Here is a 461,373-nt window from a genome sequence, read left to right as displayed (position 1 = left end):
CCTATGCCATCGGCATCATCATCCGGTCCATGTTCGACGGTGATCGGCAGGCGCCCGCAGCCGTCCCCGCCCCGGTTCCGGCGGAGGCCGTGGTCCATCCGTAGGGTGCTGGGCATGGCACTGGTTGATCGCGTCCTGCTCGGCCCCGGCCCATCGAACCCGTATCCGGAGGCCACCGCCGCGCTGGCCGCCCCGCTGCTCGGTCACCTCGATCCCGAGTTCCTGCGGGTGCTCGACGAGACCTGCGCGCGGCTGCGGACGGTGTGGGCCACGGAGAACGCCCGTACGCTCCCGCTGTCCGGCACCGGCTCGATCGGCATGGAGGCCGCGTTCGCCAACTTCGTCCGGCCCGGTGACACCGTCGTCGTCGGCGTCAACGGGCTGTTCGGCGAGCGGATGGTCGACGTCGCGGGTCGGTATGGGGCCGAGGTCGTGCGGGTCGACCACGAGTGGGGGCAGCCCATCGACGTCGAGCGGATGCTCGCCGCGCACCCGGCGCCGAAGCTGGTCGGCGCGGTGCACGCCGAGACGTCCACCGGGGTGCGCAGCGACATCGCCGCGCTCGCCGAGGCCGTGCACGCCCGCGACGACCACGCGCTGGTCCTCGCCGACTGTGTCACCTCGCTCGCCGGGATCGTGGTCGAGATCGACGCCTGGGGCGTGGACATCGCCTACTCCGGCTCCCAGAAGTGTCTCGGTGTCGCGCCAGGTCTCGCGCCGTTCACCGTGTCCCCGCGCGCGTGGGAGCGGCGCACCGAACACCCGCCGACCTGGTATCTCGACCTGAACCTCATCGGCGCCTATGTCAACACCACAGCTGGTTCAGGCGGCCGGACCTACCACCACACCGCCCCAGTGGCCATGATCGCCTCGCTGCACGCCGCGCTCGGCCGGGTGCTCGACGAAGGGCTCGACGCGGTCTGGGAGCGGCACCGGGCGGTCGGGCAGCGACTCCAGGATGGCCTGGTCGACCTGGGCCTTGACCTGTTCGCCGCCGAGGGCCACCGGCTCCCGGAACTCACGACGGTCCGCGTGCCCGACGGCGTCGACTCGGCCAAGGTCCGGTCGATCCTCCTCAACGAGTACAACATCGAAATAGGCGCGGGTGCGGGCGCGTTCGCCACTAGCGTGTGGCGGATCGGGCTCATGGGGCACAACGCCCGGCTCGACCGCGTCGAACTCGTCCTGAGCGCCCTGGCGAGGGTGCTCGGCCGATAAGGAGAACCCTCATGCGCGCGACAGTGCTCCACGGTGCCAAGGACGTCCGGCTCACCGACGTCGCCGACCCGCGCCTGCGCCACCCGACCGACGCGGTGGTGCGCGTCGTGGCGGCCTGCGTGTGCGGGTCGGATTTGTGGCCGTACCGGGGGATCGCCCCGACCGAGCGGCCCCGGCGCATCGGGCACGAGTTCGTCGGGATCGTCGAGGAGGTCGGCGCCGAGGTTCGGACGGTCAAGGCAGGCGATTTCGTCATCGCCCCGTTCGCGGTCAGCGACGGCGACTGCGTGCACTGCCGCAATGGCGTCCACACCTCGTGCGTGCGCGGCGGCTACTGGGGCGGCACGTCGGCCGACGGCGAGGCCATCGACGGCGCCCAGGCCGAGTACGTCGTGGCCCCGTTCGCCGACGGAACCCTGGTCGCCACGGCCGAGGTGCCCGACGCCGCCATGATCCCGAGCCTGCTGTCGCTGTCGGACGTGATGGGCACCGGCCACCACGCCGCCCGCGCCGCCGGGGTCGGCCCGGGTAGCACAGTCGCGGTCGTCGGCGACGGCGCGGTCGGCCTGTGCGCGACGCTGGCGGCTTCCCGGCTCGGCGCCGAGCGGATCATCGTCATGTCCCGCCACGACGCCCGCCAGCGCGTCGCCCGGCGGTTCGGCGCCACCGACATCGTCACCGAACGCGGCGACGAAGGCGCCGCCCGGGTCAAGGATCTGCTTGGCGGCATCGGCGCGGACGCGGTGCTGGAGTGCGTCGGCACCAAGGAGTCCATGCAGCAGTCGCTCGACTCGACCCGCCCCGGCGGCCGGGTCGGCTATGTCGGCGTCCCCGCGGGCGGACCGGAACTCCCCGTGTCGCAGATATTCAGAAGCAACATCGGCGTCGCCGGGGGAGTGGCCCCGGTCCGCGCGTACATCGAGGAACTGCTCGCCGACGTGCTGTCCGGCAAGATCAACCCGGGGTTGGTCTTCGACGCCGAGTATCCGTTGGCCGAGGTCGCGGGCGCCTATGCCGCGATGGACGCCCGCGAGGTGATCAAGCCGCTGCTGCGGCCGTGACCTACCGGCCCAGGTAGCGCAGCAGGCGCACGGTCGTCGTGTCCTCTTCGGTTGTGGCGCCCGCTTCGGCGTAGGCGCCCCACTGACGCAGCGGCTCGACGATCTCCTGGGCGACGGCCAGCAGGAACGCCGACAGGTCCTCGGTCAGCGGGGAGGGCTGCCCGGTGGCGGTCGCGATGTCCCACGCGTGCACGGCCGCGTCGAGCGCGCAGGCGCCCGCGGCGATGGTGACCGGCAGCTCGCCCTGGGGCAGGGGGGTCGCGGCGGTGTCGGCGGTGTGGCGGGCCCACGCGTCGGCGGTGCGCACGATCGCGGCGCGGACCAGGGCTTCCGGGCTGCCGTCGATCGTCCCGGAGGGGGCGAACGGGTCGTAGTCGGGGCCGTCGCCCGCGCCGAGCGTGGCCGCGTAGGCGAGCTGGTCGCCAGCGGCGTGCTGCACGACCTGCGTGACCGTCCACTGCGAACACGGCGTCGGCGCGTCCCACTGGTCGTCCCGGACCGCCGCGACCACCGACTCGAGCGCCTGGTGGGAGGCCGCCAGCGCCGCGCGCCAGGTGAGCTGCTGGGTCGTGTTGTTCGCCATGTCGGTGCCCTTCTTCGTTCCTTCTGTTAGTTCAAAGCCTATGACCCTATTAGGCTGTTTTCGTTCCTAATGGGAGGACTTTCATGGCCGAGACCGCGGGACGGCTGCTCCGACTGCTGTCGCTGCTGCAGGACCAGCGGGCGCGTACCGGCCGTGAGCTGGCCGAACGCCTCGACGTCACCGACCGGACGCTGCGCAACGACATCCAGCGGCTGCGCGAACTCGGCTACCCCATCCACGCCGCCCGCGGCGCGGTCGGCGGCTACCGGCTCGGCAGCGGCGCCACCATGCCGCCACTGCTGCTCGACGACGACGAGGCGGTCGCCGTCGCGGTGGCCGTGGGACTGGCGGAGGACGGGTCGACCGGCATCGCCGACGTCGCCGACAGCGCCGCGCGGGCACTGGCCAAACTCGACCAGATCATGCCAAAACGCTTGCGCCGCAAGGTGACCGCGCTGCGCAAGGCCACCGCCATCGGACCGGCCGTCACCGGCTCCCGCGAACCGGACGCCCCCGTCGGGGCCGCCCTACTCGACACCATCGCGGGCGCCATCCGCGACACCACCACGCTGCGAACCCAGACCGAGTTGGAGCCCTACCGCCTGATCAACTGGCAGCGCCGCTGGTATCTCGTCGCCTACGACCTCGACACCCACCGCTGGCGTGCCATCCCGGTCGCCCGAATCGACGCCGCGGCGTTGGGGACCAGACGCTTCGCGCCCCGGCGTCCGCCAGACGACGACCTGGTCGGCTTCGTCCTGCGCGAGATCGCCTCGACCGGCTGGAAGGTGCACGTCCGGATCACCGTGCTCGCGCCCGCCGACGTCGTCATCGCGCGGATCAACCCGACCGTCGGCGTCGTGGAATCAGTCGACGCGGCCACCTGCGTGCTGATCACCGGCGCCGACACACTGGAGACGATCGCGATCTACGTCGGCATGCTCGGCATGGACTTCCGCGTCGACGGCCCGCCCGAACTGGTCGGCCACCTACGCGTTCTCGGTGAGCGCTATTTGGCGGCGCTGCCCTGAGCGACCGCGAGGTCGCTGAGCACGCGCAGTGCCTGCGCGGGCGTGCACGGCCGCATCCCGGTCGCAACACACCGCCGGACGACAGTCGCGTGGTCGTGCCAGAGTTTGATGCCCCGGCGAACCAGCACATGCACGGCCTTGCGCGACTCGGCGACATCGCGGACCAGTCGGCGGGTGAACGTGCGCCCGGCGCTGGGAGTCAGCACCAAGGCGTCGGCCAGGACCCCTGCGTCGCGGGCGCCCGCGACGATCTGGTCGGCGAACAGGCCCTCGGCCACGAACACCGCCGCCGCGCCGACGTCCAGCTGGTAGCCGCCGATCCTGCGGTCGGCGCCGATCTCGTAGTGCGGCGCGTGGACCGTGCCGGTCCGCGCGAGTTCGATGACCGCCGCGAGCGCGTCGGCGGCGTGCCACGAGGTCGGCAGGTCCCAGTCCACCCGACCGGTGGCGTCGCGGGGGAGTAGCGGGTCGTCGCCCTCGCGGTAGAAGTCGTCGAGGCGCAGGACCGGCAGGCCCGCCCGCGCCGCGAGTGTCGACTTGCCCGACCCGGAGGGACCGGCGAGGAGCACGACTCTGGCGCGTACGGCGGACGAGGTCACGGGAAGCGATTGTCGCACGGGTAGCGTCGGGCGCATGGAACAGGAGTTCGACCTGGATCTGTTCGGCGCGCCGCGCGCCGACGCCCCGCGGCGGAACGCGAACGCGCCGCTGGCCGTGCGGATGCGGCCCGCGACCCTGGACGAGGTCGTCGGCCAAGACCACCTGCTCGGTCCCGGCGCCCCGCTGCGCCGCCTGGTCGAGGGCGCCGCGCCCGCCTCGATCCTGCTCTACGGCCCGCCCGGCACCGGCAAGACGACGTTGGCCACGCTCGTGTCCAGCGCGATCGGCCGCCGGTTCGTCGCGTTGTCGGCGCTTTCCGCGGGCGTCAAGGAAGTGCGCGCGGTCATCGATGAGGCCCGCAAGCGGCTGACCCACTCCGGCGAGTCGACCGTGTTGTTCATCGACGAGGTCCACCGCTTCTCCCGCACCCAGCAGGACGCGCTGCTCGGCGCCGTCGAGGACCGCATCGTCCTGCTCGTCGCCGCGACCACGGAGAACCCGTTCTTCTCCGTGGTGTCGCCGCTGCTGTCGCGCTCGCTGGTGCTCCAACTCCAACCGCTCACCGACACCGACGTGCGCGCCGTGGTCGACCGCGCGCTCACCGACGAACGCGGCCTCGCGGGCGCGGTTACCCTGGAGCCCGCCGCCGCGGACCACATAGTCCGGCTCGCGAGCGGCGACGCCCGCCGCGCGCTCACCGCGCTCGAAGCCGCTGCCGACTCCGCGATGGCAACCAGCGACGGCGCGATCGACCTGGCCACCGTCGAGGCCACCGTCGACAAGGCCGCCGTGCGCTACGACCGCCAGGGCGACCAGCACTACGACGTCATCAGCGCGTTCATCAAGTCCATCCGCGGCTCCGATGTGGACGCCGCGCTGCACTACCTCGCCCGGATGTTCGAGGCGGGGGAGGACGCGCGGTTCATCGCCCGCAGGCTTGTCGTGCACGCCAGCGAGGACATCGGCATGGCCGACCCGACCGCGCTGCAGACCGCTGTCGCCGCCGCGCAGGCCGTGCAGCTGATCGGCATGCCTGAGGCCAGGCTCGCCCTCGCCCAGGCGACCATCCACCTGGCCACCGCGCCCAAGTCCAACGCGGTCATCACCGCTGTGGACAGTGCCCTCGCCGACGTCCGCGCGGGCGGCGCAGGCCTGGTACCCGCCCATCTGCGCGACGGTCACTACCAAGGCGCCAAGCAACTGGGCAACGCCACCGACTACCGCTACCCGCACAACGTCCCCGACGGCGTCCTCACCCAGCAGTACGCCCCGGACGCGCTGGTCGGCCGCGACTACTACGAACCGACCAACCGCGGCGCCGAACGTCAGCTCGCCGAACGCGTCCCCCGGCTGCGCAGAGTGATACGCGGCGCCGACTGACCGGAGTGCCTGTCCTGAGCCGGACACGCGGGCGCGGTAGCCTGACGCGGATCACCTGGACATCTTCGTGGGAGGGCTCGTGACAGCAGGAGAGATCATCGCCACGGTCGCGGCGGGCGCGGCGGTGGTGCTGGTGCTGCTGTTCGGCATCATGGCGTTCAAGATCGGGCGTATGGCCGACGAGGCGACCATCGCCATCCGCAAGGCGCACGAGAACAGCGACCCGTTGTTCAACGGTGCGAACACCACGCTCACCCACGTCAACACCCAGCTTGAGCGGGTCGACGGCATCACCGCCAACGCGCAGGCCGTCACCGGCAACGTCTCCGCGCTGACCTCGGTCTTCACCGCCACGCTCGGTGGCCCGCTGGTCAAGGCCGCGGCGTTCTCCTACGGGGTCAGCAAGGCGCTCAAGGCCCGGCGCAAGGCCAAGGGCGAGATCGAGGGCAAGCACTCGCGGCCCGCCCGCCGCACCCGCAAGGGAGTGCGCAAGTGAAGCGGATCTTCTGGCTCGGCGTCGGCGTCGCGACCGGCGTCGCCCTGTCCCGCAAGGCCACCCGCACCGCCCACGCCGTCACCCCCGCCGGGATCGCGGGCAACGTCAGCGACGCCATGCGTGAGCTGGCGGGCGCCATCGGGGCGTTCGGCGCCGACGTGCGCGCGGGCATGGTCGAGCGCGAGGAAGAACTCACCGACACCGTCGAGCGGCGCAGCGGCATCACCCCCGGTGCCCGCCCGCACGCGCGAGCGCGCAGGGCGAACGGCTGAGCCCGTTCGCCGTCCCCGCCCGCCGTCGTTCCATTTGATCCATTGAGGACAAGACCGTGCAGACCCACGAGATCTCCAAGCGTTTCACCGACTACTTCACCGCCAACGAGCACACCAAGGTCGCCAGCGCGTCGCTGATCCTGGAAGACCCGAACCTGCTGTTCGTCAACGCGGGCATGGTGCAGTTCAGGCCTTACTTCCTCGGCGACGCCCACGCCCCGTACCCGCGCGCCACCAGCGTGCAGAAGTGCGTGCGCACCGGCGACATCGATGAGGTCGGCAAGACCACCCGGCACAACACGTTCTTCCAGATGGCGGGCAACTTCTCCTTCGGCGACTACTTCAAGGCCGGGGCCATCGAGCACGCCTGGACGCTGCTGACCAACAGCGTCGCCGACGGCGGCTACGGCTTCGACCCCGACCGCCTGTGGGCCACCGTCTACAACGACGACGACGAGGCCCTGGAGCTGTGGCAGAAGATCGCCGGGCTGCCGCTGGACCGCATCCAGCGCCGCGACGGCGAGGACAACTACTGGGACATGGGGGTGCCCGGCCCCGGCGGTCCCTGCTCGGAGATCTACTACGACCGCGGTCCTGAGCACGGCGTCGAGGGCGGCCCGGTCGCCGACGAGGACCGCTACCTGGAGATCTGGAATCTCGTCTTCATGCAGGACGAGCGCGGCGAGCTGAGCCCGAAGAAGGGCCACCCGCCGGTCGGGTCGCTGCCGCGCAAGAACATCGACACCGGCATGGGCATCGAGCGCGTCGCCTACTTGCTCCAGGGCGTCGACAACGTCTACGAGACCGACCTGGTCCGCCCGGTGATCACCAAGGCCGAGGAGATGTCCGGCCGCCGCTACGGCGCGGGCAACCCGGTCGACGACGTGCGCTTCCGCGTCATCGCCGACCACGCCCGCTCCGGCATGATGATCATCGGTGACGGCGTCACCCCAGGCAATGAGGCCCGCGGCTACGTGCTGCGCCGCCTGCTGCGCCGCATCGTGCGCTCGGTGCGGCTGCTCGGCGTGCAGGAGCCGGTGCTCGGCGAGTTCGCGGCGGTCGTGCGCGACACGATGTCGCCGTCGTACCCGGAGCTGGCCAACGACTTCGCGCGCATCGAGTCGGTCATGAAGAAGGAAGAAGAGACCTTCCTGTCGACGCTGGCCAGCGGCTCGAAGATCTTCGACCTGGCCGCGGACAAGATCAAGTCCGACGGCCGCGCGATGGTGCCCGGCGACACGGCGTTCCAGCTGCATGACACCTACGGATTCCCGATCGACCTGACCCTGGAGATGGCCGCCGAGAAGGGCCTGTCGGTCGACGAGAACGGCTTCCGCGAGCTGATGGCCCAGCAGCGCGCCCGCGCCAAGGCCGACGCCGCTTCCCGCAAGACCGGCTACGGCGACCAGTCGGTCTACCGCGACCTGCTCGCACTCGGCGCCACCGAGTTCACCGGCTACGCCGAACTGGCCACCGAGGCCAAGGTCCTCGGCCTGGTCCGCGACGGCAAGCGCGTCCCCGCCGCCGTCGAGGGCGAGATCATCGAGGTCGTGCTCGACCGCACCCCGCTGTACGCCGAGTCCGGCGGCCAGGAGAGCGACGCGGGCACCATCTCCGCCGAGGGCGTCGAGCTGGAGGTGCTCGACGTGCAGAAGGTGGCCCGCAAGCTGTGGGTCCACCAGGTGCGCGTGCGCAGCGGCGAGATCACCGAGGGCAAGCACGTCGAGGCCACCGTCGACCCGGAGTGGCGCGTCGGCGCCCGCCAAGGCCACTCGGGCACCCACGTCGTGCACGCCGCACTGCGCCAGGTGCTCGGCCCGACCGCGCTGCAGAGCGGCTCGTACAACAAGCCCGGCTACCTGCGCCTCGACTTCGCCTGGTCGGGCGCGCTGTCGGAGGAGACCAAGAGCGAGATCGAAGAGGTGTCGAACCTCGCGGTCCGCAAGGACCTCCCGGTCCGCGTCGTCTACACCGACATGGGCGGCGCCCAGCAGCTCGGCGCGGTCGCCCTCTTCGGCGAGACCTACGACGAAGAGGTCCGAGTCATTGAGATCGGTGGCGCCTGGTCGCGCGAGCTGTGCGGTGGCACCCACGTGGAGCACTCGTCGCAGATCGGCCCCATCACCCTGCTCGGCGAGTCCTCGGTCGGCTCCGGCAGCAGGCGCCTGGAGGCCTACGTCGGCATGGACGCCATGCGCTACCTGGCCAAGGAACGCGCCCTGGTGCAGAACCTCGCCGCGATGCTCAAGGTGCCGAACGTCGAGGTCCCCGCTCGCGTCGAGGCCCTGATCGAACGTCTCCGCAGCGCCGAGAAGGAACTGGAGAAGGTGCGCGCGGGCCAGCTGCTGTCGTCGGCGGGCACCCTGGCCGACCAGGCCGAGGACGTCAATGGCACCGCCCTGGTCGCCCTCCGCGCCCCGGACGGCGTCGGCGGCAACGACCTGCGCACCCTGGCCGGCGAGGTGCGCAACCGCCTGGGCTCCCGCCCGGGCGTCGTCGCGCTGTTCTCGGCCGTCGAGGGCAAGGTCGCCTTCGTGGTGGCCACCACGGCCGCGGCCAGGGAGAACGGCCTCGCCGCGGGCAAGCTCGTCCCCGCCTTCGCGCCCGCCATCGACGCCCGAGGCGGCGGCAAGCCCGACCTGGCCCAGGGCGGCGGCGCCAACCCCGACGGCATCGCCGAGGCGGTGACCGCCCTCCACCGGGCCCTGGCAGGCGCATGACCGACACCGGCTCCCACCCGCCACCCCACGACGGCAGGCCACTGCCGCCGCGCCCAGGCCTGCGCCTCGGCGTCGCGGGTGCGGCCACCCGGCCCGTGCGGCGCTCAGGCAGTCGCCTCGGTGTCGCGGGTGCGGCCAGCCGGTCCGTGCGGCGCTCAGGCAGTCGCCTCGGTGTCGCGGGTGCGGCCAGCCGGTCCGTGCGGCGCTCAGGCAGTCGCCTCGGCGTTGCGCGTGCGGCTTCCCGGCAGGCGCAGGCCCAATTCTGGGAGCTGGGCGTTGGCAGCAGGCCCGGCGCGCGTTCGGTTGCCGCTGGGGTGGCGCGGGTTCGAACGTCGGGTGCTGTCGGGCTGTCTGCCGTGCGGTCGGTTTGTGTCGAGCGCTGGTGGGAAGTCCGGTGTTGTGCTCATACCCGCCCTGCTGATGTCAGCGCGGGCTCGCGTGTTGGGAGCGGGCGGGCCCGTGCGGTCTGCTGTTCGGCGGGCGGGTGGGTACGGCCAAGTGGCGGTTGTGTGGCCGACGGTGTGTGGCCGACTGTTCGGGATGTTCGTGGAGTCCGGTGGACTGGCCCCGGTTGTTGGGAGTGTGGACGGGTATGAGCACCAAGCCTGATCGGCCGGGTGTGGACGACCCGGGGCGCGGACGCAGGCTCGCCGTGGACGTCGGCTCGGTGCGGGTCGGGGTGGCGCTGAGCGATCCGGCTCCGGTGCTCGCCACGCCGCTCGTTACGCTATCTCGCGACGAACGGTCGGGCAGCGACCTTGACCGGCTCTCTGAGCTCGTCGCTGAGCACGAGGTGGTCGAAGTGGTAGTCGGATTGCCGAGGACGTTGGCCGCGCGCCACGGCACGGCGGCCGAAGGCGCGCTCGCCTACGCGACCGAGTTGGCCCGGCGGGTGGCGCCGGTGCCGGTGCGGCTGGCAGACGAGCGGCTGACCACGGTGTCCGCGTCGCGGATGCTCAGCCAGCAAGGGGTACGGGGCAAGCGCCAGCGAGCAGTGGTGGACCAGGCGGCGGCTGTGGAGATCTTGCAGACGTGGCTAGACGCCCGGTCGGCCGCACTCGCGCGATCCGCGGAGGACTCATGACCGACGATCTCGGCCTCTTCGAGGAACGAACCACCCGCGAGCGCCCGCGGTCGGCCGCGGCCGCGCGCAAGGCGAGGTCCCGGCGCAACCGCAAGCGCAACCGCCTCATCGTCTTCGGCCTCGTCGTGCTGCTCCTCATCGGCGGCGGCGTCTGGTACGGGCTGCGTCAGCTCTCCGGCCTGGGCGGCTACGACGACTTCACCGGCGCGGGCGAGCGCGACGTCGTCGTCGAGGTTCAGGGCGGCGACACCACGGGCACCATCGCCAACCGTCTCAAGGACGACGGCATCGTCGCGAGTCCCCGCGCCTTCCTCGCCGCGGCTGAGTCCGAGACGAAGGTGCGCGCGATCCAGCCAGGGTTCTACGTGATGCGCACGAAGGTCTCCGGCAAGGATGCCGTCGCCAAGATCGTCAGCCCCGCGTCGAAGGTGGGGAACCTCCAGATCAAGGCGGGAACCCAGCTCGACGACCTGAGCAACGGCACCGCGGTCACCCCAGGCATCTTCACCCTGCTGTCCAACGCCTCCTGCGCGACTCTCGACGGCCAGAAGAAGTGCGCGTCCGTCGACGACCTCCGAAAGACCGCCGAAACCGCCGACCTGGCCGCCCTCGGCGTACCCGACTGGGCCATCCCGGACGCCTCCCGCGCCGCCGAGCCCAAGCGTCGCCTCGAAGGCCTGATCGCCCCCGACGTCTACGACGTGCGGCCCGGCTCCACTCCGGAGGAGCTGTGGAAGAAGGTCATCACCGAGTCCTCCGCGCGCCTGCAGAGCTACGGCATGCCCAAGATCGCCGAGGCCACCGGCCTGACCCCGTACCAGGTCCTGGTGATCGGCTCCCTGATCCAGCGCGAAGCCATCGCCGCCGACTTCGCGAAGGTCTCCCGGGTCACCTACAACCGGCTCGCCAAGTCGATGAAGCTCGAGTACGACTCGACCATCAACTACGTCCTCGACCGCCCAGCCATCACAACCAAGCCCGATGACCGGGCCAAGGCGGGCCCGTACAACACCTACGCGAACACTGGTCTCACCCCCACTCCGATCGCCGCGGTCAGCAAGGAAGCCCTCGCCGCCGCCGCCAAGCCTGTGGATGGGCCGTGGCTGTTCTTCGTCCGCTGTCAGAAGGACGGCATTTCCTGCTTCGCCGTGACCAATGACGAGCACGAGGCCAACGTGAAGCAGGCCAGGGCGAACGGTGCCTACTGACCGACCGACCGTTCGCGCCCCCGCCAACCGCGCGCCCACCGCCCACGCGCTGATCAACCGCGCGCCCGCCGCCCACGCGGCCGCCGACCACCTATCGACCGGTCCTGCGCTTGCCGACAACGCGGCAGCCGAGCACCCGCCGACCTATCCCGCATCGGCCGACCATGCGCGTGACGTTTCCGCGTCGACTGAGGAAGCGCGGGCCGTTCCCGTGTCGGCTGGCCCGCCGGGTACCAACCCTGGGAGGGGCAGGCGTGCGGCCGTTCTTGGGTCGCCTGTCGCCCACTCCCTGTCCCCGGTCTTGCACGGCGCCGCCTATGCCGCGCTCGGGCTGGCTGACTGGACCTACGAGCGCGTCGAGTGCGACGAGCACCGGCTGCCCGGCCTGGTCGAGTCGCTGGGTCCGGAGTGGGTCGGCCTGTCGGTGACGATGCCCGGCAAGCTCGCCGCCCTCCAGACCGCCGCCACCGCCACCGAACGTGCCGTCGCCGTCGGTGCCGCCAATACCCTCGTCCGCAAGCCCGACGGTGGCTGGCACGCCGACTGCACCGACATCGACGGCGTCACCGGAGCCCTCCGGGCCGCAGGTGGCTACACCCCCGTCCCAGGAGCCACGGCCACCCTGCTCGGTGCGGGTGGCACCGCCCGTGCCGCGCTGGCAGGCCTAGCCGACTTGTCCGTCACCTCGGTGACGGTCGTCGTCCGCGACCCCGACCGGGCAGGCGAAGCGCTTGCCTGCGCCGAGCGTCTCGGCTTGGCGGCTGCCGTCCAGCAGTGGTCGACCGCGGACTTCCCGGCGCTGGCCGCGTCGTCGTCCGTGGTGGTCAACACCGCCCCGGCCTCGGCAGTCACGCCGCTGGCCGACGCCCTCGCCAAGGCGCCCTGCGTGCTCGACGTGATCTACCATCCCTGGCCGACCCCGGTCGCCGAGGCCGTCGCCGCGTCGGGCGGTCGTCTTGCCACTGGACTGGACATGCTGCTCCACCAGGCGTTCGCTCAGGTCGAGCAGTTCACCGGCCAGTCGGCTCCCCGGGAGGCCATGCGGGCCGCGCTGCGGTCGGCCACAGGTGACGTGCTCGCCCTCCCGATTTGACGCCGGTCGGCGGGCGGCGGCGCGTCGTAGTTACCAACTTCCTCCTACGAGGTTGGGGAACGTCACGAAGACCGTGGCCGCTCCGAGCAGGCCGGGGCCATAGGGAATCGTGGATTTCCGGTGGATCGATTTGACTCCGCAATAGAGCGTCAGGGTGATAGCTGACGCTAGGAGCAGGGCCGGTGCGATTGTCGTCAGGTTGATTGCGCCGAGGGTCGCTCCAATCGGGTAGGCGATTTTGACGTCACCCGCGCCTAATGACGTCGGGCGCCACAGGTGGATCGCGGCGTGGAAGGCGAGGAACGCGCCGCCGCCCACGACGGCGTGCCAGGCTAAGGAGACGTCCGGGGAGGCTCGGGCCGCGACGGCGAGGGTGAGTCCGAGCGCGGGGTAGGCGGAGAGGGTCAGGGCGTTCGGGAGTCTTCGGGACCGGAGGTCGGCCACGGTGAGAGTGACCGCGAACCAGGTGAAGACAAGGCCTGTGGGTAGCCACATGCCTGGGATGTCGCCGCTGGTCCAGCGGGCGGTGATCACCGCCCAGATGGCGCCCAAGGGGAGAGCGAGCCAGGCCGTTGGCGCGTGGATCGGGCGGCGGAGGTGGCGCAGCAGGGCAGCCGCGGCCATGCCTGCGGGGAGTGCGAGGGCGACGGCCAGCGTCGGGAGACGCCAGGTGGCGGGGGCTAAGACGAATGAGGCCAAGGCCGCTGCGATGTAGAGGATTTCCCAGCGGACTACCAGGGGGCGGATCGCTTGTAGGTGCATGCTTCAAACGTAGTGAACGAGCGTTCGATCGTCATTAGCTCGATAGCATGGGGATGGGCGTTTGTCAGAATTGAGAAAATGTGTATCAGCCGAGCGTGCGCGCGAATGTTTCTCGGAGATCCGGCTTGCCGAGGATGGCGAACACGACTGTGTCGAACGCGGGCACGGTGGCCAGCGCCCGTGCGAACGCCGAAGCCACGGTCGACGGATCGTTGCGGAACACCCCGCAGCCCCACGCCCCGAGGACGAGGGTCCGGTGGCCGTGCGCTGCGGCGATGGACAGCACACGCGTGGCTCGGGTCAGCAGGATCGACGGAACCTGGGCGCGCTCATCATCCGTGCGCAGGGCGCCGAAGTTCGGGGCGGCGGCGGTGAGGAACGCGACCTCGTACGGGTCGATCAAGGCGCCGGTGTCGTCGCGGAAGACCGGGACCGACGGCGAGTAGATCACTCGGTCGCTGTAGAGCAGGCTCGGGGTGGCGCGGTGGTGCGCGTAGAACTCGGGAACGGCGCGGAGGCAGGCGCCGAGGCCGGAGGAACGGGCGAGGCTTTCCTCTTGGGCCTGCGCGCCGGTGCGGTAGCCGCCGCCAGGGTTGCGGGCCGAGGCGAAGTTCAGGCACGCGACGTCGCCGCCCAAGCGCCGCGCCGCCGCGAGGGTCGATTCGCCCGTCACTGAGATCGCCGGGCTGGCGCGGCGCTCTGCCTGCGACGCGGTAGTGGCAGACGGGTGGCCGGGCGACGTGCCGGAGGCCAGCGCATCGGGTGCGGTTGGGACGGGGTCCGACGGTAGGTAAAGGCGGGTTCCGGCGACCGCGGCGGCGGTCGCCGTCGCGTATGGGCCCGATTCCGCGAGGCGGTCGGTCTCGGCGGCGATCGCGGCCAGTGACTGTCTACTCACGACGCCGGAACGTAGTCGGCAGGTGAGGCGCCGGTCGACCGGGTTTCGTCACAGCCGGGCGTGGCGGCCGGGGGGTGCCATGACAGGATCAGGACGTGCTGCGCTGGATCACCGCCGGAGAGTCCCACGGACCCGCGCTCGTCGCTGTGCTGGAAGGCATGGTCGCCGGCGTTGAGGTCACCACCACCGACCTGAGCGATCAACTCGCGAGGCGGAGGCTTGGTTTCGGGCGTAGCCCGCGGATGGGCTTCGAGACCGACAAGATCGAAATCCTCGGCGGCGTGCGCCACGGCGTCACCCAGGGTGGTCCGATCGCGGTGCACATCGACAACGCCGAGTGGCCCAAGTGGGAGCAGGTCATGGCCGCCGACCCGGTGGACCCGGACGTGCTGGCCGAACTCGCCCGCAACGAGCCGCTGACCCGCCCCCGGCCCGGCCACGCCGACCTGCCCGGCATGCAGAAGTACGGCTTCGACGAGGCCCGGCCCGTCCTGGAGCGCGCCAGCGCCCGCGAGACCGCCGGACGCACCGCGCTGGGCACCGTCGCGCGTGCGTTCCTGCGCCAGCTCCTCGGCGTCGAGATCATCAGTCACGTCGTGTCCATCGGGAAGGCGCAGGCGGGCCCGGACAGCCCCACGCCCGGCCCCGGCGACCTCGCCGCGATCGATGAGAGCCCGGTTCGGGCGTTCGACCAGGCCGCGACCGACGCGATGGTCGCCGAGGTGGAGGCCGTGAAGAAGGCCGGTGACACCGTCGGCGGCGTCATCGAGGTCATCGCCTATGGCCTGCCGCCGGGTCTGGGCTCCCACGTGCACTGGGACCGCAGGCTCGACTCCCGCCTCGCGGGCGCCCTGATGGGCGTGCAGGCGATGAAGGGCGTCGAGATCGGCGAGGGTTTCGCCAACTCCGCGCGCTGGGGCAGCCAGGCGCACGACGAGATCGACCGGGCCGAGGGCACCGTCGCGGGCGTTACTCGCCGGTCCAACCGCGCGGGTGGCCTGGAAGGCGGAATCACCAACGGTGAGCCGCTGCGGGCGAGGGTCGCGATGAAGCCCATCTCGACCGTCCCGCGCGCGCTCGCGACCGTGGACGTCGTCACCGGTGAGCCCGCCGTCGCCATCCACCAGCGCTCCGACGTGTGCGCGGTCCCCCGCGCAGGCGTCGTCCTGGAGTCCGTGGTCGCTCTGGTCTTGGCCGAGGCGGCGCTGGAGAAGTTCGGTGGCGACTCGCTCGCCGAGACGCGGCGCAACGTCGAGGGGTACCTCGACGCGCTGCGGAACCGCTGGTGAGCCCCGCCGCCGTCGTCGTCGGTCCGCCGGGGGCGGGCAAGACGACCATCGGCGAGGCGCTGGCCGACGCGCTCGGCGTGTCCTTCCGCGACACCGACGCAGACATCGTCGAGGCCGCGGGCAAGCCGATCAGCGACATCTTCACCGACGACGGCGAGCCCGCTTTCCGCGCCGCTGAGGAACAGGCCGTCGCGACCGCGCTGGACGAGCACGGCGGTGTTCTCTCTCTCGGAGGCGGCGCGGTCCTGTCCTCGAAGACGCGCGCGCTCTTGAAAGAACACACAATCGTCTTCCTCAACGTCGGTCTGGCCGAGGGCGTCCGCCGCACCGGGCTGTCCGTCGCGCGACCGCTGCTGGCCGGGGTGAACCCGAGGGCCAAGTTCAAGGAACTCCTCGACGCCCGCCTGCCGCTCTACCGCGAGGTCGCGCGCATCGAGGTCAACACCGACACCCAGACTCCCGACGAGATCGTCGCCCACCTGGTCGCGGCACTGAAAGGATCATGATGCAGCCAGTGCGCATCCGGGTCGCCACGGACAAGCCGTACGACGTGGTGATCGGCAAGGGACTGCTCGACGAGCTGGTCGAGGCGGTCCAGGGCTCGTCCAAGGTCGCGATCATCCACCAGCCGACGCTCGCCGCCACGGCCGAGGCCACCCGTGACGAGCTGGCCGCCGCCGGGATCGACGCGCACCGGGTCGAGATCCCCGACGCCGAGGACGGCAAGGCGCTCTCGGTCGCCGCGTTCTGCTGGGAGGTGCTCGGCCGGATCGGCCTGGACCGCCAGGGCACCGTGGTCGCGCTCGGCGGGGGAGCGGTGACCGACCTCGCGGGCTTCGTCGCCGCCACCTGGATGCGCGGCGTCAAGCTCGTCAACGTCCCGACGACGCTGCTCGGCATGGTCGACGCGGCGGTCGGCGGCAAGACCGGCATCAACACCGAGGCGGGCAAGAACCTCGTCGGCGTCTTCCACGAGCCCTCCGCCGTGCTGGTCGACCTGGCCACACTGACCACGCTCCCGCGCAACGAGCTGGTCGCGGGCATGGCCGAGGTGATCAAGGGCGGGTTCATCGCCGACCCGGTCATCCTCGACCTGATCGAGGCCGACCCCGAGGCCGCGCTCGACCCCGAAGGCGATGTCCTGCCCGAGCTGATCCGCCGCAAGATCCAGGTCAAGGCCGACGTCGTGGCCAGCGACCTGCGCGAATCCAGCCTGCGCGAGATCCTCAACTACGGCCACACCCTCGCCCACGCGATCGAGCGGCGCGAGCGCTACCGCTGGCGCCACGGCGCGGCCGTCAGCGTCGGCATGGTCTTCGTCGCCGAACTCGCCCGACTCGCCGGGAAGCTCGACGACGCGACCGCCGACCGCCACCGCTCGATCCTGACCAGCATCGGCCTGCCGGTCGGCTACGACGCCGACGCGCTGCCGCAGCTCATCGAGGGCATGCTGAGCGACAAGAAGACCAAGTCCGGCGTGCTGCGGTTCGTCGTCCTCGACGGTCTGGCCAAGCCCAGCCGCCTGGAGGGCCCGGACCCGGCGCTGCTGGCGGCGGCGTACTCGGCCATCGCGGTCGAGAGCGGACCGAGCGGGGTGCTGCTGTGAGGGTTCTGGTGCTCAACGGCCCCAACCTGGGCAGGCTCGGCACCCGCGAGCCGGAGATCTACGGCAGCACGACCCACGCCGACCTGGTCGGCATCTGTGTCGACACCGGCGCCGACCTCGGCCTCAACGTCGAGGTCCGCCAGACCGACCACGAAGGCGACATGGTCGGGTGGCTGCACGAGGCCGCCGACCAGCGGATCCCGGTCGTGCTCAACGCGGGCGCGTGGACGCACTACTCCATCGCCGTCCGCGACGCCTGCGCGCTGCTGACCGTCCCGCTGGTCGAGGTGCACATCTCGAACGTGCACAAGCGCGAGGCGTTCCGCCACCACAGCTACATCTCCGAACTCGCCGCAGGCGTCATCGTCGGCCTCGGGGTCGACGGCTACGCCCTCGCCCTGCGGTGGCTGGCGGACAACGCTAAGTCCTGATTTTCACCCATCCGGGCGACGTTTTCCCTACACTGGGCGACCACAGTCAGTCGTTCCCGGAAGGCCCGCATGTCCCGCCGTCGCGCCGCGCTGGTCTTGGTCGTCGCGGGTCTGGTGTCGGCTTGCACGGTCGCCGAGGGCCAGCCGCAACCGGCGCCGACCGCCAGTCCCGCGGCGCCCGTCCCTGAGTCGGTCACCCTGTCGACCGACCGGCCGCGGCAGAGCCCCGGCGACGTCGCGGCGGGCGGCAACGGCGCCCCGTACAACTACGCGCCGACTTTGCTGCTCGAAGGCGGCAAGTACCGGATGTGGTGGTGCAGCCAGGTCAGCGGCGTGGGCCCGGCGGGCGACGACATCCTGGTCGCCGAGGCGGACTCGCCCGGCGGCCCGTTCAGCGCGGCGGTCCCGGTCTTCTCCGGCGGCGGCACGGGTTTCGACGCCCAGCACGTGTGCGACCCGTCGGTGCTCAAGGTCGGCTCGACCTACTACATGTACTACACCGGCGCCGAGACCGATCATCCGTACGGCAGCGCGATCGGTCTGGCGACCAGTCCCGACGGCCGGACCTGGACCCGTGCCAACGGCGGCAAGCCGATCGTCACCATGTCGCGCAACCACATGCGGGACAACGACTACGGCGCCGGACAGCCTGCCGCCGTCTACGTGAACGGTTGGTTCTATCTGCTGTTCACCGACACCACCGGTGCCGCCGCGGGCTGGAACGGCGCGGGCCAGTTCGTATTGCGTGCCAAGGACCCGACCTTCGCGGTGAACGTCGAGATCCTTGCCCCAGGCGGGTTCCGCCGCGACACGAGCACCCACGCCCGCCTGCGCTCGGTGGTCGACGCGTTCAGCGTCGACGTGATGTGGATCGACGCCCTCGCGGCGTTCGCCATCGCCCACGAGGTCGACGGCGGCACCAGGATCACCTTCTGGGACAAGGACTTCCGCGTCCAGCCGTACCCGCCCGCGATGATACCGGGACCGTGGAAGGAGGGCCCGGGACTCGTCCGCGACAGCGAGGGCCACGCGCCGCGCTCGGTCGACGACCCGTGCGAGCGTGTCCCGATCGACCTGGTCCGGGCGACCCGGATGGAGGCCGCCCCGACCGGCTTGGCCCACTTCGGCGCCGACCTGGTCGGCAGCCGCGCGTGCCTCGATCCCGACCGCGCGGCGGGCGCGCTGATCGGGTTCGCCGTGCCGTCGCCGCAGCGAACGATCGATCTGGTCACCACAGACGGGCTGATCCGCGTCGAACGCCGTGGGGTCGCCGAGAAGCTCGCCGCCCGGGTCATCGACACCCGTGTGCCCGGCCTGGACGGCGCTCCGGTTCTCGCCGAAGTCGACGCGGCGGCGAAGATCGTGCGCTCCGAGTCCGGCATCGGGTTCCTGCTCGACGGCAAGCTCTATCCGTTCGCGGACCCGGCCGTCGCGGCGCTCAACTCGTCGCCGGTCGCCCAGGTCAACGCCCGCCAGTGGGCCGAGTACGAGCGGGGTCCCTGGCTGGGCCCGTGATCAGGCGGCTTCCTCGTGCTTGCGCTCCAGCCGCGGTCCGACCACGAGGCCAAGGCCCGCGGGTACCAGGACGAGTAGCGCGGTGAACGCGGCCCCGCCGGTCAGCGCCTGACCCAGCGCGCTGACCCCGGTCTGGTCGACGAATACCGACCGGCCGATGACCCCGAGCACCGCGGCGCCCCAGCCCGCGATGAGCGCCGCGATGACCCACGCCCGGCCGCGGTCGGCCACCCCGCGCCAGCCGTCGATGGCCGCCCACGTAGCGGCGATGCCCACGAGCACGCCCAGCACGATGGCCTCGACAACCGTGCGCCCGGTCGGCTGCTCCGCCTTTAGCGCCGCCACGAAGACCGCCGCCACCCCGTGGACGACAGCCAGCACCAACCCCCGCACGAGCCAAGTTCGCATTACCGGAGAGTAAGCCCTGATGGCCCCAACGCGTCGCCCCGCTCAGTCGTACGCTCAGTTCATGCCCGAGGCACATGTGAAACGGCGAGCGGCTCTCCGGACGGCGATGCGGGAGTTGGAACTGGACGCATTGCTTGTCGTCGACCTGCTGAACCTGCGCTATCTGACCGGGTTCACCGGCTCCAACGGCGCGCTGCTGGTGCACGCCGCCGACGATGACCGGACGGTGTTTTGCACCGACGGCCGCTATCTCGCCCAGGCCGCCCGCCAGGTGCCGGAGTTGGAGCACGTGATCGAGCGGGCCAGCGTTCTCGCCCTCGCCGAGCGCGCCGACAAGGACGCCGCCTACCGCCGCACGGGCTTCGAGAGCCAGCACGTGTCCGTGGACAGCCTCGACGTGCTCGCCGACGCCGCGCCGTCGGTCGAACTCGTCCGCGCGCCCAACCTCATCGAGCGGCTGCGGCTGGTCAAGGACGACACCGAGGTCGAGGCGCTGCGGATGGCCTGCGCCGCGGCCGACCGGGCGCTGGCCGATCTCATCGAGCACGGCGGCCTGGCCGCGGGCCGCACCGAGCGGGAGGTGGCCCGCGACCTGGAGAACCGGATGCTCGACCATGGCGCCACCAAGCCCGCGTTCGAGTCGATCGTCGCCGCGGGCGCCAACTCCGCGATCCCGCACCACCGGCCGACCGACGCCGTGCTGCACCATGGCGACTTCGTCAAACTCGATTTCGGCGCCCAGATCGACGGCTACCACTCCGACATGACCAGGACCCTTGTCCTGGGCGCCCCCGCCGACTGGCAGCGGGAGCTGTACGACCTCGTGGCCGCCGCCCAGGCCGCGGGCCGCGCCGCGCTCAAGCCGGGCGCCCATGTCCAGGACGTGGACGCCGCCGCCCGCGACCTCATCGAGCGCGCGGGCCACGGCGACGAGTTCCTGCACGGCCTCGGGCATGGCGTTGGCCTGCAGATCCACGAGGCACCCGCCTTGGGCAAGACCGGTGAAGGTACACTTTCGGCCGGCATGGCGGTCACGGTCGAGCCGGGGGTGTACCTGTCCGGCAAAGGCGGTGTCCGCATCGAGGACACGCTGGTCGTGCGGGATGAAGGTCCCGAACTCCTCACGCTGACCACCAAGCAGCTCATGGTCGTCTGACGGGCACCCAGCCCGCTGGCGATCACCCCATGCGCGCGCGAACACAGGAGATCTAGCTCGTGGCCTCGACCAACGACCTGAAGAACGGCCTGGTGCTCAACCTCGAGGGCCAGCTCTGGACCGTGACCGAGTTCCAGCACGTCAAGCCGGGCAAGGGCCCCGCGTTCGTGCGGACCAAGCTCAAGCACGTCCTGACCGGCAAGGTCGTCGACAAGACGTTCAACGCGGGCGTCAAGGTCGACACCGCCACGGTCGACCGCCGCGAGATGACCTACCTCTACAACGACGGCTCCGAGTACGTCTTCATGGACGGCGACACCTACGAGCAGATCCAGATCACGCCAACGGTCGTCGGCGACGCCGCCAAGTACATGCTGGAGAACAGCACCGCGATCGTCTCCTCGCACGAGGGCTCGCCGCTGTTCATCGAACTGCCGACGTCGGTCGAGCTCGTCATCGAGCACACCGACCCCGGCCTGCAGGGCGACCGCTCCACCGGCGGAACCAAGCCCGCCAAGCTGGAGACCGGCGCGGAGATCCAGGTCCCGCTGTTCGTGACCACCGGCGAGAAGGTCAAGGTCGACACCCGCGACGGGCGCTACCTCGGCCGAGTCAGCGGCTGATAATGGGCGCCCGCAGCAAGGCACGCAAACGCGCGGTCGACCTCCTCTTCGAGGCGGCCCTGCGTGGCGACGACCCGGTCACCCTGTTGGCCGACCGGGTCGGTTCGCCCGACGTGCCCCCGGTGAACGACTACACCGTCACCCTGGTCGAGGGAGTGCGGGCCCACCAGTCCCGCATCGACGAACTGCTCACCGAACACGCCGAGGGCTGGACCCTGCAGCGCATGCCCGCCGTGGACCTCGCGGTGCTCCGACTCGGCCTGTACGAGATCCTGTGGGCCAACGACGTGCCGGACGCGGTGGCGATCGACGAGGCCGTGCAGTTGGCCAAGTCGCTGTCGACCGACGACTCCCCGAGGTTCGTCAACGGCGTCCTCGGCCGGATCGCGGGCATCGCCGACAAGCTTCGCGCGACGCTCTAAAGCGCTCTGAAACGCAGAGAAACACCCGACCGCGTCCGCGAGTCGGGTGTTTCTGCGTGTGGGGGCCTGGTCAGTCTTCCTTCGACGGCCGGGCCTCAGGCGGAAGCACCCCCCAGTCGATCAGCTGCTCGGTGAGCTCACCGGGCGTCATGTCGTAGATGATCGCCAACGACCGCAGGTCCTCGGTGCGGATCGAGAGCACCTTGCCGTTGTAGTCGCCACGCTGGCTCTGGATGGTGGCCGCGTACCGGGCCAGCGGCCCGACTTTCTCCGCCGGCAGCTGCTGCAGCCGCTCCAGATTGATCACGATCTTGGTGGCGGGCTCCGCGCCGGACGGCACCCGGCCCTCGGGAAGGAGCTCCACCACCGGCACGCCGTAGAAGTCCGCGAGCTCGGCGAGCTTCTGCACGGTGACCGCTCGGTCGCCGCGCTCGTAAGAGCCGACCACGACGGCCTTCCATCGGCCACCGGACTTCTGCTCGACGCCGTGCAGCGACAGCCCCTGCTGCTGGCGGATGGCGCGGAGCTTGGCCCCTAGCGCCTTGGCGTAGTCGCCCATGCGGCGGTTCTCCGTTCGTTCGCCCCGTCGGCGCTATGGCACCGCCGTGGGTAGCTTCAAATCAACACGCTGAGTAATGGTTACCCAGAGTTGTCACCAGGTCAAGCTGATCCGACTAGGACAGTTGTGTCAGGTGCCCGACACCACCCGCACGGCTGCTCCGATCGGCCTGATACGGTCGCTGTGAGCCCAGGTCAACTGGGTTGATCGACATCCTTTAATACCCGTCCCGTGAGGCGGGGAAGGAGTCCACTGTGGCGTCGCGAGATCGCGGCGCGACAGACCCGGCCGGGCAGCGGGAGCTGCTTTCGGCTGGCGACGTCGCGCGCACCATCGCCCGAATGGCCCATCAGGTCATCGAGAAGACCGCGCTGGGCGGTTCCGGGGCGAGCCCCGTCGCCCTGCTCGGCATCCCCACCCGCGGCGGTCCGCTGGCCGCGCGCCTGGCCGCGAAGATCGAAGACTTCGCGGGCGTCCAAGTGCCCTTCGGCACACTCGACGTGACGCTCTACCGCGACGATCTCCGCCGCAAGCCGACCCGTCCACTGGGCGCGACCGCGCTGCCCACCGGCGGGATCGACGACGCGCTGGTCATCCTGGTCGATGACGTGCTGTTCTCCGGCCGCACCATCCGCGCCGCCCTCGACGCACTGCGCGACGCGGGTCGCCCACGCGCGGTTCAGCTGGCCGTCCTGGTCGACCGGGGACACCGTGAACTGCCCATCCGCGCCGACTACGTGGGCAAGAACGTGCCCACCGCGCGCTCCGAGGAGGTCAACGTCCTGCTCTCCGAGACCGACGGCCGCGACGCCGTCCTGCTGAGTCGACCGGAGGCAAGCGCGTGAAGCACCTGCTCAGCACCGACGGGATCGACCCGGCCACCGCGCTGGCCATCCTCGACACCGCCGACGGCTTGAAGAAGACCCTGCTGGGCCGCGAGGTCCGCAAACTGCCGACGCTGCGCGGCCGCACGGTCATCACGATGTTCTACGAGAACTCCACCCGCACCCGCGTGTCCTTCGAGATCGCGGGCAAGTGGATGAGCGCCGACGTCGTCAACGTCTCCTCGGCCGGGTCCTCCACCAGCAAGGGGGAGTCCCTGCGCGACACCGCGCTGACGCTGGCCGCCGCGGGCGCCGACTGCGTGATCGTGCGCCACCCGGCCTCCGGCGCTGCCCACCGGCTCGCGGGCTGGCTCGCCGAGGTCGGCACCTCGGTGGTCAACGCGGGCGACGGCACCCACGAGCACCCCACGCAGGCCCTGCTCGACGCCGCGACCCTGCGAGACCGGCTCGGGTCGGTCGATGGCAGGCGCATCGCCATCGTCGGGGACGTCCTGCACAGCCGGGTCGCCCGCTCCAACGTGCACCTGCTGACCGCCCTGGGCGCCGAGGTGGTGCTGGTCGCGCCGCCGACGCTGCTGCCGACTGGCGTGGCCGACTGGGTGCCCGGCCTGCGGGTCAGCCACGACCTCGACGCCGAGTTGCCCTCGCTCGACGCGGTCATGATGCTTCGGGTGCAGGCCGAGCGCATGCACGGCGGCTTCTTCCCGTCGGCGAAGGAATACTCGATCACCTACGGGCTCAGCGAGGCGCGGGCGCGGATGCTGCCCGAACACGCGGTCGTCCTGCACCCCGGCCCGATGCTGCGCGGGATGGAGATCGCCGCCGCGGTCGCCGACTCGCCGCGCGCGGCCATCACCGACCAGGTCGCCAACGGGGTGCACGTCCGAATGGCTGTGCTGTACCACCTGCTTGCCGGAGAGGAAGACGGTTCATGAGCGAGCTCGCGAGCGAATCATCGACACAGTGCCTTCGCGAGTGGAGCCGCCGACCTTGGGAGATAGCCGCATGAGTTTGGTCATCCGGGGCGTCAAGCCCTACGGCGAGGACCCGGTCGATCTACTGATCGAGGACGGGGTCATCACCGAGATCGGTGACGGGCTCACGGGTGACGAGGTCATCGACGCGGGCGGGCTCGTCGCGCTGCCCGGGTTCGTCGACCTGCACACCCACCTGCGCGAGCCCGGCCGCGAGGACACCGAGACCATCGAGACCGGCTCGCGTGCCGCGGCCCTCGGCGGCTACACGGCGGTGTTCGCCATGGCCAACACCGACCCGGTCGCCGACAACGCGGTCATCGTCGAGCACGTCTGGCGCCGCGGCCGCGAGGTCGGCCTGGTCGACGTGCACCCGATCGGCGCGGTCACCGTCGGCCTCAAGGGCGAGAAGCTCGCCGAACTGGGCACGATGGCCAAGTCCCAGGCAGGAGTCCGGATCTTCTCCGACGACGGCCTCTGCGTCGCCGACCCGCTGATCATGCGCCGCGCGCTGGAGTACACCAAGGCGCTGGGCGCGGTCATCGCCCAGCACGCCGAGGAGCCCCGCCTCACCGTCGGCGCGCAGGCACACGAGGGCGAGATCGCCGCCCGGCTCGGCCTGGCGGGCTGGCCCGCGGTCGCCGAGGAGTCGATCGTCGCCCGCGACTGCCTGTTGGCATTCCACGTCGGCGCCCGGCTGCACGTCTGCCACGTCTCCACGGCGGGCACCGCGGACGTCCTGCGCTGGGCCAAGGCCCGGGGCACCCAGGTCACCGCCGAGGTCACCCCGCACCACCTGCTCCTCGACGACGAGCGCCTGACCAGCTACGACCCCGTCAACAAGGTCAACCCGCCGCTGCGCACCGCGACCGACGCCGCCGCGCTGCGGGCCGCGCTGGCCGACGGCACGGTCGACGTCGTGGCCACTGACCACGCCCCGCACGCCCACCAGGACAAGGACTGCGAGTGGTCGGCGGCCCGCCCTGGCATGCTCGGCCTGCAGACCGCGCTGCCGATCGTGGTCGCGACCATGGTCGAGCCCGGCCTGCTCGACTGGCGCGGCGTGGCCCGCGTGATGAGTGAGCGCCCGGCCGAGATCGCGGGCCTGCCCGACCAGGGCCGGCCGATCGCGGTTGGCGAACCCGCGACGCTGACCCTGGTCGACCCGGCGGGCCGCTGGACCGTGCGCGGCGCCGACCTGGCCAGCCTCGCGGCCAACACCCCGTACGAGGGCATGGAACTGCCCGGCACGGTGGTCGCGACGCTGCTGCGCGGCGAGGTCACCGCTCGGGATGGGAAGGCCGCGCGATGAGCGAGCTTGCGAGCGAATCCTTGACACAGTGTTCCGGTGCCCGCCACCGAGCGTGCGAGGTGGCCGGATGAACCGACTTGAGCTTTCGTTGGTCGTTTTGGCGGTGTTCCTGCTGCTGGCGGGCCTGATGTGGTGGGGCTACCGCAACCGCGCGCGCCGCCAGGCCGCCGTGCTGCCGACGTTCCCCACGGTCCCGGACGGCCTGATCGACCGGATCAACCGCGGTGAGGCCGAGGAACTGCTGCCCCCGCTGACCGGCGTCTACGCGAGCACGGTCACCGACAAGAGCTGGCAGGACCGGGTCGCCGTGGGCGACATCGGCTTCCGCGCCGACGCCACCGTTCACCTGCTGCCCACCGGCGTGCTGTTCGACCGGCTCGGCGCGAGTCCACTGTGGATCCCGGCGGACGCCGTGGTCGACGCCCGCACCGAGGCCGGAATCGCGGGCAAGGTGATGGGCGGCGACGGCGTGCTGGTGGTGCGCTGGAAGATCGAGGACCACCAGTTCGACACCGGCTTCCGAGCCGACGACAAGAGCGAGTACCAGAACTGGGCGCGGGCGGTCCGCGCCCTGCCCGAGACCCCGGAGGTTCCGCACGGTGAGTAGGAGCACGCGGACGGCCGCCGCGCTGGTGCTGGAGGACGGCCGGGTCTACCGGGGCGAGGCCTTCGGCGCCACCGGGACCACCTTCGGCGAGGTCGTCTTCTGCACCGCCATGAGCGGCTACCAGGAGACCCTGACCGACCCGTCGTACCACCGCCAGATCGTGGTGGCCACCGCCCCGCAGATCGGCAACACCGGCTGGAACGACGAGGACGACGAGTCCGGCCGCATCTGGGTGTCCGGCTATGTCGTGCGCGACCCCGCGCGCGTCCCGTCGAACTGGCGGTCCACCCGCGGCCTTGACGACGCGCTGGTCGAGCAGAACGTGGTCGGCATCAGCGGTGTCGACACCCGGGCTCTGACCAGGCACATCCGCGAACAGGGCGCCATGCGCGCCGGGGTCTTCTCCGGCGCCGACCTGACCGATGTGGACACGATGGTCGGGAAGGTCCGGCAGAGCCAGCAGATGCTCGGCGCCGACCTCGCGGGTGACGTCACCACCGCCGAGGCCTATGTGGTCAAGGCCGACGGCGACCGCCGCTTCCGGGTGGCCGCGATCGACCTGGGCATCAAGTCCAACACCCCGCGCATGATGGCCGCGCGCGGCATCGAGACCCACGTGCTGCCCGCGACCGCCACGCTGGACGACATCCTCGCCGTCGAGGCCGACGGGGTGTTCCTGTCCAACGGCCCCGGCGACCCGGCCACCCAGGACCACGCGGTCGCGCTGACCAAGTCGGTGCTGGAGCGGCGGATCCCGCTGTTCGGCATCTGCTTCGGCAACCAGATCCTCGGCCGCGCGCTGGGCCGGGGCACCTACAAGCTGCGCTACGGCCACCGCGGCATCAACATCCCGGTGATCGACGTGGCCACCGGCCGGGTCGCGATCACCGCGCAGAACCACGGCTTCGCCCTCGAAGGCGAGCCGGGGGAGCGCTTCGACACCCCGTTCGGCGCCGCCCAGGTCAGCCACTACTGCCCCAACGACGGCTGCGTCGAGGGCGTGCGCGCTCTCGAGGTGCCCGCGTTCTCGGTCCAGTACCACCCGGAAGCGGCGGCAGGCCCACACGACGCCGCCGACCTGTTCGACCAGTTCGTGACTCTGATGGAGGGCGGATCGAATGCCTAAGCGCGAGGACATCAAGCACGTGCTGGTGATCGGGTCCGGCCCAATCGTCATCGGCCAGGCGTGCGAGTTCGACTACTCCGGCACCCAGGCCTGCCGGGTGCTGCGCGAGGAGGGCCTGCGGGTCAGCCTGGTCAACTCCAACCCGGCCACGATCATGACCGACCCGGAGTTCGCCGACGCCACCTACGTCGAGCCGATCACCGCCGAGTTCGTCGAGAAGGTCATCGCCGCCGAGCGCGACGCGGGCCACCCGGTCGACTCGATCCTGGCGACCCTCGGCGGCCAGACCGCGCTCAACACCGCGGTCGCGCTGCACGAGCGCGGCGTGCTGGAGAAGTACAACGTCGAACTGATCGGCGCCGACATCGACGCCATCCAGCGCGGCGAGGACCGGCAGAAGTTCAAGAACATCGTCGCCGACATCGGCGCCGAGACCCCGCGCAGCCGGGTGTGCCACTCGATGGCCGAGGTCCGCGAGACGGTCGCCGAGCTGGGTCTGCCGGTGGTCATCCGGCCGTCGTTCACCATGGGCGGCCTGGGTTCGGGCATGGCGCACACCCACGACGAGCTGGAGCGCTTGGCCGCCAGCGGGCTCACCGAGAGCCCGGTCACCGAGGTGCTCATCGAGGAGAGCGTGCTCGGGTGGAAGGAGTACGAGCTCGAGCTGATGCGCGACAAGAAGGACAACGTCGTCGTCATCTGCTCGATCGAGAACATCGACCCGATGGGCGTGCACACGGGTGACTCCGTGACCGTCGCCCCGGCGATGACCCTCACCGACCGCGAGTTCCAGCACATGCGCGACGTGGGCATCGACGTGCTGCGCGCGGTCGGCGTGGACACCGGCGGCTGCAACATCCAGTTCGCCATCCACCCCGGCAACGGCCGCATGGTCGTCATCGAGATGAACCCGCGGGTGTCGCGCTCCAGCGCCCTGGCCTCGAAGGCGACCGGCTTCCCGATCGCCAAGATCGCCGCGAAGCTGGCCATCGGCTACACCCTGGACGAGATCACCAACGACATCACCGGCGAGACCCCGGCGTCCTTCGAGCCGACGCTGGACTACGTGGTCGTCAAGGTGCCGCGCTTCGCCTTCGAGAAGTTCCCCGGCGCCGACCCGACGCTGACCACGACGATGAAGTCGGTCGGCGAGGCCATGTCGATCGGCCGCAATTTCGTCGAGGCGCTGGGCAAGGCACTGCGCTCGATGGAGACCAAGGACGCGGGCTTCTGGACCAAGGCCGACCCGACGACGATGACCCAGGAGTCCATGTTGGACTCGCTGCGGACCGCGCACGACGGCAGGCTCTACAACGTCGAGCGCGCGCTGCGCCTCGGCGCCTCGGTGGACGCGGTGCACCAGGCCAGCGGCATCGACCCGTGGTTCATCGACCAGATCGCCTCGCTGGTGGAGCTGCGCGACGAGGTCGTGCACGCCCCCGTGCTCGACGAGCCGCTGCTGCGCCGGATCAAGCGGGCGGGCTTCTCCGACCGCCAGGTCGCCGCACTGCGCCCGGAACTGGCGGGCGAGGACGGCGTGCGCTGGCTGCGGCACCGCCTGGGCGTGCGTCCGGTCTACAAGACCGTCGACACCTGCGCCGCCGAGTTCGCCGCGACGACGCCGTACCACTACTCGGCCTACGAACTCGACCCGAACGCCGAGAACGAGGTCACCGCGCAGCACGACAAGCCCAAGGTGCTGATCCTGGGCTCCGGCCCGAACCGGATCGGCCAGGGCATCGAGTTCGACTACTCCTGTGTGCACGCGGCGATGTCGCTGCGCGCGGCCGGGTACGAGACCGTCATGGTCAACTGCAACCCGGAGACGGTGTCCACCGACTACGACACCTCCGACCGCCTCTACTTCGAGCCGCTGACCTTCGAGGACGTGCTGGAGGTCGTGCACTCCGAGCAGTCCTCCGGCACGGTCGCGGGCGTGATCGTGCAGCTCGGCGGCCAGACGCCGCTGGGCCTGGCGCAGCGGCTGGCCGACGCGGGCGTGCCGATCGTGGGCACCCAACCCGGCGCGATCCACCTCGCCGAGGACCGCGGCGCGTTCGGCGAGGTGCTGACCACGGCCGGGCTGCCCGCGCCGAAGTACGGCACCGCCACGTCGTTCGCGGGCGCCAAGCGCATCGCCGACGAGATCGGCTACCCGGTGCTGGTCCGCCCGTCCTACGTGCTCGGCGGGCGCGGTATGGAGATCGTCTACGACGAGGAGACCCTCGCCGGCTACATCGAGCGGGCCACCGAGGTCAGCCCGGAGCACCCGGTGCTGGTCGACCGGTTCCTCGATGACGCCATCGAGATCGACGTCGACGCGCTGTGCGACGGCGACGAGGTCTACCTGGGTGGCGTGATGGAGCACATCGAGGAGGCCGGGATCCACTCCGGCGACTCGTCCTGCGCGCTGCCGCCGATCACCCTCGGCCGCACCGACCTGGAGGCCGTGCGGCGCTCCACCGAGGCCATCGCCAAGGGCGTGGGCGTGCGCGGGCTGCTCAACGTGCAGTACGCGCTCAAGGACGACGTGCTCTACGTCCTGGAGGCCAACCCGCGCGCGAGCCGGACCGTGCCGTTCGTGTCCAAGGCGACGGCGGTGCCGCTGGCCAAGGCCGCCGCGCGGATCATGCTCGGCTCGACCATCGCCGAACTGCGGGAAGAGGGCATGCTGCTCGCCGTCGGCGACGGCGCCGAGCTGCCCGCGGGCGCCCCGGTCGCGGTCAAGGAGGCGGTCATGCCGTTCCACCGCTTCCGCACCAAGGAAGGCCACGGCGTCGACTCGCTGCTCGGCCCGGAGATGAAGTCGACCGGCGAGGTCATGGGCATCGACGCGTCGTTCGGCAAGGCGTTCGCCAAGTCGCAGACCGCGTCCTACGGCTCGCTGCCGACGTCGGGCAAGGTGTTCGTCTCGGTGGCCAACCGCGACAAGCGCGCGATGGTGTTCCCGGTGAAGCGGCTGGCCGACCTGGGCTTCGAGATCCTCGCGACGTCGGGCACGGCCGAGGTGCTGCGGCGCAACGGGATCCCGTGCACGGTCGTGCGCAAGCACTTCGAGGGCGAGAACAACATCGTCGACCTGATCCGTGGCGGCGGGGTCGACATGGTGATCAACACCCCGTACGGCAACCACGGCCCGCGCGTCGACGGCTACGAGATCCGCACGGCCGCGGTGTCGCGCGACATCCCCTGCATCACCACGATCCAGGGCGCGGCGGCGGCGGTGCACGGCATCGAGGCCCTGATCCGCGACGACATCGGCGTGCAATCGCTCCAGGCGCTGCAGTCGGCGCTGCGGGCGGCCTCGGCGGTGCGGGCGTGACCGCGCCGTTCGGCGCCCGGCTGGTCGAGGCCACCGCCAAGCGTGGTCGGCTCTGTGTCGGCATCGACCCGCATCCCGGCCTGCTGGACGCGTGGGGCCTGCCGCGTGACGTGTCGGGGCTGGAGCGGTTCGCGCTGACCTGTGTGGAGGCGCTGGCGGGGGAGATCGCGCTCCTCAAGCCCCAGTCGGCGTTCTTCGAGGCCTACGGGTCGCGGGGCGTCGCGGTGCTGGAGCGGGTCATCGCCGAGTCCCGGGCGGCGGGCGCGCTGGTCCTGCTCGACATCAAGCGCGGCGACATCGGCTCCACGATGGCGGCCTACGGGTCGGCGTACGTTGGCGACGGGCCGCTGGCCTCGGACGCGATCACGGTGTCGCCGTACCTGGGCTTCGGCTCGCTGACCCCGGCGATCGATGAGGCCCGGCGCACCGGGGCCGGGGTGTTCGTGCTCGCGCTCACCTCCAACAAGGAGGGCGCCTCGGTCCAACGCGCGATCGGCGCGGATGGTCGGACGGTCGCCCAGACGATCGTGGACGAGGCCGCCGCGCTCAACGCGGGCGCGGATCCGCTCGGCTCGGTCGGTCTGGTCATCGGGGCGACGGTGGGGGAGGCGGGGCTGGACCTGTCGGCCCTCAACGGCCCCGTGCTGGCCCCTGGCGTCGGCGCTCAGGGCGCGGGCGCTGATGATCTTGAAAGGGTCTTCGGCGGCCTGCGGAACGTCCTCCCGACGACCTCCAGGGACATCCTGCGGCACGGCCCGGACGTCGACGCAGTCCGCACGGCGGCCTTGCGTTCCCGCGACGAGCTGGCGGCCATCACGTCGTGACTCGATCGTTCAACAATTGAACGTTAGAATTGTTGAACAAGAGGATTGTTGGACGATGGGGCCGGGGTGGCTGGACGCCCCCGGTCCCATCGGCGTGCCCGGAATCTGTTCTCGCAGGTGGCGGGCGGTGGTCTAACCAGGTGTATCGACCACAACTCAGGGAGTGGCGGAAATGACACTTTCGCCTCGCGTGGGCACTCGATCGCGGTGTGTGACGATCCCGAGTGGGCGAATCCGCGTAGAGTTGTCGCAGGTCACGGCCTTGCCGTCACCGATCGTTGATCAACTTCTGTCGCGCCGTCACCGTCCGCACAGGGTGCCCCCGCGTTGTCTTCGCAGGCCAGGGGTCGGTAACGTCGCGGCACCGATCCGGAGAACCAATCCCCACGGAGGAAAATCGTGGCCCTTCCCCAGCTGACCGAGGAGCAGCGGGCCGCAGCGCTGGAGAAGGCGGCTGCCGCCCGTCGCGCCCGAGCCGAGCTCAAGGAGCGCCTGAAGCGAGGCGGTACCACCCTCAAGGACGTGCTGGCCCAGTCTGACAACGACGAGGTGCTGGGCAAGATGAAGGTCACCGCCCTGCTCGAGGCCCTTCCGGGCGTCGGCAAGGTGCGTGCCCAGCAGATCATCGAGCGTCTTGAGATCGCCCCGAGCCGCCGGTTGCGCGGTCTGGGCGACCGGCAGCGCAAGGCTCTGCTCGCCGAGTTCAGCGGCGAGTGACTGAGAGCGTCAACGGCCGTGGGCCGGGATCGGGCGTCGCTGCCCGGTCCCGGCTCACTGTCGTCTCCGGCCCGTCGGGGGTCGGCAAGTCCAGCGTGGTCGGCGAACTGCGCAGGCTCCACCCCGATCTGTACTTCAGCGTCTCGGTGACGACCCGGCGTCCGCGCCCTGGCGAGATCGACGGCGCGCACTACCACTTCGTCGACCGTGCCGAGTTCGACCGCATGGCCGACGCGGGCGAGCTGCTGGAGCACGCCGAGTTCGCGGGCAACCACTACGGCACCCCACGCGCGCCGGTCGAGGCCGCGCTCGCCGCCGGTCGGCCCGCGGTCCTGGAGATCGAGCTGCAGGGCGCCCGCCTTGTGCGCAGGGCCATGCCCGAGGCGCAGCTGGTCATGCTGGTGCCCCCGTCCTGGGACGTGCTGGTGAGCAGGCTCACCGGGCGCGGCACTGAGGACGAGGCGGTGGTGGCCCGTAGGCTGGCCATCGCCGAGGACGAGCTGGCCGCCGCCAAGGAGTTCGACGCGGTCGTAGTGAACGCCGATGTGCGGCAGGCTGCGAACGAGTTGCTAACCTTGGTACTCACGCCATCATCTGAGTGACCTGGAGCTGTTGCAGAGTGATCACCCCCACCGAGCTGGGCGTACTGGGCGAGCCGACGACCCCCCTCGAAGGCATCACCAACCCGCCGATCGACGACCTGCTCGACAAGGTCAGCTCGAAGTACGCGCTGGTGATCTACGCCGCCAAGCGCGCCCGCCAGATCAACGACTACTACGCGCAGCTCGGTGAGGGCCTGCTCGAGTACGTCGGCCCGCTCGTGGAGCCGGGGCCGCGCGAGAAGCCGCTGTCCATCGCACTGCGCGAAATCCACTCCGGTCTGCTTGAGCACACCGAGGGCGAGTGACCTCCCGGCCTCGGGTCGTCCTCGGGGTGGGCGGCGGTATCGCCGCCTACAAGGCCTGTGAGGTCCTGCGCAGGCTGACCGAGTCCGGACACGACATGCGGGTCGTGCCCACCGAGGCCGCGCTGCGGTTCGTGGGCGCGGCGACGTTCGAGGCCCTGTCCGGCCAGAAGGTGCACGCGGGCGTCTTCTCCGACGTCCCGGAGGTGCCGCACGTGCGGCTCGGCCAGGAGGCCGACCTGGTGCTCGTCGTGCCGTCGACGGCCGACCTGCTCGCCAAGGCCGCCCACGGTCTGGCCGACGACCTGCTGACGAACACCCTGCTGACGGCGCGCTGCCCGGTGCTCATGGTTCCGGCCATGCACACCGAGATGTGGGAGCACGCCGCCACCCAGGCCAACGTGGCCACCCTGCGCGCGCGGGGCGTCGTGGTGAGCGAGCCCGCGGCGGGTCGGTTGACCGGTGCCGACACCGGCAAGGGCAGGCTGGCCGACCCCGCCGAGATCGTCGACCTCGCCCGGCTGCTGCTCAGCAGGCCCGACGCGCTGCCGCGTGACCTCGAAGGCCTGCACGTGGTGGTCTCGGCCGGTGGCACCCGCGAGCCGCTGGACCCGGTCCGCTTCCTGGGCAACCGCTCGTCGGGCAAGCAGGGCTACGCGCTGGCCCGCACGGCCGTGCAGCGCGGCGCCAGGGTGACTTTGGTCTCCGCGCACACCCTGAACCTGCCGGAGCCAGCGGGCGCCGAGCTGGTCAAAGTCGGGACGGCCGAGGAACTGCGCCAAGCGGTGCACAAGGCCGCCGCCGACGCCGACGTGGTGGTCATGGCCGCCGCCGTCGCCGACTTCCGGCCAGAGCACCGGGCCGAGTTCAAAATCAAGAAGACCGACGCCGATCCCGATCCGATCGTGCTGACCCGCAACGCCGACGTGCTCGCCGAACTGGTGGAGAACCGGCGCCGGGAGCCGGAGTCGACGCAGGTCATCGTAGGTTTCGCCGCCGAAACGGGCGATACTGGAGCCGACGTCCTCGATCACGCCCGCGCCAAACTCGCCCGCAAGGGCTGTGACCTGCTGGTGGTCAACAGGGTGGGAGAAGGCAAGGCGTTCGAAACCGAGGACAATGAAGGTTGGTTGCTCAGCGCGGACGGCACCGAACGCCCGATCGAGTTCGGCGCCAAAGCGCAACTGGCGTCCGAAGTGTGGGACGCCGTAGCGGTAACCATCCGACGGTCGCGGCGCGACTCCGCGCCTGGATAAAGTGAAGGCGATTATGTCTTCGGATGAGGTGGGGTACGTGAGCGAAAAAGGCAGCCGCCGACTGTTCACTTCTGAGTCGGTCACCGAAGGCCACCCGGACAAGATCTGTGACGCGATCAGCGACTCGGTTCTCGATGCCCTGCTGGCCAAGGACCCGCGGTCGCGGGTCGCGGTGGAGACCCTGGTCACGACCGGCCAGGTGCACGTCGCGGGCGAGGTGACCACCGAGGCGTATGCCGACATCCCGAGCATCGTCCGCGAGGTCATCCTCAAGATCGGCTATGACTCGTCGGCCAAGGGCTTCGACGGCAACTCCTGTGGCGTGAACGTCGCCATCGGGTCGCAGTCGCCCGACATCGCCCAGGGGGTCGACACCGCGCACGAGACCCGCGTGGAGAACGCCTCCGACGAGATCGACCGCCAGGGCGCGGGCGACCAGGGCCTGATGTTCGGCTACGCCTGCACCGACACCCCGGAGCTCATGCCGCTGCCGATCGCACTGGCGCACCGGCTGTCGAAGCGGCTGACCAAGGTCCGCAAGGACGGTGTCCTGCCGTACCTGCGTCCCGACGGCAAGACCCAGGTCACCATCGAGTACGACGGAGACCGCGCGGTCCGCCTCGACACCGTGGTGGTGTCGTCGCAGCACGCCGAGGGCGTCGACCTGGAGAAGCTGCTCGGCGTCGACGTGCGCGAGCAGGTCGTGCTGCCCGAGCTGGCCGACCTGGACCTCGACACCGAGAACGTGCGGCTGCTCGTGAACCCCACCGGCCGCTTCGTCATCGGCGGCCCGATGGGCGACGCGGGCCTCACCGGCCGCAAGATCATCGTGGATACGTACGGCGGCATGGCCCGCCACGGCGGCGGCGCCTTCTCCGGCAAGGACCCGTCAAAGGTCGACCGCTCGGCCGCGTACGCGATGCGTTGGGTCGCGAAGAACGCGGTGGCCGCCGGTCTGGCCACGCGCATCGAGGTACAGGTCGCCTACGCGATCGGCAAGGCCGCCCCGGTGGGTCTGTTCGTCGAGACCTTCGGCACCGAGAACGCCGACCCGCTGAAGATCCAGCAGGCCATCCGCGAGATCTTCGACCTCCGCCCGGCCGCGATCATCCGCGACCTGGACCTCCTGCGCCCGATCTACGCCCCGACCGCGGCGTACGGCCACTTCGGCCGTCCCGAGCTCGACCTGCCGTGGGAGCGCACGGACCGTGCCGACGACCTGAAGCAGGCTGTCGGCGCCTGATTTGCTCGGTTCCTAGTGCCCTGACGGCCTCGCCGTCAGGGCACTAGGCTTTTCCGGTGGAACGCCCAGGCCCTTTGCGATGGTTGTGGTACGCGGTCGGCGGGACTCTGCCAGACCGGTACCGGCACTGGGTGCTGTGGGATCTGACGAGCCCCTGGTGGGTGTTGCGCCATGTCTCGCACGCGACGGTGCTGTTGGCGCCGTGGTGGTTGCTGCTGTTGGTTCCGGGTCCGTTGTCGTTGCGGTTCTCGATGGTGGCGTTGGCGTTGATCACGGGCTTCTACTTCTCGATGTCGTTCATGGAGGACGCGGCCGAGCGTCGGTTGATCAAGCACGGGTACCCGACGGGCTTGAACCGCCGGATTCGTGAGGAATCGACACCGGAGAACCGCGCGGAGATCGTCGCGATGTACGCGGCCTTCCATTCCAAGCCCTGAAACACCTACGCCATTCGTGTCAATCGCGATCCCAGCGAAATCTGATCTTATGAAGACATGGAGCTGGCCACACGGCTGACCGCGCTTCTCGCCCAACTCGACCAGGTTCGACACACCATCGCTACGGCCGCCAATCACCTCGACACATACGCGACGACGCTGGCAGCGGCGACCTTCGGTACGACCGATGCCGAGATCGACCAAACGATGGCGACCCTCGCAGGTACTGCGAGCGAGCTGCAGCGTTCGCGCGATGCCGTTGCCGCCGCCAATGAACATCTGCGTCGTTACCTTGACGGCCTCGGTTTCGGCGTTCCGAGGCCGCCCGGTTCGCTGTCCCCGTCGGTGACTGGCGTGGAGAACCGTCACGGTGATCGCTACCCAGTCGCTGCCTTGCCCTACTCCGATGATCTTCCTCCGCGCGTTCGCCGAGGCGCGCGGAACTCGCCGATGACCGGTCAAGTGGAGATCGACGGACGCTTCATGGGCACGGTGGGCGCTACGGCCCGCGATACGTGGACCGAGCAAGTCGTCCGGCGCGTCCAAGTGCTGGGCTTGCCGATCGAGGCGTTCGCGGTCGTCAACCACGTGGAAATGAAGACCGTCGCGATGCTGGTCATGGGGAACGGTCGACACGCCCGGGTCGTCATCAACCACGCCCCTTGTGGCTCCGAACCGACGGCGACGGTTGTAGGATGCGAGCAATTCCTGCCAGCGTTCCTGCCGAAAGGAAACACGTTAACGGTGCATGGGACCGACGCTCACGGGAACCCGTTCGAGCGGACGTACGTAGGCAGGGCCTCATGGTGACTCCCGCTGTTCTCGAAGTTCCGTTCATGCACCTCGACACCGTCGATGAGAGCCGCGACCTCGTGGGGGCCATCAAGGCACTCAACGCGGGCGGGGTGGAGATCCCGTGGGTCTGGTACATCTCGATCGGACCGACTGATCCGCTGGCCCACGGCAGGTCGACACTCGCCGTCGGGATCCACAACGACATCGGCGCGTTGATGTGGTCCCGCGACTCCGTTCGGTATGTGCCCGCCTGTGGAACCAACGATGACTGGGTGACGTATAACCTCGCCGGGCTGCACGACTCGCTTCTCCCGCCGCAGGTGGAGGTTCCCGTGGAGATCGCGTACGCGGCGCTCAGGGAATTTCTGGACACGCGCGGCCAGCCGACGTGTGTCCAATGGCAGGAAGCCGCCCCGGTGGAGACGTTGTATCAGCGATAGGCGTTTCCGGGCTGGAAAACGTCAGCCATTCGTGTCGGTTTGCGGTTACCGCCGAAACTGATCTCATGGAACACATGAGCGAACAGGTTCCCGCCCGCAGACGTGCCCTAGCCGCCGAACTGGCCGCGCTTCGACTGCGAGCAAACGTGACCAACAGCGACGCGTCCCGCCGGACCGGGATCTCGGCGGCGAGCCTGAGCCGGATCGAGAACGCCAAGAGGCCGGTGCGGCTGGAACAGGTCACGGCGTTGTTGGCCATCTACGGAGTGATCGGCAAGGAACGCGACGACACTCTGGCCATGGTCGAGGAAGTCACGTCACCGGGCTGGCTTGAGGACTCCCAACGACTTTCCGAGATGGTGGCCGCCTTGGTGCAGTTCGAGTCCCAGGCGGTTTCCATGGTGCACTTCGCGCCGTCGAACGTCCCTGGCCTGCTTCAGTCGCCCGCGTACGCAGGCGCGATTATGGCCGATGGCCTCGGCGAGGACACGGAGAAGCTGCTGGCCAGCCGAATGGACCGGCAGAAGGTTCTGCGCAAACTCGCCGCCCCTTCGTATGTCGCGATCCTCGATGAGGCGGTGCTCAGACGGCCGATGGGCGGCCGGTTCGTGATGGCCGAGCAGATTCGCTGGCTGATCGACTGCGCGAAGTTGCCCAATGTGGACATTCGGGTGATCCCGTTCAAGTACGGCGGCTACAGCAGCCCTGGAGACTTCACCGTGCTGAGCTTCCGGGACGCTCCAACCCTCGTCTATGTCGAACACAGTGGCGCTTGGGGATTCCTGCACAGCCTGGATGCGACCCGCCGCCTGCAAGCAATTGCGGCTAAGCTACTGAAGACAGCTTTGGATTCCACCGATTCGGTGAAGTTCCTGACCATGATGGCGGCCGATCACGACAGGAGTTGAAACGGCGTGCGCGGAGAGTGGCGGAAGTCCAGCTTCAGCGGCGGGGACCAGCCGAGCTGTGTGGAGGTCGCGTTCAAGGCCGACATCCGGATCCGTGATTCCAAGAATCCGTCGGGTGGCGCGCTGTGTGTGCCGGCCCCAGCGTGGGATCCGAGGTTGCTGATCAGCTTGCTCTCAGCGGTTGATCGCTGAACTCGCTTCAAGCCTCCGCGCGGTCAGTCTCACCGTCTACGGGCCGGATGGCTTCGTTCGCGAGAACAAGGGAGGTGCGACCTGATCGTGGGTTCCCTAGTCGTGTACTACTCGCGGTCCCACAGCTCGGCGCCCATCCGAGTTCAGACTGAGGACGAGGTGGACGCGCTTGTCGACCAAGTCCGCGAAGAGTCTCCTGCCGCCGCGCCCGTCCTGATGCAGTGCTACATCTCCGACGACATTCACTCCCAGGAGTTGAGTGTCGGCGTGGTCGACACGCGCGGTGTCATCCGATATGCCGGGGAAGACGCGTCGGATGGGGTCTACAGCACAGGCGTGGGCTCATCCGACGGCGAACCGCTTGCCTACTTCTACATGGACACCTGGACCGGATTCCCAGCCAACTCTGAGGTGTCGCTCGATGTCGTCCGACCCGCGTTGAAGCAGTACCTCTTGACTGACGGTGCACGCCCGACCGGCGTCTCTTGGCAGTACGGGCCAGAAGCTGATCTCTGATCAGCCCTGGATTCGGGGCCAGGCGTGCTGTTCCTCCAACCCGAACGCCACCTCGATCAACGTCCGCTCGTCCCCATAAGCCGTCGACAGTTGCACCCCGATCGGCACACCCTCACGAGACATCCCCATCGGCAGCGAGATCCCCGGCGTCCCGGCGATGTTGTTCAGCGGTGTGTACGCGCAGTACGCCGTCAGTCGGGTCAGCAGTTCGTCGAACGGCACCGTCGGGCTCAAGTGTCCAAGCCGAGGCGTTACGTGGGCCAACACCGGTGAGAGCACGACCTCATGCCGCGCGAACAGCCCCGCACAAGCGTGATTGACGTTGCGCAGCCGGTAAAGCGCCCCAGCCGTCCCGCGCATGTGGCGGCGGTAGTACCCGCGCAGACCTTGGGTCAGGCCGTCCAACCTGCTTGCGTCGAATGAGCGGTCCAGGGCGTACCGGCTGAACTTGGCCGCCATAGTCGCCAGCAGTCCCCAGTACAGCGTGAAGTCCGCCGCGAACCGGGCGTCCACCGGCAGCGCGATCGGTTCGACGTGGTGTCCCTGCTTCTCCAGCAGCGTGGCCGTGTACTCGACTGCCGCGCGGGTCTGCGGGCAGACCTCCGCCCCGGTCGCCGTCTCCAGCACCAAGCCGATCCTCAGCCGCCTGCGGGAGGGGCCGAGGATCTGGCCGACCGGCGGCAGGGAAGGGTTGCGCCAGTGGTCTTCCGCCGCGGCGAAGAAGGCGGCCGTGTCGCGGACCGAGCGGGTCAGGACGCCCTCGGAGATGATGTTGATCGGCAGTCTTCTCGCTTGTTCGCCGTCGCGGTGCCTGCCCCGGCTGGGCTTCAAGCCGATCAGCCCGGCCGCCGCCGCGGGGATGCGGATGGAGCCGCCGCCGTCGTTGGCGTGGGCGATGGGGACCGCGCCCGACGCCACGAGCGCCGCTGAGCCTCCGGAGGACGCGCCAACCGAGTAGTCGGTGTGCCAAGGATTGCGGACCGGGTCCTCGGCCATGTACTCGGTGGAGGCGTTGAAGCCGAACTCGGGCATGCGGCTCTTGCCCAGCACGGTCATGCCGGTGCTCAGGTACTGCCGGGCGTAGCGGCCGTCAGTGGGCGACGGTTTCGCCTGGTACGCGGCAGTGCCGTGGTTACAGGGCATCCCAGCCACATCGGTGTTGTCCTTGACCAGGGTCGGGACGCCGAAGAGCGGGGCGTGCCGGTCGGCGGAGCGGCGGGGGCGGTCGAAGGACTCGAACGCGACGGCGTTCAGTGTCGGGTCGACCTGTCGGATGCGCGCGATCGCGGCGGCCTCGACCTCTTGCGTGCTGACTTCGCCACGACGGATCAGGTCGGCGATCCCGACGGCGTCGTGGTCGGCGAGGACGTCGTCGGTGAAGGCGTGCACGCGAGTCTGCTCCATGTTGGCAGGGTGCCTGTTCGCGCGGATGATGTCTAGAAGAACTTCCAGGAAACTTGCTACGGTCTGACTGTGGAACCCCGCAAGCACCGCGTGAACGCCCAGGTCCGCCGGGACGCGCTCCTCAAAGCCACCGTCGAGGTCGCCGCGGAGAACGGTATCGCGGGAGTGACACACCGGGCGGTGACCGAGAAGGCGGGGTTGCCGCTGGCCACCGTGAGCTACTTCTTCGACTCGATCACCGACCTGGCCATCGAGGCGCTGCGGGTCTTCACCGAGGCCGACGTCGCCCGGCAGCGCGCCCTGGCCGAAGCGCTGCGCGACCAGCACAGCGAGCCCGACGAGATCGCGGTCGCCTTCGCCGAGGCCGCCGCCGCGCGGATGCCCGAGTCGCTCGCCCTGTTCGAGGTGTTCCTGCACGCCGCCCGTGCGCCGGAACTAAGGGCGGCGGTGGCCGAGGCGATCACGGCGGGCAGGCAGGTGGCCGCCGAGGCCGCCCGCGCGGCGGGAGCCGAGGATCCCGACGCCGCCGCGTTGCTGGCCCTGGCACACGGCTACGCGTTCCACACCATCGCCGCGCCCGACACCGTCGACCCGGGCGCACTGAGGAGGGCCTTCCGTGCGCAGTTCCTCGGCGGCCTCCTGGAAAGCGGCCAGGTCGATCTCGCGGTGCGTCTGGCCACCCAGGACCGGTGACAGTCTGTGGTCTCTGGTAGACCACCGGGTATGCCCAGCCCCGACCCCGACGCGCTCTTCCAGGTCGCGGTCGCCAAGAAGCCCGCGACGAAGGGCAAACAGCAGCCCGCCGCGGAACTGCCCGTCGCCAAGGTCTACGTCGACGTGCCCCTCGCGCACCTCGACCGCACCTACGACTACCTCGTACCCGACAAACTCGACGCCGAGGCCGTCCCCGGCTGCCGGATCCGGGTGCGCTTCGCCGGGCAGCTCGTGGACGGGTACCTGATCGAACGGGTCGCCGAGTCCGACCACCCTGGCACCCTCCAGTTCCTCGACCGCGTGACGTCGCCCGAGCCGGTGCTGGCCCCCGACATCGCGCGCCTCTGTCGGGCCGTCGCCGATCGCTACGCCGGGACGATGATCGACGTGCTGCGGCTGGCCATCCCGCCGCGGCACGCGCGGGTCGAGGCCGAGGATGTCGCCGAGACCGCCCCGCGACCGTCCACACCGGACTCGACAGGCTGGTCGCGGTATCCGCGCGGGGCCGCGTTCCTCGACGCCGTCCGCGCCGGACGCCAGGCGAACGCGGTCTGGCAGGCGCTGCCGGGGGAGGACTGGCCGACCCGGCTCGCCGAGGTCGCCGCGACCGCCGCGTCGGCCGGGAAGGGCGCGGTCATCGTCGTGCCCGACCACCGCGACGTCACCCGGGTCCACGCCGCCTGCGCGAAGCTGGCCGAGGGCGTCGTGGCGCTGTCGGCCGACCTCGGGCCCGCCAAGCGCTACCGGGGCTGGCTGTCGATCCGCCGGGGCGTCAACAACATCGTCGTCGGCACCCGCGCCAGCGCGTACGCGCCTGTCGCCGACCCGGGAGTCGTGATCGTCTGGGACGACGGCGACGACCAGCACTCCGACCCGCGCTCGCCCTACCCGCACGTGCGCGACGTGCTCATCCAGCGCGGCACCCTCGACCACACGACGGTCCTGGTCGCCGGGTTCGCCCGCACCGCCGAGGCCCAACTGCTCGTCGACTCCGGCTGGGCGCCCGAGATCGTCGCCACCCGCGACACCGTCCGCGCGGCGGCGCCCAGGGTCACCGCCATCGGCGAACACGACTCGCAGCTGGCCCGCGACCCGGCCGCCCGCACCGCCCGCGTCCCCTCGGTCGCCTTCGACGCCGCCCGCGCCGCGCTGAGCGCTGGGCATCCGGTATTGGTTCAGGTCCCGAGACGCGGGTATGCCCCATCCCTGACCTGCCAGGACTGCCGCACACCTGCCCGTTGCCGACGCTGCGCCGGGCCGCTGCACCAGGGCTCGTCGGGTCCGCCGTCCTGCCGCTGGTGCGCCGCCGCCGACGCCAATTACCGCTGTCCTTCCTGTGGCTCGCGCCGCCTGCGCGCGGTCGTCATCGGCGCCAAGCGGACCGCCGAGGAACTCGGCCGCGCGTTCGCGGGCTTCCCCGTCCGCACTTCGGGCGGCTCGGAAGTCCTGGCGACGGTGTCCGCCGACCCCGCCATCGTCGTGGCCACGCCAGGCGCCGAGCCGGTCGCCGAATACGGCGCCGCGCTGCTGCTCGACGCCTGGGCCCTGCTCAACCGCGCCGACCTGCGCGCCACCGAGGAAGCCCTGCGCCGCTGGATGACCGCGGCCGCGCTCGTGCGCCCGGCCGGGGACGGCGGCCGGGTCGTGGTCATGGCCGAGTCGGCGACGGTGCCTGTGCAGGCCCTGGTCCGCTGGGATCCGGTCTGGCACGCCCAGCAGGAACTCGCCGCGCGCACCGAACTCGGCTTCCCGCCCGCGGTCCGGATGGCCTCGGTCGACGGCACCCCCAGCGCTGTCGACACATTCCTCGGCGAGTTCCCGCTCCCGCCGACCGGCGAGATCCTCGGCCCCGTCCCGCTCGGCGAGCCGGACAACGACGGCCAGGCGGTTCGCGAGCGAGCCCTGCTCCGGGTGACCAGGGCCGAGGGCCGCGCCCTCGCGGCGGCCCTCGCGAAAGCCCAAGCGGTGCGGACCGCGCGCAAGGAGCAGTCGCCGCTGCGCGTCCAGCTCGACCCGCTCGACCTGGTCTGATCACTCGGCGAACAGCTCCCCGGCGTACACGACGGCCCCGTCCTGGCCGAACAGCGTCACCTCGACGCCGCGCGGCACGGACTCCGGCTTCGGCGCCAGATCCTCGGGGATCTCCATCGCGAACCCGGTCTCCACGATCGGCACAATGACCGGCTCCGCCGCCCCCACCTTGACCGTCATCGCGGTGACATTCGGCTGGACGAACCCCACGACCCGCGCGCCCTGGCCGGGATCGGCCTTCACCAGCCGGGCGTGCCGCAGCGGCTGGGCCCACAGGTCCTGGCCTGCGACCACCTCGAACGTCGACCGTCCAGTCTTCGAGACGCACACCGCCACAAAGTCGTTCAGTTGGGCCGTGACCACCTGGGCCGAGCCCACCGCCGCGGTCGCGCCGGGCTGCCAGAACAGCGCGTCGGCAGGCCGGGGACTGCTCGCGTCCACGCACTGACCGAGCCGCGCGCCCCGTTCCGACGCCCGGTCACCCGGCGGCAGCGGACGGTCGACCACCGACACGGCCGAGTCGTCCGGCCGAGGCAGCTCCCGCACCTGTCGACGCGGCACACCCGGCAGCGACGGACTCGCCCGCCACGTCACGTTCGCGTCCGTGGGCAGCGCCGGGAGGATCCACAGGCCCTCCCGGACGTCGGCCAGCTTGATCCGGTTGTCCCACTCGACCGCCACCGCTGCCCACGTCGGGTCCGCGATCCCGCCAACCGAGCCCGAGCCGGTGACCACGGTGACCGCGGTCCCGGTGCCCTCGACGTAGTGCGGGGTCGCCGCCGGGTCGGACACGGTCACCGAGGTCACCGTGGTCTCGCAGAACACCGGCGTCGCGCCCGCGCGGATCCCGATCACCGCCTTCCCCGGCTCCCGCGCGGTGACCACGGCCTTCCAGGTTGACCGCGGCGGGTAGCGGTCGGTCTTGCCCGCGCTCACCAGCGCCGCCCAGCAGCGGTCGATGTCGGCCGCCGCGTTCGGGGCGATCTCCGGGTCGCGCGCGGCCGGGGCGTTGCTGTCGCCCGCGGTCATCGAACTGAGCCACCCGCCCGCGATCACCGCCGACACCGCCGCGGCGACCACCAACTGAGTGCGCAGCTTGCTGTGGCTCGCCGGGGTGTCGTCGAACGTCTTGGCCCGGACCCGGTCGCGGATCTCGGGCGGCATGGTCCGCGGCTTGGCCAGGTAGGGCTTCCAGTCCTCGGTCACGACGTCTCCTCCAGCATCGCGCGCAGCCGGGCCCGCGCCCGCGACAGCCGGGATCGCACGCTCACCTCGGCCACCCCCAGCAGCGCCGCCGCGTCGGCCGTCGGCACCTCGCCCAGCAGGCACAGTTCGACCGCCTCGCGTTCGGCCTTCGGCAGCCTGCGCACGGCGTCGGCGACCTCGCGGGTCCGCCGGTCGTCGTCGACCCGCCGGACCACGGTGTCGGCGTGATCGGCCACGGTCTCGTCGTGCGGCAGCCGCCGCACCGCGCGCAGGAAGCGGGTCGAGCGGCGGTTCTCCGATCGCGCGATGTTGCCCGCGACCGCGTAGAGCCAGGGCAGCGCGCTGTCGCGGACCAAGGTCACCTCGCCGCGCCGGGTCCACGCGGTCAGGAAGGTGGCCGACGCGATGTCCTGGGCCTGGCTCCATGACCCGGTCAGCCGGTAGGCGTGGTTCCACAGGGACTCGACGTGCCGCTCGAACAGCACCGCGAACGCGGACCGGTCGCCGTCGGCGGCCCGGTCCCATAACAGTGCGTCGGTGTCGGGAACGGTGTCCTCGCTCAGCGCCGCCCCCTGACCCGATCGCGCGATGGTGGTCACGATAGGAGGTGTCCGATCCCGGCCGGGGCGTTGCGTGGCGATCGGGTGAATAGACTGGTTCGACCGCCCCCCGTCCGAGAGGAGCCCCGTGACCGTCCAGCCGATCCGCCTGTTCGGCGATCCTGTGCTGCGCACCGCCGCGGTCGAGGTCGTCGACTTCGATCTGGAGCTGCGGAACCTGGTCAAGGACCTCTGGGACACCATGGAGTCGCAGGGCGGCGCCGGGCTCGCCGCGCCGCAGGTCGGCGTGGGTCTGCGGGTGTTCACCTATCACTGCGACGGTGCCATGGGCCACCTGGTCAACCCGGTGTGGACCTCCGTCGGCGAGGACGTCCAGGACGGCCCCGAGGGCTGCCTGTCGATCCCCGGCTACTCGTGGGACTGCCGTCGCCACCTCAATATCGTGGCCCGTGGCTGGAACATGCACGGCGAGCCGCTGGAGATCGAGGGCTCCGAGTTGCTCGCCCGCTGCATCCAGCACGAGACCGACCACCTCGACGGCGTGTTGTTCCTCGACCGCCTCGACGAGTTGACGCGGAAGCAGGCGATGAAGGAGATCCGGACCGCCGAGTGGTTCGACGGCGCGGTGCCCACGATCAAGCAGAGCCCGCACTCGTTCTTCGGGGCGCGCTGATGCGGCTGGTGTTCGCCGGGACGCCGGAGGCCGCGGTCCCGTCGCTGCGCGCGCTGCTCGACTCCGAGCACGAGGTCGTCGCCGTGGTGACCAGGCCCGACGCGCCCGCGGGCCGCGGCCGCAAGCTGATGCGCTCGCCGGTCGGCGAACTCGCCGACGAACACGGCATCGAGGTCCTGACCCCGGCCAAGGCGTCGGACAAGGCGTTCCAGGCGCGGCTGCGCGACCTCGAACCCGACGTGTGTCCCGTGGTGGCCTACGGCGCCCTGCTTCCGCAGTCGGCGCTCGACATCCCGCGGCTTGGCTGGGTCAACCTGCACTTCTCGGTCCTGCCCGCGTGGCGGGGCGCGGCCCCGGTGCAGGCGGCGGTCTATCACGGTGACGAGATCACCGGGGCCAGCACGTTCCGCATCGTCAAGGAACTCGACGCCGGGCCGGTGTTCGGCGTGCTGACCGAGCCCATCCGCCCCGACGACACCGCGGGCGCGCTGCTCGACCGGCTCGCCGAGGCGGGCGCGGGACTGCTAGTGTCCACTGTGGACGGCCTGGCCAACGGCGGCATCGCAGCGGTCGAGCAGCCCGCCGACGGCGTCAGCTACGCGCCGAAGATCTCCGTCGAGGACGCCAAGGTCGACTTCACGCTGCCGGGCCTCGCCGTCGACCGGCGGATCCGCGCGGTGACGCCCGAGCCGGGCGCGTGGGCCGAGTTCCGCGGCGAGCGGGTCAAGCTCGGCCCGATGACCAGGGCCGAAGGGGTCGAGGCCGCGCCGGGTGAGCTGGTCGTGGAGCGCAAACGCGTCCTCGTCGGCACCGCCACCTGGCCGCTCAAGCTCGGCGAAGTACAAGCCCAAGGAAAGAAGCGCATGCAGGCGACCGACTGGGCGCGCGGCATCCGAATCGAAGCAGGAGAGCGACTTACGTGACGCAGCCAGGCAAGCGAGCGCACCGGCCGTCTCGGCCGGGCAAGGCCAGGCCGCCGCGCCGCCCGGACACCCCGGAGCGGCCCCCGGTTGACGACCCGGCCCGCCGCGCCGCGCTTGACACGCTGCGCGCGGTGCGGGCCGACGACGCCTACGCCAACCTCGTGCTGCCCAAGCTGCTGCGCGACCGGCGCATCTCCGGGCGCGACGCCGCGCTGGCCACCGAGCTGACCTACGGCACGTGCCGCGCGCTGGGTCTGATCGACCAGATCCTGGTCGAGTGCGTCGACCGGCCCATGTCCAAAGTAGAGCCGCTACTGCTCGACGCGCTGCGCCTGGGCGCCTACCAGCTGCTGCGCACCCGGATCCCGCCGCACGCCGCCGTCGCGTCCACTGTGGACATCGCGCGGGCCGACCATGGCTCGCGGGTGACCGGGTTCGTCAACGCGGTGCTGCGCAAGGTCTCCGAGCTGGACGAGGAAGCCTGGCTCGACCGGCTCGCCCCGGACCCGGCGGAGGACCCGGTCGGCAACCTCGCCGCCCGGCACGCCCATCCGCGCTGGATCGCGCGCGCCTTCGCCGACGCGCTCGGCACCACGGGCGACGAACTCGGCGCCGCGCTCAAGGCCGACGACGAGCGGCCGCTCGTGCACCTGGTGGCCCGTCCGGGCGAGGTGAGTGCCGAGGAGCTGGCCGCGATCACCGGCGGCGACGAGGCGCCCTACTCGCCGTACGGTGTACGACTTGAGGCCGGGGCGGGCGACCCTGGCGATCTTGAGCCGGTCCGCGAGCGATTGGCGGGCGTGCAGGACGAGGGCAGCCAGCTGTGCGCGCTGGCGCTGACCCGCCCCGAGATCGACGGACCTGACCAGCGCTGGCTCGACCTGTGCGCGGGCCCCGGTGGCAAGGCCGCACTGCTCGGCGCGCTCGCCGCGATCAACGGCGGCACCGTGGACGCCGTCGAGCAGGCCCCACACCGGGCGCGGCTGGTCGAGCAGATCACCCAGGGGTTGCCGGTCAAGGTGCGGGTCGCCGACGGCCGCAGCTCCGCGCTGGAAGGTGGGTACGACCGCGTCCTGGTCGACGCGCCGTGCACCGGACTCGGAGCGCTGCGCCGCAGGCCCGAGGCGCGCTGGCGCAGGCAGCCCTCCGACGTCGGCGACCTGACCAAGCTCCAGCGTGAGCTGCTGACCTCGGCGGTCGGCCTGGTCCGGCCGGGCGGCGTGGTGGCCTACGTGGTCTGCTCGCCGCACCTGGCCGAGACGGTCGGCGTGGTCAACGACGTGATCCGCAAGACCGGCGTGACCGTGATCGACGCCCGCGAGTTCTTCCCCGACGTGCCCGACCTCGGCGACGGGCCGTTCGTGCAGCTGTGGCCGCACCGCCATGGCACCGACGCGATGTTCTGCGCGCTGCTGCGTCGATGAGGGTGCTCGGCCTGGTCGCCGCCGCGGGCGGCGGCGTCGACCAGCGCCTGCGGGTCGAGGTCGCCGAGCCCGCGGTGGCCCGCGGGTGGCGGCTGGCGGTCACGTTCACCCCGGACGCGGGCCGGTGGATGGACGCGGTGGGGGAGACGGCGCGGGTGCAGGCGCTCACGGACCTGCCGGTGCGCAGCGTGTCGCGGCTGCCGTCGGAGCCGAAGCCGTACCCGATCCCGGACGCGTTCCTGTTCGTGCCCGCCACGGCGAACTCGCTGGCCAAGCTCGCGCTGGGGATCACGGACAACCAGGCCCTCACCGCGCTGGGCGAGGCGCTGGGCACACCGGGTGTTCCCATGGTCATCCGGCCGCAGGCCAATGCCGCCCAACGGGCGCATCCCAGGTGGGCATCACATGTGGACACGTTGATCGGCGCCGGGGTACACATCGCCGACGGCGCGGCGACCGACCCGTGGGAGCCGCTGTTGGATGTGCTGGAGGCGCTTTGAGCAAGGTCGCGATCATCGCGATGGGTGGCACCATCGCCATGGCCCCGAGCAGCGCGGGCGGCGTCGTGCCCGCCCTCGGCGCCGACGACCTGATCGCCGCGGTCCCCGGCCTCGCCGAACTGGACGTCGAGCTGACCGCGCGGACACTGCGCTCGCTGCCCAGCCCGTCCATCGGCTTCGACGACCTGGTCGCGCTGTCACACGCGGTCCGCGCCGAGATCGAGGCGGGGGCGACGGGGATCGTGGTCACCCACGGCACCGACACGATCGAGGAGACCGCGCTGTTCCTCGATCTGACCGTCGACAGCCCAGCTCCCGTCGTGGTCACCGGCGCCATGCGCGCTCCCGCGTCGGCGGGCGCCGATGGTCCCGCGAACCTCTACGCCGCCATCCGCGTCGCGCTGTCACCGGCCGCGCGCGGGCTGGGCTGCCTGGTCGTGATGTCCGACGAGGTGCACGGCGCCCGGTTCGTCCGCAAGAGCCACACCAGCAGCACCGGCGCGTTCGTCTCGCCCGGTTTCGGCCCCCTCGGTCTGATCGTCGAGGGCGAACCCCGCCTGCGCGGCACCCCGCGCGTGACGCTGACCCTGCCCGCGGGCGACGGCATCGCGGGCCTGCGCGTCGGCCTGATCACCATCGCGCTCGGCGACGACGGCGAACTCCTGCGCCGCTCCGGCGACGCGTTCGACGGGATTGTCATCGCGGGGCTGGGCGCTGGTCACGTGCCCGCTGGCATGGTGCCGCTGGTGGCCGAGTTCGCGGAGCGGATGCCCGTGGTGCTGGCCTCGCGCACGGGATCGGGATCGGTGCTGCGGCAGACCTACGGATATCCGGGCTCCGAGCGCGACCTGCTCGACCGCGGCCTGATCCACGCGGGCTTCCTCGACCCGGCCAAGGCCCGGATCCTGCTGCAACTCCTGCTCGCCGACGGCGCTGACCGCGACCGCATCGCCGCGACGTTCGACCTGTACCGATGACCGCGCTGTGGATCGGCCTCGGCGTGCTTGTCGTACTCGTGGTGCTGCCGCTGCCTCCGTGGTCGGCGCGCGGTTGACATCCAAGGTCCTGACCAGCCGCGATCCGATTGGATCGAAGATGGGTACGACTCCTAGCGGGTCGTTGGTTCAAGGCTTTCGCGCCGGACGCTGGCGGGCGCAGCGGCGGCTGGTGACAAACGGCGTTCACCGAATACCGAACCCACGCCGTTACCTGTCGAAGAGGGACCTCGTGCCTTGACGATCTCCTGCCTTCGGCGGACAGGGCCCCGGGTCGCCGATTAATGTACAAGCGTGTTCATCATGGAAGACGCGCTGGCCGACGCCCAGCGTAAGGTTGCCCGGCTGCGCCGCGTCGCCGCCGAGGATCCCAGCCACCGACCGACCCTGGCCATGACCCTCGACGGACTCGGGCTGCTCCTGGGCGTGTCCCGCCGCCGCGACCTGGCCGCCGCGGCTACCCAGGAAGCGGTCGACCTGTACCGCGACCTGGCGCGCGCCGAGCCCGCCGCCTACCGCGCGCCGCTGGCGACGACCCTGGCCAACCTCGGCGGACACCTGTCCGAACTGGGCAAGCACAGCAGCGCGGTCACCGTGATCCGCGAGGCCGTCGAGCTGTCCCGCGACCATCCCGCCGAACTCGCCTCCGCGCTCACCAGCCTCGGTCTCACGCTCTCCGACATGGGTAGGTTGGACGACGCGATCGCCGCGACGCTGGAGGCGATCGCGCTCTACCGCCCGATCGTGATCGCCGACGCCAAGGCGCACGCGGGCCACCTCGCCGCCGCGCTGGCGGGCGTCATCCAGCAGCTGCACGACGCGGGCCGGGCGGAGGATGCGCGTCCGTACGGCCACGAGGCCGCCGGGCTGCGCCGCTGGCTCCAGGTGGCGGAACCGGACATGGTCGCCTTCATCGACGACCTGATCGCCAAACACGGCTACGTCATCACCGAGGACGGCCGGTACACCAAGATCACCACGCCCGCCCAACCGTCCACAATGGACGAGACGGCGCGGCAGCGGGTGCGCACGCTCAACGCCCGCGGGCTCGACCTGATCGCGGAGAACCGGCTCAACGAGGCCGTCAACGAGTTCGCCGACGCGATCCACCTGCTCCGCGCGCAGCGGCCGACCGACGCGTCCGCGCTCGGCATGTGTCTCCACAACCACGCGCTCGCGCTCGGCAAACTCGGGCGGACCGCCGAAGCGCTGTACTCCCTCGATGAGGCCATCCACCTGCGCCGAATGCTGGTCAAGGGCAAGCCCGACCTCCACCAGCCGCTGCTCGCGGAGTCGCTGAACGATCTCGGCAGGCGGCTCGGCGAACTGGGCAGGCACGCCGACGGGCTGATCGCCCTTGAGGAATCCGTGGCGCTGTTCCGCAAGACGGACAACGCCGACGGCCTGGCAATGAGCGTCAACAACCTGGCCATCAGACTGTGTGACCTGCGCCGCCACGAAGAAGCGCTCACCGCCACCGATGAAGCCCTTGACCTCTATCGAAGGCTGAGCGCCGACAACCCCGCCGCATACCTGCCCCTGCTCGCGATGACGATGGACAACCTGGAGCTGCGATACCGCCACCTCGGCCGCCACCGCGACGCGCGCGCCGCGGCTCGGGAAGCCAAGGCCATCCGGCGCGGGATCGGCTAGATCGGCTTGAATGGGGTCATGGACATTCTCAGCCCCGCGATCAGCGACTACCTGCTCGCGCACTCGACCCCCGCTGACGCCCTGCTGCGCGACCTCGCGGCGGAGACTCTTGAGGCCTACCCCGACGCCTCGGTCATGCAGATCTCGCACGACGAGGGCGAGTTCTTCACCATGCTCGTACGCATCCTCGGCGCCAAGAACGCCGTCGAGGTCGGCGTGTTCACCGGGTACTCGTCGATCTGCGTCGCGCGCGGGCTCCCCGAGGACGGCAAGCTCATCGCGTGTGACGTCAGCGAGGAGTGGACGTCGATCGCCCGCAAGTACTGGGAGCGCGCGGGGGTCGCCGACAAGATCGACCTGCGCATCGCCCCGGCGATCGAGACCCTGCGGGCGCTGCCGACCGACCCGGTGATCGACTTCGCCTTCATCGACGCCGACAAGGAGAGCTACCCGGCCTACTACGAGGAACTCGTCCCGCGCCTGCGCCCCGGCGGCGTCATCGCACTGGACAACGTCCTGCGCGGCGGCCGCGTGGTGGACGAGTCCGCGCAGTCCGACGCCGATGTCGCCATCCGCCAGGTCAACGACCTCGTCGTGGCCGACCCCCGCGTTCACTGCGTGATGCTCCCCTTGCGCGACGGCGTGACGCTGGCCCGCAAGCTCTGATCAGACCCGCCACGAGGCGTCCGGCGGGAACCCGGTCCAGCGCAGCTGGGCGGGCAGGTGGCTCATGTCGTTGAACACCAGCACCGCCGCCGGAAGCCCCGGCGCGTAACGGATCACGGTCAGCGCCGCGTGGCAGTGGTTGAGGCCCAGCCACCGCCACGCGGGCGCGTCCACCGCGGCCCGGACCAGCCAGGCGATGAGGAAGTTGTGGGTGACCACCAGTTCGTGCCGGTCCTCGCGACCCTCAGCCGGGCCGGTGAACTGGTCCACCGCCGCCCGCGCCAACTCGGCGCCGTCGGCGATATCGAACTGGTTCAGGAAACCGAGGTAGAGCCGCGCCTCGCCGTGCCGGGTCAGATGGAGGGTGCGCGTTGCCACACCCCGTACCTGACGCGTGTGAGTCGATCAGGTCGTCGCGGTCAGAGCAGGGGCACGTCGGGCGGGATCTGCATGGCGATCGTGATCAGGGAGTGGATGCGGGCGCCGATGGCGGCGAGCAGGCCCTGTGACTGTGGCCCGGCGTGTTCGGCGGCGGCCTGGAGCAGGCGCAGGTCGGCGTCGATGCGACCGAAGACGGTCGTCACGTCGGTGGTTCGGGTGTTGAGCGCGGTGGCGATCTCGTCGAGGGAGACGCCGTGGGCCTCCAGCTGGCGGATGAGGCCGATGGTGGCGACGTCCTCCGGCTGGTACAGCCGGTAGTTGCCGGTGGTGCGCACGGCCGGGGTGAGCAGGCCGAGCGAGGTGTAATAGTCGACGGTGCGGGTGCTGACTCCGGCACGCACGGCGAGTTCGCCGATGCGTAAGAGTTCCTGGTTCAACGGACTCACCTCCCGGACGGCCCGACGGGCCGGATCAACCATACAGCGCCACGTGCTAGTGTCGGATTTGTGAGTTTCGACGCCGATGGGGACAGTAGCCGGCCGGGGCGAGCCCGGCTGACCAGGACCGCACGTAGTGGCGGGTGCGCGGGGTGTTGATTCTCGCCGGTGTGCTCGTGACGGTGGTGCTCACCGCGGCCACCGGATACTTCGTGGCCCAGGAGTTCGCCTACATGGCGGTCGACCGCGGCAGACTGCGGCAACTCGCCGAGGCGGGCGACAAGCCCGCGGAACGCGCCTTGCGGGTGACGCAGCGGTTGTCCTTCATGCTGTCGGGGGCTCAATTCGGCATCACCGTCACCGCGTTGCTCGTCGGTTACGGCGCCGAGCCGCTGCTGGGATCTGGGTTGGCGGAGCTGCTGGGGTTGGCCGGGATGTCGGCGACGGCGTCGTTGTCGTTGTCGGTCACGGTGTCGCTGATCTTCGCCACGGTCGTGCAGATGGTGCTGGGCGAGCTGCTGCCGAAGAACTTGGCCATCGCCAAGCCGGTGGCCCTCGCACGGGCGCTGAGCGGGTCGACGCTGGTGTACCTGAGCGTGGCGGGGCCGCTGATTCGGATGTTCGACGCCGCGGCGAACCGGCTGCTGCGGGCGGTGGGCATCGAGCCGGTCGAGGAACTGCCGCAGGGCGCGACCACCGAGGACCTGTCGCGGATCTTCGACGAGGCGGGCGCGCAGGGCCACCTGGACCCGGAGCTGACCCGGCTGCTCGACCGCGGCCTCGACTTCCGCGTCCTTACCGCGGAGCAGGCGATGACCCCGCGCGTGGACGTGCACACGCTGCGCGCGCAGGACCCGGCCGCCAAGGTGGTCGACATGCTCCACACTGGACATTCCCGGTTCCCGGTCGTCGGCCGGGATCTGGACGACCTGGTCGGCGTCATCGGACTGGCCGAAGTGCTCACCATCGCGCCCGAGCTGCGCGCGCACACCTCGGTCGGCGGGTTGGCCTCGGCCGCGGTCGTGGTGCCGTCGACGCTGTCGCTGCCCGCGGTCTTGGAGCGGCTGCGCGCCGAGCACCGGCAGCTGGCGTGCGTGGTCGACGAGTTCGGCGGGTTCGCCGGGGTCGTGTCCCTGGAGGACCTCGCCGAGGAACTCGTCGGCGACATCCGCGACGAGGACGACCTGGCCGAGGACCGCATCGAGCCCATGGGCGCGGACACCTGGGAGGTGCCGGGGCGGGCCCGCATCGATGAGATCGCCGACGCCACCGGCGTGCCACTGCCGCCGCACGAGGACTACGACACCCTCTCCGGGCTGGTCATGCACCAGCTGGGTCGAGTGGCCGTCGTCGGCGACGAGGTCGACATCACCGTGCGCACGCCGAGGGCCGATGTGGAGCTGACCCCGCGCAGGCTGGTGACGATGCGGGTGACCGCGGTCTTCCGGCATGTGCCGCGCACGGTGCTGCTGCGGGTCAGCCCCATGCCCGCCGAGGGCCGCGACCAGAACGGGTGGACGCGATGAATATCGGGTGGGCACTGGCCGCCTCGCTGGCCTTGCTGGTGGGCAACGCTTTCTTCGTCGCCGCGGAGTTCGCGCTGATCTCGGCCAAACGGCACCGGCTGGAACAGGCGGCCGCGGAGGGCAGCCGCGCCGCGCGCGCCGCGGTGGCGGGCACCCGGGAGCTGTCGCTGATGCTCGCGGGCGCGCAGCTCGGGATCACCTTGTGCACGCTGGGATTGGGCGCGTTGGCGGAGCCCGCCTTGGCCGCGGTGCTTGACCCGCCGCTGTCCGTGCTCGGGCTGCCCAGCGGGCTCACCCACGGGATCTCGTTCGGGATCAGCCTCGCGCTGGTCGTGTTCCTGCACATGGTGGTCGGGGAGATGGCGCCGAAGTCCTGGGCGATCTCCCACCCGGAGCGCTCGGCGCTGCTGTTGGCGGTGCCGTTCCGCGGGTTCGCCCGCGGTGTCCGCTGGCTGCTGGCCGCGCTCAACGGCCTCACCAACGCCATGCTGCGACTGGTCAAGGTCGTCCCGCAGGACGAACTCGCCCAGGCCCACCGGCCGGACGACCTGCGGATGCTGATCCGCCAGTCGGCTGAACACGGGCTCATCCCGGAGGCCCAGCAGCGGCTGCTCACCCGCATGCTCACCCTGCGGCACACCACCCTGGCCGACGTCACCATCCCCATCGCCGCCACGGTGACCGTCACCGACGCCGCCACCGCCACCGAGATCGAGGACCGCAGCCGCGAGTCCGGCAGATCCCGGTTCCCGGTGACCGACCGCCATGGCAGGTACATCGGCCTGGTCCACATCCGCGACGTCATGCGGGCCACCGCGACCGGCGACGATCCGACCGCCCGCGCCTTGATGACCACCCCGGTCACCTTGCGGGCGGACCTGCCGGTGGTCGCCGCGGTCACCGCCATGCGAGAGCGGCGCGCCCAGCTCGCCCTGGTCACCGACGGCGGGTCCGGCACCACGGTGATGGGTATCGCGGCACTGGAGGACCTCCTCGAACAGCTCATCGGGGAGTTCGACGACGAGACCGACACCCCCAGCTGAATGCGGCGCCACCCCCGGCGCCGTGTCATCCCCTACTCCTTCCAGGAGGAAACACCGATGTTCAAACGGATGCTGAGCGCCTTCGGTGTCGGCGGCCCCACCGTCGACACCGTGCTGGACTCTCCGCATGCCACCCCCGGGCAGGTGATCACCGGGCAGGTCCGGATCCAGGGCGGCAGCGCCGACGCCGAGATCGGCCAGGTGGTGCTCGCCCTCGTTACCAACGTCCGCACCCAGCAGAGTCACAACGCGGGCGCGGAGTTCCACCGCGTCGTGGTCGACCAGAACGTCCGGGTGGCGGCCGGGCAGCCGCTCAACCTGCCGTTCCGCCTGCACCTGCCCTGGGAGACCCCGATCACCGCCGTCGGCAACACGGCATTGCCCGGGGTGGGTGTCGGCGTGCGCACCGACCTGGTCATCTCCGGCGCCCCGGACAAGGGCGACCTCGACCCGGTGCTGGTGCACCCGATGCCTTCCCAGGACCGCGTACTCGACGCCTTCGGGGAACTCGGCTTCCAGTTCCGCAAGGCCGACGTCGAAGCCGGACACCTGCACGGCGTGCGCCAGGAACTCGGCTTCTACCAGGAGATCGAGTTCTACCCGCCCGCCCAGTTCGCCAACGTCGTCACCGAGGTCGAACTGACCTTTGTCGCGGATCCCGACCACCTCCACGTCATCCTCGAAGCCGACAAGCGCGGAGGTGCGTTCCAGTCCGGCGGCGACGCCTTCGGTCACTTCCGCCTCTCGCACTCCGAGGCCAAGGACACCGACTGGGCCGAGACGGTCACCCAGTGGCTGAGCGCGGTCGCGCAACGCCGACCCGCCTTCGGCGGCCACAACCCAGCCTTTGGCGGCCAGCCCGGGTACGGGCAGCAGGGCCACCATGACCAGCACCGCGGCCGCAGGGGACCGGGTATGGGCGCCATGATCGGCGGCGCGGCGGCGGGCATGGTCGGCGGCATGATCATCGGAGACATGCTGGGCGACGCCTTCGACGGCGACGACTCCGGCGGCGAGGAATAGCCGTCAGATCCGGTTGAACGCCTGCCCTCTCGCGCCAAGCGGGAGGGCAGGCGTCGTCAGTGGACTGTGGTCCCTGCCACGGTCGGGTGAAACATGGTTGAGTGAGTTTGCATAGCAGTGCATAATCATCCGCATGACGGTTCGGATCGCGGTCGCGGGCGCGAGTGGGTACGCCGGGGGAGAGCTGCTGCGGCTACTGCTCGCCCATCCCGACGTGGAGATCGGCGCGCTCACCGCGGGTGGCAGCGCGGGCACCCGCCTCGGGCAGCACCAGCCACACCTGCTTCCCCTGGCCGACCGCGTGCTGGTGGAGACCACCGCGGCGACCCTCGCCGGGCACGACGTCGTCTTCCTCGCCCTCCCGCACGGCCACTCGGCCGCCATCGCCGCCCAGCTCGACCCGAAGACCCTGGTCATCGACTGCGGCGCCGACCACCGGCTGACCGACGCCGCCGCCTGGGACCGCTGGTACGGCGGCGAGTACGCGGGTCACTGGCCCTACGGCCTCCCCGAACTCCCCGGCGGCCGGGAAGCGCTCACCGGCGTCAAGAGAGTCGCGGTCCCCGGCTGCTACCCGACGGTCAGCTCCCTTGCCATGGCCCCCGCCATGGACTTGGTCGAGCCCGAGGTCGTCGTGGTCGCCGTGTCCGGCACCTCGGGCGCGGGCAAGAGCCTCAAGCCCAACCTGCTCGGCTCCGAGGTCATGGGTTCGCTGTCGGCCTACGGCGTCGGCGGCGCCCACCGGCACACCCCCGAGATCACCCAGAACCTCAGCGCCGTGGCGAACGCGCAGGTCAGCGTGTCTTTCACACCGGTGCTCGCGCCGCTGCCGCGCGGCATCCTCGCCACGTGCAGCGCCACGCTCAAAGACCCGAACGCCGATGTGCGCGGTGCTTACGAGAAGGCGTACGCCGATGAGCCGTTCGTCCACCTGCTGCCCGAGGGGCAGTGGCCGACCACCGCCGCGGTCCTGGGCTCCAACGCCGTCCAGCTCCAGGTGACCGTCGACGCCGACCTCAACCGGCTCGTCGTGGTCGCCGCCATCGACAACCTCACCAAAGGCACGGCGGGTGCCGCCGTGCAGTCCATGAACATCGCGCTCGGCCTGCCGGAGACCACCGGCCTGTCCACTGTGGGAGTCGCACCGTGACCATCGACCGCGCCCTTGGCGTCGCCACCGCGCAGGGTTTCCGCGCCGCCGGTGTCGTGGCGGGCATCAAGACCAACGGCAAGCCGGACCTGACGCTGGTGGTCAACGAAGGCCCGACGACCCACGCGGCGGGCGTGTTCACCCGCAACAAGGTCAAGGCCGCGCCGGTGCTGTGGTCGCAGCAGGTGCTCACCACCGGCAAGCTCAAGGCCGTCGTCCTCAACTCCGGCGGCGCGAACGCGTGCACCGGACCCGAGGGCTTCCAGGACTCGCACGCCACCGCCGAGAAGGTCGCCGACGTCCTGGGCATCGGCGCGATCGATGTCGCCGTGTGCTCCACCGGGCTCATCGGCGAGCGGCTGCCGATGGACGCGGTCAAGTCCGGTGTGGACGCCGCGGCCAAGGAACTGGCCCACGGCAAGGACGCGGGCCTGGCCGCCGCCACCGCCGTGATGACCACCGACACCGTGCCGAAGCAGACCGCGTTCGTCCACGCCGACGGCTGGGCCATCGGCGGCTTCGCCAAGGGCGCGGGCATGTGCGCGCCGAACATGGCCACGATGCTCTCGGTCATCACCACCGACGCCCTGATCGACCCGTCGGCCGTCGAGCCCGCGCTGCGCACCGCCGTCGAGTTCACCTTCAACCGGCTCGACGTCGACGGCGGCACCTCGACCAACGACACCGTCCTGCTGCTGGCCTCCGGCGCCTCCGACGTCGCGGTCACCGAAGCCGAGTTCACCGAGGCGCTCACCGCCGTCTGCGCCGACCTGGTCGCCCAGCTCCAGGCCGACGCCGAGGGCGTCACCAAGCATGTGACGATCACCGTTCAGGGCGCCGCCAGCGACAGCGAGGCACTGGCCACCGCGCGGATCGTCGCCCAGGACAACTTGTGCAAGACCGCGTTCTTCGCCTCCGACCCCAACTGGGGCCGGATCGCGATGGCCGTCGGCAACGCGCCGACCGACTTCGACCAGCAGAAGCTCGACATCACGATCAACGGCGCGCAGGTCTGCAAGGCGGGCGGGCGCGGCGTCGACCGGACCGAGGCGGACATGTCCGGCCGGGACATCGAGATCGTGATCGACCTGCACGCGGGGCCGGGCGTCGGCACAATCCTCACCACCGACTTGTCTCACGCCTACGTCGAAGAGAACAGCGCGTACTCGTCATGAAGGCTTGGGAGCACAACACAGCTGCTGAGAAGGCCAGTGTGCTGATCGAGGCGCTGCCGTGGCTGCGGCGTTTCCACGGCGCGCTCGTCGTCATCAAGTACGGCGGCAACGCCATGATCGACGACACGCTCAAGCGCGCTTTCGCCGAGGACATGGTGTTCCTGCGGCTGGCGGGACTGCGCCCGGTCGTCGTGCACGGCGGCGGCCCGCAGATCAGCGCCATGCTCAAGCGGCTGGGCATCGCGGGCCGGTTCGAGGCCGGCCTGCGGGTCACCGACGCCGAGACCATGGACGTCGTGCGGATGGTCCTCACCGGCCAGGTCAGCCGCGAACTCGTCGGCCTGATCAACCAGCACGGTCCGTACGCGGTCGGCATCTCCGGCGAGGACGCGCACCTGTTCACCGCCGAGCGGCGCACCGCCGTGGTCGACGGCGCGGAGGTCGACCTCGGCCAGGTCGGCGACGTCGTAGAGGTCAACCCGGACGCCGTGCTCGACATCGTCAACGCGGGCCGCATCCCGGTGGTGTCCACCGTGGCGCCCGACCGCGACGGCCTGCCGCACAACGTCAACGCCGACACCGCCGCCGCCGCGCTCGCCATCGCGCTCAAGGCGGAGAAGCTGGTCGTGCTGACCGACGTCGAGGGCCTCTACGCGAACTGGCCGGACAAGTCGTCGCTGCTGCACGAGGTCCGGGCCACCGAGCTGGAGAAGCTGCTGCCCGGCCTGGAGAGCGGCATGGTGCCGAAGATGGAGGCGTGCCTGCGCGCGGTCGTCGGCGGCGTGCCCAAGGCGCACGTCATCGACGGCAGGCTCGCGCACTCGGTTCTGCTCGAAGTGTTCACCAGCAGTGGCGTCGGCACGATGGTGCTGCCGGATGAGGGGGAGTCATGATCGAGTCTAATGTGGACGGACAGGCGCGGTGGAAGTCCGCGCTGATGAACAACTACGGCACGCCCGCGCTGTCCATCGTGCGCGGTGACGGCGCCTACCTGTGGGACGCCGACGGCACCCGCTACCTCGACCTGGTCGGCGGCATCGCCACCAGCGCCCTCGGCCACGCGCACCCGGCGATCATCGAGGCGGTCAGCAAGCAGATCGCCACGCTCGGCCACACCTCGAACCTCTACATCAACCCGGTGGCCGTCGAGTTGGCCGAGACGCTGCTCGACGTCGCCGGGATGACCGGCAACGCCAAGGTGCTGTTCACCAACTCCGGCGCCGAGGCCGTCGAGGCCGCGTTCAAGCTGACCCGGCTCACCGGCAAGACCAAGGTCGTCGCCTGCCACGGCGCCTTCCACGGCCGCACCATGGGCGCGCTGACGCTGACCGGGCAGCCCGCCAAGAGCACCCCGTTCCAGCCGCTGGTCCCCGATGTCACGCACATCCCGTTCGGAGACGTCGAGGCTTTGAGGGGGGCTGTGGACAACTCCACCGCCGCTGTCTTCATCGAGCCTATTCTCGGTGAGGGCGGCGTCATCCCGGCTCCGGACGGTTTCCTGCAGGCGGCGCGGGAGATCACCACGAAGGCGGGCGCGCTGCTCGTGCTCGACGAGGTGCAGACCGGCATCGGCAGACTCGGCGGGTGGTTCTCGTTCCAGCAGGCGGGCATCACGCCCGACGTGTTCACGCTGGCCAAGAACCTCGGCGGCGGCCTGCCGCTCGGGGCGTGCGTCGGTGTGGGCGCCGCGGCCGACCTGTTCGGTCCCGGCCACCACGGCACGACGTTCGGCGGCAACCCGGTGGCGTGCGCGGCGGGTCTCGCGGTCATCCGCACCCTGGCGGCCGACGGCCTGCTCGACCACGTCGCCGCGCTGGGCAAGGACATCACGGCGGGGATCGAAGCCATCGACCACCCGCTGGTCACCGGCGTGCGCGGACGCGGGCTGCTGCTCGGCATCGGCCTGGCCAAGCCGGTGTCGGCCGCGCTGGCGAACGCGGCGCAGGCGGCGGGGTTCCTGGTCAACAACGTCCAGCCCGACGCGGTGCGGCTCGCCCCTCCGCTCATCCTCACCGACGACCAGGCGGGCGAGTTCCTGTCGGCGCTGCCCTCGATCCTCGACACCGTGGACCAGGAGTGACCATGACCGTGCGCCACTTCGTCCGCGACGACGACCTGACCCCGGCCGAGCAGCGGGAAGTCCTCGCCCTGGCCAAGGTCCTCAAGGGCGCCCCGCTGTCCCAGCGCCCGCTGGAGGGCCAGTCGGTCGCCACGATCTTCGAGAAGAACTCCACCCGGACCAGGTTGTCGTTCGAGGTCGGCATCCAGCAGCTCGGCGGCCAGCCGATCGTCGTGGACGGCCGCACCATGCAGCTCGGCCGCGAGGAGACCATCGAGGACACCTCGCGGGTGCTGTCGCGGTACGTCGACATGGTCGTCTGGCGCACCTACGCGCAGAAGCGCATCGAGGCGATGGCGTCGGCGTCGGCCGTCCCGGTGATCAACGCGCTCACCGACGAGTTCCACCCGTGCCAGGTGCTCGCCGACCTGATGACCATCGAGGAACGCCACGGAAAGCTCGCGGGCGTCACCGCCACCTACCTCGGCGACGGCGCCAACAACATGGCCCACTCGCTGCTGCTCGGCGGCGCGACAGCGGGCATGCATGTGCGGGTCGTGGCGCCGGAGGGCTTCCAGCCCAACGCGGAGTTCGTGCAAGACGCCAAGCACCGGGCCACCGAGACCGGCGGCAGCGTCACCCTGCTCACCGACCCGCACGCCGCCGTCGACGGCTCCGACGTGCTCGTCACCGACACGTGGACGTCCATGGGTCAGGAGAACGACGGCAAGGACCGGGTCGCCCCGTTCCGCAAGCTCCAGGTCAACACCGAACTGCTGGAGCGCGCCGCCCCCGGCGCGATCGTGCTGCACTGTCTGCCCGCCCACCGCGGCTGGGAGATCACCGACGAGGTCATCGACGGCCCCGCCAGCGCGGTGTGGGACGAGGCGGAGAACCGGTTGCACTCGCAGAAAGCGCTCATGGCGTGGCTGGTGACCCAATGACCAACTCCGCCTCCACCAGGGCCGCCCGCCAGGCGCGCATCGTCGAGATGGTGTCCGACCGGGCGATCCGCAGCCAGACCGAATTGGCCACGCTGCTGGGCGCCGAAGGCATCGACGTCACCCAGGCCACGCTGTCGCGCGACCTCGACGAACTCGGCGCGGTCAAACTCCGCGGCGTAGACGGCGGCGCCCCCACCTACGTCATCCCCGAGGACGGCAGCCCCGTGCGAGGCGTGCAAGGCGGCACCGACCGCTTGGTCCGCCTGCTCAGCGAGCTGCTCGTCTCGGCCGACGGCTCAGCCAACCTCACCGTGCTGCGAACCCCGCCCGGTGCGGCGGGCTTCCTGGCCAGCGCCATCGACCGGGCCGCGCTCATCGACGTGGTCGGCACGATCGCGGGCGACGACACCCTCATGGTGATCGTCCGGGAACCGCTCACCGGGCTCCACATGGCGGAGAGATTCACCGCGATGGCCTCCCGCAACGGGTCGAATCCAGCGGGAACAGACTTGCCGAAACAAGGAGAAAGCAATGAGTGACAGGGTGGTGCTGGCCTACTCGGGTGGGCTGGACACGTCGGTGGCCATCGGCTGGATCGCCGAGGAGACCGGTGCCGAGGTCGTCGCCGTGGCGGTCGACGTCGGCCAGGGCGGCGAGGATCTCGACACGATCCGCAAGCGCGCCCTCGAATGCGGCGCGGTCGAGGCCGTCGTCATCGACGCCCGCGACGAGTTCGCCGAGCAGTACTGCCTGCCCACGCTGCAGGCCAACGCGCTCTACATGGACCGCTACCCGCTGGTGTCGGCGATCTCCCGCCCGGTGATCGTCAAGCACCTGGTCGACGCGGCCAAGTTCCACGGCGCCACCACCGTCTCCCACGGCTGCACCGGCAAGGGCAACGACCAGGTGCGCTTCGAGGTCGGCATCGGCGCGCTCGCTCCCGAGCTGAAGGTCGTCGCCCCGGTCCGCGACTTCGCCTGGACCCGCGAGAAGGCCATCGTCTGGGCCGAGGACCGCAACCTGCCCATCGACGTGTCGAAGAAGTCGCCGTACTCCGTCGACCAGAACGTCTGGGGCCGCGCGGTCGAGACCGGCTTCCTCGAGGACATCTGGAACTCCCCGATCGAGGACGTCTACTCCTACACGTCGAACCCGGCCGAGCCGCGCGACGCCGACGAGGTCGTCGTCACCTTCGACAAGGGCGTCCCGGTGGCCATCGACGGCGAGACCGTCACCGTGCTGCAGGCCATCCAGGAACTCAACCGCCGCGCGGGCGCCCAGGGCGTCGGCAGGCTCGACATGGTCGAGGACAGGCTCGTGGGCATCAAGAGCCGCGAGGTCTACGAGGCGCCCGGCGCCATCGCCCTGATGACCGCGCACGCCGAGCTGGAGAACGTCACCGTCGAGCGCGACCTGGCCCGCTTCAAGCGGACGGTGTCGCAGCGCTGGGCCGAACTGGTCTACGACGGCCTCTGGTTCTCCCCACTGAAGTACGCCCTGGACGCCTTCATCGCCGAGACCCAGGCACACGTGTCCGGCGACATCCGGCTCACCCTGCACGGCGGCCGCGCGGTCGTCACGGGACGGAAGTCGGAACAGTCGCTGTACGACTTCAACCTGGCGACATACGACGAGGGCGACACTTTCGACCAGTCCTTGGCCAAGGGCTTCGTCCAGCTCTGGGGCCTCCCCAGCAAGATCGCCGCCAAGCGGTCTGGAAACTGAGACATGGCGCTCCCTTCGGTCGCGCGGCTCGGCCGCTTTTAGGTGACGATCCGGGGGCCCGCGAACACGAGCGACTGCGTCGCCGTGCCCGCGAACCCCCGGATCGCCACCGCGACCGAGCGGCTCGGCCGCTTTTAGGTGGCGAGCGCTTTGGCCCGAACCATCCACATCGGCCGAACCATCCACAACCCAGGCGCACACACCCACGCAAACCCCCCACCGCCGATAGACTGGCCAGGGGACGTCCCCCCGGGAAGGGTGGGGGCTGCGTGCGGGGCGTTCGAGTCCAGAAAGGACGATCGTGACCGAGCAGGAACCCACCGCGTTGTGGGGTGGGCGCTTCACGTCCGGCCCAGCCGAAGCCATGGCCGCACTGAGCCTGTCGACGCATTTCGACTGGCGGCTGGCCCGCTACGACATCGCCGGATCCCGAGCCCACGCGCGGGTCCTGCACGGCGCGAACCTCCTCACCGACGACGAACTCGCCGGGATGATCGAGGCGCTGGACGTCCTGGAGGCCGATGTGGTCTCCGGGGCGTTCACCCCGGTCCCCGCCGACGAGGACGTCCACACCGCCCTCGAACGCGGTCTGATGGACCGCGCGGGCCGCGACCTCGGCGGCAAGCTCCGCGCAGGCCGCTCCCGCAACGACCAGATCGCCACCCTCTTCCGCATGTACCTGCGCGACGCCGCCCGGTTCGTCGCGGGTGGCACGCTCGATGTGGTCGAGGCCCTCCTTTTCCAGGCCAAGACCCACCCCACCGCGCCCATGCCGGGCCGCACGCACCTGCAGCACGCGCAGCCCGTGCTGCTCGCCCACCACCTGCTCGCCCACACCCAAGCCCTGCTCCGCGACGTCGACCGGCTGCGCGACTGGGACAAGCGCACCGCCATCTCGCCCTACGGCTCCGGCGCCCTCGCGGGCTCGTCGCTCGGCCTCGACCCGGCCGCCGTCGCCGCCGAACTCGGCTTCGACGCGCCCACCGAGAACTCCATCGACGGCACCGCCGCGCGCGACTTCGCCGCCGAGTTCGCCTTCATCGTGGCCATGCTCGGCGTGAACCTGTCCAGGGTCTCCGAGGAGATCATCATCTGGACCACCGCCGAGTTCGCCTACGCGACCCTGCACGACGCCTGGGCCACCGGCAGCTCGATCATGCCGCAGAAGAAGAACCCCGACGTCGCCGAACTGGCCAGGGGCAAGTCCGGCCGACTGATCGGCAACCTGTCCGGACTGCTGGCCACCCTCAAGGCACAGCCGCTGGCCTACAACCGCGACCTGCAGGAGGACAAGGAGCCAGTCTTCGACTCCGTCGACCAGCTCACCCTGCTGCTGCCCGCCCTCGCGGGCCTGATCTCCACGCTGACCTTCCACACCGACCGCCTCGCCGAGCTCGCGCCCGCGGGCTTCACCCTGGCCACCGACATCGCCGAGTGGCTGGTGCGCGAGGGCGTGCCGTTCCGCGTCGCCCACGAGGCGGCGGGGGAGTGCGTGCGCCGCGCCGAGGAGAGGGGAGTCGGACTGGCCGACCTCACCGACGCCGAGTTCACCGCCGTCAACCCAGCGCTCACCCCCAAGGTCCGAGAAGTGCTCACGGTCGAGGGATCCATCGCCTCCCGCGACGCGTACGGTGGGACCGCGCCGCAGCGGGTCGCGGAGCAGCGGGACCGGGTCGTGCGGCGGATCGAGGAGTACCGGAGTTGGGCGGAACACAGCACGTCCTCACGCGCGACGACCTAGCGGTCGACCCCGTCATCGCGGCCAAGCGGCTCTTGGGATGCGTGCTCGAATCCCGCACCGACGAGGGCACCGTCGCGATCCGGCTCGTCGAGGTCGAGGCCTACCGCGGCGGCGACGATCCCGCGTCGCACTGCTATCGCGGCCGGACGCCACGCAACGAGGTGATGTTCGGCCCGGCGGGGCACCTGTACGTGTATTTCGTCTACGGCATGCACTTCTGCGCCAATGTGGTCTCGCTGACCGACGGCGTGCCCGGCGCGGTCCTGCTCCGCGCCGGGGAAGTGGTGTCTGGAGTGGACATTGCCCGCGCCCGCAGACCGGGGTCGCGCAACGACCACGAACTGGCGAAGGGCCCGGCCCGGCTCACCACTGTCCTCGGCCTCGAACGCCCGCACAACGGCGCCGATCTCACCGACCCTGATTCGCCGGTCCGCCTGCTCGCGGGCGATCCCGTGCCCACCGAGGACATCGCCGTCGGCCCCCGCGTCGGCGTGGCGGTCGCGATGGACGTGCCGTGGCGCTTCTGGGTCGACGGCTCCCGCTCAGTCAGCGCCTATCGCCGAGGCGGGAAAATGGAACGGGGGCGCCGGAGCGCCCCCGTTCTTTGAGCAGATATCAGCCGAGCTTGGTGATCCGGTTCGCCGGGCCCGCGGACACCGGGGCGGCGGCCAGGTGCGCGACGAGCGCGTCGACGTCGAAGCCGGGCGCGGTGGTCCGACCCGTGCCGTCCTTCAGCTTGGTGAAGCCGTCACCGCCGTTGGCGAGGAAGTCGTTCGACGTGACCTTGTAGGTCGCCGCCGGGTCCAGCGGGACACCGTTGAGTGCCATCGCGGAGACCTTTTCACCCACGGGCTTGGTGCTGTCATAGGAGTAGGTGAAGCCCGCCGAGACCTGCAGGATGCGCTGCGTGGTCTGACCCGCGAAGCCCACGAACTGCTGCTCGAGCACCTCCTTGACCTGGGCGCCGGTGAACGACTGGGTGACGACCAGGTTGTTGAACGGCTGGACGGTGAAAGCCTCGCCGTAGGTGACGTCGCCCGCGGGCTCGCCGCCCGGCGAGAACGCGTACGACAGGTCCGCGCGGATGCCGCCCGGGTTCATGAACGCGATCTGCGCCTGCTGCGAGCTGGTGTAAGCCAGCTGCGCGTCGGCGATGACATCGCCGAGCGGGCTCTCACCGGCGGAGTTGTTCGTCCGCGAGATGTTCTCGGTGATCTTGCCGACGACCCTGTTGGCCAGCGGTGCGACCGCGGCGCGGTACTTGTCGACGATGGCCTTCGCGCCCGCGTGGACCAGCTCCGGGTTGCGGATGAAGTTGCCCGCCGCGTCCTTGGCCCAGGTGCCGTCGGCCAGCTTGACGCCGTTCTCCGCGATCACGTTGCGCGCGTTCACCTCGGTGAACTTGCGGGTCTTGCGGTCGACGGTGAAGCCGATGTCGGTGACCAGGGTGCCGTTGGAGCCCGCGCTGGTGACCACGGAGTTGGCGCCCGAGGAGTTCGGCAGCGCGCAGCTGTAGAAGCGGTGCGTGTGGCCGGAGACGACCACGCCGTACTCAGGCCGCAGGCCCGCGACGATGTTGGTGATCGGGCCCGCGAAGTTCGCGCAGCTCGACGGGTCCTGCGGGCTCGGCGGCGCGCTCTGCTGGCCGCCCTCGTGGATCAGCAGCACCAGCGACTTGATGCCCAGCAGGCTCAGCAGCTTGGCGTAGTTGTTGGCGGTGGTCACCTCGTCGAGGAACTCGACATTGGCGATGCCCGCCGGGTTGACGATGCTCGGGGTGCCCTTGAGCGTCATACCGACGAACGCCACCGGCACGCCGCCGACGAACTTGATGCTGACCGGGCTAAGGATCGGCAGCCGGGTCTTCTTGTCGACCACGTTCGCGGCGAGGTAGCGGTACTTCGCGCCGTCGAAGCCGTCGCCGTCCTGGCAGCCGTCGGTCGGGTGGCACCCGCCGCGCTGCAGGCGCTTGAGCTCGGTGACGCCCTCGTCGAACTCGTGGTTGCCCACCGACGAGATGTCCAGGCCAAGCTCGGAGAGCACCTCGACGGCGGGCTCGTCGTGGAACGCGGCGCTGATCAGCGGGGTGGCGCCGACCAAGTCACCGGCGCCGACGGTAAGGACCTTCTCGCCGTTGGACTCGCCCTGCTCGCGCAGCCTGCCGACGTGGGTGGCCAGGTACTCCGCGCCACCGGCCGGGGTGCCGTTGACGAGGCCGCCGCTGCCCGTGGGCGGCTCCAGCGCGCCGTGGAAGTCGTTGAAGCCGAGCAGCCTGCCCTTCGCCACGCCTGCCGGGCCGGGTTCGGTGTGGGCCACCTTCACCGGGGACATCGGGGTCCAGGACGCGTCGGCGGACGGGACGCTGCTGGGCGCGGCGAGTGGGATCGCCACCATGACCGCGGCCGCGAGGGCGGCGGGCATCGCGTAACGGAGAAGCGGTCTTGCACCTGGCACGGGGTCGCCTCCAGTCGAGAGTTCACAGACCAAGGCATCCTCTACCCGTATGGCCGCTTGTGCATAGGACTTGGTTGATCGGGCGATGGCAGGCGGGCGAACAGGCGATGACGGCAATCCGCTCGCGCCCAGGTAGGGGCCGTGCGAGAAGATGACTGCCGTGAGTGAGCACATTCTCGACGAGCTGTCCTGGCGCGGCCTGATCGCGCAGTCCACCGACCTCGACGCCCTGCGCCGGGATCTCGACGCGGGTCCGCTCACCCTCTATTGCGGATTCGACCCGACCGCGCCCAGCCTGCACGCCGGAAACCTCGTCCCGCTGCTGATGCTGCGGCGCTTCCAGAAGGCGGGCCACCAGCCGATCGTGCTGGCGGGCGGGGCGACGGGCATGATCGGCGACCCGCGCGACAGCGGTGAGCGCACCCTGAACACCACCGACGTGGTGGCCGAGTGGGCAGGCCGCATCCGCGGCCAGTTGGAGCGCTTCGTCGACTTCGACGACGCCAACGGGCCGGGCACGGGCGCGATCCTGGCGAACAACCTGGACTGGACCGGCGGGATGTCGGTGCTGGACTTCCTGCGCGACGTCGGCAAGCACTTCTCGATCAACGTGATGCTGGCGCGGGAGACGGTCAAGCGCAGGCTCGAGACCGACGGTATGTCCTACACGGAGTTCAGCTACCTGCTCCTGCAGTCGCACGACTACCTGCGCCTGCACCGGGCGCACGGCTGCAAGCTGCAGGTTGGCGGGTCCGACCAGTGGGGCAACATCATCGGCGGGGTCGACCTGGTCCGCCGGGTCGACGGGGCTTCCGTGCACGCGCTGACCGCGCCGCTGGTCACCGACGCCGAGGGGCGCAAATTCGGCAAGTCCACCGGCGGCGGCAACGTCTGGCTCGACCCGGAGATGACCTCGCCGTACGCCTGGTACCAGTACTTCGTGAACGTGGGCGACGCCGACGTCGTGCGCTACCTGCGGCTGTTCACCTTCCTCGACAAGGACGAGATCGAGGCGCTGGAGCGGGACACGACCGAGCGCCCGCACCTGCGGGCGGCGCAGAAGCGCCTGGCCGAGGAGTTCACGACGCTGGTGCACGGCGCGCACGAGACACGGCAGGTCGTGGCGGCCAGCCAGGCGCTGTTCGGACGCGGAGAACTGGGCGAACTGGACCTGTCCACGCTGGACGCGGCGATGTCCGAGGCGCCGACAGGGACAGCACGGCTGGCGGACGAGCCGACCATCGTCGACCTGCTGGTGGCGTCCGGGCTCGCGGAGAGCAGGGGAGCGGCGCGGCGCACGGTGGGTGAAGGTGGCGCGTACGTGAACAACGGCAAGGTCACCGACGAGGCGTGGACGCCGTCGAAGGAGGACCTGCTGCACGGGAAGTGGCTGGTCCTGCGCCGCGGCAAGCGCAACACCGCTGGGGTCGAAGTCCAGCCCTGAGCCCGTCCGAGTGGTGCCCCTGTGGCCGTCGATCCCCTGGTGGATCGGCGGCCACAGCTGTTTGCGCAGGTCAGAGCGCTGGATACTCGATCTTCACGAAAGTTCGTGTGATCGCGGTCACATTCACACCGGAGATCACGTGGGTTACGTTGTCTGTAGACCCGACACAGGGGCGGTGACCTGCGGTTTCCGTCCGGCGCGGGCGCCTGGGGGTGCGATTTGACCCCAGGTTTGCGCACGTGTAACTTTATCCAAGTCAGAGCGGAACGGGCCGGGAAAACCGGAACGGGGCCTGGCGAAACCAAAGTCTTAAAGCCTCTTGCTGAAGCTGCTGTGTGTGGCTGACGCGGATGTGCGTGTGTTGTTTGAGAACTCAACAGTGTGCCGATTTAAGCCAGTAGAGCTTAAATGATTGAACCCCTTTGTGGGTTCCTTTGAGATGAATTGATGCCAGTTTTGGTGTCTTTTTGTCAGGCAGAGAACACTCTGAAACATTATTGGAGAGTTTGATCCTGGCTCAGGACGAACGCTGGCGGCGTGCTTAACACATGCAAGTCGAGCGCTGAAGCCCTTCGGGGTGGATGAGCGGCGAACGGGTGAGTAACACGTGGGTAATCTGCCCTGCACTCTGGGATAAGCCCGGGAAACTGGGTCTAATACCGGATATGACCACTTCACGCATGTGTTGTGGTGGAAAGTTCCGGCGGTGCAGGATGAACCCGCGGCCTATCAGCTTGTTGGTGGGGTAGTGGCCTACCAAGGCGACGACGGGTAGCCGGCCTGAGAGGGCGACCGGCCACACTGGGACTGAGACACGGCCCAGACTCCTACGGGAGGCAGCAGTGGGGAATATTGCACAATGGGCGAAAGCCTGATGCAGCGACGCCGCGTGAGGGATGACGGCCTTCGGGTTGTAAACCTCTTTCAGCAGGGACGAAGCGCAAGTGACGGTACCTGCAGAAGAAGCACCGGCTAACTACGTGCCAGCAGCCGCGGTAATACGTAGGGTGCGAGCGTTGTCCGGAATTATTGGGCGTAAAGAGCTCGTAGGCGGTTTGTTGCGTCGGTCGTGAAAACCTGGGGCTTAACCCTGGGCCTGCGATCGATACGGGCAGACTTGAGTTCGGTAGGGGAGACTGGAATTCCTGGTGTAGCGGTGAAATGCGCAGATATCAGGAGGAACACCGGTGGCGAAGGCGGGTCTCTGGGCCGATACTGACGCTGAGGAGCGAAAGCGTGGGGAGCGAACAGGATTAGATACCCTGGTAGTCCACGCCGTAAACGGTGGGTGCTAGGTGTGGGGAACATTCCACGTTCTCCGTGCCGTAGCTAACGCATTAAGCACCCCGCCTGGGGAGTACGGCCGCAAGGCTAAAACTCAAAGGAATTGACGGGGGCCCGCACAAGCGGCGGAGCATGTGGATTAATTCGATGCAACGCGAAGAACCTTACCTAGGCTTGACATGGACTGGAAACCTGCAGAGATGTAGGCCCCCTTGTGGCTGGTTCACAGGTGGTGCATGGCTGTCGTCAGCTCGTGTCGTGAGATGTTGGGTTAAGTCCCGCAACGAGCGCAACCCTCGTTCTATGTTGCCAGCGCGTGATGGCGGGGACTCATAGGAGACTGCCGGGGTCAACTCGGAGGAAGGTGGGGATGACGTCAAGTCATCATGCCCCTTATGTCTAGGGCTTCACACATGCTACAATGGCCGGTACAGAGGGCTGCGAGACCGTGAGGTGGAGCGAATCCCTTAAAGCCGGTCTCAGTTCGGATCGGGGTCTGCAACTCGACCCCGTGAAGTCGGAGTCGCTAGTAATCGCAGATCAGCAACGCTGCGGTGAATACGTTCCCGGGCCTTGTACACACCGCCCGTCACGTCACGAAAGTCGGTAACACCCGAAGCCCATGGCCCAACCCGTAAGGGAGGGAGTGGTCGAAGGTGGGACTGGCGATTGGGACGAAGTCGTAACAAGGTAGCCGTACCGGAAGGTGCGGCTGGATCACCTCCTTTCTAAGGAGCATCTGACCCCGTCCAGCTTGCTGGGCGGTGGGAGGGCCAGGCCGCCGGCGAATGCCCGGTGGGTGGTTGCTCATGTGCTGTGGAACTACTGGACGAGCTGAGACTCGCGGCGCCGGTCATGCGGCAAGTACTGCCACCCGCAAGGGTGTGCGTGGAACGTCAGTGATTGGGGTTGTGGAGTGGATGTGTGTCGGCACACTGTTGGGTCCTGAGACAACACCCGTTGGGGTGTTGCACTCTTCAGGGCTGGCCGCGGGAGCAGACCGCCGATACCTCAGCGAGGGTCGGGCTGGTGTTTTCAGGGATGCGGTTGTGCCTCTGGTTGGTGTTTGAGAACTGCACAGTGGATGCGAGCATCTTTGTAGCAAGATATTAAGGGCATACGGTGGATGTCTAGGCATCAGGAGCCGATGAAGGACGTAGGAGGCTGCGATAAGCCTCGGGGAGCTGTCAACCGAGCTGAGATCCGAGGATGTCCGAATGGGGAAACCCGGCATCAGTCATGTGGTGTCACCCGCACCTGAATCTATAGGGTGTGTGGAGGGAACGCGGGGAAGTGAAACATCTCAGTACCCGCAGGAAGAGAAAACAACCGTGATTCCGTGAGTAGTGGCGAGCGAAAGCGGATGAGGCTAAACCGTGTACGTGTGATACCCGGCAGGGGTTGCGTATGCGGGGTCGTGGGACCTATCTGGTCAGTCTGCCGGCTGGTCGGGGAGTGAGAAAACACTGTGTTAGCGGAACATGTCTGGAAAGCGTGACCGTAGTGGGTGAGAGTCCCGTACGCGAAAACTCAGTGTCTCCCGATGGTGTTCCCAAGTAGCAGCGAGCTCGTGGAATTTGCTGTGAATCTGGCGGGACCACCCGCTAAGCCTAAATACTTCCTGGTGACCGATAGCGGACTAGTACCGTGAGGGAAAGATGAAAAGTACCCCGGGAGGGGAGTGAAAGAGTACCTGAAACCGTGTGCCTACAAGCCGTCAGAGCCTTTCGGGGTGATGGCGTGCCTTTTGAAGAATGAGCCTGCGAGTTAGTGCTGCGTGGCGAGGTTAACCCGTGTGGGGTAGCCGTAGCGAAAGCGAGTCTGAATAGGGCGCTTGAGTCGCGTGGTCTAGACCCGAAGCGGAGTGATCTACCCATGGCCAGGGTGAAGCGACGGTAAGACGTCGTGGAGGCCCGAACCCACCAGGGTTGAAAACCTGGGGGATGAGCTGTGGGTAGGGGTGAAAGGCCAATCAAACTCCGTGATAGCTGGTTCTCCCCGAAATGCATTTAGGTGCAGCGTCGCATGTTTCACGCCGGGGGTAGAGCACTGGATGGTCTAGGGGGCCTACAAGCTTACCGAAATCAACCAAACTCCGAATACCGGTGTGTGAGAGTGCGGCAGTGAGACTGCGGGCGATAAGGTTCGTAGTCGAGAGGGAAACAGCCCAGAACACCAGCTAAGGCCCCTAAGTGTGCGCTAAGTGGGAAAGGATGTGGGGTCGCCCAGACAACCAGGAGGTTGGCTTAGAAGCAGCCACCCTTGAAAGAGTGCGTAATAGCTCACTGGTCAAGTGGTCCTGCGCCGACAATGTAGCGGGGCTTAAGCGCACCGCCGAAGCTGTGTCATTCACACAATACATCCCCGCCCTTTTGGGTGGGCAGTGGTGTGGATGGGTAGGGGAGCGTCGTGCAGCCATCGAAGCGGCGGAGTGATCCAGTCGTGGAGGCTGCGCGAGTGAGAATGCAGGCATGAGTAGCGAAAGAAGAGTGAGAAACTCTTCCGCCGGATGACCAAGGGTTCCTGGGCCAGGCTAATCCGCCCAGGGTAAGTCGGGACCTAAGGCGAGGCCGACAGGCGTAGTCGATGGACAACGGGTTGATATTCCCGTACCCGTGTGGACGCGTCCCTGGTGAGCTCGGTGATACTAACCGCCCAAAGCATGAGTCCCTTCGGGGGCGGAGTGTGGAGCGCGGGACCTGATCCGGTAGTAGCCAAACGATGGGGTGACGCAGGAGGGTAGCTCCGCCACCAGTTGGTGTGTGGTGTAAGCGTGTAGGCCGGTTGATAGGCAAATCCGTCAACCACATAGGCTGAGACGTGATGCATAGCCGAATGAGGCGAAGTAGAGTGATCCCATGCTGCCGAGAAAAGCCTCTAGTGAGTTTCCACGCGGCCCGTACCCCAAACCGACACAGGTGGTCAGGTAGAGAATACCAAGGCGATCGGGTGAACTATGGTTAAGGAACTCGGCAAAATGCCCCCGTAACTTCGGGAGAAGGGGGGCCACAGGACTTGAAGCCCTTCGCGGGCTAGGGTCAGGTGGCCGCAGAGACCAGCGAGAAGCGACTGTTTACTAAAAACACAGGTCCGTGCGAAGTCGCAAGACGATGTATACGGACTGACGCCTGCCCGGTGCTGGAACGTTAAGAGGACCGGTTAGTCCGCAAGGGCGAAGCTGAGAATTTAAGCGCCAGTAAACGGCGGTGGTAACTATAACCATCCTAAGGTAGCGAAATTCCTTGTCGGGTAAGTTCCGACCTGCACGAATGGCGTAACGACTTCTCGACTGTCTCAACCATAGGCCCGGCGAAATTGCACTACGAGTAAAGATGCTCGTTACGCGCGGCAGGACGGAAAGACCCCGGGACCTTTACTATAGCTTGGTATTGGTGCTTGGTTCGGTTTGTGTAGGATAGGTGGGAGACTGTGAAGTCCGCACGCCAGTGTGGGTGGAGTCAATCTTGAAATACCACTCTGATCGTACTGAGTGTCTAACTTCGGACCGTGATCCGGTTCAGGGACAGTGCCTGGTGGGTAGTTTAACTGGGGCGGTTGCCTCCCAAAGGGTAACGGAGGCGCCCAAAGGTTCCCTCAGCCTGGTTGGCAATCAGGTGTCGAGTGCAAGTGCACAAGGGAGCTTGACTGTGAGACAGACATGTCGAGCAGGGACGAAAGTCGGGACTAGTGATCCGGCGCTGGCTGGTGGAAGCGGCGTCGCTCAACGGATAAAAGGTACCCCGGGGATAACAGGCTGATCTTGCCCAAGAGTCCATATCGACGGCATGGTTTGGCACCTCGATGTCGGCTCGTCGCATCCTGGGGCTGGAGTAGGTCCCAAGGGTTGGGCTGTTCGCCCATTAAAGCGGTACGCGAGCTGGGTTTAGAACGTCGTGAGACAGTTCGGTCCCTATCCGCCGCGCGCGCAGGAGACTTGAGGAAGGCTGTCCCTAGTACGAGAGGACCGGGACGGACGAACCTCTGGTGTGCCAGTTGTCCCGCCAGGGGCACGGCTGGTTGGCTACGTTCGGAAGGGATAACCGCTGAAGGCATCTAAGCGGGAAGCTCGTTCCAAGATGAGGTCTCCCACCCCCTTTGAGGGGTTAAGGCCCCCAGCAGACCACTGGGTTGATAGGCCGGAAATGGAAGCCCAGTAATGGGTGGAGTTGACCGGTACTAATAGGCCGAGGGCTTGCTACAAACATGCTACGCATCCACTGTGCGGTGTCTGAGACACCAACCACCCCCACACACCCCGATACTGTCGGGTTGAGCGTGGGGTCGCTGGTTACTGTTTCATAGTGTTACGGCGGTCATAGCGGCAGGGAAACGCCCGGTCCCATCCCGAACCCGGAAGCTAAGCCTGCCAGCGCCGATGGTACTGCACTCGTGAGGGTGTGGGAGAGTAGGACGCCGCCGGACAATCATTCCCAAAGGGGCTTGTGGAGGTGCACGTTGAAGCGTGCACTGTCCACAAGCCCTTTTGGCGTCATCGGTGTATGTCGCGGGTCAGCCCGCTTGCAGGAGGATTAGGGTGTCGGAGTTCGGGCGACGGGACGATTCCAGCGGTGGCGACCGCCGAGGCGGTGACCGTCGATCCGGAACGGGTCGCGGCGACCGCGGCGACAACCGCGATCAGGGCGGCCAGCGCCGCCAGTCCGGCGACTGGAAGCCCCGCCGCGACGACAACCGCGGCGCCACCGGCGCCGTGTGGAAGCGCGACGACTCCCGCTCCGGCGAAGGCCGCCCACACCGCGGCGCCTCGCAGGACCGCGGCGGCTACCGCCCGAACCCCACCGACCGCGACGCGCGCGGCCCGCGCCCCGACCGGGATTCCCGTGGCTACAAGGGATCCGGGGACCGCGACTCCCGCCCCAGCGGCTACCGGCCCAGCAGCTCAGAAGACCGCGGGTCCTCCCGCTCCAACGACCGCGACGACCGAGGTCCCCGCACCACCGGCGACCGTCCGACGGGTGACCGCGGCGGTTACCGGTCAGGTGGCAGCGACCGCTCAAGCGACACCCGTGGCGGCTACCGGTCGAACGACCGCGGCGGATTCCGTCCCGGCGACCGCGACTCCCGCCCGGAGCGCGGCGGCTATCGCTCCGGCGACTCGTCCGGTGACCGCTCAGGCGGATACCGTTCCAGCGACCGCGACGACCGTGGCGGCCCCCGCACCGGCGGCGGCTACCGTTCCGACGACCGCGGTGGCAGCCGCTCGACCGGCGACCGTAGCGGCTATCGCTCGGGTGATCGCGACGACCGTGGCGGCGCCCGTTCCAGCGGTGGCTTCCGCTCTGGCGATCGCGATGAGCGCGGCGGCCCCCGGTCGGGAGGCTTCCGCTCGGGTGATCGCGACGACCGTGGCGGCGCCCGTTCCAGCGGTGGCTTCCGTTCCGGCGATCGTGACGATCGTGGTGCCCGCTCGACCAGCGGTGACCGTGGTGGTTTCCGGTCCGGAGACCGCGACGACCGTGGTGCCCGCTCGACCGGCGGCGGTGGTTTCCGCTCTGGCGATCGTGACGATCGTGGTGCGCGCTCGACTGGTGGCTTCCGTTCTGGCGATAGGGACGATCGTGGTTCCCGTGCCGGTGGCGACCGTGGTGGGTTCCGTTCCGGCGACCGCGACGACCGTGGTGCCCGTTCCACTGGCGGTGATCGTGGCGGTTTCCGGTCCGGAGACCGTGATGACCGCGGTGGCGCGCGTTCCAGCGGTGGCTTCCGTTCCGGCGATCGTGACGACCGCGGCGGCGCTCGTTCGGGTGGGTTCCGCTCGGGTGATCGTGACGACCGCGGTTCCCGTACCGGAGGTGCCCGCTCTGGTGACGACCGTGGTGGCCGCTCGGGCGGTTACCGCTCTGATGACCGCGGCGGTGCCCGTTCGACTGGTGCTGACCGTGGTGGCTACCGGTCTGGTGATCGCGACGACCGCGGTTCCCGTCCCAGTGGCGGCTTCCGCTCCGATGACCGAGGATCCCGCACCGGTGGCGGCTTCCGGTCTGACGACCGTGGCGGCCGCTCTGGCGGCTATGACAAGGACGCCCGTGGGGGCTACCGGTCAGGTGACCGGGACACCCGCGGCGCCTCCCGCTCCGACGACCGCGGCACCCGCCCCACCGGTGGATATCGCGGCAGTGACCGGGACGACCGCGACAGCCGCGGCGGTGCCCGGCCCGACAGCGGGTTCCGTTCCGGCGCAAAGGATTCCGGCTACAAGCGTGACTCGGACGACCGGCGGCCGACGGGCAAGAGCGACCGAGCCCCGCGCTCGGGCGACCGGCCTGGCTACCGCCCCGCAGACCGTGACAGCCGTAGTTCGTACCGCCCGTCCGATCGATCTGACGATCGTGGTTCGTACCGTCCGTCAGACCGCACAGAGGAACGTGGTTCATACCGTCCGGCCGATCGGTCCGATGATCGTGGTTCGGACCGTCCGACAGCCGACCTCGACGCCCGTGAATCCGTTCAGTCGGAGGCTCCCGACGAGCGCGTGCTGTCGGCCGAGGTTTCCGCCGTGTCGGACGTGGAGTCGGCGGAGACGGTTGAGCGCGCTGACAGCGGCGAGCGTTCGGTAGAGCGCCCTGCCCGTGATCGGGATGACCGTCCGCGCAGGCGGGACGACAGCCGTGACTCCGCGCCCGGCGAGTACGGGCCCCAGGTTCCCGAGGGTGCTGACTACGCCGCACTCGACGCTGAGGCGCGGGCCGGGTTGCGGAGCCTGCCGAAGTCGCTGGCCGAGATGGTCGGCAAGCACCTGGTGGCCGCGGGCATGCTCATCGACGAGGACCCGCAGCGTGCTCTGGTGCACGCTCGGTTCGCGCGGGAGCGGGCCGCTCGGGTGGCGATCGTGCGGGAGGCCGCAGGTCTGACCGCCTACCACGCGGGTGAGTGGGCCGAGGCGCTCTCGGAGCTGCGCGCCGTGCGGCGGATGAGTGGCGGCAACCACCACATCGCCGTGATGGCGGACTGCGAGCGGGCGCTCGGCAGGCCGGAGCGGGCGCTGGAACTGGCCAAGGAAGCCGGTTCCGACCTGTCCCCGGACGTCGCCGTGGAACTGCGGATCGTCAGCGCGGGCGCGCGCCGGGACATGGGTCAGCTCGAGGCCGCTGTCGTCGGGCTGCAGGGCCCGGACCTGGACCCGAAGCGCCGCGACCCGTGGAGCGCGCGGCTGTTCTACGCCTACGCCGACAACCTTGAGGCCGCAGGCCGCACCGAGGACGCCATCCGCTGGTTCCTCAACGCCGCCCAAGCCGACGACGACGAAGACACCGACGCCGCCGAACGAGCCTTCGCCCTCGGCGCCGACGAGTCCGAGGTCGCCTCCGCCCTCCCCGGCGAAACCATCGAGATCGAAGACGACGTCGACCCCGATGCCGACGCTGACAACAGCGCCGACACGGATGACGCCGACGGCGGCAGCACCATCGCGGATGGCATCGGGCACCGCGACAACGACGGCGCCGACGACACCGCTCACAGCGACGTCGCGGGAAGCGATATCGACGGTGTTGACCTCAGCGACGACACCGCCGATGTCGGCCGCGCTGGTGGCGATGTCGCCAGTGACGTGGATGGCGACGTTGCTGCTGCTGGCAGCCTCGCCAGCGGCGACATCGCTGTTGATGACGATGCCGCCGATCACAGCCTCGCCGATGGCGATGCCGCCAACGACGTCGACGGTGACGTTGCTGCCGAAGACGTCGCGGGTGTCTCCGCCGGCGATGTCGTCGACCGTGATGGCGGAGACGTCGATGCGAACGAGCCTCACTCAGACGACGCGCTGTCCCAGGGTATGGATCACATCGGTGACCTCCCCCCGGCCGACGCGACCACCCCGGCTGGTACGAATCCCTCCGACCGAAGCTGAGTCCCGCCCACACCGGAGTGCGCTGACCGATGAGTGATCGGCTGCTCGACATCTACGACGCCCTCCTGCTCGACCTCGACGGCACCGTCTACCGCGGCGGCGTACCCGTCCCCGGGGCCGAGTACGCCGTGACCGCCGCGCGGGCCGACGGGGTCGCGGTGCGGTTCGTGACGAACAACGCGTCGCGGGCGCCGGGGGAGGTGTCGGCTCACCTCACCGAGATGGGGATCGCGGCCGATCCGGCTGAGGTCAGCACCAGTGGGCAGGCGGGGGCGGCGGTGCTCGCCGAGCGGCTCGACGCCGGTGCCGAGGTGTTGGTCATCGGGTCCGACGCGCTGGCCGACGAGGTGGTCAAGGTCGGTTTGACGGTCGTGCGACTGGCCGGGCCGAACGTGCGCGCCGTCCTCCAAGGACTTTCCCCGAGGACGGCGTGGGCCGATCTCGCGGAGGCGTGTGTGGCGATCCGGGGTGGTGCGCTGTGGGTGGCTTGCAACGTCGACCGGACGCTGCCGACCGACCGCGGTCTGCTGCCCGGCAACGGGTCGCTCGTGCACGCCCTGCGGGTCGCGACTGATCAGGAGCCGGTGGTGGCGGGGAAGCCCGCCACGCCGCTCATGGCCGAGTCCATTCGGTCGGCGGACGCGTCGCGGCCCCTGGTGGTCGGTGATCGGCTCGACACCGACATCGAAGGGGCCGTTTCGGCCAAGCTCGACTCACTGCTCGTGCTCACGGGCGTGGCGACCCCGGCCGACGTGCTCGCCGCGCGCCCGCACGAGAGGCCGACCTACGTCAGCGCCGATCTCTCCGCGGTGACCGACGCCGCCTCGGCGCTCGAATTCACCGCGAAGGCGGGCTGGACTGTCGGCACGGACGCGGGCGGCCTCGTCGCGGGCGGTGACGGCGACCCGCTCGACCTGCTTCGCACCCTGTGCGCCGCGCACTGGGCCGATGGGGAGGGCCCGGTCGACGTCCGCCCCTGTGACGACGGTGCCGCCGCCGCGTTGAGCGCGTTGGGACTCAGCGGGCAACCGATCGGATAGCGTGGAGGGGTGCAGGTGGAATTCGACGCGAACAGGCCGGTCCCTGGGCCGCCGCCCGGACAGCAGCCGGTCAGCGACGAGGCGATCGCCGACGCGGTGGCCGGACTCGACGGGCTCGACCGGCTCCCCGTTGCCGACCACGTAGACCGGTTCGACACCGTGCACATCGCCCTCACCGCGGCGCTCGCCAGTATCGACAAGGTCTGACCGGTGCCGCCCCGTCGGGCGCGGCTCGATGCGGAGCTGGTGCGCCGAGGTCTGGCCCGCTCCCGCGACCACGCCTCGCAGCTGATCGCCGAAGGCCGCGTCACCGTTCGCGGCACCGTCGCGAGCAAACCCGCCACCGCCGTCGAATCCGACGCCCCTGTCGTCCTCCGCGACGACGTCGACGATCCCAACTGGGCCTCCCGCGGCGCCCACAAACTCATCGGCGCGCTCGACGCGTTCGACATCGGCGTCGACGGCAAGCGCTGCCTGGACGCCGGAGCGTCCACCGGCGGATTCACCGACGTCCTGCTTCGCCGGGGTGCGCGTCAGGTGGTCGCCGCCGATGTCGGGCGCGGGCTGCTCGTCTGGCGGTTGCAGACCGACGACCGTGTGCTGGTGCGCGACAAGACCAACGTCCGCGCCCTCACCCAGGAAGACACCGACGGTCCGGTCGACCTCGTGGTCGCCGACCTGTCCTTCATCTCACTTGGCCTGGTCCTGCCCGCCCTGCTGAGCTGCACGAACCCCGACGCCGACCTGCTGCCGATGGTCAAACCGCAGTTCGAGGTCGGCAAGGACCGGCTCGGCACGGGCGGCGTGGTCCGCGACCCGCGGCTGCGCGCCGACGCGGTGTGCGGTGTGCTGCGCGCGGCGGGGGAGATGGGCCTGCGCGCGCACGGTGTCGTGGCGAGCCCACTGCCCGGGCCGTCCGGAAACGTCGAGTACTTCGCCTGGCTGCGCCGGGGTGACCCCCTGGCCGACGCCGAGGCGGCGGCACTGGTCGAAACGGCCGTCCAGGAAGGGCCCCAATGACAGACCGCGAGATCCTGCTGGTCGTGCACACCGGGCGCACCGAGAACCGGCGCACCGCGGAGAAAGTGGCGGGCTGGTTCCACTCGGCGGGGGTGCGCTTGCGTGTCCTCGACGACGAGGCACCCGACCTTGATCCGTCCTGCTACAGCGAGGTGGTCGACTTCGGCCCCGCCGCCGCGGTCGGCACGGAGCTGGTGTTCGTTCTCGGCGGCGACGGCACGCTGCTGCGCGCCGCCGAGATGGCCAGGCCCGCGGGGGTGCCGGTGCTCGGGGTCAACCTTGGCCGCGTCGGCTTCCTCGCCGAAGCCGAGTCCGACGCGCTCGAAGAGGCCGTCGCGCTGGTCGTGGAGCAGGGCTACCACGTTGAGGAGCGCATGACGGTCGATGTCGTGGCCACCCGCGACGGTGAGGTCCTCGCCGACACGTGGGCGCTCAACGAGGCCAGCGTGGAGAAGAGCAGCCGCGAACGCATCCTCGACGTCCGGATCGAGGTCGACGGCCGCCCGGTGTCCTCCTTCGGCTGTGACGGCGTGCTGTGCGCGACGCCGACCGGTTCGACCGCCTACGCCTACTCCGCGGGCGGGCCGATCGTGTGGCCGGATGTACAGGCCATGCTCGTGGTGCCCAGCAACGCCCACGCGATGTTCTCCCGGCCGATGGCGGTGTCGCCGCGCTCGGTGGTCGCCGTCGAGGTCGACCCGGCGGGCCACCCGGCGGTGCTGTGCTGCGACGGCCGCCGCACCTTCGACATCCCGCCCGGCTCGCGGATCGAGATCGCCGGTGGGAAGCTGCCGATCAAGCTCGTCCGGCTGCGCGACGAGCCATTCACCGACCGGTTGGTCGACAAGTTCGACCTGCCCGTGCAGGGATGGCGGTCCCGGTGACGACGGTTTGTCATGTCGAGCCGCTAGGGTGCGCGTTGTGCTAGCCGAGATGCGTATCCAGGACCTCGGCGTGATCGACGAGGCCACGCTGGAGCTCCACCCCGGATTCACCGTCGTCACCGGCGAGACCGGCGCGGGTAAGACCATGGTCGTCACCGGCCTGCACCTGCTGTCGGGCGGCCGAGCGGAGGCCTCTCGCATCCGCAGCGGCAAGTCGAAAGCGGTGGTCGAGGGCCGGTTCGAGGGTCTGGCGGGGTCGGCGGCCAAGGTCGCGGGCGACGCGGGTGCCGACCCGGAGGACGACGGCAGCCTGATCGCGCTGCGCACGGTCAACTCCGACGGGCGCTCCCGGGCGCATCTGGGCGGCCGCTCGGTGCCGGTCGGGGTGCTGTCCGACCTCGCCGAGCAGCTGATCGCCGTACACGGCCAGAACGACCAGCTGCGCCTGCTGCGGCCCGCCGAGCAGCGCGCGGTGATCGACCGGTTCGCGGGCGACGACGTCGCCCCGGTCCTGGCCGACTACCACCGCGTGCGCGCCGAGTGGATCTCCGTCACCGAGGAACTGGCCGACCGCACCCGCCGAGCCAAGGAAATGGCCCGCGAGGCCGACATCCTGCGCCAGGGCGTCGAGGAGATCGCGGCGGTCGACCCGAAGCCGGGCGAGGACGTCGAGCTGGTCGACCAGGCCCGCCGCCTCGCCGACGCCGACCAACTTCGAGAGGCCGCCTCAGGCGCGAGCTACGCGGTGTCGGGCTCGCCCGACGGCGACCCGGACCTACCGGGTGCGTTAGGGCTGATCGGCGAGGCCCAGCGCAGGCTCGCCGCCGCGGATGATCCGCGCTTGAAGGAGCTGGAGCCACGGCTGGCTGAGGCCGCTGTGCTGCTCACCGACGTCGGTTCCGAGCTAACGGCCTACCTGGATTCCCTGGACGCCGATCCGGCGGTGCTGGAGCAGGTGCTGGCGCGGCAGGCCGAGCTGAAGGTGGTCACCCGGAAGTACGCGGCGGACGTCGACGGCGTGCTGGCATGGGCGCGGGACGCTGTGGACAAGTTGGCGGGCCTGGACACCTCGGAAGAGGCACTGGGCGAGCTCGCGGCGCGCAAGATCGCGTTGGCGCAGCAGCTCGCGGGCATCGCCGTTGGGCTGACCGCCGCGCGTACCAAGGCCGCAGAGGAACTGGCCAAGGCTGTGACGGACGAGCTGAGCGGCCTGGCGATGGGCCAGGCCAGCATCCAGATCGCGGTTCGTCCCCGACCGGCCGACTCGGGTGACCCGGTCGCCCTGGAGGTCGCTGGAGAGCTGCTGCACGCGGGCTCGGACGGCGTGGACGACGTCGAGCTATTGCTGGTAGCGCATGACGGCGCACAGCCGTTGCCGGTGCACAAGGGTGCGTCGGGCGGTGAGCTGTCGCGAGTGATGTTGGCGATCGAGGTCGTGCTGGCGCACTCGGATCCGGTGCCGACGCTGGTGTTCGATGAGGTCGACGCTGGAGTGGGTGGCCGGGCGGCGGTGGAGATCGGCAGGCGGCTGGCCCGGTTGTCGCGTAGCCATCAGGTCATCGTGGTCACGCACCTGGCCCAGGTCGCGGCGTTTGCCGATCGGCATTTGATCGTGGACAAGAGCGCTTCCGGTGGAGTCACGCGCAGTGATGTCCGAATGCTGGACGACACAAACCGGGTGATCGAGTTGGCCCGAATGTTGGCAGGCATGGACTCGACGGAGACCGGACGGGCACACGCCGAGGAACTGCTCGCGGTCGCCGATGGCGAGAAGCACGATTGGAAGCTGTCGGGAAAGCCCCGCCCTGGGCGGTGACGCCCCGGGTCCGAACCCAACAAAGTCACCAACAGAGCCGCACCTTCACCCGATGGTGCGGACCCGACCGAGCAAACCGACCGACGTCACCCACGAGTCGGGAAAAGAGACAGTTCGCGGCGTGGCGAACGGACCGAGAGCTTCCGGTTTGTCACCATCGGCGCATGAAGCTTCCCGGTGTCCTAAGTCGATCACAGCACGCCCGACCTGGGGTGACGGGCGTCGCACGGGTCGATCGCCGGACCGGGGACCTCTTGCGCCGGGTGTCCCAAGGAGACGTCGTAATACTCGACCAACTCGATCTCGACCGGGCGACAGCCGACGCGCTAGTCCGTGCCGAAGTGGCAGGCGTCGTGAACGCTTCCCCGTCGATTTCAGGACGTTTCCCGAATCTGGGCCCGGAGGTGCTGGTCGGCGCCGGGATTCCGTTGATCGACGGCGTCGGCCAAGACGCGCTGCGAGCGATCAAAGAAGGCTCGAAAGTGCGGTTGCTCGACGGCACCGTGTACGTCGGGGATCGCGAGGTGGCGCAAGGGACGCCGCAGACCGTCGAGTCGGTGGCCGATCAGATGATCGAGGCCAAGGCCGGGATGTCGGCGCAACTGGAGGCGTTCTCCGCGAACACGATGGAGTTCCTGCGCCGCGAGCGCACGATGTTCCTCGACGGTATCGGGGTTCCGCAGCTCACCACGGTCATGAAGGGCAGGCAGGTGCTGGTGGTGGCGCCGGGCCACGAGCACGTCGCCGATCTCAAGGCGCTCAAGCGCTACATCGGGGAACACCGGCCCGTGCTCATCGGGGTCGAGTCCGGGGCCGACGCGCTGCGTGCGGCCGGGTACAAGCCCGATGTCATCGTGGGCGACCCGAACGGGATCGCCACCGAAACCCTGCGGGCGGGGGCCGAGGTTGTCGTGCCCGCGCACCCGGATGGCCATGCTCCGGGGCTCGGTCGGATTCAGGACCTTGGCATCGGCGCGGTGACCTTCCCCGCGTCCGGCAACGCCGAGGATCTTGCGTTGATCATCGCGGACACGCACAACGCCGATCTCGTGGTCACCGTCGGGTTCCAGGCCACGCTGCGGGAATTCCTCGACCGGGGGCGGTCGGGCTCCAACCCGTCGACCTTCCTGACCCGGCTCAAGGTCGGCGGCAAGCTGGTCGACGGCAAGGCGGTCGCCGCGCTGCACCGCAGTCGGGTGTCCGTGCTGGCGATCGTGCTGCTGGTCATGGCCGCGATGGTGGCCATCGCGGCGGCGGTCGCGGTGTCGGGGGTCGGCGCCGCGTACACCGACTGGATCACCGAAACCTGGAACTCGTTCGTCGTCTGGCTCAAGGGGCTGTTCTCGTGATCTCGCTGCGCTACCACATCATCTCCATCGCCGCGGTGTTCCTCGCGCTCGCTGTCGGTGTGGTGCTCGGCTCGACCACGCTGAGCCGGACGCTGCTGTCCGGCCTCAACAACGAGAACAACGACCTGGGCACCCAGGTCAGCGAGCTGGAGGACCAGCGCAACGCACTCAACGCGCGGCTCGGCGACGCCGATTCGTTCGCCGCGACGGTGGGGCCGCTGGCGGTCAAGGGCGCGCTGGCCCAGCGCACCGTCGTGCTGGTCACCACCGCCGACGCCCGCCCGACCGACCGCGACGCGCTCAAAGGGCTGATCGCCAACGCGGGGGCCACCGTCACCGGCGAACTCCAGCTGACCGAGGCCTTCGCCGACCAGGCACGTTCCGACCAGCTCAAGGACATCGTCACCCGGCTGCTGCCCGCGGGGGTCCAGCTGCCCACCGCGCCCGACCCCGGCACGCTGGCGGGCGGGCTGCTCGGGCCGCTGCTGCTCATCAGCAAGGCTGACAACAAACCGCAGGTCTCCGTGGAGGAATCGGCCGCCGTGCTGTCGGGCCTCACCGACGGCGGGTTCATCAAAGCCACCCCGGACCTCAAGCCCGCGCAGCTGGCGATCGTGCTCACCGGCGGTGCCGCGTCGGGTGACGGTGCGGGCGACCGCGCGGCCACCATCGCGAGGTTCGCCGCGCAGGTCGACCGGTCCGGCGCGGGCACCGTGCTCGCGGGCTCGGCGGGCTCGGCCAACGGCACCGGCTCGGTGGGCGTGGTTCGCGCCGACACGGCCGCCACGTCGATCCTGTCGACCGTCGACAACGCCGACACCCCTGCGGGCCAGATCGTCACGGTGCTGGCGCTGGTCGAGCAACTGGACGGCAAATCCGGCCGCTACGGCAGCGGTGGCAACGCCCAAGCCCCCGCCCCTGGCGCGCCCGCCGAGTAGCGACGCGCGGACACGATCGGGTCACGCGCGCTCCCCGCACCGTCGAGGCCACGACACCGTTGATCCACGTTCGGATGGTTGGCCGACACGTTCGAGTGGGGGACCGTCTGACCTGCTCATTTCCCTGCAGGCTGGACCGATGTCGCCCGTAAAGGATCGATTCGGTGCGCCAGGCACAAGGGAGTCAGACATGCGAAACATCAGGGCAGCACGGCTCGGGTTCTGTGCCGCCGTGGCGGCGGCGGGCATGGTGGTGAGCGCCACCCCGGCGCTGGCGACCAACCCGGCGGGGGTCGCGGCGCTGGGCTCGGCCCAGTTCACCAAGGGCGGTGTGGTCAGCAGCATCCCGACGCTGGCCCAGTGCGCCGTCGACGGCACCACCTCGGGGTCCTCCGGTGCGGTCGTCAAGTCCGGCGTGCGCTTCGGCGGCGGGACCACGAGTTGCACCACGACGGTCGTCGACCCGGACAACGACGTCACCACCACCAAGTCCGAGGCGCTCGGCCAGCAGTTCGAGCTGTCGGCGTTGATCTCGGCAGGCGGGCCGCGGATCCGCATCGGCAACTGGCGCGTCACCTGCAACGCCACCCAGAACGGCACCAGCGCGAGCTGGACGTACTCGGGCATGACCGGGCTGACCGGCCTGCCGAACCCGATGCCGCAGAACTTCGTCAAGGAGATCAAGCGCTCCAACGGCGTTCTCCTGGCCACGGCCAAGTTCAACGAGGTCACGCTGCCGAACCCGAACGACGGCAGCATCGCGCTGACCATGCTGCGCATCACCTTCGCCCCAGGCTCCAACATCACCGGCGAGGTAGTCGTGGGCTCAACAGCTTGCTCACCCACGCCGTGACATTGCGCGCCCTCCGGGCGCGCGGCTCGGCCGCCTAGATGGCGGCGTTCGGGGCCCCGCGGACACGACCTCCTTCGTCGGCGTGCCCGCGGAACACCGAACGCCGCCGCGGCCGAGCGCGGGTCCGACACGCCAGCTGAAAGGGGCCAGGCGCGTGCGGCCGAAGGCCGCACCGTGTTACCGTGAAGTCCCGTGGAACGGCGGCGGAATTCGCCTTGCCGAAAGTGAGATCGACCACGGGAGCATCGTTGCCGCAGCATGCCAGGACGACCAAACACGTCTTCGTCACCGGAGGCGTCGCCTCCTCGCTGGGCAAGGGGCTCACCGCGTCCAGCCTTGGCCAGCTACTCACCTCGCGTGGGCTGCGGGTCACCATGCAGAAGCTGGATCCGTACCTCAACGTCGATCCCGGCACGATGAACCCGTTCCAGCACGGTGAGGTCTTCGTCACCGAGGACGGCGCCGAGACCGACCTGGACATCGGCCACTACGAGCGATTCCTCGACCGCAGCCTGTCCGGCTCGGCCAACGTGACCACCGGGCAGGTCTACTCCGCGGTGATCGCCAAGGAGCGGCGCGGGGAGTACCTGGGCGACACCGTGCAGGTCATCCCGCACATCACCGACGAGATCAAGGCCCGGATCCGGGCCATGGCCGAGCCGGACGAGAGCGGCCGGGTGCCCGACGTGGTCATCACCGAGGTCGGTGGCACCGTCGGCGACATCGAGTCGCTGCCCTTCCTGGAGGCCGCGCGCCAGGTGCGCCACGACGTCGGCCGGGACAATGTCTTCTTCCTGCACGTCTCCCTGGTGCCCTACCTGGCCCCGTCCGGCGAGCTGAAGACCAAGCCGACCCAGCACTCCGTCGCCGCGTTGCGCAACATCGGCATCCAGCCCGACGCGATCGTCTGCCGCGCCGACCGGGAGATCCCCGACGGCCTCAAGCGCAAGATCGCGCTGATGTGCGACGTCGACACCGAGGCCGTCGTCGCCGCGCCCGACGCGCCGTCGATCTACGACATCCCGCGCGTGCTGCACGGCGAAGGCCTCGACGCCTACGTCGTGCGCCGCCTCGGCCTGCCGTTCCGCGACGTGGACTGGGCGGTGTGGGGCGATCTGCTCGACCGCGTGCACAAGCCCAAGGAAACCGTGCGCATCGCGCTCGTCGGCAAGTACGTCGACCTACCCGACGCATACCTCTCGGTCACCGAGGCGCTGCGCGCGGGCGGGTTCGCCCACCGGGCCAAGGTCGAGGTCACCTGGGTGCCGTCGGACGCCTGCGAGACCCCGGCAGGCGCGGCCGCCGCACTGTCTGGTGTGGACGGTGTGCTGATCCCGGGCGGGTTCGGTGTGCGCGGCATCGAGGGCAAGATCGGCGCGATCACCCACGCGCGCACCCACGGCGTGCCGACCCTGGGCCTGTGTCTCGGCCTGCAGTGCATGGTGATCGAGACCGCGCGCAACCTCGCCGGGATCAAGGACGCCAACTCCTCGGAGTTCGAGGAGTCCACCAAAGACGCGGTCATCAGCACGATGGCCGACCAGGAAGACGTCGTCGCGGGCGAGCGTGACATGGGCGGCACGATGCGGCTGGGTTCCTATCCGGCCAGCCTCGCCGCCGGGTCGGTCGTGGCGGGCGTCTACGGCAGCCGTGAGGTCACCGAACGGCACCGGCACCGCTACGAGGTCAACAACGCCTACCGCGACCGGCTGACCAAGGCGGGCGTCGTCTTCTCCGGCACCTCCCCGGACGGCCGCCTGGTCGAGTTCGTCGAACTGCCCGCCAAGGCCCACCCGTTCTTCGTCGGCACGCAGGCCCACCCGGAGCTCAAGAGCAGGCCCACTCGCCCGCATCCGCTGTTCGCCGGGTTCGTCAAGGCCGCGCTGACCTACCTGCAGGCCGAGCGGCTGCCGGTGGAACTCGACGACGAGCAGCCGGTGCCCGCCGGGGCGCAGGCGTGACCGACATCGATGAGGCCGCGCGCCACGAGTTCACCGTGGCGTCCACTCGCGACATCCACATCGGACGGATCCTCGGGCTCCGGCTCGACCAGGTCGTCATGCCGGGCGGCAACACCGCCGCGCGCGAGGTGGTCGAACACCTCGGCGCCGTGGCGATCGCGGCCATGGACGACGACGGGAACCTGGTGCTGATCCACCAGTACCGGCACCCGCTGGGCCGTCGGATCTGGGAGCTGCCCGCGGGGCTGATCGACAACGCCGACGAGGACCCGGTCGACGCGGCCAAGCGGGAGCTGGTCGAGGAGGTCGGCCTGGTCGCCGAGGACTGGTCGGTTCTGGTCGATGTCGCCGCCTCGCCCGGGTTCACCGACGAGGTGGTTCGGGTGTTCCTGGCTACCGGCTTGTCCAGTGTGGAGCGTGAGGTGCACGGCGACGAGGAGGCCGACCTGGTGATCAGGCGGTTCCCGCTGAGCGAGGCGGTCCGGTTGGTCCTGGCAGGCGAGATCGTCAACGGCGCAACGGTCGGCGGCGTGCTCGCCACCCACGCGGTGGACTCCGGCGTGGTGCCGCCGCGTCAGGTGCACGCGCCTTGGCAGGACCGGCCGACGAAGTTCGCCAAGCGACGCTAGCGCGTCAGCGGGCCCGAGTCGGTGGTCGCCACTAGGCTCGGGTCGTGCTGGTTGGCGTTCCGCGCGAGGTCAAGAACCACGAGTACCGGGTGGCGATCACCCCTGCCGGGGTCATCGAGCTGACCGACCGCGGCCACCGGGTGCTGATCGAGGCCGGGGCGGGCGCAGGCTCGTCGTTCCCCGACCACGACTACCAGGCCGCGGGCGCGGAGATCGTGCCCACCGCCGACGACGTGTGGGGCGCGGCCGAGCTGGTGCTCAAGGTCAAGGAGCCCATCGCCGAGGAGTACCCGCGGCTGCGGCGCGAACAGACGCTCTTCACCTATCTGCACCTCGCGGCCAGTGTCGAGTGCACCCGTGCCCTGGTCGACGCGGGCACGACGGCGATCGCCTACGAGACCGTGCAGGCCGTCGACGGTTCGCTGCCGCTGCTCGCGCCGATGAGCGAGGTGGCGGGCCGGATGGCGCCGCAGGTCGGCGCGCACTGCCTGGAACGCGCCCAGGGTGGGCGTGGGGTGCTGCTCGGCGGGGTGTCCGGGGTGGCGGCGGGCAAGGTCGCGGTCATCGGCGCGGGCGTGTCGGGGATGAACGCGGCGAGTATCGCGCTCGGTATGCAGGCCGAGGTCGTCGTTCTCGACACGAACGTCAACCGGCTGCGTCAGATCGACTTCACCTACCGGGGCCACCTGCAGACCATCGCCAGCAACGCATACGAGGTGGAGAAGGCGTGCCGCTGGGCTGACCTGGTCATCGGCGCCGTACTCGTCCCCGGGGCCAAAGCGCCCAAGTTGGTCACCAACGAACTGGTGTCGCGGATGCGGCCGGGTTCCGTCCTGGTCGACATCGCCATCGACCAGGGCGGCTGCTTCGCAGACTCGCGGCCAACGACCCACGCGGACCCGACGTTCAAGGTGCACGAGTCCGTCTTCTACTGCGTGGCGAACATGCCGGGCGCGGTGCCGAACACCTCGACCCGCGCGCTGGCCAACGTCACGCTGCCCTATGCCATCGCGCTCGCGGGCGGGGTGCGCGCGGCGGTCGCCGCCGATCCCGCGCTGGCCAAGGGCGTCAACGTGGCGGGCGGCGCGGTCGTGCACCCGGAGGTCGCCGAGGCGCACGGGTTCGCCCACGTGCCGCTGGCCGACGCGCTCGGGGGTGCGCGCTGAGCCCGATCGCCGCGGCGCTGCGCACGTACCTCGACCACCTCGCCGTCGAGCGGGGCACCTCGCCGAACACGCTCGACGGCTATACCCGCGACCTGCGGCGCTACCTCGACCACCTCGCTTCCAGTGGCATCGACGACCTCGACGCGGTGGGGGAGCGGCACGTCGCGGGCTTTCTGGCAGTGCTTCGCGAAGGCGACGCCGATCACCCACCCCTGGCCGCGTCGTCGGCCGCGCGGGCGCTGGTCGCGGTGCGCGGGCTGCACAAGTTCGCCGTGCGCGAGGGGCTGACCGAGCACGACGCCGCCCGCGAGGTGAAGCCGCCGACTCCGCCGCGCAGGCTGCCCAAGGCGCTGCCGGTGGACGACGTGCTGCGGCTGCTCGACACCCCGATCGGGGAGGGGCCTGGAGTGCTGCGCGACCGGGCGCTGCTGGAGGTCCTCTACTCGACGGGCGCGCGGATCTCCGAGGCCGTCGGGTTGGACCTGGATGACATCGACACCGTCGAGCGGACTGTGTTGTTGGACGGCAAGGGTGGCAAGCAGCGCCTCGTCCCGATCGGCAGGCCCGCCCTCAACGCTTTGGACGCCTATCTGGTGCGCGCGCGGCCCGGGTTGGCCGAGCGGGGTCGGGGGACGCCTGCAGTGTTCCTCAATGTGCGCGGAGGTCGGCTGTCGAGGCAGAGCGCGTGGAACGCGTTGAAGGTCGCCGCCGAGGTAGCGGGTATCCGGGTCCCGGTGTCGCCGCACACCCTGCGCCACTCGTTCGCCACACACCTCCTGGAGGGCGGCGCGGATGTGCGCGTGGTGCAGGAGCTGTTAGGACACGCGTCGGTCACCACGACGCAGATCTACACGCTTGTCACCGTGAACACTCTCCGCGAGGTCTACGCCACGGCCCATCCCCGGGCGCTTGGCTGAAAACTACAGTTGTAGTTAGTGAACTACGGATGTAGTATCCAAGGATGTCCAGCCGTCGTGAAGATCTGCTTGACGCCGCTATCAGCGTGGTCGGCGAGCAAGGGGTGCGGGCGCTGACACACCGGGCGGTCGACGCGGCGGCCCGGGTGCCCGCAGGGTCGACGTCCAACTACTTCCGCACCAAGGACGCGCTGCTCGACGGCGTGGTGGAGCGGGTCGCCGCGCGGGAGATGGCCAACTGGGGCGAAGTCGCCACGCGGGTCCCGCCGACGAGCCCCGCCGAGCTGGTCAAGGCGGTCGAGGGGTTCGTCCGCGACATGGCCGGAATCCATCGGGTCCTGGTGCTGGCCAGGCACGCGATCCTCATCGAGGCCGCCCAGCAGCCGCGGCTGCGTGAGCTGCTCGCCGCCACGGGACAGGGGGTCACCGAGTGGTTCACCGACTGGCTGCGCGCGGCCGGGTCGAGCGAGCCCGAGCGGGACGCCCCGATCGTGATGAACCACGTGACCGGCCTGGTGTTGCACCAGCTGGCCATCCCAGATCCGTCGTTCGGCGCGGTCGCGCAGGTCGCCGCGCTCATCGAGGCCCTTTTGGAGGAGAAATGAACCGGGACGAGGTCTTCGCCGCGATCGACCGGCAGCGGTTGCGCGTCTGCGAGTTGCTGTCGGACCTCGCGGTCGAGGAGTGGGAGCGGCCGTCGCTGTGTGACGGCTGGACGGTGCGGGACGTGGCGGCCCACCTGACGTTGCAGCAGTTGGGCCTGCGCGACCTTGGGAAGGCGACGGTCGCGATGGTCCGGGCGCGGGGCAATCTTGACCGGGGGATCTGGGCGATGGCGAAGTCGGCGTCGAGCAAGTCGACGGACCGGATGATCGCGGAGATCCGGGGGATGGTCGGCTCGCAGAAGATCAATATGGGTGTCACCTACAAGGAGACGCTGATCGACATCCTCGTGCACAGTCAGGACATCGCGGTGCCGCTGGGGCGGACGCTGGAAGTGGAGCCCGCGCCCGCGGCGGTCGCGGCGGACCGGATCTGGGAGATGAAGGGGCCGTTCTTCGTGAAGAAGAAGTTCAGCGGCTACCGGCTGACGGCGACCGACACCGACTGGTCAGTGGGTGAAGGTGTCGAGGTCAGCGGGCCAGTGGACGCGCTCCTCCTGGTCTTGGTGGGCCGCCTCGTGGCCCTTCCGCGCCTCTCGGGAGCGGGTGTGGGAGCGCTTACCGCGCGGTTGACGTTCTGAGATCGACTCCTGAGTACGACTCAGAAAGCGGGTTGGCTTAGTCTGTGCGCCCTGGAGGTGCCGGATGAGCGAACTGGACGAGCCTGAAATCGCGCAGGTGACCCTGCCAGGTGTGCTGCACGCGCTCAGTGACCCGACGCGGCTCGCCGTGGTCGCGCAGCTCGCGCGGGCGCAGGAGATGTCCTGCGGGAACCTCGAGGTCGCGGTGGCCAAGTCGACTCTGTCGCAGCATCTGCGCGTGCTGCGCGAGGCGGGGGTCACCCACACCCGCCCGGACGGCAACCAGCGGTGGCTCTCGATCCGCCGCGACGACCTCGACCAGGCATTTCCCGGTCTCCTGGACTCCGTTCTCGGCGCGCTGACGCCTTCCGACACCTGACCTGCCCACCGGCGAGCCGCGTAGGTGGGGACCGGGTGTCCCTTTACTCTGCGGTAGACAGGTTCGCAGGCGACAAGGAGCTAGATCGCCATGTCGACACTTCCGCAATCGGGGCGCGGCGCGGTCGAGCTGAGCATCGCGCCGCGCGCCGCGTCCGACGAGGACGAACAGCTTGACGACTCGGGTGGTGGCAACGGCGTGGGGGCGACAGGGAGACCGCGCCGCCACATCCCGGAGCCGCCGCTGCTCAGCGGGCACGGCCCGGCCAGGGTGCTCGCCGTCTGCAACCAGAAGGGCGGCGTCGGCAAGACGACGTCCACGATCAACCTCGGCGCCGCGCTCACCGAGTTCGGCCGCCGCGTGCTGCTGGTCGACTTCGACCCGCAGGGCGCGCTGTCCGTCGGCTTAGGCATCCCGGCCCACCAGCTCGAACAGACCATCTACAACGTGCTGATCGAGCGGTCGGTCGGCATTCACGACGTGGTGATCCGCACGTGCGTGGAGAACATGGACCTGCTGCCGAGCAACATCGACCTGTCCGCCGCCGAGGTGCAACTGGTCACCGAGGTCGGCCGCGAACACACCCTGCTGCGCACGATCCGACCGGTGATCGACGAGTACGACTACATCCTGGTCGACTGCCAGCCCTCGCTCGGCCTGCTCACCGTGAACGCGCTGACCGCCGCCGACGGCGTGCTGATCCCGCTGGAGTGCGAGTTCTTCAGCCTGCGCGGGGTGGCGCTGCTCATCGACACCATCGACAAGGTGCGCGACCGGCTCAACCCGAAGCTGGACATCACCGGCATCCTCGCCACCATGTTCGACCCGCGCACGCTGCACTCACGCGAAGTCATGTCGCGGGTGGTCGAGGCGTTCGGCGAGACGGTGTTCGACACGGTCATCAACCGCACTGTTCGTTTCCCCGAGACCACGGTCGCCGGTGAGCCCATCACCACCTGGGCCCCACGCTCGGCAGGGGCGAAGGCGTATCGTCAACTGGCCCGCGAGGTGCTGGCGCGGTGACCTACCCACGTGGCACACCGCGGCAGAAGCACAACTCGAAGATCACGGTTTACGTCTCGGATGAGGAATTGCTCGCTCTCGAACACGCCCGTCTCGCCCTGCGCGCGTCCCACGGCCTGGCCGTGGACCGCGGCCGAGTGGTGCGCGAAGCCGTCGCCGTGATCCTCGCCGACCTGCAGGACCACGGCGCGGACTCCGTCCTGGTGCGCAGGCTGCGCCAGGACGACGAGCAGTGACCGCGGTGGCCGACGTTCCCACCCATGAACCAGTAGCCAGCGGGAAGTTCACCGTCCGGCTATCGAATTTCGAGGGCCCGTTCGACCTGCTGCTGCAGCTGATCTCCCAGCACCAGATGGACGTCACCGAGGTGGCGCTGCACCGCGTCACAGACGATTTCATCGCCCACATCAAGTCCCTCGGCGACGACTGGGACCTCGACGAGACCACCGAGTTCCTGGTCGTCGCGGCCACGCTGCTGGACTTGAAGGCGGCCAGGCTGCTGCCCCAGGGTGATGTCGAGGACGAGGACGACCTGGCGCTGCTGGAGGCCAAGGACCTGCTGTTCGCCCGGCTCCTGCAGTATCGGGCGTACAAGCAGGTCGCGGCCCTGTTCGCGGAACTGGAACAAAACGCGCTGCGGCGGTACCCGCGGTCGGTGGCGTTGGAGGACCGGTTCCAGCAGTTGCTGCCCGAGGTGATGCTCGGGGTCGATCCGCAGCGGTTCGCCGAGATCGCGGCGGCGGTCTTCCGGCCGAAGCCGCCGCCGACGCTGTCGCTGGATCACCTGCACATGGGGAAGGTGTCGGTCCGTGAGACCGCGGCCCAGCTGCGGGTGAAGCTGGCGGCGATGGGGACGGCGAGCTTCGCCGAGCTGACGGCGGACTGTGAGCACACCATCGAGGTCGTCGCCTGCTTCCTGGCGCTGCTGGAGCTGTACCGGGAGGCCACGGTGCTGTTCGAACAGCACGACCCGCTGGGCGAACTGCGCGTGGAGTGGACCGGTGGGACGGTCGCGGAGGCCGAACTGGCCTCGGGCGTGGCGACGGACGCGGAAGATGAGGAGTACGGGTGATCCCCGTGGATGGGGCAGCGGAGCCTGCCGAGACAGTCGAGACACCCGAGACGCAAGAGACACCTGAGACTCTCGGGACCGCTGATGCCGCTGAGGTTGGCGGGGCCGATGGGACAGCTGATGTCGACGGGAGTGCCGACGCGCCGGACTCTGGGGATCTTGTCGCGACCGGCTCCTTCCCCGACCTCACCGAGGACGACGACCTCGACTCCGCCCTCGAAGCCCTTCTGCTCGTCGTAGACGCGCCCGTTGAGGACGAGGTGCTCGCGCTCGCGGTCGATCAGAGCGTCGCGCGGGTGCGGTTGGCCCTGCGTCGGATCTCCGGGCGGTACGCCGGGCAGGGCAGCGGGATAGACCTGCGGCGCGTGGGTGAGGGGTGGCGGTTCTACACTCGTGACAAGTACGCGCCTGTCGTGGAGAAGTTTCTGCTCGACGGGCAGCGCGCGAAGCTCACCAGGGCGGCGTTGGAGACTCTCGCCGTCATCGCTTATCGGCAGCCGGTCACCCGGTCGCGGGTGGCCGCGGTGCGTGGGGTGAACGTCGACGGCGTGATCCGCACCTTGGTCGTCCGGGGCCTGATCCAGGAGACGGGCACGGACGCCGAGACCGGTGGGATCCTGTACCGAACAACCGAGCTGTTCCTGGAGCGGTTGGGGCTGTCCTCCCTGGAGGACCTGCCCCCGATCGCTCCGCTATTGCCAGAAGTGGATGCGATTGACGATGTCGAATAGTCCCGGGCCGGAAGGCATCCGGCTGCAGAAGGTGCTCTCGAACGCGGGAGTCGCCTCGCGCCGGGCCGCTGAGGACCTGATCGATCAGGGCCGGGTGAGCGTCGACGGCGAGACCGTGCGCGAGCAGGGCATGCGGGTCGACCCGCTCAGCGTCGTCATCCATGTCGACGGCGTGCGCGTCGTCGTCCGCGATGACCGCGTGTACCTCGCGCTGAACAAGCCGCGGGGGGTGCACAGCACCATGGATGACGACCGTGGGCGCCCGTGTGTCGGCGACTATCTGCGCGACCGCGTCGACAAGCTGTTCCACGTCGGCAGGCTCGACGCCGACACCGAGGGGCTGCTGCTGCTCACCAACGACGGCGACCTGGCCCACCGGCTGATGCACCCGTCGTTCGAGGTGGCCAAGACCTACCTCGCCGAGGTGCCCGGACCGGTCGCCCGCGACGTGGGCAAACGCCTGCGCGAGGGTGTCATGCTCGACGACGGCCCGGCGCGCGTCGACTCGTTCCGGCTGGTCGACAACTTCGCGGGCAAAGCGCTGGTCGAGGTCGTGCTGCACGAGGGGCGCAAGCACATCGTGCGCCGCATCCTCGAAGAGGTCGGGCACCCGGTGCTCAAGCTGGTCCGCACCCGCATCGGCGATGTCCACCTGGGCAACCAGCGGCCGGGGTCGATCCGCGCGCTCAACCGGCCGGAGGTCGGCTCGCTCTACAGCTCGGTCGGGCTCTGAGCCCGGCACGATTCATTCTTTAGCGCGGGGACCCTCCTGACAGGCAGGATGGTCCCATGACTGGCTGGGTACGTCCGATCAAGCGCGGTTGGATCGTCCGCTCCGAGGTGCCCGGACCGGACGTCGACGAGTTCGCCGAGCCGCACCGCGTCACCGCCGCACTCGCCCAGCCGGGTGCGGCGCGTGGGACGTTGCTGGCCGTGCAGCACCCACACCGCACCCCGGCGGCGCTGGCCGACGGCCTGAGCCTGCTGCAAGCGTTGCCCGCGGCTCGTCGCGCGCTTCAAAACCTGGTCATCGGCGCGTACCGGTCGGTCGACGACGTGGTCGCGCCCTATCAGGTGGACGGTCCGGACGGGTCGGCCACCGGCCTGCTCTGCATGGTCGACCCCGCCGCGGTGGCTGGCGACGGCACGAGCCGGGTCGTGCATACCGAACAGGTCTACCCGGACGTGGTGGCCGAGCGCGCCGCCGTGCTGGCCGGACTTGGCTGCGCGACGAGCGCGGCGCTGCTGGTCCCGGTGTCCGACGGCGAACAGCTCACCGCCGCGGTCACCGACGCCATCGCCGCGGCAGGCGCACCCGCTGTGTCCACTGTGGATGCCGCAGGGCGCAGGCACCGGCTCTGGCTGCTGGGCCCCGGCCTCATCCGGGACGCGATCATGGCGGTGGCCGCCGCCCAGCCGCTGCTCGTGGCCGACGGCAACCACCGGGTCGCCGCGGCCGCCGCCGCCAAGCTCGACGGCATCCTCGCCCTGGTCACCGCCGGTCCGCTGCTGCGCATCGGGGCGTTCCACCGGGTGCTCGTCGGCACGGGACTCTCGGCCGAGGCGCTGGCCGACGCGTGGCGTGCGTGCGGTCTCGTGGTCCGCGATGCCCCTGACGCGCCCGCTCCCACGGTGCCGGGCACGGTCGTGGTCCGGTGCGGCGGCCGATCACTGGTCGTGGAGCTGCCGCCGACCGATCCCGTCGACGCGCTGCCGCGCATCGATCACGCCGTGGTCGAGGAGCTGATGGTGCACAAGGCACTCGGGATCGACCCGGAGGGTCCGCGGGTGCGGACGCTGCCGAACGGCCGCGAGCCGGGCGCCGACGCGGAGGCGGTGATCCTGATCGCGCCGGTCCCGCTCGCCGACGTGCTGACGATCCACGCCGCGGGCAGGCGGATGCCGCGCAAGAGCACCTACTTCACGCCCAAACCGCGCAGCGGGCTAGTTCTAGCCGACCTGAACTAGTGTTCTGCACCCGAAATCCGGTGCATAAGTCGGTGGTCCAGGTTTCCGCTGGGTGTGCGGACGGAAGGTTCTCGTACTGGTTGTCCGTGGGCTTTTCGGCCGTGCGGCCAGCGGGAAGCTGGGCCGCCGAATTATGTGGCGGATTTCGGGTGCAGGACACTAGCTCGCGGTCTTTCGGCGCAGCGCGTTGGCTACCGGTTCGACCACGCGAGCGGCGACCGGGCCGATGATCGCCATCAGCAGGACATAGGCCGTGGCCAGGGCGGCGAGTTGGCCGTCGACGGCGCCGGCGGTCACGGCGAGGCCTGCGATGACGATGGAGAACTCGCCGCGGGCGACGAGGGCGGCGCCGGTGCGGGCGCGGCCCATGCGGGAGATGCCCTGGCGGCGAGCGGCCCACCAGCCGGTGGCGACCTTGGTCAGCGTGGTCACCACGGCGAGGCCGACGGCGTAGGCGAGGACCGGCGGGATGGTGGACGGGTCGGTGTTGAGCCCGAAGACGACGAAGAACATCGCCGCGAACAGGTCGCGCAGGGGTTCCAGCAGCTTCGTGGCGTTCTCCGCGGTCGACCCGGAGATCGCGATGCCGAGCAGGAAGGCGCCCACCGCGGCCGAGACCTGCAGCTGCGAGGCCACCCCCGCCACGAGCAGAGCCGCGCCGAGCACCCGGAGGAGGAACACCTCGGGTTCGGGGCTGTCGACCAGCATCGACACGAACCGACCGAAGCGCAGCGCGATCACCAGTACCACGGTGATCACGACCAGCGAGATCCCCACGGCGGTGAGCCCGCCCAGCAGCGTCGCGCCCGCCAGGACGGCGGTGAGGATGGGCAGGTAGACGGCCATGGCCAGGTCCTCGAACACCAGGATCGACAGGACGACCGGTGTCTCCCGGTTGCCCAGCCGCCCGAGGTCGCCCAGGACCTTGGCGATGATGCCTGACGACGAGATGTAGGTGACTCCCGCCATCACCATGGCTCCGACCGGGCCCCAGCCCAGGATCAGCGCCACCGCGACTCCTGGTGCGGCGTTGAGCACGATGTCCAGCAGGCCCGCCAGCCAGGACCGACGCAGACCGGTCACCAGTTCGTCGGCCGAGTACTCCAGGCCGAGCAGAAGCAACAGCAGGACCACGCCGATCTCACCGGCGAGTTCGGCGAACTCCTCGATGCCTTCCAGTGGGATGAGTCCGCCCGCGCCGAAGGCCAGGCCGCCGACCAGGTACAGCGGGATGGGCGAGATGCCGATCTTCCAGGCGAGCCTGCCGAGCAGCCCGAGGCCGAAGAAGACCGCGCCCAGCTCGATCAGGGCGATAGCGGGGTTGTGCACGGGCCGCTCAGCCGGTTTCCAGCAGATCCGCCGCGGCGGCCAGGCCATCGGTGGTGCCGACGGTGACCAGCAGGTCGCCACCGACGAACCGGAAGTCCGGCGTGGGCGACGGGTGCACGGTGCCGCCGCGGACGACCGCCACCACGGACACGGCCGTGCGGGTGCGCAGCGCGGTGTCGCCGAGCGTGCGATCGTCGAACGGCGACCCGGGCACGATCGGGAGCTGCCGGGTGGTGATCCCGGTGACTTCCTTGTGCTGCTCTTCGAGCCGCACGACCAGATGCGGCGCGCCGAGCAGGCCCGCGAGCGTGCTCGACTCCTCGGGGGTCATCGGGATCGACGCGACACACGAGTCGGGATCGTCCTGCTTGGACACGATCAGGTCGGTGTGGCCGTCGCGGTGCGCGATCACCCCGATCCGCCGTCCGGAGCGCAGCTCGAAGTCCTGGCGCGTGCCGATGCCCGGCAGGGGAGTCACCTCGACGTTCACCCTTTCACCGTAGCAAGCGCGCGTCCGGTGGCCGGGTGAGCGCGCGAGTTCTAGCGTTGGTCGGAACGACGATCCGGGAGGCGGAGCATGCGCACCAAGTTCCTGCTCGACGAGTCCGACCTGCCGACGCAGTGGTACAACATCGTCCCCGACCTGCCTGAGCCGCCACCGCCGCCGCTGCACCCGGGGACCAAGCAGCCCGTAGGGCCCGCGGACTTGGCGCCGCTGTTCCCGCAGGCGCTGATCCTGCAGGAGGTGTCGCAGGAGAGTTATGTCGACATTCCCGACGAGGTGCTGGATGTCTACCGGCTGTGGCGGCCGTCGCCGCTGTTCCGCGCCCACCGCCTCGAACGCTCGCTCGGGACGCCCGCGCGGATCTACTACAAGTACGAGGGTGTCAGCCCGGTCGGCTCGCACAAGCCGAACACGGCGGTCCCGCAAGCGTTCTACAACGCGCGTGAGGGCGTGCGGAAACTGACGACGGAGACCGGCGCGGGCCAGTGGGGGAGCGCGCTGGCGTTCGCGTGCGCGGTGTTCGGCCTGGAGTGCGAGGTATGGCAGGTCCGCGCCTCGTACGACCAGAAGCCGTATCGGAAGATCATGATGGAGACGTTCGGGGCCACCGTGCACCCGAGCCCGTCGGACCTCACCGCGTCCGGCCGCGCGGTGTTGGCCGAGCACCCGGACTCCACCGGCAGCCTCGGCATCGCCATCAGCGAGGCCGTCGAGATGGCCGCGGGCGACGCCGACACCCGCTACGCGCTGGGCAGCGTGCTCAACCACGTGCTGATGCACCAGACGGTGATCGGGGAGGAGGCGCTCAAGCAGTTCGAACTCGCCGGGGACACCCCGGACGTGATCGTCGGCTGCACCGGCGGCGGCTCGAACTTCGGCGGCCTGGCGTTTCCCTTCCTGCGGGAGAAGCTCGCGGGCCGGATGTCGCCGACCATCCGCGCGGTCGAGCCGTCGGCATGCCCGTCGCTGACCAAGGGCGTCTACGCCTACGACTTCGGGGACACCGCGGGCCTGACGCCGCTGTTCAAGATGCACACGCTGGGGCACGGATTCATTCCCGACCCGATCCACGCGGGCGGGCTGCGGTATCACGGGATGTCGCCGCTGATGTCGCACATCTACGAGCTCGGGCTGATCGAGGCGGTCGCGATCCCACAGGTGGAGTGCTTCACGGCGGGGGTTCGGTTCGCCCGCACCGAGGGAATCATCCCGGCGCCGGAACCGACGCACGCGTTGGCGGAATGCGTCCGGGAAGCGGTGCGCTGCCGGGAATCGGGCGAGTCAAAGGTGATCCTCACGGCGCTTTGCGGGCACGCCCATCTGGACCTGCCCGCCTATGACGCGTACCTGCGCGGGGAGATGGTCGACCACGAATTGCCGCAGGACGAAGTGGACCGTGCGCTGGCGGAACTACCCGCACTGGCATGAGGGGCGCACTCCGCACCTGTAGATCCACAATGGACGCATTCGTTCGTGGTGGCCGCCTCCGTCTCGGTGAAGCGGATGTCGGTGCCCAAGTCGAAGCACGAACGAGCCCACTCGTCAGAGGTAGCTGAACAGCGGCGGGAAGAGCAGGACCACAATCCACGCCCATGCCGCATAGACCGGAAGATACGTGGTCTGCCACCGTTCGAGTGTCGCAAAGGGAGCCTGCCGCCGGACGAGCCCGAAGACCAGCCAAGCCGACCACGCCAGGTTCGCCAGCAGAATGACGTTCTCCCCGAGCGCCGCCGCCTTGTTAGGAGTGGTGCCGTACTCGGTGATACGCCCGGTGATCTCCACCAATACCAGCACATCGATGGCCAGCGCGCTGACCACGAGGGCGAGTTGGAGCCTGTCGAACAGTCCGGGCGGGGCCAGCGGGTCGCGCGCCGAGATCGAGTACAGGAGCAATCCCAGGACCACGACCAGCAAAAGGTCGAACAGGATCAACGCCTCCCGCTCGACGTCGATGCCGGAGGTGGTGACCACGACGGCGACGAGGAACGCCAGCAGTGCCGCGGTGAACAGTGGGGTGAACAGGCGCGTGAGTACCGGGGCGATGTTCTCGACGACACTCTGCTTGGCCTCGACGAGCCACCCGGCCACCACGACCGCCGCGGTGGCGCCGCAAGGGAGGAGCCACTGGGTGATGAAGGTTTCCGGGGAGATCCCGATGGCCTCGAAGGTGCCGAACATGAAGGCGATCAGGACGCCGCCGCCGAGGGCGATCAGAACTGAGTAGACGAACCATTCGCCGGTGAAGCGGATGAAGTCCATGCGTCTGCGTGGCGAGCGCACGTCGTCGGCGACGTAGGCGAGGCCGACTACGAACCACAGGGCGATGGGGAGGTGGATGCTGGTCAGGACCACCGATTGGGAGCCGTCGGTGAGCGGATAGGCGTTGGCCGCGACGGCGCCGAGTGTGAACAGTGCGAGCAGGACGCCGATCAGTGTCTTCGTGGCGTGGCGGCGCCAGGCCAGGAACGCCGCCAGCCAGGGCAGCGCGAACAGGCCGATGTTCGGCCCATAGAACGCGCCGTCCTGTTCGAAGTCCATGCCGAACAGTTCCGGCACCTTGATGGACGCCGCCGCGCCCGCCGCGCAGATCGTCATCGCGAGCAGGTCGCGGCGGGATCGGGTGTCGGCCGCCGGGCTGTCGGTCTCGCCGGTCAGCACCAGTTGCGTCCACAGCCGGTCCGAGTGTTCCCTGGCGAACTCGCGGGACAGCTCGTCCAGGCTGCCCATGCGTTTGACCGCGACCAGGAACGCCTCGTCGGGGTGGAGGCCCGCGGTCACGAGCTCGTCGACGGAACCCCTGAGGTGGTCCTCCAGTTCCTCGACGTCGGCGGGCCGCAGCTCCCGGCGGCGCTGCACGTACTGGCGCCACTGGGTGAACTGGACCTCCAGTTCGTCCTGACCGTCGGTCATGCGTGGCCCCCCAACGGGATCGCGATCGACGGCCTGGTGTCGCCGGGCCAGATCTCCTTGAGTGTGTCCACCACCGTGTCCCACTGGCGGCGCTGCTCGGCGAGCTCAGCCCGGCCACTGCTGGTGATGCGGTAGTACTTGCGCCGCCGTTCCCCGGCGACCGACTGCCAGTTGGACTCCACGTGGCCTAGGCGCTCAAGCCGGTGCAGCAGCGGATAGAGCAGTCCCTCGGTCCAGTCCAGCTTTCCGCCCGACAGCTCGTTGATCCGCCTGAGGATGGCGTACCCGTAGCTGTCCGCCTCGGCCAAGATGCCTAACACCATCGGGGTCGCCGAGGCGGCCACGAGATCCTTGGTGACTTTCACGCGACCTCCGCTCGGCGACACCCTAGATGTGTAATGCATAGTAGTGTTAGGTATCGACGGACCGCAAGGATCACAAGGCCAGTCGGGGCCAGGACGCGGTGTCGCGCAACAGTTGCCGGTCGTGCGTGGCGATCACCACCGCGGCCGGGGTGGATCCGAACGCGGCGGTGAGCTCGTCGACGAGGGCGGCCGACAGGTGGTTGGTCGGCTCGTCAAGTAGCAACACGTGCGGGCGGGCGGCCAGTACCAGCGCCAGGTCCAGCCGCCTGCGGGCGCCGATCGACAGTTCGGCAACCGGCCGGTGCGTGTCGTGTCGGTCCAGCAGGCCCAGTTCTCCCAGACCCGGTCCCTGAACACCTGACCGGGCCAGATGTTCGTCGTAGACCTCCACCGCCGAGCGCCTGGCAGGTAGGTCGGACTCCTGGCCCAACCGCCTGAGCCGCACCGGCCGGGCCCGGGTGACGGTGCCCGTGGTGGGCTCCAGATCGCCCGAAAGCACGGTCAGCAGGGTCGACTTGCCCGCGCCGTTCGAGCCGGTGACCACCAGCCGGTCGCCTGAGTCCAGTGCCAGGTCGACTGGGTGCGCGAGCCTGCCCGCAACGGTGACCTCGTCGGCGCGGAGCAGGGTCGTGCCGCGGTGTTCCGGCAGGTCGGGCATGGCGAACCGGACCGGCGGCGGCGGGATCGCCACCACGTGCTCGGCCAGGTCCTCCTGGCGTCGGCGCACGGCTCGGACCAGGCCTGGTGCGCGGGTGGCGCGGGTGTGCTTGCCGTGGCCCTTGCCGGGCCGCCAGCTGTCCTGGAGCCGGTTCTGTGCCGCGGACAGGTCGTCGGCCAGTCGCTTCCGCTCGACGAGTTGCTCGGTGTGCAGTGCCTCCCAGCGGGCCCGCTCGGCGTGGCGGGTCTCGACATAGGTCACGTAACCGCCGCCGTAGACCCGTGGCTTGCCGTCGCTGGACGGGTCGAGGTCGACCACCGTCGTGGCCACGTCGGCGAGCAGTGCCCGGTCGTGGCTGACCAGCACGACCACACCGGGGTGGGCACGCAGGCGCTCGGTGAGATGGTCGAGGCCGGTGGCGTCGAGGTGGTTGGTTGGCTCGTCAAGCAACAGCACGCTGTGCCCGGCACCCAGCAGACAGGCCAGCCGCACGCGGTGGCGCTGCCCGACCGACAGGGTCCCGAGCGGACGGGTGCGGTCGCCGATGGCGTTCAGCGCGGCCAGTGAGATCTCGACCCGCCGATCGGCGTCCCACGCGTCGAGTGTCTCGGCCTCCGCGAGCGCGGCGGCGTAGGCACCGTCCGCGCCGGGACGGCCGTCGGTGAGCGCTTCGGTGGCGCTCTCCAAGCGGGACAGGGCATCGCGCGCGGCGGCCAGCTCCAGGTCGATCAGGTCGCCGACGGTGCCGTCCAGGGGAAGCTGCTGGTCGGCGACGCCGACCGAGCCCAGTCGGCGCACTTCCCCGCTGTCGACGGGCAGGTCGCCCGCGAGCACCTGGAGCAGGGTGGTCTTGCCGCGGCCGTTCTCCCCGACCACGGCGACCCGGTCACCGGCGGCGGCGACAAGGTCGACCCCGGCGAGCACGGGCCTGCCGCCGAAGGACAGGTGGACGTCGGACATACGGACGTGCGCCGCGCGCGCAGGGGTGAGCGAAACGTGAGATGACATGGGGAATTGCCTCCGAGAAAAGTGATGCGTGAAAGGACGAAGACGGCACCGCGGTCCGCGGTACCGGGGGAGGCGTTGTCCCTCAGAGGTAGAACTGTTGGTGCATCACGTTCACCAGGCTAGGTCAAGCCAAGGATCCGCTCATCCGATTTATGGCGAGACGCGGGCGTCACGATCTGCGTCACTTCGTTCGCCGGGCGAAGATGGTCACATGACGGAGGCCACCATTGCGCACCGCGTGTTGGAGGAGCTTCGACGCTGCGATCGCGCGTTGGATGACGACGAGTTGGCGTTCCGACTCGGGGTCAGCCCACGACAGTCGATCAATCAGGTGTGTCGCGGCCTGGAGCGCGTCGGCAGGCTGTCTCGCTACGTCGGCCCGAGTGGCAAGATCGTGAACGACCTCAGGCGCCCCAACGCGACGACGACCGCGATCACCGATGCTCCGGCATTGGTGCGCGCGGAGGACGTCGAGAGTCCGTCGGGCGATAGCCGCGAGCAGCGCGATGCCGAGCGCGCCATGCTTGATCTCTTGAGTACGAGGCTGGGGATCGCCCTGAGACCTCGTAGGTTCGCGCTTGCCGACGGCGTCCGGATCGAGGTCGATGGAGCTGATCAGCAGCTCTCGATTCTGGTCGAGGCTTGGGCGCATCACGGCCCTCCCAAGTCGGCTCAGAAGAACAAGGTTCTCGCCGACGTACTCAAACTCCTGCACGTCGCCACCACCCTGCCGACTCGGCCGAGGCTCATGCTCTGTCTCTGCGATTCGGATGCGGCCCACCACTTCACGTCAGCGCGGTCATGGGCGGCGCACGCGCTACGCGGGTTCGACATCGAGGTCGAGGTGGTCGAGTTGCCCGCCGATCTCAAGGCCGCCGTCCTCGCCGCTCAACGGCGCCAATACCGGTGAGACGTCAGGCGACCTTGGCGCTGAAGAGGAAGGTCAGTTTGGGCAAGTGTTCGGCTACCGCGTCCGGTTCGGCGACGTCCCAGGTGATGGCGGCGGGGTCCGGGTTGACGGGCAGGTCGTGTCCGGTTTCGAGCAGGGCCTGTTCCAGGCCCGCTTCGCGGCCGGTGGCGTCCTGGTAGGCCTCGTGGGCGGCGTAGTCGAGGCTTTCCCAGTCCGGCCAGTCCTGGTCCGACCAGGTCTTCATCGGGCGGGAGGCCAAGGCGCGCACCGCGTCGGTCTCGGCGAGGGTGTCCGGGTCGGCGACGACGCGTGCGAAGGTGGCGCGGCCCAGGGTGAGCAGCCAGAGTTGGAAGTACCAGAAGCTGTCGTCGGAGCAGAAGCCGTCCTGAATGACTCGGGCGGCGGCCCACATCGGCCAGGTGTCGGCGCGGAGGCGGACTTCGGACAGCTTGATCTGGAAGGCGACGATCTGGTCGACCGGCAGGCGGGTCAGTTCCTCGGTCAGCCACTCGGCTTGTTCCTCGCGGTCGCATGGCTGTTCGGCGGCGCGGGTGATCAGCAGCCAGAAGGCCTCTTCGGTCATGCGATCATGGTGGCATCAGGGACCGACAGGACGGAACAGGCTGCGGGCGATGATCTCGCGCTGGATCTCCGAGGCGCCCTCGTAGATGCGGGGGGCGCGCACTTCCCGGTACAGGTGTTCCAGCAGGTGGCCGCGTTCCAGGGCGCGGGCGCCGTGGACCTGGATGGCCAGGTCGACGGCCACCTGGGCGGTCTCGGTGGCGAACAGCTTGGCCATCGCCGAGAGGTGGCCGGTGTGGCCGGGGTCGGCGTCGTAGGCCGCGGCGGCGTCGTGGACCAGCAGGCGGGCGGCGCGCAGGCGGGTGGCGACGTCGGCGAGTTGGTGGGAGACGCCCTGGAAGGTGGACAGGGAGCGGCCGAAGGCGTGGCGCTGGGCGGCGTGGGCGACAGCGGCGTCGAGGGCGGCCTGGGCCATGCCGACGGCGAAGGCGCCGACGCTGGGGCGGAACATGTCGAGGGTGCGCATGGCCACCGACCAGCCGCCGTCGACCTCGCCGAGTACCCGCTCGCGCGGCACGCGGACGTCGGTGAAACGGAGTCGCCCGATCGGGTGAGGGGCGATGAGGTCGATGTGTTGGCCGGTCAGGCCGGGGGTGTCGCGGTCGACGGCGAACGCGGTGATGCCCTTGGCGCCGACGCCCTCGGTCGTGCGCGCGAACACCGAGTAGACCTCGGCCTCCGGCGCGTGCGAGATGTAGGTCTTCTCGCCGTTGAGGACGTAGTCGTCGCCGTCGGCGGTCGCGCTGAGGGTCAGCGAAGCCGCGTCGGAGCCCGCGTCCGGTTCGGTCAGGGCGAAACCGACCGCCGCCGAGCCCGCCGCGATGCGCGGGATCCAGCGCTCGACGACCTCGGGCGACCCGGCCAGCAGGATCGGGTACGCGCCAAGGCCCTGCAGCGCGAACGCGGTCTCGGCCTCGGTGCAGTGCCTGGCCAGGCCCTCGCGGATGAGGCACAGGTCCATCGCCGACGTCGGGATGTAGCCTTCGGCGCCGCGCTGGAAGATGCGGCCGAGCAGCCCGTGTTCGGCCAGCGCCGACAGCAGGGGCCGGTTGATCCGGCCCGCGATGCCGCGCTCGGCGATCTCCTTCAGTGGGCCCGCAGCGGCCTTCTCGGTGTGGGCGCTCAGCTCGTTCACGGTACGACCGCCGTTCCGATCAACTCGATCATGGCCTCGGCGTCGAACAGCTCGACCACGCCGAGCAGCGCGACCGCCGGGTAGTGCCTGCCGAAATGCTTGCGCCACAACGGGCCCAGCTCGGGCAGTGCCGCCTTGTACCCGGCCACGTCGGTCACGTAGATCACCAGCGACACCAGGTGTCCCGGCTCGCCGCCCGCCGCCGCGAGTGCGGCGACCACGTTGCCCGCGGCCTGGTCGAACTGCTCGGCCATGGTGGTGCCGACGATCTGGCTGTCGGCGTCCTGCGCGGTCTGACCGCCCAGGTACACCGTGCGTCCGGGCGCGGCGACGACGGCGTGGGCGAAGCCGACCGGCTTGGCCAGGCCAGGCGCGGTGACGATCTCGTGCGCGGTCACCGGCCGGTCCACTTCGGACGGCGGCCCTCGGTCCACGCGGTGTAGAACTCGTTGTGGTCGGTGGACTTCATGAGCAGGGCCTGGGTGATGGCCTCCAGCTCGATTGCGCTGCCCAGGTCCATGTCCAGCTCCCTGGTCAGCAGCACCTTGGTCGTCGAGTACGCCAGCGCGGGACCGTCAGCCAGCCTGCGGGCCAGCGCGTCGGTGGTCGCGGCGAGGTCGGCGTCGGCGACGACCTGGGTGGCCAGGCCGATCCGGTCGGCCTTGGCGCTGTCGACCTTGTCGCCGAGGATCAGCAGCTCGGTGGCCCGGCCCAGGCCGATCAGGCGGGGCAGCAGGTAGGCCGAGCCCATGTCCGCGCCCGCGAGGCCGACCTTGGTGAAGAGGAACGCGAAGGACGCCGACTCGGCCAGCAGCCGGAAGTCGCTGGCCAGCGCGATGACCGACCCGGCGCCCGCCGCCACGCCGTTGACCGCGGCGATCACCGGAAGCGGGCACTCGCGCAGCGCCTTGACCACGGCGCCGGTCATCCGGGTGAAGTCGAGCAGCTCGGCGGGTGCCATCTTCTGGAGTTCGCCGATGATCTCCTCGACGTCGCCGCCGGAGCAGAAACCCCGGCCTTCGCCGCGCAGCACGAGCACGCGCGCGTCGCCGCGATGGGGGAGTTCGGCGAGCAGGTCGCGCAGGTCGGCGTAGACGTCGAAGGTGAGCGCGTTCAGCTTCTCCGGCCGGTTCAGCGTCACCATGGCGACTCCGTCGGCGACTGTGAACCCGAAGTGCTCCCACTTCTCGGTAAAGCCGGGCGATGCCCTGAACGGACTCATGAAACTCCTCCTCCATCAAGCACGAGCGTCTGGCCGTTGATTGCCCCGGCCTCGGGCGCGGCGAGGAAACCCACCGCGAAAGCCACTTCTGAAGGTTCGATCAGCCGACCCAGCGGCGACATCTTCGCCAGCGCCGCTTCACCGTCGCGGCCAGTGCGTTCCTCGATCCGACGCACGGTTTCCGCTGTCATGTCGGTTCGCACGAAACCGGGGCACACGGCGTTGGCGGTCACGCCCGTCCCCGCCACCTCCGCCGCCACAGCTTTGGTCAGGCCGACCGCCGCGTGCTTGGAGGCCGTGTAGGCCGAGGTGTACTTCGACCCGGCGAGCCCGGCGACGGACGCGACGGTGACGATCCGGCCGCTGTCGCGCTCGGCCATCCCCGGCAGCACGGCGCGCGTGCACAGGAAGACGCCCGCGGCATTGGTGTCCATTTGGGACCGCCAGTCGGCCAAGGTGGTCTTCGCGAGTGGGGCGCTGGAGGCGATGCCCGCGTTGTTGACCAGCACGTCCACCGCCATCCCGGCGAAGAACGCGGTCACCGCAGATTCGTCGGTGACATCAAGATCCGCGCGGCCGACCGCGACCACCTTGTCGCCCGCGTCCCGGAACCGGGCGGCGATGGCCGCGCCGATGCCGCGGGTGCCGCCGGTGACCACCACGAGCCTCATCGCGCCACATCCAACTGCCGCAGCGCACGCCGGTCGAGCTTGCCGTTGATGGTGCGCGGCAACGCGTCCACGAAGATCACGCGTTCCGGGGTCTTGTGTGGCGACAGGCGTTCGCGGACGTAGGCGCGCAGGTCCTCGCCATCCAACTCCGCTCGTGCGACCACATACGCGTACGGCCGGACCAGCCCGTCGGTCTCGTGCCCGGTGACCGCGCACTCCACCACGTCGGGATGCCCGATCAGGCAGTGCTCGATCTCGCTGGGCGCCACCCAGATCCCGCTCACCTTGAGCAGGTCGTCGGCGCGGCCCTGATAGTGGAAGACGTGGTCGGCGTCGCGGCTGAACAGGTCGCCGGTATGCACGGTGTCGCCGCCCGGGAAGGTGCGCGCCGACTTCTCCGGGTCGCCGTGGTAGCCGAGGGCGGCGGTCGCGCCGATGATCTCCAGCGTGCCGGTCTCACCATCGGGCACCTCGACCCCGTCCGGGTCCACCACCCGCGCCCGGTAGCCGGGGACCAGCGTGCCGACGCCCGTCGACGCCGCGCCCGGCCGGTTGGAGATGTAGATGTGGTATGCCTCCGATGAGCCGATCCCGTCGACCACCTCGACGCCGAACGCCTTGTCCCACTTGCGGTGCAGCTCCGGCGGCAACGCCTCACCCGCCGAGGTGCACAGCCGCAGACAGCTCAGGTCCTGGTCGGCGGCGGCCGGGTGGGCGACCATCGCGCTCATCATCGTGGGCACGTTCACCAGGATCGTCGGCCGGTGCTCGGCGATCAGCTCGAAGATCCGCTCGGGCGTGGTGCGCTCGGCGAACACGATCCCGGCCGCGCCGACGCCGAACGGGTACAGCGCGGCCAGGTCGCGGGCGTAGCCGAAGAACAGCTTGGGCACCGGCAGCACGATGTCGTCGGCCCGCAGGTCCAGGACACCGCGTGCGTACCAGTCGTGGCTCAGCACTGGGGCGCGATTGGTGTGCACGCACGCTTTCGGCGTGCCCGTGCTGCCGGTGGTGAACTTCCACAGCGCCACGTCGTCGCGCAGGCTGTGGTGGGCCTCCAGGTCGGTCGGCGCGGCCGGGACCAGGGCGTCGAAGTCGTGTTCGTTGTCGCGCAGGTCCAGCCCGCCCGCGCCGACGACCAGCACCTGCCTGCCCGCCGTGCCCGCCTCGCGGACCCGGTCCAGCGTCACCGGGTCGACCACGACGACGTCGGCGTGGGTGTAGTCCAGGAAGTACGCGTAGTCCTTGGCGGGCAGGAATGTGTAGACCTCGGCGGTCACGGCGCCGAGCTTCTGCGCGGCGTACCAGGTGGCGACGAACTCGACGCCGTCGTTGAGTGCGAGCAGCACCCGGTGTCCGGCGCGCAGGCCCAGGTCGCGCAGGACGTGGCCGACCTGGTTGGTCAGGCCCGCGAGTTCGGCGTAGGTGGTGGGGCCGCCCGCGCCGAGCAGGGCTGTGCGGTCGCCGCGGCCCTCGTCGACGTTGCGGTCGAGGAAGTACGTCGCCAGGTTCAGCCGCTCGGGGAGGGTCTCGTAGCGCAACACCGCGTGTCCTCTCAGTCCTGCTTCGCCAGATCCCGGATGACGTCGATCAGCAGCTCGGTCAGCGTGTCAAAAGTGGACAGTCCCTCGGCGGCGGTGGCCTCGGCGGGCGAGCCGCAGTACGCCTGGTCCATGCCCATCGTTGGGAAATCGGTCCGCCCGTCGCGCATGGCGGCGGGCATGTCGACGATCAGCGGCGGCAGATCGCGCATCGCCGCGGTGTCGACCAGGTCGGGGTGGTCGGCCAGCACCAGCGAGGTCTCGTACCGGCCCGCGTGGCACGAGCCGGACCGGAACTCGTCGGTCAGCCGGGCGGCGGTGTGCCGCCGCAGCAGGTTGAGGTAGCGGACGCTGGGACTGTCGAGCGTCGCCACCGCCCGGAGCAGGGTTGAGACGTGCTCCGGCTCGAAATGGTTGTTGACGATGACGACGCGCGGGAACCCTTGCTGGGCAAGGGAAAGACAGACATCGACCACGATCGCGTGCAGAGTGTCCTCGCTGACGCCGACCGCGCCGGGGAACGCCGCGCCGTAGCGGGTGACGCCGTAGGGCAGCGGCGGCAGGATCAGCACCCGCACCTCGGGGTCGTCGGCCAGTCGAGCGGCGGCGCGGTCGCACATGCCCGCGGAGATGATCGGGTCGGTCGACAGGGGAGCGTGCGGGCCATGCGGCTCGATCGCCCCGACCGGCAGGAGCAACACCGGGATCCGGTCGTCGGCGCGGACTTCGGCGACGGCGGGCGAGGTCAGGTCGGCGAACCGGGTCACGACAGCACCACCGCCTCCACCGCCGACGGCGCGGGGCTGAGCACGCACAGGTCGGCCCGGCCCGCGGCGACGATCGTGTTCACCTCGTCGGGTGTGGTGAGGTAGCCGCCGACCATGGTCGGCACGCTCGTCTGGTTGCGTACCTGGTCGGACAGCGCGGTCAGGTAGCCACGGCGGAACTCCGGCCGGGCCTCGGCGGTGGTCTGGCCCGCGCGGACGTGGATCAGGTCGGCACCGTGGCTGTGCACGGCCGAGGCGAGTTGGATGCCGTCGGCCAGGGTCAGCCCGCGCGGGGTCCAGTCGGTGACGGTCAGCCGCACCGACAGCAATCGCGGCCAGACCGCCCGCACGGCGTCGATCACCGACAGCGGATAGGCCCAGCCGGTCCACTCGTCGTCGCGGCGGTTGGTCAGCGGGGACAGGAACCCGGCGAGCAGGTGCCCGTCGGCGAGGTCGAGTTCGAGGACGTCGATCCCGGCCTTCGCGGCGTGCCCGGCGGCGTCGGTGAACGCCTGGCGCACCCGGTCGAGGTCGGCGGCGTCCATGGCCTTGGGGGTCTGGGCGAACGGCGCGTACGGGACGGCAGAGGCCGCGATGATCGGCCAGGACTCGGCGGCGGGCAGCGGGATGTCGAGGCCGTCGGCGGGCGCGCGGGTGGCGCCGCGGGCGCCCGCGTGGCCCAGGCGCAGCCCCAGCAGGGTGCCGTTGTCGTGGACCTTGTCCGCGATGGCGGCCCAGTCGCCGGGGGAGTCCATGACCGGGGTGGCGGCGTGTGCGCGGCCCTCAGGGGTGACCGCGACCGGCCCGGCGAGCACGAGCCCGGCGCCCGTGCGGGCGGCCCGGACCGGGTCGGTGTCCTCGACGGCCAGCCGGTTCGGCAGCCGGGTCCCGCCGACGCGTAGCGGCGCGAACAGCGGTGGCGGGGCGACCGCGCCGGGCACCTGGTCGGCGCCGTGGGCGAACCACGCGTCGAGCACCCGGATCAGGTCCGGGTCGCGCTGGGCCAGGTTGGTGTGCGACACCCGGCCACTGCGGGTGAGCAGGTTGAAGGCGAACTGGATCGGGGCGAACCCGGTGTAGGTGGCGGTCCGGCCGAAGTAGGCCGCGCTCTCGCCCGCCGCTTGCTGGAACCGCTCGACCATGGGCTGACGGTCCAGTTCGTACTCGGTGAGCGCCGCGCCGAGGTCGGTGTGCCGGGCCAGCGCGGTGGTCAGGCCGATGGCGTCCTCCATGGCGAGCTTGGTGCCCGAGCCGATGGAGAAGTGCGCGGTGTGCGCGGAGTCGCCGAGGAGGACGATGTTGCCGTGGTGCCAGCTCGCGCAGCGGACCAGCGGGAAGTCCAGCCACAGCGACCGGTTCGACATCAGCCGGTGGCCCGCGAGGTCGTCGGCGAACAGCTTCTCGCAGAACGCGATGCTCTCCGCCTCGGTCATCGTGTCCAGGCCAGCGCGCCGCCACACTGGTTCGGCGCACTCCACGATCCATGTGCTCGTGTGCTCGTCGAACGGGTACGCGTGCGCCTGGAACAGGCCGAACTCGGTCTCCTTGAAGGAGAAGGTGAACGAGTCGAGCACCAGGTCGGTGCCGAACCACACGTATTTGCAGCCCTGCGGCGCGACGTTCGCGCGGAATCGCTTGGCGTCGCGGTTGCGGACCCGGCTGTTGGCGCCGTCGGCGGCCACGATCAGGTCGGCGTCGGGGAAGTCGAGGTCTTCGATCTCGACGCCGAAGCGCAGGTCGGCGCCCAGTTCGTGGGCGCGGCGCTGGAGGATGGCGAGCAGGTGTTTGCGGGCGATCGCGGAGAACGAGTGGCCGCGGGACCGCAGCAGCTTGCCCTGGTAGCGGATGTCCACTGTGGACCACCGGGCGAACGAGTCGGTGATCTCCAGGTGGGTGGCCGCGTCGGCGTCGCGCAGGGCGCCAAGGGTCTCCTCGGAGAACACCACGCCCCAGCCGAACGTCGCGTCCGGTGCGTTGCGCTCAAGGACGGTCACGTCGTGGCCCGCCTTGCGCAGCAGGATCGCCAGGTAGAGCCCGGCCGGTCCGGCGCCGACGACGGTCACCCTCATGACAGGGCCTCGGCGAGGCGGTCGAGCTCATCCAGATCAGCGACGGCCGGGAACAGGATCAGCTCGTCGCAGCCCTCGTCGGCGTAGCCGCGGATGAAGTCCTTGATCTCACGCGCGCTGGTCAGCGCGCCCGCGGCGATCTTCTCGGCGAACGGGCCGGTGAACGCGTAGTAGTCGCGCAGATAGTCACGGCCGCGTTCGGGGTCGCCCAAGGCGATGTAGCCCTGGCCCCACAGCGCGGGTTCGCCCGGCCTGCCGAGGTCGCGCCACGCGGCGCGGGCCTTGGTGGCGGCCGAGCCGAAGGCGCGCGGCGGGCCGCCGCCGTGGGCGTAGCCGTCGCCGTAGCGGGCCATGCGGGCCAGGGCGGCGCCGCTGGTGCCGCCGACGAGCAGCTCGATTCCCTTGGCGCCGAACGGGATCGCCGGGCCGATCTCGGCCGACTCGAACTCGCCGCGCAGGTAGGCCAGCTGCCTGGACAGCGTCGCGCCCCGGGTCTTGTGCTCGACGCCCGCGGCGGCGTAGTCGTCGACCCGGGCGCCGACCGCCAGGCCCAGGGTGAACCGGCCATTGGACAGCGCGTCGACCGACACCGCCTGCTTGGCCAGCATCGCCGCGCCGCGCAGCGGGCCGATGGCGATCATCGTGGCCAGACCGATCCGCGTGGTGACCGCCGCGGCGGCCGACAGCGCGGCGAACGGGTCGATGCTGTCGTAGCGCACGCGGTCGAGGACCGCGAGCGTGGAGAACGGCCCGCCGTCGGCCCGGCGTGCCCACTCCACGAGCGTCGCGCCATCGCATCCGGGAACCGTGTTGGGCAGTCCGATACCGACCTTCACCATTACGTCCTCTGCCGTTGGCGACCTGTGCCGTTGGCGTCCCCTTCGGGGACGCGCGCTCGGCCGCCTCAAGGTGACGTATCGGGCACGTGAACACGCCAGACTTCGTCGGCGCGTTCACGTACCCGATACGTCACCGCGGCCGAGCGGTGGTGGTGACGTAGCTCTCTTCTGAGAAAACCCTACGGTTGACCAGGCTCAGGTGTCAACTATGCTCCACTCGTGTTCGAACCCGCCCCGCAGGACCTCGTCCTGACCATTCTGGGAGCCCATGTCGGCCCCCGCTCGGGGGCGACCGTGTGGTCCGGCGGGCTGGTCGCGCTGCTGGCCGAGTTCGGGTTCACCGAAGGCGCCGCCCGCGTCGCACTGACCCGGCTCGTCCGCCGTGACCTGCTGGAACGCGCCAAAGACGGCCGGATGGTGCACTACAAGCTGACCCCGCGCGCCGCGACCGTGCTGGCCGAGGGTGACCGCCGGATCTTCGGCCTTGGCCGCGACAACGGCTCGGCCGTCCAGTGGACCGTCCTGTGGCACACGATCCCCGAGGACCAGCGGGTCGCCCGCGCCCGACTGGTGCGCAGGCTGCGGTTCCTGGGTTTCGGGCCGGTGCAGGACGGCACGTGGCTGGCCCCGCGCGATCGGACCGCCGAGGTCGCCGCCCTGCTCGACCAACTCGGGGTCAGCACGCACGCCGGGGTGCTGCTCGGCGCGCCCGCGCAGGTGCCCGACTTCGCCGGGTTCGTCCCCCGGGTCTGGGACCTCGACGCGCTCGCCGCCCGCTACGAGTCGTTCCTCGCCGACTTCGCCGAGACCGACGCCGAGGACGCGCGGACGGCCTTCGCGCTGCGGGTGCGTCTCGTGCACACCTTTCGCCAGTTCGCCATGCTCGACCCGGAGCTGCCCGCCGACCTTGTCCCACCACCGCCGCACCGGGCGGCGGCCGTGTCGCTGTTCCACCGTGCCTACCCGGCGCTCGCGCCGCAGGCCCAACGCCATTTCGACGGAGTGATGTCTCGTGAGTAGCACTGACACCCAGGCGGCTTTGACTTACACGTCGTACCTGGCGCTGGATGAGGTCTTGGGCGCGCAACGGCCGCGTTCGGAGGAGCACGACGAACTGCTGTTCATCGTCATCCACCAGGTCTACGAACTGTGGTTCAAGCAGATCCTGCACGAGGTCGCCGAACTGCAGCGGGTCCTGGAGTCGGGACACACCCCGCACGCGGTGCGGGTGCTGCGCCGAACGCTGACGATCTTCAAGGTGATCGTCGCGCAGATCGACGTCCTGGAGACGATGACGCCGCGCCAGTTCACCAGCTTCCGTGCCCGCCTCGACGCCTCCAGTGGCTTTCAGTCCGCGCAGTTTCGCGAGCTGGAGGCCGTGCTGGGCCGCCGCGACGACCACGCGTTCGCGCACTACCCCGAGGGCGGCGAGCAGCGGGCGCGGATCGCCGCGGCGATGAGCCGCCCGTCGCTGTTCGATTCCTTCCTGGCCTACCTCGGCACCCACGGCTACAAGCTCCCGGCCGAGGTGATCGGGCGCGACGTGGCCAAGCCCGCCGAGCCGTCGCGCGCGGTGCAGGAGGTGCTGCTGGAGGTCTACGCCGACGACTCCGGGCCGTCGACCGTCGCCGAGCACCTGATCGACCTGGACGAGGGTCTGCAGGAATGGCGGTACCGGCACGTGAAGATGGTCGAGCGGACCATCGGCAGCAAGATGGGCACCGGCGGCTCGGCGGGCGCGGCCTACCTGCGGTCCACCCTGTTCGCCCCGGTGTTCCCGGACCTGTGGGCCGTGCGGAGCGAGCTGTGAGTCTCGCCGAGCACTACACCCGCTTCGACGTCGCGAACCGGCTGCTGCTCACCGGCCACTCGCACCAGGCGTGGCCGGATGTCGCGCTGGAGGGACAGATCGAGGCGTTCGTCGACGCCGCGTCCACTGTGGACGACAAGTGGGAGCGGGCATTCGCCAAGGCCGACCGAGTCCGCAACTGGTTCCGCACGCTGCTGCACGACCCGTCCGGTGACATCGCGCTGGGTGCCAACACCCACGAACTGGTCGTGCGGTTCCTCTCCGCGCTCGACATGGACCGGCGGCCGAAGCTGGTGACCACCGACGGCGAGTTCCACACGCTGCGCAGGCAACTCGCCCGGCTCGCCGAGGAACGCGTCGACGTGGTCTTGGTGCCCGCGCTGCCAGCCGAGACCCTGGCCGAGCGGCTGGCCTCCGAGGTGGACGACCGGACCGCCGCGGTGCTCGTGTCGTCGGTGCTGTTCGAGACGTCGCGGATCGTGCCCGGCCTGGATGGGCTCGCCGAGGTCTGCGCGGCGCGCGGCGTGGAACTGCTGGTGGACGCCTACCACGCGCTGGGCGTCGTGCCGACGACGCTGGACGGGCTGGCGGACGCGTGGGTCGTCGGCGGCGGCTACAAGTATCTGCAACTGGGGGAGGGCAACTGCTTCCTGCGGCTGCCCCCGCACGCGCAGGAACTCCGCCCGGTCATCACCGGCTGGTACGCCGAGTTCGACGCGCTCGCCGACGAGAAGGACCCCACCCGGGTGACCTACGGACCGGGCGGCACCCGGTTCGCCGGGTCGACCTACGACCCGACCAGCCACTACCGGGCCGTGCGGGTGATCGACTTCTTCCGCGCGCAAGGCCTGACCCCGGAGGTCCTGCGGGAGATCTCGCTGCGCCAGACCAGCCTGCTCGCGGCGGCCTTCGACGAACTGGACCTGGTCGACGCGACCCGCGACCGGTCGACCCCGCGTAGCTCGTTCGGGGGATTCCTCGCCGTCGAGACCCCGCACGCCGCGCAATGGCAGAAGGCGCTCGCCGCGCGCGGGGTGCTCACGGACAGTCGCGGACACCACCTCCGCTTCGGCCCCGCGCCCTACTTGCGGGACGACCAGCTGACCGCGGCGATGGCGGCGTTGGGCGAGGTCAGCCGGTGATCGAGTCGCCGTGAGAGGGTCGCGGGTGGACGCTGGAACGGCCGTGACCGTGCCAGCCGAAGGAGACCGCGAATGACCACCGCGCGCGACATCATGCATGCCGGTGCCGAATGCATCAACGAGGACGAGAGCCTGCTCGTGGCCGCCAGGATGATGCGTGACCTCGATGTGGGCTCGCTGCCGATCTGTGGCAACGACGACCGCCTCCACGGCATCATCACCGACCGCGACATCGTCCTGAAGTGCTGCGCCGAGGGCCGCAACCCGGCCGACATGAAGGCGTCCGACCTTGCCAACGGTGCACCGCACTGTGTGAGGGCCGACGCCGACGTCAGCCAGGTCCTGCGCACCATGCAGTCCCACCGCATCCGCCGGGTGCCCGTCCTTGACGACAAGCAGCTCGTCGGCATGATCAGTGAGGCCGACCTGGCCCGCCACCTCAACGAGGAGCAGATCGCGGGCTTCGTGGAGAGCGTCTACGCCTGACCGCACCGCGACTGGGCCGCCCGCGGTGGGCGGCCCAGCCGGACGGGTCAGAGCCCGAGCACCGCCATCGCCCGCTCGGCCATCTTGGCCTCGCCGAGCGCGTTCGGGTGCACCGGGACAAAGTTGGTGCCCCACAGCGCGGGCTCGACCCAGCGGGTGCCGATCGGCTTGCACGCGTCGTGTCCCTCCGAGGCCGCCGCCAGGTCGACGAAGGTCACCCCGGTCTGGCTCGCGGCCGTGGCGATCACCTGGTTGAGGTGCGCCTGCAGGTTGCGCAGGTAAGGCACGTCGCCCTTGGCGATGGGCATGGTCAAGAAGCAGCCGTCGCTGGCGGGCATGATCCACGGGTAGCCCAGGATCGCCACCCTGGCGTTGGGCGCCTTGGCTCGAAGGTCACGCAGAGCCTGCAGAACCGCCGGGTACACCGTCGAGTCGATCTGGTTGTCGAAGTGGTTGCCGTAGATCGTCTTGCACGGGCTGCCGAACCCCAGCGTCACCACTCCGGCCGACCCGCACGCGGCGATCGCGCTGATGAAGATGTTCGCGTCGTTGCCGCCGATGGTCAGGGTGACCAGGTCTGTCTCGGCGCTCAGCGCGGTGAACTGCGGCTGGGTGACCAGCGGGTACTGCGCGGCGGCGAAGTCCTTGGTCTGGGCGCCGCCGCAGGTCATGTCGGTGAACTGGGCGCCGGTGGCCTTGGCGATCAGGTTCGGGTAGTTACGGGTCGTTCGCGCGCACAGCGGGGTGATGGCGGGATCGAGTGGCAACACGCCCGACCCCGCGCTGTAGGAATCGCCGAGGGCGACATAGTTCAACGGTTCCGCCGCCTGTGACGGAGCCACCGTGACCAGCAGGGATGTCGCGGCCAGGACGACGGCCAGCGCGATGCGACGCTTCATAGAGCTCTCCGAGATCGCAGGGGGCTACTTCCGAGTAACTTTCGCTTAACCCGGAGAGTGGTGCCAGTCACACCGCTGTGTCAAGCCCTGGCTTCGGAAATCCGGTGGTGGACCCGGCGGTCATCGCACTCCTAGCCAACGCGACACCACCCGCACAGGCGCCCACAAGACCCCCGCGATGTCGAAGACGAACCGTCACCCCGACGCCGCGATGTCGAAGACGAGCCGGGACATGGCCTTGGCACCGGCTGAGCAGCGGTTATGGCGCGGTGCGCAGCCGCTGCCAGAGTTCGGGCGCGTCAGGCCGCAGGGCGAGGCGGTTGGCGTTGGCGGGGTGGGGTGTGGTCGGCACGGTGGCGAACTCGATCGCGTCGGCGGTGAGTCCGCGCAGGTCGTGGGCCAGCGCCGCCAGGGCGGGCAGGGAGCCGAGCCCGGTGTCGGTGATCATGGATCTCGTGGCGATGTCGGCGAGCCGGTAGGCCTGCGCCGGGTCGGAGAGCACGTCCTTGGGCGCGAGCGCGGTGGCCATGGCGCGCAGGAACTGGTGTTGCAGCTGGATTCGGCCGAGGTCGCCGCCGTCGCCAACGCCGTGTCTGGTGCGGACGAAGGCGAGGGCGGTGGCGCCGTCGAGGTGGTGGGTGCCCGGTGCCAGGTGCAGGCCGCTGTGGTCGTCGTCGATGGCGGTGGTGACGGTGACGTCGATGCCGCCGACGGCGTCGACCAGGGTGGCGAAGCCGGTGAAGTCCAGTTGGATGAAGTGGTCGACGCGGATCCCGGTGAGCGCCTCGACCGTGCGCACCGTGCAGGCCGCGCCGCCGGTGGCGAAGGCGCTGTTGAACATGGCCTCGCCGACGGCGTTCCCCCGGCCGCAGTCGGGCCGGGGCACCATCAGGTCGCGGGGGATGCTGACGACGGTGGCCTGCTTGCGGTCCGCCGACAGCCGAACCAGCATCGTGGTGTCGGAGCGGGCGCCGCTGTCGGCGGGGCCGTAGCGGCCGTTCTCGCCCTGCCTGGTGTCCGAGCCGATCAGCAGCACGGTCAGCGGCTTGCCCGCGGCCAGCGGTGGCAGCGGCGGCGGCCGGTCGGCGCCGAGCGTGGCGTCCAGGTCGATGGTGGTGAGGTTGCCCTGGAGCCGGACGTACGCGGCGGCCGCGACGCCGCCGACCGCGCAGACCACGGCGATGGCCAGCAGCAGAACCAGGCGGGAGCGCTTCATACCGCTGAGGGTGCCCGCGCGGTGTTGTGAAGCTGTCAGTCGAATGTGACAGACCTATGAGTGTCCATATCGGACTCAACGAGCGTACAGGTTGCTCACAGCCGACGAACAGGATCATCACAACCGCTCGACACAGTGAGTCTCGTAAGCGATCAAGGCCGGGACTTGCCGGCACTCAGGGAATGTGAGCAACCATGAACCTCGCCCGCACACTCGGCACCGGCGTGGCGCTGGCGGCGGCCGCGCTCGTCATCGCGACGCCCTTGGCGTCGGCCGACCAGCAGCCGAGCACCACTGTGAAAGCGCCCGCCCCGTCCGCCGCGCCTGCGGTCACGCCCGCCCCCAAGGCGCCCGAGGGGCAGATCAAGGTGCAACCGAAGGGCGCGCCGGAGACCGGTGGCGGCCCGGCGGAAGGCTCTGACCTGGCGGTTTGGATCGTCGGCGCGGCCGGGCTGGCGACGGTCGGCGCGGGTGGCGCGCTGGCGCTGCGGCGTCGTCGGGTGACGAGCTGAGCGTGCCGAAATTCGGCAGGCAGGGCGGTCGCCGCGTCGTGGCGGCCGCCCTGCTGTTCGCGTTGGTGGCGGGATGCGAGGCCACGGCGAGCGTGGATCCGGCTCCGCCGACCACCACGTCCACCTCGGCGCCCGCGGGACCGACCACGACCACGACGACGACCGGCCTGGGCCGATCGACGCCCAACCGCGTCGAGATCCCCCGCATCGGCGCGACGTCCACGCTCACGTCGCTTGGCCTCAACCCGGACCAGACCGTGGAGGTGCCGCCGCTGGAGCAGCGCATGCAAGCAGGCTGGTACAGCAAAGGCCCGACGCCGGGGGAGGTCGGGCCCGCGGTGGTGCTCGGGCATGTCGACGGCCAAGGCAAACCGGGGATCTTCTTCCGCCTGCGCGAACTGCGCCCCGGCGACGAGATCCTGATCAGCCGGGAGGACGGCGGAAAGCTGACCTTCGTGGTCGAACGCGTGCAGCAGGTCGCCAAGGCGGAGTTCCCGTCGGACGAGGTCTACGGGGACACGGCCCGGCCCGAGTTGCGGCTGATCACCTGCGGCGGGACCTTCGACCGCGCCGCGAAGAGCTACCGCGACAACACGATCATCTACGCGGCCCTGAAAGGCGAAGGCGGACCGTGAACGTGGTGCCCTCGCCAAGGGTGCTCGCCACGGTGACGGTCCCGTCGTGCAGTTCGACCAGGTCGCGCACCACCGCCAGGCCCAGTCCGCTGCCGCCGGTCTGCCTGCTGCGCGACTTCTCCGCCCGCCAGAACCGGTTGAACACGTGCGGCAGGTCGTCGGGCGCGATGCCCGGTCCGGCGTCGGCGACCTCGATGACGACGTGGTCGCCGCGCTGGACCGCGCGGATCGTGACCTGCCCGTCGGGCCCGCCGTAGCGCACGGCGTTTCCGACCAGATTGCCGAGAACCTGCCGCAGCCGCACCGGATCGGCGACGATCTCCGGCACGGCGCGGACCTCGGCGGTGATGTCCACATCGGACTGGGCGCGGTGCGTGGCGACGACTTGGTCGATCAGGTCGGCCACGTCGACCGGCCGCGGGTGCAGCCTCAGCTTGCCCGCGTCGGCCAGGGCGAGGTCCTGAAGGTCGTCGATGAGCCGCTGCAGGACGACGCTCTCCTCCAGCAGCGACGCCACGAACGTGGGATCGGTCTCGGCGACGCCGTCCTGGGCGGCCTCCAGCCAGCCCCGGATGTTGCCCAGCGGCGCCCGCAGTTCGTGCGAGACGTCGCTGACCATGTCCTTGCGCTGGCGCTCCAACGCCTCGCGGTGGGCGGACAGCTCGTTGAAGACCGCCGCCAGCTGACCGATCTCGTCCTTGGACCGGACCGTGACGCGGGTGGCGCTGTCGCCGTCGCGCATCCGCTGCGCGGCCTCGGTGAGCGCGCGGATCGGCCGGGTGAGCCGGGTCGCCATCAGCACGGTGACCCCCACGGCCAGCAGCAGCACGGCCGCCGCCGTCGCGGCGATCCGCAGCGCGCTCGCGGTGGACAGCCCGGTCGGCGCGGCGGTGTCCCCGGCGGGGTCGGTGATGAACAGCAGCGCGGCCGGGCTGGTGTAGGGCAGGACCATGGCGCGGCGGCTGTTGTTCACGCAGGTCGAGACGACGTCGTTGGCTGACGCGGGCGCCGGCGCGGCCGTCACCGTGACCTCGGGGGCCCGCGGCGCGGCTGACGGCGGCTGGGCTGGGCGGCTGGTGGTCGGGACCATCGGCAGTGCGCCCTCGATCAGCCAGGACAGGTCGAGCTTGAACATGACCGGGTCCGCGTTCGCCGCGGTGAGACACGCGTTGACCGCGTCGTAGAGCGCGTTGAGGGTGTTCTGCTCGGTGGCCGTCAGCTTCGCCAGGCTCGGCACTCCGCATGACCGGACGCCGTCGACCGCGTCGATCGGCGTCAGGATCGTGCGCCCGGTGGGCTGCTCGGTGAGGGAGATGGTGAAGCCCTGTTCGCGCAGGCAGGACGCCGCCCGCTCGGCTCGCGACCGCACGTCCGCGCGCTCCTGGGGGGTCAGCGCGAAGGGTCCGACCGCGCGCGGGTCGATCCGGTGCGACGGAGCGTTGGGCACCAGCGCCGGGTCGACCGCGAGCGGGTCGACCACCGCCGAGGCGGTCTGGGGCAGCGTGGCGTTGGCGGACTGAGCGATGGGCGCGCGCGTGTTGTCGGTCAGCACGATCACCCGGCCGGTGTCGCGGGCCAGGTCGGCCACCACCTGGCCGACGCCGTCCCACTTCGGGTGCGTGGCGGCGTAGCCGAGCAAGGTGTCGTAGATCTTCGCGTCGGTGGCCAGCGCCGACCCCTGCTCGGCGCGGATCGCCCCCGACGTGGACCGCACCGCCAGCCACGCCGTCGCGGCGATGGCGCACGCCGCGATCAGGACCGACCCGGCCAGCAGCCGCACCAGCAGGCGGCGGCGGAACTCAACCCGCGCGGCCACAGAGCCGATACCCCACCCCGTAGACGGTCGTCAGGTAGACCGGTTTGCGCGGATCGGGCTCCAGTTTCTTGCGCAGGTTCATCACCCGCACGTCGATGGTGCGCTCGGTGATGAAGCCGTCGACCCCGTGCGCCTGCTCCAGCAGCTGCCTGCGGGTGAACACCCGGTCGGGCTGCCCGGCCAGCACCAGCATGATCTGGAACTCCGACGGCGTGCACTCGACCCGGCGCCCGGCCACGGTCAGCTCGTGCCGGATCGGGTCGACCACCAGGTCGCCCACGACCAGCGGTCGCTCTTGGGCGGCCTCGGTGCGGCTGACCCGGCGCAGCAGGGTGCGCACCCTGGCCATCAGCTCACGCGGGCTGTAGGGCTTGGTCAGGTAGTCGTCGGCGCCGAGGTCGAGGCCGAGGAGCAGGTCGTCCTCGGTGGACCGCGCGGTCAGCATGAGCACCGGCACCTGGTTGCCCTCGGCGCGCAGCACCCGGCACACGTCCAGCCCGTCGACCTTGGGCATCATCACGTCGAGCAGCAGCAGGTCGGGCCGCAGGCCGCGGGCGTCCTCCAGCGCGGCCCGGCCGTCGTGCACCACCGCGACCTGGTGACCCTCACGTTCGAGGTAGCGGCGGATCAGCTCGGCCTGCTTGATGTCGTCGTCGGCCACCAACACGTGCGCGCACAAACCGTGGACACCTCCCTGCCGCCGAGTATGGACATCGCGGCAGGTCGAAGCCAGCCCGGCACAGGTCGGTGACCCGAGCAGAACAGGTTCTTCACAATTCGCGCTCCGCGTCGCGGTAGGCCTGCACGGCGGTCGGCAGGGTGGCGAAGACCCGCTCGTCGCCGACCTTGTCGAGGAACGCCGCCCGGTCCAGGTCGTCGCGGAGGTCCTGTTTGACCCGCGCCATGGCGAAGACGATGCCGCGCCGGTCGAGGTCGGCGCGCAGCTCCTCCAGGGTGTCGATGGCGGTCAGGTCGATCTCGACGTTGGCCTCGGCGTTGAGCAGGAACCACCGAGCAGGGGTTGGCGCCTCCTCGACGGCGGCGAGCGCGCGCTGCCGGAAGTCATCGGCGTTGGCGAAGAACAGCGGGGCGTCGTAGCGGTAGACGACCAGGCCGGGGACCTGCTGGGCGTCGTCGTAGTCGTCGATGTCGTGCATCCCGGCGACCCCGGGCACATAGCCGAGGATGCCGTCGTGCGGCCGGGCGACCCGGCGTAGCAGGTCCAAGATGGACAGTGCGATGGCGGCCAGCACCCCGTAGAGGACGCCGAGCAGCAGGACCGCCAGAACGGTGGCCAGCGCGATGACGATCTCGCTGTGCCGGAACCGCGCGATCCGCCGGAACTCAGTCACCTCGATCAACCGAAACGCCGCGTAGATGACCAGCGCACCCAGCGCCGCCGTGGGGAAGTTGCCCAGAATCGATCGTCCGAACAGCAGCGCCAGCGCCACCACGCCCAGCGCGACAAGCGAATGCGCCTGACTGCGACTGCGCAGTGCGTCACCGATCGAAGTGCGGCTGGCACTGCTGCTCACCGGGAACCCACGCAGCAACCCAGCCGCCAGATTCGACGCGCCAAGGGCAAGCAACTCGGAATTGGCGTCGATCCGATAGCCGTTGCGGGTGGCGAACGAGCGCGCGGTGAGAACATTGTCGGAGTACCCGACCACCGCGACACCGATGGCGGGCAACAAAAGCGCGATCAGGTCGGCGCCCGACACGGCGGGCAGACCAGGCACCCGAATCTCGGCCGGAATCTCGCCGACAACGAGAATGCCGTAGTCCCGCAGGGAGAACATCGCCGTCACCGCCGTCGCCAGCAGCACCCCGATCAGCGGCACCGGAATACGCGGCCACAGTTTGCCCGCCGTCACCAGGAAAGCCAGAACCCCGGCGGCGAGCAGAATGGTCGGCAGGTGCGCGTTCGACGCCTCACGCAGGAACGACCGGACTTCCCCCACGATCGACTCGCCCTCGACGCTCACCTTCGCGACCTTGCCGAGCTGCCCCACCATCATGATCACCGCGATACCCGCCATATAGCCGACGAGCACCGGCCGGGACAGCAGATCGGCGAGGAAACCCAGCCGGGCCAGCCATCCCACCACGCAGAGCACCCCCACGACCAACGCCAGGGCAGCGGCAAGGGCGGCATAGCGGACCGGGTCCCCACCAGCCAGGGGAGCGATGGCGACGGCGGTCATCAGCGCGGTGGAGGACTCAGGACCGACGGAGAGCTGCCGGGAACTGCCGAAAATCGCGTAGACCAGGAGGGAGCCCATGATCGCCCACAGCCCCGCCACCGGCTCCAGCCCCGCCACCTCGGCATAGGCCATGACCTGCGGGATCAAGTAGGCCGCCACCGTCACACCCGCGACCACATCGGACCGCAGCCAACCGCGCTCGTAGTGGCTGAGGGCGACCGCCCCGGGGACGAATCGCGACAGCGCAGGCATGGCCGTCCTCCTAGGAAGTCATGGGAGGTCCAGTGTGCCGACCGGCGTCCGCGTTCGCTCGGTTAGCGCGGTGTGGGCCGTTGCGAGGCAGAAGAGTGACCCGTCTTCAAGCTGTCCAAGCGAGGAAAGTCCGCTGCTGGGCATCACCTAGACGTCGCAGGCGTGGGTGTCGGACCATGCCCGTGACGGCGGGCGTCGGGTGTCATCCACCCGGCGCCTGCCCGTGGTCAGGACACCAAATCGGGGTAATGGGAGGACTGTTCCATGACACGCACTGGGCTGTGGCTCATCGGGGCCCGGGGGTCGGTCGCGACCACCGCGGTCAGCGGGCTGCTCGCGCTGCGGGCGGGCCTCGCGCCGCCGACCGGGTGTGTCACGCAGAGACCCGAGTTCGCCGAGGTTCCGTTACCGGCCTGGGAGGACCTCGTCGTCGGCGGGCACGACGTGGTGGCGACGCCGCTGGAGAAGTGCGCCGAGCCGCTGGCGCAGGCGGGCGTGCTGCCGCACCACCTGCTCAGTCACATCGTGCCTGGTCTGCGCGCGGTCGACACCGAGATCCGCGACGGCTACCACCCGGTGACCCACCAGGGCAGCCAGGCCGACGCGGCGCGGCGGATGGTCGACGACATCGCCGGGTTCCGCGACCGGCACGGGTTGGCGCGGGTCGTGGTGGTCAACGTGTCCTCGACCGAGCCGCCCGCGCCGTTCGTCCCCGAGCACGGCGACCTCGCCGCCCTGGAAGCGGCCATGGCCGACCCGGGCCGAGCGGTCCTGCCTGCCAGTTCGCTTTCCGCGTACGCCGCACTGCGGGCGGGCTGCTCCTTCGTCGACTTCACGCCGTCGACCGGTATCGCCCTGCCTGTGCTGGACCAGCTGGCCCGTGAGCTGGCTCTGCCGTACGCGGGCCGGGACGGCAAGACGGGGGAGACCCTGCTGCGCACGGTCCTGGCGCCCATGTTCACCGCCCGCGCCCTGCGCGTCCGCTCGTGGGCGGGCACCAACCTGCTCGGCGGCGGCGACGGCGCGACCCTGCAGGATCCCGACCGGGCGGGCAGCAAGCTGGAGTCCAAGGCCCGCGGCCTGGCCGCGCTGCTCGGCCACGACGTCGTCGCGCCGCTGCACATCGACAACGTGCCGGACCTGGGCGAGCAGAAAACGGCCTGGGACCACGTCTCGTTCGAGGGGTTCCTCGGCGCTCGGATGACCCTGCAGTTCACCTGGACCGGCCTGGACTCTTCGCTGGCGGCTCCGCTGGTGCTGGACCTGGCCCGGCTGGTCGCCGCCGCGCACGCCGACGGCCAGTCCGGTCCGCTGGGCTCGCTGGCGGTCTTCTTCAAGGACCCGTTGGGATCCGACGAACACCGCTTCGCCGAGCAGACCCGCGAGCTGTACCGGTGGGCGGGGGAGTTGCGCGCATGAACCCCTACCTCGAACTTGTCCGCGCGCCCGCCGCGCTGACCGTGCTGGGCGACACCGTCGCGGGAGCCGCCGTGAGCGGTCGACCGCTCACCGGCAGGCGACTGTTGCTGCCGCTGGCGTCGGTGGCGCTGTACTGGTCCGGGATGGCGCTCAACGACTGGTCCGACCGCGGACTCGACGCGACCGAACGCCCCGAGCGGCCCATCCCGTCCGGCCGGGTCAGCCCGGGCGCGGCGTTGGCAACGGCCACGGCGCTCACCGCCGCGGGTCTGGGCATCGCGGCGTGGGCGGGCGGCCGGGACTCGGCGCGCGTCGCGGTCTTGCTGGCGGGTGCGATCTGGTCCTACGACACCGTTCTCAAGTCCACCCCGGCCGGGCCCGCCGCGATGGCGGCCTGCCGTGGGCTCGATGTGCTGCTCGGCGCAGGCCGTGCCCGGGCCGCGTCGGCCCTGCCCGCGGCGACGGCCATGGCGGCCCACACCTTCGCCGTGACCGCCTTGTCGCGCGGTGAGGTTCACGGCGGATCGCCCGAGGTCGCGCGGGCCGCGGTCGGCGGCACGGTGCTGACCGCGCTCGCCGCGGTCGGCGGACCGGCGCGCTCCTGGCGCCACCGGGTCGCGGGCGCGGTGGCGGCCGCCGGGTACGCCGCCTCGGTCGGCCGGGCGCAGTACGCGGCCGCGGTCGACCCGAGCGCGGCCACCGTCCGCGGTGCGACGAAGGCAGGCATCCACGGAATGGTGCCGTTGCAGTCAGCGCTGGCCGCCCGCGCCGGATCGGCGGCCGGTGCCGCCGTGGTCGCGCTGGCGCTGCCGCTGGCGCGGCGGCTGAGCCGGAAGGTGAGTCCGACATGAGCTTCGACCTCGGCTATGGCACCAACGGGTTCGCCAACCACCGGCTCGACGACGCCCTCGCGGTGATCGCCGACCTCGGCTACACCGGGGTCGCGCTGACCCTCGACCACCACCACCTCGACCCGTTCGCCGACGACATCGCAGGCCAGGCCAACCGGATCGCCGCGCGGCTGGACCAGTTGGGGCTCCGGGTGGTCGTCGAGACGGGGGCGCGGTACCTGCTCGACGCGCGGCGCAAGCACCACCCGACGCTGGTCAGCGAGGCACAGGACGTCCGGGTCGACTTCCTGCTGCGGGCCGTGCGGGTGGCCTCGGCGCTCGGCGCGGACTGCGTGTCGTTCTGGTCGGGCATCCGACCGTCCACTGTGGATCCTGAGGTGGCGTGGGACCGGCTGCGCGCGGGCGTGGGCGCGGTGCTTGACGGCGCGGCAGGCTACGGCGTGCCGCTGGGCATCGAGCCGGAGCCCGGCATGCTGGTCGAGCGGCTCACCGACGCGCTGCGGCTGCGGGCCGAACTCGGCTCGCCGGACCTGCTGGGCATCACCCTCGACGTCGGCCACTGCGTCGCGGTCGAGCCGAAGGACGCCGCGGCGTGCATCCGCGAGGCGGCGGGGCTGCTGGTCAACATCCAGCTGGACGACATGCTGCCCGGGGTGCACGAGCACCTGGAGTTCGGTGACGGCGTGCTCGACCTGCCCGCGACATTGGCCGCGCTCACCGAGGTCGGCTATCGCGGGCTGGCCGCCGTCGAGCTGCCCCGCCACAGCCATGCCGCCCCGGACGTGGCGCGGCGTTCGATCGAGGCGCTGCGGGCCGCGTTGCCAAAGTCCACTATGGACCATCCGTGGCTGGTCTCGGCCGAGCGGTCGGTGCGGTCGGCGCCGGACTCGATCCGCGCGCTGTTCCCGGCGGTCGGCCGCGAGGTGGGACGAGAGGTCGACGACGCGGCCCGGACCCGGCTGCTGGTCGTCTACGCGGCGGCGGTCGAGGCCGACGCGCTCGGCCAGGAGCTGACCGCGCTCTACCGCTACGGCGACGACGCCGAGCGCCGAGGCGTGCTGCACGCGCTCGCCGAGGTCGGCGAGATCGCGCCGGAAGCGGGGGTGGAGATCGTCAAGGACGCCTTGCGCGCCAACGACACCAGCCTCGTATCCGCCGCGCTCGGACCGTTCGCCGCCGACCACCTCGACCAGCACTCATGGCGCCACGGCGTCCTCAAGTGCCTGTTCACCTCGATCCCGCTGGCCGCCGTCGCCGGGCTCGACCGGCGGGTGGACGGCGAGCTGCTGCGGATGGTCGGCGCCTTCGCCGACGAGCGCCGCGCGGCGGGCCGCACGGTACCCGACGACGCTGTCGACCTGCTGAGGAGCCAGAGCTGATGCGCATCTTCGATCCCCACATCCACATGACCTCCCGCACCACCGACGACTACGAGGCGATGTACGCCGCGGGGGTCCGCGCGCTCGTCGAGCCCGCGTTCTGGCTCGGCCAGCCCCGCACGTCGGTGGGCTCGTTCACCGACTACTTCGACGCGCTCATCGGCTGGGAGCGGTTCCGGGCGGCCCAGTTCGGCATCCGGCACCACTGCGCGATCGCGCTGAACCCCAAGGAGGCCAACGATCCGCGCTGTGTCGGCGTGCTCGACCTGCTCCCGCGCTACCTCGCCAAGGACGGTGTGGTCGCGGTCGGCGAGATCGGCTTCGACTCGATGACGCCGGAAGAGGACCACGCGTTCGCAAGGCAGTTGGAGATGGCCGTCGAGCACGGCCTGCCCGCGCTGGTGCACACCCCGCACCGGGACAAGACGGCGGGCACGCGGCGCACGCTCGACCTGGTCGCCGAGTCGGGCCTGCCCGCCGAGCGCGTCGTGGTGGACCACCTCAACGAGCTGACCGTGCGCGCGGTCGCCGAAGCCGGGTGCTGGATGGGTTTCTCGGTCTACCCGGACACCAAGATGGACGAGACGCGGATGGTCGCGATCCTCAAGGAGTACGGCACCGAGCGGGTGCTGGTGAACTCCGCGGCCGACTGGGGTCGCTCCGACCCGCTCAAGACACACAAAACCGGCTTGGCGATGCTCGCCGCGGGCTTCACCGAGTCCGATGTGGACACCGTGCTGTGGCGCAACCCAGTGGAATTCTACGGGCAGAGCGGGCGGTTGGTGCTCGACGACGCGCCCGATGCGGCCGAGACGTTCGCGGGCAACTCGGTGCTGCGCGGTGAGCGCGCGTGATCCCGGCCTACTGCACCAACGTCCACCCGGCCGAGGACCTCGCCGGGATCGTCGCCCAGCTCGACCGCTACGCCGTCGCCGTCCGCGAGGAACTGGCGGTCGACACGCTCGCGCTCGGCCTGTGGCTGTCGGCGCCCGTCGCCCGCGCGCTGGCGGCGGACGCCACCGCCCGGCACGGGCTGCGGGCCGAACTCGACGCTCGCGGGCTGACGGTCAGCACCCTCAACGCGTTCCCCTACGGCGGCTTCCACGACGACGTCGTCAAACACGCCGTCTATCTGCCGACCTGGGCCGACCGCGAGCGCGTGGCCTATACGGCCGACTGCGCGACCGTGCTCGCCGACCTGCTGCCGGACTCCGCGGCCTACGGCAGCATCTCGACGCTACCGCTGGCCTGGCGCGAACCGTGGACCGCCGAGGATGACGCGCGGGCGCGGCGAGCGTTCGACAAGATCACCCAGGTGGTGCGGTCGGCGTCGGACCGGCCGATCCGGCTCGCGGTCGAACCGGAGCCGGGCTGCGTGCTCGACACCGTGGCCGACGCCGTGGCCTGGCTGGCCGGGCACGTCGACCCGGACTACGTGGGGATCTGCCTGGACACCTGCCACCTCGCGGTGTCCTTCGCCGACCCGGCCGACACCGTGTCGGCGATCCACCGGGCCGGGCTGTCGGTGGTCAAGGTGCAGGCGTCGGCGGCCCTGGAGGTCGCCGAACCGGGCACCGCCGAGGCCAGGGCCGCGCTCGCCGCGTTCGCCGAACCCCGCTACCTGCACCAGGTTCGGGAGAACACCCCGGTCGGCGTCCTCCCCGCCGACGACCTGCCCGACGCGTTCGACACCCTGCCCGCCGCGCATCCGTGGCGGGTCCATTTCCATGTCCCCCTGCACGCCGCTCCGCCCGCGCCGCTCACCTCGACCACCGATGTCCTGCTTGCCGCCATGGCGGCGCTGCGGTCCACTGTGGCGGTGCTGCCGCACGTCGAGGTCGAGACCTACACCTGGTCGGTCCTGCCCGGATTCGATCAGGCGTCGCTGTCCTCGGGCATCGCCGCGGAGCTGCGCTGGGCGGCCATGAGCCTGGGAGCGGCCGTATGAAGCCCTTGGTGGTCATCGATGTCGTCGGGATGACGCCCCGGCTGCTGGCGCACATGCCGAACCTGGCCCGCATCGGCGCCCAGGGCTGGCAGGCCGAACTCGGCACCGTGCTGCCCGCCGTCACCTGCAGCGTGCAGTCGACCCTGCTCACCGGCCGCACCCCCGCCGAGCACGGGATCGTCGGCAACGGATGGTACTTCCGCGACCTCGGCGAGGTGCACCTGTGGCGCCAGCACAACGCGCTGGTGGCGGGGGAGAAGGTGTGGGAGACCGCCCGCCGCGCGCACCCCGGCTACACCGCGGCGAACGTCTGCTGGTGGTACGCGATGGGCGCCTCGACCGACATCACGGTCACCCCGCGCCCGATCTACCACGCCGACGGGCGCAAGTCGCCGGACTGCTACGTCCGCCCACCCGAGCTGCACGACCGGCTCACCGGGTCGCTCGGCGCGTTCCCGCTGTTCCAGTACTGGGGGCCGACGGCGTCGATCGGGTCGAGCCGGTGGATCGTCGGCGCGGCCCGGCAGATCCTCGCCGACCAGCGTCCTGACCTGCTGCTGGTCTACGTCCCGCACCTGGACTACGACCTGCAACGGTTCGGTCCGGACTCCGCCCAGGCCGTCGCCGCCGCGCGCGACGTCGACGCCGCGATCGCCCCGCTGCTCGGTGACGCTTCGTCCGCGGGCGCCACGGTGGTCGCCTTGTCTGAGTACGGGATCACCGAGGCGCGCAGGCCGGTCGACATCAACCGCGCGCTGCGTGCCGAAGGTCTGCTGGAGGTCTACACGCAGGCGGGCATGGAGTACCTCGACCCGTGGACCTCGCGCGCCTTCGCCGTCGCCGACCACCAACTCGCGCACGTCTACGTGGCCGACCCGGCCGACGTGCCGCGGGTGAAGGCGATCCTGGACAAGCTGCCCGGCGTGGACACCGTCTTCGACCGCGCGGCCCAGGCGAGCGTCGGACTCGACCATGAGCGGTCCGGCGAACTGGTCGCCGTCGCCGAGCCGGACGCCTGGTTCACCTACTACTACTGGACCGACAACGACCGCGCGCCGGACTTCGCCCGAGGCGTCGACATCCACCGCAAGCCCGGCTACGACCCGGCCGAGCTGTTCTTCGACCCGGCCGACCCGCTCGCCAAGGCCAAAGCGGGGCTGACGCTCGCGCGCAAGAAGCTCGGCCTCCGGTACACGATGAAGGTCGTGCCGCTGGACCCGTCCGTCGTGCGCGGCACCCACGGCAGGCTGCCCGACTCCGCCGACGAGGGCCCGGTCCTGCTGTGTTCCGACCCGGCCGTGCCCGCCGCCGTCGAACGCGACGGCCGCATCGCCGCCACCGACGTCCGTGACCTCCTGCTCGACCTGCAAGGACTCTCCGCGAAGGAGCTGGTTCGATGAGCCGCCCGATCACCCTGTTCTCCGGCCAGTGGGCCGACCTGCCCTTCGACGAGGTGTGCGCGCTCGCGGCGAAGTGGGGCTATGACGGGGTGGAGATCGCCTGCTCCGGTGACCACTTCGAGGTCGACCGCGCCGTCGCCGAGGACGGGTACGTCGAGGCCAAGCTCGCCCAGCTCGACCGGCACGGCCTGAAGGTCTTCGCCATCTCCAACCACCTCGTCGGCCAGGCGATCTGCGACGACCCGATCGACTTCCGCCACCAGGCCATCCTGCCCGCCCGCGTTTGGGGCGACGGCGAGCCGGAGGGCGTTCGGCAGCGGGCCGCCGCCGACATGGCCGACGCGGCGCGGGCGGCGGCCGAACTCGGCGTGGACACCGTCGTCGGGTTCACCGGGTCGAAGATCTGGAAGTACGTGGCGATGTTCCCACCGGTGCCCGAATCGGTGATCGAGGACGGCTACGCGGACTTCGCGCGTCGGTGGAACCCGATCCTCGACGTGTTCGACGAGGTCGGCGTGCGCTTCGCCCACGAGGTCCACCCGTCGGAGATCGCCTACGACTTCTGGACCACGAAACGCACCCTGGACGCGGTGGACAACCGCCCCGCCTTCGGCCTGAACTGGGACCCGTCGCACTTCGTCTGGCAGGACCTCGACCCGGTCGGCTTCATCCTCGATTTCGCCGACCGGATCTACCACGTCGACTGCAAGGACACCCGCAAGCGCTTCGACGGCCGCGGCGGACGCCTTGGCTCCCACCTGCCCTGGGGCCACCCCCGCCGCGGCTGGGACTTCGTCTCGACCGGCCACGGCGACGTGCCATGGGAGGACTGCTTCCGCGCGCTGAACGCCATCGGCTACGCCGGACCGATCTCGGTGGAGTGGGAGGACGCGGGCATGGACCGACTCCGCGGCGCGCAGGAGGCCGTCGCGTTCGTCCGGAACCTCGTGTTCGATCCGCCGACCACGTCTTTCGACGCCGCGTTCAGCACCCGACCCGAGGGCGGCGTCTGAGCACGGTCGGACTCAGCGGCGGAACAGGCCGCGTGCCCTTAGCAGCGGGACGACAGTCTCGACGAACTCCTCCAACCCGGACGGCAGCAGCGGCGCCATCACGTTGAAGCCGTCGGCGGCGCCCTGGGTGAACCAGAGTTCGATGTGGTCGGCGATCTGGTCAGGGTTCCGGCGACGACCTGGTGGCCGCGGCCGCCGCCGAGGCGCCAGGAGTTGGCGCAGGGTCAGGCGTTCACGTTCGGCGACGTCGAGGACCGCCGCCCTGTCCGGCTATGTCGCGCGCAGGCTGCGGGCGCACGGGCACGTGGTCCGCGAGTTCGCGTCCGCGACCTGCCACCGCGGCGCTGCTGGCCGCCGACACGGCCGACCCTGCCATCACCGGGGTGATCGACGCGATCGCGGGCGCGGACGCGGTGGTGGTCGCTTCACCCGTCTACAAGGCGGCCTATTCGGGGCTGTTGAAGGCTTTGCTCGACTTGCTCCCGCAGTTCGCGTTGGCGGGAAAGGCCGTGCTGCCGCTGGTCACCGGCGGCACCCCCGCCCACGTGCTCGCCATCGACTACGCGCTGCGCCCGGTGCTCACGTCACTGGGCGCGGACCACGTGGTGCAAGGCTGGTTGGTCCTGGACAAGCACATCGCGGTCGACGCGGACCGAGTCGCGCTCGACGCGGCGGGCGAAGGGCCGGTGCGCACCGCGGTCGACGGATTCTCGGAGGCGGTCCACGCCCGTCGCCCACTTGCGGTGGCGCTCTGATCAGACCAGCGCGCCGAGCGTGCGCAGGCGGGTGCCGAACCAGATCACGGTGAGACCGCGCACCAGCAGGCCAACACCCAGCCAGATCGCCAGGGTGAGCACGGTGAGGTTGGGCCAGGCCAGCGCGATGAGCCCGACCATCAGGGTCACCAGCCCCACCGCGAGCCACATCCCCCACGCGGGCAGCTCACGGCGCCACGCCAGCGCCATGCCCACCTGGATGGCACCGCCCGCCACGAACGAGATCCCGACGGTCAGCGCCAGGGCGAGCAGCGTGATCCCCGGCCAGAACAGGGCGACGAGCCCGAACACGATCCACATCGCGCCGAGCAGGTAGGACGGCCAGCGGGTCCGGTACCGGTCGGCACCGACGATGTCGTCGATCCCGGCGACCAGCATCCCGATCGCGACGAACACGGCCAACGTCGCCAGCGCGGCGGCCAGGTTGGCCAGGAGCAGGACACCGAGCACGGCGATGAGCACCCCGAGGAGGACCACCATCCACCACTTGCGGCTGATCGCACCAAGAGGCTGGCCCATGCCTGCTCCCTTCACTCTCCGCGAGTGAACGTAGCGCCGCGCAACCGGTGCCGCGACTTGAGCGCGTGGCCATCCGATGTGGACGGTCAGTGGGATCGGCACCCAGCCGAGCCGTCCGCACGGGGCGGGCGGCTCGGTGGCGAGGTTCGGCGAGCGTGGCCACTGAGCGCCGTCGGCACACCCCGTGGTGGGCGCCTTCGGTCGCGACCGAATTCGTCGAGTGTGCCGAGGGCGGCTCGGTGGCCGGAGCGGCCGTTGGGGTGTCGCGTGGGTGCGGGCCCGACGCAGGTCGGACCTCGTCTCCGGCCGGTGTCGGCCGGACTGGACTCCGCCGAGAACGATGTCCTCGGCGGTTCCCACGCTACTCCGCCGCCTTCATGATCGGTGCTGTTCAGGACACCGGGGCCTCGCAGACGAGGATCTCCCCGCCGTCGTCGGATGCCGCCCACATACGCGGTCAGTGCGGTTCATAGCGTGGGATATCCCGACCGGATGGGGTGAAAGTCGACCGCCACTCCAGCGGGCCTCCAGGGTTCCTGCGTTCTCAGGGGCGACTCTACGTACTTGTTTACGTATTTCTCGCGAGGCGCGACCGCCTTCTCGGGGCGCAGTCTCGAATCAACTTCGGGAGGTGTGCGATGAACGCCACGGAACTACAGGCGCTACGCCACTGCGCGCAGGGAGCGGTGCTCTTCCACAACGGGCTCTGGGGCGCGCCGATGGGCTATCTCTGGGCCGGGGACGACGGACTCGCCGCGGGCCACGTGCCGCAGTGGGAGTCCGAGGCACTGGCACTGCTGGAGCGGCGCGGACTGGTCGCGGTGCGACCCGGCCCAGGCACCCGCGACACGCCCGTCGAGCTCACCGAGCACGGGGTCCGGTGGCTGGACGGAAGCGTGGCGGCCTAGGGCATGTCCTGCGGATCATGGCGGGCGCTATCGGCGCCCGCTTGGCACCTGGCCGCACCGCAGGAACGGCCACGGACAACCAGTACGCGACCGTCCCCGCGGCACGCCCAAGTGCCAAGCGGATCACGGATCCCACCCACCATGATCCACAGGACACGCCCTAACCCTCAGCGCGGGAGGCGGGCGAGCCAGCCGATCGACCTGGCGAGCAGCTTGCCGTGCAGCGCCCTGGGCAGCCCCCAGCGCGCGTCCAGGGCCACGAGGCGCTGGGTGGCAAGGGTTTGCGGTTCGGTGAAGCGCAGCAGTCCCGCCGACCCGTGGCGCCTGCCGAGGCCGGAGTCCTTCCAGCCGCCCGCGGGCGCGGAATGGGAGCCGAACGTCGCCGCGTAGGCGTCGTTCACCCCGACCCCGCCCGCGTCGATCCGCGCGGCCAGCCGTGCCCCCGCCGCGGTGTCGGTGGTCCAGACACTCGCGGTGAGGCCGTAGGCGGTGTCGTTGGCCAGCGCGATCACCTCGTCCTCGGTGTCGAACGGGTACACCGCAACGACCGGCCCGAACACCTCCTCGCGATGCATCCGCGCGGTCGCAGGCACACCACTGAGGACGGTCGGCTCATAGAACAGCGGGCCAAGGTCCGGCCGGGCCCGACCGCCGATGTGGACGGTCGCGCCCCGCGCCACGGCGTCCTCGACGTAGCCCGACACCCGGTCCAGCGCCGCGCGGGTGGCCAGGGAGCCGATGTCGGCGGTGAAGTCGTAGCCCGCGCCGAGGGTGATCGTCTTCGAATGGCGGACGACCAGGTCCAGGAACCGGTCATACACCGAGGCGTGCACGTAGAGCCGTTCCGCGGTCATGCACAGCTGGCCCGCGTTGCCGAACGACGCCCGCGCGACCGCGGCCGCGGCCCGGTCCAGGTTCGCGTCGGCGAGCACGATCATCGGGTTCTTGCCGCCGAGTTCGAGTGAGCAGCCGGTCAGGTTGGCCGCGCAGCGCTGGGCGATGCGGCGGCCGGTGGCGGTCGAGCCGGTGAAGGCGACATAGTCCGCGCCGTCGACCAGCGCGTCGCCGATCTCGGCCGGGTCGCCGGTGACCACGGTGAGCACGTCGTCGGGCAGCCCGGCCCGCCGCGCCAGTCGGGCCAGCAGCAGCGCCGACAGCGCGGTCTGGTTGTCCGGCTTGAGCAGCACCGTGTTCCCGGCGAGCAGGGCGGGCACGGCGTCGGCGACAGCCAGCGCGACCGGGAAGTTCCACGGCGCGATCACCGCGACGACACCCTTGGGGCGGCGCAGTTCCACGGTCTTGGTCAGCACCGGGATCGCGCCGCGGTGGCGGACCGGCCGCAGCACCCGGCCCGCGGTGCGCACGTGGTAGCCGCCGCCGAGTATCGCCTCGGCGACGTCGAGCACGGCGTCCATCCGAGCCTTGCCGCCCTCGGCCTGCAGCACGTCGTACACGTGCTCCCGCTCGGCGTGCAGCAGCCGCAGGAACTCGCCGATGACCTGGCACCGGGCGGCGACCGGGGTCGCGGCCCACCCGGGCTGCGCGGCCCTGGCCATGAGATACCCGTCGGCGACGTCCTCGGCTGTCCACTGTGGAATCGCGGCCAGCGGCTCGCCGGTGAACGGCGCGGTGATCCAGACCGGGTCGCCCGCCCGGTCGGCGGTGTCGGCGAGGATGTCGTCGATGGTGGCGGTCATGCCTGGCCTCCGGTCGCGCGATGGTGGTAGGAGTCGCGCGCGGCCTGGTCGACGTCGAGGTAGCCGCGCTCGCCGCCCATCGCCTTGGCCAAGGCTATCTGTAGCCGCTCTGGCAGGGCATTGATCGTGCGCAGGGTGACTCCGAGGGTTCGTGGCACGCTGCGCACGGGCCGGTCGTGGGCGACCACCCGCACCACCGCCTCGGCCACCTGCTCCGGCTCGACCGACGCCATCCGCTTCATGACGCGGCCAAGGCGCAGCCCCTGGGAGAGTTCGGTGTTGACCACGCCGGGAAGCACGGTGGAGACCCGCACCCCGGTGGGCCGCAGCTCCGCGCGCAGCGCCTGGCTGAAGCCGACCACGCCGAACTTCGTCGCCGCGTAGCTCGCCACGCCCGGCAGGCCGACCACACCGGCCAGCGAGGCGATGTTGACGATGTGCCCCCGCCCTCGCGCGGCGAAACGGGTGCCCGCGAGCCGGGAGCCGGTGAGCACGCCGTGCAGGTTCACCGCGAGCATCTGCGCCTCGATCCGCTCCGGCTGACGCAGGAACTCGCCGGTCAGCATCACCCCGGCGTTGTTGACCAGCACGTCCAGCGGGCCGAGCGTGCTCTCGACGGTGTCGAGGAAGGTCGCGAACGCGGCCGAGTCACTGACGTCCAGCGGCAGCCCGACCGACTCGGTGGGCAGCTCGGCGGCGGCCTTCTCCGCGCCATCGGCGTCCAGGTCGCCGATCCCGACCTTGGCGCCGGTGGCGGCGAATGCCTTGGCCACACACAGGCCGATCCCGCGGGCGCCGCCAGTGACGGCGATGACCGCGGGCCGGGTCGAAGGTCGCATGAACGTTCCCTCTCGACGACGTCTTGAAAAAACATTCCGGACTGTATTTTAGTTGTGGCCTGCCGCCCGCGGAAGAGGGCAATTCCTCACCCGCGCGGTTCGGGGAACCGCTTGACTGGGAAGGCCTCAACCTTCGTCAGCGGCGCGGTGACCTTGTCCATCCCGATCACGTACACCTCCACCTGGTCCGCGGTGACCCGCAGCCGCAGATGGCACTTGTAGTCCTCGATCCGCAGCCCGGAGTAGGCCTCCAGGGTGTGGTACCCGAATCCGTCGGCCAGGTGCAGATACGACACGAACACCACCGTGCCGAGCACGACCATCCCGACCGCGGTGACCGCGTAGACCCAAGGCTCGTGTCCACCGAGTTCCCACCCGAACCCGAGCCAGGCCACCAGGAACGCCGGTCCGGCGTGCAGCGCGGCGTGCCCGATGGTCAGGCCGAACATGGCGAACTTCCTCGGCCACCCTGGCCGGTGCCCCTTGACCCCACTGGCGGCGTAGGCGCCGAACAGAACCGCGATGACCACCGCCACGATGGTGATCAGCACCGGCCCGCGCAGCAGTACGGCAAGGAAGATCAGGGCGTGCACCACGCCCGCCAGCAGCGGGAAGTCGACGCCGTTGCGGTAGGCGGCGGCGAGGAACCGGAACCGGGTCGTCTGCCTCCTGGAGTCGTCTTTGGACGGATACCTGTGCTTGAGCTTGTAGGTCGTGTTGTCGGAGCCCGCGTCCCACGGTCGCCACGCGGGCTTGAGCGTGTCCGGCAGGTGGTGGGTGCCGGACAGGAAGGCGCCGCCGCCGCCGCAGGTCACCAGGTCCGGGCCGATCCCTTCGCTGGGGGCGTAGTGCGCGTAGTGGTGGCTGTCGCCGGTGAGGATCAGACGCACCCGGTCGCGCCAGCCCGCGCCCAGGATCCGCTCCAGGAACCAGAGCATCGTGAACAGCGGAGTCTGCTCGTCGGCCTCGTACACCGCGCCGGTGTCGGCCTCCATCCAGCAGGGCGTCGCCGTGCACAGGATGATCCCCGCGCCGTCGAGGTGGGTCGCGGCTTCGGCGAAGTAGGACAGCTGCTCGGCGTCGATCGCCGCCTCCAACTGACTGTCCACTCCCCACAGCCACCACCGCGGCGAGAGTTGGACGGCGAAGTAGCTGCGCGACTGGAACGCACCCCAGCCGCCCATGTCATCGCGCACCGCGGGCAGGTCGACCATGCCCGACCGCTGTCTGGCCCGCTGGTTGAGCGCCCACGACTCGCAGAACACCCTGCGGAAGGCGACAAGCCCGTCGTACCAGTCGTGGTTGCCCGGTAGCGCGACCACCGGCGGGCGGCCATGGACTTTCCCGCGCGAGGCCTGCCCGAACACCTTGAGCAGGCGTTCGCGGTACTCGTCGACCGACGCCACCGGGTACACTTGGTCGCCGCCCATGACCAGGAGATGTGCCTGATGTGGACGGTCCTTGAGTTCGGTTTCCAGCCCGGCCACCGGGATCGGCGTCCCATCGTCCTCGACGCCCGCCAGGCCGCGCGCTGTCGCGAATGTCGCCTCGAACCCGTCACCGGTGTCGGCCACGTAGTCCACCCACACGGCCCTGTCGGTGGTGGGCAGGCGGTAGAACTCGCGCGGACAGCCCGACATGGTCTCCCGCTTGTCGGCGAACTTGGCGAACACCGACGCCTGCACGACCTCGAGCGCGGTCCGACGCAACTGCCCGATCGACAGCCACTTCACCGGGTCGCGGCCCTGGGCCGCCTTCGTGGGCGGCGAGACCTGACCGCCGTCACCGGGCACGAGCACCTGCGGGGTGAGTCCGTCCGACTGGAACATAGGCCACCTCGGAATCCGCGTGTACTGGCCGTCGTCAGCGGGCGCCTTGACGTTACGGCCGATCGGTTCACCCGGTCGAGCGGTGTTGGCCCGGTCAGGTGCCCTGCTGGATCGGGGCGTATCTGCTGCGGCTCGACCGCCTCGGGGACGTGCGGCTCGCGGTCCCGGCGAGCCGGTTGCGCAGGCGGCCGTCCAGGGTCATGCGGAGTTTGGGACATCTACCCGTCGTAGGTGGATGACACCGGGATGGTCAGGCGGACTCGCGTTCGACCAGCACCGTGGGCAGCACCACCGGGTCGCCGACCGGGTCGCCGCCGATCTGGGTGAGGAGGAGTTCGGCCATGATCCGGGCCTGGTCGACCACCGGCTGGTGGATGGTGGTGAGCGGCGGCTCGGTGTGCTTGGCCATCTCGATGTCGTCATAGCCGACCACCGCGACGTCCTCTGGCACCCGCCTGCCCGCCGCGCGAAGGGCGCGGAGGGCGCCGATGGCCATCAGGTCGCTGGCGACGAACACCGCGTCGGTGTCCGGCCAGCGGTCGAGCACCTCGGCCATGCCCCTCTCGCCGGACTCGCGGGTGAACGCGCCGCGGGCCACGCGGGTCGGGTCGAGGCCCGCGGCGCTCAGGGTGTCCTGGAAGGCGGCGAGGCGGTCGACGCCCGCGGTCATGTCCGGTGGACCGGCGACAGTGGCCACGCGCCGCCTGCCGATGGTGATCAGCCGTTCCGTGGCCAGCACGGCGCCGCCGAGGTTGTCGACGTCGACGTAGGTCAGGCCGGGCAGCAGCCGTTGCGGGCGACCGCCGACCACGGTCGGGATCCCCGCGCCGAGCAGGATCTCCGGCAGCGGGTCGTCGCCGTGCATGGACACCAGCAGCACGCCGTCGACGTGGCCGCCGCGCACGTAATCGGCCAGCCGGGCGTGCTCGGCGTCGTTCTGGGCGTTCATCAGGACCAGTTGCACGCCGGTGCCCATCAGCGTGTGGCTGGTCGCGATGATCATGTTGCCGAGGTACGGGTCGGCGAGCACGGTGGCGTCCGGTTCGCGCATGACCAGCGCGACCGAGTCGGTGCGGCGGGTCGCCAGGCTGCGGGCGGCCCGGTTGGGCACGTAGCCCAGCCGCGAGATGGCCGCGTCCACGGTGGTCTTGACCTCGGGGGAGACCTTGGGCGAGCCGTTGATCACCCGCGACACCGTCGCGCGCGAGACCCCCGCCGCGGCGGCCACCGTGTCCAGTGTCGGCTGACGCCGTGTTGAACTCATGCCATCCCGTTGATGCCGTTCGCCTTGATCACGTCCCGGTACCAGTATGCGCTGTCCTTCCACAACCGGCGCTGCGAAGCGTAGTCGACGTGGACGATGCCGAAGCGCTTCGCGTAGCCGTAGGCCCACTCGAAGTTGTCCAGCAGCGACCACACGAAGTACCCGCGCAGGTCGACCCCTTTTCGTAGGGACTCGTGCGCGACGGCGAGGTGTTGGTGGAGGTAGGCCACGCGGTCGGAGTCGCGGACCGCGTCGTCGGCCACGACATCGTCGAACGCGGCGCCGTTCTCGGTGATCATGATCGGGATCGGCGGGTAGTCGTCACGCAGCCGGGCCAGGATCTCGCCCAGTCCGCGCGCGTCGATGGGCCAGCCCATCGACGTGGTCGGGCCCGCCGGTGTGACTGTCCGGATGTCCGCGCAGCCTGGCCAGGGGCCGTCGACCTCGCCCTCGCCGAGGTCGACGACCGTCGGGCTGTAGTAGTTGACCCCCAACAGATCGATGGGCGTTGCGATGATTGACTCGTCGCCCGCGTGCACGAATCCCCAGTCGGTGAGCGCGGCGGTGTCCTGGAGCACATCGGCGGGATAGCCCGCGCCGAACAGCGGGTCGAGGAAGATCCGATTGGCCAGCCCGTCGATCCGCCGCGCCGCGTCCTCGGCGGCGGGCGACGCGGGGCTCACCGCGGCCAGGTTGAGCACGATCGACACCTCGGCACTCGCCGGGAGCGCGTCGCGCAGGGCCAGGGTGCCCAGGCCGTGGGCGAGCATCAGATGGTGCGCGGCCCGCAGCGCCGCGGCGGGCTCGGTCCGACCGGGCGCGTGCACCCCGGACGCGTAGCCGAGGAACGCCGAGCACCACGGCTCGTTCAGCGTCGTCCACCCCGGCACCCGGTCGCCCAGCCTGGCGGCCACGAGCCCCGCGTACTCGGCGAACCGCGCCGCGGTGTCGCGCTCGGCCCAGCCGCCCACGTCCTCGAGCTCCTGGGGCAGGTCCCAGTGGTAGAGCGTGAGCATGGGGGCGATGCCCTGGCCCAGCAGCTCGTCGACGATCCGCTCGTAGAAGTCGAGTCCAGCGGCGTTGGCCGGTCCGCGCCCGGTCGGCTGCACGCGGGGCCACGCCACGGAGAACCGGTAGGCCGACAGCCCGAGGTCCCGCATCAGCGCGATGTCGGCGCCATACCGGTGGTAGTGATCGGCGGCGACGTCCCCGGTGTCGCCGCCGTCGATCTTCCCGGGGGTGTGCGCGAATGTGTCCCAAATGGACCGACCGCGCGCGTCGACGCCTCCCTCGATCTGATACGCGGCGGTCGCCGCGCCCCAGACGAAACCCTCGGGGAAAACCAGCCGTGTCATCCCTTCACCGCCCCCTGCATGATTCCTCCAATGATCTGACGGCCGAGCACCAGGAACACGATCAAGATCGGGAAGGTGGCGATCACCGTCCCGGCGAGCACCAGCGCGTAGTCCACTTCGATCCCGCTGGCGGTGTTGGCGATGGCGACCTGCACCGTCGGGTTCTGCGTGTTGAGCAGGATCAACGGCCAGAATAGGTCGTTCCAGTACGTGATGAAGATCAGCAACCCGAGCACCGCGGCCCCAGGCCGGGCGATCGGCAACACCAGACTCCAATAGATCCGCAGCGTCGACGCGCCATCGATCCGCCCGGCCTCGATGAGCTCGTCGGGCATCGCGGAGGCGACGTACTGGCGCATGAAGAACACACCGAACGCGCTGACCAGCGCGGGGACGATCACCCCGCGCAGGTCGTTGGACCAGCCGAACCACTGCGTGACCATGATGTAGAGCGGGATGATCGCGAGCTGGGTGGGCACGAGCATGGTGGCCACGACCATGCCGAAGAGCGCGTTCTTTCCTTTGAACCTCAACTTGGCGAAGGCGAAACCGGCGAGCGTCGAGGTGAACACGACCGACACGGTGATCGTCCCGGCGACGAGGGTCGAGTTGACCAGCGCGATGCCGAAGTCGCCTTGGTCGAACGCGGTTGTGAGGTTGTCCCAGAGGTTGCCGCCGGGTACCAGCGGTGGCGGGTAGCGGCCGATGGCGGATTTGTCGCGCGAGGACACGACTATTGACCAGTATAGGGGGAAGGCGGAGATGAGGACGATGGCTGTCAACAGGCTGTAGGTTATCCACAGCCCCCGCTCGCCCCGCCTTTTCTGTCGGCCTCTCCCGATAGACTGGCGCAGGGACGTCCCCCCTGGGATGGGTGGGGGCTGCGCTCGGGGGGTTTTGGGTTGAGGTGTTTGAAAGAGCGCTTGTCGGGATTGCGCGGCCGAAGGGTGTGGTGGCCTGCTGGGTGTGTGGGTCATCGGCCTAGTCCGTCGATCTGATGCGGCGGGTCAGCAGGAAGTTGATCGCCGCGATGATCACGGTGATCAGGAACAGGGTCCACGCTATCGCGGCTCCGTAGCCGTAGCGGCCGTTGGTCCAGAACTGTTGGTACAGATAGAGCACGATCGTCTGGAACTGGCGTTGTGAGCCGCCGTTGTTGTTTCTGGTCGCGTCGAACAGGAACGGTTCCGCGAATAGTTGCAGGGCTCCGATGGTGGAGACGATGACGGTGAAGATGATCGTCGGGCGCAGGCTTGGCACGGTGATGTGCCAGAACTGCTGCCACTTGCTCGCCCCGTCGATCGCCGCCGATTCGTACAGGTCATAAGGAATGGTCTGCATGGCGGCCAGGTAGATGAGGGCGTTGTAGCCGGTCCAGTGCCAGGTGACCATCACCGCCACCGCGATCCACGACGACCAGGTGTCGGCCCGCCAGTCGACCGGGTTCTCCACGAACGGTTGCAGGAACCAGTTCACCAGGCCGAAATCGCGGGCGAAGACCTGGTTGAAGATCAGCGCGACCGCGGCCACCGAGGTGACGTACGGGACCAGCACGCCCATTCGCAGGACCAGGCGCCCCCGCAGCCGGTAGTTCAGCAGGTGCGCGATCCCCAGGGCGAGTATCAGCTGCGGGCCCGTCGACAGCAGCCCGATTCCCAGCGTGTTGACCAGCGCGTTGTGGAAGTTCTCGTCGCCGAACAGGGTTCGATAATTGTCGAGGCCGACCGACACGTCCGCGCTGCCCGGTCTGCGGGGGCTCCACGCGGTGGTGGAGATGATCGCGGTGTAGGCCAGCGGGAACAGGCCGAATACCGCGAACAGCAGGAAGAACGGCGAGATGTAGAGATACGGGGATGCCGACCGGTCCAGGCGGTGGAGCCGGGACCGCCACCGGTCCCGGCTCCGCTGCACCGTCATCCCGCCGCTGCCTTGATGTCGGACAGGGTCCGGGTCCAGGCCTCATTCGGGTCGGTGCCCTGCTCGACGCTGTTGAGGGCGGCGGCGAAGATGTTGCCGATGACGCCGCTCTCCGGGCCGACGACCTGGGCCGGGGCGTTGGCCAGCGAGTCGGGGAAGATCTTGCCCGCGGGCGCGTTGTTGAAGAACGGCGAGGCGAAACCCGCGACCTCGGGGGTCTTCCAGGTGCTCTGCTGGCTCGGGAAATTGCCGATGGTCTTGAACAGCTTCACGTTCTGTTCCGGGGCGGTCAGCCACTTCGCCAACTCGACGGCCGCCTTGGTGTTCTTGCCCTGGCTGGGCACCGTGACGTAGGAGCCGCCCCAGTTGCCGGAGCCGCCGGGGATCTTGGCGATGTCCCACTTGCCGCTGGTCTCCGCGGCGTTGCCCTGGATGTAGCCCATCATCCAGGCCGGGCAGGTGACCGTGGCGAACTGCCCGCGCTGGAAGCCGGTGTTCCACTCCGGGCTGAACTCGGGCAGCGCCGCGGACTGGCCGTTCTTGATGGCCTTGACCGACAGGTCCCAGGCGTCGCGGACGGCCTTGTTGTTGTCGACGATCAGCTTGCCCTCGGTGTCGTAGAAGGTTTCCCGTTCGCCGCCGAGGATGCCGGTGAACACGTGGCCGCCCGCGTCGAACCACTTCACGCCAGACGGTGCCTTCCGCAGGAAGCGGGTTCCGGTGTCGACGTAGGCTTCCCACGTCGGCCAGAGCGCGGCCACCGCCTCGCGGTCGGTGGGCAGGCCCGCGGCGGCGAACAGGTCGGTTCGGTAGCACACGGCCAGGCCGCCGATGTCGGTCGGCAGGCCGATGAGCGTGCCTTTGTCCACTGTGGATGCTCGCGCGACGACGGCGTCAGTCCATTGTGATGTGTTGACTTCCTCGTCGCGGAAGTTGACGAACTTGTCGGGTTGGCCGATGAACCCGGCCACCTGGCCGACCTCGATCAGTTCGAGGTCGGCCGCACCGTCGCCCGCGGTCAGCCGGGCCTGCAGGTTCTTGTGGTGGGTGCCGAAGTCGCCGCGGTTCTCCACGATCTTGACGCCGGGGTGGGTCCGCTCGTACTCGTCGTAGACCGACCGGTTGTCCGGCAGCGAGAAGTTGTCGCCGAAGACGTTGATCGTGAGCGTGACAACGCCCGCTTGACCGGTCTCGCCGCCGCCGCACGCGGTGAGCGCCAGCGCGCTCGCCGCGAGCGTCGCGACAACGGCCCTCATCGGCCGTCCCGCGTTGTGCATGATTGTGCTCCTTACTGCTGGGATCGGGTTGCAGGGCGCGTCATCCTCGGGAGACGGCGCTAGCGGCGGAAGGTGAACCAGTTGACGTTGAGGTACTCGGCGGGCTGGCCGCTGGTGAAGGTCAGGTACACGTCGTGTACGCCGGTGACGCCGCTGATGTTGGCCGGGATCGTGCGCCAGCTCTGCCAGCCGCCGGTGTTGGCGACGGCGAAGGTGCCGATCGGGGCGTTGCTTCGGTTGTCGAGCCGCACCTCGACCAAGCCACTGATCCCGCCGCCCGCACCGGAGGCCACCCGCGCGTCGAACTGGGTCGCCGGGGCGCCGGAGCCGAAGTCGACGCCGCGGTACAGGGCCCAGTCACCGTTGGCGATCGACCCGATGTGCTGCCCGCCGCCGCTGTCCTGGGCGGGCGCGGTGCTCAGGCCAGACTGCTGCTGGAAGTTCTCCGCCTGGATGGTCCCGTAGGCGTTGCCGCCGCCCGGCGGGGGAGACGTGGTCGTGGTCGTCGGTGGCCGGCCGGTCGTGGTCGTCGTGGTCGGCGGGGCGCCGCCGCTGGTGTAGACGGCGACGTAGTCGACGACCATCGGGTGACCGGGAACGGTGGCCGGGGTCGGGGTGGTCCCGCCCGCCAGCGCGTCGGGGAAGGCGCCGCCGATGGCGAGGTTCAGCAGGATGAAGTAGCCCGCGTGCGATGTCATGTTCTGCCAGGTGTCGGCGGGGAGCTGGTTCTGGCTCACGCTGTGGAACTGCTGGCCGTCGACGTACCAGCGGAACTGGTTGGGTGAGGCGCTCTGGTCCCACTCGAACCGGTAGGTGTGGAAGCCGGACTGGCAGGAGGAGCCGGGGCACGCGCGGCTCGCGGCGATGCCGTTGGTCTCGTTGCACGGGCCGCCCGGGTTCACTCCACAGTGGAGCACACCCCACACGGAGTCGATCCCGTTGACGTTCTCCATGATGTCGAACTCGCCGATGCCAGGCCAGTTCCAGTAGTTGCCGCGATACGGCGAGCCCAGCGCCCAGAACGCGGGCCAGTAGCCGACCGCGGCGGTCCCGGTGACGTTGGGCATCTGGATCCGGCCCTCGATGCGCAGGACGCCGCCCGCGGGTGGCTTGAAGTTGGCCCGGTGGGTCTCCAGTCGCGCCGAGGTCCAGTTCCCGGCACCGTCGCGGCGCGGGGTGATCCGCAGGTTGCCCGCGCCGTCGAGACTGACGTTGTCCGGGTTGTTGGTGTGCGCGGCGATCTCGCCAGTGCCCCAGTTGCCGGGACCGCCGGGATAGCCGTGGCCGAGGTCGAAGATCCAGTTGGCCGAGGACGGCAGGGAGCCCGCGGCGCCGGTGAAGTCGTCGCTCCATTGCAGCGTCCACCCGGCGGGCGGCGGTGGAACGGCGGCCTGGGCGGAGATGGTGAGCGGGACGGCGACCGCCAGCGCCGCGGCGGCGGCGCCGAGCGCGAGCCGGACCCGGCGGGCTGGTCGGGGCGGGGAGAGGGAGGTGACGGGCATGGGAGGTGACCTCCTTGTCACAGGCAGGGAACCCTTGTTGTGGTCTGCAACAAATCTTCGCGTGACCCATGGAAGCGCTCTCACGGCCGAAAGTCAACGGTTGAAAGCGATCTCATCCGCGCGGTGAAGGTTTGCTGCCGCGCGAGCGCGGATGGTCCACCGCGACCCGCGGACCAGGCTCTGTCCTGATCCGCTACGCGCCGTGGACTTGGCCGAGTGGTGGCCGCGGCTCAGCCGAGGATCGCGGCGACGTTGGCGCGGTCCGCGCCGAGTTCGGTGTAGAGCCGTGCCCAGGCCCGGTCCGTGTCGGTGGGCGGTGTGCCGTCGCAGTACCGGGTCTTCCCGTACTGGGTGTAGTACTTCAGCACCGCCAAGGTCTCGCCGGTCTCGCGGTGGGCCGGATCGGTGTAGCGGGGACCCGGGCCGGCTGGCTGGTGCTTGATGCAGGTCAGCGTCGTGGCCCGGCCTTCGTCGTCGAAGACCGGGCCGAGGTCCGGCGCCGAGGAGCAGCCCGCGAGGGCCAGCAGTGCCGCGGCGGCGGTGGCTAGTTTGCGCATGGCTATCCGATCCCGGTGATCGAGCGGGCGGCGAGGCCGACACCGACGACGAGGACGAGCAGGGCGGTGAGAACGGGAAGCAGGGCGGTGACCCGCGCGGCACGGTGGCGCAGACCGTCGAGGTGCTCCCAGCGTTCGAGGCGGTCGCGGAACCGCACGAGCAGGACGCCGACCAGGGTCAGGGTGGCGGCCATCCCCAGGCCGTAGCCCAGGACGAGGAGCACCCCGAACCAGGTGCGCCCCAGCGCGATCGCGCCGAGCAGGACCACCAGTGCCGACGGACTGGGCACGAGCCCGCCCGCGACCCCCATCCCGATCAGCCCCGCCCGCCCGATCCCGTGTCCATGTCCATGCCCGTGTCCGTGTCCATGTCCATGTCCATGTCCATGTCCGTGTCCATGTCCGTGTCCATGTCCGTGTCCATGTCCGTGTCCATGCCCGTGCCCGTGCCCGTGCCCATGTTCATGTTCATGGCCGTGCCCGTCCTCATGGCCGTGCCCGTGTTCGTGCCCATTTCCGTGGCCGTGCCCGTGGCCGATCCCGTCTCCAAGGATCGGGCTGCGCCCGGCTCCGGCTCCAGTTCCGGCGCCGACGCCGACCAGGACCGGTGTCTGCTCCGGTGCGCGGGCCCGGCGCTGTCGCAGCGCCGAGACCAGCAGTCCCAGGCCGATCCCCGCGACCAGCAGCCCGCTGATCACCCCCAGCCAGGTGAGCACACCCTCGCCCGCGATCGTGCTGGACACGCTGATCAGCAGACCGAGGATCAGCACCCCGGCGGTATGGGTGACCGTGACCGTGGCCCCGACGGTGATCGCGTCGCGGGTCGAGCCGCGTTTCCCGGCCAGATAGGCGGCGATGACGGTCTTGCCGTGGCCGGGCAGCGCGGCGTGGGAGGCGCCGAGGAGCAGGGAGAGCAGGATGGCGAGCACGCCGACGAGCGGGGTCAGCTCCCGGGTGCCCGCCGTGTCCGTGACGAACCCGGTGACCCTGGCGACCGTCCGGTCGAACCACCCGGGCTCGGACCGGTCCGCCGCCGCGCCCGCCTCGGACTGGCCGGGGCGCAGCCGGAGAGTGGTCGAGCGGGTGTCGAGCGGGTCGGCGAGCAGGTCCTCGGGGTAGGCGCGCAGCTCGTCGCTGATGGACCGCGCGGGCACCGGTGAGTCGATCAGGGCGACGCCCTCGCCGCGGGCGGTGAGTTCGTGCCAGCCGAGCCGGTCGCCGCGGAAGGTGTCGGTGAACGTCAGCGTGGTCTCGCGGTCGAGGTCGGCGACGGCCGTGAGCCCGCAGGTGAGCCGGGTGGTGGCCAGGCCCGCTTCGCCAGGTGGGAATTCGAGTGCCGCGGTGGGCTGGGCCCAGGTCAGGGCCGAGCCGCCGACGGTGACCGTGACGGCGTCGGCCAGTCGGGCGCACTGCGTACGGGCGTAGCCGGGGGCCCGGATGGCGGCCTCCTCCTGCACCGTGGGGATCTCGGCGAGGTCGACCACGGCGTGCAGTTCGACGCGGTCGGCGTACAGGGTCAGGCCGTTGTAGTGGTTGACGGTGAAGTTGCCCAGCGGGTGGGCGGTGGCCTGCGCGGGGGCGAGCACCAGCGCGGCGGCGGTGAGCGCGAGGATCGCGCCCGCCCGCCTCACCGCCCGCTCCGCAGGTCGGCCAGCGCGCGCTCGGCGGTGGGCGCGTGCAGGGGTGAGAAGCGCGGGTTGATCTTCAGTGCGTCCTCCAAAGCGGTCATGGCCTCCGGTCCACGCCCCAGTGCGGCGAGGATCATGCCGCGGTGGAACGCGAACGTCGCGTTGCGCCAGCCGGTCGCCGCGGCCTTGTCGGCGTAGGTGATGGCCTCGGCGTCGCGGCCGTTGAGGTGCAGTGCCCACGCCAGCGCGTCGGCGACGAGCACGTTCTGCCGCCTGCCCCACTCGGCCTGGGCCAGCCGCAGCGCGGTGGCCGCGTCGCCGCGGTCGGCGGCGACCTCGGCGTCGGCAAGGTCGTCGGCCGCCGCGCCCGCCAGGGTTCGCTGGCGGTCGAGGACGGTGAACTGGGCGTCCGCGTCGGCCGTGCGGCCCGCGGCGCGCAGCAGGACGGCGTACTCGTGCACGTACTGGGGGAGTGGGGTGCGGGCGACCAACTCGCCGTAGCGGGCGATCGCGTCGTCGGTCTGTCCGCGCGCGGCGGCGAGTTTGGCCTGGCCGTGGCGCGGCGCGGTGCCCGCCGGGTCGACGCGCAGGCCGTCGGCGTAGTGGCCCGCGGCGGCGTCTAGGTCGCCGTTGTCGAAGGCGAGTTCACCGAGCTGGTAGTGGCAGAACGAGGTGTCCGCGACGCTCCCGGCCGCGGTCAGCGCCCGGTCCAGCGCCTGCCGCGCCTCGTCGACCCGGCCGCGGATCTCCAGGTCGTACGCGGCTCGGGTGAACGACGGCACGCCGGGTTCGAGGTCGAGCATCCGCTGGACGGCGTCGGTGGCCGCGGTGGTGTCGCCGAGTTGGGTGTAGGCGTCGGCGAGCACGCCGTAGACCTCGGCGGTGTCCGGGGCGGCGGCCTTGGCCCGCTCGCCCCACTCGCGGGCTTCGGTGAACTGGTGGCGCGCGTTCGCCAGTGCCCCCATGCCGATCAGCGCCGGGCCGTTGCCGTCGGCCTGCTGGTCCAAAGAGGACCGCAGCGCGCCCTCCGCTTTGGCGTAGTACGAGGGATCCCCGGTCACCCGGGCTTGTTCGACGTAGGCGCCGCCGAGCAGCGCCCACGTGCGCGGGTCGCGCGGGACGCGGCGCAGCCGGTCCTGCGCGGCGGCGATGGTGCGGGTGAGTTCCGACTGGGCGGCCGGGGTGGACGCGGGCGCGGGGGCGGGCGTGTCCCGGGGAACCAGGGCGGCCACGCTGAGCGCCAGCAGACCCACCCCGGCGATGATCACAGCCACGGCGGTGGTCCGCCTGCGGCCGGGTGCGGAAGACATTCTCGGTGAACCTCCGACGACGGAAGGGCCACCCCGGCGGCGTTGGCACGCCGCCGGGGCGGTGGTGATCAGGCGCCCGCGAGCGCCGGTGTCCACTCAGGACGTCGCCGGTAGAGCGCGACGCCGGAGCCGATGAGCACCGCGGCCAGCAGGCCGCCGAGGATCGGCTTCAGTGGGGCTCCGTTGAACCAGCCCGGCGGCGGCGCGGCGGACGCGCCCCCGGAGGACTGGTTGACGGCGGTGTTGCCCGGCAGCGCGACGTACGGGAACGTCGAGCCGAAGGGCTTGTCGTTGGCGTCGACCTGGTCGCCCGCGGCCAGGGCCGGGACGATCCCGGACACCGCCGCGCCCTCGACGGCCTGCACGGCGATGTCGAGAACGTCGTCGGCGAGCCTGCGGCCGTTGGGGAAGCCTTGCAGGTCACCGGCGAGCACGCCGAGCCGGTTGGGGCTCGCCGCGGGCGGGACGGCCATGTTCAACCGCAGCTGCTCCGACGGGGCGAACCGGTTGGGGTCCACGTCGGCGTTGTTGAGCTGCGAGTTCAGATCGGCCTGGATGGGTCCGCCCGCCTTCGTGGTGATCCCGGTCAGGAAGATCTCGACCAGGTCGGTGCGCGGGGTGGGCGGTGCGGGTATCCCGTAGATCGCCTGGATCAGCTTGGGCAACTCCGGGTCGGTGACGCGGTTGACCAGGTCCGGAATATTCCTGTCCTGGTCCGGGGTCAGCGAGTTGAACTTGTTCTTGAGCCCGGCGGGCACCACGACCTCGTTGACCAGGGGGTTGCCCAGTCGCGAGACCTGCACGTACGGGCCGAAGGCATTCTCGCTGCCCGGCTTGAGCAGCATCGACCGCCGCTCGGTGTCACTCCACACGCCGATGACGGGGTTGCGGGTGGTGTCGCCCTTGAGCGCCAGTGCCGACCTCGGCACCTGCAGGGCGATGGTGTTGACGCTGTACCCGGCCAGCGTGTCCTGCCCGACCTCGGACAGGTTGGCGCCGTAGAGCAGGTCGAACACCCGCAGGTCCAGGAAGAACGAGTCGTCGGCCTGGCCCACATAGGACTTGCCGCCACCGGGTACATCGGTGATGGCCTGCCCGCGCAGTGCGCCATAGTCCGGCATGGACGTCGCGCCGGTGTTCGACGGGGCGACCTTGCCGTTGCGGATGAGGGTCTTGCTGTGGCCGTAGCGGTCGAGAACCTCCAGCTTGTACGTCTGCCGGAACAGCAGGTTCTCGTCATCGAGCGAGGTGACCTGACCGTTGTTGTAGAGGAAGGTCGCCTTCCCGCGGCGGTCGTCGGTGCGGAAGGTCCACCGGTAGGTGAGGTCGGCCTTCGCGTCGCCGTCGTTGTCGATGTTGATGTCGTGGCGGGTATCGGTGGCCCACGGGTAGAAGTTCGGACCGCCATTGGGTTCCTGGAAGGGATACCAGTTGGCGATCAGGGTTACCGTGTCCGGTTTGTCCGGGGAGACGAACGCGTACACATCGGTGTTGTCCGCGGGCGGATCACCCGCGATGAGTGGTGCTTCCCGGTGACTCGACGCCGCGGCCGGACCGGGAGCGAGCCCGATCAGGACGCCGGTGAGCACCGTGCTTCCTGCCGCGATCAACGCGACAGCCGCTCGTCGCCGTTGACGGGCGGGGTGCGGTGACGACATGCTCCATCCCTTCGCCGCCCGCGCGCGGACGGCTTTGGTCGAAGGATCAGCCGGCCTGTTCGACACAGGCCGACCATCACATTCGGAGCGGATCGCGATCGGGTTCGCCTTTTCTTTTATTGCAACAAGTTTGCAAGGTGAACGCGATTTCTATTCGCCAAGCACCGGGTTGCGGCGGGCCTCGTCATGTCACGATCGGGTAACGCGACCGATGTGCGCCCATCCGGGCCCGTCCCGTGGATCGAAGCACCGTTGTCAGCGGCGGGAACAGCGGTTCCCACCACTTCCGAACTCAGTGCCGGTTCGGTCCGTACCCGACAACAAATGGGAGATCTTGTTATGAAGCACATCATTCGCCGGGGCGTGGCCTCCGCTGGTGTCGTGGCCTTCGCTCTTCTCGGCGCGGCGTGCGGCAACGAGAGCCCGTCGAGCAGCGCGGGGACCACCACCACGACGACCGCCGCGGCGGCCCCGACCACCACGACCTCGGCCGTGGCCGACCCGGCCGCCGACCTCGTCGGCCCCGGCTGCGCCGACTACGCCAAGGCCGTCCCGACCGGCGGCGGCTCGGTCGCGGGCATGGCAGTTGACCCGGTGGCGGTGGCGGCGAGCAACAACCCGCTGCTCAAGACCCTGGTCGCGGCGGTGTCTGGCAAGCTGAACCCGAACGTGAACCTGGTCGACACCCTCAACGGCGGCCAGTTCACCGTGTTCGCCCCCGTGGACGACGCGTTCGCCAAGATCCCGGCGGCCACGATCGAGACCCTCAAGACCGACACGGCCCTGCTGACCAAGATCCTGACCTACCACGTGGTCCCCGGCCAGATCACCCCCGGCAAGATCGCCGGTGAGCAGACCACCGTGCAGACCGGCAAGGTCACCGTCTCCGGCTCGGGCGGCGCGCTGAAGGTCAATGACGCCAACGTCATCTGTGGTGGCGTCAAGACCGCCAACGCCACGGTCTACCTGATCGACAGCGTTCTCATGCCCAAGTAGTAGTCACCACTGACGGCCGGGTCCACATCAGACATCGTCTGATGTGGACCCGGCCGGCAGTGTGGATCACGAGCGCAGATCGATCTCGGCGACCAGTTGGGCGTGGTCGGATGTGGTGCGGTCGGGTCGGTCCTCGCTGAGCTGGTTGTCGACGAGGTGGTCGTTGAAGTGCCGCAGGTTGATCAGCTCACCGAGCCGGTCGGGGTTGCGGTCGTAGAACTCCTCGCTCACCATGATGTGGTCGAGGTTCTCGTAGCGGCTGTTGAAGATGTGCGAGTAGCTGACGTCGCGGCCGGTGCGCTTGGCCTGGAGTTCGTGGGCGGAGTAGAGCAGGCGGTCCCAGTAGGCCTCCCGCACTTCCCGTCCGCGCGGCCAGAAGCGCGACGGGGCGTCGCCGGTGACGATCTCGGTGGACACCGCGCGCGGGCCGTCGTTGAGGTCGCCGAGCACGACCGCGGGGCGGTTGTTGCCCACGATCTCGTCCAACACCAGGAACCGCAGCGCCGCGGCTTCGGCCGTGCGCCGGATCAGCGACCGCGCCTTGCCCAGCGCCTCCTCGCGCGGGTCGTGCTCGGGCGCCGTCGTGTCGCGGATGGGGCGCTTCGACTTCAGGTGCACGACGAACACTGTCAGGGTCAGCGTGGGGTTCACCGCGACGCGGGCGCGCAGCACTGGGCGGCTGAACGTACCCACCGGCAGGGCGATGCCGTCGACGGCGGCGTTGACGCCCGCGGGGAAGTCGGTGATCGACACGGCCGGTTCGGCCAGCGGGTAGGCGCTGATCAGGCCGACCTTGGGGCCGCTGGCCCCATCCGCCCCTGGCGCGACCACGGTCGGGTCCGTGAAGACACCCGAGCGGGAGCACACCTCGCGCAGCGCGGCCTCGGCGAAGATCTCCTGGAAGCCAACGATGTCGGCGTCCATCCGGCGTAACTGCTCGCCGATCCAGGTGGCCTTCTTGTCGAACTCGGCGTCCGAGTACGGCCGTTCGTCCGGGTAGTATGGAACCCCGGGAAGCGCGAGATTCAGCACGTTGAACGTGCCGACCTTGAGGATCATGGCGTGCCCCCGCTGTTGGGTGATGTGTCGACTGCTACATCGCCCGGGGGTGGCCCGCCGTGAACGGTCGCGGGTTACAAACCGCCCACGAAGAGCAGGTTTGGCGGTGCCGCCGATCCTGGGCTTTCACCCTATCGGGTGATCCCCCATACGCCGAACGGGTGGCTCCTTGTCGAGGAATTCTCGAATCGGACTCTTCACCCAGTTCCGCCGCTCAGGCCCCGACCACACCGTCGATCCCTTCGCGCAGGAAGTCGGCGTGGCCGTTGTGGCGGGCGTACTCGTGGATGACGTGCTGCATGACCAGCCGCAGCGACACGTCGGCGTCCCACCGGGGCTGGTGCCCGGTGACGTCGAGCGATTCGGCGGCGATCTCGATCCGGCGGGAGTGCTCGACCTCGGCCTCCCACGCCGCGAACGCCTCGGCCCTGGTCGACCCGGACGCGTCGTAGGCGACCTGGTAGTCGCCATGGTCGCTCCAGACCAGCGGGATGTCCTCGCCGTTGATCACCCGGCGGAACCAGGTGCGCTCCACCTCGGCCATGTGCCTGACCAGCCCGAGCAGCGACAGGGTCGACGGCGGCATCGACTGCCTGCGCAGGTCGTCGTCGCCCAGTCCATCGCACTTCATCACCAGGGTCGCCCGGTGGAAGTCGAGAAAGGCGCGCAGGGTCTCCCGCTCGCCTCCGGCCAGCGGCGGCGCGACACGTTCGGTTGTCATGGTGTCGATTCTCGCCTAGCCCCGGCGACCCGGCTCTCGTGACGCTGGCGTACGGCGGCCTGGATGGCGTCCGCGCCGGACCAGCGGTTGTCGGGGAGGCGGATGGCGAGGGTGTGCAGGCAGTTCGGGTCCACCGCCGGGCCCGTCGCGTTCGGCGGTGGTTGCCACTCGGACCTGTGCGTCAACGGGTCGTCCACAGTGGACTCGGTCAGGAACTACAGTCTGCGGATGCCCTCCAGTACCTTGCGCAGCATGTCGATGTCCGGGTCGACCACCGACGGAGCCGAGCGGAACATCAGGCAGTTCGCGTCGATCAAGTCGCTGATCAGGATCTTGGCCACGCCCAGCGGCAGTTTCGTCCGCGCGGAGATCTCCGCGACCGACTGGGCGAGCTCGCAGACCGCCACCACCGCGGCGTAGTCCGGGTCGAGCGTGGCCGGGTAGAGGCCGGTGGCCACGACCATGGTGATCAGGTCGAGGTCGTGGCCATCGGCGCGGGTTCGGCCGCGGGTGATGGTGTAGGGCCGGATCAGTGGTCCGGCGTCCTCGTCGTACCAGGCCTCGTCGTCGTTCATCGGTCCTGGGGGTCGGTCGCGGTGTTGGGGTCGGCGGCGCGGGCGCGCTGGGTGCCTTGCTGGAACGCGGTCAGCATAGAGTGCTTTCGTTCCGGCTGAGACGCGGTCGTTGGCGCGTCCTCAGCCGGGTAGGGCGCTCTCGGGGTGCGCGGCTCGCGGCGGGGCAGTGCGGTCGTCTCCTGGTCGATGAGCTTGCGCAGCGACGGCGGTCGCCCGTTGCCCATCGGGGCGGGATGCGCGGTGATCCTCGGCAGGCCCATCGTGTCCACAGTGGAATCACGAGTCAGCAGGCCCTCGGGCGCCATCACGATCGCCTGGACGCCGCCGTAGATCGACTCGCGGAGGGTGACCTTGACGCCGTGGCGGTTGGCGAGCTGCGCGACCACGAACAGGCCGATTCGGGACTCCCCGGCCAGCGCCATCACGCCGAAGTCCGGCGGGTTGTGCAGCCGCTCGTTGATCTCGGCGAGCTTGCCCTCCTCGATCCCCGAGCCCTGGTCCTCGATCTCCAGCACGAGGCCGCGGCCGACCACGGTCCCGCGCAGCTCGACCTGGGTCTCCGGTGGGGCGAATGTGGTGGCGTTGTCGACCAGCTCGGCCAGCAGGTGGATCATGTCGGCGACGGCGGCGCCCGCCAGTGCCACGTCGGGAAGCCTGCCGACGTTCACCCGCGAGTAGTCCTTGGTCTCGGCGACGGCGCTGCGCACGATTTCACCGAGCGGCACCGGGTTGCGCCACTGCCTGCCCGGCTTCTTGCCGCCCAAGATGATCAGGTTCTCGGCGTTGCGCCTGCTGCGGGTGGCCAGGTGGTCCAGCTCGAAGAGCAGCGCGAGCTGGTCGGGGTCCTCTTCTGACCGTTCTGCCTTGTCCAGCACCTGCAGCTGGCGGCGGACCATCACCTGGCTGCGGTGGGCGATGTTGAGGAACACCGTGCGAATGCCTTGCCGCGTCTCGACTTCCCGTACCGTCGCCGTGATCGCGGTGTGCTGGGCCTTGTCCAGCGCGCGCGCCACCTGGCCGATCTCGTCGTCACCGTGGTCCAGTGCGGGCAGTTCGGCCTCGACGTCGACGGCCTCGCCGCGGTTGATCCTGGCCACGACGTCGGGGAGCTTCGTCTCGGCCCGGTCGAGGGTCTCCACGCGCAGTCTGGTGAGCCTGCGGATGAGCTGCCGGGACAGCCGCAGCGCGATCACCGCGGCGCCGACGGCGACGAGCAGCAGGGCCAGACCCGCGGCGAGCGAGGTGGCGAGCATGCTCCCGCCCCGCTCCGTCCCGAGGTCGGCGGCATAGGACGAATGGGACTTGTAGAGCGCGATCAGCCCCGCGGACACCGAGCGGTTGGCCTTCTCCCACGCCTCGACGTCGAAGGTCACCGGGTGCTTGCCCGGTCCGCGCGCCATCACCGCGTCGTCGCCCGCGACCAGGGCCTTCCACTCCGGGGTCGCCTTCAACTCGGTGTACTGCTTGCGTTCGGTCTCGGTGAGCCGGGGGACGATCGTCTCGATCAGCTCGTGGTAGGTGCCCATCTGGTGCGCGAGTTCGTGGTAGTTCTTCTGGTCGATCCCCTTCGCCATGGCGAGTTCGACCAGCACGTGCGAGCGCGCCTGCGCCTCCACCGAGCGGAACAGCTCCGAGCTGATCATCTGCTCGAAGCCGACCGCGGCGTCGGTGGCCGACCGGGCGATGCCCTGCACGCCCGCGCCGACGTGTTCGACCAGTTCGCCGTAGAAGTCGTACGCCTGCTGCACATCGACCATCCCGTGATCGATGTGCCCGCGCTTGGTCGGCAGCTCGTTGGCCGCCACGGTCAGCGCGTGCAGCGGCGTGCGCAGCTCGTCCGGGGCGTCCTGGGCGAGCCGCTCGGTGGTGGCGGCGAGGTCCTTGAGCGCGGCGTCGGTCTCCAGGCGCTGTCCGGTCAGCGCCGCGGTGTCGGTCGACGTGCCGGTGAGCAGCAGGGTGGTCAGTCGCCGTTCCTCCTGGACCGCGACGATCATCCGGGAACTCGGGTCCAGCGCCGCGCGGACGTTGTCGGCGAACGACTTCGTACTCAGGCCCTGGAAGGCAAGGAACGCCGACAGCCCGACACCCATGATCATGATCGTGACCGACGGGACCAAGGCGATGATCAATAGGCGGGACTGGATGGTGCCGGATCCCCGCGACCGGTTCAGCTGCATTGACCTGCCCTAATACGTTCCGTGGTCGTCTTCGCGCCGACAACCATTCCACATTTCCGGTCATGGTGCCGCATAACTCCGTGTTGTGAACGCCCCTATTGCGGCACGGGCGGTCACGAGCCGCATTCTTTAGCAGATTCAGCCGGATGGACGCAACCGCCAGTCGCAGGCCGTTCACCGCAAGCAAGATTAGGCCAAATGGCCTATGGACTGCGCCGGGACGGGTGCAATACGGTGTCGCGAAACCAGACCAGCCTACGGGGCGCGACCCGCCACGCACGCTGTGTACGATCATCGGCGCTGGTCAGGAATGGTTTGCGGTCGTTTTCGGGTTTGTTGTCCAGTAACAGTGAAAATGGTGGAAAATTTATGCCGGTGTGGAATCGACGGCGATTCCTGGCTCTCGCCATCGCCGCTCCGACGATCACCGTGGCCGCCAAGCTCGCCACCGATGACGAGACGGCCGACGCGCTGCCGAGCAATCCCCAACTGGCCGATCTGCTGGACTTCGGCGATGTCGTCGTGCTGGCGAGCAAGCCCACCGCGGGGTCGATGGTCCTGGAGATCACCGAGGACGGCTTGGTGCGGTTCGAGCTGCCGCGGGCCGAGTCCGGCCAGGGCATCACGACCGCGGTGGCGATGATGCTGGCCGAGGAACTCGACGCCCGCGTCGCCGACGTGCGCGTCGAGCTGTCCGACGCGAACCCCGCGCTGCTCTGGAACCAGTTCACCGCCGGGTCGACCGGCGTGCGGACGCTGTGGGACCCGGTGCGCGCCATCGCGGCCGCCGCGCGGGCCCGGCTGGTCACCGCCGCCGCGCAGACCTGGTCGCTTCCCCCCGACACGCTGACCACCCGCGACTCGGCGGTGTGGGCACCCGACGGCCGCAGCGCGGGCTACGGATCGCTGTCGGAGCGCGCCGCCACGGTCGTTCCCGCGGTCCGGACCACGCCCAAGCCCGCCACCGACCACACGGTGATCGGCAAGCCGACAGGCCGGGTCGACGCGCGCGACATCGTCACCGGCAAGGCCAAGTTCGGCATGGACATCGCCGTGCCCGGCGCGCTGGCGACCGTGGTCGCCCGGCCGCCGACGATCAAAGGCACGGTCGTGTCCTACGACGACACCGCCGCGCGCGCCATCCCCGGCGTGGTCGCGGTGACCAAGATCCCGACCGGCGTCGCGGTCAGCGCCGAGACCATGGACATCGCGCTCGCCGGCCGCGACGCGCTGCAGGTCACCTGGAAGGACGGGCCTGCCGTCGGACTGTCCGATTCGGACATCCGGACCAAGCTGCGGGCCGCGGTGCCGCCGTTCGTGGTGCCGCCGCTGCTGACCCAGCGGGTCGACGCGGAGTTCGACTTCGCCTTCGTCAGCCACGCGCCGATGGAGGTGCTCAACGCCGTCGCCGACGTCCGCGCCGACCGGGCCGAGCTCTGGTTCGCCTGCCAGTCGCCGATCGTGGCCCAGCGTGAGATCGCCGCCGCGGTCGGGCTGCCGGTCGGCAAGGTCACCGTGCACGTGACCCGCGCGGGCGGCTCGTTCGGGCGCAGGCTGTTCTGGGACCCGGCGATCGAGGCCGCGCAGGTGTCGAAGAAGATCGGCAGGCCGGTGCGGCTGATGTGGACGCGCACCGACGACATGCGCCACGGCAGGCTGCGGCCCGCGTCGCACCACAAGATCAGGGCGACGTTCGCGCTGGGGCAGATGCTCTCCTTCGAGCATCGGATGGCCAGTGTCGAGACCGACTTCAAGCACGGGTTCGGCGAGGTGGTCAGCGCCAGCGGCGCCGCGGTGCTGGGCCCCGGCGACGGGCTGATGTTCTTCCACCTGTCGGCGAGCAACCCGTACAACTTCGGCGTGGTGACCCAACTGCTCAACGAGGTCCCGGTCCCGGTACACACCGGAAGTTGGCGCTCGGTGTACTCCGGTGGGCTGCGCACCGCCGAGGAGATCGTCGTCGACCAGCTCGCGGCCAAGTTCGGCAAGGACCCGGTGAGCTTCCGGATGTCGGTGCTCAAGGCGCGGCGGACCAGGGACGTGCTGGCGAAGGTCGCCAAAGAAGGGGAGTGGGGCCGGGCGCTGCCACCCGGCCACGCCCAGGGCGTCGCGGTGCACGAGGAATACCGGTCGGCCACCGCCTGCCTGGTCGAGATCGACGCCACCGACCCGGCCGCGCCGCGGGTGACCCGCGCGACGGTCGCGGTGGACGTGGGCCTGCCGATCAACCCGACCGGGCTCAAGGCGCAGCTGATGGGCGGGCTCACCGACGCGATCAGCACCATGCTGACCGCCGGGGTGCACATCGACAACGGGCGCGTCCGGGAGAAGAGCTTCGCCGACTTCCGATACGCCCGGCAGAAGGACACCCCGCCGCGGCTGGACGTGCATGTCATGCCCGCCACCGGAAAGCCGGGCGGCGCGGGCGAACTCGGCGTCCCCGCCGCGGCGGCCGCGGTCGCCAACGCCTACGCCAAGGCGACCGGCACCCGCCCGCGCAGCTTCCCGATCGCCTTCTGAGGAGTCCCACGTGCCCACCTACCGGTTCACCGTCAACGGCGAGAAGGTCAGCGTCGATGCCCCGGCTGACACGTCGCTGCTCTGGGTCCTGCGTGAGCGCCTTGGCGTTACCGGGCCGAAGTATGGCTGCGGTGTCGGCGCTTGTCGGGCGTGCACCAGCCATCTTGACGGTGCTGAGATCCAGCCGTGCGTTGTGCCGGTCTCGCAATGCCAAGGGCGCAAGGTAACGACGATTGAGGGTTTGGCTGACGGGGACACGCTGCATCCGGTGCAGCAGGCTTGGCTTGATGAGGACGTTGCTCAGTGCGGCTTCTGTCAGCCTGGTCAGATCATGGCCGCGGTTGCCTTGCTCGACCGCACGGATGAGCCGACTGACGCTGATATCGACGCCATTGAGAACGTGTGCCGTTGTGGCACTTACTGTCGCATTCGTTCGGCGATCAAACGGGCTGCGGCGTCGACCTGAGCGTGATCGCCCACCTGCACCCGATGCTGCTTGGGCGGCGGGTGCGGCTTTGTTGGGTTGGGGCGGAATTATTAGGCAGCAGGCTGGCTTGTTAGGCAGCGGGCCAGATTTGGCGGGCGGCGGTCAGTGCGGCGGCTTGGTAGGGCGGCAGGAGTGTGCCTTCGACGACTACTTCCAGGCCCCACTTCTCTTGTAGTGCCACCCAAAGTCGTGACGTTAGGCCTGAGAATGCCTTGAGCTCGTCGGTGCCCTCGGCTACCTGTAGGACGTATACCCAGGTGGCGCCGTCATGGGCGCCTTCTTTGGGGGTGCGCCAGGTGCGGCGTAGGCGGTTGCCGCCGTGGCGGGGGGCGTCGGTGGACAGGACGATGTCGGCTCGGGTCGGGTCGGGGGAGCCGGTGGGGGCGGTGGGGGTGAAGGAATACGTCAGGTGTGCTTCGGGGATGACCGGCACGCTGAGCAGGTCCGGGGTGTCGGGGTCGCCGAGGAAGGAGCGGATCAGGGACTGTTCCTCTGGCGTGATGCCGACGCCCTCGTAGGCCAGGTTGAGCAGGAGCGTGCCGTCGGCCAGGTCCCATTCACCGGCGGCGTAGTGTTCGCGGACGGTGCCAAGGGTGTCGTCGGAGAGTCGGCCCGCCAGGCGGGCGCAGACGGTGGTGACCGACGCGTAGGTCTGCACATCCATGGCGCTCACTTCTTCTTGTAGTCACCGAGCACTGTCGTGGTGACGTTGCCCTGGGCGTCTTGGACGACTCTGATGATCTTGCCGCCCTTGGGGCCCTCCCACGTCCAGCTGCCGTCGCCGCCCGCGTCGGGGTGACTGTATCGGGGCGGGTTGGCCTGGGGGATTCCTGGCGGGGCGGGGTTGGGCGCCGACGGGTTGGAGATCACACCGGGGTCGGCGCCGTTGGGTGGGTAGGCGGTGCGGATCTCGCCGTTGGCCAGGACCGTTGTCTTTACTTCGACGCCGTCCACGCGGCCTGTGTAGTCGTAGGCCCAGGCCGGTTGGCCGTCGGCGTCCTTGGTCAGGTACGGGCCCTTCGCGGGTGGGCCCTGCTGGGTGACCTGATAGGCGGCGTCCAGGATCTTTGGCTGGTCCCAGCTCTTGGGGAACTCGGTCTTCTTCGAGAAGCCGGTGCCCGCGAGGTGGCCGCCCTGCCTGCCCCCGTCGCCCGCGACGATGTGCTCGCGGGAGGCGTCGCTGTGGCGGATGTCGTTGGCGGTGGGGGGCTGGATCGGCTTGGGCGGCTGCGGATTGTTCGAGTTGGGTGTGGTGGACTGCTGGCCGTTCCCGCCGCCGCCCGGCTTGCCCGCCTGGGCGGCCTGGGCCGTGGCCGATTGGGCGCTGGTGATGCCGCCCGCGGCGTTGATGCTGCCGTGGGACTGGGCGGGTTTGCCATTGCCGCCGGGGGTGTTGCCGCTGCCGCCGGGAGGTTTCTTGGGTGCCATGAACGCTTTATCCGTTCAGGAGCTTCGTGAGGTTGGTCAGGCTGCTGATCAGACCCATGGTGTAGGTGAGGATGCGACCGGCCCACTTGACCACCGCGGCGACGATCTGCGCGGCGATCACCGGGATCGTCACCACGAAGATGGCCTCGACCGCCCACACGATCACCCTGGCCACCAGGTCGGCGATCAGGTCGCGGACGATCTCGCGGGTCAGCTCGACCAGCCCGCCCGCGCCCTCGGTGGCCGCCGCCAGCGCCGCCGAGATCGCGGCGAGGCCACCGATGGCGTCGACGTTGTTGACCATCAGGGCGCGGTAGGCGTCCGCGGCCTCGCCGTGCCATTCGGGCAGGTCGTCGGCAAGGTGGGTGCCGAGTTCGGCGGACATGGCGTGCAGCTCGGTGGCCATGTTGTTCCAGGTCGCGGCGTGGGACCTGACCACATCCGGTTTGCCGGTCAGCTCGTCGAGCATCTCCCGCAGCGGGTCGAAGTACTCCATGGCCCAGCCGAGGCCGTTGGCCAGCAGCGCGCTGATCGGGTCCATCACCGTGGCGGCGACCTCGACCCCGAGCGTCGCGCCCGCCAGCGCGTCGTCGACCCAGCCCTCGGTCTTGATCGCGTCGACCAGGCCCTCGATGCTGTCGGCGAGGCCGGAGCCGGTCCACGCCTCGCGGGAGGACTCGACCGGGGCGACGAGCGAGTCGCCGGTCATCGCGCCCCGCCAGCGTTGTCGATCATGGTCGCGTTCGCTTCCTCGATGGCCTCGTACTCGGTGGCGCTGTCGCGCAGCGCGGTCATGACCAGCGTGAGGTTCTCCTCGACGGAGGCGATCAGCTCGTCCTGCTTGGCGTGCTTGCCCTCCAGCACCCCGGAGATCCACCCGCACAGCAGCCCGTAGGCCTGGTCGTCCTGCGCGATGTGCGAGCTGGCCGCCTTCACCGCGGCGAACCGCGCCTGGATGGCGGCCACGTTGGTCGCGTGCGCGCGCAACTGCTCGACCTCGACGTCGTATCCGTCGCCCATGCTCAGCGCCGCTCGAACTTCGTGCGGATGTCGAAGTCCTCGTCGTCTTCGCCGTCACCGTCGGCTGCGGCCGCCGGAGCCGCGTCGCCCCGCAGCTGTCGCCCGACGCGCTCGGCGATCGCCTTGCCCGCGGGCGACTCGGCGCCGACGGTGTCCGCGATGATCTCTTGGGACCGGTCGGCCAGCTTGTTCCGCGCCGCGCCGAGTGTGGCCATGATCGTCTGGGCGACCACGGACGGGGCCACCCGGTGGATTCGGTCGGTCAGCTTCAGGTCCACCAGCGCGCCGGTCGAGTCGATCGTGATCTCGGCCAGCCCGGTCGGGTCGCTCTCGCTGATCCGCACGGCCTGCAGGCGCTCGCTCATCGCCTGGGTGTCGGCCGCGAGCCTGTCGATGCGGTCCTTCCAGGCGGTCAAGCGCTCGCGGGCGCCGTCCGGTTCGAGGATGTCGCCGTCCATGTACCCCCGATTCGAGTGACATTTCGCTAAACGTTGGATCGGAGCGTAGTCGGCGGCGCGGGGGCGTGGAGGCGGAATGGGATCAGTGCCTAGAGATCACAGTCCGACTCGCAGCGGCGCAGCAGGTTGCGTTCGAGGGTTCGTAGGGCGCGCAGGGCGGTGGCGACCTCGGCGTCGTCCAGGTCGGCCACGGTGGCGTGTTCCAGGTCGCGCCATACCTGCGTGACCCGGTCGCGCAGGGCGCAACTGGCCTCGGTCGGCGCGACGATGACCGCTCGCCGGTCCTCTGTGGACCGCTCGGTGGTGACGAACCCGGCCTGCTCCAGCCTGCGGATGCTGCGGGTCATGGTGGCCGCGTCGGTGTCGGTGGCCTTGAGCAGGTCGACCTGCCGCTGCGGCCCGGTCTCCCACAGGTGCATCATCAGCACCTCCTGGCCGCGGTAGAGCCCGGTCTCTCGCAGAATCTGCGCGGCGACCAGGTTGTGCAGGCGGCTGAGCCGGAACACCGCGTGGCTGACCGGCCCGCACTCCTGGATCATGCGCAGCCCGCCGGGCGGCAGGTCGCAGGGTTCCCACTCGTCGGTCGACATCTCCGCCTCCTTCGCCGTCACCGTACCTTCCGTGGACGGACTGTGGCGCTGGTCACAGGCGGCCGTGAAATACCTCCCGAGGATTACCTGTTCGAGCAAGTAATAGCTCGATCGACGTCCCGGAGGGCTTCCGATGACCACCGCGTTCGACCCCATCACCCTTGGCGGCACCACGCTGCGCAACCGAATCGGCATGGCACCGATGACCCGCAACCGCGCCTACGGCCCCGGTGGCAGCCCGACCGACGAGGTCGCCGAGTACTACGCCCAGCGCGCGGGCGCGGGCCTGATCATCACCGAGGGCACACAGCCCTCGGTGGTCGGACAGGGCTACCCGAACACCCCCGGCCTGCACTCCGCCGAGCAGGTCGCCGCCTGGCGCGCGGTCACCGACGCGGTGCACGCCAAGGGCGGGGTGATCTTCGCCCAGATCATGCACACCGGCCGGATCGGCCACCCGACGCTGCTGCCCGGCGAACTGACGCCGGTGGGTGTCTCCGCCGTGGCCGCCAACGGCCAGGTGTTCACCGGCGCGGGCATGCACGACTTCGTCACCCCGGCCGAGTTGGCCGACGCCGAGATCGCCGAGACCATCGCCGACTTCGCCGCCGCCGCCCGCAACGCCATCGAGGCGGGCTTCGACGGCGTGGAGCTGCACGGGGCCAACGGGTACCTGATCCACCAGTTCCTGGCCAACAACACCAACCAGCGCACCGACGCGTGGGGCGGGTCGACCGAGGGTCGGATCCGCTTCGCCGTCGAGGTGGCCCGCGCCGTCGCCGAGGCCATCGGCCCCGACCGCACCGCGCTGCGGCTCTCCCCGGGCAACCCCTACAACGACATCGTCGACGACGACTACGCCGACGTCTACCCGGCCTTGATCGAGGCGCTCAACCCGCTCGGCCTGGCCTACCTGCACCTGGTCGAGGCGCTGCCCCCGGTCCGGGACCTGACCCTGCGGCTGCGCAAGGACTGGGCGGGCCCGCTGCTGCTCAACCCCTTCACCGCCGGACGTCCGACCGGCCTGGAGGACCTGACCCTGGTCGAGGACGGCACCGCCGACGTCATCACCTTCGGCTCGCTGTATCTGGCCAACCCCGACCTGCCCGAGCGCCTGGCCGCGGGCGGCCCGTTCAACACCCCCGACCCCGACACCTTCTATGGTGGCGATCACCGCGGCTTCACCGACTATCCGACGCTGAACTGACGCGTTGTCACTCGAACCAGCGGCCCGCAGGCGAAAGCCTGCGGGCCGCCGTCGTGTCTCCGGTTCCGAAATGTCTGGACCAATTTGGGTGCACCTGGCTACGGTGGGGTCGAGCGTCTCGTCGTGGAGGGGATCAGGGTGAAGATCGTCCGAGTCACCGCTACCGAGGTCGTCGTCCGGGCCAACCCCGGTTCGATCGAGTCACTCGGGTTGGACAAGCCGCTGCACAAGATCCCGGTCCGTGGCGGCAAAAGCTGGACCGTGCAGTTCGACGAACTGCCCAAAGTGGTCATCGAGCTGGAGCTCTCCGACGGCACCGTCGGCCTCGGCGAGCTGTACCGGGGGCACGACTGGCTCACCGTGGAGGGGATCTCGGCGACCCTGCTCGGCCGGGACCTCCGCGCGCTGTGCCGCCAGGATCTGCCGTTCGCCAAGGTGCGCGAGCACGACGGGTTCGAGATCGCGATCTGGGACGCGTTCGCGAAGCTGCACGGGCTGCGCGTGGTGGACCTGCTCGGCGGACCGGTGCGCGACCGGGTCGCGGTGGGCGCGTGGACCGGGCACCGGCGCGACGACGAGGTCGGAGCGCTGGCCAAGCGCTACGCGGGGCTGGGGTTCACCTGCCTGAAGTTCAAGTGCGCGCTCGACGACGACATCGTCGCCTGGGCGTCCGCCGTGGCAGCCGAGGCGCCGGGGATGCGGGTGATCTTCGACCCGAACGAGCGGTTCGAGCGCCCGTATGAGACCCGCAGGCTGGCCGTCGCCCTGGCCGAGGTCGGCAACGTGCTGTGCCTGGAGGACCCGATCCCGCACTGGATGCGCGCCGAGTACGCCGACCTGCGCCGGACCAGCCCGGTGCCGATCGTGCGGCACGTCGCGCTGCCGTACCCGGTGCTGGGCAACCGGATCGAGGACGCGATCACCGCGGTGCGCGGCCACGAGGTCGACGGCTTCAACTTCAACGCCGGACTGGCCGACTTCCAGCGGCTCGACCACATCGCCGACGTCGCCGGGCTGCCGTGCTGGCACGGCTCGGAGATCGACCTGGGTGTCCTGGAGGCCGCCTACGTGCACTCGGCCGCCGCGGCTCGGTCCTGCGTGTGGCCAAGCGACATCTTCGGCCGCCACATCCGCTCCCACGACCTGCTCGCCCAGCCACTGGAGTTCGACGCTTCCCATGTCCTGCTGCCCGAGGGCCCCGGCCTGGGCGTCTCGCTTGACCACGCCGCGTTGGCCGAACACCGAACCGATCAAAGGACCTACACCGCACCATGACGATCCACGACAACCCGTTCCCGAACGACCCCGACCGCGGCGAACTCTGGGAAATGCTGGTGCGGCGCGACATCGACGCGTTCGTCGCGGGAGACTGGTCCCAGGTCGAGGATGATTTCGACGCCGACCGGTTCTTCGCCGTCGACGGCCGCGCGAGCGACAACCCGGACTCCTGGCGGATCACCCCGTTCGACGCCTACCGCGTCTCGTGGCTGGAACAGAGCCAGGAGACGAACGCGGAGGTCAAGGACGTCCGGGAAGCCCTCTTCGCGGCCACGACCCTGCGCGACATCGAGATCGTCGGCGACGACGCACTGCTGCACAAGAAGTTCGATGGCACCGCCACCCGACATGACGGGTCCACTGTGGTCTTGCGCTGGCAGACGGTCTACCAGTGCCACAAGCGCGACGGACGTTGGCGGATCACCGGTTTCATCGGCTACCTGCCCAACCCGATGGGCGCTTCAGCTGAGGCAGACCAGATCAACTAGGCCATCGACACCTTGTCTGATTCCCTTTGTCCTAAACCGCAACATAACAACGCCACCCAAGTCCCAACCGACCGCTTTCCACCAGCACCCCGTCCTGGCCATCTTTAACATTCGATCGGCGGTGTCAAGGGTCGGCTCGCCGATCGCGCAGCGACGCCGCAGGCGCCCTTGACGCCGTCGATCGAATGTTAAACGCTCGGGCTAGGGGAGCGACCCCGCCTGTCCCGCGACGAGTGCACTCGTTGGTGCGCAACGATTGAGTGCACTCGTTCGGGCTTCGAAGACCGGGCCGCTCCCTCGTCTATCAGCGTCTTGTCCGGGCCCAGCGATGTCAAGGGCGCCTGCGGCGTCGCTGCGCGATCAGCGAGCTGACCCTTGACATCGCTGGGCCCGGACAAGGGATTGCCAGGACGAGGGTGCTGGGGGAAGTGCAGGGACCTTCGGTCCCCAAGACGAAAGACAAAAGACGAGGGCAAGGGCAGGGACCTGCGGTCCCTCAAGCAAGGACGCGCTATCCGCGCCTGTGCGGCCAACGCTAGCCCAGACAGTCCATCAACCCGACCTTGATCCGGCCGACGAGCATCGCCGCAGGTCGGACCACGTGACTTGGCTGCCAGGCTGATCCGCGTAGCGCGTGCATAGGGAACGCGTAGGGGGCTCCGTGAGGCTGACCGGGTGCGGGGGAGACGTCATGAAGCGACCCACGCAGCCCTCTTCAGCCTCGTGGGAGACCTTATGACCGTTCGAACAAGACCTGTGCTCGTCGCGCTGATCGCGCTCGCGTCCGTTGCTGGGCCAGTGCCCGCCGCGGCCGCGCCGATCGCGCCCGCCAAGGTGGTGATCACCTCGGCGGTTGACGAGGCCGGGGCGATGCGGGCCGCGCGCGCGGGTGGCGCCGATGTCGAGGTGCTCTCGGCCAGGACCGAGACCGCGACCGTGTACGCCACCCAGCGTGGGACGCTGCGGCTGGAGCAGAACCTGCGCCCGGTTCGGGTGCGCAAGGCGGGTGCCTGGGTCGCGCCGGATGTGACGTTGCGGCGCGGGGCGGACGGCCGGGTGACGCCGGTCGCGGCGGCGGTCCCGATGGCGTTCTCTGGTGGCGGCACGGAACCGATGGCGATGATCGGCGAAGGGGGCAAGGCGATCTCCTGGGGGTGGACCGCCCAGCTTCCGCAGCCGGTGCTCGACGGGCCCTCGGCGACCTATGCCGAAGTCCTGCCCGGCGTAGACCTGCGGGTCACCGCAGAGGTCGACGGGTTCACCCACGTCCTCGTCGTGAAGAACCGTGAGGCCGCGGCGAACCCGGCACTGCGCCGGGTCTCGTTCCCGATGACCGCCCCGGGCCTGAGCGTAAAGCCGGGTGCCGCGGGCACCGTCGTCGCCACCGATGCCTCGGGTGTGGAGGTGCTGCGCGGCACCGCGGCCATGTGGGACACGCCCACCACCAAGCCGCTGCCGCGGATCGTGAGCCGCGAGCTGGGTGACCCCACCACCGTCCCCACGCAGTCGCGCAGTTCGACGGTCGGGCTGGAGGTCGCGGGCGGCGCGCTGACCCTGGTGCCAGACCCAGCCATGCTCACCCGCGCGGACCTCACCTTCCCGCTGTACCTCGACCCGGCCTGGCAGACCACCGGGATCGGCCGCAACAGCTGGATGGCGGTGTTCTCCGCGCAGGGCGGGCCGCTCTACAACCAGCCGATCGCGGCGAGCGACAACGCTTCCAAAGGTGAGGTGAAGATCGGCAAGACCCCGGCCGAGGGCTGGGTGGCCAGGGCGCTGTTCCAGTTCGACACCACCGGCATCCGCTACAAGCACGTCAACCGCGCCTACATGCGGATCAGGCAGCTCTGGTCCTCGTCGTGGTGCGGTGACACCGCGACCCGGCGCACCATGCTGCACGGCATCGGCGCCTACACCCCGTCGACGACCTGGAACAGCCAGCCCGCCTGGCACGGTGCCCAGGGATACTCCGACGACAAGCGGTTCGTGACCAGCAGCAGCTGCCCGGCCGGTGACGTGGAGTTCAACGCCACCGGGTTCATCCAGGAGGCCGCCAACGGCGGCTGGGTGCACGCGACGATGGGCCTCAAAGCGGCCAACGAGAGCGACACCAGCAGCTGGAAGCGTTATCAGCTCAGCACTCTGGCGATGATCGTCGAGTACAACTCCTACCCGAACATGCCTGACGACGTCTCGGTCGAGAACCAGTCGTGCGCGGGCGGCACGCGGTACTCCAACGTCCCGCGACCGCTGATCAAGGCCCGCCTGACCGACCCCGACGCCGGCGCGATCATGACCGGTGCGATGCACTTCGCCCCGGTCGGCACCGCGATCAACGGCACCGACCTGGTGTCGCAGGGCGGCATCACCAGCGGCAACTACGTCGTGGCCCGCACCAACCGCGATCTGGCCGACGGCACCTACTACATCCAGGGCCACGCCGCCGACGAGGTCGACGGTTCACAGTGGACCGCGCCGTGCGAGTTCGTGCAGGACACCACCAAACCGAGTGGGCCCGCCGCGGTCACCTCCGACATCTACCTGCCCGGCGACCTGCGTGACGGCGTCGGCCGGGTCGGCACCTTCACCTTCGCCCCGCCCGCGGGCTCCCCGGACATCGCTGGCTACAAGTGGGCGCTGACCCCGTACACCGACATCTCCTCCGCCGAGAAGGTCACCGCCGCGGCCGACCGCACCGCCGTGGTGCCGATCGTGCCGATGCGTGACGGCGCGAACGAGTTGCGCGTGTGGTCCTACGACCGCGCGGGCAACCCGAGCCAGAACCCGTTCATCTACAAGTTCAACGTCGGACCGGGCAGCGCGCCCGCCGGACGGTGGACCTTCGACGACCCGACCGCCCCGTGGTCCGATGCCACCGGACACGGCAACGCCATGGTCAAGCAGGGCGACGCCGCGGTGGCGGCGGGTCGGTCAGGGCAGTCCTTCGAGGGCACCGGCACCGCGGGCGGCCACGCCGCCACGGCGGGCCAGTTGGTCGGCCGGACCGCCGACAACCAGCCCGCCCCGGTGCGCACCGACCGCAGTTTCAGCGTCGCAGCCTGGGTCAAGCTCGACCGTGTCGGGGTGTTCCAGACCGCCGTCGGCCTCGACGGTGCCCGCACGAGCGCGTTCTTCCTCCAGTCCACACCGGACAAGTGGTCCTTCGCCCTGTCCACCAACGACTCCGACACGCCCACGCAGGCTCGGGTCAGCTCGGCGGCCGCCCCGGTGACCGGTCGATGGACGCACGTCGCAGGCGTGTACGACGCGACCGGGAAGAAGGCCAGCCTCTACGTCAACGGCCAGCTCCAAGGCACCGCGCCGGTGGCGACGATGTTCAACACGTCCGGCCCGGTCACCATCGGCCGGGGCAAGTGGACCGGCGTCCAGGTCGACTGGGTCGACGGCAAGGTCGACGACGCGCAGGTGTGGGACCGCATCCTCGGCGACACCGAGGTGAAGGCGCTGGCCATGCCGCAGGCGCCGGGGATCGCGGTGTCGGCCAACCCGGTCACGGCGGGCACGAACGTGCAGGCCACGTTCACCGCCGTCGGCGGCGACGCCAACGTCGTGCGCTATGAGTACCAGCTCGACGGCGGCTCGGTGCAGACCGCGACGCCCGCCGCGCCGGGTGGACCGGCGACCATCACCGTCGTCGCGCCCGCGGTCGGCTCGCACAAGATCGTCGGCTGGACCGTCGACGGCACCGGCAACAAGAGCCTGCTGAACCGGGCCGACTTCAAGGTCCGCGAGGCCCCGAAGCTATCCGGGCTGGTCACCGACGCCACCACGGGCACACCCAAGGCCGGGGTCACGGTGAACGTGTCGCCGGGTGACCTGAGCGCGGTCACCGGCCAGGACGGCCGCTACGAGATCACCACGCTGGCCGCGGGCCGGTACATGGTCAGCGCCACCATCGGCGGCAAGCGGTGCGGGCTGTTCGCGGGCACCGAGGTCGACGCCCAGCAGCCGGTCACCGTCGATCTCGCGCTGCGGCCGCAGGCCGACACCTTCGGCTACACGTGCACCGAGGAGGTCCGCCCGTTCGTCGAGGGCGACGTGGCCAACATCGTCGACCTCACCGGCGACGACCTGACCAAGCCGCTCACGCTGCCGTTCGCGTTCCCGTTCTACGGGCAGAGCCACACCACGGCGTACCTGAGCAGCAACGGCGTCATCGGCTTCGAGCCGATCACCGTGATGGACTCGGAGAACCACCCGGTTCCCTCCGCGGTGAAGCCGGACGCGGCGATCTACCCGTACTGGACCGACCTGCAGCACACGCCGTTCCCGAACTCCAGCGTGATCACCAAGCAGATCACCGAGAACGGCGTCCGGGGGCTGATCATCCACTACCACGGGATGCGGGTCTACGGGCAGCCCGTGCGGGTCGACTTCGCGGTGACGCTCTACGAGAACGGCAAGATCGCGATCAACTACACCAAGCTCGACCCGGCCTCGGAACTGGAGCGCGGCAACACCGCCACAGTCGGCATCGAGGGCCCCGGCGGGACCAGCGGCCTCATGTACTCCCACAACGAGGCCGTGCTGGTGGACAACCACGCGATCGTGTTCCACCCGCCCGTCTCCTGATCATCCACATCGGACTCCCCCGGGCCGGCGACACCGGCCGGGGGAGTCCCCTCTCGTTGTCGAGGAGGGTTCACCCATGTCCATCCGTTCCAAGAGACGATTCCTGACGGCGGTGCTGGGCGCCGTCGCGGTGTCCGCCACGCTGCTCACGCCCCCGGTCGCGGCGGCGGCGCCGTTCAAGCCGCCGCCGTTGCAGCGGCTCACCCCGGTTGATGTTCGCGACGTCGGCCAGGCGTCGCGAGCGGAGAAGTCCGAGCCCGTGACGCCGCCCGCCGCCGCGCTGCCCGCGCCGGGGGTCACCGAGGTCGACCCGACGGCCAAGGCCGCCCGCGGCGGCCCGGTGTCGGTGGCCGCGCGCGACAGCCGCCGGGTCCGGGTCGAGGTGCTCGACCAGGCGGCCGCGGCGAAGGCGGGTAGGCCAGGGGTGCTCATGCGCCTCGGCCGGGCCGACAAGCGCACGCAGAGCCGCGCCGCCGCCGAGGCCGACCCGGTGGCGGTGTCGCTGGACTACACCGCGTTCGCCGGGGCGTACGGCGGCGGCTGGGGACAGCGGCTGCGACTGCTGCGGCTGCCGGAATGCGCGTTGACCACACCGCAGAGCGCCCAGTGTCAGCCGGTGGAACTGGCTGCACGCAACGACTCCCACAACCGGACCCTGAGCGCGGAGGTCGATCTCAGCGCTAACGCTCTGCTGGCCGCGACCGCCGGTCCCAGTGGCTCCGCGGGCACCTACAAGGCCAGTGACCTGGCGCCGTCGGCGACCTGGCAGTCCGGCGGGTCCACTGGCGGGTTCACCTGGGCCTATCCGATGGCCACCCCGCCGACCCCGGGCGGCCTGGCACCGCCGGTTTCCCTGGCGTACTCGTCGTCCTCTGTGGACGGCAAGACGGTGAGCACCAACAGCCAGGCGTCGCCGGTGGGGGAGGGGTTCGCCTACTCACCCGGCTACATCGAGCGCCGCTACAAGGCGTGCGCCGACGACATGGGCGCGGGCGCCAACAACACCGCCGCGACCGGCGACCAGTGTTGGGAGACCGACAACGCGACCATGTCGCTCAACGGGTCCGGCGCCGAGCTGATCAAGGACGCGAACGGCCGCTGGCACGGCCGCACCGACGATGGCTCGCGGATCGAGCGGCTCACCGGGGCGGCCAACGGCGACAACGACGGCGAGCACTGGAAGGTCACCACGACCGACGGCACGCAGTACTTCTTCGGCCGCGACCAGCTCCCCGGCCACACCGCGGGCAAGCCGCTGACCAACTCGGCGTGGACGCTTCCCGTGGCGGGCAACGACTCCGGCGAGCCATGCAGGCAGACCACCTTCGCCGCGTCGTTCTGCGCGCAGGTGTGGCGGTGGAACCTCGACCACGTCATCGACCGCTCCGGCAACGTGATCGTCTACTACTACCAGAAGGACACCAACCGCTACGCCCGCAACCTCGACGGCACCAACGCCGTGGACTACGTGCGCGGCGGCGCGGTCGACCGGATCGAATACGGCCTGCGCGCGGGCTCGGAGTACACCGTCGCGGCGCCCGCCCGGGTCCGGTTCACCACCGCGGAGCGCTGCTTCGTCGCGGGCGGCTGCGACCCGGCGGTGCAGGCCAACCACAAGAACTGGCTCGACACGCCGATGGACCAGCTCTGCACCGGCTCCACCTGCCCCGGCCGGGTGTCGCCGACGTTCTTCACCAGCAAGAGGCTGGCGTCGGTCGCCACCCAGATCCGGTCCGGCACGGGCTACGTCGACGTGGACAGCTGGACCCTCGCGCACAGCTTCAAGGACCCGAAGGACACCACGAGTCAGGTCCTGTGGCTCGACTCGATCACCCGCACCGGCCACGTCGGCGGCACTGTGACAATGCCCCCAGTGCGCTTCGAGGGCGCCGCGATGAACAACCGCGCCGACGGCCTCGAAGGCACGCCGTCGATGAACCGGTTCCGGCTGACCAACATCCACACCGAGACCGGCGGCGAGATCGGCGTCGCCTACTCCGAGCGCGACTGCGTGCCCGGCACCAGGATGCCCGCAGGCGAGGACAACAACACGCTGCGCTGTATGCCGGTCCGCTGGCAGCCAGACGGCTTCGCCGCGCCGACGCTGGACTGGTTCCACACCTACGTGGTGACCTCGGTGTCGGAGTTCGACCGCACCGGCGGAGCGCCCCGCGTGATCACCAGCTACGAGTACCAGGGCACCCCCGCCTGGCACGGCGATGACGACGACGGCCTGGTCGCGGCCAAGAACAAGACCTGGGCCCAGTACCGCGGCTACGGCGCGGTCAAGACCACCAAGGGCGACGTCGGGCAGCAGCCGATGATCACGCTGACCCGGTACTTCCGGGGCATGCACGGCGACAAGCTCAAGGCAGGCGGCACCCGCAGTGTCCAGGTCGACGGCATCAACGACGACGACGCCTTCGCGGGCGCGGTCCGCGAGTCGATCGCCTTCGACGGCGCGAACGAGGTCAGCGGCACGGTCAACGACCCGTGGCAGTCATCCCCGACGGCGTCCCGCACGATCAACGGCACCACCGTGCACGCCAGGTTCACCGGCACGGCCAAGCAGGTCACCAGGACCAAGCTCGACGGCGGCCGCCCGGACCGGGTCACCACGGTCACCAACCGGCATGACACCTACGGCATGATCGACCAGGTCAACGACCTCGGTGTGGCCGCCTCCGGCGACGAGAAGTGCACGACCAGCACGTTCGCCCGCAATACCGATGACTGGCTGGTGAGCTCGGCGATCACCACCGAGGCATACGCGCTGTCCTGTGGGACCGCGCCGACCAGCCAGGACGCCGTGATCTCCCTGGTGCGCAACCACTACGACAACACCGGGCACGGCACCGCGCCGACAAAGGGGCGCCTGACCAAGGCCGAGAAGATCGCGACCTGGTCGGCCACCGGCGCGCACACGTTCGCACCGACCGCGAGCACCGAGTTCGACGACTACGGCCGGATCATCACGAGCACGGACGCGGCCGGTGTGGTGGTCGCCCGGAACACCTTCAACCACAACGCGGCAGGTCTGTTGTCGGCTACGACGACCAAGAACGCGCTTTCGCACATCACGTCGTCCACTGTGGACCCGGCGCGGGCCTCGGTGCTGTCCGAGACCGATGCCAACGGCCACCGCACCGATCTCGCGTACGATCCGCTCGGCAGGCTCTCCGGAGTCTGGCGGCCGGGTAGGGTCAAGGGCACCGACACGCCGAACCACGCGTTCGAGTACTCGATGACCGCCACCACTCCCACGGTGATCACCACCAAGTCGATCAACCAGGCAGGTGTGCAGGTCGCGTCCTACGAACTGCTCGACGCGCTCCTGCGGCCGAGGCAGACCCAGGGTCCCTCACCGTTGGGCGGGCGAATCCTGTCCGACACGTTCTACGACTCGGCGGGCCGGTCGATCCTCGGCTACGACAAGTACTACGCGACCGGCAACCCCGGCGGCACCCTGGTGACCGCGGTGAATCCGGCGCAGATCGAACGGCAGACCGCCACTCGGTACGACGGCGCGGGCCGGGTCGTGGCGAGCGTGTTCCAGCCGAAGAACACCGAGAAGTGGCGCACCAGCAGGACCTATGGTGGCGACCGGGTCTCGGTGACCCCGCCGCAGGGCGGGACGGCGACCACGACGATCACCGACGCCGACGGCAAGACCGTCGAACTGCGCCAACACCACAGCACCGGCTACGACAGCACGACCTACGTCCACGACCGGCGCGGTGACCTTCGCGCGGTGGTCGACCCGCTGGGCAACCGGTGGGAGTACGAACTGGACCTGCGCGGGCGGGTGGTCAAGACGAAGGACCCGGACCAGGGCACCTCGACGACCGAATACGACGACCTGGACCGGCGGATCGGCCACACCGACGCGCGCGGGACCAAGCTGGTCACCACCTACGACGACCTCAGCCGCAAGACGGGTCTGTACGAGGGTTCCAAGACGGGCGTCAAGCGCGCGTCGTGGACCTGGGACACCGCGCCGAACGGCAAGGGCCTGGCCGCCTCGGCCACCCGTCACGTCGGCACGGCCGCATACAGGACGACCATCGCCGGGTACACCCCGATCGGGAACTCGCTCGGTAGCACCGTCGACATCCCGTCGACAGAAGGGAATCTGGGCGGCCTGTACGAGTTCGGGGCGACCTATCACCTGGACGGCAGTGTGCAGAGCCAGTCTGTTCCCGAACTGGCGGGCGCATGGTCGGAGACGCTCAGTTACACCTATAACGTGCTTGGCGGCCCGGTCACGATGACGAGCGACTTGCCGGACACCCCGAGCTATGTCACCGACACGACGTACAACGAGTACGGCGATCTGTTGCAGGCCAAGCTGTCCTCGGGCAACGGAACCGTGTACCGGGCGTTCACCTACGAGACCGACACCGGCCGGACGGCGACGGCGACGACGCTGCGCGACCGGGTCAGCCCGAACACGGTGAACAGCACGTCCTACGGCTACGACAACGCGGGCAACCTGCTGCGCGTCGCCGACACGGCCACCGGCGACACCCAGTGCTTCGAGCAGGACTACCTGCGCCGGACGACGCACGCGTGGACGCCGGGCAACGGGAACTGCGCGACGACGAATCGGACGGTGGCCGCGCTCGGTGGCCCGGCTCCGTACTGGCACTCGTGGACGTTCGACGCGATCGGCAACCGCAAGACCGAGACCAGGCACGCCGCGGCGGGCGACACCGTCGCGACCCTGGACTACGCGGGCACCCGCCCGCACGCGGTCACCAAGATGACCACGACCGCGCCAGGTGCCCCGGCGAAGACCGACACGTACGACTACGACGCGATCGGCAACACCAAGACCCGCAACCTGCAGACCATCGAATGGGACGCGGAGGGCCGTGCGGCGAAGGTCAAGGAAGGAACGAAGGAGAGCACCTACCTCTACGACGCCGACGGCAACCGGTTGATCGCCAGGGACAGCACCGGCACCACTCTGTACCTGCCCAACGGTGTCGAGCTGAAGGTCGACAAGAACGGTGGCAACCTCGCCTGCACCAGGTACTACACGTTCGGCAAGCTGCCTGTCGCGATGCGGTCGGGTGGCACGCTGAGCTGGCTCATCACCGATCACCACGACACCGCGAGCACCGTGATCGCGGACGGCACGCAGACGATCAAGGCGCGGTACTCCCTGCCCTATGGCGGATCCCGGGGCGCCGCGCCGTCGAATTGGCCGGGCACGAAGGGCTTCGTCGGCGGGACGAACGACGACACCGGGTTGACGCACCTCGGCGCCAGGGAGTTCGACCAGGCGATCGGCAAGTTCCTCTCCGTGGACCCGGTGATCGACAACGGTGATCCGCAGCAACTCAATGGGTACGCGTACGGCAACAACAACCCTGGCACCTACACCGACCCGGACGGACTGTGGTCGTTCAAGGGGTTCATGAAGGGGGTATACAAGAACGCGGGGACGATATCGGCGATCGCCGGAGTGGCGGCGCTCGGATTTGGCTGGGTCCCGTTCGTGGGGCAGGCGCTCATCGTCACCTCGTTGGTGTTCGGTTTGATCGATACCTACAAGTCGTGCAGTGAGGGGCAGAAGCTGGACTGCGCGATGGGTTTCGCCGGGTTCGTCCCAGGTGTCCGAGGCGCCTACAAGGGCTACAAGGGGGCGAAAGCCGCGCGTGCCGCCATCAAGCAGGCCGACGACGATGTGGTGGACGCCGCGGCCAAGAACAAGGCAGCGCAGGCCAGACATGCAGACCCGTCGACGGGCAACAACGCGAGGAAGCAGGCGAACAAGGCGAGCACAGAGCTTGCCGACCGTCAGGCCAAGGCCGCGCAGGTCAAGGCCGAGCGTTACGACCAGCGCTGGGGACTCCAAGTCGAGGACACCACCCGTGGAGCGGCGGCCTGGGATGCCGGTGACAAGGTACTGACCGCTGAGAACGCCGGATTCGAATACTACAAGCACAACTTCATGAACCACGAAGCTGACCGGCACAACCTCTATCTCGGCCAGAAGGTGCCGCCCGGGTCGAAGAACTTCAAGTGGCTCTTCAACCCGCCGAAGCCCGCGACACCCGCCAAGCCCGCGCCGCAGCCGGGTGATCCGACCTTCATGGGGCCGGTGGCGAACCGGCCGTCCGGGATCACTCCGTCGATGGTGGAGCAGAAGATGAGCTACATGGAGAAGAAGTACGGGATGTGAGTTCCACCGGCAGCCGGGCCAGCACCTCGTGGACCGCCGCGAGGCCTGCCCGGCTGCCGGTCTCGCCGTGCGCGCGCAACGCGTGGGCGGCGTGGTGGGCGGCCTCTTCGAGGTCGCCCACGGCCAAGTCGACCTCGGCGAGCGCGGTGGAGGAATCGCCTTGCAGCAAGCGGTATCGGTACTTGTCCGCGATGCCTTTGGCCTCGGCGACCCGGTCACGCGCCCCGGCCGGGTCACCGCGACCCAGGTCGACGCGGGCCAGGTAGAGCTGCGCGTCGGCAACGCCGTAGGTGAAGTCGGCTTCGCGGGCCTTGGACAAGGCCGTTTCGAGGTCGGCCGCGGCCTGGTCGAGGTGGTTGAGCAACAGGTGCACGCTGCCGGAGAGGACCAGGGCGCGGACGTGGAACTCGGCGCTGCCGGTGTCGCGGGCGATGGCCGCCGCGGCGGCGGCGCAGGAGGCGGCCTGGTCGACGCGGCCCTCGTCGCGGTGCACGAGGCCGGTCTTCACCAGGGTGTCGACCTGGCCGTCGGCGTTGCCCACCTGGCCGTGCAGCCGCAGCGCCTCGGCCAGGAGGTCGAGCGGGTCGGCGGAGGTGCCGAGCGCGTGTTCGGCGTACCCCAGGTTGCTCAGCGTCGTGGCGCGCTGGGCGGGCGCGGTCTCGCCCGGCAGGAGCGCGACGGCGTGGGCCAGGTGTTCGCGGGCCGCCCTGAGTTCACCGCGCCACAGGTACACCAGGCCGAGGTTGTTGTGCAGGGTCCCGACGCCGTCGGACCACCCGGACGCCTGCGCCAGCTCCAGTGCCGCGTCGAACTCCGTGATCGCGCGGTCGGTGTCGTTGACCCCGAGGCAGGCGTGGCCGAGGCTGAGCCGAGCCGACGCCTGCGCCTGGGTATCGCCAGCCTTGGCGGCGGCGGTCAGCGCGTGCCCGGCCGCCTCGAACCAGTCGACCGGGTAGCGGCGCAGGTAGAAATAGCCGCGCAGGGTGTCGGCGAGCAGCCAGGCCACCGATGTGGGGCCGTGCTCGGCACAGTGGCGGATCACCGCGACCAGGTTGGCCCGCTCGGCTTCGAGCCAGTCCAACCCGGCGGGGGAGGGCGGCCCAGGGGGAGCGGGCAGCCGCAGCGCGCCGGGGTAGAGCCGCTGGGCCGCCGCCCGCGCGGTGGTCAGATACCACTCCCGGACCCGGTGTCCGGCCGCCGCCAGCGCCTGCCCGTTGTGATCAGTTTCGGCGCGGCGGTGGGCGAAGAGCCGAACCAGGTCGTGGAAGGTGTACCGGCCCGGCGCGGACCGCTCGATCAAGTGAACGTCGGCCAGCCGGTTCAGCAGCCTGCGCGCGTCGGTCGGCGCCACGCCGGCGAGCGCGGCGGCGAGGTCGGCGGAGAAATCGGTCACCGGCAGCGCGCCGAGCAGGCGGAACAGGCTCCGCAGGTCCTCCGGGAGTCCCTGGTACGACAAGGCGAACGTGGCCGACACCGATGAGGTGTCGTCGCCGTCGATCTCCAGCTCGCTGAGCCGGTCGCCCGCCCGCAGGTGCTCGGCGTAGTCCGCGACGCCGAGGTCGGGCTGGTCGGCCAGCGTGGCCGCGGCGATGCGCAGCGCCAGCGGCAGCCCGCCACACAGCTCGACCAGTTCGCCGACCGCCGCGGCCTCCGCCGCCGCACGGTCGGCCCCGATGATTGTCGCGACGAGTTCGGCGGCCTCGTCGCGCGGCAGCACGTCCAGGTCGAGTCTGCGCGCGCCGTCGCGGGCCACCAGCCCGGCCAGCCGGTCGCGGCTGGTCACCAGCGCGAGACAGGCGGGGCTGCCCGGCAGCAGCGGCCGGACCTGCTCGGCGTTCGCCGCGTTGTCCAGCACCACCAGCATCCTGCGGTCGGCGAGCAGGCTGCGGTAGAGCGCGGCGGCCTCCTCGGCGTCCATCGGAACCTGGTCGGGAGCGACGCCGAGCGCGCGCAGGAAGCGGGCCAGCACGTCGATCGGGCGCGACGGGGGCGTCAGCGCGTAGCCGTTGAGGTTGGCGTAGAGCTGCCCGTCGGCGAAGCGCTCGCGCTCCCGCAGCGCCCACCGCACCGCCAGCGTCGTCTTGCCCACGCCGCCCGCTCCGGTCAGCACGCACACCTGATCGGCGACAAGGGTGTCGAGGTGCTCGATCTGCGCGCGCCTGCCGGTGAACCCGCGCGCGGGCGCGGGAAGCTGCGCGGGCACCGGCGCGGCCGGGGCGGCGGGGGACAGCGCTGGGTCCTGGGTGCGGATGGCCTGTTCGAGATCGGTGAACGAGCGCCCAGGGTCCAGCCCGAGCTGCTCGGCAAGCCGCGCCCGCAGTTCGCGGGCCTCCCGCAGCGCGTCGGCCTGGCGCCCGCACCGCCACAACGCGAGCATCAGCTGCTCGACCAGCCGCTCGGTCACCGGGTTGGCCGCGACCAGTTCGGTCAGCTCGGGCACCACGTCGGCGTGCCTGCGCAGGGCGAGGTCGAGATCGATCGCTTTCTCGTGGGCGGCTATCCGCCGCTCCCACAGCGCCGCCCTGGCCGCCTCGACGTATGGCGCGTCCACCCCGTCGAGCACCGGCCCCCGCCACAAGGCCAGCGCCGCCCGCCAGGCCGCGCCCGCTTGGGCGGCGTCGCCGATGGTCTTCGCCTCGGCGACGGCGGCGTCGAACTGGGCCAGGTCCAACTCGTCGTCGGCGACCGAACAGAGGTACCCGCCCGCCACCGTGCTGATCCGCTCCCGGTCACCGGCGTCGGCCAGCGACCGCCGCAGGGTCGAGACCATCGCGTGCACCTGGGTGCGGGCCGTGCCCGGCGGCCGTCCGCCCCACATGGCCTCGATCAGCGCGCCGGTGGTGACCGGCCGGTTCGCGTGCAGGAGCAGGAACCCCAGTAGAGCCCGGTGGCGCGGCCGATCGATGATGACGGCGGCGCCGTCGCCCACCACCCGCAGAGCGCCGAGGACCCCGAACCACACTGCCCCCGACCCCTTCCCGACCCGCCGCTGTGCGCCGCCAGTGTGGCACCACGATTCTTCGAGCGTGCGGAATCCGCCCGCTATGTCGAGACTGGGTTCCGGTACCGACCGGTGGCGGCGCGTTCGATGGCGGCGAGGTGCTCCTGGGCGGCCCGAGCGGCGCAGGGCGGTGCGCAGCCGCGACACCACCTCACCTTCATGTACCTTAATTCCGGTATGCCACGTTACGGGACTTTGGGCGCGCGGACCCACGGATCGCGCGGAAGGCGGCGACGCACTTCTGGTGGGCGAGGGAGACGATGAGCGTGGTGTCCGAACCGGACGCGTCGCGGCATGATGGCGCGGGTTTGACGGTCACCGGCAGTGACCTGCCGAATGGCGTGACGGTGCTCCACGCCGCGGGTGAGGTGGACCTGGCCACCGCCGCCATCCTGGTCACCGGCATCGATGACGCGCTGGACAAGAAGCCGACGAAGCTGATCGTCGATCTCACTGGAGTCGGCTTCTTCGGCTCGGTCGGGATCGGCGCGCTGATCGAGGCGAACCGACGCGCCCACCGCCCCCTGCGGGTGGTGGTCACCCCCGCCATCCGCAGGATCATCGACATCGTCGGCCTCGATGACGTGATCGCACTCTACGACCGCCTCGAAGACGCGCGCGAGTCCTAAGTGTACTGGCCTTCGGCCACGGCAGGCACTGTCGGCGAGCCTGGGAGCTGGGCGGCAAGAACCTCGGCAAGTCGTAACCCCTGACCGCGTCCACCGCCTATCTGTCTACAGAGGACGGTACGCGCCGATGGCTCTCCCGACTCAGCTCGCGAGGATCCGCGCGATCTCGACGTAGCCCTTCGTCTGGGCGTGCCGCAGCGCGGTCACGCCGTCGCCGTCGGGGATGGACCGGTCGGCGCCCGCGGCCAGCAGGATCCGGACGATCTCCTGGTGGGCGGGGCCGCCGTCGCCGAGGACCACCGCTTCCAGCAGCGCCGTCCAGCCGAGTCGGTTGACGTGGTTGACGTCGATGCCCGTGCCGACCACCCGGCGCACGTAGTCGACGTGGCCGCGTTCGCTCGCCGGGATCACCGAGAGCCCGCCGAAGCGGTTCTCGACGGTGAGGTCGGGATGGGCGGGCAGCAGCGCTTCCAGCATCGCAACGCTGCCCGTCACCCCGGTCACGAGCCAGGGCGTGTCGTGCTGGTCGTCCGGGGCGTCCGGGTCGGCGCCCATGGCCACCAGGACCCGCGCGACGTCGACGTGGTCGTGGGTCGCGGCGAGGAGCAGGGCGGTCCGGCGGCGCTCGTCGCGGGTCTCGATGCCCGCTCCCGCGCGCACTGCCGCCGCCACCCCGTCGGCGTCGCCGTCGCGGGCGGCCCGCAGCAGCGCCGCGTCCGCGTCGGCCGGGAGGGTGTTCATCCGGGTCAGCACCCTCTCCAGGCGTTCGTGTCCCCGCTCCTGCGCCATCCGCAACGGCGTGAGCCCCTCGCCGCCGGACTGGTCGTCCAGTCGGACCCCGCCAGCGGCGAGCACCCGCAGCGTCGTCTCGTAGTCGGCGGTGTCAGCGCCGAGCCACACCGCCTCGTGGACCGCCTGGTAGCCGATCCGGTTGACGTGGTCGCGGTCGATGCCCGCCCGGAGCAACTCGCCGACCACCAGCGCGTGCCCGCGTTCGGCGGCGCGGATCAGGCCGGTGCCGTTCCAGCTGTCCTTGTCGTCCACCTTCGCCCCGTGCCGCAGGGTGAGTCGGAGCAGCTCCAGATAGCCCTCGCTGGTGGCGATCAAGTACGCCGACTGGCGGGTCTCGTCCTGCGCGTTCACGTCGGCGCCCTGGGCGATCAGGCGCTCGGCCTCGGGCACGTCGTCGCGCCAGGCCGCCTGCCGCAGCCGCTCATCGAGCTCTTGCTGTCCCGCTGGGGACGGCCCGCACCCGGCCATCCCCAGGCAGAGGGCCAGCACCAGCGCGAGCCCGCGCGTCCTCATCGCACCACGGGGTTGGTGATGACCTCGTACGGCGGCGTCGCGGTGGGCTCGTCGAACTTGCTGTCGACGTAGAGCACCTGGCCGCGCAGCGCCTTCGCGGTGGTCAGCACCCGGTTCGGGTCGGTGGCCTGCTGGCTCACCAGGGTCGCGGAGCGGCCGTCGGCGGACAGCCGCAGGGTCGCCAGCATCCGGGAGAAGTTCCGCACCACGGTCAGGGTCCCACCCTGCCGGACCAGCCCGTCGGCGTTGACCAGGTCGGCGCCGCCGGTCGCGACCTCGCTCACCGCGCCGGTGCGCGCGTCGAAGCGCCACAGCCGTCCCGTGTTGCCCTGGGCCACGACGAATGCTTTGTGGTCGGCACTGAGCACGATGCCGCCCAGGTTGAAGCCCGGCCGCCGCTCGATGACACCGGACGCGTCGGCCCACAGGTCCGCGCTCCAGCCCGCGCCGTCGTCGGCCACGCGGTAGATCCTCGGGTCGTTGGAGTTGGTGAAGTACGCCGCGCCGTCGCTGCCGATCGCGACGTCGTTGAGGAACACGTCCGCGCCCGGCGCGCGCACGGCGGCCAGGAGCGCGCCGTCGGCGGCGTACACCCACAGGTCCGGGCGGCCGGTGCCGATGCCGTTCGGGCCACCCGCGACGTACACCCGGCCCGCGGCGTCGACGGTGATCCCGCGCGCGGTGAAGCGGCCGTCGGTGCCGTCGCCCGTCAGCCACTCCGCGGTCAGCGCGGACCCCGATGCGCCGCGGTGGATCTCGCCGCCGGTCACCTCACTGACGTAGAACAGCCCGCGCCGCTCGTCGGCGCCGATGCCCTCGAACTTGGAGCCGCCCGCGTCGCCGGTCAGCTGGTAGCTGTCGGGTCGGGCGTCGGCGGCGGCGGGGACGGCGCCCGCCCCCGTCAGCAGGAGCAGGGTGGTGGCGATCAGGGCCGGACGCTTCATCGGAGGTCTCCTCGGCTTGGGATGTTCCTCCAGCCTGCTCCTCCGCGCGCGGAGGCACGTCGGGCATGCGGCCACTGCCGGATAGCCGATCGGATGATGCCGAAGGCCGCCGGAGTCCTTACGCTGGCCGGATCATGGCTGTTCAGACCGCCCGCGGCGTCCGCGGGATCCTCGCCCCCGCCGCCCGACTGGACCGCTGGCTGCAGGTGGTGCTGGTCGTGCTGGTGGCGACCTGCGCGGTGCGGTACGTCGACCGGCACGGCGTGGGTGCCACCGGCGTGTTCGTCCTGCTCGGCGCCGCGGTGCTGGCACTCACGTACGCGACCCGCACACTGCTGCCCGGCCGCTCCTGGTGGCCGACCGCCTGGGTGGCGGGGATGGTGCTGATCTGGGCCGCGCTGACCGTGGTCGCGCCGTCGTTCGCCTGGTCCGCGGTGCCCGTCGCGTTCGCGGTGCTGCGGGTGCTCCCGTTCGGGTGGGCGACCGCTACCACCGTCCTGATGACGCTGGTCGTGGCCGGTTCTTGGTGGCGAATCGTGGCGGCGCCGGACCCGACCCTGGTGGCCGGGCCGGTCGGGATCGCGTTGGTGACCGTGATCGCCTACCGCACGCTGGAGCGCGAGTCCCTGGCCAGGCAGCGTCTCCTGGACGACCTCACCGAGGCCCAGGCGGAACTCGCCGAGGAGCAGCACCGCTCCGGCGCGCTCGCCGAGCGCACCCGGCTGTCTCGGGAGATCCACGACTCCGTCGGCCAAGGGCTGTCCAGCATCAACCTGCTGCTCCAGGCCGCCGAACAGGCCTGGGACAGGCAGCCATCGACGGCCCGCGAGCATGTCCACACCGCGGCCGCGACCGCGCGGGACGGCCTCGACGAGGTCCGCCGCGTCGTGCGGGACCTGGCCCCGGCCGACCTGGCGGGCGACAGTTCCGGGACGGCGCTGCCCGCCGCCTTGCGTGCCGCCGCCCAGGCCGCTCCGGGCCTCGACGTCGAGGTGCGCGTCCACGGTGTGCCGGTGCCCCTGCGACCCGAGGTCGCCGCCGCGCTGGTGCGCACCACCCGCGGCGCGCTCGCCAATGTCCGCGAACACGCCGACGCGACCCGCGTGGCGGTCACCCTGACTTACCACGACGACGAGGTCCTCCTCGACATCCGCGACGACGGTCGCGGCTTCCCACCTGGGCAAACGCAGTCGGGACCACTGCGCGGCCGCGGCCTGCGCGGCATCCGCGACCGGGCCGAACAACTCGGCGGGCGTGCCGACGTGGAGAGCACGGTGGGCGAAGGGACCACGGTGTCGGTGCGGTTCCCCCTGGAGGCACCCCGATGACGATCCGGATCGTGCTCGTCGACGACCATCCCGTCGTCCGGGCGGGCCTGCGCGCGCTCATCGACGGCCAAGACGACCTGACAGTGGTGGGCGAGGCCGACGGCCTGACCGCGGCGGTCGCGATCGTGCGCGCGGCGCGGCCCGATGTGGTGCTGATGGACCTCAGCCTCGGGACGGCCTCGGCCGGGGGCGCCGAGATCACCGCGCGCCTGCGGGACCTGCCCGAGCCGCCGGAAGTGCTGGTGCTGACCACTTACGACACTGAGTCCGACATCCTCCGCGCCCTCGACGCGGGCGCCCGCGGCTACCTGCTCAAGGACGCCCCGCCCGCCGACCTGTTCGCGGGCATCCGAGCCACGGCCCGCGGGGAGACGGTGTTGGCGCCCGCCGTCGCGGCCACCCTGGTCCGCCGAGCCGCCCAGCCGGGCCCGACCATCACCGAGCGCGAGGTCGAGGTCCTCGAACTCCTCTCGCGAGGCTTGGGAAACAAGGAAATGGCGCGCGAACTGTTCGTGTCGGAGGCCACCGTGAAGTCCCACCTCTCCCACATCTACACCAAACTCGGCGTCGACACCCGAGCGGGCGCCGTCGCCGCCGCCATAGACCGCCGCATCATCCGCGCGAAGTGAGTTCCCTTGTGGCGGTGAAATGTGTCGTGCCTGCCGCGTAGCCGCGACCGCGTGAACATCGAAGGTTTGGTGAACGTCGTCGATGTCGAGGCGACCTGTTGGGACACAACACCCCCCGAAGGCCAGGTCAGCGAGATCATCGAGATCGGCCTCACCCTCGTGGACATCGACTCCCGCACCCGAGTCGGCAGGCACCGCGTTCTCGTGCGGCCCGAGCTCTCGACGGTGAGCCCGTTCTGTACTGAACTCACCGGGCTCACCCAGGCCGAAGTGGACACTGGGGTGAGCTTCGCCGAGGCGTGCGAGCAACTCGTCGCCAACCACAGAACTCGGGAACGAGCGTGGTTCAGCTGGGGCGACTACGATCGCAAGCAGTTCCTTCGCCAGTGCGACCAGTCCGGGGTGCCGTACCCGTTCCACCAGAACCACATCAACGCGAAAGCGGTGTTCGCCACCGCGCACGGGCTGCGGCGTCCGGTCGGCATGGATCGCGCGCTCAAGGTCGTCGGGCTTCCGCTGGAGGGCCGACACCATCGCGGCGAGGACGACGCGTGGAACATCGCCGCGCTGGTGCTTCACCTCGCCGACCGCGGTGCCGTTTAGGGATAGACTTCTTTCGGCACAATGACTTTCGATCGCGGCGGAGGCGGCATGTCCACGACAGGGCGCACGGCGGCACTGCGTAAGCTCGACGTTCTCATCGGCCGATGGGACATGGAGCCCGTTGTCGAGGGCCGCTCGATCGGGGTTGGCTGGACGACGTTCGAATGGGCCGACGACGGCGCGTTCGTGCGGCAGACCGCCGACGCCGAAACGCCTCCCGAAGATCCCGTGTGGCGCGCGAACTCGCCGCTGCCCACCCTGTCGATCATCGGACTGGACGACTCCGACGACGCCTTCACCGTGCTGTACGCCGACGCCCGTGACGTCTTCCGCGTGTACAAGATGACCCTCGCCGACAACGTCTGGCGGCAGTGGCGGGCCGCGCCGAGCTTCCACCAGCGGTTCACCGGCACGATCAGCGCGGACGGCACCACGATCACCGCCATGTGGGAGTTCTCCGAGGACGGTGAGTCCTGGCGGAAGGACTTCGACCTGCTCTTCCGCCGCACCGCCTGAGACGTGCGCCGCGGGACGCGGCAGCTTCAACTCGACGCCGGGTTTACCTTCGACTTCGCGAGGTGGGAGGACGCCGTCGCCGATCTCGTATCCGCTGACAATAAATGATTGACCAGCGCGGGAATCGCGGGCATGATGATTACCAACACCGATGAAGGAGACAGCAATGGCGGGCATCGTGCAGCGGGGAACCGGGCGTCGCAATGACGCAGCGGTCGCTGGCGCCTGCACATTCCGCCGGTGTCTCACGGTGTCCGAGCAGTGTTGTGCGCGACTTCTGCTGTTGGGCGCGCCGGGTTCCCCGCCATGACAATGACTTCGTCATGACAGGGAGCCGCCCATCGGGAAACCGATCAGGGCGGCTCTCTTTATTTCGCGTATTCGCAACGAATACGTTCCCGCGTGGCGCACGTGTTCTTTTGGCAACTCCAAAGCGGAACAGAAATTCTCAACGCGAGGGAACGGATTCCCTTGCGATGCCCTGTAGCTCAGTCGGACAGAGTGCCCCGCTACGAACGGGGAGGTCCCAGGTTCGAGTCCTGGTAGGGCAGCGCCGGATGGGTGGACCGGGAGCCACCCGGCGAAAGCCGGGTTCTGGCCTACGTCACGACGGTCGTGGGGCGGTCTGCAACACCGCTGTCACCGGGTTCGACTCCCGGGTAGGTCTCGGTGAAGGTGAGGCCGTGTGCCGGGGGTCCCGACACACGGCACCACCCAGCTAGAACTCCTCGTCGAACGCGACCGTGCCGCTCACCGCGACCTGGTATGCCGACACCCGGCGCTCGAAGAAGTTCGACAGCTCTTGCACGTCCTGCAGTTCCATGAACCCGAACGGATTCGCCGATCCGTAGATGGGCGCGAGCCCGAGCACCGACAAGCGGCGGTCGGCGACATGCTCCAAATAGGACCGCATGTCCGCGGGCGACATCCCGGCCACCCCCTGCCCGAGCAGATCCTCGGCGAACCTCGTCTCCGCGTCGACCGCCTCGCGCAGCATCTGTCGTACCTGCTCGTGCAACTCGTCGTCGAAGAGGTCGGGCTCCTGCTGGCGCACGGTGTCCACGACGTCGAACGCGAACGCCATGTGCATAGATTCGTCGCGGAACACCCAGTTCGTGCCCGATGCCAGGCCGTTGAGCAGGCCCCGCGAACGCAGGAAGTACACGTAAGCGAAGGCGCCGTAGAAGAACAGGCCCTCGATGCACGCGGCGAAGCAGATCAGGTTGAGCAGGAAGGCCCGCCGGTCGGCGCGGGTCTCCAGCCGGTCGAGGTGCCCGATCGAGTCGATCCAGCGGAAGCAGAACTCCGCTTTGTCCCGGATGGACGGGATGTTGTCGACCGCGGCGAACGCCTCGACCCGCTCGTTCTCGTCGGGCAGGTAGGTGTCGAGCAGCGTCAGATAGAACTGGACGTGCACGGCTTCCTCGAACAGCTGCCGCGACAGGTAGAGCCGCGCCTCGGGGGCGTTGACGTGCTGGTAGAGGTTGAGCACGAGGTTGTTGGCCACGATGGTGTCGCCGGTGGCGAAGAACGCCACGAGCCGGTTGACCAGGTGCCGTTCGGCGGCCGACAGCTTCGCCAGGTCGGCGAGGTCGGAGTGGAGGTCGACCTCCTCGACCGTCCAGGTGTTCTTGATCGCGTCCCGGAACCGCTCATAGAACTGCGGATAGCGCATCGGTCGCAGCGTGAGGTCCATGCCAGGGTCCAGCAGCGCGGTCCTGCGGGCGGTGGCGTCGAGCGTGGTCACTGGCAGGCCTCACAGGATTCTGGGTTCTCGAGTGAGCAGGCGAGGGCCTCGGCGGTGGGCACGGTGGCCTGCTGGATCCGCGTCGCCGGGCGGGAACGCAGGTAGTAGGTGGTCTTCAGCCCGGCCTTCCACGCGTACAGGTACATCGAGGAGAGCTTGCCGATGGTCGGCGCGGCGACGAACAGGTTGAGCGACTGGCTCTGGTCGACGTACGCGCCGCGCGCGGCGGCCAGGTCGATCAGCGCCTTCTGCGGCAGCTCCCACGCCGTGCGGAACAGCTCGCGGACGTCGGCGGGCAGCTCGGTGAGCCCTTGCGCCGAGCCGTCGTCGCGCTTGAGCCGGGACCGGATCTCCTCGGTCCACAGGCCGCGCGCCTTGAGCTCGCGGACCAGGTACGAGTTGATCTGCAGGAACTCACCCGACAGCGTCTCGCGCTTGAACGCGTTGGACACCTGCGGCTCGACGCACTCGAAGCAGCCCGCGATCGAGGCGATCGTCGCGGTCGGGGCGATGGCGATCAGCAGCGAGTTGCGCAGTCCGTGTTCGGCGATCCGCTCACGCACGGCCGCCCAGCGCTCCGTTTGGGTCGGCGTTACCGCCCACAGGTCTGGTTGCAGGTCGCCCCGCGCGGCCCGGGTCCGCGCGTACGCCGGGTGCGCGCCCGCCGAGGCCGCGAGCTCGGCCGAGGTCTCAAGCGCCGTCAGGTAGATCTCCTCGGCGATCCGGGTGGACAGCTCGCGGGCCCGATCAGAGTCGAACGCCAGGCGCAGCGTGAAGAACACGTCCTGCAGGCCCATGACGCCCAGCCCGACCGGGCGCCACTTCGGATTGCTGCGCGCCGCTTGCTCGGTCGGGTAGTAGTTGATGTCGATCACGCGGTCGAGGAATGTCACCGCGGTCCGCACCGTCGACCGCAGCCGCGCCCAGTCCATGTCGTCGCCATCGACGTGCGCGCCGAGGTTGACCGACCCGAGGTTGCACACGGCGGTCTCGGTGTCGCTGGTGACCTCCAGGATCTCCGTGCACAGATTCGACAGGTGCACCACGTTGCCGGGCTCGGCGGTCTGGTTGCAGGTGCGGTTGGCGGTGTCCTTGAACGTCATCCACCCGTTGCCGGTCTGCGCCAGGGTGCGGATCATCCGCCCGTACAGGTCGCGGGCCTTGACCGTGCGCACCGCGCGGCCCGCCTCCTCGGCGGCCCGGTAGGCGCGGTCGAACTCGTCGCCCCACAGGTCGGGCAGCTCCGGCACCTCGTCGGGGTCGAACAGCGACCAGTCGGCGTCGGCCTCGACCCGGCGCATGAACTCGTCCGGGATCCAGTTGGCCAGGTTGAGGTTGTGGGTGCGCCGGGCGTCCTCGCCGGTGTTGTCGCGCAGCTCCAGGAACTCCTCGATGTCGGGGTGCCAGGTCTCCAGGTAGACGCAGGCCGCGCCCTTGCGCCGCCCGCCCTGGTTGACCGCCGCGACCGACGCGTCCAGCGTGCGCAGCCACGGCACGATCCCGTTGGAATGCCCGTTGGTGCCGCGGATCAGCGCGCCCCGTGAGCGCACCCGCGACCACTGCACGCCGATGCCGCCCGCGAACTTCGACAGGTGCGCGATCTGGGCGTACCGCTCGTAGATCGACGACAACTCGTCCTTCGGCGAGTCGAGCAGGTAGCACGAGGACATCTGGGTGTGCCGGGTACCGGAGTTGAACAGCGTCGGCGAGCTGGGCAGGTAGGCCAGCGACGACATCAGCCGGTAGAAGGCGATGGCCTCGGCGGGCGTGTGCGACAGCCCGCACGCCACCCGCAACAGCCAGTACTGCGGCACCTCGATCACCGAGCGCGTCGACGGGTGCCGCAGCAGGTAGCGGTCGTAGACGGTGCGCAGCCCGAAGTACTCGAACCGCCGGTCGGCCGACTCGTCGATCGCGTCGTCGAGCTTGCGCGCGTGGGCGGCGACGAACGTGGCCGTCGCGTCCCCGATCAGGCCCTCGGAATGACCCAGTCGCACGCTCTGGCTGAACGACGCGACGCCCTGCCCGCGCACCTCCTTGTCGATGTAGGCCGACAGCAGGCCCGCGGCGAGCTTGGAGTACTCGGGTTCCTCGGCGACCAGTTCCGCCGCGGTCTGGATGGACAGCCGGTCCAACTCGGCGGTGGTCGCGCCGTCGTAGAGACCGCTGATCGTCCGCGTCGCGACCCGCAGCGGGTCGACGTCGGCAAGGTCGACGGCACACCGGCGCACCGCCCGGACGATCTTGGCCACATCCACGGGTTCCAGTGCGCCACTGCGCTTGCGCACCCGCATGGTGGTCCCCAGTGTGTCAATCCTCTGTGGACTGATTGGGGTCGACAGGTCAGAGACCGTCACAGCTCTCTCCTCGCGAGCTCGGTCGAACCGCCGGGCCACCTAGACACGCGAAGACCGAGCGGGCGCACGCGACCGCGTCGCCCTCGCGCCCTCCCTCGGGGCCCGGACGCCCGCACGCGGCGCGTGCGGGGCGGCTGGCAGGTCTTCGGACTCACGGGCGTGCCTGGTGGCGCCTACTGGCCGTCGCTTCCCGGACTAGTGATGTGTCCAGTGCTTCCTGACGGCTGTCGTTCCCGTTCACCGCTGCGGGGCAGTCCCGGACTCGCACCGGGTTCCCTCTTACGACGACCGCCCTGGATTGGACGGCCGAACCAGCTCTGATCGACACCATACATGGGGTGTGGAGCGTCGATTGGCAACTACATGTTGTGGGCGTGTCGGGTTGCTGGGGCGGCCGTGAGAAACCGCTCGGCCAGCGGGTGCGGGGTGTCGTCGCGCAGGATCTCGCCCGTCGGGCCCTGCGCGTGGATCCGCCCGCCGTCGAGCAGCGCGACCCGGTCGGCGATCGCGGCGACGACGCCGAGGTCGTGGGTGATGAACAGCAGCGCCAAGTCGAGGTCGCGCTGCAACTCGCTCAGCAGACCCAGGACGGACGCCTGCACCGAGACGTCGAGCGCGGAGGTGATCTCGTCGCACACCAGCACCGCGGGGTCCGCGGCCAGCGCACGGGCGATCGCCGCGCGCTGCTGTTCGCCACCGGAGAGCTGGGCCGGGTACCGGTCGGCCAGCTCTCGCGGCAGTCGGACGCTGTCGAGCAACGCGCCGACCCTGGATTCGCTGCCCGTGCCGAAGAACCGCAGCACGCGGGCGAGTTCGGCGCCCACGGTCCGGCGCGGATTGAGCGAGTCACCGGGGGACTGGACCACGATGGCGATACGTTTGCGCTGGTCGCGGGTGCGCCGGTGAGTCATGGTGACGCCGTCGATGGTCAGCGTGCCCGCGTCGGGGCGGTGCAGCCCCGCGACGCAGCGGCCGATGGTCGTCTTGCCGGACCCGGATGCCCCCACCAGGGCCAGGCACCGCCCGGCGGTGAGGTCGAGGTCGACGTCCTGGGCCGCGACCACCGACCCGTGGGACGCGGTCAGCCCCCGTACCCGCAGCACCGTCGGCGTCTCCGGCCGGGCCGCGACCCGGGCGCGCGGGTCGGGCGTCGCCGCGATCAGCTCGCGGGTGTACGGCTCGCGGGGACGGCCGATGACCTCGTCGGCCGGGCCCTGCTCGACGATCACGCCCGCCCGCATGACAACGACCCGATCGGCGACCTCGGCCGCCGCCGCGACGTCGTGGGTCACGTAGACCATCGCCGCCCCGGTCTGGGCGCGCAGCTGCCGCAGGTGGGTCAGGAACTCCCGCTGGGTGACCGCGTCGAGCCCGGTGGTCGGCTCGTCCAGGACGATCACCGCCGGGTCGAGCAGCAGCGCCTGCGCGATGACCACCCGCTGCCGCTGCCCGCCGGACAGCTGGTGGGGATACCGGCGCAGCAGCCGGGGATCGGCGGGCAGCCGCGCCCGGTCCAGTGCGGTCGCGATCGCGGTGTCGGCGTCCTGCCGCATGCCGTGGACGCGCAGGATCTCCGCGAGCTGCACGCCGACGCGGCGGGCCGGGTTGAGCGCCCGCAACGGATCCTGCGGCACGTAGCTGACCAAAGTGGACCGCAGCGAGCGGACGTCGGGCCTATCGAGCATCGACTCGCCCGCGATCACGACCTCGCCCGCGTCGATCGCCGTGCCCGCGTTGGCCCACCCGAGCAGCGCCAGCGCGGTGGTGGTCTTGCCGGAGCCGGACTCGCCGATGACGGCCAGCAGTTGTCCCGCCTCGACGGAAAACGAGACGGTGTCGACGATCGGCCTGCCCGAGTCGGTGACCACGCGCAGGCCCCGCACGTCCACGGCGGGAGTCGTGCCAGTCATGCCGGAATCTCCTTGCGGTCGCGGCGAAGCGCGGCGGCGATCTCGTCGCCGCCGAGGTTGACGGTGATGGTCAGCAGGGCGATCAGCAGGGCCGGGCCGAGCACGGCCCACGGCTGCAACGCCAGGCCCATGCGGTTCTCGGCGACCATCAGCGCCCAGTCGGCGGCGGGCGGCTGGAGCCCGAGGCCCAGGAAGTTGGCCCCGGCCACCATGGCGATCGTGCCGCTGACGCGCGATCCGACGTCGGACAGCATCGGCGCGGCGATGTTGGGCAGCACGTCGCGCGCGGCGACGCTCGCCTTGGACTCGCCGCGCGCGAGCGCCGCCTCCACATACCCACGCCCACCGACCTCCAGCGTCGCCGCGCGCACCACGCGGGCGATGCCGGGGATGTTGGCCAGCGCCGCGGCGAGTACCACCACCAGCCAGCCCCGGCCGGACGCGGCGGCCAGCACCGCCAGGACCAGGAACGGCGGGATCGCCAGCAGCACGTCCACCGGCCGCATCAGCACCGGGTCCGCGCGGGTGAGCCCGGCCGCCATCCCGATCACCACCCCGGTCAGGTACGCCAGCACCGTGGCCGCGACCGCCAGCAGGACCACGGTCCGGCCGCCGTGCAGCAGTCTGCTGAGCACATCGCTGCCCAGGTAGTCGGTGCCAAGCGGGTGGCCGCCGCCTGGCGGGGTGAACGGCAAGCCCACCGTCTCGGTCGCCGACCGCGGCGCCCACCACGGCCCGGTCAGTGCCAACGCCAGCAGCGTCACGGCCGCCGCCGCGGTCAACCGCCTCATCGCGTGGCCAGTTTCGGGACGAGGGCGACGACCGCGAGGTCGGCCAGCAGGTAGCCCACGACCGTGACCGTGGCGAACAGCAGCGTCACCGACTGCACGTAGGGCAGGTCGCGCTGGCCGATCGCGTGCACGAGGTCCTGCGAGATCCCCGGGTAGGCGAACACCGTCTCCACGACCACGATCCCGCCGATCAACCAGGTGATGCTGCCCGCCAGCAACGGCATCGCCGGGGCCAGAGCGTTGCGCAACGCGTGCCGGAGCACGATCCGCCGTTCCGGGATGCCGTGCAGCCGCGCCATCCTGACGTAGTCCGACGCCATCGCCTCGGCCAGCTGCGCCCGCACCATCCGGATCGTCTGCGGGGCCATCACCGCCACCAGCGTGATCACCGGCAGCACCAGGATGTCTGGTGTGGACAGTGGGCTGTCGCCGGGGCGGACCATCGAGGCCGCGGGCAGTATCGGCCACGTGTAGGCGAACAGCGAGATCAGCAGCGTGGCGGTGACGAACTCGGGCAGCGAGCCCACCGTCACCGACGTGGCGCTGACCACCCGGTCGCGTACCCGCCCAGCCTTCGCGCCCGCCCAAGCGCCGAGTCCGATCGCCAGCGGGACCACCACGGCCACGGCGACAGCGGCCAGCACCAGGGTATTCGGCAGCCGCGCGCCGACGATCTCGGTCACCGGCCGACCGGAGTACAGCGACCGACCGAGATCCCCTTGCAGCACACTGCCCATCCAGTCGACGTATCGGTCGACCAGCGGCCGGTCCAGGCCCAGTTGGGCGCGCAGGGCTGCCTTGTCGGCCGCGGAGCCGCCGCCCGAACCCGCGCCCTTGGCCAGGATGACGTCGACCGCGTCACCGGGCAGCAGCCGCATCGCCGCGAAGATCACCACCGAGGCCGCCCACACCACGCCGACGGCACCGAGCAGCCGCAACGCGACGTACCGGCGCATACCGTCCACAGTGGTCACATCCATACGTTCCGGTAGCCGCACCAGTCGTCGGTGGCCACGGTGGTCCCAGCGAAACCGCGCACGCGCGGGCTCACGCCGTCGAGCCACTTGGCGTAGGAGTGGATGATGTATCCGCCGTCGGACCACAGTTCCTGCTGCAGTTCGAGATAGCGCTGCCCGCGCTGCTCGGCGTCCAGGGTGCCGCGCGCCGTGGCGAACTTCCGGTCCCACTCGGGCCGCTTCCACGCGGTCTCGTTGGTGGGCGCGGTCGACACGATCGCCTGGCCGTAGAACCACTCCAGGGCGTAGCTGCCCCAGCTGGTCTGGGTGAACGGCTGCTTGAGCCACACGTCGGTCCAGTACGAGTCCGCCGCCGACTTCGACACGTCGATGGTGATCCCGGCCTTCTTCGCCTGCTCGGCGAACAGCAGCGCCGACTCGACGAAGCCGGGCGTGGCGTCGGAGGTGTGCAGGGTGACCGTCAGGTTCTCCTTGCCCGCTTCCCGCAGCAGCGCGCGGGCCTTCTCGGGGTCGTAGGCGCGCTGCGGGATCGAGTCGGCGTAGTTCGGCGCGCCCTTGCCGTACAGGTCGTTGCCGACCTCGCCGTATCCGAAGTAGACGGAGTCCACGATGGCCTTTCGGTCCACTGCCAGCCGCAGTGCCTCCCGGACGCGGGGATCGGTGAACGGCTCCCGATCGATGAGCATGTTGAACGCCTGGAACGTGCCCACCGGTGACTGGTGGATCGTCAGTGCCGGATTCCCCTGCTGTGTCTTCCCTTGCACATGGGACAGCTCGTGCACGATGTCGGCCGCGCCGGACAGGAACACGTTGAGCCGTGCGTCGGCGCTCGCGGCGAGGATGATCTCGACGCTGTCGACATACGGTTTGCCGTCCTCCCAATAGGAGTCGTTGCGCAGCAGCGTGGTCCGCTCGCCCGGCGCCCAGTCGCCGAACCGGAACGGCCCGGTGCCGACCGGCGGATGCTGCTTGTCGAACGTGTTCGTCCCGTTCTGGACCACGTAGACGTACCAGCCCGCCAACAGCGCGCCGAGATCGGCCATCGGCTGCGTCATCCGGAGCTCGACGGTGGTGTCGTCGACCTTCCGCGAGCCTGCGAGATCGATCATGGACAGGTCCGCGGCGGCGGGCAGCTTGTTGGCCGGGTCCAGGATCCGCTTGACGCTCCACAGCACGTCGTCGGCGGTCAGCGGCTTGCCGTCGTGCCAGCGCACGCCCTTGCGGAGTCGGACCGTCCAGACCGTCCCGTCGGCGTTGGGTTCGAGCGACTCGGCCAGTCGTGGCCGCAGCGTCAGGTCGTGGTTGTAGGCCACCAGCTTGTCGAACACGTTCTTCGCCACCGCGCCACCACCCCACGATCCTGCCAGGTGCGGGTCGAGTACGTCGTCGGTGGTGCTGGCCCCGGAAACCACCACCCGCAGATTCCCGCCCCGCCGGGGCGTCTCGCTCGCGTTGCCGGTGGCGTTGCCCGGCCCGCACGCGGGAGCGCCGAGGAGGACCGCGCCCGCGAACGCTCCTTTGAGGATGGTCCGGCGGGAGGGCAGGGTCGATCGATCGAACATGGGTGAACTCCTTGAGCGCACAGGAAAGAGCCATGCGCCCGCGTCGGCGCATGGAGGAACCGCGGATCGCTCAGACCCGCTGGGATGTCAGTGAACGGCGGTCAGCGCCGGGAAAGGTTCCTGTACGAAAGGAGAATGACTGGGTGAACGACAGTCCGCACGGCAACTGCCTCTCTCGGGGAGAACCGCCCCGGATGGTGAGGTAGCGATGGTCGAGTCTCCTGACTCGTCGGATCAACGCTTCTCCCCGGCCTTCCCACCCCTGGTGGGGCAGTGGCCAGTCGCGGGAGTCGCTCACCGATCACAGTGGCGGTACCGTGCCGGATTCACACCGGCTTCCTCGTCGCCATCGCCTGGTCGCGCCATCATGGCAGAACACCCGCGCCTTGACCAGACAGCTGGTTGTCGGTTCGATCACCGTCAGACTGTGGTGTCAGTTGAAGGGGTGGTCGATGAGCAAAGACACGGGCACGAAACCCGACACCTTGGAAGGTTTGGGGGAGCAGGACAGGTACTCGGCCTATCTGCGCGCCGCGCAAGGCGGAGACCGCTCGGCGCTGGATGTCCTGGTCGCCGAGTTGACCCCGCTCGTCTGGCACGTGGCGCGAGGCGGCGGACTTGACCGGAACGCCGCCGAGGACGTCGTTCAGACTGTCTGGCTCACGCTGTTGCGTCACCTCGACCGGCTCGCCGAGTCCAGGGCCTTGGTCGGCTGGCTGATCACCACGACGCGGCGGGAGGCCAGGCGGGCCCGAGCGTACGGGGCACCCCCGGCGTCGGCCGAGCTGGTGATCGACGACTCGCCGCTGAGTGGCCAGTCGGACCAGTACCTGTGGGTGGCCTTCCAGCGGTTGCCCCAGCGCTGCCAGGAGCTGCTGCGACTGACGGTGCTTGCCGGACGGGCGGAATATCGTGTGGTCGCCGACGCTTTGAACCTGCCCCTCGGCAGCATCGGTCCGACCCGAGGGCGCTGCCTCAACGCCCTGCGGGCTCTGTTCGACGAAGTCATTGCCGAAGTCCGGGTGGACGTGCCGTCCGACATCTCGACGCTGCGATTCCTGGATGAGGAGAAGGTTCCGCAGGTCGCTATCCCCACGGAGCCGGACGCCGACGACCTGACGATCCCGATCACCATCTACCTCGCCGACGAGGCGGGCCATGAGCGGGTCGAAGCCGAACTTGAGGTCCTCCTTCGGACGGCCGGACTCGAGATGGCCGATCGCGACGACCCCGTCCTCGGCTCGTGGTTTCGACGCATGCGAGCGCGCACCCGCGACGTCGCGCGCTCTCCAATAGCTGGCGAGGCCGCAGCGGTCGCCATGCACGCCGTCGAATCCCGCGGCGTGCTCGCCCACGACGCGAACGTGACCGCCACGCTCATGCAGAACCTCGGCCCGCTTCTCACCTCACTACAGTCCACAAAGGATGCCGTGATCAGGGTCGGGGCGCTCCTTGTCGTGAAGGTGGAGTGGGTGGTCGCCGTGCACCAGCTGACCTCGGTCCAGCAGCTTCGCCTCGACCACCAGCCGCACCTGCTGACCTCACCGAGAGACATCCTGCACGCGCTGCACCTGTCCTCAGACCCCGCGACACCCTCGTTGGCGAGTTCGAACGGCAAGTGGATTCCGTCCGGGGAACCAGGGGACCGCGATCCGTCGCTCACGCGTGGTGCGCAGATGATTACCGAAGGTCAGGGAGGACACCCCGAGCAAAGTCAGGCGTAGCGACCCAGACCGATCAGGAATCGAGAAGCGAAGCCTCAGCGCCGAACCTAGTGTTGCCGCCATAGACGACGTCGGCTACGACGGGCAGCGACCTAAGGAACAGCCATGACCTCCATCAAATCCATCACCCTCGAAGTACCCGACCCCGCGCTCGCCGAAGCCTTCTACAAAGAGGCATTCGGTCTTGACACCCAAGTGCGCCTACGGGCCTCGGAAGCGCCGACGACCGGCTTTCGCGGGTTCACGCTCTCGCTCACCGTGTCCCAGCCATCCATCGTCAAGGGACTCATCGGCGCAGCCCTCGACGCGGGTGCCACGTCGCTCAAACCGGTCGCGAAGTCGTTCTGGGGCTACGGCGGGGTCGTGCGGGCGCCGGACGGGTCGATCTGGAAGGTCGCGACGTCGGCGAAGAAGGACACGGGCCCGGACGCCCGGAAGATCGATGAGATGGTGCTCCTGCTGGGCGCCGAGGACGTGGCCGTGAGCAAGCGGTTTTACGTCGACCACGGACTCGCGGTGGCGAAGAGCTTCGGCCGCAAGTACGTCGAGTTCGCCAGTCCGTCGAGCCGGGTCAAGCTGGCGCTCTACGGGCGCCGCGCCCTCGCCAAGGACGCTGGCTGCCCGCCGGAGGGCACCGGGTCGCACCGGATCGTCATCGGCACCGACGCCGAGCCGTTCACCGATCCGGACGGGTTCGGCTGGGAGACGGCGCAGGCCTGACGCACTTGGGAATCAGTCGACGCGCGGCGCGGCGCGAGCGCGGGCGTCCCCTGACTCGCCCGCGCTCGCGCCACAATCCTTCGCAGGGTCAGCGCGACAGCACCACCACCGACCTCGCGGGCACCGTCACCGAGCCATCCGCGACAACCGCCCGACCGGCGTCCGTGCTCAGCGGATGCGTCGTCCAACCACTCGCGGGCACGGTTACCGTCTTCTCAGTCGGGAACGGATTCACCACGACAAGGAGCCCCTCGCGCCCCGGATCGACGTCCGTGCCCACGGTGTCGTCCAAGTGGGCCACGATCAGGCCCGCCGCGGCAGCGGGGAACGACAGTTTCGTCTGTACCGCGTCGGCGTCGGCCAGGGTGAACAGTGGTGACGACTGGCGGATCCGCAGCAGTTCGAGGGTGTCGTCGACCGCCCGGCGCATGTCAGCTGTCGCGGGGCTGACCGACGGCGTGGCCAGGACCGGTCCCATGTACGGCCACTTCGCCCGGTTGTCGGCCGCGGGCGGCAGGCCGCGGGCGAACCCGTTGGAGCGCAACGCCGGGTCGTACCGGTTGAACCAGTCTCCCGAGTCGTAGCTGTTGCGGTCCAAGGACTTCGAGCGCAGGAACTCGCTGCCCGCCAGCATGAACGGCTGGCCCTGGCCGAGGAGCACCGGGGCGTGGGCGATCTTCTGCATCCGCACCCGGTCGGCCATCGATGTCCCGACCGGCAGCTTCAACGCCAGTGCGTCGAACAGGGTCTCGTTGTCATGGGCGTCCGAGTAGGTGATCACCTCTCCCGGCGAAGCGGTGTAACCCGCAGGCGAGCCGTTGTAGGACACGTCGCGTCCGCGCACGACCGGGCCCGCCGTGGAGCGGAAGCTGAAGTCGGCCAGGTTGCCCGACATGCCCAGCTTCACCAGGTCGGAGTAGTTGACCAGGCGGGCGGCCGGGTCGCCGTTGGCGGGGGAGCCGTTGAGGTCACCGGCCAGACCGGAGGCCAAGCCCTGCACCCGGGGATCCTCGTCGAACGGGCCGCCGCCGCGCATGGCGTCGCGTTGGCGGTCGCTGAACGTGGCGATGCCGGTGCCCTCCAGGGTGGGCTGCGTGGCCTGGACGAACCGGGCGTTGCCCGCGACCTCGCCGAAGTCCCAGCCCTCGCCGTAGACCCGGATGGCACGACCGTCCACACCGTCGCGTTCGACGGTCAGCGCGTCGAGTGCGGCGCGCACGGCGAGGATGTTCGCCTTGGGGTGGTGGCCCATCAGGTCGAACCGGAAACCGTCCACTTTGTACGTTCGGGCCCAGTGTACGACCGAGTCGACCACGAGCTTGCCCATCATCGCGTTCTCCGGCGCGGTGTTGGCGCAGCAGGTGGAGTTCGCGACCGTGCCGTCGAGGGCGAGCCGCTGGTAGTAGCCGGGGACGACCTTGTCGAGCACCGAGTTCGCCGCGTCGCCCGATGCCGTGGTGTGGTTGTAGACCACGTCCACCACGACCCGGTTCCCGTTGTCGTGCAACGACTGCACCATCTCGCGGTACTGACGGGCGCGCGCCGGGCCGGACTGGGCGTCGTCGGTGGCGTAGGAGCCCTCCGGGACGTCGTAGTGCAGCGGATCGTAGCCCCAGTTGAACCCGTCGCGGGCCGCGGCGGCGCTGGTGCATTCCTGCTGTTGTGGCGAGTCGGCGGGCAACGACGCCAAGTCGCACGCTGGTCGCTGCTGGTCGGCACGCCGCTCCGGGATGCTCGCGATGTCGAACGTCGGCAGCAGGTGCACGGTGTCCATCCCGGCCTCAGCCAGCGACTTCAGGTGCTTCATCCCGACCGAATCGCGGTGCGTGAACGCGCGGTAGGTGCCGCGCTCACCCTCCGGAACCGTGTCGTCGGCGATGGAGAAATCGCGCACATGCAGCTCGGTGATGCCGTGCTCGGTGGCGTCGCCGCCGAGACCCCTGGCCACCTGCTGGTCCCAGCCCGCGGGCTTGGCGCCGTCACTGCCCAGGTCGGCGAACTGTGAGTGCGTCGAGTCGACCGACAGCGCCACCGAGTGCGGGTCGGTGACGACCACGGTCCGGAACCTGTTCTCCGGCGCCGACCACCCGGTCACCTCGAACTGGTAGTAGAAGTCCCGCCAAGCCCCGCTCCCCGTCCAAGATCCCGTGACATCGTCGCGGCGCAGGTCGACGACCTGCGACGGCTGGGCGTCACGCGCGGGGGAGGTGGTGCCGAACAGCCGCAGCTTGACCGACCGCGCGGTCGGCGCCCACAGCCGCGTGCTCACCTGGTCACCGGAGAAAGCGGGCCGGTAGCCGTGTTTCGCCGCCTCCGACCCGTACCGGTCGTCCAGGGCGCCCGCGATCTGGATGCCCGTGGCGTGCCGGACCGCGCCGCTCGCGTCGACGTGGACGGCGGCCTGTTGCGCGCGCAGCGCCTCATCGATCCGCCCGGCGTCGGCCGCGCGGACCTGGAATGTCGGCTTCCCCGCCAGGTGCGGGAACTTGGTCGCCAGATCGCCCGACAGGGCACCACTCGGCTGCAAGCGCAGGACCTTGCCGCCCTGGACCTGCCCGTCGACCACCGTGATCCGGCCGTCGGCGTCATAGCGAACGTGATAGCCGTCCGTGCCGACCACTGGGACGTCCCAGATCAGCCGGTCGCGGCTGACCCAGATCGCCTTCGCCTTGGCCAGGTCGATGTCGGCGGCCGGAGCGGTCGACGGCGGCAGCACGTAGTTCGCTGAGCCGTCCGGGCGCGCGGAGCCGGAGATGAACCACACCTCGTGCCCGGTGCCGCCGACATCGAGGAACTGGTCGCTGCCCGGGTCCTTGGTGTCGCCCTTGTGGATGATGTTGCTCAGCCCGGCCGCACCCGGTGCCAGCGGCACCGACCAGTGGATTCCGAACCCGTCACTCCCGTCCGCCGGTCGCGACTGCGTCCAGCCTGGGCTCGGTTCCAACGAACCCGTCCAGTGGTATAGCACCCAGTCGGTGTAGTCGCCGTCCGGCCGCGAATAGTGGATCACCGCCCGGTTCTCGGCGGCGGCCAGGCTCGCGTGCACGGCGGGCGAGCCTTCGCGGACCCATGCCGCCGCGCCCGTGAGCTTGCCGGTCATCACCGTGCTCGACCCGTTCACCACGGCGAAGTCCAGCGGTGTCGCGGTGGCCGGGATCTCCGCCACCGCGCCGAACGCGGCGCGCCCGGACAGCGGCACATCGGCCTGGCCCGGCACCCGCACCGCGAAGCCGCTGTAGTCGCCGGACGGACGCTGGAAGTGCACGGTCGCCTTGCCGGTGGCCGCCACCTCACTCGGGTACTGCGTGTCCTGCCCTTGCTTGAGCCACACCTGTGGGGTCGCGGCGGGCGCGGCGAACCGGTCGCCGCCGTCCTTCTCGTCGCCCTTGTGCGTGATGAACCCGACCTGCGTGGCCCCCGGCTTGAGCTTCACCCAGGCGAACCGGCCATAGCCGGTCTCACCGGCGAAGGGCAGCGGGGTGCTCCACTCGGTCGGCGTCTCGACATCACCCCACACGTGCAGACCCCAGCCCGCGTAGTCGCCAGCGGGCCGGTTGTAGTGCACGACCAGCCAATCCGGGCTCTGACCGGGCCCACCCGGCGGCGGGGGAGCCGCGACCAGCGTGACGGCGGCGCCGTCCGCGCCGAGCGCGCCCGCGCCGTCCTTGGCCACCACCCGGAACTCGACCTTCTTGCCGACCGCCGCGCCGCCGAGCTTGGACACGTCGGCGAACACCCGGTACGGCGCGGAGTCGTCGGTGCCGAGCACCGTCCACTCAGTCGTTCCCTCGACCCGCGCGGCGAACGTGGCCTGCGCGAACGGCGACGTGATGCCGTCGGCCCGCACCTCGACCCGGTCGTCCAGCACGGTGCCGACCGCGGGCGCGACCAGCGTCGGCGCCGGGGTCGCCACGGGCAGGCGTTCTGTCGAGGACAGGACCACTGCGGAGAACGCGGGCACACTCACCTTGATCTTGCCGTCAGTCCCGCTGGTCGGCGCTGTCCCGCGCGAGGGCAGTTGGGTGCGGAACTTGCGGCCGGGCGCGCCGACGGGCACATCCACCGTGCTCGGTGTCGGACCCGCATTGGCCACCACCACGTACTCGCGCTGATCCCGCCGGGTGATCCGGCTGAACGCCAGCGTGTCACCCTCAGCCAGTCGCAGCACCTGGTTGCCGTCCGCCCAGACCGGGTCCCGGTCGACGAACCTCGCCAGGTTGGCGAGCTGGCGGTACAGCGGATGGGAGGTGACGAAGTTGTCCTGCGCGCCGGTCCGGTCACTGCCGACGAACTTCTCCGCCATGTACTCGGGGGTCCGGCTGGCGAACATGTCCTGCCGGGCTACCTTGTCGCCGCCGCTGCCCGCGAAACCCTGCTCGTCGCCGTAGTAGACGACCGGGTTGCCGCGCCACAGGTACATCAGCGTGTTGCCCAGCTTGAGCCGCCGCAGCAGCTCGTCCTCGGTGATGCCGGGCCGTTCCTGGCGCAGCATCCAGGCCATTCGACCCATGTCGTGGTTGCCGAGGAAGGTCGGCAGCGACGCGGCGTTGGAGTCGGCGTCGGTGTACTGGTCGTCGGCGAGCAGCACCTCGGCCAGCCGCCCGGAGCCCTTGCCGGACAGGAAGTCCAGCGCGCCGCTCTGGAACGGGAAGTCCAAGGTCGCCTGCATGCGGCCGGTCGTGGTGTAGGAGGAAGTCAGTGCGGTGTCGGAGCTGAACACCTCACCGAAGACGAAGAAGTCCTTCTTGCCGCGCGCGTTCGCGTACGCCTTCACGTGCGGGGCGAGTGCCTGCCAGAACTCCATGTTCACGTGCTTGACCGTGTCCACGCGGTATCCGTCGATGCCGAGCGTGTCGATCCACGTGGTGAAGATCCGCTTCATGCCGTCGACGACCTTCGGGTTCTCGGTCATCAGGTCGTCGAGGCCGAAGAAGTCGCCGTACTCGTTGGACTCGCCGCTGAACGTCGAGTTTCCCCGGTTGTGGTAGAGCGCCGGGTCGTTGAGCCAGTCAGGCGTTTTGGCGTTCGCGTCGGCGGGGGAGCGGAACTTCGGGGTATAGGGGAACGACGACGCCGGGGCCAAGGCGGGGAAGTCCGGCTTTCCGGCGGTGGCCTTGATGTCGACCACGTTGCCTTGGGCGTCGAGGTACGGCTGCGCGCCGGTGCCGAGGTAGTCGTACTTGCCCTCGGTGTAGTCGATCACGTCGGCGGTGTGGTTCGCGACGATGTCGAAGAAGACCTTCATGCCCTTGGCGTGCGCGTCGGCGATGACCGCGCGCATGTCGTCGGTGGTGCCGAAGTGCGGGTCGAGCCTGGTGAAATCGGTCGTCCAGTAGCCGTGGTATCCGGCGGAGACGTCGTCGCCACTGCCTTGGACCCATTGGTTGGCGAACATCGGCGTCATCCAGATCGCCGTGATCCCCATGCCCTTGAGGTAGTCCAGTTTGGACCGCAGGCCCGGCAGGTCGCCGCCGTGGTAGAAACCCTTGTCCGCCGGATCGAACCCGGTCTTCAGCCGGTCGGTCTCGGCGGACCCACCGCGGTCGTTGCGGGGGTCGCCGTTGGCGAACCGGTCGGGCATCACGAAGTAGAACCGCTCACCGGACAAGTCGTCGCGCAGCGCGTCCTTGGCCAGCTTCTTGTCACCTGACCGGACGCCGGGGGCGATGTCTACGATCTCGCCGATGGCTAGCCGGGCGGCCGGTTCGGCCGCGGTGGCCGCTCCGGTGATGGTGGGCAGCAGGGGAACGGCCAGTGCCGTGCCGAGGATGACAGCGAGAACCGCGTTCGCGCGTCGACCCATCACATTCTCCTTGTGGTAGAGGAATCGCGTCGCTGAGCTACTTGACCCCGCCCGCGGTGAGACCCGCGACGATCCGGCGCTGGAACAGGAGCACGAGGATGACCAGTGGGATGGTCACGATGACGCCCGCGGCCATCTGGGTGCCGAAGGGTGCGTCGAATTGGGTGGTGCCGGTGAATTGGCTGGTGATGACGGGTGCGGTTTTGAGTTCTTTCTTGTTGACCACGGACAGGGCGATGATGAATTCGTTCCAGGCGGCGATGAAGGTGATGATCGCGGTGGTGAAGACGCCTGGGGCGGCGAGCGGGAGGATGACTTTGCGGAAGGCTTGGGCCGGGGAGCAGCCGTCGATCTGGGCGGCTTCTTCGAGTTCGATGGGCATTTGGCGGAAGAACGCGGTGAGGTTCCAGACGGCGAGCGGTAGGGCGAAGCTCATGCTGGGCACGATCATCGCTTGGTAGGTGTTGATCCAGCCGATGCCGCTGAACAGTTCCAGCAGTGGGATGAGCAGTGAGATGCCGGGGAACATGCTGGTGGTGATGATGACGGCGAGGACGAGGTTCTTGAATTTGAAGTCCAGGCGGGCCAAGGCATACGCGGTCAGGGTGCCGATCAGCAGTACGAGGACGGTGGTGACGCCGGCGACGAGGAAGCTGTTGCCCAGGGCGCGGAGGAAGCCGTTGTTCGCCGAGAACGCGGCCTCATAGGAGTCCAGCGACAGGGGAGCGGGCACCGCGGACGAGTCGAAGATGTCGTTGGTGCGCCGCAGGCTGGACACCAGCATCCAGTAGAACGGTGAGAGGCAGTACAGGACGATGGCGGCGATGCCGAGATACGGTGCCCACCACCAGCGGCCGCGGGCATTGGCCGGTGGGCGTTGCAGGGTGGCGGTCATCGGCTCTTCCTTCCGGTCCGGGCCCCGACGACGTCGGCGCCGAGCAGCCTGACGAACGCGAAAGCGACGGTGGCGACGTAGAGGAACAGGAACACCGCGTAAGCGGAGGCCGGGCCGTATTTGCCGAACTTCACCGCCTCCTCGAACGCGAGGACGGTGACGGTGTCGGTCGCGTTCTTCCCCGGCCCGATCAAGGTATAGGGCAGGTCGAACATGCGCAGGGTGTCGAGGATGCGGAACAGCACCGCGACGAGCAGCGTCGGCCGGACGAGCGGCAAGGTGATGGCCCAGAAGGTCTTCCATGGCGACGCGCCGTCGAGCTTGGCGGCCTCGTAGACCTCGTTGGAGATCACCTGCAGGCCGGCGAGCACTAGGAGACCGATGAATGGCGCGGTTTTCCAGGTGTCGGCGATGATGACGGCGAACCATGCCTGGATCCCGTCGGTCGTCCATAGGACCGCTTCGCCGGGCAGTAGGTCGTTGGCCACACCGTCAGCTTGGAAGATCCAGCGCCAGAGGATGCCTGCGATCGCGGTGGGCACGGCCCAGGGCACCAGGATGCTGGCGCGGACGAGGGCGCGGCCCTTGAAGGCCTTGTGCATGACCAGGGCCATCAGGACGCCGAGCACGACTTCCAGGGTGACCGCTACGACGGTGAAGGTTGTGGTGTTCCAGAGTGCGTTGAGGAAACGGTCGGCGGTGGGGCCGGTGAACATGTCGGTGAAGTTGTCGATGCCGACGAAGGTGTCGCCGGTTTGGCGGAGGCCGGTTTCGGGGTCTATGCCGTCGTTGCGCTGGTAAAAGGCCAGGCGTAGTGCGGAGATGATGGGGTAGGCGACTACTAGGCCTAGTACTAGCAGGGTGGGGGAGACCAGGAGTGCTGCCAGGCGGTTCACTCCGGCGTTTCGACGCGTCTTGGGGGGAGCGGGCGGGTTGGGGTGGGGTGGGGCGTCTAGGAGCGTGGCCATGGGGGATCTCCAGGCTGCGGCGGGCGAAGGGGCGACGGATCGAGTGGGCTCGTCCGTGCTTCGACTGCTGGGTCGCTCCCTCGTTTTTTAGCGTCTTATCCGGAAACAGCGCTGTCAAGGGCGCCTGCGGCGTCGCTGCGCGATCAGCGAGCTGACCCTTGACAGCGCTGTTTCCGGATAAGGGATTGCCGGGACGAGGGTGCAGGGGGAAATACAGGGATCAAGGGCAGGACCAAGGGCAGGACCAAGAGCAGGGATCGAGTGCGGGGACCTGCGGTCCTTAAAGGACTGGCGCGGGTGTCCTTGCAGGGCAATGGTTGCCGCCAGGGATCCGGGTGGGGCGGATCCCTGGCGGTGCCCGGTCAGTTCTTGGTGAGGCTTTCCAGCTTGGTCTGCAGGGTGGCCAGTGCTTCGGTGCTGGTTGCCTTGCCGCTCATCGCCGAGTAGGCCGCTTCCTGGATGGCGGAGGAGACTTCCTGGTACTTGACGACGGCCGGACGCTTCTTCGCCTTCTCGATCGACTTCTTCAGCTCGGTCAGGTATGGGAACTTCGCCACGAGGTCGGCCTCGTCGTAGAGCCCGGCCCACGTCGGCGCCTGGCTGGTCTTCTCCAGGTTCGCCCGCTGCTGCTTCTCGTCGACCATGTACTTGATGAACTCCACCGCGGTCTTCTTGTTCTTCGCGAACGAGCTGACGGCGAAGTTGTGCCCGCCGAGAGTCGAGGAGCCCGGCCCGTCCATGCCCGGCAGCGGTGCCACGGCGAACTTGCCCGCGACCTGCGAGGAGCCGTCGGTGGCGTTGGCCTTGGCGTACTGGTAGGGCCACTGGCGGTGGAAGATCAGCTCACCGGCCTGGAAGGCGCGGCGGCCTTCCTCTTCCTTGAAGGTGCGGGCCTTGTCGGCGATCTTGCCGCTCTTGACGCCGTTGACGAGGAAGTCCAGGCCTGCCTTGGCCTTGGCGGTGTTGACGTTGGGTTTGCCGTCGTCGCCGACGACGTCGCCGCCCGCGGAGTTCACTGCTTCGCTGAAGTTGACTGTGAGGCCTTCGTACTTCTCGAACTGACCGGCGTAGCAGGACAGGCCGGGGTTCGTGGCGATGACCTTGTCGCAGGCGGCGGTCATCTCGGCCCAGGTCTTGGGTGCTGCCACGCCTGCAGCGTCGAGGAGGTCCTTGCGGTAGTACAGCAGGCCGCCGTCGCTGGTGGTCGGGACCGCGTAGAGCTTCTTGAAGTACTTGCCCGTCTCGACGGTGGCGGGCAGCAGCTTGTCGAGCGGGAACTCGCTCTCGGGCAGCTGGGCCACCCACTGGTTGGCCGCGAACTCGGCGGTCCACACGACGTCGAGGTTGAGGACGGTGTACGCGTCGGACTTCGTCGTCGCGTTCTGCACCATCTGCTGCCGCTGCGCGTCGGCGTCCTCCGGCAGCTCGATGACGGTGACCTTCTCGTTCGGGTGCGCGGAGTTCCACCCGTCGACCTGGTTCTGCAGGTTCCCCGACGTGTCCTTGCCCGTCACCAGGGTGATCGCACCGGTTCCTTCCAGTGCGCCGGGCGCGGGGCTCGTCGCGCCACCACCGCCCGTCTCCGACGACCCACACGCGCTGACACCCAAGATCAGGGCTGCCGCCAGCGCGGCACCGCGCACGGCACGACCTTGTGTTACCACGACGCCTCCAGAATTGATTCAGAACGGCCGGACCGGCCCGGGCCTGCTCGTTGTTAAGCGGACTTTCCACGGAGGTTGCGGCTAAGGGAATGTCGAAACCGCATCCGTTACCGTTTCGAGACCAAAACCACAGCAAGGCCGTCATGAAGTTGCAGAAATTCTTGCAGAACCCTGGTGTTCGCCGGGCGGATGCGGCATCCTGGCCGCTCGGCCGCCCAAATGGACGCAAAGGATGTGGCATGGCCCAGGTCAGTTACGACAGCGCTTCCCGGGTATATCCGGGCACCTCGCCGGTTCGAGCGGTCGACCAGCTCGACTTGTCCATAGAGGACGGCGAGTTCCTGGTGCTGGTCGGACCGTCGGGTTCCGGCAAGTCGACCGCGCTGCGCATGTTGGCGGGCCTGGAGGACGTCAACGAGGGCGCCATCCACATCGGCGACCGCGAGGTCACCCACGTCCCGCCCAAGGCCCGCGACATCGCCATGGTCTTCCAGTCCTACGCGCTCTACCCGCACATGACCGTCGCGCAGAACATGGGCTTCGCACTCAAGCTCCAGGGCCTGTCGAAATCGGCCACCGCGGAGAAGGTCGCCGAGGCCGCCCGCCTGCTCGACCTGGAGAAGTACCTCGACCGCAAACCCAAAGCCCTCTCCGGCGGCCAGCGCCAGCGTGTCGCCATGGGCCGGGCCATCGTGCGCGACCCCGCCGTGTTCCTCATGGACGAACCACTGTCCAACCTCGACGCCAAGCTGCGCGTGGAGACCCGCGCCAACATCGCCGCCCTCCAGCGCAGGCTCGGCACCACCACGATCTACGTCACCCACGACCAAGTCGAGGCGATGACGATGGGCCACCGGGTCGCCGTGCTCAAGGACGGTCTCCTGCAGCAGTGCGACACCCCACGCAACCTCTACGATCGCCCCGCGAACGCCTTCGTCGCGGGCTTCATCGGCAGCCCCGCCATGAACCTGCTGACCGTCCCGGTATCCGGCGGCGTGTTCCGACTCGGCGACGTCGACATCCCGCTCCCGCGCGCTGTCACCGCTCCAAAGGTCACCGCGGGCATTCGGCCCGAATCGCTCGCCCTCGCCCCGCACAGCGCCCACGGCGTCAAACTCCTCGTCGAACTCGTCGAGGAACTCGGCGCCGACGCGCTCGTCCACGCCTCCATCTCGGCCGCCCCCAACAGCCCCCGGATCGTCATGCGCGTCGACGGCCGCACACCCCCGGCGCTCGGCGAGGTCGTCAACGCCACCCTCCGCCACCCCGAGGAGGTCCACCTCTTCGACGCCGAAACCGGCAGGCGCCTGGTCTGACGATGCCGAAAGGGACCCGCGACCGGGGGGTGGTCGCGGGTCCCTTTCGCGTGTGTCCTACTTGGCGGGAGCCGCCGCCGTCGAGCCGCGCACCACCAGCTCCGGCATGAACACGTACTCCGCGTGCGGTGCCGGTGTGCCGGTCACTTCCTCCAACAGCGCGTTGACCGCCGCCTGGCCCATCGCCTCCACCGGCTGACGCAGGGTGGTGAGCGGCGGGTCGGAGAAGACGATCAGCGGCGAGTCGTCGAAGCCGATCACCGAGATGTCGCGCGGCACCTGCAGCCCGCGGTGTCGGGCCGCCCGGATCGCCCCGAACGCCATCAGGTCGCTGCCGCAGATGATCGCGGTGCATCCCCGGTCTATCAAGGCGTTCGCCGCCGCTTGGCCGCCCTCGACGGTGAACAGCGAGTGCTGCACGAGCCCCTCGGCCTCCTCCGCTGACATGGGCAGCGCCTTGCGCATGTGCTCGACGAAACCCTGGATCTTGCGCACCACCGGCACGAACCGGCGCGGTCCCACCGCCAGACCGATCCGCTGGTGGCCCTGCTCCACGAGGTGCTGGACCGCCAGCCGCATGGCGGCGCGGTCGTCGGTGGAGACGAACGGCGCCGACACGTGCTCGGTGTAGCCGTTGATCATCACGAACGGGACGCCCCGCCCGCTGAGCTTGACGTAGCGGTCCATGTTCGCCGTGGAGTCGGCGTGTAAACCCGACACGAAGATGATCCCGTTGACCCCACGCTCAACCAACGTGTTCGTCAGTTCGTCCTCTGTGGACCCGCCAGGGCTCTGCGTGCACAGCACGGGCGTGTACCCGTCGCGGGTCAGCACCTGCTCGATGACCTGCGCGAACGCCGGGAAGATCGGATTGCTGAGCTCCGGGGTGATCAGGCCGATCAGGCCCGCGCTGCGCTCCTGCAGCCGCGCGGGCCGCTCGTACCCGAGCAGGTCCAGCGCGGCGAGGACGGTCTGCCGCGTCGTGGTGGACACGCCCGGTTTGCCGTTGAGCACCCGGCTGACCGTCGCCTCGCTCACCCCGGCCTGGACGGCGATGTCGCTGAGCCGGGCGGTCCCACCCGCGGCCGATGCCTGGGCCATATCAGTCCTCCCACCACACGGCGGTGTCCGGCGGCAGCAGCACGTCGCCGCTGTCCGACCCGAGCGGCCCGGAGGCCAACAGCACGGGTCCAGCCACCACGGCGCTCGCCGGGGTGGCACCAAAGTTGACTGCGCAGTGTAACCGGCGCCCGGTGGTCGGGTCGACACGGGCGAACCGCAGCACCGGGGCGTCGCCATCGTGCCACTCGAGCGTCGGTCGTTCGCCCAGCGCCGGGTGCTCGCGCCTCAGCCGCAGCGCGGCGCGGTAGAGCTCCAGCGTCGATTCCGCGACTCCGACCTGCGCCTGGACCGACAGTTCCGCCCAGTCGGCGGGCTGGGGAAGCCACGGCGTCGAACCGTCCGGGCCAAACCCGAGCGCGCTGCCCTCGGCCGTCCACGGGATGGGCACCCGGCACCCGTCGCGACCACGCTCAGTGCGCAGCGAGCGCTCCCACATCGGGTCGCGCAGGGCGTCCTCCGGCAGGTCCAGCACCTCCGGCAGGCCCAGTTCCTCGCCTTGGTAGACGTACACCGATCCGGGCAGCGCCAGCGTCAGCAGCGCCGCCGCCCGCGCCCGGCGCAGTCCGACCTCGCCGTCGCCGTATCGGGTGACGTGCCGCTGCACGTCGTGGTTGGACAGCACCCAGGTGGTGGGCGCGTCGACCGGCGCCATCGCCGCGAGCGAGTCGGTGATCACCTCGCGCAGCGCGGGCGCGGTCCATTCCGTGCTGAGGTAGTGGAAGTTGAACGCTTGGTGCAGCTCGTCGGGGCGCACGTAGCGCGCGGTGCGGCCCGCGCCGGGCGTCCACGCCTCGGCGACCCCGATGCGCGGGGGCTCGTAGGTGTCGAGCACCTTGCGCCACTCCCGGTAGATCTCGTGCACGCCGTCCTGGTCGAAGTACGGCAGCGGGCGGGTCTCGATGAGCTTGCGCTGGTCGAGCGCGCCGACGTCGGGCATGCCGTCCTGCTTGATCATTCCGTGGGCCACGTCGACCCGGAACCCGTCGACACCGAGGTCGAGCCAGAACCGCAGCACGCCAAGGAAGTCCTCGTGCACGTGCGGATTGTCCCAGTTCAGGTCCGGCTGCGCGGAATCGAACAGGTGCAGGTACCAGTCGCCGTCGGGCAGCCGGGTCCAGGCGCCGCCGCCGAAGAGCGACTCCCAGTCGTTGGGCGGCAGGTCGCCGGACGCGCCGCGGCCGGAGCGGAAGACGTAGCGGTCGCGCTCGGGGGATCCGGGGCCCGCGGCGAGCGCGGCCTGGAACCAGGCGTGCTCGGATGAGGTGTGGTTCGGCACCAGGTCCACGATCACCTTGATGCCCAGCCGGTGCGCGTCGGCGATCAGTCCGGCGGCGTCGTCCAGCGTGCCGAACAGCGGATCGACGTCGCGGTAGTCGGCGACGTCGTAGCCGCCGTCGGCCATCGGCGACGGGTAGAACGGCGTGATCCACACGGCGTCGACGCCGAGGTCGGCGAGGTAGGGCAGCCGGGCGCGGATGCCCGGCAGGTCACCGATCCCGTCGCCGTCGCCGTCGGCGAAGCTGCGGACGTAGACCTGGTAGATGACGGCGTCACGCCACCAGCGCCGATCGTCGCGCGGCTGCCTGTCTTCCCTGGTCATAGCAACTCTCCCCTGTTTGTGGCCGGTCATGTGTGTGCCCCGACGCTAGCAGCGCTTGCAGGATTGCCGAAAGAGTTTGCAAGACATCTGGCCGACATGTGCTCAGAAATCGGTCCAGATGGCTGTGAGCTGGGTGTTGACTTGCTGGTCACACAGAATTTACGCTGCAAGCCGTTGCGCAACGCTCAAACCTCCTTGATCTAGTTGACTGTCAGGAGAACCAGAGTGCGTCCCAAATCCTTACGAGCAGCCTTGCTGGCCGCCGCGGTCGTGGCCTCGTCGACCGCGGTGCTTACCGCGGTCGGCTCGTCCGCCGGGGTGGCCGTCGCCGACGCCGGGGTGGCCAACGGCGACGTGATCGCCAATCTGTGGGCGTGGAACTGGCGCTCGGTCGCCACCGAGTGCACGAACGTGCTGGATCCGGCGGGCTACGGCGCGGTGTGGGTGGCCCCGCCCGCCGAGTCGCTGAGGCGGCCCGACGGGGTCTGGTGGGACATCTACCAGCCCTACAGCTACAAGCTCAGCGGTCGGTTCGGCACCCAGGCCGAGTTCGCCGCCATGGTCAACGCGTGCCACGGCGCGGGTATCAAGGTCTACACCGACGCGGTGATCAACCACACCGGCGCCCAGACCGGGGTCGGCTACGACGGCACCACACTCACCGACAAGTACGACCCGGTGATGTTCGACCGGGGCGACTACAACGTCGACGTCTGTCCCCGGTCCATCAGCAACTGGGGCAATACGTGGGAGGTGCAGAACTGCGAACTGCTCGACCTGCCCGACCTGAAGACCGGCAGCTCGTCGGTCCGCTCGAAGATCGCGGGCTATCTGAACGCGCAGATCGCGCTGGGGGTGGACGGATTCCGCGTCGACGCCGCCAAGCACATCCCCAGCTCTGACATGTCGGCGATCGTCGACCAGCTCGCCAACACCCCCTCGGGCGCGCGTCCGTTCATCTTCCACGAGGTCTTCCCCGGCCCGACGCCCCAGCCGAGTGACTACTACAACACCGGGCGGGTCCTGGACTTCACCTACGCCGACAAGATGAAGGGCGCCTTCCAGGGCGACATCGCGAGCCTGTCATCGTTCGGCCCGAGCTGGGGCATCCTGCCCGCGGCCAACTCGGTCTCGTTCGTCACCAACCACGACACCGAACGCGAGCAGCGGCACCTGTCCTATAAGGATGGTCCGGCGGCGAAGCTGGCCAACGTCTTCCAACTCGCCTGGAAGCACTCCATTCCGACGGTCTACGCGGGTTTCGAGTTCAGCAACAAGGACCAGTCCCCGCCCAGTTCCAATGGCTTCGTCACCGACACCAACTGCTCCAGTGGCTGGCACTGCCTCAACCGCGACCCGGCGGTCGTCGGCATGGTCGGCTGGCACAACGCGGTGGGCACCGCGGACGTGGTCAACTGGCAGTCCCCGGCCTCCAACGTCATCGGCTTCGGGCGCGGGACCGCGGGCTTCGTCGCGATCAACAACAGCGGGGGCGCCCACACCTGGCAGTACACCACGGGCCTGCCGGACGGCTCCTACTGTGACGTGATCACCGCCTGCGCGTCCAGGGTGACCGTCACCGGTGGTCGGGCCACGGTCACCGTCCCGGCCAAGAGCGCCGTCGCGTTCCACCGGGGCGCGGTCGGCGACCCGACTACCACCACCAACCCCACCACCACCAATCCCACTACCACCACCAACCCCACCACCACTACTACCACCACCACACCCCCCGCTCCGGTCACCGGCGCGTACACGATCCAGGCCCACACCAATTGGGGCCAGAACGTCTACATCGTGGGCAGCGTGCCCGCGCTCGGCAATTGGAACCCGGCGAACGCGGTGCCGCTGACCACCGACTCGTCCACCTATCCGAGGTGGCGGGGTTCGAGTAGTTCGCTGCCCGCCAGCACGCGGATCGAGTACAAGTTCGTCATCCTGGAGCCGGGCAAACCCGTCATCTGGGAAACGGGCGCCAATCGCGTCGTGACCACGCCCGCCAGTGGCGAGACAGCGATCGACGGCGGCTGGTTCCGCCGCTGAACCTGATCGCCCGGACCTGTGTCCGGACACCGTTGAGCCCGCGGGGTGTCGGCTGCGCTGAGCAGCCGACACCCCGCGTTCCATTGGTTGCCTGCCTGAGTTGGTTGCGGGAATCGCACGAAACCGTCGGGTGTCAGCGCGATCAGCCCTGTCCGTAATGGACGGGTGGCCGCCATTCACAAGTATTGCCAGATGCCTGGTTCCTTATGAAACGGTTTAGAAGTAGCGCTTACCTCGCTTGGCCTGTGTCGCCGGTCATATTTATCGCTCAGAGTTAACTTACTCGTGAGTAGAAGTGGATCTTGTCCAACTGGATCACCATGTAGGTGGTACCGAATACGGAACGTCGATGGCAAAGTTACGCAGCGGTGTTAACGCCCGCACGTTGGTCGGTGACGAAACATAGGGGATGCGCTTTGAACCTCGCCGCCGAGACCCCCAGCTACTTCACCACCCGCCACCATGAAGAGCTCCGCGCCGAAGTCCGTGCGTTCGCCGAGGCCAGGGTCGCGCCGCTGGTATCCGAGATGGAGGCGTCGCGGGCGGTCCATTTCGACATGTCCAGGCTGATCGCTCGGCAAGGGTGGATCGGTGTCACCGTGACACCTCGGTATGGCGGGATGGGGCTCGGCCACCTGGCCAAGACGATCATCATCGAGGAGTTGTCGAGGGTCAGCGGCGCCATGGGTGCCATGGTGCAGGCCTCGCAGCTCGGTGTGGCGAAGATCGTGCATTTCGGTGATGAGCAACAGAAGCGGCGCTGGCTGCCCGCCATCAGCGACGGTCGGTGCCTGCCAACGATCGCGGTGACGGAGCCCGAGAGCGGCGGGTTCGTCGCGGGGATGGCCGCCACCGCCGAGCGGGTGGGCGACCACTATGTCCTCAACGGCCGCAAGGTGTTCGTCGGAAACAGTCACGTCGGGGATCTGCACGGCGTGGTGGTCCGGACCGGCTCCGGCTCGAAGGGACTGTCGGCATTCCTGGTGGAGTCCACCACGCCTGGGTTCTCCCTTGGCGAGCACCAGCCCGCGATGGGGTTGCACGGCTTCAGCTTCGGGGAGCTCATCTTCGAGAACTGCCGCGTTCCGGCCGAGAACCTGCTCGGCGTCGAAGGCGACGGGCTCGCCGTCGCGTACTCGTCGAGTGTGCTGTACGGGCGTCCCAACCTGACGGCGGTCTCGCTGGGCATCCACCGAGCGCTGGTGGAGCGGACGGTCCGGTTCGCCAAGGAGCATCAGCGCTACGGCAAATCGCTGTGTGAACTTCCTACTGTCAAACAGAAGTTGGGCCAGCTCCAGTCCCAGCTGATGACCGCCAGGCTCGCCGCGTATCACGCCGCGCATCTGCTTGACCAGGGCATCCCCTGCGACGCGGACCTGATCAACGCCAAGCTGCTGAACGTTGAGTCCTCTTTGGACGCGGCGCGCACCGCGATGGAGATCCATGCCGCCTACGGGCTCGACCCCGGCCGCCACATCGAGCGCTTCTTCCGCGACGCCAACCACATCTACGCCCCGGCGGGCACCTCGGACGTCCAGCGGCTGCGGCTGGCCGAGGTGGCGCTGGGGACCTATGAGGACCAGTGGTCGGCCCGGCTGTCCTGCCAGCTCAGGTCCAGCAGTGCCGCCCTGCGCACCGCTGCCCACCAGGAGCGCGCAGGGTAGCGACGGCTGCCTCAGCGCTGGTGTTCCCGCTGGTGGATGAGGTCGACCACCTTGGCGGCCATGGACTTGATGAGCTCCAGGCCTGGACGGCCCCACTGGCTCTCCTCGGTGGCGACCACGCAGATCGTGCCCAGCGCGGTGTCCGTCCGGTCGATCAGCGGGGCGCCCATGTACGCACGGACCCCGATGGAGTTGATGACCGGGTTGACCGCGAACCGCGGGTAGGCGCACACGTCGTCGAGCACCAAAGCCTTGCGCCGCACCACGACGTGCGGGCAGAAGCCGTGGTCGCGCGCCATCGTCCGGCTGGGCGTCGCGTTTGACGACGACTGGGCCGCCTTCATCGCGTCGGCCTTCGCGCTCGACGGGACGTGCAGACCGGCGAAGTACTGCTCCTGCTCGCCGATGAAGTTGACCATCGCGTACGGTGCGCCCGCGGCTTGGGCGAGTTCGGTGGCGAACTCGTCGAACTCCGGGTCCGGCGTGCCGCCGAGGCCGAGCTCCCCGAGTCGGACCAGCCGCCTGCCGACCTCGGGATCGTGTGGCGCGGTGAGCAGGCGCGAGTCGATCATCTCGTGGTTCATGGGTCTCCGGATCCTATGGTCGGGCCCCGGCGACAATGGACGTCGCGAGGACGGATTCGAGCAGGGCGATCAGAACCTCGCCCGCCGAGCGGTTGTCGCGGGCGTCGCAACGCACGAGCGGAACATGCGGCTTGAGCGCGAGCGCCTGCCGCACCTCTTCGTCGGCGTACCGGTAACCGCCGTCGAACTCGTTGAGCGCGACGATGAATTTGATGTCGCGCCGCTCGAAGAACTCGATGGCGCCGAAGCAGTCCTGCAGGCGCCGGGTGTCGGCGAGGACCACCGCGCCGAGCGCGCCACGGGACAGCTCGTCCCACATGAACCAGAAGCGATCCTGCCCCGGCGTGCCGAACAGGTAGAGCACCAGGTTCTTCTCGGTCAGCGAGATACGGCCGAAATCCATGGCGACGGTCGTGGTCGTCTTGTTCTCGACGCCGTAGAGGCTGTCGGTGTCGACGCTGGCCGCGGTCAGCGTTTCCTCTGTGGTCAGCGGCTTGATCTCGCTCACCGATCCGACGAACGTGGTCTTCCCAACCCCGAAACCGCCCGCGACAAGGATTTTCATCTGGATCGGGAACGTCTCATACAATCCGTCGGAGGCCATCGATCACCGCCCGCAACACCGCTGGGTCGTCGGAATAGGACTGGTTGGGCGGAAATCGGGCGATCACGACGCCCAGTTCGATCAGGTCGGCCAGCAGGACCTTAGCCACGGTGACCGGTCGCCGCAGGTGGGCGGCGACCTCGGCGACCGACGTCGGCGACTGGCACAGCCGCAGCGCCTGCGCGTGCTCGACCCCCAGCTTGTCGGGGGCGACCATCCCGCCGCCCGTCGCCCGGACCAGCGACATCAGGTCCAGGTGCGTGCTCGGCTGGGTCCGCCCGTCGGTCATCGCATAGGGACGCACGCCGAACAGGTCGGGATCCCCTTCGGGATCCTCGTCCATGCCGGTCATGGTCATCGACTTCCATTGCTCGGCGATGTCCCGACGCGGTGGCGGGCGGGGGTGACCAGGACGGCGGGAACCTGGGTGCAGAGCCGCTGCATCTCGTAGCTCAGGATCCCCGCGTCGACGTCCGGTGCGGCCAGCACCGCGAGCACGCTGCCCGTGCCCGCCGCGGTGACGAACAGGATGACCTCGTTGAGCTCGATGATCACCTGCCGGACGCCGTCGGTGCCGCCGCTGCTGAAGGTGGTGCCCACCTGGCCCGCCAGGGAGCGCATGCTGCTGGCCAGGGCCGCGAGGCGGTCCGCGCCGTCATTGTCCAGTCCGTACCAGTATTTCGGGATCCCGTCGACCGACAGCAACAGGGAGCTGCGGGTGCTGGGGACTGCCTCGACCAGGCGGCGAAGCAGCCAGTTCAGGTCGTCGGCCATGGGGTGGCTTCTCCTCGAGTAGGTCCTGTGTCGGGCTGGTCCGAAGTCGAGTCACGGTGCTGTTCGCTGATCCAGTGTTCGCGGCCCTGTTGAACGGTGGCCATCAGCTTGGTGTTGTGTCCAGGCACCGGCGCGGCGGGCATGGGCGGTTCCAACAGTTCCTCGCGCAGGTGGGTGCCCTGCCGCTGCGGCAGCGGCGGCGGCCTGCCGCCGGGCTGCTCGTAGGGGATCACCTCGTCCTGGTCCGTGTTCGCGCCTGCCCGCAGCTCGCTGTAGGACCGGCCGGGGGCGCGCACCGGAAGCTCCGGCAACTCGGTCTCCGCTATGGCGTGCGGCCGGGCGGGGGAGCGGTGCTCGGGCTCGCGTGGTTCCGTCCGGTGCCGTCGACCCGCGGGCGGGCGCTGCGCGAGGGGAGTCGGCGCTGGGGCCGGGCTCGCCATGAGGACGGGCATCGGCCGCGGCGGAGTCGTAGGTTCCGTGGGTGCCTCCGGGACCCGCTCGCGCGGCGACGGCGTCGGGCGGCGGTTCTCCTTCGGCTCGCTGAGCAGATGGGGCGGGACGACGACCGCCGCGGCGATGCCGCCGAAGATGTTCGACTGGAGTCGAACCTTGATACCGTGGCGCCGGGCGAGCTCACGCACCACCGCGAGGCCGATGCGGCCGTCGTGGAGCAGTTCGCTGACGTCGATGCGGGTGTTGCCCTCGAGTAGCTGGTTGATCCGCTCCAGGTCCTCGTAGCTCATGCCGAGGCCGCGGTCCTGCACCTCGATGGCCAGGCCCGCGGTGACCTTGTGGGCCCGCACCTCGACCTTGGGTCCGTCCGGCGAGGTGAAGCGGGTGGCGTTCTCCAGCAGCTCGGCGAGCAGGTGGATGACCTCGGCGACCGCGTGTCCGTGGATCTCGACGTCGTCGACCGGCACGATCGCGATCTGGCGGTAGTGCTCGGCCTCGGACACCGCGGCGAGCAGCACGGCGTAGACGCTGACCGGGCGGTTCGACCGGCGCTGCGGCGGTTCGCCGCCCAGCACCGCCAGGTTCTCGCCCTGCCTGCGGGCGAGGGTGAACAGGTGATCGATCTCGTAGAGCCCGTCGAGCAGGACCGGGTCCTCGTTCTCCTGCTCCAGCTGGTCGATGCGCTGGATGGAGCGGTTGATCAGCGACTGCAGGCGTCGGGCCAGCTTGACGAACACCTCGCGACGCTGCCCTGGGTCGTCACCCGGGCTGGTGGCGGACTCGTCGGTGACGGGCCACAGCGGCGCGGGCTGCGGCCGGTGGGCGACGGTCTCGAAGACCTGCTCACTCGGCGGCGCCACGAACACGGGCCGCTGCTGCTGATAGCCCTGATCGAGCGGCTGGTGGACGACCACCGGCAGGCGTCGGACCGCGGATAAGGCCGACAGCAGCGCGATGAGGACCGCGATCACGCAGCCCGCCACGACGCTGACGGAGACCACCAGCCCCAAGGACGGGTCCATGGCGAGCGCCAGGATCCCGGCCCCGCCCCCCAGCGCCACCGCCCCCATCAGCGACAATCCGGTTCGCAACAGCCGGGTCCGCAGGCGTCGGGTGGGAGTCAAGGGGTCGTGATCCGGCCGGGCGCCCCACAGTGAAGCGGGCGGCACGGACGATGGCGTGTGGGACATCGGGTCCTTCCTGCCAAAAGGCGGCCGATGGCGACGAGTAAGAGATCGAGTAAGATCAAGTATAGGTAGCGTAGCGAAACCGACCGCTGGCGGGCTGTGACGTCGGCGATGCTACCGTAGCGTCAGATGTTTCCTGGCTATACATGGAGAACATCGGCTGATGCGGAGATTGACAATTCTTGTACGGAATTGACAAGCGTCCCCCGGCGTCGCTGGCCGACATCGGTTACTTCAACAAAAGTAGCGACGGCCACTGACCACTGTGGACATTCAAGCGGGCGTTCACCAATTACGGATCTGTCACCGCCGCCGACCCCTGCCCGCACGAGAATTCGCCCAGTGTTGACCGCGAGATTTCCCGGACTGGCGTGCTCGTCGCCGCGCTCAAGCCCTGCGGCATCACGCCCACTCGGGTGTAGATGCGCTATCAGGAGGGGCACGGCGACGTGCGTGCCGGTCAGCGGCGGCGCCAGGCGAGGAGGTTGATGAACAAGCCGCTCAGGGTGGCCAGGCTCGCGAGAACGATCACGACCACATGGGCCTGGCGCGCGTCGTCGAGTGCGACGTCGGTGATGCGGCCGTCGGCGACCTCGTAGCGCACGGCCACGCGCTCACCGACCTTGTGGGCGGAGCCGGTCTCCGAGACCTTCGCGACCTCGGTGCCGTTCGGGCCGGGGAAGGACACGACCACCGAGATGCTGCGCCCGCTGGCGGTGCGCTCGGTCACCGTGCCGTCGACCGCTTGCCAGGTCGCGCGGTCGCTGACCGTCCGGATCATGAAAACCAGGAGGAGCACGGCGCCCAGCAGGAACAAGCCGACCAGCGTGCGGCCGATACTGGACCTCAGCTTCTCCACCGCGACACCCTGACCCTCCACCGCACCGGCACGACCGCCGCAGACTAGAGCATGGCAGCCTTCCCGCGACAGTCCACACCTGGCCAGCGCCCCTGGTGGCGGCGAGATCGTTCGAGTGCGCCATAGTCCAATAAGGACATGCGTTCGGCGGATAAGCTAGGCGCGGTCGGCAAAGTAGTGCAGAACCATCTCGACCAGTGCGGTGACGTCGGCCTCGACCATTGGCGCGCCGGTCATGCCCATCCGGTGCAGCAGGGTTCCGACGACGGTGTCGATCAAGAACAGGACCCGGTTCTCCGGCTCGCCGAGCGCGTCCTGCAGGGTGAACCGGTACTGGTCCTGCAACCGGGTGGACAGGACCTCGCGCAGGGCCGGGTCGCCGATAGCGTCGACGAACACGCCCGCGAACGCCGCGCCCACGCCAGGTTCGCCGATCTTCGCCGCGATCCAGCGGATGGCCGAGGACACGATCTCGGCTCGACTGGCGCCGTTCAGTGGCACCGGCCCCAACGCGTCGACGAGGCAGTCGGTGATCAGCGCGCCCTTCGACGGCCAGCGACGGTAGATCGTGGTCTTCGCGACGCCTGCCGCCGCCGCGATGCGATCCATCGTCGCGCCCGCGTAGCCCAGCTCGTGAACCGTGCTCAGCGTCGCGGCGAAGACCGTGGTGTCGATGCCGACGCGTGGGCGACCCGGCGGTCTGCCGGATGTGGTCGCTCGGGTCATGGCCACACGATAACCGTTTACGCTACGATCGGTATCGCTACTATTGGTATCGAAATTAGGGAGAAACATGTACCGGGAACGGCCGCCCCTGGGCATCCGGATGCTGCGTGCCATAGGCAAGGAACGGGATTGGCCGACGATGACGACCGAGGAACTGGTCGCATTCCGTGACGCGGAGAACCGCAAACGGTCGTCCCGTTTCGCCCGGGTGATCACGGGGCGGCCGGACCGCGGCGCGACTATTCGGTGGCAGGAGGTGAGACTGCCGGATCGCGGGCTCCAGGTCCGGGTGTACCGGCCGGCGACCGAGCAGGATGCCGACCTGCCGCTGGTGCTTCACGTGCACGGCGGCGGGTTCGTCGGCACGGCGGTGCAGAGCGATTGGGTGAACAGCCACCTCGCCGCCCGGCTGCCCGCGGTCGTCGTCTCGGTCGAGCACCGTCTTCTCGCACCGGGGACTCCGCTGTCCGCGGCCGTGGACGACGGCTGGGACGTGCTGCGGCACGTCGTGCGGCACGCCGCGGAGTGGGGTGTCGACCCGGCGCGGACCGCGGTCTTCGGCGAGAGCACCGGCGGTTTGATCGCCGCGCTGGCCGCGCTCAGGGCCAGAGAGTCCGGCCTGCTTCTGCGGGCGCAGGTGTTGGTCAACCCAGCCGTCGACCTGACCGAGACGATGTTCGACCACCCCTCGTTCATCCGGCACGCGAACAGCCCGACCCTGACCGTGGAGCAGCTGCGGCTGTTCCATCGCTTGGCCGTCCCGCCGGGAACAGATCCCCATGCGGTGTCGCCGCTGCGTGCCGACGACCTGAGCGGGCTGGCCCCGGCGCTGGTGGTGGTGCCGACCCTCGACCCGCTGGCCGATCACGGCCGCCGCTACGCCGAACGGCTACTCAAGTCCGGCACGCCCGCGCGGCTCACCGAACACGCGGGCGCGACGCACGCGTTCCTCAGCATGCCGGGCGTGGTGCCGCAGGCCAAGGCCGCGCGGGCGGAGATCACCGAGTTCCTCCGTGGCCGCTTCGATGGCTGACGGGCCAAGGTGAGGGCTATCGCCGCCGACGCCTGCCCTCAGGTCGATTCAGTGCGGCGGGCGGGCTTGTGTCCTGCCACGTGCTGTCCACGACCAGTACCGGGCACGGCGCGTGGAAGAGCGCTTCGGTGGTCACTCTTCCGAGTGAGGGTGTGCGGCCACGGCCGATGACGAGGAGGTCGGTGTCGTGGACTTTGGCGACGATCTCATGGTGTGGGCCGGGGACGTGCGTGGCAGCGGAGCTCAGGTCCGGTGCGATGCTTCGCGCGGTGTCCATGGCCCACTCGATGGTTCCGTGCGCGGGTGGGCCCGCGTGCAGGATCCGTAGGGTGGCGCCTGTTCCGCGGGCGATGCCGACGGCGCAGCGCAGGGGTGCGTCGTCGGCGGTGTCGCCGATGGCGACGGACACGGTGGTGTGGTGGCCGTGGATCGCGTCCGGATGTCCCTTGACGATCACGACAGGGCAAGCCGCCAGCGCGACCAGAGGACGAATCAGGTGGCCGAGCCCAAGGCCGGGGTGGTGTTTGCCGCGGGCGCCCACGACGATGGTCCGAGCGTCCGCACTCGCGGTGACCAGCGTCGAAAGCGGATCGAGCACATCGGTGAAGTGCGTGACGGGCAGCGTCGGGTAATTCAGCAAGGCTTGGGCGACCGTGTCGTCGACCGTCGATTGGTAGACGTGCAGCATGTCGCCCATCAGGTCCGCGTGCCGCGCCGCCCACCTGACGGCGTGATCGCCGAGATAGGAACCGTCGGTTCCGACCACCATCTTTGATGACCGTGGCGTGGACTCATGGACGCTGGACTCAGGCGCGCGGGCGACGAACAGCGTATCCGGCATGGACGTTCCTCAAGGTCGACAGCGAGGCCCCCGGGTTGCGCCAACCCACTCTGTCCTATTTCGACAGTGATCGCCATAGCGCGATGTGATCAAGTGGCGACATCGGACGTCATTGAGCGATGACCAGAACCGAAGCATCCCGAATCGGGTGATCTTTGTCCGCGATGGTGTGACACCGCTTTACGTCACCGCAGCCGCCGACCACATTTGGCCGCGCGCGAGCTGGAAGCGCCCCTCGCACCGTCACCCGGATCCGAGGCAGGTCGCCGTGTGTAGCCGCCGATATGCGGCGGACACGTGTGGGCATCGAATCGGAAGAATAGAGCTGATTGTGAGCACGGAGAGTGGCCGTACTCGTCGACGCTTCCCTCTGACGAGTGTCGGTCGGATCGTGATCGATGACGTGTTCCCCGTGGTGAGTCGTGGGAGCCATCCGGCGAAGGCCGTGGTAGGCGAACATGTGCCGCTGCGCGCGACGGTCTGGCGTGAGGGCCATGACGCGGTCGGGGCGACGGCGGCGTGGCGCGGCCCAGGTGACAGCGGATGGCGGCGGATCCGGATGGTTCCCGGCGCGGCCGGGTCCGACGAGTTCGTGGCCACGGTGGTGCCCGATCAGCTCGGGGCGTGGTCGTTCCGCGTCGAGGCATGGGGCGATCCCTGGTCGACCTGGCGGTCCGCGGTCGTCGCCAAACTGGCGGCGGGCCACGACGCGGAGTCGCTGGAGAACGATCTCGAGACGGGTGCGCGGCTGCTCGATCGGGTCGCGCGCAGGCCCGGCGAGACTCGGCGATCGCGGCTCACGGAAGCCGCCGCCGCGTTGCGGGACACCGGGCGTGCGCTGCCCGAGCGGACCGGCCCGGCGCTCGCCGACCCGGTCGCGGCCGTGCTGGACGCCCAGCCGCTTCGCGACCTGCTCACCACCGGAGTGGCGCACCACATCTGGGTCGACCGCCCTCGTGGGTCGTTCGGGTCCTGGTACGAGTTCTTCCCCCGTTCGACCGGCGGGCGGGATCAGGCAGGCCGTCCGGTGCACGGGACGTTGGCCACCGCGGAGCGTGCCCTGGATCGGGTGGCGGCGATGGGTTTCGACGTGGTGTACCTGCCCCCGATTCACCCGATCGGTGTAGTGAATCGCAAGGGCCCCGGCAACTCGCTCACCGCGGGTCCCGGCGATGTGGGGTCGCCGTGGGCGATCGGTTCGGCCGCGGGCGGCCATGACGCGATCCACCCTGACCTGGGCACAGAGGTGGACTTCAAGGCTTTTGTGGCGCGGGCCGAGGAGTTGGGCATGGAGGTGGCGCTGGACCTGGCGCTGCAGTGCGCACCGGATCACCCGTGGGTCATCGAGCACCCTGAGTGGTTCACGACCCTGCCGGACGGCACGGTCGCGTTCGCGGAGAACCCGCCGAAGAAATACCAGGACATCTACCCGGTCAACTTCGACACGGCCGCCCCCGAGGCGCTGTACCGGGAGATTCGCTCGGTTGTGGTGGCGTGGATCGAGCGTGGTGTCCGTGTGTTCCGGGTCGACAACCCGCACACCAAGCCCGCGGACTTCTGGCACTGGCTGATCTGGGACATCAAAAGCACCCACCCTGACGTGCTGTTCCTCGCGGAGGCGTTCACCCGCCCTGCGCGGCTGCACGGACTCGCCCGCCTCGGCTTCACCCAGTCCTACACCTACTTCACTTGGCGCACCCAGAAGCACGAGCTGATCGACTTCGGCAACGACCTGGTCGCCCACGCCGAGGAGACCCGGCCGAACCTGTTCGTCAACACGCCGGACATCCTGCACGAGTCGCTGCAGCGCGGCGGGCCGTCGATGTTCGCCATCCGGGCCGCGCTCGCCGCGACGCTGTCACCCACATGGGGCGTCTACTCCGGGTTCGAGCTGTTCGAGTGCGAACCCGCCGCGGATGGCAGCGAGGAGTACCGGGACTCGGAGAAGTACGAGTTGCGTCCCCGTGACTATGCGGCGGCACTCGCGGAGAACCGTTCGCTGGAACCCTGGCTGGGCACCCTCAACCGGGTCCGCCGCGCCCATCCCGCCTTGCAGCAGCTGCGGACGCTGCGATTCCACGACATCGACAACGACTCGCTGCTGGCCTACAGCAAGACCGACCCGGCCACCGGTGACGCGGTCGTCGTGATCGTCACCCTCGACCCCCACCGACCCCACGAGGGAACCCTGCGGTTGGGAATGGAGCATCTCGGGCTACCGCAGGACGCCCACTTCACCGCGGTCGACCTGGTCACCGGGCAGGAGTGGGGGTGGTCGGACACCAACTACGTCCGGCTCGACCCCGCGGTCGCGGTCGCGCACATCGTCTCGATCACCAGGAGCGGCAGCGGTGCCTGACATCCAGAACCCCGCGACGGCTGATCCCGAGTGGTTCAAGAGTGCCGTCTTCTACGAGGTCCTCGTGCGCGCGTTCAGCGACTCCAATGGCGACGGCACCGGCGACCTGCGCGGGCTGGCCGACAAGCTGGACTACCTGGCCTGGCTCGGCGTCGACTGCCTGTGGCTGCCGCCGTTCTACGCCTCCCCGCTGCGCGACGGCGGCTACGACATCAGCGACTTCCGCGCGGTGCTGCCCGAGTTCGGCACCATCGACGACCTCGTCCACCTGCTGAACGAAGCACACTCGCGCGGGATGAAGGTCATCACCGATCTCGTCCTCAACCACACTTCCGATGCCCACAAGTGGTTCCAGGAGTCGCGCCGCGACCCGGACGGTCCCTATGGCGACTATTACGTGTGGTCTGACACCGATGAGGCCTATGCCGACGCGCGGATCATCTTCGTCGACACCGAGACGTCGAACTGGACCTACGACCCGGTCCGCGGCCAGTTCTACTGGCATCGGTTCTTCTCCCACCAGCCCGACCTCAACTACGAGAACCCCGAGGTCGCCGAGGCGATGCTCGACGTGCTGCGGTTCTGGCTGGACATCGGCATCGACGGCTTCCGCCTCGACGCCGTGCCCTACCTGTTCGAGCAGGAGGGCACCAACTGCGAGAACCTCAAGGCCACCCATGACTACCTCAAGGCCTGCCGCAAGGTCGTGGATGACGAGTTCCCCGGTCGGGTGTTGCTGGCCGAGGCCAATCAGTGGCCCGCCGACGTCGTCGAGTACTTCGGCGACGAGACCGTCGGTGGCGATGAGTGCCACATGGCGTTTCATTTCCCGTTGATGCCGCGGATCTTCATGGCGGTGCGTCGGGAGTCGCGGTTCCCGATCTCGGAGATCCTGGCCCAGACACCGGCGATCCCGGCGGGTGCCCAGTGGGGCATCTTCCTGCGCAACCACGACGAGCTGACCTTGGAGATGGTCACCGACGAGGAGCGCGACTACATGTACGCCGAGTACGCCAAGGACCCGCGGATGAAGGCCAACATCGGCATCCGCAGACGCCTGGCTCCGCTGCTGGACAACGACAGCAACCAGATGGAGCTGTTCACCGCCCTGCTGCTGTCGCTGCCCGGCTCGCCGGTGCTGTACTACGGCGACGAGATCGGCATGGGCGACAACATCTGGCTCGGCGACCGCGACGCGGTCCGCACGCCGATGCAGTGGTCACCGGACCGCAACGCGGGCTTCTCCCGCTGCGACCCCGCCCGCCTCTACCTGCCCGCGATCGCCGACCCCGTCTACGGCTTCCAAGCCGTCAACGTCGAAGCGCAGATGAACAACACCAGCTCCCTGCTGCACTGGACCCGCCGAATGCTCCAGGTCCGGTCGAAGCACACCGCGTTCGGTCTGGGCGACTTCGTCGAATTGGGGGCGTCCAACCCCACTGTGCTGGCGTTCCTTCGCAGGCATCGCCGCGACGTGGTCATGTGCGTGCACAACCTGTCCCGGTTCCCGCAACCGGTGGAGCTGGACCTCTCGGAGTTCGCGGGCCACACCCCGGTCGAACTCACCGGTTGCGTGCAGTTCCCGTCCATCGGCGAACTGCCCTACCTGTTGACGTTGCCTGGCCATGGGTTCTACTGGTTCCAGCTGGCCGACATCGAGCGGGGAGACGGCCGGTGAGCCCGATGGATCTGGTCGACTCGATGGCCGACATCCTGCGGAAGTGGCTGCCACAGCAGCGGTGGTTCGCCGCCAAGGACATCCCGATCCGCCAGGTCAGCGCCGTCCAGGCGCGGGTCCTGGTCGACGGCGACCCACTGCTGGTGCACGCCATGCTGGCCGTCGACCTGGGCGCGCGAGTCCAGCACTATCAGGTGCTACTGGGATTTCGACCGACCTTGCCCGAGCACCTGGTCCACGCGACGATCGGCACCGTGCCACGTGGCTTGATCAGCTATGACGCGATGCAGGACCCGCAGCTCCTCGGTGTGTTGCTGGGTTTGATCGTCGGCTCCCGCGACGTCGACGGGCTGCGGTTCGCGACCGAGCCAGGCGAGATCCTCGATCCGGATCTGCGGTCGCGTCCGGTGCTGGCCGAGCAAAGCAACACCTCCGTGGTGTACGGGCAGCGCTACCTGCTCAAACTGTTCCGCCGGATCACCCCGGGCGACAATCCCGACGTCACCCTGCACCGAGCACTGCACGCCGTGGGCTCCGAGCACATCGCACGGCCGTTGGCAGCCGTGCGGGCCGCACACCTTGGCGTGGACACTGATCTCGCGTTCCTGCAACGATTCCTGCCGTCGGCGGCGGATGGCTGGCCCATGGCCACCGCGAGTGTCCGCGACTTCCTTTCCGCGGCGGATGGTGATGTCGCGCAGGTCGGCGGCGACTTCGCCGCGGAATCGTTCCGACTGGGCGAGACGGTGGCCGCCCTGCACTCAGACCTGCGGATGGCGCTCGGGGAATTCGTGGAGGGGCCCGAGTACGGCAGCACGCGCGCCGCCGACATGCACCGCCGACTCGACCACGCGCTGGCCGTCGCACCGCGACTCAGGCGTGCCGAACCGGATATCCGCTCGGTGTTCGACCGCGCCGCCTACGCGCCGCCGACCGCCATCGGCTTGCAGCGGATCCACGCCGACCTGCATCTGGGTCAGGCGCTGCGGACCCCGGACCGGTGGGTGATCATCGACTTCGAGGGTGAGCCCGGCTCGTCGCAGCGGGACAGGGTGACCCCGAGCTCGCCGCTGCGCGATGTCGCGGGCATGCTGCGCTCCTTCGACTACGCCGCCCACCACCTGCTGATCGGATCGAAGGCCCGAGACCGAGTCCGGGACAAGGCGCGGCTATGGGCCCAACGCAATCGTGACGCGTTCTGCGACGGCTACGCCACCGTGGCCGACGACCCGAGGACCGACGTCGAGCTGCTCGCCGCGTTCGAGTTGGACAAGGCCGTCTACGAGGTCGCCTACGAGCAGACCCACCGCCCCACCTGGGTGGACATCCCTCTCTCCGCTGTCGACCGACTCACCGCAGGAGCACCGACACCGTGACACCCACCGTGACACCGACACCCATTGTGCCGCCCAGCGTGACACCCACAGTGACTGTGACGCCCACTGTGCTGCCCAGCGTGACTGTGACGCCGAGCGTGCCGTCCCACACCGTCGACGCCGCCCCGGTGGCCACCGACCCCGATGACCTCGACCGACTGCTGGCGGGCGCACACCACAACCCGCACGGCGTTCTCGGCGCGCACCCGACGTCGGACGGCACGGTCGTGCGGGTGCTGCGCCCCGGGGCCGTCGAGGTCGTCGTCCTCGCCGACGGATCGCGCTACCGCCTGAACAACAGCTGTGGCCTGTTCGCGGGACTGATTCCGCACTCCCTGGACGACTACCGGCTCGACGTGACCTATCCCGACAGCACCCACGAGATCGCCGACCCATACCGCTGGTCGCCGACGGTGGGGGAGTTCGATCTGCACCTCATCGGCGAGGGAAGGCACGAACGGCTGTGGGAGGTCCTCGGCGCCCATCCCCGGTGCCTCGACGCCGCGGGCGGCCCGGTCGAGGGCACCTCGTTCGCGGTGTGGGCGCCGACCGCCCGCGGTGTGCGGGTCTGCGGGGACTTCGACCACTGGGACGGCCGCGCCACACCACTGCGGTCGCTGGGTTCCTCGGGGGTGTGGGAGCTGTTCGTGCCGGGCATCGCCCCGGGGACGCGCTACAAGTTCCGCGTCCTCGGCGCCGACGGCGTCTGGCATGAGAAAGCCGACCCGATGGCGTTCGCCACCGAGATGCCGCGGGCGACCGCGTCGGTGGTCCACCAGTCGGTGCACCAGTGGCACGACGATGCCTGGATGGCCCGGCGGGCGGTCACCGACTGGAGTCGGGAGCCGGTGAGCGTCTACGAGGTCCACTTGGGATCGTGGCGACAAGGGCTGACCTACCGGGAACTCGCCGAGCAACTCGCCGACTACGTCGAGCGGCATGGATTCACCCACGTGCAGCTGCTCCCGGTGGCGGGGCACCCGTTCGCGGGTTCCTGGGGCTACCAGGTCACCTCCTACTACGCGCCGACACCACGCTTCGGCTCGCCCGACGACTTCCGATACTTCGTCGACCACTTTCACAGCCGGGGGATCGGGGTGCTGGTCGACTGGGTACCCGCCCACTTCCCCCGCGACGAATGGGCCCTCGCGCGTTTCGACGGCAGCACCCTCTACGAACACGCCGATCCGCGACGCGGCGAACACCCCGACTGGGGGACGCTGATCTTCGACTTCGGTCGGGCGGAGGTTCGCAACTTCCTTGTCGCCAACGCTCTCTACTGGCTCGAAGAGTTCCATGTGGACGGTCTGCGGGTCGATGCCGTCGCCTCGATGCTGTACCTCGACTACTCCCGCGAGGACGGCCAGTGGTACCCGAACGAACACGGCGGCCGGGAGAACCTCGACGCCGTGCGGTTCCTGCAGGAACTCAACGCCACCGCCTACCGGAACCACCCCGGCATCATGATGATCGCCGAGGAATCCACCTCATGGCCCGGCGTCACCCAGCCGACCCACCTCGGCGGGCTCGGATTCGGCCTCAAATGGAACATGGGCTGGATGCACGACACCCTGCGCTACCTCGGCCACGACCCCATCCACCGCTCCCACCACCACGACGAGATGACGTTCTCCCTGCTCTACGCGTTCAGTGAGAACTTCATGCTCCCGCTGTCCCATGACGAAGTCGTCCACGGCAAAGGCTCCCTCTGGAGCCGCATACCCGGCGACGACTGGAACAAGGCGGCGGGCCTGCGCGCCCTGTACGCGTTCATGTGGGCCCACCCCGGCAAGCAACTCTTGTTCATGGGCGGCGAATTCGGGCAGACCAGCCAATGGTCGGCCGAGAACTCACTCGACTGGCCCCAACGGGAAACACCGCTGCACGCGGGCCTGGCGCGACTCGTCACCGACCTCAACACGACCTACCGCCACGCGCCCGCGCTCCACACCGCCGACAACACCCCCGACGGCTTCTCGTGGATCGCCGCGGACGACCACGCAGGCAACGTCCTTTCCTTCCTCCGCGCAGGAGCCGACGGCTCGACCATCGCCTGCGTCGCCAACTTCGCCGGCATCCCACACAACCGCTACCGGATCGGTCTGCCCACCGGCGGCCAATGGCGCGAGATCCTCAACACCGACCACACCCGCTACGGCGGATCCGACATGGGCGACTCCGGCAGGCTCCACGCTGAATCTCTGTCATGGCACGGCAGGCCGTACTCCGTGGAAATCACGCTGCCCCCTTCCGGCGTCCTCTGGTTGGCGCCGATAAGCTGAGGAGCACTCAAGTTTTGGCCCGGGCGCGGCGCAGCCGGGTGGCGAGGATCGTGCCGAGCACGAGTGCGGCGAGCGCGATCACGAGCGGCACGGGGCCGATGTCGTCGACCCAGCCCGCGATGACGCCCTGGACGCGGCCCGCGGCGTCGATCACCGGGTCGGCGGCGTCGCCGTCGCCGAGGTAGAGGCGCAGTTCGTAGAGGCCGTAGTAGCCGACATAGAGCCCGACCATGACGAGCAGCACGCCGCTGATCCGGTTGACGTGCGGCAGGATCCGTCGCACCCGGGTGGCAGCGGCGCTGCCCGCCAGGGCGGTCGCCACCGCGAGGACACCGACGAGCAAGGCCATGCCCGCGCCGTAGGCGAGGTAGGCCAGCACGCCATCGCCCACCGAGCCACCGCGAAAGGTCGTGCTGGTGACGGCGAGAAACGGGCCGATCGTGCAGGACAGCGACGCGATGGCGTAGGCCAGGCCGTAGCCGAACATGGTGCCCAGCCGCGCGGTAGGGGCGCCCCGACCGGGTTTGGGCAGCATGAGTGTGATCTCCCGGCCCGCGAGCAGGAACACGCCGAGCACGAGCAGCGCCAGGCCGATCAGGACGGTCACGAACGGCAGATACCGCTGCACCGAGGCGGCCAGCGGGGCGACCACCAAGCCGAACGTCCCGAACACCAAGAGAAACCCGCACGCCATCACCCCCGTGGCGGCCAACGCGCGGGCCAGCGCCCTCGACCGGCCGCTCGCGCCGTCCTCGCCCGTCACGACCAAGGCCAGGTAGGCGGGCAGCATCGCGAACCCGCAGGGGTTGACGGCCGCGACCAGGCCCGCGGCGAGGGCGAACCCGAGGGTGTCCGGGTCGATCACGGCGCGGTCAGCCCGCGAACCCGGTCACCGAGTTCGGCCGTGGTCAATTGACCCTTGACCAGCTCGACGGAACCGTCCGGGCGCACGAACGCGTAGGCGGGCTGCCGGGTCACGTCGAAATGCCGCCAGATCGCCGCGTCGACATCGGCCAGATGTTGGAACGAACCCAGCCCGTACTTGTCCACGAACCCACGCATCGCGGGCACCTCGTCCTGCGCCGCGACCCCCAGGAAGGTCATCGTGCCCTCATGGGCCTTCGCGGTGGCAGCCACCCCGGGGGCCTCCCGCTGACACTTCGGGCACCACGGCGCCCAGAACCACAACACCGCGGCCTTGCCCGCCAGGCTCTCCCCGGAGAAGGCGGCGCCATCCAGCGTCTTCGACGTGAACCGCAACCGCTCCGGCACCGCCACCGGCGCGTCGGAACCCGGCGTTCGCGTAGGCCCCGACACCGCGCTGACCGGCCCGGTCGGCGACGGCGGCTGGGACGACCCGGCGTCGGTTCGCGCGGCGCCGCAGCCAACGAGGGCGACCGTCAAGGGCATCACCAGAAGCGTCTTTCTCAAGGAACCCACAGGGCCATGATGCCGGACCCCGACCGGGCAGCACATCGCCTAGTCTTACGGATCGGTGACGGTCTCCACTGTCCGGAATTTCATCGTTCGACAGATCCGCGAAATTCCGAACTCGTCCGTGATCGTTCTCGTGCGGCGCGCTGTGGTCGGGGTCGGTACGGTACTCGGATTCAGTCAAATGCCCAGGTCCACCCGTATCGCGCGGATGGCCTCGTCGACCAGCGCGCGCACAGCGGGGTCGGCGGCACGCAGGTCCGGGCTCAGGCAGACCATCCACACCAGACGGTCCGACTCCGGTGCGCGCCGAACCGCGATCCGTGCGGCGCCGGTCCCGATCGGCACCCGCACGGTGGCCACGAGAGCGGCCGCCGCGCGGTCACGGGCGATCGCCGCTACACCGGCACCCGGTGGTGGGAGCGAACGCGTGACCACGCGGCCGCTGAGGTGGCGCAGCGTCAGCACGCCGGTTTGGGGCGACCACCGCGCGTGCTCCAGTTCCTCCCACCCGGTCCGCTCCCAGAGGGCCGACTCCGTGTCGCGGTGGTACAGCGCTCGGATGGTCGCGATCAGGCCCAACTCGGCGGTGCCTGCCAGAACCTGTTCCCCCAGAACGACCGGGGATCGCGGCGAGGGCGAGGCGGCGAACACCCGTCGCAGTGCCGTGAGTGGCCAGTGTCCTGGTACCGCGGCGTGAATGGCCATCGGTGCCTCCTGGAGTGTGTGACTCCAGTGAACTCACAAGAGGCGATCAGATGGTGATTCCTGGTCGTTCGGTAAGAAACCCGCAAGGACCTAGATCGGGCGAGCGCGCCTCGTCCAGCGCGGTCCACAGTGGTCAGTCGGGGCCGAGGGCGATGCTGTGCGCCGGTGGTGACTGCGCATCCGAGCGTGCGCAGGCACCACCGGCCCAGCAGGTGGCGGGCATGCCGCCGCCACCATGCCATACCGTTTGGTATTGTCGTGCCATGGGCGACGCTAAGGGCTTGATCAAGGGGAACGGGCTTCCTCCAGGACAACGCCGGGTCGAGGGATTCCCCCGTTTCGGCTCGCACCTGTCCCGGCCTGCCCCGGCCGTTCCGGTCGACCCGGTGATCGAAGTACGCGGAGCGGTGACCGAGGAATTCGACATTCCGCTCGCCTCGCTCTCGCTCCTGCCGCGGCAGGAGATCGCGGCCGACTTCCACTGCGTGGCAGGCTGGACGGCGACCGACCTGCGCTGGGAAGGCGTCTCGTTCGCGACGCTCTACCGCGCTCTCATCGAACCGGCGGTTCCACCCGGAACATTGATCACCCACATCAAGTGCGGCGGACTCGACGGCTGGGAAGCCGCGGTGACGATCGACGACATCCTGGCCGACGACGTCCTCATCGCGCAGAATCTCGACGGCCACCCGCTCGACAGTGACCACGGCGCTCCGGCCCGCCTGGTCAGCCCCAGTCAGTACGGTTACATGAGCGTCAAACACCTCTCCAGCGTCGAGCTCCTGATCACCGCCCCGGCGATCACCGAAGGGCCCTTGATCAGGAGTCATCCCAGGGGCAGGGTCTGGGAAGAGGAACGACACGGCCTCCTCCCCGGACGGGCGGTGCGACTCCTCTATCGGGCCCTGATCGGCCCCATCAGGTTCCTGAGCGCCCGCGGCGCTCGCGACCGCCACACCCTTGAGTAACGGTTCGGCTGCGTGTGGTGATCGTCGGTGTGTAGGGTTCTCGTCGGACTTGGGGAGGGCCGATGTCAGTTCTGCGGCAGCTGCCGATGCCGCCCGCGGTGTTCGTCGATCGCGAGCTGCCCTTGCATGCGATCTGTGAGCACTTCGACCGGGCGCGCGGGGCCGGGCGGCCTGCCTATGTGTCGGTGCACGGCGCCGCTGGGGTGGGCGTTCGGAGTCTTGTCCACAAGGCTTATTGGGATTCGCCGGACCGGTTCGCCGACGGCGCGATCCGGGTGCGGCTGGGTGATGCCGCCCTGCGTGTGCCCGACTTGCTGTGTGAGGCATTGGGGAGTGTGCTCGTCGACGTCGGGGTGCCCGCGGGGGAACTGCCGGTCTCGGCGGAGGATCGGTCTCGGCGGCTGCTGACCAAGACGTATCCGATGAGCGTGCTGCTGGTTCTGGAGGATGTCGCCAGTGCCGCCCAGGTGGAGCCGTTCCTGCTGAACTCGCCGCGCTCGGCGGTGGTGGCGATCTCGCGGTCCCCGATTCGCAGGCTGCGTCAGCTGGAGTTCGCCGTGGTGCCGGTGACGCCGCTCGACGAGGCGTACGGCCTGGATCTGTTCGACCGGATGCTGGGACCGCGGTGGTGCTCGGCCGAGGACGTGGGGCCAGAGTCAGTGGTTCGCGCGTGTGGTGGGTACCCGCTGGCGATCACCACGACCGTCGCCCAGATCGCCGCTACCCCGGACTGGGAGATCTCGGAGCTGCTGCGGCAGTTGTCCCGGCGCGGACTGAGCGCGTTGGACCCCGAATCCCAGGGATTCGTTCGCGACAGTTTCGACCGCGCCTACGACAGACTTTCGCCGCGGGCGCAGCGCGCCTACCGGATCGCTGTGGGACTGCATCCTGGGTCGGTGGTGCCGCTCGCCGCCGCGACGGCCCTGTTGGACGAACCTGCGCTGTTGGCGGAACTTGCGAGCGCGCACCTGGTCACCCAGGTCGCGGCCGACCGATTCGAGATCCACGACATCGCGCACTGGCACGCCAGGGAACTCTTGGAGAACACCGACGGGTTCGACCAGCAGCGGGCCGCCGCGGAGCGGGTCGTCCGGTGGTATCTGGCGGAGACCGCGCGGCATGACCGTGCGTTGTCCGACCGGCCCCGGATCGGGCCCGCGTACGGTGACCTCGGCGCTGTGCCCACCCGATCCGCGGCTCTGGACTGGCTGGAGGCGTGGCGGCCGAATCTGCGCTCGGCGGTCTTGCAAGCCGAGAGGTTCCACCTCGACGACCTCGCCTGGCAGCTGTGCGAGGCGTTGTGGGGCCTCTACCACCTGCACGGCCACTACGAGGACTGGATCACCACCCACCAGATCGGTGTGGGCGCGGCGGGCCGCGTCGGCGACTCGCGGGTGCGCATGCGGATGTCCTCTCAGCTGGGCGCCGCGCTGCTCGCCACCGGCGAACTCGACCATGCGCACCGTCAGTTCGCCGACTCGCTCGGGTTCGCCGAGGAGTGTGGCGACTCGCAGGGAAGGCAGAGTGCTCTGGAGTGGCTGGGAAAGGTCGCCGCCCGGAGCGGGGACAGTGCCGCCGCGCTGTGTCGGTTCGACGAGTCGTGGTGGGTGGCTGAAAACGAGGCAGCCGAGTCGCTGCGACCCCGGATGTTCGCCCTGCTCCACCTGCAGCGCGCCCGGGTCTGGCTGCGGATGGGTGACAAGCAAGCGGCGATCGCCGCGGCGGCCGCGGCCGACTACTTCGCCCAGTCCGGGGAGTCGGACAACCTCGCCAAGTCGCTCCTCGTCGTGGCTGAGGCCGACACCGACGACACCGACTCGGCGCGGCGGGCGAGTGTGTTGTTCCGAGCGGACGGTTCCCTGCGTGGCGAGGGTGCGGCGCTGGAACTGCTGGTGGCGTCAGGCGCAGCGGAGTATCGAGACCGGCTCAGGGAGATCTACACGATGCTAGGTGATCCGCGGGCCGAAAAGCTCTGACTCTTTGATCGTGAACACCGCCTCACCGGACCGATCGGCGCGCACGCGGAGTTGGGACGGTGGCGGCGTGTCGGCGGTCTGGTGGGCGAGCCACACGTACAGGGCCGAGACGGCCGCGAGTGGGTCCAGCCGTGCCCCTTCGGTGTGGGTCAGTTCGACGACGGGACCTTCGCTGACAGCGGCGACACAGTCCTTTCCGGACACAACGGCGACGATGCGCGCGAACGGGTGCTCGACGGTCGCCGCCCGCAGCCAGTCGCCGGCCGACGACGTGTCTCGGGTGAACACGATGTCCGCGTTACCTCTGATCACCGGCACCTGATGGCCGGCTTCGACCACGAGGTGCGCGTCGTCGAGGACAGGACGGGCCGACTCGCGGTTCTGCAGTGCGTCGGCTGGATGGCGTCGCAACCGGACCGCATCGGTGTCCGTCGGATCCCCGGAAACCCGGACGGCCGCGTACGGTGCCCATAGCGCTGAGGGCTCGGCGAGCAGGGGGACCACGACCGGGCCCGGCGGCTCCGGCAACCCCATCACGCCATAGCAGAGGGCCCGCAGACGGGCGGCGGCTTCGCCCGGATACGCCGAGACGAGATCGACGACCTCGCCGTAGCTGCCGGGTTCGTGGTCCGCGACAGCCCGGTCGACCTGGCCGCGCAGATCGCGGCCCCGAATGAGGGGCGAAGCCACCAGTCCCAGTTGCTCCACACAGGACCCCACCGCGACATCCTCGGTGGGGAACGCGGCGAGGAGTACCGGCTTGTCCAGCGCGGCGCCATAGCAGGTCACGGCTCCGTGGTCGCCGATCACGACGTCCGAGGCGATCAACGCGGCCGCCCAGCCCTCCGCGGGCGGGATGAGGATCAGTCCGGAACGCAGGCAGTCGGCGAGCCACAGCGCCACCTGACCGGGGCCGTGCTCGTGCCAGATGTGGGGGTGCAGCACAGCCGCCACGCGGTACCCGTCGACCGGAAGTTCGGCGATGAGCTGTCGGAGCAGATCAGGCCAGGTCCCGAACAGCGACCGTGACCACCATGTCGTGCTGACCACCACGAAGACATCGTCATCACCGACCCCGAGCGCGGCGCGGAACCCAGGCCGCCGAGGCCTGCTCGCGAGCATGCGGTCGAACCGGGGATCTCCGACCACCACCGCACGGTCGACGGCTTCCGGGACCGAGTCGGCCAGACGATCGGCCTGCTCGTCATGCGACAGAACGAGGACATCGGGCACGACGCGACCCGCTCGCACCAGGGAATCGGGCGAAAGGCCATACACGGCTTTCCGGCTTTCCGGCTTTCCGGCTTTCCGGCTTTCCGGCTTTCCGGCTTTCCGGCAGATTCTTACTGTATCCGACGCCGTGGGACATCACAATCAATGGTGCCGTGACGTCATGGATGTTTCCCCGGGTGTTGGCGGTGATCGCCAGATCCCAATTTCCTGTGACCGCGTCGGTCCAGGAAATTACCGATGCGCCGGAATTCTGGAGGTATTCCGCGACGCCGTTGGGCATGGCGGATTCGTCCGGGCAGGTGAAAACAAGCTGAATCCGCAGATCGGAATCGAACAACGACACAACGTCGGCGAGTCGATTGGCTGACGCGACCGTGTGCACGATGAAGAGCACCTTCCGCGCCGAGCGCAGTGTCGCCCACGTAGCGACGCGTTCAGGTCCCCAGGGCGAGTTCATCGCTGGGCACTCTAGTTCCCGCAGGGGGTGGTCACGGTCTGGCGCTGAGGGGATGGTCGATCCCCGCGGGCATCTTGGTGCGCTCGTCGAGCTTCGCCCGGCGGATCTGCTCGGCGGTCAGACCGATCGCGCCGCTGAGGTCAGTGCCGCGAAGGTCGGTGTTGACCAGGACCGCGTTCGTCAGCACGGTGTCGCGCAGCGTCGCGAGCCTCAGGTCGGCCTCGGTGAGGTCGGCTAAACTGCAGTCGGCCCCCGTGAGGTCGGTGCCCGCCAACACAGCTCGCCGCAGGGACGCCGAGCGCATCCGGGTGCGTGCTGCGACGGCATCGCTCAGGGTCGCCCCGTCGAGCCGGGCGGAGTCGAGGTCGGCGTCGGTGAGGTTCGACTCGGTGAGATCGGCCTGGTCAAGGCGGCTGTGGGGGAGAGCGATGCCAGTCAGGCTCGCGCCCGCGAGCCGTACGCCACGTAGATCAAGTGGTGTGTCCTCGACCTTGCGCGGTGGTGCTTCCCGCAGCGCCGAGACCGCCGCGCGGAGATCGCCGCGAGTGCGGACCGCGTCGGGTTCGGCCGCGCTGGTGTGCTGGCGGAGAAAGTCGGTCAGCGTCTCGCGGACGCGAGACCGGTCGCGGGGGGAGTCGAACATGATGCGGTCCAGCGCGCGGACGCCACCGGCCCGGACCGTGGCGTCGGCCGCCCCAAGATGATCCACCGCGGCGTTGAACCGGTCGGTGAACTGCTTGTCGCGGTCGAGGGCGAACTTGCGGGCGGTGTAGACGAGACCGCCCGCGACCACGAACGCACTGAGCACGGTGGTGAGCTGACCACGAATGGCGCTGATCGCGTCCAAGCGCTCCTTGGGGCCGAGCTGGTCGAGGTCGCCGCCCGCGAGCCAGGCCACCGCGGGTCCGAACAACAGCCATCCCAAGGCGACCGCGCCGAGGACCGCGGCGAGACCGATCAGCCAGCGCTTCGTCATGGGCCTATTCCACTACGTTGCGGACGCTACCTGTGACTCAGGGTGGCGCAACCGCCCGGGCAGGTGGAATCGAGCAGCCCGGCGTCGAGTCGGACGTGCTGCACGACTTCCTCCTGGCACTGGATGTGTCCACACCGGACATTCCCGACCGGGCGACCAGCACCTCGCGCACCGGTTGGCGTGTCGCCCAACGAGCCCACTGGATCCAACGACCCGTCCCTCGCCCAAATATGAACGTAGCCTAGCTTGAGTTTTAACCTTCGGGTGCTGGTCGGCGACCCCTGTTGATCATGGGTGTAGCCCTTGGTTGATCATTCCTCTTGCGACAGAAGGAAGATCAAGACAAGGGCTACGGTGATCAGTGTGCATCACGCCGATGGCGGGGTGGGCGTCGGGGAGCTGTGCGGGTTCCGGCGGGAGTTCCATGGGTGTTTGACCCGGCGGGCGGACGCGTTGTTCGAGCTGGCCGACGCGGTGTTGTGTGCCGATGGGCCGGTGCGTTCGGTCGCGGAGTTGTCGCTGGTCGCGGAGCATCGCCGAGGTCATGGCAGCGGTTACGCGGCGCTGGCGCAGGGCCGGGTGGACCTCGACCGGCTGCGTTGCGCGGTGGCCGCGGTGTCGGTGCCTCGGGCCGCGGGCGGGCGGTTGGTGCTGGCGGTGGATGTCACCTGTTGGCTGCGCCCGGAGGCCCACACCTCGCCGCAGCGGGTGCTGTGTCACACCTACGGGCGCGGCAAGGACACCCACATCATGGTGCCGGGCTGGCCCTACTCGGTGATCGTCGCCCTGGAGGCCGGGCGTGGCTCGTGGACCGCGCCGTTGGACGCGGTCCGGCTGGCGCCCGGTGATGACGCCGCGACCGTCACCGCCGGGCAGGTGCGTGGCGTGGTGGACCGGCTGATCGCGGCGGGGCAGTGGCGGCCGGGGGATCCGGAGATCCTGCTGGTGGCCGATGCGGGCTACGACGGTCCCCGTCTGGCCCACGTGCTGGCCGACCTGCCGATCACCGTGCTGGTGCGGATGCGTTCGGACCGGGTCCTGCGCCGTCCCGCGCCACCGCAGCCGCCTGGCACCCTGGGCAGGCCCCGCCGCCACGGCGGCGAGTTCGCCTTCGGTGACCCTGACAGTTGGGGCGAGCCCGAGGTCACCACACGGACCGAGACCCGCCTCTACGGCCCCGCGCACGTCCGGGCCTGGGACCGGCTGCATCCCCGGCTGACCCACCGCATCGCCTGGGCAGACCACACCGGGAACCTTCCGATCCTGGAGGGAACCGTGATCCGCCTCGAAGTCGCCCGCCTGCCCTCCGGGGCGATCCCCAAACCCGTGTGGCTCTGGCACTCGCGGACCGGACTCACCACCGGCGAGGTCGACCGACTCTGGCAGGCATTCCTGCGCCGGTTCGACATCGAGCACACCTTCCGCATGCTCAAACAGACCCTCGGCTGGACCACCCCGAAACTCCGGTCCCCGCAGGCGGCCGACCGATGGACCTGGCTACTGCTGGCCGCCTACACCCAACTACGCCTCGCACGCGGTCTCACGGCCGACCTGCGCCGCCCATGGGAGAAACCCGTCGCGGCACAAACACTGTCCCCAGCCAGAGTCCGGCGCGGGTTTCGGAACCTGCGCCCACATCTGGCCCGCCCTGCCGGTGTCCCGAAACCCTCACGACCCGGCCACGGCCGCCCCGCCGGAGTCCCCAACCACCAGCCCGCGGCCCGCCACGACGTGCACGTCATGACCAGCCCAAACAAACAGAAACCCGCCCACGGCAAGAAGGCAAAGTCCACCAACCCACGACCCCGCCGCACAGGTTAAAACTCAAGCTAGCCGCGATCTTCCGGCGTCGTACTTCTCGAAATGGCCGATGCCGAAGTGATCCGGCACACTCTTTTCATGGCTACGGAAACCACGGCACCGGAGCCCGCACAGGCCCAACCCGGCCTCAAGCGGGCCATTGGGCCCAAGCTGCTGTTCTTCTTCGTGATCGGTGACGTTCTCGGCACCGGCATCTACGCGCTCACCGGCAGCGTGGCGGGCCGGGTCGGTGGTGCGCTGTGGGTGCCGTTCCTGGTGGCCTTCATCGTGGCGTTCCTGACCGCGTTCAGCTATCTGGAGCTGGTCGGCAAGTACCCGAGGGCCGCCGGAGCCGCGCTGTACACCAACCGCGCGTTCAAGATCCCGTTCCTGACGTTCCTCGTCGCCTTCACCGTGATGTGCTCCGGCATCACGTCGGCCTCCGCGGCCGCCCGGGCCTTCGGCGCCACGTACCTGCCCGCGTCGTTCGATATCAAGGTGTCGGCCCCGGTCATCGCGATCGTCGCCGTGGTCTTCGTCCTCATGCTCGCCGCGATCAACTTCATCGGGGTGTCCGAGTCGGTCAAGGCCAACGTGGTGCTCACCTGCATCGAGCTGTCCGGCCTCCTGATCATCATCGGGGTCGGGGTGTGGGCAGTGCTGCAGGGCAATGGCGAGCCCGCCAGGCTGACCGAGTTCAAAACCGCGGACCAGAGCGCGTTGCTGGCCGTCACGGCGGCCACGTCGCTCGCGTTCTTCGCCATGGTGGGGTTCGAGGACTCGGTGAACATGGCCGAGGAGTGCAAGGAGCCCGCGCGCATCTTCCCCAAGGCGCTACTCGCAGGCCTCGGCGCCGCGGCGGTGATCTATATCCTGGTGGCGCTCACATCCTCGCTGCTGATCCCGGCCAACGATCTCGCCGCCGCCAAGTCCAACGCGCTGCTCAACGTGCTCGCGGTCGGTGCGCCCGGCTTCCCCCTGCGCTTGTTCGCGTTCATCGGCCTGTTCGCGGTGGTCAACTCAGCGCTGATCAACATGTTGATGGCCAGCAGGCTGCTCTACGGCATGGCGAACGAGCGGATCCTGCCCAGGGCGTTCGGCACCGTGCACCCGCTGCGCCGCACGCCGTGGGTGGCGATCCTGGTGACCACCGGCATCGCGGCCGTGCTCGTCGCCTCCGCCGGGGCCGACGGGGTGAGCAAGCTCGGCGGCACCACCGCGCTGCTGCTCCTGATCGTCTTCACCGTGGTCAACGCGGCCGTTCTGGTGCTGCGCCGGGAGTCGGTGGAGCACAAGCACTTCCGAGCGCCGACCTGGGCGCCGATCCTGGCCGCCGTGCTGTGCGGGTACCTCGCCGTCCCGGTGCTGTCCGGCCGACCGGCAGGCGACTACTACCTCGCGCTCGCGCTGATCGGCGTTGGGATCCTGCTGTGGGTGGTCAACTGGCTGTACCTGCGCAGCAGGGGTGAGCGAGTCGAGGTCGACGCCACAAAGCTGGGAAAGCGCTGACCTGGATTGGGTTCGGCTGGTGTCGGGCACCGACTTCCGGCCACCCTGCGGCTGATCCATCGGTGCCGTCGTCTCCGTCAACCAGCCGACGCCCTCATCGGACATGGAACCGCAGTCGGGCGACGACGGCGTCGGTGCGGCGTCTCAGTGCCCTGGCCAGTACCGCGCCGCGCTGGTTTTGCAGGATCCGTTGCCAGAGGTGGTCAGGTTCGACTTCGGCGATGAGGACGAAGACCTGTTTCTCGGTGGCCCGGCGCAGGTGCTCGACCAGCGGTTCGCCGAGTCGGCGGCGGTGGTCGTAGAGCTGGACGAGGGGGACGCCGGGGTTCCATTCGTCCCAGGCGTCGACGAAGGCTTTGGTGTCGTCGTCTGGGTGGGTGACGTGGACGGCTTCGACTCGGTCGCCGAGGGAGAGCGCGGCGGCGATGGCGTCGCGGGTGAGGCGCGAGATGCTCCCGACGGGGACGACGACCAGGGAGCGGTTGGGTCGGGGTGGTGTGGGGACTCGGCCGAGTTCGAGGCGGTCGCCGATGTGGGTGTAGGCGCGGTGCACTCGTTCCATGAGGAAAACGAGCACGGGCAGTGTGACGACGATCAGCCAGCCGCCTTCGGTGAACTTGGTGGCGGTGACGACGAGCGCGGCGCAGCCGGTGAGGAGTGCGCCGAAGCCGTTGAGCACGACCCGGCCGCGCCAGTTCGCCGACCGTTCGCGGAGCCAGTGTCGGACCATCCCGACCTGAGACAGGGTGAAGCCGACGAACACGCCGATCGCGAACAGCGGCACCAGCACGTTCATCTGGCCGTTGGCGACGATCAGCAGGATCGCCGAGGTGATGGTGAGGAATCCGATGCCGTAGCGGTGGACTTGGCGTTCGGCGCGCAGGGCGAACAGGTGCGGCAGGTTGTTGTGGTTGGCGAGCAGCTGGGCGAGGACGGGCAGGCCGCCGAAGGAGGTGTTCGCGGCCAGCGCGAGCAGGACAACGGTGGCGAACTGCACGAGGTAATAGCCGAATCCGTCGCCGAGTGACGCGGTGGTGACCTGGGACAGCACGGTCACGCCGTCGGCCGGGTGGATCTCGAACTTCTCGATGAGGACGGCGAGACCGATGAGCATGGTGGCAAGCAGTCCGCCGAGCGCGACTTCGGCGCTCTGTGCCCGCCGGACTCGGGGGGCGCGGAAGGAGGGGACAGCGTTGGCGATCGCCTCGACGCCGGTCAGGGCGGCGCAGCCGTTGGCGAACGCCTTGAGCAGCAGCAGGACGCCGACGGTCTCCAAAGCGGTGGCTTGGGCGGCGGCGGGAGCGACCGCGGGGGCGCCGCGCAGCAGGCCGACGACGATCACCACGACGATGGACCCGACGAAGATCGCCGTCGGCGCGATGAACGCCCGGGCGCTGTGGGCGATGCCGCGCAGATTCACCGCGGTCACCGCCACCAGAACGCCCAGGCACAGCCGTAGCGTGTGGGGGAGCAGTTCGGGGACCGCCGAGGTGAGCGCGGCGACACCCGCGGCGACCGACACGGCGACGTTGAGGACGTAGTCGACGACGAGGGACGCCGCCGCGACCAGCGACGCGCGTCGGCCCAGGTAGGCGCGGGCCACGCCGTAGGCGCCGCCACCGTCGGGGAACGCGGCGATGACCTGGCGGTAGGAGAGGGTGAGCACGGCGAGCAGCAGGGCGATGGTCATCGTGACCGGGAGCGTGAAGCCCAGGCCCGCGCCGCCCGCCACGGCGAGCACGAGGACGATCGCCTCAGGCCCATACGCGACGGAGGCCATGGCGTCGAGGGAGAGCGCGGCCAGCCCGCCGACCACGGTGAGCCGGTACCGCTCGTCGCGGCCGGTATCAGGGGGACGTTTGCGCAGGGTGAGAGTCACGGCTGTGAAGGGTGCTCCGATGCCGGTTCGCCGGACAGGGTCCTTGACGAATTCTTGACGGGCGACCTGTATCACGCGCTTGTTCACTGCCGAGCAGGTGCGGTCAGCGGACATGTCCGGTGGTCGAACGCCAATCCCGAGAAGCTGTCGCGCCGCAACGGCGGCGTGCCCCGAACATCGGCACCACGGTCGCGTCGGCATCCAGCTCGGCACCGGCTTTGGCGAGCGCAGTGGCGAGCATGGTGAGCGCGATGTTCGAGGCGGCGATCGTGGTGTATCGGCGGTGCCGGTGGATGTCGTCCCATTCCAAGTCCTGGCCGCGCGGGTGTGGAGTGGTTGAGAGGGTGACCACGCGGGGGCCCGCGGCCCGGCGCAGCGGCACCTCCAGCGCGCGGGTCAGCAGCGCGGGGGCGAGATAGTTGACCTGCAACTCGATCTCGTTGCCGTCCGCGGTGACCCCGTCAGTCGTCGCGTCACTGACCGCGGCGTTGACGAGCAGGGTGAGGACGGGATGCTCGTCGGCCACGCGCCGGGCAAGGTGGATGACCTCGTCGAGCCTGGTGAAGTCGGCGGCGACCGGCTGTATCCGTGCCGGGTCCGCGCCGCGGCTGATCAAGGCGTGCGCGGCGTCGCGGCTCTGTTGCGGGGTGCGCGAATGCAGCACGACGGTGTAGCCGTCGGACAGCAGTTCGTCGGCGATGTCGTGGCCGACGCCGCGACCAGCGCCGGTGACCAGGGCGGTCGGGAACTCGGGCATGTCTTGTCCAGTCTGGGCACAGTGATAGCCGGGCGCGGCAACGTCAGCGGCACCACTGGGCGGCGACTGTGCCCACGACGGCCATCGAACAGATCCCGGACGGGTACGGGCAAGGGCACTTACGCGATCTCCACGGCGATCGTCGGTGGCGCGTAAGGCCGCGCCCGGGGGGAGGACGACGATAGGCCGTTAGGAATCCGTCAATCTTTCCGCGCACGGCGTGGAGATCCCGCCAAGGACCCTTTATGGAAACACTGTGGCGCGCTGGGATGGTGGTATGCGTAGAGAATTGATTCCTGGGGGATTCGGATTCCCGTTGGGGATCGTCGCCGAGGTGGCCGCGACCATGCTCGTCGTCGCCGCGGGTGCGACCGCGCACCCGGGCCTGTCCACGGTGGCGATGGTCGTCGTCATCGATGTCATGGTCTTCGTGACCACTACTCGCGCCACGATGGGGGTCGCGGTGGTGTGTTGGTGCCTGCACGCCGGATTCGTCCTGGGCCGCCACGGCGAACTCGCCTTCACTGGCCAGTCCGGCCGAGACGCCCTTCTCATCGCCCTCAACACGTTCGGCGTGCTGCTGCTGGCCGCCACGTTGCGCGGGCAGCGGAGGGTTCCGTTGCACGAGCGTGAGAACGATCCGATGGCGCCCCGGATCCCGGTGCAGCTCGCGCGGACCGCCGTTCGGGGCTCGGCCGTGAGATAGCGGGGTGAAAGGAATTCGTTGGTTTCGGGCGGGAGATCTTGATTCCGCGGTTCACACCGGATTCCATGTCCAAGGGGATTCCTCCACGCGCCAGGGGGCGTAGTGAATCACCCGGGTGCTCCCACCTCCTGGTGAGCGCCGCGCGGCTCCAGCAGACCGCGGCTGCTGGAGCCGCGCGCTCTGTCCGGAAAGGACCCAACGATGCGTGACAGCTTCCACCACCAGCTCGACGTCCTCGTCCTGCAACTCGCCAGGATGTGCGACCTCGCGGCGACGGCCATGCGCGAGGCGACCACCGCGCTGCTCGACAACGACATCACCCGCGCCGAGTGGGTCATCGACAGCGACCACGCGCTCAACAGTGCTCGCACCAATGTCGAGCACGACGCCCAGACCCTGCTCGCTCTCCAGGCGCCGGTGGCCGGGGACTTGCGCACGATCGTCTCGGTCATGCACTCCGCTGAGAACGTCGAACGCATGGGCGACCTCGCCCACCACGTCGCCCTCGCCGTCCGGCGACGGCACCCTGGGCCGGTGCTGCACACGGTGCTGCGCCCCAGGTTCGCGCGGATGGGCACACTTGCCACCGACATGGCGAGCGAAGCGGGCCGGGTCGTACGCACCGCGCGGACCACGCACGGCCTGGCCGCCGCCGACGACGAGATGGACGACCTGCACCGCTCGTTGTTCGCCGTCGTCGAATACCGCGAGCCCACGGGCGGCGCGCTGGCCGCGGTCGACGCGATCCTGCTCAGCGGCTACTACGAGCGCTTCGCCGACCACGCGGTCTCCGTCGCCGACCGCAGCACCCTCGCCCGCGCCGGGCAACCCCGGCACACCGACCTGCCCCGTCCGCGTCCAGCCGACATCGTTGTCTGACCATGCCCTGGGTCAGTGTCGTCACCGCCCCTGACGTCACAGCGTCGCCACAGCGCCGCCCGCTCAGCCGCGCGGCGCGTACATGATCACCGCGACCCCGGCCAGACACAGGGCGGCGCCGAGGTAGTCCCAGAGGTCAGGTTTGAACTTGTCGACGATCACGCCCCAGGCCAGGGATCCCGCGACGAACACGCCGCCGTAGGCGGCCAGGATCCGCCCGAAGTGGGCGTCGGGCTGCAAGGTGGCCACGAATCCGTAGATCCCCAGCGAGAGCACACCCGCGCCGATCCACAGCAGGCCGCGCTGTTCGCGGACACCCTGCCAGACCAGCCACGCTCCGCCGATCTCGGCGAGCGCGGCGAGTCCGAACAGGACCAGCGATCGGATGACCGTCATGAACGTGACGGTAGCCCGGTCTCGCCCGGTGCCGCGCAGCCGCACCCTCCGTCCCCGCCGCGCTCCTGCGGGTATCGGCGCCGCCGGAGTTGCCGCCTGTGGAATCAGACTCCCCAGAACGGTCCGGTCAGCCCAACACCGCGCAAGTAGTCCGCGGCTGCCGCGGGCTCTCGACGCACGTAGCCGCGGTCCAACCGCCCGTCGTACCAGTGCGCCGCGAACCTCCAAAGCGTTTCGAGGTCCATCACGTAGCCCTCCTGGCTACCTGTGGCCGCCAGCCAGTCGGCGACACACGCGCGCGAGCAGAACAGCCGCTGATGACCGCAGGTGAACACCACGTCGTCCCACATGCGAGTGGTTGGCACCAGAAAGTGCGCGACCTGTTCCCCTGCGGGTGGCACGTCCCGACGAACGTTCCAGGCGTGCGGCCGGTGACACCCCGGACATCTGGTCGAGACCAGCACCTCCGGCTCATCGGGCAGCAGGTGCGGCATGGCGAAAGAGTCCCACGCGCACCCGCCCCACCACAGCGTTCGCGAACCCATGACGGCGAACCCGAGTGGCACCGCGGAGAACGGGTGCGCCATGACGATGTCCCCCGCTTCGCCAAGCACCAAATGCCTGGCATCCGCCAGCGCCCGCAGACCGCCGGGAACGTTCCCCTGACCGGTCTGAGCCTCGAGTTCGGCGACGTTCGGCGCCCGGCCGGTCGCGGCGAACGAGCGGTAAACCGCCAGCCGAAGCTCCTCCAGCTCTCCGGAGTCCATGCGATCCATCATCTCAGCCGGATATCCGCCGCGGCCACTCAACGAGCCGACCATAGGTATGTCGTGGTGAAAGGCGACACAACTCATGCATAAGGACTAACCTTAAGACCATGAACGCACCGACTGTTCCAGTCGCGACCGATGTCGATGGCGCGTTCCTCCGGCCGATCCTTGGCGGCAATCCATACGAGGAGACGGTCGAGCGGATCGTCCAGGCGATCAAACTCGGCCACTTCGCCGCCGGAGACCGGTTGCCCCCCGAACGCGACCTCGCGGCGCGCTTGCAGGTCAGTCGGGTCACGCTGAGATCGGCTATCCGGTCGTTGCAGCAGGCGGGACTCATCGAATCCCGCCGCGGTCGCACCGGTGGAAGTTTCGTGATCTGGCGCCCAGACCTGCAGTTGGGCAACGCCCTGGGGCTCGCCCGCGAGATGGGTGACGCACTGATCGACGCCCTGCGTTATCGGTCCGCGCTAGAGCCGGGAGCGGCCAGGCTCGCGGCCACGAACTCACTCGACGCCGCACAACGAGAAGAGCTCTGGGCGCGGGCGGCGGAAGCGCGGGAGGCGTCGCTGGCGGACTACCGGCTCGCCGATGTCCGGTTCCATTTGGCCATCGCGAACGCCGCGGGATCCACCTCGCTCGGCGCGGCGGTCGCCGATGTCCAACTCAGGCTGAGCGATCTGCTCGGCGCCATTCCGTTGCTGCCAGTGGCGGTCGAACATTCCAACGAGCAACACGACCGGATACTTCAGGCGATCCTCGCGGGGAACGGCAAACTGGCGCACGACATCATGGATGAGCACATCAGCGCCACGGCCACCCTGCTCCGCGGGTTCCTGGGCTGAGGTCGCCGCTAACCGATCGCCTCCAACACGTCGTCGACCACGTCATTGGGTGACGCCATCGGGTTCGCGGCCACTGACCTAAGCCACAGCGTCCCGCGGACCTCGCTGAGCGAGACGAACGACCGGCGGAGGCGATCACGAATCGCCCGACTGTCCGCACCACGGGGGCGCCATAGGACTACCCCAGTCTGATGACGGCTGTGCAGTTCGAGTCCAGGTTCCGCCGCGATCCGTTCAGTGAGTTCCTGAGCCATCGACATGCAGTGGTCGATCCGCTGCGCGACACCGCGTCGGCCCCACGTGAGCAGTGTCGCCACCAACGGGAGCGCCGAGGATCCGTGCGACCCCAACACGCCGACATTCGGCACGGACAGATATCCGCCGCCGAACGAAACGGCCTCGTGGGCGGCCGCACTGTCTCGGAACAGGATCATCGCGGATTCCTTCGGCTGGAACAGCCACTTGTGGGCGGAAACGGAGACCGAATCCGCGGTCTCGACACCGTCGAGAAGGTGCGAGTGACTGGCACTCAACCGCAGCGGACCTCCCCACGCCGCGTCCACGTGCAGCCAGCGGGCGCCCGCGACCCCCGCCAGCGGGTCCAGGGCACCCGCGGCGACCGTTCCGGCCGTGACCACGACGGCGGAACGTGAGATGTCGCCGAGAGCCGCGGTGTCCATCCGGTGCAGTTCGTCCGCGGGAACAGTCCGGAAGTCGAGCCCCAGGATCTTCGCCGCCTTGCGGATCGACAGGTGAGCCATTTCCGAACACACGACCTCGCGGACACCCCGGAGGTCACGCGCAACCCACAACGCGGTCAGATTCGCCACAGACGACCCGGGGACGAGATGCCCTCCGTCCATACCGAAGAACGGCGAGAGCCAGTCGACCACGAGCCGTTCGAGCGGGCGTGCCGCCGGCGATGTGTCGGGGTGCAGCAGATTCTGGTTCAGTCTTGCCCCCCACATCGCCGCCGCCCAGCTCACCCAGGGCGTCGGCGGGTCCATGTGCGCCAGGAACCCGGGATCGCCCAGCCGGGCGGCATCGCTCAGAATCGGTCCCGCCAGTGCGCCAAGAGCCGCTCGCTCGCCGATTCCGTCCTCCGGCAGCAGATCGGGGAAGGGGAGCGCCTTCAGGGAGCCGTCCGACGGGCGGCGACCGGCGCCTCGACTGGCCGCCAGGAGGTCCACCGCGAACCGGAGGCCGTCGACATCGACGTCGAAGCCCTGTCGAGCTGCCTCAGATTGGTGGTCGTTCAGCATCGCCGTCTCCGATCGTTGACATCTGGCGGGCCAATAATAGTCTAATGGTAAGTCCAAATCGAGGAACGGTCATGACAGAGGCATCGGCGACGCCGAGTCCGGGAGCAGATGCTGCGGTTGCGGGCGCCCGGCCAGGGCCTGGTGGACGCGGGGCAACGGATTGCGCGGCACACCTTCGACGCCGCGGCCGACAACGCCGACGACGTGCCGCTGGTTGGGTGCCCGCTCCGCGGACACGTTGCACACCGGTCCGCCGGTGGCGCCCGACTCGGCGAGGCGGGCCGGTGGCAGATCGAGGCCGTCGAGAGCCCGGCGTTCAGAGGCGGCGGGCACGTCCTCGAACTCGATGGTGGGACTGGTAGGCAGCACCAGGACATGCCCTAGCCTGCTGCGGCGAGGGCTGCATGGTCAGGCAGGGGTGCGCAGGGATGCGATGGCCGCGGTGATTCCCTTCTTGTCGTAGCTGCTCGTGGGCATGGTGGCGCTGTGCGCGTGGCGGATGACGCCCTGGCTGTCGATGAGGATGCTGCCGGACTGCTGCATCGAACCGAAGACCTTCCTGCCCAGGCCGATCATCTCGTGTGGACTGTCGTCGCGGCCGGTCAGAACGGGGTACGGGACCTGGCGTTTCGCCTTCCAGGCGGCCGCGTTCTCCCGATCCTCCGGGACCGCGATAAGGACACGGACATTGTCGGCCGCGAACTCGTCGCCACGGTTGATGAGGTCTCGGACGTGCCAGTTGCAGACAGGGCACGATGTCGATCGCATGAAGTAGATCAGTACCGCGTGTCGGCCCTGGTAGTCGGACAGGGTGATGGTCTGCCCTGCGGTGTCTTCCAGCACCAACCGGGGTGCGGGCGTTCCGGATTCGAGCATGGCGAAGCGTCCCTTCGGGATTGGTTGTTTGGATCGATTCGTTCGGGTTTAGTTGCTTGTGGGATCGGGGGAGACCGTCGAGGCCGAAGGCTCACCACGCAGGCTGAGGCGGAGCGCGGTCCTGGCTCGGTGCAGATTCGACTTCATCGCCGCGTTGCTCAGCCCGAGCGCGTCGGCGACCGTCCGTCCGGGGTGGCCCAGGACGTCGCGCATGATCAGGACGCGCCGCTGGATGTCGGGCAGCGCCCGGATCGCCTCCGCGACGCGTTGGGCGTCCAGACGTTTGAGGACTTCGTCCTCGGCCGACGCGACGGGGCCGCTGTCGGCCTCGTCGTACTGGTCGAACAGGCGCCGGGCGCGGCGCAGACACTCGTGCCGGACGATCCGGAACATCCAGGACGCGAGCGCCGCCGAGGCGCGCAAGGAACCGATCTTGCGATAGAGAACGATCAACGCCTCCTGCGCCGCGTCCTCGGCGTCCTGCGACGACGCGCACAGCTGCCTGGCGAAACGCCGCACATGCGGATGAGCGCCGTGCACCACAGCGGCTATCGACTCGGCGTCACCACCCTGTGCGGCCTCGATGAGCTGCTTACTGGCCCAACCCCGATCGACCACACCCACCTCCGCGGTCCGCAGCGAATCCATCGCACCTGTCCCTCGTAACGTAGCCATCCCCCATAAGAGGCCCCGATGCGGCAAAAGGATTCATTCCTCGTGGCGGTGGAGTGTCATGCGACGGGGGTGACCCTGGTGTCCCACTCGATGTGGTGACGGTATAGCCACGCGCGGGTGTCTTGGCGGTCGGTGACGTCTTGGGCGTTGGCGGTGCCTTGTGCGGCTCGGGCGCCGTCTTCGGCGCTGGTGGCGACGAGTTGTTCGACGCGGGGGCGGCGCAGGTGTTCGTAGGTGCGGAAGGCCTGGTCGTGATCGGTGATGTCGCGGAGGCATTGGGCGAGGGTGACGCTGTCCTCGATGGCCATGGAGGCGCCTTGGCCTGCGGCTGGGGAGGCGGCGTGGGCGGCGTCGCCGACGAGGATCATTGAGTCGCGGTGCCAGGTGGGGGTGGTGGGGACGTCGTAGGCGTTGCTGAGGTGGATCTCGTCGGTCGTGGCGGCCACGATGTCGCCGGCGGGGGAGTTGTCCGCGGCGAAGGCCTCGGTGAGGCGGGTTTTGATCTCGCTCTGGGGGACGGTCTCGGTGAGTTCGGGGGCGGGGACTCGGGCGAACCACCAGGTCTGGCCGTCGGGGGCGGTGGTGTAGCCGAAGAACGCCTGGCCGCCGAAGATCATCCGGTAGGAGTTGGCCGCGGTGGGGAGATCGGCGTCGTGGGCGTAGCCGTAGGCGATGTTGAGTCCGGCGTAGCGGGGTGCGGGGGCGGTGGGGTCGATGATCGACCGGGTGATCGAGTGGATGCCGTCGGCTCCGACGAGGAGGTCTCCGGCCGCGGTGCTGCCGTCGGCGAACGTCGCGATGGTCTTGTCGTCCTGCCGGAGGGCTTGGATGAGGCGTTTGTCGTGGATGACGGGGATGCCGCGGCGGGTGGCTTCGTCGTGGAGGATTCGGTAGAGGGTGGCGCGGGTGAGGGTGCGGGGGCCGTTGATGTCGCCGTCGCCGCCGAGTGGTTGGAGTCCGAGTCGGGTCCCCTGCCCGTTGAGGAATTCGACCTCGTTGGCGGCGAAGGAGTTGTCGATGACGGGCTGGTGTGCGTCGATGGCGCGCAGAGCGTCCAGTCCGTTGTTCATGATGGTGAGGAAGGCGCCGATGTCGTCGGCGCCGGTGGGGTAGGCCTCGTAGATCGCGGGGTTGTGGCCTGCCTTCTTGAGCGCCATGGCGGTGACCGCACCAGCGATCCCGCCGCCGATGATCAGCGCGTCTGTCATGTGAAACCCCCAGGTCCATTTCGGGTGTGTGCGTCGATCAATGACTAGAGCGCGAGCATCGCCGCGGCGACCTCGTCGGCGGACGCGGCGGGGATCGCGGTCGCGGCCTGTTCGAGCACGAGCAGCCGCGCACCGGGGATCTCGCGCGCGAGCGCCTCTCCGTTGCCGACCGGGAAGAACCGATTGTGACGACCGTGCACCACGAGCGTCGGTATCGCGAGCTCGGCCAGGCGCTCACGCCACCGTGGCGTGCAGTCGAGCCGGGCGAACACCATGCCAAGCTGGTTGGCCATCTGGACAGCGGGCGCCGTGCCCGGCGTGCGCTCGAAGACTCGCTCGGCGGTCGCGCGTGCCGCACCAGGGTCGTCGCCGAAGACCGCGGCCGCGGCGGCGGCGAACTCCGCCACGGCAGCGCGGTCGGACCAGTCGGGCTTCGGGAGCGCGAACCGTCGCGTCATCGTCGCCGCGTCATGGTCGGGCAGGTCGTTGTCGACCGGGCCAGGTGCGACGGGCCGCGTCCCGGCGAGGGTCAGCGCACAGAACGCGTCCGGGTGATCGAGCGCGGCGACCTGGGCGACCATCCCGCCGACGCCGATGCCCGCCAGGTGCGCGGGCCGGTCGTCGAGTCCGCGGGCGAGCGCGGCCGCGTCGGCGGCGAGATCCCGGAGCGTGTACGCGGGCGCCTCGGGGTCGACGGTTGTCGACGCGCCGGAGTCGCGCAGGTCGTAGCGAACGACGTGACGTCCGCCGCGCGCGAGCGACTCGCAGAGCGCGTCGGGCCACGAGAGCATGGTCGTGCCACCCGCGAGCAGCACCAGTGGCGCCGCCGCATCGCCGAAGTGCTCGACCCCGAGCGTGACGCCTTCGGGTGTGCGGAACGAGCGCATCGTCAACCTCCAGGGCAGCCGCGTGACCGTTTCCACGCTACCGCGCGTCGGCGAAGGCCCTCGGTGTCCTGGCCGCGCATGGCATCTGCCCAGAGACCGGCCGTACCGCTCTGGGGAAGCGGGCAGCGCTGGGGCACACCGGTTTAGCTTCGCTGGCAGCGGTCCCGTAGCTCGGCGATGACTGCCTTCTCGTGCGTGTTGAGATCACCGTCGACGGTGGCGACCCGTTCGGCGGCGTCGACAACGTCACTGAGATCCCCGGGCTCGGCATCGACGCGGAGCCATACCTCGTCCGGGTCGATGTTGACGACGTTGGCGAGATGCTCGTCGTCGACCTGATGCTGTTCCCTGGCAAGCCGGGTCAGCCGCTGGAACAGCAGGCGCTCGGCGTCGGCGATCTTGCCGTCCGCGTTGATGACGAGCCACGCGACCCACAGCATCAGCCGCAGGTGCCGCGTCCGTCGGATCAAGGTGTCGGCGAGTTCGATCACCTCCGCTTCGTCACGAAACACGGATTGGGCGTGGCGTCCCGCGGCCACCGTCGTGTAGCGGTTCACCAAGATGGTGATGGGGATCCCGATGCCGGGGATGCCGAACTTGATGATGTTGCGTTTCAGGAGGTGTTGCCCGACGAACGGAAGGCTTCTCGCGGCGGCGAGGACCGGACCGGAGTAGTACTTCTTGAGGACTTGCCGGACCAGGCCGGGTACGAACTTCATACTGCCGCGGGCGACCTCTCCGGCCTTGATGCCGAACGCCACCCGGACGAGTTTCATCATGTCTTCGGGATCGTCCACGTCCAGCGGAATCCGGTAGGTCACCGCGATGTCGTAGGCCAGGCGCATCTGCAGTTGGGTGATGTACGTCAGGTCGACCATGAACGTGACGACACCGGCCGGAACAGCGGCGGGGCTGGCCCCACCCAACGACCCGACGGTCGCGGCGATCGCCCCGGTGTAGAGGCTGGAGCTGATGCCGCCTTCGATCATGGCGTTCTTCGCCGCCAACTTGATCTGCTGCCCGACGATACCGTCCGCGGGCACGCCCTTGTACTTCTGCTGGAAGTACTCCCAGGTGGCTTTCTCGGTGTACGACCGCAGCGCCTGGGCGCAGAGTTTCGTGAACCAGCTGCCCGACTTGATCTCGTCCGCGCTCAGGCCTTTGACGAACTCCCGCAGTTTGGCGCGCTCCCGTTCGACAGCTTCGCGGTCGGTGTCGTCGTCGTCCGCGTTGACGGAGCCGGGCAGCAATTCGGTCACAGCGGAGTCCTCCCAGATGGTTCAGCGCCCAGCGAGGTCGCCGCATATGGGCAATCGACGGGAGGACCGACAAGGTTACCGATGCCGCGTGGCCCAAATCGCCCACTACGGATCTTCTTCACATAACGTCCGGGATGGCCGCCGTCGCGGCGGTGATCGCGGCGGCCTGGTGCGGCTGGAGTGCCTGGCCGGGCAGGAAGTCGAAGTTGGGTGCGAACGGGTCGGGCAGACGCTTGGCCCCGGCGAGGGTGGCGATGACGGCGTACGCGCACAGCGGGGCGTACACGGGGTCGTAGCCGCCCTCGTGGGTGAAGGAGATCCGGCCGTCGCAGAGGTCGGTGGCGGTGTCCAGCAGGAGGGCGGTCAGGCGGGTGTAGCCGGCGGCGGTCACCATCATCCGGGCCAGCGGGTCGGTCGCGCCCGCGTCGTAGCCCGCGGCCACGAGGATGAGCTCGGGGCGGAACCGGTGCAGCGCGGGGAGCACGGCCTCGATGAACGCGGCCTCGTAGCCGCCGTTGCCGGTGCCCGCGGGCAGCGGGATGTTGAGGTTGGTCGCGGTGGTGGTGTCGACGCCGCCGGTCGTGGGCGGGAAGACGCCGTCCTGGTGGATCGAGATGGTGAGGGTGTCGGCGTCGTCGCGGAAGGCCGCCTCGGTCCCGTTGCCGTGGTGCACGTCGAAATCGACCACCGCGATCCGCCGCACGCCCCGGGTCGCGCGGACCGCGGCGGCGGCGATGGCGGTGTTCGCGAGCAGGCAGAAGCCCATGCCGGAGTCCGGGAGCGCGTGGTGGCCCGGCGGACGGACCAGCGCGTAGGCGTTGCCGACCACACCGTCCACAACGGACTCGGCGGCCACGATCGCGCCACCGGCGGCGAGCCGGGCGATGTCGACCCCGCCGGGGCCGAACGGCGAGCCGCCGTCGCCCGCGTCACCGCCGGTGTCGTTGGTGGCGGACAGGCGGGCGAGATGACCCGGGGTGTGGACGCGCAGGATGTCCTCGTCCGATGCCGGGCGGGGCGCCAGGCGGGTCAGCGTGTCCAGCAGGCCCGAGACCGCCACCAGCTCGTGGGTGCGCCGCTTGGCCTCGGGATTCTCGAAGTGCCGCAACGGTTGCAGCCCGCCGCGGTGGTCCGCGGGCAGCAGGCCCGTCCAGGTGCCGGTGTCGTGCCAGCCGTACAGTTCGTGGTAGAGATATCCCGTCGCCATGGGGCGCAGTGTCCGGGTGCGACGGTGCGGATGTCTTGTCGCACGGTGCCGTCGCCTTGGCGGTGAGCGCACGGGGGTGGCGTTCGCTGGCGGTCAACTCCGGTACGCCGACGGGCAAGACCGCCGACCGCGCCGGGCCAATACTCATCGCCCATGACAACCCACCCGCTCGACCCGCTCAGCGCGGCCGAGATCAGCCGAGTCAAGGCGGTGCTCGCCGCGGCCGGGCGGGTCGGACCGGCCACCCGGTTCCCGTGTGTGCTGCCGGTGGAGCCGCCCCGCGACCGGGTCCGACGCTACCAGCCGGGCGACGCGGTGCCCCGCCGAGCGCGCGCGGTCCTGCTCGACACCGCGACCGGCGCAGCGACCGACACCGTCGTCGACCTGACGGCGGGCCGGGTCGAGTCCGCCACCGCCATCACGGCCGGGCAGCCGCCGATCCTGTTCGAGGAGTACGACCGCAGCGCCGCGCTGGTGAAGGCCGATCCCCGCTGGCAGGCCGCGATGCGCGGTCGCGGCGTCACCGACTTCGACCTGGTGTTCGTCGCCCCGCTGTCGCCGGGGAACTTCGGCGAGCACGACGGCAGGCGCGTGCTCAACGCGCTGACGTTCCTGCGCGACCACGAGGACGACAGCCCGTGGGCGCACCCCGTTGATGGTCTGCTCGCCGTGGTCGACCTGATCGCCAACGAGGTGCTGAGCGTTCGCGACGAGCCGGGCATCCCGACCCCCGCCGCGCCGGGTGACTACCGCTCGGGCGACGACCTCAAGCCGATCTCCATCACCCAGCCGGAAGGCGTGAGCTTCGAGGTCGACGGCTGGCTGGTGACCTGGGGCGACTGGTCGCTGCGGATCGGGTTCAACGCCCGCGAGGGCCTGACCCTGCACCGCATGGCCTTCCAGGGCGACTCCGTGCTGCATCGCGCGTCGGTGGCCGAGATGGTTGTGCCCTATGGCGAGCCGAGCCCGTGGCGGCACTGGATCAGCTACTTCGACGCGGGGGAGTACCTGCTCGGCAAGAACGCCAACAGCCTCAAGCTGGGCTGCGACTGCCTGGGCGTCATCCACTACTTCGACGCGGTCGTCGCCGACGACAACGGCGATCCCACCACGATCCCCAACGCGATCTGCATGCACGAGGAGGACCACGGCGTCCTCTGGAAGCACACCAACATCCTCACCGGCGCGGTCGACGTGCAGCGCAGCAGGCGGCTGGTGGTCTCGTTCTTCAGCACGATCGGCAACTACGACTACGGCTTCTACTGGTACTTCTACCAGGACGGCACCGTCGAGCTGGAGGCGAAGGCCACCGGCGTCGTGTTCTGCGGCGCGGGTACCGAGTCGCCGTACGCCTCGCAGATCGCGCCAGGGCTGACCGCCCCGGTGCACCAGCACTTGTTCTGCGCGCGCCTCGATCCCGAGGTCGTGACGCCGGAGGCCACGGTCACCGAGGTCGACTTGGTGCCGGTGCCGCCTGGCCCCGACAACCCGTGGGGCAACGCCTTCACCACCGCGAGCACCGTCCTGGCCACGGAGAGCCACGCCGCCCGGTTGGCTGACCCGGCGCAGGGCCGCACGTGGCTGATCGAGGGCACCGCGCTCAACCGGCTGGGCAAGCCCAGGGCGTACCAGCTCCATCCCAGCCCGGGGCCGACTCTGCTGGCCCAGCCCGGGTCGAGCGTCGCCGGGCGGGCCGCGTTCGCCACGCGCCACCTGTGGGTCACCCGCCACGCCGAGGACGAGCGCTATCCGGCGGGCGACTTCCCGAACCAGCACCCCGGCGGCGCGGGCCTTCCTGAGTGGACGGTCAAGGACCGCGACCTCCAAGGTCGGGAACTGGTCCTGTGGCACGTGTTCGGGCCGACGCACGTCCCCCGGCCGGAGGACTGGCCGGTGATGCCGGTCGACCGCAGCGGCTTCCACCTGCGCCCGGCGGGCTTCGCCGACACCAACCCGAGCCTCAAGTTCGGTATTTCTACGGACCGCCCGGCGGCCCCGCCGCGGGTTGGCTGTGCTGACCACCCCGAGCCCGGGGCGAACCCCGGATGTGCCGACAGGACGGTGGACGCGTGAGTGCTCTGTCCCTTGAGGATCTTTCAGTCGAGCGGTCCGGCCTGCCGGTGGTGCGGGACGTCTCGCTCACCGTCGACCCCGGGTCGGTGACCGTGCTGCTCGGCGCGAACGGCGCTGGCAAGACCACCTTGCTCGAAGGCGTCTCCGGGGCCATCCCGGTCGCCAAGGGCGTGGTCCGGCTCGACGGCAGGCCGGTCGAGCGGTTGCGGGCCTGGCGCCGGGCCCGGGCGGGCCTGGCGCACGTCGAGCAGAACCGGTGCGTGTTCCGGGACATGAGCGCCCGGGACAACCTGCGGGTCGCGTGCGGCCGGGGCCAGACTCCGGACCGGGTCCTGGACCTGTTCCCGGAACTGCGCAAGTCCATCGACGCCCCGGCCGGACTGCTCTCCGGCGGCGAGCAGCAGATGCTCGTCGTCGGCCGGGCCCTGCTGGGTGAGCCGTCGGTGCTGCTCATCGACGAGATGTCGCTGGGTCTGGCGCCGATCGTCGTCGAGCGGTTGGCGGCGGCGATCCGGGAGCTGGCCGACCAGGGCACGGGCGTGCTGCTGGTCGAGCAGTTCGCCGCGCTGGCCCTGGGCATCGCCGACCGGGCGTACGTGATGGCCCGCGGCCGGATCGTTTTCGACGGCGACGGCTCGGCGCTGCTCGCCGACGACTCGCTCCTGCGTTCCCTCTACCTCGGCGAGACGGCGGTGGCCTCGTGAATCCCCGGCACCCTCTGGTACTCGGCCTCGCCTTCGCGGTGCTCGCCACCGGTCTGATCGCGGGCCTCGGGTCCAACTACCTGATCTTCCTCGGCACCGGGGCGCTGGTGTCCACGGTGTTCATGCAGAGCTACGGCCTGATCACCGGCCGCGCCGGGGTCATCGCACTTTGTCAGCTCAGCTTCGCCGCCATCGGCGCCTGGGTGGTCGGCTGGGCCAACGTGGCCGGTGTCCCCGGCGGGTTCGTGGTGTGGATGCTGCTCGGCGGCCTGGCCGCGGTCGCCGCTGGCGTGGTCATCGGGCTGCCCGCGCTGCGGCTGCGCGGGGTGAACCTGGCGGTGGCGACGTTCGCCTTCGCCACCGCGCTGGACGTGGTGTTCGGCGGCCTGCCGTTCCCCGGGCAGGACGACTTCGAGTTCGTCCGCAGACCCTTCGGGCTCATCGACGACGCGGGCTACTTCGTGTTCACCGCCGCCGTGGTCACCGCGATCTTCGTCGGCCTGTGGTTCCTCGACCGCAGCAGGCTCGGCGGGGCGCTGGCCGAGATCCGGCACTCCGAGCGGGCCGCCGCCGCGCACGGCATCAGCGTCGCGCGCGGCAAGCTGACCGCGTTCGCGCTGAGCGCCTTCGTGGCGGGGGTCGGCGGCGGGCTCATGGCGGGCCAGCTCGGCGTGGTGTCGGCGGGCAACTTCGCGGCCTTCGCGTCGGTCTCGTTCTTCGCGATCGCCCTGTTCGTCGGGACCAACAACGTCGAGGGCGCGGTCGCGGGCGGGGTGATGGGCGCGATCTTCCCGGTGCTCATCGACGCCGTCGGCATCCCGCAGGACCTGGCCGCGCTGTTCTTCGCCTTCGGTGCCATCCAGGTGCTGCGCCTCGGCGGCAGCCAGACCGACCTGATGCGGGCCCAGCGCCGCCGCAAGAAGGCCGGCAAGGCGCTGCCGCCGCCCCCGGTCGAGCCACCGCCGCTGCCGCCCCGGCAGCGCCGGTCGGGCGGGTCGCGCCCGGCCCTGGAGGTCTCCGGTATCACCGTCCGCTTCGGCGCGCTCACCGCCGTCGACGGGGTGGACCTGGTCGTCCCGCGGGGCAGCGTGGTCGGGCTCGTCGGCCCGAACGGGGCGGGCAAGTCCACCCTCATCAACACCATCACCGGGTTCACCGGGCGCTACGAGGGCCAGGTGCTCCTCGACGGCGTCGCGGTGGACGGGCTCCCCGCCCACCGCAGGGCCCGCGCCGGACTGCGCCGCAGCTTCCAGCAGCTCCGCGTGCCCACCACGATCACCGTCGGCATGTTCCTGCAGGTCGCGGCCGGGAAGTCGCTCTCGCGCCGGGAGGTGGACGAGCAGCTCGCGCTGTTCGGCTGCCCCGCGGCCGACCTGCCGATGGAGGCCGTGGACGTGGCCACCCGCAGGCTGCTGGAGGTCGCCGGGCTGGCCGCGGGCCGCCCGCCCGTCCTCTTGCTCGACGAGCCCGCCGCCGGGCACTCCGGCGGGGAGACCCGCCTGCTCCAGCAGCGGCTCGCCGAGATCCCCGACCGCTTCGACACCGCCGTACTGCTGGTCGAACACGACATCGACCTCGTCAGGTCCGTCTGCGACACCGTCGTGGTCATGGACTTCGGCCGCGTCATCGCGGCCGGACCACCCGAGCGGGTACTCGCCGAGCCCGCCGTCGTCTCCGCCTATCTGGGCACCGCCCCCACCACGAAGGAAACCCTATGAGAGCGCATCTCTCCGTCGCGCTGACGGCCGTCCTCGCCACCTCCGTCCTCGCGGGCTGTTCGTCGACCGACGACGGCACGATCAAGGTCGGCGCTATCGCCGGGCTCACCGGCAACTTCATCACCGCCGAGGTCGTGAAGACCGCCCAGCAGGTGTTCGACGACGCCAACGCCAACGGCGGCGTCAACGGCAAGAAGATCGAGTACGTCATCAAGGACGACGCTGGCAACCCGCAGCGCACCGCCCAGGTGGCCCGCGAGCTCGACTCCGCCGGGGTCGTGGCCATGGCCGGGTCGGCCAGCTTCACCGACTGCGACGTCAACGACGCGTACTACCGGCAGACCAAGATCCACTCGATCATGGCCGTCGGGGCGTCGCCGAAGTGCTTCCAGAGCCCCAACATCGCCCCCGTCAACGTCGGCCCGTTCACCCTGATGACCGCCGTGCTGCTGTTCGCGTCGAAGGACCTGGGCGCCAAGTCCGTCTGCAACTTCACCGTCGTGCTGCCCGGCTCGGAGGACGCGATCAAGTCCGCCCTCGGCGACTGGGAGCGCATCAGCGACCAGAAGCTGGTCGTCAACGACATGACCGTGCAGCAGTCCGGCGACCTCACGCCGTACCTGCTCAAGGCCAAGCAGGCGGGCTGCGACGCGATCCTGTTCAATCCGGCCGAGCAGCTCGTCGTACCGTGGCTGCAGGCCGCCAAGACCCAGGGCATGACCGACGTCGACTTCCTCCTGCTCGCCCCGGCCTACACCGACAGCGTCGCCAAGGCCGTCGGCGGGCTCGGCCTGAAGATCCACGCGGGCAGCGAGTTCGAGCCGTTCACCGTCGAGTCCCCGGCCAACGCCGACTGGCGCTCCACCGTCGCGAAGGCCAAGCAGCCCGCGACCGCGTTCTCGCAGGGCGGCTACCTGGCCGCGACGTTCCTCGTGGCCGTCCTGCGCTCCATCAAGGGCGAGGTCACCCGCGACTCGGTCAACGCCGCCCTGCGCGACATGGCGCCGATCACCAACCCGATGCTGGGCACGCCGTTCGCCTTCGGCCCCGCCGACAAGCACGCCCCGAACCAGGCGTCGAAGATGGTGCGCCTGGAGAACTCGCGGTGGGTCTCGGTCGGCGACGGCTTCATCACGATCCCGGGTTCCTGATGCTCCAGCTCTCCGCCGCGATCGCGGGACTGGCCACCGGCGGGGCGTACGCCCTGATGGGTCTGTCGACGCTGCTCACCTACCGCCTGGTCGCGGTGGTGAACTTCGCCCAGGCCGCGGTCGGCGCCATCGGCGCCTTCACCATGGTCGTGCTGTACGAGGCCGGAATCCCGCTCGTGCTCGCCGTGCCGCTGGGCCTGGTGGCCGCGGCCGTGCTGCACATGGGTCTCGGCGTCGTCATGGTCCGCTGGTTCTCCGAGGCGGGCGAAGGGGTGAAGGCCGCGGTCACCATCGCGGTCTACATCGGACTCGTGGCGGTCGGGCTGCGCCTGTTCGGGGCGCAGCACCCGCACCGTTTCCCCAACCCGTTCGACGCCCCCGCGCTGACAGTGGGCGGGGTCGTCGTCACCTGGACCGCCGTGGTCACCATGGTCCTGGCCATCCTGTTCGCGGTCCTGCCCGCCGTCCTGCTGCGCCGCACCCGGATCGGCCTGCTGCTGCGGGCCGCCGCCGAGCGGCCGACCACCGCGGAGCTGGCCGGGGTGCGCGTGCCCCGGCTGGCCATGGTGGTGTGGGCGACGGCCGGGGCGGCCAGCGCGCTGGCCATCATGATCGTCGCCCCGACCCTGGCCAGCGACTTCGGCTCGCAGGTCCTGCTCATCACCCCGGCGCTGGCCGCCGCCCTCGTCGGCGGGTTCCACGGCTTCCTGTGGACCTTCGTCGGCGGCGTCGCCCTCGGTGTCCTCCAGGGCCTGGCCAGCACCATCGTCCAACTCCAGCAGTACCGCGGTGTCCTGCCGTTCCTGGTGATCCTGGTCGTCCTCGTGTGGACGCGGCGCCGGGACCGCTGGGACGAGCCCGCCTGACGGAAGGGAAAGACCCATGTGTCACGGTGACCAGTCGCACCCGCCCGCCCCGCCCGGGGCGGCGGGGGCCGTCGCCGACGAGGCGGAGCTGCGGCTCACCTCGGCCGACGGCACCCGCTTCCTGGCCTACCAGGCGGTGCCCGAGCGGCCGACCGGTCGCGGTGTCGTGCTCCTGCCCGACGTCCGCGGTCTGCACCGGTTCTACCGGGACCTGGCCCGGCGTTTCGCAGAGGCCGGTGTCACCGCCGTCGCGCTCGACTACTACGGGCGCACGGCCGACGTCGACGAGCGCGGCCCCGACTTCGACGGGTTCGCCCACGTCGTGCGGCTGCGGCCGGAGCAGACCGGGGCCGATGTCACCGCCGCGGTCGACCACCTGCTTTCGCTCGGCGTCGCGGCGCCGTTCACCGTCGGTTTCTGTGTCGGCGGGGCAATCTCGTGGGCGCAGTCGGCGCTGGAGTCGCGGCTCGCGGGCGCGGTCGGGTTCTACGGCAGGCCGTCGGAGTGCGCGGACCTCGTGCCGAGCATGCGGGCACCGGTCCTGGTGCTGGCCGCCGGCGCGGACATGCTGACCTCAGAGGACGAGGCCAGGGCCTTCAAGGCGACCCTCGCGCTCGCGGGCGTGCCGTACGAGTTCCACCTCTACGCGGACGCGCCGCACTCGTTCTTCGACGGCGCGCTGCCCGACCAGGCGGCCAACGCCGCCGACGCGTGGGACAGAGTCCTCGGCTTCCTCGACCGTGAGGGGGCGGCATGAGACCGACCGTGACCAAGGCGGCCGTGCTGCGCGCGTTCAACGCGCCGCTGGAGCTCACCGAGCTGCCCCTGCCCGAGGAGCTGCCTGCGGGCGCGGCGATCGTGCGAATCACCCGGACGACGCTGTGCGGCACCGACGCGCACCTGTGGCAGGGCGTCATGCCGTTCGTGGCGCTGCCGATCGTGCTCGGGCACGAGATGGCTGGCGAGGTGGTGGCCCTCGGGTCGCCGGACGAGCGCGACGCGGTGGGCAGGCCGGTGGTGATCGGCAGCCGGATCGTGTGGTCGGAGTCGGTCTGCGGGCACTGCCACGGCTGCGCCGTGCTGCGTGAGCCGGTGCTGTGCGTCGAGCGTGGCTACGGCTTCGCCCAGCGCGCCGACCAGTGGCCCTACGTGGTCGGCGGCCTGGCCGAGTACGTCTACGTGCCGCCTGGCGCGCACCGGTTGGTGCTCGCCGACGACATGCCCGACACGTGGGCGGCCTCGGCGGGCTGCGCGGTCAAGACCGTGGTGCGCGCCTTCGCCAACGCGGGCGGCGTCGAGCCCGGCTCGACCGTCGTCGTCCAGGGCGCGGGCCCGCTGGGCCTGGTCGGCACCGCGCTGGCCCGGGCGGCGGGCGCGGGTCAGGTGATCACCCTGGGCGCCCCGGCGAACCGGCTGGACCTGGCCAAGGCCTACGGCGCGGACACCGCGATCGACGTGACGGCCGTGCCGGACGCCGACGAGCGGGTGGCGATGGTCGAGGAGCTGACCGGAGCCCGCGGCGCCGACCTGGTGCTGGACTTCGCGGGCGCGCCCAGCGCCAACCGCGAGGGCGTGCTGATGTGCGGGCAGCGCGGGACGCACGTCGTGGTCGGCCTGGCCGGTCCGCACGCGTCCGCGGTGCCGATGGACGTGGTGATGAGCCGCGAGATCAGGGTCGTCGGCTCACTCAACGGCGACGTGGGCGACCTCGCCCGCGCGCTGCGCTTCCTGGCCGCCTTCAGCGGCCGGTTCGACTGGGACGCCATGTACGGCGACCCAGTGGGCCTGGCCGGTGCGGACCAGGCGATCAAGGACATGGCGTCGATGGCCGCGGTGAAGGCCGTCGTCGACCCCGGAATGGAGATGTGATGACCGACCCGACCCCGCTGGTGGCCGCCGCGTCCGGCTTCATGGCGGCCAAGCAGCTCTTCGCCGCCGCCGAGCTCGGCGTGTTCGCCGCGCTGCCCGGCACGTCGGCCGAGGTGGCCGCGCGCGCGGGCCTCCCAGAGCGCTCGACCCGCATCCTGGCCGACGCCATGGTCGGCATGGGCCTGGTGTCCTATTCGGACGGTGTCTACGCGAACACCGAGGTCACCTCGGCCTACCTCGCCGGTGGCGACGGCCTGGACCTGCGGCCGTGGCTGGCGTTCTGGGACACCATGTCCTACCCGCACTGGCAGCACTACACCGAGTCGATGCGCACGGCGAAGCCTGGCCCGTTCGTGCTGGACGAGTCGAACATGGCCGCCTTCATGGGCGGCGTGCAGACCTACAATTCGCTGCACGCGGTGCAACTCGCCGAGGTCTACGATTTCTCCCCGCACACCAACGTGCTTGACCTGGGCGGCCTGTCGACCGCGTTCCTCACCGAGGCGGCCCGGCAGGTGCCCGGGCTGCGCGGCTCGTTCGTCACCACGGCCGACTTCCTCGACATGGTCCGGGGCACGCTGCCCGCCGACGTCGCCGACCGGATCACCTTCGCCGAGGCCGACCCGCTGACCGACGCCGTGCCCGGCACCTACGACGCGGTGCTGCTGGAGCACGTGATCCACCGCTTCGACGCCGAGCAGAACCGGACCATCCTGCGGGCCGCGCGCGGCGCCGTCGAGCCGGGCGCGACGCTGCTGGTGCTGGACTTCCTGCTCGACGCCGCCGACGGACGCGGGCTCGACCCCGTGCTGGCGGGGGAGTACCTGGTCATCGACGGGACCGTGGTGTACCCGGAGGACGAGGTGCGCGGCTGGCTGGCCGAGACCGGCTGGCGGGTGTCCGAGGTCCGAGCCGTCCCGGGCAGCCCGCGCGTCGTGATCGCCGAGGCCGTCTGATGGCGCGGACGGTCCTGGTCACCGGGGGCGCGGGCGGCATCGGCGGCGCGATCGCCGCCGCCTTCGCCGCCCTGGGAGACCGGGTCGCGGTAGCCGACCTCGATGCGGAGGCGGCCGCGAGGCACGCCGCCGCGATCGGCGGGCTGGGCGTGGCGCTGGACGTGCGGGACGAGGCGTCGGTTCGGGCGGCCGTGGCCACGGTCGGCGCTGAGCTGGGGCCGGTGGACGTGTGCGTGCATACCGCCGGTGTCGTCGGTGGCGGCGGACCGATGGCCGACCTGCCCGTCGACGTGCTGGACACCGTGCTCGCCGTCAACGTCCGGGGCACCTTCCTGGTCACCCGGGTCGTCGCTGCGGCCATGGCCGGGCGCGGCGGGGCGATCGTCCACATCAGCTCGGCGGGCGCGTTCCAGCCGACCGTGGGCCTGGGTCACTACGAGGCCACCAAGGCCGCGGTCAACGCGCTGACCCGCTCCGCCGCGCTGGAGTACGCGGCCCAGGGCATCCGGGTCAACGCGGTGGCGCCGGGGCCGGTGGAGACGCCGCTGACCGCCGCCGCCATGGCGGACCCGGCGGCGAAGGCGTACTGGACCGACCGAATCCCGCTCGGCCGCATCGCGACCACCGACGACATCGTGCCGTCGGTCCTGCTGCTGGCCGATGCCGCGCACATCACCGGAACCGTGCTGCCCGTGGAGGGCGGCCAACTGCTGAAGGGCTGACCCGTGGCCAGACTCGTCGACCACACCCACGCCGCCGTCGTCGGCTACACCGACCGCCTCAACTACGCGCCCGGCGAGACGGTGGCCGTCTCGGCCAGCTCCGTCGACCCGGACGTGACCATGCGGCTGCTGCGCGTCGACCATGACGGGGCGAATCCGGTGCACACCCCGCTCACCGACCCGGTGGCGGTCTCGGTGCCGCACCAGAGCATCGACCACGGTTCCTACGGTCACGTCTCCCGGCCGCCCGACCTGGGCGCGGCGGTGACGTTCGCGGTGTGGGTGTGGCCCACGGCGCTCCCGGCCGACCGGGCGGGCCTGGTGAGCCAGGGTGACGCGGACGACGGCCCGCACGCCGAGCTGGCCCTGCTTGCCGACGGGCGTGTCGAGTTCGCCTGCCGTACCGACTCGGGGATCGTCCGGGCCACGGGGCCCGCGCTGCGGCTGCGGCGGTGGTACCGGGTCGTCGGGTCCCATGGCGCCGACGGCGTCCGGGTCACGGTGACCCCGCGCGACCGGCTGACCGACGAGGAGCCGGTCCACGAGACGGTGGCGCCCGGCGGCGGCGCGCTGGTCGCCGGGGCGGCCCCGCTCCTGCTGGCCGCACGGTTCGTCGACGGGGTCCGGACCGGTCACCTCGACGGCAAGCTGGCGAGCCCCATGGTCTTCGACCGGGTGTCCGACGGCGCCGACGTGCCGCGGGCGCACTGGGACCTCGCCCACGGCATCGCGGGCGACCGGATGCTGGAGGTGGTCGGCGGCCACCATGGGACGCTGCGCAACCACCCGCTGCGCGCGGTCACCGGACCCGACTGGGACGGGCAGGTGCTGGACTGGCGCTTCGCCGACACCGGCTACGGCGCCGTGCACTTCCACAGCGACGATCTGTCCGACTGCGGCTGGGACGCCCACCGCCTCGACCTGCCGTCCGACCTGCCCACCGGCTGCTATGCCGTCGAGCTGGCGTCGGCGGCGGGCACGGACCGGCTGCCGGTGTTCGTGCGACCGGTCTCCCGGCAGGCCGACCTGTGCCTGGTGGTGCCGACGCTGAGCTACCTAGCGTACGCGCTCGACCACCTGTTCCAGCCGTTCGCGCCGGAGGACCCGGCCGAGGTCGCCGCGCCGTTCGCCAGGGACAACACGCTGCACAGCCTGTACGACCGGCACACCGACGGCAGCGGCGTGGCCACCGCGTCGCTGCTGCGGCCGCTGCTGGGGATGCGCGACGACCACGTGTTCCGCTACACCCGGTCCCCGCACCAGTACAGCGAGGACCTGCACCTGGTGGGCTGGCTGCGCAGGCAGGGCATCGCGTTCGACGTGGTCACCGACCACGACCTGCACGCCGATCCGTCCATTCTGGACGGCTACCGGGCCGTGATCACCGGCAGCCACCCCGAATACTGGACGACGTCCATGATGGACAGTGCCTACGCGTACCTCGACGCGGGTGGCAACCTCGGCTACCTCGGCGGCAATGGCGCGTACTGGGTGACCGCGATCGCGCCGCAGGCCCCGCACATCGCCGAGCTGCGCCGCGGGTACAGCGGTGTGCGGACCTGGGAGTGCGAGCCCGGTGAACTGGTGCTCGCCAGCACCGGCGAACCCGGCGGCCTGTGGGCCGAGCGTGGCCGCTCGCCGCACCGGCTCTTCGGCATCGGCACCACCGCCGCGGGCATGGCGACCGGCGGGTCCTACGGCGAGATCCACTCCGACCACCCGGTCATGGCCGGTGTCACCGCGCCGCTGGGCGACCACGGCGCCGTGATGGGCGGGGCGGCCTCGTTCGAGACCGACGGCATCGACCCGCTGCTCGGCAGCCCGCCCGGGGTGGTGCTGCTGGCCAGGGCGATGCTCGGCGACAACTACATGTCCGGCGACACCGGTCCGGCCATCCCGCACCCGCTCGGCGACCCCGTCGACCGGCGGCGGGCCGACCTGACCTGGCTGGACACCCCCGGCGGCGGCGCCGTGTTCGCCACCGGATCCATCGGCTGGTGCGGCGCGCTGTCGCACGCGGGCGACGACAACGACGTGTCCCGCGTGACCGCCGCCGTGCTGCGGCGGTTCGGCGTGGGCGAGACCAAGGAGGACTGACATGCCCTTGCACCCGGAAGTACAGGCGGTGATCGACGCGACGGCGGTGGCGGGCGGGCTGGTCCCACAGACGCTGTCGGCCACGGAGATGCGGGCGTCGTTCGCCGCGAACTGGCAGCCGTCGCCGAACCTGCGCCCGGTGGGGTCGGTCGAGGACACCGCGACCGATGGCAGGGTGCCCGTGCGGGTCTACCGGCCGCAGGGCGATGGCCCGTTCCCGGTGCTGGTGTGGTTCCACGGCGGCGGCTGGGTCATCGGCTCGCTGGACGAGAACGAGGCCACCTGCCGCGTGCTCTGCGCGTCGGTCGGCGCGGTCGTGGTGTCGGTGGACTACCGGCTCGCGCCGGAGCACCGGTTCCCGGCCGCCGCCGAGGACGCCTACGCCGCTCTGGTGTGGGCGGCGGGACTGGACGGCGTCGACGGGTCGCGGGTCGCGGTGGCGGGGGAGAGCGCGGGCGGCAACCTGGCCGCCGTCGCGTCGCTGATCTCCCGCGATCGCGGTGGCCCGGCGATCGCGCTGCAGGTTCTGGCCGCACCGGTCACCGCCCCGCCGGGCGACCGGCCGTCCTATGTGGACTTCGCGACCGGCCATTTCCTCGACCGCGCCAGCATGGAGTGGTTCTTCGAGCAGTACCCGGCCGCGCCCGCGGACCTGGAGTCGCCCTACCTGTCGCCGCTGTTGGCGCCGGACCTGTCCGGGCTGCCGCCCGCGCTCGTCATGACCGCCGAGTTCGACGTCCTGCGCGACGAGGGCGAGCAGTACGCCCACCGGCTGCTCGACGCGGGCGTGCCGGTCGAACTGGTCCGCTACGACGGCCAGATCCACGGATTCTTCGCCCTGCTGGTCGACCAGCTCAGCATCAGCTCCACCGCACACGAGCGGGCCGCGGCCGCACTGCGCCGCGCGTTCGCCGGAAAGGCAACCGCATGACCATCCCGAAGCGCCGCATCGGCCGCACCGGCCCCGAGGTGTCCGTGCTCTCCCTCGGCTCGTGGCACATCTACGACCGCATGCCCTTCCACGACGCCGTCGACATGGTCCGGCACGCGGTGGACTCCGGCATCGACTTCTTCGATGTCGGCTACTACGGCGGCTTCTCGATCGACGGCAAGCCGGTCCCCGAGTCCTACACCGACGTGCTGTTCGGGCGCATCACCCAGGCGGCGGGCCTGAGTCGGGACGACTACCAGCTGTCGGCCAAGCTGTGGATCAACTACTTCCCCGGCCAGTCCATGGGTGATCAGCTCGACCGCCTGCTCTTCCGCGTCGGCGTCGACCACGCCGACTACGCCGTCCTGGGCGACCTGTTCGGCCTGGAGCCGGACATGCGCCTGCTCACCGCGCAGCTGGGCGAGCTGGTGGCGGCCGGGAAGCTCGGCGGCTGGGGCGTCAACAACTGGTCGGTCGACCACATCCGCGCCGCTCACCAGGCGGCCGAGGAGCAGGGCGTGCCGGGTCCGACGATGGCGCAGCTGAAGTACAGCGTCGTGCGCCGCTCCATCCCGGACGGCGAGCCCTTCCGCACGCTGATCGACGACATCGGCATCACCATCGAGGCCTCCGACGTGCTGGAGGGCGGCATCCTCGCGGGCAACCTCACCCCCGAGCGAATGATCGGCAAGGACCCTGGCGGCATCCGCGAGCGGATCGTCGCGGCGGCGGGCAGACTCGGTGAGCTGGCCGAGGGCTTCGCCGCGACGCCCGCCCAGGTCGCCATCGCGTTCTGCCTCGCCGACCCGGCCACGACGACCGTCCTGTTCGGCACGAGCCGCGTCGCGCAGCTCACCGAGAACCTGGCCGCGGTGGCCCTGGCCGAGAAGCACGGCGCCGAGATCCGCGACGCCGTCGCGGACCTGTGGCTCGACCAGGGGATCGTCGACCCGACCGGCCACTGACGGGCCCGGGGTGCCGGGGATGGGACGAGCGCGCACAGGGCCTTGACCGCCCGCGTACAAATGGTTGTCCGAGCCGCTTTCCGCCGACTAGCTTCAGCGGATTCCCCTTGGAGGCGCGCATGGACGACAAGCTGCTCGCCGAAGCGGTGCGTATCGGCGCCGCGCTCGGCACCGCGGGCACGGTCGAGTGGGACCAGGTCCTGCACCTGCTGCGCCGCGCCCTCCCCGGCGCCTGTGCCACCCAGCTGACCGGGTGGGACCCGGTCGACCGCCGGTTCCACGTCATCACCGAGGACGGCTACAGCCGGGCCGTCAGCACCGAGCTGGCCTACGAGCTGCCCCGCACCCGGTGGGGCACCCAGCTGTTCGAGTCGCCGACCCCGCTGCTCATGGACGACATGCCGCACAACTTCCGGGACTCGCCGCACTACCAGAACCGGCTGGCCCCCGCCGGGTTCGAGGACGGCCTTTCCGCCGCCCTGAGCTCCCCGGCGGGGACCGTCGTCGGCGTCCTGCACATGAACGCCCCCGTCCGCCACGCCTTCGACGAGACCACCCGCTCGTTCGTCGCCTCCGTCGGCGCCGCCATGGCCCGCCGCGTCGACCCGCTGCACTGCCCGCGTCTGGACGCCTGGTTCGGCCCGGAGTGGGCGGCGAGCTGGCTGGTCCCGTCGGTGTCCTATGTGCCCGGCAGGCAGCCATCGCCGGTGGCCGACGACCCGGCCCTGCTGGCCCTGGCCGACGCCTTCGCCCGCCTGCGCGCGGACACGCTGCCCTTCCTGTGGCAATCCGCGGACGGCTGGCACCGCAGCCGCTTCCTGCGCGTCACCAAGGGGCCGCACGTCGGTGTCGTCATCGCCACCACCCCGTTCGCCAACACCCTGGGGCTGACCGCGCGGGAACTGGACGTGGCCACGGGCCTGGTCGCGGGCCTGAGCAACCAGGCCATCGCCGAGATCCTGGTCGTCTCCCGCCGCACCGTGGAAACCTACGTCGAACGCCTGCTGACCAAACTGGACTGCCAGACCCGCGGCGAGACCGCGGGCGTGGCCGCCCGCGCGGGTCTCATCCGCCCCACCGATCCCACGGGCATCGGCGCGCTCGCGCGCCTCACCCGGGGAACGGACCCGGACTGGGGCTAGAGTCGCCAGCCGGTCAAGACCGTGACCCGGGGCTCGGTCAGGTCGTCCATCGCCGCCGCGACCCCCTCGCGGCCGGTCCCCGAGTCCTTCACGCCGCCGTACGGCATCTGGTCGGCCCGGTACGTCGGCACGTCGCCGATGACCACCCCGCCGACCTCCAGGTCCGCGCTGGCCGCCACGACGCGCATGTCGTGGGTGAAGACGCCCGCCTGCAGGCCGTAGCGGGACGCGTTGACCAGGGTCACCGCTTCGTCGAAGGTGTCGTACGGGGTGAGGACCAGGACGGGGCCGAAGGCCTCCTCGGTCACCAAGGCGCACGTCGGTGGGACGTCGGTGAGCAAGGTCGGGGCCACGGTGGTGCCGTCCCGGCCGCCGCCGGTCACGAGGGTCGCACCCGCGGCCACCGCGGCATCGATCCACCCGGTGATCCGGTCGGCGGCGGCGGTGTCGATGAGCGGGCCCACGTGGGTCGCGGCCGAGCGGGGATCGCCGACCGGCAGGGCCGCGAGGCGGTCGGCCAGCAGGGAGCGCAGCAGCGCGTACACCGAGCGGTGGGCGTACACCCGCTGCACCGACACGCACGACTGGCCCGCCTGGTAGGTCCCGAACCGCGCGATCCGGTCGGCGGCGTGGTCCAAGTCCGTCCAATCGGGACAGACGATCACCGCCGCGTTGCCGCCCAGCTCCAGCACGATGTGCTTGGCGGGGTTGGCATCGCGGATGGCGTGGCCGACGCTGTCGCTGCCGGTGAACGACACCAGCGGCAGCCGGACGTCGGCGGCCAGCGCGGGCGCCGACTCGTTCGGCACCGGCAGGATCGACCACAGGCCGCCGGGCAGATCCGTCTCGGCCAGCAGCGACCCCAGCAACAGCGCCGACAGTGGAGTGGCGGGCGCGGGCTTGATGATCACCGGGGCGCCCACCGCGATGGCGGGCGCGAGCTTGTGCGCGACCAGGTTGACCGGGAAGTTGAACGGCGTGATGCCCAGAACCGGGCCCCGGGGCACCCGCCGGATCAGGGCCACCCGGCCCGTGGAGGCCGCGTCGGTGTCGAGCCGCTGCATGGAGCCGGAGAAGCGCCTGGCCTCCTCCGCCCCCCAGCGGAAGGTCGCCGCGGCGCGGGCGACCTCCGCCATGGCCCAGGTGATCGGCTTGCCGGACTCGGCGGTGACCAGCGCCGCGACCTCCTCCGCCCGGGTGGTCAGGGAACGCGACACGTGGTCGAGGGCGTCCGCGCGGACGTGGGCGGGCACGTCGAGGTGCCGCGACTCCCATGCCGCGGCCACGGCGCCCTCCACCTGCGCGGCGCTCGCGTACGACGTCACCCCGGCGAGGCCGCCGTCCCACGGACCGCGGACCTCGACGGCGGTCGGCCCGTCGCACGGACGGCCTGCCACCCAGAACGGCGTCACCGGCCGCCGCCCAGGTTCACCCAGACGCCCTTGACCTCGGTGTACGCGTCGATCGCGTACGGCCCCATCTCCCGGCCGACGCCGCTCGCGCCGAAGCCGCCCCACGGGGCCGCCGGGTCCGGGACGCACGGCATGTTGACGAACACCGCGCCCGCGCGGATGCCGTCGGCCAGCCGGTGGGCGGTGCGCAGGTCGTCGCTCCACACCGCGGCGGCGAGGCCGTACGGGGAGGCGTTGACACGGGTGAGCAACTCGTCCTCGTCGTCGTAGTCCAGTACGGCGACGACCGGGCCGAACACCTCGTCCCGGGCGACTGCCATCTCTTCCGACACCCCGGCGAAGACCGTCGGCCGGTAGAAGCAGCCGGGGCCGGCCGGCGCGGATCCGCCGGTGACCAGGACGGCGCCCTCGGTGACGGCCCGCCGCACGTGCGCGTCCACTCGGGCCCGGTGCTCCTGACTGACCAGCGGGCCGAGGTCGACCTCCGGGTCGGTCCCCGCGCCGAGGCGCAGCGTGGCCACGGCGGCGGCCAGCTTCGTGGCGAACTCGTCGCGCCGGGCCCGGTCGACGTACACGCGGGCGTAGGCGGCGCAGACCTGGCCGGAGTTGAGCAGCCCGCCCGCCACGGTGCCCGCGACGGCGGCGTCGATGTCGGCGTCGGCGGCCACCACGACTGGCGTCTTCCCGCCGAGTTCCAGCGTCACCCGCTTCAGGCTCGCGACGGCGGCGATCCGCGCGCCCACCGACGTCGAGCCGGTGAACGACACCTTGTCCACGCCAGGGTGCGCGACCATCGCCGCGCCGGTCTCCGGGCCGCCGGTCAGCAGGTTCACCACACCGCGCGGGACCCCGGCCTCGGCGCACAGTTCCACCAGCCGCACGGTGGTCAGCGGCGTCTGCTCGGCGGGCTTGATCACCGCCGTGTTCCCGCACGCCAGCGCGGGCGCCAGCTTCCACGCCATGATCATCAGCGGGAAGTTCCACGGCGCGATGAGCGCGCAGACCCCGACCGGCACCCGGCGGTCGTACTGGAGGGTGTCCGGGAAAGACACCGTCCGGGCGGCGCCGTCGATCTTGTCGCACCAGCCCGCGAAGTAGCGGAAGTGCGCCGCCGCCCCCGGGACGCTCACCGCACGCGAGACCGACAGCGGCTGGCCCTGGTCGAGGGTCTCGGTGAGCGCGAGCTCCTCGGCGTTGGCGTCGATCAGGTCGGCGATCCGCCACAGGATCCGGGCCCGGTCGGCGGGCGGGGTGGCCGCCCAGCCCGCCAGGGCGGCGCGGGCCGCGGCGACGGCGGCGTCGACGTCGGCCGGGCCCGCGGTGGCGCAGGCGGCCAGCGGGGCGCCGGTGGCTGGGTCGGCGGTGGTGAGCGGACCGGCGGCCCCGGCTCCCCACTCGCCGTCGATGTAGAGGTTCGTGGTGCGCATGATGGACAGTGTGCGAACCGGTGTGGCCGCCGACTTGGCCACGCGTGCATGGCCGTTGACCGGGCGTGCTCAGCGCAGCATGATCCCGCGCCTGCGGTACTCGCTGGGCGACACGCCATACTCGGTTTTGAACGCCCGGCTCAGGTAGGACGCGTCGGGCAGGCCCCAGCGGGCGCCGATGACGCCGATGGACAGCCGGTGCTTGCCAGGGTCGGCCAGGTCCTGTCCACAGTGCTCCAGCCGTCGGTGTCTGATGTAGGCGGACACGGTGGTTCCGGCCTCGCTGAACAACTTGTGCAGGTACCGGGTCGAGATGTGGTGCGCGGCGGCGATGTCCGACGGTGCCAGCGTCGGGTCGTCCAAGTGGGACTCCACAAAGGACTTGATGGTGACCAGCAGCGCCGCCCTGGCGGACTCGGCAGGCACATCGGCGTACTCGACGCGGTCGGCCAGCGCGGTGCCGAGCAGGTCGACCACGTTGCGGGCCAGCCGGAAGCTGCCGCTGACCTCGGGATCGTCGAGGTTGCGGGCCAGGTTCACCAGCGTCGCGCTGACGATGCCGCTGACCCCGGCGGTCCCGGTGAAGCGGGTCGCGGTCAGGTTCGCCACGTGCCCGGCGGGCAGGCACAGCATGTCGCGCGGGAACATCAGGACCAGCGTCGAGGAGAAGTCGTCGAACGCCAGCGTGTAGGGGCGGGTGGTGTCGTAGATGGCGAAGTCGCCTTGCGCCAGCGCCGCCTGCCGCCCGTCCTGGGCGAGTTGGGCCGTGCCGTGCAACTGGAGGCTGAGCTTGTAGAACTCGGGGTCGGCCGCGGCGATGGTGCGCGACGTTCGGCGCACCGTGTGCGCGTCCGCGGTCGCCTCGAACACGCCGACGTTGCCCAGGCTCCGTCCGCGCAGCCGACCCCGGAACGGGCCGACCGCGGTCGTGGAGGCGCGCAGCGGCACGAAGGTGTGCGAGACAGCCGATTCCCACAGCGGGAACTGGTCGGCGGGCGCGACTCCCGTGGTGCTCAGCGCATAGCTCATCCGACCTCACTCGTGGTGACCCCGTGAACCCCGTGACCCGCAGACTCACTCGTCGGTGGCGTCCCCGTCAAGGGCGCGTGTCCGGATGGTGACCCCGGCGCACCCACGTGCGCCGCCGGACAACAGAGGTGCGCGCCGAGTCAATCGCACGCCGCGACCGTCCTGTTAGACCTTTGTCGCGGCACGAAACCGTGCCATCAACCGTCTCAGGCCGGGAGGTCCCCATGGGCGAGCTGGTGCTGGCCGCCAAGATCACCCACGTGCCGTCGATCTGGCTGTCGATCCACCCGGGCAAGCACCACGGCATCCGCAGGCCCGCCGAACTCGGCCTGGCCGAGGTGGGCCGCCGGGCCCGCGAGCGGGGCGCGGACACGTTCCTCGTGGCGGACTCGCACTGGATGAACAGCATGGGATTCCACGTCAACAGCAAGCCGCGCCACCACGGCAGCTACGCCTCGCACGAGCTGCCGCACTTCATCCACGACCTGGAATACGACTACCCGGGCGCCCCCGACCTGGCCACGCTCGTGGTCGAGGAGATCAAGGCGGGCGGCCAGAAGGCCATGACGCACGACGTGCGCGACCTCGGCCTGGAATACGCGACGCTGGTGCCGATGCATTTCATGAACCGCGCCGAGGAGCCGCTCGCGGTGGTGCCGGTGGGGTGCAACATCTATTCCACCATCGAGGAGAACCGCCGGGTCGGCGAGGCGCTGATGCGGGCGGTCGCGCGCAGTGACCGCAAGGTCGCGTTCCTGGCCAGCGGTTCGCTGTCGCACCAGTTCCCGCCGAACGAGGTGTCCTCGGAGTACCTGGACCGCATCAGCGACCCGTTCAACGAGCAGACCGACCGCCGCGTGCTCGAACAGTGGCGCGACGGCCGCATCGCCGAGTTCCTCGCGGGCCTGCCCGCCTACAACGCCCGGTGCACCGGTGAGGCGGCCATGGCCGACACCGCGATGCTGTTCGGGATGCTCGGCTGGGACGCCTACTCCGGCAAGGGCGAGCAGCTCTGCGACTACTTCCCGTCGAGCGGGACTGGCCAGGTCATCGTGGACTTCCCGGTGGTGGCGCCGTGAGCCACCCGCTCGGCCTGGCCCCGACGAAGATCGTCGCGGTCCACCTCAACCACCGCTCCCGCGCCGCCGAGCGCGGCCGGGTGCCCGACGCGCCGTCGTACTTCCTCAAGCCGCCGTCCTCGCTGTCGGCCACCGGGGTCGACCTGGTCCGCCCGGTCGGCACCGAGCTGTCCGCCTTCGAGGGCGAGATCGCCGTGGTCATCGGCGAACGGGCGTCGAAGGTGTCCCGAGAGGCCGCCTGGGACCACATAGCCTGGCTCGCGGCGGCCAACGACTTCGGCGTGCACGACCTGCGGGCCGCCGACCGCGGTTCCAACCTGCGCAGCAAGGGCGCCGACGGGTACACCCCGGTCGGCCCGGTGCTCATCGACCCGCGCACGGTCGACCCGCGCGACCTGCGGCTGCGCACCTGGGTCAACGGTGTCCTCGTGCAGGACGCGTCCACCGCCGACCTGCTGTTCGACTTCGCCCACCTGGTGTCGGACCTGTCCGCCACGATCACCCTCGAACCCGGCGACATCATCCTCACCGGCACCCCCTCCGGCGCGACCGTGGTCAACCCTGGGGACGTGGTCGAGGTCGCGATCGGCGACACCGAGCCGCTGCGCAACACCGTGGTCGAGGCGGGTGCCGCGCCGGTCCGCCCGCGGGTCACCGCACTCGACCGCGACCTCGCCTACGGGCGGCCGGTGCCGTCGATCAAGCCGGAGACCGAGGCCGCGCTGCGGCAGGTCGCTACCGCGACCCTGTCCAGTCAGCTCCGCAAGCTCGGACTCGACCACACGTTCCTCACCGGGCTGCGGCCATCGCGCCCGGACCTGCGGATGGTCGGCACCGCCCACACGCTGCGGTTCCTCCCGCTCCGGGAGGACCTGTTCGCCGAGCGCGGCGGCGGCATGAACGCCCAGAAGCGGGCCGTGGAGTCGATCGGGCCCGGCCAGGTGCTGGTGATCGACGCCCGCGAGGACCGCGGCGCGGGCACCCTCGGCGACATCCTCGCCATGCGGGCCCTGCGCCTTGGCGCGGCCGGGGTGGTCACCGACGGCTGCCTGCGCGACTCGCCCGCGTTCGCCGACCTCGACCTCCCGGCCTACAGCGGCGGCGCGCACGCCTCGGTCCTCGGGCGCAGGCACGTGCCGTGGGAGGTCGGCGTGGACGTCGCGTGCGCCGGGGTGCTGGTGCGGCCCGGTGACGTGCTGGTCGGCGACGCCGAGGGCGTGCTGCTCATCCCCGCCGCGCTCGCCGACACCGTGGCCGCCGACGCGCTGGCCCAGGAAGCCGAAGAGCGCTACATCCTCGCCCGGGTGGCCGCGGGCGAGTCCATCGACGGCCTCTACCCGCTGGGCCCCACCGCCCGCGCGGAGTACGAGGCCGCCCAAGCAGGAGCGAAGCCGTGAAGTTCCGATCCGATCCGGCCGCCGTGCGCGGCTCCATCGCCCCCCTGGTCACCCCGTTCACCGCCGACGGCGCCCTGGACACCGACAGCCTGCGCGCGCTGGTGCGCTGGCAGCGCGCGTCCGGCTCGCACGGCGTCTCGATCGGCGGGTCGACCGGTGAGCCCGGCGCGCAGAAGCTCGCCGAGCGGGTCGAGGCGCTGAAGGTCGTCGCCGAGGAGACCGCCGACGAGCTGCCGTTCCTCCCCGGCACCGGGACCGCGACCCTCGCCGAGACGCTGGAGCTGACCGGCGCCGCCGCCGACCTCGGCGCCGACATCGCGCTCGTGATCACCCCGTACTACAGCAGGCCCACTCAGGAGGGGCTGTTCCAGTGGTACTCCACGGTCGCGAAGGAGTTCCCCGACCTGCCGATCGTCGTCTACAACGTGCCATCGCGCACCGCCGTCGACATCGCGCCGGAGACCGTCCTGCGGCTGCGCCTGGCCCACGACAACATCGTCGGGATCAAAGAGACCACAAAGGACTTCGAGCACTTCTCGCACGTGCTGCACCTGTGCGGGCGCGACTTCCTGATGTGGTCGGGCATCGAGCTGCTGTGCCTGCCGCTGCTGGCCATCGGCGGCCGCGGGTTCGTCTCCGCGCTGGCCAACCTGGCGCCCGCCGCGGTGGCCCGCATGTACGAGCTCTACGAGTCCGGTGACCGCGAGGCCGCCATCGACCTGCACTACCGCCTGCACCCGCTGGTGGAGCTGCTGTTCGTGGAGACCAACCCGGCGCCCGCCAAGCACGTCCTCGCCGACCTCGGCGTCATCGCCAGCGGGTATGTCCGCCCGCCGCTGATCCCCCCGACCGAAGCGGGCCTGGCCCGCATCGCCGCGCTGCGCGCCAAGGCCGCCGACCTGCTCGTCCCCCCAGGAGTCCCCGCATGATCACCGACGAACTGCTCCACCACATCGACGGCAAGGACGTCCCCAGCGTCTCCGGTGCCACCTTCGGCGTGTCCGACCCGGTCACCGGCACCGAGTACGCCCGCTGCGCCGCGGGCCAGGCCGAGGACATCGCGCTCGCCGTCGCGGCCGCCCGCCGGGCGTTCACCGACGGCCCATGGACCGGGCTCTCCGCCCGGGAGCGGGCCACGGTGCTCGTGCGGATCGCCGACGCGATCGAGGACCGCGCCGACACTCTGGCCAGGATGGAGTCCCACGACACCGGCCTGCCCATCACCCAGGCCAAGGGCCAGGCGCACCGCGCGGCGGAGAACTTCCGCTACTTCGCCGACGTGATCGTCGCCCAGCACGAGGACGCGTTCCTCGTGGGCGGCAAGCAGGTCAACTACGTCGTGCGCCAGCCCGCCGGGGTCGCCGGGCTGATCACGCCGTGGAATACGCCGTTCATGCTGGAGACCTGGAAGCTGGCGCCCAGCCTCGCCGCCGGGTGCGCTGTCGTGCTCAAGCCCGCCGAGTGGTCGCCGCTGTCGGCGTCGCTGCTGCCCGAGGTGATGGCCGAGGCCGGGGTCCCGGCGGGCGTGTTCAACATGGTGCACGGCATCGGCGAGGAGGCCGGGGCCGCGCTCGTGGCGCACCCGGACGTGCCGAGGCTGTCGTTCACCGGCGAGTCGGGCACCGGGCAGATCATCATGCGCACCGCGGCCGCGCACCTCAAGGAGGTGTCGATGGAGCTCGGCGGCAAGTCCCCCTGCGTGGTCTTCGCCGACGCCGACCTCGACCGTGCCCTCGACGCCGCCGTGTTCGGCGTGTTCAGCCTCAACGGCGAACGCTGCACCGCGTCCTCGCGCGTGCTGGTCGAACGGCCGGTCTACGAGGAGTTCGTCGCCCGCCTCGCCGCCCGCGCCGACGCGGTCAAGGTCGGACCGCCGTCGGACCCGGCCACCGAGGTCGGCGCCCTCATCCACCCCGAGCACCACGCCAGGGTCATGGAGTACGTCGAGATCGGCCGCGCCGAGGCCCGCCTCGTCGCGGGCGGCACCCGCCCCGACGGCCTGCCCGGCGGGACCTTCCTGCGGCCCACGGTCTTCGCCGACGTCGCGCCCGACGCGCGGATCTTCCAGGAGGAGATCTTCGGCCCGGTCGTCTGCGTGACCCCGTTCGACACCGAAGCCGAGGCGGTGACGCTGGCCAACGCCACCAAGTACGGCCTGGCCGCGTACGTGTGGACCGCCGACCTCAGCCGGGGCCACCGGGTCGCGCGGGCGATCGACGCAGGCATGGTCTGGGTCAACTCGCACAACGTCCGCGACCTGCGCACCCCGTTCGGCGGCATCAAGGCCAGCGGCGTCGGCCGTGAGGGCGGCCCGCACAGCGTCGACTTCTACAGCGACCTGCGCGCCATCCACGTCGCCGTCGACGACCTGACACCCCCGCGTTTCGGCGCATGACCACCCTGCTGGGCACGGTCGCCATGGTGACCGGCGCCGGGACGGGCGTCGGGGCGGCCGTGGCACACCGCCTCGACGCCCTCGGCGCCCTCGTCGCCGCCCTCGACGTCGAGGGGACCGGCGCCGAGGTCACCGCGGGCGCGCTGCACCGGGCCATGGCCGTCAAGGCCGACCCGGCCGACCCCGCCCAGCTCGAAGCCGCCATCAAGTCCGTCCACGCCCACTACGGCCGCCTCGACGTCGTGGTCACCACCAGCTCCCGGCCGTGTCAGCCCGCCAACGCGGCCGAGCTGTCCGACCACGACTGGCACACCCCGCTCGCCGACATCCTCGACACCGCCTTCTACGCCCTGCGCGCCGTCCTCCACACCCCGGCGACCCGGGTCCTCGCGGTCATCCCGGTGTGCGCGCACAACCCGGCCCGCGCCGCGGCCTCGGCGGGCGCGCAGGCCCTGTCCTCGGGAACCGACCGCCTCACCGCGGTCGTCACCCGCTGCCCAGCCGACCTCGCCGCCACGGCGGCGGCCGTCGCCCGTCTCGCCGGAGCCACCCCATGACCCGCTTCACCGGCCGCGTCGCGCTGATCACCGGCGCGGGCACCGGCATCGGCGCCGCCACGGCCCGCCGCCTCGCCGAGGAGGGCGCGGCGGTCGTCCTCACCGGCCGCCGCCCCGGCCCTCTCACCGAAGTCGCGGCCGCCATCGGCGACCGCGCGCTGGCCGTGCCCGCCGACGCCGCCGACCCGGACGCCATGGCCGAGGTGGTCGCGGCGGCGGGGGAGCGGTTCGGCCGGGTCGACGTGGTCGTCGCCAACGCGGGCGGACACGGGCTCGGCGCGGTGGGGGAGACCTCGCTCGCCGACTGGGACCTCGCCCTCTCGGCCAACCTGACCACCGCGTTCGCGACCGTACGCGCCGCCGTCCCCGGTCTGGTCGACGGCGGCGGGTCGGTGGTGCTGGTGTCGTCGCTGGCCGGGCTGTTCGCCGGGCCGGCCGTGGCCGGGTACACCGCCACGAAGCACGCGCTGGTCGGGCTGGCCCGCTCGATCGCCCGCGACTACGGCAGGCACGGTGTGCGGGCCAACACCGTCTGCCCCGGCTGGGTCCGCACCGCCATGGCCGACGAACAGATGGACGGCCTGGCCGCCTGCGCCGGTCTCGACCGCGAGGCCGCCTACGCCCTGGTCACCCGCAACACCCCGCTGGGCCGCCCGGCGACGGCCGACGAGGTGGCCGCCGTCATCGCGTTCCTCGCCTCGGCCGACGCCGCCATCGTCTCCGGCGCCGTGGTCACCGCCGACGCGGGCGCCAGCGCCGTCGACCTGCCCACCATCGACCTGGTCTAGGAGGACCCTGATGTCCGAGTGGAAAGCCGTGGACGACTTCGCCGCCGGGATCGACGGCAACCGCCTGCCGTCGGTGTCGTTGGACGGCACGGTGTGGTCGGTGGACGGCCGCGTGATCGAGTTCGGCGCGGCCACGGCCGCCGAGGACGGTGTCGAGGACCGGTACGACGCCGTCGAGGGCGCGCCCGGTGTGTACTTCGTGGACCGGACGTTCGCGTCCACCCCGCACCGCGCCGAGGTCCTGGTGGTCGACACCACCACCGGGCGGACGCTGACGGTCGTCTCCACCATCGCCGACGAGGACACCCCTGGCACCCCGCGCGTCGCGCAGACCTTCCAGCCCGGGACCCTCGACGGCCACGAGGTCATCGGCGCCGCGCCCGCGCCCACCCGCGACCTCATCGGCTGGCGCGCGCTGTACCGCTACAGCCCGAACCACCTCTACGAGCACGTCTACCTCAGCTCGCAGCGCTACGCCTGGCAGTGCCTCGTCGGCGAGCAACGCGGCCACGGTGACGTCGACCTCGCCACCGCCTACACCCTCGGCGGTGGCCTCTACGTGTTCACCTTCCGCGAGTTCCGCATCCCCGTCGCCACCGTCTGGCTCTACGACCTCGACGCCATGCGCACCACCGGCGTCTTCTTCGGCCTCGGCGCCGACGGCACCGTCCGCAACGCCCCCGGCGGCGCCAACATCACCGCCCTCGGCCGCGTCGCCTACCCCGACACCCAACCAGTGTGAGGATCTCCATGCCGCTCTACGACACCGTCCGGTCCCATTACGCGGCTTCGGCGGCGGGCGACCTACCCGGCATGCTGGCCCCCCTGTCGGCGGCGAGCACCTGGACCGAGGCAGCGGGCTCCGCGTACGCGGGCGTCTACACCGGCCCAGACGCCGTCGTCGCGGGCGTGTTCGCCCGAATCGGCGCGGAGTGGACCGATTTCCGGGCCGGCGTGGACGACTTCGTCGACGGCGACACCACAGTCGTGGCGATCGGAAACTACACCGCCACCCACACCGCGACCGGCAAGCCCCTGGTGGTCCGCTTCACCCACATCTGGCGCGTCCGCGACGGCATCGTCCACTTTGAACAGGTGGCCGACACCGCACTCCTCCTCGCCGCCGCCCGGTAGCCCGCCCGCCGCGACCTGCACTCCGCCGCTAGGGGACTAACGGCCCTGCAGCGCCTTCACGTTGTTGCCGAAGGTCCAGTTCTTTGCGCCGTCCCAGTTGAGTGACCACGTCATCAGGCCCTTGAGTCCGCCGCCGAAGCTGTTCCATGCCTGGGCGACTGTGGCCGGTGACATGTATCCGCCGCCCGCGCCCGGCTGGGCGGGTAGGCCTGGGACCTGCTTGTCGTAGGGCACACGGATCGTGGTGCCCTGGATGACCAAGCCCTGGTTGAGGCACTCGGTCTGCTTGACGAAGCCCTGCACGGTGGCGGCCTGGTAGGAGTCGCCCGCGCAGCCGTACATGCTTCCGTTGTAGTACTGCATGTTCAGCCACCAAAGCCTGCCGTTGTCCGCGTATTTCTTGATGATCGGCAGGTACGCACCCCAGATCGAGCCGTAGGTGACGCTTCCGCCGGTGACGTACGCGGTCTCGGGGGCCATGGTCAGCCCGAAGTTCGACGGCATCTGCGCGAGCACACCGTCGATGATGCGGATCAGATTGGCCTGCGATGCCGAAGGTTGGCTGATATTGCCCGAGCCCGTGAGCCCGGTCTCGATGTCGATGTCGATCCCGTCGAAGTTGTACTTCTTCAGGATCGGCACGATCGTGGCGACGAACCGGTCGGCGACCGTCGACGAATTGAGGTCGATCCCCGCCGCCGCGCCGCCGATCGACATCAGGATCGTCTGGCCCGCCGCCTTGGCCTGACACATCGCCGCGGGCGTCGCGACCTTGACGGTGCTGTCCATCCCGTCCTCCCACAGCGCGGTCCCGTCGGAGCGAATCACCGGGAACGCGGCGTTGAGCACGTTGTAGCCGTGTTGCGAGATCACCGGGTTGGCGATGGGCGTCCACCCGAACGGAGGATGCACGCCGTTCGCCGCGCCATCCCAGTTCTCCCAGTAGCCGACAAGGACTTTCCCCGCGGGCTTCGACTTCACCGCGCAGCTGTCCCCGCCGGGCGGCTCGGTCGTGGGTTGGGTGGTTGTCGGTTGCGTGGTAGTGGGTTGAGTAGTCGTCGGCTGCGTGGTTGTGGTCGTCGTGGGCGGAGCCCCGTCACAAGCACGCACATCCGTCCACAACGACGGCGCGGCGACCGGGTTCCACCCGGTACCGCGCCACGCGGTATGGGCCACCTTGGCGCTGTACAGCCTGCCCGCATAGGTCACCTCGGCCCCGGCCGCGTACGTGGTGCCTTCGGCCCAGGCAGGGGCGTTACAGGCAGCCAGGACAACGGTAGGCGCGGCCGAGGCAAGTCCGTTGCTCTCGACCACCAACACAGTCCCCACCGCGACAGCGACACCGACAACCGCCGCGATGGCCGAAAACTGGGATTTCACAGACCTCGATCGCACAGGAGTGTTCCGCATGCGGCAATTATCTAAATTGGTCTAGTCCATGTCCATGCTCAAGCATTCACAGCCCCGGAGACAAGGGGCCGGGTGAGTTCTGGGAACGCACCCTCGCGCCGGCGTGGTTGTCGGACGAAGATCCTCGAAAGAAGTTCGGCAGGCGGCTTCGGATCGGGGCTGACGAGTTCGTAGAGCCTGAAGACGAGGTACGGTTGGCCGACCGCCCTGCGCTGAGATCAACAGGGCGTTTATTTGGCGGAATCAAGTGATCATAGCGACACGGGGTTCGCTGAAGATCGTTGAAGACTTCGATCGGCTTCCGCCAGTTCATGACCGCCAACCCGACTTCTGTTGGCAGCGGTTAGGTCGGATGTAGTAATTCCTAGGCCGTCATGACTCCGATCGGCCTATTGCCGAGATTGCACCGATACGTCAAGCTATACCAGACCATACCGTACGGTCTGGTCTGGTCTGGTAGTGCCTGATCGGTGCCTCCGCTTGGCCTCCTGCTGGAGTGGCCTCTGCGCGGCAACGGCGTTAGTCGATGGCGAAGTGCGCGGGGCGTGAGCCTCGCGTCGATCACTCTGGGGGCTTTGTGTTCTCTCGTCATATCCGTGTTCGTGCTGCCTGGCGGAGATCTGCCGTGCGAGCGACTATCGCCGCATTGGCGTTCACTCTGGTCGCGACGCCGACCGAGGCGTTCGCAATTCCGCCTTCGCCCGAGGCGCCGCCAAGGTCCACCGCCGTCGACGCGCGTGGCCTTCCGCCGCTGAAGGGCGAGCCCGCTCGCCAGGACCCAGTTGCGCCCGCTGATCCCAAGGCGGACTTCAGTTCGCTGGCCGGTCAGCGGCGCAGCCACTACGACCCACGCCGCTCGAAACTGGTCTCTCGGTCGATGTTCACCGAGGAGTACGAAAACCCGGATGGCACGCGCAGCGTCAAACAGTCGACCGAGCCGTTGAACGTCAAGGACGCCAGTGGAGTCTGGCGTCCAATCGATGTGTCACTTGAGACGGACACGAAGTCGAAGCGTGCCAACGCAAGGCTTCACCCGCTGAGCGTGGCGTTCGCTGAGAGCGCCGATGACTCGCGCCTGGTGTCGGTCGAGGTTGACGGCAAGCGTGCGTCGCTCGGTCTCGAGCGCGCCGCCACGGGCAAGAAGGCCAAGCTCAATGGCTCCAGGGCCATCTACACCGACGTCGAGCCCGAGACAGACCTCGAATACGAGGTCACAGCCGGGTCGGTGAAGGAGACGATCAAGCTCAAACGTCGACCCGCGCCGGGCAAGTCAACCTGGCGGTTCAGGCTGGGCACCGATGGCCTCACCCCTGTCGTCACCGCTCAGGGCACCGTCGAGCTGCGCGACGCCAACGGCGCCGTGAAGATCGTCATGCCAGCTGTCGAGGCGTGGGACTCGTCCGGATCCGCTGACCGGCCGCCCGCCGTGACCACCGGCTCCTACGGCTTGGAGAACACCGCTGACGGCTGGATCCTTACCGCGTCGGTGGACGAGCGCTGGTTGCGTGACCCGGCTCGGACCTACCCGGTGAGTGTCGATCCGACGTTCACGCTGTGGACGCCGGAGTGGTATTCATACAAGTCCGACGGCACGTACTACTACAACGACGGTGGGCTGCGGATCGGCAGCCCGATGCACAACGGCACCTTGTGGCGCGGCTTGTTCCGGATGGACCTGACGTCGCTGGCGGGCAAGAACGTGATCGGCGCCCGGTTCGACGTGAACAACATCCGCGACGCGACGACGGTCGACCGGACGTGGGGCGCCAATCTATGGATCGGCACCGCGTTCAACTTCAACGGTGTGGGCGCACACCTCGCGTCCACACTGGTCGGACAGACGGGGTCGTTCAGCGACACCCGCTTGACCAGCCACGTCCACGGGTTCCGGGGCCAGTCGCACGTCTGGTTCTCCATCAGCGGGTACGAAGATCCGAACATCTGGACGTACAAGCGTCTCGGGTTGACGGTGTACATCGACACGGGGAACGCGCCGCCCGCGGCGACGTTGGTGGGTCCGGCCGACCAGTCGGTGAGCACGAGCCTGACGCCGACGCTGGCGGTCAACCCGGTGACCGACGCCGATGGTGACGCCGTGTCCTACTGCTTTCGGGTCGCGACAGGCACGGACGCGAACTCTGGTGTCGTGGTGGACTCGGGTTGTCAGTCCAGTCCGACATGGACGGTTCCGATCGGGGTGTTGCAGGACGGTGTGCAGTACACCTGGCAGGTTCGTACCTCCAGTGGGATCACGCAGACACCGGGCCCGGTATGGCGGGTGAAGATCGATCAGCGGATCGGGGCGCGTGGCCCGGCCCCGGTCGATTCAGTGGGCCCCCTGGCGGTGAACCTGGCCAACGGCAACGTGACCACCTCGGTCGCCGGGCCGACGTTCACCACGGTGGGCGGCACGGCGGGTGTGTCGATGACGTACAACTCGCAGCAGCAGGACAACAAGGGTCTGCAGGCGTCGTACTTCGTGGACCTGTCGCAGAACGGGAACATCAACCCGTCGCAGCAGCCGGTGCTTATTCGCACCGAACCGCAGGTGAACGTCGACTGGGGCGTCGGATCGCCGTTCGCTCCCGCCATGGGCGTGGACTGGTTCGTGGCCCGATGGGAGGGCTACTTCCAGGCTCCGGTCGCCGGGACCTACCAGTTCGCCGGTGTGCACGACGACAGCCTGAAGATCTGGGTCAACAACAACAGCGTGTACGACCAGCCATGCTGCGCAGGCGTGAACTACTCGGTCGCCACCGGTGTCGCTCTGTCCGCCGGACAGCGGGTGCCGATCAAGGTCGAGTTGGCCGAGCGCACGAGCGCGGCGTACCACCGACGGCGCGGTGCCGTCGCAGATCGTGCCTGCGGACTGGCTGCACACGATGGACGCCCCCGCATTGCCCAAGGGGTGGACGCTCTCGGCTGACCTGGATGGCTCTGGCGGCACGTACACCGAGGCCAAGGTCACCGACCAGAACATCGTGCTGACCGATGGCACCGGCGCGAAGCACACCTACACCAAGCAGAGTGCAGGCGGCTACAAGGCGCCCGAGGGCGAGGACGGCATCCTCGCCCTCGACAGCGGCGGCCGCGTCACCCTCACCGAGGGTTCAGATGTGTACGTGTTCCGCGCCGACGGCAAACTCGACACACAGGCGAACATGCAGGACTCCCGTAAGCCGGCTGCCCTGAACAACGTCTACGACGGGTTTCCGTCGCGGCTCAAGGAGATCCGCGACCCGGTTTCCCAGCGGTCGCACACCTTGCACTACAACCGTCCTGGCGACGCCTGCTACGGCGGTGCGACCGCCCCGGCAGGCTTCGACGCGCTGCCTCCCGCGCAAATGCTCTGCCGGATCAGCTACTGGGACGGGACCGAGACCCGCCTGTGGTACGGCAGCGGCAGGTTGACCCGGGTGGAAAATCCGGGCTCGGACACCACGTCCTACAGCTACGCGCCCACGGGTCCGCTCGACGGGCTGCGTGACAGCGCCGCGGCCGACTGGGTCGCCATCGATGCCGCCAACCGCGCGGGACACGGCGAACTACATCGTTCACTACGTCGAACACACCGCGAGCAAGCCCCTGGCGAGCGCGGTCTACGCACCGCAAGCGACGCCGAGCGTGTCGCGGCCAGGGCATCGCTATCGGTACGACCCGGCGAATCGAACCAGCTATGTCGATGTGGACGGCCTCACCCCGGCGATCGGGTACGCCACGAAGGTGGTCTATGACGAGGCGTTCCGGTTGCTGTCGACGACAGACGCGACCGGTAAGGTCGCCTCGCAGACGTGGAGTGTCAAGGATCAACTGCTGACGTCCACCGACACCGCTGGGCGAGTGTCAACGACCACGTATGACAAGCAGGATCGACCGGTCGATCACTTCGGCCCGGCGCAGGCATCGTGCTTCTCGGGACAGCTCCCGACCGCTGCCTGCGCCGACACCGTCCCGAAGTCGCAGACCGCGTACGACGAGGGCATCAACGGCCTCGCCGTGTCCTATTGGGACAACCTCGATCTCGTCGGTGCCCCGAAGGCGTACACCACCGGCGTGGGGACCTCTGACGGGCGCCTTGTCGTGACGTGGACCGGTGTGCCGACTCCCGGCGTGCCTGCCGACAACATCTCGTTGCGGGCGACCGGTGAGATCGTGTTCCCGCAAGCGGGTACCTACACTTTGCGGGTCCTCGCCGACGACGGCACGCGAGTGTGGATCGACGACGCGCTCGTCATGGACGACATCTGGCAGGGCCAGGTCCCGACTTGGCAGACCGCGACGGTCGTCAGCGGCGCTGCCGGTGAGGCGAAGCGAATCCGCGTCGACCACAACGAGTACCTCTACGACTCGGTTCTCGAACTGCACTGGACCACCCCTGGCGGCGTCCAGGAGCAGGTCCCGGGCAGCCAGCTCCGTCCGAGGCACAACCTCGCGACCACGAGCCGCACCTATGAGTCGGCGGACGTGCCCGGGCAGGTCACCACGACCGCGTTCGGTCAGTCGGGCCTCGACGTGACGTTCGGCCTGCCGGTCAGCACCACGAGTGCGGGCCTGACCACGGGAGCGACGTACGAGACGCCGGGATCCGGCTACCTGCGCAAGACCGCGAAGACCATGCCGAGCGGCGCGCAGACCAGCTACGTCCACTACGGAGACACCGAGACGCGCGACAACCCGTGCACCACAGCGGCCGACGCGGTCAACCAGGGCGGCATGGCGAAGTCGACCACGCTTCCCACGCCTGCGACGGGTTCGGCACGGGTCGACGAGCAGATCTACGACGCCTCGGGCCGCGTCGTCGCGCGAGCGACATCCGGCGACTGGACGTGCACCCAGTACGACACGCGTGACCGTGTCACCCAACAGGTCGTGCCCGGCAACGCGAGTGCCGGTCCTCGAACCGTCACCACGAACTACGCGGTGGGCGGCGACCCGCTGACATCGTCGGTCACCGACTACAACGGCACCGAGACGACGAGGGTCGACCTGCTCGGCCGGGGCGTCGAATACACCGACGTGCATGGCGTCCGCACGGTGACCGCGTACGACCAGGCGGGCCGGGCCATCTCGACGACGGTGAACCCGCCGAACCCGGCCGATCCGGTCCAGGTGTCGTCGTACACCCACGACGACGCGGGCCGCATGCTGACGACGTCGCTGGGCGCGACCGTCCTGGCGACGTCGACGTACGACTCCGCCGGTGAACTCGCGACGGTGACGTACTCGAACGGCAGCTCGCTGTCCGCGATCGGCAAGAACTCCGCCGGTCAGGTCACGTCGCTGACCTGGCGGACGAGCGACGCCCAAGAGATCGTGTCCGCGGTGACGCGGACCCGGGCGGGAACGATCGTCGACGAGTCCCTCGCCGGGGTCGACGCGCGCCCCACCGGCCCGAACTACGTGTACGACTCGGCAGGCCGCCTGACCCAGGCTTGGGTCAACGGGCACCACTACACCTACGACTTCACCTCGTCCGCCCCGGCGGGATGCCCGACCGGCACCCAGTCGAACGCGGGCCTGAACACCAACCGCGTGCGGCTGCTGGACGAGACGTCATCGGGCACGGCCGAGACGGGCTACTGCTATGACGCGGCCGACCGCATCCTGGCCACGACGGGTGCGACGGTGGTGAGCGGACTGCGGTACGACTCGCACGGTTCGACCACGGAGTACACGGTCGGCGGGGCGACGACGTACCTGTCGTGGGACGGCGCGGACCGCAACATCGCCGCCCGAACCACGGGCCCCGACCCGGCTGATGTGTCCTACACCCGTGACGTGACGGACCGGATCGTGCGTCGCCAGGCTTCGCAGGGCGACACGCACACCGATGTCAAATACGGCTACACCGGCTCCGGCGACTCGGCCGACTATGTGCTGGACGGGACGAACCGCTACGTGTCCCGCACGTTCGGCCTGCCGGGCGGCGTCGTCTACACCTGGAAGCCGACCGCGCCTGACGCGACCTGGGACCACCCGTCGGTCCGCGGCGACTTGTGCCTGGCCACGACGCCAGGCGGGGTTCAGAGTGGCGCGTTGCGCACCTATGGTCCATATGGCGAGCCATTGTCGTCGACAGGTGCGGTGAGCCCGGACAACGTTCCGGACAACCAGCGCGGCGAAATGGACTACGGCTGGCTCGGCCAGCACCAGCGCCCGTACGAGCACGCTGGCGCACTGTCGATCGTGCAAATGGGTGCCCGCCCGTACAGCCCGCTACTCGGTCGCTTTCTTTCTGTCGATCCAGTCGAGGGAGGAAGTGCGAATGACTACGACTATGTGTCGGGCGACTCGATCAATAATTTGGACCTCGACGGTAAGGCGTGCCACACATGGCGGGGCCACCGTCGCTGCCACACACCGATCAAGATGGTTGGGAAGCGAGGGTTCGGTGGCTGGGTTAGGGACAATCGAGGTTTGATCGCCACTGTCGCGGCCACTGGGTGGTGCTTTGTTCCCGCAGTTGGCTGGGCAAGTTGTGGAGTTGCGCAGACTGCCGCGTATGGTGTTCGCAGTCAGCAGGCTATAGCTGAGCGTGGGTGGGCGGGTAGCCGCCGAGCTATCTTTGTCGATGGACTTTTCACCTTGTTGACATTCGGCATGGGATCCGTCATGAGGTACACCAGATTCACACGTGTTACGCCATGGGTCCAGCGCAAGCCGGTCACTCCCACCTGGTCGTCGATGACTCTGATACATAAGGGGGCCTACTCGCTCTGAACTGCTCCCCGGAAGTTGGACTGGTAATCCAGTTCCGTCTTCCGGGGAGCGGTTTGGTGTATCCAGGTAGTTCGTTGTCGGAGCGGCAGCGGGAGGCTGCTGTCGCGTTGTTCGAGGCCGGGTATGGCAGAGGCGCGGTCGCGACCCGGCTGGGTGTGTCCCCGGACGCGGTGGGACGCTTGCATGATCGTTGGAGGCTGCGAGGCGCGGGGGCGCTGGTGATGGTGCCGGGCAAGCGGTCGTTCACGTTCGAGTTCAAGCTCGATGTGGTGCGGCGGTTCGTCAGCGGTGAGGCGACCGCGATCGAGCTCGCGCGCGAGCATGACCTGTCCTCGCCCAAGCTGGTCGAGAACTGGGTGCGGCTGTATCGGCGTGAGGGCGCCGAAGCGTTGCGGCCCAAGCCGAAAGGGCGGCCGCCCGCCGGTGACACGCGATCGCCCGCGCCGGCGCCAAGCGAGCTGGAGCGGTTGCGGCGGGAGAACCTGCGGCTGTCCGCGGAGGTGGCCTACCTAAAAAAATTGCGGGCCTTGAGGGAGCAGGGGCGAGGGTGAAAACCCAGGTCATCGCCACTCTCAAGGCCGACTATCCGCTGCCGGTGCTGCTGGAGGTCGCCGGTGTGGCCCGGTCGACGTTCTTCTACCAGCAGGCCCGGCTGTCGCGCCCCGATCCGCACGCGGGTCTCAAGGCCGCGATCACCGAGGCGTTCGAGCAGGCTCGTGGCCGATACGGGCATCGGCGGATTCACCTCGTGCTGGCCCGCCAGGGCCGGCGGGTGGCCAAGAAGACCGTGCTCAAGCTGATGAACACCCTGGGCCTGGTCTGCAAGGTGCGGCGGCCGCGGCGGTATCGGTCCTGGCTCGGGCAGGCAGGCACGGTCGCCGAGAACGTGCTGAACCGCCAGTTCAGCGCCCAGGCCCCCGACACGAAGTGGGTCACCGACGTCACCGAGTTCCGCATCGCGGACCGCAAGATCTACCTGTCACCGGTGATCGACCTGTTCGACCGATCCGTCATCGCCTACACCCACGGCCCGTCCCCGTCGCTGGAACTGACGAACTCCTCGCTGCGCGAGGCCATCGCCACCCTGAACGCCGGGGCCACACCGCTGGTGCACTCCGACCAGGGCTTCCAGTACCAACACGCCTCCTGGCGCGCGCTGCTGGCCGACGCGGGTCTGCCGCAGTCGATGTCCCGGCGAGCCAACTGCCTGGACAACTCACTCGCCGAGAACTTCTTCGGCCACCTCAAGGAGGAAATGTTCAACCATGACACGTTCGGCACCGTCGAGGAGTTCACCACAGCCCTGGACGAGTACCTCGACTGGTACAACAACACCCGCATCTCCACCACGCTGAAGGGCCTGAGCCCGGTCGAATACCGAGCCCAGGCCCTCGCGCCCTAACCTTTACTTACGCAGTCCAACTTCCGGGGAGCGGTTCACTCGGCCTGAACGGTGGCATGTGGGTGAGATCGGTGTATTGCGTGCTCAGGCCCAGTAACTGTTAGGATGTTTCGTATGACGCTTGGCTGGGGTGGAGCGGGCGCGGTGTACGTTTTCCGCTCGCCATGGCGTTGGGTGGGCATGGCTGCTGGCCTCGGGTTCGTTTCGGTGGGCCTCTCGATGCTTGTTCAGTCGGATTCGATCGCGGTCATCGTCGGATCATTGTGCGTGGCGATTGGTGGCTTCGGATCGTATCGGTCTTTCCGCGTTGGCGTAGCCGTATTGCCAGGGGGGCTGATCGAGCGTCCGATCATGGGACAGGACATTCCTGTCCCATGGTCGGAAGTCGTTGGATATCGGATCGAGCCTGGGCCATCGATCCTGCCGTCCAGGGTGCCTGCGCTTGAACTTAGGGATGGATCGACAGTCGCGCTGTCTGCACTTGCGTACTACTCACCTCGAGGTGGGCGCCCGGGCCGCATCGCGAAGCTGGAGGTGCTTGTCGCGGAAGTACTCGGTCGTCATTGACAGTGGGACGCCCGCACCGTGCGCGCCCTCGCCCAGCGGCGTGCACACCGCGGTGCTCTACAACCGCGCCATCCTCGGCGAACGCACCAGTTGGGACAGCCGCTACGCGCGCAAGACCGAGAACGGGTTCGGGGGTCGCCACCTTCGACATCCGCCTGCCCTATCCGCTCGCAATCACCTCCGCGCACCTGGACCCCTCCGCCAACGAGTGGGCGCGCGGGGAGGCATCGCACATCGGCACCCGGGTCCGCCGACACGGCCCGATCGCCATCATTGGCGGAGACATCAACTACTCGCCCGCCTACAACATCATCGGGCCGGACTTCGACGCGATGGGCGACTGGAACCCCGACGCGCGCACCATCCTCCCCGTTGCGGAGATTGTCGGGATAGCGCCGCTCCCTGATCAGGGTCAGGGAGTGTCGAACCCCGAGCCGAGCAACGCGGGGGACTCCGGTCTGCCGTCGAGGACCCGGTTGGTGCGCACCGCGACCTGCCATCCCGTTGCCGTGCGCCGCAGCCGCCAGTGGTTGGCCGTCGCGCGACGTACGACGAATCGCTTGTCCTGCTTGACGATCATCAGCGAATGGCACACCGCGACGGCATCGTCGCCTGCGATGGTGACGACCGGCGGGCCGATGAAGTGCGCGCACCCGCTCGCGATCCAGCCCTGGTGGTTGGCCGACTCGACCATCGCCAGGATCTCGTCACGGCCGTGCATCACCAGCTCGTCGACGTCGTAGACCCCGTCGGCTCCCCAGAGGGCGGCCACCGCCGCTGCCGCCCCGGAGTCGACGAGCGGACCGTAGGAGGCGATCAGGCGGGAGATCGCCGCCTCGTCCTCGAGTAGCTGGATCCGGGCCTCGAGTGCGGCGAGACCACTCATGACACCACCTCGCACGCTCGGTGGCATTCGCCGGCGCACTGTGACATTGATTCGCTCGCGGGCTCGCTCATGAGATCACCTCGCACACTCGGTGACATACGCCGGCGCACTGTGACATTGATTCGCTCGCGGGCTCACTCATGCGCCCACCTTGTCGCCGATCACGGCCAGCGCCGCGAGCTGCTCGCGGTAGTGGTCCACGGATCCGGCCGCGAGTGCGGCACCCACGATCGTCGCGCCCGCGTTCCGCAGCGCGGCCAGGACCCTCTCGGTACTACCGGGGTCGCCGATGGGGTCGAGCGGGCGTCCGGCGCTGAGCACGACGTTGAACCCGTCTGGCAGCTCGACCTTGCCGAGCAGCTCGGCGAGCTGGTCACGACTGAGGCCGAACGGCACCCAGCCGTCGCCGTACGTCGCGGCGCGGCGCAGCGAGCGCAGGGTGCGGCCGCCGATCCACAGGGGCACCCGCTCCTGCGACGCGTGGGGCTCGACGACGAAGCCTGCGTAGTCGTAGTGGGTGCCGTGGAACTCGGGGACCCGACGGGAGAGTGAGGCCCTCAGGGCGCTGATCGCCTCGTCGGCACGAGCGCCGCGATCGGTGAACTCGGCGCCAAGCAGGTCGAATTCCTCCTGGAGGCTGCCCACGCCGAGCCCTAGGACCAGGCGACCGTTGCTCACCTGGTCGAGCGTGCCGTAGCGCTTCGCGATCTCGAGGGGATGGTGGTAGCCGAGCACCAGCACCTGCGTCGCGAGCCTGATCCGCCGCGTACGCGCGGCCAGGTAGCCGAGCGTCGCCAGCGGGTCCCAGTACGTCGCGCCGCGCTGCTCTGCGATCTCCTCGGGCACGGCGACGTGCTCGCTGCAGGTCAGGTGGTGGAAGCCGAGCCGGTCGGCCTCTTCGGCGATCCGGGCGAGGCCCTCGATGCCTGCCGTGGTCTCCCACGGGGAATGGGCGCCGGGCACCGCGGTGACGACGGGACTGGCGATTCCTATGCGCATGGATGGCCTCTCAGGACGAGCGTCAGCACTCCCGGATGGTCTACCGGCGGGCAGGCGCGCGGCGGGCGGCTGTTCCCGCTGGCCGGGAGGATCCGGACCCGTGCGCGGCAGATTTCTGAAATTCCGTCTAGTTCCTACTGGCGCCGGGATGTGGGGCTTGTTACAGTCGAGATTCCATAATTCATTTCAGTTTTGCGGTGGAGGCTCGCATGCCCGTGACAACGGTGGCGCCGGAGGCTCGTCCCGAACTTCCGCCGAGCATGGTGGAGCGGATGACGCTCATCCTGGACGAGTTCGCGGCCCGCACCACGCGCCTGACGCTGGAGGAGGTGGGCAGGCGCACGCACCTGCCGCGCTCCACGGCCCACCGGATCCTGGACCAACTCGTCAAGCTGCGCTGGCTCGATCACACCTCCTTCGGTTACTGCCTCGGCCGCAGGTCGCTGAGCCTCGGAGGACGTGGCGACGACGACGCCGAGGTGCGTCAGGCAGCCGCACCGCTGTTGCACCAGCTCAGTGTCCAAACGGGCCTCGTCGTCCACTTGGCCGTCCTGGACGAGGTGGAGATCGTCTACCTCGACAAGGTCGGCGGCCGGTTCGCCGCCGCCGTACCCTCGCGCGTCGGTGGTCGCGCGCCTGCCCACAGCACGGCGCTGGGCAAGGCGATGCTCGCCTGGCTGCAGCCCGAGGACGTCGAGGAGCGCTTCTCCTCCGAGCTGCGCCGCCAGACCCACGTCACCATTGGCGAGGTCGGCCTGCTCCACCAGGAGCTGAACCGGATTCGCGCGCGCCGTGGCGTCGCGTTCGAGCGCGGCGAGTGCTTCTCGCACATCTCCTGCGTCGCCGCCGCGATTCGCGGGCCCGAGGGCCCTCTCGCGGCTATCTCGCTCGTGGGCGACTCCCGGGCTCCGCTGGAGAAGGTGGCGCCCCTGGTCGCGGCCGCCGCGCACAGCGTCTCGCTCGAGCTCTTCCCGCAGGTGCGCGAGTCGCGCGGCGCCCGGCGGAAGGCCATGGCAGGCCAGCAGAACTACTCCGCGGCGACGATGGAGCGCCTCGCCGCCGCAGGCCAGAGCGGCAGCCACTGGGGCTGACCGCTGGTCAGCCCCAGTGGTCGCCCCATCCCCACAGGCTGGGCTCGGCCAGGACGGGGGAGGGCTTCGGCTCCACGCCGAAGCCACCGCGGTAGAAGATCATCGGCCGCTCCTCCGCAAGGAGCTCTACCTCGAGTACCCGGCCCAGCACCACGTCGTGGTCACCCGCCACGTGGACGTCGTACACCTCGGCGTGGACGCGGAGGAGCACGTCGCGCAGGGTGGGCGTCCCCCAGCACGAGACCGCCCAGTCCAGGCCGTCGTACTTCGCTCCGCGGCTGGAGCCGAACCGCGCACACAGGTCCTCCTGCCGCTCGGCCAGCACGTTCACCGTGAATCGGCCCGCGGCGCGGATCCGCGGCCACGCCCGGCCCCTGTGGTCGGCGCAGAAGAGGATCAGCGGCGGGTCCAGCGACACGGATGCGAAGGACTGGCAGGCGAAGCCCACCGGCCCGTCCTCGTCGAGCCCGGTCACCACGGTCACGCCCGCGGCGAACGCGCTCATCGCGCGGCGCAGCTCGTCGGGGGTCGGCGCGCGCGGCTCGGGATCCGCCTGGGTGACCAGATGTGAAGTGCTCATGCGTCGACGGTAGGTCCGCCGGGTCGGCTTACCACGGCAGGTCCCGGTCAACGGGAGACCCCGAACCCCAACGGGCCCGCCTTGTCTACGGTCCGAGGACCGACCAGGAAGAGGCGAAGATGTTGAAGGAGCTGGCCACCGAGCAGGGTGTCCTGAGGTACCACGACGTGGGTGCGGGCCCACCGCTGCTGCTCCTGCACGGATCGGGGCCGGGCGTCACGGGATGGCGCAACTACGAGGGCAACCTGCCGAGCCTGTCCCGGCACTTTCGCTGCCTGGTGCTGGAGTTCCCGGGCTTCGGTGTGAGCGACCCGACCGACCAGCACCCGATGCTGGCCGCACCCGCCTCGGTGATCCGCTTCCTCGACGGGCTCGGCCTCGACCGGGTCGACGTCGTCGGCAACTCGATGGGGGGCATCGTCGCGACACAGCTGGCGATCAGCCACCCGGACCTGGTGCGCAGCCTCGTGACCATCGGCGGCATGGGCAAGAACATCTTCAGCCCCTTCCCGGGCGAGGGCATCAACCTGCTCATAGAGTTCACCGAAGAGCCGACCCGCGAGCGACTCATCCAGTGGTTGCGCTCCATGGTCTGGAACCAGGACCTGGTCACCGAGCAGCTCGTCGAGGACCGCTGGGCGCAGGCCACCGAGCCCGAGACACTCGAGTTCTCGCGCCGCATGTACGGCCGCGCGGCAATGGAGGCGCGCGCCGCGGCCGCCGCGGCGAGCGACGCCCCGCCGTACTGGGCGATGCTGCACAAGATCAAGGCCCGAACCCTCATCACGTGGGGCCGGGACGATCGGGTCAGCCCGGTCGACATGGCGCTGCTGCCGATGCGGACGATTCCAGAGGCGGAGGTTCACGTGTTCCCCAACTGTGGGCACTGGGTGATGATCGAGCAGAAGGAAGCGTGGGAAGCCACGGTCCTGGCGTTCCTGACGCGAGGTGACCGATGACGACCGCGTGGGACGACGAGTTCGACCTCGTCATCGTGGGCAGCGGTGGCGGCGGAATGACGGCCGCGCTCACCGCGCAAGACCTCGGCCTGAGCTGTGTCGTACTCGAGAAGGCGAAGCGGTACGGCGGTTCCACCGGCATCTCCGGCGGGGGCATCTGGATCCCCAACAACCCGACGCTGCGCCGGGCCGGACACGACGACAGCCGTGAGTCGATCCGGAGGTACCTCGACGAGCTGATCGGGGAGCGCGCGGAAGCCGCGCGGCTCGACGCGTACGTCGACCACGGCCCCGACGCGATGGCCCTGCTTGAGAAGAGCAGGTGGGTGCGGTTCCTCTGGACCAAGGGATACGCCGACTACCACCCGGAGCTCGAGGGCGGCCGCCCGCTCGGTCGCTCGATCGAGGCCGTGCCGTTCGACACGCGCAAGCTCGGCGAGGACGAGGAGTTCCAGCGGCCCAACAGCATGAAGGGGCCGCTAGGTCTCTGGGTGACGGCACGGGACTACCGTGACCTGGCCATGGTCAAGCGCACCTGGCGTGGTCGCCGCGCCAGCCTGGTCGCCGCCTGGCGGGTGTTCTCCAACTTCTTCCTGCGCAGGCACATGTCCACCGGCGGCCGCGCCCTGGTGGCCCGGCTGCGGATGGCACTCAAGGACGCGGGCATCCCGCTCTGGCTGCGGACCCCGATGACCTCGCTGGTCGTCGAGGGCAGCCGCGTGGTCGGCGTCGAGGTGACTCGCGACGGTGCGGTCCGACGCATTCGGGCACGCAAGGGTGTACTGCTGGCCAGCGGCGGCTTTGAGCACAACCAGGAGATGCGCGACACCTGGCTGCCCGACGGCGGCCGCGCGAACCTCAGCCTCGGCGCCCGTGAGAACGTCGGCGACGGCATCGTCGCAGGCCTCGGCCTGGGTGCCGCGGTCGACCTCATGGACGACGCGTGGTGGATGCCGTCGGTGACCCACCCCAGCGGCGCCGCCATCCCGCTGGTCTCCGAGCGGTGCATCCCCGGCTCCGTCATCGTGTCCTCGAACGGCGAACGGTTCACCAACGAGTCGTCGCCATACACGAACTTCGTGCACGACCAGCTCGACGGCAAGCACGTCCCGGCCTGGTTCGTGATGGATGCCAAGGCGCGGCGGCGCTACCCGTTCGCGCAGATCCTGCCCGGCCAGCCCTTCCCGAAGTCGTTCTATGAGGCGGGCCTGGTGGTCCGCGCCGAGTCGATCGAGGAGCTCGCGACGAAGATCGGCCTGCCTGCCGACGCGCTGGCCACCACGGTGGCGACCTTCAACGAGTACGCCCGCACCGGCGATGACCTCGACTTCGGCCGGGGCAACAGCGCGTATGACCGCTACTACGGAGACCCGACGCTGAAGAACCCCAATCTCGACACCATCGACCGGGCGCCGTACTACGCGGTGAAGCTTGACGTCGGCGACCTCGGCACCAAGGGTGGCCTGGTCAGCGACGAGCACGCCCGCGTGCTCCGCGAGGACGGGTCGGTCATCGACGGCCTCTACGTCACCGGCAACGCGTCGTCGTCGGTGATGGGCAACGAGTACGCCGGGCCCGGCGCCACCATCGGCCCCTCGATCGTCTTCGGGTACGTCGCGGCACGCCACGCGGCCCAGGCGGATTGACATGTCTCTTCAGGTCCGGGTGGTTGAGGTGATCCGCGAGACGGCGGACGCGCACTCGCTGGTGCTCGAGCCGGTGGATGGCTCGCCGGTGTCCTACCGGCCCGGCCAGTTCATCACCATCCGGGTCCCGAGCGATCGCGACGGGGGAGCGGCCCGGTGTTACTCGCTGTGCAGCTCACCCGCCCTCGACGAGAAACCGAAGGTGACGGTCAAGCGGACGGCAGGCGGCTACGCCTCCAACTGGATCTGCGACCACGTCGTGGCAGGCACCGTGCTCGACGTGCTCAAGCCGTCCGGAACCTTCACGCCGAAAGACTTCGACGACGACCTGCTGCTCTTCGCGGGCGGTTCCGGCATCACGCCGGTGCTGTCCATCCTCAAGACCAGCCTGTACGTCGGCACGGGGGCCGTCACGCTCGTCTACGCCAACCGTGATCCGGGGTCGGTGATCTTCGGTGACGAGTTGGCTGCCCTGTCCGGCGCGTTCGGGGATCGCCTCGAGGTCCTCGACTGGCTGGAGTCGACCGACGGTCTCCCGACCGCGGACCGGGTCGCGGCTGTGCTGGCCGCACGCCCGGGTCGCCAGTCGTACATCTGCGGCCCCGGCCCATTCATGGACCTGGTCGCCGGGACACTCCGCTCCGGCGGGGTGCCCACCGACCACGTGCACGTGGAGCGATTCACGTCCCTGCACGAGAACCCCTTCGACGCCGTCAGCGTCGTGCTCGAAACCGGCACGCCGGAGAGCACGGTCGAGGTGACCCTCGACGGAGACACCCGCAGCGTCACCTGGCCGCAGGGCAACCGGTTGCTCGACGTACTCCTCGCCGCTGGGATCGAGGCGCCGTTCTCCTGCCGGGAGGGTGCCTGCAGTGCCTGCGCGTGCGTGCTGCTCGAAGGTGAGGTCGACCTGGAGCGCAATGAGGTGCTCGACGCGGCCGACCTGGCCGACGGCCTGATCCTGGCCTGCCAGGCGAGGCCCAGGACTGATCGGCTCCGGGTCACCTACGACGCTTGACGGGCGTCCCGCTCAACGGGAGATGCTCGGGCACTCCGGCGCGGAGGCTGAGAACGTCAGGACATGCTCGACAACCAGACCAGGAACACCGCGGCCGAACTGCTGTGGCAGGCCGAGACCGGCCGCGCGCCGCTGCGTCCGCTGCGTGAATCCTTCCCCGCGGCCGACGTGGTCGACGCCTACGAGATCCAGCTGATCAACATCCGTCGCCGCCTCGACCAGGGTGGCCGCGTGTATGGCCACAAGGTCGGCCTCTCCTCGCCGGTGATGCAGCAGATGATGGGCGTCGACGAACCCGACTACGGCCACCTGCTCGACTCGATGGTGCTGTCCGAGTCGACGCCGATCCGGTGCGCGGACTACTGCTCCCCGCGGATCGAGGTCGAGATCGCCTACGTGCTGGGGCAGACCCTGCCGGGCGAGGGCTGTACGGAGGCCGACGTGATCGCCGCTACGGAGTACGTCGCGCCCGCGCTCGAGCTGATCGACAGCAGGATCACCGACTGGCAGATCGGTCTGGTCGACACGATCGCCGACAACGCTTCCTCGGCAGGCGTGCTCCTTGGCGCCTGCCGGGGAAATCCAAGGGACCTGGATCTCGCCGACATCGAGGCGGTGCTGTTCGAGGACGGGACCGAGATCACCCGGGGCAACACCGCCGCCGTGCTCGGGAACCCGACCACCGCGGTGGCCTGGCTGGCGCGCACGGTCGCCACCTTCGGCGTACAGCTCGAGGCAGGCCACGTGATCCTGCCCGGCTCGTGCACCCGGGCGGTCGACGTACACCCCGGAGCTGTGTTCCGGGCCGACTTCGCCGGTCTCGGCACCGTGACCGCGACCTTCGAGTGAGGACTAGATGGTTTCGACAGGCTCAACCAACGGACGCAGGACGACTGCGGCAATCGTCGGCTCCGGCAACATCGGCACCGACCTGCTCTACAAGCTGCTCCGCTCAGACCTGATCGAGCCGCGCTGGATGATCGGGGTCGATCCGACGTCCGAAGGACTCAAGCGCGCCGCCAACCTCGGCGTCGAGGCGAGCGCCGACGGTGTCGACTGGCTGCTGGGGCAGGACGAGCTGCCCGACCTCGTCTTTGAGGCCACCTCGGCCTATGTGCACCGCGCCAACGCCCCGCGCTATGCCGGGCTCGGCATCAAGGCGATCGACCTGACCCCGGCCGCGGTCGGGCCTGCCGTCATCCCGGCGGTCAACCTCGGCGCCCACCTCGACGCCGGGAACGTCAGCCTGATCACGTGCGGTGGCCAGGCGACGATCCCGATCGTCCACGCCGTCTCCCGCGTCACCCCCGTGGCATACGCCGAGATCGTGGCCAGCGTCGCGTCGCCGTCGGCGGGCCCCGGGACCCGCCAGAACATCGACGAGTTCACGCTCACCACGTCCCGCGGGATCGAGACCATCGGCGGAGCCCAACGGGGCAAGGCGATCATCATCCTCAACCCGGCCGAGCCGCCGATGCTGATGCGGGACACGGTGTTCTGCGCGATCGGGGAGGACGCCGACCACGACGCGATCACAGCGTCGATCCACGCGATGGTCGCGTCGGTCGCGACGTACGTCCCCGGCTATCGGCTGCGCGCCGAACCCCAGTTCGACCTTGCCTCGGCGACCAGCGCGGGGATGGCCCGGGTGGCCGTCTTCCTCGAGGTCGAGGGCGCGGGTGACTTTCTGCCGCCGTACTCCGGCAACCTCGACATCATGACCGCCGCCGCGACCCGCGTTGGTGAAGGCTTCGCACAGGCGATGGGGAACTGACATGGGTCTCGACACGCTCGACCACCGGGTCCGCGTGACCGACTCTTCCCTTCGGGACGGGTCGCACGCCAAGCAGCACCAGTTCACCGAACAGCATGTCCGCGACATCGTGGGCGCCCTCGACGGCGCCGGGGTCCCGGTCATCGAGGTGACCCACGGCGACGGACTCGGCGGGTCGTCGTTCAACTACGGCTTCAGCCACACACCTGAGCAGACCCTGATCAGGGCCGCCGTCGAGACCGCGGTCAACGCGAAGATCGCCTTCCTGATGCTGCCCGGCCTCGGCACCAAGGACGACATCCGTGAAGCCGCGGGCAACGGCGCGGCCATCTGCCGCGTGGCGACGCACTGCACCGAGGCCGATGTCGCGGAGCAGCATTTCGGGCTGGCCCGGGATCTGGGTCTCGAGACCGTCGGCTTCCTGATGATGTCCCACTCCCAGCCCCCCGAGGTGCTGGCGAAGCAGGCCCGGATCATGGCCGATGCAGGCTGTCAGTGCGTGTATGTCGTCGACTCGGCAGGCGCGTTGATCCTCGAGCAGACGGGCGACCGCGTGGCGGCCCTGGTGTCCGAGCTCGGCGTTGACGCCCAGGTGGGTTTCCATGGCCACGAGAACCTTGGCCTCGGCGTCGCCAACTCGGTCGTCGCGGTCCGTGCGGGTGCACGGCAGATCGACGGCTCGACCCGGCGTTTCGGCGCGGGCGCGGGCAACACTCCGGTCGAGGCCTTCGTCGCCGTCGCCGAGAAGCTCGGTATCGAGACCGGCATCGACACGGCGGCGATCATCGACGCCGCCGAGGACGTCGTTCGCCCGGTGATGGACGGCGAGTGCCTGCTCGACCGGCTCTCGCTGACCATGGGCTACGCGGGCGTCTACTCCAGCTTCCTCAAGCACGCCGACCGCCTCGCCGGAAGGTACGACGTATCCGGCGCGCAGATCTTGGTCGAGGCGGGGAAGCGCAAGCTCATCGGAGGTCAGGAGGACCAGCTCATCGAGATCGCCGTCGCACTGTCCACTCTGGAGGCAAACTCATGAAGAACCCAGTCCTGCCCGCGGTCGAGGAGCGAGCCGAGGAACTCGCCGCCCTCGGTGCGGTCAACGAGAAGCTGGGCAAGCTCGACGACTCGGCCGCGAAGATCCTCCGCGACACGGGCGTGATCAAGATGCTCCAGCCCGCCCGCTACGGCGGTGCCGAGGCCCATCCGCGGGACTTCGCGGAGACCGTCATGCGCATCGCCTCGTTGGACGGAGCGACTGGCTGGGTGGCAGGCATCGTCGGAGTCCACCCGTGGGAGATGGCGATGTGCGACCAGCGCGTGCAGGAGGAGATCTGGGGTGCCGACAACGACACCTGGATCGCCTCGCCCTACGCGCCGATGGGCGTGCTGAGGCCGGTCGACGGCGGCTACGTCTTCAACGGGCACTGGCAGTTCTCGTCCGGCACCGACCACTGCGACTGGATCTTCCTCGGTGCCTTCCTTGGCGACGAGGACGGTCAGACGCTGATGCCGCCGCGGAGCTACCACGTGATCCTGCCGCGGTCGGACTACACGATCGTCGAAGACTCCTGGGACGTGGTCGGCCTACGGGGCACCGGGTCGAAGGACATCATCGTCGAGGACGCCTTCATTCCGGCACACCGTGCCGTCCCGTTCAGCTCGATGATGGACGGCTCGGCGCTGGCGGCTTCGGGGCTCAGCAATCCGACGTACGCCGTGCCATTCACCACGATCTTCCCGCTCGGCATCACCTCCGCGGTCATCGGCATCGCCGAGGGAGCGCTCGCCGCGCACCTGGCGTACCAGCGCACCCGCGTGCAGGTCACCGGCACGAAAGTGAAGGACGATCCCTACGTCCTGTTCGCGATCAGCGCGGCCGCCGAGGAGATCAAGGCTTCACGTATCTCGATGCTGGAGAACGTCACGCGCATCTACGACAAGGTCGCGGCGGGCGGGGAGATCTCGTTCAACGAGCGCGCCGCCTCACGGCGTACCCAGGTCGCGGCGGCCTGGCGCGCGGTCCGCGCGATGGACGAGGTCGTGGCCAGATCTGGCGGAAACGGCCTACGAATGGACAACCCGATCCAGCGGTTCTGGCGCGACGGCCACATGGGCATGGCCCACGCCATCCACGTTCCCGGTGCGGTCTTCCACGTCGCGGCCCTCACGGACCTCGACGTGACTCCGCCGCCCGGCCCGATGCTCTCGATGATTTAAGGGGAACAGCCCATGACGCAGATTCGTGGCCTCGGCTACCTCAAGGTGCAGTCCCAGGATGTCGCGCGGTGGCGCGAGTTGACGGTGGACGCGCTCGGCTTCCAGGAGACGACCGGCCCCGTGGAGGGCGGTCTCTACCTGCGCATGGACGAGCGGGAGTCCCGGCTGGTCGTGCTGCCCGGTCCCTCCGACCAGGTGCTGGCGGTGGGCTGGGAAGTGCGCGACCAGTTCGGGCTGGCCGAGATCGGCCGGGCAGTGGAAGCGGCAGGCTTCACGGTCAAGGAGCTCGGCCAGGTCGAGTGCCACGAGCGCGGGGTCGAGGCGGCGATCGCGTTCGACGACCCCGCGGGCACGCCCACCGAGGTCTTTTTCGGACCCCGGCTCGATCACAGCCCGCTGCTCACCGGGCTGGCGCAGAGGTTCGTCACCGGTGACCAGGGGATGGGCCACGTCGTCCTGCCGACCACGGCCATGGAGGAGACCGTCGCGTTCTACACCGAGGTGCTCGGGTTCCTGCCCCGCGGCGCGATCCGGCTAGGCGCGAAGGGCCCCGTCGCGGGCGAGACGCCGCGACGCGTCCGCTTCATGGGCGTGAACCAGCGCCACCACAGCCTGGCCGTCGTGCCCGCGCCGCACGGCGACCCGCCGGGTCTCGTGCACCTGATGGTGGAGGTCGACTCGCTCGACGCCGTCGGGCGGGCACTCGACAAGGTCAACCGCCAGGGCTTCTCGATCTCGTCCACCCTGGGTCGGCACACGAACGACCGCATGGTCTCGTTCTACGTGCGCGCGCCCGGCGGCTGGGACCTGGAGTACGGCGTCGAGGGCTTGCTCGTCGACGAGACGTACTACACCGCGGAGGAGATCACCGCGGACTCCTACTGGGGCCACGACTGGTCGGGTTCGGAGCCGCTGGCGGCGTTCTCGTGAGTTGCGGTGTCTCTTAAGGACAGTGTCTCTTAAGGACAGTGTCTCTTAAGGACAGTGTCTCTTAAGGACCGTGTCTCTTAAGGACCGTGTCATGGTGCGGGTCAGCCGAGGCGGATGCCCAGCATGGAGATGGATCCGCCGTCGAATCCGTCGATGGGGAAGGTGACGGGGTCGACGCCTGTGCATGCGGCCAGGACGTAGAGGAGCGGCAGGTAGTGCTCGGGGGTGGGGACGGCAAGCGCGGCGTCCCCGCCGCCCTGCTCATAGGCGATGACGTCGTCGAACCTGCCCGCGGTGATCAGCTCCCGCAGCCGGGTGTCGAAGCGGACGGCCCATTCGAACGGTTCGACAGGATGCCTGCCCCAGGCATAGGTGTGCAGGTTGTGCACGACATTGCCGGATCCGAGGATGAGAATCCCCTCCTCGCGCAGTGGGCGCAGGCGGCGGGCCAGATCGTAGTGCTGGGCCGGGGTAAGGGTTTCGTCGATGCCCAGCTGGACGACGGGGATGTCGGCGGCCGGGTACATGTGGATCAGTACCGACCAGGTGCCGTGGTCGAGTCCCCACCGGGTGTCGAGTTTGATGGGGGTAGGTGCCAGCAGCTCGCGGACCCGGGCCGCGAGTTCGGGTGAGCCGGGCGCCGGATAGTCGACGTCGAACAGGGCCGGAGGGAACCCTCCGAAGTCGTGGATGGTCGCGGGGCGCACTTCGGCCGTGACCCGGCCACCGGGTACGTACCAGTGCGCCGAGACCGACAGGATCGCCCGCGGCCGCGGGATGGAGTCGGCCAGCTCCCGCCACGCCGCGGTGTAGGTGTTGTCCCCGATGGCGTTCATCGGGTTGCCGTGGCCGATGAAGACCGCAGGCATCCGTACGGCCTGGTCTCCGGCGGAACTCGCCATCTTGTCCTCTTCCGTGCTACCGGTTCAGCGGGCCGGACGAAGGGGCCGCGGTCTGTGCCGAGCGGGCAGGCCGCGGCGGGGCCGCCGACGCCTCAGTGCCAGGTGCGGTCGACGCCGGTGGGGTTGTCTCCCTGGACGGGGCCGATGAAGTCCTCCATGATGCCGCGCAGTCGCTCGACGCGGGCGCGGTCGAGCATGAACTCGCGGAATCCGCGCGGGTCGGTATTCCCGTACTGGTCGATCGGCTTCCAGCCTGGTATTCGCACGTCCCGGCGGGCAGGCCACTGGGCCGATGCCTGCTGGGCCTGCTGCGAGAGCCGGTAGCTCATGTACAGCTTCGCCGCGGCGGGGTGCGGCGCGTCCTTGAGGATCGCTCCGGTCTGATACCACGCCTGGAAGAAGTCCTCCTTGGGCAGGAGGAACCTCATCGAGTCACCCGCGGGCGGGTTGAGGTAGTAGAACGAAGTGAACGTCGCCGCCCGCTCACCCGAGCCGATGACCGCCAGCGGCGTCGCGGTCCCGCGCACCCACATCGGGTTCTGCGCCAGAATCTTCTCCAGCCAGCCATAGCCGTGCTTGGCGATGATCTGCTCGAACTGGAACAGGACGGCGTCGTCGTCGTGCGGATACGTCAGCACGATGCGGTCCTTCAGGTCTGGGCGCAGGTAGTCCATCGCCTCCCGCGGGGCCTGCTCCTCGGGGATGACCTTGGTGTCGACCACGTTGGAGAACGCGAAGACGAAAAGTGCGTAGTAGGCGCCGTCGGGGTCCACGAAGTCCGGGTCGACCTGGTCGAGGCCGTCGGGCCGGAACGGCTGAAGCAGGCCGTGCTGCTTCCAGTACGGGAAGTCGTTGACGGTCTGCAGGTGCACCACGTCCACCCGGTTGTCCCCGCGGATGTGCTGCGCGTCGATCCGCGCGTTGTGGAACTTGCTCAGGTCGACGGTGACCTCGATGTCGATGTCGGGGAACATCTCGCTGAAGCCCGCCGTGTACATCTGGGCCTGCTCGGGAGCGTCTCCTCCGGCGTACACGACCAGCCCGCCCTCCGCACTGGCCTGCTCGTACAGTTCCTGCATTCGTGGGTCGGTGGTCATCGCTTCTCCGTCTGGCGGCGAGCTTCTCTCAGCGACGCGGAACAAGTCCCAGTATGCGACCGGCGCACCGAACTCGCCCTCGGATCGCAGCGGGACGAAGTAACCGGCTCGGAGTGCTCCGCCCGGCGGACGCGTAGTGCGGCCAAGGGCCTGCTGCCCCGCGATGGTCAGCGGGGCGGCAGCAGCCGGGTCATCGCCTCGTGGGCGCCGAGGACCAGGCGGGTTCGGTCCATGCCGTTGCGCTTCGCCGCGGTCGCGGCGTTGCCACCCGCGATCCAGACCGGGCCGTCGGCCAGGTGGGCCAGGCACTCCCGGGCGATGTCGTCGGGCTCGCCGACGTTGAGGCCCGGGAGGTCGAAGTTGAGACCGGCCCGGGCCATGGCGGGCGTGCGGGTCACCCCGAGCACCAGCTCGAGTACGTCGACGCCGTGGTCGCGCAGCTCCAGCCACAGGCCCTCGGCGAAGACTCGGCTGAACGCCTTGACCGCTCCGTAGACGCTCTGGCGGGCCGAGCCGAGGTAGCCTGCCAGCGACCCCACCAGCACGATGCCGCCACGGCCGCGCTGCTTCATCAACCTGCCGAAATGGTGGGTGAGGGCCAGTTGCGCGGTGATGTTCAGGTCGAGCACGCCATGGTGTCCGGTCAGCTCGCCGTCGAGGAAGTCATAGCCATAGCTGTTGGCGCCCGCGTTGAAGATCAGCAGGCCGACTTGAACATCCGTGGTGTCCCTCACGATGGCCTGCACCGCTGACGGGTCGAGCAGATCCAGGGCCAGCGTGCGCACCTCGACGCCGAGGCGGCGCGCCCCCTCGGCGGTGGCCTCGAGCGGGCCCGGCTTGCGCGCGACCAGAACGAGGTTGATCCCGGCGTCGGCGAGCTGGTGGGCGAGCGAGGCGCCCACACCCTCGGAGCCGCCTGCGATGACGGCCCAGGGACCGTACTTCTCGCGCATCAGTGAGGTGCTCCTTCGGGGTTGACCGGCAGTGGCTCGCCCGACTGCACGGAGAGGTCGCCGCGGACGGCGTGCTCGCGGATCGCGAGGTCCAGGGTGGAGCAGCCTGCGAACGCGCCGCCGTTGGGGCCGCTGGCCGGCCTGCCGGCGCGTCGTTCCAGGCAGGCGTCCATCGCGTCGGCGTGCCACTGGATGCTGGTCTGGTCCCAGCTGCTCTTGCGGACCTCCACGCGGGCGGCGCAGCCGTCGCACGAGACCGGCTCCATCCCGCCGTCGTCCAGCCGTACGTCGGGGCGCGGCGCGGGTCGCGTGGTCATGAGGATGCGCGGGCCGCGATGTTGGCCTCGACCTCGGCACGCCAGGCCTCGTTGGGCCGGGTGGTGTCGATCTCGAACTCGAAGCGCTCGGTCATCTCGGCCGTGACGTCCTCGACGTCGACGTAGAACTGCTCATACCAGCGACGCAGCTGGTAGACCGGGCCGTCCTCCTCGCACAGCAGGGGGTTGTCGATCCTCGCCTTGTTCTTCCAGATGGCCACGTCCTGCTCGAAGCCGATCCTGATGAAGTCGCCCATCTTGCGGGCCATCCCCTCGGGATCGTCGAGGTGCGCCGCCTTCTGCACGATGATCCCGTACTGCAGCACGAAGGAGTTCTCGGAGATCGGGTAGTGGCAGTTGATCAGGACGCTTTCGACGTCAGCGTCCTCGTAGTGGTAGGTCAGGTCGTCGATCATGAACGACGGGCCGTGGTAGGAAGCGACCGAGGTGTTGCCGACCATCTTGGCCACGCCGCTCTGGGTGGCCTGGGGGCGGGCGTCCTCGCGTCCGACACCCTTCTGGAGCTGGGTGGCGACGGGTCCCTCGAAGATGTTCTTGAAGTAGGTCGGAAACGAGTAGTGCACGTAGAAGAAGTGCGCCATGTCCACGATGTTGTCGACGATCTCGCGGCAGTGCGCGCCCTCGATCACGGTGGTGTACCAGACCCAGTCGGTCCAGTCGTCACGCGTCGCGCCCTCGATGATGGGGATGGTCACGTCGACGGGGGGCGGGTTGCCCTGCGGGTCGTTCCAGACGAAGAGCAGGTTGTCCTGTTCGAGCGTGGGCCACGACCCGGTACGGGCCCGGAGCGGGACGCGGCGCGCGTAGGGGATGGACTTGCACCTGCCGTCGCCACCCCAGCGCCAGTCGTGGAAGGGGCACGCGATCTCGTTGCCCTTGACGGTGCCCTGGGCGAGGTTGCCGCCCATGTGCCTGCAGAAGCCGTCGAGCACGTTGATCTTGCCGTCCGCGCCCGCGAAGACGACCAGCTCCTGGCCGAACGCCTTGACCTGGTGCGGCGTCCCGTTCCGGAAGTCCTTGGCCAGTCCCAGGCAGTGCCAGCCCCGCGCGAACCGAGTCGGTGCGGCGTCCGTCTCGATTCGGCGGACCTCGTCGACTCCGGTCATGTTCTTCTCCGATTCCTGGACAGCGGGATGGCCTTCCCGCGAGTCTGTGCGGCGGACCTGTCCCCGGGTGGGCGAAGTCCCACTCACCGGAAGCGGCCCGGGCCCGCCCGCGGGCCCGGGCGCATCCTGAGCCCATGAGCAACGACGTCCTGGCGGCGGTGAAGCCGCTCCTCCCCGGCATCTCCGAGCGTGCCCGCGGTACCGACGACAACAGCCGGGTGCCCGCGGAGACGATCAAGGAGCTCACGGCGGCCGGGGTGTTCCGGATGCTGCAGCCGAAGCGGTACGGCGGCGCCGAGACCGACCCGGTCGCGTTCTACGAGGTGGTCCGGGCGATCTCCGGTGCCTGCGGGTCGACCGGGTGGGTGGCCTCCGTTCTCGGCGTCCACCCGTGGCAGCTCGGGCTCTTCCCCGACGAGGCGCAGAGGGACGTGTGGGGCGCGGATCCCGACACGCTGGTGTGCTCGTCGTACGCGCCGGTGGGCAGGCTCACCGAGGTCGATGGCGGATTCCAGCTCTCCGGTCGCTGGAGCTTCTCCAGCGGCTGCGACCACGCCGAGTGGGCTCTGGTCGGCGCGCTCGTGATGGGCGAGAAGGGCAAGGCCATCGACTTCCTGACCGTGCTGGTCCCGCGTGCGGACTTCACCGTCGACGCTGTCTGGGACGTGGTCGGTCTCCGGGGCACCGGCAGCAACGACCTCGTCATCGACAAGGCCCTCGTGCCCGCACACCGGATCCTGCGCAACTACGAGCACTCGCAGCTGCGCGGCCCGGGCCAGAAGGTGAACTCCGGACCGCTGTACAAGCTGCCGTTCGGAGCGGTGTTCACCACCGCGATCACGGCGCCGATCGTCGGAGTCGTCGACGGCTGTCTGGCGTCGTACGTCGCGACCATGGGTGACCGGCTCCGGCTCAGTCTCGGTGGCGGCAGGTTCGCCGAGGACCCGTTCGCCCAGGTCGCCGTGGCCCGGGCGTCCTCCGAGACCGATGCCGCGATCCTTCAGCTCGACCGCAACATCAGCGCGCTGTACGCGAGCGCGAGCGGCGATGAGGAGATCCCCATGGAGCTGCGTCTGCGGACCCGCCGGGACCAGGTCCGCGCCACCGAGCGCGCGTTGCAGGCCATCGACATTCTCTTCAAGACCGCGGGCGGCAACTCGCTCAAGCGCGGCAACCCGATCGAGCGGGCCTGGCGCGACGCCCACGCGGGCAGCGTGCACGTCGCCAACGACGTCGAGCGGGCGCTGGCGATGTACGGCCGGGGTGTCTTCGGCATCCCGGTCGAGGACAACCTCGTCTAATCCGAAGTGGGTGGTGAGTGGGCACCACCCATTTTCGGACTAGAAGAGGCCCTTCACGAAGGCGAGGACGTCGTCGAACGAGACCGCCACGGCGTGCCGGTGGTCTGCCCCCTCGTACGACTTGTAGGTGACCTTGTCCGTGGGCAGCGTCGAGACCAGGTAGTCCGTGGCGGCAGGCGTCACCAGGTCGTCGTCGAGGCCTTGGACTATCAGCATCGGCACGTGCACAGGCAGGCCGGTGACCTCCTGGGTGAGCAGGTACGCCGTCAGCGGGCCCAAATCGGCGTCGGGACGGAAGATGTCCTCCGGCCGCAGGGTCTCGGCGACGAGCGTCGCCTGAGGCAGGCAGGCGGTGCGGATCACGTCGAGCAACACGTGCGCCTTCTCGGTCAGGAGGGCGTCGGGATCGACACTCGGGTCCGCGGCCGCGGCTCCGACCAAGAGCGGTGGGAGGAACCGAATGGCGCCTGCCGAGCCGGGCCGCGCCTCCTTGATCACCGGGGCCAGCAGGCTCAGCCCGGTCCCGCCGGGGGCGATCGGAACGGCGCCGACCAGACCGGGGGAGCCCTTCCGGGAGGCGGCGAAGAGGGTCGCCTGTCCGCCCTGGCTGTGGCCGACCGCGACCCACCGCTCGCCGATCCGCGGGTCCGCGGCCCTGGCCGCGACCACGAGGTCCTCGAGGCAGTTGGCCGCGCTGTCGCCGTGCATGTAAGGGTGGTCGTCGTCGGTGCCGAAGCCCTCATAGTCCGTCTTGAGGACGACGTAGCCTGCCGCCACCCAGCGGTCGAGGGTCCGGTCCATCAGTCCGACGTACTCGTCGGCGAGACCGTCCCGGGTGTTGCTGGACGGCGCGCACACGTTCGCCGTACCGACGGTCCCGTGCGCCCAGTTGACCACCGGCCAGCCGCCGTCGGGAGGCGTCGTCGCGGGCAGGGAGACCGTGCCGGTGACCACGATCGGTCCGCGCACGCCAACGGACGCGTAACGGACCAGAAGGTTGGTGGCCGCGCTCGGCAGGGCGGCGTCCGTGGTGAGGGGCTCGACATGGAGCAGGGTTCCGCGGGGATCGGTCATGTGGCCCATGGTCTCCGCGTCTCCCTCCGTCTCCCGGGCCGGAGTCCCACTCATCGGAACCCCATGTCCCGGATTGACGGGGTCTTGGCCAGTATCGTCAGGAGACCACGTCGCCAGAGGGGGAGTGCATGCCGAGGATCGCTGAAGCCAGACCGTCCGCGGAGCCGAGCTCTCCCGGGCAGAAGGCGCGCCACCAGCGGATCCTGCGCGCGGCCGCCCGCCAGGGTGCGGAGAACGGGCTCGAGCGTGTCCAGATGCTCGACGTCGCCAAGGAGGCGGGCGTCGCCATCGCGACGCTCTACCGCTACTTCCCGTCCAAGACGCACCTTTTCACCGCCGTCCTGGCCGACCAGGTCGCGCGCCTGGAGGAGGCCACCTTCGCGGCCAAACCAGGCCAGGACCCGGTCGAGGCCGTGGCCGAGCTGCTGATCCACGCCAGCCGTCAGCTGCTGCGCCGCCCGTTGCTCGCCAACGCGATGATGCAGTCCAACAACGCCGCCCACGCGGGCACCGTCGCCGACGCCGTACGCATCGACAGCACGTTTCGCGAGTTGATCCTGCGCACGCTCGGCCTGGACGAGCCGACCGACCACGACCTCCGCCTGGTGCGGCTGCTCGAGCAGGGCTGGTACGGCGTGCTGACCCAGAGCCTCAACATGCGCGTCGAGCCCGCCGATGCCGAGGCCGACATCCGGCTGGCCTGCACGCTGCTGCTGGTCGACCGCTCCAACGCCTGAGAGAACGACATGAACCGCTTCGACGGAACCAGGGTCCTGGTCACCGGTGGTGCCTCCGGCATCGGCCGGGCCACGGTGCTGCGACTGGCCGCTGAGGGCGCCGCGGTCCTCGCCGTCGACCTCGACGCCGACGGCCTTGCTTCGCTGACCGGTCACGGAGTGCGCACCCGGGTGGCCGACGTCAGCTCGGAGGCCGATGTCGTCGACACGGTCGCGGCGGCGGTGGGTCAGCTCGGCGGACTCGACGTCCTGGTCAACGTCGCGGGCATCCACCGCACCACCCCGATCGACACCCTCTCCGTGGCGGACCTGACCCGCCTGTTCGAGGTCAACACGGTGGGGCCCGCGCTCTTCTGCCGCGAGGCGCTGCGCCACCTGCCGGACGGCACCGGCGTGATCGTCAACGTCACGTCGTCGTCGGCGGCTCATGGCAACCCGTACATGACGGCGTACTCCGCGTCGAAGGGCGCCCTGCTCGCCTTCTCCCTGGCCCTCGCGGCCGAGGTCGTGCACCGCGGCATCCGGGTCGTCCCGGTCTCGCCCGGCACCGTCGCGACGCCGCTCATCGGCGGCATCCCGAGCGACCTCGACATGAGTTATTACGCCCGGATTCGTTCGTTGATGGGCGCCGCCGACCCGGAGCAGATCGCCGGAGTCATCGCCTTCGCCGCGTCGCCCGACGCCGCCTATGTCACCGGCGCGGAGATCCGCGTCGACGGAGGATCACATGTCTGAACGCACCATCGCCGTCACCGGCTCGGCCTCCGGGATTGGCGCGGCGTTGACGAGTCTCCTGCGCGAGCAGGGGATTCGCGTCGTCGGGGTCGACCTGCGCGACGCCGAAGTGGTCGCTGACCTGGCGACTCCGTCGGGGCGCGTCGCAGCGGCCGAGGCGGTGACCGCGGCCGCGGACGGCGTGCTCGACGGCGTCGTCACCTGTGCCGGGACGTCCGTGCCGGGTGAGCTGATGGTGAAGGTCAACTACTTCGGCACGACCGAGTTCGTGTCCGCCCTCCAGCCCGCGCTCGCGAAGTCGTCGGCACCCCGGGTTGCGGTGGTCGGCTCGATCTCGGCGACCCAGCGGGCGGACGACGCCGTGGTCGCCGCCTGCCTGGCGGGCGACGAGTCCGCCGCCCTGGCCGCCGCCGCGGTCGCGATCGCCGACGGACGGGCCCGGCAGCTCTACCCCTCGTCCAAGTCGGCGCTGGCGCGGTGGGCGCGGCGTACGTCGGTCGAGGACGGGTGGGCCAACGCCGGGATCCCGCTCAACGTGGTCGCCCCTGGCGTCGTCCTCACCCCGATGACCGCCGCGCTCATCGCCGACCCCGCGATGAAGCAGGTGATGGACGCCGCCGTGCCGATGCCGCTCAACGGCTATCTGCGGCCAGAGGACGTCGCCCGGGTGCTGGCCTTCCTGGTGTCCCCGGAGAACAGCCACATCACCGGCCAGGTCGTCTACGTCGACGGCGGCGCCGAGGCTGTTCTCCGCTGAATCGCGGGGTTCAGTTCGCGATGTTCTCGATGCCGGTGGTGTCCAGTTCGGCGACGCTGTACGCCGCGTAGTTCCGCCACGGCGAACGCCCCACGAAGTACGGCGACACACGGGCGTCGAACTCCTCGACGGTGAATGCGCCGTCCGCGGCCGAGAACTTCTGCTCGACCTTGGGGGAGTCCATCAGCGCCACCATGTCGCCGTACACAACGAAGACCTGGCAGTTGACGTCCGCGGCGGCGGGCGAGGCGAGGTAGGACACGAAGGTGCCGACGCGCTCGGGAGCCAGGATGTCGAGCTGGTCCTGGCGAGGGTCTTCGGCGAAGACGTGAGCGGTCATGCTGGTGCGCGCCCGCGGGCAGATCACGTTGGCGGTGACGCCGTACCTGCTCAAGCCCTGGCCCGCCGACAGCGTCAGCGCGGTGATGCCCGCCTTGGCCGCGGCGTAGTTGGGCTGCCCGGCCGAGCCGAAGAGGAATGCCTCGGAGGAGGTGTTGATCAGGCGACCGTAGACCGGGCCGCCCGCGGCTTTGCTCGCCGAGCGCCAGTGCACCGCGGCGGCACGGGACAGCGAGGCATGTCCCTTGAGGTGGACGCGGATCACGTCGTCCCAAGCCTGCTCGGTGAGGTTGAAGATCATCGTGTCGCGCAGGACGCCCGCGTTGTTCACGACGATGTCGAGGGAGCCGAAGGTATCGACGGCGGCCGCGACCATCTCGTCGGACAGGGACCAGTCCCCCACATCGCCCTTGACCGCGACGGCGCCGGGGCCGAGGGCACGGATCTCGGCGACCACGGTGTCGGCGGCGTCGCCGATGTCGTTGACCACCACGTTGGCGCCCGCGAGGGCGAGGGCGAGGGCCTCAGCGCGGCCGAGGCCGGAGCCCGCCCCCGTGACGATGGCGGTCTTTCCGGCGAGGTTCGTTGTACTCATGGCGCCGAAGGTAGAAGCGCGGGTGCCGGTGGAGCGTGCGTTACCCCGCTGAGTGGGACTTGGCCCGCGGTGGCGGTGTCGCCGATGCGAGCCTGCCGGAGTGAATCCCGAAGCTGTCATCGTCGACGCCGCGCGCACCCCAGTCGGGCGCCGCAACGGCGTGTTGTCCCACCTGCATCCCGCTGAGCTGCTCGGCCTGGCACAGAAGGGCCTGCTCGACCGGTCCGGGCTCGATCCCGCGATCGTCGGCCAGGTCGTCGGCGGTTGCGTGACCCAGGCGGGGGAGCAGTCCAACAACGTCACTCGCAACGCCTGGCTGCACGCGGGCCTGCCCTGGACCACGGCGTGTACGTCGATCGACTGCGCCTGCGGGTCCTCCCAGCAGGCGGTGCACCTGGTCGCCGGGTTGATCGCCACGGGCGCCATCGACGTCGGGATCGCCTGTGGCGTCGAGGCGATGAGTCGCGTGCCGCTCGGCTCGGCGCTGGCAGGCGGCGGCATGCCGATCCCCGACTCGTGGTCGGTGGACCTGCCGGACCAGTTCACCGCCGCCGAGCGGATCGCGGTGAAGCGAGGCATCACCCGCGAGATGGCCGACGACCTGGGCGCGCGCTCGCAGCAGAACGCCGCACGGGCCTGGGCCGATGGCCGCTTCGACTCCCAGATCATCGCGGTCGGTGACGTCACCCGGGACCAGGGCCTGCGGGAAACGACCGCCGCGGCCCTCGCGGGTCTCAGGCCCGTGATGCCCGACGGCATTCACACCGCGGGCAACTCGTCGCAGATCAGCGACGGTGCGGCCGCGGTGCTCCTGATGAGCCGAGAGCGTGCCGCGGCAGAGGGCCTCACCCCACGCGCCCGGATCGTGGCCAGCGGACTGGTGGGCTCGGACCCGTACTTCCACCTCGACGGTCCCGTCGACGCGACCACGCATGTGCTCGCCCAGGCAAGCATGAAGCTCGGCGACATCGACTTGGTCGAGATCAACGAGGCGTTCGCGTCGGTTGTGCTCAGCTGGGCGCGGGTGCACGACGCCGACATGGACAAGGTCAATGTGAACGGCGGCGCCATCGCCATGGGCCACGCGGTCGGCTCGACCGGCGCGCGGCTGATCACCCAGGCCCTGAACGAACTCGAGCGCACTGACTCCTCCACCGCACTCGTGACCATGTGTGCGGGCGGTGCGCACGCGACCGCCACGATCATCGAGCGGATCTGACATGACCCTCGGACTGGAACAGGAACACATCGACCTGCGCGACTCGGTGCGGGCATTCGCGACCCGCCACGTGAGCGAGACCGTCGTACGCGACGCCGTCAACGCCAAGACCGAGGAGCGCCCGCCGTTCTGGGCCGCCCTCGCCGACCAGGGCCTGCTCGGTCTGCACCTGCCCGAGGAAGACGGTGGCTCCGGAGCAGGCCTCCTCGAGCTGGCGGTCGTGGTCGAGGAGCTCGGCCGAGCCATGACACCGGGTCCCTTCCTGCCGACGGTGCTGGCCAGTGCCGTCCTGGCCGCGGCAGGCCACCGTGAGCACCTGTCGGGCCTGGCCGACGGTACGACGACAGCGGCCGTCGGGTTCGGCGTCGGGAGCCCGGTGCTCGGGGGCCAGGTGGCCGACCTGTTCGTGCTGCCGGTCGAGGGAGGCTGGGTACTGGCGGACCGGGAGTCCGTGGTGGTCACCCCGCTCGACAGCCATGACCTGACTCGCCGGCTGGCCTCGGTGGAGGTCGCCGGTCACGTGACCGCCCTGAACCTCGACACCCAGCTGCCCTTCGACCTCGCGGCCGTGCTGTTCGCCGCCGAAGCGACCGGGCTCGCGGATCGGAACACGAGCACGGCGGCCGACTACGCGAAGGTGCGTGAGCAGTTCGGCCGCCCCATCGGGCGGTTCCAGGGCGTCAAGCACCGTTGCGCCCGGATGCTGGCCCGCACCGAGCAGGCGGCAGCCTGCGCCTGGGACGCCGCGCGCGCGTGGGACCACCGCGCCCCAGAGGCGTCCCTGACCGCGGCGGTCGCCGCGGCCATCTCGATCGAGGCAGGCTTCAGCACCGCCAAGGACCTCATCAACACGCTGGGTGGCATCGGCTTCACGTGGGAGCACGACGCGAGCCTCTATCTCCGCCGCGCGCACATGCTGCGGCTCCTGCTGGGATCGACGACCGTCTGGCACCAGCGCGTCGCGCGGCTCAGCCTTGACGGCGTACGACGCACCCTCGCCGTGGACCTGCCACCGGAGGCGGACCGGATCCGCGCCGCCATCCGCACCGAGCTCGCCGCTGCCGCCGCCGCTCCCGCGCCCCAGGCGTGGCTCGCCGAGCACGGCTACACCGCACCGCACCTGCCGTCGCCCTGGGGCAAGGATGCCGACGCGGTGACCCAGCTGGTTATCGCCGAGGAACTGGACGCGGCAGGACTCGCCCCGGTCGACATGGTCATCGGGAACTGGGTCGTGCCCACGCTCATCGAGCACGGCGACCCAGAGCAGCGGGAGCGGCTCCTACCCGGCAGCCTCGACGGCACGATCGGCTGGTGCCAGCTCTTCAGCGAACCCGGGGCGGGCTCCGACCTGGCAGGCCTCGCCACCCGGGCCGAGAAGATCGAGGGTGGCTGGAAGGTCAACGGCCAGAAGGTCTGGACCTCGATGGCCCTCGACGCGCACTACGGCGTGCTGCTGGCGCGGACCGATGCCGAGGTCCCCAAGCACAAGGGCATCTCCTATTTCGTGCTCGACATGAGCACTCCCGGAATCGACGTCCGGCCGCTGCGCGAGCTGACCGGCGAGGCACTGTTCAACGAGGTCTTCCTCGACGACGTGTTCATCCCCGACGAGATGCTGGTCGCCGAACCTGGTGACGGCTGGAAGCTGGCGCGGACGACGCTCGCCAACGAGCGGGTGGCGCTCTCGCACGACTCCGCGATCGGCTCGGGCGAGCGGCTGTTGAGCCTCGTCGACCCGACCGACTCGGCGCAGCTCGCGCTGCTCGGGCAGATCCTCTGCGATGCCCAGTCCGCGGGGCTGCTCGGCCTGCGTCGGACGATTCGATCCCTGGCGGGCAGGCAGCCCGGCGCCGAGTCCAGCATCGCGAAGCTGGTCGGCGTGGAGAACATCCAGCAGGTCTGGGAGACCTGCATGCAATGGCAGGGCCCGTCGGCGCTGGTCGCCGACCCCAGGGAGAAGTCCGCCACCTGGTGGTTCCTCAACAGCCGCTGCCTGTCCATCGCGGGTGGCACCACGGATGTTCAGCTCAACATCATCGGCGAGCGGATCCTGGGGTTGCCCCGTGATTGATCCTGGCAGGTTCCTCGCCATGGAGCCCTCGCGGCGCGAGATCAGCTGGACGCGACGCGACGTGCTCCTCTACCAGCTGTCGCTCGGCGCCGGGCCCGAGGACCTGAGCTACGCCTACGAGCGCGGGCTGCAGGTGCTGCCGACGTTCGCGATGGTGGCCGGGCAGGGCGTCTCGGCAGGCGACGACGTCGCCCCGAGCCTGGACCTGTCCGCCCTCGGAATCGACCTCGCCACGATCCTGCACGCGGGCCAGTCGCTGACGGTGCACCGGCCGTTGCCCGCCAGGGGGGACGCGACTGTGGAATCGCGCATCGCCGACGTCTGGGACAAGGGCAAGGCGGCCGTGCTGGTCCTCGAGAGCGTGGCCGCGGACGCCGCGGGCCCGCTCTGGACCAGCCGGACGCAGATCTGGGCCCGCGGCGCGGGGGGCTTCGGCGGCGAGCCCGGACCGGAACCGGACGGGACTGTTCCGGGGCGTCAACCCGACCACGTGCTCGACGCTCCGACGACCGCAGGACAAGCGCTGCTCTACCGGCTCAACGGCGACCTCAACCCGCTGCACGCGGACCCGGCCTTCGCCAAGCGGGTCGGCTTCGACCGCCCGATCCTGCACGGCCTGGCGACCTACGGCGTCGTGGCGAAGGCCCTCGTCGATGGCGTGCTCGACGGCGACGCCACGCGCCTGACCAGCCTGTCCGTGCGGTTCGCCGGCACGTTGTTCCCCGGTGAGATGATCCGTACGTCGGTCTGGCGCGACGGTGACCTGCTCACCTTTGTCGCCACCTGTCCCGAGCGCGAGGACGCGCCCGTGCTCAGCCACGCCTGCGCGGAGGTCACCCCATGACGCTTGAACTCACCGCCACTCCGAGAAACAAGGGCGTCGACGCGGCCGTGGCCGCTGCCCGCCGCGTCATCGAGACGCTGCTGCACGCCGGAGACAACAGCGCGGCCGAGATGAGCGCGGTGGCCGACCAGCTCAACGCCGTCGCCGACCACCTCGAGGACCACGCCCCGAGCGTGCACGAGCGGATGGTCGACATGTGGGCGGGCGAGGGCGTGACGCGGCACGACCCGGTGACCGGCCCAGAGAACGCTATCGCTCCTCCGCTGCACCTGACCGGCCAGGACGACGGCTCGATCGAGGGCCGGGTAACCCTCGGCCTGGCCTACCAGGGCCCGCCAGGATGTGTGCACGGCGGCATCTCGGCGTTGATCCTCGACCACACGCTCGGCGTCGCGAACCACTGGGCCGGGGAGTCGGGGATGACCGGCACCCTGACCCTGCGCTACCACCGGCCCACGCCGCTCTTCGAGGAGCTGACCGTGAGCGCCCGCCAGGAGTCCGTCGACGGCCGGAAGATCCGCACGGTCGGCACCATCTCCGCGGGCGGCGAGGTCTGCGTCTCCGCCGACGGCCTCTTCGTCAACAAGCACCTACCCCGCCCCCATTGACCCGGGAGCGGGGCGACCTGCTCGGACTCAAACGGTGACGTCCCGCCGGACCACCTTGCCGGTGGCGTTGCGTGGGAGCGGGCGGTCGGTGAAGGTCCAGTGCGTCGGCACCTTGAAGTGGCCGAGTCGCTCGCCCGCGAAGGCACAGAGCTCCTCGGCGTTCAGTGCCGCGTCGGTGACGATGACCGCGGCGACCTCCTGGCCGAGGTCCTCGTGGGGCACGCCGAGCACGACGCACTCGGTGACCAGCGGGTGCTCGGCGAGCGCGGCCTCGACCTCGGCCGGGTAGACGTTCTCGCCACCGCGGATGATCAGGTCGGAGCGCCTGCTGGTGAGCCGGACCCGGCCCTCGCGGACGAGCCCGATGTCCCCCGTGTGCAGCCAGCGGTCCGCGCCGATCGCGTCGGCGGTCGCGGCGGGATCGTTCCAGTAGCCGAGCATCGTGTACGCGCTACGCACGCAGATCTCGCCCTCGACGCCGTCCGGGACGGGGCGCCCCATCACGTCGCGGATCTCCAGTTGGACGCCCACGATCGGGTATCCCAGCGTGCCGGGGTCCTCGTTGAGGTCGGCGGTGGTGGCCACGGAGATCGCCGTACAGGACTCGGTGAGGCCGTAGCTGTCGACCAGGGCGCCGGTCGCGAACGTCAGTGACTTGCGAAGCCGTTCCTGGAAGGCGGGGGAGGACGGGGCCGAGGCCAGCGAGAACGCGGTCAACGACGACAGGTCGTACGACGAGAGGTCGCCGTGGGCCAAGAGCCGGTTGGCCATCGTCGGGATCGCGCCCCAGTTGGTGACCCGCTCGTCCTGGATCAGGCGCAGCACACGGTCGACGTCGAACGCGCCATGGTGCAGGGCGATCTTGCTGCCGTTGGCCAGCCGCGGGACGGCCAGGTTGTGCAGGCTCGCGATGTGGAAGAGCGGGAGCGCGAGCAGGTAGGTGCGGTCGCGGGGGTCGGTCGGGTCACCGAAGGCGGCGGCGAGCGCGTCGTTCATCCGGTGGTACTCGGCGACGGACAGCAGGTTCCGGTGGGAGTGGGTGGCTCCCTTGGGGCGGCCCGACGTACCGGAGGTGTAGAGGATGACCGCCGGGTCGTCCTCCGCGACGTCGCAAGTCGGGAGCGGCTCGGCCGCGTGCCGCGCGGCGAGACGAGGGATGTCGCCCTCGATCGTGAGGACCCGCACGTCGCTGTCCTGGAGCTGGGCGGCGCGCTTGGCGTCGGCGACGACCAGGGTCGGGGTGGTGTGCTCGAGGCCGTAGGCCAGCTCGCGGGTGGACCACCAGGCGTTGTAGCCGACCGCGATCGCACCGATCGAGACCGTCGCCCAGAACGTGACGATCCACTCCGGCGAGTTGGCCGCCGCGATGGCGACCCGGTCGCCCGGCCCCACGCCGTACTCCTCACGCAGTGTGCGGGCAAGCGACGCCACCTGAGCCGCGTGCTCCCGGAAGGTCAACCTGGAGTCCGCGGTGACGATGTAGTCGCGGTCGCCGTGCCGCACGGACTCGGCCAGCAGCTCGTGCAGGGCGCGGCGGCGATGGGTGAACACCGGCAGGCTCGTTCCGAGGACCTCCTGCTTCGCCAGTTCGAACGGTCCGCCGGGACCGGTGAGCTTCTCCACCACGGCCCGTGCCATCGCGCGAGAGTCGGCATGCGTCGTCATTGGCTGATCCTCCTGGGTCGATTCTCGGCCCCACTCTCGCCTCAAGTGTGCGCCGGTAGTGGACGACTTCCGCTGACCGGGACCGAGCGAGCCCGCTACGCCTCTCCCCTCCGATCATGGGGCGACCACTAGCTGGAGGAGTGTCGGATGGGTGCGTTGCAGGGCAAGGTCGCGTTGGTGACGGGTGCCGGTCAAGGTGTCGGCGAGGGCATCGCGCTGGCGCTGGCCGCCGAGGATGTCGATGTGGCCGTGGTCGGCCGGACCCTGTCGAAGCTGGAGTCGACATGCGACCTCCTGCGCGCACGCGGGGTGAGGGCCGAACCTTTCCCCTGCGACGTCACCGACACTCCGGCGCTCCCGGCCATGGCCGACGCGGTGGTCGCGGAGTTCGGTCGTCTCGACATCCTGGTCAACAACGCTTACGCCGGGGCATACGGGCCGCTGCTGGACATGAGCGACGACGACTTCCGCAAGGGTTTCGACGCGGCGCCGTTCGCGGCGTTCGCCCTGATGAAGGCGTGCCATCCACACCTCAGGGGCGGCGGGTCGATCGTCAACCTGGTCACCTCCGCGATGGTGCGCTGGGACCCCACGACGTATGGCGCGTACGCGGCCGCCAAGAGTGCGCTGCGATCGCTGACCCGAACCGTCGCCGTCGAGTGGGCGCCGGACGGGATCCGCGCGAACTCGATAGCACCGCACGCGATGTCGCCCGGCCTCGAGGGCTGGGCGAAGGCCCGGCCGGAGGAGGCGGCGGCGTTCGTCGCGAGCATCCCCATGCGGCGGATCGGCGACCCGGAGGCCGACATCGGTCGGGCCGTGGTGGCGTTGGTCGGACCTGACCTCGGCTACCTGACCGGCGCGACGATTCCCCTGGACGGCGGCCAGGCGTTCTTCGGATGAGTGAATCCTGTCGCGGCGTGGTCACGCCAGGTGAGGAGCTTTTCCGGGGTCTCGGCGCGCTCTCGATCCACCTCGGCGAACCTCGGATTCCGCTGCGCGAAGGATCCCGGTGAGGACCTCCCAGTGAGTGGGACCCATCACTTTCCGCGCCCCGCGGCGTCCGTAGTTTCCGCGATGACAGGCGCGGCCCCGATGGCTTCTCCACCCCGCGCCCATGAACTTGGAGGAAACTATATGAAGCGAGTTGCATTAGGTGGTTCTCGCCTCGCGATCGCGGCCGTCGCCTGTGCGGCGCTGGCCTCCGCCTGCGCGTCGACGTCCGGCGACAACGCGGGCCAGCAGACCGCCGAGCGCGGCCGCTACGAGTTCGGGCTCGTCGGCGGCCAGTCCGACGCCGGTGCGCCGGTCCGCGGCGGAACGCTGACGTTCGCCGACTACGCCGAGGCACGCAGCCTCAACCCCACGCTGACCTACGCCACCGGGGCGTCGGGTGGTGACGCACTCGCCGCCGTCTACGACGTCCTGATGCGCTACGACTCCGAGTCCGGTAAACACGAGCCGTGGCTCGCCAAGTCGCTCGAGAGCGACGCCGCGTTCACGACGTGGACCCTGAAGCTCCGCGACGGCGTGACCTTCAGCGACGGTACGTCGCTCGATGCCGGAGCCGTGGTCGCTAGCATCAACTACTACATGAAGAACCGCGGCTCGGACACCGCGCTGCTCGCGCCGAACCTGAAGAAGATGGAGGCGACCGATGCCTCGACCGTCGTCTTCACGATGAACTCGGCCTGGGCGAAGTTCCCGTCGATGCTGGCCCAAGGTGCGGGCATGATCCTGGCTCCGGCGGCGTACGCCGGTGCGGAGTTCAAGCCGATCGGCGCAGGGCCGTTCACCCTGGACAAGTACGCGCCCGCCGAGCAGATGATCCTCAAGGCGAATAAGTCCTATTGGAAGGGCGAGCCCTACCTCGACGCGGTTCGGTTCATCTGGCCCCTGAGCGACGACGCCAAGCTCGCTGCCCTGAACGACAAGAGCGCCGACGTCGCCTACCTGCGCAACCCCGTGACCGTCGACAAAGCGGTCTCGGAGAAGCACCCGGGCGAGCTCCAGCTGACCAACTTCGGCAATGTCGTCCAGATCAACAACGCCGCCGGGCGCCCGGGCAGCGACCTGCGGGTTCGCAAGGCTATCGCGCTTGCGCTCGACCCTGCGGTCAACTTCCAGCGGGCCTACGAGGGCAAGGGCCTTCCCGGCTCCGATCTCTTCCCGGCGGAGTCCCGCTGGTCCTCCAAGGTCAAGCCTCTCGCGATCAACGCGGGTGAAGCCAAGAAGCTGGTCGAAGAGGCCAAGGCCAACGGTTTCGACGGCAAGATCAGTTACATGGACGGCACCGACCCCACCTCCCGGGCTGAGAGCGTGGCCACCAAGGCACTGCTCGAGGGCGTTGGCTTCACGGTCGACATCGAAGGCGTGGCCTCGATCGCCGACCAGATCAAGAAGATCTACGTCGACCGCGACTACGACCTGGCCCGAGGGGCCACCAGCGTCTCGGAGAGCGACCCGTACCAGCGTCTGCAGGGCAACTACGCGTCGACCTCGCGCGCCAATGCCATCGGCTACGCCAACCCGGACATGGACGCGGCGCTGGCCGCGCTGCAGGCGGCAGGCACCGACGAGGCCACGCAGGCCGCGCTGGACAAGATCGTCACCATCTGGAACGACACTGTCCCGTCGGTGATCGTCGGTGCCAACGCCACCTTCATCCCCTGGCAGGACAACGTCCACGGTCTGGTCTCCACCTCGGAGCAGATGATGCTCCTGGGTGAAGCGTGGAAGCGCCATTGACATCCTCCCCCGGCTGAAGCCGGGGGATTCCAACAGGCAACTACCGCACGAGGAGGAGGTCGCGTTGAGGTTCACGGTTCATAGGCTCACCCAATGGCGGGCCTCCCCGTGCAGTCACGGCATGCCCTGCCGCGGATCGAATGTTCAGGGCCGCGTTCACATCGGCGTTGCAGGCGAAACCGCAGGACCGGCACCGGTAGGCGGCTTGGCTCTCGCGCGCCTCCCGATCCACGATCCCGCACGTCGAGCAACGCTGACTCGTGAATCGCGGATCAACCTCTACTACCCGCCCCGCAGCCTTGTGCTCCAATCGGGTCACCAACTGCCCCCACCCGTTGGCGAGGATCCCGCGGTTGAGGCCTGCCTTCTGCCGCACGCCACGGCCGGGGGCGTCGATCGTGCCCTTCGCCGACCGGGTCATGTTGGTGATCTTGAGGTTCTCGACCGCGATCACGTCGAAGGTCCGGGCGAGGCGGGTGCTGGTCTTCTCCACCCAGTCCTTACGGCGGTCGGTTTCGCGGGCCTTGAGCTTCGCGATCGCTACCTTGACCTTGCCGCGCCGAGTGGAGCCGCGTTTTGCTCGGGCGAGCTTGCGTTGCAGCCGCAGCAACCGGGCCTTCTCTGGTCCGCGCAACGTGGCCACGGACAACAACTCCCCGGTGGACAGGGCCGCCGAGACCGTGACACCACGATCCACCCCCACCACCGAACCCGTGCCCGGTCCGGCGATGGGCTCGGGCACCACGGCGAACGCCACGTGCCAACGCCCCGCCCGGTCGCGGGTGATGCGGTACGACTTCACACCGCTGGCGATCACGCGAGACCAGCGGAACCGCACCCAACCAACCTTGGGCACTCGAACCTCGCCGACCTTGCGGGACACCCGGCGCACATCGCCCGGCTTGACCGCCACGATCCGGAAGCCTTCACTCCGCCCGCGCAGGCGCCAGGTGGGCCGCCGGTGGGTCCGACCGAAGAAGTTCGCCACCGCCTGGGCGAAATCCCTCAACGCCTGCTGCTGCACGATCACCGACCCGGCCGCCAGCCACGGGTTCGCCGCCCGCGCCTGCGTCAACTGGCGAGCCTGCTCGACGAATCCCGGCGCCGCCCTGCGACCCGGCCGCCAGTGGGCGTGCTGTTCCACCGCGAGGTTCCACACGAACCGAGCGTGCCCGCAGTGCTCCAGGAACACCCGCTCCTGTGCGGGCGTCGGCTGAAGGCGGAAACGGGACATGCCGATCAACCTAACGACCACCACCGACAAAACTGGGAGACACGGATGAGACCCGGCTGGCCACGACACGCGCGGGTCCGGGTGGGTCTCCCGCTCCCGATTCCTGCCCGGCGTGAACGCCGGAGCATGCACGGGAGATCCCGGTGACCAGACGGCTGGCCGTGCGGGCCTGCGAGATGGTGGTGGTGCTCCTCATCGTGAGCCTCGGGGTCTTCGCCCTGGTGGCACTGCTGCCGGGAGACCCGGCCGTGGCGATCCTCGGTGAGGGGCACCCCGCCTCGGCCTACGACGACCTGCGCACCGAGCTCGGGCTCAACGACCCGTTCTTCGTCCGGTACCTCGACTGGCTCGGGGGCGCCTTCAGCGGCGACCTCGGCCAGTCGATGGTGCCGCCCCAGTCCGACGTGATGGACCGCGTGGTCTCAGCGCTCCCCGTGAGTGCCGAGATCGCGGTCCTCGGGCTGCTGATCTCGTTGCTGGTGGCGGTGCCGCTGGCGATGTGGTCGGCGTACCACGAGGGCGGAAAGCTCGACCGGATGATCAGCGCGGGCACCTTCGCGGTGCTCTCCGTCCCTGGTTTCCTGGCCGGGCTCCTGCTGATCATGGTCTTCGTCAACACGCTGCACTGGTTCCCGCGATCGGAGTGGGTCCGGCTCGGCGACGGGGACATCCTCGGCAACCTGCACCACGCGTTCCTCCCCGCGCTCACCGTGGCACTCGTCGAGTTGGCGATGTTCACCAGGGTGCTGCGCGGCGACTTGATCGCCACGCTCCGTGAGGACTACATCCTCGCGGCGCGGGCGAAGGGCATGCCGCCGCTGCGGATCCTCTTCGCCGATGCCCTCCGGCCGTCATCCTTCTCGCTGGTGACCCTGATGGGCCTCAGCCTGGGACGGCTGATCGGCAGCACCGTGATCGTCGAGTACCTCTTCTCGCTGCCGGGCATGGGCTCGCTGGTCGTGAACGCGGCGAACCAGGGCGACTTTCCGATGGTCCAAGGCGCCGTGCTGGTGATCGCCGTGATCTACGTGCTGATCAACGCCGCCATCGACCTCTCCTACGGCTACCTCGACCCAAGGACGCGTAAGGCCCATGTCTGAGACCGTGCCGCTAGAGCGCCCGCGGTCCCCTAAGGCGCTCGCCCTGAGCGCCGTAGGGTGCCTTGGCTCCCTCGTGCTGATCCTGCTGTCGGCGTCCCCGGACTACTTCGTGACGCCGGTCCGGCTCGCCGTCGCGGGAGTCGGCATCGGCCTCTTCGTGGTTGGTGGGTCGGCGCTGGGCAAGCAGCTGTTCGGCAGGAACTTCGACTTCTCGTTCTGGTTCTCCGTGACCTGGCTGGTGCTGCTCGGCGTCGCCGTGGCGGCCGCGCCGTGGCTGCCGCTCGGCGAGCACGTCGACGTCGCCAACTCCCTGGACCAGCCCCTCAACGCCGCGCCAGACCCATTCTCCGCGAACCCGCTCGGGACGAACCTGTTCGGCCTGGACCTGCTCGCCCGCTCGGTGTACGGCGCCCGCTCGTCGTTGTTGATCGCCATGACGGCCGTGGTGATCGGCACCGTAATCGGCGGCGCCATCGGGATGGTCGCGGGCTATTTCCAGAAGTCGGTCGACCGAGTGATCGGCATCGTCACCAACTCGCTGCTCGCCGTGCCGCCGCTGATCCTGCTGATCGCGCTGGCCACGGTGCTGGAGCCGAAGATTCGCAACATCGCCTTCGCCCTGTCCCTGTTGACGATTCCGAGCATGGTGCGCCTCGCGCGGGCGACCACGATTGTCTATGCGCCGCGGGAGTTCGTGGTCGCGGCGCGTGCTCTGGGTGCCACCCGCGGTCGGATCCTGCTCCGCGAGCTGCTGCCGAACGTGCTGCCGCCGATCCTGTCGCTGGCGATCGTGATGATCTCGATCCTGATCGTCGCCGAGGCATCGCTGAGCTTCCTCGGACTCGGCATCGAACCGCCCGAGCCCACGTGGGGCAACATGATCGCGGAGGGCGAAGGCAACGTCTTCGAGGAGTACCCCCACATCGTGCTCGTGCCGGGCACGTTCCTGTTCCTCACCGTCTTCGCCTTCAACCTCGTGGGTGAAAAGGCCCGCCGTCGCTGGGACCCCAGGAGCGTGAAGCTTTGACCCCACCCCTGCTCGAGATCGAAGACCTGCGCACCCGCTTCCTGACCCCGCGAGGGCTCGTGCAGGCCGTCGACGGTGTCTCGCTGACCCTCGACGCAGGCGAGACCCTCGGCATCGTGGGCGAGTCCGGCTCGGGGAAGTCCGTCCTCGGCCGGACCGCCATGGGGCTGATCACGAACGGACCGTCGACTTCGGTCACCGGTGCGGTCCGCGTCGACGGGATCGACATCCATGGTCTTGACCCGGGGGGCCGCCGTGCGCTCTGGGGTACGAAGATCGCCATGGTGTTCCAGGACCCGATGACGTCGCTCAACCCGGTCAAGAAGGTCGGCACCCACCTCGCCGAGAGCCTCCGTTTCCACCTCGGGCTGTCCCGGGGCGCCGCCCGCGCCAAGGCCGTCGAGCTGCTCAAGCAGGTCGGCATTCCCGAGCCCGAGCGGCGCGCGGGCCAGTACCCCCACGAGCTGTCCGGTGGCATGCGTCAGCGGGTCGTGATCGCGATGGCCCTGGCCTGCGCCCCGAAGCTGCTGATCGCCGACGAGCCGACGACGGCCCTCGACGTGACCGTCCAGAAGCAGATCCTCGACCTGCTGCAGTCGTTGTCCGAGCGCCTCCGGATGGCGACCATCCTGATCAGTCACGACCTCGGCACGGTGTCGGGCCGGACGGACCGGGTCGCGGTGATGTACGCGGGGCGCGTGGTCGAGTCCGGCGACACCGGGCAGGTCTTCGCCCATCCACGACACCCGTACAGCGGCGCCCTCATCGAGTCGATCCCGCGGCTGGACGCGGCAACACACAGCCTGTTGCCTGCCATCGAGGGGCAGCCGCCCAACATGCTGCACCCGCCTGCCGGATGTCGATTCGCGCCACGCTGCCGCTTCGCCCAGGACCGGTGCAGGGCCGAGAGCCCCGAGCTGGTCGACGAGGTCGCCTGTCACTTCCCGTTGATCGCTCGTTACGCACAGGAGGTGTCGGCATGACGACTCCCGCCCTGGAGGCCACCGACCTCGTCGTCGAGTTCCCCGTCGGTCGCGGGCAGAAGGTGCACGCCGTCTCCGGCGTGAGCCTCACGGTCGCGCCGGGGGAGACCCTCGGCATCCTCGGTGAGTCGGGGTGCGGCAAGTCCACGATCGGCCGCGCCCTGATCCAGCTGCCCGCCCCTGACTCCGGCAGCGTCCGTCTTGGGGGCCGGGAGCTCACCGGTCTCAAGGCCAGGGAGTTGCGCAGGGCCCGCGCGAGGATGCAGATCATCATGCAGGACCCGATCTCGTCGCTGAACCCGCGACGCAAGGTCAAGGACCTCGTCTTCGAGAGCCACGCCATCTGGGGGTACGACGGTCCCGACAAGGACACCAAGATCGACGAGGTGCTGCGGGCCGTCGGCCTCGATCCCGAGACCGTCCGCGACCGCCGCCCGCACGAGCTGTCCGGTGGCCAGGCCCAGCGGGTCTGCATCGCGCGTGCGCTGATGATGGACCCGGACGTCCTGATCTGCGACGAACCGGTCGCCAGCCTCGACGTGTCGGTGCAGGCCCAGATCCTCAACCTGCTTGAGGCGACCAAGGAGCGCTACGACCTGAGCCTGGTCTTCATCGCCCACGACGTCGCCGTGGTCAAGAACATCAGCGACCGGGTCATGGTGATGTATCTCGGCAAATCGTGCGAGGTCATCCCCTCCGAGGACCTGCACCTGCGCGCCGTCCACCCCTACACGCGGCTGCTGCTGTCCTCGCTGCCCGAGGCCCACCACCAGAGCAGCCATGTCGGCGACGCCATGGTGGAGCGAGTGGCCACCGAGCTTCCGTCCCCGCTCGACCCTCCCTCCGGGTGCCGGTTCCGCACGCGATGCCCCCTGGCGACGGACCGCTGTGCGGCCGAGGAGCCCCTGCTCCGCGCCGTCGGGCGAGGTCACCAGGTGGCCTGCCACAATGTCGCTGTCTGAAGCGCTTCCGCTGACCGGGACTCCACCGGTGCTTCGGGCCCGCGCTGCCTAGCGTGAGGGCATGACCTTCTCCGCACCCGACGTACTGGCTCCCGCGAAACTCGGGCCCGTCATGCTGCGCAACCGCATCATCAAGGCGGCGACGTACGAAGGGCTCAGCCACAAGGCCCGGGTCACCCAGGACCTGATCGACTTCCACGTCGGGTACGCCGCGGGCGGCGTCGGCATGACCACGGTCGCCTACTGCGCGGTGGCGCGCGAGGGCCGGACCGACCGGCACCAGATCCTCTGGACCGACGAGGCGATGCCCGGCCTCCGCAGGTTGACCGAGGCGGTGCACGCCCAGGGAGCGGCGGTCTCGGCCCAGATCGGTCACGGCGGGCCCGTGGCCAGCCCGAAGGCCAACGGCCTCCCCGCGCTCTCCCCGACGCGGCATTTCCACGCCACGTCGCTGAGCTGGGCGCGGGAGGCGACCGTCGTCGACCTGGACCGGATCACGCGGGCACACGCGGACGCGGCCCTCCGCGCGATCGATGCGGGCTTCGACGCCGTCGAGGTGCACCTCGGCCACAACTATCTGGCGTCGTCGTTCCTGTCGCCGAAGATCAACCATCGTACGGATGCCTACGGCGGCAGCCTGGAGAACCGGGCGCGCTTCTCCCGCGAGATCATGCGCGCCGTGCGCGACGCCGTGGGCGACCGGATCGCGATCGTGGTCAAGATGAACATGGACGACGGAGTTCCCGGCGGCTTCTGGCTGGACGAGGCGATCCCGGTCGTCCAGTGGCTCGAGGCAGACGGGACGCTCGACGCGATCGAGATGACCGCGGGCTCCTCCCTGCTGAACCCGATGTACCTCTTCAAGGGCGATGCCCCACTGAAGGAGTTCGCCGACGTGATGCCCCAGCCGATCAAGCTGGGCATCAAGCTGGTCGGCAAGAAGAAGCTCAAGAGCTATCCCTACACCGACGCCTACCTGCTCGAGCACGCGCGGCAGATCCGGGCGGCGGTGAAGCTGCCGATGATCCTGCTCGGCGGCATCACCGACAAACCGGTGATGGACCTCGCGATGAGGGAGGGCTTCGAGTTCGTCGCCATGGCCCGCGCCCTGCTCCGGGAACCGGACCTCGTCAACCGGATCCAGAAGGACGCTGCCACGCCCTCCCTGTGCATCCACTGCAACAAGTGCATGCCCACGAACTTCACCGGCACCCGCTGTGTGCTGGTCGACCGCGGCACCACCCGCTCCGCGAGCTGGGGCAAGCCGGAGGGCTACGCCTCGTGATCGAGCCTGCGAGCGAACCCATTGATACAGCGCGTCCGCGAGCGGCGTCACCGAGCCTGCGAGGGGGCGTCGTGACCGACACCATCGCCGACCTACTCCTCGATCGGGTGGGGGACCACCGACCCGGCCTGCTCAGCCACGACGCCACCTTGACCTGGGACGAGGTGGTTCGTGAAGGCGCGGCCCGTGCCGAGCTGGCGCGTGCGATGCGGGTCGACGGCCCGTTCCACATCGGCGTCCTGCTGGACAACGTCCCGGAGTTCGTCCTCTGGCTCGGAGGGGCGGCCCTGGCCGGGGCGTCGATCGTCGGCATCAACTCCACGCGCACCGGTTCCTACCTCGAGCAGGAGGTGCGCGACACCGAGCTCCAGCTGCTGATCACGGACTCCGCGGGCCTGGCCCTGCTCGATGGTCTCGACATCGGAGTGCCCCCCGACCGAACCCTGTTGATCGATGACCCGTCGTACGCCGCCCTGGTGGCCAAGCACGCGTGCGAGCCGACCCGCGACCCGTCGATCGACGCGACCACCCAGCTGTTGTTGCTCTTCACGTCCGGCACCACGGGTGCCTCCAAGGCAGCCCGCTGCAGCCAGGGGCGCCTCGCCGCGCTGGGCCAGATGAACTCCGCGAAGTACGACGTGCGGCAGCACGACGTCTCTTACTGCTGCATGCCTCTGTTCCACGGCAACGCCTTGATGGGGCTGTGGGCGCCGTCGCTGGTCGCGGGTGCCTGTGTCGCGCTCACCCCGAAATTCTCGGCGTCCCGCTTCCTCGAGGACGTCCGGCGGTTCGGCGCGACCTACTTCACCTATGTGGGCAAGGCGATCGGCTACATCCTGCTTGCTCCCGAGTCGGCCGACGACGCGGGCTGCACGCTGACCCACGGCTTCGGCACCGAGGCATCGCCCGAGGACCAGGCGGAGTTCGCGCGGCGCTTCGGTGCGAAGCTCCACGAGGCCTACGGGTCGAGCGAGGGCGCCGGGATGATCGCGCTGGCCCCGGACGGACCGGTCGGTGCGCTGGGGCGGGCGGCCCACGACGGCGTCCGCGTCGTCGACCCCCAGACCCGCGAGGTCTGCCCGCCTGCCGTGCTCGACCGCCATGGGCGCGTGCTGAACGCCGAGAGCGCGATCGGCGAGCTCGTCGACCTCCACGGCGCCGCCAAGTTCGAGGGCTACTGGAAGAACCCTGAGGCGGATGCCGAGCGGGTGCGCCACGGCTGGTACTGGACCGGGGACCTCGGCTACCGCGACGCGGACGGCTATATCTATTTCGCAGGCCGCTCCGGTGACTGGATCCGGGTCGACGGCGAGAACACGTCGGCCCTGCTGACCGAACGCATCCTGCGTCGCCACCCGGCGATCGTGGCGGCGTGCGTGTTCGCCGTCGCGGACCCGCGCTCCGGCGACCAGGTGATGGCCGCGATCGAGATCCCGGTGGGGGGCTCCTTCGAGGCGCTGGACCTGCCGTCCTTCCTCGCGGAGCAGGCCGACCTGGGCACGAAGGGCGCTCCGCGCTTCGTGCGGGCCGCTCACGCGCTTCCCACCACGGGCTCCAACAAGCTCCAGAAGAAGGCCATCCAGGTCGAGGGCTGGCGGACCTCCGACCCGGTGTACCGCTGGGAAGGGCGCGGCGCACCGTCGTACGTCCTGATGAGCGAAGCCGACAAGACCGCGCTGCGCGAGGAGTTCGCGCGGGCAGGCAGGCTGCGCTTCCTGCCCTGACTTCCGCTCATCGGGATCGACTCGGCGCCGCGCCATCCCATCGGGTCATCCTCACGCACAGACCGATGACGAGGAGCCGACGTGGACTTGCGGGAGACGCCCGCCCAGCAACAGCTGCGCAAGGAACTACGGACCTACTTCGCCGGGCTGCTGCCCGCCGAGGAGCGTCGCCGTGTCGGTGAGGAAGGCGTCGGCGGCTCCCGGTTCCGCGAGGTCGTGAGGATGTTGGGCCGCGATGGCTGGCTGGGCATCGGCTGGCCCACGGAGTACGGCGGCCAGGGGCGCTCGGTCGAGGAGCAGTACGTCTTCTTCGACGAGGTCCAGCGCGCGGGGCTTCCGTTCCCGTTCGTGACCGTCAACACCGTCGGACCGACGCTGATGAAGTACGGCTCCGAGGAACAGAAGCAGGCCTACCTGCCGGGCATCCTGGCCGGTGAGATCGTCTTCGCGATCGGCTACACCGAGCCGTCGGCAGGCACCGACCTGGCGTCGCTGGCGACCCGGGCGGTACCCACCGCGGACGGCTTCCTGGTCAACGGCCAGAAGATCTTCACCAGCGGCGCCAACACCGCCGACTATGTCTGGCTGGCGGCTCGCACCGACCCCGACGCCCCGAAGCACAAGGGCATCTCGATCCTGATCGTGCCCACCAGCGACCCCGGCTTCTCCTGGAGCCCCATCCACACCGTCGGCGGCATGGTGGTGACGGCGACGTACTACACCGACATCGTCGTGCCACGAAGCGACGTCGTCGGCGGGGTCGACGACGGCTGGTCGCTGATCACCGCGCAGCTCAACCACGAGCGGATCGGCCTGGCCGCGCTTGGCGGCCGGATGATCCAGCTCTGGGAGAGCGTGCTGGCCTGGGCCCGGGAGACCGGGGTCATCGAGCGGCCCTGGGTCCGCGCCGAGCTCGCCAGGACCTACACGCGGCTGGAGGCGATGCGGCTGCTGAACTGGAAGATGACCGCGGCCGTCGCCGCCGGTGACCTCACCGGGGCGACCGCGGGTGCGGCCAAGACCTACGGCACCGAGACACACATCGAGGTGCAGCGCGCGCTGACCGGGATCCTCGGTGCGGCCGGACGGATTCGCCCGGAGTCGCCCGGCGCCGTGCTCGCGGGCCAGCTCGAGCAGCTGTCCCGTCAGGGCATCGTCAACACCTTCGGCGGCGGCGTCAACGACATCCTGCGCGACATGGTGGCCACCTCGGGTCTGGGCCTGCCCCGGGTGCAGCGGTGACGACCTACGAGGACCGGCTGGCCGCCTTCACTGGGCGCGTGCTCGTCGAGCGGCGCTTCGGTCCGGATCCGGTCAACGTCCCGATGATCCGGCACTGGTGCGAGGCGATGGGAGATACCAACCCGGTGCACCTCTCCGACGAGGCAGCGCGGTCCACCGGCCGATCGGGCATCGTCGCGCCCGCCTCGATGATGCAGGCCTGGACGATGCGCGGGTACGCGGCGTCGACGACCCCCGCGGACATCGGCGCCTTCGACGAGCTGGTGGCGCTGCTGGACGAGGGCGGCTACACCTCGGTCGTGGCGACCGACTCGGACTTCGACTTCCACCGCGAGGCGCGGCCCGGTGACGACCTGAGCGTCGAGGAAGTCGTCGAGTCGATCTCGGCCGAGAAGCGGACCGGCCTCGGGACCGGTCGCTTCGTGAGCACCCTGAAGACCTATCGCGATGCCGCGGGCGAGGTCGTGGCGACGCAGCGCTGGCGGACGCTGCGGTTCCGCCCGTCGGCGGCACCACGGGCGCCGCGTCCGCGTCCGGCGATCAACCAGGACAACGAGTTCTGGTTCGCCGCGGCGCGGGAAAAACGCCTCGTCGTGCAGCGGTGCACGGAGTGCAAGACCCTGCGTCACCCTCCCGGACCGTGCTGTCCCGAGTGCCAGTCGTTCGCGTGGGACACCGTCACGGCAGGCGGCCGCGGCACGCTCTACTCGTATGTCGTCGCGCACCATCCGCCGCATCCCGCCTTCGACTACCCGCTGCTGATCGCCGTGGTCGAGCTCGACGAGGGCACCCGCCTGATCACCAATCTGACCGGCGTCACCGCCGACGACCTGGCCATCGGGATGCCCCTCGAGGTCGAGTGGCTGGTGGCCGATGCCGACCTGACGTTGCCGCTGTTCCGGCCCGTCGCACCCCAGGAGCACTGATGGACTTCACCCACGACGACACACTGCTCGCGGTTCAGGGGCTGGCTCGCGAGATCTTCACCGACAAGGCCACCCCCGAACGGGTCCGGGAGGTCGAGGCATCGTCCTCCCGGCTCGACGAGGCGCTGTGGGGCGACCTGGCCCGCTCCGGGCTGGTCGGCATCGCCCTGCCGGACGCGCACGGGGGAGCAGGCCTCGGCCTGGATGGGCTGTGCGTCGTGCTCGAGGAGCAGGGACGCCGCGTCGCGCCGGTGCCGCTCTGGTCGGCCGGCGTCGCGGCGCTCGCCGTCGCGGAGTTCGGCACGCCGACCCAGCGTTCGTTGCTCGCCGCCGCGGCCGACGGGTCGCTCCGCCTCACGCTGGCGCTGGAGGAGTTCGACGGGGGCGAGCAGGCATCGCCCACCTGCCGAGCCGTCCTCGGCGAGTCCGGCTGGTCGCTGGCCGGGACCAAGGCAGTTGTGCCCTCGCCGTTCGGTGCGGCCTACGTGGTCGTCTCCGCGACCACGACCGACGGTCCGGCGCTCTTCCTGGTGCCTGCCGCGGGCACCGGGGTCAGCTGGGAACGGACCGAGACCACCAGCCACGACCTCGCCGGGAACCTACTGCTCGCGGACGCTCCGGCGGAGCTGCTCGGCGGCCCCGATGCGCTGGCCGCCGTGCTGCGCAACAGTGCCGTCGCGGTGGCTGCCCTGCAGGTCGGCGTGGCCGAGGGCGCGCTACGCCTCGCCGCGGCGTACACCTCGACGCGGGAGCAGTTCGGGCGTCCGCTGGCCACCTTCCAGTCCCTGCAGCACCAGCTCGCGGACTGTCTGATCGACATCGACGCGATGCGCGTGACGCTGTGGCAGGCGCTCTCGTCACTCGCCGGTCATGGCACGGCCACCGAGAAGGAGCGCGCGGTGCTGGTCGCTAAGTGGTGGTCGGCCCAGGCAGGCCTCGACGTCGTGCACCGGGTCCAGCACGTGCACGGCGGCATCGGCGTCGACGTCGACTACCCGGTGCACCGCTTCTTCCTCTGGGGCAAGCAGCTCGCCACCACCTTGGGCGCGGCGGCGACCGCGCTCGCCTGCCTCGGCGAGGAGCTGGCCAGATGAGGGTCGGAGACGTGCTGCCCGAGCTGTCGATCGCGGTCACCCGGACGATGATCGTCGCCACCGCCATCGCCAGCCGTGACTTCCAGGATGTGCACCACGACCCGGCGCTGGCGGCCGAGCGAGGCTCGCCGGACATCTTCATGAACATCCTGACGACCAACGGAATCGTCGGCCGCTACGTCACCTCGTGGGCAGGACCCGCCTCGGTGGTGAAGAAGCTCCGCATCCGGCTCGGCGTCCCCAACCACCCCGGGGACACGATGACGCTGCGCGGCTCGGTCACCGCGGTCGACGACGGACAGGTCTCCGTCGAGGTCGTCGGCGCCAACGAGCGTGGCCCGCACGTGACCGGCCTCGTGATCGTGCGGGTGCCGTGATGGCGAACCTCTCCGGCCGGACCGCGATCGTCGGCATCGGCGCGACCGAGTTCTCCAAGGCGTCCGGGCGCAGCGAGCTCCAGCTCGCCTGCGAAGCCGTGGTGGCGGCGATCGCCGACGCGGGTCTCCAGCCCGGCGACGTCGACGGGATGGTGACCTTCACCGCCGAGTCCAGTGCCGAGATCCACGTCGCCCGCAACACCGGCATCGGCGACCTCTCCTTCTTCTCGCGTGTCCCGCACGGTGGTGGCGCGGCCTGCGGCACGGTCGCGCATGCCGCGGCGGCGATCAACGCGGGCTTGGCGGAGGTCGTGGTCTGCTGGCGTGCCTTCAACGAGCGGTCGGGGGAGCGCTTCGGCCTGGGCCAGGCGAGCCGACCGATGGACACGAGTGCCGACCGCGCCGCGTACTCCTGGATGACGCCGTTCGGGCTCTCCACCCCGGCCCAGTGGGTTGGCATGTTCGCTCGCCGCTACATGCACGAGTACGGCGCGACCTCGGAGGACTTCGGCCGGATCGCCGTGCTCGCTCGCGCCCGCGCCGCCACGAACCCGAAGGCGTGGTTCCACGGCAGGCCGATCACCCTTGAGGAACACCAGGCCTCGCGCTGGATCGCCGAGCCCCTGCACCTGCTCGACTGCTGCCAGGAGTCCGACGGGGGACAGGCGCTGGTGGTGGTCTCGGCGGAGCGGGCGAAGGACCTGCCGCAGGTACCCGCGTACGTCGTCGGCGCGGCGCAGGGTTCGGGCCGGGACCAGCACATGATGACCTCGTACTACCGTCCCTCGATCAGCGGCATCCCCGAGATGGGCCTGGTGGGCGACCGGCTGTGGGCCCAGTCCGGGCTGCGGCCGACAGACGTTCGGGCGGCCGTGCTCTACGACCACTTCACGCCGTTCGTCCTTCCCCAGCTTGAAGAACTCGGCTTCTGTGGCCGCGGTGAGGCCGCGTCGTTCGTCGCCGACGGCCACCTCGAGCTGGACGGCTCGCTGCCGCTCAACACCCACGGAGGACAGCTCGGCGAGGCCTATTTGCATGGCATGAACGGCATTGCGGAAGGCGTCCGGCTGGTTCGGGGCACGTCGGTGAACCAACCCGGCGACGTCGACAACGTCGTGGTCACCGCCGGGACCGGCGTGCCGACGTCGGCTCTGATCCTGGGTGCCCGGTGAACGCGGGCGACTGGGCGGGCCGCGGCCTCGGTACCCGAGTGGTGTCGTACACCGACCGCGACCCGATCCTCTACGCACTGGCCCTCGGCGTCTCGCCGTCCCGCCTGGACCTTGTCTTCGAGGAGCGGCTGCGGGTGCTGCCCACGTTCGGGCTCACCCTGGCGCAGTGGGCGCCGGACGCGCTCGGCTCGTCGCGGGCCTTCGACACCAGCACGGCCGTACATGGCGCGCAGCGGCTGCGAGTGCTCGCACCGCTGCCGCGGGCGGGTGAGGTCACTATGGCCGCACGCGTCAGCGCGGTCTGGGACAAGGGCGCGGCCGCGGTCTTCGACGTCGAGGTGAGCAGCGACTTCTTCGTGGCGACCTGGTCGATCTTCGCGCCAGGGTGCGGAGGCTTCGGCGGCGAGCGCGGCCCCCGGGCGGCCGACCGCCCGGAGGGCGACCCCGACCAGGACCTAGGTGTCACGACGACGGCACAGCAGCCCGCGCTCTACCGGCTGCTCGGCGACCGCCATGCCATGCATGTCGACCCGGCGGCCGCGGCCGCGGCAGGCATGCCGCGGCCGTTCATGCACGGCCTCTGCACAATCGGGATGGCCGTGGTCGCCCTCGCCGACAGCCTGGGGGTGCATCCCGCGTCCCTGACCGAGCTTTCCGGCCGGTTCGCGGCCCCGGTCTTCCCCGGCGACACCCTGCGGGTCCAGGGATGGAACGACGGGCACCGGGTGGCCTTCGAGGCAACGGTGGACGGCCATCCCGCGGTCACAGCCGGTCATGTCGGCTTCGGTGGCTGAGCTCCTGCTCGTGGCGGGCATCGCGGGACTGGTGTTCCTGCTCGCGGCGGTGACGCAGGCGGTGAGCGGCTTCGGGTCCGCCATGGTGGCGGTCCCGTTGCTGGCCATCGCGGTCGGGCCCGCCACGGCCGTCGTGGCCGCCACCCTCGTCAGCCTGCCGCTCACCGCCGGTGCCTGGCGGCGCGAGCGTGCGCACGTCGACGGGCGCCTGGCTCGGGTGCTCACGCTCGCGGGCGTGCTCGGGATGCCACTGGGGCTCTTCGCCCTCACCCGGCTCGACGACCGGTCACTGACCGCCCTGGTCGGCGTAGGGCTGCTCGTCGTGGTCGCCCTGATGTGGCGCGACGTGACCCTGCCCGCGGGGCGAGGCTCGCTGTGGGCCTCGGGCGTCACCAGTGGCCTGCTGCTGACCTCCACCGGGATGAACGGGCCCCCGCTGGTCCTGTCGCTGCAGGGCGCCGGGCTGGCGCCGCGCCGGTTCCGGGCGACGCTCCAGGCGGTGTTCTGCGTTCAGGACCTCGTGGCGGTGGCAGCCTTCGCCCTGACCGATCATCTGGACGCCACCACCTGGGCGGCCGCCGCAGGGGGAGTTGCCGGTCTGCCCGTGGGCTGGGCGATCGGCAACCGAATCTTCGGCACGCTCTCGCCGGAGCGGTTCCGGGCAGTGGTCCTCGCGGGGCTCGTCGTGACCGCGGCGGTCGCCCTCGGCAACGCCTTCCTCAGGTCGTAGCGCCGTGCCCCGAGGCTGCGGTGCCGACTTCGGGAGCGCCTCGCCCAGGGATCAGAGCGCGAGCAGCGCCCGGTGTTGGTGTGGTTGTCCGAAGAGCTGCCCGAGGGCATGGGCGCGCTTGAAGAGCATCTGGGCGTCGTGCTCCCAGGTGATCGCGATGCCGCCATGCAGCTGGATGGTCTCGGCGGCGAGGTCGTGGAGTGCCTCACCGGCGTACGACGCCGCGACGTGCACCAGCTCCTCGGCGTCGGGCGCACCCGTTGCCACGGCGTACATCGCGGCCCACACCACCGAGCGAGTCGTCTCCACCTGCACCAGCATGTCCGCCATGCGGTGCTTGAGTGCCTGGAATGAACCGATCGGGCGGCCGAACTGGACGCGCGTCTTGGCGTAGTCGACCGTCATCTCCAGGGCCCTCCGGGCGCAGCCGAGTTGGAGAGCCGCGACGCCTGCCGTGCCTGCGAGGTGCGCCCGCCGCAGCGCCGCACCCGCGTCGCCGGTGAGTCGCACGCCGGGCGTGTCGTCGAACGTGGCCACGGCGAGCCGCAGGGTGGTGTCCATCGCGGGCGTCGAGGTCCACGCGACCGCCGACGGCGCCACCTCGAACAGGGCCTGCCCGGTCGCCGTCTCCGCCGCGACCAGCAAGACGTCGGACGCATCGCCGAGGAGGACGTGACAGACGGAGCCGGTGAGGCGGTCAGCCTGGGCCCGGACCGGTTCGTCCCCAGGGGCCGCCGTTGACGGCCCCTGCCAGGCCAGGGTCGCGACCGAGCCCGCGGCGATCCGAGGCAGGAGGCGTTCCCTCGCCGCTTCGTCCTCCGACGCCAGCAGGGCCTCCGCGGCGATGACCGATGCGAGCAGCGGTGAGGGCGCGAGGGATCGGCCCAGCTCGTCCATCACGATGCCGGTCTCGAACAGCGTGAACCCGGCACCGTCGTACTTCTCGGGGATCGCCAGTGCCGCGGCACCGATCTGCCCGCAGAGCGTCTGCCACAGGCCGACGTCGTACCCGGGCCCTGATTCGGTGGCGCTACGAACGGCCGCGCTGTCGGCGCGTCTGGCAAGGAGGGTGCGGATGGTGGCCGCCAACCCCCGCTGCTCTTCGGAGAGCCCGAACTCCATGTCAGGCCTCCCCGACGAGGGCGTCGAGGACCCGTCGGCGGTGGAAGGCAGGCGTGCCCCACGCCGTCTGGAGGGCCCGCACCTTCAGGATCCACAGGCTCAGGTCGAGCTCGCGGGTGTAGCCGATCGCACCGTGCACCTGCAGGGCAGCCCGGGATGCGAGGTACGCCGCGTCGCCGGTGGCGACCTTCGCGGCGGAGACGTCGCGGGATTTCGTCCGCGTCGAGGCCGGGTCCTCTGCGGCCAGGGCCGCGCCGTGGAGCAGGGCGCGGGCGAAGTCGAGGGCGATCCTCACGTCCGCCAGCCGGTGCTTGACGGCCTGGTACGACCCGATCTCGCGACCGAACTGCCTGCGCTGCCCGGCGAAGGCCACCGTGTCGGCGAGCAGCCGCTCGCCCGCGCCCAGCAGCTGGCCCGAGACGGCCAGCACAGCGGTGTCGAAGGCCCGCGCGAGCCGCTCGGCGCCGACCGTCTCGAACGGCGCGACGTCCGGGGTCACCTCGAACAGCCTGCGGGTGCCGTCGATCGAAGACCTGCGCCTGCCGAGTTTCCCCGCGAAGAGCCCTCCGTCCGCGGCGACATACACGTGGTCGGCGACGTCGGCGTCGAGTGCCTGAGCGGTGTGCGGACGCGAGGCGACCGTCCCCACCGCGCCCTCGGCCAGCGCGGCCATCGCCTGCCCGGACGTGAGCGCGACCGGGAGGAAGGCGGCGGACTCGACCCACGGACCCGGAACCCCGTGCCGCCCCAGGACCTCGGCCGCGACCACCAACTCCATGTCGCCCGCGCCAAGACCGCCTGCCTCCTCGGGCACGAGGAGCGCGAATACTCCCTGGTCGGCCAGCCGCCGCCAGAGCTTCAGCCCGGGGTCGGTGCCGTCGAGCGCCCAGGCCCGGGCGGTCGAGACCACGTCGGAAGCGGTGAGCAGGGCGTCCAGCGCGGAGGCGAAGTCCCGCTGCTCGGCGGTGAGCTCGAACCTCATCGGCCCGCCCCTTCGGTTCGCGTGGGAGGCCCAGGATGCGCTCGGCCACGATGTTGCGCTGGATCTCGTTCGTGCCCGCGTAGATCGGCCCCGCGAGCGAGAACAGGTAGCCGTCGGTCCACGGTGAGTCGAGCTCGGCCTCCGGGCCGAGCAGGTCCAGCGCCGTCTCGTGCAGCGTGACGTCGAGGTCCGACCAGAACACCTTGTTCACCGAGCCCGCGGCGCCGATGTCGCCGCCGTCGGCCAGCCGGGTCACCGTCCCCCAGGTGTAGAGGCGATAGGCCTGTGCCTTGATCCAGGCATCGGCGACCCGGTCGGCAGCGGAGGCCGCGACCTGGTCGGCAGGCATGGATCGGTACAGCGAGACGAGCCGGTCCGCGGCGGCGCAGAACCGCCCGGGGGAGCGCAGGGACAGGCCGCGCTCGTTGCCCGCCGTGCTCATCGCGACCCGCCAGCCGTCCCCGGGCGAGCCCAGCACGTCGGCGTCGGGCACGAAGACGTCGTCGAAGAAGATCTCGGCGAACCCGGGGTCTCCGTCGAGCTGGGCGATCGGCCGCACCGTCACCCCGGGGGCGTCGAGGGGGAACAGGAAGTAGGTCAGGCCACGGTGTCTCTCGGCTGTCGGGTCAGAGCGGAACAGGCCGAATCCCCAGTGGGCATGGGCCGCTCGGGAGGACCACGTCTTCTGTCCGTTGAGAACCCAGCCGCCGCGGGTGTCGTCCCGGACCGCGGTCGAGGTGAGCGCGGCGAGGTCGGAGCCTGCCTCCGGCTCCGACCAGGCTTGGGCCCAGATCCGCTCACCGGTGGCCATGTCCGGGAGGAAGCGGTCCCGCTGCTCCGGGGTGCCGTGCTCGAACAGGATCGGGGCCAGCAAGAAGATGCCGTTCTGCGAGACCCTGCCGGGCGCGGCGGCGCGGTAGTACTCCTCCTCGAAGAGCACCCACTCGACCAGCGACGCGTCGCGGCCGCCGTACTCCCGAGGCCAGGACACGACCGACCACCGAGCCAGGGCGAGCCTGGCCTCCCACTCCTGGTGCGCACGGAACCCCTCCGCGGTGTCCATCGACGGAAGGGGCGCGCTCGGCACGTTGGCCGCCAGCCAGTCGCGTGCCTCGGCCTGGAACGCCAGCTCCGAGGCGGAGAAGTCGAGGTTCATGCGCCTGCCTGCTTCTTGTTCTCGGCGGCCATGGCCCTGGCGTCGAGACCCCCGAGCGAGTCCGTGGAGACCTCGGCGTTGTGGGCGTGCGCGAAGTGGTGCAGGCCGAACACCGAGTCCATGCCCGCGCGCATCCCCATGAGGTCCTCGGCCTGGTTGACCGCCTTCTTGGTGAGCGCGAGGCCGAACCGCGGCATGGCGGCGATCCGCTCCGCCATCGCCAGCACCGTGCTCTCGAGCTCGTCGCGCGGGACCACCTGGTTGACCATGCCGAGTTCCCGCGCACGCCGCGCGGAGAATCGGTCTCCGGTGAAGAGGAACTCCTTGGCGGCGCGCGGGTTCATCACCCACGGGTGGGCGAAGTACTCGACACCCGGGATGCCCATCCGCACCACCGGGTCGGAGAAGAACGCGTCGTCGGAGGCGATGATGAAGTCGCAGGACCAGGCGAGCATGAGTCCGCCCGCGATGCAGGCGCCGTGCACCATCGCGATGACGGGCTTCGGCACCTCCCGCCACCGACGGCACATGCCCAGGTAGACCTCGGACTCACGCGCGAAGCGCTGGTCGCCCCCCTCCTTGTCGACGTGGTCCCACCAGATGACCGCCCTGCGGTCGAAGGACGTGTCCACGTCGCGCCCCGGCGTGCCGATGTCGTGGCCCGCGGAGAAGTGCTTGCCGGTGCCGGAGAGCACGATCACCTTGACGCTGTCGTCGTCGGTGGCCCGCCTGAGGGCGTCATCGAGGGCGTAGGTCATCGCGGAGTTCTGCGCGTTGCGGTACTCCGGGCGGTTGAGCCGGATTCGTGCCACCGCACCCCGCACCTCATAGGTGACCACCTCGTCGGCCTGGTCGGCGGGCGCGCTGCTCGGGGGGACGCCGTCGGTCATGTGTTGCTCCTCGTCGGTTCCTGGGCTTGTCGAAGGTCCTGCTTGAGCACCTTGCCGGAGCCGTTGCGGGGGAGGGCGTCAACGAAGGCGACCTGCTTGGGCACCTTGAAGTTGGCCAGTCGGGTCCGGGCGAACGCCAGTACGTCGGCCGCGGTCAGGTCCGTGTCACGGCGCACGACGTACGCCAAGCCGACCTCGCCGAGCCGCTCGTCGGCCACCCCGATCACAGCGGCCTCGGTGACCCCTTCGAGCCGACCGAGCACCTGCTCGACCTCGGCCGGGTAGACGTTGAAGCCACCGGAGATGTACATGTCCTTGAGCCGATCCGTGATCCTCAGGTGGCCGCCATCGTCGAGGGTGCCGACGTCACCGCTGTGGAGCCAGCCGCCGGGATCGATCGTCGCGGCGGTGGCCTCGTCGTCGTCGAGATAGCCGAGCATCACCATCGGACCGCGCATCCGCACCTCGCCGACCGATCCGGCGGGCAGCGCCTCGCCGGTGTGCGGGTCCGTGATCCGGAGCTGCAGCCCCTCGACGGCGGCGCCGCAGGTGCCTGCCACCAGATCGTCTGGGTCGCCGGGACGGCACATCGTGGCGACGACGCACTCGGTCATGCCGTACGCCGTGAGCACAGTGTCGAAGGACAGTTCGCTCTGCATCCGCTCGACCAGGGCCACCGGAACCGTCGTCGCGCCGGTGACCGCCAGGCGCAAGGAGGACAGGTCGGTGGCGGGCAACTCCGGGGCGCCGAACAGCGAGTGGAAGACGGTGGGGGCTCCGGGCAGGACCGTGATCCTCTCGGCGGAGACCAGCCGCAAGGTGGCGCCCACGTCGAACGTCGCTTGCGGATACATCGTCGCGCCGGTCAGCAGGCACACGACGATGCCTGCCTTGTAGCCGAAGGCGTGGAAGAAGGGATTGACCATCAGGTAACGGTCCGCGGCCGTCACGGCGCAGGTCCGCGCCCAGACGTCCGCGGCGGCGATCGTCTGGCTGTGTGCGCTCATCACCCCCTTGGAGCGACCGGTGGTGCCAGAGGTGAAGAGGATGTCGGCCACTTCGACGGTCGTCAGGGCGTCGGCGCGCTGCTCGACCTCGTCGAGCGGAATCCGGTCCGCGATCGCGGAGTGCCCCGCGAACGGGACGACGCCCGCAGGAGCCGGACCGTCGCCGATCCTGACCACCGCCCGGAGATCGGGGAGTCCCATCACCAGGTCACCCTCGGCGCCAAGCTCCGACGCGGCACCTTCGGACGCGGCGGCGCACACCTCGTCGTACTGCCCGCGACCGAGGAACCCGTCGGCCATGACGAGCAGGGTGGCCCGGGTCCGGACGGCGACGTCGACGACCTCGTGGCCGGTGTAGCGCGTGTTCAGTGGCACCAGCGTGGCGCCCGCGTACGACGTGGCGAGCGCGCTGACCACCCACTCCCAGCTGTTGGGCGCCCAGAGACAGACCCGGTCGCCGGGCTGCACGCCCAGGGCGACGAAGGCGCGGGCGGTCTCCCGCACCTCGGCGAGCAGGCCCGCATAGGTCAGCCGGGTGGCGCCGTCGACAACGGCTAGACGGTCGCCGTGGAGGTCGGCCGCGCGACGGAGCGTGGCGGGCAGCGTGCCGGGCGATGTCGACATCCAGCAGCACCTCTCGAGATCTTCCACCAACCAAACAGTTGCTTGGTAAGCTACTGTAGCGGCTACCGGCCCGGAGCGGAACCGGGAGACTCGAACGGACGGAGGAATCTCGGTGGACCTGAGCTTCTCGCCTGCCGACCAGGCGTTCCGCCGTGACGTCCGGGCATGGCTCGGAGACAACCTGAGTGGCGAGTTCGGCGCGCTCCGCGGCCTGGGTGGTCCCGGCCGCGAGGACGAGGCACACGACGAACGGCTCGCCTGGAACCGTCATCTGGCCAGGCATGGCTGGACCGCGCTGGGCTGGCCCCGGGAGCACGGCGGGCGCGGGCTGAGCCTGATGCGGCAGGTGATCTTCCACGAGGAGTACGCCCGCGCCGACGCCCCGGCACGCGTCAACCATCTCGGTGAGGAGCTGCTCGGTCCGACGTTGCTCGCTTTCGGCACCGAAGCCCAGAAGGCGCGGTTCCTGCCGAAGATCGTCGCGGCGGAGGAGCTGTGGTGCCAGGGGTACTCCGAGCCCGGCGCGGGCTCGGACCTGGCGGGCGTGACGACGCGGGCGCACCTGGAGGGTGACGAGTGGGTGGTCGACGGACAGAAGGTCTGGACGTCGATGGCGCAGGTCGCGCAGTGGTGCTTCGTCCTGGCCCGCACCGAGCCTGGGACGCGGCGGCACGGCGGCCTGTCCTTCCTCCTGGTGCCACTGGACCAGGAGGGCGTCGAGGTGCGGCCGATCCGGCAGATCACCGGAGGAGCCGAGTTCAACGAGGTCTTCTTCAGCGGAGCCCGCACCGACGCCGACCTCGTCGTCGGGGAGCCCGGGGACGGGTGGCGGGTCGCCACCGGACTCCTGGGCTTCGAGAGGGGGGTCTCCACCCTCGGGCAGCAGGTCGGCTTCGCCAGGGAGCTCGACGACCTCGTCGCGCTCGCGAAGCGCAACGGCGCGATCGAGGACCCGGTGCTGCGAGACCGGCTCGCCCAGGCGAAAGTCGGCCTGGAGGTGATACGCCTCAACGCACTGCGTGGCCTTTCCGGGCTGACGCGCGGAGCGGACTCCGCCGATGGTGGGGGAGCGGCCTCGATCGGCAAGCTCCTCTGGGCCGGGTGGCACCGCCGACTCGGCGAGCTCGCCATGCAGGTCGTGGGCCCGCGTTCGCTCACCGCGGAGGGCTCGCCGTACGACCTCGACCGATGGCAGCGGCTCTACCTCTTCAGCAGGGCGGACACCATCTACGGCGGATCCGACGAGATCCAGCGCAACATCCTCGCCGAGCGTGTGCTCGGCCTGCCCAGGGAGGCCCGACCATGACCCACGTCTCGACCAGCCCGATGCCGAGCAACCGGCCCGACAGTCCCGAATACGTCCCAGGCCACGATCTGCTGGCGGGCAAGGTGGTCGTGGTGACCGCGGCCGCCGGTGCGGGCATCGGGGCAGCGGTAGTGCGCCGCGCGCTCGAGGAAGGTGCCCGCGCCGTCGTGCTCGGGGACACCCATGCGCGACGACTCGACGAGGCGCGGGAGTCACTGGCCGCTGAGTTCGGCGACGAGCGGGTGCGCACTGTCGTCTGCGACGTAACCGACGAGGCGCAGGTCGGTGCGCTGCTCGATGCCGCGGAGGAGTACGGCGGGGTCGACATCATGATCAACAACGCTGGCCTGGGCGGGACGGCGAGCGTCCTCGACATGACCGACGAGCAGTGGTCGCGGGTCCTCGAGGTCACCCTGACCGGCACCTTCCGGTGTGTCCGTGCGGCAGGCAGGCGCATGGTCGCGGCAGGCAAGCATGGCGTCATCGTCAACAACGCGTCGGTGGTCGGCTGGAGGGCACAGGAGGGGCAGGCCCACTACGCGGCGGCCAAGGCAGGCGTCATGGCCCTGACCAGATGTGCCGCGATGGACCTGGCGCCCCACGGCATCCGCGTCAACGCTGTCTCGCCGTCCCTGGCGCTGCATCCCTTCCTCGCCAAGGTGACCAGCGACGATCTCCTCGACGAGCTCACCCGGCGCGAGGCGTTCGGGCGTGCCGCCGAGCCCTGGGAGGTGGCGAACGTGATGGTGTTCCTCGCGAGCGACTACGCGTCCTACCTGACGGGTGAGGTCGTCTCCGCCAGCAGCCAGCGAGCCTGAGGGGAAAGCCATGACGCAGACGACCCGCCCCGGACGGGACGCGGCCAAGGAGCCTGCCATGAGCCGGCGTGACGAGCTGTTGCGGATCGCCGCCGAGCTCTTCGCCGACAAGGGGTTCAGGAGCACCACGGTTCGCGACATCGCGGACGCGGCGGGCATCCTCAGCGGCAGCCTCTACCACCACTTCGACTCCAAGGAGTCGATGGTCGACGAGATCCTCTCGTCCTTCCAGGAGGAGCTGTTCGGAAAGTACGACGCTGTCCTGGCAGGCGATGCGGACGCCCGCGCGAAGATCGAAGCCGCCGTACGGGTGTCGTTCGAGGCGATCGACCAGCACCGGCACGAGGTCGCCATCTTCCAGAACGAGGCCGACTACCTGGGGGGATTCGACCGCTTCGGCTACCTCGACCAGCGGCAGGCGCAGTCCAACCGGGTGTGGATGACGCTGCTGGAGGAGGGCGTCGCGACCGGCGCGCTCCGCAGCGATCTGGACGTGGAGCTGGTGTACCGCTTCATTCGCGACACCGTCTGGATCGCGGTCCGGTGGTACCGCCCCGGCGGCAAGCTCAGCCACCACGAGATCGCCGACCAGTACCTGTCGATCCTGCTCGACGGCATCGCCGTCGACCGCTGATCGAGCCCGACAAACACCCACCGCCACGTCAGGAGCGCTCATGCCCGAGGCCTACATCATCGACGCCGTTCGCACACCCGTCGGGAAGCGCGGCGGATCACTCGCCGCTGTGCACGCAGCGGACCTCGGGGCACACAGCCTGCGCGCCCTGATGCGGCGCACCGGCGTCGACCCGGCTGCCGTCGACGACGTGATCATGGGGTGCTGCGACACGCTGGGCCCGCAGGCAGGCGATGTGGCGCGGACGGCCTGGCTCGTCGCCGGACTGCCCGACGAGGTCCCCGGCGTCACCATCGACCGGCAATGCGGCTCCTCTCAGCAGGCGGTGCACTTCGCCGCTCAGGCCGTCATGTCCGGAACCCAGGACCTGGTCGTCGCGGGTGGCCTGCAGAGCATGTCCTCGATCCCGATCTCGGCGGCGATGCTGGTCGCCGACCGCTACGGCTTCACCACGCCCTTCGCCGAGTCACCCGGCTGGAAGGAGAGGTACGGCGACCAGGAGGTCTCGCAGTTCCGCGCGGCCGAGATGATCGCCGACAAGTGGGAAATCGAGCGGGACCAGATGGAGGAGTTCGCGCTCACCTCGCACGAGCGGGCGCGGCGAGCGACCGCCGAGGGCCGCTTCACGGGCGAGATCGAGCCCCTCGGAGAGCTCGCCAGGGACGAGTGCCCCCGAGACACCTCCCTGGAGAAGATGGCCGCCCTGGACCCGCTGGAGCCGGACGGCCGGATCACCGCCGCCATGGCGTCACAGATCAGCGACGCCTCGGCGGCGCTGCTCCTTGCCTCCGAGCAGGCCGTGCGGGACCACGGGCTCACCCCACGGGCTCGCATCCACCACATGTCGGTGCGCGGCGACGACCCGATCTGGATGCTGACAGGGCCGATTCGCGCCACCCGCCACGCCCTGGACAAGGCTGGCATGAGCATCGACGACATCGACCTGTTCGAGTGCAACGAGGCGTTCGCGTCCGTGGTACTCGCCTGGATGAAGGAGACCGGAGCGCCGCACGAGCGGGTCAACGTCAACGGTGGCGCGATCGCCCTCGGTCACCCTCTCGGTGCCACCGGGGCGCGGCTGATGACCACTCTGCTCGCCGAGCTCGAGCGGACCGGAGGCCGCTTCGGCCTGCAGACGATGTGCGAGGGCGGCGGCCAGGCCAACGTGACCATCATCGAGCGGCTTTAGGGCATGTCCTGCGGATCATGGCGGGCGGTATCCGCGCCCGCTTGGCCCCTGGCCGCACCGCGGGAACGGCCACGGACAACCAGTACGCGAACGTCCCCGCGGCACGCCCAGGAACCAAGCGGATCACGAATCCCACCCACCATGATCCACAGGACACGCCCTAGCCGACGAAGCCGCCTGCGTCCCCGGACACGAGTACGCAGGCGGCTCGTGTCGTCAGTCGATCAGTCCGTGGGCCCGACGCAGGCACTCGGCCGCCTCGGCGACGATCCGGTCGATCAGCTCCGCACAGGTGGGGAGGTCGTGCAGCAGCCCGACGACCTGCCCGGCGGCGAGGACACCGGCACTGGTGTCGCCATCGACCAAGCCCGCCTTGAGCAACGTCGGCGTGTTGGCGGCCAGGGCGGTCTGCGCGAGCGTGCGCCCCTGGTTGCGTCGCATGGCCAGGCCGTCGCGGGCCAGCGTGCGCCAAGTCAGGCCGCTGGTTCGCTTGAACTCGAGCGTACGGCGCACGGTAGGTGCCAGGCGTCGCGCGGTGCTCGCGCTCTCGATCTGCTCGACGAAGGGCGTACGCAGCATGCGATGCGGCATCCCGTCCACCTTGTCGGTGACCACCGTGCCGTCCAGGCCGTGGGCGAGGTAGAACTCCTTGACGGACTCAGGGACGGCGCTGTCCTTGGTGAGCAGGAACCGGGTGCCCATCCCGATGCCCGCGGCGCCGAACGACAGGGCCGAGGCCAGCCCGCGGCCGTCGAAGTAGCCTCCGGCCGCGACCACGGGGATCTCGACGGCGTCGAGCACGGTCGGAAGCACGAGCGAGGTGGGTACCGAACCGGTGTGGCCGCCGCCCTCTCCACCCTGGACCATCACGGCGTCCGCACCCCAGGCCGCCACCTTCTCCGCGTGCCGGGCCGCGCCCACGGAGGGCATGACGACGATGCCGTTGTCCTTGAGCCGCGCGATGAGGTCCGGCTTCGGCGCGAGGGCGAACGAGGCGACTCGCACGCCGTGCCGGATCAGCAGACCGACCCGCTCGGGGGCGTCGACCGTGTCGGCGCGGAGGTTCACCCCGAAGGGCTGGTCGGTCCGGGACCTGACCTCGGCGATCGCACGGTCGAGCTCCTCCAGCGTCATCGTCGCGCTGCCGAGGATGCCCAGACCGCCCGCGTTCGCCGTCGCGCTCACCAGGCGGGGGCCGGACACCCAGCCCATGCCGGTCTGGACGATGGGGTGGCGGACGCCGACCAGCTCGGTGAACGGGGTGCGCAGCAGTGGTGTCGTGTTCATCGCGCGGCCTGCCCCACGGGCGGGACCTCGCGGTCGCGCAGGCTTCTCGGGTCGAGGACCTCCCGGATCAGGGCCCGCTCCTCGGCCGTGGGAGTGCGCGTCTGTGGCACGTCGACGTCCACGTGGACGGTGCAGCCGGTGCCTGCCAGCACGTCGTCGACCGTGACGCCGGGGTGGACCGAGAGCAGCCGGAGTGTGTCGTCCGGGCCGCGGACGTCCAGGACCGCCAGGTTGGTGACGATGCGGTGGATGTCGTTGAACCTGCCTGCCGCGGGACCGGCCTGCGCCGCCCGTCGCGGGCCGACGCCGGACACCACGTCGACTTGCTCGACGAAGACCCGTGCGGAGTGGTTGGGCACCCAGTAGGAGGTGCGGTTGTTGACGGTGTTGCCCGGGGCGCCGCGCACGCCGAGGAGCTGCCGGTCCGGCTTGGCGTGGTCGCCAATGGCCGAGATGTTCTGGTTGCCGTGCCGGTCGATCTGGGTGGCGCCCATCATCACGTGCCGCTTGCCCCAGGCGACGACGTCGAAGACGCTCCGGAAGGGGATCCAGCCCTCCACCGCGCCTGCCGGGGCGCCCAGCGGGGGCACCTCGGCGAGGAAGAGCGACTCGCCGTCGGACAGGACCAGGTCGGGGTTACTGGTGAGCCGGGCGAGCCGGGCTCCCAGGGTGGGCAGGAGCCCCATCGGCGAGCCGAAGATCTCGCCGTCGTCGGCGAACGCATCGGCGATCGCGGCGGCGCACACCTCGGCGCGGGTGACGTCGGGCATCGTCATGCTCCCTTCTGCTGCTGGCGCTCGGTGTGGAACTCGCCGACCGCGGCCTGGTAGGCGGCTTCGTCGCCCGAGAGGAACCGCTGCTCGAACGCTGACCAGGTCGCCTCGTCGCGAGCCGCGGCGGCGTACTCCTTCTGGAACGCCTCGTCGCGGTCGTAGTCAGGCGAGCAGGTCGTGAAGTGCGCGCCGTTCGGGGTCTCGACGACGCCATGGACCATCATCCGGTTGATCAGCAACCGCTGGACATCGGTGTCGGCGGTGAGGGTCGCGGTGTCCACCACCTGTTCGCAACTGAGGTACGCGCGCTCGGCGGCCATGCAGAACAGGTCGTCGAAGTAGGGGTCGGGCCCGAGGTACGTCGCGTTTCCGTGCACATCCGAGCGGTTGAGGTGGACCAGGGCCACGTCCAGGTCCAGTGCGGGCACGGCGACCAACTCGTCGAAGCCGCCGTCCGCCGCCGCGTACGGGCTGGTCACCAGGCGCAGATCCGGGTTGTTCACGAGGACGTCGGAGCCCAGCCCGGCACGCATCGGCAGGAAGGGGAGCCGCTGGGCGGCCGCCCGGAGCCCGGTCTGGAACATCCCCTCGTCCAGCTCGACGACCTCCGGGATCGTTGCGTCCTGGCGGGCCCGCTGGAAATTCGGCTCCAGGGGGATCGAGTCCAGTGAGACGAAGGCGTAGACAAGTCTCCGGATCCGGCAGGCCCGGGCCAGTAGCCCGACGTCGGCGCCGCCCCAGCTGACGATCGTGAGGTCCCTGAGGTCCGAACGCAGGATGCCCCGGACCAGGGCCATCGGCTTGCGCCGTGCGCCCCAGCCGCCGATACCGATCGTCATACCGTCGCGAAGCTCGGAGACGACCTGCTCGACGGTCATGGTTTTGTCCCTCGGGCCGCGGCTCATCGCCTGCCCGCCTTGGTGGTCCCGGCGAAGGCATCCCGGTGCTCGTCGGCCACCCCGGCCAGGTTGAGCTCCATGGTGAAGCCCTGCTCGAAGCGGTAGCTGCGGTGCACGTCCACCGGGTCGATGCCGTTGAGCGCCTCCTTGGCCATTCGGATCACCCGGGTGTCCTTGCTCGCGATCTCGGCGGCGACGGCAAGGGCCGCCTCGTCCAGCCGCTCGCGGGCGACGACCTCCAGGACCGATCCGTGGCCGAGGAGCTCCGTCGCGGTGATCGTGCGACCGGTGAAATACAGACCGCGCATCAGGTGCGGCGGCACCAGCCTGGCCAGGTGCGTGGCCGCGCCGAGCGCGCCGCGGTCCACCTCCGGGACCCCGAAGTAGGCGTCGTCACTGGCGACGACGCAGTCGGCGTTGCCCACCAGGCCGACGCCGCCACCGAGGCAGAAGCCGTGCACCGCGGCGATCACCGGCACCGCGCAGTCGTAGACCGCCTTGAATGCCGCGAAGCACCCCCGGTTCGCCCCGATGAGGGCATCGAAGCCCTCGCTTGCCTGCATCTCCTTGATGTCCACGCCCGCGTTGAAGCCGCGGCCCTCCGCGCGCAGGACCACGACGTGGGTGCGCGGGTCCCGGCCCGCGTCGTCGAGAGCGGTCGCGATGTCGTACCAGCCCTGGACCGGCAGCGCGTTCACCGGCGGGTAGTCCATGGTCACGACTCGGGTGCCGTCGTCACGCAGTTCTGAGGAGACAGACATCGGCGTACCTTCCGGTTACAAACCAAACGTTTGCTTGGTACCCTAACATGTGCTTGGTCGACAACGGAAGGAGCAGCGGTGGCCGTCGAGCTTGAGTTGAGGGGTCGAGTCGCCTTGGTGACCGGCGGCACCAAGGGGATCGGAGCCGCGATCGCGCGTGGGTTCGTGGCCGCGGGCGCGCACGTCGTCACCTGTGCGAGGTCGGAGCCTGCGATCCCGATGCCGGGCACCAGTCACGTGTGTTGTGACGTGCGCGACCCGGAGGATGCCGCGGCCATGGTGCGCGCGGTGGTCGACGAGCACGGGCGGCTGGACGCGGTGGTGAACAACGCCGGAGGTGCCCCCTATGCCCTGGCTGCCACCGCGTCGCGCCGCTTCCACGCGCGGGTGATGGACCTGAACTTCTTCGCCCCCCTCGTGGTCGCCCAGGCCGCCAACGAGGTGATGCAGCAGCAGGCGACCGGAGGGGCGATCGTCAACATCTCCTCGGTCAGCGCCCTGCGTCCGTCGCCGGGCACGGCGGTGTACGGCGCGGCCAAGGCAGGCCTCGACTCGCTCACGCGCAGCCTCGCGGTCGAGTGGGCGCCGCGGGTCCGCCTGAACGCCGTCAACGTCGGGTTGTGCCGGACCGAGCTGACCGGCGAGCACTACGGAGACGATGCCGGTGTCGCCGCCATCGAGCGCACCATCCCGATGGGCCGGATGGCTCGCCCGGAGGAGATCGCCAACGTGGCGCTCTTCCTGGCCTCCGACCTGGCCTCCTACGTCAGTGGCGCGACCGTCGCGTGCCACGGCGGCGGCGAGCCTCCCGTGTTCCTGTCCGCGGCGGCGTCGGTCGACGCCGCCACGTGAACCGCCCGAGACCACGACACAGAGCTGGAGAACAACGCATGGGAATCCTCGAGGGACGCGTCGCCATCGTCACCGGCGCGGGCCGGGGCATCGGCCGCGCGCACGCGCTCGAGTTGGCACGACAGGGGGCGAAGGTCGTGGTCAACGACCTGGGCGCGAGCGTGGGTGGCGAAGGCGCATCCGACGGTCCGGCGCACGAGGTTGTCACGCTGATCAAGGAGCTGGGCGGGGAGGCGGTCGCCAACGGCGCCGACGTGGCCGACTTCGAGGAGGCGGAGGCGATGGTGCGGCAGGCCGTCGAGACCTTCGGCGGCCTCGACATCCTGGTCAACAACGCGGGCTTCGTCCGGGACCGGATGCTGGTGAACACCTCCGAGGAGGAGTGGGACGCGGTGATCCGCGTGCACCTGAAGGGTCACTTCGCGCCCCTGCGTCACGCCGCGGCGTACTGGCGCAACGAGGCGAAGGGCGGCCGCCCGCGGGCGGCGCGGGTGATCAACACCTCGTCCGGGGCCGGGCTGCAGGGCTCGATCGGCCAGGCGACCTACTCGGCTGCCAAGGCAGGCATCGCAGGCCTCACCCTGGTCGCCGCTGCCGAGCTGGGCCGGTACGGCGTCACCGTCAACGCGATCGCCCCGGTCGCCCGGACCCGCATGACCGAGACGGCGTTCCCGGAGATGATGGCGCCTGCCTCGGCGGCCTTCGACTCGATGGACCCGGGCAACAACGCCCCCGTGGTGGCCTGGCTGGCCTCCGTCGACGCGGGAGACGTCACCGGCCGGGTCATCGAGATCGAGGGTGGCAGGCTCTGCGTCGAGCAGGGCTGGACCCACGGGTCACGACGGGACATCGGCCGCCGCTGGGACGCGGCCGAGGTCGGCGACGCGGTCCGCAAGCTCATCGCCGCCGCGCCCGTCCCCGAGCCGGTCTACGGCACCCGGTGACACTCGACCGCCGCCGTCCCACTTCCAAGGAGTCAGTCGTGCCTGAAGCAGTCATCGTCGCCACCGCCCGTTCTCCCATCGGCCGCGCCTACAAGGGGTCGCTCGCCGACCTTCGCCCCGACGACCTCGCCGTCCAGATGGTCAGCGCTGCCCTGGCCAAGATCCCCGAGCTGGACCCCCGGGACATCGAGGACCTGATGCTCGGTTGTGGTCAGCCCGCGGGGGAGTCCGGCTTCAATATGGCGCGGATCGTCGCCGTGCTCGCAGGCATGGACCACCTGCCCGGAGTCACGGTGAACCGGTACTGCTCATCGAGCCTGCAGACGACTCGGATGGCCCTGCACGCGATCCGCGCGGGTGAAGGTGACGTCTTCATCTCCGCGGGTGTCGAGACGGTGAGCCGCTTCGGCAAGGGCAACGCCGACAACCTTCCCGGGACCAGGAACGACCGGTTCGCCGGGTCTGCCGAACGGACCGCGGAGCTCGCGGCGGGCGGCCAGACCTGGCTCGACCCGCGCGCGCTCGGCGCGCTTCCCGACGCCTACGTCGCCATGGGGCAGACCGCCGAGAACGTCGCTCAGCTGACGGGAGTCAGTCGCCAGGAACAGGACGAGTTCGCCGTGCGAAGCCAGAACCTCGCGGAACAGGCGATCGAGAAGGGGTTCTGGGAGCAGGACATCACGCCCGCTCGGCTTCCCGACGGCACGATGGTCACCGCCGACGACGGTCCTCGATCCGGTGTGACGATGCAGAAGGTGGCAGGGCTCTCGCCAGTGTTCAGACCGGACGGGACTGTGACCGCAGCGAACTGCTGCTCCTTGAACGACGGCGCGGCGGCCTTGGTCGTCATGTCGGACACTAAGGCCGAAGAGCTGGGCCTGACGCCGCTCGCGCGGATCGTCTCCACGGGCGTGAGTGCCTTGTCGCCGGAGATCATGGGACTCGGGCCGGTCGAAGCCTCCCGCCGAGCACTTGCGCGAGCCGGGATGACCATCGACGACATCGACCTGGTCGAGATCAACGAGGCGTTCGCCGCGCAGGTCATCCCGTCCGCGCGCGAGCTCGGCGTGGACATGGAGAAGCTCAACGTGAACGGGGGAGCGATCGCGATCGGGCACCCGTTCGGCATGACGGGCGCCCGGATCACCACGTCGCTGATCAACTCCCTCCAGTGGCACGACAAGGAAGTCGGCCTCGAGACCATGTGCGTCGGGGGCGGTCAGGGCATGGCCATGGTGATCGAGCGGCTCCGTTGACGCCTGCGGAGGTACGCCGCGCGTTTGCGCGGGCCTAGCGCGGCGCCACGACCGACGGGAGCAACACGTCATTCATCAGCGGGAACGTCGCCGAGAGCGACCAAGATCCAGGGCAAGTACCAGGGCGACGGCGTCGGGCCGCGCGGCTCGCCGCTGATCGATACTTGCGCGACTCAGGCTGCTCGCAGGCTGTTACCGGGCGACGATGATCCAGAGGCCGAAGGCGACGACGGCGGTGCATAGGGTGAAGCTCACCAACGCGGTGACGATGCCCAGGACGCTGGAGCCGCGGCCGCGAACGGCGTCGGCGTGGTTGGACCAGCCGCGCACGCCCAAGGCGAAGAGGACCACGGTGCCGACTGCTGTGACGAGGGCCGCGATGAGGACCTCGGTCAGCAAAGCCCAGTTGATGTGCATCCTCAGCCCTTGGTCTCGGCGGGAATCGGTTCGACCGGGATGTCGTTGACGTTGTGCGCGCCGACGACGTCGCGGCGGGACCGCAGGTAGATGGCCGCGCCGAAGGCGAGGCCCGCGACAGCGACGGCAACCGTGCCAAGGGTGCCGGACTCGGCGACCATGCCGGCCAGCGCGCCCGCGAGACCGGCCGCGGGCAGCGTGATCAACCAGGCCAGCACCATGCGGCCCGCGGTCCGCCACTGCACCTTGGCCTGCGGTGTGCCCAGCCCGGCGCCGAGGATGCCGCCGGAGCAAACGTGCGTGGTCGACAGCGCGATGCCCAGGTGCGATGAGGTCAGGATGACCGCGGTGGCGCTGGTCTGGGCGGCGAAGCCCTGCGGCGCGCCGATGTCGGTGATGCCGCGGCCGAGGGTGCGGATGATGCGCCAGCCGCCCAGGTAGGTGCCCAGGGCGATGGCGACGCCCGCGCTGACGATGACCCAGACCGGTGGGCCCGCGTCCTTGGGCAGACTGCCCGCGCTGATCAGGGTGAGTGTGATGATGCCCATCGTCTTCTGGGCGTCGTTCGTGCCGTGGGCCAGCGATAGCAGCGATGCCGAGGCGATCTGGCCGATCCGGAATCCACGCGCGGTACGGCTGGCGGTGGCACGCCGGGTGATACGGAAGGCCAGATAGGTCGCGATCATGCCCGCGAGCCCCGCGATAAGCGGCGCCGCCACAGCCGGGACCAGCACCTTCTCCAGAAGCTTGGCGAAGCGCACCGCATCGCTGCCCGCGGCAACCCAGGTAGCCCCGATGAGCCCGCCGAACAGCGCGTGCGACGAACTCGACGGCAGGCCGACGTACCAGGTCAGCAGATTCCACACGATGGCCCCGACGAGTCCGCCGAACACCACCGCGGGCGTGATCGCCGCCTCGTCGACCAGACCGCCTGAGATCGTCCTCGCGACCTCTACCGAGAGGAACGCGCCCACCAGGTTCAACACCGCCGCCAACGCGACCGCCACCTTGGGTCGCAGCGCCCCGGTCGCGATCGACGTGGCCATCGCGTTGGCCGTATCGTGGAAACCGTTCGTGAAGTCGAAGATCAGCGCGGTCACCACCACGACGGCGACCAGCACGGACACATCCACCGAGCACTCCTCCCCGACGACACAAAGACGACGCAAACCTACGTTAACCACACGTTCACGCCCCGATCGGGGAGTCACTCCGAAGCAGTAGGGCCCAGGCCCAGGTGACAGTGGCCGGCCAGCTCGTTCCCGGCCGCGCCATCGCGCGCAACGACGATCATGGGCCGCTGTGGACCACAGGAGCGCACGGTGTTCACGGCGGTGTGACGTGGCCTGATGGCGGTCGGCGGCGGCCTGGCGGGACGAATATCGTGGACGGATGCGTTAGGCCTTCCACGGCGACATCGAGATACTCACCGAGTTGGTGGCGGGGATGGCGTGGGCGGTGGCCGACGCTGGAACGTATGGGAGATTTAGCTCGCCACGTGGCCGAGCAGGCCCGCCGCCGTCACCCCGGGCACGCCATGCCCGAGGAGACCCGAGACCGGTTCGCCACCATCGGCGAGCTCGCGGTGAACGCCGCCCGCGAGGTCGCCGACCTGATCGTCAACCTCGATCGCACCGGCTTCATGGCCCTGCACAACGCCGACGATCTCATCGATAATCTCGAGCAGAGCCTGCTGGCCTCGGTCAGCGACAACGACTGGAGTCACGGGGTCCGCGCCGGGATCGATGTGGCCCTGCTGGCCCGCTTCTATGAACGCTTCGCCGACCAAGCCGCGTCCATCGCCCGCCGCTTGGACTACGTCACCACGGGCCAACTCCCGAAGGCCCCACGCGGGTAGCGACCATGATCGACCTGCACACCCGCGAGGTCGTCGGGCACGCCATAGCCGAGCACATGCGCGCCTGCCTGGTCAGCGACGCGATCACCCTGGCCACCCAGCGCGGCCGCACCGGCCCGGACGCTCGCCGTCGTGGCGCGCGGTCATTGATGGGCCGGGTCGGTTCGTGTTGCGACAATGTCGTCGCCGAGTCGTTCTTCGCCCCCTCAAAGCCGAGATCGGCACCCAAGACTTCGACAGCCCAGACCACGCCCGACGAGCCGTTTTCGCTTACCTCGCCTACTACAGCCACGACCGTCTACATTCGACACTCGGCTACCGGGCCACACGAAACCCGCATCAGCTACAGTCCCCACGTCGCCCTCGCGGCATGAAACCCGGTGTCCGGTTCCCGGGGAACCTCAGGTGCCGCCGGGCTGGGGTGCTGTCATGGAATGCCCAATCGCCACGGAGTTGGAGAGAATCGTCGGCACGTCCGAAGTGGGTAGTGGCACGACCACGGGGGCGCGATGTGGTTGTGTCCTCTTGGCACACAACCACATCGCGCGGTCCGATCGCCTGGTCCATACCGGGGCCTGGCCTGATACTCCGCCAGGGGTCGTGGAGCTAGGACAGGCTCAGCTTCCAGCCGTTGAGCGTGCCGGCGTCGTAGCGGGCCTTGTCCTCTACCCGCAGCGTCCAGACGCCGTCGGCCGAGCTGGTCACCGCCACGGTATAGGTTTTCTTGATCTCCTTACCCGACCCGCCAGTCCGGTTGTGCAGGACGTAGGCCTTGCCGTCCGGTCCGATCAGTGAGACCACCAGGTCACCGACGAAGGTGTGGCTGATGTCGACATCGACCGAACTGGTGCCCGGGATGCCCGCGCACCCGGACAGGGTCAGTGGGCTGTTGACTGTCGAGAGGTCCGCGATGGGCCGCGCCGCGGTGCTCTGTGCGGTACAGCTGCCGCCACCGCTAATGGTCAACGCGTAGGTGGCGGTGCGGGTCATTCCCTGGCCCGCGGCCCGCACCAGCACGTTCGCCGTTCCCGCGGCGGCGGCAGTGGTCGACGCGGTCAAGGTCAGCACCGAACGGCCGCCCACGGTCATGGTCGGCGGGTCGAAGCTCGCCGTGACCCCAGCAGGCAGGGCGTCGGCCGACAGCGACAGGGTCTGCGCCGCGCCGGTGGTCGACACGGTCGTCGTCACTTTGGCTCCGGGCGCGAGTGTGCCGCTGACCGGGTTGAGCGAGACCGCGAAGTCGTTGTTACCGCAGTTGCTCGGCCTGCCCGGCTCGCCTGCCTTCGCGGGCACGGCGACCGCGTCCCACGCCCCCTTGACGGTGTCGAACTTGGCGCAGTCGCCCGGGTACAGGGTCTTCACCGCGGTCAGCCCGGCGACCCGGGCGTCGGTGTAGGTCCAGAATGTCTTCTTGAGCATCAGCGATTCCATCCACACCTTGCCCGCGTCGCGGATACCCATCCCGGTCACCGACGGCGGGCCGCCCGCGCAGATCGGGCTGGCGGGCTTGCCGGTGGGACTAGAGCCCTCAGCCATCAAGTAGAAGAAGTGGTTGGCTGGGCCCGCGCCGTCGTGGACCTCGATGTCGGCCATGTTCGGCAGGTAGCAGTCCGGTTCGTCGCGCGGACCGAGCGACGGCTGGTACATGATGCGCTCGGGGCCGCGGCCAAGCGGACTTGTCTCGTTGGCGACCTGGTAGTCCGGCGGGTCATTGGGGTTGTTGGTGAAGTGCTCGTTGAGCGCGCCCATGATGTCGCTGCTGGCCTCGTTGAGCTGGTAGGTCTCGGCGTAGCCGTCGAAGCCGCCCGGCGTGTGCTGAAAGACCCCGTGGCCGAACTCGTGGGCGACGATGTCCAGGTTCACCAACTGCCGCGCGCCGTCGCGGGTGCGGCCGAAGTTGGCGGTGTGGCCGTTCCAGTACGCGTTGACGGCGGTGAGCCCGACGAACATCGGCGCCCATTTGCCGTTGCCGTCCAACCCGTCGCGACCCAGCCACCCGCGCAGCATCTTGTTGTACTGCTGGGCGCTGTAGTAGCCGTCGGCGCACGCGGTTTCCAGGTCGGTCCCGCTGCGATTGCCGAACACGTCGTCGGTGCCGGACATCGGGCCGTTGCCCTGAATGCCGCAGAACAGGGTGTTGCCGCTGGGGTCGGTCAGTTCGTACTTGCCGCCGGTGTGTGTCGTGGCGATCGGCGCGTCGGGGTAGTAGTAGCCGTTGGCGACGCCGTCCATGACCTCGTCCCAGGTGGCGATCACCGCGCCGGTGAGCGCGTCCACGACTACGTGCAGGACGCTTGGGCCGCCGGTGGTGGATCGCCCGGTGAGGATGACTTCGTAGGCGAGTCGCTGTTCACCGTCGGGCGAGAACACCACGAGTTCGGCGGTCTCGCGGTCGACCTTGGCCAGCTTCGCGCGCGCGATCACGGTCGCCTGGGCTTTGGTCAGTGTGGGCGAGATACCAGTGGTGATCGGGGCGTCGCCGACGAGCGGGGTGTTGAGGACAACGCCCGCGCTGTCGGTCGCGACCACGAAGTCGCCGCCGAGGACGGGCAGGCCGCGATAGGTGCGTTCATAGGCGGCGTAGCGGGCGCCATGGACGCCTGTGTGCGAACCGACCTGGACGAACTTCTCGCCAGAGCGGTTCGCCGCGTTCGCGGCGACATAGGTGGCTGCGGGGTCGGCCGAGTGCGCGGAACTCTCCGGAGTTGGAATTCCGACAAGCATCAGCGACACCGCCGCGATGCCGAGCACAGCTATCGCGCGGTTCAATGGGGCTCCTCGAACGCAGGTGAATCGGCAGGGGATGGCGATTATTCTCGGCGGAAGTCGAGTCCCGCTAGGTCCCGGCGCACCATCGTGGACCGCCGTTCGGGTGCATAGTGTTCGTTCGCGCCAATGGGGCCAGGATCGCGGAGCGGATCTTGAATTCAGACTGGGCGCCGCCGTTTGTTCCGCCTGCCGCCAGCGCGCCTGCCAGGCACTTTCGGGTTGGCCGGGACGAAGTTCGCACCCCATCGGCAGGCGTCACGGCCCTATTTGGCAAAGGTGATCGCTTGGACGAAGACGTTTCGGGTCATAGCATCTGATGCATTATAGTTAGGCGATGATGAACCGAGTACGCTCAAGCAAGGGTTCTCTCTTCATGCTGACGGGGTATTCGACTACCCTGAATAGCTGTTTCTCGTAGGTAATGCTGGCGCCTTCCATGCATTCGCGCGAAGGTCGCGATCCCTGCCTTCACTGCGGTCGCCGACGCGGCGCCGAGGTGGAGGTCCTGCATTGAGGGAGACCATTGATGGGACAACTTCGCGTGCGGCGGCTGCGGCGATACGCCGGGCCCGCCTTGATCGCCTCGGCGCTCGCTCTGGGCGTCATCGCAACGCCCGCCTCCGCGGCCGAGGGCGTCGTGCTCGGTGCGAACCGGGCAGGTGCGATCAAGGACAGCTACATCGTTGTGGTGAAAGACAGCGTGGCGCCGAGATCTGCCTCGGCACAGACCGCGGACAAGCTGACGAAGAAGTACGGAGGGTCGGTCACGGCTGCCTGGCAGCACGCCGTGAACGGGTTCTCCGCGAAGATGACCGCGGGGCAGGCGCGCAAGCTGGCGGCTGACCCGAGCGTCGCCTTCGTCGAGCAGGATGGCGAGGTGAAGATCGCCGAGGACCAGGTCAACCCGCCGAACTGGGGCCTGGATCGTGTTGACCAGCGGAACTTGCCGTTGGACAGCAAGTACAGCTTCGGCACCCGCGCGTCGAATGTGACCGCGTACATCATCGACACCGGTGTCCGCACCACGCACAGCACGTTCGAGGGCCGTGCGACGTGGGGCACCAACACGGTCGACACGAACAACACCGACTGCCACGGGCACGGCACGCACGTCGGGGGCATCGTCGGCGGCAAGGAGTATGGCCTCGCCAAGGGTGTGAAGATCGTCGGTGTGAAGGTGCTGGGGTGCTCCGGCTCCGGCTCGAACACCGGGGTGATCAGCGGTGTCGACTGGGTCACGAAGAACGCGGTGAAGCCCGCTGTGGCGAACATGAGCCTCGGTGGGGGAGCGGCGACCGCGCTCGACACGGCGGTGCGCAACTCGATCGCCTCGGGTATCACCTACGCGCTGGCTTCGGCGAACGACAACAAGGACGCCTGCAACACCTCGCCCGCCAGGGTCGCCGAGGGCATCACGGTCAACGCGTCGGACAAGAACGACGCGCGCGCCAGTTTCTCGAACTTCGGCACGTGCACCGACATCTTCGCCCCAGGCGTGGGGATCCTGTCGGCGTGGAAGGACAACGACAACGCGACCCTCAGCGCGAGCGGCACGTCCATGGCGGCGCCGCATGTCGCGGGCGCGGTGGCGATCTGGCTGGCCGGGCACCCGACTGACACGCCGCCGCAGGTGGCGGCGGGCATGCTGGCCGCGGCCACGCCGGACAAGGTCACCAACCCGGGGGCCGGTTCGCCGAACAAGCTGCTGTACGTCGATCCGGGTGCGCAGCCCGATCCGGTCACGCTGCCCAGCCCTGGCAACCAGACCGGCAAGGTCGGCGAGCAGTCGGGCGTGAAGCTCGTCGCCGCGGGTGGCGTCGCGCCGTACACGTGGTCGGCCGCCGGTCTGCCGACGGGCATCGTGTTGGGCTCGAGCACCTCCGATGTCGTGGTCGCCGAAGGCACGCCGACCGCGGGCGGCACTTTCAACAGCTCGGTGACGGTCAAGGACAGCAAGGGCACCACGGCGACCGCGTCGTTCACCTGGACGATCGAGGGCGGTGGCGGCGGTGATCTGACGCTGCCGAACCCCGGCCCGCAGACCGGCAAGGTCGGTGAGGACAACGGGGTCAAGCTGGTGGTATCCGGCGGCACCGCGCCGTACACCTGGGCCGCGAGCGGCCTGCCCACCGGGATGACCCTGGCCCCGAGCGACTCCGATGTCGCGATCATCGGCGGTGTTCCGACCGCGGGTGGCGCGTTCACGGTGACGGTGGACGTCAAGGACGCCAAGGGCGCGACCGCCACGGTGACGTTCACGTGGACGATCGAGGGCGGTGGGGGCGGTGATCTGACGCTGCCGAACCCCGGCCCGCAGACCGGCGAAGTTGGTGAGCCTGCGGGGTTGAAGCTGGTTGTCGAGGGTGGCACCGCGCCCTACACGTGGTCCGCCACTGGTTTGCCGACCGGGATCGCGCTGGGTTCCAGCACGACCGATGTGGTCATCGCCGAGGGCACGCCGACCGCGGGTGGCGCGTTCACCGTGACGGTGGACGTCAAGGACAGCAAGGGCGCGTCCGGGACCACGACGTTCACCTGGACGATCGACGGTGGCGGCGGCGGCGAGCTGACGCTGCCGAACCCGGGTGACCAGACCGCCGAGGTGGGCGTCGAGACCGGCCTGAAGATGGTCGTCGACGGCGGCACCGCGCCGTACACCTGGGCGGCCGCGGGCCTGCCGACCGGCATCACCGTGCAGCCGGGCGACTCCGACGTCCTCGTGCTGTCCGGCACGCCCACGGTGGGCGGCGCGTACAAGGTGACCGTCAACGTCAAGGACAGCAAGGGCGCCACCGGATCCGCGTCGTTCACCTGGACGATCACCGGCGGCGGCACCGACCCGACGGTGACCAACCCGGGTCCGCGGACTGGCAAGGTCGGCAGTGATGTCAGCCTGCAAATGGTGGTCGACGGCGGCACGAAGCCCTACACGTGGTCGGCGACCGGCCTGCCCGGTGGTCTGTCGGTCAGCGCGGACGGTCTCATCACCGGAAAGCCGACCACCGCGGGCACCTTCAGTTCGACACTGAAGGTGACCGACTCGGCTGGCAAGTCCGGCACCGCGACCTTCGGCTGGACGATCACCGGCGGCGGTAGCTGCACGCCTGCGCAGAAGGTGGCCAACCCGGGCTTCGAGTCCGGCTCGACCGGGTGGACCGCGTCGGCGAACGTCGTCGGCCAGCACGCTTCGCAGGGACAACCGGCGCACGCGGGCACGTGGAGTGCCTGGGTGGGCGGCTGGGGCCGGGTCAGCTACGACTCGGTCTCGCAGAGCGTGACGGTTCCGGCCGGGTGCACGACCGCGCAGCTCTCGTTCTGGCTGCACATCGACACCCGTGAGTGGGAACCCGCCGTGTACGACCGGATGACGGTAACGGCGGGCTCGAAGACGTTGGCGACGTTCTCCAACCTCAACGCCGCTTCCGGATACAAGCAGTTCACCTACGACCTGGCGGACTTCGCCGGGCAGACCGTGACGATCAAGTTCCAGGGATTTGAGGACAGCAACTTGCAGACGTCGTTCGTCCTCGATGACGTCGCGTTGAACGTGGGCTGACGTTTCTCCAGGTGAGAACCGTGGTTTGCGGGATTTTGCCACCCACGGTTCTCACCTGTTCCCGCGAAGGACTCTGTGGTTAGCATCGCCCGGTGAAGCTTGAGGTAAGGCATCTTCGCGTCTTGGTGACGGTTGCCGATTACGGCAGTATCACCAAGGCCGCGGTCTTGCTTGGCATGTCCCAGCCCTCGCTCACCGCCCAGTTGCAGCGCATCGAGCGCTCGGTCGGCGAGTCGGTATTCAGCCGGAGCCGTACCGGCGTCGAGATCACCGCCTTCGGCCGGAGCCTGCTGGCCAAGGCGCGCTCCGTGCTCCACGAGATGGACGACCTCCTCGTCACAACGACACCCAAGCACCGTCGCGAGATCATCCTCGGTGACGCGGGCCTGCTGTTGTCGGCGGTCGTTCCCCGCTTGATCGCCGAACTCGCTGAGGTTGACCCGGAACTGGCCGCCCGACTGACCGTCCGCGCGCACATGGACCCGGCCGCGGGCGAGCTGATCACGATGATGCGAACCGGCAGGCTGGACGCCGCGATCATCAGCGACGTGATCGACTTCGAGACCGCGGACAACCACGACTTCAAGCGAGTGACGATAGTGCCGCTGGAGCCCGTGTTCATCGGGCTGTCGGAACGCCACCCGCTTGCCGCACGCACGGAAATCGACCTGGCCGACCTCGCCGACGAGGCATGGATAGTCAACCCGCAGGACAATCCCGGCTGGTTGATGTCGCTGCGCGCGGCCTGCGCCCGACTTGGGTTCGAGCCGCGAATCGCCTACGAGAGCAACCACATGGCGGGCGCTCGCGCCTTCGTCGGCAGCGGCCAGTGCGTCGCCATCTCCGACCCAATGTCCATGGAGGGAAACAATGTCGTCTTCCGGCCGCTCATCGGCGATCCGGTGCGCGGCCGCATCGATCTGTCCTGGGTGGACCGGTGCCCGGTGTCACCTGGGCTGCTGCGCAAGGTGGTCACGGAGGCGTATCAGAACATGGTCAGCCGCAACGCCACCTACCAACGCTGGTGGTCCGAGCGAGGCCTGATCCTCGCCTGACGGGCGCGGCTTCCAGCCTTGCGGCTATACATCATCGTGACGCTGCGGCACACTCGCACACCTGATGCGGCACCTCACACTCGGAGAAGCCGGTGACCAGTGACTCAGCGGCCGAGAACGCCCAACCGAGCGACTTCGGGGCCCGACTCAAACACTGCCGCAAACTCGCCGGCCTGTCCCAAACTCATCTGGCGGCCGAACTGGGTTACCACAACAGTGTGATCAGCCGCTGGGAGAACGGCACGCGACAGCCGCCGCTCAAGCTGATCCGGCGCCTGGACACGATACTCGACACCGGCGGGCAGCTGACCCAACTGATCGCCGACCAGACCAGCCGCGACGGCAGGCAAGGCGATCTACTCGGCTTCGGCCCAGACACCCCTCTGCCCGGAGGACCCGCTCGCGCCTACCCCCCAATGGCGTGGGACCCGGGCAGATGGCCGTCGCGGCTACCCCACTACGGCATGTCCTGCCCCCAGCACGGCCCCCACGGGTGCGTCGTCCCCTCAACCGAGGACGCGACCGCCCTGCACCAGGCGTTCACCGCGGACCCAGCCAGACACACCGACGCAGACATCGTCCACGTTCTGGCCGCGCGCCTGGCCGTCTACACCCGCCTCACCGAGGAACACGGCACCACGGGAATCGACACCGCCATCGAGAACGAGCTCCACCTGATCGGCATGTCACTGAACTCCCCAGCCGGGCCGAGCCGCCAAGCCTTGCTCCACCTGGCCGCCACCTACGCGGCCTTCGCCGGGCAACTACGCACGCTGCGCGGTCAGCACGGCGCCGCCATGGCCCTCTACGGCAAAGGCCTGCACTGGGCACTGCTCTGCGGCGACGTCAGCCTGCGCGCGGCCCTGATGTGCGACATGAGCACCCTGGCCCGCCTCGAGAACGACAGCCGCAGCGCACTGTCCTACGCCGAAGCCCTGCCCTCCATCGGCCCCAACCGCACCTGGACTCGCACCCTGGCCCACCTCTACTCGGCACGGGCCCACGGCCTCGTCGGGGACCTCCAGGAAACCAGCCGAGCGGTCACCGCCGCCCGCGACCACCTCGACCGCCACACCACCGACGACGAGCAAGAAGCGCGCTGGATCTCCGGAATCCACGGCCAAGTACTCATCGAATCCGGCATCGCCGCGGCCCTGCGCGACGTCGCGGCGGCCACCGCCGACCATCGCCTCGCCCACGCCGCGATCGCCGCCACCGAGCACTCGCTGGCCTTCGTACCCGTCCACGTCCGCCCCGCCACCGTGTTGCTCGCCCTGCGCTTGGCCGACAGCTACGCCTGCGCGGGCCAACCCGACGCCGCTGCCGCCATCGCCACCCCCATCCTCGCCGAGGCCAAGACCATGCCCATGGCCACCGTGAGCCACGAACTACGCGGACTCCGCACCCGCCTGGCAGCCCGCTGGCCGAACACCACCCCAGTCAAGGAATTCCTCGACCACTGCCACCATTGAGCAACGACCTTTCGAGCCACACCACTCGACCTCGCCTTGCGTGCCCTCAAGCCGCGGCTTTCCGTTTGCACCACGTTTATGACCGGTCGGAGGACCGGTCCATCGCGTTCCCTGTGAGGACGCGGCTGCCGCCATTGCCCCAGTGTGACCCGACCCGATCACCGACGCACGCGAGCGAAGGGGTCTTCGGCCCCTCGCTCCGACCGGTCCGCGGGCGGACAATGGGACCTGGGTCAGTCGAACGGAGTCATCCGCATGGGCACCTACCGGACGTCGGCGACACTCGTCCTTGGTGGAGGGACAGGGGCGTTCCGAGGAGCCGCTTCAGCGCCCGCATGCGGGAGCAGCATGATCGAGGTCAGGGAAGTGTGGCCTGGGGGGCTGGCTGGTGCGCCTGGCGGCGGCACGACGGGACGCGAATCCAGCGACGATGAGATGGGAACGCGTGGTTCGCCGCGGGCGTTGACGTCGGAGAAGGAAGGCCATGGCCGTTAACTCTGTGCGGCGGGTCCGGCTCGCCGGAGTCACCGCCGTTGTAGCGGTCCTGGCATTCGGACTGGTCACCATGGTCGGTCGGCACCCGGCGTCCTTGACGGCCGCGGTCGTGGTCTTGGTCGCGCTTACCGTGGCGGGCGTCGTCAGTGGCGATCCGGACGTGATTCGCGTGGTCGTGCTCATCGACGGAGTGTTCGTCGCGACCGTGGTGGACGTGTTCGGATTCTGGCCACTTCCCGCACTCGTCGCGGCCGTCGTCGCCTATCTCATCGGCAGGGCTGTACCCCACCTGCGATGGCGCCCTGACTGGCTGTCTCCCTGGCGCAAGGACCAGCCCACAGGCCGCCTGGGTCGATGGCTGGTGACCGCGGTCGTCCTTGGCGTAGTCGCAGGGGCGGTGACCTGGCTGACGGTCGCGTCGAGACCGATGCCGCCGCAGATCGTCCGGCTGGCCCCGGACGCCGCGGTGTTGACTTTCGCAGCCCTCGGTCTTGGCTACGCCGTCGTCAACGCGGCCGTCGAGGAGACCCTGTTCCGCGGGATGTTCCTGACCACGTTGACTGACCGCATCAGAGTGTTACCCGCTCTAGCCGTGCAGGCCACCTCGTTCGGCCTCCTGCACACCGTCATCCTCGCCCAGCTGACGTGGAGCCCACAAGTCGTACTCGCCGCCGCGGCGGCAACGGCCTGGGGTGCGACTCTCGGTGTGTTGCGCCTGGGCACCGGCGGCATCGCGGCCCCCGCTCTCGCCCACCTGACCGCCCTGATCACCCTGGTTGGCTTGACTCTCCTCAACCGCTGATCTATCCACACCATGGACCCTTGGCCGCGGGGACAGTTCCAGCACCAGTACCGGGTCTGCAACCACCGTAATGAGGCGGTAAGACTTGGATGCACTACGCCTGAGCCGGTGACGGTGCATCATGGATCCGACGAGTGCGCCACGTCTTCGGAAACGGAAGGCGAGGTGGTGGCGGTGGGTGAGGTCACTGAGCGAACTGGCCGCGAGACTGTCGCGCCCCGCGTGCTGGGTGGCGGGTTCGCCGTGCTGCGGATCCTTTTCGGCGCGATCTGGCTGAGCAACGGTGTGGCGAAGGCGTTCTTCAACCAGGACAATAATTTCGACTGGGGCTTCTTGTCGTTCCACCTCATCAACCAGCCTACGGCCAAGTCGATCCTGGAAGGCGCGTCTGACGACACGTTCCAGCCGCTGCGATGGATCTACCGGGACTTTGTCCTGGCCAACTGGGGTTTCTTCCAGTGGTTCCTGACCATCGCGGAGATCGCGGCGGGCTTGTTGTTGGTCTTCGGGATCGCGTCCCGGCTCGGCGCCGCGATCGGGTTGGCTCTCATCGGCCCTATCTGGGTCATGCTGCTCGACAGCAACCAGTACTTCTGGGCGTATCCGGTCGAGTTGCTCCCGCTGCTGGTGCTGGCCGTCGTGCCCAGTGGCCGCACGTTCGGGCTGGATCGCGAGCTCGCACCCCGTTTCGGCCTGCGGTGGCCGTTCTGACCGTAGGCGGAGTCGTCCATTCTCCTTGGAAGGACATCGAACCGTGGATCTGAACGCACACCTCGAGCCGGTGCTGGCCGCCGCCGCGCGGTCGGCTCGTGAGGTCGACGCCGACGCCCGATTCCCCGACGTAGCCGTAAAAGCGCTGCGTGAGTCCGGGTTGCTCGGCCTCACGCTGCCCTCCTCGGCAGGCGGTATGGGTGGCGGCCCGCACGAACTGGTGGGGACGGTGGGAGCTCTGGCCGGTGTCTGCGGGTCGACCGCGATGATCTACCTGATGCATGTCAGCGCGGCGATGCCCCTCGCCGCCGCGCCCCCGACAGGTCTGCCTCACCTGGTCTCGGACCTGGCGAGCGGCCGTGTTCTCGCGTCGCTGGCGCTGTCCGAGGCAGGCTCGCGCTCGCACTTCTGGGCTCCAGTGTCGCAGGCGGAACGCAATGGCGCCGGGATCCGGTTGCGGGCAAAGAAGAGTTGGGTGACATCGGCCGGTTACGCCGACGTGTACGTGGCCTCCACCCGCGCGGAGGGCGGCGAAGGCGTCGACCTGTACGCGATTCCCGCGGACACTCCCGGTGTCGAGGTGGCCGGGTCGTGGCACGGCTTGGGGTTGCGGGGCAACGCTTCCTCGCCGATGACCCTGGATGCGAAGGTTCCGGAGAGCCACCGGCTCGGGGCGCCCGGTGGTGGATTCGAGTTGATGCTGCAGGTGGTGATGCCGTGGTTCAACCTCGGCAACGCGGCGGTCTCGGTCGGGCTGTCGCGGGCCGCGGTGGACGCGGCCGTGCGGCACACGAGCGCGGCCAGGCTGGAGCATCTCGACGAGAGCCTCTCGGCGTTGCCGACCATCCGTGCGCAGCTGGCCCGGATGTCGATCGAGCTGGCCTGCACGCAGGCGTATCTGACCCAGGCCGCCAGTCGACTGGCGCAACCGGCCGAGGACACGATGCTGCACGTGCTGGGTGTCAAAGCCGCGGCCAACGACGCGGCGCTGCGCATCACCGACAGCGCGATGCGGGTGTGCGGTGGGGCGGCGTTCTCCGAGCACCTGCAGATCGACCGGTACTTCCGCGACGCTCGCGCGGGCCACGTCATGGCGCCGACAGCGGACGTGCTCTACGACTTCTACGGTAAAGCCATCACCGGGCAGCCAGTGTTCTAAGGAGACCCGACGTGGGCAAGCCACTGATCATCGGCGCGGTCGCCTACACGCCCAACGTGGTGACCATCTGGGATGGGATGCGCGACTACTTCGCCGGCGGGCCCGCCGAGATCGACTTCGTGTTGTTCTCCAACTACGGCAGGCAGGTCGACGCGCTGATCGACGGCACGATCGACATCGCCTGGAACACCAACCTAGCCTGGGTGCGCACCCAGGCTCAGACCGACGGCGCGTGCCGCGCACTAGCCATGCGCGACACCGACACGGTGTTCCAGACGGTGTTCGTCGCCCGTACCGGAAGCCTGCTGCGCGGTCTCGACGACCTGCGCGGCAGGCGGCTCGCGTTGGGATCCGAGGACTCCGCCCAGGCGGCGATCCTGCCCGTGCACTTCCTGGCCCGCGCCGGTGTGAACCAGGACTCGGTCGAGTTCGTTCGCATCAACAGCGACGTCGGCAAGCACGGTGACACCGGCCGCAGCGAACTCGACGCGCTGCGCGCCGTCCTCGACGAGCGGGCCGACGCCGCGGCGATCGGCATCAACACCTGGGACGCGATAGGCCGCGACGAGCTGATGCCGGGCGCGTTCGAGGCGTTCTGGGCCTCGCCCACCTACTCCCACTGCAACTTCACCGCCCTCGCCCAAATACCCGAGGACCGCACCGCGGCCTGGGTCGAGCAGTTGCTCGCCATGGACTGGGACAACCGGGACCACCGGCCCATCCTGGAGATGGAAGGTCTGCACCAGTGGGTGCTCCCGCAACTGGATGGCTACGAATCGCTTCTGGACGCGGTGCGGGAGCAGAAGATCCCGCTCCGATGGTGAACCCCAATCTGATCCTCGACCTCGTCGAGCGCACCCGCGCCGCTCCCCGAGGCGCAATGATCACCATCCCGCTCGAAGCTGATGACTCTTTGGACACCGTCACAGCGTGGTGCGCCCGTGCTGGCCACGAACTGATCGAGTTGAAGGAAACCTCCGCGACCATCCGATGTGGACCATTGACGGATGTCTTCGCCGAGATCGCGGCCGACCACGTGCCCGGCACCCGGCTGTGGCTCTACACCAACTTCGACTGCAACCTCGCCTGCGATTACTGCTGCGCGCGCTCGTCCCCGCGCGCAGCCCGCCGGGCGCTGGGCATCGACCGCGTACGCCGCCTCGCCGCCGAAGCCGCCGAAGCGGGCGTGACCGAACTCCTCCTCACCGGCGGCGAACCCTTCCTCCTGCCAGACATCGATGAACTCGCCAACTCCTGCACCCAATGGCTGCCCACCACACTGCTCACCAACGGCATGCTGTTTCGAGGTGCCCGCCTCGACCGGCTCCGGGCCATGGACCGCGCCCGGCTCGCCCTGCAGATCAGCCTCGACTCAGCCACCCCCGATCTGCACGACGCGCACCGCGGCCGCGGCACCTGGGAACGCGCCGTGACCGGAATCCGCACCGCGCACGCGGAAGGGTTCCGCGTGCGCGTCGCGGCCACCCTGCCGCCGGACCACACCCGCCGGCTGCAGCCATTCCACGACTTCCTCGACACCCTCGGCATCGACCGCGACGACCAGGTCATCCGCACCCTGGCCCACCGCGGTGTCGCCGAGAAAGGCCTCGAACTGACCGTCGAGACACTCATCCCGGAGGTAACAATCACCGCAGAAGGCGTGTACTGGCACCCAGTCGGCGCCGACCACACCGACCAACTCGTCACTCGCGACCTATTCCCACTCACAGACGCCATCACCGAGATCCGTAGGCGATTCGTCGAACACCGCACCCGCGCCAAAGCGGCCGCACAATGGTTCCCCTGCGCCTAAGGACTCGTAACACTATGAGTGGGTCTTGAGTCGGCGCCAGGCGATGATGCTGCAGCCGATGCTGAGGAAGGCTTCGTGGATGTCGTCGCGGACTTCCCAGCGAATGCGGAGTCGGCGGAACCAGTGCAGCAGGGCGAACGCGCCTTCGACGACCCAGCGGTACACGCCGTGGTCGACGCCGCGGCGGGCGATGACGGGCTCGATGCCCTTGGCGCGGACCAGTTTGCGGTACTTGTTGTCGTCGTATGCGCGGTCGACGTGGATCCGCTCTGGCCGTTGCCGGGGTCGTCCACGCCGACCACGCACCGGCGGGACGGCCTCGATCAGCGGCATCAACCGAGTGACGTCATCGCGGTTGCCGCCGGTCAGGATGGTCGCCAACGGGATGCCGGTCCCGTCGGTGATCACATGATGTTTGGATCCGGTCCGTGCTCGATCGACCGGGCTCGGACCGGTTTTCGGCCCCTTAACGCCCGAATGTGCGAACCGTCGACCGCCGCGCGCGACCAGTCGAGCAAACCGGCGGCGTGCAACTCAGCCAGCAGCACTTCGTGCAGCCGCTGCCACACCCGCGCCTCGTGCCAGTCCCGCAGCCGACGCCGGCACGTGTGGTCTGGCCGCGCAAGCGGAGATCATGGACAACGGCGCCGCCAACCACGACCCGGCGGTGTTCCCCGACCCGGACCGCGTGGATGTCACCCGGCGGGGCGCGGGGCACCTGAGCTTCGGGCACGGCGCCCGCTACCGCGTCGGGGCTCCGCTGGCGCGCGTCGAGTTGGCGGCGGTGTCTCTCAGCTGGTTCCACAATTCCCGGACATGAGGTTGGCTGTACCCGTGGAGGACCGGGTGATCTGGCGTGATGTCCTGACCGGGGGACTGGTCGAGCTTCCGGTGAGGTGGTGATCGCCGTGTCGATGTTCGCACGGATCTATCCGTGGCTGTGCCAGGCCATGGAGCGCGGCGGCATGGGCGAGCACCGCGCCAGGCTGCTCGACGGTCTGACCGGCACGCTCCTCGAGATCGGCGGGGGCAATGGGCTCGTCGCGGTGGGCATGTACGAAACTCGCACCCCGGAGCGCTCGTCATGACCGTCCCGACAGGACCACCGGTCTACCTCGACCACAACGCGACCACCCCGGTCGACCCGCGGGTCACCGCCGCGTGCCTGCCGTACCTGACCGAACACTTCGGCAACCCCTCCAGCGGCCACACCTACGGCCACCGCGCCCGCCGCGCCGTCGACACCGCCCGCGCGTCGGTCGCAGAGTTCCTGGGCTGCGCGCCCGGCGAGGTCGTGTTCAGCGGCAGCGGCTCGGAAAGCGACACCCTCGCCATCCGCGGCGCCGCGCTCGCCGCACGCGAGCGCGGCGACCACGTCATCACCCAGCTCACCGAACACCCCGCCGTCATCGCCGCCTGCGACGCGCTGCGCAGGCTGCACGGCTTCCGGGTGACCGAACTGCCCGTCAACGGACACGGGCTGGTCGACCCCGCCGCCCTGGCCGCCGCGCTCACCGACCGGACCGTGCTGGTGTCGATCATGCACGCCAACAATGAGACCGGCACCGTCCAACCCATCCGGGAGCTCGCCGCCCTCACCCACACCCGCGGCGCGCTGTTTCACACCGACGCGGCCCAGTCCGCGGCCAAACTCGACCTTTCGGTGCGCGACCTCGGCGTCGACCTGCTCACCATCGCCGGACACAAGATGTACGCCCCCAAGGGCGTCGGCGCCCTCTACGTCCGACAAGGACTCGACCTCGAACCAACCATTTACGGCGGCGGGCAGGAGAGCGGTCGGCGCGGCGGCACCGAGAACGTCGCACTCATCGTCGCCCTTGGCGCGGCCGCCCGACTGGCCATGGACGATCACAGCGCCCCACAACGACTCCAGCACCTACGAGACCTGCTGCACACACTGCTGGACGAGAACCTGCCGGGGCGGGTGCACCTCAACGGACATCCCACCCACCGGCTGCCCAATACCCTCAACCTCAGCATCGACGGCACCCTCGGCGCAGCGCTCCTGGCCGCCGTGCCCGGCATCGCCGCCTCCACCGGATCGGCCTGCCACGAAGGCGAAACCCGCCCATCGGCGGTCCTGACGGCGATGGGGCACCCCCCAGGTCGAGCTCTCGCCGCCCTCCGGTTGACGTTGGGCCGATCGACCACGGCCGAGGACATCCAGCACGCGGCAACCCAGCTCACCGCCGCCGCGAGCTGACCTAGCGTGCCAGGAGTCCACCGAAGATCCGCCGACCCAGCGTTTCGGCGTCGGCGCTGTCGAGGATTTCGCCGTGAAGGTTGGGGTGGGCTCGTGACCATGTCTCCGCGCTCGCCCGATCGGTGAACATGTTGAGGACGTCGCAGCAGGTCTGCGCGGACGCGCCGCCGCCGGGGCGGGCGCCGACGAAGACCACCGCGCTCGTCGGGTCCCACCGGGACCGCCCGGCGGCGATGGTGACGGTGATCGGCTGGCCGTTGGTCGGGTCGGTGCTGGTGATCACCGCGTCCACACCGAGCATGGCGGGCATCCCCAGCGCGTCGATGGCGCACATCGCGTACGCCTCGGTTCCGCCCGTGAGCCGGACTCGGTGCGGGGTGGGGGCCGTGGAGAACGGGTAGGCGACCTGGACACGTCCGGCCGCGTCGAGCCGGATGACGTCGGCGTCGTGCAGCCGGGCGAGCACCTGGTCACCGGTCTGGGCGAAGGAGGCCACCACCTGGTCCACCGTGGCGGGCGGGGCTCCGGTCGCGGCGAAGGACCGCAGGATCGCCTCGTGCGCCGCGCGTTCGGCGGGTGCGGCCCGAGCCCGCCAGTCCCGCAACGCCGCCGACGCGCGCTTGGGTCCGAGGACCTCGCTGAGCCGGGCTACCGAGGGTGCTCCGTCGAGGTGACCGTCCGCGTGGCGGTAGAGCCTGCACGACATGCTGGGCGCGACCCCGGGCTCGGCGAATGGGTCGACACCGTCCACCAGGAGGGTGGGGGAGCCGGTCATCCCCACAGCCGCCGCGGTCTCCGCGTCTCGCACCACCCGCAGGACTACCTCCACGACGACACCCGCCATGGCTACGTCGAGCCGCTCACGCAGCACCCGCACGCTCGGGCAGTCCGGCACGTGCAGAATCTCCACCCTCATACCGCGTCCTCTCCATCCTCACGCAGGCTACGCCCCAGCGGACACCGTCGGTCGGCGCGCGGGAGATCACACGTCGCCGCCAAGTCGGCGAGCGAGTCGCGCATCCGCCGCAGGTCGGTGATCCGCCGATCCAGTTCGTCCATTCGCGACCCATCCTCAACCCCGTACCCACCTACAGGGTCAAGTCCGCACCCTCGGGCACGCCGCCATGGCAGGCGAATACTGGGCAAAGACGCCCTGGGAGGTAAACGATGACCGTCCAACGCGAAGATGACACCACCTCGGCGCCGAAGTGCTGGTGCTGCGGCAAGGACCACCCCGAGGCACGTTTGGTCCGCCTCGGCGCCCATCCCGAGGTCGCCGTCTGTCTCGACTGCGCGCGCTGGCTGCACCGCAGAGCCCGCCACCGCGAAGACGAACACCGCTCCGGCCTCGGGCCACGGCTCCGCGCGGGGATCGACGCGGTCCGGGCAGGCGTGATCCGCCGCGGCTGGCACGAGCGCGGAGTCCTCGGCGCCCTGCTGCGCCGCATCGACCGACACCTGCCCTAAGGCGGCTACCGCATCCTTGGCCACGATTCCCGCGTGAGCGCGGCCCGGTGAATCGCCCGATCTATCGTGCGAGACGCCTGCCCGTCCTGGTGGCGTGAACGGGAGCGCAAGGCGATCGGGCTGATCACGCGCCTGGTTTCGTGCCGACGCCGATATTGAGCGGTGCTGTCAGCACGGCGGGCCCGTTGCCGTCCGAGCGTTCGCGGACCATGCCGTCGAGCACCCGGGTGATGTCGTCGCGTTGTCGGTCGGTGAGGTCGGCGACGAGCGTGCCGGGGATCGGGTTGCCGCTGAGGGTCCAGTCCCACAGCTGCTGCCCGGTCCGCACCGCGACGCGCTCTTGGTGGCTGGTGTCGACCGTGACCGCGGTGAGGCCCGCGTCGATCAGCCGCCGCCGCAGGACGTCGGGGTCGGCGACCTGGAACTCGAGCAGCGGTTCGTCCTCCGACGGGCCCTCGAACTCCGGGACCACCGCCTGCACCGCGCTGACGAAGAAGTGCAGCGCCTCGAATTCCGCGGGGTCGCCGTAGGCGATGAGGAGCACGCGCCCGCCCGGCTTCGTCACGCGCACCATCTCGCGCAGCGCCCGGGGCTGGTCAGCGACGAGCATGACACCGAACTGTGAGCCGGTGACGTCGTAGCTGTCGTCGGGTAGGTCGAGTTCGTGGCAGTCCATCACCCGGCCTTCGGCGTCGAGCCCTTCGGCGGCCACGCGTGCGGTGAACCGCTCGATCATCTCCGGCGACCAGTCGGTCGCCAGGGTCTTCGCGCCGAGGCGTGCCGCCGGGAGGCTCAGGCCGCCGGTCCCCGCGGCGACGTCGAGGAAGGTCTCACCCGGCCGCAGTTTCGCCAACCGAAGCCCGGCCGCGGCCAGGTCGGCCTCGCCTGGTGCGACGTGCTCGTCGTAGCGCGCCGCGATCGCGTCCCACGCCTCGACAGGCGCGGTGTGCGCTGTCTGTTGGTGTGTCATGGCCTGCTCCTGTCCCACGAAGTCTCAGAGGAACAGAACGCTAGGCAGGTGGCGGCCCGGCGACATCGGGCAGACGATCCACGACACCGCCCGCGGGCATGGGCAGTTCTGTCTACTCGCGCCTAGATCAGGCCGTTCTCATAGGCGTAGGCGGTGGCCGCCGCGCGCGAGGGCACGCCGAGTTTGGCGAAGGTGTTGCTGACGTGTCGGGCGACGGTCTTCTCGGACAACCCGAGCTCGCTCGCGATCGCGCGGTTGGTCTTGCCGGACGCGAGCGCCCGCAGCACCTGCACCTCGCGCCCGGTCAACCTGCCGGACCGCCTACCCAAGAGGCCGTCGAGCCGCTCGATGTCCGGCGCCGCGCCCAGCAGCTCGAAGACCTTGCGCGCGCCGCCGATCTCCAGCGCGGAGGTCTCCGGGTCGCCGAGTTCGCCGCACGCGAGGCCGATCATGACCTGGACGCGCGCGGTCTCGTAGGGGGCGTCCAGGTCACGCCACGCGACGCAGGCCACGCGCAGTGCCCGCAGGGCTGATCGGGGGTCGCCCTCGGCGAGCGACACCGCTCCCTCCGCCGAGGAGGCCCTCGCCCGCAGATAGGGCGCGTTCAGGATCTCCGCGATCCGGCCGAGTTCCTCGGCGCCCGCCCGGGCCGACACCACGTCACCCGAGGCGATCATCGTCTCGACGTAGGCGGGGAGGATCCGCGACCGCGCGGGCGGCTCCAGCGTCTCGTTCACCGCGCGGCGCAGGACACCCGCCGCGAGGTCGACACGCCCCTGGGCCAGCCGCAGCAGCGCCAGGCCGGGTTCGGGGCGTCGGCCGGACTCACCGGCCCTGCGGTAGCTCTCCTCGGCCTCGGTGAACTCGCCACGCAATCGCTGCAGCTCGCCGACCTGGTAGTAGGCCGAACCGAGCGTGTCCCAGGTGACCGGGCCGGACAGGTGATCGCACGCCTGCCGGGCGACCGCCATCGCATCGGACCACGCGCCCGCCAGCTGCATGAGTTCGCATCGATGGACAAGGCAGTTCCCTCGGTAGGGGACAAGGTCGGGCTGGTCGTCGCACCAGCGGGCGAGCGCGGCCGTCCACTGCCTGGCCCGCCGCAGGTCGAAGACCTCCGAACAGCCCGCGATCACCGTGCAGTACGCGATGCCTGCGTGCATCGGCGACACCTCGCCCGCGGTGACTCCGACCATGACCTCGTCCAGCAGGACCACGCCCGCGGCGACGTCGCCCACCATGATCCGACACATGCCCTGACCGAGCAGCGACATCGTCACCAGGTCGGAGTCGTCGAAACGCCGTCCGAGCGCGACGCCGTCGGCGAAGACGGACTCCGCCCGCCCTGGGTCGCCGCCCCACATCCGCACGAACGCGTCCCAGACGCGCGTCCACGCGCGTTCGGCACAGTCCCCGCAGCCCTCCAACACCCGCTCGGCGCGGGCGAACCATCCGCCTGCCGGCGCGGTCTCGCCGCGGAACAACAGGCCAGACCCGATCGACACCGCGTTGCGCGCGGCACGCCGCGGTTCCCCACGCCGGATGGCTTCACGGTGAGCGCGCGACCACGCGAGCGTGGACTCCTCATCGAGACCGGACAAGTACGCGGCCAACCCGAACCGTTCGAGATCATCGAGATCAAGCGGGCTCGTGGCGTCCGCGGCCGCGAACAGTCGGTACGCCTCGCCCCACGAGCGCTGGGCGAGGGACGCGCGCGCCTGTTCGACCACGTCGACCGTCGTCACCGGTCCAGTGTGGTCGCCCATCGCCCACTGCGCGCGGACGGGCGAGTGTGCGGCCAAGTCGCGGTGGTGACCCGGTGGACAACGCGTGCTGCCCGCCACCGGAGAAGTCGACGACGTCAGGGCGGTGAACGCACCGTCGACGGCCTGCGGCCGAGGTGTAGTCGGGCCGGTGTCCGGTCGCCCACAGGCTGGCAGCAGCGCTGCGGCAGCGACCCCGAGCGGGTGCGGCGCATCTGGCCACCCGGCGCCAACATCGGTGTCGGCTGCCGCGCCGCGGGCGTGGTCGGCATCGCCCTGGACCGCCACGGCGGCCCGGAGGGCATCGCCCGACTTCACCGCAGCCGCTGGGCGGGCCGTTTCGACGGGTGGCGTCGGCGAGTTCTACGGCGACGTGCACGAGGGTGGAAACAGTGCGCGTGCGCTACCGCTGGGGCGCCCGGCCCGCCGATCCGACGTGGGAACGAGCGTTCTCGACCGGCGGTGGCGTGAAGCCCTTGATGATCAGCAACAGCGGAAAGGCGAGTTCGAACAGTCCGCCTGGAATGAAGAACGCGAAGCCCGCGTCGGAATCGAGATCGGTGATGCCGAGCAGGTCGACGACCACGCCGAGCAGGAGGATCGCATAACCCGCCAGTCCTGCGAGCGACAGCCACCGAGGGGTCAGGCCAGAGCGAAGCAGCAGCGTGCACAGGGCGAGGCCGCCCGCGGCTGCCAGGGTGTAGACGATTAGGTCGTAGTCGCGGAAGTTGTTGTGGCTCATCAGGAAATACGCGCCGAACGCCACGATGGCCGTACACTCCGCTAGGCGCAAACCGAGGTATCCGGTGGCCAGCCGCGCGCCGAACGGCGTGAGGACGGGGCGCAGCGCCACGCCGATCGCGGCCACGGCGAGTCCTGTGTAGACCTCCAGCAGGACGCCCACCAGAAGGTCTGCCCCGTCGGGTGACGGACTGGAGAAGTACGCCTTGAGGAGGCCGCTGCCAACGCTGAAGGTGATTGTCGACGAGATGAAGAGCAGCCCGACGAGAACGGCGATTCTTCGATGAGACATGGGTGACCCCTCAAGGATTCTGATACCGTGACTTACGCCGTAAGTACTACACTTACGGCGTAAGTCCGTCAAGGAGGCTCGTGTCCGATCGAGGCAAGCTCACCCGAGACCACGTCCTGCGCGCGGGCATCGCCCTGGCCGACGCGGGCGGCCTCGCGTCGTTGACGATGCGGAAGCTGGGCGTGGAGCTCGGAGTGGAGGCGATGTCGCTCTACAACCACGTGGCCAACAAGGAGGACCTGCTCGACGGCATGATCGACATGATCTTCGGCGAGATCGCTTTGCCCACAGGGGAATGGAAGTCAGCGATGCGCTCGCGCGCCGGGTCCGTTCGCGCGGCGCTGGCGACGCATCGGTGGGTGGCCGGGCTGATGGACTCGCGGCCGCCTGGGCCTGCCACGTTGCGACACCACGACACGGTGATCGGGACGTTGCGGGCGGCGGGCTTCTCGATCGAGCTGACCGCGCACGCGTTCGCCGTGCTGGACAGCTACCTCTACGGGTTCGCGCTGCAGGAGGCGGGCCTGCCGGACGAGCCCGCGCAGGTGGCCCAGGACGTGCTGGCCCACCTGCCCGCGGCGGAGTACCCACACCTGACCGAACTGACCGTCAACCACGTGCTGCGACCCGGCTACGCCTTCGGCGACGAGTTCGACTTCGGCCTCGACCTGATCCTCGACGGCCTGGAACGGGCCCGCCGCTCGGCCTGAGCCAAGCGACGGGCCCTAGCGATCAGCAGGACAGAAGTGCCGCTGCGCCGCGCGTGGCTGTTGGTGTTGCCGTCGTCCCCCCGCCCACAGCACCCGGCTTGCGCGTCCGCTGACGCAGGACGGCCTGCGGTGCGATGACGAATCCCCTCGTTGTTGTAGGGGTCGCCGTAGCATCGGCGGAATGTCATCGGGTCGCAGGTTCTCGGCTACAAGCTGCGCTGAGACTGCGACGCGGGGCTGGTCTCGCAGGCGCGCGGGCGGGGAGCCGCCCGCGCGGCCAGGCCACCCTGGTCGTGTTCGTGGCGCTGGACAGCGCCAACCGCTTCGCCCTGGTCGCCCAGGGCCTGTCCAACGACGCCCAACGCTGCTCGAGTAGGCAAGGTGCTCAGGCTCGCGTCCCGTTGCTCCGGCGGCGAGTCCGTGCCGGTGGCGCCGGAAGTGCTCCGCGATCCACCTTGCCATTCGCCGTGGCAGGCAACTCGGCCAGCCGGACATAGCGCGTGGGCACCATGTAGTCGGGAAGTTGCCCGCCCAGGTGCGTGCGCAGCGCCTCGTCGTCCAGGGCTTCGCCCGGTTCGGCGACCACGTAGCCGACCAAGGTCGGGTTCGCGCCCAGGTCGGTGCGGAGCAGGACGACCGAGTTGGCGACCTGGGGGTGGGCGTTGACCATCGACTCGATCTCGCTCAGCTCGACCCGTTGGCCGCGGATCTTGACCTGAGTGTCGATCCGGCCGACGTAGTTGAGATGGCCCTCGGGCGACCACCACACCAGGTCCCCGGTTCGGTAGACCCGTTGGGGCTGACCCGTGACCGCGGTCTGGACGAACCGTTCCGCGGTGAGGTCGGGGCGGGCGGCGTAGCCGCGGGCAAGGCAGTCGCCGCCGAGCACCAGTTCGCCTGGTGTGCCCAGGGGAGCGAGGTCGCCGTCTTCGTCGAGGACGAACGCCAGCACGTTGGTGATCGGCGCGCCGATGGGCACGCCGCTCTCGGGCTCGGGGCGCCTGCACGCCCACGCGGTCACGTCGATCGCGGCCTCGGTGGGGCCGTAGAGGTTGTGCACCTCCACCGTGGGCAGCGTCGCGGTCAGCTTGTTCACGATCTTCGGCGGCAGTGCCTCACCGCTGCAGATCACGCGGCGCAGGGAGCCGCACCGGTCCACGCCGTCCTCGGCCACGAACAGCGCGAGCATCGACGGGACGAAGTGGACGGTGGTCACACCCTCCGCGACGATGATCTCCATTAGTTCCTGAGGGTCGCGGTGCGCCTCGGCGGGCGCGACCACCAGGCGCGCGCCCGAAGTGAAGGCCCACAGCAGTTCCCACACCGAGACGTCGAAGGTGTACGGCGTCTTCTGCAGCACGACGTCGTCGGCGCCCAGCTGGTAGGCCGCCTGCGTCCAGGCCAACCGGTTGGCCAGGCTGAGGTGGGTCATCTGCACGCCTTTGGGCTGTCCTGTCGAACCGGACGTGAAGATGACATAGGACAGCCCGTCGACGACCTCCGGCGGCGCGACGTAGTCGCGCCAGGCCACCGGTTTCGCGTCCGCGGCGCCGCCGTCGAGGTTGCGTACCGGGACCGGGCTGTCGCCGTCGAACACCGACGCGGCGGAGGCGCTCACCAGCACCATGGCCGCGTCCGCGGCGTCGAGCATCCCGTCGAGGCGGGCCCGTGGGTGGGTCGGGTCCAACGGCAGGTACGCCGCGCCCGCCAACAGCACGGCCAGCACCGCGACCACCATCTCCGCGCTGCGTTCCGTGCACAGCCCAACCACCGAACCCGGCCCGACGCCCTCGGCGCGGAGCCGACCGGCGATGAGGGCGGCCTCGTCGAGAAGGTGCTGGTAAGTCCGGTCGACACCGCCGCCGCGCAACGCCACCACGTCCGGAGTGCGCAGGGCCTGGTGGCAGATCAGCTCGTGCACGGGTGTCCGCGGCGCGGGTGTCGGCTCCGGGTTGAACCCCAGCAGGATCTGGCGTTCGGCCGGGCCGACGACCGCGCACTTGCCCAGCGGCAGGCCGTCGGCGAGCCCCTGCGCGAGGGTCCGAAGTCGTTCAGCGGTGTGGGCCGCGCCCGCCCAGTCGAACCGGAACCTGATCCCGAGGTGGCCGCTCTCCACATCAGGGGAGTCCGAAGTGCGCACCCCGTCCAGTTGGCACACCACTGACTCCAGCGTGCTTTCCGCCCCGACGGAGACGGTCACCACGCCGTCGGGAAGCCCCACCGCCACCGTGTCGAGCCGCTCCAAGCGGTGCGCCAACATGGCCGCGACCGCCGCGGCGGACCTCTGGTCGATCACCGTCATTTTCCTTCCCCGTTCTGGATCAGCGTCGCGAGGGTGCGTGGCGTCGGGGCCGCGCTGAGGTCGGCGATCGACACCGCCACACCGAACTTGCGCCGCACCTGCGACACCATCCGGATGAACAGCAGCGACTCGCCGCCCACCTCGAAGAAGCCGGTGTCGGCGGTGATCTCCGTGCCGCCCAGCAGGGACCGCCACAGCTCCAGCACCCGGTCCAGGACCGAGTCGGCCACCGGTGCGGAAGCCTCCGGTGCCGCCGCGACCGGCTCGGCGTCGAGCCAGTGCCGCGTGCGGGCGAAGGGGTAGGTCGGCAGCGCGACCCGGGCCGCCCCCCGGCCCGCCCGGGTCGCCTGCCAGTCCACATCCACCCCGAGCGTCCACAGCGTCCCGGCGGTGGTGAGCACGTCGCAGCCGCCCGCGCGGGCGGTGCGCCGCGGCTGAGTCGCGATGACGGTCTTGCCTTCGGCCCGCTGGTTCTGCCTGGTCATGCCCGTCAGCGCGGTGCCGGGGCCGACCTCGACGAACACCACGGTGTTCAGGTCGGCGGCGGTCGCGACGGCATCCTGGTAGCGCACCGGGCTGCGCAGCTGCTCCGGCCAGTACGCGGCCTCGCGGACCTGCCCGCGCGGCAGCAGCCTGCCGGTGACGCTGCTGATCACGGCACACGACCGGGACCGGTGGGTGACCTCAGCGGCTACCCGGCCGAGCTCGTCGGCCGCGTCGGCCATCATCCGCGAGTGGAACGCCCGGCTCGCGGGCATCGTGCGGTGGGTGACGCCCGCGGCGTCCAGCCGGGCGCGCAGCCTGTCCAGCGGGTCGACCGGACCCGCCACGACGGTGACCTCCGGCGCGTTGACCGCGGCGATGTCGAGTTCGGGGAACTCGGCCAAGTGCGCGCGGACGTCGGCCTCACCCGCCATGACCACGGACATGCCGCCCTCGGGCGCGTGCTGCATGAGCCTGCCGCGGGCCACGACCAGCCGCAGGGCGTCCGCCAAGTCGAGTTCATCGGCCAGGCAGGCCGCGGCGTACTCGCCGACAGAGTGGCCGATGAGGGCCGCGGGCCGGATGCCACAGGACAGCAGCAGCCTGCCCAGGGCGTATTCGTGCAGGACAAGGGCGGGCTGGGTGATGTCGGTGCGGTGGACAAGGTTCTCGGGGTCGTCGCCGACAAGCACGTCGCGCAAGTCGATCCCGAGAGACTCGCGCAGGAAGTCCGCGCCGCGGTCGATGTCGGCACGGAACGACGGGTAGCGCTCGTACGGTCCCTTCGCCATGCCCGCGTATTCCGCGCCCTGGCCGGGCAGCAGGAACACGATCTTGGCGCGGCGCAGCGGCTCGCGGCCTTTGGCCGAGCGCAGCCGGTCGAGGGCGGCGGGAACGTCGTCGGCGGCGACGGCGAGCCGGTGGGTGAAGTGCCTGCGGTGTGACTGCAGAGTCATGGCCACGTCGCGCACGTCGAGGTCGGGTCGCACGCGCAGGTGCTCAGCCAGCCGGTCGGCCGCCTCGCGCAATGCCTCGGGAGTGCGCGCCGACAGGGTCAGCAAGGCCCCTCGCGGTCCGCCTGCCTGCTCGGGAACCGGGGCGGGCACGTGCTCCTCCAGGACCACATGGGCGTTGGTGCCGCCGAGCCCGAATGAGCTGACCGCCGCCCGGCGCACGCCGCCGTCGGCGACCTCCCAGTCCCGGCCGACCGCGTCGACGGTGAACGGCGTCGACCCGTCGAGCAGTTCCGGACGGGGCTGCTTGAGTCCGGCCAGCGGCGGGATCTGCCGGTGGCGCAGCGCCAGCGCGGCCTTGATCAGGCCGGAGACACCCGCTGCCGCGTCGAGGTGGCCGATGTTGGCTTTGACCGAGCCGAGGAAACAGGGCTGGTCGGCACCGGCGAACACCTCGCTGAGCGCGGACAGTTCGATCGCGTCGCCCATCTCCGTCGCCGTGCCGTGCGCCTCGATGTAGCCGATGGTGCCGGGCTCGACGCCCGCGTCCCGGTAGGCGCGGGTCAGTACGTCGATCTGGCCGGTGATGCCCGGCGCGGTGTAGCCGACCTTGGCCCCGCCGTCGTTGTTGATCGCAGAACCCTTGATCACCGCGTGGACGGTGTCGCCGTCGCGGATGGCGTCGTCGAGTCGCTTGACCACGACCATGGCGACGCCGTTGCCGGGCACGGTGCCGTTCGCGTCGGCGTCGAACGGGCGGCACACGCCGTCGGGCGAGGTGATTCCCTTGGTCTCGTAGAGGTATCCGGCCTGCTGCGGCACCGCGACACACGCCCCGCCCGCCAGCGCGACATCGGAGTCACCCGTGCGCAGGCTCTGGCAGGCCAGGTGCACCGCGACCAGCGACGTCGAGCACGCCGTCTGCACGGTGACCGCGGGCCCGCCGAGGTTGAGCCGGTAGGCGACCTTCGCGGCCAGGTGGTCCTTCTCGTTGCCGAGCACGACCGAGAGCAGGCCGTGGGTGTCGACCAGTCCTGGCTGCGCGAGCACATGGTTGAGCAGGTAGTAGTTGAAGCCCGCGCCCGCGAACACGCCCACCCGGCCGAAAGGCTCCTCACCGGCCAGATTGCCGGACTCCAGCGCCTCCCACGCGGTCTGGAGCAGCAGCCGGTGCTGCGGGTCCATGATCGCGGCCTCCGCAGGCGCGATGCCGAAGAACTCCGCGTCGAACAGGTCCGGGTCGGCCACGGTTCCCCGTGCCGGGACGTACGCCGGGTCGTCCAGTTGGCTTTCCGCCACGCCTGCGGCGATCAGCTCGCCGCGGGTCAGCTCGGCGATCGTGACGCGCCCGGCCGCGATGGCCGACCAGAACTCGTCGACGTTCGCCGCGCCGGGGAAGCGGCCCGCCATCCCGACGATCGCGATGTCGTGCTTCATGGGGTCACTCCTGCGGTCTGTAGGTGCCTGGCCAGCGCCCGCACGGTCGGGAATCGGTAGAGGTCGGTGAGCGGCAGGGGCCGTCCGCCGAGGCCGCGCTGGATCAGCTTGCGGGCCACAGCCAGGCTCAGACTGTCGCCGCCGACGTCGAAGAACGCCTCATCGAGGTCGAAGTCGTCGGTGCCGAGCGCTTCGGTCCACGCCGCGGTCACCAGGTCCTCGATGTCGATCACCGAGGCAGGCTGGTCGGGCGCGGCTTGCTCCACTGTGGACGATCCGGTGGCGAGTGCGCTCAAGGCGCGCAGGTCGACCTTGCCGTTGCGGTCCAGAGGGAACTCCGCGACGGTGAACCACCGCTGCGGCCGGGCGGAGGGCGCGAGGTCGGGCTCGACGGCCTGCCGGGCGGCGGCCTGCGGGTCCGTGTCGGCGACGGCCTTGACCGCGGCGCACAGCCGGGCCGCGGTCGTGCCCGCGTCGGCGAGGAACACCACGGCGTCGAGCACGCCGGGCTGTTGCTTGATGCGCCGTTCGACGTCGACCAGTTCCACCCGGTGCCCGGCGATCTTGACCTGCCGGTCGTTGCGGCCGAGGAACCGCAGCCGCCCGTCGGTGCCCCAGCGGACCAGGTCGCCTGTGCGGTAGACCCGCCGACCGAGCGGGGCGTGGGATGTGAAGGAGGCCGCGGTTCGGTCAGGGTCGCGCAGATAGCCGTCGGCCAGGCCCTCGCCGCCTGCCAGCAACTCGCCGACAGCCCCGGGTGGGACGAGCCTGCCGGCCGGGTCGACGATGTAGAGGTCGGTGCCGCGCACCGGGCCGCCGATGGGCAGCGGATCGAGCACCTCGGCGGCCGAGTCGATCGGGAACGTGGTGGTGAAGGTCGTGTTCTCGGTCGGCCCGTAGCCGTTGGTGACCCGAAGTCCGGGGCAATGCGCGAGGACCCGCCGCACATGGGCGGGGGAGACCACGCCGCCGCCGGTGAAGACCTGCCGCAGGCCGCGCAGTGCGTCGGGCCGGTGGTCGGCGACGAGGTGGAAGAAGCCGGAGGTCAGCCACGCGTGGGTCACCGGCGCGGTGCGCAGGAACTCGGTCAGGTCCTTCGGGGTCGGGTCGCCCGCCGGGTACACCGTCACCGCGTTGCCCGCGGCGAGTGGGACCAGCAGCTCCAAAGTGGACGCGTCGAACGCCAGCGGGGCCAGCCGCAGCATCCGCGACTCGGCCGCGTCGGCGATCATCGCCGGGTCGGCGGCCAGCCGGAGCACCGCGCGGTGCGGGACGACGACGCCCTTGGGCACGCCGGTCGAGCCCGAGGTGAACGAGACGTACGCGGCGCGGCCCGGATCGGCGATCGGGGACGGCAGATCATCGGCGCCGCGAGCGTCGAGGTCGACCAGCGCGCACTCGGCGATCCCGGCGAACTCAGGTGCCGCGGCGACATCGCCGACCCGGGCCCGGGGCGCGGTCGCCTCGGCCAGGTGGGCACGCCACTGCGCGGTGGCCGACTTGTCCACCGCCACGTAGGCCGCCCCGAGCCGCACGATCGCCAGCACGGCGACGGCCTCGGCGGCGGAGCGGGTCACTTCCAGGAGCACACGGTCACCCGGGCCGACCCCGCACCCGTGCAGCAGAGCCGCCTGCGCGGTGGCGCGATCGTGCAGGTCCGAGTAGGTCAGGGTGCGGTCCCCATCGGTCACCGCCGGAGCGTCCGGTGTGGACTCGGCGTGCCGAGCGAAGGCGCTCCACAGGTCGTCGGCGGTCTCGAACGAACCGCCCGCACCCAGCTCGCGGAGGCGCCGGGCCTGGCCGCCGGACAGTCCGGTGATCGCGCCCAGCCGGGTCGTGGTGTCGCGGGCCAGGTCGGTGAGCACCGCCTGGAACGACTCGACGAGTTCACCCGCGTCCGCCGCGGTCACCACGGAGGTCGCGTACTCCAGGGCCAGCCGGGGCTCGGTCGACCAGGACTGGAGGTAGAGCAGCGCGTCGAAGACGCTGCCGTGGCAGTGGCCTTCATGGACGTGCCAGGTGTCGCCGCCCGCGGCGAAGGCCTCGGGCACGAGTTCGTGGTGGGCGGCGAAACCGACCTGGGCCAGCGGGTTGCGGCCAAGCTCGCCGGTGAGTTCCAGCAGGCTGACCACGTTCTCGAACGGCAGGTCCGAGTCGGCGATCGCGGCGGCGACGGCCGCCGAGGCCGCCTGGACGAAGGTCCCGACGGTGCTGTCGTCGGTGGTGCGGCAGCGCACCGGCACGACCCGCGTGCACAGGCCGACGATGTCGGCCATGCCCGCCTCGAACCGCCCGGAGGCGGGAACGCCGAGCACGACGTCGTCGACCCCGGCCCGCCGCGCCACCGCGAGCGCCCAGGCCGCCATCAGCACCGATGTCACGGTCGCCTGCCCCCGCCGGGCCAGCGTCTCGGCCGCGGCGGTGGCCTGGGCGGACAGCGTGAACACCAGTCGAGCACCCCGGCCGTCGGACTCGGCGACCGGCGGGAGGTCGGTCGGCAGGGTGATCACCGACGGCGCGCCGTCGAGCCGGGCGGCGACCCGCGACATCGCCGCGTCCAGCGCGCCGGACGCGGTCACCGCGGCGAGCCGGGTGCCGATCCAGTCCGGCGACGCGGCGGCGGGCTTCGCCACGCCCGCGTACAGGTCGACGAAGTCGCGCCACAGCACGCCGACGCCCCAGCCGTCGATGAGCACGTGGTGCACCAGCAGGGTCAGCAGGCCGCGGTCGCCCGCCGTGGTGTGGACGAACACGACCGGCGGCTGGTCGAACGGGTGCAGCAGCTCGGCGCTGTCGCGGACGTAGAGCTCGTGCACGGTGCGGACCGCGTCGCCGCCCGCGGGCAGCGTCTGCAGCAGCAGCCGCGGCTGGTGCGGCGCGGGCAGGACGACCCGCTCCACGCCATGGGGAGTACGGGTGAACATCGTGCGCAGCGACTCGTGCCGGGCGGCCAGCGCGGTCAGCGTCGCCCGCACGCGGCCGAAGTCCAGCGGCGCGGTGGACTCCAGGGTGAACATGAGGTGGTACGGCAGATCCTGGCCGAGCACGTGCGCGGCGAGCATTGCCTTCTGACCTGGCAGCAACGCGCGGTGGCTCGGCCCGCGGTCCGGGTCGGCGGGCGGCGGCGCGGTGTCGACGAACACGGCCGCGTCGGCCAGTGCGTCGGCGAGCGGGTCGGCCGAGAGCACCCTGGCGATGTCGGCGTCCCGACCCAGCCGCCGCTGGCCCGCCGCGACGAGGCCGATGGCCTGCAGCGACGTGCCGCCCAGCGCCACGAACGACTCGGTGCGCACGGCGCCGGCCACATCGTCCTCGGTCATCGCGAGGATCTCGGCGACCAGCGGCAGCCACGCCGCCAGGTCGTCGGCTCTGAAGGTGACCGGATCGGCCACGGGTGCGATCGACATGGGACTAGGACACCGCTTCCGTCTCGGCCGCGGGCTGGTCCTGCGGGGCGGTGCGGGCGATCTCCCGCAGGTCGGCGTAGCGCGGGTTCTCCAGCACGTGGCCGAACATCACCGCGAGGTTGAGTTCCTGGCGGATCAGGGTGCTCAGCCGCAGCGCGCTCAGCGAGTGACCGCCGAAGTCGAAGAAGTCGTCGTTCTCGTCGACCTCGTCGACGCCGAGGACCTCCATCCAGAGCTGCTCGAACTCCGCTTCCCAGGTCTTGCTCTTGGTGTCCTGCATCAGGCTTGCCTCACTGTGTGGTGGTTGCTGTCGCCGCGGGTGCGTCGAAGTAGTGGCGCGTGGCCGCGAACGGGTAGGTGGGGACCGGCACCCGGCCCCGGGAGATGTCGTGGACCGTCGCCCACGGCCCGCCGATGCCCAGCTCCCACAGCGCCCCGACGGCGGTAAGCAGTCGGGAGTGCCGGTCGGTCGGGGTGGCCGCGGCACCGCTCGGCAGGTGCGCGGTCACCGCGGTGCCGATCTCGATCCAGGCCGCGGGCTTGAGTTGCCCGACGGTCTCGGCGAGCGCCGAGCCCGCAGGCGTATGGAGCAATGCACGCAATCGGTCGAGATCGGTCGCTTCGGCTTCAGTCAGTTCCTGACCGGCAGGCGAGTACAGCGGGACCCGGGGCGCCCGAGGGATGATCCGGGCGTCGGCGAGGGAGCCGGTGACCAGTCCGAGACCTTCCGGGACGGTCAGCACACCCGCGGCGCAGGCCGCGGCGACGGCACCGACGCCGGTGCCGAGCAGCGCGTCCGGGGACACGCCTCGGCCGCGCAGGGCGGCAGCGAGGGCGGTCGACGCCAGGAACCGCTCGACCCGCCTGCGCTCCTCCTCGTCCAGTTCGACCCCGCTGGTCCGCAGCGCGCCGACGCCGGTGTCGATGATGTCGCGGTACACCGGATCGCCGTCGTAGTTCGGCCGGTTGCCGGTCAGCTCGCCCTCGCCGGTCATGGCGAACACGACGCCGTTCCCCTCGGTGATCCCGGCCCGCATCGGGACCCGCCCCGGGTCCTGGCCCGTGACATAGGCGGCGCGGAACGGCAGCTCGGTGCGGCCGGTGCGCAGCGTGTAGGCGATGTCGGCCAGCTCGGGGTGGGCGGCGTCATCGACGAAGGCCGCGACGCGGGCCAGGCTCTCGCGGGCCGCGGGCTCGGTCTTGGCGGACACCATGATCAACTCGGCCACGCGCCTGCGCCTGCCGGGCCCCCGCGTTGGCGCCTCCTCCAACACCACGTGGGAGTTGGTGCCGCCGATGCCGAACGCGCTGACCCCCGCGCGCCGCACGCCGTCGATCGGCTCCCACGGCCGGGCCTCGGACGGCACCGAGAAGACCGAGTCGGCCAAGCCGAGCGCGGGGTTCGCGGTGTCGAAGTGCGCGACCGGCGGGATGGTGTGGTGGCGCAGGGCGAGCGCGGTCTTGATCACGCCGACCACGCCCGCCGCGGTGTCCAGGTGCCCGACGGTCGACTTCAGCGCGGTCAGCGCGCACGGCGCCCGGTCGGGCCGGTCGGTGTCGAACACCTGCCGCAGCGCGGCGACCTCGATCGGGTCGCCCAGCGCGGTGCCGGTGCCGTGGGTCTCGATCAGCCCGATCGTGTCCGGGTCGACGTCGGCGACCTCCAGCGCCGCGGCGATCACCGCGGCCTGCCCGGTCGGGCCGGGAGCGGTGAACCCGGCTTTGCGGGCGCCGTCGTTGTTGACCGCCGAACCGGCGATGACGGCGTAGACCGTGTCGTGGTCGCGCAGGGCGTCCTCAAGCCGCTTCAGCACGACCATTCCCGCGCCGTCGGCGGGGACGGTCCCCGCGGCCTGGCTGTCGAACGTGCGGCAGCGGCCGTCGGGGGAGAAGATACCGCCCGGCTCGTGCAGGTGTCCGCGCCGCGTCGGCGGCGCGATCGTCGCCCCGCCCGCCAGAGCGACGTCCGCGTCGTAGGTGAGCAGGCTCTGGCAGGCCAGGTGCACCGCGACCAGCGAGGTCGAGCACGCGCTCTGCAACGTCAGCGCCGGACCCTGCAGATTGAGCTTGTAGCCGATGCGGGTGGCGGCGAAGTCCTTGTCGCTGGAGATCACCAGCTGCAGCCCGCCCGCGGCCTTGAGCGCGCGCTCGTTGGGCCACAGGTTGTCCAGCAGGTATACGTTCATGCCGGTGCCCACGTAGACGCCCGTCCGGTTGCCGTCCTGGGCGACGGGGGAGAGCCCGGCGTGCTCCAGCGCGCTCCACGCGCACTCCAGCAGCACCCGCTGCTGCGGGTCCATGAGGGCGCAGTCCTGCGGAGAGTAGCTGAACAGCCGCCCGTCGAACCGGTCGGCGTCGGACAGGATCCCGCGCGCGGGCACGAAGTTGGGCTGGTCGACCAGGTCGGCGGGGACACCCCAGCCGAGTAGCTCGTCGCGCCCGAAGAAGCTGATCGAGTCGACACCGTCCCTGATATTGCGCCAGAACAGGTCCAGGTCCCGGTTCGCTCCTGGCACCCGGACCGCCATCCCGACGATCGCGATCCGGCCCGCTTCGATGTCCTCAACCACGGTCGCCACCTCCCTTTCCCTTGCGCCGCTCGGCCAGTTGCAGTCGGCCCGCCCTGCGCTGCTCGACATGCGCCGTCGGTTGCACGGACGCGGGCCGGAAGTGGGCGGCGCACGCCGCGACGGTGCCGGACCGGAACAGGTCGGTCACCGAGATCATCAGACCGTCCGCGGCCATCCGCTCGTGCATGGTGATCAGCGCGAAGCTGTGCCCGCCCAGGTCGAAGAAGTTGTCGTTCAGGCCGACGTCCGAAGTGGACAGAACGTCCATCCAGATCCGCCGGATCCGCTCCTCCAGCGAGGAAGCCTTTAGCGGCGCGGGCGCGGCGACGGTCGCGGTGTTCTCGCTGAGCAGGCGGCGGGTGTCGACCTTGCCGTGTTGGGTCAGGGGGATCGCCGCGACCACCACGATCCGGGTCGGCACCATGTAGCCGGGCAGAACGCCTCGGACATGGGCGCGCAGATCCCGTTCCGCGTCCTGGTCCAGCGCGCCGCAGACGAACGCGGCCAGTTCGTCGCCGTCGGCGGCCACCGCGCACGACTCGACGCCCGGGTGGCTGAGGAAGGCCCGTTCGACCTCGCCGCACTCCACCCGGTGGCCGCGCACCTGGACCTGGCTGTCGTTGCGGCCCAGGTAGACCAGCGTGCCGTCCGGGCTCCACTTGACTACGTCGCCGGTCCGGTAGATCACGCCGTCGCCGAACGGGTTCGGCAGGAACCGCTCGGCGGTCAGACCAGGGTTGTCCAGATAGCCTTTAGCCACCAGCGGACCGCCGATATACAACTCGCCGGGCACGGTGATCCCAACCGGCCTGCGCTGCACATCAAGGACATAGCAGCGGCCCGACGGCAGCGCGACGCCGACGTTCCCCTCTCGCACGGCCCCGAGGTCGGCGGTGGGCACGGAGACGATCGTGACGTGGATCGTGCCCTCGGTGATCCCGTACATGTTGACGAACACCGTGGGCAGCCACGGCGCGGCGGCGGTCAGCGCCGCCACCCGCGACCAGCTCAGCGCCTCCCCGCCCAGGACCACGTGCCGCAGCGCGGAGGTGCCCTCGTCGATCAAGTCGAGGTAGGGCGGCAGCACCCGGTAGAGCGAGCCCGGGGTCTGGCTGAGCATCGAGACGTTCTCGTCGCGCACCAGCCGGGCCAGGCGGGCCGGGTCGACCAGGTCGGCCTGGTCCGCGACCACCAGCCGGGCGCCCGTCGTCAGCGCGCCCCAGACCTCCCAGACGGAGAAGTCGAAGGAGAAGGAGTGCGCGCACAGCCACACGTCGTCCGCCGAGGTGTCCAGCCCGGCCGGGGTGGGCGCGAACAGCGCGTTCAGCCCGGCGTGGCTCACCATGACGCCCTTCGGGACACCCGTCGAGCCCGACGTGTAGATGACATACGCGAGGTCATCGCCGTCCGGGATGCCCTGGGGCGCGATCGGACCGTCCGCGGCGAACACGTCGAGAACCGTGCCGTCGGCGACGAGTTCCGCGGCCAGATCGAGCGTGTCGGGCTCGGCGAGCAGCACCCGCGTCGAGGCGCCTGCCGCGATCAGGTCGAGTCGGTGGCGCGGGTACTCCGGGTCGAGCGGGACGTAGGCCGCGCCCGCCTTCCAGATGCCCAGGATCGCCGCGACGACGGCAGGGGAGCGGCGCAACAGCAGGCTCACCCGGTCGCCCTTGGCCACCCCGGCCGCGGCGAGTCCGGCGGCGACCCGGTCGGACCACTGGTCGAGCGCGGCGTAGCCGAGGTCGCGGCCCCGGTGCCGGATGGCGACCGCGTCCGGGACGGCCTCGACCTGGTCGAGGAACCGCCGCAGGACCGACGGGTGGCCGGTCTCGAACGCGGCCCCGTCGACGAGCCGGGCGCGCTCCCGCGCGCCGAGCATGTCCGGCTCGTCGACGGAGTCCACAATGGAGGTGAGGAAAGTCAGGTAGTGGTCGAGCAGCGTCGTCGCCGTCGCCTCCTCGAACAGTTCCGTGCTGAACTCGGCGCGCAGGAACGGGATGTCGGTGGACACGTCGAGGGTGACGCCGATGTCGAACTTGGCCGCGTCGATCTCGACGTCGACCTCGGTCAGCTTCAGCCCGGCCAACTCGGGGAACGCGAACGGGAAATTCTGCACCGTCAGCGCGGTCTGGAACAGCGGCGCGCGGCTGAGTTCGCGCTCGCCCGCGGCCACGTGCACGATCTGCTCGAACGGCACGCTCTGCCAGGAGAACGCCGACAGCGACGCCACACGCACTCGGCCGACCAACTCGGCGAACGTCGGGTCTCCGGACAGATCCACGCGGATCGGCAGGGTGTTCACCAGGCAGCCGACGAGCGACTCCTCACCCTCCTCCATCCGGTTGGCCACCGGGACGCCCACCACGATGTCGTCCTGGCCGGTGTACCGGGAGAGCACCGACGCGTACGCGGCCAGGCTCACGGTGAACAGCGTCGTCCCGTGCCCCTTGGCCCAGTCGGTCAGCCGGTCGACAAGGTCCTGGTCGAGCTGCCTGCGCACGACCGCGCCCAGGCAGCCCAGCACCCGCGGCCGGGGGAAGTCCGTCGGCATGGCCAGCGTCGGCGCCCCGTCGAGTTCGTCGCGCCAGAAGCCCAGACCCGCGGCGTTGTCCGTCCACTCGGCACGCTGGTCCCGCGCGTAGTCGAGGTACGCGGGCGCCGGATCCGCGTGCTCGGCGCCGTTGTACGCCGCGGCGAGGTCCTTGAGCAGCAGGCCGACCGACCAGCCGTCACAGGCGATGTGGTGCAGCAGGACCACGAGCCCGTGCTGGTCCGGCCCCCACGACCGGACCCACACGCGCACCAGCGGTCCCGAACCCAGTGCGAAAGGCACTTTCGCCTCGGTCGCGACCAGCTCGGTGAGCTGCTGTTCCTGACTGACCGGGTCCGCCCATGCGACGGTCTGGACGGAGATCTCCGGCTCCGCGGTCGGGTGGATGTGCTGCTCCAGCACGCCGTCGACCATGTGGTAGGTGGTGCGCAGTGAGTCGTGCCTGGCGACGACGGCGCGCAGCGCGTCGGTCAACGCGTCGACCCGCAGGTCGCCGTCGACGCGCAGGGCGAAGGCCACCACATACGCCGGGTTGCCGGGTTGCAGCTCGTTGAGAAAGTACAGCCGTTCCTGGGCGAACGACGCGCGACCGGTGAGAACCATAGGGAAATGGTGCGGTCGAAGGATTCCCGCCCGACAGGTTGTCCATGTCCGAGACACCCGGGAAACCCTCCTCGTTCACCGGGAAGCGACGGGACGGTTCGGACGCAACGAAAAGCCCGGATGGCGCCAGGCGGGCGCCATCCGGGCTTGTGTAGGGAAATGTCAGGCCGCGACCACGTCGCCGACCTGCTCGGGTTGCGTGGCGGCGAGCCTGCGCTCGCTGTACCGCGCCACCGGAGTGATCACCGACGCGGCCACGAGGACCATGGCCGCGACCGCGACCCAGCCCCAGAACCCGAAGGCCACCACGATCCCGGACAGGATCGCCGGTCCGATGATGTTCTGGGTGATGACGTGCAGGTCGAACGCGCCGAGGTACTCGCCTTGGGCGTGTTCCGGCGCCAGCCCGAAGCCGAGCCCCCACGCCGAGGCCGCCTGCATGATCTCGGCGACCGACAGGATGAGAACGGCGGCCACGATCGTCGCCGACACGAGCACGACGTTGTCCGCCAGCGCCGTTGCGGCGATGATCAGCAGACCGCCTGCCAGCCAGTATCCGGACTTCCGCGCGGTGTTCGACGCGCCCGCGACAGTCTCGGCGCCCTTGCTCGCGCGGACCTGGAACAGGATCACGAACACCGTGTTGAAGATCAGCAGCAGCGGGATCAGGAAGTGCGGGACGGACGTGCGGTTCAGTGCCCACAACGGAAGCGCGACCAGCAGGACCGTCATGTGCGAGGCGAGCACCATCGACACGCCGATCACGCCGAGGAACGGCAGGTCGCGCACCGCGGCGAACCGCTTGACACCACTGGGAATCGGCTTGGACTCGCCCTCAGGGAGCCGGGTGACGAGGATCGCGGCGACGATCATCAGCGCCGCGGTGGTCAGCGGGATCACCACGAGCAGCTTCGGGCTCAGCGCGGCCGCCGCGGCCACCCCGATGCCGACGCTGAAGCCGATGTTGAACACCGACCGCATCATCGCCTTGAGTCGGACCCGTTCCTCCGGTGCTACGAGGGTGCCCATCAATGCGCTGTTCGTCGGACTGGTGCCGTACTCCAGGAAGCCGACACACATCACCAGCACGTAGAACTTGGCCGCACTGTCCACAACGGAGTAGAGGCCGAAGCCGATCGCGAGCAGGACGAACAGGATGCACAGCAGCCTGCGCCTGCTCATCCGGTCGGCGATCATGCCGAACACGATCGATGAGACGAGTCCGGCGAAGCCCGCCGCGGACAGGCCGAGGCCGACCTGGCCCGCGCTCAGCCCCACGTGCAGCGTGAAGTAGACAACGCTGCCGGAGATGAACACGCCCTTGCCGATGGACTCGGCGAGCCGGATCGCGATGAGCTTGCGGCGCAGCGGGTCGGGCGGGATGACTTTCGCGAACAAGCCTGCGAGGCTGGGCATGGGTGCACGTCCTGGGTCAAAGGGATTCGGTGAAGGCAATGGTGAGGTCGCCCGGTTCCCGCCGGCAGTGTGTGCCAGGGCCTGACCCGGGAGATGTACCCGGGAAAACGGGTACTCCGCCGACGGGAACCGGGAACGATCCGCTGCTAGCCGGTCAGTACTCGCCGCGGCCGAACGCGCTCAGTTCGGCGGAGTGCCCGGGGTTGCTGACGTGGGTCGCGCCGATCGGGGCGGTCACCCGACACCACTTGTCGAGCCGCTTGACGTCGATGTCCGCCGCGGCGGACAGCTCGTCGCGCCTGCGGACCATCTCCGCCCGGTCGAGGCCCTCCAGGACGTAGTCGACCGCGTCGAAGCACGGGTCGCCCGCACAGGCCATCGGGTCGATGGCGACCAGGCCCTTGTCGTCGGCGGTCAACACGTTGCCCAGGTGCAGGTCGCCGTGCAGCAGCACGGTGTCGGTCGGCTCGGTCAGCAACTCGTCACGCAGTTCCCGCGACCGGGTGAGGTCCGCGCCGCGCTTGGCCGCGGAGCTGAACAGCACCTCGATCCAGTCCGCCAGCTTTCGCGGCGCGGCGGCAGGGTCGCCCGCCGAGTGCAGGTCGGTCAGGAACCTGGCGTAGTCCTGCGGGGACGGCGGCTCCGGTAACTTCTCCACCAGCGCACCCGGCCGGATCGCCGCCAGCAGCACCGCGCCCCGAGTCGCGGCGAGCACGGCGGGTACTCGGCCGCTGGGTGCGAACTGGCGCAGCATCGCGGTCTCCTCGCCCACCGAGTAGGCGTCGGGGGACAGCTTGAGGATCGCGTCGCCCTTGGGGCTCAGGCAGCTCAGCACCACCGACGAGTTTCCGGACTTGAACTCGGCTCCGATCTCCAGTTCCCATTCCTCGGCCAGCGCCGCCACCTTGTCGGGCAGACCTGGCACCCAGCGGTGAGTCGCCTTGCCGAAGCGGGGTTCGAGCCGGGCGGCGATCGCGTCGAGATCCAACACTGACATCAACTCTCCTACGAGGTGGCCATCGCCGCCGGGGTTCGCCCGGCGAGCGGAACTGGACGGGGGAACGGCCGCGGCGCGGTGCGCACGAGTTCGAGCGGCGGCCCGCCCGCTCGGCCGCGGCGCAGGCCTTTGGCGAGGTCGATCGCCTCGGACCGGCTGGTGACGTGCAGCTTGCCGAAGATCGTGGAGATGTGGTTGGCGATGGTCTTGGGGGACAGGTGCAGCTGAGCGGCGATCGCGGCGTTGCGCATCCCGGCCACCATCAGCTCCAACACGTCCTGCTCGCGCCCGGTCAGCTCCGGAAAGAGGTCCTGGTGCCGGGCCGCCCGGCTGCCGATGCGGCTGATGAGCCGGTCGGCGATCCCTGGCCCGAGCACGGCGTCGCCATGGGCGAGGCATTTGACCGCGCGCACGATGCCGTCGTCGGCGCAGTTCTTGAGCAGGTAGCCCCGCGCGCCTGCCTGAACGGCGGCGACCACGGTGTCCTCGTCGTCGACCGCGGTGAAGACGAGTACCGCGGTGGCGGGCACGGTGCGCGCCAGCTCGCGGATCGTCGCGTCGACCTCGCCGCCCGGCAGTTGCGTGTCCATCACCACCACGTCCGGCTGGTAGAGCACCGCCAGTCGAGTGGTGTCACGGGCGGTCGCCGCCTCGGCGACGACGGTCATCTCCGGTGACCGCGCGAGCAGCGCCGCCAGCCCCCGCCGCACGATCGGCTGCACGTCGGCCAGTAATATGGTGATTCTCCCCGATTCCAATACATCCCCCTCCACTGCGCGGTCCCGCCCTGGGTCCGCGTGACCTACCTCGGATACGAGGTACCTGATCATTTCCCCCGAGTCAGCCCCGGAATGGACACGGCTCATCGGCGGCGGGATCAAGCCGCCGCGGTGAAAGTCAAACAATGGCCTGCATCGGGTCTGCATCGGCGACCAATGCACAGCAAGAGGGATATCGGGTCGACGCCGAATGGTGTGACGGGGTCAGCGCGATCTGGTGTGGGCGATCGTGAGCACCGAGATCATCACCAGGCCGAAGCTGATCAGCCCGAACGCCACGGCGAATGCCGTGTGCAGCGCGATACCGCAGGTCAGGGCCACTGTCCTGGTTCGAGGGCCGCCAAGGATCGCCACCGCGATGACCACTTCGAGCACTACCGCGCCCCAGGTCAGCGCGAGCACCAGTCCTGGGACCGACTCGACCAGGCGAAGGAACCCTTCAGGGGCGCCGAAGTAGGCGTCCTGCATGGCGTAGTGCACCGCGGTGCCGTCCCGCCAGATCGACTCGGTCAGCTTGGCGACCGCGGCGTGTCCGTAGATGATCGCGACCTGTAGCCGCAGCACCAGGTGCGCGGCGTACGCCGAACCGCCTGACCAGGGCGCGAGCGGCGCCGTGGGTGTCTTCCAGTGCCAGCGCCGGTGGTCTCCGACGCAAAGTGGGATGAGCAGCAGCGTCGCCACCTGGGCGGCCCGGTCGCCGCCGTTGGGGAGGTACACGCTGACACCGATGCTGACAGTCGCGTACCAGTGCGGCACGCACGTCCAGCGCGGTCGATAGCCCACCACGACCAGGACCAGGACGAACACGGTCGCCACGCGAGCGATGGTGAGCGCCGCCGGACTGCCACCGCCGACGCACCAGAGCGACAAGGAGCGCAGACCGTCGCAGCGGGGGCCGTCCGGCTGGGCGGTCAGGTAGGGGAACAGCGCCGAGTCCGGGGTCGCCACCACGACGGACAAGGTGGCGAGGGCGAGCATCGAGCGGCCCACCGCGTACCACGGGGTTCGAGGGTCGAACCGGGCCGCGTCAGCCAGGACACGGGTGCGGAGCCGAGCTAGCGGGGGCACGTCAACTCCACCGAGGCGACCTCGCTGATGAGCCTGCTCGTCCCCGATCCCCAGGGCGCGGGGCGTTCCCGCGCCAGCAGCGCCTGCCCGCACGCCGTGATGACACGGAGGGGAGCGGTGATCCGGGTGGGTGGGTTCCCGTCCAATGGCGGGCGACAGGTGTCGATGTCGGCGCCGCCGCAGGGCCGCCAGCGCTCTCGGGGGACGAGAGCGCCGACGGCCGCCAACTCGATGACCTCGCCGTTGACCACGCGCCGCAGGCCCCACAGGTGCTCCGGGTCCGCCGCTTGGTGGGTAACCGCTGCCTGCCTGCCCGATTGGTCGGGCTGATAGAGCACGACGAAACTCGCAGTGTCCGTTCTTGAGTAGAACGCCCACCCCTGCGGCCAAATGACCTGATGCGTTTTCGCCTGTGCGCTGATCCAGTCACCGACCATCGCGGACGGAAACTGGCTCAGCATTGTCACAGCGAGGAGAACGGCCAACGCGGCGGCGGTGGTGATGAATCCACGTGTGGCCGCGGCGTGGTCGGTCGGCGTTTCCTGACCGTCGATTATTAACCGCGTCTCAGCAGAAACAGGGCGCGTTAATGGCCGTGACGTCGCCAGTCTGGTCCGGCGCCCCTTCGGCCGCCGCGCCGATCAGGGTGGCCACGACCAGGGCCGCGGCGGCCAGTAACGCGCCGATGAACGCGGGCTTTCTCATAGCTGATTCACTCCAATAGAGTAACTTGCCGCGACGATTCGGTCGCGATGCGTGGAGATCTCACACCAGGACGCACGGCGCTGTCAACGCCCGCTACCGCAGATTAGTGAATCTTGCGCGAAGACGGGTTGTCTGGGTCTTACAATGCGTCGTCGTTCGCTGGTGCTGGGTGACGAAGCTGCCCGGGGGAGAATAGGTGTGAGGTACCGGATCCTCGGTCCGCTGGAGGTCGTCTCGGCGGGAGACCGTCTGGAATTGTCGGGGGAGCGGCAGCAGAAGCTGCTCGCGCTGCTGCTGGTGAACGCCAACTCGGTGGTCTCCTTCACCAGGCTTGTCGACGAGCTGTGGGACGACCCTCCCCAGACAGCGAAACGGCAGGTCTACAACTCGGCCGCGGCGTTGCGTCGAGTGCTCGCCGACGACCTGGCCACCAGTGCCATCGGCTACCAACTCGACGTCGCGCCCGGCGACCTGGACGCCGATGCCTTCCGCACCGACGTCGCCGCCGCCGAAACCGCGGCCGCCGAAGGCCGGACCATGGACGCGGTACAGCTGCTGCAGCAGGCATTGGCCATCTGGCGCGGGCCTGTCCTCGACGGCCTGGACACCGCGATGCTGTGCCGGGCGGCGGACGGCCTCCGGGAGGAGCGGCTGATCGCCACCGAGCGGCTCGCTCGGCTGCGGCTGGACCTCGGCGAGGTCGGTTCGCTGCTGGGTGACCTCGCTCCGCTGGTCGCCGAACACCCCCTGCGCGAGTCTCTGCGCGCCACGCTGATGATGGCGCTGTGCCGCGCGGGCCGGTCGGCGGACGCGCTGACAGTGTTCGAGGACGGCCGCAAGGTGCTGGCCGAGGAACTCGGCGCCGACCCAGGGGTCGAACTCCGGCGACTGCACGGGGAGATCCTGCGCGGCGACAACCCACCGCGGCCCGCGTCCGGGTCGTTCCTGCCCTATGACTGCTCGGACTTCACCGGCCGCAAGGCCGAGATCCGACGCCTGGTCGAGGCCATCGCCGACGTGCCGGACCGGGCCCCCGCGATCGTGGCGATCGACGGCATGGGCGGGGTCGGGAAGACCACGCTCGCGCTGCACGTGGCCCACCAACTGGCCTCCGCGTACCCCAATGGACAGTACTTTGTGGACCTTCGCGGCTTCACCCTCGACGACGAGCGGGTCGCGCCGTCGGTCGCTTTGGAGACACTGTTAGGCCAGGTCGGGGTCGCTCCGGAGGCGATCCCGACCAGCCTGGACGCGCGCCGGGACCTGTGGCGGTCGAAGATCGCCGGACAGCGGGTGATCGTGGTGCTGGACAACGCCGCCGACGCCGCGCACGTTCGCCCGCTGCTCCCCGGCGCCCCGGGGACCGTCGCCATCATCACCAGCCGAAGGCAGCTGCTTGCGCTGGAAGGCGCCGTGCCGCTGTCGCTGACCGCGCTGCCCGCCGCCGACGCGGGTGAACTGTTCACCCTCATCGCGGGTCCCCGCCGGGTCGAGGGCGGGGCCGCCGCCCGTGCGGAGGTCGTCGAGCTGTGCGGCAGGCTGCCGCTGGCGATCCGGATCGCCGCGTCGCGGTTGCGCCACCGGCCGGGCTGGACGGTTTCCCACCTGGCCGATCATCTGCGGGACACATGCAGGCGCGCTCGCACGCTGACCGTCGACGACCGCAGCGTCGCGGGCGTGCTCGGCTGGTCCTACCAGCACCTCTCCCCGGTGCAGCAGCGCGTGTTCCGGCTGCTGTCACTGGCACCAGGCCCCGATATCGACGCCTACGCCGCGGCCGCCGTCGCCGACCTGCCCCTCTTCGACGCCGAGCAGGCGTTGGAGGACCTGGTCGACTGCAACCTGCTCGACCAGCGCACCGCGAACCGCTACTTGATGCACGACTTGCTCAAGGACTGCGGCCGGGCGCTGGCCGAGTCGAGTGACACCGCCGCCGACCTGACCGCGGCGCGCGGCAGGCTGTTCGACTACTACCTGCACCTGGCCGACGTCTGCTGCCGCCCGCTCACCATGGGCAGGCAGCGGTTCGAGCCGGAGCTGCGGTACCGGCCCGCGGTCGTCCCTGCGTCCACATCGGACACCGACGACGTCGACCGGCTCAATCGCGAACACCGCAACATGGTCGCCGTGGCCCAGTTCGCTGCCACCCACGACTGGCCCGGCCACGCCTGGCAGCTCCCCTGCCTGCTCACCCCGTACTTCGTCCAACTGGGCTACCGCGCCGACTCGCTGGAACTGTTCGACGGTGCGCTGCGGGCGACTCGGCGCCTCGGCCACCGCCGGGGCGAGTCCATCGCCTTGGCCAGCATGGCCCGCGCGAAGCGTGAACACGGTGGGCACAGCGAGGTGATGGCCCTGCTGGACCAAGCGATCGCCATCAGCGCGGATCTCGGCGACGACATGCTCCTCGCGGCGCAGAAGAGCGATCTCGGCGAGATCCAGTTCCGGGCGGGCCTGCTCCGCGACGCGGGCGCCAACTTCGCCGACGCCAGAGACTTGGCCCTGCGCGCGGGCGACGTGGAGAGCCAGGTCAACTTCACCCTCAACCTCGGCGTCATTCAGTGCAACCTCGGCGATTTCACCGCGGCCCTGGACAGCTTTGCCCAGGCTCAGGCCCATTACCAGCGGACCAACCGGACGACCGGCGAGGTCGTCGCGCTGATCAACATCGGCTGGGTGTCCCACGCCAAGGACAACGATGAGCACGCCGCCGACCACCTCCGCCGCGCCGTGGCCCTCAGCCGCGGCATCGGCTTCACCCGAGGCGAGGGCTTGGCCCTGGCCTGGCTCGGCGTCGCCCTGCGTTGCCTCGGCAGGCTCGGCGAAGCCATCGAAACCGGCTCGGCGGCGGTCACCGTCGTCCACCTGGCAGGCATGCGCGAGGCGGAGTGCGACGCCCTCATCGGCCTTGCCGAGTCCTACTTCGCCGCGGGAAAGCCAGACCTGGCCCGCTCGACCGTCACCAAGGCCCACACGATGGCCCTTGACGGCGACCTTTCCCTGGCTGAGGCTCGCGCCGAGGAATGCCTCGCCCACCTGGCCGCGGCCGAGGGCGACGACACCCGAGCACGCGACCACTGGCGCCGCGCGTTGGCGATGTATCCGACCGAGTCCGCCGAGGCCGAAAACCCCCGTGTCCACCTCGCCGCGTCCGAGGCGACCTGCCAGCGCTGTCGCGGTCGCGGCTTGACGAGGTGAGCTTGGCGTTCTGCCCGTTTGGCGCGGTTGTACGGTTTCGGTGACCACCGAGATCTACACGCACCTGCTCAAACCCGCTGCGAGGGAAGCGGTCGACGCGATCGCCAAGGTCCTCGCCGCAGCAGAAGCTGCTTGACGACATCTGCGTCCACAGTGCGAAGCACCTGCACGCTCGTCGCGGTCCCCGACTACGGGCGGTCTGAGCCGTGGTCCAAGTCTGGTCCCCAAGTGGTCCCCAAGGCCGTTCGGGAACGATCTTGGCCATGATCGTCCACATGGAACGCGAAAGCCCCCTGAACTGGGTAAACATCCAGTTCAGGGGGCTTTCGATCGACCGTCGGGCTGACAGGATTCGAACCTGCGACCCCTTGACCCCCAGCGGCGCCCCGATCACGCGCTGACCTGCGGAAACGCTGCATCCGTGCTGCGGATTGGTTCTGTTGGCGACGGTTCGGGTCAGGTGCCGTCAATTCTAGACCGCTTAGATCTCCAGTTTCGCTCCTGAAGGCGCAAACGCTTGGTATGCGGGGCAGCGCTGAATCATCGAACCCAACAGCGTGCCGGCGTTGATGTCGCGGATCTCGTAGTTCATCGACCCGATGGCGCACGCCTGGGTCCAGGTGAACCACGCGGGTCCGGCGGTTGTCGATGCATTCGGTGGTGGGCTGCGTTGATCACAGGTTCGTGTCAGGGGCGGGACTCGGTGTTGCCGGTCAAGCAAGATCGCCCGCTCGCGACTGGAGCGGACGATCTTGCCGTGCCCGTGCGGAGTCACACGCAGAAGTGCATGCCCCACCCGTAACCGTTCTCGTCGATGATCTGCCCGTATGAGCACATCGACTGAGTAGGTGCGACGCGACGGTACGGGGACCAGTTCTGCACGGCGTAGTCATCGCCGTACGTGTGCCTGTCGAACGGCTGCGTGTTGATGCCCGATCGTAGTTGCCGGGCTCCGATGTAGGAGGTGGTGCGGGTCCAGTTGCCCGAACACGCCCAGGACCACCGCATCTCCACCGTGCCGATCACCTGTCCGTTGCGTTCGATCGTGCGCGACGCGACGGTGTAGCCGTTCGGGCAGTCGACGGCTGGGTTTCCATCCCCGCCGACGTCGGTGGCGGACGCCGGAAGCGCGGTGCCGACCATAGCCATGATCGCGAGAACACCCGCGATACCGAACTTTGCTGATGCTGCCAAGGTAGTTCCTCCTCGTGAGGGTTGGAACGCGATCAGGCGCAGATCGAGGCGTGGTAGAGCGCGCCGCCGTCCTCGATGAATCCGTTCGAGCACATGCCCTGTGACGGTGCGACCCGCCGGAAGGGCGACCAGTTCTGCGTCGCGTAGTCGTCGGCCCAGGTCTCGCGGCCGTCCCACGGGTTCGTGTCGATCATCGACTGCAGCTGGCGGGCTCCGATGTAGGACGTGGTGCGGGTCCAGTTGCCGCCGCAGGTCCACGACCAGCGCATTTCCACGAGGCCGATGGTCTGGCCGTTGCGGAGGATCGGCGCGGAGGCGACGGTGTAGCCGTTCGGGCAGACGTTGGCCGGGTTTCCGTCACCGCCGACATCGGTGGCGGCCGCGGTACCGGTCGTGACGATCAACCCTGCCATCGCCACGGCGACGGCCGAGACGATGTTCACCAGGTTTCCTGTTCGCATTGCGGTCTTCCTCTCAGCGGAAAGCGGTTGTGCTTTTGCCTCTTCCACTGGAGCAGCAGGCCAGAACGACCTGGTAGACCGGCTGATGGGTCCGTGCTTCCCCGTCAATTCCCGTACGGTCCCGCAGGCTTGAGGCCTTGATCGTCAACAGGGTGGGGTGTACGGCTCGCCCGGGATGAACTGTGACCACTCCTCTGGAGTGATCGATTGGCCAGCCTGGCCGCATATCCAGTTCTTGACGGCGTCGAGGTCTGTGTCCCAGACCCGGACTGTGCGATCACGGCCACCAGCCGCCAGTCGACGTCCGTCAGGGCTGTGGGCGAGGGTAAGCAATGCGTCGTTGGTGGTGAGGGTGGCGAGGTGGTCGGGCTTGCGGTGGTCGGCCAAGTTCCACAGCCAGATGGTCCGGTCCGTGCTGCTGACCGCGAGTTCCCTGCGGTCCGGGTGAAAGGAGAGTTCGTAGACCTCGCCCACCGGGCCGATCAGAGGGCTTGGCACCTCGACTGGGCTGAGGGGGTGGGTGAGGTCGAGCAGTCGGACGGAGTAGTCAGAAGCACCGAATGCGACAAGGGTGCCGTCCGCGCTGAACGCCGTCGCGTAGACCGGACCGCGGAATCCGGTGACCGTGGCACGCGGTTTTGGGTTCGTCTTGTCGGCGATGTCCCACAGATATCCCTTGCCGTCCCCGCCGGCCACCGCGAGCATCGTCGTGTCCGGGCTGAACCGGACACCATAGATGATGTCCGCAGTCCCGCTCAGGCTGGAGATCATTTTCGGGTGGGCGGTGTCGGAGAGGTCGACGAGGTACGCGGACTTGTCGTCGCTGCCCACCGCAGCGGTACGATCGTCAGCGCTGAGCACGACGGATTGGATGGTCGAGGCCGCCACTTTCAGCGAAACCGGCTCGTCCGACCGGTCGACCCGCCACAACACGATGCTGCCATCGGTGGTTCCGGCGATCGCTGTCGCTCCGTCGCTAGTGAGCGTGGATGCTCCGCTGAGCGGTGATGGGCTTGCCGAGCCGCCTGTCAACTCGCCTGTCAGCCTCGCCCTGTGCGGGTCCGTCACGTCCCACAGCCGGAGCCGGTTGTCGCCGGAGCCGACCAGCAGCCTGTCGCCGGACAGGTCGAACGACGTCGAGAACACCTGTTTGCTCGGACCGCTGAGCACCGAGCCCGGCACCGTCCAGGTTCGGGTGCGCCCGTCGGTCGCCAGCGTGAGGATCGTGTGAGAGTCGCGGAACTCGATAGCGGTCAAGGGCTTCGGGTGTGGAAGCGGGGGCAGGGCCTGACCGGACCGCATGTCCCACCGCCACAAGAGCGTGTCCGAACTGCCTGCGACGAGCGCGGTGCTGTCGGGGCTGAACGCCACGGCGTTGATCCAACTCGCTGGTCCTGTCCACTGCCGTGGCGGGGCAGTCGGATCAGACAGGTTCCAGGTGTAGACACGTTGTTCGCCCGCCGTACCTGCGGCCAGCGTTTTGCCATCGGGCGACACAGCAATGCCGAAGATCTTGCTGGTAGGCCCTTTGAACACCACGGATTCGCCGGGGACGGCGAGGCTCCAGAGGTGAACGATGCTATCGTCGCTGCCAGCTGCGACAGCCGTTCCGTCCGGGAGAAACGCCACTCCTTTCACTGCTTGTGCAGGCCCGGTCAGGACTACAGGTGGCGTTGCCTCACGGGGCGTCCATATCTGCACCTCCCCGGCCCCGTTGCCGGCAGCGAGGTGCAGGCCGTCCGGGCTGAACGCCAGGGCGAACAGCCTGCTGGAACCGGTGTTGAACGTCTTTTCCTCCGTGGGAGAAGTAGAAGGGCTGAGGCTCCACACGGTGACTTCGCCCCGGTCATCGCCCGCCGCCAGCAAGGACCCATTCGAGCTGGCCGCGATAGCGACGATAGGGCGGGCGACGCGTAGGTCCGCGACGTGCCGGCCGGTGTCAGCTTGTTCGATCTGGACGTGCCCTGAGTCTGTGCCGAACACCAGGAAGCCGCCGGCTGACGTCATCACGGTCGTGGTGCCGTCCCAGGCGCTGCTGCGCCGGGGGAGCGGCCGAGCGGAGGAATCAAGGACAGCTGACCGCGCCTCGGGCGTCGGGGCCAGATTGTGTGCTGCGAGCGCGAGCTGGGCGGCGAGGACGGGGTCCTTGTCCCGCAGCCGATCCGCCTTGTCCGACACCTCGCGCGACAGGGCGAGTCGGTTGTCGCGTGAGGCGGTCGTGCTGACCTGGTTCGCGTAGAACGCCGCCCCCACCGCGAGCAGCGAAGTCACCACGAGCAGGATCAGCAGCTGGTATCGGCGGCGAACGCGCGTGCGGTCGGCTTCGCGCCGCGCCGTGCGTGCCTCTTCGGAGACGGCGAGGAACTCGCGTTCAAGCGGGTTGAGCGCGGCCTCTCCAGCAGCCGACCGTGCCCATTCCAGCGCGGATACGAGAGTTCCACCGACGTAGAGGTGTTCAGGCTGGCGGCCGTTCTGCTGCCAGTCGCGAGCGACGCCGGTAAGCCGATTGTGGAGATGGTGACCCACGCGGTCGTGCGCGAGCCACTCCTGCAGCAACGGCCAGGCGCCCAGCAACGACTCGTGGCTGATCTCGACGATGTGCTCATCCGCGGTGAGCAGCCGGTGTGCGACGAAGACCTCGAACACCTCGGTGAGATCGTCTACCTCGTCGTCGACGCGCCCGTTGAACAGCTCGCTGAAGGTCACCCGGCGCCGGGTGACGGCAGTGCTGTCGCCCGCGTTCACCAGGCGTAGGAAGAGGTTTTGGGCAACGACTCGCTGTGCGCGGTTCAACGATCGGAATGCGGAGTTCGCGGTCTGCGCGATTGCCCCGTGCACGCCGCCCACCGACCAATAGTGGGTCAGGTCGATCGTCCGGCGCGATGAGCGCTGCTCGGTCCAGGTCTCGACGATGCTGTGAAGCGTGTGCGACAACAGCGGAAGCCCGCCAGGCTGTTGTGCGGTGTCCCGCAGCAGCAACTCGACGAGACCGGGGTCCAGGTCGAAGCCGGCGGCCCGCGCGGGCCCGGTGATCGCCACCCTCAGCTGCGTCTCGCTCATGGGCGTCACCAGCATCTGGTGGTGCTGCAGGAGTTCTGCCAAGCGGGGAATCCGCATAGCATGCGCGTAGAAGTCGGCGCGTAGCCCGATGACCACTGGCGTCGAGCGGTCCAGCAGCGCGTCGACGAACCGGACTCTGTTGGCTTCGTCGTAGGTGGTGAACAGTTCCTCGAACTGGTCGACGACCAGTACGAGTTCGTGCGGCGCCTTGAGCACCGACTCCACTGGCGCCTCGGCGGGCGTGATGACCTTCCCCTGGGGGAGCGCTGGAATGAGTCCCGCACGCAGCAGGGAGGACTTGCCCGAGCCAGACGGCCCCACGACGGCCAACGGCCCCATCTTCGACGCGCCGACGAGTGCTTCGACCTCTTTTTCGCGCCCGAAGAACATGGCCGCGTTTTCCGGCTGGAACGCGCGGAGGCCGAGGTACGGATTGAATGCCGGTGAAGTGCGCCTGGTTTGTTGTCTCGCTTGAGCGAGTCCTTCGAACCACGTCTTCCGCGCGAGTTCCTCAACACCGAGCGCGGCGAGGAGCCGGGCGAGATCGGCGCGCATCGACACCTGAGGAAGGTGCCGCCCCTTGCACCACGTGGAAATCGTGCTTTGTGGCAGGCCACATTCTTTGTGTAGTTCGCGATACGACTTCCCGGAAGCGCGGCGGAGCCGGTCGAGCGCCTGAGCGAAGTCAGCGGGCGTGTGCAGATCCAACGTGGACTCCCTCAGTCATCGCGAATATTCCGAAACGCAGAAGGTGGAACGTCGGCGTCACGACGAGCAGATGGGCAAACCGAGCCCACCTCGGTAGGAGGGAGCGGTGTAGACCTCGCTCAGATAGCCATCGCGGAGATCGGGGAGTTTAATCCGGCACCAGCGCGCGGAGCTGGCTCGATGCGGATTGTCCGTCGCCGTCGAGTCGAGGTTGTAGTTGACCAGTTCCTCACCGCGGGTCTGACAGACGGCGACTAGCATCGCGCCCGTGTCGACTTCGGTGCTGGGCAGCTTGCACCCTGTCGCGGAGCACCGCCCAACAGTGCGGCTCGACGGGCAAACAGGGCTCACGTCAGGCTTGAGCACGTCGGCACCCAACGCCACCATGTTCTGAACCTCGATCGCGACCGGCCGCAGCGCTGCGGGAACGTCCGCTTGCCCGGTGGGCGGTCGGCTGAACCGGAGCGTTACCGGGGTCGCGACCGCCGCTGTGATCAGCACGGATACTGCGATCGTGAGGTGGAACCGCCGCTGCGGGACGCCCGTGACCATGGCCACTGTGTCGTAGCCGGGTTCCCGGAGTCTCGTGAGCCGTTCCCGCCACGCTTCGACCGTGGGTGGATGACTGGCCGACCGCCATGAGAACCCTGACCAGGAAGTCCTCGCTCGGCCGTCGTTTGCCCGAGTAGAACTCGCTCACCGTGGAGGGAGCGATGGCCGCCGCGTCGCCGATTTCCCGGACCGACTTCCCGCTGTGCTTCTTCGACACGATTGCCTTCAGATCGTCCGCAAATCGTGTCGGCGAGTCTCTGTGGTCTTCATCGTCTCTCGAAGCATCGGTCACCGCACAGATCATCACATGCAACTCCGATTCGGCCCATCGGCCAACGGAGTGTTCATGACCGTTCGGCGCGCAGGCGAACAGCGCAGCACCCGGTCGGACGTGGTTAGCGTGCCGAGTGTCAGGGAGTAACCCACAGCCCTGGGAGGATAGGCTGCCACTGAGATCAATACGTCCCTCCGCCCTCATCGTTCTGGCCGTGCTCATGGCGTTGAGCTCGGTTTCCGCACCCTCTAGAAGTCGGAACTCTAGTAATCGGCTCCCAAGTGTTCGAAGTCGCCGTAGGGGAGGGGGACCAGCCTGTGCCGGGTACAAACCACTTGTGGACGAGGTCGTCGCTGGTGCCGCGGCCGAAGATATCGAGTTGCCCGTTGGGTTGTTGGATCGGGGTGGGGTCGCCGCCGAGTCCGGTGCCGAGGTGTTCGAAGTCGCCGAATGGCGATGGTTGCCAGCCGACCCCCGCCACGAACCACTTGTGGATCAGGTCGTTCGCGGGTCCGCGGGCGAAGATGTCGGCGAGTTCAGATGCTTCCACCGTCTGAACTCGCCCTGCGGCCTCGCGCTTCGTCGCCGCCTCGTCGGGGATTGTCGCAGGTTGTGGCTGATTTTCACTGGTCACTGGCTCAATCCTCGTCAGGACTCGAAGTTGTGGTGCGCCTCGACGGATTGAGGCTTAGTCCGCCGTCGCTCGGGGAGTCAGCAGGATGACGGTGCTCGAAACTTGAAAGAATGTTCCCCTGGACCCCAAGATCAAACCGATGGAGAAGTCCACGAAACGCAGTGCTGTGCGTTCCTCGACGGAAGTAAGATCCAAGATCACCACGCGTCCGGCGCGAAAGTGTTCGTGCACCCCGCGAGCGCCGTCGCGGTACTGCGTGGGAGAGAGTCGCACTGCTTGCTGCAGGTGCACAATGGGATCTGGCGTGGCTGTCTCCGCCGGGACGAGAGCTTCTGCGTCGGCGATTGACTCTGACACCTTCTCCGTAAACGTGGTTGTCGGCCTGTTCCACGTCAAGCCGTACGAGGGGGATTGGGGCGCTGGTGGGGTCGCGCGTCGCGGAGCGAAGAGTCTCATGCCCACGACTAGGAGGATGCCGACCACTGCTGGCCATATGAGCGTCTCTGCGTACCTCAAACCAAGATCAGCTGCGTCCACGGTGCGCCATCGTAGAACACGGTCGAGCACGTTCTCGGAGAGGTGAAGGGATCCGAAGGCGGTGATGTCAGCGCTCATGGAATTCCCCAGGTCTGACCGGTTTTCGCTCACGTAATTCCGCAGGGCGGCGCTCACGTAATTCCCCACCGGGAAGGTGAGCGTGTCGCGCGTGTGGGTTCCTCGCAGGAGCACAGGCTTGCCCCGTTCACGACCGGTGGCCGGGGAGTGAGATGGCGAGGAGAACGTTCGACGTGACGAATGTGACCGAGATCCTGGTCCACTGGTATGCGGGTCGCTCGCAGAGCGAGGTCGCGGCCAGTCTGGGTGTGGACCGCAAGACGATCAAGAAGTACGTGACCCCGGCGATCGACGCCGGGATCATCCCGGGCGGGCCGTCGATGACCGCCGCGGACTGGGCGGAGTTGACCGGCAAGTGGTTCCCCGCGGTCACCGACACGCGGCTGTGGCAGACGACATTGCCGCAGATCGAGCAGCACCGCGACTACTTCGTCGACATGCTCAAGGCCGGTGTCACCCAGGCCACGATCTGGCAGCGGCTGCGCGATGAGCGGGACCTGCCGGCCAGTCTGGCGTCGTTGAACCGGTGGGTGGCGGCGAATCTGCCCGAGGAAGTCCGCCGCGACCGGGTCACGGTGCTGATGGACGAGCCGGAACCGGGTGGGGAAGCGCAGATCGACTACGGGCATCTGGGCGCGTGGGTCGACCCGCGCAGCGGTAAGCGGCGGCGGGTGTGGGCGTTCGTGATGGTGCTGCCCGCATCGCGGCATATGTTCGTGCGTCCGGTGTTGGTGATGGACCAGCGGGCGTGGACGGAGTGCCATGTCGCGGCGTTCGAGTTCTTCGGCGGGGTGCCGGCCCGGCTGGTGCCGGACAACCTCAAGACCGGGGTCGACAAGCCCGACCTCTACGACCCGAAGATCAACCGATCCTATGCCGAACTCGCCGAGCACTACACGACGTTGGTCGACCCGGCGCGGGCGGCGAAGCCGAAGGACAAGCTGCGGGTGGAACGGCCGATGCCCTATGTCCGGGATTCGTTCTGGCGCGGCCGGGAATTCGTGTCCCTGCAACACATGCAGGAACAAGCCGTGCTCTGGTGTCGGGACGTGGCCGGGCGCCGGCAGTGCCGCCCTCTCGGTGGTGCGGCCCCGTTGTCAGTGTTCGACGCGGTCGAAGCCAGTGAGCTGCAAGCGGTGCCCCGTAAGCGGTTCGTGCTCGCCACGTGGTCGACCGGGACGATCGGCCCGGATATCCATGTCCGGGTGGGCAAGTCGTTGTATTCGGTGCCGTGGCGGCATATGGGCCGCCGCGTCGACGCCCGTGAGACCCCTACGGTGGTGCAGATCTTCGACAACGGGGAGTTGATCGCCACCCACGGCCGCCGACCGGCAGGGAAGTCCACTGACCTGTCGCACTACCCGCCGGAGAAGATCGCGTTCAAGATGCGGACCCCGACCTGGTGCCGCGGCCAGGCCGCCGACATCGGCCCGTCCTGCGTCGAGCTGATCGGCGGGCTGCTTGAGGTCAACGCCCTGTTCCGGCTGCGCGCGGCGCAAGGGGTCCTCGGGCTGGCCAGCAAACACGGGCCGGCCCGGCTGGAGAAGGCCTGCGCCCGGGCGATCGAGGTGGGTGACCCGACTTATCGCACGGTCAAAGGGATCCTGGCCGCCGGCACCGAGGTCGACCCGGCGCCCGAGTCGACCGGCGACGGAGGCGCCGCGGCGCATCTGCACGGCCCTTCGCAGCTCTTCGCGAACGTCGTGGCCCTGCCCACCCCGGACCCCGAGCCCGCCGCGGACAACGCCAACCCGAGCGTCGATCACGACACCGATGCCCACGACGAACTCGGCGATCACCGCACCCCGGCCCCCATCGAACCCAACCGGGCAGCCCCGGGCACAGACAGCGAGGAAGCATTGTGACCGTCATCGACACCGCGCTGCGCGACGCCCTGCGCATGCTCAAGCTCTCCGGAATGCTCGACACCCTCGACGCCCGCCTCGCCCAGGCCCGCGGCGGGGAACTCGGCCACCTGGAGTTCCTGCAGATCCTCTGCCACGACGAGATCGGCCGCCGCGAGCTCACCGCGATGGGTCGTCGGCTGCGCCGCGCCCACTTCGACGCACAGACCACCCTGGAGGAGTTCAACTTCCACGCCAGCCCCAAGCTGCCCGCCGCGCAGATCCGCGACCTCGCCGCGCTGCGCTGGCTGCACGCAGGCGAGTCGGTGATCCTCTACGGCCCGGTCGGGGTCGGCAAGACACACATCGCACAAGCGTTGGGGCACATGGCAATCCGGCATGGAGCCGACGTCCGATTCGCCAAGACCAGTCGCGTCCTGGCCGACCTCGCCGGCGGACACGCAGACGGCACCTGGGGCCGACGGCTACGCGAACTGGCCCGGCCACCCGTGCTGATCCTCGACGACTTCGGCATGCGCGAACTCACCGCACGACAAGCCGACGACCTCTACGAACTGATCAACGAACGAGCCGGGCGCTCACTCGTGCTCACCAGCAACCGTTCACCGGTTGACTGGTATCCGTTGTTCCCCAACGCCGTCGTCGCCGAATCACTGCTCGACCGGCTGATCAACACCAGCCACCAGGTGTTCATGAACGGCCCCAGCTACCGGCCGAACAAACGACCCAAGGGAGCCGCCGACGACAAGAAGAAGACCACAGGGTAGAACATCATCAGGAACCCACCACCTGCGGAACTACGCGAGCGCAGGCCCCGGGAATAACTTGAGCGTTCACAGGTGATCCCGTTGGGGCAGGACTCTGCTTCTACAGATCAGTGTCTCTGCAAGTTACGGCAGGGCGCAAGTTCGCCACCGTTGGCGGTACCGAGTCTCGCGTGGCGCCAAGGCCTGGAACGACCAGCGCGAACCAGACTGGTATTCCGGTCGGGCGGCGCGCCAGAAAGTGATCTTGACACGGCTCGTCACGAGCTTGCGGACATGGCCATCGCCTATCGTGCGACGTGGTGGCGAGGGATGTGGTCGATGAGCAAGAAGGATCGCCTACGCCGGGAACGTGCCGGTGGCTGTCATCCACTCGCAGCTGTCATCGAGCCATTCGCGGCTCCGACATTGGCCCCGGTCCTCGAGGCTGCGGCGGCGTCTCCGACAGCGGGGCATCGCTTGTTGTCGATCGCGCTCCTGTACGAGGCACTCCTTCAGGTTCGTCCGCGCGGCAAGCGGGACGCGGCCGCGATTGATCTGGAGTCGCTGCTCCAGGGGCTACTGACCTCTCAAGACTGGAGGACTTCGCACCCTACGACACACGGCAAGACGTACTCGTCCGGTGGGGTGACGACGTCTTCCGGGTCCTGCCAGGATCTCTCGAGCGTCCTCCGGCCTCGCTGCACCAGTTGGCGCTTTTGGCCACCGGGATCGACTCCGTACTCGTCCCACGGCTCGGATTCGGACTGGCCGATGTTGGTGAAGTCATCCTCAGGCGGGTCGACGACGTCGTGCGAGCTCTCGCGCCCCGCTGGCCCGATGGGCCGCTCACGCAACCGGGAGACCCGGCATCGGTAACCAGGCTGAGGTCGACGCGGTGCGAAACCTGCCTTCCTTTGACGAACTCCTGGAACGGTGCTCCGCCCCGGCCCGCGCGAGGGCAGCCGCCGCACGGTTCACCGTCGCAGTCACGACCTTGACCCTGTGTCCGGCCGTTCGGTCGCCACGTTCGGCGCTTCGATCGCCACCAGGAGCCGAGGACGTGTGTGTCCGCTGCCTGCCGCCTACCTGGTGGAATCCCTCTGCGCTATCGGCCTCGCCCTCGCCGAGCTCGCGGTCGTCGCTGCCCGGAGGTGCGCAAGTCCTTCAGGGACCTGGTCTGGAATCGCGTCGCGAACCGGTTTCAAGGCTCGGCGCAGGTAACCATCGGACCGATACGAGTTGGCGGTGGAGGTGGCCCTCCACTCCCTTGTGGTTCCCCCGGCGGATCATCGCCTTGAACGTCGTCGGAGAACTCACCCCACAAGCGTTCATCCTGCGATTGCAAACCGGAGATCAAGCCCTCCGTGGGGTAGTGCCCGGCGTGACCGTCCACATCCGGTCAAGTCCGTCGATCGTGCCCGCGAACGCGGAGATCGTGCGCGCCCACTACATCGCCTGGCCTCACCCTGAGGCCTTCCCGGACACCGAGTTCCCCGCCCTGACGTGAGCGACGTCGAGTGGATGCTGTATCGGCGCGGCACGAGACCGACGACCTCTGGTACTTCCTGCGCAACCTCATCGAACCGGCAGGCGTCGAGAGCGCGTTCGCGTGGGACATGATCGACCGCTGGCAATTCTGGCGCCAGCAGAAGCACTTCTACCGCGGTGGCAAATCGCTGACCCACCTCGCGATCGCTCCCCACCACGCGGTCGAGGAGTGGCTTGACGAAGCGAGAACGGTGCCGATCGAGCACCTCCCGCACCATGCCAGCGAGCCCCGGTGTGACCGCCTCTGCCGCCACGACGTGCACCCCAGCCCGCTCAGCGGGCATCGGTGCCAGGGTCCGCACCCCTGCCGCACTGCTCGGCACCGGTCGCGCGGGCCGCGTCAAACCCTCTTCGCCCACGAGAAGCAACTGGTCGCACCCGGCGTGCGGGTTTGATGTCGGCTCGTAGCCGAACCCCAGCACCTCACCCTCGTCGACGATGTCACCACCCAGCACCGGCCCGTGCGGGTCTCTCGGGTAGATCACGGCTCCGCCACGCTCTGACCCACATTGAGAACACCGTCGCCGCGGGCCGGATCGAACCGACCACCGCGGACGTGCGTTCAGCCGCACGTGACCACTTCGGGGTCGAATCACGGGCCACGAAACAGCGCGATTCGCGACTCTCGCCCCTGAGGCGAGTAGAACAACTTAACACTCGTGATCACCAGTGGTCGACCGCCTTCGGCGGCTCTGTCGGGAATCAGCGATCGGACCTGATCCCCGCGCTGGACGCGAACCAGGTCCATCGCAGCGTCGAACCGCTCGAGCAGCACTTCGCGCGTGATCAACACGCTCGCCCCCGCCACCGCACGACCGGGCGATCTCAGACCGGCCCGAAGAGCCACACGTGCTTGGCGGCGTCGTGAAACGCCTGATCAGATGCCCGCGATGAATAGTTGGTGCTCTGATCGACGGGAGGTTCGCGTGGTCCCATCCGATATCCCTTCCGGCGTGCTGGCAGACCGGGCACTGCGGAGTTGGTCGCGGTGTACACGCGGGGGTCGATGATCAGGTCGACGAGCACCCTCGGCGACGAGGGACAACTGCGGTCTGTTGAGGAGGTCTGCCCGGTCGAGCTGCGCGATGAGCTGCCGCAGGATACTGCTGGATCGCGCCGCCGCCGCCAGACCGGGGTCAAGCGGATCACCGGGTCTGCCCGGTCGATATTCCAGCAGCGGTTCTGCGAGCGCACGGTGTCGCGGCCGGGGTGATCGGCCTCCCGGTGAAACCCAAAGTGGCCACCCCAACCTGACACATTATGGCTGTTGTCAGCGATTAACTCAGCGTGACGGATGTGCCTAGCCTCGGCCGGCTTGCCGAGGAACACGACGAGGTCCTGCCGCTGCGGCGCGGCACCGCTGGCGAGGGCGTGACCATCGGCCTCGTGTGCGGACAGGTGTATCCGCATCCATGGTTTGAGGGTGCCGTAGCCGACGCGGTCGATGACCTGGCGATGACCTCGGCGGCCACAATGATGGCCGGCCTGGTACTGCAGCGGGCGCCCGCCGCCCGTCTGATCAGCTGCGGTCCCGAGCTCGACGCGGACGGCCGCACCATGGACGGCGCTGCACTTGGGGCCATCAGCACGGCAACGGAGAATGGGGCCCATATCCTCCTGTTCGGAGTCGGTCGGGAGGCGAGGCCGGACGACGCTCTCTCCATAACCTATGCCCGGGTGGTATCTCGCGCGAAAGAGCGGATCGGGATCGTGGTTGCGCCCGCCGGCGACTACGGTGTGGAGGAGCCCGGCTTTCCGGCCAATGTCGACGGTGTGATCGCGGTCGCTGGCATGGTGCGGGATCCGGTCGGCGGATGGACGCGCAGCGTGCGCAGCGGTCGCGGTGCGATCTCGGCACCCTGCCTCGACCTGCTGACCACGACGATCGAACTCGGGGCGGGGGCGGGCTACGGCCGCAACAGTGGGACAGCGATGGCTGCGGCCCTGGTTGCCGGGGAGATCGCCGCTACGATGTCCCGGCTTGGGGTCGATGCGGCGGCGGCGGTTGAGATCGTGGCTGAGTTGCCGATGGAGGCGTTTCTGGAGCCGAGGCAGGACAACGCGGCTGGCGCGCCACCGCGGCTTGCGAGCCCTGCCGAGCTTGCCGATCCGACCACGGTGCTCAGCGACTACTGGACGACCGAGGACCGGCTCGGGTACTGGAAGCACGCCGAAGCATTGGCATCCTTCCTCGTCGACGCGGGCACCCGTCCACCGCTGGCAATCGCGGTGAAGGGCCCATGGGGCGCCGGCAAGACTTCGTTGTTGCGCATGGTCCGGGATCGGCTCGACCCGCCGCAGACCGAGCACACGCGACGCTCTATTTCTCTCACATCGGACAGCCAGGGAAAGCTGGCGAAAATCAGCCGACGCGAGCCACGGCTCCTGGCGGTGCTGAAGCTGCTGCGCCGTAACAACTTGGCTCCGGTAGTCGACGTGCGGGGAACCACGTACGGCACGCCGATCAGAACCACCACCTTGGCAACGGATTCGCCATCCCACGTGGATGGCACCCCCTGGCGGCCAACTGTCTGGTTCAACCCGTGGATGTACCAGACTGGGGAACAGGTCTGGGCGGGGCTCGCGCACGATCTCATCCGCCAGACCACCGAACGTATGTCCAGCGTGGACAGGGAGCGGTTCTGGCTTGCGCTCAACCTCAGCCGGGTCGACACCGAAGCAGTTCGGCGACGGATCTATCGGATCGTGCTCAGCCGGCTGCTGCCGACACTCGCCTGGCTCGGTGCCGTGGTCGCGATCGGCCTGGTACTGACCCTTGCGGGCATCCCAGTGCTCTCCTCGCTACGTCCGGCGGGCGTTTCAGTCGGCGTGATCGGCGTAGTGCTGGCCCAGGTCATCAGCGTGCTGACCACCCGCGCCGGTCGAGTACTGCCCGATTTGGTCCACCCACCGGATGTCGCCACCTCGAGCCGGGCTGCAGTGTCTGACCTGACCGGCGGGATCGGCGCGGACATCGCCGATCCGAAGTACAGGGCCCGGACCGGCTTCCTGCACCTGGTGCACCACGACGTGACCGCCGTGCTGGACCTGATCGGCACGGCCAAGCGCCCACTGGTTGTGTTCATCGACGATCTGGACCGGTGCACGCCAACGACCGTGGCCCAGATGGTCGAGGCCCTGAACCTGTTCCTCGCCGGTCAGTTCCCGCACTGTGTGTTCGTGGTAGCAATGGAGCCGGAGATGGTGGCCAGCCAGCTCGAGGTCGCCTACGGCCGCAGCGACAACGCCGACGGCCCAGGGCTCGGCTGGCGGTTCCTCGACAAGCTTGTGCAGCTCGCGATCACCTTGCCGACTCCGACAGACGATGCCGTACGCGAGTTCATCGGCCACACCCTCTCTGGCGGCGGAGCCCGCACAGACCATGGCGTCGAGCGCCAATTGTCCGAAGAGCGGGTGCGTGCGTATGAGCAGGAACTCGCCGCTGTCCGGTCGGTGGACGACATCGTTGCCAACGTCCGAGGTCTCGAAGGGATCGCCGCAGGACAAATCGGGTTCGAGTCGGAGCACGTGGCGCGCCACTTGTCTCCAGAGGCGAAGGAGGCGGCACGCCGCATCCTCAGAAGGCGCCTCGGCACCGGCGACCCAGAGATGGACAGCATCATCGCCGCTGTTGTCTCCCATCTGGGCTGGAATCCGCGAGAGGTGAAACGGTTCGTCAACCTCCTGCGCTTCTACGACACGATTCGCCAGGAATACCTACTAGCTGGCGCCGAGCAGGAAATGACCATCTACCAACTGGCCAAGCTCGCCGTGCTCGCGATTCGGTGGCCGCACCTGCGCAGCCTGCTCGCTGCACCCACCGGGACGGCATCCCGAGCCATCGTGCTGACAACGGTAGAGAACACACTTCGGGACCACGACCGCAGCGGCTCCATCAGGAGCAGGATCGCGGCCAACGGAGTAGACCAACAGTCCACCGGGCGGCTGGACCGGGAGCCAGAATTGCTCGCCTTCCTCGCCGACGAGCCGCCAATCGGTCCGGGCGCAGTCAGATTTCTATAGTACGCCTGGTGCTGGTAGCCGGGGCGATCCGATTCCCGACGTCACCTACTGTTCATCACCGACATAGTGGTGTTGGCATCCGGAACGGCGAAACGGTCAGGTGGCCAACGACATGATCCAATCCTGGTAGGCGTCGACCCTGGTGTAGATCCCGCCGTCACCACAGGGGCGGACGGAACTCTTCGTGGCGCGGGAGGTCGCGCCTGCCAGCAGCCACTGGTCGCCGACCTTGACGTATGCGGGGCCTCCGCTGTCGCCGTTGCAACTGTCGCGGTCGAGGAAAGGTCTTCCCGCGACGAACTCGGACGCGAAATCCGCGCCGTAGGCGGCTAGTTTGCCCGCCATGGGGACGTCCACCATCCGACGGCGTCCGAATCCCGCGATGCTGTGGACGTCGGTGTTTCCGTAGCCGGCCAGGCGAACGAACGTCGCTTGGCCGATCTGCTCCGCGGTGGCGACGGCGCGTGGTTCGACGGCGACAGGCTCAGCCAGCACCAGGACGGCGATGTCTTGAAGCGGGTCCGGCGGTTTGTAGGCAGGGTGGGCGACCGAGTGATCCACCTGTACGACCTCGCCGTGGTCAGGGAAGTGGACATCCACACCCGTGAAGACGCGCTGAGAGCAGCCGCGGGTCAAGCAGTGCCCGGCCGTGACAACGAGGGTCGGCGCGATCACGGTTCCGGTGCAACACCAGCCGTTGTCGTTACCGACTGCGACACAGTCAGGGTAGTCGTCGGTCTCCTCGCCGCCGATGATTCCCGGGTGGTCCTCGTCGCGGGTGAGTGCCAATGAGTTGGCGAGGTAGACAGGGTCTTCATACAGCCCCTCCAGTCGCTGGCTGGTCGGCATTGCGTCGCGGGTGCGAGGGCGATACGGCGCGCCGACCCGGGCGAGAACTTCGCGCGCCCGCGCGATGCAGTCCTCCGCCGAGCTCGCGCTGAGGATGTCGACCTGGTTGGCCAACGCCTGGTAGACCAAAAGGTAACGCGTCCTGTCGTCGCCCGCGATCGATTCCGCCAACTTCCGGATCGCGTCCTGGTCCGTGTGGACCGGTTCGGTCTTGCGCAGGTCAGTCATGGGGATCCCCTCTCGTGTCGAAAAGTGCAACGCCCGCGGCACGGTCGTCCTTGTCCTCGACGGCGGTGATGACCGACGCGCGCGATTTGTTGTCGATCAGCGTGATCCCGTGATCGAGGATCCACTGTTCCACCGAGACGTGGTCGTTCTTGGCGAGAAACCCGGCCGGATCGCGCTCGAAGGCCAAGCGCGCCAGCGCCACGACTGTGCGGACGTCGATGGTGTACGGCCTTCGACCTTGCAGCACCAGGTCGATGTCGTCGTCGAGTTCCTCAGCGGTCGGCTCGAACTTGACGCACTCACGGAGGGTCCGACCGCCGAGCCGCGGGTACCGGGCGCCGAGCAGACAGTCCACGATCGTGCTGACATCGGCCAGAAACGGGTTCAGCGAGTCGGCGTCGCCGGGACGAGGATGCACCGTGCGCCAGTCAGCCAGTCGCGCGTCCGACTTGCCTGTCAGGTTCATCCTGCGCAGCACTTCCGCGCCGATCGCGACGCGCACTGTGGCAGGCGGGTACCGCAGCTTCTCCTCGGCGGGTGGTTTGTCCGACCGCGGCTCCACGGCGAGCAGGTCCGCTAGGCCGCTGAGGTATGCGTCGCCGACTGACAGCGTGGCGAACACGTCGGCAAACACCTCCGGCAGCCAACGGAGCCACGAGTCCCTCGTCGCCGCTGGGAGCGTCGGCCCGGGTGGGTAGAACTGCTTCACCGTGACCTCAGCCATCTCGAAGTCACGCTCGACGGTGTGGCCGACCTCGTGGGCGATCAGCACCATGTCCGGAAGATGGGACGCCTGGTACCACGGCAGGCCGATCAATGGCACGGGCAGCCGCTGGACGAGCTGGAGAAATTCGATGCTGTGCTCCTCTTTGACCGATTCGGTGGTGAACGGGACATTCCGCTGATGGGTGATCGGCGCGTACTGGCCGCTGAAGAAGACAAGCGGCGCCTCCTTGACCATCGCCGGATCTCCGGGTGCCTCGGCCGCGTCGAGAATGGGCCGGTAGCACGCCCACACGAACTCGTCGGCCAAGCCCAGATACTTGCTGAACGCAGGGAGATACCGAAGGGCGAACTTCGATCGGAAGTGGTCCCACAGCCGGTGCACCTCCAGAATGCGCACTTGCATCGCGCGTCCGGCTTCGAGGATGTCCCCACCGGTTTCGGCCTGGTCGAGCCGTCGCGCGATCTCGGTGGCGTACCCGTCGAGTTGGCTCGTCAGCCGCCGCAGCTGCGACTGGTGCTTACGCAGCGTGCCTCGCTCCTCGGCGGCGCTTAGCCACCAGGCGAACTCCGCGGTGACGCCTGCCAGTTTGTCCCGCAGTTCCACGAGCTTTCGCTCAGCGATCCCCATGTGGATTCCTCTCGGCGGTCACCCGCAACCATGGTAGGTGTGTGAACAGCACCGTCCCTTCCGGAGTGTTCTCGCGCAGTCGTGCGCTGATATCGGAAAGTGACTTTCCGGCGCCGAACATCTCGAACATGTGCTCGCTCGGCATCCGCTCGCCCCGACCAGGCAGACCGGTCCCCAGGACCGCGGCACAACCGCCGAGTGCGAAGACGTCGTGAGCGAAGACGTTGCGCAAGAGGATGTTCAGCAGTCCCTCCAGCCGCCCTGGTGGGTTGTAGTCGAGTTCGAGCACGACGACCGGCCTGGTCCGGTCTCGCGGGAACGCGGCCAGCATCCGGTCCAGGGCCGTCGCGGTGACCTCGTCGCCGGACCTGGCGCCGCCGTACGCGTCCGGCATCCAAGCGCCTCCGACAAAGGTGAACGACACTCCACCGGAGCTCTGCCTCAGTCCACCGGACAGGTGCACGATGGAGGGCACTTTTCCTTGATCAACCAGTGCACGAGCCGAGGCCGCCAGCCGGTGCGGCGACGGGTCTTCAAGGGCGAACGCCTCGAAACCATGCCGCTCGTAGCGCCAGGCGACGTCCATGGCGCGCGGCCCGAGCAGGATCACCACGGGGGTTTGGTCCGAGAGGTCACTCTGCAGACTCGACAGGTCCGCGTAGTCCAGTTCGCCGCTTCTCGTGGATCCGGATCTTCCCCGGTATGCGCCCAACACGCCCGCGGTGTGCGGACCCAGGTAGCCGTCGGGTGACAGGCGTTCCCCAAGCAGTCGATTGAGTCCTAACTGGACATACCTGATCTCGTCGCGGTGCGCCGCATCGGCACTGGTCACGCGGTACGGGTGGATGGAGCGGGACACTCGCAGTGCCCACTCCCAGGGCGCCGCCTGCAGACGCCGGTCCCACAGTTCGAGCCGCAGGTCGAAATCCAGGTCTGGCCACATCTCCAGGGGTCCGCCGGAGCCCACCTCTGCTGCCCGGGCCACCCAGGCCGACGCGTCTTTCAAGAAGGTCGCCTTGCCCTTGGGCAGACCGGTCACGCCGACGATGTCGCGAGCCCACCGCTCGAGGTCGCGCCGTTCGGCGTGGCCGATACCGGGGATGCTGGCCGAGACCTGCAGCGAACCGCCCTTGTCCAGCTCCAGCCGAAGCCAGCCGCGCCCAGCCTCGAGTCGGGCGACGGACTTGTCCCGGCCGAAGTCACGGACAACGGCGGGCGGACGCGCGTTGGAGACGTCACCGAGTGCTTCGAACTCCGAGCTGGCCAGCACGAGGTGGCTGTCGGCGGCGGTCGCGTCGGCGACCCGGCCGTTGATCTGCTGCAACCGTGCGTGCCACTGGGTCTTCTGGTCCGGCGAAACGTGCAACAGAGGGGCAGCCTGCTCGGCAAATCGGTCTGCTGCCTGCGGATCCGTGTCGACGACCGCCTCGGCACGTTCGATGAGGAACGCTGCCGTCAGTGTCGGCGACGTGTGGCGGAACTGATTCACGAACGCGGCCACGTCGGCGGTCGAGATCCGGTCGCCGCCAGGCAACCGGTCCAGCGCGTGGGCCCAGTCGCGCAGAAATAGGCGGCTGCCCGACGATCCGAGAGTCGCGCGAGCCGCGACAAGGTCACGTTCGGCTCTGTCAGCGTCGCCGGTGAGCCGGGCGAGATGGGCCAACGTCACCTGCAGCGCCGCTTGTTCGGCTTTCGTAACCGTCGATGGCAACTGCAACAGCGTTCGCAATTGCGCGAGGCGCTCGACCGCGTCCCGGGTCACGGCGTCGATTCGGTCGAGGTTCTTGAGGAGGACGACTCGCGCGGGCTCCGGCGTGACCCGCCGGAGGTGTTTGTCCAACTGCTCGACGAGCTCGCAGTGGTTGTTCGCGGCCCGAACCGCGAGACCGGCGAGCGCGGCGAGGACGAATAGCCGTGCAGGCGCGCCCGACTGACGAAGCTGACCGATGGTCTCGGTGATCCTGGCTTCGGCTTCCGGTGACAGTCCCTGCCGGTGCAGCAGTTCCGCGCGGCCGGTCTCGCGGCGCAGCCAGCCCTCGGTCGCGGGCCGCAGGAACAGTGTGTCTGCCTCGTCAAGGTGATGCTCGGCCAGCGTCAGGCTGCCGACCTCGCGCAGGTGCAGCATTGCTGCGCGGGTGTGGCATCGGGCCACCGCGTCGATGTCGCCCGCGACCGCCCACAAGGTGCGCGCCGTTTCCAGCCCGTCGAACGCCGGACCGAAGTGCAGCAGTGTCCCGGCCGCGGCGCCTGCCGACTCGTGCCGCGCGGCGTCGTCGACCACGCCGCCGGGCGCTCGGGCGCGGACCGGCGCGCCCGCCGTGGCGGCCAAGACCTCGTCCAGGTAGCACGCTTGAGCCGCTTCGAGCCGAAGCGTGTGCACCTGCTCGGGTTCGGCGAGCAATCGAGGGTCGGCTCGATCGGTGAGTTCTGTGGCCCGGTTCGGCCGCCCGCTCCGCAACGCGATCCGCGCGGCAAGCGCGCTCAGCTCCGCGGACTGGACCGGCAGAACATGTCCGTGTGCGGTCGCGGCGGCGCACTCACGGTCGGCCTCGGCCAGCCGGTCGAGCTGGGTGTAGGCTGCGGCGACACGCAGTCGCAGGTGCGGCGCCCACGCGTCGGCGCGGAGCCGGATGGCCGCATCCAGCGCGGACCGGTAGGTGGCGGGCGCGGCGTTGTCCGCCCGCGCGAGTTGGATGTCGCCCAGCAACACCCGCAGCCGGACCTGGTCGTAGGACAGCTTGGCTTGTGTCAAGGCGTCGAGCACCTCCCGCTCGCCGGTGGCGAGATCACCGTGCCGCACAGCGAGCGCGGCGACCAGGTACCCGAGCCGCCACCGAGGGATCAGCTCCACGTCGCCTTGGCGGTGGAGGAACTCCGCGTACGCCCGCTCCACGCCGCTCCACAATTGGTCGTCGGCGCCTACCCGATCGACCCTGGCCTGTTGAGCGAGGGCGCACGCCCGTTCGAACCATGCCTCCGCGACGGTCTCCGGAGCCACGGCAGGCACCCCCGGATGCCACTCGCGAGGGTCGCCGTTCTGGTCGACGTAGTCCGGCCCGAGCAGCTCGGAGGCGATCGTCTCCCGCCTGTCGGGCTCCCCCAGTCCGACTTCGTCCAGCATCCGTCGCCACCGCCGAGTCGCCTTGACCCAGTCGAGGTGGAAATGGTGGTAGAGCGCCTCCAGCGACCACCGGTCCGCGTCGCCCGGTTCGGCGGCGGCTAGGTCGTCGAAGTACTGGGCGGCGTCGCGGTGTAGCTTGCGGTGAATACTGCTGTCCGCGATCAGCTTGCGCATGGCCCGCAGAACCCGAGGATGCAGGGCCACTGAGTCCCGGTCGGTGGGCGCCAAGGTGACCCACGACGTCTCTCCCGCGTAGCGGAGCAACTGGGTCCACAGTCGGTCGATGTCTAGCTCCTCGCCGTTCGTGGGCGACGTGACTGGGCCTTCGACCTGCTGGTCGTAGGTCTTGCGGCCAGCGATCGCCGCGGCGAGGTACTTCGGCAGCACCGCGTCGACGAACCCGCGGCTTAGCCTGCGCGCCACCACGCCGTAGCGCACCAGCCACCTCGTGGGCGGGTCGACGCGGTCCATCACCCGGACGATGAGGTAGGTCAGGTCGGCGTCCTGAGCTCGGAGGTCAGCGGGTTCGATCTCGGGTCGCTGCTGGACGAGGTCGGCAAGAAGTGCGAGCTTGAACGGGTCGCCTTCGACCTTAGCGACGATCTCCGCACGCAGGTCAAGCCGGTCGATGCCGCGATGCTCGCGCAGGTAACGCTCGGCCTGTTCGTCGGAGAACGGGAGCAACACGCGGTCGATCGCCTCGGGCAACTCGTTGATCGCCGCGCGGAGGACCTCTCGGAGGTCATAACGCCCGGACAGGATGATCCGCAGGGCTGGGCACCCGTTCATCAGTTCACGCAACAGCGCCAGCAGGTTCTCCAAGTCACTCTTCGGGCGCAGGTGTGTCTCCTCGACGGTGTCAAACACCATCAGCATTTGCCTGTCACCGACCGCTTCGACCAGCACGTCCACGAACCAGGTCCGGATGCCGTCGCCCAGCCCGGGAGGCTCGGCCGCGAGTCTGCTGCTGGCGGCCTTGGCCCGATCGTGGCTGGTCCCCGTCTTGCCGAGCAGCGGCAACGCCCACCCATAGGAGTTCAGGAACTTCGTGAACGGCGACCTCGGGAGCTGCTGGTTCAGTTGTGTCGCGGCATCGAGCAGAATCAGCCACGGATACGCTGTGACGTTGATCGAATCGATGACGTCGAAGTCGTGTTTGGTACACGGGATCCGCCCACCGCGCCACGGCGGGTCGACGGGTGGGACTTGCTCCGGCACCAGGAGCCGGGCGATCAGCCAGCGCAGCTCCATCGTCTTGCCCCGACCGCCGGGCCCGTGGAGCAGCAGCGTTCTCGGCCCGGATTCACCAAGCAGTCGCGTATAGACGGATCGGGCGTCCTTTGGCTCCAGGAATGTCCCGGTCCGCAGATAATCCGACGACCACAGGCTTCGGGCACGCAGGTACGCCGCACGGTCCCGCCACATCGTGATCATCCTGTCATCGCACGAGGCCAACCGCTCTTCGTCGCGCAACGTGTCGAGGATGTCCTGGAACAACGGGAGGTCGAATCTCAGATCGGCGTCCCGGAACAACGCCGATGCCAGGTCGATCGCCTCGTCCGGCGCGGTGAACGCGAGTAGCGGCAACAGGTCGATCGGATCGCCCCGCTCCCGGTAGATCGGCACGATCCCTTCGATGAACTCACGGAGATCGGCGGGCACCCTCGGGTCCGTGTGCGTGGCATCTGAAGGCCACCACGCTTTCCACTGGGTGGCCCTGGCCGAACGCTCCAGCCTGTATAGACCATCCTGGCGCGGGACTCGCTCGACCTCCGACGCCGTCACCAGGTCCTGGAAGGCCACGTGCTGGGGGACCCCCGGCGCCAGCACTTTGTCATAGGTCAGTTCATCGAACGTCTGCACCACCGCGCATCGCTTGAGCACCTCAGTCAGTCCCTCGGGCCGCGCGAGGTCGGCCACGGCCTCACCGCGAGCGAGGCGGCTCAGTAGCTCGTCTACGTCAGCGGGCATTGCGTTCCTCAGTTCATCGCAAGGACGTCGGCGATCTTGGCTAGGTCGCTGATCGGCCACTTCCCGGACCGGGTGAGCCCCGAGATCTTCTCCTCGCGAGCCGGGCCGATCTCGTGCCCCAGCGCGACGAGGAAGTCCTCGACCAGGATCTGGAACTGCTCAGGGTCTGGGTTGTCGACTCTGATCCAGTCGGTGTCGTTCACCTGGTCGATGGGCCAATGCTTGCCCTTCTGGTCTTCCGCGACCACGACGACCAGCGTGAGCGCCGGGATGACTCCGTCGAGCACCTTCAGGACCAACTCCGGATACAAGTGCAGCTTGAAGGCATCGGGGAGAACGCCGTCGAGCCCATCGAGGATCAGCACCAACGGCGACTCGGACGTGGCGAAGACGAGCGCATCCCGGAACGACTTGAACATGGTCTCAAGCGCGTTCTGCGGCCCGGGCGTAAGCGACTTCCCAGACTGGGCGGGTCCCGGCCGCAGCCCGCCGCCATTCGACTCGACCGGCTCGATCGGCAGGCTGCCGTCGATCACGTAGGAGAGATCGTGCCCGAACCGGGCGAACGCGCCCTTGGCCATCGGCCCGACCAAGTTCGGCACGTCCTCATCGGTCTGGCCGATTGCCCATAACACCCCGGCTGCGTCAAGTGTTCCCTTGCCGCCGAGGTCGACGTAGCGCACCCTGCGCCCGCGCAGCGCGCAGCGTCTGCGCATCCAGTGCACCAGTTTGGTCTTGCCCGCACGAGAGTCACCGGTCACGACCTGAAGTCGGCGCGGCTGCGCGCGCGGATGAGGGTCCGGGTCGATGTCACGGGCGAACAGCCGCCGCTCGACCGCGCGGTCGACGAAATCCGACACCTGCGGCGCGAGCTTCTGGGTGACGCCGCCCGCGTCCGCCGCGCTGAGCATGCACGACGTGGCCAGCACGGTCGAGGGGGCGGCACGACAGGTCAGGACCGGCAGGAACCAGTCTCGCCGATCGTCCTCCGTCGACTGCACGGCCCGCCGCGCCAGGGTGACGGCCTCGTCAATCTCATGTTCGCCCGCCACCGCCCGGTAGAGCGCACCACCGAACGTGCTCGCCGCGTCGCCGACGATGTCTCCGTGCATCCCGACGACCGCGAGCGCACCACGTCGCAGGAAGACGTCGGTCAACGCTCGGACATCCTGGGTCGGCGCGTTCTTCTTTCCCTCCTCACTGCTCGTCTCCGCGGCCGCCGACCGGCAGGCGTTGAGCACCGCGAGCCGCGGCGCCGGCCGCAGATGGTCGGCGATCAAGCCGCTGGTCAACGACCATGGTCGTCTCGTCGCCGCGTCACGCATTGCCAGTGCTGCGCGGCCGCGCAGCCGCTCGGCGTGTCCGATGAAGTGAAAGACGTGGGGCTGCATGGCTTGGTATGTCGCGCACAACACGTCCCAACTCGGCTCGGACAGGAAGTCGAACTCGACCCGACCAGCCGATTCGAACAGGGCCCGTTTGATCGCGCGCACTTCCTGCCTGGTGCCCAACTCCGCGCTCCGCTGACCTTCGACCACCAACACCTTGAGCGGGAGCAAAACGGGATCCGGACGCGGCGCCGGGTAATCTGTCACCCGCGTAAACGTATTCGGCGCATCGACGAACATGGTGTACTCGGACCTGCGCATCATCTCCCACGGCAGCGATCGCAGCTCTTCGGATCGCACATGCAACAACGTGCGCAACCCGGCTTCCGCGGCGTCGATCTCCCGTTCCCAGCATTCCCCGACCTCGCCCGCGAACAGCATCGTCGACAAATGTTGGCCTATCACATCGAATTTGGCCGACTGTGGAGTGTCCCGAACGAACGTCCGCATAAGGTCGGCGACGCTCTTTTCGCCGCGAAGCTGTTCGGGCGCTTTCCCTGCGAGCAGGTCCGCCGGGAGCACGCATTCGGCCAGCGGTCGAAGGTCGCCACCATCGACGGCCGCAAGCGAGATCGGGTGGTCGCCCGCCTCGTCGTCGGTGATCGTCAGCAACACCGTCCGCATGTCTGCGGCCACCCCCTCATCGAGATTGGATGACGGCCTCGCGTCCACTTGACTCCGGTCCGTCGAATCCGAGTAGGGCCGAAGGTCCCAGCGGTCCCTGACCGATGCGGAATAGGAACCTCATTCGGTCTACGATTGCGCCATTCGAGTGAACACCTTGCGGTTCAACCCCGCAGGCACCGGGTTCACCACTAAACGAATGGTCGCGTCCCAATCCCGTTCCGACTCCGAGGTTGATTCGTGATCGCGGGAGCGAGTTCAGTCGGTGGAACGAATCTGAATCGAGGAGTTCTGTGAACACTTCGCTCAGCGTCTTCCAGGCGTAGCTCCTACGCGGTCGCTGAGGTGATGCCGCGCATGTTGGCGCCTAACGACCTCCTGCATGGTTGGCGGTCTTGGCCTGAGATGATCTTGATATGGGTCGTGCTGCAGTGCTGTCCGCGCGTCGGGTGACAGGGGTTGCCGTCGGCGGTGATCGCGGATCTGATGGCCGAACTCAGTCGGGTGTGGCAGGACCGCCAGAACGCCGGGCTGGCCGATCGGCCGCGGCGGCGGTGAGCCCCGCCGACACCTCCGCTGGTCCCGCGCCGCCGGGGTCGTGCCGCACGTCGATGACCAGCCGCCGGTCGCGCTCCCGCAGAGCGTTGTTCACCACCACGTCGACCTGCGCCGCAGGGCGCGCAGGACACCAGGGGTCGATCACTTGGGCGAGCCATACGGGATCGACCCCTGGCCATCACCCGCTGCGCACGTACCGAAACACGGTGACGGTGGCGCCGAAAGCTGCCAAACCGACTCTGCACAAACTGTGCACTGGCATGTCCGCCAGGAGGCCGGTGCGGTTCGGGCGCGCCGATCTGTGGAGCAGCGGAAGGCGGCTGAGGGCTTTCCCTGACCAGGGCGCCCACAGTAGTCCGACTCGGCGGAGGGGTGTTTCGACCGAGGCGTCTTCAACCGTGTTCCAGGCTCTTGCGCTTGATCATCTCGGTGTTCCGAAAGGGCCAACTCGCGTTGCCGCGCCTCCTGTCTGCGCCTGGGTGTGTCGATGATCTGCGGGTGCCGTACCGCACGCCCGTCCTGGCGCCCGACCTGATCGTCCGAGCCCACTGGACTACCGCTGCCAGCCGCCGACCGAGTTGGGTCTTGAGGTGGGCCGAGCGCGGGCCGATCCGGGCGTCGGAGAACACCGACGCACACCTCAGGGCTTTGTTCGAGGATTTCACCGCGGAGCTGCGTGCCCTCGACGGTTCCGAGGTCGGGGTTGACTGGACGCTGGGTGAATGAACCGGTAACCGCGAAAGCCGATCGGCCTAACGCAGCCGTTCAACGTGGACCCGCTGGTTGATCCCGTCACCTACATGGCTTAATCGCGGCATCCAGCATCAGCGGCTCGACTCAACGCCTTCGCGGCGAGAGGGCGACGATACCCGATAGATACCCTCGCGCCAGCGTGGCGAACACGAAAGGGGCCGCGCCTTGACACCCTAGGCCGATCACCAGGACTGAGTAACAGGATCACGCTGGACGACGATCCTCGGCTCAGGCGATGAGGAGGCCGGATGGGACACGGCGGGTTCACGGTCGACGTCGGTGCGCTGCAGACGATGGTGACCCGACTGCAGGCGTTACGCGGTGATCTGGCCACTGCCCCCGCGAGCCAGCGGCTCGATCCGGAGGCCACCGGATCGCACCCGCTCAGCGCTGCGGTGGGCGAGTTCGTCGGGCGGTGGGATGACGGTCGGGAACGGATAGACCGAAATCTGGCCACGGTCACCTCGGCCTTGGAGTCCGTTGTGGCCGCCTATGCCGCCGCGGACGACGCCGCGCGCGCGGCGATGAACGGGCAGAGCCTGTGACCGCACTGGGCTACGATCCCGCCCCTGGCGACCCCGATGAGGTCCGGCGCGTCGCCGTGCTGTTCGGGACGATCGCGGAGAACGCCGACGAGGCCAACCAGACACTGCACCGGATCGCGGGCGGCGCGGTCGAGTCCGTCTGGGACGGGGCGACGGCGATCGCGTTCCGGCAGACCCTCGAACAGCTCTGCTCGGACCTCACCAAGCTGCAGGTCTCCTATCACGACGCCGGATTCGCGCTGTCGACCTACGCGGGCAGGCTCGCCGACGCCAAGGAGATCGGCGGCCGCGCGGGACGCTCCGCCGCGGACGCGATCAGCGAGCGCGACGACGCGCAAGGGCGGCACGACCGTGCCAAGGGCGAGTCGACCCAGCACTGGACCGCCGCGAACGCGGCCGATGGGCGCAAGCTGCTCGCCGAACTCGCGATCCCACCCGCCGAGTTGGCCGGGGACGTGGTGTCCGCGAGCACGCTGCGCCGGACGGCGCAACTCAGTGACCAGCAGGCACGCCAGGCCAGAGCCGCGCAGCACGACGCCGACCACCGGGCCGAGGTGGCGCACGGCGCCGCGATGGCCGCAGAAGGCAGGCTGCTGGCCGCGCGCAAGCTCGCCGTGCAGGCCAGGGAACTGCGGGAAGGCGCGGCGAACGCCGCGGCACACGCGGTGCGGGAGGCCGCCGACGCGGGTATCCAGCCGCGCAACCTGCTCGAAAAGGGCCGGGACACGGTCAAGGAGATCGCCACCTCGAAGGAGTTCGACGACTTCCTCGACGGGCTCACCGTTGTGGGCGACGTGATGATGGCGATGGCCCCGGTCGTCCTGGTGGTGTGCGCCGTCGGCGGCGCGATCGGCGGCGGCCCGGCGGGTTTCGTCGCCGGGCTGACGCTCGGGAAGGCACTCAACACCGGTCTGACCCTCGGTGGCCTCGCCCTGAAGTCCGCCGTCCTGAACGGCCGGATGCTGCAAACGGCGTTCGACCCCACGAAGGCGGACAAGCTCCTCGGCGCGACGGTCGACCTCGGCGCGTCCGTGCTGTCGGCGGGCCTGTTCCGCGGCAAGGGCCCGCTCAGCGCGAGCGGGATCGACCCGGCGCGCCATCTGCTCGGCGACGTCAAGCGGTCTCTGTCGTATTCGAACAACACACACCTGGACGGCGTCGCGCGGCGGTTCCTGTGGGAGACGGTGACAGCGGCGCCCAAGTCCCCCGGGAAGTACGGCGAAGTCATCCACGATGTGCGGACCGGCGTCGAGGCCATAGGTCTCGGGAACGATCTGGTCGAAGGCGTCAAGGCGCCCGTCGAGCTGTTCGGCGAGCCCGAACCCGACGACCCGCAACGAACCCGCGACGAGATAGTGGACGACATCAAAAGCGCGGTCGGCGAGGGAGTCGTCGACGCCGTGGGAGACGTCAAGTGAGCGCTGCCAATGCAACGGTGACGGTCCGGCTGCCGAGCGGCTGGCTCGACATCGATCCCCGCGCCGAGGACCTCACCGCCGAGGTGCGGCGCGGCGCGATCGCCCAGTGGGGCGACCAGGTCGACCTCTCGGTACTCGACCAGGCAGCGGCGCCGATGACCGCCGAGTTGCGCAGGCTGTCGGCGGTCGCCGAGGTGCTGTTGGCGGGCTGCTACGCCGAGGCGATCGTGGGCGATGACAACGAACAACCGCTCGTGCTGACCGCCAATGTCGTCCTCGCGATGACCCCGCCGGTGTCCTGCCTCGCCGAGATCCGCCGCGGCCTGGCCAAGCGCGCGGGCGCCGGATCGACCATCGTCGGCGTCGACCTCCCGGCGGGGCCCGCCGTCCTCGCCGCCGAGCAGGTCGTACTGAGCCATCCAGAGTGGACAGTGCGGATCCCCGCGGCGCAGCGCCAGTACTTTCTCCAGATCGACGGATCGGGCAAGGCGGCCGTGCTGTCGTTCCTCACGCCGAACCTCGACCTGGCCGACGAGTTCGACGCGGTGTTCCGCGCCATCGCCGACACCCTCACGGTGACACCGCTCGATCACTCCGGCAATGGCACCTGACCCAGCACGCGATCCCCGTCCGCGATGAAGTAGCCCCGCCCCGGCGGCCCCGCGAACGCCTCGTCGCGGCTGAATTGGAAGCCCAGGTACGCCGCCCGGCCAGGGGAGAGCACGATGCCCGCAGCCGAGCCAGTGAACGCCCGGATGAGCGGCGGCGCCGAGAACTTCACGAACGTCTCCAGCTCGATCACGCCGATGAGCAGCGGCCCGCCTGGGCCGGTCAAGGTGGACACGTCGGCGTCGGCGACCTTGGTGATCTCGGCGTCGTCGACGACCACGGCGTCGACCCCGGCGCTCAGCAGGGCGCCGAGCTGGTCCGCCTGCACCACGTCGACTCCCTCACCGAGCGCATGCGCGTGGGCGTCGACCACCCGCGAACGCAGCAGAACCACGCGCTTTCCCTGACGGCACAGCGAGATCGCCATCGAACACGCGGCGACGCTGCGTCCGGAGCGACGCGGTCCGGCGACGGTCAGCACGCGACCCGCGACAGCCGGGTCGACCCAGTGGGCGGACAGCTCGTCGCCCGCGACACCGAACAGGACCGCCCCTTCGACCGGCTTGCCCGGCAGGGCAGCCGCGTCGGAATAGCCGACCGAGCGCGGCAGCGGATCGATCCGCAGCGCGGCGGGCTCCTCGTTCGCCCACCGCGGTCGCGCCTCGGCCATCGCCGCCAGCACCGCGGCCCGCTGGCCGCGGCCGGACACGTCGGCGCCCACCACCGGGAGCTGGACCTCGGTGCCGTCGGCACTCCACAGCGCCCGTCCCGGCGGCAGCGCCGTGACATCGGACCGCCTCGGCAGACCGAGCGCGTCGACGCGGTTGTTGTCGGGCATCCGCAGGCAGAGCCGGTGCTCGAATGCCCTGACGAGTCGATGGTTGACGGCTGTCTCGCGTGCGGTGACGCAGGCGGTGAGTCCGACGCGCTGCCCGTCCTCCACCAGCATCCGGAACCGCTCCTGGCGCGGCTCCCCGTCGCCGAAGATGTCGGTGCCGTCGATCAGCAGCACAAGGTGGGGCGGCGCGGCGGCGGGGTCGGCCGCCCAGAGTTCGTCCAGCGTCGCGACACCGCGCTGGGCGAGCAGGTCCAGCCGCTGGCGGACGGTCACGGCAAGCCGGTCGAGCAACCGGTCGACCCGCCACGCCTCGTCGGCCCGCACTGCGGTGCCGCAGTGCGGGAACCCGCCGAGATCGGACAGTGCCCCAGCGCCGTCGATGACGTGGAACTGCGCCTCACGCGGTGAATTGGCGCGCGCGAGCCCAGTGGCGATCGCTCGTAGCGCGGTGGTGCGGCCAGTCTGCGCACCACCCGCGATCAGCAGGTTCCCGATCCCCAGCGGGAGGGTGAACTGGTCCTGCCGCTGGGCCATCGGCTCGTCGCGGCGGCCGAGCGGGATCCGGTGCCGGTCGAAGGTCAGCTCCCCGAGGGTCACCACGTCGGGCAGTGGGTCCAGCCACGGCCGGTGCACGGGCCCGAGTCCGCTGCCGGAGGCTGCCGCGGTGATGGCGGCGATGAGGTCGTGCAGGTCGGTGCGCAAGCCCTTGTTCCCGACGGATTCCGCCGCGGGCAGGCCTCGATCGTCCCACCGCAGCGGGACCACCCGCGCGGGCAGCGCGGACGACCCACCCGACGGCGCCGCCGACCACGCGGGCTGGACCTGGCGCAGCTCCCCGGCGCGCAGCACGTAGGCCCGGCCCGGGTGCTCGGCCGGGATCGATGCGGCGTCCGGCCGCTTGATCACCCGTTCGCTGTCGGCCGCGGTCTCCACCCGCAGGCAGACCCGCAGCTGGCAGTTGTTGGCGATGGCATCGCTGATGTCGCGGGCGCTCTGCGTCGCGAGGATCAGGTGCACCCCGCTGGACCGGCCCTTGCGGGTGATGCTGACGACCTGCTCGACGGCTTTCTCGTTGCGGCTGGTGAGTTCGGCGAACTCCTCGACCACGACGACGAGCCTGGCCAACCCGGGCAGCGTGGGATCCGCCGCCGCGCGAAGCCGGTACTCCGAGAGGCTGGCCGCCCCCGCGCGGGCGAACAGCCGCTCGCGGCGGGTCAGCTCCGCGTCGAGCGAGCCGATCACCCTGGCCGGGGAGCTGCTGAGGTTCGAGACCTCCCCGACGACGTGCGGCAGTGCGCGCAGGTCCTTGAACGTCGCGCTGCCCTTGTAGTCGACGAACAGGAAGTTCAACAGCTCCGGGGAGTTCGCCGCGGCGAGACCCGCGAGCAGCGTGATGAGGAACTCGCTCTTGCCCGAGCCGGAGGCGCCCACGACCAGACCGTGCGGGCCGTGCTGGTTGTATCGTAGTTCGATGTAGCTGACGATGTCTTGTCGGGCGTGTTCGCGTGTGGGGTATTCGGTTCGGTTGACGCGTTCGTTCTTCAAGGTGCCGTTGAATGATTCGGCCCAGGCGTTGTCGAAGCACACGCCGGTGCGGCCAACGGAGCGAACGACACCCAATTTGTTCGCGACGGCGGTGAATTCGCGCGACAGATACTGCGAGCCTCGGTCGCTGTGAAAGATCGTCTCCTGTGGTCGGAACGGGATAGTGGCCGCCGCCATGCGCAGCGCGTCGGCGACCAAGTCGGCGCGTTGGTGATCGGCCATGGCGTATCCGACGACTTTCTTCGAGAAGCAGTCGAGGACTGTCGCCAGATACAGCCATCCTTCCCAGGTACGGATGTAGGTGACGTCACCGACCAATTTCAGTGCCGGGGCCTGCGCGGTGAAGTCGCGGCGCACCAGATCGGGCAGGTCGGCGGCATCGCCTGCGATCGTGGTGACCGGTCGCCAGGGGCGCGGTTGGCAGGCGACCAGGTCCAGCTCGCGCATGATCGTGCGGACCGTCCCGGGGTCCACGACCGTGCCCCAGAGCCCCAGCTGGGCGTGGACACGGCGGTAGCCGTATGTGCCGTCGGAATGCTCGAAACAGAACCGGATCTCGGCTTCGAGGGCGTCACGGCGCTGCGCGCTGGCCGACGGTTCCCGATCCCGCCATGCGTAATAACCCGATCGCGAGACTTTCGCCCATCGGCACATGGACACCACCGAATGATTGCCTTCTTCGGAACGGATGAACGCGTACTTCGCCCTCACCGGTGTTTCTTCGCGAAGAAGGCAACCGATTTTCCCAGGAACTCGTTCTCCTCTTCGAGTTCCCGGACCCGCCGCTCCAGCTCCTTCACACGCGCCCGCTCGCCGATACTCAACTCCGAATCGGCGGAATCGGCCACATCACGCTCGGCGCGGAACTCGCGGATCCAGTTCCGAATCGTCTGCCCCGTCACGCCGCAAGCACGGGCCACGTCCGGGACCGGGCGCGACTTATCGACCACTTCCCGGACCGCCGCCTCGCGAAACTCGGGACTGAAAGCCCTCTTGTTCTGTGCCACAACAACTCCGTCCAGTGTCACCCAATTCTACTTTGGGTCACTGTCCGAGAACCTTCAGGCACCTCACAAACGCGTGCTGGGCCTGGTGAAGGCGTTCCTGAAAGCGGGCATCCTGAGTCAGGACCGGCAGTTCAGGAACACCGAGACCGGCACTCCGCAGGGAGGCATCCTCTCCCCGTTGCTGGTTCTGGGCATCAGCGATACGATCGTCGCAAACCCGAACTTGGCCTCTGAGGCATTCTCTTGATCATGGGGCCGAACGTCCGACAACCAAGGTCAGTTCCGGCACGCCACTCCTATCGCGCAAAATTGAACCGGAGCCGCAGCGAAATCGCCACTTGGCACAATCAACATCACTCGCTCAAGCCTCGGGAAACGACGCCTCACCGCAACATGCTCACCGCCAGTCGACCAGTCCGGACTTTGTCGGTGCTGGTCTGTACGGTGGCCGCCATGTCCAAGCAGCAGCGGAAGCGGACCGCGAAGCGCAAGAAGCGAGAGCGCGCGACACGGAGGGTTCACGCGAGCGTTGATCAGTTCCCTTCGACGAGCGTGCTGCTGGACAGTGCGGTCCGGTTGGACTCGTACCTAGCGCTGTCCGGTGACCCGGCGGCCGTTGTCCAGCTGGCTCGGCAACGCCTCGACGACGCGGTCGAGAAGATCGCCGCCGCAGTGGCCCACGTCGACGCCTTCGACGTGTTGGAGGCCGTCAAGCTTCGGACCTCCTTGGTCGATCCCGAGACGTACAGGGAAAGCGAGCACGGCGCCACCGTGGCGATGATCGAGTTGACAGCGCTCATCCTCGCCTCGCGTGGTGCCCGGCCGGGCACCACGTCGCCGGGCGGTGTCGAGCCAAACCCCAGCGAGGCCATCGGTGCGCTGCAGGTGCACCTCCAAAACTTGATGGATGCTGGCCAGGTGCTGAACATGTTCAGCGTCGATCGCGACGAACCGTTGCACCGGATCAGTTTCGGGACGCGGTTGCGCGAGGTGGCGGTGCGTAACTCCTCCTACCTTCACATGGTGGAGGACACGCTCACCGCTCTGTTTGACGAACCTGCGGTGGAAGCGGCGTGCCGCTCAGTCCTGGGCTGCACCGTGAGCGAAATCCGGACGGTTTTCGCGGTGTTGCAGCGGCTCACCGCCGAGAACTGGACGGACAACCTCGATGCGTTGGAGAGGCTGGCCGGTCTGGCGGACAGTAGGGTCACCGACCTGAGCGCCTCCGACCTCGAACAGGCACGGCAGTTGCTCGGTCGCCTCGCCGTGGGCCCTGGGGCGAACGCGATGCACACCCTGGAGACGCTCGCCGCCGCAGTCGACCTCGATGTCCGGACGATCGCCACCGTATTGGACCTGTTCTCGACCCCGATGAGCGTTCGCCCACCCGTCGAAGCGGTCCTTGAGTTCTTCGGGGGCAAATCGCCTTTCCGCACCCGCCCGGTCCTCGCCACCCTCGAAGGCGAGTACACCGTGGTGCACCACGCGCTGCTGGTTCCGGCGATCCGCGAACGCGCCGAAGACGCGCTGCGTCATGACACCGACGCGTGGAACACCTACAGCAAACACCGCGGCGCCCATTTGGAAGCAGAGGCGGCCCGCTTGGTCACCGTTCACCTGCCCGGCTGCGCACAACACCTCGGGTTCGAGTACTTCGTCCCCGCACGGGACACCGAGAGGCACCCCGCCTCCTACACCAAGCTCGTCGAGGGGGACGGCCTGCTGCTGCTCGACGACGTCGCAATCATCATCGAGGCCAAGGCCGTAGCCCTAAGGCCGCGCTCACGCACCGGAGATCCACTTCGACTGCGCCAAGATCTGCGCCGCATCATCACCGATGCCGCCGACCAGGGCGACCGCCTCCGCCGCCGCATCCTCCACGACCGAGGACTGCGCCTGCGCGACGAGACCTGGCTCGACCTCACCACCGTCCGCGAAGTCCACACCGTCGCGGTCAGCCTCGAAGACCTGTCCGGCATCGCCACCATCACCAGCGAACTGGTCACCAGCGGCCTGATGACCACCGACGACCTGCCCTGGACCGTCTCCTTACATGACCTGCGCATCATCAGCGAACTCATCGACCGCCCCGCCGAACTGCTGCTCTACCTGCGCCGCCGCACCGAACCGGACACCACTCGCCGGTTCCACGCCGTCGACGAACTCGACTTTTTCCTGCATTTCTTCGCCGCGCAGCTCTACGTCGAGCCCGACCCGGACGAAGTCCACGACGCGCTGCCCCAACTCGGCGCACCCCGCCCCAGAGATCGGCGCCGACACCGTCAGCAGGGCTTGGAGCTGCTGACCAGCCTCACAGACCCTCTGGATGCCTGGTACTTCCACCAGCTTGGCATCCGCACCACACCGATCGACAAGCCCCGCATGAAGGCCAATCTCGCTATGTTGAACCTCATCGACGAACTCGCCGAACGGCGTGACCCCGGCTGGCTCGCTATGACCGCGACCCTGCTGCACCTCGACGGGAGCGCTCAGCGCCACTGCGCGACCGCTGGCACCCGCCTCGCAGCACAGACTAGGGCGGACGGCCTACCTCACAGCCAAGCCATCCCCATGGGCACGCGACGCGGCGACAGCGTGCTGCTCGTGTTGATGACCACGGCGCCCGCCATCTCCACGAAGGCGTCGCAACAGCGTCTCCGCGAGTACACGACCGCCAAGAAGCACCAACTACAACTCGACCGGGGCTTCGGCATCCTCTACGACTCCCAGGGGAGATTGATCAGCACCTTCTACGACAACCGCACGCCCGGCCCCGATCCTGTTTTGGACGCGCTGTGCTCTCGGATACCGCTCAAGGGTCCTGAAGCCCTCCAGGGCTTCCCTCCACACCGCCGGAGAACGCGCTCGTCACGCAAGCGCCGTTAGCCAGGTGCTCCTTGTCAGTGGTCGTGCGACGTCTGGCAATCACCCTGTAAAGCAGATACCGAAACCGTCTGGCACGAGCGGGGACTAGCTGCTCCAGCCGAACCCACAGCTCGTCATCAAGGACCTCGTCACGCACCCGACGATCTTGGAGCATCCCACTGCATCAACAAAGCCGACACACCCCGACTCATCATGAACTGATCTCTAAGCCCGAAACTGGGTTGGATGCCGCAGAGCAAGGGCAGGTGGCCAGGCGGTAGCGGCGAGTTCTGCAACTTTGACAGCCAAATCATCCGCCGTAGCCGAACTGGCGGAGTGATCGACAGTGGCCAGCGGTCGTACTCTGTGCGGCATGGCCGGGTGTATGACGTTCGAGGTTTGCGTGGCGCACATCTACCAGCGCAAGTTCGAAGTTGAAGATCTCCGAAGGGCGCTGCCCTCGTCGCACTGGTACATCATCAGCAGGTGCGCACGGGTGCGTATCATCGAGGATTCGATTCGGATCGACGACGACATCGTCTCCCTCGACGACGCCACTGAGGAACTGCTGCTCGGCTGCGACCACCTCTTCGTCGACGACTGGACCCTTGTCAGCGACGACGACACCCGCCTACTCGGCAGACTCGCCGGAGCAGGCCGGGTCGCCGGACCAATCGGGTCCCGCCCCCGACGGCAGGAACATCGACGCGGAGTTCGCCACCCTGCTTTCGTTCTTGCGCGGGTGGTGCGTAGTCAGTCGAGTCGTCCGGCGGTGGGGGATAGGGAATACGGAGATACACGCAGACGAGGCTGATCACCGTTTCGCGTTGGGACTCAGCGGTCCGTCCGAGCCGCTCCAGTGCGTAGAGCGCCGCTAGCCGAACCGGTGCTTGATCGGCGCCGAGTTGTTCGGCTGTCTTGGTGTACAGCTCGGTGATCTGCCGTTCGGCCGCGTGTGTGGCTTGATCGAGCAGCCACGCTGTGGTCTCCCAGGCCGCCAGTTGAGGATCAGGCTCAGGTCGCACAGTGTGAGTGCACAACCGACCGCGGCAGGGCTCGTGATCCGCTTGAAGGTGTCGTCGCTCACTTGTCCACACGCAGTTGCCAGGCGTCAAGGTAGCCACTGCGGAACCCCGCCTCCGAGTACCCGAGGTAGAAGCGCCACATCTTGCGGAACGTGTCATCGAAACCGAGTTCGGCGACCTCCCGTTCCGCCGCGTCGAACCGCGTTCGCCACTCGTGGAGGGTCCGTGCGTAGTGGTCGCCCAACCTCCGCTTCGCTCCGACCCGGAGCGTCGGCCGGGCCGCGATCTGGTCCTCGATGACCTGCGTCGAGGGGATCTGCCCGCCAGGAAAGATGTACTTCCCGATCCACGTGCGCACGTCCTTGGTGGCGAGCATCCGGTCGTGTGGCATGGTGATCGCCTGAAGCGCGATCCTTCCGCCGGGCACGAGGACCCGGTCCAGGGTGTCGAAGTAGGCGGTCCAGTACTCGGCGCCGACCGCCTCGATCATCTCGACCGACACCACAGCGTCGTACTGACCGTCGGCGTCCCGGTAGTCCTGGAGAAGCACCTGGACCCGATCGCCGAGACCAGCCTCGGCGACCGACCTTTCGACCGCCTGATGCTGCCTGTCCGAGATGGTCGTGGTCGTCACCAACGCCCCACGGCGCGCCGCACGCAACGCCAGTGATCCCCAGCCCGAGCCGATCTCGAGTACCCGAGTGCCCGCTCGCACACCGGCGTCGTCCAGCACGGCGTCGATCTTGCGCAGTTGAGCCGCCCGCAGGTCGTCTCCGGGAGCGAACAGCGCGGACGAGTAGGTCATGGTCTCGTCCAGGAAGAGCGCGAAGAACTTGTCGGACAGGTCATAGTGCCGACTGATGTTCGAGCGCGCGCCGTCCACTGTGTTCTGCTCGGTGATGGGACGTGCCTGATCCACGGCGCGGCGGACCGCCGCCCCGATTCGCGACGCGGGCCGGTTGAGTCGAGCGGCGAATGAGGTCAGGACGCCCGCGACGTCGGTGCTGCTCCAGTCGCCCGCCATGTATGCCTCGCCGAACGCGACCGGGCCTATGACGCCGAGGCGGCGGAACAGAAAGTCCGGTCGATGCAGGCGCATCACGGGCGCGCCATGGCCGCCCCGGCCGATCCGTTCCCCGCCTGGAAACGCCACCAAGATGGGCAATGGCGCGACGAGCGCCCGGAACACCCGCTCGACCAGCCACTCCCGACTCGGCCTGGGGGCGGGCAAGGTCAGCGATGGCCATGCCGAAGCGACGGCGAGTCGCGTCATCGGTCTTCTCCCTTCTGTCGATGGTGGTGTCTTGGCACCACGCGCAGGCCTCTCAGCCGAAGTGCGATTCCATGCAGTCGGATCAAAGCGCTCACCCGCTGTGGCATCAGGGGATTGGTGATCGCGACTCTCAACGCGTCGCGAGGCCGCGCGGGAAGTCGGTCGCCGCTGAGGACCGCGGTGAACGAGGTACGCCCCTGATCGAGCAGGGACACGGTGAGCGACAGCCGTTCCCCCGGCTCCGGCAGTCGCATTCGATAGCGACCGCTCACTTCAAAGAACGGAGAGACATAGAACTCCTTCTCCACGTCCGCCGAGTCGACCGCGTCCGGGGGAACCAGATAGCAATGGCGCTCGCCGTAGGTGTTGCATACCTCGGCGATCACGCAGGCGAGCGCCCCGTCGGGCCGATGGCACCAATAGACGGTCAAGGGATTGAACACATATCCGAGCACGCGGGGGGAAGTCAGCATGCGCACCCTGCCACCGTCGAGGTCGATTCCGCGTTCGGCCAGCCAATCGTCCACCTTGGTCCGAAGTGGACGATCTGGTCCGCCGAAGTGGTCGGCGGGGTCGAATCGCGCGAATGGCCGCGCCCAGCCGGGGAGTACGGGGAGGTCGTCCACGTCGACGAACCAGACGTACATCCGGTGGCGGAAGGTCTTGGTCACCGGGTGCCTGCGGATGTGCACCAGATGGCCGCGGTAGATCGCAGGCGTCACGGTCACCACCGCACCCCGAACGCCGCCGCCGCTCGGACCCCGGACCGGCACCCGTCCTCGTGGAATCCCCACCCGTGATAGGCGCCGGCGAACGCGGTCCGCGCGGTGTTGAGTCCGGCGAGCCGTCGCTGCGCGGAAACCGCGTCCATGGTGAAGATCGGATGCCGATACGCCATCCTCGCCAGGACCCGTGCCTCGTCGACTCGCCCAGCGCCGTTGAGGGTGACCAGGTAGTCGAGCGGCTCGCTGAGCCCCATGAGTCGGTTGAGGTGGTAGTTCACCAGAATCGGCGCGCGGGTCTCGCACGTCGGCTTGACGTAGTTCCATGACGAGCGGATCCGGTCCTGTGCGGGCAGGACGTCCGCGTCGGTGTGCAGCCAGGTCTCGTTCTCGCTGTACTCGAAGGCGCCCAGCGTTTGCTTCTCGGCGGTTGTCGGGTCGGCCAGCAGGGCCAGCGCCTGATCGGCGTGGGTGGCCAGGACGACCCGGTCGACGTGGGTCGTGTCCGCCTCCGCGACGACCTCGACGCCGTCGAGATGTCTGCGGATCGCGCGCACCGGGCTGCCGAGTCGCGTGTCCGGGATCCGGGCGACGACCTTGTCGACGTACGCCCGCGATCCACCGCACACCGTCCGCCAGCGCAGCGACTGGGTCGCGGAGAGCATGCCGTGGTTGTCCAGGAACCTGAACAGCGTTCGTGCCGGGTATCTGAGGCTGTCTTCTTCACCCGCCGACCACACAGCGGAGACCACCGGGAGGGCGAAGTGGTCGATGAAGTACCGCGAGTACCGTCCGGACGCGAGCATGCCGCCGAGCGTGATCGTGTCGTCCGCCTGGGTGAGCAGGGCGCGGCCCGCGCGGTGAAAGCGCGGGATCTCCATCATCATCCGGGCATATCGCGGCAGCGCCAGGGGCGGGCAGGCAGGCACCATGCCGATCCCGCGTTTGCCACCCGCGTACCGCAGACCGCAGCCGTCGCATCGGACGCTCATCGACATCTCCGTAGCCTGGGTACGCACTCCCAACTCGGTGAACAGCTTGCTCAGCAGTGGGTATGTCCTGTCGTTGTGCACCAGGAACCCGGTGTCGACCGCGACAGAAGAGCCGTCCGGCGTCGCGACATCGTGAGTGTCGGCGTGTCCGCCCGGCTTCGTTGCCACGTCGAAGAGAACGACGTCGTGGCGCTTGCTCAGCAGATAGGCGGCGGTGAGGCCGGACACTCCGGCGCCGATCACCGCCACCCGGTCGCGGGTCATCGCGCCACCTCGAGGTCGTAGTCGCGGCGGATCGCGCGCACGGCGGCCAACGCGCTGCGCACCGCGCCTTCCGCGGCGTCGATCGGATAGGAGTTGTGTATCGCGGACCCCGCGAAGTACAGGCCGCGCATGGGACGGCGCAGCAACCGGTCCGAGCGCACGTAGTCGCCGACGAAGACAGCCTCACCGGGCCGCTGATTGACCCTGCACCGCACGCTCACCAGATCGCGGTCCAACTCCAGGTAGCTTCGGACTTTCGCCAACACGTGGTCCGGATCGGTTCGCGTGGCCATCGTGCACAGCACCACGCAGCGGTCATGACCTGGCTGCACGAGGATGTTGACGCCGTCGCGGCAGTACATCGCCGGGCTCGCGTCGGCCAGGACCTTCTCCCGCGGATCGAGTTGGATCGTGTAGGCCACGCAGTGCGTGTTGCCCGAGTCGACGGCGATGTGGTCGATCTTCGAGGCGTCGAGCAGATTCACCAGGTCCGGGACGAACGCGGTGACCACGACAACGTCGAACACCTCGGTTCCCATGGCGGTCGTCACGGCCACATGGGAGCCGTGCTGGGCCAGATTCGTCACCCTTCTGTCCGCCTCAAGGGACACACCTCGTCGCCGCAGATCCCGCAGCCATGGGTCGATCAGGTACACGTCCGTCGGGCCGGGCAGCACATACCCGGTCTTGGAACGCACCAGGTTTCGCGCCATCCGCAACAGCCCCACGGGTGAGTAGTCCCGCAATGAGCCGAATCGGTTGGCGTTTCGGCCCTGTTGGTCGGCCACCAAGGGGGACGGTCGCCACTGTCTGGCCAGCGTGATCCGTTCCGTGATCGGGATCTCCCTGGCCAGGAGCCGGTACAGGTGGGAGATCTCGACCCAGCCGGAGGTATGGGTATGGCTGAGCCTGCGCGCATTCAACAACGCCGATCGCACACTGCGCCCGTCTTGACCTTCGATTGTCCCCAGTATCGAGAACAGTTCGGTGTAGTCGTCCATGAAGAATCGGGGGCAATGCTCACCGTCCACGTCGACATCCGCGCGCCCACCGAAGTGGCGGGCCTGCTCCAGAACGGTGACCTCGACGGACTTGTGCTCACTGATCTTCGTCGCGGTGGTGAGGCCAGAGATGCCTGAACCGATCACGCAGATCCTCATCGGGTCGCCTCGGCTCTGCCCGCGAGGCGTCCGAGTGGGAACCCGCTGCGTCCGTCGCCTCCTGGTCTGACCGCGAGGATCTGGTGCACGCTCATCCGGTTCTCCTCGAACGCGAGGGCGCTCCCCGCCAGATAGAGCCGCCACATTCGTGCCTGGCGTGCGCCGAACCGATGTAGGACGTCGTCCCACTGATCTTGCAGGCGTTTCGCCCACGCGTTGATCGTGTGGACGTAGTCCTCGCGCAGAGACTCGACCGCGCGGATCTCGAGTCCGACGTCCTCCAGGTGTTCCAGCGTGCGGTGCAGCGGTCGCATGGTCATGTCCGGCGCGATGTACGACTCGATGAACGCACCCCCACCGGGCGAGCGCCCGTCCCGGGACATCTGCTGCACCAGAAGCCGCCCGCCCTGGCGCACCGAGTCGCGCAGGAGGGCGCAATACGTGGGGTAGTTCCGCTCGCCGACGTGCTCGCCCATCTCGATCGACGCCACCGCGTCGAAGGATTGACCGCTTAGGTCTCGGTAGTCTTGGAGGCGCACCTCGACAAGGTCCGCGACTCCCAGTTCGACGGCGCGGGCCAGCACGAAGTCGTGCTGCTGGGCGGACAGCGTGATACCAGTCGCCAGCACGCCATGGTGCCGCGCGGCGTGCAGGACCAGCGACCCCCAACCGCAACCGACGTCGAGCAGACGAGTTCCCGGCTGAAGGTCCAGCTTGCGACAGATCAGGTCCAGCTTGTCGTGTTGGGCTTCCGCGAGTCCCTGCTCGGGCGCCGGCCGGGACCAAGCGGCGCATGAGTACGCCATCGATTGGTCGAGAATCGTCTCGTAGAAGTCGTTGCCGAGGTCATAGTGGTGTGCGATGGCCGCGCGGTCGCGGCCCTTGCTGTTGCGCCTTCCTCGTACCGACACCTCCTCCGCGGGCTTGCGCGGCGGCACACCGATCGCTCCAAGGCGCACGGCCAGCGCCACCATCGCGGGCCATCGCGTGAAACCGGGCGGACCGCTCACGCGCACTTGGTCGGCGTACTTCCGACACGACCGCAATGCCTGTCCCAGGTCACCGTCCACGTCGAGATCGCCTGCCACGAACGCGCGCGCGAGGCCGAGTCGACCCGGGCTGCGGAGCACGTGGCGAACCGCCCGCGGGGACTTGACCACGATCTCGGGCCCGTCGGAAGGCCCCGCGACATCGCCGTCCCACGTGCGAACCCGCAGCGGGAACGAGGCCCCGAGTGCCGATCGGGTCACCTCGGCAATGGCTGTGGCCAGACCCAGGCGTCTGGCATTTGTCGCTGTGTCCGCCATAGTGGCCCCCTGTCTTCACCGCGTCCGCGACGGGGGACGCATGAACTTGTCGCTGCCACCACAACAGATCAGGCCCGCCGAACGACTCCAGTACTGGAGAACGCTGGAATTCGCTGGGGCGCTCGGGCGCCGTCGACGGGAGGAGCCGCGGTGCGCGATGACGCTGCCGCTTTGCGGCAGGCGCTGGCCGACGACCTCACCTTGCTCGTAATCCGGGCGGAACGGCTCGCCGGACATGGTCTCGACCGCGTTGAACTGGCCAGACGTATCCTCGTGTCGCCGTCGAGCCTGTACGCCTACCTCAAAGGCGAGACGGTTCCCAGCGCGGACGTGTTCGCACGGTTGCTCGAGGCCCTAGGCGTCCACGGGCCGAATCTGGGTGTGCTCAGCTCCCGACGGGACGCGGCCGAGTTGGCTCGTCGGAGGGGAAAGGCAGCGGCGAGGACCGCGGCGTCGGGGCACGTGCCCCAACAGCTCCCCGCTCTCGTCGATGTGTTTGTCGGACGCGCCACCGAGATCGACTGTCTTGACCGGATACTCTGTGGTCCCGAGCCAGGTGACGGCCCGGTCGTGATCTCGATCGACGGCGTCGCGGGCGTTGGAAAGACGACGCTGGCCGTGCGGTGGGCCCATCAGGTCGCCGCCCGGTACGCGGACGGCGTGCTGCACGTCAACCTGCGTGGTTTCGACGAGCAGGCGCCGATGCCGTCCGGCGAGGCGCTGCACGGATTTCTGCACGCGCTCGGCGTGACGTCCTCGGCGATCCCGGCGACAGTCGACGCGAAAGCCGCGCTGTACCGCACGTTGGTGGCGGGGCGACGGGTGCTTGTCCTCGCGGACAACGCCCGATCAGCCAACCACGTTCGCCCGCTGCTCCCCGGAGCGTCCGGCAGCCTGGTCATCGTGACCAGCCGCACCCGCCTGGACGGTCTGGCGATCCGCGACGGCGCTCGCCGAGTGACCCTCGATGTCCTGTCGCACGTCGAGTCGGCAGACCTGCTCACCCGACGCCTTGGCGCGGAGTCCACGACCGCCTCGTCGGTGGCCGTCGCCGAACTCGCCCAACTGTGCGGTGGGCTGCCACTGGCCCTCGGGATCGTCGCGGCCCGCGCCGCGGCGTTGCCGGGTGAGCCGTTGAACGTCCTGGTCGCCGGGCTGCGGTCGCACCATGAGCGGCTCGACGCACTTGATCTCGGCGAACCGGATGTCGACATGCGGTCGGTGTTCCGATGGTCCTATGACGTGCTTCCCGAGCGAGCGGCCGAGTTGTTTCGGCTCATCGGGCTGCATCCGGGCCCTGATATCGACCGGTACGCGTGCGCGGTGCTGCTCGGCGCCGACCAGCCGCCCAGAACGGAACTCGGTGTCCTGTGCGCGGCGAATCTTCTGGTGGAGAAGCGATCGGGCCGCTACGGCATGCATGACCTGCTTCGCGTCTACGCCCAAGAGTTGGCCGGTGGGTTGCCCTCAGCCGGCCGAGCCGTGATCCTCACGCGATTGGCCGACCACTATGTCGGTTCTGTCGAACAGGTCGGTGAGCTCATCCAGCCCAATCAGACGACACGGCCATCAAACTCGCGGCAGGTGCCGATCGGACCGTCCATCGAGGGCTACGCACAAGCGATGGAGTGGTTCGCCGCGGAACTGCCCAACCTGCGGGCGATGGTCACGTTCGCCGCGGCCGAGGGGCTCGAGTCCCACGCATGGCGGATCGCGTGGGGCTGTACGGTGTTCTTGAGGCGGACTGGCAGGCGGTCGGAGCGGGCCGCCATCCACCGTGTGGCTCTGGACGCCGCTCTCCGCGCGGGCGATCGCCTCGCCTACGCGACGACACTGCGGCTGCTCGCCGACGCGATCGCCAGGTCCGGCAGCCCGGCCGACGCGCTCGACCTGTTGCACACGGCACTGGCGGAGTTCGAGACGTTGGGCGACCGGGACGGCGCCCGTCAGACACATCTGTCGCTTGTTCGAGCCTACGAGGTGGAATCGCGCCCGGCGGCGGCCTTCCAGCATGCCGAGATGGCTGTCCGGCTGGCCGCGGGCGGCGGGGACCAGCTGGCCAAGGCCGATGGATTGACGGCGCTGAGCAAGCAGACCTGTGCGACCCGACCCGCCGACGCTCGTGCGCTCGGACTTCGGGCACTGGCGCTCTACTCCCAGGTGGGGCATCTCGAGGGTGAGGCCGACATCCTGATGACACTGGGCCTCGCCGAGCAGTCGCTCGGTCGGTACGCCGAGGCGATGGCGCACTACCAGCGCTCGCTCGATCTCGACCGGCAGCTCGGCGACCGATACTGGGAGGCGTGTGCGCTCGATCGCCTGGCCGATGTCCACTACCTGGTCGATGATGTCGATCAGGCCCGGTCACTGCGCCGGGAGGCGATCGGCGTCCTTGACGGGCTGCACCATCCGCACGCCGATGTCCTTCGGGCGAAGTTGGATGCCGACACCTGACCAGCCATCCGGATCGGCCGCGCAGGTCCGCGGGCAGTCCGGCCACACGGCCGCCAGGATCCGGCGGGCCGCCGCCACCCGACTTCGCTGCCGCGCGGCGTTGTCCCGGACGGCCGCGGCGGTGGCGAACGCGGCCATGGGGTCCCTGAGCACCGCTGCGACGTGGTGCCCCCACCGCGGGATGTCGATCCGCTCGTCCAACGTCATCGGGACCACCACGCGTCCGGCTAGTCGGGTTGGCAGGATCTCGCCCAGGAGCATGCCCAGGCCGCTGCGGCCGCTGACCAGCGCGGGAACTCCGCCGCAGATGGCTTCCGCGCCCACCAGGCCGAAGCCTTCCGCCCTGGACGGCATCAGCACGAGGTGCGAACGACTGAGGTCCTGCTCGAGCCGGTCGCCGTCCACCGAATAAGGCCGCACGCTCACGTGCAGGCTCGGGTTGTCCGCCCACCCTCGGATGCGGTCCCGCAGTGCGGCACATTCACCGGGTGGCGCGCCTCGGACCAGCAGTTCCACCTCCATGTCGGCGTCCGCGCGCAACCCGATCGCGTGGGCCATGATCCGCGCGGCCAGGTCGACGCCCTTGATCTCGTGGTTCTCCAGCCTCCCCATCAGCAAGACCTGCAGAGGGCCGCCGGGTGCCGGACCGCGCGCGTCGGTGGAGGGTACGTCGAACCCCGGGTCGTACCTGAGCGGTCGCGCGGCCTCGGGGTAGACGTGCAGGTCGCGCTCGAACCGCATGTGCAGGCGAGGTCCCACCGCTACCACTCGGGTGGCGCCCCGACCAAGCGCGAGTTCGGCCTGGGTGCGCGTATCGGCGCGCTCGGCCGCATCGTGTTCGCGACCCGCTCGCCACCACTCCAGTTCGTCCGGGGCGGCGTGCACGAAGTGCAGACGGGCGGCGCCAGGGTAATGGTTCTCGACGAGTGCCTTGGCTTCGAAACCGCTGACTCGGCCATGGCCGATCACGATCTCCGGAATCACCCCACCGGGGAGACCGGGCTCGCGGCCCAACGCGAGTGACTCGGGTTCGCCCGCGGCGGGGCAGGCGTCGATCAAATGGACTCCGTTGGCCGTCGCATGAGCGCGTTCTTCCGGCGCGGCCCGCGGGACCAGGCAGAACACCGTGGCACCCGCGTCGACGAGACCGGCGCACAGGTGTCGGTTCAGTGTGCTGAGGCCGCCGTGTCCGGAGAACCACTCGTCGGCGACGGCGAGCACGGTGTGCGTGCGCGAACACGGACTCGAGTTCGGGGCGGTGGCGCGTGAGAAGATGGTCATGACCGGAGTCTGTGAGAGCCGGATATTGTCCGGCGACCAGTGTCCGGCGACCGCCGAGCCCGGACTTCGCCGGTTCCCACCGCGACAGCGGCGGATGGCGCTCTCGTGTCCGGGGAACTCGTCCGGCCCCGGACGACCACCGACATCAGGGGTTGCGCCACATGTCTCGTCCCAACCCGACCAGTCGGGAACGCTTCCAGTCAGGCGTCGCCAGGGCGGTGTCGGAGTTGGGCGGTGATCGCTCGGCCGAGGAGATGAGCGGAGTCAGCAAGAGCGTTTGGTACGACGCGAAGAAGGGGCGCGCGGTCCCCGACGAGATCACCAACTGGCCTGCCATGCGCGACGTGCTCGCCACGGTCGCGGCTTCGCGCACCGGGGTCGCCGACTGGGATCGGCTGTATGAGGCGGTCCTGGTCGAGTCGGGCAGGCCCCGCCGCACCCCACCCGTTGTCCACGCTTCCGTCGGCGACGGCGGAACCCGATCTCGGCCGCCGCGTCAGCTCCCGCCAGGACCTGGTGTGTTCGCCGCGCGCATACGCGAGATCTCGTTGTTGAACAAGCTGCTGCGCGACGACCCGAGGCATGACACGGTGCCGATCGCCGTCGTCGTCGGTCAGCCTGGCGTTGGGAAGACCGCGTTGGCCGTGACGTGGGCTCACCGGTTCAGTGAGGACTATCCCGATGGCGTCCTCTACGCCGATCTGCGTGGTTGGGGGCCAGATGAGCCGGTCGCCGTCGAGGAGCAGCTTCCGGCCTGGCTGAGGGTGCTCGGCATGAGTCCGGAGACCATTCCCGACGACAATGACGCCCGATCGGCGGCGCTGCGCACCGTCCTGGACGGCAGGCGGATGCTGCTGGTGTTGGACAACGCCCGTACGGAAGACCAGGTCCGGCCGTTGCTGCCGGGCACGTCCTCGTGCGCGGTGTTGATCACCTGTAGGAACGGCATGCCCGGCCTGGCCATCCACCAGGGCGCCGGGGTCGTTCGGCTGGGCTTGTTGACCGCGGACGAGTCGCGCGTGCTCCTGCGGGACCTGGTCGGTCGCCGAGTGGACGAGGAACCGCGGGCCGCGGCCGAACTCGTAGAGTTGTGCGGACACCTTCCATTGGCGCTGAGGGTCGTGGCCGAGTCCGCACGGGCCCGGGACACCGTGACACTCGCGTCGCTGGTCGCCGAGTTGGTCGACGTGTCGCGCAGACTCGATCACCTTGACTCGGACGATCCCAGATCGGATACCCGCACGGTGTTCTCCTGGTCCTATGCAGGCCTGACCGACGACGCGGCGGAGATGTTCCGCTTGCTCGGCCTGTTTCCCGGCCGTTTCGTCGACGCGAACTCCGCGGCCGCGCTCGCGGGCATCGCCCCCGCCGTGGCGGGCCGACGGCTGCGCGCGCTCCAGCGCGCACACCTCGTCGAGGAGATCGCGGGGGAGCGGTTCACCATGCACGACCTACTTCGGCTGTATGCCATGGAAGTGGCCGTTCGCGACGAGTCCGAGTTCGCGATCGCCGACGCGCGCCAGCGGCTCCTGGACTACTTCCTGCACACCGCCTGGCGTGCGGACGAACTGGTCGTCCCGCAGCGGTACCGTGTCGCGGTCCCTGGCGCGACGCCGATTTCTCCCCCGTTCCACGATCACGACGGGGCGCTGGCCTGGCTGGACGCCGAACACGGCAACGCCGTCGCGCTCTGCGGACTCGACGTCGCGGAGCTGGACGACAGGCGTTGGCGGCTGGCGTTCCTGCTGCGTGGGTACTTCTTCCTGACCAAGCGTGTGCACGAGTGGATCGTCAGCCATGAGAGCGCGTTGGCGGCGGCGACTCGGTGCGGCGACCGGTTGGGCGTGGCGATGACCCACAGCAATCTCGGGGTCGCGTTGCACGAGCGGGGAGACGACGAGGCCGCGATGCGGCACTACGAGTCGGCGCAGCGTCTGTTCGACGAGATCGGTGACCACCACGGCGTGAGCAACGCGCTTGCCCACCGTGCGGTGATCTATCGCAGGCGGGGCGAGTATGAGCGTTCGCTGGACCTCAGTACGCAAGCGCTGGGCTTCTACCGTGCGGCCGGATCACTGCGCAACGTGGCGATCACCTTGCGCGGCATCGCCTTGGTGGAGATCGAGTTGGGCAGGATCGACGCCGCGGAGGAGCATCTGGTCGAGTCGCTTGGCATCTGTGCCGACCTGCGGATGGATATGGACTCAGCCAGGTCGCGCAGTACGCTCGGCCGCGTGTTGCTGATGGCCGGGCGGCTTGAGCAGGCCGAGCGAACGTTCCGGGACGCGGTGACCGCGGGCCAGGAGTGCGGTAGCGAGTATGAGGAAGGCCTCGCGCACTGGGGCCTTGGCCAGGTAGCTGTTTCCCGAGGCCACGATCAGTCGGCCGAACGGCACTTCGAGACCGCGCTCGGGCTGCTTGAGTCCGTCGGGGCGGCGAAGGCGGATCAGGTCCGCGCCGAACTGGCCGATCTGGTCAACCGTCGGCGTACTCGACCTTCTCCTTGATCCACTCAACGATCTGCCGGACTGTTTCGACGTCGTCGGCTGTCACATGTTCCGCGCCGTCGTCGTGGCAGTCGGCCAGGCCGTCGTAGGCGTCTTGTGCCAGGTACGCCGCTGCTTCCACTTGACCGTCCAGATGGTCTCCAAGCGCCAGGGCGTAGGCGAGGTAGGCGGTAGCCAGCATCGTCCGGGGATCGTCGGGGCCGAACGCGCTCACGCGGGCCTCCTGCAGGTCGATCGCGTACCCCTGCAAGTCGATCTCCGCGTCGACATGGTCGCCGTCGAGGCGCACGCCGTCCGGCCCGACCCCGACGGGTAGCGCGGCCGGTGTGCCGCCCGCGCTCGTGACCCCGTGAAGCGAGCCGTGGACCAGGTTGCGCAAAGTCATCCTTGTGCTGGGATGCCCCGGACCCTGCCCCCGTACTCGTCCCAGCAGCACGGACTCGAACCGGGCTTCGAGTTCTACCTGGCACTCTTCCTGGAGGATGAGCAGATTCTCCAATGCGTCCAGAGTGTTCGGATGGTCTTGGCCGAGAACCCGCGACCGTCTCTGGTACAGGTCTCGCATCAGCAACAAGGCCTCGCTGGGCATGGCGAGTGCCCGATAGCTCAGCGCTGTCCCGTTCCGGGTGTCGAGCGCGTACTGGTCATCCGGCCTGCCGACCCTGTGCCAGGCCGCCATCGCGCCCAGCCAATATCGGTGGGCGACGCGGCGGTTCCTGTTCTGTTCGGCAGGCGCGTCACCAAGATGTCCCTTGGCGATGGCCAGGTTGTTGAGAATCCGGAGTGTGTCCCGGTGCGTCGGACCGAGCACACGCCTGCTTCGCCGGTACGTGTCCCGCAGAATCGAGCTCGCCACGGTGTAGTCCCGGATGGCGAGGTGGGCGAGACCGAGGTTGGCCTGGGTGAGCAACACGTCCCGATCGTCGGGTCCCAGCTCGAGGGTCAGCCCGGCGGCCACCTCGTTCTCCATGCGCAGGGCCAGCGTGTGATGGCCCTCAAGACCGTGGGCGACGGCGAGTCCACTGAGAACGCAAAGTCTGGTGTACGTGTCGACAGCAGTCGAGCCCGCACACGCGGCGTAGAGAGCCTCGTAGGTGCGCAACGAGGCATTGGTATCGCCCGATTCCGCGTGCACTCGACCGGCTTCGCCCATGATGTGGCGTTCATCGCCCGTCAACGCCCAGCGGTCACCACCTGGCAGCAGGCCCGCGACAGCGCGCACGTGTGGCAGGTGATGGCCGACCTCACGATGCCGGTACTCCTCGCGGGTGGTCTCCATGACGGCGGCCAGTTCCTCCAGCGCGGCCGCGCGGAGCCGTGCGCGTCGGCTCGACGCCTCCGGGAGCACTCTGATCGCACGTGAGATCAACGCATGGACCGTGGCCGCCGCGGGCGTCAGTTCCTCGACCAACCCGCGGTTCGCGGCGACTCTCAGCCCGTCGGCGACCTTGTCGATGTCACCCCCCACTCCGCCCACCATGGCGCTCAGCAGCGCCATCGGGATCAACGTCGGCGCGAGGACGCTCGCCGCGCAGAGCGCGTCCCTCGCCGCGTCGGTGACCGCGTGGTAGGCGCGCAGCAACGCGTTCGAGAACGGAAGAGCGCAACCCGCGGGCAGTTCGTGTTCCAGGTGCGCCGCGTGCTCGAGCTGTTCGGGCTCACTTGACGACAGGTCCGCCAGCAGAGTTCGGTAGTCGGTGAAGTCCGGAAGTGTCGTCAGCCCGGCGGCGATGGTCAGCCCAAGTGGGTGCTGGCCGAGCAGTCCGACGAGTTCCGCCACCGATCCGCGGTCGGCGGGTTCAGCGGACCGGTAGGCGGTGAGCACCACACGGCTGATCTCCGGGCCGAGTGGACCAAGCGGTAGGCCATGGGACGCGAATCTTGTCAGAGACCCGCGGGTGGTGACGAGTGTGCGGCCTGCCCGCGTCGGTGCGTAAAGATCCATCAGGACGTCGCCGCTCGTCCCGGACGGCAGGTCGTCGAGCACCCACAGGTAAGGCTCGTCGAGTCGCTCCAGTGCGGCGGGAACGTCGTCCGGGCCTGGGACGCCCAGCCGCAGGGCGATGAGCCTGAGTTGGTCCTCGAATCTGGACCGGACAAGGTTGTCCCCGACATCGGCCGGGCCCGCGCTGCCTTCCAGCCTGATCACGAACACGCCACCTGGATGATCGCGCTCGAACAATCGCGCGTACTGCAGACACATCGCGGTCTTTCCCTGGCCGCCCAGTCCGTTCACCACCACCACGGGGTGGCCTCGGTCGCGATTCTTCGACCGGGCCAGCAGGCCCTCGTGCAACTCCCACATCTCGGCGTAGCGGCCACGGAAGTAGCTGTCTCCCGGTAGTTCTCGGGGATACCACTTCGGCTCGCGCGGCCTCGGCGCGTCCCCGAAGGTCCTGCGGTCGTGCCGGTGGACACCTGCGGCGATTGACGCTACGAGCTCGGCCGTCGGCAATCCGGAGCGGGGCAGCCTGAACCTGGTCAGCTGTCGAGGCCGGATGTCGTCCGGCGAGACTCCTTGAGCCACGGCCATCACCCGAGATGTGTCGCCCGCGTCGAGGTGATACGCCGCGGTCAACGCCATATGCAGTTCTTCGCGGCAGTGCGGACTGATCGGGAAGTGCGGGGTGATGAGGGCGACGAGTGTGCGCGACCGCAGCAGGGCCTGTTCGATCGAGGCACCGAGCGGCGCCCAGTCGCCGCCGCTGATCTCGTCGCGGAACACAGTCAAGCCCTTGGCGACCAAGGCAAGCCGTAGTTCTTCGGCGGCCACGGCGTCCTCGGACTTGTAGCAGAGGAATACGTCATAGCCCAGGCTGCCCTCAACCATCAAGATCACTCACCGTGTCGACTCCCACCACACACAAGCCTGCCCACTCGAACGGGCCGAGCTCAGGATGATCCGTCCGAACGCGACGCTGGGCGATGCGGACCGCCGCGCGGACCGATCCGCCCTCGCCGATGATCGAGAGCGCTTGGGCGCTGACGGCGGCCGACCCAGCTCCACCGATGGAACCTGTGCCCGCGACGACGGTTCTCGCTCCACCGAGCAGGGCGCCCATCGCGACGCTTAGTGGGTCCGTACCGTATCGGCTCGCCGCGGTGCCGCTCCAGCATCCGTTCAGGAAGACCAGTGGCGGCAGTTCCCGTCGCGCCAGCTCGTGCATCGTCGTCCGGCCACGCCCCAGAGCTGACTCTTGGCCTGCTTCGTCACCATGACCGCTGATATAGAGCAACGACGCGGTCGAGAGCTCCGCCAGGTCCGAGATAGGACGGTGGCCGTCTTTCCATGCGTCGAGTGCGGCCAGTTCCTGGTCGTATCCGCCGAGCGTGGGGTCCAGGATGCTCAGTGCCGGTCCGGCGATGGCACTGGTCCTGCGGTTCATCACAAGGCGGGAGGTGTCGAGGCTCGGTGTGAGCATCAGTTCCGCGATGTCCGACAGATAGGTCTTACCACGGGTGAGTGCGCCGAGTGGGAGCTGCCACAGCCGGGGGTCAGGGCACACGACGACCGAGCGGGGCTCGAGTTCGGTACCCGCCCAGATCTCGTCGGACGGGAAGAGGAACGATCCGAGTGCATCCCAGGTCGCGCGTGTGATACCCCGTTGCGGCAACACCTCACCCGACCGCAATCTTCGTAGCAGGGCATGGATCGGGGGAGATGCCGCCTGAACCGATGTCCGCCAACCGGTTCGGTGTGTCCAGACCGAACTGACGCAGCACCAGTGGTCGGTGTCCTCTCCGACCTGGACCATGACCACGACATCGCCGAGTTCACCGAGCATGTCCGCTGTGGGCAGGGTGCCCGGCAGCGGCAGGTCGGGTAGCGGGGCTGGACCGGTTTCCCGTAGCAACGCGGCCCCGACCTCCGCCGCGGCGGAGAAAACGAGGTCAAGACGCGCCGTTTCCGTGGACGGCATCGCCATGTCGGTCAGGCCAGCGTCCGGATAGCCGCCCACGAGTAGTTGGTTGAGCACGTCCGCGCGCCCGGTCTCGATTATCTGGGCGACGGCCGCGGCGTCGTCGGTCTCGGCGTGCACCAGCGCCGCCGCGAGATAGATCTGCTCGCGTTGGCCGTGCAATGACCAACGAGGCCCGGGCTCCCGCAGTTCACCCCGCTGGATGTCGGCACCGAGCAGAGCGGCCCGGCACGCGACGAACCTGATGTCGGGCGAGCGCAACGCATGTTGGGGCACGCGGTAGATGACGAACAGTGCCAGCATGGTCCGGTTCAGGTCGCGTCGCACGCTTGCGGCTATCGTGAGGACGAAACCCAGGTGAGCGGCCGCGGCGTGGGGATCCTGGCCGAGGTCGAGCAGGTTGCGGGCCAGATGGCGGCGCCACCGCAGTGCTTCGAGCCCGGAGTCGTCCAGGTATCGAAACGCCGCGGCGGCCAGGGTGTCCGAGACTCCGTTGTGATCACCCAGTTCCTGGAGCACCTCGGCCTTCTCCAAGAGGATCTGGCCCAGTCCGTACGCGTCGCTCTCAGCTCTGCACGCGGCCTCCACCCGGATGGCCACCGGGAGAGCCTCGTCGGCCCTGCCCGCTTCCCGAAGGCAGGTGACCTGCCCGATCCGCGCGATCCGCACATTGCCCGGGCTGCGGCCGACGAAGATCGCCTCAGCTCGCTGATACGCGGCCAGAGCGCGATCCGGTCGCCCGATCATCTTCTCGATCCCGGCCTCGCGCAGCGCCACCTGTCCCTCCGTGATCGAGTTCACGGCCTCGTCCTGGGCGAGTGTGCGGGCCAGTTGCACACACTCGAGAGCGTCGCTGAGCGCTCCGCGCTGCCGGAGCAACGCTGAACGCTGTAGCAGAGTCAGCACGCGCGCCTGTGGAATGGCGGCGACTCGTGGGTAGCGTTCGCACACATCGATCGACCGCGCGGAGCAGGCCAGTCCTGCGTCGTAGTCCGCCGTGGCCTCACGGATCGCGGCCAGTTCCCGCCAGGCGCGGGCATGGTACAGCGCGGTCTCATCCCGCAGGGGCGTCGTGAGCGCCACGTGGTTGCACATTTCCGCGGGGACAAAGCGGGCCCGGACCCGGTGGTGCTGGGCGAGGAAATGGACCGCTGAAGCTGTTTGCTCAGTATCGCCGTTGCGCCTGGCCGCGCTTCGCTCGGCGAGCAGCATCCGGACCGCTGTACGGTCGTCGCCGCTGTGCATGGCCCGCACGCCTTCATCGTGGTAGAGCGCGGCGAGGCCGCCGACATCCCCCGCGGCGTAGAGATCGCGCGCCTCATCGTGGCCGACCCCTGTTCCGGCGAACGCGACGATCGGGTCGAGCAACGTGTCGAGCAGTTGCTCGGCTGGTCCGGCGCTCATCAAACCATGTAACCACGCGAGGTCGGCGGGATGACATCATCAGGTGATGACCAGTGATCCGCTCGCCGCGGTGATCAGATTTCCCAACGATGTCGATGAGGCTGCCCGAGCGGAACTGGCCGATGCGCTGCGCGCGCGTGATGTCCCAGTCGTCCATGGCCTTGACCTTGGCGATCGTGGGCCCCTCGACGAGTTCACGCAGGCGGTTGTCAGTGTCGCGGGTGGCTTGGCGGACAAGGTCGGCGACTTCGCCTTCGCCTCCCGGAACTGGCTCGACGCGCTTTCCCGCGACGCCACGGATGGCGCGCTCCGGTGCGTGGAACTCGAGGATCGGGACAGCGGTGTCACGGTCCGAGTCACGGCGTACGACCCCGACGAGGCGATTCGGATACTCAAGCCTTTCCTGGCTTCGGCCGGAGATGAGCCGGTCAGCTGGCTCGGGACGTCTTGGGGTGTGCGTCAGAAAGCCACCCGCGCCGACGAACGACGGGTATTCGTGGTCCACGGTCGGGACAAGCGGGCCCGGCGCGCGCTGTATGACTTCCTGCGCGCGATCAATCTTCAGCCAATCGAGTGGCCTGCCGCGCTGGGTTTGACTGGGCAAGGCGCTCCGTACATCGGCCAGGTGCTGGACGCCGTCCTCGCCACGAAGGTGCCGGTGATCGTGTTCCAGACCCCTGATGACGTCGCCTACCTCAAGGTCGAGCACGCTGACGACGACGAGGACCTCGACGTGCGGCCCGCCGGACAGGCTCGGCCGAACGTGTTGTTCGAGGCGGGCATGGCCATGGCGTTGTGTCCGGACCGAACCCTGTTCGTCGAGTTCGGCAAGGTTCGCCCCTTCACCGACCTTGGCGGACGCAACGTCGTGCGGCTCTTCGACTCGCCCCAGCGGCGAACGCTGCTGGGGCGGCGCCTGGCCGACATCGGCTGCCCGGTGGACGACAGCGGCACGGACTGGCTGACGGCGGGTGACCTCACCCCGCCGAGCACTACGGCGATGCCTCGGGGGTAATGGCGCGACGAGACTCCTGCGGTAAGGTCTGGACCAATCTGGACGATCGTGCCGCTACGAGGGGCAGGGTGAGGATTGTCCGCGTCACCGCGACTGAGGTCGTTGTTCGAACCAATCCGTGGGCTGCTAAGAGCGCGTCTCATGTGGGGAGTTTCTTGAACGCGACCAGGGTGGCGGCGAGTGTGAGGAACGCGGTGAAGTTGGTTGCGTGGCGCTCGTATCGGATGGCGAGCCGCCGGTAGTTGAAGGTCCAGGCGATGGTGCGTTCGATGACCCACCGGTGCAGGCCGAGTTTGTCGCTGGTTTCGATGCCCTTGCGGGCGATCCTGACCGCGATGCCTTGGTCGCGGACCCATGTGCGCAGGTCCTTGATGTCGTAGGCCTTGTCCGCGTGGAGTTTGTCGGGCTTGCGGCGCCGTGGTCCGCGGCGTGACTTGATCGCGGGGATCGCCATGACCAGCGGTTTGAGCGCGGCGGCGTCGTTGGTGTTGGCCGCGGAAACGGCCACCGACAGCGGAATACCTCGCCGGTCGGATAGGACGTGGATCTTCGATCCGGGTTTGCCCCGGTCGACCGGACTCGGGCCGGTCAGAGATCCCCTTTTTTCGCGCGGACGGACGCACCGTCCAGAACCGCGCGGGACCAGTCGATCAAGCCCTGCGAGCCGAGTTCGTCGAGCACCGCGCGGTGCAGTCGCCGCCAGAACCCGGCCCTGGTCCAATCACTGAACCTCCGATGCGCGGTCGGAACCGTCACCCCGAACGACGGTGGCAACAACCGCCACGAGCAACCGCTGGTCAGTACATACACGATCGCGGTGAACACCGCCCGGTCATCGACCGGTTCGGTGCCACCGCCCTGCCGACGAGGCTCGAACGGCGGAACCAACGGACCCGCCAAGGCCCACAACTCGTCCGGCACCAACCGCTTCGCCAACACGGCCACAGCTCAAGATCATGTCAGAACCGACCATCGAGATCCACATGAGACGCGCTCTAAGCACCTGGCCAGGAGTAATAGCAGATGACGTCGCACACCTTCAGAACATGGAGAGGTCACAGCGGCCGGCTGTCGTCGCGGCGGGTGACCGCGTGGCCAGGGACGAGTTGGTCAACCACCATCACCCTGGCCTTCCACTCGTCGGCGTGACCGATCGAGTAGTTCACCACCGCCAGCCACGCACCCGTGTCCGCCGCGCGGAACCATCCGGACACGAACGCGCGCACGGTTCCGCCCGTGCTCAATCCGTCCGGGACGACCGTGTCCGGGTCGGTCGGGTGCGGCGGGAACGGCGTGTCCAACCGCACCCACGCAGGGGTCTACTGCGCGTGGCGTCCTTGCAGGCCGTCGCCGCTCCAGCGGGTGTAAGGAGTGTTGAGCATCGGGTCCTACGCCGTGGCGGCGGACTTCAACAGGTCCACGTAGGGCGCGTCGTCAAGTTCGGCCCGCTCGGGGAGCTGTGCGCGCGACGTCAGGTGCCATGACCCGGTGGGCTCCCCCGCGGTGGCGCACGCGGTGCACCGAAGTTCGAGTTCCCCGGAGTGCATCAGCGCCCGGAATCCGGTGGTGGCCAAGGGGGTTGGAGGCCCTGTCTGCAGGCTGCGGGCAGGATGGCGACGCGGCCTCCGAGGCCGTCGGAGCGGTACCTGAGTGAGCCTTCGGTGGTTGACTGGGATCGCGCCTACATAGTACAAAACGTACCACCCGGTAGAACGTATGTTCGAGTCGATCTTTGCTGGTCGCGGTGGGTCAGCGTGCGCGTGCGAGCAGTTTCCGGGCATGGGTTTCTGCGAGTTCTTGGGCGCGGCCGCTGCTGCTGGCGTAGGCGTAGAAGTGATGGATGGCTTGGCCGCTTACCACCGAGTCCAGCTCGTCTCCTTGTCTTTGGCCTCGACACCTTCGACTTCTTCGATGGGGTGGTCGCGGTGAGCCAGGCGGCTGGCCCCGATCAACAGGTTGGGAGGCCCGATCTCGGTGTCATCCCCGCTGACGCGGGCGTGGCAGATCCAGTAGTGGACGACTCGGAAGCCGGTTTCCTCGTCGCAGCGGACCAGAATGTGGTCGTCGAGTTCGGCGAGAAGGATCTCGGCGCGTTCGGGTGTGCTGAAGGTTCCCGCGATGTCGCCGGTCCCTGTCGGCTGTGCGCGGACGACGGCCCAGGTGGTGCTCATGGTCGCCATGATGTCGGTTCCTATCCGAAGGGTGGTGGAGGTTCGCTCGGTCGGGTGAGCGAGCTCGGGGGAGCGGTGTTGCCGGAACGCGCCGAGATCATCGCGGGTCCAGCGACGCTGGCATCACTGTGAGAAGCCGGGCGAGCTGCGCGCCACTGGCACACACGGCTTGGTCGATCTCGTCGAGGTCATCGGCTGGAATGGCTGCGCGGTGTAGACCTGACGACTCGACCATGGTGGCCAGTGTGCGTCTGTCGTAGTCGGAGGCGATCCACCCGCTGTTGGGGTCGTTCAGTACGTCCCAGGCCAGGTAGGCGTCGGCGGTGTCGAGGGCTTCTCGACAGATTCTGGCGGCTACCTCGTGTGCTGCGCCGGTGTTGGAGTTGACGGTGAGTTCGAGGACGGCGAGCCCGAGCCGGGTTCGGAACACCGCCTGCCCTGGTTCCGGGGCGAGGTGGAGGTAGTGGTTGACCATGGTGGCGATCTTTGTGCCGGCGGGTTGCTGGTTGATGGTGCGGCACCGGGCGTGCAGGTGCGCGGCGACGGCTTGTTCCCAGGGCTCTGGCGTGTTGGTGGTGTCGAGGATGTTGATGGCGCGGTTGAGGTTGCCTGCGGTGCTGTGGGCGAGGATGGCGACTTGGCGGCCGTCGAGGAGCCGGGTGCCGATGCCCTTGTGGTGTTCGACGTGTCGGAGGGCGGCGTTCCATTGGCCGCTGGTGGTGAGGGCTCGGGTGCCGTCGGCCAGGAGCACGGTCCAGAGGAATCGGCGGAGTTCACGGTGAGCGTCGGCGGTGTCGACCAGGCCGCCAAGATCGATGTCGCGCTCGTCGATCGTCGTGGCGGATCCGGTGCGCATGGCGTCGTAGGCGCGTTGGAAGACCTGGTAGGCCCGGTCGCCGTGGCCAGCTCGGATGAGAAGCCTGCCGAGGTTGATGATCGGTTGGAGGGCGAGTTTCGCGGTCTTCGCGGTGAGCGGTGCGGCGGCCTGGAAGATGTCGTATTGCTTCCAGCACAGCTGGTTGGCCATGTCGGTGAGGCCGCAGTCGCTGAGGATGAGGGCTGCCTTGTTGTGGGCTTCGGCGGCTGCGACGACGCGGTCGACGCGTGTGCCGTGGGATGCCGCGTGCGCGAGGTCGCGGATCTCCTGGACCCGTTGTGTGAGTGCTCGGCAGGGCGGGCGGGGGCGGGGAACGAGCGGGAACCACTGTGCGATCCGCCCGTCGTGGCGCGTGTGACCGGCTACTTGCATGGCCACCTCCTTCGTGATCACGTAGCTGGGTTCGGTGGGTTACTGGTCGAAGACGGCGGCTTTGGCGACGTGTGCGAGCAGGCTCTGGGTGGTGTGGGGCAGGCCGATCCGGTTCCACGCGAAGATCACGTGCTGGGCGAGCACAGCGCGCAGGCCGCGTTGGAGGACGCCGTCGCGGGCCATGTCCCCGAGGTTGGTGCCCGCGTTGGTGAACGCGGCCTGCCAGTCGGCCAGGAACGCGAGTGGCTCGTTGTCCTGTGTCAGGGGTGTGGTGTTCACGGTGAGCAGCCGCCGCAGACCTGGCTGCAGCGCATAGAGTCTGTCGGGCGGTGTGTCGGGTGGCAGGGACCGGTGTTCGGCGACGCGGGCCCAGACGTCGCCTTGTTCGTGCCAGTCCAGGCCGGCGGCGCGCATCATGGCGCAGCAGAGCAGGACCGCCAGTTCGCGGCGCTTGTCCCCACCGCCCGCTGTGGTGGCGAGGTGTTGCAGGATGTGGTGGCTGTCCTGGTGGAACAGGGTGTGGGCGGTGTCCATCGCTTGGGGGCCGCCGAAGGCGTGGGTCTCGGGTTCGTAGATGGTCTCGACCCACCGTGCGATCCGCCCTGCGGCGTGGAGGGCGTCGAGCCGATGATGGATGAAGGCTGCCGCCTCCGTCGTGGCGTCGTCGGCGGGCAGGAACCGGAGGCGCCAGCACGGGGCTTTTCTGACGAAGAACCAGGAGACGATCCGCCCGCTCGCCTCGGTCTGCGCGAGCATCGGGGCGAGTTCGGTGACCGCGGTGTGTTCGGCGGTGTCCCAGGTGTCGAAGTGGATCAGGACTTGCCGCCAGGCCTGGCTCACGCTGTTTCCCTACTTCCGTGGGGGTTCTGGTTTGTTAGGCCAGGAGTAGGCAGGCGTCCCAGGTCGTGACCGGTGCGGTCGCGGTCCCGGCGGTGTGTAGTGCGAGTGCGATACCGGCTTGGCCGTCGAGGAACTCGGGATCGTCGGGTGCGGTGTCGACGTGGGCGAGCAGCCGGTCGGTGAGGGCTGGCAACTCTGCGGCCAGGTCCGGATCGGTGTGGTCGGCGGCCATGCGCCACGCCGTCTGCAGGACCCCGGCGACACCGTGGCACAGGCCGCTGTCGGTGAGGCGGTCGAGCTGGGCGGTGTCGCGGAGGCAGCCGAGCATCGCGGTTGCGGCGTCACGTTGGCGTGGCAGGTCGCCGGTGGCGAGTCCGGCGAGTTGCTGGGCGCGGGCGACGCCGGGGGTTCCGTAGCACCAGGACGGCCGTTGCCGGTTGGGCCGGTCGACCTGGCCTGCGCGGGCTTGGGCGTGGGTGAGGTAGCCGGGCCACCATGATCCGGCGTCGTCGTGCTGGCGCCAGGCGTCGAGCCAGGCGTTGATCCGTCCAATCGCCTCGGTGTGCCCGTCCACGACGACTCCGTGGCGCAGTGCCAGGGACAGCAACGCCAGGACTGCCGTGATGCCGTGCGACATTCCGGTGTTGGCGTGCCCACCGGGGAAGTCCGGGCTTGATACCCCGTTGGGTGAGACGTCGGTCCACCAGCCGGGCAGCTCGTCCGACCGGCCCGGTGGTGTGGTCAGTCGGACCAGGTAGTCGAGGACGGTGCGGGTGATCTCGTGGTCGGGGTGGCGGTGCAGGTGGTGGCTGCCGAGCCCGGCGAGCCCGCGGATGAGGTCGAACTCGGCCAGCAGTGGCCGCTCGCCGCGATCGATGCGAGCGTGGGCGGCGTGGACTCTGCTGCGGGTGAGCGCGGTGACGTTGGTGTCGAGTTCACCCAATGCCCGCGCGTACTTGCCGGGTTGGTCGGCCGCGGCGTTGGTGATGAACGCCAGGGTGGGGGCGCCGAAGTACAGGCCCGCGTTGTGACCGACGCTCAGCCCGTCCCGTGCGGCGGCCGAGAGCCAGCGGTGGGCGACGGCGGGGTCGCCGTGGCCGCAGCGGGCTCGTTCGATGTGCAGCAGGGCGATGCCGGCGGCCCCGCCGGCGAGGGACTGCGGCCTGTGGCGGCCCATGCCCGCCCGGTAGACGAGGGTGGGGTCGGCGAGCCGGTCGGCGATGGTGTCGGCGGCGGCGAGCGCCTGCGGCGCGGGCGAGATCATGAGGGTTCCTTCGACGGACGCCGGTCACGGTGGGTCCAGCTCAGCGCGGCGGCGCGGGCCAGGCGCGCGCAGGTGCGTTCGAGGTCCGGCGAGGTTCCCGCCATGCGGACGTGGTGCAGGTGCAGCAGATCCGGCAGAAGCGAGTCCGGGGTGATGTATCCCTGGGCAGTGAGGGTGGCGCGGTAGGCGGCCAGCGCCGTGCGCCGGTGTGTCCAGGTGGCGGCGATGGGGCCGCCGCCGGGCACTGCGCGCAGGGCGGCCTGATCGTGCGGATTGGCCAATCGGATCGCCTGATCGAGTACGGCGCGGTCGAGCGCCGGGGTGGCGGGAACGCGGATGCCGTCGGTCAGTAGGCGCATCCCGGCTTTGGTGCCGCCGGCGAGGCCGATGGCCAGGTCGACCATGCTCGCGGCGATGAGGGCGTGCTGGTGCGGGCCGCCACGCCGCCCGGCGGCGTCGAGTTGGGCGAGGGCGGCGGCGGAGTCGGCGGCGAACACCACTTCCGCCGCTCTCATCGCCGGCCCGTGGCCGAACCGGCCGGTCTCGGGGTAGTAGGTGTCCCATTGGACGTGCCCGAGCAGACCTGCCTCGCGCAGCCCGGCCGTCCACAGTCCGATCGTGGTGGCGATCCGGCCGAAGTCGCTGTCGCCGAGCCGGATTCGCAGCCGCAGATGCGGCGCCGGGTCGTGGTAGCGCAGGAACCACCAGTCGGGTTCACCGCCCATTGTGGACAGTAGAACCGGGATGTGGTTGGTGAGGATGGTGGTGTGTCGATCCGGGTGGCTGTAGAGCTTCACGTACTGCCACCCGCCCGTGGCGGGAAGGTGCCCGTGGTCGCGGCGGATCGCCGGGCCGCGTGGCATCACCCGCGGCAGCGGTGTGACGGTGGCGGCGAGGGGGATCGCGATGTCGTGGGCGCGTCCGTCGATCCAGCCCATGGCGCTGGTGTCCGGTGCTTCCCGGAGCTGGACGTGCCCGGTACGGTCCAACTCGGCGCGCAGCAGGTGGAGGTGCGCGGGTTCGGTGAGGTCCACGCGCAGGCGGCGGTCACTGTCGCCGAGGTAGACGGCGTCGGGCAGGCGGTATCGGTGCCGCCAGGTGGTGAGGCTCTTCGCCCAGTCCTGCCACGGGGCCGATGGGCTTGGCAGGTCGGTGGCGGTGAGGACCCAGCGGGCCGGGGACAGGATGGTGCGTTGGT

General features: G+C 69.6%; 394 protein-coding genes, 1 tRNA gene, 3 rRNA genes, 5 pseudogenes and 2 riboswitches (2 of these 405 cut by a window edge). Of the genes and pseudogenes, 231 read left to right on the top strand and 172 right to left on the bottom strand.

Annotated elements, in window-relative coordinates; translation table 11 throughout:
• The 3 genes in view from BN1701_RS14430 to BN1701_RS14420 are tightly spaced (at most 11 nt apart) and all read left to right on the top strand, a layout consistent with a single transcriptional unit that may run on beyond the window.
• Positions 1 to 104: the end of an SGNH/GDSL hydrolase family protein gene (locus BN1701_RS14430; protein WP_082859854.1), read on the top strand. 733 nt of this gene lie to the left of the window's left edge; only the last 104 of its 837 coding nucleotides appear in the window; its start codon lies beyond the left edge, outside the window; its stop codon occupies positions 102 to 104.
• Positions 105 to 114: 10 nt separating this feature from the next.
• Entirely contained in the window at positions 115 to 1,218 is a 1,104-nt protein-coding gene (locus BN1701_RS14425; RefSeq protein WP_054055860.1) for an alanine--glyoxylate aminotransferase family protein, read from the top strand.
• Between the two features lie 11 nt (positions 1,219 to 1,229).
• On the top strand, positions 1,230 to 2,279 hold the full coding sequence (locus tag BN1701_RS14420) for a zinc-dependent alcohol dehydrogenase family protein (protein ID WP_054049150.1): 1,050 nt from the start codon (positions 1,230 to 1,232) through the stop codon (positions 2,277 to 2,279).
• A 1-nt stretch (position 2,280) separates the two neighbouring features.
• Here BN1701_RS14420 and BN1701_RS14415 read toward each other — a convergent pair whose 3' ends face one another.
• Positions 2,281 to 2,862 (bottom strand): TIGR03086 family metal-binding protein, encoded by a 582-nt coding sequence (locus BN1701_RS14415; RefSeq protein ID WP_054049148.1) that lies wholly within the window; start codon positions 2,860 to 2,862, stop codon positions 2,281 to 2,283.
• An 83-nt stretch (positions 2,863 to 2,945) separates the two neighbouring features.
• Between BN1701_RS14415 and BN1701_RS14410 the strand changes: the two genes are divergently transcribed.
• On the top strand, positions 2,946 to 3,893 hold the full coding sequence (locus BN1701_RS14410; RefSeq protein WP_054049146.1) for a YafY family protein: 948 nt from the start codon (positions 2,946 to 2,948) through the stop codon (positions 3,891 to 3,893).
• Here the strand turns inward: BN1701_RS14410 and BN1701_RS14405 are convergent.
• Positions 3,872 to 4,492: a uridine kinase gene (locus BN1701_RS14405; protein WP_231949601.1), complete on the bottom strand. Its 621-nt coding sequence runs from the start codon at positions 4,490 to 4,492 to the stop codon at positions 3,872 to 3,874. The genes BN1701_RS14410 and BN1701_RS14405 overlap by 22 nt on opposite strands.
• A 34-nt stretch (positions 4,493 to 4,526) precedes the next feature.
• Here BN1701_RS14405 and BN1701_RS14400 point away from each other — a divergent pair, with 34 nt between their 5' ends.
• From BN1701_RS14400 to BN1701_RS14370, 7 genes are all read left to right on the top strand, one after another.
• Complete coding sequence (locus tag BN1701_RS14400) at positions 4,527 to 5,873, top strand: replication-associated recombination protein A (protein WP_082859853.1); 1,347 nt, start codon at positions 4,527 to 4,529, stop codon at positions 5,871 to 5,873.
• Between the two features lie 79 nt (positions 5,874 to 5,952).
• Positions 5,953 to 6,369 carry a DUF948 domain-containing protein gene (locus BN1701_RS14395; protein ID WP_054049141.1) on the top strand — a complete coding sequence of 139 codons (417 nt, stop codon included), beginning with the start codon at positions 5,953 to 5,955 and terminating at the stop codon, positions 6,367 to 6,369.
• On the top strand, positions 6,366 to 6,641 hold the full coding sequence (locus tag BN1701_RS14390) for a hypothetical protein (protein ID WP_054049139.1): 276 nt from the start codon (positions 6,366 to 6,368) through the stop codon (positions 6,639 to 6,641). The genes BN1701_RS14395 and BN1701_RS14390 overlap by 4 nt, the downstream gene beginning before the upstream one ends.
• A 56-nt stretch (positions 6,642 to 6,697) precedes the next feature.
• Positions 6,698 to 9,361 carry an alanine--tRNA ligase gene (gene alaS / locus BN1701_RS14385; RefSeq protein ID WP_054049137.1) on the top strand — a complete coding sequence of 888 codons (2,664 nt, stop codon included), beginning with the start codon at positions 6,698 to 6,700 and terminating at the stop codon, positions 9,359 to 9,361.
• A gap of 592 nt (positions 9,362 to 9,953) precedes the next feature.
• A complete protein-coding gene (gene ruvX / locus BN1701_RS14380) occupies positions 9,954 to 10,445 on the top strand; it encodes a Holliday junction resolvase RuvX (protein ID WP_054049135.1) in 492 nt (163 codons plus the stop codon).
• Complete coding sequence (gene mltG / locus BN1701_RS14375) at positions 10,442 to 11,653, top strand: endolytic transglycosylase MltG (protein WP_054049133.1); 1,212 nt, start codon at positions 10,442 to 10,444, stop codon at positions 11,651 to 11,653. The genes ruvX and mltG overlap by 4 nt, the downstream gene beginning before the upstream one ends.
• Positions 11,654 to 11,864: 211 nt before the next feature.
• Positions 11,865 to 12,746: a shikimate dehydrogenase gene (locus BN1701_RS14370; protein WP_054055858.1), complete on the top strand. Its 882-nt coding sequence runs from the start codon at positions 11,865 to 11,867 to the stop codon at positions 12,744 to 12,746.
• Positions 12,747 to 12,776: 30 nt separating this feature from the next.
• Here the strand turns inward: BN1701_RS14370 and BN1701_RS14365 are convergent, their stop codons facing one another.
• Positions 12,777 to 13,508, bottom strand: a complete 732-nt coding sequence (locus tag BN1701_RS14365) for an A24 family peptidase (RefSeq protein WP_054049131.1) — start codon at positions 13,506 to 13,508, stop codon at positions 12,777 to 12,779.
• An 85-nt stretch (positions 13,509 to 13,593) separates the two neighbouring features.
• A complete protein-coding gene (locus tag BN1701_RS14360) occupies positions 13,594 to 14,406 on the bottom strand; it encodes a TIGR02452 family protein (RefSeq protein ID WP_054049129.1) in 813 nt (270 codons plus the stop codon).
• Between the two features lie 95 nt (positions 14,407 to 14,501).
• Between BN1701_RS14360 and aroC the strand changes: the two genes are divergently transcribed.
• From aroC to BN1701_RS14335, 5 genes are all read left to right on the top strand, one after another.
• Entirely contained in the window at positions 14,502 to 15,695 is a 1,194-nt protein-coding gene (gene aroC / locus BN1701_RS14355; RefSeq protein ID WP_054049127.1) for a chorismate synthase, read from the top strand.
• On the top strand, positions 15,692 to 16,201 hold the full coding sequence (locus tag BN1701_RS14350; RefSeq protein ID WP_054049125.1) for a shikimate kinase: 510 nt from the start codon (positions 15,692 to 15,694) through the stop codon (positions 16,199 to 16,201). Before aroC ends, BN1701_RS14350 begins: the two co-directional genes overlap by 4 nt.
• Positions 16,198 to 17,301, top strand: coding sequence for a 3-dehydroquinate synthase (aroB, locus tag BN1701_RS14345; RefSeq protein ID WP_054049123.1), 1,104 nt, complete (start codon positions 16,198 to 16,200; stop codon positions 17,299 to 17,301). Before BN1701_RS14350 ends, aroB begins: the two co-directional genes overlap by 4 nt.
• Positions 17,298 to 17,732 carry a type II 3-dehydroquinate dehydratase gene (aroQ, locus tag BN1701_RS14340; protein WP_054049121.1) on the top strand — a complete coding sequence of 145 codons (435 nt, stop codon included), beginning with the start codon at positions 17,298 to 17,300 and terminating at the stop codon, positions 17,730 to 17,732. The genes aroB and aroQ overlap by 4 nt, the downstream gene beginning before the upstream one ends.
• Positions 17,733 to 17,801: 69 nt before the next feature.
• Entirely contained in the window at positions 17,802 to 19,247 is a 1,446-nt protein-coding gene (locus tag BN1701_RS14335) for a beta-xylosidase (RefSeq protein ID WP_054049119.1), read from the top strand.
• On the opposite strand, the gene BN1701_RS14330 is transcribed toward BN1701_RS14335, so the two are convergent.
• A complete protein-coding gene (locus tag BN1701_RS14330; protein ID WP_054049118.1) occupies positions 19,248 to 19,655 on the bottom strand; it encodes a B-4DMT family transporter in 408 nt (135 codons plus the stop codon). It lies immediately after the preceding gene.
• Between the two features lie 61 nt (positions 19,656 to 19,716).
• Between BN1701_RS14330 and BN1701_RS14325 the strand changes: the two genes are divergently transcribed.
• Genes BN1701_RS14325 through nusB form a run of 3 tightly spaced genes read left to right on the top strand, consistent with a single transcriptional unit; the run spans position 19,717 to position 21,856 of the window.
• Complete coding sequence (locus BN1701_RS14325; RefSeq protein WP_054049116.1) at positions 19,717 to 20,811, top strand: Xaa-Pro peptidase family protein; 1,095 nt, start codon at positions 19,717 to 19,719, stop codon at positions 20,809 to 20,811.
• A gap of 59 nt (positions 20,812 to 20,870) precedes the next feature.
• Complete coding sequence (gene efp, locus BN1701_RS14320; protein WP_054049114.1) at positions 20,871 to 21,434, top strand: elongation factor P; 564 nt, start codon at positions 20,871 to 20,873, stop codon at positions 21,432 to 21,434.
• 2 nt (positions 21,435 to 21,436) lie between these two features.
• On the top strand, positions 21,437 to 21,856 hold the full coding sequence (gene nusB, locus BN1701_RS14315; protein WP_054049112.1) for a transcription antitermination factor NusB: 420 nt from the start codon (positions 21,437 to 21,439) through the stop codon (positions 21,854 to 21,856).
• Between the two features lie 70 nt (positions 21,857 to 21,926).
• On the opposite strand, the gene BN1701_RS14310 is transcribed toward nusB, so the two are convergent.
• Positions 21,927 to 22,415 (bottom strand): transcriptional regulator, encoded by a 489-nt coding sequence (locus BN1701_RS14310; RefSeq protein ID WP_018686187.1) that lies wholly within the window; start codon positions 22,413 to 22,415, stop codon positions 21,927 to 21,929.
• A 254-nt stretch (positions 22,416 to 22,669) separates the two neighbouring features.
• Between BN1701_RS14310 and pyrR the strand changes: the two genes are divergently transcribed.
• The 18 genes from pyrR to BN1701_RS14220 all read left to right on the top strand — a co-directional run bounded on the left by pyrR (position 22,670) and on the right by BN1701_RS14220 (position 38,833).
• Complete coding sequence (gene pyrR / locus BN1701_RS14305) at positions 22,670 to 23,260, top strand: bifunctional pyr operon transcriptional regulator/uracil phosphoribosyltransferase PyrR (RefSeq protein WP_054049110.1); 591 nt, start codon at positions 22,670 to 22,672, stop codon at positions 23,258 to 23,260.
• Positions 23,257 to 24,195, top strand: coding sequence for an aspartate carbamoyltransferase catalytic subunit (locus BN1701_RS14300; protein ID WP_054049108.1), 939 nt, complete (start codon positions 23,257 to 23,259; stop codon positions 24,193 to 24,195). Before pyrR ends, BN1701_RS14300 begins: the two co-directional genes overlap by 4 nt.
• A gap of 70 nt (positions 24,196 to 24,265) precedes the next feature.
• The gene (locus BN1701_RS14295) at positions 24,266 to 25,546 is read left to right on the top strand and encodes a dihydroorotase (RefSeq protein WP_054049107.1); all 1,281 of its coding nucleotides are present in this window, start codon (positions 24,266 to 24,268) and stop codon (positions 25,544 to 25,546) included.
• 67 nt (positions 25,547 to 25,613) lie between these two features.
• Complete coding sequence (locus BN1701_RS14290; RefSeq protein WP_054049105.1) at positions 25,614 to 26,153, top strand: hypothetical protein; 540 nt, start codon at positions 25,614 to 25,616, stop codon at positions 26,151 to 26,153.
• On the top strand, positions 26,146 to 27,279 hold the full coding sequence (carA, locus tag BN1701_RS14285) for a glutamine-hydrolyzing carbamoyl-phosphate synthase small subunit (RefSeq protein ID WP_054049103.1): 1,134 nt from the start codon (positions 26,146 to 26,148) through the stop codon (positions 27,277 to 27,279). The genes BN1701_RS14290 and carA overlap by 8 nt, the downstream gene beginning before the upstream one ends.
• Positions 27,272 to 30,601, top strand: a complete 3,330-nt coding sequence (gene carB, locus BN1701_RS14280) for a carbamoyl-phosphate synthase large subunit (protein WP_054049101.1) — start codon at positions 27,272 to 27,274, stop codon at positions 30,599 to 30,601. The genes carA and carB overlap by 8 nt, the downstream gene beginning before the upstream one ends.
• Positions 30,598 to 31,425, top strand: coding sequence for an orotidine-5'-phosphate decarboxylase (pyrF, locus tag BN1701_RS14275; RefSeq protein WP_054049099.1), 828 nt, complete (start codon positions 30,598 to 30,600; stop codon positions 31,423 to 31,425). Before carB ends, pyrF begins: the two co-directional genes overlap by 4 nt.
• Positions 31,426 to 31,824: 399 nt before the next feature.
• Positions 31,825 to 32,142 (top strand): integration host factor, actinobacterial type, encoded by a 318-nt coding sequence (gene mihF, locus BN1701_RS14270; RefSeq protein ID WP_018686179.1) that lies wholly within the window; start codon positions 31,825 to 31,827, stop codon positions 32,140 to 32,142.
• Entirely contained in the window at positions 32,139 to 32,744 is a 606-nt protein-coding gene (gene gmk / locus BN1701_RS14265; RefSeq protein WP_054049097.1) for a guanylate kinase, read from the top strand. Before mihF ends, gmk begins: the two co-directional genes overlap by 4 nt.
• A gap of 17 nt (positions 32,745 to 32,761) precedes the next feature.
• The gene (gene rpoZ, locus BN1701_RS14260) at positions 32,762 to 33,049 is read left to right on the top strand and encodes a DNA-directed RNA polymerase subunit omega (RefSeq protein WP_157367978.1); all 288 of its coding nucleotides are present in this window, start codon (positions 32,762 to 32,764) and stop codon (positions 33,047 to 33,049) included.
• Positions 33,046 to 34,302, top strand: coding sequence for a bifunctional phosphopantothenoylcysteine decarboxylase/phosphopantothenate--cysteine ligase CoaBC (coaBC, locus tag BN1701_RS14255; protein WP_082859852.1), 1,257 nt, complete (start codon positions 33,046 to 33,048; stop codon positions 34,300 to 34,302). Before rpoZ ends, coaBC begins: the two co-directional genes overlap by 4 nt.
• 61 nt (positions 34,303 to 34,363) lie before the next feature.
• A complete protein-coding gene (metK, locus tag BN1701_RS14250) occupies positions 34,364 to 35,545 on the top strand; it encodes a methionine adenosyltransferase (RefSeq protein ID WP_157368431.1) in 1,182 nt (393 codons plus the stop codon).
• A gap of 56 nt (positions 35,546 to 35,601) precedes the next feature.
• Positions 35,602 to 35,982 (top strand): DUF5313 family protein, encoded by a 381-nt coding sequence (locus BN1701_RS14245; protein ID WP_054049091.1) that lies wholly within the window; start codon positions 35,602 to 35,604, stop codon positions 35,980 to 35,982.
• A gap of 57 nt (positions 35,983 to 36,039) precedes the next feature.
• A complete protein-coding gene (locus BN1701_RS14240) occupies positions 36,040 to 36,792 on the top strand; it encodes a DddA-like double-stranded DNA deaminase toxin (protein WP_054049089.1) in 753 nt (250 codons plus the stop codon).
• Entirely contained in the window at positions 36,786 to 37,217 is a 432-nt protein-coding gene (locus tag BN1701_RS14235) for an Imm1 family immunity protein (protein WP_172803249.1), read from the top strand. Before BN1701_RS14240 ends, BN1701_RS14235 begins: the two co-directional genes overlap by 7 nt.
• Positions 37,175 to 38,125: a helix-turn-helix transcriptional regulator gene (locus BN1701_RS14230; RefSeq protein ID WP_157367977.1), complete on the top strand. Its 951-nt coding sequence runs from the start codon at positions 37,175 to 37,177 to the stop codon at positions 38,123 to 38,125. The genes BN1701_RS14235 and BN1701_RS14230 overlap by 43 nt, the downstream gene beginning before the upstream one ends.
• Before the next feature lie 6 nt (positions 38,126 to 38,131).
• Complete coding sequence (locus BN1701_RS35535; RefSeq protein WP_054049084.1) at positions 38,132 to 38,317, top strand: DUF397 domain-containing protein; 186 nt, start codon at positions 38,132 to 38,134, stop codon at positions 38,315 to 38,317.
• 87 nt (positions 38,318 to 38,404) lie between these two features.
• Positions 38,405 to 38,833 carry an Imm1 family immunity protein gene (locus BN1701_RS14220; RefSeq protein ID WP_369800538.1) on the top strand — a complete coding sequence of 143 codons (429 nt, stop codon included), beginning with the start codon at positions 38,405 to 38,407 and terminating at the stop codon, positions 38,831 to 38,833.
• Here the strand turns inward: BN1701_RS14220 and BN1701_RS14215 are convergent, their stop codons facing one another.
• Positions 38,834 to 40,237 (bottom strand): amidase, encoded by a 1,404-nt coding sequence (locus tag BN1701_RS14215; protein ID WP_054049082.1) that lies wholly within the window; start codon positions 40,235 to 40,237, stop codon positions 38,834 to 38,836. It abuts the gene before it with no gap.
• A gap of 69 nt (positions 40,238 to 40,306) precedes the next feature.
• Here BN1701_RS14215 and BN1701_RS14210 point away from each other — a divergent pair, with 69 nt between their 5' ends.
• A complete protein-coding gene (locus tag BN1701_RS14210; protein ID WP_054049078.1) occupies positions 40,307 to 40,930 on the top strand; it encodes a TetR/AcrR family transcriptional regulator in 624 nt (207 codons plus the stop codon).
• 30 nt (positions 40,931 to 40,960) lie between these two features.
• A complete protein-coding gene (locus BN1701_RS14205) occupies positions 40,961 to 42,982 on the top strand; it encodes a primosomal protein N' (RefSeq protein WP_054049077.1) in 2,022 nt (673 codons plus the stop codon).
• Here the strand turns inward: BN1701_RS14205 and BN1701_RS14200 are convergent, their stop codons facing one another.
• On the bottom strand, positions 42,983 to 44,188 hold the full coding sequence (locus BN1701_RS14200; protein ID WP_054049075.1) for a hypothetical protein: 1,206 nt from the start codon (positions 44,186 to 44,188) through the stop codon (positions 42,983 to 42,985). It abuts the gene before it with no gap.
• A complete protein-coding gene (locus tag BN1701_RS14195; RefSeq protein ID WP_054055856.1) occupies positions 44,185 to 44,778 on the bottom strand; it encodes an RNA polymerase sigma factor in 594 nt (197 codons plus the stop codon). The genes BN1701_RS14200 and BN1701_RS14195 overlap by 4 nt, the downstream gene beginning before the upstream one ends.
• Positions 44,779 to 44,875: 97 nt before the next feature.
• Between BN1701_RS14195 and def the strand changes: the two genes are divergently transcribed.
• The 7 genes from def to BN1701_RS14160 all read left to right on the top strand — a co-directional run bounded on the left by def (position 44,876) and on the right by BN1701_RS14160 (position 51,582).
• Entirely contained in the window at positions 44,876 to 45,421 is a 546-nt protein-coding gene (gene def / locus BN1701_RS14190) for a peptide deformylase (RefSeq protein WP_054049073.1), read from the top strand.
• A complete protein-coding gene (gene fmt / locus BN1701_RS14185; RefSeq protein ID WP_054049070.1) occupies positions 45,421 to 46,344 on the top strand; it encodes a methionyl-tRNA formyltransferase in 924 nt (307 codons plus the stop codon). The genes def and fmt overlap by 1 nt, the downstream gene beginning before the upstream one ends.
• Complete coding sequence (locus BN1701_RS14180; protein WP_054049069.1) at positions 46,341 to 47,768, top strand: RsmB/NOP family class I SAM-dependent RNA methyltransferase; 1,428 nt, start codon at positions 46,341 to 46,343, stop codon at positions 47,766 to 47,768. The genes fmt and BN1701_RS14180 overlap by 4 nt, the downstream gene beginning before the upstream one ends.
• Positions 47,765 to 48,268, top strand: coding sequence for a flavoprotein (locus tag BN1701_RS14175; RefSeq protein WP_054049068.1), 504 nt, complete (start codon positions 47,765 to 47,767; stop codon positions 48,266 to 48,268). Before BN1701_RS14180 ends, BN1701_RS14175 begins: the two co-directional genes overlap by 4 nt.
• Positions 48,265 to 49,245, top strand: a complete 981-nt coding sequence (locus BN1701_RS14170; RefSeq protein WP_231949599.1) for an asparaginase — start codon at positions 48,265 to 48,267, stop codon at positions 49,243 to 49,245. Before BN1701_RS14175 ends, BN1701_RS14170 begins: the two co-directional genes overlap by 4 nt.
• A 321-nt stretch (positions 49,246 to 49,566) precedes the next feature.
• Entirely contained in the window at positions 49,567 to 50,916 is a 1,350-nt protein-coding gene (locus BN1701_RS14165) for a tetratricopeptide repeat protein (protein ID WP_231949846.1), read from the top strand.
• A gap of 18 nt (positions 50,917 to 50,934) precedes the next feature.
• Positions 50,935 to 51,582, top strand: a complete 648-nt coding sequence (locus tag BN1701_RS14160) for an O-methyltransferase (protein WP_054049064.1) — start codon at positions 50,935 to 50,937, stop codon at positions 51,580 to 51,582.
• Here the strand turns inward: BN1701_RS14160 and BN1701_RS14155 are convergent, their stop codons facing one another.
• Positions 51,583 to 51,960 carry a histidine phosphatase family protein gene (locus BN1701_RS14155; protein WP_157367975.1) on the bottom strand — a complete coding sequence of 126 codons (378 nt, stop codon included), beginning with the start codon at positions 51,958 to 51,960 and terminating at the stop codon, positions 51,583 to 51,585.
• A 41-nt stretch (positions 51,961 to 52,001) separates the two neighbouring features.
• Complete coding sequence (locus BN1701_RS14150) at positions 52,002 to 52,400, bottom strand: MerR family transcriptional regulator (RefSeq protein WP_304439914.1); 399 nt, start codon at positions 52,398 to 52,400, stop codon at positions 52,002 to 52,004.
• A gap of 152 nt (positions 52,401 to 52,552) precedes the next feature.
• Here BN1701_RS14150 and BN1701_RS14145 point away from each other — a divergent pair, with 152 nt between their 5' ends.
• The 12 genes from BN1701_RS14145 (at position 52,553) to BN1701_RS14090 (ending at position 65,394) form a co-directional block, all read left to right on the top strand.
• Positions 52,553 to 53,926, top strand: coding sequence for a hemolysin family protein (locus tag BN1701_RS14145; protein ID WP_054055854.1), 1,374 nt, complete (start codon positions 52,553 to 52,555; stop codon positions 53,924 to 53,926).
• A complete protein-coding gene (locus tag BN1701_RS14140; RefSeq protein ID WP_054055853.1) occupies positions 53,923 to 54,969 on the top strand; it encodes a hemolysin family protein in 1,047 nt (348 codons plus the stop codon). Before BN1701_RS14145 ends, BN1701_RS14140 begins: the two co-directional genes overlap by 4 nt.
• A gap of 57 nt (positions 54,970 to 55,026) precedes the next feature.
• Positions 55,027 to 55,992 (top strand): sporulation protein, encoded by a 966-nt coding sequence (locus tag BN1701_RS14135; protein ID WP_054049058.1) that lies wholly within the window; start codon positions 55,027 to 55,029, stop codon positions 55,990 to 55,992.
• Positions 55,993 to 56,125: 133 nt separating this feature from the next.
• Positions 56,126 to 57,142, top strand: coding sequence for an N-acetyl-gamma-glutamyl-phosphate reductase (gene argC / locus BN1701_RS14130; RefSeq protein ID WP_054049056.1), 1,017 nt, complete (start codon positions 56,126 to 56,128; stop codon positions 57,140 to 57,142).
• A gap of 2 nt (positions 57,143 to 57,144) precedes the next feature.
• The gene (argJ, locus tag BN1701_RS14125) at positions 57,145 to 58,317 is read left to right on the top strand and encodes a bifunctional glutamate N-acetyltransferase/amino-acid acetyltransferase ArgJ (protein ID WP_054055852.1); all 1,173 of its coding nucleotides are present in this window, start codon (positions 57,145 to 57,147) and stop codon (positions 58,315 to 58,317) included.
• Positions 58,314 to 59,210: an acetylglutamate kinase gene (argB, locus tag BN1701_RS14120; RefSeq protein ID WP_054049054.1), complete on the top strand. Its 897-nt coding sequence runs from the start codon at positions 58,314 to 58,316 to the stop codon at positions 59,208 to 59,210. The genes argJ and argB overlap by 4 nt, the downstream gene beginning before the upstream one ends.
• Positions 59,207 to 60,397 (top strand): acetylornithine transaminase, encoded by a 1,191-nt coding sequence (locus tag BN1701_RS14115; RefSeq protein ID WP_054049052.1) that lies wholly within the window; start codon positions 59,207 to 59,209, stop codon positions 60,395 to 60,397. The genes argB and BN1701_RS14115 overlap by 4 nt, the downstream gene beginning before the upstream one ends.
• 2 nt (positions 60,398 to 60,399) lie before the next feature.
• Entirely contained in the window at positions 60,400 to 61,320 is a 921-nt protein-coding gene (argF, locus tag BN1701_RS14110) for an ornithine carbamoyltransferase (RefSeq protein ID WP_054055851.1), read from the top strand.
• A complete protein-coding gene (locus BN1701_RS14105; protein ID WP_054049048.1) occupies positions 61,317 to 61,859 on the top strand; it encodes an arginine repressor in 543 nt (180 codons plus the stop codon). Before argF ends, BN1701_RS14105 begins: the two co-directional genes overlap by 4 nt.
• Positions 61,852 to 63,045, top strand: a complete 1,194-nt coding sequence (locus BN1701_RS14100; RefSeq protein WP_054049046.1) for an argininosuccinate synthase — start codon at positions 61,852 to 61,854, stop codon at positions 63,043 to 63,045. The genes BN1701_RS14105 and BN1701_RS14100 overlap by 8 nt, the downstream gene beginning before the upstream one ends.
• Before the next feature lie 301 nt (positions 63,046 to 63,346).
• Positions 63,347 to 64,786 carry an argininosuccinate lyase gene (gene argH, locus BN1701_RS14095; RefSeq protein WP_054049044.1) on the top strand — a complete coding sequence of 480 codons (1,440 nt, stop codon included), beginning with the start codon at positions 63,347 to 63,349 and terminating at the stop codon, positions 64,784 to 64,786.
• Complete coding sequence (locus BN1701_RS14090; RefSeq protein WP_054049043.1) at positions 64,747 to 65,394, top strand: DNA-3-methyladenine glycosylase; 648 nt, start codon at positions 64,747 to 64,749, stop codon at positions 65,392 to 65,394. The genes argH and BN1701_RS14090 overlap by 40 nt, the downstream gene beginning before the upstream one ends.
• A 7-nt stretch (positions 65,395 to 65,401) precedes the next feature.
• Here the strand turns inward: BN1701_RS14090 and BN1701_RS14085 are convergent, their stop codons facing one another.
• Positions 65,402 to 67,207, bottom strand: a complete 1,806-nt coding sequence (locus BN1701_RS14085) for a bifunctional UDP-sugar hydrolase/5'-nucleotidase (protein WP_054049041.1) — start codon at positions 67,205 to 67,207, stop codon at positions 65,402 to 65,404.
• Between the two features lie 193 nt (positions 67,208 to 67,400).
• Between BN1701_RS14085 and tyrS the strand changes: the two genes are divergently transcribed.
• The 26 genes from tyrS to BN1701_RS13955 all read left to right on the top strand — a co-directional run bounded on the left by tyrS (position 67,401) and on the right by BN1701_RS13955 (position 96,824).
• The gene (tyrS, locus tag BN1701_RS14080) at positions 67,401 to 68,684 is read left to right on the top strand and encodes a tyrosine--tRNA ligase (RefSeq protein ID WP_054049039.1); all 1,284 of its coding nucleotides are present in this window, start codon (positions 67,401 to 67,403) and stop codon (positions 68,682 to 68,684) included.
• Positions 68,685 to 69,178: 494 nt separating this feature from the next.
• Positions 69,179 to 70,696 (top strand): 16S ribosomal RNA (locus BN1701_RS14075).
• Positions 70,697 to 71,067: 371 nt separating this feature from the next.
• Positions 71,068 to 74,168, top strand: a 23S ribosomal RNA gene (locus BN1701_RS14070).
• 105 nt (positions 74,169 to 74,273) lie between these two features.
• Positions 74,274 to 74,390: ribosomal RNA gene (gene rrf / locus BN1701_RS14065) — 5S ribosomal RNA — on the top strand.
• Together the 16S, 23S and 5S rRNA genes form the textbook arrangement of a ribosomal RNA operon.
• A gap of 2,092 nt (positions 74,391 to 76,482) precedes the next feature.
• Positions 76,483 to 77,835 (top strand): hypothetical protein, encoded by a 1,353-nt coding sequence (locus tag BN1701_RS37290; protein ID WP_231949598.1) that lies wholly within the window; start codon positions 76,483 to 76,485, stop codon positions 77,833 to 77,835.
• A 29-nt stretch (positions 77,836 to 77,864) separates the two neighbouring features.
• Positions 77,865 to 78,875 carry an HAD-IIA family hydrolase gene (locus BN1701_RS14055; RefSeq protein WP_054049037.1) on the top strand — a complete coding sequence of 337 codons (1,011 nt, stop codon included), beginning with the start codon at positions 77,865 to 77,867 and terminating at the stop codon, positions 78,873 to 78,875.
• Positions 78,876 to 78,884: 9 nt separating this feature from the next.
• Entirely contained in the window at positions 78,885 to 79,082 is a 198-nt protein-coding gene (locus BN1701_RS14050) for a hypothetical protein (RefSeq protein ID WP_157367972.1), read from the top strand.
• Positions 79,083 to 79,085: 3 nt separating this feature from the next.
• Positions 79,086 to 79,895 (top strand): TlyA family RNA methyltransferase, encoded by an 810-nt coding sequence (locus BN1701_RS14045; protein WP_054049035.1) that lies wholly within the window; start codon positions 79,086 to 79,088, stop codon positions 79,893 to 79,895.
• Positions 79,892 to 80,779, top strand: coding sequence for an NAD kinase (locus BN1701_RS14040; protein ID WP_054049033.1), 888 nt, complete (start codon positions 79,892 to 79,894; stop codon positions 80,777 to 80,779). Before BN1701_RS14045 ends, BN1701_RS14040 begins: the two co-directional genes overlap by 4 nt.
• Positions 80,780 to 80,828: 49 nt before the next feature.
• Positions 80,829 to 82,595, top strand: coding sequence for a DNA repair protein RecN (gene recN, locus BN1701_RS14035; RefSeq protein WP_082859849.1), 1,767 nt, complete (start codon positions 80,829 to 80,831; stop codon positions 82,593 to 82,595).
• 164 nt (positions 82,596 to 82,759) lie between these two features.
• Positions 82,760 to 83,944, top strand: a complete 1,185-nt coding sequence (gene steA / locus BN1701_RS14030; protein WP_054049032.1) for a putative cytokinetic ring protein SteA — start codon at positions 82,760 to 82,762, stop codon at positions 83,942 to 83,944.
• Positions 83,941 to 84,882: a copper transporter gene (locus tag BN1701_RS14025; protein ID WP_054049031.1), complete on the top strand. Its 942-nt coding sequence runs from the start codon at positions 83,941 to 83,943 to the stop codon at positions 84,880 to 84,882. Before steA ends, BN1701_RS14025 begins: the two co-directional genes overlap by 4 nt.
• Before the next feature lie 190 nt (positions 84,883 to 85,072).
• Positions 85,073 to 85,735 (top strand): hypothetical protein, encoded by a 663-nt coding sequence (locus BN1701_RS14020; protein WP_054049030.1) that lies wholly within the window; start codon positions 85,073 to 85,075, stop codon positions 85,733 to 85,735.
• A gap of 248 nt (positions 85,736 to 85,983) precedes the next feature.
• Positions 85,984 to 87,696 carry a CTP synthase gene (locus tag BN1701_RS14015; RefSeq protein WP_054049028.1) on the top strand — a complete coding sequence of 571 codons (1,713 nt, stop codon included), beginning with the start codon at positions 85,984 to 85,986 and terminating at the stop codon, positions 87,694 to 87,696.
• Positions 87,697 to 87,701: 5 nt separating this feature from the next.
• Positions 87,702 to 88,325: an NUDIX hydrolase gene (locus BN1701_RS14010; protein ID WP_054055848.1), complete on the top strand. Its 624-nt coding sequence runs from the start codon at positions 87,702 to 87,704 to the stop codon at positions 88,323 to 88,325.
• A 44-nt stretch (positions 88,326 to 88,369) separates the two neighbouring features.
• A complete protein-coding gene (gene ald / locus BN1701_RS14005) occupies positions 88,370 to 89,491 on the top strand; it encodes an alanine dehydrogenase (RefSeq protein ID WP_054049026.1) in 1,122 nt (373 codons plus the stop codon).
• Entirely contained in the window at positions 89,488 to 90,408 is a 921-nt protein-coding gene (xerD, locus tag BN1701_RS14000) for a site-specific tyrosine recombinase XerD (protein WP_082859848.1), read from the top strand. The genes ald and xerD overlap by 4 nt, the downstream gene beginning before the upstream one ends.
• 44 nt (positions 90,409 to 90,452) lie before the next feature.
• On the top strand, positions 90,453 to 91,013 hold the full coding sequence (locus BN1701_RS13995; RefSeq protein WP_054049021.1) for a TetR/AcrR family transcriptional regulator: 561 nt from the start codon (positions 90,453 to 90,455) through the stop codon (positions 91,011 to 91,013).
• Positions 91,010 to 91,651 carry a maleylpyruvate isomerase family mycothiol-dependent enzyme gene (locus BN1701_RS13990; protein WP_054049019.1) on the top strand — a complete coding sequence of 214 codons (642 nt, stop codon included), beginning with the start codon at positions 91,010 to 91,012 and terminating at the stop codon, positions 91,649 to 91,651. Before BN1701_RS13995 ends, BN1701_RS13990 begins: the two co-directional genes overlap by 4 nt.
• 64 nt (positions 91,652 to 91,715) lie before the next feature.
• On the top strand, positions 91,716 to 92,030 hold the full coding sequence (locus tag BN1701_RS13985; RefSeq protein ID WP_054049017.1) for a helix-turn-helix transcriptional regulator: 315 nt from the start codon (positions 91,716 to 91,718) through the stop codon (positions 92,028 to 92,030).
• 90 nt (positions 92,031 to 92,120) lie between these two features.
• Positions 92,121 to 93,053 (top strand): ParA family protein, encoded by a 933-nt coding sequence (locus BN1701_RS13980; RefSeq protein WP_054049015.1) that lies wholly within the window; start codon positions 92,121 to 92,123, stop codon positions 93,051 to 93,053.
• Positions 92,987 to 93,289, top strand: coding sequence for a hypothetical protein (locus tag BN1701_RS13975; protein WP_369800675.1), 303 nt, complete (start codon positions 92,987 to 92,989; stop codon positions 93,287 to 93,289). Before BN1701_RS13980 ends, BN1701_RS13975 begins: the two co-directional genes overlap by 67 nt.
• Positions 93,286 to 94,125, top strand: coding sequence for a ScpA family protein (locus tag BN1701_RS13970; RefSeq protein WP_054049011.1), 840 nt, complete (start codon positions 93,286 to 93,288; stop codon positions 94,123 to 94,125). The genes BN1701_RS13975 and BN1701_RS13970 overlap by 4 nt, the downstream gene beginning before the upstream one ends.
• Positions 94,122 to 94,856 (top strand): SMC-Scp complex subunit ScpB, encoded by a 735-nt coding sequence (gene scpB, locus BN1701_RS13965; protein ID WP_231949597.1) that lies wholly within the window; start codon positions 94,122 to 94,124, stop codon positions 94,854 to 94,856. The genes BN1701_RS13970 and scpB overlap by 4 nt, the downstream gene beginning before the upstream one ends.
• On the top strand, positions 94,846 to 95,589 hold the full coding sequence (locus BN1701_RS13960; protein WP_054049009.1) for a pseudouridine synthase: 744 nt from the start codon (positions 94,846 to 94,848) through the stop codon (positions 95,587 to 95,589). The genes scpB and BN1701_RS13960 overlap by 11 nt, the downstream gene beginning before the upstream one ends.
• A 56-nt stretch (positions 95,590 to 95,645) precedes the next feature.
• Positions 95,646 to 96,824: a DUF1015 family protein gene (locus BN1701_RS13955; protein ID WP_054049007.1), complete on the top strand. Its 1,179-nt coding sequence runs from the start codon at positions 95,646 to 95,648 to the stop codon at positions 96,822 to 96,824.
• A 159-nt stretch (positions 96,825 to 96,983) separates the two neighbouring features.
• Here BN1701_RS13955 and BN1701_RS13950 read toward each other — a convergent pair whose 3' ends face one another.
• Both BN1701_RS13950 and BN1701_RS13945 read right to left on the bottom strand, forming a co-directional pair.
• Entirely contained in the window at positions 96,984 to 98,153 is a 1,170-nt protein-coding gene (locus BN1701_RS13950) for a cation:proton antiporter (protein WP_054055846.1), read from the bottom strand.
• Positions 98,154 to 98,160: 7 nt separating this feature from the next.
• Positions 98,161 to 98,643 (bottom strand): cation:proton antiporter regulatory subunit, encoded by a 483-nt coding sequence (locus tag BN1701_RS13945; protein ID WP_054049005.1) that lies wholly within the window; start codon positions 98,641 to 98,643, stop codon positions 98,161 to 98,163.
• Between the two features lie 87 nt (positions 98,644 to 98,730).
• Here BN1701_RS13945 and BN1701_RS13940 point away from each other — a divergent pair, with 87 nt between their 5' ends.
• Entirely contained in the window at positions 98,731 to 100,086 is a 1,356-nt protein-coding gene (locus BN1701_RS13940; protein WP_054049002.1) for a TrpB-like pyridoxal phosphate-dependent enzyme, read from the top strand.
• A gap of 114 nt (positions 100,087 to 100,200) precedes the next feature.
• Here BN1701_RS13940 and BN1701_RS13935 read toward each other — a convergent pair whose 3' ends face one another.
• The 3 genes from BN1701_RS13935 to BN1701_RS13925 form a co-directional block, all read right to left on the bottom strand.
• Entirely contained in the window at positions 100,201 to 101,568 is a 1,368-nt protein-coding gene (locus BN1701_RS13935) for a permease prefix domain 1-containing protein (protein WP_054049000.1), read from the bottom strand.
• On the bottom strand, positions 101,565 to 101,933 hold the full coding sequence (locus tag BN1701_RS13930; protein ID WP_054048998.1) for a PadR family transcriptional regulator: 369 nt from the start codon (positions 101,931 to 101,933) through the stop codon (positions 101,565 to 101,567). Before BN1701_RS13930 ends, BN1701_RS13935 begins: the two co-directional genes overlap by 4 nt.
• A 70-nt stretch (positions 101,934 to 102,003) precedes the next feature.
• Complete coding sequence (locus BN1701_RS13925; protein WP_054048996.1) at positions 102,004 to 103,599, bottom strand: ABC-F family ATP-binding cassette domain-containing protein; 1,596 nt, start codon at positions 103,597 to 103,599, stop codon at positions 102,004 to 102,006.
• Between the two features lie 97 nt (positions 103,600 to 103,696).
• Here BN1701_RS13925 and BN1701_RS13920 point away from each other — a divergent pair, with 97 nt between their 5' ends.
• Positions 103,697 to 104,509 carry a hypothetical protein gene (locus tag BN1701_RS13920; RefSeq protein ID WP_157367970.1) on the top strand — a complete coding sequence of 271 codons (813 nt, stop codon included), beginning with the start codon at positions 103,697 to 103,699 and terminating at the stop codon, positions 104,507 to 104,509.
• Positions 104,510 to 104,513: 4 nt separating this feature from the next.
• Here the strand turns inward: BN1701_RS13920 and BN1701_RS13915 are convergent, their stop codons facing one another.
• From BN1701_RS13915 to BN1701_RS13875, 9 genes are read right to left on the bottom strand one after another with little or no spacing between them, the layout of a single operon-like run.
• The gene (locus tag BN1701_RS13915; protein ID WP_054048992.1) at positions 104,514 to 105,092 is read right to left on the bottom strand and encodes a DUF4240 domain-containing protein; all 579 of its coding nucleotides are present in this window, start codon (positions 105,090 to 105,092) and stop codon (positions 104,514 to 104,516) included.
• Between the two features lie 15 nt (positions 105,093 to 105,107).
• Positions 105,108 to 106,226 carry an acyl-CoA dehydrogenase family protein gene (locus BN1701_RS13910; protein WP_054048990.1) on the bottom strand — a complete coding sequence of 373 codons (1,119 nt, stop codon included), beginning with the start codon at positions 106,224 to 106,226 and terminating at the stop codon, positions 105,108 to 105,110.
• Positions 106,223 to 106,624, bottom strand: a complete 402-nt coding sequence (locus BN1701_RS13905; RefSeq protein WP_082860340.1) for a RidA family protein — start codon at positions 106,622 to 106,624, stop codon at positions 106,223 to 106,225. The genes BN1701_RS13910 and BN1701_RS13905 overlap by 4 nt, the downstream gene beginning before the upstream one ends.
• Positions 106,621 to 107,448: an enoyl-CoA hydratase family protein gene (locus BN1701_RS13900; protein WP_054048986.1), complete on the bottom strand. Its 828-nt coding sequence runs from the start codon at positions 107,446 to 107,448 to the stop codon at positions 106,621 to 106,623. The genes BN1701_RS13905 and BN1701_RS13900 overlap by 4 nt, the downstream gene beginning before the upstream one ends.
• On the bottom strand, positions 107,445 to 108,119 hold the full coding sequence (locus BN1701_RS13895) for an SDR family NAD(P)-dependent oxidoreductase (RefSeq protein ID WP_054048984.1): 675 nt from the start codon (positions 108,117 to 108,119) through the stop codon (positions 107,445 to 107,447). The genes BN1701_RS13900 and BN1701_RS13895 overlap by 4 nt, the downstream gene beginning before the upstream one ends.
• A complete protein-coding gene (locus tag BN1701_RS13890; RefSeq protein ID WP_231949596.1) occupies positions 108,116 to 109,663 on the bottom strand; it encodes a benzoate-CoA ligase family protein in 1,548 nt (515 codons plus the stop codon). The genes BN1701_RS13895 and BN1701_RS13890 overlap by 4 nt, the downstream gene beginning before the upstream one ends.
• Before the next feature lie 11 nt (positions 109,664 to 109,674).
• Entirely contained in the window at positions 109,675 to 110,427 is a 753-nt protein-coding gene (locus BN1701_RS13885) for a creatininase family protein (RefSeq protein WP_054048982.1), read from the bottom strand.
• On the bottom strand, positions 110,424 to 112,496 hold the full coding sequence (locus BN1701_RS13880) for an FAD-dependent monooxygenase (RefSeq protein WP_054048980.1): 2,073 nt from the start codon (positions 112,494 to 112,496) through the stop codon (positions 110,424 to 110,426). Before BN1701_RS13880 ends, BN1701_RS13885 begins: the two co-directional genes overlap by 4 nt.
• A complete protein-coding gene (locus BN1701_RS13875; protein ID WP_231949595.1) occupies positions 112,493 to 113,335 on the bottom strand; it encodes an LLM class flavin-dependent oxidoreductase in 843 nt (280 codons plus the stop codon). Before BN1701_RS13875 ends, BN1701_RS13880 begins: the two co-directional genes overlap by 4 nt.
• A gap of 219 nt (positions 113,336 to 113,554) precedes the next feature.
• On the opposite strand from BN1701_RS13875, the gene BN1701_RS13870 reads away from it, so the two are divergent.
• The 4 genes from BN1701_RS13870 (at position 113,555) to BN1701_RS13855 (ending at position 116,773) form a co-directional block, all read left to right on the top strand.
• Positions 113,555 to 114,355 carry a PaaX family transcriptional regulator C-terminal domain-containing protein gene (locus BN1701_RS13870; protein WP_054048978.1) on the top strand — a complete coding sequence of 267 codons (801 nt, stop codon included), beginning with the start codon at positions 113,555 to 113,557 and terminating at the stop codon, positions 114,353 to 114,355.
• Positions 114,348 to 115,145: a tryptophan 2,3-dioxygenase gene (locus tag BN1701_RS13865; protein WP_054048975.1), complete on the top strand. Its 798-nt coding sequence runs from the start codon at positions 114,348 to 114,350 to the stop codon at positions 115,143 to 115,145. Before BN1701_RS13870 ends, BN1701_RS13865 begins: the two co-directional genes overlap by 8 nt.
• Positions 115,142 to 116,287, top strand: coding sequence for a kynureninase (locus BN1701_RS13860; protein ID WP_172803245.1), 1,146 nt, complete (start codon positions 115,142 to 115,144; stop codon positions 116,285 to 116,287). The genes BN1701_RS13865 and BN1701_RS13860 overlap by 4 nt, the downstream gene beginning before the upstream one ends.
• A 72-nt stretch (positions 116,288 to 116,359) precedes the next feature.
• Positions 116,360 to 116,773 (top strand): CBS domain-containing protein, encoded by a 414-nt coding sequence (locus BN1701_RS13855; protein WP_054048967.1) that lies wholly within the window; start codon positions 116,360 to 116,362, stop codon positions 116,771 to 116,773.
• A gap of 47 nt (positions 116,774 to 116,820) precedes the next feature.
• On the opposite strand, the gene BN1701_RS13850 is transcribed toward BN1701_RS13855, so the two are convergent.
• Together BN1701_RS13850 and BN1701_RS13845 are read right to left on the bottom strand one after the other, a co-directional pair.
• The gene (locus tag BN1701_RS13850; protein WP_054048964.1) at positions 116,821 to 117,672 is read right to left on the bottom strand and encodes an SGNH/GDSL hydrolase family protein; all 852 of its coding nucleotides are present in this window, start codon (positions 117,670 to 117,672) and stop codon (positions 116,821 to 116,823) included.
• A 259-nt stretch (positions 117,673 to 117,931) separates the two neighbouring features.
• On the bottom strand, positions 117,932 to 118,888 hold the full coding sequence (locus BN1701_RS13845; protein WP_054048962.1) for an LCP family protein: 957 nt from the start codon (positions 118,886 to 118,888) through the stop codon (positions 117,932 to 117,934).
• A gap of 194 nt (positions 118,889 to 119,082) precedes the next feature.
• Between BN1701_RS13845 and BN1701_RS13840 the strand changes: the two genes are divergently transcribed.
• Both BN1701_RS13840 and BN1701_RS13835 read left to right on the top strand, forming a co-directional pair.
• Positions 119,083 to 119,400 carry a hypothetical protein gene (locus tag BN1701_RS13840; RefSeq protein WP_054048960.1) on the top strand — a complete coding sequence of 106 codons (318 nt, stop codon included), beginning with the start codon at positions 119,083 to 119,085 and terminating at the stop codon, positions 119,398 to 119,400.
• 2 nt (positions 119,401 to 119,402) lie between these two features.
• A complete protein-coding gene (locus BN1701_RS13835; RefSeq protein ID WP_082859847.1) occupies positions 119,403 to 120,035 on the top strand; it encodes a class F sortase in 633 nt (210 codons plus the stop codon).
• Here BN1701_RS13835 and BN1701_RS13830 read toward each other — a convergent pair.
• The 3 genes from BN1701_RS13830 to sulP form a co-directional block, all read right to left on the bottom strand.
• Positions 119,998 to 121,851, bottom strand: coding sequence for a cell wall metabolism sensor histidine kinase WalK (locus BN1701_RS13830; RefSeq protein ID WP_054048957.1), 1,854 nt, complete (start codon positions 121,849 to 121,851; stop codon positions 119,998 to 120,000). The genes BN1701_RS13835 and BN1701_RS13830 overlap by 38 nt on opposite strands.
• Entirely contained in the window at positions 121,835 to 122,530 is a 696-nt protein-coding gene (locus BN1701_RS13825; protein ID WP_082859845.1) for a response regulator transcription factor, read from the bottom strand. The genes BN1701_RS13830 and BN1701_RS13825 overlap by 17 nt, the downstream gene beginning before the upstream one ends.
• A gap of 91 nt (positions 122,531 to 122,621) precedes the next feature.
• On the bottom strand, positions 122,622 to 124,307 hold the full coding sequence (sulP, locus tag BN1701_RS13820; protein WP_054048954.1) for a sulfate permease: 1,686 nt from the start codon (positions 124,305 to 124,307) through the stop codon (positions 122,622 to 122,624).
• A gap of 264 nt (positions 124,308 to 124,571) precedes the next feature.
• On the opposite strand from sulP, the gene BN1701_RS13815 reads away from it, so the two are divergent.
• Genes BN1701_RS13815 through BN1701_RS13785 form a run of 7 tightly spaced genes read left to right on the top strand, consistent with a single transcriptional unit; the run spans position 124,572 to position 132,317 of the window.
• Positions 124,572 to 125,726, top strand: a complete 1,155-nt coding sequence (locus BN1701_RS13815; protein ID WP_054048952.1) for an inositol-3-phosphate synthase — start codon at positions 124,572 to 124,574, stop codon at positions 125,724 to 125,726.
• Positions 125,723 to 126,577, top strand: coding sequence for an SCO3242 family prenyltransferase (locus BN1701_RS13810; protein ID WP_054048950.1), 855 nt, complete (start codon positions 125,723 to 125,725; stop codon positions 126,575 to 126,577). Before BN1701_RS13815 ends, BN1701_RS13810 begins: the two co-directional genes overlap by 4 nt.
• Entirely contained in the window at positions 126,574 to 127,956 is a 1,383-nt protein-coding gene (locus BN1701_RS13805) for an EboA domain-containing protein (RefSeq protein WP_054048948.1), read from the top strand. Before BN1701_RS13810 ends, BN1701_RS13805 begins: the two co-directional genes overlap by 4 nt.
• Complete coding sequence (locus BN1701_RS13800) at positions 127,956 to 128,810, top strand: TatD family hydrolase (RefSeq protein ID WP_054048946.1); 855 nt, start codon at positions 127,956 to 127,958, stop codon at positions 128,808 to 128,810. Before BN1701_RS13805 ends, BN1701_RS13800 begins: the two co-directional genes overlap by 1 nt.
• Positions 128,810 to 129,904 carry a metabolite traffic protein EboE gene (gene eboE / locus BN1701_RS13795; RefSeq protein ID WP_054055842.1) on the top strand — a complete coding sequence of 365 codons (1,095 nt, stop codon included), beginning with the start codon at positions 128,810 to 128,812 and terminating at the stop codon, positions 129,902 to 129,904. The genes BN1701_RS13800 and eboE overlap by 1 nt, the downstream gene beginning before the upstream one ends.
• Complete coding sequence (locus BN1701_RS13790) at positions 129,901 to 131,304, top strand: alkaline phosphatase family protein (RefSeq protein ID WP_054048944.1); 1,404 nt, start codon at positions 129,901 to 129,903, stop codon at positions 131,302 to 131,304. Before eboE ends, BN1701_RS13790 begins: the two co-directional genes overlap by 4 nt.
• Positions 131,301 to 132,317 (top strand): sugar phosphate isomerase/epimerase, encoded by a 1,017-nt coding sequence (locus BN1701_RS13785; RefSeq protein ID WP_054048942.1) that lies wholly within the window; start codon positions 131,301 to 131,303, stop codon positions 132,315 to 132,317. The genes BN1701_RS13790 and BN1701_RS13785 overlap by 4 nt, the downstream gene beginning before the upstream one ends.
• An 18-nt stretch (positions 132,318 to 132,335) precedes the next feature.
• Here BN1701_RS13785 and BN1701_RS37285 read toward each other — a convergent pair.
• A pseudogene (locus tag BN1701_RS37285) lies at positions 132,336 to 132,572 on the bottom strand (LLM class flavin-dependent oxidoreductase); the annotation flags it as partial.
• A gap of 17 nt (positions 132,573 to 132,589) precedes the next feature.
• Here BN1701_RS37285 and BN1701_RS13780 point away from each other — a divergent pair.
• A complete protein-coding gene (locus BN1701_RS13780; protein ID WP_197672091.1) occupies positions 132,590 to 133,072 on the top strand; it encodes an NAD(P)H-dependent oxidoreductase in 483 nt (160 codons plus the stop codon).
• Here BN1701_RS13780 and BN1701_RS13775 read toward each other — a convergent pair whose 3' ends face one another.
• Entirely contained in the window at positions 133,073 to 133,612 is a 540-nt protein-coding gene (locus tag BN1701_RS13775; protein WP_054048940.1) for an HdeD family acid-resistance protein, read from the bottom strand.
• Between the two features lie 638 nt (positions 133,613 to 134,250).
• On the opposite strand from BN1701_RS13775, the gene BN1701_RS13770 reads away from it, so the two are divergent.
• Complete coding sequence (locus BN1701_RS13770; protein ID WP_054048938.1) at positions 134,251 to 134,520, top strand: hypothetical protein; 270 nt, start codon at positions 134,251 to 134,253, stop codon at positions 134,518 to 134,520.
• Between the two features lie 167 nt (positions 134,521 to 134,687).
• Here the strand turns inward: BN1701_RS13770 and BN1701_RS13765 are convergent, their stop codons facing one another.
• From BN1701_RS13765 to BN1701_RS13705, 13 genes are all read right to left on the bottom strand, one after another.
• Positions 134,688 to 136,217, bottom strand: a complete 1,530-nt coding sequence (locus BN1701_RS13765) for a succinic semialdehyde dehydrogenase (protein WP_054048936.1) — start codon at positions 136,215 to 136,217, stop codon at positions 134,688 to 134,690.
• Complete coding sequence (locus tag BN1701_RS13760; RefSeq protein WP_054048934.1) at positions 136,214 to 137,056, bottom strand: SDR family oxidoreductase; 843 nt, start codon at positions 137,054 to 137,056, stop codon at positions 136,214 to 136,216. Before BN1701_RS13760 ends, BN1701_RS13765 begins: the two co-directional genes overlap by 4 nt.
• 86 nt (positions 137,057 to 137,142) lie before the next feature.
• Positions 137,143 to 138,885, bottom strand: coding sequence for a tripartite tricarboxylate transporter TctB family protein (locus tag BN1701_RS13755; RefSeq protein ID WP_054048932.1), 1,743 nt, complete (start codon positions 138,883 to 138,885; stop codon positions 137,143 to 137,145).
• Positions 138,886 to 139,135: 250 nt separating this feature from the next.
• The gene (locus BN1701_RS13750; protein WP_054048930.1) at positions 139,136 to 140,149 is read right to left on the bottom strand and encodes a LacI family DNA-binding transcriptional regulator; all 1,014 of its coding nucleotides are present in this window, start codon (positions 140,147 to 140,149) and stop codon (positions 139,136 to 139,138) included.
• Complete coding sequence (locus BN1701_RS13745) at positions 140,146 to 141,504, bottom strand: GH1 family beta-glucosidase (RefSeq protein ID WP_054048928.1); 1,359 nt, start codon at positions 141,502 to 141,504, stop codon at positions 140,146 to 140,148. Before BN1701_RS13745 ends, BN1701_RS13750 begins: the two co-directional genes overlap by 4 nt.
• Complete coding sequence (locus BN1701_RS13740) at positions 141,501 to 142,376, bottom strand: carbohydrate ABC transporter permease (protein WP_054055841.1); 876 nt, start codon at positions 142,374 to 142,376, stop codon at positions 141,501 to 141,503. Before BN1701_RS13740 ends, BN1701_RS13745 begins: the two co-directional genes overlap by 4 nt.
• 109 nt (positions 142,377 to 142,485) lie before the next feature.
• On the bottom strand, positions 142,486 to 143,421 hold the full coding sequence (locus tag BN1701_RS13735) for a carbohydrate ABC transporter permease (protein ID WP_054048926.1): 936 nt from the start codon (positions 143,419 to 143,421) through the stop codon (positions 142,486 to 142,488).
• A complete protein-coding gene (locus BN1701_RS13730; RefSeq protein WP_067520714.1) occupies positions 143,418 to 144,698 on the bottom strand; it encodes an ABC transporter substrate-binding protein in 1,281 nt (426 codons plus the stop codon). Before BN1701_RS13730 ends, BN1701_RS13735 begins: the two co-directional genes overlap by 4 nt.
• Before the next feature lie 59 nt (positions 144,699 to 144,757).
• Positions 144,758 to 146,200, bottom strand: coding sequence for a carbohydrate-binding protein (locus BN1701_RS13725; RefSeq protein WP_054048922.1), 1,443 nt, complete (start codon positions 146,198 to 146,200; stop codon positions 144,758 to 144,760).
• Positions 146,201 to 146,430: 230 nt separating this feature from the next.
• Complete coding sequence (locus BN1701_RS13720) at positions 146,431 to 146,757, bottom strand: hypothetical protein (protein ID WP_054048920.1); 327 nt, start codon at positions 146,755 to 146,757, stop codon at positions 146,431 to 146,433.
• A 2-nt stretch (positions 146,758 to 146,759) separates the two neighbouring features.
• Complete coding sequence (locus BN1701_RS13715) at positions 146,760 to 148,388, bottom strand: High-affinity nickel-transporter (protein WP_067520712.1); 1,629 nt, start codon at positions 148,386 to 148,388, stop codon at positions 146,760 to 146,762.
• Positions 148,385 to 149,695 (bottom strand): tetratricopeptide repeat protein, encoded by a 1,311-nt coding sequence (locus BN1701_RS13710; protein WP_054048918.1) that lies wholly within the window; start codon positions 149,693 to 149,695, stop codon positions 148,385 to 148,387. Before BN1701_RS13710 ends, BN1701_RS13715 begins: the two co-directional genes overlap by 4 nt.
• Positions 149,696 to 149,763: 68 nt before the next feature.
• On the bottom strand, positions 149,764 to 151,353 hold the full coding sequence (locus BN1701_RS13705; protein WP_054048916.1) for a DUF4331 domain-containing protein: 1,590 nt from the start codon (positions 151,351 to 151,353) through the stop codon (positions 149,764 to 149,766).
• A gap of 339 nt (positions 151,354 to 151,692) precedes the next feature.
• Here BN1701_RS13705 and BN1701_RS13700 point away from each other — a divergent pair, with 339 nt between their 5' ends.
• Positions 151,693 to 152,349: a fasciclin domain-containing protein gene (locus BN1701_RS13700; RefSeq protein ID WP_054048913.1), complete on the top strand. Its 657-nt coding sequence runs from the start codon at positions 151,693 to 151,695 to the stop codon at positions 152,347 to 152,349.
• Positions 152,350 to 152,415: 66 nt separating this feature from the next.
• On the opposite strand, the gene BN1701_RS13695 is transcribed toward BN1701_RS13700, so the two are convergent.
• From BN1701_RS13695 to BN1701_RS13680, 4 genes are all read right to left on the bottom strand, one after another.
• The gene (locus BN1701_RS13695) at positions 152,416 to 153,408 is read right to left on the bottom strand and encodes an endonuclease/exonuclease/phosphatase family protein (protein ID WP_054048911.1); all 993 of its coding nucleotides are present in this window, start codon (positions 153,406 to 153,408) and stop codon (positions 152,416 to 152,418) included.
• A gap of 214 nt (positions 153,409 to 153,622) precedes the next feature.
• The gene (locus tag BN1701_RS13690) at positions 153,623 to 154,129 is read right to left on the bottom strand and encodes a DinB family protein (RefSeq protein WP_054048910.1); all 507 of its coding nucleotides are present in this window, start codon (positions 154,127 to 154,129) and stop codon (positions 153,623 to 153,625) included.
• Between the two features lie 215 nt (positions 154,130 to 154,344).
• Positions 154,345 to 154,704: a DUF742 domain-containing protein gene (locus tag BN1701_RS13685; protein WP_054048908.1), complete on the bottom strand. Its 360-nt coding sequence runs from the start codon at positions 154,702 to 154,704 to the stop codon at positions 154,345 to 154,347.
• Complete coding sequence (locus tag BN1701_RS13680) at positions 154,701 to 156,881, bottom strand: nitrate- and nitrite sensing domain-containing protein (protein WP_054048906.1); 2,181 nt, start codon at positions 156,879 to 156,881, stop codon at positions 154,701 to 154,703. The genes BN1701_RS13685 and BN1701_RS13680 overlap by 4 nt, the downstream gene beginning before the upstream one ends.
• Before the next feature lie 369 nt (positions 156,882 to 157,250).
• On the opposite strand from BN1701_RS13680, the gene BN1701_RS13675 reads away from it, so the two are divergent.
• Positions 157,251 to 159,401: a xanthine dehydrogenase family protein molybdopterin-binding subunit gene (locus BN1701_RS13675; protein WP_054048904.1), complete on the top strand. Its 2,151-nt coding sequence runs from the start codon at positions 157,251 to 157,253 to the stop codon at positions 159,399 to 159,401.
• A 10-nt stretch (positions 159,402 to 159,411) separates the two neighbouring features.
• Positions 159,412 to 159,867, top strand: a complete 456-nt coding sequence (locus BN1701_RS13670; protein WP_054048902.1) for a (2Fe-2S)-binding protein — start codon at positions 159,412 to 159,414, stop codon at positions 159,865 to 159,867.
• Positions 159,868 to 159,958: 91 nt separating this feature from the next.
• On the opposite strand, the gene BN1701_RS13665 is transcribed toward BN1701_RS13670, so the two are convergent.
• From BN1701_RS13665 to BN1701_RS13640, 6 genes are all read right to left on the bottom strand, one after another.
• Entirely contained in the window at positions 159,959 to 160,552 is a 594-nt protein-coding gene (locus BN1701_RS13665; protein WP_054048900.1) for a hypothetical protein, read from the bottom strand.
• 5 nt (positions 160,553 to 160,557) lie between these two features.
• Positions 160,558 to 161,316: an EndoU domain-containing protein gene (locus tag BN1701_RS13660; RefSeq protein WP_054048898.1), complete on the bottom strand. Its 759-nt coding sequence runs from the start codon at positions 161,314 to 161,316 to the stop codon at positions 160,558 to 160,560.
• Positions 161,317 to 161,323: 7 nt separating this feature from the next.
• The gene (locus BN1701_RS13655; RefSeq protein ID WP_054048896.1) at positions 161,324 to 162,025 is read right to left on the bottom strand and encodes a WXG100 family type VII secretion target; all 702 of its coding nucleotides are present in this window, start codon (positions 162,023 to 162,025) and stop codon (positions 161,324 to 161,326) included.
• The gene (locus BN1701_RS13650) at positions 162,022 to 162,336 is read right to left on the bottom strand and encodes a type VII secretion target (protein WP_054048894.1); all 315 of its coding nucleotides are present in this window, start codon (positions 162,334 to 162,336) and stop codon (positions 162,022 to 162,024) included. The genes BN1701_RS13655 and BN1701_RS13650 overlap by 4 nt, the downstream gene beginning before the upstream one ends.
• 2 nt (positions 162,337 to 162,338) lie before the next feature.
• The gene (locus BN1701_RS13645; RefSeq protein WP_054048892.1) at positions 162,339 to 162,794 is read right to left on the bottom strand and encodes a YbaB/EbfC family nucleoid-associated protein; all 456 of its coding nucleotides are present in this window, start codon (positions 162,792 to 162,794) and stop codon (positions 162,339 to 162,341) included.
• Between the two features lie 89 nt (positions 162,795 to 162,883).
• Positions 162,884 to 163,384 carry a MarR family winged helix-turn-helix transcriptional regulator gene (locus BN1701_RS13640; protein ID WP_082860338.1) on the bottom strand — a complete coding sequence of 167 codons (501 nt, stop codon included), beginning with the start codon at positions 163,382 to 163,384 and terminating at the stop codon, positions 162,884 to 162,886.
• 133 nt (positions 163,385 to 163,517) lie between these two features.
• On the opposite strand from BN1701_RS13640, the gene BN1701_RS13635 reads away from it, so the two are divergent.
• From BN1701_RS13635 to BN1701_RS13615, 5 genes are all read left to right on the top strand, one after another.
• The gene (locus tag BN1701_RS13635) at positions 163,518 to 164,591 is read left to right on the top strand and encodes an alkene reductase (RefSeq protein WP_054048890.1); all 1,074 of its coding nucleotides are present in this window, start codon (positions 163,518 to 163,520) and stop codon (positions 164,589 to 164,591) included.
• A gap of 138 nt (positions 164,592 to 164,729) precedes the next feature.
• On the top strand, positions 164,730 to 165,866 hold the full coding sequence (locus BN1701_RS13630) for a mandelate racemase/muconate lactonizing enzyme family protein (RefSeq protein ID WP_082860337.1): 1,137 nt from the start codon (positions 164,730 to 164,732) through the stop codon (positions 165,864 to 165,866).
• Positions 165,863 to 166,357 (top strand): hypothetical protein, encoded by a 495-nt coding sequence (locus BN1701_RS13625; RefSeq protein ID WP_054048886.1) that lies wholly within the window; start codon positions 165,863 to 165,865, stop codon positions 166,355 to 166,357. Before BN1701_RS13630 ends, BN1701_RS13625 begins: the two co-directional genes overlap by 4 nt.
• A gap of 735 nt (positions 166,358 to 167,092) precedes the next feature.
• Positions 167,093 to 170,950: a LamG-like jellyroll fold domain-containing protein gene (locus tag BN1701_RS13620; RefSeq protein ID WP_157367969.1), complete on the top strand. Its 3,858-nt coding sequence runs from the start codon at positions 167,093 to 167,095 to the stop codon at positions 170,948 to 170,950.
• Positions 170,951 to 171,026: 76 nt separating this feature from the next.
• Positions 171,027 to 177,140, top strand: a complete 6,114-nt coding sequence (locus BN1701_RS13615; protein ID WP_054048882.1) for an RHS repeat-associated core domain-containing protein — start codon at positions 171,027 to 171,029, stop codon at positions 177,138 to 177,140.
• Here BN1701_RS13615 and BN1701_RS13610 read toward each other — a convergent pair.
• Positions 177,082 to 180,102, bottom strand: coding sequence for a BTAD domain-containing putative transcriptional regulator (locus BN1701_RS13610; protein ID WP_054048880.1), 3,021 nt, complete (start codon positions 180,100 to 180,102; stop codon positions 177,082 to 177,084). The two genes, BN1701_RS13615 and BN1701_RS13610, sit on opposite strands and share 59 nt — an antisense overlap.
• A 299-nt stretch (positions 180,103 to 180,401) precedes the next feature.
• On the opposite strand from BN1701_RS13610, the gene BN1701_RS13605 reads away from it, so the two are divergent.
• Positions 180,402 to 180,770 (top strand): STAS domain-containing protein, encoded by a 369-nt coding sequence (locus tag BN1701_RS13605; RefSeq protein ID WP_054048878.1) that lies wholly within the window; start codon positions 180,402 to 180,404, stop codon positions 180,768 to 180,770.
• A gap of 141 nt (positions 180,771 to 180,911) precedes the next feature.
• On the opposite strand, the gene BN1701_RS37280 is transcribed toward BN1701_RS13605, so the two are convergent.
• Together BN1701_RS37280 and BN1701_RS13595 are read right to left on the bottom strand one after the other, a co-directional pair.
• Complete coding sequence (locus BN1701_RS37280) at positions 180,912 to 182,075, bottom strand: ankyrin repeat domain-containing protein (protein ID WP_231949593.1); 1,164 nt, start codon at positions 182,073 to 182,075, stop codon at positions 180,912 to 180,914.
• Positions 182,072 to 183,019, bottom strand: coding sequence for an SMP-30/gluconolactonase/LRE family protein (locus BN1701_RS13595; RefSeq protein WP_054048876.1), 948 nt, complete (start codon positions 183,017 to 183,019; stop codon positions 182,072 to 182,074). Before BN1701_RS13595 ends, BN1701_RS37280 begins: the two co-directional genes overlap by 4 nt.
• 134 nt (positions 183,020 to 183,153) lie before the next feature.
• On the opposite strand from BN1701_RS13595, the gene BN1701_RS13590 reads away from it, so the two are divergent.
• The 5 genes from BN1701_RS13590 to BN1701_RS13570 all read left to right on the top strand — a co-directional run bounded on the left by BN1701_RS13590 (position 183,154) and on the right by BN1701_RS13570 (position 186,646).
• Positions 183,154 to 184,347 (top strand): sensor histidine kinase, encoded by a 1,194-nt coding sequence (locus BN1701_RS13590; protein WP_067520709.1) that lies wholly within the window; start codon positions 183,154 to 183,156, stop codon positions 184,345 to 184,347.
• The gene (locus tag BN1701_RS13585; RefSeq protein WP_054048874.1) at positions 184,344 to 184,976 is read left to right on the top strand and encodes a response regulator transcription factor; all 633 of its coding nucleotides are present in this window, start codon (positions 184,344 to 184,346) and stop codon (positions 184,974 to 184,976) included. The genes BN1701_RS13590 and BN1701_RS13585 overlap by 4 nt, the downstream gene beginning before the upstream one ends.
• Positions 184,977 to 185,027: 51 nt before the next feature.
• A complete protein-coding gene (locus BN1701_RS13580) occupies positions 185,028 to 185,579 on the top strand; it encodes a 3'-5' exonuclease (RefSeq protein WP_054048872.1) in 552 nt (183 codons plus the stop codon).
• A 48-nt stretch (positions 185,580 to 185,627) separates the two neighbouring features.
• On the top strand, positions 185,628 to 186,095 hold the full coding sequence (locus tag BN1701_RS13575) for a hypothetical protein (protein WP_054048870.1): 468 nt from the start codon (positions 185,628 to 185,630) through the stop codon (positions 186,093 to 186,095).
• Between the two features lie 477 nt (positions 186,096 to 186,572).
• Positions 186,573 to 186,646, top strand: a tRNA-Arg gene (locus tag BN1701_RS13570).
• 167 nt (positions 186,647 to 186,813) lie between these two features.
• Here BN1701_RS13570 and BN1701_RS13565 read toward each other — a convergent pair.
• The 6 genes from BN1701_RS13565 to BN1701_RS13540 form a co-directional block, all read right to left on the bottom strand.
• Entirely contained in the window at positions 186,814 to 187,842 is a 1,029-nt protein-coding gene (locus BN1701_RS13565) for a ribonucleotide-diphosphate reductase subunit beta (protein WP_231949592.1), read from the bottom strand.
• Positions 187,839 to 190,136 carry a ribonucleoside-diphosphate reductase subunit alpha gene (locus tag BN1701_RS13560; RefSeq protein WP_082860335.1) on the bottom strand — a complete coding sequence of 766 codons (2,298 nt, stop codon included), beginning with the start codon at positions 190,134 to 190,136 and terminating at the stop codon, positions 187,839 to 187,841. The genes BN1701_RS13565 and BN1701_RS13560 overlap by 4 nt, the downstream gene beginning before the upstream one ends.
• Before the next feature lie 181 nt (positions 190,137 to 190,317).
• A riboswitch (cobalamin riboswitch) is annotated at positions 190,318 to 190,530 on the bottom strand.
• Positions 190,531 to 190,558: 28 nt separating this feature from the next.
• Complete coding sequence (locus BN1701_RS13555) at positions 190,559 to 192,109, bottom strand: ABC transporter ATP-binding protein (RefSeq protein WP_067520706.1); 1,551 nt, start codon at positions 192,107 to 192,109, stop codon at positions 190,559 to 190,561.
• Positions 192,106 to 192,900 (bottom strand): ABC transporter permease, encoded by a 795-nt coding sequence (locus tag BN1701_RS13550; RefSeq protein ID WP_067520704.1) that lies wholly within the window; start codon positions 192,898 to 192,900, stop codon positions 192,106 to 192,108. The genes BN1701_RS13555 and BN1701_RS13550 overlap by 4 nt, the downstream gene beginning before the upstream one ends.
• Positions 192,897 to 193,874, bottom strand: coding sequence for an ABC transporter permease (locus tag BN1701_RS13545; protein ID WP_054048862.1), 978 nt, complete (start codon positions 193,872 to 193,874; stop codon positions 192,897 to 192,899). Before BN1701_RS13545 ends, BN1701_RS13550 begins: the two co-directional genes overlap by 4 nt.
• Positions 193,871 to 195,439, bottom strand: coding sequence for an ABC transporter substrate-binding protein (locus BN1701_RS13540; protein WP_054048861.1), 1,569 nt, complete (start codon positions 195,437 to 195,439; stop codon positions 193,871 to 193,873). Before BN1701_RS13540 ends, BN1701_RS13545 begins: the two co-directional genes overlap by 4 nt.
• A 192-nt stretch (positions 195,440 to 195,631) precedes the next feature.
• Positions 195,632 to 195,821, bottom strand: a riboswitch (cobalamin riboswitch).
• 70 nt (positions 195,822 to 195,891) lie between these two features.
• Here BN1701_RS13540 and BN1701_RS37275 point away from each other — a divergent pair.
• Positions 195,892 to 196,440: pseudogene (locus BN1701_RS37275) on the top strand (RNA polymerase sigma factor); the annotation flags it as partial.
• 828 nt (positions 196,441 to 197,268) lie between these two features.
• The gene (locus BN1701_RS13530) at positions 197,269 to 197,883 is read left to right on the top strand and encodes a glyoxalase (protein ID WP_054048859.1); all 615 of its coding nucleotides are present in this window, start codon (positions 197,269 to 197,271) and stop codon (positions 197,881 to 197,883) included.
• An 88-nt stretch (positions 197,884 to 197,971) separates the two neighbouring features.
• Here the strand turns inward: BN1701_RS13530 and pulA are convergent, their stop codons facing one another.
• The 4 genes from pulA to BN1701_RS13510 form a co-directional block, all read right to left on the bottom strand.
• Complete coding sequence (gene pulA, locus BN1701_RS13525; protein ID WP_054048857.1) at positions 197,972 to 203,686, bottom strand: pullulanase-type alpha-1,6-glucosidase; 5,715 nt, start codon at positions 203,684 to 203,686, stop codon at positions 197,972 to 197,974.
• 37 nt (positions 203,687 to 203,723) lie between these two features.
• The gene (locus BN1701_RS13520; protein ID WP_054048854.1) at positions 203,724 to 204,581 is read right to left on the bottom strand and encodes a carbohydrate ABC transporter permease; all 858 of its coding nucleotides are present in this window, start codon (positions 204,579 to 204,581) and stop codon (positions 203,724 to 203,726) included.
• Positions 204,578 to 205,549, bottom strand: a complete 972-nt coding sequence (locus BN1701_RS13515; RefSeq protein ID WP_082859842.1) for a carbohydrate ABC transporter permease — start codon at positions 205,547 to 205,549, stop codon at positions 204,578 to 204,580. Before BN1701_RS13515 ends, BN1701_RS13520 begins: the two co-directional genes overlap by 4 nt.
• Positions 205,550 to 205,911: 362 nt before the next feature.
• On the bottom strand, positions 205,912 to 207,192 hold the full coding sequence (locus BN1701_RS13510) for an ABC transporter substrate-binding protein (RefSeq protein ID WP_231949591.1): 1,281 nt from the start codon (positions 207,190 to 207,192) through the stop codon (positions 205,912 to 205,914).
• 260 nt (positions 207,193 to 207,452) lie between these two features.
• Here BN1701_RS13510 and BN1701_RS13505 point away from each other — a divergent pair, with 260 nt between their 5' ends.
• Complete coding sequence (locus tag BN1701_RS13505) at positions 207,453 to 208,529, top strand: ABC transporter ATP-binding protein (protein WP_054048848.1); 1,077 nt, start codon at positions 207,453 to 207,455, stop codon at positions 208,527 to 208,529.
• 57 nt (positions 208,530 to 208,586) lie between these two features.
• Here the strand turns inward: BN1701_RS13505 and BN1701_RS13500 are convergent, their stop codons facing one another.
• Positions 208,587 to 209,630 (bottom strand): LacI family DNA-binding transcriptional regulator, encoded by a 1,044-nt coding sequence (locus tag BN1701_RS13500; RefSeq protein ID WP_054048846.1) that lies wholly within the window; start codon positions 209,628 to 209,630, stop codon positions 208,587 to 208,589.
• A gap of 1 nt (position 209,631) precedes the next feature.
• Positions 209,632 to 211,251 (bottom strand): glycoside hydrolase family 13 protein, encoded by a 1,620-nt coding sequence (locus BN1701_RS13495; protein ID WP_054048844.1) that lies wholly within the window; start codon positions 211,249 to 211,251, stop codon positions 209,632 to 209,634.
• Positions 211,252 to 211,476: 225 nt separating this feature from the next.
• Between BN1701_RS13495 and BN1701_RS13490 the strand changes: the two genes are divergently transcribed.
• Both BN1701_RS13490 and BN1701_RS13485 read left to right on the top strand, forming a co-directional pair.
• Entirely contained in the window at positions 211,477 to 213,294 is a 1,818-nt protein-coding gene (locus tag BN1701_RS13490; protein ID WP_082859841.1) for a carbohydrate-binding module family 20 domain-containing protein, read from the top strand.
• 416 nt (positions 213,295 to 213,710) lie between these two features.
• Positions 213,711 to 214,958, top strand: coding sequence for an acyl-CoA dehydrogenase family protein (locus BN1701_RS13485; RefSeq protein ID WP_054048842.1), 1,248 nt, complete (start codon positions 213,711 to 213,713; stop codon positions 214,956 to 214,958).
• Between the two features lie 11 nt (positions 214,959 to 214,969).
• On the opposite strand, the gene BN1701_RS13480 is transcribed toward BN1701_RS13485, so the two are convergent.
• From BN1701_RS13480 to BN1701_RS13450, 7 genes are all read right to left on the bottom strand, one after another.
• A complete protein-coding gene (locus tag BN1701_RS13480) occupies positions 214,970 to 215,542 on the bottom strand; it encodes a GAF domain-containing protein (RefSeq protein ID WP_157367967.1) in 573 nt (190 codons plus the stop codon).
• Between the two features lie 13 nt (positions 215,543 to 215,555).
• The gene (locus BN1701_RS13475) at positions 215,556 to 216,146 is read right to left on the bottom strand and encodes an ATP/GTP-binding protein (protein WP_054048840.1); all 591 of its coding nucleotides are present in this window, start codon (positions 216,144 to 216,146) and stop codon (positions 215,556 to 215,558) included.
• Positions 216,124 to 216,489 (bottom strand): DUF742 domain-containing protein, encoded by a 366-nt coding sequence (locus BN1701_RS13470; protein WP_231949590.1) that lies wholly within the window; start codon positions 216,487 to 216,489, stop codon positions 216,124 to 216,126. Before BN1701_RS13470 ends, BN1701_RS13475 begins: the two co-directional genes overlap by 23 nt.
• Before the next feature lie 11 nt (positions 216,490 to 216,500).
• Positions 216,501 to 216,920, bottom strand: a complete 420-nt coding sequence (locus BN1701_RS13465; protein WP_054048836.1) for a roadblock/LC7 domain-containing protein — start codon at positions 216,918 to 216,920, stop codon at positions 216,501 to 216,503.
• Positions 216,905 to 218,497, bottom strand: coding sequence for a sensor histidine kinase KdpD (locus BN1701_RS13460; protein WP_157367966.1), 1,593 nt, complete (start codon positions 218,495 to 218,497; stop codon positions 216,905 to 216,907). The genes BN1701_RS13465 and BN1701_RS13460 overlap by 16 nt, the downstream gene beginning before the upstream one ends.
• Positions 218,498 to 219,020: 523 nt before the next feature.
• Positions 219,021 to 219,419 (bottom strand): DUF3592 domain-containing protein, encoded by a 399-nt coding sequence (locus BN1701_RS13455; protein WP_157367965.1) that lies wholly within the window; start codon positions 219,417 to 219,419, stop codon positions 219,021 to 219,023.
• A 156-nt stretch (positions 219,420 to 219,575) separates the two neighbouring features.
• Positions 219,576 to 220,145, bottom strand: coding sequence for a TetR/AcrR family transcriptional regulator (locus BN1701_RS13450; protein ID WP_054048829.1), 570 nt, complete (start codon positions 220,143 to 220,145; stop codon positions 219,576 to 219,578).
• A gap of 67 nt (positions 220,146 to 220,212) precedes the next feature.
• On the opposite strand from BN1701_RS13450, the gene BN1701_RS13445 reads away from it, so the two are divergent.
• Positions 220,213 to 221,178 carry an alpha/beta hydrolase gene (locus BN1701_RS13445; protein WP_157367964.1) on the top strand — a complete coding sequence of 322 codons (966 nt, stop codon included), beginning with the start codon at positions 220,213 to 220,215 and terminating at the stop codon, positions 221,176 to 221,178.
• A 16-nt stretch (positions 221,179 to 221,194) separates the two neighbouring features.
• On the opposite strand, the gene BN1701_RS13440 is transcribed toward BN1701_RS13445, so the two are convergent.
• On the bottom strand, positions 221,195 to 221,947 hold the full coding sequence (locus tag BN1701_RS13440) for a universal stress protein (RefSeq protein ID WP_054048827.1): 753 nt from the start codon (positions 221,945 to 221,947) through the stop codon (positions 221,195 to 221,197).
• Between the two features lie 463 nt (positions 221,948 to 222,410).
• Here BN1701_RS13440 and BN1701_RS13435 point away from each other — a divergent pair, with 463 nt between their 5' ends.
• Genes BN1701_RS13435 through glgB form a run of 4 tightly spaced genes read left to right on the top strand, consistent with a single transcriptional unit; the run spans position 222,411 to position 229,714 of the window.
• Entirely contained in the window at positions 222,411 to 224,378 is a 1,968-nt protein-coding gene (locus BN1701_RS13435; protein WP_304439913.1) for an alpha-1,4-glucan--maltose-1-phosphate maltosyltransferase, read from the top strand.
• A complete protein-coding gene (treS, locus tag BN1701_RS13430) occupies positions 224,371 to 226,056 on the top strand; it encodes a maltose alpha-D-glucosyltransferase (protein ID WP_082859839.1) in 1,686 nt (561 codons plus the stop codon). Before BN1701_RS13435 ends, treS begins: the two co-directional genes overlap by 8 nt.
• A gap of 5 nt (positions 226,057 to 226,061) precedes the next feature.
• The gene (locus BN1701_RS13425; protein WP_054048825.1) at positions 226,062 to 227,432 is read left to right on the top strand and encodes a hypothetical protein; all 1,371 of its coding nucleotides are present in this window, start codon (positions 226,062 to 226,064) and stop codon (positions 227,430 to 227,432) included.
• A 56-nt stretch (positions 227,433 to 227,488) separates the two neighbouring features.
• Positions 227,489 to 229,714, top strand: coding sequence for a 1,4-alpha-glucan branching protein GlgB (gene glgB / locus BN1701_RS13420; RefSeq protein ID WP_369800533.1), 2,226 nt, complete (start codon positions 227,489 to 227,491; stop codon positions 229,712 to 229,714).
• Between the two features lie 7 nt (positions 229,715 to 229,721).
• Here the strand turns inward: glgB and BN1701_RS13415 are convergent, their stop codons facing one another.
• The 3 genes from BN1701_RS13415 to BN1701_RS13405 all read right to left on the bottom strand — a co-directional run bounded on the left by BN1701_RS13415 (position 229,722) and on the right by BN1701_RS13405 (position 231,856).
• Positions 229,722 to 230,579 carry a cytochrome c biogenesis CcdA family protein gene (locus tag BN1701_RS13415; RefSeq protein ID WP_054048821.1) on the bottom strand — a complete coding sequence of 286 codons (858 nt, stop codon included), beginning with the start codon at positions 230,577 to 230,579 and terminating at the stop codon, positions 229,722 to 229,724.
• Positions 230,576 to 231,124, bottom strand: a complete 549-nt coding sequence (locus BN1701_RS13410) for a redoxin domain-containing protein (RefSeq protein ID WP_054055831.1) — start codon at positions 231,122 to 231,124, stop codon at positions 230,576 to 230,578. Before BN1701_RS13410 ends, BN1701_RS13415 begins: the two co-directional genes overlap by 4 nt.
• Positions 231,125 to 231,328: 204 nt before the next feature.
• Positions 231,329 to 231,856 (bottom strand): hypothetical protein, encoded by a 528-nt coding sequence (locus BN1701_RS13405; RefSeq protein WP_157367963.1) that lies wholly within the window; start codon positions 231,854 to 231,856, stop codon positions 231,329 to 231,331.
• A 263-nt stretch (positions 231,857 to 232,119) separates the two neighbouring features.
• On the opposite strand from BN1701_RS13405, the gene BN1701_RS13400 reads away from it, so the two are divergent.
• Complete coding sequence (locus BN1701_RS13400; protein ID WP_054048817.1) at positions 232,120 to 232,824, top strand: molybdopterin-dependent oxidoreductase; 705 nt, start codon at positions 232,120 to 232,122, stop codon at positions 232,822 to 232,824.
• Positions 232,825 to 232,886: 62 nt separating this feature from the next.
• Positions 232,887 to 234,800, top strand: coding sequence for a hypothetical protein (locus tag BN1701_RS13395; protein ID WP_054048815.1), 1,914 nt, complete (start codon positions 232,887 to 232,889; stop codon positions 234,798 to 234,800).
• Here BN1701_RS13395 and BN1701_RS13390 read toward each other — a convergent pair.
• The 3 genes from BN1701_RS13390 to BN1701_RS13385 are packed head-to-tail and all read right to left on the bottom strand — an operon-like array spanning position 234,771 to position 237,466.
• Entirely contained in the window at positions 234,771 to 236,033 is a 1,263-nt protein-coding gene (locus tag BN1701_RS13390; RefSeq protein WP_054048813.1) for a hypothetical protein, read from the bottom strand. The two genes, BN1701_RS13395 and BN1701_RS13390, sit on opposite strands and share 30 nt — an antisense overlap.
• Entirely contained in the window at positions 236,005 to 236,490 is a 486-nt protein-coding gene (locus tag BN1701_RS35525; RefSeq protein ID WP_157367962.1) for a hypothetical protein, read from the bottom strand. Before BN1701_RS35525 ends, BN1701_RS13390 begins: the two co-directional genes overlap by 29 nt.
• A gap of 31 nt (positions 236,491 to 236,521) precedes the next feature.
• Positions 236,522 to 237,466 carry a pentapeptide repeat-containing protein gene (locus tag BN1701_RS13385; RefSeq protein WP_054048811.1) on the bottom strand — a complete coding sequence of 315 codons (945 nt, stop codon included), beginning with the start codon at positions 237,464 to 237,466 and terminating at the stop codon, positions 236,522 to 236,524.
• A gap of 363 nt (positions 237,467 to 237,829) precedes the next feature.
• Between BN1701_RS13385 and BN1701_RS13380 the strand changes: the two genes are divergently transcribed.
• Entirely contained in the window at positions 237,830 to 239,287 is a 1,458-nt protein-coding gene (locus tag BN1701_RS13380; RefSeq protein WP_172803202.1) for an NF041680 family putative transposase, read from the top strand.
• 78 nt (positions 239,288 to 239,365) lie between these two features.
• A complete protein-coding gene (locus BN1701_RS13375) occupies positions 239,366 to 240,775 on the top strand; it encodes an APC family permease (protein ID WP_054055830.1) in 1,410 nt (469 codons plus the stop codon).
• Between the two features lie 94 nt (positions 240,776 to 240,869).
• Here the strand turns inward: BN1701_RS13375 and BN1701_RS13370 are convergent, their stop codons facing one another.
• On the bottom strand, positions 240,870 to 242,654 hold the full coding sequence (locus tag BN1701_RS13370; protein WP_054055829.1) for an APC family permease: 1,785 nt from the start codon (positions 242,652 to 242,654) through the stop codon (positions 240,870 to 240,872).
• A gap of 103 nt (positions 242,655 to 242,757) precedes the next feature.
• On the bottom strand, positions 242,758 to 243,411 hold the full coding sequence (locus BN1701_RS13365; protein ID WP_054048809.1) for an SDR family NAD(P)-dependent oxidoreductase: 654 nt from the start codon (positions 243,409 to 243,411) through the stop codon (positions 242,758 to 242,760).
• A 277-nt stretch (positions 243,412 to 243,688) separates the two neighbouring features.
• On the opposite strand from BN1701_RS13365, the gene BN1701_RS13360 reads away from it, so the two are divergent.
• Together BN1701_RS13360 and phoU are read left to right on the top strand one after the other, a co-directional pair.
• Positions 243,689 to 244,117 carry a hypothetical protein gene (locus BN1701_RS13360; RefSeq protein ID WP_157367960.1) on the top strand — a complete coding sequence of 143 codons (429 nt, stop codon included), beginning with the start codon at positions 243,689 to 243,691 and terminating at the stop codon, positions 244,115 to 244,117.
• A 201-nt stretch (positions 244,118 to 244,318) separates the two neighbouring features.
• On the top strand, positions 244,319 to 244,996 hold the full coding sequence (gene phoU / locus BN1701_RS13355) for a phosphate signaling complex protein PhoU (RefSeq protein WP_067520696.1): 678 nt from the start codon (positions 244,319 to 244,321) through the stop codon (positions 244,994 to 244,996).
• A 63-nt stretch (positions 244,997 to 245,059) separates the two neighbouring features.
• Here phoU and BN1701_RS13350 read toward each other — a convergent pair whose 3' ends face one another.
• Positions 245,060 to 245,392 carry a YnfA family protein gene (locus BN1701_RS13350; RefSeq protein WP_054055828.1) on the bottom strand — a complete coding sequence of 111 codons (333 nt, stop codon included), beginning with the start codon at positions 245,390 to 245,392 and terminating at the stop codon, positions 245,060 to 245,062.
• A gap of 104 nt (positions 245,393 to 245,496) precedes the next feature.
• Positions 245,497 to 246,159: an organomercurial lyase gene (merB, locus tag BN1701_RS13345; protein ID WP_231949589.1), complete on the bottom strand. Its 663-nt coding sequence runs from the start codon at positions 246,157 to 246,159 to the stop codon at positions 245,497 to 245,499.
• A gap of 110 nt (positions 246,160 to 246,269) precedes the next feature.
• On the opposite strand from merB, the gene BN1701_RS13340 reads away from it, so the two are divergent.
• Positions 246,270 to 247,007, top strand: coding sequence for a FadR/GntR family transcriptional regulator (locus tag BN1701_RS13340; protein WP_054048805.1), 738 nt, complete (start codon positions 246,270 to 246,272; stop codon positions 247,005 to 247,007).
• An 8-nt stretch (positions 247,008 to 247,015) separates the two neighbouring features.
• Here the strand turns inward: BN1701_RS13340 and BN1701_RS13335 are convergent, their stop codons facing one another.
• The 8 genes from BN1701_RS13335 to BN1701_RS13300 all read right to left on the bottom strand — a co-directional run bounded on the left by BN1701_RS13335 (position 247,016) and on the right by BN1701_RS13300 (position 254,381).
• Entirely contained in the window at positions 247,016 to 248,269 is a 1,254-nt protein-coding gene (locus BN1701_RS13335; RefSeq protein ID WP_054048803.1) for a pyridoxal-dependent decarboxylase, read from the bottom strand.
• Between the two features lie 69 nt (positions 248,270 to 248,338).
• Positions 248,339 to 248,638 carry a hypothetical protein gene (locus BN1701_RS35520; RefSeq protein ID WP_157367959.1) on the bottom strand — a complete coding sequence of 100 codons (300 nt, stop codon included), beginning with the start codon at positions 248,636 to 248,638 and terminating at the stop codon, positions 248,339 to 248,341.
• Between the two features lie 39 nt (positions 248,639 to 248,677).
• The gene (locus tag BN1701_RS13325; RefSeq protein ID WP_054048799.1) at positions 248,678 to 249,145 is read right to left on the bottom strand and encodes a peroxiredoxin; all 468 of its coding nucleotides are present in this window, start codon (positions 249,143 to 249,145) and stop codon (positions 248,678 to 248,680) included.
• A gap of 48 nt (positions 249,146 to 249,193) precedes the next feature.
• Complete coding sequence (locus BN1701_RS13320) at positions 249,194 to 249,793, bottom strand: RNA polymerase sigma factor (protein WP_054048797.1); 600 nt, start codon at positions 249,791 to 249,793, stop codon at positions 249,194 to 249,196.
• Between the two features lie 83 nt (positions 249,794 to 249,876).
• On the bottom strand, positions 249,877 to 251,028 hold the full coding sequence (locus BN1701_RS13315; protein ID WP_054048795.1) for an NAD(P)/FAD-dependent oxidoreductase: 1,152 nt from the start codon (positions 251,026 to 251,028) through the stop codon (positions 249,877 to 249,879).
• Between the two features lie 44 nt (positions 251,029 to 251,072).
• The gene (locus tag BN1701_RS13310) at positions 251,073 to 251,915 is read right to left on the bottom strand and encodes an alpha/beta fold hydrolase (RefSeq protein ID WP_054048793.1); all 843 of its coding nucleotides are present in this window, start codon (positions 251,913 to 251,915) and stop codon (positions 251,073 to 251,075) included.
• 143 nt (positions 251,916 to 252,058) lie between these two features.
• Positions 252,059 to 253,174: a TerB family tellurite resistance protein gene (locus BN1701_RS35515; protein WP_054048791.1), complete on the bottom strand. Its 1,116-nt coding sequence runs from the start codon at positions 253,172 to 253,174 to the stop codon at positions 252,059 to 252,061.
• 118 nt (positions 253,175 to 253,292) lie between these two features.
• Positions 253,293 to 254,381, bottom strand: coding sequence for a class II histone deacetylase (locus BN1701_RS13300; protein ID WP_054048789.1), 1,089 nt, complete (start codon positions 254,379 to 254,381; stop codon positions 253,293 to 253,295).
• 153 nt (positions 254,382 to 254,534) lie between these two features.
• Between BN1701_RS13300 and BN1701_RS13295 the strand changes: the two genes are divergently transcribed.
• The 13 genes from BN1701_RS13295 to BN1701_RS13235 all read left to right on the top strand — a co-directional run bounded on the left by BN1701_RS13295 (position 254,535) and on the right by BN1701_RS13235 (position 269,575).
• Positions 254,535 to 256,454 carry a primary-amine oxidase gene (locus BN1701_RS13295; protein ID WP_067520693.1) on the top strand — a complete coding sequence of 640 codons (1,920 nt, stop codon included), beginning with the start codon at positions 254,535 to 254,537 and terminating at the stop codon, positions 256,452 to 256,454.
• A complete protein-coding gene (locus BN1701_RS13290) occupies positions 256,451 to 257,158 on the top strand; it encodes an ABC transporter ATP-binding protein (RefSeq protein WP_054048787.1) in 708 nt (235 codons plus the stop codon). Before BN1701_RS13295 ends, BN1701_RS13290 begins: the two co-directional genes overlap by 4 nt.
• Positions 257,155 to 258,876, top strand: coding sequence for an ATP-binding cassette domain-containing protein (locus BN1701_RS13285; RefSeq protein ID WP_054048785.1), 1,722 nt, complete (start codon positions 257,155 to 257,157; stop codon positions 258,874 to 258,876). The genes BN1701_RS13290 and BN1701_RS13285 overlap by 4 nt, the downstream gene beginning before the upstream one ends.
• Positions 258,873 to 260,027: an ABC transporter substrate-binding protein gene (locus BN1701_RS13280; RefSeq protein ID WP_054048783.1), complete on the top strand. Its 1,155-nt coding sequence runs from the start codon at positions 258,873 to 258,875 to the stop codon at positions 260,025 to 260,027. The genes BN1701_RS13285 and BN1701_RS13280 overlap by 4 nt, the downstream gene beginning before the upstream one ends.
• Positions 260,027 to 260,893, top strand: coding sequence for a branched-chain amino acid ABC transporter permease (locus BN1701_RS13275; protein WP_054048781.1), 867 nt, complete (start codon positions 260,027 to 260,029; stop codon positions 260,891 to 260,893). Before BN1701_RS13280 ends, BN1701_RS13275 begins: the two co-directional genes overlap by 1 nt.
• Before the next feature lie 16 nt (positions 260,894 to 260,909).
• Positions 260,910 to 261,650, top strand: a complete 741-nt coding sequence (locus BN1701_RS13270) for a dienelactone hydrolase family protein (protein WP_054048779.1) — start codon at positions 260,910 to 260,912, stop codon at positions 261,648 to 261,650.
• Positions 261,647 to 262,762: a zinc-binding dehydrogenase gene (locus tag BN1701_RS13265; RefSeq protein WP_054048777.1), complete on the top strand. Its 1,116-nt coding sequence runs from the start codon at positions 261,647 to 261,649 to the stop codon at positions 262,760 to 262,762. Before BN1701_RS13270 ends, BN1701_RS13265 begins: the two co-directional genes overlap by 4 nt.
• Entirely contained in the window at positions 262,762 to 263,718 is a 957-nt protein-coding gene (locus BN1701_RS13260; RefSeq protein ID WP_054048775.1) for a methyltransferase, read from the top strand. Before BN1701_RS13265 ends, BN1701_RS13260 begins: the two co-directional genes overlap by 1 nt.
• Positions 263,718 to 264,440, top strand: coding sequence for an SDR family NAD(P)-dependent oxidoreductase (locus tag BN1701_RS13255; RefSeq protein WP_054048773.1), 723 nt, complete (start codon positions 263,718 to 263,720; stop codon positions 264,438 to 264,440). Before BN1701_RS13260 ends, BN1701_RS13255 begins: the two co-directional genes overlap by 1 nt.
• A gap of 3 nt (positions 264,441 to 264,443) precedes the next feature.
• Complete coding sequence (locus tag BN1701_RS13250) at positions 264,444 to 266,537, top strand: N,N-dimethylformamidase beta subunit family domain-containing protein (protein ID WP_054048771.1); 2,094 nt, start codon at positions 264,444 to 264,446, stop codon at positions 266,535 to 266,537.
• Between the two features lies 1 nt (position 266,538).
• A complete protein-coding gene (locus BN1701_RS13245; RefSeq protein WP_054048769.1) occupies positions 266,539 to 267,468 on the top strand; it encodes an alpha/beta hydrolase in 930 nt (309 codons plus the stop codon).
• Entirely contained in the window at positions 267,465 to 268,433 is a 969-nt protein-coding gene (locus BN1701_RS13240) for an aldo/keto reductase (RefSeq protein ID WP_054048767.1), read from the top strand. Before BN1701_RS13245 ends, BN1701_RS13240 begins: the two co-directional genes overlap by 4 nt.
• Positions 268,434 to 268,552: 119 nt before the next feature.
• Complete coding sequence (locus tag BN1701_RS13235) at positions 268,553 to 269,575, top strand: response regulator transcription factor (RefSeq protein ID WP_054048765.1); 1,023 nt, start codon at positions 268,553 to 268,555, stop codon at positions 269,573 to 269,575.
• Here BN1701_RS13235 and BN1701_RS13230 read toward each other — a convergent pair.
• From BN1701_RS13230 to BN1701_RS13220, 3 genes are all read right to left on the bottom strand, one after another.
• Positions 269,572 to 270,987: an aldehyde dehydrogenase family protein gene (locus BN1701_RS13230; protein WP_054048763.1), complete on the bottom strand. Its 1,416-nt coding sequence runs from the start codon at positions 270,985 to 270,987 to the stop codon at positions 269,572 to 269,574. The two genes, BN1701_RS13235 and BN1701_RS13230, sit on opposite strands and share 4 nt — an antisense overlap.
• Positions 270,984 to 272,414 (bottom strand): aldehyde dehydrogenase, encoded by a 1,431-nt coding sequence (locus BN1701_RS13225; RefSeq protein ID WP_054055826.1) that lies wholly within the window; start codon positions 272,412 to 272,414, stop codon positions 270,984 to 270,986. The genes BN1701_RS13230 and BN1701_RS13225 overlap by 4 nt, the downstream gene beginning before the upstream one ends.
• Positions 272,415 to 272,483: 69 nt before the next feature.
• Positions 272,484 to 273,443 carry a helix-turn-helix domain-containing protein gene (locus BN1701_RS13220; protein WP_054048761.1) on the bottom strand — a complete coding sequence of 320 codons (960 nt, stop codon included), beginning with the start codon at positions 273,441 to 273,443 and terminating at the stop codon, positions 272,484 to 272,486.
• A 224-nt stretch (positions 273,444 to 273,667) separates the two neighbouring features.
• On the opposite strand from BN1701_RS13220, the gene hpaD reads away from it, so the two are divergent.
• The 8 genes from hpaD to BN1701_RS13180 are packed head-to-tail and all read left to right on the top strand — an operon-like array spanning position 273,668 to position 280,793.
• Positions 273,668 to 274,522 carry a 3,4-dihydroxyphenylacetate 2,3-dioxygenase gene (gene hpaD, locus BN1701_RS13215; protein WP_054048759.1) on the top strand — a complete coding sequence of 285 codons (855 nt, stop codon included), beginning with the start codon at positions 273,668 to 273,670 and terminating at the stop codon, positions 274,520 to 274,522.
• Positions 274,519 to 275,919, top strand: a complete 1,401-nt coding sequence (locus tag BN1701_RS13210; protein WP_054048757.1) for a fumarylacetoacetate hydrolase family protein — start codon at positions 274,519 to 274,521, stop codon at positions 275,917 to 275,919. Before hpaD ends, BN1701_RS13210 begins: the two co-directional genes overlap by 4 nt.
• A complete protein-coding gene (dapA, locus tag BN1701_RS13205) occupies positions 275,916 to 276,848 on the top strand; it encodes a 4-hydroxy-tetrahydrodipicolinate synthase (protein ID WP_054048755.1) in 933 nt (310 codons plus the stop codon). The genes BN1701_RS13210 and dapA overlap by 4 nt, the downstream gene beginning before the upstream one ends.
• Positions 276,845 to 278,314 (top strand): 5-carboxymethyl-2-hydroxymuconate semialdehyde dehydrogenase, encoded by a 1,470-nt coding sequence (hpaE, locus tag BN1701_RS13200; protein ID WP_054048752.1) that lies wholly within the window; start codon positions 276,845 to 276,847, stop codon positions 278,312 to 278,314. Before dapA ends, hpaE begins: the two co-directional genes overlap by 4 nt.
• A complete protein-coding gene (locus tag BN1701_RS13195; RefSeq protein ID WP_054048750.1) occupies positions 278,311 to 278,871 on the top strand; it encodes an SDR family NAD(P)-dependent oxidoreductase in 561 nt (186 codons plus the stop codon). Before hpaE ends, BN1701_RS13195 begins: the two co-directional genes overlap by 4 nt.
• Positions 278,868 to 279,659 carry an SDR family NAD(P)-dependent oxidoreductase gene (locus tag BN1701_RS13190; RefSeq protein ID WP_054048748.1) on the top strand — a complete coding sequence of 264 codons (792 nt, stop codon included), beginning with the start codon at positions 278,868 to 278,870 and terminating at the stop codon, positions 279,657 to 279,659. Before BN1701_RS13195 ends, BN1701_RS13190 begins: the two co-directional genes overlap by 4 nt.
• Positions 279,660 to 279,669: 10 nt before the next feature.
• Positions 279,670 to 280,401: a MoaF C-terminal domain-containing protein gene (locus BN1701_RS13185; RefSeq protein WP_054048746.1), complete on the top strand. Its 732-nt coding sequence runs from the start codon at positions 279,670 to 279,672 to the stop codon at positions 280,399 to 280,401.
• Positions 280,402 to 280,409: 8 nt separating this feature from the next.
• Positions 280,410 to 280,793, top strand: coding sequence for a nuclear transport factor 2 family protein (locus BN1701_RS13180; protein ID WP_054048744.1), 384 nt, complete (start codon positions 280,410 to 280,412; stop codon positions 280,791 to 280,793).
• Between the two features lie 36 nt (positions 280,794 to 280,829).
• Here the strand turns inward: BN1701_RS13180 and BN1701_RS13175 are convergent, their stop codons facing one another.
• Positions 280,830 to 282,122 carry a glycosyl hydrolase family 18 protein gene (locus BN1701_RS13175; RefSeq protein WP_054055825.1) on the bottom strand — a complete coding sequence of 431 codons (1,293 nt, stop codon included), beginning with the start codon at positions 282,120 to 282,122 and terminating at the stop codon, positions 280,830 to 280,832.
• 706 nt (positions 282,123 to 282,828) lie between these two features.
• Here BN1701_RS13175 and BN1701_RS13170 point away from each other — a divergent pair.
• The 6 genes and pseudogenes from BN1701_RS13170 to BN1701_RS35510 all read left to right on the top strand — a co-directional run bounded on the left by BN1701_RS13170 (position 282,829) and on the right by BN1701_RS35510 (position 290,325).
• A complete protein-coding gene (locus BN1701_RS13170; protein WP_172803243.1) occupies positions 282,829 to 285,129 on the top strand; it encodes a PA14 domain-containing protein in 2,301 nt (766 codons plus the stop codon).
• Positions 285,086 to 285,937 (top strand): hypothetical protein, encoded by an 852-nt coding sequence (locus BN1701_RS36440; RefSeq protein ID WP_054048740.1) that lies wholly within the window; start codon positions 285,086 to 285,088, stop codon positions 285,935 to 285,937. The genes BN1701_RS13170 and BN1701_RS36440 overlap by 44 nt, the downstream gene beginning before the upstream one ends.
• Positions 285,927 to 288,923 carry a PA14 domain-containing protein gene (locus BN1701_RS13160; protein ID WP_172803242.1) on the top strand — a complete coding sequence of 999 codons (2,997 nt, stop codon included), beginning with the start codon at positions 285,927 to 285,929 and terminating at the stop codon, positions 288,921 to 288,923. The genes BN1701_RS36440 and BN1701_RS13160 overlap by 11 nt, the downstream gene beginning before the upstream one ends.
• A gap of 56 nt (positions 288,924 to 288,979) precedes the next feature.
• Positions 288,980 to 289,078: pseudogene (locus tag BN1701_RS38200) on the top strand (hypothetical protein); the annotation flags it as partial.
• Between the two features lie 24 nt (positions 289,079 to 289,102).
• Entirely contained in the window at positions 289,103 to 289,474 is a 372-nt protein-coding gene (locus tag BN1701_RS37270; RefSeq protein ID WP_231949588.1) for a helix-turn-helix domain-containing protein, read from the top strand.
• Positions 289,471 to 290,325 (top strand): IS3 family transposase, encoded by an 855-nt coding sequence (locus BN1701_RS35510; RefSeq protein WP_054048734.1) that lies wholly within the window; start codon positions 289,471 to 289,473, stop codon positions 290,323 to 290,325. Before BN1701_RS37270 ends, BN1701_RS35510 begins: the two co-directional genes overlap by 4 nt.
• A 979-nt stretch (positions 290,326 to 291,304) precedes the next feature.
• Here BN1701_RS35510 and BN1701_RS13145 read toward each other — a convergent pair.
• On the bottom strand, positions 291,305 to 291,778 hold the full coding sequence (locus tag BN1701_RS13145) for a nuclear transport factor 2 family protein (protein WP_054048730.1): 474 nt from the start codon (positions 291,776 to 291,778) through the stop codon (positions 291,305 to 291,307).
• A 138-nt stretch (positions 291,779 to 291,916) separates the two neighbouring features.
• A complete protein-coding gene (locus BN1701_RS13140; protein ID WP_054048728.1) occupies positions 291,917 to 292,777 on the bottom strand; it encodes an LLM class F420-dependent oxidoreductase in 861 nt (286 codons plus the stop codon).
• Between the two features lie 209 nt (positions 292,778 to 292,986).
• Here BN1701_RS13140 and BN1701_RS13135 point away from each other — a divergent pair, with 209 nt between their 5' ends.
• Complete coding sequence (locus tag BN1701_RS13135; protein ID WP_054048726.1) at positions 292,987 to 293,868, top strand: IclR family transcriptional regulator; 882 nt, start codon at positions 292,987 to 292,989, stop codon at positions 293,866 to 293,868.
• 7 nt (positions 293,869 to 293,875) lie between these two features.
• Here BN1701_RS13135 and BN1701_RS13130 read toward each other — a convergent pair whose 3' ends face one another.
• Positions 293,876 to 294,448: a flavin reductase family protein gene (locus BN1701_RS13130; protein ID WP_054048723.1), complete on the bottom strand. Its 573-nt coding sequence runs from the start codon at positions 294,446 to 294,448 to the stop codon at positions 293,876 to 293,878.
• Positions 294,449 to 294,567: 119 nt separating this feature from the next.
• Here BN1701_RS13130 and BN1701_RS13125 point away from each other — a divergent pair, with 119 nt between their 5' ends.
• The 8 genes from BN1701_RS13125 (at position 294,568) to BN1701_RS13090 (ending at position 302,992) form a co-directional block, all read left to right on the top strand.
• Positions 294,568 to 295,407, top strand: a complete 840-nt coding sequence (locus tag BN1701_RS13125; RefSeq protein ID WP_054048721.1) for an alpha/beta fold hydrolase — start codon at positions 294,568 to 294,570, stop codon at positions 295,405 to 295,407.
• Positions 295,404 to 297,053 (top strand): FAD-binding protein, encoded by a 1,650-nt coding sequence (locus BN1701_RS13120; RefSeq protein ID WP_054048719.1) that lies wholly within the window; start codon positions 295,404 to 295,406, stop codon positions 297,051 to 297,053. The genes BN1701_RS13125 and BN1701_RS13120 overlap by 4 nt, the downstream gene beginning before the upstream one ends.
• Before the next feature lies 1 nt (position 297,054).
• On the top strand, positions 297,055 to 298,071 hold the full coding sequence (locus BN1701_RS13115) for a ferredoxin--NADP reductase (protein ID WP_054048717.1): 1,017 nt from the start codon (positions 297,055 to 297,057) through the stop codon (positions 298,069 to 298,071).
• Between the two features lie 63 nt (positions 298,072 to 298,134).
• Positions 298,135 to 298,920: a 2-keto-4-pentenoate hydratase gene (locus BN1701_RS13110; protein ID WP_054048715.1), complete on the top strand. Its 786-nt coding sequence runs from the start codon at positions 298,135 to 298,137 to the stop codon at positions 298,918 to 298,920.
• Between the two features lie 7 nt (positions 298,921 to 298,927).
• Complete coding sequence (locus BN1701_RS13105) at positions 298,928 to 299,845, top strand: acetaldehyde dehydrogenase (acetylating) (RefSeq protein ID WP_054048712.1); 918 nt, start codon at positions 298,928 to 298,930, stop codon at positions 299,843 to 299,845.
• A gap of 1 nt (position 299,846) precedes the next feature.
• Entirely contained in the window at positions 299,847 to 300,881 is a 1,035-nt protein-coding gene (gene dmpG, locus BN1701_RS13100) for a 4-hydroxy-2-oxovalerate aldolase (RefSeq protein ID WP_054048711.1), read from the top strand.
• Positions 300,878 to 302,062, top strand: coding sequence for an acyl-CoA dehydrogenase family protein (locus BN1701_RS13095; protein ID WP_054048709.1), 1,185 nt, complete (start codon positions 300,878 to 300,880; stop codon positions 302,060 to 302,062). Before dmpG ends, BN1701_RS13095 begins: the two co-directional genes overlap by 4 nt.
• Positions 302,063 to 302,074: 12 nt before the next feature.
• The gene (locus BN1701_RS13090; RefSeq protein WP_054048707.1) at positions 302,075 to 302,992 is read left to right on the top strand and encodes a VOC family protein; all 918 of its coding nucleotides are present in this window, start codon (positions 302,075 to 302,077) and stop codon (positions 302,990 to 302,992) included.
• A 101-nt stretch (positions 302,993 to 303,093) separates the two neighbouring features.
• On the opposite strand, the gene ygiD is transcribed toward BN1701_RS13090, so the two are convergent.
• From ygiD to BN1701_RS13065, 5 genes are all read right to left on the bottom strand, one after another.
• Positions 303,094 to 303,894, bottom strand: a complete 801-nt coding sequence (gene ygiD / locus BN1701_RS13085) for a 4,5-DOPA dioxygenase extradiol (RefSeq protein WP_231949587.1) — start codon at positions 303,892 to 303,894, stop codon at positions 303,094 to 303,096.
• A 92-nt stretch (positions 303,895 to 303,986) separates the two neighbouring features.
• Positions 303,987 to 304,991, bottom strand: a complete 1,005-nt coding sequence (locus BN1701_RS13080) for an ABC transporter substrate-binding protein (RefSeq protein ID WP_054048703.1) — start codon at positions 304,989 to 304,991, stop codon at positions 303,987 to 303,989.
• Positions 304,992 to 305,158: 167 nt separating this feature from the next.
• On the bottom strand, positions 305,159 to 305,944 hold the full coding sequence (locus BN1701_RS13075) for an SDR family oxidoreductase (protein WP_054048701.1): 786 nt from the start codon (positions 305,942 to 305,944) through the stop codon (positions 305,159 to 305,161).
• Entirely contained in the window at positions 305,944 to 306,261 is a 318-nt protein-coding gene (locus BN1701_RS13070; RefSeq protein ID WP_054048699.1) for a hypothetical protein, read from the bottom strand. Before BN1701_RS13070 ends, BN1701_RS13075 begins: the two co-directional genes overlap by 1 nt.
• Positions 306,258 to 307,388: a Rieske 2Fe-2S domain-containing protein gene (locus BN1701_RS13065; protein ID WP_054048697.1), complete on the bottom strand. Its 1,131-nt coding sequence runs from the start codon at positions 307,386 to 307,388 to the stop codon at positions 306,258 to 306,260. Before BN1701_RS13065 ends, BN1701_RS13070 begins: the two co-directional genes overlap by 4 nt.
• A gap of 134 nt (positions 307,389 to 307,522) precedes the next feature.
• Between BN1701_RS13065 and hsaA the strand changes: the two genes are divergently transcribed.
• Complete coding sequence (hsaA, locus tag BN1701_RS13060; protein WP_054048693.1) at positions 307,523 to 308,689, top strand: 3-hydroxy-9,10-secoandrosta-1,3,5(10)-triene-9,17-dione monooxygenase oxygenase subunit; 1,167 nt, start codon at positions 307,523 to 307,525, stop codon at positions 308,687 to 308,689.
• Between the two features lie 39 nt (positions 308,690 to 308,728).
• Here hsaA and BN1701_RS13055 read toward each other — a convergent pair whose 3' ends face one another.
• On the bottom strand, positions 308,729 to 309,763 hold the full coding sequence (locus tag BN1701_RS13055; RefSeq protein WP_054048691.1) for an alpha/beta hydrolase: 1,035 nt from the start codon (positions 309,761 to 309,763) through the stop codon (positions 308,729 to 308,731).
• 128 nt (positions 309,764 to 309,891) lie between these two features.
• Between BN1701_RS13055 and BN1701_RS13050 the strand changes: the two genes are divergently transcribed.
• The 3 genes from BN1701_RS13050 to BN1701_RS13040 are packed head-to-tail and all read left to right on the top strand — an operon-like array spanning position 309,892 to position 311,992.
• A complete protein-coding gene (locus BN1701_RS13050) occupies positions 309,892 to 310,500 on the top strand; it encodes a TetR family transcriptional regulator (protein WP_054048689.1) in 609 nt (202 codons plus the stop codon).
• 9 nt (positions 310,501 to 310,509) lie between these two features.
• Positions 310,510 to 311,235, top strand: coding sequence for an SDR family NAD(P)-dependent oxidoreductase (locus BN1701_RS13045; RefSeq protein ID WP_054048687.1), 726 nt, complete (start codon positions 310,510 to 310,512; stop codon positions 311,233 to 311,235).
• On the top strand, positions 311,228 to 311,992 hold the full coding sequence (locus tag BN1701_RS13040; RefSeq protein WP_054048685.1) for an SDR family oxidoreductase: 765 nt from the start codon (positions 311,228 to 311,230) through the stop codon (positions 311,990 to 311,992). The genes BN1701_RS13045 and BN1701_RS13040 overlap by 8 nt, the downstream gene beginning before the upstream one ends.
• A 10-nt stretch (positions 311,993 to 312,002) precedes the next feature.
• Here BN1701_RS13040 and BN1701_RS13035 read toward each other — a convergent pair whose 3' ends face one another.
• Positions 312,003 to 312,926 (bottom strand): 3-oxoacyl-ACP reductase, encoded by a 924-nt coding sequence (locus tag BN1701_RS13035; protein ID WP_054048684.1) that lies wholly within the window; start codon positions 312,924 to 312,926, stop codon positions 312,003 to 312,005.
• Between the two features lie 100 nt (positions 312,927 to 313,026).
• Between BN1701_RS13035 and BN1701_RS13030 the strand changes: the two genes are divergently transcribed.
• Genes BN1701_RS13030 through BN1701_RS13015 form a run of 4 tightly spaced genes read left to right on the top strand, consistent with a single transcriptional unit; the run spans position 313,027 to position 317,668 of the window.
• A complete protein-coding gene (locus BN1701_RS13030) occupies positions 313,027 to 314,145 on the top strand; it encodes a steroid 3-ketoacyl-CoA thiolase (protein ID WP_054048682.1) in 1,119 nt (372 codons plus the stop codon).
• Between the two features lies 1 nt (position 314,146).
• Positions 314,147 to 316,216, top strand: coding sequence for an acyl-CoA dehydrogenase (locus BN1701_RS13025; protein WP_054048680.1), 2,070 nt, complete (start codon positions 314,147 to 314,149; stop codon positions 316,214 to 316,216).
• Positions 316,217 to 316,235: 19 nt separating this feature from the next.
• On the top strand, positions 316,236 to 317,060 hold the full coding sequence (locus tag BN1701_RS13020) for a MaoC/PaaZ C-terminal domain-containing protein (protein ID WP_054048678.1): 825 nt from the start codon (positions 316,236 to 316,238) through the stop codon (positions 317,058 to 317,060).
• Positions 317,057 to 317,668, top strand: coding sequence for a PaaI family thioesterase (locus BN1701_RS13015; protein ID WP_054048676.1), 612 nt, complete (start codon positions 317,057 to 317,059; stop codon positions 317,666 to 317,668). The genes BN1701_RS13020 and BN1701_RS13015 overlap by 4 nt, the downstream gene beginning before the upstream one ends.
• A gap of 27 nt (positions 317,669 to 317,695) precedes the next feature.
• Here BN1701_RS13015 and BN1701_RS13010 read toward each other — a convergent pair whose 3' ends face one another.
• Positions 317,696 to 319,333, bottom strand: a complete 1,638-nt coding sequence (locus tag BN1701_RS13010; protein WP_054048674.1) for a class I adenylate-forming enzyme family protein — start codon at positions 319,331 to 319,333, stop codon at positions 317,696 to 317,698.
• A gap of 147 nt (positions 319,334 to 319,480) precedes the next feature.
• On the opposite strand from BN1701_RS13010, the gene BN1701_RS13005 reads away from it, so the two are divergent.
• On the top strand, positions 319,481 to 320,236 hold the full coding sequence (locus tag BN1701_RS13005; RefSeq protein ID WP_054048672.1) for an SDR family NAD(P)-dependent oxidoreductase: 756 nt from the start codon (positions 319,481 to 319,483) through the stop codon (positions 320,234 to 320,236).
• Between the two features lie 234 nt (positions 320,237 to 320,470).
• The gene (locus tag BN1701_RS13000; protein WP_054048670.1) at positions 320,471 to 322,081 is read left to right on the top strand and encodes an ABC transporter substrate-binding protein; all 1,611 of its coding nucleotides are present in this window, start codon (positions 320,471 to 320,473) and stop codon (positions 322,079 to 322,081) included.
• A 40-nt stretch (positions 322,082 to 322,121) separates the two neighbouring features.
• Here the strand turns inward: BN1701_RS13000 and BN1701_RS12995 are convergent, their stop codons facing one another.
• Complete coding sequence (locus tag BN1701_RS12995) at positions 322,122 to 323,315, bottom strand: RNA-guided endonuclease TnpB family protein (RefSeq protein WP_054055824.1); 1,194 nt, start codon at positions 323,313 to 323,315, stop codon at positions 322,122 to 322,124.
• Between the two features lie 143 nt (positions 323,316 to 323,458).
• Between BN1701_RS12995 and BN1701_RS12990 the strand changes: the two genes are divergently transcribed.
• The 13 genes from BN1701_RS12990 to BN1701_RS12930 all read left to right on the top strand — a co-directional run bounded on the left by BN1701_RS12990 (position 323,459) and on the right by BN1701_RS12930 (position 336,731).
• A complete protein-coding gene (locus BN1701_RS12990; protein WP_231949586.1) occupies positions 323,459 to 324,415 on the top strand; it encodes an ABC transporter permease in 957 nt (318 codons plus the stop codon).
• Positions 324,408 to 325,442, top strand: a complete 1,035-nt coding sequence (locus BN1701_RS12985; protein ID WP_054048668.1) for an ABC transporter permease — start codon at positions 324,408 to 324,410, stop codon at positions 325,440 to 325,442. Before BN1701_RS12990 ends, BN1701_RS12985 begins: the two co-directional genes overlap by 8 nt.
• On the top strand, positions 325,439 to 326,425 hold the full coding sequence (locus tag BN1701_RS12980) for an ABC transporter ATP-binding protein (protein WP_054048666.1): 987 nt from the start codon (positions 325,439 to 325,441) through the stop codon (positions 326,423 to 326,425). The genes BN1701_RS12985 and BN1701_RS12980 overlap by 4 nt, the downstream gene beginning before the upstream one ends.
• Positions 326,422 to 327,387, top strand: a complete 966-nt coding sequence (locus BN1701_RS12975; RefSeq protein WP_054048664.1) for an oligopeptide/dipeptide ABC transporter ATP-binding protein — start codon at positions 326,422 to 326,424, stop codon at positions 327,385 to 327,387. Before BN1701_RS12980 ends, BN1701_RS12975 begins: the two co-directional genes overlap by 4 nt.
• Positions 327,388 to 327,448: 61 nt before the next feature.
• Positions 327,449 to 328,672 carry an NADH:flavin oxidoreductase gene (locus BN1701_RS12970; protein WP_054048662.1) on the top strand — a complete coding sequence of 408 codons (1,224 nt, stop codon included), beginning with the start codon at positions 327,449 to 327,451 and terminating at the stop codon, positions 328,670 to 328,672.
• A 71-nt stretch (positions 328,673 to 328,743) separates the two neighbouring features.
• The gene (locus BN1701_RS12965; protein WP_054048660.1) at positions 328,744 to 330,396 is read left to right on the top strand and encodes an AMP-binding protein; all 1,653 of its coding nucleotides are present in this window, start codon (positions 328,744 to 328,746) and stop codon (positions 330,394 to 330,396) included.
• A gap of 81 nt (positions 330,397 to 330,477) precedes the next feature.
• Entirely contained in the window at positions 330,478 to 331,638 is a 1,161-nt protein-coding gene (locus BN1701_RS12960) for an acyl-CoA dehydrogenase family protein (RefSeq protein ID WP_054048658.1), read from the top strand.
• Positions 331,635 to 332,564, top strand: coding sequence for a bifunctional MaoC family dehydratase N-terminal/OB-fold nucleic acid binding domain-containing protein (locus BN1701_RS12955; RefSeq protein WP_054048655.1), 930 nt, complete (start codon positions 331,635 to 331,637; stop codon positions 332,562 to 332,564). The genes BN1701_RS12960 and BN1701_RS12955 overlap by 4 nt, the downstream gene beginning before the upstream one ends.
• Positions 332,564 to 333,658 (top strand): acyl-CoA dehydrogenase family protein, encoded by a 1,095-nt coding sequence (locus tag BN1701_RS12950; RefSeq protein WP_054048653.1) that lies wholly within the window; start codon positions 332,564 to 332,566, stop codon positions 333,656 to 333,658. The genes BN1701_RS12955 and BN1701_RS12950 overlap by 1 nt, the downstream gene beginning before the upstream one ends.
• Positions 333,655 to 334,035 carry a MaoC family dehydratase gene (locus BN1701_RS12945; RefSeq protein WP_054048651.1) on the top strand — a complete coding sequence of 127 codons (381 nt, stop codon included), beginning with the start codon at positions 333,655 to 333,657 and terminating at the stop codon, positions 334,033 to 334,035. Before BN1701_RS12950 ends, BN1701_RS12945 begins: the two co-directional genes overlap by 4 nt.
• Positions 334,035 to 335,207: a lipid-transfer protein gene (locus tag BN1701_RS12940; protein ID WP_054048649.1), complete on the top strand. Its 1,173-nt coding sequence runs from the start codon at positions 334,035 to 334,037 to the stop codon at positions 335,205 to 335,207. Before BN1701_RS12945 ends, BN1701_RS12940 begins: the two co-directional genes overlap by 1 nt.
• A complete protein-coding gene (locus BN1701_RS12935; RefSeq protein ID WP_054048647.1) occupies positions 335,204 to 336,001 on the top strand; it encodes a MaoC/PaaZ C-terminal domain-containing protein in 798 nt (265 codons plus the stop codon). The genes BN1701_RS12940 and BN1701_RS12935 overlap by 4 nt, the downstream gene beginning before the upstream one ends.
• Positions 335,994 to 336,731 carry a sulfite exporter TauE/SafE family protein gene (locus tag BN1701_RS12930; RefSeq protein WP_054048645.1) on the top strand — a complete coding sequence of 246 codons (738 nt, stop codon included), beginning with the start codon at positions 335,994 to 335,996 and terminating at the stop codon, positions 336,729 to 336,731. The genes BN1701_RS12935 and BN1701_RS12930 overlap by 8 nt, the downstream gene beginning before the upstream one ends.
• A 51-nt stretch (positions 336,732 to 336,782) precedes the next feature.
• Here BN1701_RS12930 and BN1701_RS12925 read toward each other — a convergent pair whose 3' ends face one another.
• The 5 genes and pseudogenes from BN1701_RS12925 to BN1701_RS12900 all read right to left on the bottom strand — a co-directional run bounded on the left by BN1701_RS12925 (position 336,783) and on the right by BN1701_RS12900 (position 342,512).
• Positions 336,783 to 337,853 (bottom strand): acyl-CoA dehydrogenase family protein, encoded by a 1,071-nt coding sequence (locus tag BN1701_RS12925; RefSeq protein WP_054048643.1) that lies wholly within the window; start codon positions 337,851 to 337,853, stop codon positions 336,783 to 336,785.
• A 1-nt stretch (position 337,854) separates the two neighbouring features.
• A complete protein-coding gene (locus tag BN1701_RS12920) occupies positions 337,855 to 338,835 on the bottom strand; it encodes an acyl-CoA dehydrogenase family protein (protein ID WP_054048641.1) in 981 nt (326 codons plus the stop codon).
• A 16-nt stretch (positions 338,836 to 338,851) separates the two neighbouring features.
• Positions 338,852 to 339,991: pseudogene (locus tag BN1701_RS34285) on the bottom strand (acyl-CoA dehydrogenase family protein); the annotation flags it as partial.
• A complete protein-coding gene (locus BN1701_RS12905; RefSeq protein ID WP_054048635.1) occupies positions 339,988 to 340,881 on the bottom strand; it encodes an enoyl-CoA hydratase in 894 nt (297 codons plus the stop codon). The gene BN1701_RS12905 and the pseudogene BN1701_RS34285, both read right to left, overlap by 4 nt.
• Positions 340,878 to 342,512, bottom strand: coding sequence for a FadD3 family acyl-CoA ligase (locus tag BN1701_RS12900; RefSeq protein WP_054048633.1), 1,635 nt, complete (start codon positions 342,510 to 342,512; stop codon positions 340,878 to 340,880). Before BN1701_RS12900 ends, BN1701_RS12905 begins: the two co-directional genes overlap by 4 nt.
• Before the next feature lie 112 nt (positions 342,513 to 342,624).
• Here BN1701_RS12900 and BN1701_RS12895 point away from each other — a divergent pair, with 112 nt between their 5' ends.
• From BN1701_RS12895 to BN1701_RS12880, 4 genes are read left to right on the top strand one after another with little or no spacing between them, the layout of a single operon-like run.
• Positions 342,625 to 343,818, top strand: coding sequence for an acyl-CoA dehydrogenase family protein (locus BN1701_RS12895; RefSeq protein ID WP_054048631.1), 1,194 nt, complete (start codon positions 342,625 to 342,627; stop codon positions 343,816 to 343,818).
• Between the two features lie 20 nt (positions 343,819 to 343,838).
• Positions 343,839 to 344,636: an SDR family oxidoreductase gene (locus tag BN1701_RS12890; protein WP_054055822.1), complete on the top strand. Its 798-nt coding sequence runs from the start codon at positions 343,839 to 343,841 to the stop codon at positions 344,634 to 344,636.
• Between the two features lie 58 nt (positions 344,637 to 344,694).
• The gene (locus BN1701_RS12885) at positions 344,695 to 345,270 is read left to right on the top strand and encodes a TetR/AcrR family transcriptional regulator (RefSeq protein WP_197672090.1); all 576 of its coding nucleotides are present in this window, start codon (positions 344,695 to 344,697) and stop codon (positions 345,268 to 345,270) included.
• Between the two features lie 40 nt (positions 345,271 to 345,310).
• Positions 345,311 to 346,459: an acetyl-CoA C-acetyltransferase gene (locus tag BN1701_RS12880; RefSeq protein ID WP_054048627.1), complete on the top strand. Its 1,149-nt coding sequence runs from the start codon at positions 345,311 to 345,313 to the stop codon at positions 346,457 to 346,459.
• Between the two features lie 216 nt (positions 346,460 to 346,675).
• On the opposite strand, the gene BN1701_RS12875 is transcribed toward BN1701_RS12880, so the two are convergent.
• From BN1701_RS12875 to BN1701_RS12860, 4 genes are read right to left on the bottom strand one after another with little or no spacing between them, the layout of a single operon-like run.
• Entirely contained in the window at positions 346,676 to 347,746 is a 1,071-nt protein-coding gene (locus BN1701_RS12875) for a nitronate monooxygenase family protein (RefSeq protein WP_054048625.1), read from the bottom strand.
• Positions 347,743 to 348,516 carry a CoA-transferase subunit beta gene (locus tag BN1701_RS12870; RefSeq protein ID WP_054055821.1) on the bottom strand — a complete coding sequence of 258 codons (774 nt, stop codon included), beginning with the start codon at positions 348,514 to 348,516 and terminating at the stop codon, positions 347,743 to 347,745. Before BN1701_RS12870 ends, BN1701_RS12875 begins: the two co-directional genes overlap by 4 nt.
• Positions 348,517 to 348,518: 2 nt before the next feature.
• Positions 348,519 to 349,397, bottom strand: coding sequence for a CoA transferase subunit A (locus BN1701_RS12865; RefSeq protein WP_197672089.1), 879 nt, complete (start codon positions 349,395 to 349,397; stop codon positions 348,519 to 348,521).
• Between the two features lie 23 nt (positions 349,398 to 349,420).
• Complete coding sequence (locus tag BN1701_RS12860; RefSeq protein WP_054048620.1) at positions 349,421 to 350,179, bottom strand: enoyl-CoA hydratase family protein; 759 nt, start codon at positions 350,177 to 350,179, stop codon at positions 349,421 to 349,423.
• Positions 350,180 to 350,257: 78 nt separating this feature from the next.
• On the opposite strand from BN1701_RS12860, the gene BN1701_RS12855 reads away from it, so the two are divergent.
• Genes BN1701_RS12855 through BN1701_RS12845 form a run of 3 tightly spaced genes read left to right on the top strand, consistent with a single transcriptional unit; the run spans position 350,258 to position 353,231 of the window.
• On the top strand, positions 350,258 to 351,031 hold the full coding sequence (locus BN1701_RS12855; RefSeq protein ID WP_054048618.1) for an SDR family oxidoreductase: 774 nt from the start codon (positions 350,258 to 350,260) through the stop codon (positions 351,029 to 351,031).
• A gap of 38 nt (positions 351,032 to 351,069) precedes the next feature.
• Complete coding sequence (locus BN1701_RS12850; protein WP_054048616.1) at positions 351,070 to 351,975, top strand: SDR family oxidoreductase; 906 nt, start codon at positions 351,070 to 351,072, stop codon at positions 351,973 to 351,975.
• A 38-nt stretch (positions 351,976 to 352,013) separates the two neighbouring features.
• A complete protein-coding gene (locus BN1701_RS12845) occupies positions 352,014 to 353,231 on the top strand; it encodes an acetyl-CoA C-acetyltransferase (RefSeq protein WP_054048614.1) in 1,218 nt (405 codons plus the stop codon).
• 192 nt (positions 353,232 to 353,423) lie between these two features.
• Here the strand turns inward: BN1701_RS12845 and BN1701_RS12840 are convergent, their stop codons facing one another.
• Together BN1701_RS12840 and BN1701_RS12835 are read right to left on the bottom strand one after the other, a co-directional pair.
• Complete coding sequence (locus BN1701_RS12840) at positions 353,424 to 353,648, bottom strand: hypothetical protein (protein ID WP_054048612.1); 225 nt, start codon at positions 353,646 to 353,648, stop codon at positions 353,424 to 353,426.
• A gap of 2 nt (positions 353,649 to 353,650) precedes the next feature.
• A complete protein-coding gene (locus BN1701_RS12835) occupies positions 353,651 to 354,781 on the bottom strand; it encodes an inorganic phosphate transporter (RefSeq protein ID WP_054048610.1) in 1,131 nt (376 codons plus the stop codon).
• 344 nt (positions 354,782 to 355,125) lie between these two features.
• Here BN1701_RS12835 and BN1701_RS12830 point away from each other — a divergent pair, with 344 nt between their 5' ends.
• Positions 355,126 to 355,506, top strand: a complete 381-nt coding sequence (locus BN1701_RS12830; protein WP_082859830.1) for a PhoU domain-containing protein — start codon at positions 355,126 to 355,128, stop codon at positions 355,504 to 355,506.
• Between the two features lie 5 nt (positions 355,507 to 355,511).
• Positions 355,512 to 355,880 carry a hypothetical protein gene (locus tag BN1701_RS12825; protein ID WP_054048606.1) on the top strand — a complete coding sequence of 123 codons (369 nt, stop codon included), beginning with the start codon at positions 355,512 to 355,514 and terminating at the stop codon, positions 355,878 to 355,880.
• A 232-nt stretch (positions 355,881 to 356,112) separates the two neighbouring features.
• On the opposite strand, the gene BN1701_RS12820 is transcribed toward BN1701_RS12825, so the two are convergent.
• Positions 356,113 to 358,275, bottom strand: coding sequence for a proprotein convertase P-domain-containing protein (locus BN1701_RS12820; protein ID WP_172803240.1), 2,163 nt, complete (start codon positions 358,273 to 358,275; stop codon positions 356,113 to 356,115).
• Positions 358,276 to 358,801: 526 nt separating this feature from the next.
• Between BN1701_RS12820 and BN1701_RS12815 the strand changes: the two genes are divergently transcribed.
• The 8 genes from BN1701_RS12815 to BN1701_RS12780 all read left to right on the top strand — a co-directional run bounded on the left by BN1701_RS12815 (position 358,802) and on the right by BN1701_RS12780 (position 369,338).
• The gene (locus BN1701_RS12815) at positions 358,802 to 361,831 is read left to right on the top strand and encodes a S8 family peptidase (protein ID WP_082859828.1); all 3,030 of its coding nucleotides are present in this window, start codon (positions 358,802 to 358,804) and stop codon (positions 361,829 to 361,831) included.
• A gap of 92 nt (positions 361,832 to 361,923) precedes the next feature.
• A complete protein-coding gene (locus BN1701_RS12810; protein ID WP_082859827.1) occupies positions 361,924 to 362,886 on the top strand; it encodes a LysR family transcriptional regulator in 963 nt (320 codons plus the stop codon).
• Between the two features lie 92 nt (positions 362,887 to 362,978).
• Positions 362,979 to 364,358, top strand: a complete 1,380-nt coding sequence (locus tag BN1701_RS12805) for a helix-turn-helix transcriptional regulator (protein WP_054048600.1) — start codon at positions 362,979 to 362,981, stop codon at positions 364,356 to 364,358.
• Positions 364,359 to 364,842: 484 nt separating this feature from the next.
• Positions 364,843 to 365,655: a CPBP family intramembrane glutamic endopeptidase gene (locus BN1701_RS12800; protein WP_082859826.1), complete on the top strand. Its 813-nt coding sequence runs from the start codon at positions 364,843 to 364,845 to the stop codon at positions 365,653 to 365,655.
• 174 nt (positions 365,656 to 365,829) lie between these two features.
• Positions 365,830 to 366,366, top strand: coding sequence for a DoxX family membrane protein (locus BN1701_RS12795; protein WP_157367958.1), 537 nt, complete (start codon positions 365,830 to 365,832; stop codon positions 366,364 to 366,366).
• Positions 366,367 to 366,409: 43 nt separating this feature from the next.
• Positions 366,410 to 367,525, top strand: a complete 1,116-nt coding sequence (locus BN1701_RS12790) for an acyl-CoA dehydrogenase family protein (RefSeq protein ID WP_054048594.1) — start codon at positions 366,410 to 366,412, stop codon at positions 367,523 to 367,525.
• A gap of 11 nt (positions 367,526 to 367,536) precedes the next feature.
• Positions 367,537 to 368,349, top strand: a complete 813-nt coding sequence (locus tag BN1701_RS12785) for a phosphate/phosphite/phosphonate ABC transporter substrate-binding protein (protein WP_054048592.1) — start codon at positions 367,537 to 367,539, stop codon at positions 368,347 to 368,349.
• Positions 368,343 to 369,338, top strand: a complete 996-nt coding sequence (locus BN1701_RS12780) for a radical SAM protein (protein ID WP_054048590.1) — start codon at positions 368,343 to 368,345, stop codon at positions 369,336 to 369,338. Before BN1701_RS12785 ends, BN1701_RS12780 begins: the two co-directional genes overlap by 7 nt.
• 12 nt (positions 369,339 to 369,350) lie before the next feature.
• On the opposite strand, the pseudogene BN1701_RS12775 reads toward BN1701_RS12780, so the two are convergent.
• Positions 369,351 to 369,946, bottom strand: a pseudogene (locus tag BN1701_RS12775) (IS5 family transposase); the annotation flags it as partial.
• 26 nt (positions 369,947 to 369,972) lie between these two features.
• Between BN1701_RS12775 and BN1701_RS12765 the strand changes: the two are divergent.
• From BN1701_RS12765 to BN1701_RS12755, 3 genes are all read left to right on the top strand, one after another.
• A complete protein-coding gene (locus BN1701_RS12765; RefSeq protein ID WP_054048588.1) occupies positions 369,973 to 370,158 on the top strand; it encodes a hypothetical protein in 186 nt (61 codons plus the stop codon).
• 88 nt (positions 370,159 to 370,246) lie between these two features.
• Positions 370,247 to 370,426 carry a hypothetical protein gene (locus BN1701_RS12760; protein ID WP_157367957.1) on the top strand — a complete coding sequence of 60 codons (180 nt, stop codon included), beginning with the start codon at positions 370,247 to 370,249 and terminating at the stop codon, positions 370,424 to 370,426.
• Positions 370,423 to 371,562, top strand: coding sequence for a cysteine desulfurase family protein (locus BN1701_RS12755; protein ID WP_054048585.1), 1,140 nt, complete (start codon positions 370,423 to 370,425; stop codon positions 371,560 to 371,562). The genes BN1701_RS12760 and BN1701_RS12755 overlap by 4 nt, the downstream gene beginning before the upstream one ends.
• Before the next feature lies 1 nt (position 371,563).
• Here BN1701_RS12755 and BN1701_RS12750 read toward each other — a convergent pair whose 3' ends face one another.
• Both BN1701_RS12750 and BN1701_RS34280 read right to left on the bottom strand, forming a co-directional pair.
• A complete protein-coding gene (locus BN1701_RS12750; protein WP_054048582.1) occupies positions 371,564 to 372,478 on the bottom strand; it encodes an alkylmercury lyase family protein in 915 nt (304 codons plus the stop codon).
• Positions 372,475 to 372,621, bottom strand: a complete 147-nt coding sequence (locus BN1701_RS34280; RefSeq protein ID WP_197672088.1) for a hypothetical protein — start codon at positions 372,619 to 372,621, stop codon at positions 372,475 to 372,477. Before BN1701_RS34280 ends, BN1701_RS12750 begins: the two co-directional genes overlap by 4 nt.
• A gap of 108 nt (positions 372,622 to 372,729) precedes the next feature.
• Here BN1701_RS34280 and BN1701_RS12745 point away from each other — a divergent pair, with 108 nt between their 5' ends.
• Positions 372,730 to 373,029 (top strand): hypothetical protein, encoded by a 300-nt coding sequence (locus tag BN1701_RS12745; protein ID WP_054048580.1) that lies wholly within the window; start codon positions 372,730 to 372,732, stop codon positions 373,027 to 373,029.
• Between the two features lie 124 nt (positions 373,030 to 373,153).
• Here BN1701_RS12745 and BN1701_RS12740 read toward each other — a convergent pair whose 3' ends face one another.
• A complete protein-coding gene (locus tag BN1701_RS12740) occupies positions 373,154 to 373,999 on the bottom strand; it encodes a class I SAM-dependent methyltransferase (protein WP_054048578.1) in 846 nt (281 codons plus the stop codon).
• A 122-nt stretch (positions 374,000 to 374,121) separates the two neighbouring features.
• Positions 374,122 to 375,744 carry a helix-turn-helix transcriptional regulator gene (locus BN1701_RS37985; protein WP_054055820.1) on the bottom strand — a complete coding sequence of 541 codons (1,623 nt, stop codon included), beginning with the start codon at positions 375,742 to 375,744 and terminating at the stop codon, positions 374,122 to 374,124.
• Between the two features lie 9 nt (positions 375,745 to 375,753).
• Here BN1701_RS37985 and BN1701_RS38195 point away from each other — a divergent pair, with 9 nt between their 5' ends.
• A complete protein-coding gene (locus BN1701_RS38195; RefSeq protein WP_369800531.1) occupies positions 375,754 to 376,233 on the top strand; it encodes a bifunctional DNA primase/polymerase in 480 nt (159 codons plus the stop codon).
• Here the strand turns inward: BN1701_RS38195 and BN1701_RS12730 are convergent.
• The gene (locus BN1701_RS12730; protein ID WP_054048576.1) at positions 376,166 to 376,795 is read right to left on the bottom strand and encodes a DUF4386 domain-containing protein; all 630 of its coding nucleotides are present in this window, start codon (positions 376,793 to 376,795) and stop codon (positions 376,166 to 376,168) included. The genes BN1701_RS38195 and BN1701_RS12730 overlap by 68 nt on opposite strands.
• Before the next feature lie 80 nt (positions 376,796 to 376,875).
• Here BN1701_RS12730 and BN1701_RS12725 point away from each other — a divergent pair, with 80 nt between their 5' ends.
• Complete coding sequence (locus BN1701_RS12725) at positions 376,876 to 377,505, top strand: TetR/AcrR family transcriptional regulator (RefSeq protein WP_054048574.1); 630 nt, start codon at positions 376,876 to 376,878, stop codon at positions 377,503 to 377,505.
• 385 nt (positions 377,506 to 377,890) lie between these two features.
• On the opposite strand, the gene BN1701_RS12720 is transcribed toward BN1701_RS12725, so the two are convergent.
• From BN1701_RS12720 to BN1701_RS35505, 12 genes are all read right to left on the bottom strand, one after another.
• Positions 377,891 to 379,801 (bottom strand): amino acid adenylation domain-containing protein, encoded by a 1,911-nt coding sequence (locus BN1701_RS12720; RefSeq protein WP_172803239.1) that lies wholly within the window; start codon positions 379,799 to 379,801, stop codon positions 377,891 to 377,893.
• Between the two features lie 2 nt (positions 379,802 to 379,803).
• Positions 379,804 to 382,680: a type I polyketide synthase gene (locus tag BN1701_RS12715; protein ID WP_054048569.1), complete on the bottom strand. Its 2,877-nt coding sequence runs from the start codon at positions 382,678 to 382,680 to the stop codon at positions 379,804 to 379,806.
• Positions 382,677 to 386,087: a non-ribosomal peptide synthetase gene (locus BN1701_RS12710; RefSeq protein ID WP_054048567.1), complete on the bottom strand. Its 3,411-nt coding sequence runs from the start codon at positions 386,085 to 386,087 to the stop codon at positions 382,677 to 382,679. Before BN1701_RS12710 ends, BN1701_RS12715 begins: the two co-directional genes overlap by 4 nt.
• 4 nt (positions 386,088 to 386,091) lie before the next feature.
• On the bottom strand, positions 386,092 to 386,367 hold the full coding sequence (locus tag BN1701_RS12705) for a phosphopantetheine-binding protein (RefSeq protein ID WP_054048565.1): 276 nt from the start codon (positions 386,365 to 386,367) through the stop codon (positions 386,092 to 386,094).
• 10 nt (positions 386,368 to 386,377) lie between these two features.
• Positions 386,378 to 388,657, bottom strand: coding sequence for a polyketide synthase (locus BN1701_RS12700; RefSeq protein WP_172803238.1), 2,280 nt, complete (start codon positions 388,655 to 388,657; stop codon positions 386,378 to 386,380).
• Positions 388,650 to 391,811: a non-ribosomal peptide synthetase gene (locus tag BN1701_RS12695; protein ID WP_054048562.1), complete on the bottom strand. Its 3,162-nt coding sequence runs from the start codon at positions 391,809 to 391,811 to the stop codon at positions 388,650 to 388,652. The genes BN1701_RS12700 and BN1701_RS12695 overlap by 8 nt, the downstream gene beginning before the upstream one ends.
• 162 nt (positions 391,812 to 391,973) lie before the next feature.
• The gene (locus tag BN1701_RS12690) at positions 391,974 to 393,227 is read right to left on the bottom strand and encodes an MFS transporter (protein WP_054048560.1); all 1,254 of its coding nucleotides are present in this window, start codon (positions 393,225 to 393,227) and stop codon (positions 391,974 to 391,976) included.
• A gap of 154 nt (positions 393,228 to 393,381) precedes the next feature.
• Positions 393,382 to 394,224, bottom strand: a complete 843-nt coding sequence (locus tag BN1701_RS12685; RefSeq protein ID WP_054048558.1) for an aminoglycoside phosphotransferase family protein — start codon at positions 394,222 to 394,224, stop codon at positions 393,382 to 393,384.
• An 8-nt stretch (positions 394,225 to 394,232) separates the two neighbouring features.
• Entirely contained in the window at positions 394,233 to 395,054 is an 822-nt protein-coding gene (locus BN1701_RS12680; RefSeq protein WP_255364625.1) for a response regulator transcription factor, read from the bottom strand.
• Between the two features lie 153 nt (positions 395,055 to 395,207).
• Positions 395,208 to 396,071, bottom strand: a complete 864-nt coding sequence (locus BN1701_RS12675) for a sporulation-delaying protein SdpB family protein (RefSeq protein ID WP_054048554.1) — start codon at positions 396,069 to 396,071, stop codon at positions 395,208 to 395,210.
• The gene (locus BN1701_RS12670) at positions 396,059 to 396,508 is read right to left on the bottom strand and encodes a hypothetical protein (RefSeq protein ID WP_231949841.1); all 450 of its coding nucleotides are present in this window, start codon (positions 396,506 to 396,508) and stop codon (positions 396,059 to 396,061) included. The genes BN1701_RS12675 and BN1701_RS12670 overlap by 13 nt, the downstream gene beginning before the upstream one ends.
• Before the next feature lie 130 nt (positions 396,509 to 396,638).
• On the bottom strand, positions 396,639 to 396,776 hold the full coding sequence (locus BN1701_RS35505; RefSeq protein WP_157367955.1) for a hypothetical protein: 138 nt from the start codon (positions 396,774 to 396,776) through the stop codon (positions 396,639 to 396,641).
• A 198-nt stretch (positions 396,777 to 396,974) separates the two neighbouring features.
• On the opposite strand from BN1701_RS35505, the gene BN1701_RS12665 reads away from it, so the two are divergent.
• Complete coding sequence (locus BN1701_RS12665) at positions 396,975 to 399,974, top strand: BTAD domain-containing putative transcriptional regulator (RefSeq protein ID WP_054048549.1); 3,000 nt, start codon at positions 396,975 to 396,977, stop codon at positions 399,972 to 399,974.
• Between the two features lie 771 nt (positions 399,975 to 400,745).
• On the opposite strand, the gene BN1701_RS12660 is transcribed toward BN1701_RS12665, so the two are convergent.
• The 6 genes from BN1701_RS12660 to sepF all read right to left on the bottom strand — a co-directional run bounded on the left by BN1701_RS12660 (position 400,746) and on the right by sepF (position 407,313).
• The gene (locus tag BN1701_RS12660) at positions 400,746 to 401,168 is read right to left on the bottom strand and encodes a hypothetical protein (RefSeq protein ID WP_157367954.1); all 423 of its coding nucleotides are present in this window, start codon (positions 401,166 to 401,168) and stop codon (positions 400,746 to 400,748) included.
• A 32-nt stretch (positions 401,169 to 401,200) separates the two neighbouring features.
• Positions 401,201 to 401,629, bottom strand: coding sequence for a hypothetical protein (locus BN1701_RS12655; RefSeq protein ID WP_054048546.1), 429 nt, complete (start codon positions 401,627 to 401,629; stop codon positions 401,201 to 401,203).
• A 144-nt stretch (positions 401,630 to 401,773) separates the two neighbouring features.
• A complete protein-coding gene (locus tag BN1701_RS12650; protein ID WP_067520679.1) occupies positions 401,774 to 405,397 on the bottom strand; it encodes a helix-turn-helix domain-containing protein in 3,624 nt (1,207 codons plus the stop codon).
• A gap of 57 nt (positions 405,398 to 405,454) precedes the next feature.
• Complete coding sequence (locus BN1701_RS12645) at positions 405,455 to 405,949, bottom strand: hypothetical protein (RefSeq protein ID WP_054048541.1); 495 nt, start codon at positions 405,947 to 405,949, stop codon at positions 405,455 to 405,457.
• Between the two features lie 455 nt (positions 405,950 to 406,404).
• A complete protein-coding gene (locus BN1701_RS35500) occupies positions 406,405 to 406,857 on the bottom strand; it encodes a hypothetical protein (protein ID WP_157367953.1) in 453 nt (150 codons plus the stop codon).
• Positions 406,858 to 406,911: 54 nt separating this feature from the next.
• A complete protein-coding gene (gene sepF, locus BN1701_RS38190) occupies positions 406,912 to 407,313 on the bottom strand; it encodes a cell division protein SepF (RefSeq protein ID WP_369800674.1) in 402 nt (133 codons plus the stop codon).
• A gap of 332 nt (positions 407,314 to 407,645) precedes the next feature.
• Between sepF and istA the strand changes: the two genes are divergently transcribed.
• The 6 genes from istA to BN1701_RS12605 all read left to right on the top strand — a co-directional run bounded on the left by istA (position 407,646) and on the right by BN1701_RS12605 (position 415,654).
• Positions 407,646 to 409,337: an IS21 family transposase gene (gene istA / locus BN1701_RS12635; protein ID WP_172803236.1), complete on the top strand. Its 1,692-nt coding sequence runs from the start codon at positions 407,646 to 407,648 to the stop codon at positions 409,335 to 409,337.
• Positions 409,334 to 410,104, top strand: a complete 771-nt coding sequence (gene istB, locus BN1701_RS12630) for an IS21-like element helper ATPase IstB (RefSeq protein ID WP_054048537.1) — start codon at positions 409,334 to 409,336, stop codon at positions 410,102 to 410,104. The genes istA and istB overlap by 4 nt, the downstream gene beginning before the upstream one ends.
• A 1,360-nt stretch (positions 410,105 to 411,464) precedes the next feature.
• Positions 411,465 to 411,590, top strand: coding sequence for a hypothetical protein (locus tag BN1701_RS37840; protein WP_255364624.1), 126 nt, complete (start codon positions 411,465 to 411,467; stop codon positions 411,588 to 411,590).
• Positions 411,591 to 411,600: 10 nt separating this feature from the next.
• The gene (locus tag BN1701_RS12620; protein WP_054048533.1) at positions 411,601 to 412,026 is read left to right on the top strand and encodes a hypothetical protein; all 426 of its coding nucleotides are present in this window, start codon (positions 411,601 to 411,603) and stop codon (positions 412,024 to 412,026) included.
• Between the two features lie 611 nt (positions 412,027 to 412,637).
• Positions 412,638 to 412,844, top strand: a complete 207-nt coding sequence (locus BN1701_RS12610) for a hypothetical protein (RefSeq protein WP_157367950.1) — start codon at positions 412,638 to 412,640, stop codon at positions 412,842 to 412,844.
• A 74-nt stretch (positions 412,845 to 412,918) separates the two neighbouring features.
• On the top strand, positions 412,919 to 415,654 hold the full coding sequence (locus BN1701_RS12605) for a P-loop NTPase fold protein (protein WP_157367949.1): 2,736 nt from the start codon (positions 412,919 to 412,921) through the stop codon (positions 415,652 to 415,654).
• Positions 415,655 to 415,750: 96 nt separating this feature from the next.
• Here the strand turns inward: BN1701_RS12605 and BN1701_RS12600 are convergent, their stop codons facing one another.
• The 5 genes from BN1701_RS12600 to BN1701_RS12580 all read right to left on the bottom strand — a co-directional run bounded on the left by BN1701_RS12600 (position 415,751) and on the right by BN1701_RS12580 (position 425,844).
• Positions 415,751 to 416,731, bottom strand: coding sequence for a trypsin-like serine protease (locus tag BN1701_RS12600; RefSeq protein ID WP_054048524.1), 981 nt, complete (start codon positions 416,729 to 416,731; stop codon positions 415,751 to 415,753).
• A complete protein-coding gene (locus tag BN1701_RS12595; protein ID WP_054048522.1) occupies positions 416,724 to 418,085 on the bottom strand; it encodes a hypothetical protein in 1,362 nt (453 codons plus the stop codon). Before BN1701_RS12595 ends, BN1701_RS12600 begins: the two co-directional genes overlap by 8 nt.
• Positions 418,072 to 423,177 carry a hypothetical protein gene (locus tag BN1701_RS12590; RefSeq protein ID WP_054048519.1) on the bottom strand — a complete coding sequence of 1,702 codons (5,106 nt, stop codon included), beginning with the start codon at positions 423,175 to 423,177 and terminating at the stop codon, positions 418,072 to 418,074. Before BN1701_RS12590 ends, BN1701_RS12595 begins: the two co-directional genes overlap by 14 nt.
• Positions 423,178 to 423,185: 8 nt before the next feature.
• The gene (locus tag BN1701_RS12585) at positions 423,186 to 425,189 is read right to left on the bottom strand and encodes a CHAT domain-containing protein (protein ID WP_054048517.1); all 2,004 of its coding nucleotides are present in this window, start codon (positions 425,187 to 425,189) and stop codon (positions 423,186 to 423,188) included.
• Positions 425,190 to 425,685: 496 nt separating this feature from the next.
• Complete coding sequence (locus BN1701_RS12580; protein ID WP_157367948.1) at positions 425,686 to 425,844, bottom strand: hypothetical protein; 159 nt, start codon at positions 425,842 to 425,844, stop codon at positions 425,686 to 425,688.
• Positions 425,845 to 426,245: 401 nt separating this feature from the next.
• Between BN1701_RS12580 and BN1701_RS12575 the strand changes: the two genes are divergently transcribed.
• From BN1701_RS12575 to BN1701_RS12560, 4 genes are all read left to right on the top strand, one after another.
• The gene (locus BN1701_RS12575; RefSeq protein ID WP_054048513.1) at positions 426,246 to 426,473 is read left to right on the top strand and encodes a hypothetical protein; all 228 of its coding nucleotides are present in this window, start codon (positions 426,246 to 426,248) and stop codon (positions 426,471 to 426,473) included.
• Between the two features lie 275 nt (positions 426,474 to 426,748).
• Positions 426,749 to 427,045, top strand: a complete 297-nt coding sequence (locus tag BN1701_RS12570) for a hypothetical protein (RefSeq protein ID WP_054048511.1) — start codon at positions 426,749 to 426,751, stop codon at positions 427,043 to 427,045.
• Positions 427,042 to 428,463, top strand: a complete 1,422-nt coding sequence (locus BN1701_RS12565) for a WXG100 family type VII secretion target (protein ID WP_054048509.1) — start codon at positions 427,042 to 427,044, stop codon at positions 428,461 to 428,463. Before BN1701_RS12570 ends, BN1701_RS12565 begins: the two co-directional genes overlap by 4 nt.
• The gene (locus BN1701_RS12560) at positions 428,460 to 429,074 is read left to right on the top strand and encodes a hypothetical protein (RefSeq protein ID WP_157367947.1); all 615 of its coding nucleotides are present in this window, start codon (positions 428,460 to 428,462) and stop codon (positions 429,072 to 429,074) included. Before BN1701_RS12565 ends, BN1701_RS12560 begins: the two co-directional genes overlap by 4 nt.
• On the opposite strand, the gene BN1701_RS12555 is transcribed toward BN1701_RS12560, so the two are convergent.
• Together BN1701_RS12555 and BN1701_RS12550 are read right to left on the bottom strand one after the other, a co-directional pair.
• Positions 429,053 to 432,166, bottom strand: a complete 3,114-nt coding sequence (locus BN1701_RS12555; RefSeq protein WP_054048505.1) for an IS3 family transposase — start codon at positions 432,164 to 432,166, stop codon at positions 429,053 to 429,055. The genes BN1701_RS12560 and BN1701_RS12555 overlap by 22 nt on opposite strands.
• Positions 432,163 to 432,462 carry a transposase gene (locus BN1701_RS12550; RefSeq protein WP_054048503.1) on the bottom strand — a complete coding sequence of 100 codons (300 nt, stop codon included), beginning with the start codon at positions 432,460 to 432,462 and terminating at the stop codon, positions 432,163 to 432,165. The genes BN1701_RS12555 and BN1701_RS12550 overlap by 4 nt, the downstream gene beginning before the upstream one ends.
• Before the next feature lie 73 nt (positions 432,463 to 432,535).
• On the opposite strand from BN1701_RS12550, the gene BN1701_RS35495 reads away from it, so the two are divergent.
• From BN1701_RS35495 to BN1701_RS12540, 3 genes are all read left to right on the top strand, one after another.
• A complete protein-coding gene (locus BN1701_RS35495; protein WP_157367946.1) occupies positions 432,536 to 432,709 on the top strand; it encodes a hypothetical protein in 174 nt (57 codons plus the stop codon).
• Between the two features lie 206 nt (positions 432,710 to 432,915).
• Positions 432,916 to 435,348 carry a hypothetical protein gene (locus BN1701_RS12545; protein ID WP_157367945.1) on the top strand — a complete coding sequence of 811 codons (2,433 nt, stop codon included), beginning with the start codon at positions 432,916 to 432,918 and terminating at the stop codon, positions 435,346 to 435,348.
• Positions 435,349 to 435,712: 364 nt separating this feature from the next.
• Positions 435,713 to 436,141, top strand: coding sequence for a hypothetical protein (locus tag BN1701_RS12540; protein WP_157367944.1), 429 nt, complete (start codon positions 435,713 to 435,715; stop codon positions 436,139 to 436,141).
• Positions 436,142 to 436,410: 269 nt separating this feature from the next.
• Here the strand turns inward: BN1701_RS12540 and BN1701_RS12535 are convergent, their stop codons facing one another.
• Genes BN1701_RS12535 through BN1701_RS12515 form a run of 5 tightly spaced genes read right to left on the bottom strand, consistent with a single transcriptional unit; the run spans position 436,411 to position 442,070 of the window.
• Positions 436,411 to 437,625, bottom strand: a complete 1,215-nt coding sequence (locus BN1701_RS12535; protein WP_054048497.1) for a cyclopropane-fatty-acyl-phospholipid synthase family protein — start codon at positions 437,623 to 437,625, stop codon at positions 436,411 to 436,413.
• Entirely contained in the window at positions 437,622 to 438,356 is a 735-nt protein-coding gene (locus tag BN1701_RS12530) for a DUF1365 domain-containing protein (protein ID WP_197672087.1), read from the bottom strand. The genes BN1701_RS12535 and BN1701_RS12530 overlap by 4 nt, the downstream gene beginning before the upstream one ends.
• Positions 438,350 to 439,603, bottom strand: coding sequence for an NAD(P)/FAD-dependent oxidoreductase (locus tag BN1701_RS12525; RefSeq protein WP_054048495.1), 1,254 nt, complete (start codon positions 439,601 to 439,603; stop codon positions 438,350 to 438,352). The genes BN1701_RS12530 and BN1701_RS12525 overlap by 7 nt, the downstream gene beginning before the upstream one ends.
• On the bottom strand, positions 439,600 to 440,763 hold the full coding sequence (locus BN1701_RS12520; RefSeq protein WP_054048493.1) for an FAD-dependent oxidoreductase: 1,164 nt from the start codon (positions 440,761 to 440,763) through the stop codon (positions 439,600 to 439,602). Before BN1701_RS12520 ends, BN1701_RS12525 begins: the two co-directional genes overlap by 4 nt.
• Positions 440,760 to 442,070: a cyclopropane-fatty-acyl-phospholipid synthase family protein gene (locus BN1701_RS12515; RefSeq protein ID WP_082860329.1), complete on the bottom strand. Its 1,311-nt coding sequence runs from the start codon at positions 442,068 to 442,070 to the stop codon at positions 440,760 to 440,762. Before BN1701_RS12515 ends, BN1701_RS12520 begins: the two co-directional genes overlap by 4 nt.
• 150 nt (positions 442,071 to 442,220) lie before the next feature.
• On the opposite strand from BN1701_RS12515, the gene BN1701_RS12510 reads away from it, so the two are divergent.
• Positions 442,221 to 444,524 carry a tetratricopeptide repeat protein gene (locus tag BN1701_RS12510; RefSeq protein WP_054048491.1) on the top strand — a complete coding sequence of 768 codons (2,304 nt, stop codon included), beginning with the start codon at positions 442,221 to 442,223 and terminating at the stop codon, positions 444,522 to 444,524.
• On the opposite strand, the gene BN1701_RS12505 is transcribed toward BN1701_RS12510, so the two are convergent.
• Positions 444,435 to 445,805 carry a glycosyltransferase family 4 protein gene (locus BN1701_RS12505; protein WP_054048489.1) on the bottom strand — a complete coding sequence of 457 codons (1,371 nt, stop codon included), beginning with the start codon at positions 445,803 to 445,805 and terminating at the stop codon, positions 444,435 to 444,437. The genes BN1701_RS12510 and BN1701_RS12505 overlap by 90 nt on opposite strands.
• Before the next feature lie 161 nt (positions 445,806 to 445,966).
• Between BN1701_RS12505 and BN1701_RS12500 the strand changes: the two genes are divergently transcribed.
• Positions 445,967 to 448,312: a tetratricopeptide repeat protein gene (locus BN1701_RS12500; RefSeq protein WP_082859819.1), complete on the top strand. Its 2,346-nt coding sequence runs from the start codon at positions 445,967 to 445,969 to the stop codon at positions 448,310 to 448,312.
• On the opposite strand, the gene BN1701_RS12495 is transcribed toward BN1701_RS12500, so the two are convergent.
• Both BN1701_RS12495 and BN1701_RS12490 read right to left on the bottom strand, forming a co-directional pair.
• Positions 448,281 to 451,142 (bottom strand): toll/interleukin-1 receptor domain-containing protein, encoded by a 2,862-nt coding sequence (locus BN1701_RS12495; protein WP_054048486.1) that lies wholly within the window; start codon positions 451,140 to 451,142, stop codon positions 448,281 to 448,283. The genes BN1701_RS12500 and BN1701_RS12495 overlap by 32 nt on opposite strands.
• Positions 451,135 to 453,636: a CHAT domain-containing protein gene (locus BN1701_RS12490; RefSeq protein ID WP_054048484.1), complete on the bottom strand. Its 2,502-nt coding sequence runs from the start codon at positions 453,634 to 453,636 to the stop codon at positions 451,135 to 451,137. Before BN1701_RS12490 ends, BN1701_RS12495 begins: the two co-directional genes overlap by 8 nt.
• A 46-nt stretch (positions 453,637 to 453,682) precedes the next feature.
• On the opposite strand from BN1701_RS12490, the gene BN1701_RS12485 reads away from it, so the two are divergent.
• Positions 453,683 to 454,651 (top strand): TIR domain-containing protein, encoded by a 969-nt coding sequence (locus tag BN1701_RS12485; protein WP_054048482.1) that lies wholly within the window; start codon positions 453,683 to 453,685, stop codon positions 454,649 to 454,651.
• A 139-nt stretch (positions 454,652 to 454,790) separates the two neighbouring features.
• Here the strand turns inward: BN1701_RS12485 and BN1701_RS34275 are convergent.
• From BN1701_RS34275 to BN1701_RS12440, 8 genes are all read right to left on the bottom strand, one after another.
• Positions 454,791 to 455,587 (bottom strand): IS5 family transposase gene (locus BN1701_RS34275; protein ID WP_172803410.1). Its coding sequence is split into 2 segments (ribosomal slippage): positions 454,791 to 455,251 and positions 455,251 to 455,587, totalling 798 coding nucleotides; the frame shifts between segments, so codons are not numbered across the junction.
• Positions 455,588 to 455,706: 119 nt separating this feature from the next.
• Positions 455,707 to 455,958, bottom strand: coding sequence for a hypothetical protein (locus BN1701_RS12470; RefSeq protein ID WP_157367941.1), 252 nt, complete (start codon positions 455,956 to 455,958; stop codon positions 455,707 to 455,709).
• 81 nt (positions 455,959 to 456,039) lie between these two features.
• Positions 456,040 to 456,225: a hypothetical protein gene (locus BN1701_RS12465; protein ID WP_054048477.1), complete on the bottom strand. Its 186-nt coding sequence runs from the start codon at positions 456,223 to 456,225 to the stop codon at positions 456,040 to 456,042.
• A 279-nt stretch (positions 456,226 to 456,504) separates the two neighbouring features.
• On the bottom strand, positions 456,505 to 456,822 hold the full coding sequence (locus BN1701_RS12460; RefSeq protein WP_157367940.1) for a hypothetical protein: 318 nt from the start codon (positions 456,820 to 456,822) through the stop codon (positions 456,505 to 456,507).
• Positions 456,823 to 456,919: 97 nt separating this feature from the next.
• Positions 456,920 to 458,071, bottom strand: coding sequence for a hypothetical protein (locus tag BN1701_RS12455; RefSeq protein WP_054048473.1), 1,152 nt, complete (start codon positions 458,069 to 458,071; stop codon positions 456,920 to 456,922).
• 39 nt (positions 458,072 to 458,110) lie between these two features.
• Positions 458,111 to 458,911, bottom strand: a complete 801-nt coding sequence (locus BN1701_RS12450) for a thiopeptide-type bacteriocin biosynthesis protein (protein ID WP_054048471.1) — start codon at positions 458,909 to 458,911, stop codon at positions 458,111 to 458,113.
• A 34-nt stretch (positions 458,912 to 458,945) separates the two neighbouring features.
• Entirely contained in the window at positions 458,946 to 460,175 is a 1,230-nt protein-coding gene (locus tag BN1701_RS12445; protein WP_054048469.1) for a lanthionine synthetase C family protein, read from the bottom strand.
• Positions 460,172 to 461,373 carry the end of a lantibiotic dehydratase gene (locus BN1701_RS12440; protein ID WP_197672086.1) on the bottom strand. 1,891 nt of this gene lie beyond the right edge of the window, so only the last 1,202 of its 3,093 coding nucleotides appear in the window; its start codon lies off the right edge, out of view — the gene reads right to left on this strand; its stop codon occupies positions 460,172 to 460,174. The genes BN1701_RS12445 and BN1701_RS12440 overlap by 4 nt, the downstream gene beginning before the upstream one ends.

The organism is Alloactinosynnema sp. L-07 (genome assembly GCF_900070365.1).
Lineage (GTDB): Bacteria > Actinomycetota > Actinomycetes > Mycobacteriales > Pseudonocardiaceae > Actinokineospora.
This window is presented reverse-complemented; position numbering and strand designations above follow the sequence as displayed.

Bases quoted from the DNA above. Each gene is read 5' to 3' on its own strand.
- BN1701_RS14205 (WP_054049077.1), top strand. From the start codon at position 40,961: ATGCCCAGCCCCGACCCCGACGCGCTCTTCCAGGTCGCGGTCGCCAAG.
- BN1701_RS13925 (WP_054048996.1), bottom strand. From the start codon at position 103,599: ATGTCATCTCACGTTTCGCTCACCCCTGCGCGCGCGGCGCACGTCCGT.
- BN1701_RS13255 (WP_054048773.1), top strand. From the start codon at position 263,718: ATGGCGCGGACGGTCCTGGTCACCGGGGGCGCGGGCGGCATCGGCGGC.
- BN1701_RS13045 (WP_054048687.1), top strand. From the start codon at position 310,510: ATGAACCGCTTCGACGGAACCAGGGTCCTGGTCACCGGTGGTGCCTCC.
- BN1701_RS13070 (WP_054048699.1), bottom strand. From the start codon at position 306,261: ATGACCACGCGACCCGCGCCGCGCCCCGACGTACGGCTGGACGACGGC.
- BN1701_RS12455 (WP_054048473.1), bottom strand. From the start codon at position 458,071: ATGCAAGTAGCCGGTCACACGCGCCACGACGGGCGGATCGCACAGTGG.
- BN1701_RS13725 (WP_054048922.1), bottom strand. From the start codon at position 146,200: ATGCCCGTCACCTCCCTCTCCCCGCCCCGACCAGCCCGCCGGGTCCGG.
- hsaA (WP_054048693.1), top strand. From the start codon at position 307,523: ATGAGCAACGACGTCCTGGCGGCGGTGAAGCCGCTCCTCCCCGGCATC.
- BN1701_RS13440 (WP_054048827.1), bottom strand. From the start codon at position 221,947: ATGGTGGTCGGAACCGACGGTTCCTATCTCGGCGATCACGCCGTCAGG.
- BN1701_RS14330 (WP_054049118.1), bottom strand. From the start codon at position 19,655: ATGCGAACTTGGCTCGTGCGGGGGTTGGTGCTGGCTGTCGTCCACGGG.
- BN1701_RS13855 (WP_054048967.1), top strand. From the start codon at position 116,360: ATGACCACCGCGCGCGACATCATGCATGCCGGTGCCGAATGCATCAAC.
- BN1701_RS14105 (WP_054049048.1), top strand. From the start codon at position 61,317: ATGACCAACTCCGCCTCCACCAGGGCCGCCCGCCAGGCGCGCATCGTC.
- BN1701_RS12885 (WP_197672090.1), top strand. From the start codon at position 344,695: ATGAGCCGGCGTGACGAGCTGTTGCGGATCGCCGCCGAGCTCTTCGCC.
- BN1701_RS14020 (WP_054049030.1), top strand. From the start codon at position 85,073: ATGCGAAACATCAGGGCAGCACGGCTCGGGTTCTGTGCCGCCGTGGCG.
- BN1701_RS14115 (WP_054049052.1), top strand. From the start codon at position 59,207: ATGATCGAGTCTAATGTGGACGGACAGGCGCGGTGGAAGTCCGCGCTG.
- hpaE (WP_054048752.1), top strand. From the start codon at position 276,845: ATGATCACCGACGAACTGCTCCACCACATCGACGGCAAGGACGTCCCC.
- BN1701_RS12535 (WP_054048497.1), bottom strand. From the start codon at position 437,625: ATGACGCGACTCGCCGTCGCTTCGGCATGGCCATCGCTGACCTTGCCC.
- BN1701_RS14400 (WP_082859853.1), top strand. From the start codon at position 4,527: ATGGAACAGGAGTTCGACCTGGATCTGTTCGGCGCGCCGCGCGCCGAC.
- BN1701_RS13275 (WP_054048781.1), top strand. From the start codon at position 260,027: ATGCTCCAGCTCTCCGCCGCGATCGCGGGACTGGCCACCGGCGGGGCG.
- BN1701_RS13040 (WP_054048685.1), top strand. From the start codon at position 311,228: ATGTCTGAACGCACCATCGCCGTCACCGGCTCGGCCTCCGGGATTGGC.
- BN1701_RS12860 (WP_054048620.1), bottom strand. From the start codon at position 350,179: ATGTCTGTCTCCTCAGAACTGCGTGACGACGGCACCCGAGTCGTGACC.
- BN1701_RS12645 (WP_054048541.1), bottom strand. From the start codon at position 405,949: ATGGTCACGGGCGTCCCGCAGCGGCGGTTCCACCTCACGATCGCAGTA.
- BN1701_RS12680 (WP_255364625.1), bottom strand. From the start codon at position 395,054: ATGATCAGGTACCTCGTATCCGAGGTAGGTCACGCGGACCCAGGGCGG.
- BN1701_RS12940 (WP_054048649.1), top strand. From the start codon at position 334,035: ATGGCGAACCTCTCCGGCCGGACCGCGATCGTCGGCATCGGCGCGACC.
- BN1701_RS13280 (WP_054048783.1), top strand. From the start codon at position 258,873: ATGAGAGCGCATCTCTCCGTCGCGCTGACGGCCGTCCTCGCCACCTCC.
- BN1701_RS13800 (WP_054048946.1), top strand. From the start codon at position 127,956: ATGCGCATCTTCGATCCCCACATCCACATGACCTCCCGCACCACCGAC.
- BN1701_RS14325 (WP_054049116.1), top strand. From the start codon at position 19,717: ATGCCCGAGGCACATGTGAAACGGCGAGCGGCTCTCCGGACGGCGATG.
- BN1701_RS12730 (WP_054048576.1), bottom strand. From the start codon at position 376,795: ATGTCTCATCGAAGAATCGCCGTTCTCGTCGGGCTGCTCTTCATCTCG.
- BN1701_RS12750 (WP_054048582.1), bottom strand. From the start codon at position 372,478: ATGAGGGTGGAGATTCTGCACGTGCCGGACTGCCCGAGCGTGCGGGTG.
- BN1701_RS13625 (WP_054048886.1), top strand. From the start codon at position 165,863: ATGACGATCCACGACAACCCGTTCCCGAACGACCCCGACCGCGGCGAA.
- BN1701_RS12445 (WP_054048469.1), bottom strand. From the start codon at position 460,175: ATGATCTCGCCCGCGCCGCAGGCGCTCGCCGCCGCCGACACCATCGCC.
- BN1701_RS12870 (WP_054055821.1), bottom strand. From the start codon at position 348,516: ATGCCCGACGTCACCCGCGCCGAGGTGTGCGCCGCCGCGATCGCCGAT.
- BN1701_RS14235 (WP_172803249.1), top strand. From the start codon at position 36,786: ATGGTGACTCCCGCTGTTCTCGAAGTTCCGTTCATGCACCTCGACACC.
- BN1701_RS12485 (WP_054048482.1), top strand. From the start codon at position 453,683: ATGACCAGTGATCCGCTCGCCGCGGTGATCAGATTTCCCAACGATGTC.
- BN1701_RS13880 (WP_054048980.1), bottom strand. From the start codon at position 112,496: ATGAGGGTGACCGTCGTCGGCGCCGGACCGGCCGGGCTCTACCTGGCG.
- BN1701_RS12985 (WP_054048668.1), top strand. From the start codon at position 324,408: ATGTCTGAGACCGTGCCGCTAGAGCGCCCGCGGTCCCCTAAGGCGCTC.
- BN1701_RS14175 (WP_054049068.1), top strand. From the start codon at position 47,765: ATGAGGGTGCTCGGCCTGGTCGCCGCCGCGGGCGGCGGCGTCGACCAG.
- BN1701_RS13985 (WP_054049017.1), top strand. From the start codon at position 91,716: ATGAGCGAACTGGACGAGCCTGAAATCGCGCAGGTGACCCTGCCAGGT.
- BN1701_RS12905 (WP_054048635.1), bottom strand. From the start codon at position 340,881: ATGACCGACGGCGTCCCCCCGAGCAGCGCGCCCGCCGACCAGGCCGAC.
- BN1701_RS13595 (WP_054048876.1), bottom strand. From the start codon at position 183,019: ATGAAGCGTCCGGCCCTGATCGCCACCACCCTGCTCCTGCTGACGGGG.
- BN1701_RS34280 (WP_197672088.1), bottom strand. From the start codon at position 372,621: ATGGACGAACTGGATCGGCGGATCACCGACCTGCGGCGGATGCGCGAC.
- BN1701_RS13310 (WP_054048793.1), bottom strand. From the start codon at position 251,915: ATGCGCTCGTTCCGCACACCCGAAGGCGTCACGCTCGGGGTCGAGCAC.
- BN1701_RS13050 (WP_054048689.1), top strand. From the start codon at position 309,892: ATGCCGAGGATCGCTGAAGCCAGACCGTCCGCGGAGCCGAGCTCTCCC.
- BN1701_RS12950 (WP_054048653.1), top strand. From the start codon at position 332,564: ATGGACTTCACCCACGACGACACACTGCTCGCGGTTCAGGGGCTGGCT.
- nusB (WP_054049112.1), top strand. From the start codon at position 21,437: ATGGGCGCCCGCAGCAAGGCACGCAAACGCGCGGTCGACCTCCTCTTC.
- aroB (WP_054049123.1), top strand. From the start codon at position 16,198: ATGATGCAGCCAGTGCGCATCCGGGTCGCCACGGACAAGCCGTACGAC.
- BN1701_RS13585 (WP_054048874.1), top strand. From the start codon at position 184,344: ATGACGATCCGGATCGTGCTCGTCGACGACCATCCCGTCGTCCGGGCG.
- BN1701_RS13185 (WP_054048746.1), top strand. From the start codon at position 279,670: ATGTCCGAGTGGAAAGCCGTGGACGACTTCGCCGCCGGGATCGACGGC.
- BN1701_RS13660 (WP_054048898.1), bottom strand. From the start codon at position 161,316: ATGGCACCCAAGAAACCTCCCGGCGGCAGCGGCAACACCCCCGGCGGC.
- BN1701_RS13300 (WP_054048789.1), bottom strand. From the start codon at position 254,381: ATGGCGACGGGATATCTCTACCACGAACTGTACGGCTGGCACGACACC.
- BN1701_RS13785 (WP_054048942.1), top strand. From the start codon at position 131,301: ATGAGCCGCCCGATCACCCTGTTCTCCGGCCAGTGGGCCGACCTGCCC.
- recN (WP_082859849.1), top strand. From the start codon at position 80,829: ATGCGTATCCAGGACCTCGGCGTGATCGACGAGGCCACGCTGGAGCTC.
- BN1701_RS13695 (WP_054048911.1), bottom strand. From the start codon at position 153,408: ATGATCCTCAAGGTCGGCACGTTCAACGTGCTGAATCTCGCGCTTCCC.
- BN1701_RS13115 (WP_054048717.1), top strand. From the start codon at position 297,055: ATGTCTCTTCAGGTCCGGGTGGTTGAGGTGATCCGCGAGACGGCGGAC.
- BN1701_RS13815 (WP_054048952.1), top strand. From the start codon at position 124,572: ATGACACGCACTGGGCTGTGGCTCATCGGGGCCCGGGGGTCGGTCGCG.
- BN1701_RS12840 (WP_054048612.1), bottom strand. From the start codon at position 353,648: ATGCACATCAACTGGGCTTTGCTGACCGAGGTCCTCATCGCGGCCCTC.
- BN1701_RS12865 (WP_197672089.1), bottom strand. From the start codon at position 349,397: ATGACCGTCGAGCAGGTCGTCTCCGAGCTTCGCGACGGTATGACGATC.
- BN1701_RS13235 (WP_054048765.1), top strand. From the start codon at position 268,553: ATGGACGACAAGCTGCTCGCCGAAGCGGTGCGTATCGGCGCCGCGCTC.
- BN1701_RS14310 (WP_018686187.1), bottom strand. From the start codon at position 22,415: ATGGGCGACTACGCCAAGGCGCTAGGGGCCAAGCTCCGCGCCATCCGC.
- BN1701_RS12610 (WP_157367950.1), top strand. From the start codon at position 412,638: ATGATCAGGTCGACGAGCACCCTCGGCGACGAGGGACAACTGCGGTCT.
- BN1701_RS12830 (WP_082859830.1), top strand. From the start codon at position 355,126: ATGGGAGATTTAGCTCGCCACGTGGCCGAGCAGGCCCGCCGCCGTCAC.
- BN1701_RS13405 (WP_157367963.1), bottom strand. From the start codon at position 231,856: ATGGCCATTCACGCCGCGGTACCAGGACACTGGCCACTCACGGCACTG.
- BN1701_RS13550 (WP_067520704.1), bottom strand. From the start codon at position 192,900: ATGAGGCGGTTGACCGCGGCGGCGGCCGTGACGCTGCTGGCGTTGGCA.
- BN1701_RS12780 (WP_054048590.1), top strand. From the start codon at position 368,343: ATGGTGAACCCCAATCTGATCCTCGACCTCGTCGAGCGCACCCGCGCC.
- BN1701_RS13675 (WP_054048904.1), top strand. From the start codon at position 157,251: ATGCCGGTGTGGAATCGACGGCGATTCCTGGCTCTCGCCATCGCCGCT.
- BN1701_RS13520 (WP_054048854.1), bottom strand. From the start codon at position 204,581: ATGACCGCCACCCTGCAACGCCCACCGGCCAATGCCCGCGGCCGCTGG.
- BN1701_RS14290 (WP_054049105.1), top strand. From the start codon at position 25,614: ATGAACCGACTTGAGCTTTCGTTGGTCGTTTTGGCGGTGTTCCTGCTG.
- BN1701_RS13690 (WP_054048910.1), bottom strand. From the start codon at position 154,129: ATGACAACCGAACGTGTCGCGCCGCCGCTGGCCGGAGGCGAGCGGGAG.
- BN1701_RS12745 (WP_054048580.1), top strand. From the start codon at position 372,730: ATGACCGTCCAACGCGAAGATGACACCACCTCGGCGCCGAAGTGCTGG.
- BN1701_RS13845 (WP_054048962.1), bottom strand. From the start codon at position 118,888: ATGAAGCGCTCCCGCCTGGTTCTGCTGCTGGCCATCGCCGTGGTCTGC.
- BN1701_RS13940 (WP_054049002.1), top strand. From the start codon at position 98,731: ATGCGCACCAAGTTCCTGCTCGACGAGTCCGACCTGCCGACGCAGTGG.
- mltG (WP_054049133.1), top strand. From the start codon at position 10,442: ATGACCGACGATCTCGGCCTCTTCGAGGAACGAACCACCCGCGAGCGC.
- BN1701_RS13685 (WP_054048908.1), bottom strand. From the start codon at position 154,704: ATGAACGACGACGAGGCCTGGTACGACGAGGACGCCGGACCACTGATC.
- BN1701_RS14415 (WP_054049148.1), bottom strand. From the start codon at position 2,862: ATGGCGAACAACACGACCCAGCAGCTCACCTGGCGCGCGGCGCTGGCG.
- BN1701_RS13340 (WP_054048805.1), top strand. From the start codon at position 246,270: ATGAACGCACCGACTGTTCCAGTCGCGACCGATGTCGATGGCGCGTTC.
- BN1701_RS12715 (WP_054048569.1), bottom strand. From the start codon at position 382,680: ATGAAGCACGACATCGCGATCGTCGGGATGGCGGGCCGCTTCCCCGGC.
- BN1701_RS13395 (WP_054048815.1), top strand. From the start codon at position 232,887: ATGTCAGTTCTGCGGCAGCTGCCGATGCCGCCCGCGGTGTTCGTCGAT.
- BN1701_RS13110 (WP_054048715.1), top strand. From the start codon at position 298,135: ATGCTCGACAACCAGACCAGGAACACCGCGGCCGAACTGCTGTGGCAG.
- BN1701_RS12595 (WP_054048522.1), bottom strand. From the start codon at position 418,085: ATGGGGATCGCTGAGCGAAAGCTCGTGGAACTGCGGGACAAACTGGCA.
- BN1701_RS13410 (WP_054055831.1), bottom strand. From the start codon at position 231,124: ATGCCCTTGACGGTCGCCCTCGTTGGCTGCGGCGCCGCGCGAACCGAC.
- BN1701_RS14365 (WP_054049131.1), bottom strand. From the start codon at position 13,508: ATGCACCTACAAGCGATCCGCCCCCTGGTAGTCCGCTGGGAAATCCTC.
- BN1701_RS13245 (WP_054048769.1), top strand. From the start codon at position 266,539: ATGCCCTTGCACCCGGAAGTACAGGCGGTGATCGACGCGACGGCGGTG.
- BN1701_RS12875 (WP_054048625.1), bottom strand. From the start codon at position 347,746: ATGAACACGACACCACTGCTGCGCACCCCGTTCACCGAGCTGGTCGGC.
- BN1701_RS12765 (WP_054048588.1), top strand. From the start codon at position 369,973: ATGGACAACGGCGCCGCCAACCACGACCCGGCGGTGTTCCCCGACCCG.
- BN1701_RS36440 (WP_054048740.1), top strand. From the start codon at position 285,086: ATGGACGCCCCCGCATTGCCCAAGGGGTGGACGCTCTCGGCTGACCTG.
- BN1701_RS13505 (WP_054048848.1), top strand. From the start codon at position 207,453: ATGGCCCAGGTCAGTTACGACAGCGCTTCCCGGGTATATCCGGGCACC.
- BN1701_RS13710 (WP_054048918.1), bottom strand. From the start codon at position 149,695: ATGTCTTCCGCACCCGGCCGCAGGCGGACCACCGCCGTGGCTGTGATC.
- BN1701_RS12970 (WP_054048662.1), top strand. From the start codon at position 327,449: ATGACCTTCTCCGCACCCGACGTACTGGCTCCCGCGAAACTCGGGCCC.
- BN1701_RS13335 (WP_054048803.1), bottom strand. From the start codon at position 248,269: ATGCTGAACGACCACCAATCTGAGGCAGCTCGACAGGGCTTCGACGTC.
- BN1701_RS14135 (WP_054049058.1), top strand. From the start codon at position 55,027: ATGTTCAAACGGATGCTGAGCGCCTTCGGTGTCGGCGGCCCCACCGTC.
- BN1701_RS12515 (WP_082860329.1), bottom strand. From the start codon at position 442,070: ATGGCGGACACAGCGACAAATGCCAGACGCCTGGGTCTGGCCACAGCC.
- BN1701_RS13560 (WP_082860335.1), bottom strand. From the start codon at position 190,136: ATGCGGGTGCGCAAGCGCAGTGGCGCACTGGAACCCGTGGATGTGGCC.
- BN1701_RS12590 (WP_054048519.1), bottom strand. From the start codon at position 423,177: ATGCCCGCTGACGTAGACGAGCTACTGAGCCGCCTCGCTCGCGGTGAG.
- BN1701_RS12815 (WP_082859828.1), top strand. From the start codon at position 358,802: ATGGGACAACTTCGCGTGCGGCGGCTGCGGCGATACGCCGGGCCCGCC.
- BN1701_RS13765 (WP_054048936.1), bottom strand. From the start codon at position 136,217: ATGACCGCCACCATCGACGACATCCTCGCCGACACCGCCGACCGGGCG.
- BN1701_RS12995 (WP_054055824.1), bottom strand. From the start codon at position 323,315: ATGTCCCGTTTCCGCCTTCAGCCGACGCCCGCACAGGAGCGGGTGTTC.
- BN1701_RS13180 (WP_054048744.1), top strand. From the start codon at position 280,410: ATGCCGCTCTACGACACCGTCCGGTCCCATTACGCGGCTTCGGCGGCG.
- BN1701_RS13745 (WP_054048928.1), bottom strand. From the start codon at position 141,504: ATGACACGGCTGGTTTTCCCCGAGGGTTTCGTCTGGGGCGCGGCGACC.
- BN1701_RS14040 (WP_054049033.1), top strand. From the start codon at position 79,892: ATGACAGACCGCGAGATCCTGCTGGTCGTGCACACCGGGCGCACCGAG.
- BN1701_RS14085 (WP_054049041.1), bottom strand. From the start codon at position 67,207: ATGCCCGCCGCCCTCGCGGCCGCGGTCATGGTGGCGATCCCACTCGCC.
- BN1701_RS13010 (WP_054048674.1), bottom strand. From the start codon at position 319,333: ATGACGACGCATGCCGACTCTCGCGCGATGGCACGGGCCGTGGTGGAG.
- BN1701_RS13475 (WP_054048840.1), bottom strand. From the start codon at position 216,146: ATGGCCTCCGACGGATTGTATGAGACGTTCCCGATCCAGATGAAAATC.
- BN1701_RS13995 (WP_054049021.1), top strand. From the start codon at position 90,453: ATGTCCAGCCGTCGTGAAGATCTGCTTGACGCCGCTATCAGCGTGGTC.
- BN1701_RS14335 (WP_054049119.1), top strand. From the start codon at position 17,802: ATGTCCCGCCGTCGCGCCGCGCTGGTCTTGGTCGTCGCGGGTCTGGTG.
- BN1701_RS12520 (WP_054048493.1), bottom strand. From the start codon at position 440,763: ATGAGGATCTGCGTGATCGGTTCAGGCATCTCTGGCCTCACCACCGCG.
- BN1701_RS13450 (WP_054048829.1), bottom strand. From the start codon at position 220,145: ATGACCCGAGCGACCACATCCGGCAGACCGCCGGGTCGCCCACGCGTC.
- BN1701_RS13425 (WP_054048825.1), top strand. From the start codon at position 226,062: ATGGATCTGGTCGACTCGATGGCCGACATCCTGCGGAAGTGGCTGCCA.
- BN1701_RS13620 (WP_157367969.1), top strand. From the start codon at position 167,093: ATGACCGTTCGAACAAGACCTGTGCTCGTCGCGCTGATCGCGCTCGCG.
- BN1701_RS12890 (WP_054055822.1), top strand. From the start codon at position 343,839: ATGCCGAGCAACCGGCCCGACAGTCCCGAATACGTCCCAGGCCACGAT.
- BN1701_RS12500 (WP_082859819.1), top strand. From the start codon at position 445,967: ATGTCTCGTCCCAACCCGACCAGTCGGGAACGCTTCCAGTCAGGCGTC.
- BN1701_RS12705 (WP_054048565.1), bottom strand. From the start codon at position 386,367: ATGCAGGACACCAAGAGCAAGACCTGGGAAGCGGAGTTCGAGCAGCTC.
- BN1701_RS13655 (WP_054048896.1), bottom strand. From the start codon at position 162,025: ATGACCGGCGACTCGCTCGTCGCCCCGGTCGAGTCCTCCCGCGAGGCG.
- BN1701_RS13530 (WP_054048859.1), top strand. From the start codon at position 197,269: ATGACCTCCATCAAATCCATCACCCTCGAAGTACCCGACCCCGCGCTC.
- BN1701_RS13805 (WP_054048948.1), top strand. From the start codon at position 126,574: ATGAGCTTCGACCTCGGCTATGGCACCAACGGGTTCGCCAACCACCGG.
- BN1701_RS13900 (WP_054048986.1), bottom strand. From the start codon at position 107,448: ATGAGTCCGTTCAGGGCATCGCCCGGCTTTACCGAGAAGTGGGAGCAC.
- BN1701_RS12825 (WP_054048606.1), top strand. From the start codon at position 355,512: ATGATCGACCTGCACACCCGCGAGGTCGTCGGGCACGCCATAGCCGAG.
- BN1701_RS14100 (WP_054049046.1), top strand. From the start codon at position 61,852: ATGAGTGACAGGGTGGTGCTGGCCTACTCGGGTGGGCTGGACACGTCG.
- BN1701_RS12740 (WP_054048578.1), bottom strand. From the start codon at position 373,999: ATGACACACCAACAGACAGCGCACACCGCGCCTGTCGAGGCGTGGGAC.
- BN1701_RS13020 (WP_054048678.1), top strand. From the start codon at position 316,236: ATGGAGCCCTCGCGGCGCGAGATCAGCTGGACGCGACGCGACGTGCTC.
- BN1701_RS12925 (WP_054048643.1), bottom strand. From the start codon at position 337,853: ATGGAGTTCGGGCTCTCCGAAGAGCAGCGGGGGTTGGCGGCCACCATC.
- BN1701_RS13135 (WP_054048726.1), top strand. From the start codon at position 292,987: ATGCCCGTGACAACGGTGGCGCCGGAGGCTCGTCCCGAACTTCCGCCG.
- BN1701_RS13075 (WP_054048701.1), bottom strand. From the start codon at position 305,944: ATGCGCGAGAAGTACGGTCCCTGGGCCGTCATCGCAGGCGGCTCCGAG.
- BN1701_RS13735 (WP_054048926.1), bottom strand. From the start codon at position 143,421: ATGACGGTGCAGCGGAGCCGGGACCGGTGGCGGTCCCGGCTCCACCGC.
- BN1701_RS12695 (WP_054048562.1), bottom strand. From the start codon at position 391,811: ATGGTTCTCACCGGTCGCGCGTCGTTCGCCCAGGAACGGCTGTACTTT.
- BN1701_RS13240 (WP_054048767.1), top strand. From the start codon at position 267,465: ATGACCATCCCGAAGCGCCGCATCGGCCGCACCGGCCCCGAGGTGTCC.
- argC (WP_054049056.1), top strand. From the start codon at position 56,126: ATGACGGTTCGGATCGCGGTCGCGGGCGCGAGTGGGTACGCCGGGGGA.
- merB (WP_231949589.1), bottom strand. From the start codon at position 246,159: ATGGACTCCGGAGAGCTGGAGGAGCTTCGGCTGGCGGTTTACCGCTCG.
- BN1701_RS14425 (WP_054055860.1), top strand. From the start codon at position 115: ATGGCACTGGTTGATCGCGTCCTGCTCGGCCCCGGCCCATCGAACCCG.
- BN1701_RS13915 (WP_054048992.1), bottom strand. From the start codon at position 105,092: ATGACCGAAGAGGCCTTCTGGCTGCTGATCACCCGCGCCGCCGAACAG.
- BN1701_RS13400 (WP_054048817.1), top strand. From the start codon at position 232,120: ATGGGCGACGCTAAGGGCTTGATCAAGGGGAACGGGCTTCCTCCAGGA.
- BN1701_RS13000 (WP_054048670.1), top strand. From the start codon at position 320,471: ATGAAGCGAGTTGCATTAGGTGGTTCTCGCCTCGCGATCGCGGCCGTC.
- BN1701_RS13810 (WP_054048950.1), top strand. From the start codon at position 125,723: ATGAACCCCTACCTCGAACTTGTCCGCGCGCCCGCCGCGCTGACCGTG.
- BN1701_RS13775 (WP_054048940.1), bottom strand. From the start codon at position 133,612: ATGGGCCAGCCTCTTGGTGCGATCAGCCGCAAGTGGTGGATGGTGGTC.
- BN1701_RS13055 (WP_054048691.1), bottom strand. From the start codon at position 309,763: ATGACCGATCCCCGCGGAACCCTGCTCCATGTCGAGCCCCTCACCACG.
- BN1701_RS35505 (WP_157367955.1), bottom strand. From the start codon at position 396,776: ATGAGAAAGCCCGCGTTCATCGGCGCGTTACTGGCCGCCGCGGCCCTG.
- BN1701_RS13755 (WP_054048932.1), bottom strand. From the start codon at position 138,885: ATGTTCCAGTCGGACGGACTCACCCCGCAGGTGCTCGTGCCCGGTGAC.
- BN1701_RS12570 (WP_054048511.1), top strand. From the start codon at position 426,749: ATGGGACACGGCGGGTTCACGGTCGACGTCGGTGCGCTGCAGACGATG.
- BN1701_RS12525 (WP_054048495.1), bottom strand. From the start codon at position 439,603: ATGACCCGCGACCGGGTGGCGGTGATCGGCGCCGGAGTGTCCGGCCTC.
- BN1701_RS12880 (WP_054048627.1), top strand. From the start codon at position 345,311: ATGCCCGAGGCCTACATCATCGACGCCGTTCGCACACCCGTCGGGAAG.
- BN1701_RS13700 (WP_054048913.1), top strand. From the start codon at position 151,693: ATGAAGCACATCATTCGCCGGGGCGTGGCCTCCGCTGGTGTCGTGGCC.
- BN1701_RS12655 (WP_054048546.1), bottom strand. From the start codon at position 401,629: ATGCGAACAGGAAACCTGGTGAACATCGTCTCGGCCGTCGCCGTGGCG.
- BN1701_RS13035 (WP_054048684.1), bottom strand. From the start codon at position 312,926: ATGAGTACAACGAACCTCGCCGGAAAGACCGCCATCGTCACGGGGGCG.
- BN1701_RS13195 (WP_054048750.1), top strand. From the start codon at position 278,311: ATGACCACCCTGCTGGGCACGGTCGCCATGGTGACCGGCGCCGGGACG.
- BN1701_RS13720 (WP_054048920.1), bottom strand. From the start codon at position 146,757: ATGCGCAAACTAGCCACCGCCGCCGCGGCACTGCTGGCCCTCGCGGGC.
- BN1701_RS12945 (WP_054048651.1), top strand. From the start codon at position 333,655: ATGAGGGTCGGAGACGTGCTGCCCGAGCTGTCGATCGCGGTCACCCGG.
- BN1701_RS13365 (WP_054048809.1), bottom strand. From the start codon at position 243,411: ATGCCCGAGTTCCCGACCGCCCTGGTCACCGGCGCTGGTCGCGGCGTC.
- BN1701_RS13960 (WP_054049009.1), top strand. From the start codon at position 94,846: ATGTCGAATAGTCCCGGGCCGGAAGGCATCCGGCTGCAGAAGGTGCTC.
- BN1701_RS14140 (WP_054055853.1), top strand. From the start codon at position 53,923: ATGAATATCGGGTGGGCACTGGCCGCCTCGCTGGCCTTGCTGGTGGGC.
- BN1701_RS13635 (WP_054048890.1), top strand. From the start codon at position 163,518: ATGACCACCGCGTTCGACCCCATCACCCTTGGCGGCACCACGCTGCGC.
- BN1701_RS14420 (WP_054049150.1), top strand. From the start codon at position 1,230: ATGCGCGCGACAGTGCTCCACGGTGCCAAGGACGTCCGGCTCACCGAC.
- BN1701_RS13990 (WP_054049019.1), top strand. From the start codon at position 91,010: ATGAACCGGGACGAGGTCTTCGCCGCGATCGACCGGCAGCGGTTGCGC.
- BN1701_RS12460 (WP_157367940.1), bottom strand. From the start codon at position 456,822: ATGAGCACCACCTGGGCCGTCGTCCGCGCACAGCCGACAGGGACCGGC.
- BN1701_RS12600 (WP_054048524.1), bottom strand. From the start codon at position 416,731: ATGACTGACCTGCGCAAGACCGAACCGGTCCACACGGACCAGGACGCG.
- ygiD (WP_231949587.1), bottom strand. From the start codon at position 303,894: ATGGCGAGTTCCGCCGGAGACCAGGCCGTACGGATGCCTGCGGTCTTC.
- BN1701_RS14410 (WP_054049146.1), top strand. From the start codon at position 2,946: ATGGCCGAGACCGCGGGACGGCTGCTCCGACTGCTGTCGCTGCTGCAG.
- BN1701_RS13780 (WP_197672091.1), top strand. From the start codon at position 132,590: ATGTCGCGCGCAGGCTGCGGGCGCACGGGCACGTGGTCCGCGAGTTCG.
- BN1701_RS13750 (WP_054048930.1), bottom strand. From the start codon at position 140,149: ATGAGTTCAACACGGCGTCAGCCGACACTGGACACGGTGGCCGCCGCG.
- carB (WP_054049101.1), top strand. From the start codon at position 27,272: ATGCCTAAGCGCGAGGACATCAAGCACGTGCTGGTGATCGGGTCCGGC.
- BN1701_RS13375 (WP_054055830.1), top strand. From the start codon at position 239,366: ATGGCTACGGAAACCACGGCACCGGAGCCCGCACAGGCCCAACCCGGC.
- BN1701_RS13385 (WP_054048811.1), bottom strand. From the start codon at position 237,466: ATGACGAAGCGCTGGCTGATCGGTCTCGCCGCGGTCCTCGGCGCGGTC.
- BN1701_RS13495 (WP_054048844.1), bottom strand. From the start codon at position 211,251: ATGACCAGGGAAGACAGGCAGCCGCGCGACGATCGGCGCTGGTGGCGT.
- BN1701_RS12670 (WP_231949841.1), bottom strand. From the start codon at position 396,508: ATGGTCGGTGACTGGATCAGCGCACAGGCGAAAACGCATCAGGTCATT.
- BN1701_RS13025 (WP_054048680.1), top strand. From the start codon at position 314,147: ATGACCCTCGGACTGGAACAGGAACACATCGACCTGCGCGACTCGGTG.
- BN1701_RS13445 (WP_157367964.1), top strand. From the start codon at position 220,213: ATGTACCGGGAACGGCCGCCCCTGGGCATCCGGATGCTGCGTGCCATA.
- BN1701_RS13295 (WP_067520693.1), top strand. From the start codon at position 254,535: ATGACAACCCACCCGCTCGACCCGCTCAGCGCGGCCGAGATCAGCCGA.
- BN1701_RS12920 (WP_054048641.1), bottom strand. From the start codon at position 338,835: ATGAGGTTCGAGCTCACCGCCGAGCAGCGGGACTTCGCCTCCGCGCTG.
- BN1701_RS13680 (WP_054048906.1), bottom strand. From the start codon at position 156,881: ATGCAGCTGAACCGGTCGCGGGGATCCGGCACCATCCAGTCCCGCCTA.
- BN1701_RS13850 (WP_054048964.1), bottom strand. From the start codon at position 117,672: ATGAAGCGTCGCATCGCGCTGGCCGTCGTCCTGGCCGCGACATCCCTG.
- BN1701_RS13095 (WP_054048709.1), top strand. From the start codon at position 300,878: ATGAAGAACCCAGTCCTGCCCGCGGTCGAGGAGCGAGCCGAGGAACTC.
- sepF (WP_369800674.1), bottom strand. From the start codon at position 407,313: ATGAGACTCTTCGCTCCGCGACGCGCGACCCCACCAGCGCCCCAATCC.
- BN1701_RS13125 (WP_054048721.1), top strand. From the start codon at position 294,568: ATGTTGAAGGAGCTGGCCACCGAGCAGGGTGTCCTGAGGTACCACGAC.
- BN1701_RS12710 (WP_054048567.1), bottom strand. From the start codon at position 386,087: ATGTCGATCGCACCCGTGGCCGATCCGGTCACCTTCAGAGCCGACGAC.
- BN1701_RS13665 (WP_054048900.1), bottom strand. From the start codon at position 160,552: ATGGATGTGCAGACCTACGCGTCGGTCACCACCGTCTGCGCCCGCCTG.
- BN1701_RS12495 (WP_054048486.1), bottom strand. From the start codon at position 451,142: ATGGTTGAGGGCAGCCTGGGCTATGACGTATTCCTCTGCTACAAGTCC.
- BN1701_RS13645 (WP_054048892.1), bottom strand. From the start codon at position 162,794: ATGGACGGCGACATCCTCGAACCGGACGGCGCCCGCGAGCGCTTGACC.
- BN1701_RS13840 (WP_054048960.1), top strand. From the start codon at position 119,083: ATGAACCTCGCCCGCACACTCGGCACCGGCGTGGCGCTGGCGGCGGCC.
- BN1701_RS13790 (WP_054048944.1), top strand. From the start codon at position 129,901: ATGAAGCCCTTGGTGGTCATCGATGTCGTCGGGATGACGCCCCGGCTG.
- BN1701_RS12850 (WP_054048616.1), top strand. From the start codon at position 351,070: ATGGGAATCCTCGAGGGACGCGTCGCCATCGTCACCGGCGCGGGCCGG.
- BN1701_RS13465 (WP_054048836.1), bottom strand. From the start codon at position 216,920: ATGGCCGACGACCTGAACTGGCTGCTTCGCCGCCTGGTCGAGGCAGTC.
- phoU (WP_067520696.1), top strand. From the start codon at position 244,319: ATGCGTGACAGCTTCCACCACCAGCTCGACGTCCTCGTCCTGCAACTC.
- BN1701_RS13145 (WP_054048730.1), bottom strand. From the start codon at position 291,778: ATGAGTGGTCTCGCCGCACTCGAGGCCCGGATCCAGCTACTCGAGGAC.
- BN1701_RS12505 (WP_054048489.1), bottom strand. From the start codon at position 445,805: ATGACCATCTTCTCACGCGCCACCGCCCCGAACTCGAGTCCGTGTTCG.
- BN1701_RS12690 (WP_054048560.1), bottom strand. From the start codon at position 393,227: ATGCCCAGCCTCGCAGGCTTGTTCGCGAAAGTCATCCCGCCCGACCCG.
- BN1701_RS13605 (WP_054048878.1), top strand. From the start codon at position 180,402: ATGAGCGTGGTGTCCGAACCGGACGCGTCGCGGCATGATGGCGCGGGT.
- BN1701_RS13590 (WP_067520709.1), top strand. From the start codon at position 183,154: ATGGCTGTTCAGACCGCCCGCGGCGTCCGCGGGATCCTCGCCCCCGCC.
- BN1701_RS12800 (WP_082859826.1), top strand. From the start codon at position 364,843: ATGGCCGTTAACTCTGTGCGGCGGGTCCGGCTCGCCGGAGTCACCGCC.
- BN1701_RS14240 (WP_054049089.1), top strand. From the start codon at position 36,040: ATGGAGCTGGCCACACGGCTGACCGCGCTTCTCGCCCAACTCGACCAG.
- BN1701_RS35525 (WP_157367962.1), bottom strand. From the start codon at position 236,490: ATGAACTCGCCCTGGGGACCTGAACGCGTCGCTACGTGGGCGACACTG.
- BN1701_RS13540 (WP_054048861.1), bottom strand. From the start codon at position 195,439: ATGTTCGATCGATCGACCCTGCCCTCCCGCCGGACCATCCTCAAAGGA.
- BN1701_RS14295 (WP_054049107.1), top strand. From the start codon at position 24,266: ATGAGTTTGGTCATCCGGGGCGTCAAGCCCTACGGCGAGGACCCGGTC.
- BN1701_RS13615 (WP_054048882.1), top strand. From the start codon at position 171,027: ATGTCCATCCGTTCCAAGAGACGATTCCTGACGGCGGTGCTGGGCGCC.
- BN1701_RS12685 (WP_054048558.1), bottom strand. From the start codon at position 394,224: ATGTCAGTGTTGGATCTCGACGCGATCGCCGCCCGGCTCGAACCCCGC.
- BN1701_RS13005 (WP_054048672.1), top strand. From the start codon at position 319,481: ATGGGTGCGTTGCAGGGCAAGGTCGCGTTGGTGACGGGTGCCGGTCAA.
- BN1701_RS13140 (WP_054048728.1), bottom strand. From the start codon at position 292,777: ATGCGCATAGGAATCGCCAGTCCCGTCGTCACCGCGGTGCCCGGCGCC.
- BN1701_RS13730 (WP_067520714.1), bottom strand. From the start codon at position 144,698: ATGCACAACGCGGGACGGCCGATGAGGGCCGTTGTCGCGACGCTCGCG.
- BN1701_RS13555 (WP_067520706.1), bottom strand. From the start codon at position 192,109: ATGACTGGCACGACTCCCGCCGTGGACGTGCGGGGCCTGCGCGTGGTC.
- argB (WP_054049054.1), top strand. From the start codon at position 58,314: ATGAAGGCTTGGGAGCACAACACAGCTGCTGAGAAGGCCAGTGTGCTG.
- BN1701_RS13515 (WP_082859842.1), bottom strand. From the start codon at position 205,549: ATGGCCACGCTCCTAGACGCCCCACCCCACCCCAACCCGCCCGCTCCC.
- BN1701_RS14055 (WP_054049037.1), top strand. From the start codon at position 77,865: ATGAGTGATCGGCTGCTCGACATCTACGACGCCCTCCTGCTCGACCTC.
- BN1701_RS13090 (WP_054048707.1), top strand. From the start codon at position 302,075: ATGACGCAGATTCGTGGCCTCGGCTACCTCAAGGTGCAGTCCCAGGAT.
- BN1701_RS13320 (WP_054048797.1), bottom strand. From the start codon at position 249,793: ATGGATTCGCTGCGGACCGCGGAGGTGGGTGTGGTCGATCGGGGTTGG.
- BN1701_RS13875 (WP_231949595.1), bottom strand. From the start codon at position 113,335: ATGGTGAAGGTCGGTATCGGACTGCCCAACACGGTTCCCGGATGCGAT.
- BN1701_RS13575 (WP_054048870.1), top strand. From the start codon at position 185,628: ATGTCCACGACAGGGCGCACGGCGGCACTGCGTAAGCTCGACGTTCTC.
- BN1701_RS14215 (WP_054049082.1), bottom strand. From the start codon at position 40,237: ATGGAGCAGACTCGCGTGCACGCCTTCACCGACGACGTCCTCGCCGAC.
- BN1701_RS13325 (WP_054048799.1), bottom strand. From the start codon at position 249,145: ATGCTCGAATCCGGAACGCCCGCACCCCGGTTGGTGCTGGAAGACACC.
- BN1701_RS13760 (WP_054048934.1), bottom strand. From the start codon at position 137,056: ATGCGACCTTCGACCCGGCCCGCGGTCATCGCCGTCACTGGCGGCGCC.
- BN1701_RS13220 (WP_054048761.1), bottom strand. From the start codon at position 273,443: ATGAGCTATGCGCTGAGCACCACGGGAGTCGCGCCCGCCGACCAGTTC.
- BN1701_RS13705 (WP_054048916.1), bottom strand. From the start codon at position 151,353: ATGTCGTCACCGCACCCCGCCCGTCAACGGCGACGAGCGGCTGTCGCG.
- BN1701_RS13955 (WP_054049007.1), top strand. From the start codon at position 95,646: ATGACTGGCTGGGTACGTCCGATCAAGCGCGGTTGGATCGTCCGCTCC.
- BN1701_RS13470 (WP_231949590.1), bottom strand. From the start codon at position 216,489: ATGGACGAGGATCCCGAAGGGGATCCCGACCTGTTCGGCGTGCGTCCC.
- BN1701_RS12755 (WP_054048585.1), top strand. From the start codon at position 370,423: ATGACCGTCCCGACAGGACCACCGGTCTACCTCGACCACAACGCGACC.
- BN1701_RS13190 (WP_054048748.1), top strand. From the start codon at position 278,868: ATGACCCGCTTCACCGGCCGCGTCGCGCTGATCACCGGCGCGGGCACC.
- BN1701_RS37280 (WP_231949593.1), bottom strand. From the start codon at position 182,075: ATGAGGACGCGCGGGCTCGCGCTGGTGCTGGCCCTCTGCCTGGGGATG.
- BN1701_RS13650 (WP_054048894.1), bottom strand. From the start codon at position 162,336: ATGGGCGACGGATACGACGTCGAGGTCGAGCAGTTGCGCGCGCACGCG.
- BN1701_RS12975 (WP_054048664.1), top strand. From the start codon at position 326,422: ATGACGACTCCCGCCCTGGAGGCCACCGACCTCGTCGTCGAGTTCCCC.
- BN1701_RS14230 (WP_157367977.1), top strand. From the start codon at position 37,175: ATGGCAGGAAGCCGCCCCGGTGGAGACGTTGTATCAGCGATAGGCGTT.
- dmpG (WP_054048711.1), top strand. From the start codon at position 299,847: ATGGGTCTCGACACGCTCGACCACCGGGTCCGCGTGACCGACTCTTCC.
- BN1701_RS13065 (WP_054048697.1), bottom strand. From the start codon at position 307,388: ATGACCGGAGTCGACGAGGTCCGCCGAATCGAGACGGACGCCGCACCG.
- BN1701_RS13980 (WP_054049015.1), top strand. From the start codon at position 92,121: ATGTCGACACTTCCGCAATCGGGGCGCGGCGCGGTCGAGCTGAGCATC.
- BN1701_RS12490 (WP_054048484.1), bottom strand. From the start codon at position 453,636: ATGAGCGCCGGACCAGCCGAGCAACTGCTCGACACGTTGCTCGACCCG.
- BN1701_RS13480 (WP_157367967.1), bottom strand. From the start codon at position 215,542: ATGAACCACGAGATGATCGACTCGCGCCTGCTCACCGCGCCACACGAT.
- BN1701_RS13935 (WP_054049000.1), bottom strand. From the start codon at position 101,568: ATGACCGACGGTCAGGACGAACTGGAGGTCCAGTTCACCCAGTGGCGC.
- sulP (WP_054048954.1), bottom strand. From the start codon at position 124,307: ATGCCTGCGCTGTCGCGATTCGTCCCCGGGGCGGTCGCCCTCAGCCAC.
- argF (WP_054055851.1), top strand. From the start codon at position 60,400: ATGACCGTGCGCCACTTCGTCCGCGACGACGACCTGACCCCGGCCGAG.
- BN1701_RS13080 (WP_054048703.1), bottom strand. From the start codon at position 304,991: ATGACCACCGACCCACGAATGCAGGAACTGTACGAGCAGGCCAGTGCG.
- BN1701_RS13640 (WP_082860338.1), bottom strand. From the start codon at position 163,384: ATGTCGACCGACGAGTGGGAACCCTGCGACCTGCCGCCCGGCGGGCTG.
- BN1701_RS13315 (WP_054048795.1), bottom strand. From the start codon at position 251,028: ATGACAGACGCGCTGATCATCGGCGGCGGGATCGCTGGTGCGGTCACC.
- BN1701_RS13770 (WP_054048938.1), top strand. From the start codon at position 134,251: ATGAACGCCACGGAACTACAGGCGCTACGCCACTGCGCGCAGGGAGCG.
- BN1701_RS13105 (WP_054048712.1), top strand. From the start codon at position 298,928: ATGGTTTCGACAGGCTCAACCAACGGACGCAGGACGACTGCGGCAATC.
- BN1701_RS13120 (WP_054048719.1), top strand. From the start codon at position 295,404: ATGACGACCGCGTGGGACGACGAGTTCGACCTCGTCATCGTGGGCAGC.
- ruvX (WP_054049135.1), top strand. From the start codon at position 9,954: ATGAGCACCAAGCCTGATCGGCCGGGTGTGGACGACCCGGGGCGCGGA.
- BN1701_RS13270 (WP_054048779.1), top strand. From the start codon at position 260,910: ATGTGTCACGGTGACCAGTCGCACCCGCCCGCCCCGCCCGGGGCGGCG.
- BN1701_RS13265 (WP_054048777.1), top strand. From the start codon at position 261,647: ATGAGACCGACCGTGACCAAGGCGGCCGTGCTGCGCGCGTTCAACGCG.
- BN1701_RS13015 (WP_054048676.1), top strand. From the start codon at position 317,057: ATGACGCTTGAACTCACCGCCACTCCGAGAAACAAGGGCGTCGACGCG.
- BN1701_RS13130 (WP_054048723.1), bottom strand. From the start codon at position 294,448: ATGAGCACTTCACATCTGGTCACCCAGGCGGATCCCGAGCCGCGCGCG.
- BN1701_RS14165 (WP_231949846.1), top strand. From the start codon at position 49,567: ATGGAAGACGCGCTGGCCGACGCCCAGCGTAAGGTTGCCCGGCTGCGC.
- BN1701_RS14160 (WP_054049064.1), top strand. From the start codon at position 50,935: ATGGACATTCTCAGCCCCGCGATCAGCGACTACCTGCTCGCGCACTCG.
- steA (WP_054049032.1), top strand. From the start codon at position 82,760: ATGAAGCTTCCCGGTGTCCTAAGTCGATCACAGCACGCCCGACCTGGG.
- BN1701_RS12900 (WP_054048633.1), bottom strand. From the start codon at position 342,512: ATGTCGACATCGCCCGGCACGCTGCCCGCCACGCTCCGTCGCGCGGCC.
- BN1701_RS13225 (WP_054055826.1), bottom strand. From the start codon at position 272,414: ATGCGCACCACGAACCTCTACATCGACGGCGAGTGGGGAGCCGGGGCC.
- BN1701_RS13350 (WP_054055828.1), bottom strand. From the start codon at position 245,392: ATGACGGTCATCCGATCGCTGGTCCTGTTCGGACTCGCCGCGCTCGCC.
- BN1701_RS13895 (WP_054048984.1), bottom strand. From the start codon at position 108,119: ATGAGGCTCGTGGTGGTCACCGGCGGCACCCGCGGCATCGGCGCGGCC.
- BN1701_RS13360 (WP_157367960.1), top strand. From the start codon at position 243,689: ATGCGTAGAGAATTGATTCCTGGGGGATTCGGATTCCCGTTGGGGATC.
- fmt (WP_054049070.1), top strand. From the start codon at position 45,421: ATGCGGCTGGTGTTCGCCGGGACGCCGGAGGCCGCGGTCCCGTCGCTG.
- pulA (WP_054048857.1), bottom strand. From the start codon at position 203,686: ATGGGTCGACGCGCGAACGCGGTTCTCGCTGTCATCCTCGGCACGGCA.
- BN1701_RS12540 (WP_157367944.1), top strand. From the start codon at position 435,713: ATGACGTTCGAGGTTTGCGTGGCGCACATCTACCAGCGCAAGTTCGAA.
- hpaD (WP_054048759.1), top strand. From the start codon at position 273,668: ATGGGCGAGCTGGTGCTGGCCGCCAAGATCACCCACGTGCCGTCGATC.
- BN1701_RS12585 (WP_054048517.1), bottom strand. From the start codon at position 425,189: ATGCGGACGGTGTTGCTGACGATCACCGACGACGAGGCGGGCGACCAC.
- BN1701_RS13500 (WP_054048846.1), bottom strand. From the start codon at position 209,630: ATGGCCCAGGCATCGGCCGCGGGTGGGACCGCCCGGCTCAGCGACATC.
- BN1701_RS13260 (WP_054048775.1), top strand. From the start codon at position 262,762: ATGACCGACCCGACCCCGCTGGTGGCCGCCGCGTCCGGCTTCATGGCG.
- BN1701_RS12545 (WP_157367945.1), top strand. From the start codon at position 432,916: ATGTCCAAGCAGCAGCGGAAGCGGACCGCGAAGCGCAAGAAGCGAGAG.